This is a genomic window from Paenibacillus sp. BC26 (genome assembly GCF_900116125.1).
Lineage (GTDB): Bacteria > Bacillota > Bacilli > Paenibacillales > Paenibacillaceae > Paenibacillus_Z > Paenibacillus_Z lignilyticus.
In genome coordinates, this window is sequence record NZ_FPAD01000003.1 from 57,672 (window position 1) to 519,044 (window position 461,373).

Here is a 461,373-nt window from a genome sequence, read left to right on the forward strand (position 1 = left end):
GCGAAATGCGGTAAAACTTCGCGAGATGGGTCACCATGTCCTGAATGCGGTTGTCGCCGCTGCGCATCGCCAATGACGAGATGGAGGCCAGCGTGTTGTAGAGGAAATGCGGATTGATTTGCGCCTGCAGCATGCTCATCTCCGCTTCCTTCTTCGCAATCTCCTTCTTGTACACCTCGTTAATGAGTTCCTTCATGCGTCTGGCCATCTTCATCATGGCGAAGGATAACAGCCCGACTTCATCATGCCATGTCGACACCGCTTGAACGTCAAAGTCCTCCGACTCGATCCGGCGCGTGAGCTGCAGCAGCTTCTCGATTCGAATCGTGAACCATCTGGCCGTTATATAAATGAGGATGATGGATAGGATTAAACTGGCGATGGCGATCGTAAACAGCCGAGAGAACGCAATCTTTACGTTCATCAACAGGCTGTTATAAGACACGATGGAAACGGTTTTCCATCCATTGTCGATGGAGTTGAATACGACAAAAACACGCTCGCCTTTGTATATGCCGATAAAGCTGCCGGCTTTGCTGTTTCCCCAATCCCCCCGCACGAACTCCTTCAGATTATGGTTAATCTTGCTCTTGTCCTTGCCGGAAATAATCGATCCATCCTCGGAAACGATGAACAGCTCTTTGTTGTTGTTTTCTTTGGCCATCAAGGCGTAAATGTCGACTTCCGGAATATCCATGGTCAGGATGCCGTAGGGGTAGTTCAGGCTGTTATTGTCCAGCAGACGGGCGAGTACGATGCGGGACGGTTTGCGCTCCTCAAGGCCCTGCGTCACTTGTTCACTAGTAGGATTAGTCGCCGGCATCACGGTAAACGTCACGCTGCCGTAGGACTTACTCGCCAAGCTATACCACGGGTAACGCATCAAGTCATTCTCTGCGCGTTTAATAAACACCTGATCGGTCGGCAGCGTCAGATTGGTCGTGTAGACGGTCACGCTGCTGAGATCCGTATTGGTGACCAGCAGATTACGGAACGAGCTGTTGATATATTCATAAGCATCGACGTATTGGTTATTGTCTGAATAGTCCATGGTCAGGAAGTCGCGAAGGCGGCTGTCCAGGTACAGGGAGGAGGAAACTTTGGAATAGGAGTCGAGCTTCATCTTCAGGTTGGAGCCAATCTGATCGGTCGTGGAGAGCATGTTGGAATACATCTGACGAGTCAGCTCGCTCTTCATCGTTTCATAGGAATAGACGGCGAAGAAGATGAGAGGGACTACGGAAACAAGCCCGAAGACAACGAACAGCTTGTTGCGTAAATGCATGTTGAGAAATGGTCTTATGAGCAGGCGATAAATGAGGCCGGGCACGAAGCGTCCCTCCGAATCAGTAGATTTGTTTGCGATAGTGGTTGGGAGTCATGCCTGTTGTCTTTTGAAAAATAGAACAAAAATAAGAGACGTTCTCATAGCCGACCAAACCTGCGATTTCATGGATTTTGAGCGATTTGTCGGCGAGCAGCGCGGTTGCCCGTTGCATTCGTGTCTCCGTAAGTACCTCCAGAATGGTGCGTCCGGTCTTCTCTTTATAGATGGTGCGAATGTAATTCGGCGATAAGTAGACATCCTTCGCGATATCCTCCACGGTTAGCGGCTTGTGATAGGAACGGTCAATAATATCTTGAATGTGCCGGGTAATATGCTGATGACGGTCTTTATCCTTCTCGGACAGGGCCATGATCAAGCTGTGGCAGACATGCAGGACATGCTCCCCGATATCGTCAAGGGTCTGGCAATGGCTCATAATCTCCCATTCGCTGCTGAACGGGCCGACTTGCAGCTCATTAATCGCACCGCTGAAATGCTGTTCTACAGCCGTAATGAGACGAACGGCTGCGGAGCGGGCAAGGTGAGGGTGCACATGTTTCTCTCGCAGCTTATGGATGAACAGATTGACCTCTTGCTCCGTTTCCTCCGAGCGCTGATGCACGATGGTGCGGCAAAGCGCGGCACGGTGCTCTTCAACCTCCACCTCTTCCGTAGACGGCTGATGAACGTCTTCCGCGGATAACAATGCCCCATTGCCGAAATAAAAGGCTTGCTCCGCAGCGCTGCGTGCCTCCTTGAAGAGGGGATAGGCTTCCTCCAATTTGTCGCTTGTACGGGACAGACCAATGGTAAGCGAAACAGGAAAATCCGCTTCGATCAGCTTCTGCAACTGCTGCCAGATCTCACGTTCACCGTCAAACAGGGAGTCAGGGAATACGCCGGCGAATGTGCGGTATTCCCAATCGATCAGCTCCCCAATATAGCCGAGTGCGTGAAGACGTTTGTGCACCGCTTCGCCAATGCTTCGCTCAAGGGGGTCCGGCATTCTCGTATCCGCGGCAGATCCGTCATTGCGTCTTGGACGGCCAATCACCAAGCAGGCGGTTTTATAAGGACCGCGAAAAGGCGGCGAGGTAATGGAGTCCAGCTGCAGCAGCTTCTGGACCAGTTCGACGCGCCGATCCGGAGTCTCTTCCATCAGAAGATTGCGCAGCAGCTTTTCTTTGGCCATCTCCTCCGAACGCTCGGTTCGTTTCGCTTCCTCGCACTTCTGTTTGACCTTCTCCATGAGATGCCGCAGCTCTTCCATGTCGATGGGCTTGAGCAGATAGCCCGATGCTTCGACGGCGAGCGCGGCTTTAATATATTGAAACTCATCATGACCGCTCAGGAATACGATCTTGACCCGTTTTCGAACCTGCTTCGCCCGTTTCACGAACTCCAGTCCATCCATGATCGGCATGCGAACATCGGTCAGGATAATATCGGGATCCAGCTGCTGGGTTAACTCCAGCGCTTCTCGGCCGTTTCGGGCAGTCCCTACTACTTGTATCCCCATTGATTCCCAAGGCACATAGCTAGTAAGCGTTTCCAATTCTATCTTTTCATCGTCTACGAGCAGTATCGAATGCATAGGTGAGCCACGTCCTTCCTATGTAAGAGCGGGATGATCGTTACTTGTTTTATTGTAGTCGCCCTACGGTATTTCAACAATGGCACAGCATGAAATCAGGTGTTTTGGGGTATGAATTCGCGGATGTTTGCATGGAATGCCTGCGGAAAGCTCCCCTATAATGAGGGTATTCAAGACGATAAGTCAGGGGGAGAGCGTAATTGAAAGCGCATATCGAACAACCGTTGCAGCGTGCGCCGTTGCTCGGAAAGAATAACGGAAAGTGGAAGCGTTTGCGTCAGCAGAAGTATTTATGGCTTATGATCATGCCTGCCTTCCTTTGTACGCTGCTGTTTTCATATACCCCGATGTTTGGCCTGTATATGGCGTTCATCAATTATCAGCCCGGCGGCTCGTTTTTCGGCTCGTTTTTTCACAGCGAGTTTGTCGGACTGCGGTGGTTTCAATACTTCTTCGACAACGGCGACTTCTGGCTGATCATGCGCAACACATTGGCCCAAAGCTCATTGAGCTTGTTGTTCGGATTCCCGGCACCGATCATTCTGGCCATCGCGATCAATGAAATCAGCAGCGGGGCGTTCAAACGGATCGTGCAGACGATTTCGTATTTGCCGCATTTCATCTCCTGGGTTATTGCAGCGAACATTATCGTCACGCTGTTATCGTCGCAGGGGCTTGTGAATAAAGTGCTGATGCTGCTGCACATCACCGACAAGCCGGTCGGATTCTTCCAGAACGGGCATTATTTCTGGTGGATTATCGCGTCCTCCAACATGTGGAAGGACATGGGCTTTAACGCGATCATGTACCTTGCGGCCATCGCTTCCATTAATCCGGAGCTGTTCGAGGCGGCCAAGGTAGACGGCGCTTCTCGTATGAAGCAGATGATGTATGTGACGCTGCCCGCGCTTCGCCCGACGATTGTCATCCTGCTCATTCTGGCAGTTGGCGGCATTCTGAATGCCGGGTTCGACCAGCAGTACTTGCTGCAAAACAACCTGGTCTTGAAGTATTCCGATGTTATCGACACCTATACGTACAGGTACGGTTTGCAAAATGGGATGTTCTCCTATGGCGCGGCTGTAGGATTATTCAAGTCGGTGGTCGCTTTTATCTTGGTGCTGCTGGTGAATAGGCTGGCGAAGAAAGTGAATGATCAATCGCTTTTCTAACAGGGTCTGGGGGAGGAAAGAGAGCATGAAAAGCAGGGCAATGGGAGACATGCTTTACTCCGGCGCGGTGTATGCCTTTCTACTGGCAGTCGTATTCGCAACGTTCTATCCGTTCTGGAACGTGCTGGTGCTATCGGTCAACAGCGCATCGGATACCATTAAAGGCGGCATCTACTTCTGGCCGAGGGAGCTTTCATTTACGAGCTACAAAGAGATTCTGACCGACGGTCAAATCATTCACGCCGTGTGGGTAACCGTAGCGCGGACGCTGATCGGGACGCCGCTTACCATTCTGGTCATCAGCTTGCTGTCCTATCCGCTGAGCAATCGCGATTTGGTGCTGAGAAAGCCGATTACGCTATATTTCATCTTCACGATGTATTTCGGCGGCGGATTGATCCCGTACTATATGGTGCTGAAAAACGTACATCTGATCGACTCGTTCTGGGTGTTTATTTTCCCGGGGCTGATGAACGTGTTCTACATGATTCTCGTGCGGACGTATATCGAGCAGCTTCCGCAGGAGCTGACGGAGTCGGCTAAGATCGACGGCGCTAACGATTTGCAAGTGTTCATCCGCATCATTCTGCCTTTGACGACACCGGTGCTGGCGACGATCGCTCTGTTCACGGCCATCGGTCATTGGAACGCTTGGTTCGATTCGTATGTGTTCACCTATAAGCCCAGCTTGAAAACCCTTCAGGCGGTGCTAGTTAAGATACTTAATCAGTACCAAACAGGCAGTATGGTGTCCGAAGCCCAGCAGTTGGCCGATTCCTCGAAGAGGCTTGCGGTATCGTCGGATACGATCCGCATGGCGGCGACGATGGTCGCAACACTTCCGATTGTGCTGGTTTATCCGTTCCTGCAGCGATATTTCGTGAAAGGCATGACACTGGGCGCAGTCAAAAGCTGATTTTAATTGCGGGTGCTGAAAGGAGTGTGAGCGGGGGCAGGGGCGGCTAATGTGGCGCACGGTTAGCAAACGATCGAATTACCACGGAATGTCTTTGGAAAAAGCCAGCAATCATCTATCATTGTATATGGGGGGCGCTACAAGCTATGAAGAAGAAACGTATATTCACAGTCATGCTCACAATCACGATCTTTGCGACGTTGCTTATCGGCTGCAGCAGCAAGAATAACAACACCGCAGCGAATAATCAAAACGATACCGCGACTACGGCCAATTCTACGGATACCGCCAATGCGGACAATGCGGCGGCAACGAATAGTAAACCGGCAGAGCCGATTACGCTTACCTTTTTCGATAAAAATACGGGCGATGCCTTCACGAACCCGGTAGCACTGGAAGTTACTAAACGTACCGGCGTCTCCGTCGAAATTCAGCAGCCAAGCGGCAATCCGTCGGAGAAGCTGAATCTGATGCTTGCGAGCGGCGACTTGCCGGATATCATTCTGATGGACCGCGGCAGCGATATCGTGAACAAATATATTGCAGCAGGCGCTATCATTCCACTTGATGATCTGATCGAGAACTTCGGCCCTGACGTGAAGTCGCAATACGGCGAAGTCTTGCAAAAGACGCGTTATACGGACGGCAAAAACTATTATTTGTCCAACTGGTACGGCATGGATAACAGCCCGGTATTCGGCATTCAGATGCGCAAGGATCTGCTGAAGGAGCTCGCGCCGGACAAAGCGGAAGGCGGCCAGCCGTTCACGACGGATGAATTCGAGCAATTGCTGAAGGACTTCAAAGCGAAACATCCGAACATTGACGGGAAAGCTTCGATTCCGCTCACGTTAAACGCGGAGAATATGGGCGCCGTACTTGGCACATTCAAAGGGATGTGGGGGATGAAAGCCTACTACGAAGACGGAGGCAGCCTGAAGTTCGACGTGAAGGACCCGAAATACCGTGAAATGATTCTCTACATGAACAAATTGTACCGCGAAGAGCTGATCGATCCGGAATGGGCGGTCAATAAAACGCAAACATGGGAACAGAAGCTATCCAATGGCTTTGTTTTCTCAACGGCTTCGGCCTATTGGGATCCGGGCAACGCGAACAACGCTTTGCTGAAATCCGGCGGCGCGGATCATCAGCTATTCTCTTATAAAGTGGTTGCACCGGGAGTTGATCCTAGCGCGACGACATTCGGCCCGCGCAGTCCGCTCGGCTGGGATGCGATTGCAATCTCCAAGAACAACAAGCATCCGGAAGAAACGATGAAATTCATCAACTTCCTGGCCAGCGAAGAAGGGCAATATCTTCTTATGTGGGGGATCGAAGGCCAGACTTGGGATATGAAAGACGGCAAACATACGCCGAAGCCGGAAGTTCTTCAAGGATTGAAGGAAGACTGGGCTGCTGAACAGAAGAAGACCGGTCTTCAGAAATGGACGTGGTTCGTCAAGAACGGATTGGGCAGCGATGGTACGCCTTATCACATCGGAGACAACAATCGCGGCGAAATCGACCTGATGGCATTCAAGAATCTATCCGACACGGTATGGGATACGTCTCCGTACGATAATCTCGGACCAGGGGGCGGAACGCCGGAATCGCTCAGCTACCAGAAGGTTCAGGATATCATGAAGCAATCGATTACGAAGATCATTATCGCGAAGAGCGAGCAAGAGGCGAATACCGGCTTCGACAGCATGCTTGCCGAGATGAAAGCAGCCGGCGACGAAAACGTGGAAGCGATTATTACGGATAACTATAACAAGCGCCAAGAGCTGTGGAAGTAAATCGATTCGCCGGGAGGGGGCTGAGTGAGCCCCCTTTCGGGCTGAGAGTTCGAGAATCGAACTCTCAGCGACCAAATATCGCAGCCAGCCTTCGCTTGAAAGGCTGAGAGTACGAAATTGGAACTCTCGGCGACCAAATGTCGCAGCCAGCCTTCGCTTGAAAGGCTGAGAGTACGAAATTGGAACTCTCGGCGACCAAATGTCGCATCCAACCCTCGCATGAGAGGCTGAGAGTACGAAAATGAAACTCTCGGCGACCAAATGTCGCATTCAGCCCTCGCTTGAGAGGCTGAGAGAACGAAAATGGAACTCTCAGCGACCAAATGTCGCATCCAACCCTCGCTTGAGAGGCTGAGAGTACGAAATTGAAACTCTCGGCGACCAAATGTCGCATCCAACCCTCGCTTGAGAGGCTGAGAGAACGAAATTGGAACTCTCAGAGGTCGAAACGCGAGAAAAAGACGCTGAGAGTTCAAAAATGAAACGCTCAGCGTCGAAATGTCGCGGTCTGTCCTCGCTTGAGAAGCTGAGAGTTCGAGAATCGAACTCTTAGCTTCTAACCAACCAGCTCGTGCCCGAAATACTAGCATAAAGAGCCGCATCCTAGGCTAGTCAGCCCCCGGAATAACCTAAACGGTTATCTCCGGGGAATCGGGATTCGAAGGGCCGCCGGATTCGGCGGCTTTTTGGCGTGCGCGGAACCGGCGGACTTTCATCAGGTTGCCGCAAGCTCGCTCATCGCAGAACCGTTTGGAGCGGTTTCGCGTTTCATCGTAGTACACCGCTCGGCAATCCGGATTATCGCATATACGCAAGCGGGAGGGTTCGCTTTCGGTGAGCAAGCGGCCGAAAGAAGCGGCGACCTCCGCTCCGATGCGGGACCAGCCTGTTTGTAACGGAGTGGTATCCAGGCGGAAATCGGAGTTCGATTCCGCGATGTGCAGAATCATGGGGCCGCTCGATAGTGCACGGTTCAGCCCTTCGAGATTCAAGGGATCCACCGCTTCATTCACGGTCAGCTTCTGAACGATATGGAGGATATGTTCCCGAAGCTGTTTCAACTCATTCACTTCTTTCGCGGTTGGAGCCCCCGGATAAGGAAGGCTGTGAATGGTCAGCCATTGTTCCAACCATTCCGGCTTATCGAGCAGTTCCTCGGTATGACCGCTGCCTCTCCAGTCGCGATAGTCGCTTCTCAGAAAATCCTCCCATAATAAAAACATCGCGCACGCCCCTCTTGCTTCCTGAGTAATTTTCTTTATTGTAACACCCAAGGCATTCCTTAGCTAGTTACTTGACGGACATAGCCGTTCATGTTAAAGTGTGTTCCGTAACTGCTATTTTATAACTAGATGGTTACGACTAAAGTAACCTTTTATTCGATCCGCTACTCATAGTTATCCTATACCATGCACAAAGTAATAGAAAAAGAAAAGGTGAATATACGATGTACCCCATGCGTAATCAGAACCGCAGCTGCACGGATGCGAATCAAATCCGGTCCTTTCTCGAGCAAGCTCGGACCGGCTTTCTCGGATTATCCGCAAGCGATGTCCCCTATGTTATCCCGCTTAATTATGTTTGGTTGAATAACGCCATTTATTTTCATGGGGCAGAAGAAGGTAGGAAAATCAATTATATCGCCCAGAACCCGCAGGCTTGTTTCACGGTCAGCGAGAATTACGGGACCATCACGAACCCGGTACCGGCCGATACGGATACCGCCTATATGAGTGTCATCATCGAGGGAGCATTGCTTCCTGTTACGGATATCAACGAGGCAACGGAAGCGATGCAGGTCATGCTGGATAAATATGTGCCCGGTTATTATGATCGACCGCTGGGGCGGGTTCATCTGGAACGGTATGTTTCCAGTTTAGGCAGTAAAACCGCTATTTATAAATTACCTGCCGATTCGTTGTCCGCTAAGGAGCAAGCAGCACCTTTGGAGCGTATGTTCTATGCAGGGAAAACCGTTCATCATGACCGGGCATAACGGAGCGGGGCTGTGCCGGTGAAGTCGCTCCTAGAAGTCTAACGGTTGCCAGTGAGCCTAATCTCCCATTTTGCAGCGTCCCCAAATTGTAACGGTTGCCAGAGGGATTATTTCGCGATTTAGGTAGGGTTTTCGCCCGAACAAGGGTCAATAAGCGCAATGGTAACCCTTAGAGAACATATGAAGCCCCAAAACACCAAATTAGCGCTATGCCAACCGTTAGAACAAGCCCCTCCGTGCTCGGAAGGGCTTATAGCTATATCTATGAATTCACCGGGCTTTCTGCAGACAAGACACGGCAATTGGTGGGCAAGCATTTGCCCCGCTTTTGTTATTTCGCCAGCGGGAGCTTCACTTCGAAGGAAGTTCTCCCATCGTCGCTTGCTGCGGAGATCGTACCGTGATGCAGCTCGACGATGTTTTTGGCGATGGCAAGGCCAAGCCCGGAGCCGCCCGTATTCCGCGAACGGGAGTGCTCGCCGCGATAGAACCGTTGGAACAGCAAGGGAATGATGGATGATGGCAATGGCTCCCCATAGTTAGCGATTTCGACGACGGCATGGCTGTTATCGATTCGAGTTATGATATCGATGCGCCGGCCGCTTTTTCCATATTGGAGTGCGTTGACGATCAGGTTCTCGAATACCCGGACCAGCTTGTCCCCGTCGGCATGGATGATAAGGGGATGGTCGGGAAGAACCAGGCGACACTCCATCTCCGCCTGTTCGAATTGCAAACGAAATTGGCCTGCCAATTGTCCAATTAGTTCGACGAGATTGATCGGAGAAGGCCGAAGCTTCATGCCGCCGCTTGTCCGCGTATATTCGAATAAATCATCGATCATCGATTTCAGGTGCATCGATTTGTGGTGCGCGATTTGAACGTATTGCCGCAGCTCGACTTCATCCTGATATCGATCATCATTGATCAGGCCAAGATACCCGACGATGGACGTCAGCGGCGTGCGCAAATCGTGGGAAACGTTCGTGACCAGTTCGACCTTCGTCCGCTCGGCGCGCCGTTCTTCCTCGATGGACAGCTTCAGCTGCGCCGTCATTCGATTGATATTGTCGGCCAAAGCGCCGAGCTCGTCTTCTCCGCGAATCGGAAGGCGGAAATCGAAATTGCCTCCGGCGATCCGTTCGATGCCTTGCGAAATTTCCATCAGGTAGCGAATGGTCGATTGGCTGAAGACGATGAAATAGACAATCGTAAAGAAGAGGCCCGCCAACGTAAAGGATACCGCAACGCCGAGCTTGTCGTTCACCAGGTCCACGATATTGGCGAGGAACGGGAAATGGATATGATACACGGCTAACGCAAGCAAGCCAAGCAAAACGACCGTTATAATAGACGCCAACGCGCTCAAGGCGAACAAATACAACATTTTGAAACGAAGGCTCACCAATGGACTTTTAAGGATCAATTTTATACCCAACTCCCCACACGGTCTGGATGAGCTTAACGCCGCCCAGCTCGCTCTCCAATTTATCGCGAAGCTTGCTAATATGAACCATCACGGTGTTGTTGGACTCCATGAATTTGTCCTTCCATACCGCTTCGAAGATCGCCTCCGCGCTGAACACCTGCCTGGGATGGCTCGCCAGCAAATACAAAATATCAAACTCCGTCGACGTCAAATTCACATTTCGATCCTCAACGGTAACGGCATGCAATTTCTTGTTGATTTTCAGCGATTGGATCTGAATCTCATCCTGGTCTTGAGCCGGCGGTTGATTCTGCGTATTCAATAGCATGGATCTGCGCAGCAGCGACTTTACTCTGGCCAGCAGCTCCAGGGCATTGAACGGCTTGACCATGTAATCGTCGGCCCCCGTCGTCAGCCCCATGATCTTGTCCATGTCCTCCGCTTTGGCGCTCAGCATCAGGATCGGAATGCCGTCGTACTCCGCACGCACCGTTCGAACAACCTCCAGGCCGTCCATCTCCGGCATCATGACGTCGAGAACGATCAGTTGGACCGATTCCTTGGCCATCACGTCCAGCGCTTCGCGACCGTTGTTTGCCGTCAACACTTGGTAGCCTTCGTTGGTTAAGAAAATTTTGATCAGCTTGGCGATTTCCAGGTCATCGTCCGCGATCAGAATTTGAATCGGGTTCATAGAATCTCTCCGTTTGAATTGAGTTGAAATACCGCATTTGTAGCATTAGCTTATCAGATATCGTCTCCGCAACCTACCGCATGAATCCACAAATAAGAAAAACTTAAGGTTTCTTTTAAGGCGTTTTATGAACCTCTCCGGCTCGGGACGTTATCGTAGAGTTGCAAGAACATTTAACGATATCGAGGAGGTTCGTGCGAGATGGAACAACTACAACAAGCCGAACAACTTATAGACGGTTATGCGAAAATCCATACAATACAAGTCGCTAATGCTGAAATTCACCAAGGACATCTGGTCTTAATTAACCGTGAGCACCCAATCCGGCAGGAGGTTTCTACAGACAGGTTGCTGCCGCTAAGTTCGTTTCCGGCGATCCATACGCTGAGCGAGAATATGCTGCTGGATCGGACTTGCTTGCAGCATTTGGCTGATTTGCTTGAGGCTTGCGAAGGGATAAACGATATTATCGCGGTCAGCGGATATCGAACCCGTATGGAGCAGGAGCAGATTTATGAATCCTCGTTGGCCGAGAATGGCGCTGAGTATACGGCATGTTATGTTGCGTTGCCCAATAAGAGCGAGCATCAGACGGGACTGGCCGTAGACGTCGGCAAGCGGAACATAGACGTGGATTTCATCGCGCCGGTGTTTCCCGATAGCGGTGTCTATATGACCTTCAAGCAGCTGGCTGCCGGGTATGGATTCGTCCAACGATACAAGGAAGGAAAAGAAGCCATTACGCATATTTCTTGCGAGCCGTGGCATTTCCGTTATGTCGGTTATCCCCACGCTGCAATCATGGAGCGGAACGATTGGTGCTTGGAGGAATATATCGATCAGCTTCGAAGTTTCCCGTACGAAGATAATCATCTTGTATTCGAAGATGAGCGTGCTTGCGTTGCGATTTATTATGTACCGGCGGCAGGTGAGGGTACGACGACTTATACCACCGCCATTCCCGTTGTACCTTGCGATCGCTACACGGTATCGGGTAATAACAGCGATGGGTTTATTGTGACCGCATACCGGGATAAAGGAAGCCAAGCTGATGTCTAAACCAAATTTCGGCGGGCTCGATTGGCTAAAATTCATTGTCGCGATTATGGTCGTTGCCAATCATACAGGGCCGTTTCTGTCCTACAGCACCACGGCTGATTTTGTTCTAAGCAATTTGCTTACTCGCATAGCCGTTCCGGTTTTCTTCATGACAGCCGGGTTTTTATTCTACCGCAAACTAACCGGGGACCCGGCGAAAGATCGTAAAGCACTGTACGGTTACTTGCGGAGGACCGGAAAGTTATATCTGATTGCGATCGTGCTGTACATTCCGCTGAATGTGTATAAAGGTTATTTTTCGGATTCCTTCACCGTTTATTCGTTGATCAAGGACATTGTGTTTGACGGCACATTCTATCACCTGTGGTATTTGCCGGCCTTAATGTTAGGGTTGTTAATTACTTACGTCATGTATCGGATGAAGTCCATGAACGCTATGCTGGCTATCGCAGGCGGCTTGTACATCGTGGGACTGCTGGGGGACAGCTATTATGGAATCTTGCCAAGCGGTAGTGTAATCACGCAAATGTATGCAGGTATGTTCAATGTGTTCGATTACACGCGTAATGGGTTCTTCTATGCTCCTATCTTCCTTGCGCTCGGCGCTTGGGCAGCCAAGCAGCCGTCTTCCGCGAAATCGCCGATTGCCAATGCAACTTTGTTTGCGTGCTCGCTCGGCTTGATGGTTCTGGAAGGATCGGTTCTGCGCGCCTTTGATATTCCGCGGCATGACAGCATGTATATCTTTGCGCTGCCCGCGACGTATTTCTTGTTCCATTGGGCCATGCAGTGGAAGGTCCAGTCGAGCAAAACGTTCCGAGAGTGGCGCGTATGGGTATACATTCTTCATCCGATTGCTATCGTGCTCGTTCGCGGAGCAGCAGAGGCAGCGCACTTGGAACGACTGTTTATCGCGAACAGCTTGCTCCATTTTGTCGCTGTGTGCCTGGTCTCGGTCGGGATGTCCGCCGTTACGGTCTGGGTAGTGGACAACAAACGAAGAAGAAAACTCCGGCCAAGACGTTACGCGCTGGAGCAATCGTAAGGGGCTTGACTACAAATAAGAAATATTTAAGGAATCCTTTATGGCGTGTTATAAACCTCCTCGGCCCGGGGCGTTATCTTAGAGATAGAGCAACGGACAAGAACCTAGGAGGCATTACAAATGAAAACCAAGTTGTACTTACTATACGGCGGTAAATCCGTCGAGCACGACGTGTCATTGAAAACGGCAGTTACGGTCCTGCTTTCCATAGCTGAAAGCCGCTTTGAAGTGTATCCCATCTATATTACGCGCGATGGCTTATGGTGTTCGCCCGGACAACTTTCTAAGGAAGATTTAACGATTGAGCGGCTTATCGCGCGGCCTGATTCGAAAGACGCAGCCGACTCGATCGGTCGAATATTAACAGGCGTGCTGGCATTGCCCGGCCCCAAAGTCGTCATGCCGCTTCTGCACGGCCCTAATGGGGAGGACGGCACGGTGCAAGGCTTGATGGAGCTGCTGAATATTCCCTACGTTGGGAATGGCGTACTCTCAGCTGCACTTACGCTGGATAAGGCGATGTCGAAACAGATATTGGCCCAAGCCGACATTCACCAAACGGAATATGTCGTATGCCGCTATGAGGAGTGGAAAACGGATGAGAAGGCGATCCTCGCCGGCGTGGAGGAGAGCATTGGTTATCCCTGTTATGTGAAGCCGGCTTCTCTCGGATCGAGCATCGGCATCAGCAGATGCACGAACCGAAATGAGCTGCAGGCCGGCATACTGGAGGCGTTCTCCTATGATAAGAAGCTCGTGTTCGAACGCGAGGTGGCCGGCAGGGAAATTCAAGTGGCGGTCATCGGCAATGAGAAGCCCCTTGCTTCGCTGCCCGGGGAATTTATCCACGAGCATCGATTCTTCGATTACGAATCCAAGTATTTCGATAAGCAGCTTCGCATGTCCATCCCGGCCGAGCTGCCGAACGGCCTGACCGAGCGAATCCGCGAGCTGGCGATCCGAGCTTATCAAGCTCATGGCTGCGAGGGCCTTGCCCGCGTCGACTTCTTCCTGAACAGTGACGGCGATCTGTTCCTTAACGAGATTAATGCTTTGCCCGGATTCACGAACTTCAGCATGTATCCGGTGATGTGGGAACGTACCGACGGAACGACCTATGCGGAGCTGGTCGAGAAATTGATCGGCCACGCGATTGCCAGGCACGAGAACAAACAAACGATTCGTTATTCCAAATAAAGCGAGGCGGAAGGAATGCTAAGAGATACATGGGCTGAAATTAGTGTAAGCCGCATTCGCGAGAATATGCAGACCATTCGCCGCACCTTACTTCCATCCGTCAAGCTGATGGCCGTCGTGAAGGCGAACGGCTATGGACATGGCGACCTTGAGTCAGCAGCGGCGGCGGAATCGGCAGGGGTGGATTATCTGGCCGTCGCCTACCTTGAGGAAGCACTGCATTTGCGCGCTAGCGGCATCCAATTGCCGATCCTAATCTTGACTCCAATCAAGCCGGAGCTGGTGCCAATGGCGCTCGAGCATGAGTTAACGTTAACCGTAACGAGTGCCAAATGGTTTGCGGAGCTGCGGAAATCCATCCCTTACGCCGCTTCGGGAAAGCTTCGCATTCATGTCAAGATGGACACGGGCTTAGGGCGGATCGGAATTCGAACGCGGCAAGAATGGGATGAGCTTGTTCCTTGGCTTCGCGCGGAGGATGTAGAGGTCGACGGCTTCTATACGCATTTCGCGACGGCAGGGCAGGCGGACACCGACTTTCTGGAGCAGCAAGTTGCACGCTTCCTCGAAATGAAGGAGTGGGGACGCTCGTCCGGCTTAGCGATTCGCCATTATCATTGCGCAGGCAGCGCCGCGGCACTACGGTTTCCGCAGCTGGCGATGGATATGGTGCGGATCGGGGCAGCGATGTACGGCTTCTATCCGGAGAAGCTCGTACGCTCCGTGAAGCTTGAGCCGGCATTAAGCCTTCATAGCCGTCTGATCCAGGTGAAGAAGCTGGCCAAAGGCGAATATCTCGGCTATGACAATTCATACCAAGCCGAAGCAGATGAGTGGATCGGAACCGTGCCGATCGGCTATGCGGATGGTTGGAATCAGCGGATGCAAGGTACGGATGTGCTCGTTGAAGGCCGGCGTGCCAAGATCGTCGGCAAGATCTGCATGGATCAGCTAATGATTAGGCTTCCTCGTCCTTGCCCGGAAGGAACGCAGGTAACGTTGATCGGACGGCAAGGAGCCGAACGCATTACGATCGCAGAGCTTGCCGAACCGCTCGGCTGCGCACAGCAGGAGATATCCACATCTCTTTCTGCTCGCGTCACGAGAACATACATCGAATATGAGGAGACACGAGCGCTGACAATAGCGGACAACGTTACATTCGGTCTTTGGCATGAACACTTCAGCTCCGGTCGCGATGAACGCTTTCTATGTAACCTTTAAAAATAATTTAGATAGTTACTTGCATTCATCTGTGGCACGTGATATATTACGTTATGTAACTAGTTAATTTTATTTAGATTGTTACAAATGTGGTGTGGAAAACGTGTAAACCGAGTGGGAATGTTGCTTTTTGCGCTGTGATAAGTTCGTTGAATTTACGTATACCGGGGCCTTTGAGAAGTCACTTCTTTTAGAAACATGAAACGCTTGTCGACACTTTATGAAGTTCATATTTCATTCCATTTAGAACGTTTACTCTCCCGAAGATTCGGCCTGCGAAGCTGGGCTGCGCGTAGTTATCACAAGCTAATTTACTTCAAGTCACTGCGCTAGTTTGCTCGGCCACCCACAAACTCAAATCAGAAGGAGATTAACAACATGACTAATCCACAAAGTATTCGTCCGTTTCACGTGAACGTTCCGGAAGCGGAACTAACGGAATTGCGCAATCGTATTCTCGCTACAAGATGGCCGGAGAAAGAAACCGTTTCGGATCAATCGCAAGGCACGCAGCTTGAAACGATGCAAGAGCTTGCTCGTTATTGGGCAAATGAATACGACTGGCGCAAGGTTGAAGCGAAGATCAACGCTGTGCCGCATTTCCTTACGGAAATCGACGGTTTGGATATTCACTTCATCCACGTTCGTTCGAAGCATGAGAACGCAATGCCGATCCTCATTGCTCACGGATGGCCGGGCTCGATTATTGAGCAGATGAAACTGATTGAACCATTGACTAATCCTACGGAACATGGCGGAAATGCATCGGATGCTTTCCATGTTGTTATTCCGTCGATGCCTGGATACGGGTACTCGGGTAAACCTACGACGACAGGCTGGGATCCGGCACGCATCGCGCGCGCTTATGGTGAACTGATGACGCGTCTTGGTTACGAGAAGTATGTTGCACAGGGCGGCGACTGGGGTGCAATTGTTGTTGATGCCATGGCCGTACAGGAGCCTAAAGGATTGCTCGGCATTCACACCAATATGGCTAAGGTAATTCCGGCCGACGTTGATGCGGCGATTTGGTCCGGCAACCCGCTGCCGGCAGGTCTTTCTGACGAAGAGATTAAAGCGTGTGAGCAAGTGCGCGAGAATAAATTTTATTATGCGTTCATCATGGGAACGCGTCCACAAACGCTGACCGGGCTGGTGGATTCACCTGTCGGTTTGGCAGCCTTTATGCTGGACCACGACTGGAAGAGCCTTGCCTTGATTACCAGATCCTTTGCCGGTATCCAAGAAGGCTTGTCGCGCGATGACGTCCTCGATAACATCACGCTCTTCTGGTTCACGAACTCGGCGATTTCTGCGGCACGTATCTACTGGGAGAACAAAACATCCTTCTTCGCTGTCCAAGGCGTTAAGCTTCCGGTTGCCGTTAGCGTATTTCCGGACGAGCTCTTCGAAGCGCCGAAGAGCTGGACAGAGAAAGCTTATCCGAACCTGATTCACTACAACAGACTTCCTAAGGGCGGACATTTCGCAGCTTGGGAGCAGCCAGAATACATGACCGAAGAAATCCGTACAGGATTAAGGTCGCTGCGTTAATCGGAATGATTTGATGAAACTGAGGGAGCTCACCGTGAGTGGGCTCCTTCTTTGCGTTGGTTGGTACTCCTGCATGTATTAATAGGACATTGCGATATGGTTAGACTAACAAGATTCAGCAGATGAGAAGGAGTCGAGGAACAGGGGGGAGGGATAATGATGCTGAAAGTTACGAATCGCGTATGGCGGAAGTCGGTTTCGCTAAGAGGGCTTTTCGGGCTGAAGCTCGTATATGACCTCGTCCTGACGGGCCTGTTTTATTATGAAAACTCGATTGCGATCTTCTGGAAGCTGACTTTTCTTGTGTTTTCCTTACTGGTGTTTCTGTTCGTTAATTTCTTCTATTCCAACATGAAGAAGCATTGGCTGTTGTACCTCTTGGTCATTGATTTCTTGGTATCGGCTTCTTATGGCTATATTTACATCGGGGGTAGAATTCCCAATCATCTGTTTAATGGCATTACGGCTTTAGCCATCTTCATGTTTATTAAGAACACCGGATTGCTTATCGCATCCGGCGTGCTCTTGTTATTCCTTTATTTAGCCGCGATGAGTACCATTGATTGGACGTTGTATCAGCATCTTAATCTATCCGGCTATTATGTTTCCTCTTCGTTTATCGTGTTTGCGTGCATTGTTAGCTTTATGATTCATTCCTATAAAAGGGCAAGCTCGGATACCCTGCAGCTCTACGATCAGTTAAAGCAATCTCATGAGCAGTTGCGGGTGTATGCGGACCAAGCGGAAGAGTGGGCAGCCACAAGGGAAAGAGTGAGAATGACACGGGAAATTCATGATACGGTCGGTCATAAACTGACGGCCGTGTTGGTTCACTTGCAAGTGGCTCGAAAGCTAAGCAAGCTGGATGCTTTACGCAGTGAGCAAACCTATTTGGAATGTGAGGGTTTAGTGAGGTCTGCTCTGCAAGAGGTGCGACTTTCCGTAAGGGCAATAAGAGACGACTCGCATACATCAGCACCTTTACATGAAAACCTTGCCCGCTTATCGGAGGAGTTTACTAAGTTTACCGAGGTTCATACGGTGTTGGAAGTCGAAGGGAAGCCCGTCGACCTCCCCATCGATCTTCGATTAACGGCCTATCGCATCGCGCAGGAATCGCTTACCAATGCTCAGAAGCATGGCCATGCGACTCGTATCGTTATTGTGCTCGTTTATGCGGAAGCCGTATTTCGTCTAATTATTCGTAATAACGGAGAATTGCCTGTCGAGCTAAAACCGGGGTTTGGATTGATGAATGTACAAGAAAGGGTGCGGGAGTGGGGCGGAGAGGTTCATTTCAGGATGGATCAGGAGTCAGGCTTCGCCGTTGAAGTACAGTTTCCTTACGTTAGAACGGAAGTGGAGGGGGAGCATTGAAAATCCTCATTGTCGACGATCAACGGCTGATGAGAGAGGGTCTTGCGACTATCATTGGTTTGGAGCCGAGTATGGAAGTGGTTGGGACAGCGGAAGATGGTCGAGATGCTTATGCCAAAGTAATCGAATGGCAGCCTGACGTCGTGTTGATGGATATTCGAATGCCGGGCATGGATGGCGTGGAAGGAACAGAATTGATTCTTAAGCACTTTCCGGAGACAAAGGTGCTGATTCTCACCACTTTCGATGATGCGGAGCTCATTATGAATGCATTGGGGAAAGGCGTACACGGTTATTTACTGAAGGACATGCCGTCGGAGGCCATTATCAGTGCGATCCAATCGGTGTACAACGGAGGAACGGTGCTTCAACACGATATCACCGCCATGCTGCTCAAGGAATTGAAGAAACTATCCGATATGAATCCCAATCTAGCCCATTCATTAAGTAAAAAGGAGCCCGCTGAGCTGAGTAAGTTGACTGAAAGAGAGAAAGATGTAATCGAACTACTGGGTCAAGGACTTAATAACAAAGAAATCGCCGATTCCCTGTATCTTACGGAAGGAACCGTGAAGAATCACGTTTCCAATCTGATCGCGAAGCTGGGACTTCGTGATCGGACACAAGCTGCCCTATTTGCGGTACGTCATCTTGGGCCATGATGAGGCATGACTTTTGGCATGAGGCGTGAATTTATTCATGGTTTGAAGTCAAATTTTGGCCTTCTTCTCGTATATTGTTCATGACTTTCCGCAGATTTGCTCGTGTTCGATTGTTGTTATAATTCCGGCAGGGATACCGAGGATGCTGAAGAGTGAGATCGATCAGTAAAAAAGTGGTGGAAAGAAGGGAATGAATGAAAAAGGGTTGGTTTGAGCTGGATAAGTACAAGCATCGTCATGATTATACCCGTAATCATTCCAGAATGTGGGAAATTAAAATTTATTCCTATGAAGGCGAAGACGAATCGACACCGGATGTAACCTTGGTCTTGAATACGACCAAAGGGAACGGAAATGGGTATTGCTTGGTGGAATGTTCGATTTCTTATGTAGGCCGCTCCATCATGTTTGATGAGGTCATAACATTGGTCAAACGGCTGGATGAGATCAGCAGGAATAATGATTGCGTTAGTTTGACCGAACACTTGGTAGTCTGTCGCGAGTATTTTGATTGCGGAAGCATTCTACCAAGATCATATGCCCGTTCTGCTTATGCAGAAACAGGGGGATAATTCGGCATGGCTCAGCTTATTTGTTAAGTACATATTCACGTTATGCAGTCCTTATTAAGAAGGGCTGCATTTTTTTACATCAGGAGCTAATTTCGGCTCACTCAAAAGTAACCAGTTAAAATAAAATAGATAGTTACTTGAAATCTGAATGCGCGCATGATATATTTGTAACCATCAAAACAATTATAGATAGTTACTATGAAGAGGAGGATATTGGATATGTACAAAAAAGTCATCATTTGGTCCCTTCTAATCGCTCTGGTTGCTGGATCTATTTATGAAATCAATTGTTTCCTGAACTACTAAGATGCAACAGAGGAGAAGAAGAAATTGAAATTCAGAAAAAGTTTGTTGGTTGTGTTGGCGATTGCTCTGGTTTTCTTCATTGGTTATTCGCTTTATATGTCGTATCACAAGAAAGAAATAGCAAAGGCGCAAGAGCTGCTGGATACGTTTATTGAAAGCTCGGATACCCCTTATGAAACAGCTATATTTGCAGGAGGATGCTTCTGGCATATGGAAGAGGCTTTCGAGCAGATTGATGGTGTTGTGCGTGTTGAAACGGGTTATACAGGAGGAAACACCAAGAACCCCACCTATGAAGAAGTGGGCTCCGGAACTACAGGACATCTTGAGTCGATCGAAGTTTTGTATAACCCGAATCAGATTACGTATGATAACCTCCTTCAATTGTTTTGGCGCAACGTCGATCCTACAGATGCAGACGGCCAATTCGCTGATCGCGGCCAGGACTATCTATCCGCAGTATTTTACAGAAGTCATGAACAGCGAGAGCTGGCTGAAGCATCAAGAGATGCATTAACAGCATCCAATCGATTCGAGAAACCGATTGTAACCAAGATTGCCTCTGCATCGACGTTTTACAAAGCCGAAACGGAGCATCAGGATTATTACAAGAAGAACCCTCTCCATTACGAGCTGACTGAGCTCGTCTCAGGTCGCGAATCTTTTCTGACGAAAGCTTGGGGCGAGGATCTGGAAGTGAAGTTGAATGCCAATACAGGGTTTCATAAAGACTTCAATAAAGCGGAAAAGCTGAAAACACTGACTAAGCACCAATACAACGTCACTCAGAATGATCGTGATGAACCGCCATACGAGAACGAATACTGGGCGAACACAGAAGAAGGCATTTACGTCGATATTGTTTCGGGCGAACCTTTGTTCAGCTCAAAGGATAAATATGATGCAGGTTCGGGCTGGCCAAGCTTTACGAAGCCGCTAGAGCCGAACAATATTGTTTTGAAACAAGGCTCTGGATTATTCACCTCGACAACCCAAGTCAGAAGCCGGTATGCAGATTCCTTTCTGGGTGATTTGTTCAATGACGGACCGGCGCCTACGGGACTGCGGTACTGTGTAAACTCTGCATCCATGGTATTTATTCCGAAAGCCAAACTTGACAAGGAAGGGTATGGCGTTTATGCGGCGGAGTTTGGAGAGGAGAAGCTATCCAATGAGAGATGAATTCGTGTTACGACTCGTTAACAAACACATCAAACAATTGATTCGTGTACTTAATCAATGCCCGCCGGAGAAGCGCAGCATCGTACCTGAAGGTTATAAAAACAACATTCATTGGCATTTGGGACATGTGCTTGTCATCACGCATTTCGATGTGCTTATTCTTTCTGAGCAGACAGGCTTGCTTCCTGACCACTATCAAGATTTCTTCGCTTATGGTTCGAAACCTGCGGATTGGCAAGGGGAACCGCCTGAGTGGGACGAATTGATCGCCAAGCTCAAAGAGCTGAACCATCACATCCACGAGACGTTGAAAGATAGACTGGACGAACCCGTGAGAGAGAATGCCCTGCATACTCAGAATATCGGGGAACTCATTTACTTGACCGCCGTGCATATGAAATATCACCAAGGCGTCGTTTACGGCATGCTTAATTCGTTGAAATCGAGAACTGCTGAGGCGCAAGATGATCTGACTACGGTGAATGAAAACGCGGTTACGCCAAACGAAACCGCAATCTTCACCGGCGGATGCTTCTGGCATATGGAAGAAGTATTCCAGAAGCTTGGCGGCGTTTCGGATGTGTATACCGGTTACTCGGGCGGACAGGATACAAACCCGACCTATAATAAAGTCGTATCGAAGACCACGGATCAACTCGAGTCGGTCGAGGTTCATTACAATCCGGATCGAGTTACGTATGACGAGCTGCTCAAGGTGTTCTGGCAGAACGTAGATCCTACGGATGATCAGTCCGCTATCTTCTATAAGGGTCAGGAGCAGAGGGAGCGGGCTGAAGCATCTCGCAAGGAATTGCGATCCTCTAGATGGTTCCATAAACCGATAGGTACGAAAATCGCCGAAGCAACGCCGTTTTATAAAGCGGAGGACGAGCATCAAGACTATTACAAAAAAAGCACGCTGAGCTTTAAGGTAAGCGAATTCCTGTCCGGTGGCAGTTTCATTATGAATAAAATGCGGGGGAGATGGCGAAATGAAAACGAACGATAAGCAAGGTGCTAAAGGAAGTTTTGACAAAGATGAAAAGTTGAAGAATTTGACTAAGCTCCAATATGACGTAACGCAGCGTGGCATGGACGAGAGACCGTTTGCGAACGAATACTGGGATAACGAAGAGGAAGGCATTTACGTCGATGTCGTTTCCGGCGAGCCTCTGTTCAGCTCTAAGGACAAATACGATGCGCGTACAGGCTGGCCTAGTTTTTCAAAACCGCTGGATTCGAATAATGTTGTGCTCAAACGCAAAGGTTTCTTCTTTGGAACAGAAGTCAGAAGCCGTAATGCGGATTCCTTCTTAGGTGATGTGTTTAACGACGGGCCAGCGTCAACGGGATTGCGATTTTGCGTGAACTCCGCAGCTATGGAATTCATTCCGAAAGCCGATCTGGAGTCAAGAGGATATGGCGCTTATGTCGCCCTATTCAGCGAAGAGGTATAAGTAAACAGGAATGAAGTCACTAAATATTGCAATCAAATTACTATTACTGATCGTAGTCGTCATCGGTTTATTAGGGTTCAATCATAGCGTTCTGCACCTCAATCCTGAAGGCATCAGGACGTGGATTGTAAGGTTCGGAGGGGCCGCTCCGTTGCTGTTCATTCTCATCTATGCGGTGCGCCCCTTGCTATTATTTCCTGCTTCCGTTCTTTCCTTGGCGGGCGGATTGGCTTTCGGTCCGGTGTGGGGCACCGTGTATACCATTGTCGGCGCAACGATCGGCGCAATATTGTCTTATTGGATAGCGAGATTGTGGGGGGACAGATTAGTTTCCGCTCGGTTAAAGGGGAACTGGGGGAAGCTCGAGCAGCAGCTGGAGCAAAGGGGCTATCTCTATATACTGCTGCTGCGTCTGATTCCCCTATTCCCGTTTGATCTGATCAGTTACGGAGCCGGTGTGGCCAAAGTGCGTTTTCCGGCTTTTCTATTCGGTACGCTTCTGGGCATCATTCCGGGAACGTTTGCTTATAGCTTCCTGGGCTCGAGCTTCCTGCACGAGAAGACGTCAACCATCGTCATTGCCGCGATCGTATTCATGATTGTCACACTGATTCCGCTTATTTTCAAGAAACGGGCATTTACGCCATAGAGGGAGGGAGCGGATACGTTGAAGAGCTATGATCTTATTGTCATTGGCGGTGGATCGGGAGGACTTACGGCAGCGGCGGGTGCAGTTCATCTCGGGGCCAAAGTGGCGTTAATTGAGAAAGAGCCTGAGCCGGGTGGGGACTGTTTGCATACCGGCTGCGTGCCTTCCAAAGCGTTGATCGCCGCAGCCAAGGAGCTCCACACGGCTAAGAAAGCTGCAGAAGCTTATGGATTGAAGTTGGTAGGTGAAGCCGATTATCTTGAAGCCTACCGAAGAGTTCAGACCGCTAAAGCAACCATTCAACATCATGACAGCACAGAGCGATTTCGAAGCATGGGTGTGGATGTGTTTCATGGACATGGTCAATTCCGGGACAAACATCACATTGAGATAGATGGCGGCGAAGTGCTTTATGGCAAACGCATTGTTATCGCCACGGGCTCCAGGGCATCCGTTCCGCCTATTGCCGGTTTGGATGATGTGGATTTTCTGACCAATGAAAGTGTGTTTGATAGAGGTGCGCTGCCCAAGAGTCTCGTTGTGATTGGAGCCGGACCGGTTGGGTTGGAATTGTCTCAAGCTCTAGCCCGCCTTGGTGCTAAAGTAACCGTTCTCGTAAGAGGCTCGCGAATATTAAGCAAAGAAGATAAAGATCTCATTCCCTACGCACAGAAAGCGCTCGATAAAGAAATGTCGTTTCTGTTTAATACGAGTGTGAGTAAGGTTGAGGCTATGCCCGATGGGAGAAAGCGATTGTTGCTGGAGCGTAACGGGGAACAGCATCAATTGGAGACAGATGCCATATTCATTGCGACCGGACGAAGGCCGAACACGGATCGTCTTGGACTTTCGGACATTGGCATTCAAATGGACCATGAGCATATTGCGGTAGGAAATACGCTGCAGACAAACATTCCGCATATCTATGCAGTCGGAGATGTGATCAAGCCGTTTCCGTTCACGCATGTTGCAGGAATGGAAGGTAAAATCGTAGTAGCAAACGCGGTGCTCGGTTTAAAACGAAGAGTAAGCTACGATCACGTTCCATGGGTAACGTACACCGATCCGGAGATCTTTCATTTGGGGATGACGGAAGATGAGGCTCGCAATAAGGTTGGAGATGACATCCGGATTTACAAAGTGACATTAGATCAAGTGGATCGGTTTATTACGGATCAGAATACAGAAGGCATTGTTAAGGTAATTACGGATGCGAAAGGAAGAATCTTGGGTGCTCACGCTGCCGGGAATGGAGCGGGCGACTGGATGCAGCAGGCGGTTTTTGCGAAGCGCTTTGGTCATAAGCTACCGGATATTTCGCAAGTTGTACATCCGTATCCTTCCCGTTCGGAAGCTCTATTGCGAACAGCCGATCACTATTGGCGAGATCGGTTGTTTCAAGGCGGCATCGCGGGGCGGTTAATAAAGGCATATGTAAAGTGGTTTCGTTAGCAACATAGGAGGATTCTGTTTTGAAAAACACACGTAATGCTCTAATCATTTTCTTACTAATCATAATTTGTTTAATTACAGCGGCCTGCTCCGGTAAACAGCCAATCGAACAAGATACGGCTGCCGGCAATCAGCTGCTTTCGAGCAGCTGGGATCAAGTGTTAGCCGAAGCTAAAGGCCAAACCGTGAATTGGTATATGTGGGGCGGAAGCGATGCCATTAATGAATTTGTAGACCGGAAATACGGGCGTGTCCTAAAGGAGCAGTATGGAATCAACTTACATCGTGTGCCCATCAGTGATACTGCGGAAGCGGTGAATAAGGTACTAAACGAGAAGCAGGCCGGCAAAAATCAGGGGGGCAGTGTGGATCTGATTTGGATCAATGGCGAGAACTTTGCCACCTTGAAGCAAGCAAGCGCCTTGTTTGGGCCTTTCGCAGCTAAGCTTCCGAATGCCAAATACGTCGATTATGACAACCCTGCTGTAGTGAAGGACTTTGGTCTGAATACGGAAGGATACGAATCCGTCTGGGGCAGTGCGCAATTTCAATTCGTGTATGATGCCAACCGTATCCAGCCAAGCGAGCTGCCGCATACCTATATGGAATTGAAACAGTGGGTGGAGAAACATCCAGGGCGATTCACCTACAATGCACCGCCTGACTTTACAGGCATACGTTTTGTGAAGCAATTGTTCTACGAAGTGAGCGGAGGGTATCAGAACTGGTCGCAACCGTTCGATCAGCAACGTTTTGATTCGGAAGCATCCAAGGTTTGGGATTATTTAAATGAGCTTAAACCGTCATTATGGCGCAAGGGAGAAACGTATCCCAAAACCACTGCTGAACTCATGACCTTATTCAATAACAACGAAGTGGACTTTGCCTTCACACAAGATATTGGAGGTATTACGACGGATATTGGAAAAGGGAAGCTGCCCAAGACTGCAAAGCCATACGTCTTCGACACCGGCACAATCGGCGATTATCATTATGTGGCGATCCCCTACGATGCATCGCATAAAGCTGCAGCTATGGTAGTGGCCAATCTGATTCTGGATCCCAAGCTGCAATTCGAGAAAGCAGATCCTGCAAGCGGCTGGGGAGACGGAATTGGGATCGATCCTACGCAATTAGATGGAGAATACAAGACGCTCTACACGGAGTTAACAGCCAATAGCGGAGCAACGGCCGTCCCTGCTGACGTGCTTCTGAAACATAAGCTTCCCGATCTGCAAGCCGCGTACACACTGGCCTTGGAAGAAGGCTGGAAGAATCATGTTTTATTCCAGAAGTAAACCGATTCAGCTGCTGCTCGTAGGGGGGATGCTTCTTCCGGCCCTTCTAGTTGCAGCGGGAACGTTCTTTGCCGCGCTGATTATTAATGGCATTCAAAGCTTAGATTACTTGCCCTTAATCGGCCAAACTACCTTATCGCTGCATGTCTATGGGGAGCTATTTCATTCTGCCCTTTTTTATCGTGCACTCCTTTATTCATTGGGGATTTCACTGGTAACAACGGTGCTGTCGGCTTTGATTGCCGTAGTGCTGGCACTCTGGATACGGCGATATACAGGTCAAGGAGGCTGGCTTCATTTCTTGTTGCAATTTAATCTGCCGGTCCCTCATGTTGTAGGCGCGATCGCTACAATCTTGCTTCTCGGACAAAGCGGACTGATTTCCCGATTAGCCTACCTGGCAGGGGTGATTCAGCAGCCCTCACAGTTTCCCGTATGGGTCGCCGATCAGAATGGGATTGGAATCATGCTGGAATATGTGTGGAAAGAGGTTCCGTTTATTGCTGTGTCCGTGCTGAGTATTCTAAAGTCATGGGTCATCCCCTATGAGAAGCAATTGCAGCTGCTCGGCGCGAATGGTTGGCAGAGATTCAGGTTCGTCACGTTCCCTTTCATGCTGCCTGCTTTGCTGGCCTCTTCGATTATCGTATTTGCTTATACATTCGGAGCATTTGAGGTGCCTTACCTCTTGGGTTCTGTGAGTAAACCAACACTCCCCATTCTGGCTTATCAAGCCTATCTCAACCCGGACCTTACGTATCGGCCGGAGGCGATGGCTATCAATATGGTCATTACCATAATCAGCATGATTCTTATCTTGTTCTATATGAAATGGGGAGAAGGGTATGCGGAGAAACAACTTCAATCACGGTAATGGTTACTACGCCGTATTGCTCACCATCATGATCCTGTTGTTTCTCCTTCCCTTATTACCTCTCCTGGCTTGGTCATTTGCGCAGCAATGGCGATTCCCGGATCTGGTTCCAACGGCCTCGCTTCGTGCTTGGCATTATGTGTTTGCTGCTCACTCACAAGTGAGGGGTGCACTGTTCCATAGCTTGGGATTGGCTATTGCTACAAGCTTACTGACACAAGTAGTGGCTTATCCGGCAGCTCGTGCATTGGGTCTGTATGTGAAAAGATGGAACAAAACGATTCGCTTCATGCTCATAGCCCCCATCTTGATTCCGGGCATTTCCATAGCGACAGGCGTGCATGTCTTGTTCCTATGGCTTGGGTTGTCTGATCAATGGCTTGGGGTGCTGCTGTCGCATTTAATTCCGGCTATTCCGTATTCCATCTATGTGTTGTACGGATTTTATGCCGGGTACGACATCGCTTACGAGAAGCAGCTGCATGTGCTGGGAGCGAACAGACTGCAAGCCTTCAAGCTGATTGAGCTGCCGCTCCTGCTTCCGGCCTTATCCGTCAGTGTTTTATTTAGCTTTTTAATTTCCTGGAGTCAATATTTATTTACCGTTTTCATTGGCGGCGGCAGCTTGATCACCGTTCCGATGCTGCTATTTAGTGCGTTATCCAGTGGCGACTATTCGCTCATGGGCGCGTTATGCATGATCGTGGTATTGCCGGCGCTCCTACTCGTTATTTTCAGCTCCAGAGGAGTGAAGAAGGATCGCTATCAAGGATAGGAGGTGAATCGTGTTGATTCAAGCGTCTCATCCATTCTTACAAGTAAACGATATGATGTACCGATACAATCATTCGCAATCATTTACCCTGGACAAGCTGTCTTGTACGCTTGATAAAGGCAAACTCCTTGTCATCTTAGGACCTTCAGGCAGCGGCAAATCAACCTTACTTGAGCTTATTGCGGGCTTATTGAGACCGAGCCAAGGAAGCATCATCATGGGAGGGAGACCGATTCATCAGCTCCCTCCTGAGCTTCGAAAGTTATCGATGATTTTTCAAAAGCCTTACTTGCTTCCGTTTCTCACGGTCGGAGAGAATGTGGAGATCGGCCTTCGATTGCAAGGGCTGCCATCCCATGAACGCAGAGCGAGATCGGAAGACATGCTGCAGCAGGTCGGGTTGGCCGGATACTATCACCGTCCGCTATCATCCCTATCCGGAGGGCAGGAGCAGCGTGTGGCATTAGCACGATCCCTTGTCATTGAACCGCAGCTTATACTGCTGGACGAGCCGTTCAGCCAACTGGATCCATTGCTGCGCAGACAAATGGGGCGCTGGCTCAGTGAGCTGAAGCGAAAATGCGATATTCCGATGATTATGGTCACACATGACAGGGAAGAGGCTTTAACACTGGGTGACCAGTTTATCGTCCTGCGTGACGGTGTAGTACAGCAGTCGGGGACCCTTGATAACATCTATTACGAGCCTGCTAATCGATGGATGGCGGATTTCATGGGAATCGACAATGTTGTGGATGGCATGAAGAGGGGAACGATAGTGACCACCTTTCTAGGTGAGGTGAAGGTCCATCCGCGATGTGTAGACGTACCGGATGGACCGGTTCATATTGTTGTTCGATCGGAATGGCTCCAACCTGATCCGGCATCCACTCTTAAAGCGAAGATAACGGGAAGCGCGTTTCTCGGCGAGTATACAGAAGTGACAGCTCATGTGAATAAGGAGTCCGTCGTAATGAAGCAGCTCGGCTTCTTAAAGCATGAACTCGGAGTTGAAATAGGTATTCGCTTGGCTGTATCACATGTCTGGTGTCTACCCAAGGAGGTTATCTAACAAATGCTGGATTCTTATGCACGTCATACTGTTCAGCCTGCAATTGAAGGTGGAGCTATATTCTTCCGATCGGCTGGTTTAACAGCAAATAAGATCACTTGGGCTGCCATGTTGATAGGTGTGGGGAGCGGGGCCGTACTTACGCTTGGTTGTCCAGTGGCGGCTGTTGTGATGTTATGGATATCTGGTTATCTCGATGCGGTAGACGGCACCCTTGCCAGAATGACTAAGCCGTCTAGATGGGGGACTATCTTGGATATCACGTTTGATCGCGTAGTGGAAGGGGGGTTGCTCATTGCGCTTTTACTCGTCAATGCGGAGGCCTATTTGCCCATTGCGCTCAATTTAGCGGCAATCCTAGTTACGATTACGATATTTCTTGTTACCGGCAATGTCATCCCCAACACAGGAGCAAAAGGATTCCACTATAATCCGGGTCTCTTAGAACGAACAGAAGCGTTTGTGTTTGTTACGCTTATGATTCTAGTACCAAACTTGGTTTGGGAGCTGGCCTGGCTATTCTTCGCACTGCTCCTTCTCACAATTATGAAGCATCTTAGAGATGTGTATGTGTGGTTAGGCAAGAACAATATTGACTGAGCTGAAATCCCGCCTAGTGAGGCGGGATTTTTGATTTTACATAATTTAGAAGGGGAATGAACATAACTATCTATAATGTTGGCACGGTTATGGGAGGCCTTATTCTCGATGTCTAGTGATGGAGTAAAGAAGATGTCTTTAAAGGAATATGTAGCAGACACCTTGTCAGGCGATGGTGATTTCGTTTCAAGAGCGATCCCGGTGTTGAATGGGAAAGCTGAAGTCAATGTGATGTACATCGAGAATCTGATTGAAAATGAAATGATCAACACCTACGTCATTGAACGATTGCAGGACAGTAATGGGGAAGCGAATGATCTGAGCTCGGTCGAATTCATGGATCGGATGAAATCCAAAGTCCTCTCTGTTGCGAATGTGTATAGCTCTGGCGATAGAGATCACCTCGTACAAGCTATCCTTACAGGTCATGTTGCAGTAACCGATAACGAAGCAGATCATGCGGTAGTTATCCCCTTAGGGAAGCGTGAAGCAGCTGAAAAGTCAGAAACAGAGCCAGCCATACAAAGTGGAAATGAAGCATTCACAACAAATATAAGTAAAAACATCAACCTCTTACGAACGAGATTGCCGTCCCCGAACTTCATGTTTAAACAGATCGAGCTCGGAAGGACCTCCCATACGAAAGTCAGGGTTGTTTGGTTGAAGAACGCAGCCAAGCCTCAACTTATTGATGAAATATGCAGCAGATTAAATCGAATCGATATCGATGTCGTTCATTCGATGTCCGTTTTAACGGAGCTGACCGAAGATAATCCTTTATCGATTTGGCCACAACATAAGTTGACTGAACGAGTTGATGTAACCGTCGCAAATTTAGCTGAAGGCCGCGTGGCCATCCTATGCGATAACTTCGCTTTTGTCATCGTTGTCCCTTTAATGGTGTTACAGGAATTTCAGACACCCGATGACTATTCGCAGAAATGGATATTCAGTTCCATCATGAGAATCACGCGGATAATTGCATTTTTTCTTTCTTCGACGCTGTCTTCCTTGTATGTATCCTTTGTAGCCTACAATCATTCCATTATGCCCCCGGCTTTGGCGATTCGGATATCTGCAGGAAGAAGCGAGGTCCCATTTCCTTCCGTCATTGAGGTGCTGCTCATGACCTTCTTAATTGATGTGCTTAAAGAAGCAGGCATAAGGCTGCCTAAAGGGCTGGGTCAGAGCATTGGTTTTCTCGGAGCCGTCGTAATCGGCCAGTCGGCTGTTGAAGCGGGTTATGTCAGCCCCGTTGTGATCATCGTTGTTGCGCTCTCTGCGATTTCCAGCTTCGCGCTGCCGTCTATAAACCTCACTAATATGTCCAGGGTAACCAATTACTTCTTAATCCTATTAGCTACTATTTTAGGATTGTTTGGTGTCATAATCGGCGTTATTTTTCTGCTATGGAGATTGGTTACCCTGCGTTCATTCGGCGTGTCGATTTCCCATCCCATGGATGTCGGCGATATTAGGTTAATGAAGGACCTGTTGGTAAGGTCCCCGATATGGAAATTGAGAAATCGCTCCACATTATTATCCGGTAACGAAACTTCGATGGGGAATCGTACTAGAAAGCCAGGTCCAAGCGAATAAAAGGAGATCAGGGAATATGTTGCAAAAGCAAAAGATTTCTCGTCTACAAGCCATATACCTTACCTTTGCGAGCGCTTATGGCGGCGTGTTTTTCTATCATTCTTACATTATCAGCTTGGCAGGGAGAAGTGCGTGGATTGCGGAATTTCTAAGCGGGTTTATTAATATTGTCCTTGCCTTATGGGTACTGAGCATTGCAAAGAAACATCCGGGCAGGAACATCTTCCAAATTCTTGAACTGTTCGGCGGGAAATGGATCAGTACGATCTTTATTACAGCTTATGTGGCATTAAATATCGTCCTATCCTCATTGCTGTTAATGATGTGCGGAGGGCTCGTGAAGACGATTGCCTTGCACAATACTCCGGTATGGGTACCCATGCTTCTAATCATCGTACTGTCCTATTTAATTGCCGGCAGTGGCATTGAAAATATAGCCCGGCTGAGCGCAATGTTGGAATTTGGTATACTAGGGCTCATGTTTTTCCCAGTTCTCCTCATCGGTGTCATTACGCAATTCGATCCAGGGTATATCTTCCCTATGTTAGATACGGACGTTCCATCTTTTCTTAAGGCGGTCTTATTGACGGGAGGGGGACATTCTGAATTTATCCTATTCCTATTCATTATGGTGGAATCACTGCATAAACCGGGGAAGCAATTTTCTTCCCTTACGATAGGGTTACTGATATCGGTCGTACTCATGCCGGGGGTCGGGACCTTTCTACTCTCGGCCGCCATCTCACCGGAGGAAGCTTCCAGAGTTGCGTTTGCAGGTGTGAATATCGCGTTCTCCATTACAATTGGAACCTTTATTCAAGGCATAGAAATCTTTATCTTTATTCCTTATGTGATCATCACCGTATTGAAGCTGGCCGGAAATTTCTACAGCAGCTGGGTAGCTTCAGAATCCGTCAGACAACGAAATTCCAAGGTTCTGATCATCATCATTACGACGGCAGTATTCGTGATAACCCTGAGTCTACGCTCGTTTAACCAAGCCTTCTTCTACTACATACAGGTCATTCAATATTGCGTGTATCCCTTCTACATCGTTGCCCTGTGTACGGTTTCCATCCTGATGGTTGCAAGAGGGAAAAAGGCGGTATCCAGACTAACATGAACGATTCGAAATGGATACGACTCCTACTATGTATGGTCATGCTGCTTGCTTGTACCGGATGCTGGGATTACATGGAGTATGAGAGCATGGCTTTAGTGCGTGCAATAGGAATTGATACGGACCGTAATGGGAAAGTATTGTTGACGTACGAAATAATCAAGACTCAGAACCAAGACAAACAAGGAGGGAATTCCAATGAGGTAGTCCAAGGGATAGGGAAAACGGTGCCGGAAGCCTTCGATAGCATCCAAGCCATCGTGCCGGGAGAACTGTTCTTAGGTTTCGTTACCACCATTATTATCAGTGAAAGCGCGGCCAAACAGCATTTGAAAACAATCATGGATTTATTATTTATTACCCCCAATGTAAGAGAATCCATTTTCTTGGTTTTTACAAAGGAGAAACCGGAATCGATATTGCGTATGCCCGTCGGGAAGTCAGGGATGTTGATCGGGGATACGTTAATGGATATCTTTCGGGTTACAACGCGTACAGGTGTTTCATTTCCGGTCAGGTTAAGGGAATTTAACAAAATGCTAATGTCAGAAGGAGTGGAGCCTGTTGCCCCGGTAGTGGAGATTAGTGAATCCGGCAAGCTCAAGGTGTCGGATATGGCTGTTTTTAACGGCTTCAAGCTGGCAGGCATACTGCATGGAGACGAAAGCAAAGGCTTAGGTCGGATTACGAACCAGAGAGTAGAAGAATTATCATCCATACTCATAAAGGCTCCTGGCACGGGGGATTCTGTATCCGCTGCATTCCGCCTTCAAGATAATAAGACAAAAATGAAAATTAAAAGCGGCCATGAGATTCCCGAAGTTTTCATTTCGGTGAAAGCTACTGCTACGATGGTCCAATTCGACGGTAATGTCGGGGCCATAACTTCGGAGATTCTCCGGGAATGTGAGAAGGGTCTGGAAGGCAAGGTGAAGAGTGAACTCGAAGCGACAATAGCAAAGGCGCAGAAAGAATATAAATCCGACTTTATTGGGATCGGGTCCCATTTCTATCAACAGCATCGCAAAGAATGGAAGGGTACCTATAAGCCCAAATGGGATGACGTTTTTCCGGAGGTTCCTATTCATGTTCAGGTCAAAGTAAGGATACTCAATTCAGGTACCAAAGTGATGCCGCTGCAGGAAGAATGAACGAGATCCAAACAAACAACAAGCCCTCTGTAGAAGAGGGCTTGTTTGTTCGTTATCGTAATGATTTCAGAAACGCCTGCAGTCCTTCGCGCCATGGCCGCAACACCTTAAATCCGTATGAACGGATCGCGGAGTGCTCCAGGGCGGAGTACCTCGGACGATGCGCAGGTCGCGGAAACTGCTCTGTGGAACATGGCTCCACGGTCGCATTCAGACCGCTCTCTTCCATAATGGCATGCGCAAAATCATACCAAGAGCATACACCTGTATTGGAAGCATGATAAATGCCATAATGCTCGGTCCGGATCAGATGTTCAATGAAATGGGCAAGATCGACCGTATAGGTCGGAGAGCCGTATTGATCGTTAACCACCTTCATAATCCTCCGTTCCTGAGCCGATTTAAGAATGGTTTTGACAAAATTAGTCCCATGCTGCCCATATACCCACGAGGTTCTTACGATAAAATAGCGGAAGGATAACATCCGGACAGCTAGTTCCCCCGCTAACTTGGATTTCCCATAGATGCTCTGAGGATTAGTAGTCGCGTATTCGGTATATGGTGTAGAAGCTGTGCCATCAAACACATAATCGGTGCTGATGTAACATAACTTTGCCCCGATAGATGCGGCTGCTCGCGCTACGTTCCTAGTACCGGCGCCATTGATTTGATAAGCCAGTGCTTCATCGGTTTCAGCCAGATCTACAGCCGTGAAAGCGGCACAGTGGATCACGACATCCGGTGTAAAGGCGTTAAGAACCTCTAAACACTGACATTCATTCGTAATATCCATCTGTGCTCGATCCAGACTCAGAACCTCATGACGGGCTGATAAAAGGGCAACAATGTCATGTCCTAATTGACCTTTCGCACCGGTAACTGCGATTCTCATGGCAGACTCTCGTGCTGATACTCGCCTGTCAGGATTCGTTTCCACCAGTCCGGATGATCCACGTACCACTGAATCGTCTCGCGAATGCCTGTCTCCCAATCATATTTCGGCTGCCAGCCTAGCTCTCTAGTAATCTTAGCTGCATCAATACCGTAACGGCGATCATGTCCGGGACGATCCGGAACATAGTGAATCAAGGAGTCGGGCTTCTCGAGCTGACGAAGAATCGTCTGTACGATGTCCATATTCGTTCTTTCGTTATTCCCGCCGATATTATAGACTTCGCCGACAATGCCACGGTGCAGCACAAGATCAATGGCATGGCAATGATCTTCCATATACAGCCAATCGCGTATATGTAAGCCATCCCCGTAGACGGGGAGTAAGCGATCGTTCAACGCATTCACAATCATGAGTGGAATTAGCTTCTCGGGGAATTGATAAGGTCCATAGTTATTGGAACAGCGTGTAATCATAACCGGTAACCCAAATGTCGTGTGATAGGCGCGTACAAGCAGATCCGAGCCGGCTTTACTTGCCGCGTAGGGACTATTGGGAGCCAGCGGCGTTTCCTCGGTAAAGAGTCCGGTCTCGCCCAGTGTTCCATATACCTCATCCGTGGAAATATGAACAAACCTCTTAACGCCAAACTTCACAGCAGCGTCAAGCAAGACTTGCGTACCCGATACGTTGGTCTTCATCACGACATCCGGTACCCGAATACTGCGGTCCACATGGGATTCGGCTGCAAAATGAACCACGATATCGATTCCCTGTTCAAACAATCGATTGACGAGCTCTCGGTTTGTGATATCCCCTTTGACCAGGGAATACTTGTCGTCGCTTGTTTGGATCGACGCCAAGTTGGCTGCGTTTCCGGCGTACGTAAACGCGTCCAGAATCACGATTTCATATTTCGGGTAACGCTTCCGCATATAATGAACGAAGTTGCTGCCGATAAAGCCAGCGCCTCCGGTAACGAGAAGTTTCATGGGCAAGATGGCTCCTAGCTGTTAAAAGTGTATTTCCGCATCTAGTAGCAGCGGATGCTTCTGATCTTTATCCGACAAGATTGGTTTCGAGGCAGGCCAATCAATACCTAAGGCCGGATCGCACCAAAGGATCCCCCGATCCTGATCGGGGGAGTAATACTCATCTACTTTATAGAGGACTTGCGTATGGGGAACAAGGGTACAGAAGCCATGGGCAAAGCCCCTTGGAATAAGCAGCTGCCGTTTATTGGATTCGCTCAGGATAACCCCAACCCACTGGCCGAATGTTGGAGAGCCATTGCGAATATCAACCGCAACGTCATAAATAGCACCCGCAATCACGCGGACAAGCTTCGTTTGGGCTTTAGGATTTAGTTGATAATGCAAGCCTCTCAATACACCGCTCTGAACAGACAAGGAATGATTGTCTTGCACGAACTGCATGTTCATGCCATGCTCAGCGAATCGCGCGTGACTGTAACTTTCCATGAAATAGCCTCGACTGTCGCCATGAACCTCTGGCTCTACAACATATAAACCTTCCAGCTTCGTAGGAATGATCGTCATTTCAGGTCTCCGAAGCTTTCTCCGAATACGAGATCCTTAGCCAGCGCATTTGCTTTGGCTAACGACTCATACGTTCCGGCATCCGTCCACCAGCCCTGCAGGATATCATACGTGAGCTCGTTTCTTTCAATATAGGCGTTGTTCACATCGGTAATTTCGAGCTCGCCGCGTCCGGATGGCTGCAGTGTCTTCACAATTTCAAATACAGAGCTGTCGAACATATAAATACCCGTAACCGCATAGTCGCTTTTGGGATGCTGAGGCTTCTCCTCAATCGATACGATGTAATTGCCGCGCAGTTCAGGAACGCCGTATCGCTCGGGGTCTTGTACGTTCTGTATCAAGATCTTCGCGCCTTTGCGCTGATCCTTGAATTGATTCACGAAAGGGGCAATATTCGCTTCGAACACATTATCACCGAGTATCACAACGATTGGATCACTGCCTGCGAATTGCTCAGCTAAGTCTAAAGCTTGAGCAATCCCTCCGGCATGATCTTGAACTTTATACGTAAACGTAACGCCCATATCACGGCCGCTGCCAAGCAGATTAACGACGTCCCCCATATGCTCTTTCCCCGTAACGATAAGGATTTCGTTGATGTCGGCTTGTTTTAATTTGGCAACGGAATGGAAGATCATCGGGTATTTGCCGACAGGCAGGAGATGTTTGTTCGTCACCTTGGTCAGAGGATATAACCTGGAGCCTGTCCCGCCTGCTAGTATGATTCCCTTCACTGCGATTTGGCGTCCAGCTCAGCGATGGCATTCGCGATGGAAGTGTAGGGATCCAGAGCGGCGTATTCCGCTTGCAGTCTTTGCGCGTTGGCCAAGTAATTCGGCTTCGCGAGAACGTTCTCGACCGCTTCGCGAATAGCCTCCGGTGTCGGCTGATGGGTTTTGAGATTGATGGCGGCTCCGGTATGGGCTGTGCGAGCGTTGCCCTCAATTTTATCCTCGGATACGCCGGCGAGTACCATCGGTACACCGAAGCTAAGCGCCTGCTGCGTCCCGCCGAATCCACCGTTCGTGACAAGCACGTTCGTATGCGGAAGGAGATCGACGAACGGCACGAATTCCACGACGCGTGCGTTTGCCGGCACATGCTTAACCTCGTTCTTGCTGCCTGTTGCCGCGATGACGAGAACGGGGAGGTCGGCAAGTGCTGCAAGCGTGGGCTCGATCAGATGGCTGAAATCGCCGTTAGCGACAGTGCCTTGAGTGACGACAACAACCTTATCAGCAGCGAGTACATCGGACCACCAGTCCGGAAGCTTCGCATCAACGGATGGCGGGGTCGGAAGCGCGCCGATGAAGCGGACGCTTGCAGGCAAGTCCGAACGCTTATAGCTAAGCTCTTCAACTGAAAGCTGAAGGTAGCTGTCCGCACGAGCGCAGGTGTCAAAGAGGTAAGGAATTTCCTCGGTTGCGCCGAGCTCTCTTAGCACCTTCTCATAGAGTTTCTGGGCACCGCCGAATAAGTTATCCTTCATTAAGGCATTATGGGAGATGTTGCGCGCACGCCCTTCTTCGGAACTGTCCGGTTCGAGTCCCATTCCAAACGGCGCGGTGTCGATGCTTGAAATCGCCAGTGGGATGACACCTACAACGGCATATCCCTTTGCCCGCACGCCCGGAGCACCGAGTAGAGCAGGCGAGAGTGCGAAGCCGAAGGATTCTGCCAGCACGATGGCTTCATCATCGCCGTACTTCTCCAATTCATGCTGCAGCGCCGCATATTGATCGGGAATCGTATTGACGAAGTAGCGCTGCATGTCATAGTTAACCTGAGCCACACCTTCGTAGGCCAGTCGTTCCGGGTCATTTAAATCCTCGGGCTGCCAGTCGGCAGCACCCGTGAAGGACACGAATGCAGCCCCAGTCTTCTCGACTGCCTCTTTGAATTGAGAACCGGTAATGATGGTAATTTCATGGCCGCGGCGAATAAGATCTTTGGCTATGGACAGCATGGGAGCAACATGTCCGTATACAGGCGTGATAGGGATGATGACTTTAGTCATAAGTAGAACCTCTTTCTGTTGCCTTTAGGCAAACGGTTATTTTCATTAGGGAATCGTACGATCTCTTTAGCTGCCTAAGAGGCGCTCACTACTATCGATCGTTGCGCCTAAGCGTCGTTTCTCGAAGGTGCTCCTCCAACTTGCCGACAATTCGTTTATGCTCAACAGCTTTTCTATTCCATCAAGATGATTCTTATCGTGATGCATGACTCGATTCGCGAATGCCACCGATATCGCTTGCGGATGGGGATGTAACAGAGTGAGTGTGTCTTCAAAATCAACCTTTCCCGGCTGAAGCACACGAAGATAGAAACCCGTAAATCCCGTTTCCTGAACCTTCAAGGGCATCTCCGGTGATTGGTAGCGAGCTGCTAATTTGAAACAGGGCTGCCTTGGTTGACTGACCTGAACAATAGCATTGCCAAGCTGAAAGATATCACCGATACAAACCTCGGGTTCCAGCAGGCCGGCAATCGTCAGATTTTCTCCGAAAGCTCCGAAGGATAAGGGTTGCCCGAGCTCTTGTTCCCAGAAGGGATAGTGCTCATAGCCATATACGCAGACCGCTTTATCTACTCCTCCGTGATGCTTTAGATCGGCTTGTCCGTCTCCTTCAAAGTGCTCCGAGTGCAATTCCAGAGGCTCATAGACGGGGGTTTTGAAAATGCCCGTAGCGATGTCTCTTTGGTTGTATCGCATAAGAGTCGGCATGCCGACATTGAGCGAAATCAATTGTCCGTGTTTCGTTGGACTCACCTCCTTCAACGCTTAGAATAGGAAAAACCTAGGATGTCGAAAATAAATCATGAGATCGAAAAGATTCTATTTACTATAGCAGTCGTTGGATTGTATATACACATCCAAAACATTGTTTTCATTGCAGTCCATAACTTTGCTATTACAGCCGGAAATGTAGGTGTATCCCATGTTGAAAGTAGACCGCAATGATCCAAAGCCAATCTGGCAGCAGTTGCTGGACCAGGCCATAAGCCATATTTCCAATGGGAATTGGCCGCCGGAAGAGCAGTTGATTCCGTCTCGCGAATTAGCGCAGCAGCTTGGTGTCTCTCGTTCGACCATACAGCTCGTCTATGAAGAATTGCTCGCCCGAGGGTACATTACTACCTCAAGGAGAGGCGGTACGCGAGTAAGCGCAAGCTGGAATTTTGAAAGCGGGGCTTCGACAAATTGCGCATCCGATGGCCCGGCGCTTCCTTCGCTCCCGTACATCTATACTTCTGCTAACCGTTTGAAAGATTGGCTCAAAGGGGAGGAACCCCGTGAAGTTAAGATCGATTTCACCCCTCATGAGCCCTTCCTGGATCATCTGTTTCAGAAGCATTGGCGGCAAACCTTCCTTCATGCCGCTTCCACCATGAATCTACGTAATTGGACCTACGGGGATACGTATGGGTATTTGCCATTGCGCGAGCAAATCAAACGGTATTTATCACACGAACGTGGCATCCATGTGCAGACGGACCAGATTTTATTGACCTCCGGCGCCTATCAAAGTATTGATTTGATTGCGCAAGCCTTGCTTCATGAAGGTGATGTGGTTTCCGTAGAAGATCCCGGATTTCCGGCTTCCTGGATGGTCCTACACAATCGCCGCATGCAGGTGGTCCCCATACCCATTGACGAGTACGGTCTCGTCGTGAATCAGATTCCCCCGGAATCCAAGCTGACTTTCGTTACGCCTTCTCATCAATGTGCGGTCGGAGTCGTGATGGCGGAGCCGCGAAGACAGCAATTACTCCAGCAGGCAGTGAAGAATCAGAGCTGGATCATTGAGGACGATTATGACGGGGAGTATCGCTATCACGGAGACCCGCTGCCAACACTGTTCAGCAAGGCGCCCAATAACACGTTGTACCTCATGAGTTTCTCGAAAATGATCGCACCTGGCCTTCGGATATCCGTTCTCGTAGGGTCCGCTCAAGCTATTGCTCAGATCGCTAGCGTACAAGAGTTGGTTTACCGTCATGTTCCGATTATGGAGACAATGACGCTCACGCGGTTTATGGAACAAGGCCATTGTATGCGGCATATGCGAAGGGTGCGGAACGTGTACAGACGCAAGCATGAGATCATGACCAAAGCGATTGCAGCCAGCGGTTTAGCCAGACGGTTCACATTATCCGGTATTGAGACAGGTTCGCATATGCTGCTTGAGGCTGAACCGTTGTTTGATGACAGAACAGCGACTTTGGAGCTGCTGCAAAGAGGCGTTCGCGTTTATCCGCTAGGTCTTTATGGGATGGATAGCGCCCGAAGGGGCTGGGTACTGGGATTTGCTAACGTAGAAGAGAGATTGATTGAAGAGGGGATTGCTCATCTCGCGGATGTATTATTAAGGTCGTAGTCCGTCTGGAGACCTCGCGTTGCATTGTTTTTTTAGAGAAAGGATTGTAATATGAAGGGCGACGGGTGTCGAAGAAACATAGAGGAGGGATGATCAATGAAACTGGATAATCAGAAACCTCATATACCCTTAAAGTCCCATTTATGTTTTTCGTTATATGCGTGCTCGAGAGCTATTTTTCGCATGTACCGGCCGCTGCTGGACGATTTGGACTTGACCTATCCTCAATACCTGGTCTTGCTTGCGCTATGGGAGCATGAGACGATGTCGGTCAAAGATATAAGCGATCAATTGGTCTTGGATTCCGGTACGTTGACCCCGATGCTGAAGCGAATGGAAGCCGCGGGACTTGTCCGGCGGGAACGTTCGAAGGAAGACGAGAGGGTCCTGCATATCCGGATTACCGATAAAGGAATTGCGCTCAAGGATCAAACGATGTGTGTGCCGATGTCGCTTCTAGAAGCGAGCGGGTTGACCGAAGCGGAATTTGGCGTACTTAACGGAACGATCCAGAAGCTGCTGCATCAGATTAATGTAAATTCGTTAGTAAAATAAAATCCCTCTCGGAAGAAGGCGCAATCAGGTCTCATGCGAGCCTGAATACGTCTATATTGACCGGAGGGATTTTAACTATAGTTGTACGGGGCTCTCTGCGAATTTGCAGAGGGCCTTTTTATGGCTTGACGAACTTGACGATTTCATCGTTGAACTTTCCTTTTTCTTCATAGAAGAGACCATGGCCGCTGTTCTGGAACGGTACGAGCGTAGAGTTCCGAATGCCTTTATGCAGCTGCTCTGCGATAGTGAATGGAACTGCCGTGTCGTGAACGCCGTGCAGAATAAGCGTAGGCACCTTGATCGTTTTCAGGCCGGCGCGCAGATCCGTTTCCGCGACCGATTGAATGCTTTCAATCGTCGCGCGGGGATCCGAAGACTGTCCCATTTGATCAAACCATGCACGGAATGCCGGGCTTGGCTGCTTATAGAAGAAGCCGTCACCAAAGTTTTTCAGCATGTTCGGGCGGTCCGCTTTCAGGTTGGTCACGATAGTATCGATATCCTTCTGCGTGATGCCGTATGGATAGCCTTCGCGCTGGCTCCAGCTAGGGGAAGCGGCTCCGAATAGCATGAGTTTGGAAACCGAATGTCCTTTATGTCTAATCATATAGTTCGTCGCCACCGTGCCGCCCATCGAGAATCCGGCTAATGTCACATCCTTTAATTCAAGCTTATCGATGACCTGGCGCACGTCGTCTGCGAAGGTGTCCATATCGTAACCGTCGTAAGGGTGATCCGATTTGCCGAAACCGCGCAGGTCGATTCCGATGAATCGAATTCCTTTTTTAGGAAGCTCAGTTTGCTGATATTCGTACATTTCATGATTGGCTGGCCATCCGTGGATAAAGACGACCGGTTTACCTTCGCCTACGTCTTCGACGTATAGTTTTACGTTGTTTCCGACCGTTATGTAGTGGCCGTTGCTCGTGTTAATGATGCCGGACGAATAATGCTGTGCTTCCGCAGCTTTCGGTGTCAAGAGGCTTGTTCCGATTCCCGTTCCTGTACCAATAAATGCAATTGCGAGCGACAGTGTCAACATTTTTTTGCTTTTCAAAGCTTTCATGATTTCCTCCTCAGAGTTGTGGGTGTATTGAACCGAATTTCACCTTTTTGCCGTGGAAAGATAGGGTTCATCGCTCTCTATAATATTTGTGCACAAATAATTTGTCAACAAATTGAATTATCGGCGAGTATGATAATTTGTTAGCGGATTAATAGTCGGGTGCTTCATGTGACTATAAAATCGTAACCGCTAAAGTTATTTTTAGAGGTTACTTGAAATCGTTTTTTGCGCATGATATAGTACCCGTTGTAACTTCTGAAATTAATTTAAGGGGTTACATAGAGGTGGACCTTGTAACGGAGGGAGCACGAACTTTGAGAAGCTTTGATCTTATTGTTATTGGCGCAGGAGCCAGCGGACTGGCCGTGGCAGCGGAGGCTGCCGGCTTCGGGTTGAAAGTCGGCTTGATTGAACAGGAGCCGGAACAAGGCGGGGGCTGTTTGCATACCGGATGTGTAACTTCCACAGCGTTGATCGCAGTATCGAAGGAATTTCACTCGGCTAAGAAAACGGCTTATGCGTTTGGACTTGAGTTGCAGGGCAAGGTTAACCACGAGGATGCCTACCGCAGAATCCTTGCGGCCATTGCCGCGATACAACCACATGATTGCGCGGAACGGTTTCGGAGCCTAGGTGTAGACGTTCTTCATGGATATGGCCAATTCTTGGATAAACACCATATAGAAATGAACGATGGCGAGGTTGTTTACGGTAAACGAATTGTCATTGCCACAGGGTCCCGATCGACAGTTCCTCTAATCGACGGTTTACAAGAGGTGGATTATATGACCAATGAAACCGTGTTTGACCTGCAAGCTTTGCCAACAAGTTTAGTCGTTATTGGGGCTGGGCGAGTCGGTTTGGAGTTAGCACAAGCTCTTGCCCGTTTGGGTTCCGATGTAACCGTTCTCGATAAAGGACCCAAGCTATTAGAACAAGAAGATGTCGATATCGTTCCTTACGTGCAAGCTGCACTTGAGAAAGAACTATCGCTTCATTTGAACGTGAATGTGAATAAAGTAGAAGCCATGCCTGATGGGAAGAAGCGAGTATATGTGGAGCGCTATGGGGAGAAGTTCCATATGGATACGGATTGCATTCTCATTGCAACTGGGAGAAGGCCAAACACGGATCGTCTTGGGCTAACAAACATCGGCATTGCTATGGATGAGAACCATATCGTCGTAACAAGAACACTGCAAACGAGCGTGCCTCACATTTACGCAGTCGGCGACGTGATCAAGCCTTTTCCTTTTATCCACCCGGCGGGAATGGAAGGTAAGATCGTTGTAGGTAATGCCATTTTTGGACTGAAAAGAAGAATAAGCTATACTAACGTGCCTTGGGTAACGGATGTGGAACCAGAAATCTTTCATTTGGGGATGACCGAGGAAGAAGCCCGCAAGCACGAGGGAGATAAAATCCAGATATACAAAGTACCTCTAGACCAAGTGGATCGCTTTATTACGGATAGAAAGACGAATGGAATCGTTAAAGTGATTACGGATCGGAAAGGAAGGATCTTAGGTGCGCATGCTGCAGGAATCGGCGCCGGAGATTGGATGCAACAGGCTGTCTTTATGAAACGATTCGGTCATAAGCTTTCTGACATTTCGCAAGTCGTGCATCCGTACCTGTCCCACTCGGAAGCGCTATTGAAAACAGGAGATCCATATTGGAGAGAAAAGCTAACTCAAGGCGGTCTCTTAAAGCGGATCGTAAGGGGCTATGTCAAATGGTTTCAGGATAATGCACAGTATATAGATGACGGTTTTTGGTGAATGAAAATAGGCGTGGGTACCTAATTAAATCTAGGAGTTGTTATATGTATGAACATCATGGATGGATTGTTTTAAGATATCACACACAGGATACAAATGAATTCTTGCAAGGCGAGTCATACAGTAAATTCAAAAAATATTTGGAAGAGGTTGATGTGGGGAAATTATCAAACGTCAAGAGACAGAACGGGCAGGACTCGTGGACTATATCTGGCTTAGATAAACACTATTCCGATCACGTTCTGGATATATTTAATTGGGTAGCCGAGAATTTACCTGGTTCTTATGGATTGTTATATGTTCATGACGATGAAGATTTCGAGTTTGAAGATAAAAGCAATGCGTTCGTGGTCTGGAAATTGGCAAGAGGCAAATTAACGCAAGAGAAAGACCATTTTCTCTCCCCGTATATTCCAATAGTTGAAGATGAGTACGATATAAGTAGTTAATAAAAGAGACCTCTTTCGTGATACGGAACTGGTCTCTTCTATTATAAAGTAACATCCCCGCGGGGATACGAGCGGGCCTCCAGGTTACCGTGCGAGTGGCGTAGCCGCGAGCACCTGGTAACCCAATCTCTTCCTCGCGCCAATCGTAAAGCGTGTCCCGAACGGGACGAAAGCGATCATACGCATAAATGAATCTCGCGAGCGCTTCTCTGTAGCACATACGTTAGTCAAATTCCGGGTGTCCAGAGGGACGGGTCCCTCGGGGTCCCCTTGTAGGGGGATTTAGGGGGTCTGTAAGTTAGGGGGGCCAATAAGGTGTTGACATTACCTCAAAAATAAGATATCTTTAATTCAAGATAATTAAATCAAAGACATCTGAGGGAGGTGAACGCTAATGTCATTCCAACTCGATGACGACCAAGCGGTCTCGCTTAAAGCTTTCGTCGTGCTTTCCAAAGCCTACAGAACGGTGATGGACAAAGCCGTTAAAGATATGAAGCAATACGAGCTGTCCTCTTCCGAATTTACGATTCTTGAAGTGCTCTACACGAAGGGCCGAATTCCGCTTCAGCAAATCGGCGAGAAGATTCTGGTCACCAGCGGCAGCATCACGTACAACATCGATAAACTGGAGAAGAAAGGGCTGCTTAAGCGAATCCCGTGTGAAGACGATCGCAGAGTCATTTTCGCGGAAATCACGCAAGCCGGGAACGACTTGTTTGATGACATTTTTCCCAAGCATGCGGCTTCCATCCACTTGATGTCACAAAGTTTATCGCAAGAAGAGAAGCTGACCCTTATCGAGCTTCTGAAGAAATTAGGAAAAGGCGTAGAAAGTTAGAAGCACCCCATAACGCTTTTTTTTATCATATATCTTTAATTCAAGATTATTAAAACCAAAACAAAATGGAGGTCATAAGAAATGTTGGCATTAGGATTATTAATTATTCGCGTAGTAATTGGTTTGTTGTTTATCGGACATGGCGCACAGAAGTTGTTTGGTTGGTTTGGCGGTTACGGTCCGAAGGGAACGGGCGGCTGGATGGAATCGATCGGCATGAAACCCGGCGTTCTGATGGCTGTCGCAGCAGGTCTGATGGAATTAGTCGGCGGGGCACTCTTCGCAGCCGGATTGTTCACACCAGTGGCAGCCGCGCTTATCGCATTAACCATGCTTGGCGCAATCGTGAAAGTACACGGGAAGAACGGTCTATGGGTAACGGCGAACGGTTATGAATACCCGCTTGTCGCGCTCGCAGTTGTAGTCGGCGTTGCTTTTGCCGGAGCAGGCTCGTATTCGCTGGATGCACTGTTTTTTAACTAATACCGTCTGTCCAATATCTTTAATCAAAGATTGTTAAAATAAAACTATATGGAGGTAATAAGAAATGGTAGCATTAGGATTATTGATTATTCGCGTAGTGATTGGTTTGTTGTTTATCGGACATGGTGCACAGAAGCTGTTTGGCTGGTTTGGCGGTTACGGTCCGAAGGGAACCGGCGGCTGGATGGAATCGATCGGCATGAAACCCGGCGTTCTGATGGCTGTTCTGGCTGGGCTAATGGAATTAGTCGGCGGCGCGCTCTTCGCAGCCGGATTGTTTACTCCGCTGGCAGCCGCGCTTATTGCACTAACCATGCTTGGCGCAATCGTTAAAGTCCATGGGAAAAACGGGCTTTGGGTAACGGCGAACGGTTATGAATACCCGCTTGTGGTTCTTGCAGTCGTGATCGGCGTAGCCTTCGCCGGAGCAGGCGCGTATTCGCTGGATGCGCTGATTAACTAATCACGGACACCTCATTATTTTCGGGAAAATGGCGGAATACTAACTGAAATAGCTGCTGATTTTGCGCTCAAACTAACAATAATTCAATGGGAGTGATTGTTCATGTCATTACAAACTGCCGGTATTCACCACATTACAGCCTTTGCAAGAGACCCGCAGGCGAACGTAGATTTCTACGCAGGTATCCTTGGTCTGCGACTTGTAAAACGGACGATTAACTTTGATGCTCCGGATGTGTATCACCTGTACTTCGGCGATAAAGCAGGCACTCCGGGCACCATTATCACCTTCTTCCCATGGCCGAATTCCCGCAAAGGTAAAGTTGGCGGCGGGCAAGTGGGGATTACCACCTATGTAGTTCCTGTTGGAGCACTGGGCTTCTGGGAAGATCGTTTGAAAGGCTTCGGGATTGAAACAACGAAAGTGACTCGCTTCTCCGAGGACTACCTTCAATTCACGGATAACGAAGGGCTGGGCCTTGAAATCGTGGAACGCGAAGCCGGCGCGAACAACGAATGGTCCTTTGGCGGCGTTCCTACCGATAAAGCCATTAAAGGTTTTGGCGGAGCGGTATTGTTCAGTACCAAATCGGCGCAGACGAGACACGCTCTCGAGCATATCATGGGCATGACCCCAATCGGCGAGGATCAAGGCTATGCACGTTTCCAAACCTCAGCTGATCTCGGGAACCTGATCGATGTACCGGTAGCGGACATGGAGTGGGGAGCAGGCGGCGCAGGTACGGTACACCATATTGCATGGAGAGCGAAGGATTTCGAAGAACATGCACAGTGGCAAACGGAAGTGCTGAACTCCGGTTATCAGCCGACGCAGATTATTGATCGCCAGTACTTTAACGCGATTTACTTCCGGGAAGCCGGCGGCATACTGTTCGAGATCGCTACGGATCCACCGGGATTCGCGAATGACGAAGCTGCAGATGCGCTTGGCGAGAAATTGATGCTGCCATCTTGGTTTGAGCCAAAACGTGATCAAATCGAAGCGAATCTGCATCCGATCCAAGTGCGTGAATTGGAGGCGAATAAGCAATGAAGCATCTATTCGAACAAGGCACATCTGCCGGTGCGCCAACATTAGTACTGCTGCACGGCACAGGCGGAACGGAGAGGGATCTGATCTCACTCGGACAACGGATCTCTCCGGGTTCGTCGCTGCTAAGCATTCGCGGTAATATCCTGGAGAATGGCATGCCGCGCTTCTTCCGGCGGTTGGCCGAAGGCATCTTCGATGAAGAGGATCTTGTTTTTCGCACCAAGGAGCTTTACGACTTCCTGGACGAAGCGGCAGCTCAATACGGCATTGACCGCAGCAGCTTCGTCGCTGTCGGGTACTCCAATGGCGCTAACATTGCCGGAAGCCTGATGTTCCATTATGCGGATGCTTTCAAAGGCGCGATCCTGCATCATCCGATGGTTCCGCTTCGCGGAAAGGAGCTGCCCGACTTGTCGGGTACTCCGATCTTCATCGGTGCCGGTACGAACGACCCGATCTGTTCGGCAAGCGAGACAGAGGAATTGCAGCGGCTGCTCGGCGGAGCGGGAGCCGATGTTGCCGTCCATTGGGAGAACTACGGTCACCAGTTGACCGCTTCCGAGGTCCATGCAGCCACGAAGTGGTTTGAAGAGCATTTTCCGCAAGCTTAACTGATGGATGGATGCTCAAAAGGGAGGTGCGAGAATCGATATGATCTCCATAGATCCGTCAGCTCAAGGCGATCGAGATAATTATAAACTTCTTATCGGCAGCGTCGTTCCGCGTCCCATCGCGTTTGTGACTACACTATCGGAGCAAGGGGTGTTGAACGGAGCACCATTCAGCTATTTTTCCATCGTATCCAGCAATCCGCCGCTATTATCCGTAGCCGTTCAACGCAAGAATGGCGTGATGAAAGACACGGCACGAAATGCATCTGCCACAGGCGAGCTCGTTATTCACATCGTGGATGAGACGAATGTAGGCGCTATTAATGAAACGGCAGCGAACTTGCCGCCGGATGAAAGCGAGATAACTGCAGCAGGGCTCACGCCGGTAGATAGCGAAACGATTAAAGTGCCGGGGATTGCGGAGTCTAAGATCAGAATGGAATGTGTGCTGGAGCAGGCTATAGAGCTTGGCGGAACAAGCGGTACACCGGGATGTGATCTGTTGATTGCGCGAGTGGTCCGTTTTCAGATCTCGGAAGAGCTTCTGGAGAATGGGAGAATCGATGCGCACAAGCTGGCTCCTGTCAGCCGTATGGCAGGCAATTATTATGCAACCTTGGGCAGAATGTTTGAGATGGAACGTCCGCATTAAAGGAGTGAGCCATTATGCTGAACATACTTAATCGAATTAATGAACTATCCAGGAAGCAAAAAGACACCGGCTTAACGGATGCTGAGCAAACGGAACAGGCCGAGCTGCGCAAAGAATATCTTCGGATCTTTCGCGGTTCTGTAGGCAGTCTGCTCTTGCATTCGACGATTATAGATCCGGATGGGAACGACGTTACACCGGAGAAGCTGAAACAGGAACAAGCAAGAAGAGCGGCACACTAGTACCGGCTGGCATAGTTTCAATAAAGAAAGAAGCAGCGAGATACATCGCTGCTTCTTTGTCTTTATTTGAAAACCTTAAAGCGTTCCTCGATGGGCTTGAATTGCTTCTCTCCGGCCGGCGCAGCAGGTTTACCGAATGGCATATGAGCAATGAGCTTCCACTTCTCGGGAATGCTCCATTCGTTCTTCACCTTCTCATCGATCAGCGGATTGTAATGCTGAAGACTTGCCCCTAACCCTTCGTTCGCTAAGGCGGTCCATATGACAAATTGATGCATGGCATTCGTATGCTGCGACCAATCCGGGAACTTGTCCTGATATGTAGGGAATTGCGCCTGCAGCCCTTCGACAATGCTTTCATCCTCGAAGAACAGGATGGAACCGTAGCCCGCTTTGAAGCTGTCCATCTTCTGCTGCGTGGATTCAAACTGCTCTGCCGGCACGATCGCCTTCAACACCTGCGTTGTGATATCCCACAGTTTATCGTGCTGCTCTCCCAGGAGCAGGACGATCCTTGTACTCTGCGAATTAAAGGCCGATGGCGTATGCTTTACGGCATCACTAATGATTTCTTCGATACGACTATCCGGAATGGGTGATTCTTTGCTCAGTGCGTAGATGGTGCGTCTCTCGCGGATCCCCGCCAGAAAGGCATTGCTTGTAGTAGAAGCCATTGGTACCTCCTCTAATGCTGATTTAGAAGCACCTTATTATTTGGTAAAACACGGCAGGATATGTATGCTTGTCGGTTTGCTCAATTTGGCAGCATCGCATTCGATGATATTCGGATTGGGGAACTGGCTTAACCCATTTGAAAAGTTAAGTCCCTTCGAAGTTTAAGAAATCCTTTAGGTTTTCCCCCACTTCTTCTTAACAAGTTTTCTTTATCCTTATAACCATCAGGAGATAAGGGAGGCTTGGGAGATGAAGAAGTGGTTTTTTTGTTTTGTTGTGCTCGTATCCCTGCTGTTCGGCTATGGTGTGCGGGAGACCAAACTGAACGCGGATAATGAAATCCAATTGAATGAAGGTAAGCAAGCTCAAGCGGCGGAAGTCCGAATGAGTGAGCTTCATATAGATGAAAATCAGATCTATCAAGGCGACTTGCTTCTTGTGAATAAGGATCATCCGGTGCATCCGGAAGGCGAAGAGACCGGCGCGGTCAATTTGTCTCAGCATTTAGAGCTGGTGAACGGATTCCGTTTGCAGGATAATGAAATTAAGCTGTCGCCAACATTGGCACGTAAATTCACGGACATGGTAAAAGCTGCGAAGAACGACGGCGTGAGCCATTTTATCATCAACAGCGGATATCGGAATCATGAGGAGCAGAATCAGCTTTATGCTCAGAAGGGGGCTGACTACGCGCTGCCGGCAGGCTACAGCGAACATCATCTGGGCTTATCCCTTGATATTGGTTCGACGCAGGCAGAAATGGGTCAATCGCTTGAGGGCAAATGGCTGAAGAAGAATGCATGGCGATATGGATTTATTTTGCGATATCCCGAGGACAAAACGGAGATCACAGGGATTGCGTCGGAGCCGTGGCATTTCCGTTATGTCGGTTTGCCGCACAGCGCGTTGATGCAGAAGAAGGATTTTGTCCTGGAGCAATATATGGACTATTTGAAGGAAAAGAAGCAAATTACGATTACCATTGATAAAGAAACCTTTGAGATTTCGTATTATCCGATCACCGGGGATACAACGATTCCGGTACCGGCGAACGGGAGCTATGAAGTGTCAGGCAACAATAAGGACGGGGTCATTGTGACCGCACAAATCAAGTAATCGGAGTATGAAACCTACGAGCATGCCTCATGCTAATGGTATCCAGGGAGGAACCAATGAAGTCGATCACAATTCTAATCGCAGACGATGAGGCGGAGATTGCCGATCTAATCGAGCTGCATTTACTCAAAGAAGGCTATAACTGCATAAAAGTAGGGGATGGGCATGAGGCGGTTGCTGCGATTCAGAAGCAGCCGATTGACTTGGCGATTCTGGATATCATGATGCCGAAGCTGGATGGCTATGAAGCGACAAGGCAGATTCGCGCTCATTATAACCTGCCGATCATCTTCCTAAGCGCCAAAACGACCGACCTCGACAAAATTACCGGACTTGTCAGCGGCGCGGATGATTATGTAACGAAACCGTTCAACCCGATGGAACTGGTTGCTCGCGTGAACGCGCAGCTGAGGCGTTCCATGCAGCTGAATCAGCCTGCGGCTTCGAATACTTCGGTTGTGGTGGAAGCGGGAGGTTTGCTGATTAATCCGGAACAGCGCACCGTTGTCCTTTACGGGGAAATGATCGAGATCACACCGAAAGAATTCGATATTCTGTACCTGCTGGCCAGTCATCCGAAGAAGGTGTTCAGCGCGGAGCAGATTTTTCTCCAGGTGTGGGGCGAAGCTTATTTCGAAGGCAACAATACGGTTATGGTTCATATTCGTACCCTGCGGAAGAAGCTGGGTGAAGATGTTCGCAAGAACAAGCTGATCAAAACGGTGTGGGGAGTGGGGTATTCCTTCCATGGCTGAGATGGTCCGCAGCTTCCGCTTTAAGATGCTGCAATACTTTGGCTTCAGCATGGTTTTGTCCGCTGGCATTACTTATCTGCTCTACAGGGTGCTGCAGCTCTATTATTCCACTACGAAGCGGGAAAGCCCGCTCTATACGATACGGACGTTCATTGGCGAAATAGGGGATATCAACTTCTTCATGATTGTGTTTATCCCCCTCTCCATTTTGTTTTTCTTCCTCTTCACGAGCCGTTATGCGTCTTATTTTCGCGAAATATCTAGCGGGATCAATCAGCTTGCCAACGGCGACTTCAACAATCGCGTGCAGCTCTCCTCCAATGATGAGTTCGAGGATATTGCGCGGGATATTAATCTGGCCAGCGAGAAATTGCAGCAAGCGCTGGAGCGAGGCGATTTTGCAGAGAACAGCAAGGAGCAGCTGGTCTTGAATTTGGCGCATGATCTGCGCACGCCGTTAACCTCGGTGCTCGGTTATCTCGATTTCATTCTTCGCGGCGATCAGCTGACACCGGAGCAAATCAACCATTATACGAGCATCGCGTACACGAAATCGCAGCGGCTGGAGAAGCTGATTGACGAGCTATTCGAAATTACGCGGGTGAATTATGGCAAGCTGCAAGTGGAGAAGAAGCCGCTCGATCTGAGCGAGCTTCTTATTCAGTTAAACGAGGAGCTCTATCCGGCGCTGGAGAAAAACAATCTGACCACGCGCCTGAATGTGGCTCCGCATCTGACCGTCACGGGGGACGGCGAGCTGCTGGCACGCGTGTTCGAGAATTTGCTGACCAATGCGATTCGCTATGGCAGAGAGGGACGTTTTATCGATCTCAACGGCTGGATCGAAGCGGAGGAAGCCGTCATACAGGTGCTCAATTATGGCACCTGCATTCCTCCGGAGGAATTGCCGTACATCTTCGATATGTTCTACACCGGCGATAAAGCAAGAACCCAGCGCAGCGAAGGAAGCACGGGCCTTGGCCTATCCATCGCGAAGAACATCGTCACGCAGCATCAAGGGACCATTACGGCGCAGAGCGATGTCATTCGTACGCTATTCGAGGTTCGTTTGCCGCGCAATATGGGAGCGAGCGGAGTCAGCGAAGCTGAAGGGGATGAGGGTTAGTGTGGTTGGTGAGCTGAGAGTTCGATTTCGGAACTCTCAGCCTCCACCGCGAGTGGATCAGGGGTTAGTGTGGACGTTGAGAGATCGATTTTGGAACTCTCGGCGACCACCTGGGAAGCATGCTCGTGCAGAGTTGCGAGATTAATAGCATGGGCTCGCTGGCGCCAAGCGGGCTTTTTTTTTTTGAAATCGCCCATAAATTGACAACGCTTACATATAAATATGGTACAATCTAGTTGCTTGCCGCTCTTTTATGAAATGGGTTTCATTGCTGCGGCCGGCAAGTTGATTGCTCTATTCCTGCTTATCGATTTGATCGTAAAGGGGGTGAGGCGAAACGAAGGGACGGACTGTGCGGTCCGCCTTAGTTGCGTGATCAGTTGCCTGATGAACATTCGAATATGGAGAGGAGCAATGAAGTAATGTTGAAACGAATGGGTATGTTCATTTTCAGCTGGGTGGTGATGGTGACGATGATGGGATCGGGCTTGGGCGGCATGAATGTTCCCAAGGTAAATGCAGCTGCTTATACGGCTGTTGTTAACCCCAGTGTTCAATATCAGACGTGGGAAGGCTGGGGCACGACGCTCGCTTGGTGGGCGCACCGTGTCGGAGGTGCCGCGGATTCGGTGCGCAACGATTATGCGGACAAGTTGTTCAGTACAAGCGGGCTGAATATGAACATCGTTCGCTACAATATCGGCGGCGGCGAGAATCCCGCCTATCCGACCCATATGGACTTGCGGGCGCGGATACCGGGCTATAAGGCTTCGGCTGCCGCAAGCTACGATTGGACGGCGGACGCCAATCAACGCTGGGTGTTGAACGCCGCGAAGTCGCGAATCAACTCGAGCGAGTTCATCGCCGAGGCGTTCGCCAACTCGCCTCCGTGGTGGATGACGAAGAGCGGCAGCGTTACGGGGAATACCAACGCAGACGAGAACCTGAAGGTAGATATGTATGATGATTTCGCGGATTATCTGACTACGGTTACGCAGCATTTTCAGAGCAGCTGGGGCGTGAATTTCCGTACCCTCTCTGCCTTTAACGAGCCAAGCTCCGCTTATTGGACGTTCGGCAATCGCCAAGAGGGCAACCGCATGTACCCCGCCAATCAGCAGATCATGATCGGCGAGCTGTACAATTCGCTGACCACGAAGGGATTAACAACAGGCATCAGCGCGCCGGAAGAGACGAGCATCGATCTTGCGAGGGATACGATCAACAGTTACTCGGCGGCGACGAAGGCGAAGCTTGTGCAGTACAATTCCCATACGTACGGCGGCAGTGACCGTGTTGGCTTGAATACCGCAGCCGGCGGCAAGCGGATTTGGAACTCCGAGCACGGGGACGGAGAAGCGAACGGGATTACGATGTCGAGGAATATTTTATGGGATATCAAATATATGAAAAATGCAGCATGGGTCTATTGGCAAGCGGTAGAGACGCCTGGCGGCTGGGGAATGATCGAAACCGATCTGAACAATGCCAGCGCGAACCTCGGCACCTATACAGTGAAGAAGAAGTACTATTCCATGGCCCAGTGGAGCAAATACATCCGCCCGGGCTACAAAATCCTCGACATCGCCGATGGAGATTCCATTGCAGCTTACGATAGCGCGGGAAGCAAGCTCGTCATCGTTACGGTCAACGACTCCTCTGCTTCCAACACGGTGACTTATGACCTGTCGCAATTTACGAATGTGACCGGTTCGGTGACGGGGACGCGGACAAGCGGCTCGGAGAATTTGGCTGCAGTCTCCGGCCTTGCGCTCTCGAACAAGAAATTTACGGCGACGGTTCCGGCCGGTTCTGTCAGCACTTTCGTCATCACCGGCGTGTCAGGCGTCAGCACGCCGACAATCGACACGTCAGCCTACTACAAGCTGGTGAACCGCAGCAGCAGCAAGCTGATGGATGTCAGCCAAGCATCGCAGGCGGACGGAGCCGATGTCATCCAGTGGACAGACAACGGCGGTACGAACCAAATGTGGCAATTCGTTTCCGTCGGCAGCGGCTACTACAAGCTGATAAACCGCAATAGCGGCAAAGCTCTCGATGTGTCAGGGCAATCCACCGCGGATGGCGGCAATGTTGTCCAGAATACAAGCGGCACCGGCCTGAGTCAGCAATGGCAGCCTGTACTCGTTGGAAGCTATTACAAACTAATTAACCGCAATAGCGGCAAACTCGCGGATGTTAGCGGCGCATCTACCTCGGATGGCGGCGATGTCATCCAGTACTTCGACAACGGCGGAACGAATCAGCAGTGGCAGCTCGTGAAAGTGAACTAGCGGCGGTGCATAATGAAAGCAGGATAGCCGGGCCAGCAGCCGGACCCTTAATTAGGGTCCGGCTTTTCATTGCCCGCCGTTGCCGGAAGCCTGACGTATCGACAGATTCAATCTCCCTGCGAGGGAGGAGGGACCGTGTTCTAACGGTTGCCACAGCGCTTATTTGGTCTGTTTTTGCTTCATATAACACTAACGGTTGCCATAGAGCTTATTTGTCCGTTTATGAGCGGAGACCCTAGCTAAATCGTGAAATAGCGTCTCTGGCAACCGTTACAATTGCAGAACGGCGAAAATGGCGAAATTAGGCGCACCGGCAACCGTTAGACTTCGGGGAGCTACATTCACGGGCAGCTAAAAAACCGCATCCGCCATCTGACTGATACGGTTGGCATACGAGCGGCAGGCAGGTAGGCTAGTTAAAAGAGTCTCGGACTAGCGATCGGACACTTAGGCGGAGTATGATTGGAATATTGTGCGCGAAACGAATAAAGTTGTCTTTTATTTAGGGGGAGAATCCGTGTATATCGGTGTCGATGGTTCCAAGAATCAATGGGTAGCAGCTCTACTGGAAGGCACTAAGGAAGGGACAACCATCCGCTATGTCCAGGTGGAGCATTTGGAAGAGCTCTGGGCTGAATTCGGCACCGCTTGCCGGAAGCTGTTAATAGATATGCCACTTGGGCTCAGTAGCAGCGGCAAACGTAGGTGTGATGAATTAGTAATGGATATACTGGGTCCTGCCAATAAGAAGAGATGTTTCCATGCGCCCAGCTACAACGCGTTAGAGGAATGGCGGCGGCTTTCGCATGCGGACTCGGAAGGTGTTCCATCCCTGTCGCCAAGAGAGAGATACAATGCGATTAATGGCATTAATGTGAAAGAAACGCAACTGAATCTGACCCCTCCCGGCTATGCATTGGTTCCCAGAATTGCGAATGTGCGTGATTTCGTGTTAAGCATCGCGGACCGTTCCATGGTCTCGGAAGCACACCCCGAAGTTTGCTTCATCGCCTTATCGAATCGTGGCAGCTTCTCAAGCAAGCATCATCTCCCGGGCTTATTCGAACGGCTCGCGGTTATTCAGGCGGAGATCCCGAATTACATCAACGATCTCGCTAATGGCGGAAACCGGGTCTGGAACAACGTTTCGGCTAAAATGGACGATGTCCTGGATGCGACGGTCCTTGCGCTGACCGCACGCATGATGATGGAGAACCCCGCAAGCATAAGGCGTATAACGAATGAGCCGCCGATCAACGATTTGTCAGGCATTCCGATCGAAATCGTCTATGCGCAGCAACAATCACAATTCCAATAGAACAGAGGTAAAGATCTTCAATTGACGCTGATGTGGCCGTAAAGTACGATATGCGCGAAGCGCAATGGATACCATGTGCTAATCCAGCCGCAAAGGGGGAAGATTGGTTACTTACCGTGCAGCGAAACGTATGAAGGCTTCATTCCATCCACCATGGGTCGACATGATTAAACTCTATTGGGAGGTTCTATCATGAAAAGAAGCAGCAGGATCTCGGCTGTACTGGTCTTCGCGATGCTGGCTATGTTGCTATCCACATTAGTCCTGCCGGCAAGTGTTAGCGCTTACAGTACGCCGAATACAAGAGGCGGTATAATGGGGCAATGGTATTTCGGCACGCAGGCTGAACTGAATACGGCCGCAGACAATGTCGTGGCCGCAGGCTTGAAGTGGGTACGGTTAGATTTGAGATGGGACATCGTGCAAGCGGGCGGAGCTTCCTCCTACGACTGGAGCTGGCCGGACAAAATGGTCAATACCGCTCTGAGCAGAGGGCTCAAAGTCATGCTTGTGGCAGGCTATACGCCAAGCTGGGCGAATGGCGGCAACTCGGACACGCGTTACTATCCCAATGCAGCGAACATTAATGCGTGGAAGAACTTCCTTGATCTTGGCGTAAGACGCTACTTACCGCTTGGAGTAACTACCTATGAGCTGTGGAATGAGCCGAACTACTCGGTGCAATCCAGTCCTTCTTTATTCGTCAGCAACATTCTGATTCCGGGAGCGACGGCCATTCGAGCCGCTTCCGCCGATTTGCATGTACCGGTCACGATCGTGAACGGCGCGCCGGCGAACCTGATCAATGTGTCCGGCATTGTGGATCCTTACGCATGGGTAACGGGGATTTATGCGAACGGCGGGAAGAATTATTTTGACGCATTGGCGATCCATCCGTACTGCTGGCCTGCCGCTCCGACAACACCAAGCGTCTGGAATGCTCTGTTGCGCGCAGATGAAATTCATACGATCATGGTCAACAACGGGGACGGGAATAAACAAGTTTGGGCGACGGAATTCGGATACCCCACTTCAGGTCCGAATACGGTAACCGAGCAGCAGCAAAGCGACTATATCGTGTCTGCTTTCCAAGTATGGACGCAGTCTGCATGGGCAGCTTGGACGGGGCCGATGTTCCTGTACACGTACAAAGACGGCAGTACCAATTTGAATGATCCGGAATCGAATTTCGGTTTGCTTCGCAACAACAATACGTTCAAGCCGGTTATGAGTCAGCTGCTCTCGGTGATGACGAACTCTCCTCCACCGCCGGCTCCGGCCACCTCGGGATACGGCGGTACAACGCCTCCGCCAACGACGGGCACATTTAATGCGACTCAAGTCAGCTCAGCAGTTACGATCGACGGTAACTTGGATACGGCTTGGACCGGCAAAGTAACCAATGCGATCTCCAAAGTATCCATTGGAACGGTATCGGGATCATCCGATCTCTCCGGCAACTTCGGCGTGCTGTGGGACAGCACCAATCTTTATGTTATGGCCGACATCAATGACGATACGCTCCGAAATGATTCGACCGCCTCATCGGATGATGACAGCATCGATATATATTTGGATATGAACCATGATCATTCGACGACGTACGGCGCTGATGATTTCATGTATCAAGTCGGCTACGGGGACACGACGGCCAGCGAGCTTAAGCACAGCGCAACGACTGGCGTAAGTGTGGCGACAACAGCAAGAACCGGCGGCTACCGGATCGAGGTCAAGATTCCGTGGACAACGCTCGGCAAAGTGCCGACGGCCAATATGAGCTTCGGCTTCGATATGATGATTAACGATGATGACGATGGAGGCGCGCGCGACTCGCAGATGGGCTGGAATGACGGAACCGCGAATGCGTATCTCAACCCGAGTCTATTCGGAGACGGGACGTTAATCAGCTCACCGCCGCCATCAGGAGGCGGAACAACGGTTTATGAGGCAGAGAACGGAACCTATGCCGGCGGCGGACAGCAGCAGACGGCAACCAATGCATCCAATGGCAAAGTCGTTGGCAACTTAAACAGCGTCGGTGCTTCCTCTCAGGTGAATAACGTGGATGGAGGCGCAGGAGGCAACGCGACACTGGTGATCCGTTTCTCGAATGCGAATACGGCTGCAAGGACGTTAAGTCTGTACGTGAACAGTGTGAAAATCCAGCAAACCAGCTTCGCGCCGACAGGCAGCTGGAACACATTCGCCAATACGAGCTCCATTACGATCCCGCTGAATGCCGGCGCAACGAATACGATCAAGATTCAGCGGGACTCGGCCGATAATCCGGCAGCGGATATCGACAGCTACACGGTGACAACATCGTCCTCGTCTTCAGGCCTATTGATTAACGGTTTTGAGAACACGGCGCAGTGGGCAGGAGAGGCCACGCGAACGGCGGATACGACGAAGAAAACAGAAGGTGCCCAGTCCATCAAGTTCCATTACACCGTGCCATCGAGCGGCTGGGCAAACGGCTATTACGCCATTAGCAATCCTTATGTGGACATCGCGAATGCGAGCAGCCTGAAGATTGATGTCTATCCGACAACGCAGACGCCGACGGGGCAAACCGAACCGATCGTGCTTAAGCTGCAGGATCAGACGGGCGGCGTAATCTATGAGGATCGGCTGCCGAACTTAACGGCGAATCAGTGGAACACCGTGACCATCAGCCTGACCGGAATTGCGCAGGCGAATCGTCATCAGATTAACAGCGTGAATCTGTATCTGTGGTCCGGCTTCACGGCTCAAATCAACGGCAGAACGGCATTGGATTACTATTTCGATAATCTAAGGGTACAGTAGTTGTTACAGCTTTAAATGAATCAAGCCGTCTCAAGAGGTCGCCGTGCAGCGACAGTTGAGGCGGCTTTGTTTTAGAGGAAGGTAAGTAGATGTACAAATTGCGAGCAAATGTTGCTGAATAGGCAACATTCCATGCCCATAACACGCCGATACCGTCTAATGCTGCATAAAGTGCAACATTTAATCTCGAAATCCCCTCTATTAGGCCAATTGAAAAGAAGATGTTGCATATTGCGCAACATCTTCCTATAGCTGCTATGGAAAGTATCGAAATGTTGCATAATAAGCAGCTTTTATCCGCTCAGAAGAATGGTTAGCGCACATGATGGAGTTCTGGCGTGAGCAGCGCCGACTTGAGCTGAAATGTTGTATCACAAGCAGCTTTTGTCCGCTCAGATGAATGGTTAGCGTACCTAGGTTAGCGCAGGTGAGGGGCGGCCGGTGCGAGCAGCCCGAGCTAATCTGAAGTGCGACGCAGCGTACGCATTATTCAATGCCGAGCTTCTTCGCTTCCGCATTAACCTCGTTAATCATCCGATCCAGCCCTTTGGCCTTGTAGCCGTCAAGGATGGATTTCCAGATGACCTCAACAGGCAGCTTGCTGATCATCACGCGGATCATGTCATCGTTATCGAAGATAGTGAACGTATCCTTCGTTGGCGTGGATAGGTTAGTCAGCCGCGGCTCGTACGCTTGCTTGCTTGTCATGCGTTTGGCGTAATCGATCAGCTCCTGCTGCGCATCGTAGGCTTCGGGCGAAATGCCGGAGAAATTGGGATCCAGCCCGAACATGCCGTCCCAATTGGCCAAATTCGCGAAGGCCGTGAACGATGGATATTTCAGCAAAATGTTCGTGTTCGGGTCGATCTTCCGTATCGTATCGCCGCTCTTGGTGTAGTCGACGTCTAGGAGGCCATAATGCCGCATCTCCAGAAATTCGGGAGAATTCATGTAGTCGAACAGCTGCAGAATGCGGTCCATCTTAGCCTCGGATACCTTCGACGAGATATAGCTCTCGGACCAGAAGGTTTTGAACACCGCGCTATATCGGTTCCCGTCCATGCTTGGAAGAGGCTTCAGGAAGCGAACGCTGTCGTAGAAACCCTTGTCCTCCGGGTGCAGCTTCTGCCAGCGGTTCTTATTCATATTGGTGTCTACCGAGCGGAACATGCCGGATGTAATGATGGCGGCTACTTTGCCTTCCGCGAATTTATCCACGGCCATATTCCCTCTTGTAAGAGGCAGATCGGGATCTATTAATCCTGCTGCATAGAGCTCTCTTAACAGCTTCAACGACTCGACGGCGTGTTTCGAGAATACCGCGGGAATGTAGCGGCCATCCTCCTTGATCCACTTGAAATCGCTGCCGCTCCCGTCGCTTGTTGCCGCAGGTGAGCCGTATAGCCAGAACAATCCGCCCAGTAACAGCTTGGAGACGGAAGTCAGTCCCGTAATATGCTTGTTTTCCGGGTCTTTCTCGACGATCGCTTTGAGCATGGTGCGGAACTCATCCCATGTCTCCGGTTCCTTGGTAATGCCCGCTTGCTGAGCCAGATCCCAACGATAGACGACCAGGCGGTCGAGGACGTTATACTCGGTGCTGTCGTAGGTTTTGCGCGGGATGAAATACAGTTTGCCGTCGTTCTTTAGATCTTGGAATTCAGTCGTCGCCAGATACTGGTTCAAATACGGATAGGCGGACAAATCGCTCGGCAGCGGCTTGATGACGCCTTGATCCCTCCAATTTCGGTAGTACTGGGTATTGACGGCATCGACGGCGAAAATATCCGGCAGCTGGCCGGAGGAGGCCCACATCTGAAACTGCTGCACGTAATTCGCGGTCGTCATCGGAATCGGTTTGATCGTAATGTTGAGCTTCTTCTCTAAGCGTTGTACAAGCGGGTCCTCTGCCAGCGGGTTATCCGTCAGCTCCCAGATCGCAACGGAAATCTCCAAATGCTCGGGCGGAGCGGAAGAAGCGGGCTGGGACGGCAGACGCTGCTGATCGTTGCTGCGGCAGCCTGCACTCGCAATGACAAGCAAGACCGCCGCAAGCATTAAGGCCAGCCGCCGTGTCACGATGTTCATATCCTTCACTCCTCGCCGCCCCCAATGCTCAACATGCGATACTGCTTCGGCGTTTGCTGGGTGTTCTTCTTGAAGATGCGCGTGAAATAGAAGTAGTCTCGAAACCCGATCGTCTCCGCAACCTCGCCAATAGGCAAATTCGTCGTACGCAGCAGATTCTTCGCTTCCTTTAACCGCACATTCGTTAAGTATTCCGTGAAGGTTACCTTAATCTCTCGTTTGAACAGCTGGCTCAAGTAATTCGGATGCAGGTAGAAGATGCGCGAGATGCTCTGGATGGAGATATGATTACGATAATTTTCATGCATGTATTTGATGATTTCTTTCAAGTTCGCGTGCTCGGTTTCCCCTTTCGCAGCGCGGGATGCACTTATAGGAAGAGGTCCGTCGTTTAAGCTCTCCTTCAAACTGTCCATCATCTGGTCGAAGCTTGGATAGAGATGATACAGCTGCTCCTTGCTAAAGATATAGTCGTCCTCGGAGGTATGGGAAGCAGCATGAAAATAAACGATGTTATAAATGCGCAGCGTGTGGTGGATCGTGAGGCATTGCTTGTTAGAAGGCAGACACATCTCATCCAGCAGGTCTCCCGCAAGCGCGAATTCGCTCTTGACGACCGCTCGCTCCAGCTTTCGGATCAGAAGCGCGGCGGTATCATCCTTTGTCTGCGATTCCTCCCAGTACAGATCTCTGCGATTATGAATAAAGAAATCCCAGGCCCGCACCGTGCATTGTTCGATTACCTGCATCATGCCCTCTACATTTCGATCCGCTTGCAGGATGCCTATACCCAGAATCCCATCCGGGAGAGGGGAAGGGAGGGCTGCCGATAACGCATCCCGATTCGGTGCCTGCACCCAATAGACACTGCGGGCATATCCGAGATTAATGCCTACATAATGCGTCTCCGCAAGGAACGTTAACCGGCCTTTGCCTACGGAAACGAGAAGATAGACCTTATCCGAGGTGATGCCGGCGTCAGCCAAAATATCATGGAAAGCGGACTGTGCCCAAGCCGTTGCCGGATCATCGAGCAATTCCAGCAGCTTGCCTTCGCGCTTATGCTTAATTTCATCGAGGTTGCCGGCTGCCGTTTGAAGCAAGGTATGAATTTCATGATCGTCGAAGGGCTTGAGGCAATAGCCCAGCACGCCGTAATTCAATGATTTCTGCACATATGCGAATTCGGCGTAGCCGCTGATCACGATGATTTGGATATGCTTATCCAGCTCTTTAATCTGCTTAATTAACTCGAGTCCCGACAACCCCGGCATACGAATATCGGTGAACACGACATGCGGCTGGAGCTCTTGAATCAATTCGAGCGCTTGCGTGGCGTTATTGGCTTTGCCTGCGACATAGAAGTCGGACTTCTTCCAATCCACGCCTGCCGCCAAACTCTTCAGGACCAGGTTCTCATCGTCCACGAGCAGTACTTTATACACGGATATCCCCTCCAGGTTGTACGTAGTGACTTGGCATCGTAAGGGTTATACATGTTCCATGGCCGGCTTCGCTTTCGAAGGTCAGCCCATATTGGAAGCCATAGGCTAAACGCAGCCTATTATTCACGTTAAGTAAACCAATGCTGTCGCTGTCCGATGAATCCTGGCTGTCCCGGCTTAACGAGGACGGCTTCTCCAGCAGTTTGCCTTGAATACGATTCAGCGTATCCTCATCGACGCCCATGCCATCATCGGTGATGCGAAGCACGAGCGTATGGCCATGCTCGATCTCGCCGGCGATCGTGAGGTTTCCTTTGGAGGTTTTCGGTTCAAGTCCATGGAAGATCGCATTCTCGACGAGCGGCTGCAAGATCATTCGGAGCACCGATACTTGCAGTGCTTCGTCCGTGAAATGATAGGTAACGTCGAAACGATCCTCGAAACGGATCAGCTGCAGGTATACGTAAGACTTGACCGCGTTCAGCTCCTGGTCGAGCGTCACATAGCCGGAGCCTTTGATGCTGTAATGAAACAGCTTGCCGAGCGCCTTGGTCATTTCGACGATTTGGCGATTCTCGGCTTCGAGCGCGACGCCTTTAATCGATTCCAAGGTGTTATACAGAAAATGCGGATTGATCTGGCTGCGCAGATAAGCGGTGGCGGCTTTCTCCTTCTCGATCTCGGCCTCCAGCAGGTGCGTGTTCGTCTCGACGAGTCGATGCGTGAGATTGTCGATCTCGCTCAACATGCCGTTCAAATTCTCGGCAACCACGTTCATTTCCACATTGCCTTCCAGGTGAATGGTTGTTTTCAGATCCTGGATGCTGCCGGATTTGATGCCGTTAATGAATCGCACGAGCCGCCGAATGGGCTGTACGATGTTATTGGTAATAACCGCGAAAGGCACGGCCATTAATAGAATCGATAGGATGACGATGAGAATGCTGCGGTTGCGCACGGAGTCGAGCTCTGCCAGCAGCGCTTCTTGGGGAACGAAGCTGAGCACGGAGGCGTTGATCTGGTCCAGCCGCTGGATTTGGATGGCTCCCTTAACCCCGCCGATGGAGTCGGTCAGCTTCTGCTCGCTGTTGTGCCGGCTGCTTAACGCGCTAATGGTTCTCGTAATATCGGGAGAATTCGTCTCCGGGTATACGCTTCCAAAGCGATCGATCAGATAGAAACCGATGCCGGGCTCCGCCTTGCTCCTGTCGTCATCGAAGAACATCGCCTCCACGTCGATAATGACGGCAATATAGCCGATCCGATTGCCATCCGTGCCGTTGCCGAGGTCGCTGGAGTAGATATTTTGAGCGAACAGCATGCTGTTCTTCGAAGCGGAACTGTAATCATAGGGCTCCAAGCCGCTGACATACACGGTTTTGTTAGATTCGATTCCCTTGTTGGATCGCTGCACGAAATCGATGCTCCCGTTAAGGCTGTAACGCATGCCGCTGGTGCCGATAAGGACGATGTCCTGGAAGCCTTTGCGACCTGCCTTTAATGAAATGATCTTGCGGTCCAGTTCATTGCTCATCTCGTACAGCAAGCTGGGGTCGTTCTGCGTCATGAATTTCTGCACGAAGGGATCGAACCCTAAGCTGAGCATAATCTGGCTGATTTCATCGGCTTTCTGCGTGAGGTTAAGCTTGAATTTGCGAATGGTATCTTCGGTATATTGATTGTTATTCTTGATTACAATTTGAGAGGTTTGGGTGTACAAGGAGTAAATAATCATCAGCATGATGATCACAATGAGTGCAACGGCTAACTGAAGCTGCGTCTTGATGCGCATTCTCGTTAAGTTTCCCATGATAGCACCTGTCCATATCGAGAGTGAGATGATGTTTATGTAAATGAGTATACCATCATCGATTTCGAAAGAGTCGGTTTCAACCAAAGCTCTTAATTTAATCCATATTTCTATAATTTGTTTACATACTTTTAACACTTCAAGTTGCTTATGGGAGGGGGGACCGAAGGTCTGCTCTCTGTTTCTGCGCGCTCGAAGCAAGCTAAGTTTTATCCAGTTTTGTCTAATCCGCGGTCATACTTACTTGGCTGCAATGCGCCTATAATCACACTTGTAAGCCATTACATGCCGGGGGGAATTCACTTTGATCCAAAGAAAACCATTAGCCGCACTAACGTTAACGACGATGCTGGCGCTGTCCGTACTGTCGGGCTGCGGGAAGTCGAACAATGATACGGCGACAACGAATGCTTCTGCGAATGAGAAGGAATCCACGAACACAGCTGCTACCGCGAATACGAGTACCAACACGGATGCCGCCAACGCGACGACAGACGAAAGCACCGCAGCAGGCTTGGAAGGGAAAGTCGTCTTCTGGTCGATGTGGAGCAACGCGGAGCCGCAGGCTAAAGTCATTGACGAGGCGGTCAAAGAGTTTGAGGCTGCCAACCCGAATGTGGATGTTGAAGTGAAATACAACGGCCGCGATATTAACAAATTGATCAAGCCGGCTCTTGAGAGCGGCGAGCAAATCGATATATTCGAGCAAGACCCGGGCTCGGCGCTCGGTAATCTGAAGGATCATGTGTTGAAGCTCGACGAGCTCTTGGAGCAGCCGTCGGTCGGCATCGATGGCAAGTCCGTGAAGGACTCCTTGCTTCCATCGCTGATGGATTGGGTCAAATCACTGGCTGCGCCGGCAGGTCTGGAAGAAGGCTATTATGCGATTCCTCAGCAGCCTTACGCAGTTCTGTTCTTCTACAATAAAGCACTGTTTGCTCAAGCCGGCATTACGGCCGTTCCTACTTCGTGGGAAGAGTTTCTGGCGGATTGCGAGCTGCTTAAGCAAGCAGGCGTAGAGCCGATTACGTTCGATGATGCTTACCGCGATCTCTTCATCGGCGGCTATCTCGGAAGCGCGATGGGCAGCGATTGGACCGACAGCCTGGTCAAAGACAAAACAGGCGAGATGTGGAAAGATCCGATCGTGCTCCAGTTCGCGAAGGACATGCAAATCTTGAATGAAAAAGGGTATTTCTCCAAGAAAATCGCAGGCAACAAGTATCCGGCCGGACAGCAAGATCTGGCACTGGGCAAAGTGGCGATGTACTTGAACGGCACTTGGCTTCCCAACGAGGTAGCGGCAACAGCCGGTCCTGACTTCCAATGGGGCTCCTTCCAATTCCCTGTCGTGGCGAACGGCAATGACAAAGGCGGCCAACAAGGACTTTCCTTCGGCGCGCAAGGGCTGCTTATGAATAAGAACAGCAAGAACATTCCTGCTGCATTCGAGCTGGTGAAGTACCTCGTCGGCAAGAAAGCGCAAGAGGGAATGTCCGCGCAAGCGCTCGCGATCCCGGCTACGATCGATTCGACATGGCCTGCTCCGCTTGCGGAAGCTGCGGTTGCATTCGGCAATGCGAAGGTTAACATGCCGTGGGGCTTCGGTATCGACAACGGCGGCGATTTCTCGAGCGGTACGGTTCTCCCTACATTTATGGAGCTCGCAACAGGCAAAATCAAGCCGGAAGCGTACGTAAGCAAAATGGCGGACCAAGCGAAAAAGTTCTATGAAGGCAAGTAAGTAACGCTATTGCAATCGGAACGCGGCGTTCGCGGGAACGCCGCGTTTCGGAATGAAAGGCCGACATGTTGCGGGGGTGCTGTCATGAGAATGAAAAAATCGATTATCGCGCTGTTCTTGGCGCCGGCCGTCATCATTTATTTGGCCATCTTCCTTTATCCGACTTTGCGCACATTCGCTATGAGCTTCTATAATATCCCGGCTCTCTCCAGCCGTATTGCCGAGTGGAAGTTTGTTGGCCTCGCGAATTACAAGGACGTAACGAGCAGCACTTATTTTATCGGATCGGTCAAAAATGTACTTGGGATATGGGCGCTCGGAGGCGTGCTGATCTTTACTTTTGCGTTCCTCTATGCGGCCATCCTGACTTCCGGGGTAAAGGGGAAAAACTTCTGGCGGTCGCTTATTTTCCTGCCGAATACGGTTTCCGCGGTGGTTATGTCCGTCGTGTGGCTCCAGTATATTTACAATTCGAGTTTCGGCTTGCTAACTTCCGTATTTAATCGCCTTGGTTTAACGGCGCTCGCCAATATACAGTGGACGGATAAAGAGCATATTTACTATGCCATGATTATGGCGTTCAGCTTCGGTTCGATCGGTTATTTCATGCTCATTCTGAATGCCGGCATCAACCGGATTCCCGGCGACTTCTACGAAGTGGCTACTTTAGAAGGGGCCAGTCCGTGGACGAAGTTCTTCAAGATCACCTTGCCGCTGCTGCGGGATGTGTTTCGGACAACGCTGGTGTTATGGACCATTACGGCGTTCAATTTCTTCGTCTGGTCGGCGACGTTCGGGCTCGACGATCCGCATACCGTTACGCCGGGGTATTACATGTACCAGAAGGTGTTCGGCTTGGCCAAAGGCAACTCCGTGCTGACGGATGGCGGCGCATTTAACGTTGGATCAGGGGCGAGTGTCGGCATCCTGATTACGTTAGCGACGCTGCTTGCTTCCGCGCTCATCAGCCGGCTGTTCCCGAAAGACCGTTTGGAATATTAAGAGGAGGAGGAACCTTCATGCGTAGCGTAGCAATGCGAAAGAAAATGAATCTATTGCCGGCTTACATTCCGCTCTATGCTTGGCTGCTATTCTCCGTCATTCTATTCGGATGGGTCATACTGGCATCGCTGAGTTCAACCCGAGATATTTTCACCAATTCTTTGTTAAAGAGCGGCATCCATTTCTCCAACTATACGGACTTGTTCAAGGAGCAGGACATCGGGCGGTATTTTGCGAATAGTGTTATTTATACGATTACAGCCTGCATCGGCATCGTCGCCGTGGCGGCTCCGGCCGCGTACATGCTTGGTCGAGCTCAGTTTCGGGGCCGCGGGCTGCTGAACATGATGTTCATGTCCGCGCTTGCGATTCCGAGTATTCTCATCTCGATTCCGTTGTTCTCGATCTTCGTGGAATTGAAGCTGACCGGCTCGATCATAACGCTGATTCTCGTTTATATTTGCACGAATGTGCCGTTTGCCGTGTTTTTCCTCACCAGCTTCTTCTCCTCGGTTCCCAAAGAGCTTGAGGAATCTGCCGCAATGGATGGCTGCGGTCCGATTCGGGCGTTCGTCCAGATCATTCTGCCGGTGGCGCAGCCGGGCATCATCACGTTATCGATCTTCAACTTTCTGGGCGTGTGGAACGAATACTTCTTCGCCCTGATCTTCTCCAATGATGCCAATTCGCGCACGCTCGCGTTATCGCTGCAATCGATCGTTTACGGCTATGCCAACACGGGCAATTACGGCGGTATCTTCGCGGCATGTATGGTCGTGTTTCTGCCAAGCTTTATCGTGTATTTGTTCGTATCCAAGCGTATTATTTCGGGATTGACCGTAGGCGCCGTAAAAGGATAAAACCGTTGGGAGATGATGGGCCGCCATGTTGGTGACGACTGCAAGTTTGAGGATTGAGGGAGCAAGACCGGAGGGGGAGAACCCCCTGCCGATGTTTAGAAATAAGGATGCGCATCGCGAAGTAACGGATAACGGCAGTCTGACGCCGGAACATAAGCTTCATATGGGGGACAATACAGGCGAACGCTATTTGCCGTATCGGATGCAGGATCGGTATTCGAGGAAGCGCGAGTTGATCGAGCTGAAGACCATTGTGCTGGAAAATGACGTGCTGAAAGCCGTCTTTCTGCCGGAATACGGGGGAAGGCTGTATTCGCTGCAAGAGAAGGCCACGGGGCGCGAGATTTTGTACAAAAATCCGGTGTTCCAGCCGGCTAATTTAGCGATTCTGAACGCGTGGTTCTCGGGTGGCATCGAGTGGAACATCGGTCACATCGGCCATACGTTTACGACCTGTTCGCCGATGCATGCGGCCAAGCTCACCGGTGACGATGGGAACGAGTTTCTTCGCCTCTACGAGTATGAGCGGTGCAAGAATTTGTTCTGGCATATCGATTTTCATTTGCCGCCGGGAGCTAGGCAGCTTGGGGTCTATGTTCGCATCGTGAATGATCAAGCGGCTGCGGTGCCAATGTATTGGTGGACGAATATCGCTGTAGAGGAGACGGAGAAGTCGCGGGTATTCTCGGGTACCGGCGAGGTCATCTATATCGATCCTGAGCAGAAGGGCTATGGCGCTGACAAGCTGCCGATTCTACCTTCAGTGCCAGACGTGGATGTGTCGTATCCGATGGGATTCCCGTATGCGAGCGAGTATTTCTTCCAGACGCCGGCTGCCGAGCAGTCGCCGTGGGAAGCTGTCGCTTATGAGGATGGACGTTTGTTCTTCGAGCGCTCGACCAGCTTGCTTCGGTATCGGAAAATGTTTTGCTGGGGCAATCATGCGGGAGGCAGACGGTGGTGCGATTTCTTGGCGAAGCCGGGTGAAGGCCATTATATTGAGGTGCAGGGCGGGTTTGCGCCAACGCAGCTGCATGGCATCGAGATGCCTGCGAATTCCGTATGGGATTTCACGCAAATGATCGGCATGCTGAGCATGGATACGGAATCGGCTTATCAGGAGAATTGGGATCAAGCCCGTGATTATATCGAGGAGCAAGTCAGTCAGGAGCTCGGCGAGGAAGAGGTGTATGCCGCGCATGCGAGATTTCAGGCGCTGGCGTTTAAAACACCGCAGCAGTCGCTGCATGCGGGCTCAGGCTGGGGCGCGTTAGAGCGAGTGCGGAGGGAGAGCGTTGGCCGCGGCGCGAGTGCTGCTGTCGACGCAGGTGCTGCTGCGATTCCGCAAGGTTTCGTCTTCGCGGATGAGTCGCTGGGAGCGGAGCAGGAGCCATGGCTAGTCCTTCTGCGGGAAGGTTATCTGCCGGAGCATGATGTAGAAGCGATTCCGCCTTCGTGGATGATGCAAGAGGAATGGATGGACAGGCTGAAGCGCAGCCTGGAGCATGCCGATTATTGCTCGTGGACGGCACTCTTGCATCATGGAGTGATGCTTTATGAGAAAGGGCTGGACGCGGAAGCGATCGAGGCGTGGGAAGCATCGCTGCGCTTGAAGCCTTCGGCATGGGTATACCGGAATTTAGCCGTGGTGATGAAGCAGCGGGGCGAGACGGATCGTGCGCTGGCTTATTATGAGCAGGCGTTTACGGTTTCCGGCCGTTTCCCGGACCGCGCGTTCGTGGAAGAGTATCTCAATCTCGTCATCCATAACAAGGACTACGAGCTGGCATGGCACTTATATGAATCGTTGCCGCCGTCATTTGCGAGCAGCGACCGCATTCAAATTATCGTCGGCGCAGTCGCGCTGGAGCTTGGGCATGACGCGTTCATGGAGAAGCTGTTCGCCACGGAGTTCGCCGTCATTCGCGAGGGCGAGACCTTGATCATCGACCTGTGGTTCAAGTACAACGCGAAGAAGCTGGCAGAGCAGAGGAACGTCGAGCTTACGCAAGCGCTGATTGAAGAAGCGATGGAGCAATGTCCGCCGCCGCTCCATATCGATTTCCGGATGATCGGCTAGGGAATGGAGCAAATGGAGCGGCGGCACCAACATCAAGTCCACGCTCGAGTAAATGTTGCGGATCATGCAACATTCCACCCGCTCAGTGAGCTGAAGAGGCCAAATGTTGCACCAAATGCAGCATTTTTACGAGAAAAGGCAGTCAGGTGACCCCAAGAGGCGAAAATGTTGCATATTAGGCAACATCTCCTCCGGAAAGCCTCCTTATCTTCGGAATTGTTGCACAAACGGCAACATTCCAAGCGCAGGATACGATTATAGGGATCCTCCCGTGTGAATCTACATTGGGCGGCAGCGCATACGGATGCACCCGCCGCCATCACCACTACAAAAGAAACCCGCGTTCTCCATAACGCCGGGTTTCTTTTTACTTTCTCGAAAACTTATAAACCGCCTTAATAAACCCGCCAAACACCTCGTGGCTATACGTGAACCCTCGGCTCAGGTAGAAATTCAACGCCGCATCGTTGCCATTGGATACATAGATGAAGATGATGTCCACATGTGGAGAGCTCTCCAGCCAATCGATCGACATGTCGAACAGCTTGGAGCCCAGCTTCATAGCCCGATAGCCGTCACGGACATATAAATTGTTCAAGCAGCCGATCTTCGCGGGCAAGTCATCCCAATCCGGATAGAAGCCTTTGCCTCCGCGAGGAGCCCAGTCGGGGTAAGCATTCCTGCTCCTTTCATCCAGCTGATCGATGGTCGAGAATACATAGCCGATCGGCACGCCGTCATCCTTCGCGACTATGACTTGGCTTTCCGGTGCTTGTTCATAGCTTCGTTTCATCCTCGTATCGAAATTCATCGCATCGAATACTTCCGGCAGCATCGTCGCTTTGGATTGCTGGAAGGCCATCAGTTCATTGCATAGCGCCCGACATGGCTCGATATTGTCATCCCGCACAACTTCAATCGTGATGTTCCCCATCGTTTCACCTCGTTAAATAACTTGACGGTTGTTGTCCAAATGCCTAGCCTTAGAGTATCACAGAAGGGCTGATTAAACGCAATCCCTGCAATTTCTTTAGAAAACTAAGCAAAACCTATACTTCCTTAAGTTTACGAAAGCAGGATGTCTTAGTAAAATGGATTGAATTTGAAAATACTAACGGAACAAATACTTTCCAATGACGCGACTTGTAAGCGATTACAGTAATGTATCGGCGATAAATAAACCACAATCGGAGGCATTCCTATGAGAAAAGCGATTCTGGTTGACGATGAAATGTTTGCCCGCAAAGGGCTGGTAGGACTTATCCCTTGGGAGAGCTGCGGCTTTCAGATCGTTGGCGAGGCTGAGGACGGGGAAGAAGCGCTCGCGCTAATCGAGCGGCAGATGCCGGATCTCGTCATTACCGATATTCGCATGCCTGTGCTGGATGGGCTCGAGCTCATTCAGACCGTTCAGGAGCGAATCAGCAAAGCGATTAAGTTTATTATTATTAGCGGCTACGGCGACTTCAAATATGCACAGCAAGCCGTTCGTTACGGCGTCCATGATTACTTGCTCAAACCGATTGACGAGAACGAGCTCATGGAAACGTTAACGCGCATTAATGAGATGCTGGATGAGCGCCCGCCGTGGCAAGAGGGGGGCAAGCTGCTTTTTCAAATCTCCCTCTTTGAACAACTCCTCGCGGGCAAATCAGATGAGAAGCTGCTGGCGGATGCGTCGCAGTTCTTGGGGCTGCCGATGAATAAACCGCTGCGATACGTTGCGTTTGAGCTCAATAATGTCCCTTCCCACTTGAGTGAGGACGAGAAGATTGAGCAAATTGGCGAGGTGAAAGAGGTCGTTCTTAAGGTGCTGAATAGGTACATGCCAGGCAAAGAACCGTTCATCTACATTCCGAGTCCCTACGGACTTGGATTTCTGATTCCGTCCGATCAAGGGCCGGATTGGGTGAAACGGTTGGCGGATGATCTCAGTCGAGCGATGGCAGGCAGAAGCGAAGGCGTATCACGTGTATATGTCGGGGAGCGAATCAACGGACTGGATCAGGTGAAAGCTTCCTATACGAGCGCGATGGAAACGATGAAATATAAATTCGCACAGGCGCCCAAAGAGGCGATCCTCTATGACGATATCAAAGGCATGGTGCTGCAGTACAAAGAGATCGAGCAGACCCAGTATGCCGAGCTGATGGAACGCTTGGAGGAGCATGACAGCGAGGCCATAACGAAGCTCGTGGATGCGATGTTCGCCGCTTTCCGGGAGCAAGGCTTCGCCTTGGAATCGATGCGTGCCTCGATCTCCAGATGCGTGCACGGGGCAACTCGGATTATTCAGACGATGCAAGGCGACGAGAACAAGCTGGCGGCGTTCAATCCCATTGTGCACTGGTATAGCGAACCTCGAACATTGGAAGGCGTTAAAGGGCTGCTCATGGCATTCTTGACCGAATGCACGGCCTACATGGCTTCGCTGCGCACCAAGATCGGGAAAGGCGAGATTGGCAAAATCAAAAGCTATATCGAGAGTAACTATGCCAGCAACATCAGCCTGAAGAGCATTGCCAAACTCTTTTATATGAATCCGGTTTACTTGGGTCAGCTGTTCAAGAAGTCCTATGGCATGTACTTCAATGAGTTTCTGCTGCAAATCCGGATTCAGGAAGCGAAGAGCCAGCTTCGTCAGACGGACAAGAAAATCTACGAAATCGCGGCAAACGTCGGGTTCGGCAATGCGGACTATTTCGTCTGCCAATTCGAGAAAGTGGAAGGGAAAACCCCGACCGAATATAAGAATGCGATGATCGCCAAAACATAGAAGGCGCGGGAGGATTCACGATCAATGAGAATAAGCAGCGCCTTCCATAACATCAGGCTTCGAAGCAAGATGCTGATGATTTATTTTCTATCCGTATTAATACCGGTCGTTCTTACGAACGTTATCTTCTATAACATTACGACGAATAATGTGAAGAATCAGAAGCTGAAGGACTTGTCGCTGGCCATTGAGCAGATGCGCAACGAGTTCATGTATCAGATTGATGCCGTAGTGGGCATCTCCTCCGTCCTTTATAACGATTCCATCATGAATGATTACTTGGATCAGCGCTATGTGGATTCGTCCGATTACGTCTTGAACTACCACTCCTATATTACGGACATGCTGGAGAAATACGCGCCTGTATACAGGGCCATTCAGAACATTACCATCTACACGAACAACGATACGATTATTTATGGCGGCTATGTTTCGCCTATTTCGCAGATTAGTCCCGATGCGGAGTGGTATAAGCGGCTGATAAGCTCGGGCACGGCCAATCCGATCCTCGTGCGCAATAACTTGTCGATAACCGATCCGGGAATCAGTATTGTCAGGCGAATGAGCAGCTCTGCGGGGCAGAATAATTTTGAGAAAATCATCAAGATTGACCTTGATCCCGGTCTGATCAAGCAGGTCTTAAGCAATGTAACCGTGGAAGGCAGCGTATATCTGCTCGAAGGGGATAACGTTCAATACTCGTCAGGCAAGAAGTACAGCGCGGAGAGCGCGGATAATGACGGCATCGTATTCGATGAAGGTTTTGCGAACAAGGAATATTTGATGAACTGGCACCTTGTAGGGAAATTCCAGGAACGGGAAGTGCTGGTGGAGGTACGCAAATCCAGAGAATTCGTCATATATATGGCGCTTCCGAACATTCTTGTGCCAACGCTTATCATCGTCTGGTTCACGCGCTCGCTTAATCAGCGGCTGTTTCGCATCTTGAAGCAGATGAAGCGGGTGAAGAACCACAGCTTCGAGCTGATCGACAACGAAGAAACCAATGATGAAATCGGCCAGCTGACAACGGAATTCAATCGGATGACGATGCAAATCAAAAGCCTGATCCACGATGTCTATATGGCGGACATTCAGAAGAAGGAGCTGGAGCTGAGCCGCAATCAGTCGCAGCTGCATGCGCTCCAAAGTCAGATCAATCCGCATTTTCTGTTTAACTCGCTGGAGACGATTCGGATGCGGAGCTTGATGAAATCCGAGGAAGAGACGGCCAAAATCATTCATCATATGGCGAAGATCTTCCGCAAATCTCTATCCTGGGGCAGAGATATGGTAACGGTTAGGGATGAGCTCGATTTGGTCGAGAGCTTCCTGCAGATTCAGAAATACCGCTTCGGGGACAAGCTGGATTACAGCATTGAGGTGGATCCGGACGTTGCCACGGAGAAAATACCGAAGATGACGCTGCAGCCGCTCGTGGAAAACTCGAGCATTCACGGCATAGAGCCGCTGAAGAATGCCGGTTTTATCACAATCAGCGTGCGCAAGTCTCCGGGTGGACTTCTCTGCGTGGTCAGTGATAACGGCGTGGGGATGACGGAAGAGAAACGAAACGAGCTGCTGCAAAACCTGTATTCGACCGAGGAAGAGATCGGGGAAAGCATCGGCATTCGCAATGTGTATTTGCGGCTGAAGATGTTTTACGGCGAGCATGCGACCTTCGACTTGGAGAGCAGCAAAGGGTCGGGGACGTCGATTCGGATCGAAATACGATCTCTTTAATTTTCTAAGCGCGACATATAGTTTACCTGGTAAACAAAGATTGCTCGGCTTTGTATACTGAAGATGTTCAATTGAAGCGCTTACAAATTATAGAGCAGGAAGGGGACTTTTCTTTGAAAACGAGAAAGAAATGGCAGCTAGGCATCATGTCACTCACGCTGATGATGAGTATTGTCGGCTGTTCCAGCGGCAATAACAATGCAAATGAGAACGCTCCTAAGGAAACAGGCAATGCTGCAACGACTAACACAGACACAACGACGAACACAACGGAAGCAGCTGAGCCGGCGAAAGAGGAACCGGTAACCTTCACTTATTTCAATGCTACGGCAAACAAAGACACGGATACGAACAAGACGGAAATCGGCAAAATCCTGGAGGATCAAACAGGCGTCAACTTCAAGATGGAGCATCTTGTAGGCGACTTGAATACGAAGATCGGAACGATGATCGCAAGTAACGAATACCCGGATATCTTGCAGCCGGATGCAGGCATCGACAAAGTCTTGGAGGCGGGCGCATTCATTCCGCTTAACGATCTTATCGATCAATATGGTCCAAACATCAAGCGCGTATACGGCCCTTACATGAACCTGATGAAATCGGATGATGGCAATATTTACTTCCTGCCATTCAGCGCTGTAGTCGGCGAATATAAACCAAACCCAACGATTGACCAAGGCGCTTTCTGGGTGCAAAACCGCGTCCTGAAGGATGCAGGTTATCCGCAGATCAAAACGTTCGACGAGTATTTTAACCTGATTAAAGATTATGCAGGCAAACATAAAGACGACAAATTGACCGGCTTCATGTCCCTGACGCATGACTGGCGCTTCTTTGCAACAACGAACCCGCCGAACCATCTTGCCGGCTACCCGAATGATGGCGAAGTTCAAGTCGACATGACTTCCATGGATTCCAAAATCTACGCAGCTAACGATGACACCAAACGTTGGTTGAAGAAACTGAACGAGTTTAACGCGGAAGGATTGTTCGACAAGTCCTCCTTCGTAGACAACTACGATCAATACTTGGCGAAGCTGACTTCCGGCAAAGTACTTGGATTCTTCGATTACGGCTGGCAGGTGAACCAAGCGCTGCAAACGTTGAAGACCGAAACGTTGAAAAACGGCGGCAACGACGACCTGGAATACTTCCCGCTGCCGATCGTATTCGACGCAGGCGTGAAAGACCAATACATCGATCCGGCTTCCTTTGTTAACAACCGCGGCGTGGGTATCACGACAAGCGCGAAAGACCCTGTTCGTATCATTAAATTCTTCAACAACCTGCTTACCGACGAGAACCAGAAGCTGGTACAGTGGGGCGTTCAAGGCAAGAACTATGAAGTGGACGACAAAGGCAGATTGTACAGAACGCAAGAAGAGATCGACAAGCTTAAAGATAACGACTACAAACGCCAAGTGGGTATCGGCTACTTCGAGTACTACTGGCCAATGTACGGTCAAGGCTCCACATTCCCGGATGGCAATGCCGTAAACCCGGGCAGACAACCGGAAGTTGCACAAGCATCCTTTACGCCTGCCGAGAAAGATCGTCTTGCTAAGTACGGCGTTCAAACGTACGCAGAAATGTTCTCCGCTCCGGATGACCGTCCTTGGTACCCGGCATGGAGTATCGCGCTCGAGCAAGGCACGGACGCACAAATCTACACGGCTAAGAAACCGGACGTACAACGTAAATATTTCGCGAAAATCGTCCTTGCATCCCCAGATAAATTCGATGGCCTGTGGAACGAGTATGTAGGTGAAATCGAGAAGCTTCCTGTAGCGGAATACGAGAAAACGATGACTGAAGAAGTGAAAGAAAAAGTAGCAAAGATTAAAGGCTAATTACGTGCAAGGGGAAGGCCGGAACTCGCATGCAGTACGGGGCCGGCCTTTCCTAATTTAAACGCAGTAGAACCGGGTAGGTATGGAGAGGAGTGATCGCAATGATAAAAACCAAGCAGCAGGACGTGACTGCCGATCGGATCCTTCTCGGTCAAAAATCCGGTATCGGCTTATTTCTGGAGAAGCTTGTGAAGCAGCGGGCGCTTGTCCTAATGTCCGTTCCGTTCCTTATTTGGCTTGTTATCTTTAAATATATTCCGCTATGGGGCTGGTCGATCGCGTTTCAGAACTATAAGCCGGCGAAGGCCTTCAGCGATCAGAAATGGGTAGGACTGAAGCAGTTTAAGTTTATGTTCTCCGATGATCGGTTTCTGCTCGTGCTTCGCAATACGCTGGCGATGAGCTTAATCAATTTCGTTCTGGGCTTCGTGACAGCGATTACGCTGGCGATTCTATTGAATGAGTTAAGAAAAGTAGCATTCAAACGGGTCGTCCAAACGATCAGTTATTTGCCGCATTTTATATCGTGGGTTGTCGCAGCTACGATCATTCAGACCGTTCTCTCCGCTGACGGCGGGGTGTTGAACGAAATTCTGATGGGTCTTGGGCTGATCAAGGAACCGATTCTCTGGCTCGGAGAAGGGAAGTACTTCTGGAGCATTCTGGGGATTTCGGAAGTATGGAAAAACGTAGGCTGGAATACGATTATTTATTTGGCCGCTATGACCACAATCGATCCTGCGCAGTATGAAGCTGCCGAGATCGATGGAGCAGGACGCTTCCAGCGCATCTTCCATGTTACGCTGCCCGGTATCCGGCCCGTAATTATCATTTTGGTTATTCTTAACCTTGGACAGATTCTGGAGACTGGCTTCGAGCCGCAATATTTGCTTGGCAATGGACCAAACCTCGACTATTCCGAGAATCTTGAAATCTTTATTCTGAAGTACGGTATGAATCTGGGCAACTATTCGCTGTCCGTCGCCGCTGGGATATTCAAGACGGTTATCAGCATCGTGCTCTTGTTCTCGGCGAATTACCTTTCAAAACGGCTGGGCCAAGAACGATTGTTTTAAGGAGGAGAACAGCATGGCTAAATCGCAAGGAAACATGGCCCGTCATTCATCGGCAGGAGATCGGCTGTTCGATATCGCCAATTACACGTTCATGGTGCTACTCATGATCGTGACACTATATCCATTCATCAACATGCTGGCCGTTTCGCTCAACGATGCCGGGGACTCCATTAAAGGCGGCGTCTACTTATGGCCAAGGGTATTAACCTGGGAGAACTATGATTACGTGTTCAAGCAGGGAGAAATATTGCACGCGACTATGGTCTCTGCTTCGCGGACGATTCTCGGCACGCTTATTTCTACCTTCTGCTCGGCGATGGTCGCGTATACGATCAGCCGTCCGGAATTTGTACTGCGTAAATTCGTCACGCTGGCATTCGTGCTGACGATGTATTTTAACGGCGGATTGATCCCGAACTTCTTGCTGATCCGCGAGCTTGGCCTGATGGGCAACTACTGGGTCTACATTATTCCGGGCATTGTCGGCGTATTTAACATCATCGTGATTCGTTCCTTCATTGAAGCATTGCCGGAGGGCATCCTGGAATCGGCAAGAATTGACGGCGCAGGCGAGTTTACGACGTTCATGAAGATCGTCATGCCGTTGTCGATGCCGGTGCTCGCGACTACATCCTTGTTCACGGCCGTCTACCACTGGAATTCCTGGTTTGATGTGTTCCTGTATAATTCCTCGCATATCAACCTGAGTACGCTGCAATACGAACTGATGAAGATGCTTCAAAACTCGAATGCTTCGATCAGCTCTTCCGGCGGCAATATGGACGGCTCGGGCGGAACGGCTGCAAACTTCGTCACGCCGACATCCATTCGCGCTACGATGACGATTGTCGCGAGCTTGCCGATCGTAATGGTCTATCCATTCCTGCAAAAGTACTTTGTTAAAGGGATGACGCTGGGAGGCGTGAAAGGCTAATGGCGGCGCATCGGAATCTTCTGCTTGCTTATGGTTATGACGCGAAGGACATCGAGGCGAAGGTCGAGCAAACGTGGGAGCTGCTCTTCGGCGATCATGATGCGACGAGAATTTATTACCCGACCGGCGGCGATATGGGGTATATGCTCGATACCGGAAACCTCGATGTTCGGACGGAAGGCATGTCCTACGGGATGATGATGGCTGTACAGCTGAATAAGAAGGATGTCTTCGATCGGCTCTGGAGATGGAGCTATCAATACATGTACATGACCTCCGGCGAGAACAAAGGTTATTTTGCCTGGTCCTGCAACACCGATGGAACGAAACGCTCGAACGGACCGGCACCGGATGGCGAAGAATACTTCGCGCTTGCGCTCTTGTTTGCCTCGCACCGGTGGGGCGACGGTGCAGCGCCGCTGGATTACGGCGTAAAGGCGCGCGCATTGCTGCATGACTGCATACACAACGGGGAAGACGGCACCGGCTATCCGATGTGGAACCCGTACAATAAATTAATCAAATTCGTGCCTAACTGCGACTACTCGGATCCATCCTATCATCTGCCGCATTTTTACGAGCTGTTCGCGCTATGGGCGAATGAAGCGGACCGGCCGTTCTGGAGAGAAGCGGCGGAAGCCAGCAGAGATTATCTGAAGCTGGCTTGCCATCCGGAAACCGGTTTAGCGCCGGAGTATGCCCATTATGACGGAACGCCTAATGATGAGCGAGGATACGGCCATTTCTTCAGCGACTCTTACCGGGTCGCAGCCAATATCGGGTTAGAAGCGCTGTGGTTCGGCGCAAGCAAATGGATGACGCAGGAAGCGGAACTGATTCAAGCTTTCTTCGCGGATAAACATCCCGATGACTACCGGCGGTATACGATTGCAGGCGAGCCGTTTGAGGAGCGATCGCTTCACCCGGTTGGGCTCATCGCCACAAATGCAACAGCATCGTTAGCAACACCTAATGGTCCTCATGCGAGAGAGAGCGTGGCGTTGTTCTGGAACACGCCTGTTCGCACAGGCGACCGTCGCTACTATGATAATTGTCTCTACTTATTTGCCTTACTGGCGCTAAGCGGGCATTATCGCATCTGGTCATCAGAAGCAGCAGAATAAAGTGGATATGTAGTAGGTAGGGGCTCCTGTTACAGGGGGCCCTTTTCAATTTACGAATGAGAGGCAGGTTATCGCAGCTATGAATATGAGAACAGAGAGCGGCTATGCATGCTGGCTTGATTATCAGCCTATCCCTAATGAACCATTACGAAGTGCATATAGGAAGCGCTGCTCGCAGCTGGTGGTAATAGGAGATTCGCCTCTGCTGCAAGCGGCACGCAGAGAGTTGAACCTCGCGCTTGGTGTGATGCTTGGTGAAGCGCCTTTAGAGGTGGAGGAAGATGCCGGTGCTGAACTGAGCTTCCCGGTCATCGTCGTCGGTACAATCGGCAGCTCGCAGCTGCTGAACCCGCTGGCAAGTCTCTATCATTTCGATGAGCTTGGCGAGGAAAGTTATGTTATTCACGCGTCCGATGATGATCGGATCTATCTGTCGGCTGATGCGGATAAAGGTGTGCTTTACGCAGTGTTCCATTTTATCCGGCTGCTGCAAACCGGGGCGAGCATCGAGCAGCTCGCCATTCGCGAGCTGCCGAGCAATGGTCTGCGCATGATCAACCATTGGGACAATATGGACGGATCGATTGAGCGCGGATATGCGGGGAGAAGTATTTTCTTCCATGAGGGTCGCTTTATTGAGGATCAAGAGCGTGTGCGGGACTATGCACGGCTGCTGGCATCCGGAGGCATTAATGCGCTTACGATTAATAACGTTAATGTGCACAGCCAAGAATCGAAGCTTATTACCGACGAGTTTCTGCCGGATGTCGCGAAGACGGCGGCTATCTTCCGTGAGTATGGCATTCGCCTCTACTTAAGCGTTAATTATGCGAGTCCGATGGAGCTTGGCGGACTGGCCACGGCGGATCCGCTTGCGACGGAAGTAGCGGAATGGTGGCATGGAGCGGCGAAGAACATTTATCGCTACATCCCGGATTTCGGCGGTTTTGTGGTGAAGGCCGATTCCGAATTCAGATCGGGGCCGTTTACGTATGGACGAAATCACGCAGATGGCGCGAACATGCTGGCAGATGCGCTGGCACCATTCGGCGGCGAAGTGATATGGCGTTGTTTTGTCTACAATTGTCTGCAGAATTGGCGAGATCGTACTACGGATCGTGCTCGTGCGGCGTATGACCACTTTATGCCGCTGGACGGAACGTTCCGGGATAATGTCATGCTGCAAATTAAGAACGGACCGATGGATTTTCAAGTGCGCGAGCCGGTTTCGCCGTTGTTCGGCGGGTTGAAGGAAACGAACCAGCTGCTTGAGCTGCAAATTACGCAGGAGTATACCGGCCAGCAAAAGCATTTGTGTTTCTTGGTGCCGCAGTGGAAAGAAGTTTTGGAGTTTGATACTTATGCTCAAGGAGAAGGTTCGACCATTGCCGAAGTAGCTAGCGGGCGGCTGTTTGGCAGAGCGCGCGGCGGCGTAGCGGCAGTTGCGAATATCGGGGACGACGCGAGCTGGACCGGGCATATTTTGGCGCAGGCGAACTGGTATGGTTATGCGCGGTTGGCATGGAATCCGAGCTTAAGCGCGGAGCAGATTGCACGGGAATGGATTGGGATGACGTTCGGGTTGGATTCGGCGGTGGAGCGCGTCTTGCTTGGCATGCTGCTAAGTTCGTACCGCATTTACGAAGACTATACGGCTCCGCTTGGCGTAGGCTGGATGGTGAATCCGAATCATCATTATGGACCTAATGTGGACGGCTATGAATATTCCAAATGGGGTACGTACCATTATGCGGATTGCCATGGGATGGGCGTTGATCGTACCGTGCGAAGCGGAACCGGTTACGCGGGACAATATCATTCTCCGGTGGCGGAGCGGTACGAATCGCTGGCGTTATGCCCGGATGAGCTTCTGCTGTTCTTCCATCATGTCCCTTATACCCACCGGCTTAAGAGCGGCAAGACGGTCATTCAGCATATTTACGACACGCATTTCGAAGGTGCGGAGCGCGCGGCTCAATTGGTAGAGCAGTGGAATTTGCTGGCCTTGCTGGTTGGGAGTGAACGGCACGAGCAAGTGCTTGATCGCCTCACTCACCAGGCGGAGCATGCGGAAGAGTGGCGGGATTGCATTAATACGTATTTTTATCGCAAGTCGGGGATAGCCGATGAGCGGGGCCGGTTGATCTACTAGTTTTTGGTAGAAGCGCTGGAGCTGCAGGGATCAGGGATGTGCCTGCGGCCGCTGTTGATTGTGTGTTCTCTAGGATTAGACTAGTAGGTAACAACACACTATCAAAGGCGGCACGTAAACTCTCCGGCACAATCCCTTTCACCCTTTTGCGCTGCGCTTCCTCAAAAATAATAGATAAACTTTTGAAGAGAAGAGAGGAGAAGGGAAGCGGGATGTGCATTCGGTAAGTAGACTCAATGGCACATTGTCTCTCCGGCACGAATCCTATCTCATTTTCGCAGCTTATTATTTAAGTAAAGACTTAAATAGTAAACCTCTGAAGAGAAGGGGAGGGAAGCGGGATGTGCATTCGGTAAGTAGACTCAATGGCACATTGTCTCTCCGGCACGAATCCTATCTCATTTTCGCAGCTTTATTTAAGTAAAGACTTAAATAATAAGCCTCTGAAGAGAAGGGGAGGGAAGCGGGATGTGCCGCTATTTAAGTAAAGGCTTAAATAATAAATCACTGAAGAGAAGGGGAGGGATCAGGAATGAAAATGGTGTTTCGCTGGTATGGGACCGGCAATGATACGGTTACTTTGAAGCAGATTAAGCAAATTCCGGGTGTCGAAGGGATCGTCTGGGCGCTGCATGATGTGCCTGCCGGTGAAGAGTGGCCGATGGATAAGATCCTCGCCTACAAGGAGCAAGCCGATGCTTATGGCCTGCATTCGGAGGTTGTCGAAAGCGTCAATGTCCATGAAGATATCAAGCTGGGGCTGCCTTCCAGGGATTCCTATATTGCTAATTATAAGAAGACGATTGAGAAGCTGGCCACAGTTGGCGTCAAAACGATCTGCTACAACTTTATGCCCGTGTTCGATTGGGTGCGGACGGAGCTGTTCAAGGAGCTGGAGGACGGCTCGACGGCGCTTTTCTATGAGAAGGCTAAGGTCGACAGCATGGATCCCGGCGAGCTTGTGAATCGGATAGCCAATGAACTGGATTTCACGATGCCGGGCTGGGAGCCGGAGCGGCTGAAGCTGCTGGCGCCGTTATTTGAGCAGTACAAGCAGGTGTCGGCTGAAGATCTGTGGCGTAATCTGCAGTATTTTCTGGAGCAAATCATCCCGACCGCGGAGCGTCATGGCATCCAAATGGCCATTCATCCCGATGATCCGCCTTGGCCGATCTTTGGATTGCCGCGCATTATGAACAGTCAAGAGAGCATCCGCAGGCTGCTTCAACTTGTCGACAGCCCTTGTAATGGCGTGACGCTGTGCAGCGGATCGCTTGGTGCTAATCCGGACAATGATATTGTGGCGATGGTGCATGAGTTTAAGGGCCGTATTCCATTCGCGCATATCCGGAATGTGCGCGTCTACGACAACGGGGATTTCATTGAAACTTCGCACCGGACAGCAGATGGTACGGTTGATATTGCGGGCATCGTGCGAGCCTATCACGAAACAGGATTTACTGGCTACGCTCGTCCGGATCACGGGCGTCATATCTGGGACGAACAATGTCGGCCGGGTTATGGGCTGTACGATCGGGCGTTAGGCATTATGTATTTGTGGGGCGTTTGGGATTCCATGCGCGCAGGCGAGGTGGCAAAGTGAGCATAAGTATACCTAAACACGAGCATTTGCAGGGTAAGGTAGCTGTGGTGACAGGTGGCAGCGGCGTCTTGTGTTCCGCGATGGCCAAGGAGTTGGCGCGGCAGGGAATGAAGGTGGCTATCCTTAACCGAACGGAGGAATCGGGCCGTAAAGTGGCAGAGGAGATTCGCGAGGAAGGGTACGAGGCGATAGCTGTTGTTTGCAACGTGCTCGATGCTGCCAGTGTGGATACGGCAGCCGGTGTAGTCAGGGAGCAGCTGGGTTTGTGCCATCTGCTCATTAACGGTGCAGGAGGCAATCATCCGGAGGGCAGCACGAGCAACGAGATTTTTAGGGCAGAGGATGTAGGAGCCGAGGGTATTCGTACTTTTTTCGATTTAACGGAGAAGGGCTTCGGGTATGTGTTCGATTTGAACTTTAAAGGCACGCTGCTGCCGACGCAGGCTTTTACGAAACAAATGCTTCATGTCGAGGGAGCGGCGATTATCAATATATCTTCGATGAGTGCGCCCAGTCCGATGACCAAAGTGCCTGCTTACAGCGCGGCGAAGGCTGCGATCGATAACTTCACGCAGTGGCTCGCGGTGCACATGGCGGAAGCGGGCATTCGGGTCAATGCGATTGCGCCGGGTTTCTTCCTGACGGAGCAGAATCGAAAGCTGTTAACCCATGAGGATGGTTCGCTGACAGAACGCTCACACAAAATCATTACCCACACGCCGATGCGGAGATTCGGGAGGCCGGAGGATTTGCTTGGTGCGCTTGTATGGCTGGCGGACGATACCGTCTCCGGATTCGTCACCGGGGTCACAATTCCCGTGGATGGCGGATTTATGGCGTACTCAGGCGTGTAGGTGTAGGAGGAGGAGGACGGGATGACGCTCATCGTTCAGGATGTACTTGATGCACTGGCGTCGAAGGTGCCGGGTGGGGCGGCTGGTTGTCGTGCGGATCAACTGCTCTTCGGCGATGCCGGGCTGGCAGTCAGCGGAATCGTCGTTACCTTTATCGCATCGCAGCAGGTGTTGGAGCAGGCCGTTTCGCTTGGCGCGAATTTAGTGATTTCGCATGAAGGGATCTTCTATAGCCATCATCATGATGGGGATAGAGATAAGGGGCTTATGGGGCCGGTGCATGCGGCGAAAAAACAATATATTGCCGAGCGCGGTCTTGCTGTTTATCGCTTCCATGACGGCTTGCATCGGCAGCAGCCCGATGGCATTATGGAAGGATTGCTTCAAGAGCTGGGATGGGAGGCGTTCGTCGTGGAGCATCTCCCCGCAGCTTCAATCGTGGAGCTTCCTTCCTGTACCGGCCTCGAAATTGCGGCACATGTGAAGACGCGGCTCGGAATAGGATCGCTCCGTGCGGTGGGCAATCTGTCTGCTCAGTGCCAGCGCGTTGGATTACTCGCCGGTTACAGGGGAGGCGGAGCGTTGGCGATCCCGCTCTATGAGCGGAACAAGCTCGATCTGATCCTGTACGGCGAAGGACCGGAGTGGGAAACGCCGGAGTACGTGAGGGACGCCATTCACTTCGGAGCGGCAAAGTCGCTCCTCGTCCTCGGCCATCTCGAGAGCGAACGGCCGGGCATGAAGCTGCTGGCCGATCGGCTTAGTCGATCCTTTGCAGCTGTGCCGGTGCACTATGTGGATGTGGATTCGGTGTTTGATTTGGTTTAAGTGGCGGGGCTGTCTCAAAAGTGCGCATGGCGACTTTTGAGGTGGCCTTTTTTTAGTTGTGTTGGTAGGAGAGACAGCAAGTAGGGTAGCTCCCGGGGCAATAAGTTGGTGGAAGGAGGGAGTGAGGGGGGAATGGGATTCCGAGTAGCTCGCCTACGGGTCTACATTGGCTGGCGTTCGGCGAAAATCGTGAAAGTAGCTCACCTAGAGATCTACATCGTCCGAAATGCGGCGCATGGAGAGAATGTAGCTCACCTGGGGATCTACATGGAAGTAGGGTGGATTTAAGTGGAAGAGTAGCTCTCAGGGCAACACATCGGAGGAAGTTCGATGGATTTAGTTGAAAAAATTCAACACATACGTCCGGAAGTTTGATACTGTGTGAATAGGACAACATCAAGGACTGATTGGGAGGGAAAGGAATTGAAATTGCATTATCGGGGACCTGCACGAGTTTGGACGGAAGCGCTGCCAATTGGGAATGGCCGATTGGGGGCCATGATTTATGGCAGTGTGGAAAACGAGCAGCTGCAGCTTAATGAAGACACGCTTTGGTCGGGGCCGAACTTGAACTGGAACAATCCGGAGGCGCTTGCTGCCCTGCCGGAAGTTCGCCGATTGCTTGCGCAAGAGAAGTATATGGAAGCGGATCAGCTGTGCAAACGAATGATGGGGGCTTACACGCAATCGTATTTGCCGCTTGGCCATCTGCATCTGCTGTTCGAGCACGGCAACAATACGAACGACTATCAGCGCGAGCTCCGCATCGATGATGCGATCTCGACGGTGAACTATAGGATCGGCAACGTGACCTATACGAGGGAGTATTTTGCCTCCCATCCGGATCAAGTGATCGTGATCAAACTGACAGCCAGCGAGCCTGGCAAAATCTCTTTCCACGCCAAGCTGAGCAGTCCGCTTCGTCATCGCATACAACAAGACGGAGCATCTGATCTGGTATTGAGCGGCATAGCCCCCGAGCATGTGGCGCCAAGCTATCAGTCCTCGGATAATCCGATCCGTTACGGCGATGAGTCGACGTCCAAAGCTATTCGTTTCAACGGAAGGCTGGCGGCATCCGCGGATGGCGGTACCGTGGAAGCAAGCTCTGATGGACTGCGCGTAAGCGGCGCGACATCGGTTGTCTTGGTATTCGATGCGGCGACGGATTTCGCGACGAAAGACGAGCAGCCTGCAGCACGGACTTCGCAGCATGTTCATGCGGCGCTAAGCCGTCCGTACGAGGAGCTTCGAGCGCGGCATATCTCGGATTATCATGCATTGTTCAATCGCGTCGAGCTGGATCTGGGCGCCGCATCGGAGCAGGCTGAGCAACTGCCAACAGATCAGCGAATTAAGCAAAACGGGGCGAGCGACCCCGGATTAGTGAAGCTGCTGTTCGATTTCGGCCGATATCTGATGATTGCCTCTTCACGGCCGGGAACGCAAGCGACGAATCTGCAAGGCATTTGGAATCAAGAAACAAGACCGCCGTGGAGCAGCAATTATACGATCAATATTAATACGCAGATGAACTATTGGCCGGCAGAAACCTGCGCGCTCGCGGAGTGTCACGAGCCTATGATCGATTTGATCGAGAAGATCTCGAAGAGCGGCCGAGTGACGGCAAGCGTTCATTACGGTGCGCGCGGCTGGACGGCTCATCATAACACGGATATTTGGGGACATACGGCGCCGGTCGGCGATTTTGGCGAAGGCGATGCCGCATGGGCATTGTGGCCGATGGGCGGACCTTGGATGGCCCAGCATTTGTGGGAGCACTACGCATTCAACAGAGATAAAGCTTATCTGAGAGATAGGGCGTATCCGATTTTGAAAGAATCGGCGATGTTCTGCCTGGATTGGCTTATTGACGACGGCCAAGGAAAACTCATTACTTCACCGTCCACGTCACCGGAGCATAAATTCGTTACAACGGACGGATTTTCCGGCGTCAGCGTAGCCTCCACGATGGACCTATCGATTATATGGGACTTGTTCACGAACTGCATTGAAGCTTCCGAGGAGCTCGAGGTAGATGCGGAATGGAGAGCGGAGCTGGCAGCGGCCAAAGAGCGTCTGTTCCCTTTGCAGATTGGCAAGTATGGCCAGCTTCAAGAATGGTACAAGGACTTCGAGGATGAGGATCAATTCCATCGTCATGTCTCGCATTTATTCGGCGTCTATCCCGGCCGTCAGCTGACGGAAGCGGGTACACCGGAGTTGTTCGCCGCTGCTCGCCGCTCGCTGGAGCGTCGCGGAGATGAAGGAACCGGTTGGAGTTTGGGATGGAAAACCGGCCTGTGGGCGCGTTTTGGAGATGGCAATCGGGCACTCGCTCTGGTGAACAATCTGCTTCAACTGGTCGATGAGTATGCCAAAGAAAACTATCACCGCGGCGGCGTGTACGCCAACTTATTCGACGCTCATCCACCATTCCAGATCGATGGCAATTTTGCCGCGACGGCAGGCATTGCGGAATTGCTGCTGCAATCCCATCAGAATTATGTATGGCTGCTGCCGTCGCTGCCGGAAGCTTGGCGCAATGGGTCCGTGAAAGGCTTGCGTGCTCGCGGAGGGTTCGAAGTCGGCATCACGTGGGTGGAAGGCAAGCTGCATAAGGCAAGCGTAAAATCGCATGTCGGCGGAAGCTGTACGATACGTTCAGCTTCACCAATTACAATCCAAGATGCGGAAGGAAACCTGATCGCTGCCGAACAGACAGACGGAGGTTTCTACCGATTCAACACGCATATAGACGGAAGCTACTCCATTACCGGATAAGTTTCGAAGCCGCCGCGCGGGAGGAGGAAATGCCTTCTGCCGGCGGTTTTTTTTAGCTGCGATGTCGATAAGCCGACGGCGTCATGCCCACGATCTGCTTAAAAACGCGGTGAAAATAAGGCATGCTCTCGAAGCCGCATGCTTCTGCAAGGACTGCAATCGTATCATCTTTTTCGATCAGCAGCTCCTTTGCCTTCACAATCCGCTTAACCGTAATAAACGCGGTGACGTTCATCCCCGTGCTCTGTTTGAATACCCGGCTGAAATGAGCAGGGCTGACGGAAGCCATCTGACTGAGTTTGCTGAGACTAATCGCCTCCGTAAAATGCTGGTCGATATACAGTAAACTATCCTTCATCCAGCTCGGACCGATAAAGGCAGAGCCGGCCTTTCGCTTCCTCTCGCCGCCTATCTCCCGATTGACCGCCAGCAGCAGCTGCTCTACATGCAGCACAATGGCATGGCGATAGCCCGCTTGCGCTGCCCGCAGCTCCGATTCAACCTCATCAAGCGCACGTTCAATCGATTGTTGAAGTACCGATGAACATTCCATTTTGAATCTATGACTCATGCGGCTTTGCTCGAAGCACGCCATATAAGAAAACGATTCGCCCAGCGATATGCGATCCAGAAGCATAGGATGAAAAAACAGAGCGGTAGACGTAACGGGATCCTCTTTGTCCGGAAATGCGCGGTGGATGGTGTTCCCCGGAATAATGAAGAGATCGCCTTTATTCATGTCGTAAATAGTTCGGTCTATAAAGAAAGTCCCCTCGCCGCTATACACGTAGACAAGCTCAAACCAATCATGCAAATGATCCGGCAATTCCCGCTGCAGCGTCTTCCGATCCTTGAACGTGAAGGCGAAAGGGAATGAAGGCTGGGCATCGAAATGTTTGCGTATAGGCTTCATATGCGAGCGCTCCTTTTTCGTAGTTCTCTAATCTAAGGATATATCAAATAAGGGTATAAATCTGCAAGTATATGCACTTTTATGCTCTGATAAGGATGTTACATTAAGGTTAAGACGACCAATCACAAGCAAAGGGGTTTGAATCAATGGGGAAACAGCTGGGGCACGAGGTCTTATCTGATTCACAGAGGCAGGCCTACAACGATATGAAGCAAAGCCCGGTCACGGTGCTGCAAATTGGCGAGGGTAACTTTCTGCGCGGCTTCTTCGATTGGATGATTCATAGTTGCCGGGAGAAAGGGTTATTCGATGGAAGCGTGGCGCTGACGCAGCCAAGGCCGACAGGTCGGGCGAAAATCGCTACTCTGCAAAACCAAGACGGCCTCTACACGTTAGTGACGCGGGGGCTGGAAAATGGGGAGCGCGTGGAGAAAAAGGAGATCATCTCTGTCTTCTCCACGGTGTTCGATCCGTACAGCGACTGGCAGAAGCTTATCACTCTTGCGGAGAGTCCTTCTTTACGTGTTGTCGTTTCGAACACAACGGAGGCCGGACTCGTCTACAAGCCGGAGCCGCTTGCGGAAGGCGAGCCGATTCAGTCGTTCCCGGGCAAAATGGCATGGCTGCTCTACCGCAGATATCTGGCGCTAGGCGGTGCAGGCGACGGGCTTATTTTCCTGCCATGTGAGCTGCTTGAACGCAATGGGGATGAATTGAAGCGCTGCGTGCTGCAATATTGCGAGGATTGGTCCCTGCCTGAGCCGTTTCGGGAATGGGTATCGACGCATAATCGTTTCCTCAACTCGCTTGTTGACCGCATTGTAACGGGCTATCCGGCGGGGGACCAAGCGGCCGCTTGGTTCTCCGAATGGGGCTATGAAGATGCGATGCTGACCACGGCAGAACCTTATCACTTCTGGGCAATCGAAGCGGAATCGGAGCTGGACGAGGTACTGCCGCTGCGGCAGGCAGGGCTGAATGTGCGCTGGGTCGACGATCTGCGTCCGTATCAGCTGAGAAAAGTGCGCATTCTTAACGGTGCTCATACACTGATGACTCCGTTAGCGCTGCTGCATGGTGAGCAGTTCGTCAGAGATGTGATGCTGAACGCGGCTTTTCATGATTTTGTTCGGGGAGCGGTTGCGGATGAAATCTTGCCGACGGTCGCCATGCCGGAAGAGGAACTGAAGGCATATGCGGAGACCGTGTATGAACGCTTTCTGAATCCCTACATTAACCATCGCCTCGCCGATATTGCCATGAACAGTCTCAGCAAGTTTAGAGCTCGTCTGTTGCCTACATTGCTATATTATGCGGATCGCGAAGAGGCGCTGCCACAGCGAATCGTGAAGTCGCTTGCTGCTCTGCTGCGGTATTACCGAGTCGTTCGGGAAGGCGGGGAGTTCAAAGGTCGCACGCTTGATGGCACATCCTATTCGGTAAGGGACGATGCGGCATCCTTGGCGCTTATAGCTGAAATCTGGTCTGGCGGACGTCCGATTGAGGAGGTTGTGCCGCTGCTGCTTAGCCGCGAGGGGATTTGGGGCCGCGATCTGTCTGCCATCGGGGGACTGGCGGAAGAGGTCACGGCATTCATTCTCGAGATGGAGGATGGAGCGGCTCACATGAAGATAGACAGGGGGAATGGGCAGCTATGAGAGGAATCATCTGTGCGGAAGTAGAGCGCTTCGAATGGACGGCAAATTTACCGGAGCCGGTATTGGAGGCAGGGCATGCCATCGTCAGCGTGAAACGGATCGGCATCTGCGGGACGGATCTTCATGCGTTCAAAGGAAATCAGCCGTTCTTCTCCTATCCCCGCATTCTCGGACATGAGCTGGCCGGCGTTATAGAAGAGGTTGGTTTTAACGAGCAAGGACTGCATGTCGGTGACCAAGTCAGCATTATCCCCTATTTGCATTGTGGGGATTGCATCGCCTGCCGCAGCGGCAAAACGAATTGCTGCACCGCGATGTCGGTGCTTGGCGTGCATCGCGATGGCGGTATGCGGGAGCGGATCTCGGTGCCGGTCGCTTGTTTGCTGGCAGCGAATGGGCTGACGCTGGACCAGACCGCGGTGTTGGAGCCGTTTGCCATCGGGGCTCATGCCGTGCGCAGGTCAGGTCTTGCCGCGGACGAGACGGCGCTGGTCATCGGCGGCGGACCGATCGGTCTCGGCGTCATGGCCATTGCCAAGCACAAAGGTGCGAGGGTCATCGCGATGGACGTGAACGACGATCGGCTTAGCTTCTGCGGGCAATGGGCTGGGGCGGATGCGCTTGTGAACGCGCTGCATGATGAGCCGGTTCAGCGAATCCTGGAAGCTTGCGGCGGCGAGCTGCCCAGCGTCGTCTTCGATGCGACGGGCAATGCGAAGTCGATGGGCGACTCGTTCCGTTATGTGGCTCATGGCGGCAGGCTCGTCTTTGTCGGTCTGGTTAAAGCCGACATCACCTTCAACGATCCCGAGTTCCACAAACGCGAGCTCACGCTGATGGCCAGCCGCAATGCGACGCGCGAAGACTTCGCCACCGTCCTGGAGGCGCTGTCCGCGGGAGCAATCGACGTCAGCCGTTATATCACGCATCGCGCGCCGCTGGCCGAGATGATCGAGCACTTCGACGGCTGGCTGAAGCCGGAATCGCGAGTGATTAAAGCGATGGTGGAGCTTTAATCTCAAACGCCGGCAGGCGGGGGAGTCGTTGCCGCTGGGGGGAGAGCTCATCGCCTCGCCGAAAATGGCATATTCGCTCACGTGTGGTGAACCCGCGTGAAAGAAGGCTGAGAGACGGATATTCCGACTCTCGGCCTTCTTTCGGGTTGTTTTACGAACTGAAAGTCGGTTATTCCGACTTTCAGCGTTCCAGAAGGGTCCAGGTTGGCTAGTTGAAAGGTTGAGAGATGGATTTCCCGATTCTCGGCCTTCTTTCATGTTGGTTTACGAGCTGAAAGTCGGTTTTTCCGACTTTCAGCGTTCCAAATCAGCTCAGAGTGGCTAGTTTGAAGAAATTAAACTCCACGACTACCCACAAGCCGACCCGAATACGGTAGAAATAGATCAATCGCAGCAACTCCGACGCCTTAGCATCTAACGTGCAGCAGCAATTCGTTTTTGCACCATTCACCACAAAACCAATTAGCGACGAGGTGCCAAATTGAACCTGCCTAACTTGCTGCAATCTGCAGCTAATCTCCGTCTCGAAGGCAACTTGCAGGCGGCGTATGATGCACTTGTTCCTCTGACCACTACTGCTGCAGACCATCCGACTATTATGCTGGAGATGGCGCTAACCCTCGATGCGATGGATCGAGAAGGCGAGGCCATCCCCTACTATGAGAAGGCTTTGCGGCATGAACTGAACGCGGAACAACGATGCACGGCGCTGCTCTGTCTTGGATCAAGCTTACGTAACGTGGGCCGAATAGAACATGCCAAACAAATACTGGCACGTGCGATCGCCGAGCTTCCGGACCATATCGGCCTACGCTGTTTCTATGCCCTGTCGCAGTGCAGTGCGGGTGATAAAGCCGGCGCAATAGGGACATTGATGCAGGCGATTTTGCAGCTTTGTCCTGATAGTGTAAAGCCTTTTGCACAGGGTCTCAGACGGTATGCGGATGAAATCACCTAATTCGCTCCCACCCAAATATTACGAACATCCTCTGCATAGGTATGTAACAGAGGAGAGTGAGTGAGGTGGACAAGAAGGTTAAACGCTATTTCCAATTGAAGCAGAAGCAGAAAGAAATTGATCAGGAGCTGACGGAGCTGCGCGGGGAGATTTTGGAGCATTGCGAGGGCCAAGGCGTTTCGGAGCTGGAAACGGAGAAATACCGGGTGAGAATCGTCCATCAGGAACGAAAGGAATACGACGATACGAAGCTGTATGAGTCGCTTGGCGACCCGGAAGTGTGGCGGCTGCTGTCCAGACCGGATTCCTCCAAGATTGCGAGCCTTATCAAACTAAACGTACTAAACGAAGAGAAGTTGAAGGATACGTACGCGGTGAAGAACATTTCGCAGCTTCAAGTGGATAAGAAGTGAGCCTCACCAAAGTCCGCATAAGCGCCGCAGCCTCCAAGAACCACTTTTACAAGTGGGCTGGAGGTTTTTTAACTTGCCCCAATGATTCGAAACCTCCTCAAATGTGATAAATTAGTAGGATATCTACATAACAAAGGGCAGATTGGAGAAAGCAAAATGAATGTCACGACGTATTGGCTGCAAAATGTACGGCTTGAGACAGGATTCCAGCGGGAGAACGGAATTGTCTCCGGCACAGAGACGGCGGTTGGCCATGTGTTAGTTGTGGATGGCCGAATCGAGTCGATCTTGTTCGAGGAAATCCCTGCAGAGGATCAGCGTCCGAAGCGGGATGCGAAAGGAATGCTGCTGCTTCCTGCATTCAGAGATGCGCACATCCATTTGGATAAAACCTATTTCGGCGGTCCATGGCAGGCGGTGAAGCCGGCTCGGAGTATTTTCGACCGCATCGAAGAGGAAAAAATACTGCTGCCGAAGCTGCTTCCGGTTGCGGTAGATCGGGCGAAGCAAATCATTGAGCTGCTGCTCGGATTCGGATCGACGCATATGCGAGGTCATGTCAACATCGAGCCGACCAGCGAGCTTAGAGGGCTGGAAGTCGCGCAGCAAGCGCTTGCCGCCTACGAAGGCAAACTGGACTGCGAGTTGGTCGCATTCCCGCAGCACGGTTTGCTGCGTTCGAACTCGCGCGGCTTGATGAAGCAGGCGATCGAGCAGGGAGCTACGCATGTCGGCGGACTCGACCCTACTTCCGTGGATGGAGACATGGAGCAATCGCTGCATGCGATGATGGATATGGCCGTTGAAACCGGCGCCGGCGTGGACATGCACCTTCATGAGCAAGGGGCGTCAGGCTATGAGACGATGCACCGACTTGCCGAGATGACGATTGATGCAGGCTGGCAGGGACGCGTTACGGTCAGCCATGCATTTGGTTTTGCGAGTGGAACGCCGGCGCAGGCCGAGCAGCTGGCGGAACGTTTTGCGGAAGCGGGAATTTCGGTTGCCTCTACGGTACCGATTGGGGGACTGGTCATGCCGATCCCGATGCTGCATCGCAAAGGGGTGAAGGTGGAGCTGGGAACGGACAGTCTCACGGATCACTGGTCACCTTTCGGCAATGGCGACAACCTGGAGAAAGCGGGCCGCTTGGCTGAGGTGTACCACATGTCGGACGAATTTTCGCTGACCCGTGCGCTTGGATTTATTACCGGCGGCGTGCTGCCGCTTAATGAACAAGGGCAGCGGGTATGGCCGGCTGTCGGCGACGATGCTTCGGCAGTACTTGTGCAGGCGAGCTGCTCCGCGGAAGCGGTGGCCAGAAGAGCGCCGCGAATTGCTTCGCTGTATCGCGGCCAAGTTGTTTCGGGAACACTGTAACTAGAGCTGGAGTTAAACGCCTATTTACTGTAAAAGGATTTTCTGTTATCATCTTTCCAATATTCAAACGCGATGACGAGAAGAGTAGGGAAAAATCGTTCTTATACAGAGAGCTCCGGCAGCTGAGAAGGAGCAAGGAACATTTTCGCGAAACAAGCCTCTGAGCAGCATGCCGGAACCGCCGCGAGCGGGGATGGCAGGACGGGAGCTCCCGTTACAGAGCTAGGGTATAACCATCTGCATGCATAGAGGCAGGGCGGCGTACTTGAAGAGGTTAATATGGCGACATATTAATGAAGCTGGGGTGGCACCGCGAGCGATAAACTTCGTCCCCAAGACAACATGTCTTGGGGGTGAAGTTTTTTTAGTTTTTCAGTTGATGAATGCTGTGGCAACCAAAGGTTGCCCCAAACCAATCATCAAGCAGCGAATCGAACAATGTGTCCCATCATGACTTCATTAGGAGGCGTCGACCTTGGAAAACGAGAAGGAACATCATAACGAAAATTTTCTATATAAGCTGATTAGCGGAGAATTGGAGCAGGCGCCTTTCGGCAGAGCCATGTGCACGCGGTTCCCGCCCGAGCCTAACGGCTATCTTCACATCGGGAGCGCTTATGCGATCCACACGAATTATACGATGGCGCAAAAGTTCGGCGGCAACTTCCATCTGCGCTTCGACGATACCAATCCGCTTAAGGAGGATATCGAGTACGTCAACGCGATCGTGGAGGACATCCGCTGGCTCGGTTACGATCCGGGCGAGCACATCTACTATGGCTCCGATTACTCGGAACAAATTTATCAAGCTGCCGTCACGTTAATTGAGCGCGGCAAAGCGTACGTATGCGAGCTAAGCCCGGACGAGACAAGGGAGTATCGCGGAACGTTAACGGAGCCTGGGAGGAACAGTCCGTATCGGGGGCGGTCTGTCGAGGAGAACTTAGGGCTTTTTGCGAACATGCGTAATGGCGACTATCCGGCCTCATCCATGGTGCTTCGCGCCAAAATCGACATGGCATCGCCCAACCTCAATTTGCGCGATCCTGTCATTTACCGGATTATCCACGCGGAGCACTACCGGACGGGGAACGAGTGGTGCATTTATCCGATGTATGATTTTGCCCATCCCATTCAAGATGCGATCGAGGGAATCACCTACTCCCTGTGCTCGATCGAATTCAAGGACCACCGGCCTTTGTATGAGTGGGTTTTGGAAGGATTAGATATCCAAGAGCCCCCGCGGCAAAGGGAATTCGGGCGGTTAAGCTTAACAGGCGTGGTGACGAGCAAAAGATTCCTGAGGCAGCTTGTTACCGGCGGTTATGTAGACGGCTGGGAGGATCCGAGACTGCCTACGCTGCGCGGGCTAAGAAGAAGGGGCTTTACGCCGGAGAGCATCCGCCGGTTTATCGAGGAGATTGGCAGTATCCGTACGACGAGTACGGTGGATATCTCCTTGCTCGATCATTGTCTCAGACAAGAGCTGAAGGAGAAGATGGTGAGCGTGATGGCGGTGTTGCAGCCGTTGAAGGTGGTCATCACGAATTATCCCGAGGGTGAGACCGAGCTGTTGACGGTGGAGAACAATAGCGAAAATGAGGCTTTGGGCAAGCGGGAGGTCCCGTTCTCGCGGACGATCTATATCGAGCGGGATGATTTTATGGAGGTGCCGCCCAAAGGGTATCACCGACTGAGTCCGGGAAGTGAAGTGCGGCTGAAGGGCGCGTATTTCATCCGCTGCGAGGAAGTGATCAAGGATCCGGCGAGCGGCGAAGTTACGGAGCTTCGCTGCACGTACGATCCGCTTACGAAGAGCGGCACGGGATTCACCGGACGCAAGGTGAAGGGAACGATTCACTGGGTATCGGCAGCGCATGCGGTAAAGGCAGATGTTCATCTGTACGACAAGCTGCTGCTTGACGAGAGTGCGCCGACACGCGAAGACGGCAGCTGGGCCGACGCCATTAATCCGGATTCGCTCACGGTCGTCAAGGACGCGCTCATCGAGCCGTCGGTTCGAGGCGCCGGTCCGGAAGCGAAGTTCCAATTTTTCCGTCATGGGTTCTTCAACGTGGATCGGAAACTTAGCGGCCTGGATGGCACGCTTGTGTTTAATCGGATTGTGCCGCTGAAGGATACGTGGAATAAGAAGTAAGCGAGGCTCCGGCGGGTGAATTCACCTTGTTATGCGTATATGCCGCTTATCTATGCGGCTAACCCGCACAAGCCGCTCCCCGGCAAGCAAGGAGATTTCGAAATTCGCACTCTCGGCAATCAAACTAACATCCATGAGCAGCCAAACAAAAGGGACGCCCCGCGATCAAACTCGCGAGGCGTCCCTTTTCTATACTTACAGCCCGCGAACCAACCCGCCGTCCACCATCAACGCTTGGCCGGTCATATAGCTGTTCGCCGGCGATGCGAGGAACGCGACGTAGCGGGCGAATTCCGCCGGATCGCCATAGCGGCCGACGCCGACTTCGCTCTCGTTCCGTGCGCGCTGCGCCTCATACGTGAGGCCCGCTGCCGACGCGCGCGACTCGTCCAGCGAACGGACGCGATCCGTCGCGAATCGGCCGGGCGCCGCCGCGTTGATCAGGATATTGCGCGGCGCGAGCTCATCCGCAAGCGTCTTGATCAGCCCTTGCACGCCAAGGCGCAGCGAGTTGCTGAGCACTAAGCCGGGAATCGGCTGCTTGATCGACGTGGAGGACACGTACACGATCCGTCCGCCTTCGGCCGGGAAATGCGGCAGTGTATGCCGAACCAGTCGGACCACGCTCATCACGTTCTGCTGGAAGGCGGACTCCCACTGCTCATCCGTAATGCTGGTAAACGTTCCTGCCGGAGGTCCGCCTGCATTGCATACGAGGCCATCGATACTGCCAAACCGCTTCACAGCGGCGGCTATGAGCGCTTCGATATCCGCCGGCGAGGAAACATCCGCTCGCACCGCAAGCACTTCTCCTCCGGTAGCTGAGCGAATACCGACCGCAGCTGCCTCGATTGTATCTGCGTTTCTGCCGCAGATGACCACGTTCGCTCCCTCTTCGGAGAGACGAAGCGCGGAAGCTTTTCCAAGTCCCTTGCTGGCTGCCGTTACGATTACCGTACGATTGCGAAATCCTAAATCCATCTTACAATTCCTCCATTCTAATCCTTCACTTTAGTAACTAGCATGCAATATTTCGTCCTCCTTGTCGAGTGCGTGAAGCGGTGCCATGAACCACGGCGCGGCCAATCCATTATTAAAGGGATTAAATATTCATGGGCTAAGCGATTGAGCAGAGCAGGAAAACGTCCTCAATTGCAGAAATATAGGGATACACAAAACATTTACATCGTAGAGGCACCGCACAAGGAGTTGAATAGGAATATGAGCCCGCACGAGTTTCATTTGCAAATTGGCCGGATGCTGGATGAGATCGCAGACGGTGTGTTTATTATGAAAGCCGAGAACTTGGAGCTGACCTATTATTACGTCAACAAAGCGGCTACACGGATGTCAGGAATTGAAATGTCGGATGCAGGGCAGACCTTCTTCGAACGCAATACGCCTGCAATGGCTGACTATTTATATAAGAAATACGTTAGAGTCGTGACGGAGCGGACGGACATCCGGTATGAAGATGGCGTTGTAATGCCGAACGGAACGATGAGCGGGGAATCGATGCTGTCGCCGATTTTCGGGGAGAGCGGCGAGGTTGAATACGTCATCTGCTTAACGCGCGATATTACCGAACGCAAGAATTACGAGAACCTGCTGTTCCACTATGCCTACCACGATGACCGGACGAAGCTCTACAACCGCCGATTTTTAATGGAAAAAATGGGGAGTGCCGAAGCGCTCTTTCTGCTCGACCTCGACTATTTCAAGAATATTAACGATACGTTCGGCCACGACGCAGGCGATGCGGTGCTTGTAGAGGTTGCGGAACGCTTAAGCGTCGCCTTTAAGTCGGACTATAAGCTGGTTCGACTTGGCGGCGATGAATTTATCGTAGCTGCCGGCACGCGTGTAGAGCAGCCGGAGTCGATGGCTTTTGCGATTATGGAACTGTTTCGCGCACCTTTTCGGATTAACGACCAGCAAATGAAGCTGAACTGCAGCATCGGCATTGCGCTGAAGCAGGGGCATGAAGACATTCAGACGCTGCTCAAGCAGGCGGATATTGCACTGTATAAGGCCAAAGGGGCCGGTCGCAAAAGCTTCCACGTCTACGAGGCGACCTCCCGTTACGACCACGTCGAGAATTTCATCCATGAGCTTGCGCTGTCGAGCGCCATTGAACTGGAGGAATTCGAGCTGCATTACCAGCTGATCTATAGTCCGCAGCAAGAATGCGTAGTCGGCGCCGAGGCGCTGCTTCGCTGGAATCGGGCCAATGTCGGCATGGTACAGCCCGCAGAGTTTATTCCGATTACGGAACAGACCGGCCTCATCGTGCCGATCGGCTACTGGGTAATCCGCAAAGCCTGCCAGGATTGGCATCAGCTGGTGGAGGGCTACGGAGAAGACATTCGGGTATCCGTGAACATTTCGAGCGTGCAGCTTAGCGAGCCGGATTTTGTAGATCGGATCATAGAAATACTCGAGCAGGAAAATGTCCCTCCGCACGCGATCGAGCTGGAGCTGACGGAGAGTACCGTGATCAGCGATTCGCTGGGGGTAAAACAGACGCTCAGCCGGCTGGCGGCTGTTGGCTTCAGCATTGCGCTGGATGACTTCGGCACCGGATACTCGTCGCTGAGCATGCTGACTTTGCTGCCTATTGATACGCTGAAGATCGATCGCTCTTTTATCCAGGAAATGAATGAGTCTGTTCTCTCCGCCATGCTTGTGATGGCCGGTGCCTTGCGGTTGAAGGTTATCGCGGAAGGTGTGGAGGATGCGGGCCAGTATGAGATGCTAAGAGCGATGAACTGCTGGGGCATTCAAGGGTATTACATCAACAAGCCGGTTGCGCTGGCTGCGCTGCAGCAGGTTCCGGTATAAGAGGTTGATAAGAACACAATAGAGTGGCTGGCGGGGGACAACCTTGTTCAGCTGCTTTTTTTTGGTTGCTCTTGGTTCATGCTGATGAACCTTACATCCTTTACCTCACATGTGCGGTATCTGTTACCTCTCTTAGGTTGGAAATCAGCTTTTGGTGCAAAAGTGCGGTATCTGTTACCTCATATAGGCGGAGATTCATCTTCTGTCTTTTAAATGTCGAGAACCTAGCTGTTCCCTCCACACTTATATCAAAAAGCTGCCTCAAAATTGCGCATGCGCAATTTCGAAGCAGCCCATTATTAATTCTCAGTTTCATTCGCACGTTGGAGCAACTCTGCAACGCGATGATTACCTTGCTTGGCCGCGATCGAGGCTGCCGTTACTCCGTCTCCGGTTAAAGCACGAATGTCAGCCCCATGTGCAAGCAGCAAGCCTATGATCTCTACGTTATCGTCATGAAAAGCGGCCGTATGGAGCGCGGTATGCCCATTGCTGTCCATAATCGTCGCTTGAGCTTGATTGGAGAGCAGCAGCATAATCACGTCCACGCTGCGTTCGCCTGCAATAGCTGCATGCAAAGCCGTGTTGGAAGGGATATAGGACACTTTGGAATGCGAGACGGCATTCACATCTGCGCCATGATCGAGCAGAGCCTGCACGGCATCCTTGCTGCCGAAATGCGCCGCGAATCCCAAGGGTGTTAAGCCGTCGTCATTCTCGGTGTCGGCCAACTCCGGATGAGCTGTCAATATAGCACGAAGCTGAGAAACTTCATTCAGACGAGCAGCTTGAAAAATATCCTCTATTAGTGATTTGTTTTCCATTGTTATTCCTCCGTAGCCCGATAGGGTTATAACCTCGACTATACACTTTCTGGGAGCTTGTTCCACATTCCTGCATTGGCGCAGCGTAATAAAAAAACAATATTTTATTGTATACATTGTGTATTTATTTCGTAGACATCGATTTTTGCTCCATGGTATAGTGCAGAGGAAAGCATGACATGGACTCGAAAAGAGGGGAACAATGAGACAAGTTACGGTAGCGGAGAACAAGGAGATTCTTCTTGACCGCGGGCAGCCTTTTTTCTATTTGGCGGATACGGTGTGGGGGGTATTCTCGGCCGCGAAGCTGGAGGAGTGGGAAGTTTATCTCGAATATCGCCGCTTGCAGGGGTTCAATGCCCTGCAGATCAGCGTGCTGCCGCTCGTGCATGAAACGGTCGCCGATGAATTGCCTTTCCAAGTGGGTGCGGAGGGCAAATGGGACTTTATGAGCTGCAATGAGGCTTACTTCGATAAAGCGGAGAAGATGCTGCAGATGGCCTGCGAACGAGGCTTCCTTCCCGTGCTTGTTGTGCTTTGGCACAACTATGTTCCCGGTACCGGCGTGAATAACATGCATCCGGAGCATACGATTCCGTGGGAGGCTGTCGAGCCTTACACCGAGTATGTGGCGAAGCGATTCGCGCGCTATAATCCGCTTTATTATATCAGCGGCGATACGCAGTTTGAGAACGAGCAAGTAACCTCGTATTACGAGAAAGCATTGCAAACCTTGAAACGTCGCGCTCCCGAAGCTGTGACGGCGATGCATATGGGATCGCATCAGCACGACATTCCGGAGACGATTTTGCAATCGGCGGATTTGGATCTGTACATCTATCAATCGGGCCACTTGACGGAGACGCAGTCCGATTGTTATGAGCTCCCGGAGCAATTCATGGATAAGACCATTCGCAGACCCATTCTGAATTCAGAACCGTGTTATGAGGGGCATGGTTATGGCAATCGCTATGGCCGGTATGGTGCTTTCGATGTTCGCCGCGCTTTCTGGTGGAGTGTTCTTGGCGGGGCAAAAGCAGGCTTTACCTACGGTGCGCACGGGATCTGGTCCTGGCATAGGCAGGGGACGCCGTTTAACAATGAGCATTTTGCCAAAACACCGTTTGACTGGCGAGTGGCGCTCCGATTCTCGGGTGCGTGGGATATCGGCTATGCCAAAGAATTGTTCGAGCAGCATGCGATGTTCGAGCTTGCCCCGCGTAATGATCTGCTCGTTACCCCTTATCCGGAGATCCGCGTAGCCGGGAGCCGCGATTTAAGTAAAGTGGCGGTCTATGTTCCGTACAGCAACGATGTAGAGCTTGCGTTAAACCTCACTGCAGAAGGCTACACGGTGAAAATGATCGATCTGGATAGGCGGAATGTCATTCGGCCGACAGTTAGAGCTATTTTTGATGAGCGTGGTGCAAGCACCAGCAGAATTTCGATGTCAGAAACGAATACGGACGTACTCATCATCGCAATTAAGGGGGAGACAATTAGATGAAGGTGCTCATCATTGGCGGAACCGGGACCATTAGCACGGCGATTACGGAACAGCTGCTAGGCCGCGGAGATATGGAAGTTTGGCATTTCAATCGGGGCCGGGGAGAAACACCTGCAGGCGTTCGGACCATAATTGGCGATCGGCGGGATTTTGCGGCATTTGAAGCGCGGATGGCGGAAGCGGGGCGGTTCGACTGCGTTATCGACATGATTGGGTTTCAAGCGGATGAGGCTGAGAGCGCGATCCGGGCTTTTAAGGGCAGAGTCGGTCAATATATTTATTGCAGTACGGTTGATGTCTATACGAAGCAGGCGAAGCATTATCCGATTACGGAGGACGGAGAGCGTGAGGCGCTGCCTTCGTTCCCGTATGCGTTTAATAAGGTGCTGAGCGAAAATAAATTGCTGGAAGCTCATGATCCCGGCACGTTTCCGGTTACGATCGTCAGGCCGGCGCAAACGTACGGCGGAAGCGGGACGGCTGTCCCCTCCATCGCGGATGGCAACTACAATTTGAAGCGGCTGCGTGAAGGGCGTCCGATCGTCATTCATGGCGATGGAACTTCGCTGTGGGTCGCTTGCCATCGGAATGACGTGGCGAGAGCTTTTGTGCAAGCTGTTGGCAACGAGGCAGCTTTCGGCAAGGCGTACAATGTAACGGGTGAGGAATGGATGACATACGACCGTTACTGGAGAACGGTTGCGACTGCGCTTGGTGCGCCCGAGCCAAGGATTGTTCATATCCCGACTGATCTTCTCGGCTTGTTGCTGCCGAAGAAGGCGGAATGGTGCGTGGAGAACTTCCGGTACAACAACCTGTTCGACAATTCCGCGGCGAGGCGTGATCTGGATTTTCGCTATACCGTGAAGTGGGAGCAGGGCATACGAGGCGTCATTGCCGAGCTCGATAAGACGGACGCGATCGAGGCGGCAGGCGAGCGGCCTTGGTACGATGCGCTGGTAGAGGCGTGGTCCTCGGCGGAGAAGCTGATGGCGGAGCGGATGGCTGGGTTAGACGGATAGTGGATGGTGTGGCTTGGAGGCGTGAAGGTAGGGAGCGCTGTCGCCTGTGGATGTGGTATAATCTTGGTCACGAAGTAACCACGCAAAGGCGGTATCCCTTATGTTGATTGATATTAAAGCAAAGCTGGATGAAGAAGCGATACAGGAACTGCTCGGCTGGTCGGTATTCCCGGAGCCGGAGCATTTGGAGCGAGCGGTGCAGCGCTATAAGGATGATGCATCGGCTAAGCTGCTTGGCTATGTATCGGAGGAAGAAATTATCGGACTGATCGGGTATCACTACGCGGGCAGCGATACGATTGAGATCGACCATATTGCCGTTGATCCGTCGGAGCGGTATAAAGGCTACGGCAGAGGAATTATTCTAGAACTTCTTGACCTGGAGAAACCTGCGGTGCTGCTGGCTGAGACAGACGAGGAAGCTGTCGACTTCTACCGGAGCAGCCGATTCACGGTGGAGAGCCTGGGCGAGAAATACCCCGGCACGGAACGGTTCAAATGCACGTATTACGCGGATGAGGACGACAGCGAATAGGACAAAAGCGGCGTTAGGGGAGCCCCCTGCGCCGCTTTTTTTTGTTTTGGGAGCTGAGAGTCCGGTTACGGAACTCTCACGTCCGCAAACGGAGCAGATGATAAGTGTGATAGCGGAGAGTTCCACTTTGGAACTTTCACATCCACAAACGGAGCCAGGATGGTTAGTTTGATAGGTGAGAGTTCCATTTTGGAACTCTCACATCCACAAACGGAGCCAGGATGGTTAGTTTGATAGCGGAGAGTTCCACTTTGGAACTCTCGCATCCACAAACGGAGCCAGGATGGTTAGTTTGATAGCGGAGAGTTCCACTTTGGAACTTTCACATCCACAAACGGAGCCAGGATGGCTAGTTTGATAGCGGAGAGTTCCATTTTGGAACTCTCACATCCACAATCGGAGCTAGATGGGTTAGTGAGAGAGTGGAGAGTACGATTTTCGAACTTTCAGCATGAATTCGGCGCTAATTTGATGTTGAGAGTTCCGTTTGGGAACTCTCAACATCCACAAACGGAGCCAGGGAGGTTAGTTTGACACGGCTCCCATTACTTAATAGAGGCAATCTTTAATGCCTCTAAATGAATCCCCATGGTGGCGCCGCCATAGATCGTGATGGTGCGGACTTCCCCGGGCAGCAGATCGAAATAATGATCGCTCAGCCGCACATCATCCTCCAAATCAAAATGCACCGCATGTGCATAGGTCTTCGACCCCACCGTAACATGCAGGTCATTGCCTACCGCGCGAGTGGAGACGACGCGGATTTCCGCCTCGGGAAGACCGAGTGCGCGAATATCCCCCGGTCGGAGTATGGCCGGCTGAACTCGCTGCGAGGCGTCGCCCACGGGAATTGCGGCTGCGAACAATCCGCCAGCCCCATTAGCAGCACCGCCAGAGGATATCCCGCCGCCGGTGAAACGATACAGCACGCCGCGGTAATGAGCGGGGATGATCACGTCAATCCGTTCCGTCCGCCGTATCTGCCCATCGAAGGATAGGATCCCGCATTCCAGCGTCTCCGTCAGCGGCGCATCGGTTTCATTCACGGCGGTTACTTCCACCATGCCGGATGACCCTTCCCGCAAGATCAGCTTCACCGGTGCAAAAGCACGCCGCACGCCGTAGTAGCTTAATTTTCGCCGCAAATAGTAATCCACGATCGTCCAGCCGACTTCGCCCCAGCAATCGTTGTACATCCAGAACAGCGCACCGGAGCAAAATGGCTTGCTGCGTATGGACTCCAGCGAATATTGGTACATGAGGCTTTGACAAAGGCCTGCATAGAGCAAATATTCGTCCAGTGACAGGTCATCGCGTTCGGTATAATGCTTGCGGATACCGGCGCGGACGGTGTCTTTCTCAAAGGTGTTGGTATGCAAACCCCAGATCCGGCTGCTCGTATCGATCGGCTTCCCGTCAAAGTAGGTCTTTATAGTAGAAAAGCGGCAAGGCCCGATATAACCGTATTCCGAAACAAACTTTGCCTGCACCTCATCATAAATTTCCGGTGTAATCCGCCGCTCCATATCCGGGTTCATCGTGCCGTCGTGCCAGTGGTGGCGGTCCCCCATCGCGTTGCCGTTCGGATGCTCGCCGCCATAGGGAGAGCTGTTCCAATAAGGAATGTGCGGGCAGTTGCCGTGAATCAGTGCCGGCGCAATCTCATTATAGATGACGGCTCCGCCATAAAACTCAGGGTGCCGAGTACCGTTCCACCATTCATCGAAACCCCAATGATTCTCATTGTTGCCGCACCATAGCGCAAGCGAAGCATGATTGCGCAGTCGTCTGGTCTGGTAATCGATTTCCTTCGTGACCTCTTGCTTATACCACTCCAGATGGTCCGGGTACTTCCCGCAGGAGAACATGAAATCCTGCCAAACCAGAATACCGTATGCATCACAACGTTCATAGAAAATATCCCGCTCATAGAGACCGCCGCCCCAAATGCGCAGCATATTAAAGTTGGCTTCCCGCGCCTCGGCAATCAACGTGTCATACTTCTCATCGCTCACTCTGGCGATGATGGAGTCGGCCGGTATCCAGTTGCCTCCTTTACAAAATACAGGCACGCCGTTCACTTCAATGGCGAACCGGCGCTCCGGCTCGTCTGCTTCTGACATAGAAGAGGAAACCACGGGATCCGTGTTTATGCGAATCGTACGAATGCCCACTTTAAAGCTCGGGTAATCAAAACGCTCATCGCCGCAAGCCAGCGAAACCAAAGCGGAATAGAGCGGTTGGCCTCCCATCCCATTGGGCCACCACAGCTCGGCATCATGCACTTCCACTTCATAAGAAAGGAAGTTGATGCCGGAGCGAAGACAGACTTGCTCGCTCACCTCGGCGCTAGTGCGGCCGTCAGGGTGCAGCAATCGCAAAGCAAGCACCGCTTCCCGCGTCTTAAAGGGATGAAGCTGCTCCGCTTCTACTTCAAACCGAAGCCTCGCACTCGCTCCCGCATTCGGCCCCGCCCCTGACTTCGCACTCGCTCCCACACTCGCTGTCTTCGTGCTCCCGCCCGCCACCGCACTCGCTCCCGCCGCAGACAGTGTCACCGCACTGACGCCGCGGATGCTGACGACGTTATCCGCTTCCAGCCAAGCGCTGCCGGTGATGCCCGTCGTGGCGACGCGCGGCCCCCAATCCCAGCCGTAGGCAAATTGCGGCTTACGCACGTTGGCACGCCTGTCATCGCCGCGTTTGCCAATCGCCTCGTTCTCCATATCCGCGAGAGTACCCGCGGTCATGACCATATCTTGTGCAGACACATGCTCAAGTCCCGATGTGACGCGCACAAGCAGCAAGTTCTCGCCGACGTGAAGCAGCGACTTTACTGCTGCCCGAAACGGATAGAAGGCGCTGCGGTGATGGCCGAGATGAACGCCATTTATCCAAATATCTGCTTCCGAGTCGAGTGATTCCAGATGAAGGATAATACGCTGTCGTTCTAGCGCCGCTTCGTCCAGCGTGAAGCGCTTCAAGAACCACCACGATTTGCTCTCCGTCCACTCCGCGGCAAAGCAATAATCGGCGAGCAGCGGGTCCTTCATGATGCCTTGCTCGATGAGCGGCATATGAATATCGCAGGGCAGCGTGGCAACCGGCAGCCAATCCTTTTGCTTGCCCACTATCCGATAAGCCGCACCGGTATCGCAGGATAGATCCTCAAACGTTAACTGCCAATCGTCATTCAAAGAAATTCGCAGCAAGGACGGTTCAGCTCCCTTTTAGCTCCATATTCAGTAGGACTTCGTTCTGTTGATAGCGTACCATTCCAGATGCAAAAGAATCTTCATTTCCATTGATTCAGAATTGCTTTCTGTTGATATAATGGACAGACAAGGGAGGTGTGACCATGCTGCGATTAACCGCTGAGGGACTGATTGATGCGGAGCTTGAAACGGAGTTCTATTATCACCGCAAGCTTCAGTACTGGACGATCGTGCATGATCACGAAGACTTCTATGAATGTTTCCTTATTACGGAGGGAAGCGTCTACCATCTTGTTAACGGCGTGAAACAGCTTATGACAGAAGGTATGTTTACTTTCATTCGTCCAACCGATATTCATAGTTATGAGCGATATGGCGATGAAGAAGTGGAGCTGCTTAATATCAACTTTCGGAGCTCGATGGTGGAAGAGGCTTTTGCCTATTTGGGTGAAGGGTTTCATCAAAGGAGGCTGACCGGGCCATTGCTTCCGCCTCAATGTACGCTTTCGCCGGAACAAGCGGCATGGCTGATCGGGCAATATGAACGAATCAACGCGATCAATACGGACAACAAACCCGCCATTCGCTCTGCGGCACGAGGGTTGCTTATCGGGCTGCTGGTGCAGCATTTTACGCCGCCGCCCTCAGATGTTCATCCCGGTGCGCCGAAGTGGTTAAATGAACTGCTTGGCCAAGTCGGCACAAGAGCACACTTGGTCGAAGGAACAGGCGCGCTCTATCGGCTGGCACCGTATTCGCAAGAGCATGTTTGCAGGGAAATGCGGAAGCATCTCGGTATAACCCCGACGGAGTGGATGAATGAACAAAGGCTGCAGCACGCTGCGGTATTATTGAAGCAGGAGGAAGGGTCCATACTCAACATCGGGCTGGATTGCGGATACAGCAGCCTAAGTTATTTTTATAAAATGTTCTCGGCCAGATTCGCCATGACACCGGCAAAGTATAGGAAGTTGAACCGCAAAACAGCAATACCGGTTCGAGGATCGGAAATGCAGCTTGATTAACAAAAAAATAACAGCGCTTACATATGTGAAAATGGTAAAATGTCGTAGAATAAGAGGGAACATAGGAGACAAATAGTTATCTAAACTGGAATCTACTAGGATGAATATCGGGATAGTATGAATTAAATCATAGAATAGAAGGCCATTCGATACTATAATGGGTTATACAGCAAACATAAACTTGGGGGAAGCAGATGAAAACTACAGCGGTGAGTTTATTTCTGTGTGCATCAATCGTGTTAAGCTTGGCGGCTTGCGATCGGAATGGTGCGGATGAGGGTAATCGGTTTAGTGCTACTTATCATGCGGGCGACTCCAAAGATGAGACCGACACGAATACATATGCGCATATAAATGATGATGGGCCATTTAAGAAGTATGAGAAACCGATTACGGTTACGCTCGGAAGGCAAGGAATAGCCGGTAATAATTTACCTAATGGGGACACGCTCGAGGACAACGAATTTCTCAAGTACGTCGAGGACCGCCTCAATGTGAACGTGATTTATGAGTTCTCCATTGAAGATGTGGATGACTATAATCAGAAGGTCAGTTTGGCGATTGCGAATAATAGCATGCCTGACATGATGGTCGTCAATGAGCAGCAATTCAAGGAGATGGCAGGAGCAGACATGCTGGCTGATCTGACTCCTTTTTACGAGACTTACAGCTCCCCCCTTATTAAAGATTATTACAAGTCCTTCTCCGATGATCGCGTTCTGAACACAGGCCGCATCGGAGGTAAGCTGTACGGACTGCCGAATACGAACATTGACGGAACTTATCAGCTGCTGTGGGTGCGCAAGGATTGGCTGGATAAATTGCAGCTGAAGCTCCCATCATCCATGGACGACGTGCAAGCCATTGCCCGCGCCTTCAAGGAGCTGGATCCCGATCAGAACGGCAAGTCGGATACGGTAGGGCTGCTCGGGGACAAACAGATTGTCGGCGATGCGGAGTTTTTCACCTTCGATCCGATATTTAACCAGTACCATTCGTATCCGAAGAGCTGGTTTAAGGATGCCGACGATAATATCGTGTACGGATCTACGACACCGGAGACGAAGGAAGCGCTCGTGAAGCTTAGGGATATGTACAAAGAAGGCCTCATCGATAGAGAGTTTCTGACGCGCAAATGGCAGGACAATGCCGCACTTGTATCCGGCGGCCGAGCGGGAATCCTGTTCGCGCCTTGGTTTGCCGGCTGGATGCTGGCGGACAGCGTGAAGACCGATCCGAAAGCGGAATGGGTACCGCTTGCTGCACCGCTTGATGAGGACGGCAAACGTAATGTAGTGCCTTCGGCGCCTTCGGGCACATTCCTCGTGGTGAACAAGCATGCGAAACATCCGGAGGCGGCGCTCAAGATGCTGAGTGTCGAATACGAAGGCATCCGACTAATCGATCCGAAATCGCATGAGCTGTACAAGGATGAGATCGTCAGCTGGCTCAACTATCCGCTGAACGTGCAGCTGGACTTCCAAGATTCGTTAGCCCGCGATATTCCGATCTACGACAAGGTGCTGACGGATAACGATCTGCAGGACATGCCGGCACGGTTAATTAAGCGCGTGAATGCGATCTTGAAGAACAGGAAGGAACCGAAGCAGGACATTACGGCCTTCGCGGATTCTCTCGCCTACTACACGGGCGGCGCCGTTACGGGAACCAAAGAAATCACGAAGGTGGACCCGATCTTCTATGGCACGACCGAGACGATGGTGAAGAAAGGGACAAGCCTGGATAAACTGGAGAATGAAACGTTCCTGCGCATCATTACCGGCGCGGCACCGATCGAGGATTTCGATAAGTTCGTCTCTACTTGGAAGCTGTCCGGTGGCGACGAGGTTACGCAAGAAGTGGCGGCATCCCTAAACTAGCCATTCTGATAGAAGGTATCCAAGCTTACGTTACGGTAAGCTAGGGTACCTTTTTGTATAGTAAGAAACTTGATCCGCAGAGAAATTTCTATTTACTGGCAACTATTGAATCGCCATACTAGGAAAAGGGCAGCTGAACGGCATGTCCAATCACCCACATCATAGGAGGTCATAGGATGAAGAAACTTTCTGCTCTATTACCGAAAGCGTGCTCGAAGCTCGTGATTGTACAGTTGATTATGGCACTCGTGTTCATGCTGGCTCCGACCGGAGTTGTTACGGCCGGTTCCGGCTCCGCGTATTGGAAGCTTGCACAGGAAACGCATAATTTTACGGTAGGCAATTTGTTGACGTCCTCCAATAGCTACCGCACTGAAATCGGGGACTATGCCACGACGCAGTGGTACAACGTGAGTCAAATCTATGCAGATGCCGCGATGCTGAAACAAGGGGATTCCCGGTACCTCTCCTACATGAACGATACTTACAGCTTCATGGACAATATGTGGGATCTGACAAGTCCGATTGGCGGCTACTTCGCGCTGAGCAATCTTGACGGCACGGGGGCAGGCGGGGATAAATATGTCGATGACGCTTCACTTGCAGGAGCGGCTTATCTGGATGCCTACGAGGTGACGACCGGCGTCGCGCAGCAGAATTATTTGAACTCGGCTATAGCCGTAGCGAATTGGCTGATGTACAGCGGGCTCTGGGATTCGACCGGAGGCGGCGGCTTCTGGTGGACGACGAATAAGACAGTCCCTTACATGCAGATCAAAGGCTCGGAGGTCAACGGGCTTGCTTGTCAGCTGTTTCTCCGTCTCTATATGATTACGGGGCAAACCTACTATAAATCATGGGCCGATTCGATCAAGCAGTGGCTCGACGATTACATGTTCGACAAATCTGCGGGCTTGTACAATTGGCAATACGAGCTCGCGAATAATAGTGTCACGCCGGTGAAATTCACATACGACAATGCCATAATGATTGAGGTCAATTTGCTCTACAAAGCCATCACAGGGAATCATGCGTATTTGACGAGTGCGCAGAATATCGCCGCGAATATGAAGAATCAATTATGGAACACGCAAAACAGTACAGGCGCCTTCATCATCAATACGGCCGATCCCGTCTTTAACCCCTGCTACAGCGGCTGGGCTTCGCAGTCTTTTATTAAGCTGTACCAAGCGGACGGCAACGTTAGCTGGCTGAATACCGCGCAGCAAAATATCGACACCTTGAACGCCAAGCTGCGGGATACAACCAATTACGGCTACCATTACAGCTGGGATCCGGCAACGAACAATATCAAAGACGGCTCGTATCATACGGTCAGTCAGGCTTGGATGCAGAGGGTGCAAATCATGCTGTCCCAATACCGTTAATCAGCTGCGCATAAGAACCACCAAGCCCCCTTGAGATGATCTCAAGGGGGCTTGGCGTGGGGTTTAAAAAAATATGAAGAGGGTCTGAACCAGGTTCAGGTATTCAAGTGGATTTTATATGTGAACGGTATGCAGCTCCAGCACTTGTGCCAGAGGCGTATATGCATAACCAAGATCATCGGCTACAGCTTTGTAGGTGACTTTGCCATTGATAATATTCGTGCCGCTTTGCAGCGCAGGGCTGTCTTGGATGGCTTGATAAGCGCCTTTGCGGGCAATTTGCAGCGCATACGGTAGGGTTGCGTTAGTCAAACCAATGGTGGATGTCTGCGGAACGGCACCGGGCATATTCGCTACGGCATAATGAATGACGCCGTGCTTCACATACGTCGGATTGTCATGCGTAGTAATATGGTCAATCGTCTCCACGCTTCCGCCTTGGTCAATGGCCACATCGACGATTACCGCGCCTTGCTTCATCGTTTTCACCATCTCTTCGGAGACGAGAACAGGGGCTTTCGCTCCCGGAATCAGTACGGCGCAGATCAGCAAATCTGCTTCGGCAACGCTGCGCGCAATGTTATAACGGCTCGATACGAGCGTTTGGACTTGATTGCCGAATAGGTCATCGAGCTGCCGCAGACGGTTCGCATTCAGATCGAGAATCGTCACTTCCGCACCTAAGCCGATGGCAATCTTCGCAGCATTCGTACCTACAACGCCGCCCCCAATTACGGTGACTTTGCCTCTGGCTACGCCGGGAATGCCGGATAGCAGAATGCCGCGTCCGCCTTTGGAACGCTCAAGCAGCTGGCTGCCAATCTGCGCGGCCATCCGGCCGGCCACTTCGCTCATTGGCGTCAAGAGCGGAAGAGTTCCGCCTTCTTTGACCGTTTCATAAGCGATCGCGGTCACCTTCGACTGAACAAGCGCCTCAGCTAAGCTTGGCTCTGCGGAGAGATGCAGGTAAGTGAAGAGAATAAGCTCTTCTCGGAAATAAGAGTATTCGCTTGGCAGCGGCTCCTTCACTTTTATAACCATATCTGCTTGCTGCCAAACATCTGCGGCATTCGTTAGGATAACGGCTCCCGATTGTTGGTATTCAGCATCGCTAAATCCGCTCTCAAAGCCGGCATTGGTTTCCACGTAAACGGTATGTCCATCCTGTACAAATTCTTTTACGCCGGATGGTGTTACACCTACACGGCATTCGTTATTTTTAATTTCCTTCGGCACGCCAATGATCATAGTCGATCTCTCCCCATTCATGAATGCGAACCTCTGAAAGTCTGTTCTTTGTTGTTCTTACTTGCATTATAAAATGGATCGGAAGCATAAACATCATACATAATATAAAGCCAATTGACAGATCGATAGACGTTTATGTATATTGAGCCTACTGGTTATAGACAAAATGTCTAATGTAAAGGTGATAAAATGGACACGATGACGTTTGGGATCAAACAGCTGCTTGAGCGGCCGATATTTCGCGCCGCGAGGCTCGTTGCGGGGCGAGAAGGGATCCATCATCCGGTCGGCTGGGTGCATGTGCTTGAAATTACGAATGTGGCTCCGTATGTGAGTCCGAATGATTTGATTCTGACGACGGGCCTGTGGCTGAAGCAGAACGAACAGGAACGTTTTGCCTATATGAAGCAGTTGATCGACCAACAGGCGGCAGGACTATGCATCGAGATGGGGACCACCGTCGATAACATTCCGAAAGAAATTGTGGAGCTGGCGGACTTGCATCATTTTCCGCTCATTGTGTTCGAGCAGCCGGTTCGGTTTGTTGAGATTACGCAGGATATTCATGCCCTGATCATCAACAGGCAGCATCAATTTCTGAAGGAGCTGGAAGTGTATTCGCGAAAGCTGCAGCGATTAACGCTGGAGAGTACCGGGATCGCGCAAATTTTGAAAGCCTTTCACGAACAATCGGCCAGGCAGGTGCTGTATTTCTCGTCACTCGACCACAGCATTTTCTTCCCTGCACTGACGACGAAAGCATCGGGTCCGATTTCGAGCTTCCTGCAGCGGCAAATGGATACCAAGGCGCTCTCTGCGAAAGACGTCTCCATTCTGTCTATGAATGCACAGCAATTGCTCGTTGTGGAGCCTGTTATTTGCTTCGGCCAGACGTTCTCCTACGTTGGCGTACTCTTACACAATCGCGCCGAGATTACCGAGTCGCTGACGCTGCTGCTTGATTACACCACGAAGGCCGTTGCCGCGATTACGCTGCGTACCGAGTTTCTGGAAGAGAAGATGTCTCGCGACCACAACGAATTCATCTTGGATCTTATGAACAACCGCATTGAGAACGAGGACCAGGCGCAATCCCGTATGGGGCTTCGCCAGCTGAACAAAGGCGGGTATTTGTTCGCCAGCGGCATTATTGAAATTCAGCATACGGCTGACATTGAACCGATTACTATCGAGGCCGATAAGCAGGATATGCTCATCTTGGTTCGGCAGCTGCTGAAGAAGCATGGGCTGTACAATCTGGTCATGATCCAGAACAATCGCATCTATATGCTCTGCGCCAAGGACGCGCTGCATAAGGCATCGCATGATAACTTCCAAACCACGCTGATGCGGCTTGCGGAGGAATTACGAGCCTCTGCCCATGAGACGACCAAATCGTTAAAGCTCCATGCCGGCTTCGGCAAGCTGCGCACGCAAATCGTGGAATCCTCCAGAAGCTTCGAAGAAGCGCAGCAGGTGATTGACGTTGCGCGAAATGTAGCGACGCAAGAGGGGTGCATTTTCTATGACCGACTGGGTGTTTACCAGCTGCTGAAGGCCGTTCCGAAGTTATCCTTCCTCGCTTCCTACGTGGAAGACCATTTAGGAGCGCTTATCGCCTATGACAGGGAGCATCATCTGCAGCTTATAGAGACATTGGATGTTTATTTGGCTTGCATGGGCTCGAAGCAAGAGACGGCGGCGAAGCTTCACATCCACCGGCAGACGCTCTATAATCGATTAGAAAAGCTCAGCTTGCTGCTGGGAGAAGACTTCCTGGAAGCCGATAAACGGCGCTGTCTGGAGATGGCGCTTGTTGCCTATAAGCTGAAGTAAGGAGATGCGGGGAATGAAGTCATCTAGGTTGTATTATGGCTGGATAGTGGTTGGTATTGTGTTTCTGACGCTGCTCGTTTCGGCGGCAATCAATTCCGTGCCCAGCGTTCTCATGCTGCCGCTTGAGAAGGAATTCGGCTGGGATCGGAGCGCGGTATCCGGCGCGATCTCCATTCGCATCCTGCTGTACGGGTTAATGGGGCCGTTCGCCGCAGCGTTTATGGCGAGATATGGGGTACGCAAAATCATGGTGATCTCGATGCTGCTGCTCATCGTCAGCTTGTCGCTTACCCCGATCATGACGTCGATTTGGCAGATGACGCTGCTGTGGGGCATCATGGTCGGGATCGGAACCGGATCTTTAGCCAATGTGCTAGGCGTTACGATTGCCGGCCGTTGGTTTGTCACGCATAAAGGGCTCGTAATCGGCATGCTCACCGCGAGTGCCGCTACCGGTCAGCTGCTCTTCCTGCCGCTGCTGGCTAAGCTGACGGAGGATATCGGTTGGCGGACCGCTGTATATACGGTTGTAGGTGTGTTGGCCGTACTGACGCCGATTGTCGGGATCTGGATGCGAAACCATCCTTATGATGTAGGGGCATCCGCGCTGGGTACAACGGAAGTGGTGAAGCCTGTACCGTTTACCGGTAATTTGTTCTTCACTCCGATTCAGACCTTGCTGAGCGCCGCGCGCAGCGGAACATTCTGGCTGCTCGCCGGCACGTTCTTCTTCTGCGGTTTCTCCACGAACGGACTCATCGGGACGCATCTGATACCGGCTTGCGGCGATTACGGCATCCCGCTTGTAACCGCGGCAGGGCTGCTGTCGTTGATGGGGCTGTTCGATCTTGTCGGCACCACGTTGTCGGGCTGGCTGTCCGATCGGTTCGACAGTCGCTGGCTCTTGTTCTGGTATTATGGCCTGCGCGGACTTTCGCTCATCTTCTTGCCCTATGCGCTTGGCATGGGCTATATGCAGCTGACCGTCTTCGCCGTCTTCTACGGCCTCGACTGGATCGCCACGGTTCCGCCGACCGCGAAGCTGGCCTCCGATACCTTCGGCAAAGAGAAGGCCGGCATGATCTTCGGCTGGGTAGTCGTGGCGCATCAAGCCGGCGCTGCACTTGCGGCCTACGAAGCGGGGCTGCTGCGCGTTTGGCTCGGCAGCTACACGGTGCCTTTCGTCATGTCCGGCTTCCTCTGCTTACTGGCCGCGCTGATGGCGCTGCGTATTCGTCGTGCCAGAGGTGCCGCGATACAGGTGGCCTCCTAAACAAAACGGATTCATCAAAGAAGCCTTCTTCCCGGTAAGGGAAGAAGGCTTTGTTTATGGTTCAATCTATGTTGTCGATAATCCGCCGGTCAGATCATTCCGAATCGCAGGTGATTCTGCAGCGTTGCAGAGTCGCTCTACTTCCTTCAGATGTGCGCCGGAAACAGGTGCGCTTGGTGAGTCACTATTAACGGGTTTCTTGACAAAGTATAACCGTTGCTGGATTTCATCGAAAAATTCGACTTGGTCCATTTGAACGACGTAACAACGATCGACTTTCTTAAAACCTTCGCCTACTAAGAAGCGCTCATGCTCTTCAAACGTAGAAATTTGACTGTAAAGACCTTCTCTTGTTTGATAGTATACCTCGCCGCGGTAGCTGCGCATAAGAAGAACGTCCTCAAGATCAATAAAAACGATATCGAACTCTTTTTTATTGTATCTTTTTACGACTGGAATCTTCATATTACACGCCCTTTTTTCTTAATTCATTTGGAATGCGCGGGTTGTGGAGCAGGAAATAAGATCCTGTCAGTACAAACAAGGATGAAACGCCGATAATGGCTGCCGCCAACATTTGGTAGGCTCTTTTTTGCATCGCTATCACCTCCTTATCAGAGTAATAACGAGACCTATTTAGCGTCTTCTTTGTCTTTTCTAATGGAGTAATGCAGAAATAGGGGGATCGTTAGTAGAAAAATGACACTTGCGACAATCGCATAATCTTTATAGTTTCCTCGCAGGATGAGTCCGGCGCCGGCAGCGATGACGAGACTGGATACGACAACGACGAGCAGTATCGCATTGGTTCCCGTAATCGTAACGTTCGCGCGATGCGAGGCCGGTACATAATCATAACCCCAATGCTTGATATAAATGGTTCTGCTGATCGCGAACACGATTGCCGCCGACAGCAGCTGCACCGATGCGGCTAGAATAGGGGTGCCTGCTACAAGCTCCAACGGAGTGCCGGATAGGGAAAGTCCGAGAAGCGTCAGCCCTTGTATGGCGAATCCGACAATGAATGCTGCGGCGTTCATAATGAGAGAATAATAGATTGGAACCCGGAACAAGACCCATAAGACAATAACTAACATTCCGAGCTGTATATAGGAAGAGATATCTCCGATTTCAGGAATAAGCCGTGTGAAGTAAGAAACCTGACTCATCATGAGCGAGACAATCAAAGTGATATTTAGCCGTTCTGTCACGGGAAAGCGGAATAAGGTGAACATTAAAACGAAAACTGAAAAGTATTCTACCGATGATCCCAAGATGAAGTATAAATAGTTCATAGTACCGCTTTTCCCTCCTAAGTTAGTATTATAAGGCCATATAGCTTCATTTTACCATGTCTCAAGGAATAGATTTGACATTTTTCTTTTGATTTACGACATTTGGACTAGTTGATTCCATTATATCAGAAGCAAAATGCATATAAACGAAATAAATACGACAAAAAGAGACATAACATCCCGCGCTGTATAAGCAAAAAAGACACGGCCCGCAGTGTGTGCGAGGCCGTGTCTCTTGGTCCTAAATGTGTGTATGCTATTGGTGCATATTCGTGTAAAGCTGCCAAGTAACGCCGAATTTATCCGTGATAACCGCATAGCCGGGGCTGAAATGCGTTTCAATTAGCGGCACGCTGACTTGGCCGCCCTGTTCGAGTGCGGCGAACACTTGCTTGGATGTGTCTACATCGTCCGTGCACAGGCAAATTGTAACTTGGTTGCCGAGCTGATGAGGCGTGCCCGGGAAGGCATCGGAGAACATAAGGTCTGTCTGGCCGACCTTAATGGTTGCATGGCCGATCAGGCTCTTCGCTTCTTCCGGAAGCGGCATCTCCGGGTTCTGCGGCATCTCGCCAAAGGTCTGCATGACGACTACTTCCGCAAGTAAAGCTTCTTGGTAAAATGTAATGGCTTCCGTCGCGTTGCCGTTCATAACCAGATAAGGGACCAGCATGGTGATCATCTTATAATCGCTCCTTTGATATTGAGATGGCCATATCAGTATGGCCCATAGGTTCATCATACAATACCGAACATATGTTTGCAATATTGCGATCTTTTTTTGTAATGGCTGCCGGCTCGGTGACAGACTTCATGTCACCAATAGGGTGATATAATGAGGTTGAAATGAGGGATGACAGTGAAGCGGATGGACAGACTTATGGCGATCCTCATCGCGCTGCAGCAAGAGCCGGCAACGGCCAAACGATTGGCCGACAAATTCGAAGTGACGAAACGGACGATTCTGCGGGACATGCAGTCGCTCGCCGAGATGGGGATTCCCTTGTATGCGGTATCGGGTCCATTAGGAGGCTTTCGGTTGATGGAGAGCTTCCGGCTGCCGCCGCTGCAGCTGGATTCCGGCGAAGCTCTATCCGTCCTCTTCGCACTTCGCAGTTTGACGAGGATGGCCGATACGCCGTTTCAGCAGGCAAGATGGACGGTGATGGATAAGCTAAAGGCGATTATGCCGGAGCAGACCTTGGCGCATATCGAGTCCATGCTTGATTATGTCGAGGTCGAAGTGCCGCAGCGCAGCGTCAAATCCCCGTTCCTGTCCAATTTGTTAGCTTACACTGCAGATTCGAGCTGGCTTCGCGTGCTGTATCGATCGGAGAAGCAAATCCGATGGTTAGAGCTGTGGCCCCGCAAAATGTATGCTGCGCACGGGTATTGGTACTGCGAGGCGTACTCGATTGCTCATGGCGAGCAGCGGACATTTCGAGTGGATCGCTTCGAAGCGATCGAGCTCATGGAGGTGCCGGGCGAAGAAGCGGTGCGATTGGCTCGGGAAGCCGAGCGTGCAGTCGACGAAGAAGAGGGTTCCACCCGCATCATTGCGGAGTTAACCTACCGGGGAGCGCTGTTGGCCGAGCAAGACTTCCATATCGGTGACAGCGTGAAACAAGTCTCGGATGAGCGCTGGGAGCTGGATTTCATGTGCCCGGCTTCGGAATGGCAGTGGGCGGTCAAGTTTTTCTATGGGCTTGGCATGGATGCTGAAGTGAAGGAGCCCCGGCATTTGCGGGAGGAGCTGCTCAGGGTGGCAAGGGAAGTATATGACAGATACAGCCAAGGGAAAACAGATGAGTAGGGATACCTATTTTAGAGGAGGTTGTTCAGGATGGGGAAGAACGAAATTCTCGAGCGGGCAAAGTCATTTCTATACAAAAACGGCAGATTGATCGATCGGAGACGGTTTGAATATCTTTTCGAGGATGGAACGAAAGAGGCGGTCTTCAGCGCGCTTCGTGCTTACCAGAATGAAGACGGCGGTTTCGGACATGCGCTGGAGGCGGATATTCGCTGTCCGGAGAGCCAGCCTGTGCCAACTGAAATGGCATTAATGATACTGGATGAGACAGGATACGGGGACCCGGAGCTGCTTGACGGAATTATCCGCTATGTACAGAGCATTACGTTACCGGATGGCGGAGTTCCGTTCGTATTTCGCAGCGCGATGGCCTATCCGCATATGCCTTGGTGGGTGGCAGAACGAGATGATGTCGCTTCGATTAATCCAACCGGCCAACTGATCGGCATGTTATGCAAACAGCAAGTACGGACGGATATTTGGAAGGAAGAATGGTTTCAGCGAAACACCGCTTATATATGGCGCGCGTTCGAGCAGGAGAAACCGCATGGTTTTCACGATGGCATCCAGTGGATTACGTTTCTGCAGCATACTCCCGAGCAAGAGAAGGCTGCTGTCTATAAAGCTTTGCTCGATGAATGGCTGCAGCAGCCCGGCATTATCGAGCGGGATCCGGAAGCCCAGGGTTACGTGCAGAAGGTGCTGGATTGGGCTCCGCAGCGCAGCAGTTATGCAGGCAAAGTGATCTCGGAGGCCGAGCTGAATCGTCATTTGCATGCCTTGATCGAGCAGCAGCGAGAGGATGGGGGCTGGGGCATCAGCTGGGAGCCGGTAGGTCCGGGCGCTGAAGCCGAATGGCGCGGTTTCGTTACGGTGGAACGATTAAAGACGTTAAAATCTTATGGCATGTTGTAAATCGTTACTGGCAATCCGAGTAGGGAGGGGAACTTTCTGCTCGGATTTTTCTTGTGTTTATCTATGGTTTCATTTTGGAAACAAGGACACTTTAATGTGCCTACTTCTTGTGAAGTACCCTTTGTCGTATGATAAGCCCATACAACAAACAAGGGGAGAGTACAGCGGATGAATATCGCATTATGGGTTGCTCAGATTCTACTGGCGCTTATGTTCTTGATGGGGGGGATGATGAAGACGTTCCAATACGAGAAGGTGAAAGCAAGCATGCCTTGGGCAAAAGATTCTTCCAGGGGATACGTTCTTCTTATTGGCTTATCCGAGCTGCTCGCGGCCATCGGGTTTATCGTACCTCCTGCAACCGACATTCTGCCGTGGTTGGCCGGCGTTGCTGCGATTGGGATTGCGGTCATTATGACATTGGCCATTGGGGTGCATGTCAGAAGAGGAGAGAATCAAGCGATTGTGATGAACGTGGTTATTCTGGCGATTGCCGTATTTATTGCGATCGGACGACTCGGTTCATAAGCATTGCAAGGCCGCCAAGCTCCGAAGAGGGAGTCTGGCGGCTTTTTTTGTGCGTGCTATTCGAGCAGTTCGGCTTTGTATTGCGCGAACAAGGCTCGCATCGATTCGGAATCCCGCTGCTCCATCGCGTGAATCGCATCGATTAACGATTGAATGCGCTTGTTCATGATAATCAGATAGCGCGCAGGCTCAGGCGCGGGATTCCAGAATGTATGCTTCACGCCGCGCGGGGCAATGACGGCACTGCCGCCTGCGGCCTCCACAACGGAGTCGCCGACCTGGATCGCGAGCTTGCCTTCAAGCACATACCACGCTTCATCATCCTCATGATGAATATGCAGAGGCGCAATGCGCATCGGTTCCACATCCGGCGGACAACCCTCGGCCGTCCATTCGGCAATCACCAGTTCGGCCCCGAAGGGGGATAGGGCTTGCCCTAGCAAAGGCAATGCAGTGATAGGGATGTTCGTTGATTCAGGCATAATGGCGGCCTCCCGTTCATAGTTGGTATGTATCATTTTCAGTGAAGGTGAGATTAGTTGTGCAGTAGCTGTTCATTATCTTAATCAATTCTTTTTCATGCTTCTTCAGCCACCTGGAGCGAATAATAAGCTGCTCCAGCAGAAAGTGAAACGGAACTTTAATGTCCTTGCCGGCTTCATGCTGTCCAACATATAGAGTCAGAAGGGCAGCATAATAGACTCTCATTAGAAGGGGGAGATAGGCAATCTCCGCCGAAGTGATCGTAGTATGACGCGTGTAGTGTTCCGTGAAGGCTTGTACCGCTTGCAAGGAGCTATCATCATATTGAAGCTGATGGTTCAAACTTATGGCGAGCTCCATGACGCGCAAGTCTGTTGAAGCAAAGTCAAAGTCGAGCACGCCGCTCATATGATCATCGGGACCGATCAGCAGATTAAAGATTAACAGATCATGGTGCACAATATGCTGCGGGAGCGTATCCAACTCTTCTTTGTAAGATTCAAGCTCATCAAGTAATGAAAGAATGAGTGGCGCTCCTTCGACATTCATAGCGAAGGGCGGATCTGCTAGGAATCTCTTTAGTATCACGGCATTACTGAGCGGGTGAAGGGTATCGAGATGATGAAACATCAGTTTCGGGAATGCTGTAGTCGGCTTGAATAAACGAAGCGCAGCACTTAGCCGGCCGGAAGTTCGACCCATTTCCTCTACATGCTCAGCCCGCGCCTGATTAGGTGTTTCCCCCTGAATGTATCGGACAATCGCGCCAAGACGAGTGGGATTGGATAACTTGACGTAATAATTCCCCGCTCTGGTCGGGATGAAGTCAGGCACCGCAAAAGGGAGGGACAGTTGATGTAAAAACGAGGTTAATTCGATTTCGAATTGGAGCCGCTGCACATCTTTAGTCTGCGGATCGTAGATTCTGGCTACGTAGGTTTCCTCGCGAAACCGAATGATTTTCGTCAAATTAGTCATGCCAAACGGAACCGATTCAATGGTATAGTCCGAATCATCCCAATAGTAGGCAAGCAACTCCGTTATACCTGAATCCACAGACAAGCACCTCTTCCACAAAGTTGTCCCAACAGTTATTCACATTTTTATCCCCAATGTCAACAGCCTTCAACAGCAAGAAGTGTATAAGTATTGGGGACGTATAAACATATCCACAATTCAAGTTATCCACAGCGGGATACAAGATCGCAACCGCTTCCTGCTAATAAAGCCGCTGCGAATAACCTTCCGCCAGCCGGCGTGCAATCGCCTCCGCATCCGTGCCGGGGAGCTTCGCGTGATCCGCAATAATTTGCGAGGGAGAGGGGAGCGATTCCTTCTCAGCCCATGATTCGGGATCCCATAGTCCCGAGCGTATGAAAGCTTTGGCGCAATGGATGAAACATTCTTCTACTTCGACAGCAATGCCAAGCAGCGGTTTGCGGCCGTTATGCGCCATTTGTTCCATCAGCTCGTCATCTTTTATAAGGGAAGCCCGTCCATTGATACGAAGCGTTTCCCCCAGCCCCGGAATCATAAAGAGCAGACCGATCTGTGGATTGGATAAAATATTCCGCAGCGAGTCGCTTCGTTTATTCCCCGGTCTCTCCGGCAGGACAAGGCGCCGCTCATTCTGGACCAGCACGAATCCGGGTTGATCCCCGCGCGGCGAAACATCGCACAAGCCGGAGCTGTCGGCAGTCGAGATGACTACGAACGGTGAGCGGTTTATGAAATCGGCGCAATGCTCGTCCAGATGCGCAATCGCCTTCCGGTTTACGATTTCACTGGGGAACCCGATAAGTGCGCGCAGCTCCTCTTCGGTTTCAATGACGTCGTTATATGTTTCATTTGCTTGCATAGTTGGCTGACACCCCTTGTATTTGAACGGTAGGAAAACGATAATGAGAAAACATACTTACACGCATGCAAGAGTAGATCGAATAGGCACTGCCTCGAAGGAGTTGAGCCCGTTTGCACATTGCCATCGATTTGGATAATACCGTACTGGATGCGACGACTGCGCATATCACCTATTATAATAAGGCATCCGGAATGGCGCTAACAGCCGCGGATATTCAAGACTTCTATATCTATCGCTCTTATGGCTGGAATAAGGAAGAACGAGATCTCGTATACGCCAAGCATGGCCGCGACATTCATTGGCATTCGGCGCCATATCCGAACGCAGCCGATAGTTTGCGGCAGCTATCGCTTCAGCATGAGCTGTCTATTATAACGGCGAGGCCGATGCTGTTCCGCGATGTTACGATCGATTGGTTGAACCATCATAAGTTCACCTATACCCATATCTCATTCGCCGAAAATAAACTTGAAGCCTGCATAGCGGCTAAAGTGGACGTGCTGATTGATGATGCGCCTCATTATGCGGAGGAGTTTGCTCGCATGCGCAAGCCGATTATTTTGTACGATCAGCCTTATAATCGAGCCGTTACGAGTGAGTTTGTCTTGCGCGCTGCCAATTGGGTGGAAGTGACCGGGCATATTCAACATTTAGCCACCGGGCTGAAGTGAATTACAACAGGAATTGGAGAGAGAATGCAATATGCTTGCTGCTATGATTCATGGGTTTATATTGGCATTAGGGTTGATTTTGCCGCTTGGGGTACAAAATGTGTTTGTGTTTAATCAAGGTGCGGTTCAGAGCCGGTTTCGCAAGGCGCTGCCCGTCGTCATAACGGCATCTATCTGCGATACGTTGCTGATCTTGCTGGCCGTGCTCGGCGTATCGGTGCTTGTTCTGCAATTCGTTTGGCTGAAGACCATCCTGTTCGTCGTGGGAATCTTATTCCTGCTCTACATGGGATGGCTGACTTGGAAAAGCAAGCCGGCCAATCGGGAATCCTCTTCCTCGGAGGCCCTCGGAGCGAAGAAACAGATTGCTTTCGCAGCATCGGTGTCGCTCCTCAATCCGCATGCGATTCTGGACACGATCGGCGTCATTGGGACAGGCTCCCTGCAATACAGCGGGACCGAGAAGATGCTCTTCACGGTGGCCTGCGTGGTCGTTTCGTGGCTTTGGTTCACCAGTCTGGCCGCGGCCGGACGACTCACGGGCAGCTTGGATAAATCCGGGCGGATTATGATTGCGCTGAACAAAGTTTCCGCGGTGGTCATGTGGGGAACGGCTGTATATTTGCTCATTAATTTGATTAGTGAGTAGAGAGTACGAGAGAACAGAAAAGAACCGTCAGGGCGAGCGAGTGGCCTTGGCGGTTCTTTCTTGTTGCGGCGTTGAAGGATGGTGGGATCCAGCCCCGGCTAGAGCTGCGACCGACTATTTAGTAGAGCCGCTTCTTCCTCTTCAATACGTTTGGGATCAATGCGCTCGAATAACAGCGATAGACTTTGAATTTGCCGGTCGGCTGATACAGTAACGAGCTTCCAAACAGGCTGTTCAAGCGAGAGAAAGGTTCGGATACGCTCACAGGAGAAGGGGATGAACGGCTGCAGCAGATTGGCTAAATTCGCAATAATCCCAACACAGGTATGGAGCGTAATGCCGCATGCATCCCGATCCTCTTTAATTTGTGCCCAAGGCTTCTGCTCATCGAAGTATTTGTTGGCCCGGCGGATCTGTGCCAATATCAGCTCCAATGCTTCTTTCAATCGGCCTTCTTCAATAAGTGTCCCCGACTCGAAGTATAGCTCCGTAAGAAGCTGCTTCCATTCGTCGCTTAGTTCGCCTGCGGGTACACGTCCTTCGAATGATTTCGTGATAAAAGCAAGCGTGCGGTTCACGAAATTGCCGAAAGCGCCGAGCAGCTCCCCATTGTGACTGTGGATAAACTCCCGCCAAGAAAAATCCGTATCCCGTCTCTCAGAGCCATTGGCGATAAGGAAATAGCGGATCGAGTCCGGCTGATACCGGCTCATGATGTCAGGCACCCACACCGCCCAATTGCGGCTGGTCGAGAATTTCTTCCCCTCCAGCGTCATGTATTCGCAGGAAATAATCCGATCCGGCACATGCAGCCCGCCACCACCCAGAAGAACTGCAGGCCATATTAACGTATGAAAGGGAATATTGTCTTTGCCGTGCACGTAATAAGCCGTTATGTCCCTGTCGCCATCTACCCAGAAGGTCTCCCAGCTCCCGCCGGTCTGGGCAGCCCACTGCTTGCTGGCGGACAGATAACCGCTGACCGCTTCAATCCAGACATAGATTTTCTTATCCTCGAAGCCCTCTACCGGTACATCCACGCCCCAGTCCAGGTCTCTCGTTGCCGCGCGATCATGAAGGCCTTCCTCCAAATAACGCTTAGTCAGCTGAACCGCGTTCTCTCGCCAGCCATGCGCCTTATCGGCATAAGCTGTCAGCTCATCTTGGAAATGGGAGAGAGCGAGATAGTAATGCTCCGTGGCTCGTTCGGTAGGGGGATTGCCGCATAGTTTGCAAGTTTTATCCGACAGATCCGCTGGGTCGAGTATGGTGGAACAAGCATCGCATTGATCGCCTCGGGCACGACTTCCGCACGCCGGGCATACGCCTTCCACGTAACGATCCGGCAGAAACCGTTTATCCGTCTCGCAGTAGGTTTGTTGAATGGTTTTCTTGTACAAATGGCCATTCTCAAGCAGCTTCAGGAAGATCTCCTGCACGACCTGATGATGGAACGGCTGATCCGTCCGCGTATAGAGGTCATACGTGAAACCAAGCTGCGCAAAACAATCGGCAAATTCCCGATGATACCGGTCTGCGATATCGCTTGGCGAAACGCCTTCTTGAATCGCTTGCACCGCCACCGGAGTGCCGTGGCAATCGCTCCCTGATACGTACAATACAGGTTCGCCTTTGGCACGGTAATAACGGGCCAGAACATCTCCGGGCAATAAACTCGCAAGTCGCCCCAAGTGCAACGAACCATTCGCATACGGCCAAGCGCCGCCAATAAATACAGGTGCCATCCACATCGCCTCCTTCAATGGAAAACAGAACAAATAGAAAACAGAAAAAGCCCTCATCCCGAAGGGACGAGAGCTGTGCTCACGTGGTACCACCCAATTTTATAAATGCCTCGCGGCATTCACCTCTTCAGGTACGCCGCGGTTGGCGGTTATACCCTAGCACAATAACGGGTGCGGGATCCGGTGCAGCCTACACCCATAGAAGGTTCGGGGCACAGCTCAGAGACCATATTCTCGCGTGTATTCTTTACCCCTTTGCACCGGATCGGGGCTCTCTGTAAAAGACATCTTCGCGATACTCTTTCTCTTCATAGCTTTTGTTTGAATATTCAGCTTATTCGAGATTATAAGGCATAGAAATTTCCAAGTCAAGGGCTCTTATAAACGTATACTATGACAGCCGTAATTGGTTCGTGCGAATTAGCTCTTGCAACATTTTTCCATATAATGCTAGCATTTAGGGTGATAGACTTCCAAACCAAGCGGAGGGATCCGAACATGCTGCAGCAGCACAAGGATATCATTCAAATTAATAAAGAGGGCTGGAATAAAGTCGCGGATCAGTTTTTTGAAGGCTCGCTCAATCGTCTATCCTATGGCTCCTATGCCCCCACGGAGGAAGAGTTGAACCTGCTGGGGACGATAGCGAACTGCTCAATCGTTGAAGTAGGGTGCGGAAGCGGGCATACGCTGGAGTATTTGGCCGGACGCGGTGCGCGCGAGCTCTGGGGCGTGGATTTATCCGGCTCGCAGATTGAGACGGCAAGGCAGGTTGTCTCTAATCTGGACACGCCTGTCGTTCTCATTGAGTCACCGATGGAAGAGATGGCGGAGCTGCCCGAGAACTATTTTGATAAAGCGGTATCGATCTATGCGCTCGGTTGGACCGTGGATTTGCCTCGGACGTTAAGTCACATTCATAGAAGCTTGAAGCCGGGCGGCATCTTTGTGTTTAGCTGGGAGCATCCCGTGCATAGCGTGGTGGAATACAGCGAGGACGTGTTGAAATTCAGACGCTCCTATGTGTCGGAGGGTTTCGAGCGGCATGAGGCATGGAGAGGGACACCCATTGTTATGCACAATCGCAAAGTAAGTACGTTCATCAACGCGTTGATCGGCGCCGGATTTGTCATAGATGCTGTCATTGAAGAGTCTAAGTTGGATGAAGGGGACGCGGTCAATCCGGCAAAATGGTACTCCGGCGCAAAGGCGCGCATTCTCCCATCGACGCTCATTATTAAATGTCATAAATCCCGGACTGAAGGAGAACCGAGCTGATGGATACTTCTATACTGAGTGCGTCGGGGATATCGTTCCTCCTCGTCACGCTGCTGACCCCGTTGCTCATCTGGGGCTTGCGCGCACTTAAACTTACACAGCCGATACGTGCGGAATTGCCGCCCGATCATCAAGCTAAACGCGGCACGCCGCTAATGTCGGGGTTAATTCTGCTAATCGGCATTATGGTTTCGGTCTACGTTCATCCCGAGCCGATGGTGTTGTTCATAGGCACAACGTTTGTTTTATTCGGCATTGTGGGGTTCATGGATGATTTTCGAAAGGCGGCCTTTCAAGATCCGCAAGGCATCTCCGGCAAAATGAAGCTGGTCCTTCAGTTCACCTTTGCCTTTGTATTGCTGCTTGTGTTGCTTCAGCAATTCAACTTAAGCCCGGACATTGCGGTATTCGGGGGTTTCTCGCTCCACTTACCCCCGTGGCTGTATCTGGTCATCATGCTGTTGTTCATTGTAGGCTCCGCTAATGCCATAAACTTTACCGATGGGTTGGACGGGCTGTTGATCAACGTGGCGATTCCGACCTTTTTCTTCTTCTTCGTTATCTCCGAGAGAGTCGAAGTGCAGACGTTCTCACTGGTCATGATCGGCTGTCTGCTGGGTTTGTTCATCTACAATATTTACCCGGCAAAAGCATTCATGGGCGACACCGGCTCCTTGGCAATTGGCGGCTCGCTCACCTTCTTGGCGGTTATCGAGAAGGTAGAGATTCTCATTCCGATTCTGTTCATCATCTATCTGGCCGAACAGCTGTCCGTGATTCTGCAGGTGTGGTACTACAAGAAGACGAAGCTGCGCATCTTCCGCATGGCCCCGATTCATTATCATTTTAGCTTGAAGTATGGCTGGAGCGAGAACAAAATTGTCATGATCTTCGGGTTTGTCTCCTGGCTGGCGGCTTTTGTGTCGTGGTTGCTTTGGAAGTATTTGTTGTGAGCATGCGAGAGGCTGCCTACACCTCTCACAAAAAGGAGCTCTTTAACTAACTGTTACTTACCTACCTCATTCGTCGCTCCCCTACCAGCGTATTGCTCCGAAAGCAGCTCTCTTGGTGGGGGCTGTACGAAACTAGCTTCTTTATTTTTATGTAGACCTCTAGGTGTGCTTCATGCACGAAATTAGCTACTTGGGTTTCCGTGTAGACCTCTAGGTGTGCTTCATGCACGAAAGTAGCTACTTGGACGTCCATGTGCACCTCTAGGTGTTGCAGCAGCTGCGCGCTAACGAATCGTACGGGTCTTATTTAGCTGAAAATCGCCCCTTTTCAATTCTAACGAATCGTAGGAACGCTATTCTGCCATTAAGGCTCGAAAAGAGGCCTCAAAACATGAAATAAGACCTGTAGGATTCGTTAGAATTTCATGACGGGCCAATTTGCTGAAATAAGGCTTCTGTGGTTCGTTAGCGTGAAAATCCGGCGGCATGTGTCTGGAATTTCACGGCATGAACTACCGAATCTTAGTTGGAGAAGCGCCAAGAAGGGCAACTGCCGGCGTACAGCTCCCACACAAAAAGGACTGACCTCAATAGACGCGGCAGCGCAAATTGGAGTCAGTCCTTTTTAACACTAGCAGCAGGGTCGCAAATGCATAAGTTTCACCTTATACATTGCTGCGCCGCCAATAAGAACAGCGACAGCCTACCCACTTCGCGTCGGCTACTCCGCGTAGCGGATAAACGAGAGCAGCAGATCCTGCCGGTGGTCGCCGAAGTCGGTGCCGAAGAGGTTGAGGCCGCGGCAGTTGACCGCGTCTTCGGATACTTCCAGCCTGACGCGGATCGGCTTGTTGTACTGCAGGCCGAGTGACGCAAGCGTCGTTGCTGTCGACGACGCTTCGCCGTTCACTTGGCTGCCGGACGCGGAAACGCGCCATTCGGTCAGCTTGCCGTATTCGGTGCCGCTCTTCCATTTGTCCGGTGTCAGCTTGCCTTTGCGGTCGCCGAGATCGCCGGGGCTTGTCCAGGTGCCGACAAGCTGATCGTTAATAAGCAGGGAAATATCGGAGGCCCAGTCCATGTGGAAGCCCGCAGCCTCGGAACATAGCTCCGCGCTGAACCACAGCTCATCGATCGCAACGCCAGGCGGCATGGGATTGGCAAAATAATACTCCACGTAACCGGCCCCGGCGAACCAGAGCAAGGAAGCCTCGACTCGTTCCGGCAAGTAGAAGGCGCGAGGGTCATCGACGGAGCCCAGCTGCACGCAATCGCGAGTGACGATGCCGCATGTGGGCTGCACGGAACAATGAGCGTACATGCCGATTGGCATGCGCAGCTCTTCCGTGCGAAGCAGTCCTTCACCAAGCTTAACGGGCAGGTCAAGCTGAATGGAGCGGCAGGTGACGGAGCAAATTTTCTCCCTGCTCGCGCCTAGTGTGGATGTAATCAGCTCGACGTTCTCCAGAATTTGCACGTTCACGGAAATGGTCGGCTGCGCGACGCCGAGCGCTTCGGCGAGCTGGCTGACGCTCATCGATTTCTCGCCCAGCGCTTCCAGAATGCGGACGCGCACGTCGCCGGACAAGGCTTTGGCCACATCGATCAGGCGGGTGGAGGGATAACGAATGGTATCTTGTTTGAGTTCGCTCATGTGCAGTTTCAACCCTTCATCGTTCAGTTCTTTCATTACCACCAGTGTACTCTATAATCGGTGTATTGTAAAAACATAATATATATTGCTTAATTCATATACCGGTGCTAAAATGATGGCAATTCCAAATCCACCATCTGAAAGGTTGTGCTCCCCTAATGGCTGCTCAAGCTTTGAAATCTGCATTAACAGAAATGCCGCGTCCCGAGTACCCGCGTCCGGATTGGCAGCGCCAAGAATGGCTGAATCTGAACGGCGCTTGGGATTTCCGCCTGGATACTGAAGAGAATGTAAGCGATTACGCCACCTTGCAGCCTACGGATCACTTTGATTCCGAAATTACGGTACCGTTCTCGTGGTCCAGTCCATTGTCGGGTATCGGCCGTAATGATACCGGAACAGGCTGGTATAAGAAGACGGTAGCATGGACGCCCGCCGAGAGCGGATCGCTCGTATTTGTACGTTTCGGCGCCGTCGATTATCGCTGCGATGTCTGGGTTAACGGCGTTCATGCCGGCGCACATGCCGGTGGATATGGCAGCTTCGAATTCGAGGTTAGCACGCTGTGGAGAAACGACGCCGAGAACACGATCGTCGTACGCGCAGAAGACTTTGACCGCAGCTCGCAAGCACGCGGCAAACAGGGATATGGCGAAATTCGCGGAATCTGGCAGCCGGTATGGCTGGAGGCAAGACCTCAAGCGTTTATCCAATCGGCCAAGTTCAACACCAAGATTGACGGCACCATTGAAGTGAATGCTGCAATTACGGCGCATGAAGCGGGAGAAGCGACGCTGCAGTTCAGCTTCGCGGATCAGGCGGTACAGCATACGGCAGTGGTTCAGCTCGCAGCCGGCAGCAATGCAATCACGACTTCCTTCACGGTAAGCGATCCGCAGCTGTGGAGCCCGGAGTCGCCGTATCTCTATGAAGGTGAGCTTACTCTTAGCAGCGGCTCCCGTACCGATACCGTTTCAACGTACTTCGGCATTCGGGAAATTAGCACCGCCTTGTTCGGTGACCGCTCCTATCGCTGGATTACACTGAACGGCAAACCGGTTTACTTGAACGGAACTTTGGATCAGTCCTTCCACAAAACGGGTTATTTTACGTATCCTACAGACGAAGAGATGCATAATGAAATTTACTTGCTGAAACGCCTTGGCCTAAATATGGTCCGTATCCACATCAAGCCGGAAGAGCCGCGCAAGCTGTACTGGGCCGATAAGCTCGGCATGCTTGTTATGGAAGATATGCCATGCTTCTGGGGCAACCCGGATGAGACGGCGCGCGCTTCTTACGAGAGCGAAGCCAGAGAAATTATTGACCGTGACTACAACCACCCATCGATCTTCTGCTGGGTCATGTTCAACGAAACTTGGGGACTGAAGACCAACCCGCAAGGGGGAGGGTTAACGGGGGAGCCGGGCCAGCCGAGCTCGTATTTGCCGCAAACGCAGGAGTGGGTACGCGACATCTACCGTTGGGCGAAGCAAACCGATCCGACAAGAATCATCGAGGACAATTCTCCGTGCAACTATGATCATGTGGAATCTGACCTGAATTCCTGGCATTTCTATATCAACGGCTACGAGCAGGTGCGTGAGCATGTAACGGAGATCGTGGAGAAGACCTATCCGGGCTCAGAATTCAACTATATCGGCGGCAACCTGCAGGGCGATGCTCCGCTCATCAACAGTGAATGCGGAAACGTGTGGGGCTTCACAAGCGGCGCCGGGGACAGCGATCTTGCCTGGCATTATCGGTACATGCTGAACGAGTTCCGCCGCCACGACAAGATGTGCGGATTCGTGTTTACGGAATTCCGCGATGTGACCAATGAGTTTAACGGCTATTACCGCCTGGATGGCACGGACAAATATTTCGGCTACGAAGAGTTTGTACCGGGCATGTCGCTTGCCGATCTGCATGCGGCAGACTTTATCGTTATCGACGCGCCGCCATGCCAAACGGTTCAGGCCAACGCGCAGGTAGCGGTTCCGCTGCTGCGCTCCAGCTATTCGGATCAGTATCACGGACAGCAGCTGCAGCTGAGTTACGAGCTGTGGTTTGATAACCTCGGTATCCGCACGGTCGCGGACCAAGGCGCAATCGCGCTGAACTGGGATGGCTTCGGCGTAACGGCGATTGACGTGCCAATTACCGTTACCATGCCGAATCAAGATGCGGTTGCCGTGTTGGCGGTTACCTTGAAAGATGCCTCCGGCAAGGCAGTTACACGCAACTTCATTACATTCGATGTGCGCAGCGGAAGCGAAGATGGCGTTTACGATGCAGAAGGGCGTTTCGTCAATGTGCCGGTAACGGCGTTTGCCGAGCACAGCTTCAACTATCAGTGGAACGCGATTCAAGGCTACAAAACAAACGGCGGCGGCGAAGGCCAATTCGTGTACGACATTAACCTTCCAAGCCAAGCCGAGCAGAACGTGATCCACCATGTGGATATCCGCTTCGAAGCAAGCGCGAAACGATTGCTTGCCCGCAATATCGAAGGGGCGACGGATCGCGCGCACACGATTAGTTTCATGCACGGAGCCGACGCAAACGTGGAGCGCAACAGCAACACGTACTACATGACGGATGAAGAGCGGCATGAATCCCGCATCCATGTTCTCATCGATGGAGAGCGTATCGGATCGTTCCTGCTTCCGGATAACCCTGCAGATAGCAGAGGGGTTCTGTCCTGGCAGTATCAAGAGGTGTACAACAAGCTGGATGAGGCGGGCTCCTTCGGCTACCTATGCAGCGTAACCGTGCCAAGCCGGATTGCAGCGAAGCTGGATCGCAGCCGCAGCTTCAAGCTGACGCTTGAAGCCGAGCAAGGCGGTCTTGCCCTATATGGCCGGAATGCGGGCCGTTATCCATTCGATGTCCTGCTTCAATTGAGGTAGTTAACGATTCATGGCATGAAGCAAGTCACAAGCCGTCCCCTAGCGGGGCGGCTTGTTTTTATTTGGCTGGAAAAGTAACAATCTTCCCACTCTCACCTAACAGGTTTCGCCCCTCCCTTTATTGAACACTTTACTAGATCCATATATATTTAGGGGGAACTTGACAGCCAGACCATCAGGCGCCCCTAAAATTTGAAGTCTGAAGCGGTGGCATAGGATTCGGAGATCAGGCACAGCCACGCATTAACTTTGAGGAGAGATCGTATGATGAAGGCGATCATCGTGGACGACGAATATTTTGTGCGCAAAGGGTTCATGCATATTATTCCATGGCAAGAGCTTGGCATTGAGATCATCGGCGAAGCGGCTAACGGCGAGATTGCCTTAGAACTCATGAAGCAATGCCATGTGGATTTGGTGCTCACGGATTTGACGATGCCGGTCATGAACGGGTTCGAGCTGATTAAACAGGTTCGCGCGCATTATCTGGGCACGTGGATTGCCGTCTTAACCTGCCATCAGGATTTTCATCATATTCAAGAGGCCGTGCGGCTTGGGGCCATCGACTATGTGGTCAAAACAGAGCTGGAGGACGACACCTTAAACAAATCCATCGCGCGAATCATCGAAAGAATTCGGGTGGAGGAGAAACGTAAGCTGGAGCTGCAAGAACAGCAACAGGAGGAGGAAGAGCCTTGGGCGTTGTTCTTAACGCCGGTTACGGGAGAGGCGGACTGGGAGCTGCCCTTCGAGCTCATGCTGCCGAGCGGCAGGAGCCGGGCGATTACGATACAGAAGAAGGGGATTTATGTAAGGCGGGAAGATCTGCTGCAGAAATATACGAATATCGCCTTGCTGTATACCGCAATGGACTGGAAGCAGTGGATCCCGGTCATCATCCGCGGTGTGCGGAATTTACCCGAGAAGGTCATCGTGCAGCTGCTGACGCGGTATCGGGATGAGAAGCTGTTCTTTGATTTCCAGGCGCAGAAGACCGGTTATGAAATCGACTGGATTGAGCTGGAAACGAAGCCTGTCGCCACCGATGATGCCATCATGCAAGTGCTGAAGCAGCAGTGGCGTTCCTATTATTGGGTGTACCATGACGGAGCTTTTCACGACTTGATGGACAAGGTGCGGGAGCGAAGGCCGACGGTTGCGATTTGGATGGAGCATCTGAAGAATACGGTCATGCTGTGGCGTCATTTCGAATCGATCTCGGAGTCGATGGACTGGGCCGCTGCTTGCGAAGAGCTGCTGTTCTGGGAGCAGTGGACCGACTGGCTGGCGCTCGTTCGTTTGCGGCTGCGCCATCATGAGCTCTCCGAGGATGTGTGCATCGGCATTCTGCGGGCGATGCAGATGATTTCAATCGATTTGCAAAGCAGCATGAATCAGACCGAGGTGGCTAGGCGCATTAATTTGAATCGAAGCTACCTCAGCCGCTGCTTCAAGCAGTATGTCGGCAAACAATTCCAAGATGTGCTGAACGATCTGCGCGTGGAGAAAGCTACGGAGCTGCTGGCCACGACGAATGAGCCCGTCTATCAAATCGCCGAGAAGACGGGCTTTCAGGACGAGAAATATTTCAGCAAATTTTATAAACAACAGACCGGCAGGCTGCCCAAACATGTACGCAAAGAATAAGTTTCGTACGGGGTGCAGACAGGTTTCGCACACGCTTCACGATGGACGTTCGCTACAATGGAAGAATGATCATCTCATTTAGGAGAGTGTAACCATGCAGCAATCGACGATTCATTATCAGGCTCCGGCCGCGCAAATCGCAGCTTCCGAGCGTTATAAGGTACGTATCAATGGGCAGCCGGTATTCGTTTACGGCAGTCAAGGCGCAGGGTATGCGATGCTGTCCGCAGAAGGTAAGGTCACAGTGGAAATCGAAGACAGCCAGGCGGCTGAGCAAGTTATCGTTCGACCGCTCCGCCATGCCATTCAGCCGATTGCGGACGGAGGCGTGCTTCGTTTCGAGGCAGAGGCGCCGATAAAACTGTCAGTAGAGTTTAATGATAACATCCGCGAGCCGTTGTTTATTTGGATCAATCCGCCGGAAAACGAAGCGCGTCCGGACCCGACGGACCCATCGGTGCGTTATTACAAAGGCGGAGAAGTCCATCAGGCCGGCGAAATCGTATTGTCGGACGGAGAGACGGTCTACATTGAAGAAGGTGCCGTCGTTCATGGACGAATCAAGGCTGAGAACGCATCGAACATTGCGATTCGGGGCAGAGGAATCTTGGACGGTTCGTTGTGGAGAGAGGCCGAAGAGGGCAGTAAACGGCATCTGATGATGCTGCTCGCGGGCTGCAAGCAAGTGACGATTGAGGGGATTTCGGTGATCGATGGACCGACCTGGCATGTGGTGCCGGCAGGCAGCATGCAGGTAGCCATCACCAACATTAACATTTTGACCTACGCGGGAACCGGTGACGGCATTGATATCGTGGGCTGCGAGGATGTGACGGTGGATAATGTGTTCGTTCGTTCCAAGGACGATTGCATCGCGATCAAAGCCGTCGATTATTTCCATCCGGCAGGTCTGCATGAGGTGCGAAATGTACGCGTGACACGTTCGGTGTTCTGGAATGCGGAATGGGGCAATGCGCTCGAGATCGGGTATGAGACGCGCTGCGCTTCCATCTCCGAAGTCGAATTCAGCGACTGCGACATCATTCGCTGCGAGTTCGAAGGGTATGAATCCGGCGGAACGTTTACGATTCATAACGGCGATCGTGCCGATGTGCACAATGTGCTGTACAAGAACATCCGAGTGGAGGATTCACGCGAGAAACTGATCGATATTAAAGTGCAGTTCTCGCAATATTCCAAGGATGCCGAGCGCGGCCATGTTCGAGACATTCGTTTTGAGGATATCGCGATTGTTGGCGGCTTGCTGCCGGTTTCCATTATTCGCGGCTATGACGCCGGACATATGATTGAGCAGGTTACAATCCGTAACCTGACCTATCAGGGCGAACCGCTTCGCGGCGCGAATGAAGCGAAGATGGTCGTGGAGCTCAGCAAAGGGATTCAATTCGTTTCTTAGCTCCGTTTGATCGTTCCATTAGGACCGTCTACCTAGGTGTAGCGGTCCTTTTCTATTGAACGGGATAAGAGGGCTCTAAATGATAAGACAGATTTCATCGTTTTGCCTACTAAATTCCATATTAGAGATAACTGCCAAATTTTATAATAAGAATTGCGTCACGAGCATGTACCATCTAATTAGAAGGGGAATGATGAGCATGGCAAGCATGGCAAGCATGAAGAAGTGGACGGCGGTAGTGGCAGCCTTTTTATTGTTTTTCTCGCTGGCAAACCAAGTCGCGCCTAATCTCGCAAGCGCTTCCACGGATGAACCGGAGATTCTGTTTGAGAGTGATTTTGGGAATGCCGATGGCTGGGTACTTGATTCCACGCTATCGATCGTGAATGGAAAGCTGCATTCGGACTCATGGAGTGATTACCTGCAGTCGGCTATCACCACTCAAAGCTTTGACGGCTCTTACTCGTTCCAAGCTGACGTAGCAGCCCCTTTATCGAGCGGGCATTGGAATGCTACCCGCTTGATCTGGGGGTATCAGGATGCAAACAACTATTATGAATTAGTGCTGGGTAATGGAAGTGTAGCGAACAATGCCGCCAACGTTTCATTGAAAAAGTTCGTGAATAATGTAGAGGCCAGTCTAGCAACCGACATTGTATACGGGTTAGGCGGGAAAACGACGACGCTGCAGGTCCTCTCGGAAGAGGATGGACATATCTCGGTTAACGCCTTGCAAGGCGATACGGTCACGAACTTGTTTGACCGTGTTGAGGATCAAACGTTCACCTCCGGCCAAATCGGGATCGGCGTGCGCAGCAGCCAGATCGATTATGATAACTTCCGCGTCGTAAGAAGCGTGGAACCGTTGACCGCGCCGGAGCCGCCGGAAGTGCCTGTCGTGGAAACCCCAACGATGGCAGACGGGAACTTCGAAGTGCAAGGCAGTGAAATTAAAGATCCGAGCGGAAACGCATATATCGCCAAAGGCGTCAACGTGAACGGACCGCGCTGGCCTTGGTCTCGCCCAACGCTGCCGGACGTCAGCGCAATCGTGGACAACTGGAAATTTAATACGGTTCGCGTGAACATGTTCCCGCGAATGGAGCATTGGAACATCAACAATAACATGGATTTGGACGGCATCGTAAATGCGTTCACTTCGAGACATGTCGTAACGATGCTCGAAAATCATGATTTTACAGGCTCGTATCCGGGTGAAACCGGCATTACGGAATCAGACGGCAGTTATTCGATGTCGGTGGATGAGCTCAAAGCGTATTGGGTCGATCTGGCTACAACGTACAAAGACAACCCGTACGTCTGGTTCAATATCATGAATGAGCCGGGTCAAGCCGGTAAAGGGTATTCGACAAGCGAATCCATTGCGCGCTGGAAAGAAGTACATGAAGAAATCATTGCCGCGATTCGTGCGATCGGGGCGGAGAATATCATCGTGTTGGATGGTCATTTCTACGGCCAAGAGGGCGGATTCCGCAATGGAACGTCGGACAGCGCGATTTTGTCTGTCGGCGAGGAACTGGCGGCAACGTACGACAATCTGGTGTTCTCGCTTCATATGTATGGGGAATGGTTCAATGGCCAGCAGCGGCTTGCAAACTATCTGGATGAAGCCGCAAGCAAAGGCCTGGCACTCATCATCGGAGAATATGGCGGCGGCGACAGCCAGACTACGAATGTAACGGCAGCAATGTTCAACGAAGCCGTACAGCGTCATGTTGGACGACTCGTATGGGCATGGGAAGGCGAGGATCAATTCGACCTGACTGCCAATACGACCAAGGGCGGCGGCTGGGAAGTCGATAAGCTGGACGGTTCGCGTCCGACGAATCTGAGTTGGTTAGGCTCCCAGGTGTGGGATGACAATCATAATACGTTAACGTTACCGGTGACGCTTAATCTTCCTGTCATGGTCAACGGCAGCTTTGAAGACGGCTTGACCGGCTGGCAAAACTGGTCTCGCGCCGAGCTCGCAACAGGTGTCGGAATCGACAATTCCAAAGCGTTCAAAGTGCCGGCAGGCGGAGCGGGAGGCGGCGGCCAATTCGTTACGGTTAAGCCGAATACGACGTATACGCTGACGGTTTGGGGCAAAGTGAGCGGCGCGATCGAGGCGGATACCGCAGATGCGGGCTTCCAGTATAGACCGACGGAGCAGTCGCCGGACTCCGAGCAGATCAAATTCATATTGTCGTTTGATTCGACCGAATGGACGAAGAAGGAGATCATATTCACGACGGGACCAAGCGTGGCGGGAGCTAACGTATTCATCTGGAAATCAGCCGAAGGCGTAGACTTGCTGGTCGATAACGTATCTCTTGCGGAGCAGCCGCCAATCGTTGTGAACGGGGATTTCGAGAAGGATTTGGACGCTTGGATGAACTGGGGACGTCTTGAAGCAGCGGCAGGTGCCGGAATTGGCGGCTCGAAAGCGCTCAAAGTAACGGCCGGCGGCGCCGGCGGCGGCGGTCAATACGTAACGGTGAAACCGAATACGACGTACAAGCTGACGATTTGGGGCAAGGTGAGCGGAGCGACCGATGCGGATGGCGCAGCGGCAGGCTTCCAATACAGGCCGACGGAACAATCACCGGATACCGAACAAATCAAGCATGTGCTGTCCTTCGATTCAACCGAATGGACGAAGAAAGAGGTTGTTTTCAAGACGGGAGCAAGTGTGGCGGCTTCGAACGTGTTCATTTGGAAAAATGCAGCCGACGTTGACTTGCTGATCGACAACGTTCAGCTGGCCGAAACGAATGAAACGCCGACAGACCCGACAGACCCAACGGATCCGGCAGAACCGCAAGGTATCGTGATTGATTCTGCTATCTTCCGTAATGCAGCCGGCGACGAGATTGAAGGCTTGCCTGCAAGCGGAATGCTGTCGGCCGAAGTTACGGTTACCAACCATGACGAGGCGCAATCCGCTCTTATGGTCATTGCTTTGTACGATGCCAACGGCGACATTGCTTCACTCTCCTATGTGCAGAAAACATTGGCGGAAGGCGAGACCGTATCCTTCTCAGGAGGCTTCAATTTGCCGGCTAATACGGAGGGCTATGCGGTGAAGGTCATGCTCTGGAACAATTTCGAGGATATGGAGCCGCTTGCGGATGCCATTACGTTATAAGGATTGAGCTGCGGAGCCGCTGGGAAGCAAACCTTTCCCGCGGCTTCGTCTTAGGGGAAATTCGCTAAACCTTGGGAGGAATACGCGTGAAGAAAATATCGATGATCACCTTGCTGCTGCTTGTTGTCTTCTCGATTAGCTCAGTAGGTGTCTATGCTGCGAATACCGCATCGATTACCGTGACAGCGGCAATCAATGCCGGTACGAATACGGTAACTGTTGAAGGAAACATTTCGACCGGCACCGATCAGTCCGTTTCCATCAAGATCAAGTATCCGGATGGGACTCTCTACGTCAATCAAGTGACAAGCGGCGAGAACGGCGCTTACCGGTTATCGTATAAGCTGAAGCAGCCGACTGAAGGGACTTACTCGGTAACGGTAGGCGGCACAGGCATTACCGTTCCTGCGACAGCCGAATTTACATACGCAACCCCGACAGGCACGATAGGCGGACCGGTTGTTCCTCCAAAAGATCCTGTCCCTGCAGAAGGCCCGATCAAGCTCGAAGGCAAACTCGTTAGCGGGGTTAACGAAGCGGTCATCGGAAATGCGATGCTTGACGCCATTAAAGCTGCAGCTAAGAAGGGGGAAGGAGTCGTCACCTTTGAAGTTTCCGAGGTAAAGACTGCGACCGCACTCCATCTGGAGTTCCCGGCTTCGTTCCTGAGAGAAGCGGACTTACTTGGCTTAAAGTCGTTGCAAGTGAAATCGCAATTTGCGACCTTTGTTATGGCAGCAGATGCCATTGGAACCCTGAGCGGCGCGCAGAAGATCGAGCTATCGGCTAAGCAAGTGAACGTATCGACATTGCCGGCCGATATTGCCGCTGCTGTAGAAGGAAAGCCTGTGTATGACTTTTCTTTGCGGGTTGATGGTCAAGCGGTGCATACGTTTAATGGGCGAGATGCGATGCAAATCTCGCTTCCCTATAAACCGGGAGCGGGAGAGAATCCGGATGCGATTATCATTTACTATGTGACGGAAGACGGTAAGCTCGAGGTCGTCAAGAATGGCATCTATGATGCGGCCACAGGCCAAGTGACGTTTCATGCAGCACATTTCAGCACCTATGCGATAGCAGTCGCTCATCCGGCATTCCAAGATCTGGCGAATGTAAAATGGGCGCAAAGCAGTATCTACGGCTTAAGCGCGCGCGGCATTGTAGAGGGCGACGGCCATGGCGCATTTGATCCTAAACGGGATGTGACGCGTGCCGAATTCGTGAAAATGCTAATTCAAGCGCTTGATCTGCAGGATGCACAGGCGAAGGCCGAATTTTCCGATGTATCCGATTCGGCTTGGTACTATCTTGAGGCGGCATCAGCTGTGAAGTTGGGTATCTTAACCGGCTATGAGGACGGCAGCTTCGCGGCAGCTCGCCCGATCACCCGTGAGGAAATGCTGGTTATGGCCGCAAGAGCGCTTAAGGCGGCAGGAATCGAAACGGTAGCGACGCGTAAGCCGCTCACATTTACCGATGCGGCGCAAATTGCCGCTTATGCGGCGGCTGATGTGCGGAAGCTGAATGAAGCGGGCTTTGTTGACGGAGACGATCTAGGAAGGCTTGCGCCAAAGGCACGCACTTCCAGAGCAGAAGCGGCTGTCATTGTGTACAGACTGCTTAAGAGTCACTAAGCAACCTCTGTCGGGAGCGGTGGACAGCAGCATGAAAGCACAAAATGGCGGTGCTAGGGGGATTCTCCCTAGCACCGCCATTTCGTTTAGCATCGCGTCATCAAGGATGAGCGGCCACCCAGTCGACGATGGCGCGATATTTTGGCGCGCTGGCGTTGGATTGGCCCGTGAATGCTTTGGCTCCCCACGCGCCGCCGGAACTCCAGGAGCCGGCATGCGCGTAGTGGTTATAAAGCACGAAGTACGGAGCGAACTTGTTCAGCATGTACGTGTATTCCGTGTAGATGTTCTGGTTGCCGCTCCATTGATCGGCATTGGTTAACAGATGCTGTCCGCCCTCGTAGCAGCCGAGCTTCACGTTATACTTCTGCGCGATAGCGACCGCAGTCAGCACGCGATCCGTGAAGGTGGCGTCGATATCGGCGTGGAACTGGCTCTGAATGCTGGGGCTCGCACCATCTAAGCCGCTGCCGACATAAGGCGCGATGGCGATCATATCCGCTTTCTGATTGGTCGGATTCCAAGTGCTGCTGTTCACGACATTCCCATAACCTTGGTCGAAGATATCATAGTTGCCGCTGAAGGAAGCAACCCGCACGACGCGTGCAGCCATTTCGGAGCCGTACACGGTGGCGAATTGGTTCCAAATCTGAACCGATCTGTACAGGCTGAATGCGCCGCCTTGGTACCATTGGTTGGAGCCGGGCAAGCCCTGTGCCACGCCTTGATCGAGCGTATATTGGAACTGTGAGAAGCCGCCGTTCCATGTCTCGTTCGAATATTCGACGTACACTTTCAGTGCCGGATTTAATTTGGATTTAATGAGCTGAGCTAGCTGATTGGCATAGTTGTTATCCGCCATATGAGGCAGGGTAACCCACATATCCTTATTGGTCCGGTTACACAGATCGATCATCCATTCATAAGCAAGGCCGGCTCTGATCGGGTCAGTCGGCCCGATGTAGCCGATGTCGCTGTTGATGGCATCATTCGGCAGTCGGCGCTGCGACCAGGTTTGCACCTTCGAGTTGTTGGTTCCGCCCCAATCCATGAAACGCAGCGTCGAATAAGGAGCAAGCTCGCTAATAAACGTCGGGTTCCACACATCGTCGCCGTTTGCATAGGCAGTAGCCCAGTTTACGGTTGTCTTGAACGGCGTTTCACCGCTCCAGGTGCCCATGAACCAGAAGTTCGTGCCGATCTTCATCGTTCCCGTACCGCCGCCCGGAGGGTTAGTGCCGCCGCCGGTGCCGGTCGTAATGATCAGCTCCGGTTTCGTGCTGCTCTCCCGCGACTGATACACTTCCCAGCCCCCGATGTTAGAGCTGAAGCCGAAGGTCACGGAGGAGCTGGCTGCGCTCAGCTTGCTCTGAACAGCAGCTGTGACGTCGAACTCGACGTACCCATTAGCCGTAACCGACTGGGTAGCGATTTGGGTACCTAAAGTTGGTTTCGCACCACCTTCGCTCCAGCTTTCCGTCGAGGCGCCGTTAACGATGAGGGTATGGTTAGCGGCATGGCTGTTATGGTAAATACGGACCTTCGCGTTAGAAATAGTAGAGGAAATGCCGCTAAGCGAAAACTTGGTGAACAGGTTGTTCCACTGGCTGACATTCAAAGTCGCATTCGTCCCCGCGGCAACATCGCTCTGCGTATCCGTATCTGCGACCGGATTCAGCGTAGAGGTTGAGCTCGCGGTATTCGGCGTAATGACGAGCACCGGCTTGTTGCTGCTTTCCCGGGATTGGTACACTTCCCAGCCGCCGATATTCGAGCTGAATCCGAAGGAGACGGTGGAGCTGGCGGTGCTTAATTTGCTCTGTACGGCTGCAGTTACATCAAGCTCGACGTAGCCGACAGCGGACACGGCTTTGGTATTGATTTGCGAGCCTAACGCTGGTTTGGCAGTGCCTTCGCTCCAGCTTTCGGTCGAAGCGCCGTTTACGATCAGGTTGTGATTCGTGGTGTGAGTCGAATGATAAATTCTGACTTTCGCGCTTGCAATGGAGCTCGGCACGCCTGACAAGCTGAATTTGGTAAAGAGGTTGTTCCATTGACTGACGTTCAATGTCGCATTCGTACCTGCAGCAACATCGCTTTGCGTGTCTGTGTCTGCGACCGGATTTATTGTAATATCTGTCGCTGCCATCACCGTGGTATCATCGCGATACGCTGTAAAAGACCAAATGAGGGCAATTGCCAATACAATCGAAAGCCATTTCCGCATTACATAAGCCTCCTTGAATTTTGGTGTAAGACTGCCTTGTTCCTAAGAAATTAAGCGCTTTCAACCTCCTTCAGTAAGAGGTTACCAAAGTGGATTTTTATGGTAAAGGCAAAGTTGTGTACTGGTGAGGGGGGAATTGTGTGCAGCATAGAATCGGAAGCCGGGCTAATACCAGGTACTAGAACAAGATGGTACTTCTGAAAGTCGAAGGTTCGCAGTATGCTTAAGCCATAACAAATAACCGATCCGGTTATACAGGAGGGCTTTAAGCCATGATGGAAAATACGAATCGCAGAAACTTTTACCGCCGCCGTAACACGCCGACGTACACCTTTATGGCATGGGCAGCATTCGTGCTGGCATGCGGCTTCGAATTTGTGGGAATTTATACGCTGGAACAGCCGCTGTCGGTCCAAGGCTATTACGCGGTAACCGGCGTTCTGCTGATCATCACTTCCTTCCTGCTGCAGAAGGTTGCGCGGGATAACGACGAAGACAATTTTCTGAAAGAGTTTAACCCGAGCTACCGCAAAAGAAATACATCGGCCTTCACCTTCCTCTCATGGGCCGGCTTCGTGCTCGCGATTCTCGCTGAATATATCGGTCTCTACACCTTGGAAGAGCCGTTCTATGTAAAAGGCTATTACGCCATCGGCGGTGCGTTCCTCATCGTGGCTTGCCTCGTCTTGCAGAAGACGATCCGCGATAATGAAGAGGATCAGCTGCATCTTAAGGAAATAGCGGACGAGAGTGCAGCCGTATAGTTGTAGCGACAATCAGAGACTTTCTTCACGTAATGTGAGGAGAGTCTTTTTATTTTTTCACCGCATAATTCCGCATAAATCGAGGCGCAGGGTGGAGTCGTATAGCGATTCGTGAAGGGTTATAAGAGATCGTGTAAGTGAGGTGCATGAATTCCTATTTAATACAATCGCTTAGTATGTATATTCGCATTTGTTACAGTTTACGGGACGCAGCAGACATGGCAGGATGGAGCTTGAGAGGAGGGATGGCTGAACTTCAGAAGGGGGGGAATGTAAGCGGTATTCGGTTAAACAGACATTAATCAACGAAATGAGGGATTGTTGAGGATGAGAAGTAAGAATGGCAAGATTGGAACGTTGAAGGTGCGGGTCATTACAATTCTTTCTGCATTATCGCTTATGCTTCCGATTATTCCGGCTACATCTGCTTTTGCGGCGACACTTAATGTAACCGCTTACGGGGCGAATGGAGGCGATACGGCAGATGACCTGGCAGCTATTCAGAATGCCGTCAATGCTGCAGCAAGCGGAGATACGGTACTTCTGCCTGCCGGTACTTATTATTTGTCTGCGAATGTGAACGGCAAATCCGGCGTTAAGATCGCGGGTGCCGGGCGGGATGTAACGACGGTAAGGATGACATCCGGCTCTGCATCCACGATGTTCTTCTACCTTCATAACGTGACGAACGCGGAAGTGGCGGATATGACGCTGGACGGCAACAACAGCACGGTGTTGTTATCCGCCGTAACCTCCGAATCAGGCGACAGCAACAAAATGCGCAACCTGCGAGTCAAGGATTTGGCCGCATCGGCGGGTTTCGGGCCTTTCGCGCTCTATGCAATTGGATCCACGAATCTTGTCATCTCCAATAACATCGTGACCAATACGGGCGTGAATTCAGATTGGGGCGGCGGCGTTCGTGCGGGCTGGGGTTCGAGCCATGCGCTGATCGAGAATAATACGATCGCAGATACCGGTCGCGGGGGCATTTTCGTCAATGATGACAGTCCTTATGCGACGGTACGCGGCAACACGATTACAGGAACGGGCAAGAAAATGGAAGGTCTCGGCATTGAGCTGCATACCAACGTCGACTATTCCGTCATCGAGAATAACAACGTCGACCATTGGATCAGCGCAGTGCGTTCCAAATACATCGCGGTACGAAATAACATCGTGAAAGCGAACGATGGCTCAGTCGGCCATATGGGCTTGGAGGTCATGGTCGATCATGGCGTTACATCCGGCAACCTCGTTGATGGTGGTCAGCAAGTAGGGATGCAGCAATCGCCAGGAACAGGCTATCAGCTGTGGAACTACAACACGGTTCAGAATATCATCATGTGGGGCATGCAGCTCCAAGGCGCAGGCACCGGATTTACGGAGCAATATCAATACTTTTACAAAAACATTTGGAAAAACGGACCAACCGGCAATCCTGCCGCAGCCTATCCGGGCTATGACGGCAACGCGGTTCGGATTCATGGCGATACGAAGAATATCGTATTCGACAGCAACCAAATCCTCAATAACGGCCGCAAAGCCATTGAGATTACGACGGCCGGCGGAACGGATCGGATTAGCTTCATTAACAATACGATTACAGGCAATGGCGGTCCTTCGATTGATCAATATCCGTCCTCAGCAGCGGATCTGGAGTGGAGCAATAATACGGTAAGCGGTAATGGTACGAATACGCAGCTCACGAGCAGAGGCTTCAGCGACGCGAAGCCGGTCGCGAACTTCACGGCTCCACTGACCGTGCAGCTGGGCCAGCCGATTACGTTTACGAATACGTCCACGGACAACGGAACGATCGTGGAGAATCTGTGGGATTTGGGCGAAGGCATCCCGGTTACAACGGCAAGCCCGACTTATACGTACCAGAAGGCCGGCACGTACAAAGTTATTCTTGGCGTATGGGATAACGGAGGCAGAGCGAGCGTGAAAGAACAGACGGTTACGGTGTTTACCGGACCGCCGGATACGACGGCTCCTACCGCTCCGGGCAGCTTGTCCGCACCTACGAAATCGAATGTTACCGTAGATCTGTCATGGACGGCATCCACGGATAACGTCGGCGTTATCGGCTACGATGTGTACAGAGGCGGCACATTGATCGGTTCCACAACGGGTGCGAGTGCAACGACGTTCACCGCTACAGGTTTGACGCCAAGCACGGCGTACAGCTTCACGGTGAAGGCGAAAGATGCATCTGGCAACGTATCCGCGGCAAGTAATACGTTGAACGTGACGACAGATGCCGGCGATACGCAGGCACCAACGGCGCCGTCAAGCTTAACGTCGCCGACGAAGAACGATACGAGTGTCAGCCTATCGTGGTCGGCATCCTCGGACAATGTCGGCGTAACGGGCTACAATATTTATAACGGTTCAACTTTGGCAGGTACGACTACGGGCGTGAGCGCGACTTCCTTCACCGTTACAGGTCTCGCGTCGAACACGGCCTTCACATTCACGGTCAAAGCGAAGGACGCATCGAACAATATTTCGGCAGCCAGCAATTCGCTTACGGTGACAACGGATCCTGCCGCGAACTGGGTGAACTGTGCCGGCGAGAACAATCCTTGTAATTTCACGGGCACGAAGCAAGTTCGCTACGGGGTGCCGGGCAGCTATGTGTACGGAACGTTTACGAACACCGTAATGTGTTCCAATAACGGCTTCGGAACAGATCCGGCCGTTGGGCAATACAAGACTTGCGACGTTAATCAAGCCGGCGGAACAGGCGGCGATACACAAGCACCAACGGCACCAACCGGACTGACTTCGCCATCGAAAACGTCGACAAGCGTCAGTTTGTCTTGGACAGCATCGACCGATAATGTCGGCGTAACCGGATATGATGTCTATAACGGCAGCACGTTGGCAGGCTCGACTACTGGCGCGACAACGTTCACAGTAAGCGGGCTAACGGCTAGTACGGCATATACGTTCACAGTGAAAGCGAAGGATGCGGCAGGCAATGCTTCGGCAGCGAGCAGCGGACTGAATGTGACGACGAACGCAGCCTCGGATACGACGGCTCCTTCGGCTCCGACAGGTTTATCGTCGCCATCGAAAACGTCGACAAGCGTCAGTTTGTCTTGGACAGCATCGACGGACAATGTCGGCGTAACAGGTTATGACATTTATAACGGCAGCACGTTGGCAGGTTCCACTACTGGCGCGACAACGTTCACAGTAAGCGGGCTCACGGCAAGTACAGCCTATACGTTCACAGTGAAAGCGAAGGATGCGGCAGGCAATGCATCGGCGGCTAGCAGCGGACTGAATGTGACGACGAACGCGTCTTCGGATACGACGGCGCCAACGGCCCCGACAGGATTGACTTCACCATCCAAGACGGATACAAGTGTCAGTTTGTCGTGGACGGCATCGACGGACAACGTCGGCGTTACCGGTTACAACGTCTATAACGGAGCTACGCTCGCAGGCTCTACAACAGGTGCAACGACATTTACGGTCACTGGCTTGACCGGAAGCACGGCATACAGCTTCACGGTCAAAGCGAAGGATGCGGCGAATAACTTATCCGCTGCCAGCTCCACGCTGAACGTCACGACGAATGCACCGTCTTCAGGAACGAACGGACTGCTGGGCCAATATTATGCCGGCGAGTTCGGTACGCTGGCGCTGAGCAGAACCGATGCCACCATCGACTTCGATTGGGGCGGCGGCCGGCCGACGGATGATGTGCCGGGCGAATGGTTCACTGCAAGATGGACGGGGAAAGTTCAACCGCAATACTCGGAGACCTACACGTTCTACACAAATACAGATGATGGCGTACGTCTGTGGGTGAACGGCACGCAAATCATTAACAACTGGGTCGCCATGAACGGAGAACTCAGTGCAACCATTACGCTCACAGCAGGCGTGAAATACGACATCAAGATGGAATATATCGAGAACGGCGGGAATGCGCACGCCCAGCTCTCCTGGTCGAGCGCTTCGCAAGCGAAGCAAATCATTCCTACGGGCCGCTTGTTTACAAGCTAGCAGCAGCACCTGCTGTAGCGGAAAAGGACTTTCCTTCAGCTTTTGTTGAGGGAAAGTCTTTTTTTGTGCAGAAATTGGGAACCGTAAGGATGTAACCTTTTATCCGCGGCAGTCGTCAATAGACGCATACGATAGCTCGTCCACTCTCACACCAAGGAGAATATACAAAATGAAAAAAATGATGATCCTCCTAATGACTGTTGTCATCGCAGTTGTGCTCGGCGCATGCGGCAACGGCAAGGGACAAAACGAAGGGCAGAACGAAGGACAGAATCAGAACCAGAACCAAGATCAGAACCAGGCCGTCGAACCGACGCTGTCTGCCAAAGAGATGATTACTCAGATGACGAAGCAGGCGGGGCAGCCGATGTTTATGGAGCTCGACAAGCTGACGTTAAAGCGGTTCTACGGCATCGATGCGGCAGTGCTGGAGGATTTCAATGTGCGCATGCCGATGGCCAACCTATCCTCGAATGAAGTCGCTATCTTCAAAGTAAAGGATGCCAAAGATATTCCTGCCGTGGAAGCGGGAATTAAGAAGCGGGCTGAGGAAGTGCAGAAGGAGTTCCAGTCCAAGAAGGCTGATCAATATGAGAATGCCAAGAACTATAAGCTGTTGACCAAAGGCAACTACGTGCTGTTTGTCATCTCCAGCAAGCAAGCCGAAATGACGAAGGTTTACGAGAGCTTCTTCGAGAAGAATGGCGGCGCCTAAAGGAAAACGGCGCATATGCAGCGGCAACTGGATTCCTCGCCTTGCATGCGTTAAACTATACCGTATCGAATGGAAATGGCCTGACTTTGCCTGCCTAGGGCAAGTCGGGCCTAATCTGTGTCTACATACAGGAGGATTATGATGCCGGAACTGAATAGAGTGTACACCGGGGATTGCAAGGTGCTTCGTTTCTTCGAAGAGCTGTCTGCGATTCCAAGAGGATCGGGGAACGAGAAGGCGGTCAGCGATTTCATGAAGCAGTTTGCGGAAGCGCGCAACTGCACCGTGTTTCAGGATGAGCGGCATAGCCTGATCATTAAGAAGCCGGCCGCGCCGGGTTACGAGCAGGCACCTACGGTTATCTTCCAAGGTCACTTGGATATGGTTTGCGAGAAAAATAAAACGACCGAGCATGACTTCACCAAGGATCCGATCCGCTTCAAGCTGGACGGCGACATGATCTATGCGCAGGATACAACGCTTGGGGCAGATAACGGCATCGGGGTATCGTTCGCGATGGCATTAATCGATGCAACAGATTTGGCGCATCCGGCGCTTGAAATCCTGCTGACGACAGAGGAAGAAACGAGCATGGCCGGCGCGGAGCATATCGACGCTTCGAAGCTAAGCGGGAAGATACTCATCAATTTCGACTCTGACCGGGAAGGCGTGCTGTTCGTGAGCAGCGCCGGCGGCGCATCGGCGTTCCATACCGTGCCGATTGCTTGGCAGGATGGAGGCAGTGCCGCAAGCAAGTCGTACACGATTGCCGTTCAGGGGCTGAAAGGCGGCCATTCCGGCGACGATATCATTCACGAGCGCGGCAACGCCAACAAGCTGCTCGGCCGGGTGCTGGATGATTTGCGCCGGCATACGCCATTCGACTTGGCAAGCATCGGCGGCGGAATGAAGGTCAACGCCATTCCGCGCGAGGCGGAAGCGGTTGTGGGCTTGAGCGAAGCCGGGCTGCGGATTGCAGAAGAGCGGATCGCGGAATGGAATCGGATTTTGAAGGATGAGTATGAAGTATCGGATCCGGGCGTGAAGGTATCGGTTAGCGCTGGCGCTGGCGATAGCCAGGCCGCTGCTCGCTGCTTCTCGGAAGAGACGAAGCTGACGGTGATCCGCCTGCTTGCGCTGATCCCAAGCGGCGTGCTCAGCATGAACAAGGCGATCGAGAACCTCGTTCGGACATCGACGAACATCGGGACCTTGTCCACGCGCGAGAATGAGGTCTTCTTCGAGAGCCTCATCCGCAGCTCGCATCGTTCCCAGCTGGATGCGGTGCTGCAGCAGATGGAGACGCTCGGCGAGGCAGTCGGCGTGCCGTTCCGTCACGATCATTATTTCCCGGGCTGGCCTTACCGCTCGGATTCGAAGGTGCGCGAAATATTCCAAGCGGTCTACGAGCGCAAATACAACAAGCCGCTGGAAGTGAAGGCGATCCACGCCGGTCTGGAATGCGGCATCTTTATCGAGAAAATGCCTTATCTCGATGCGGTTTCCTACGGACCGAACATGTACAATTTCCATACGCCGGAGGAGCATGTGTCCATCTCGTCCGTGGAGCGGACATGGGATTTTCTGCAGGACATTATGCGTGAATTGAAAGCATAGATAGTGGTGGATGGAAGGCGCAAGGGATGAGTCCCTTGCGCCTTTTTGTTGCCCGTGAAGGTCGCTCGACGAACTCTAACGGTTGCCAGTGCGCCTAATCCCCCCTTATTCGGCGTCCCACAGCTCCCCTCGCATAATCGGAAATCAAATCCTGTAACCGCTTTTATATTTTATGTGCTAAACTATACCATGCATTTAATGCGATTAAGATTAATGTGCCTGGAAGGGATGGATGCATATGTCAGTAAACATAGCCGTGGTTCAAGAGAATAGGTCGGCCGTTCAAACCGAGCAATGTCCGGAATGCCATGCGCATGTCACGGCTCATCCGAATTTTATGTCTTGGTGCGAGTGTGGCTGGAATCTGAAGCCCCATCGTCAGGAACATGCGCCATCGATTTTTGCTTCCTTCTATGAGCGGCTTGGACAACGAGTTGGGAAACAGCTGCTGAGCGATATGGAAGTCCTCGAGCATTTAATGCCTAAACCGACTAAAACCAAGCTGTTTACACTTGTAATGGCGACGGTCATTCATGCGATTTCGCTGGCCATGGTGCTGCTCTGTTTATTCGCGTTGTCTATCTATCGCGAGTACCCGGTGTTAGCGATTCTTGCCGTCCCTATGCTGATCTTGTTATGGACGCAGCGTCCGCGCATCCCGAAACTAAGCAAGGATGAGAAACGGGACATTGTGCCAAGGGAGCCATTTCCTACCCTGTATGCCTTCGCGGATCAGATTGCGGAATATCTACATATGCCTCATTTTGAGGGGATTCTTATTGATGAAGAGTTTAATGCGTCTTACCGTCAAGCGGGGTTAAAGCAGAAACGGTATTTGACGCTGGGACTGCCCTTATTCAGCATCTTAAGTCCGGCTGAGAAGGCTGCGCTCATCGGTCATGAGGTGGGGCATGGCATCAATGGGGATTCCACTCGCAATTTATATACCTATACTGCAATTATTACACTGGAGAATTGGTTTAGATTGCTGGCTTCGAGGGGGGATGATGAGGTTCTGGTTGAAGGCAACCTATTTGGGCTGGTCTCGAATGTTGTTGGGATGCTAATGAGAATGGTCTCCTTTATTCCGCAATTGCTTATCAAGCTCTTTATTCATTCGATTTATTACGAGAGCCAGAAGGCCGAGTATATGGCAGATTATCTCGGGGCAAAAGTCGGCGGTACAGAGGGAGCAATAGGTCTATCGCGAAAAATGTTTTGTGAAACCACTTTTACGCTGTCGCGTCAGCGGTTTGTACTTAGGGGAGCAAAGGGGAATTATTTTGACGAACTTAAGGCAGCTGCGGCCTCCATTCCATCGCGAGAATTCGAACGCATCCGGCGCGTCGAGATGATGGAAGGTTCTACGCTGGATCGCACGCATCCGCCAACCGCCTATCGCATCCGGACGCTGCAGCATCATGCGCAGCTTGCTCCTGGGGCGATTCAGTTGACCGGAGAGCAGTTGAAGCAGCTGGATCGTGAGCTGAGTGTAATAGAAGCGAAGATGCAAGAGCGGCTAGTAGTTCAGTTTAGAGAGAACCAGTATTAAACCAAAAAGCCTATCCGCGGCGGATAGGCTTTTTTGAATCGCACCTGAAACTTACTTCGCAAGCTCCCCGAATCGGGAGTACACCGCGAGTGCCGGATCGATCGGCACATCTGCGCGCTGCACATTGGCCGGGATGTTGATGGTTGGCGTTGGACGCGGCAGTCGGCCCTCGAACTGCGGCAGGTATTGCTGCTGCGCAATCATCATCTCGGTTACCATCTCGCGAATTTGCTTCAGCGTGAGGACGGAGGATGTGAGCGGATCGAGCGCAACGGCTTGCACGACCGTTTCCGGGTCGCCGGTCTTCGCGGCGAGTACGGTCAGGCGCTGTACGTTGATGTTGGTCATGTTCAGTGCGGCGCATTGCGGCGGCAGATCACCATTGACCGTACGATGCAGACCATTGCGGTCTGCGAAAACAAGGCCTTCCGCGCAGCAATCTTCGGGCAGATTGGAGATCATGCCGTTATTGCGCAGATTGCCGCTGAACTTGAAGGTGTTGCCTGTTTCAAGTGCTTCGATGATATAAGCGCAGTACTCTACGCTGCGTGGAGGAAGGTCAACCGGTTCATCGGCAAGGACATCTTTCTCACGGTATTTGTCAGCAACATACGTACACCATGTATAATAAGCGCCGCTTTCGCCGCCGAAGGACGGTTCATCGCAGTAGAGGTCGAGGGCTTCCTGGCTGGAGCGGAACCATGGGACATACTCGGAGAGATGGCCGGTCGATTCGGTCATGAAATAACCGAAGTGACGGAATACCTCGCCGCGAACCTTTTCATTAACGTAGAATTCCGGCTCTTCGAATTTCTCGCGCAGACGAGGGTACAGATCTTCCCCTTTGTGCGAAAGCTTCGTAAACCAGCCCATATGGTTGATCCCCGCGGACACGTAGTCGATTTCTTGCTTCGGTACGCCAACATAGCCGGAGATCAGATCCAGCGTTGTCTGTACGCCGTGGCAAAGCCCGACATACTTAATCTTCGTCTCGCCAAGCGCCCAGCAAATCATCGCCATCGGATTGACGTAGTTCAGCAGCGTCGCATTCGGACACAGCTCTTCCATGTCGCGGGCAACGTCGAGAATAACGGGAATGCTGCGCAGCGCGCGGAAGACGCCGCCCGGTCCGAGCGTATCGCCGATGCATTGGTCAACGCCGTAGGAGAGCGGGATTTTGTAATCCTTCTCGAACAGATCGACACCGCCGACCTGGAAGGACGTAATGACGTAATCGGCACCGCGAAGCGCTTCACGGCGATCCGTCGTAATCGTAACCTTGGACTTCAACCCATTATGGGCAATCACTTTATCGGCAAAAGCTTTCACCTGCGTCGTCTTGCTCGTAGACGGTGCCATAAGCACAAACTCCGTCTCTTCAAGCACCTTCGTCGCCATAATGTCCAGCATCAGCGTCTTGCAGAACACAATACTGCCTGCACCAATGATCGCGATTCTTCTCATGGTCTCAGCTCCTCAACGTTTTTCGGGGCCACGCCCCACTTCAACCGAACATGCACACTAACACTTACCAACGAGTGCAAAACTAACACATAACAACTAGCACACAGGCAACACGCACCAACTAGCGCACAAGCAACACGTACCAACTAGTACATAGGAACGCGTACCAACAAGCGCACAAGTAACACATGTCAACCAGTACACAACCATTACGCACCAACTAGCGCACAAGCAACACATACCAATTAGCACACAGGTACCACGTACTAACTAGCACACAGGCAACACATACCAACAAGCAAACAACCGCCACGTACCAACTAGCATCCAAGTAACATGTACTCAACCAGCGCAAACAACCGAAAAAGGCACACAATTGCACACTCGCGGCCCGTAAATCCAATCCCCGGAAATTCTAACGAATCGTACAGGTCTTATTTCGGCAAAATCAGCTGCAAAAATAATCTAACGAATCGTAGAGGTCTTATTTGGTCCATTTTCGAGTGAAAAGCACACTATAGGAGGAAATAGCGTCTCTACGATTCGTTAGAAATTTATTTGGGCCTTTTTGGCCCAAATAAGACCTGTGGAATTCGTTAGAATTTCGCGAGTGTAAAAAGGTGGGGGGAGGCGCCAAGCCCCGTCATCAGCACCTCGTGCACCGAGCCGGCTCGCGCCGCGCGCGCCAAACAACCCCGCGCCGCCACGCACCAACCCCCGCGCCAACCCCCGCGCCGCGCGCGCCAATCGCCAGCCTACGTATTCGCTGGCTGCTGCCCGTATGTGCGCGACATGAAGTCGATGTAGGAGCGGGCGAGGATGAGATCGTCGAGCGCCTCCTTGGAGGTGCATGGCGCAGGGCGGTCGCCGCGGACGGCGGCGAGGAAGTTCAGCGCTTGATTGCGCATCGCCGAGACGTTCGGCATGATCGGCTGCACGATTTCCGGCGCGCCGAGCTGCGGATTGTCCTTGTAGATCGTCACTTTGCCCGCCTGCTGCCGAACGAGCGGGGCAGGCAGATCAACGCGGACAAAACCTTGCTCGAACGTGGCGATAACCTGCTCATGCCATTCGATCGACGTTTGATAGGCGGCCATCTCAAGCGAGACGGTTACGCCGCTCTCGCTCTCACCGATAAGCAGCACGCCGGCGCGGTCGCCGAACGTCAGCTTATAGTTCTCGCCCAAGAAGAAGCGGATCGCATTGACTTGGTGAATGTAGTAGTTGACGAAGGCATCCAGATCCCGCGTCTGCTGGTCCGTATAATCCGCCGGACCTTGCTCCAGCACGAGCGAAGGATACGGCTCGCCGGCACTCAGCGGCATGTCGGCCCCGGCAATCCAATCGCCCGGCGGCATCGCAACACGAATGCTGCGCAGCTTGCCATAGTCGCCGCTTGCGCGCCAAGCGTCGACTTCCTTCTTGGCGCGTTCCATCGCAGGATCGGAACGCTTGTGATAGCCGACCATATGAAGCGTGCCGGTTTCTTCGCTGATGCGCACCAGCTCGCGGCCGGCTTCAACGGTCAAACAAAGCGGCTTCTCGGTGAAGACCGGTATGCCCGCCCGCAAGATATCCGGGATAAGAGCAGGGTGATGCCGATACTGCTGCGGCGCCACGATGGCGTCCACTTTCGCCTGAGCGAGCAGCTCATGATGACTCGCATACACTTCCGGTATCCCATAGCGATCCGCAACCAATTTGGCCGATTGCGGCCGCACCTCGGCGAGCGCGACAACCTCGCACTGATCACGCAATACCGCGTAGTTGCTGAGATGTGCCATTTGTCCCATGCCGCCGCCGCCGACAAATCCGATCCGTAATTTACTCATTCGACTATCCCTCTCTCTTTCCATGATTTTCGAATAGATATAAGCCGTCCTTGCCGGGTGCGACGATGTCGGGATACCCGTTGCCGGTCAGATCCTGCACCCAGAAGTAGATGCCGGCTCCCGATGCCTCGCCTGCAGGGCCGAAGTCGATGACATGCTTCTTGAACTTGCCGCCTTCCAGCTTGTAATAGTAAATACCAATGGGATCATGCGCCCCCGGATCGCCGTCATTATGAGCGCGGTACCGCTTGCCCGAGATGAGCTCAAGCTCGCCGTCGAGATCGAGATCAACGAGCCACAGATCGTGGAACTGGGAGCCCGACATATCGATTTCATGCTTCGTCCACGTCCGTGAACCGTCCGCAGCCCGGCTTTGTTCATACCAATGCAGCCCGTAATCATGCGCTTGACCGACGATAAGATCAATGAGTCCGTCGCCATTGACGTCATGGCCGAGAACCGGCACGCTTGCGCTGCCAAGCGAGAACTCGGGATGGAAGGTCCACAGTCCGGCAAAAGGATCCTCGGGCTGCTCCAGCCAGCCGCCGGACAGCACAATATCCATGCGCCCGTCGCCGTTCACATCGACGAACCCCATGCCGTGGCCGCTTGCGCCTTCGCTGATAACCACCTTCTGAAACTGTCCGGTTCCATGGCCGTCCGCATCGCGAACCAGCTTGTAGAACGCCTGCGGCATGCTCGGCGTATTCGGGAAAATCTCCGGCACTCCGCAGCCGTCAATATCGTAATAACGAATCGTCTCAATGCTGCCGCATTTGTCGATGTCGAACGTTTCCCATGCTGCGCCGGTCTCGCCTGGATTGCGGCGCCAGCGAAGCGTCTCGCCCCACCATGCGCCGGTAATAATATCGAGCCGGCCGTCGCCGTCCACATCCATGGGATAGTCGGAGAAATCATCGTGATACTCCGAAATCTCCAGCACATCGCATATAAAATGCTTCTTCTCATAGTCAGGCCCTTCATACCAATAGGCGCCGCTGACAATATCGGGAATGCCATCTCCGTTCACGTCAAACACGGCACAAGCCTCGTATTTCTCTTCGGACAGCTGTCTCTTCTTGAATTGAAGCAAAGTTCGCACGCTCCTTTGTAAACTATTTAATGTTGTACGACATCGGCCTTCTGGATTATGCTAAAAATAAATATGCAAACGCTATCTATATTAAGGTTATGTCATCCGGCCAAGCGAGACAATAAGTGAACTTGGGCAAAAAAGTATTCATTCTTGCGTAAGGTTAGGAGGGAATCGGCATGAGTGAATCAACAATATTTCGCAGACCGCCGCTGTTCCTGGCAGGCGGCTCGTTTGACTTAAGCGGCAATCCGGATCGGTTCCTGCTGGAGCTGCATAAACATGATGCCAATAGCGAGATCTTGCTTATTGAGGAAGGCGAAGGCATGTTTGAGATCGACGGGAGGAGCTACACAGCAGGAGCGGGAACGCTGCTCGTCTATCATCGCGGCGTGTGGCATAAGGAGCAGTCGACGAAGCATCCTTTTCGCGCTTCCTATATCGGATTCAGAGAGCTGCAGGTCGAGGAGCTTCCACCGGATTTCTTTCTTCCGCCTGCTGCCGCGCCAATCCTTCATCTGCATGACCAGCTTCCGGTTATTCGTAATTTAATGCGCGATTGTATCTCCGAGTTTCGCAGAAACGAGCCGGAATCGCAGACGATTGCGAATCATTACCTCGCCATCCTGTTTGCCAAGCTGGCGCGGATTGCCCATTACAGCGATGCGGCGGAACGGACAAGAGTGCCCTCGAAGGAAGCGGTTTGGAAAGCGAAGCGGATTATTGAAGAAAACTACAGCGCTCCGCTCACGCTGGAGTCGCTTGCCGAGGCCACCTATCTAAACAAATTTCATCTTGCCCACCTCTTTAAAGACGAGATGGGCGTAAGTCCGATTCAGTTTCTGATCTACTGCCGAATGGAGGCGGCGAAGCGATATTTGCGCACAACCAGCCTTCAAGTGAAAGAAATCGCCGAGATTGTCGGTTATCAGAGCGAGCCGTCCTTCTACAACGTGTTTATGAAAGTGAACGGCGTCACGCCGCGGAAATATCGGGATGAGGGGTAGGGTATTGTGTTCCTTGCCCTTTTATTGAAATAATGGAGCTAGCAGTGCATCCGGGGATAAGGACGTGAATGCGATGTTCAGATTATTCATCGTGGATGACAACAAGTATGAGCGGAATACAATCAAAGAGGTAATCGAATGGACGTCGCTTGGCATCGAAGTCGTCGGTCTGTTCGCGAATGGTTTGGAAGCGCTTTCTCGCATGGACGACCTCAGACCCCATATCGTCATTACGGACATCGCGATGCCGTTAATGAACGGAGTGGAACTGTCGGTCCGCATTAGACAATCGCATCCGAACGTCAAAATCATCTTCGTCAGCTCTCACAGCGATTTCGAATTTGCCAAATCCGCCGTCGAGCTTGGGATCTACGGATATGTGCTCAAGCCAATTATGCCTGATGAATTGGAACTGGCCATTCATAAGCTCCTTGCCGAGTTTACGCAGCAGCATCGCGAGCAAATCGAGAAAGAGCGCATGCTGCGACAGCTGGAAGGGATGCTTCCGCTCGTGCAGGAACAATTTCTGAAGGAAGTGCTCCTGGGCAACTTCCGCACGAAAGAAGATATTCTGGACAAAATTGAATTCCTCGCACTTCCAATCGCCGAAGAGGCGAACATGAGCGTCATCTCCATTAATTCCTTGGCCGCGGATCGGAAGCGGGAGCACCGAAGCGCCAGGGATGCCTACTTTCTTTCCTACTCGATCAAGAACTTAATCTCCAAGGCAGGAACCGCCTCCAGAGCGATGTATCCGGTTCAAATTTCGGCGGACGAATACGCCGTTATCGTGTTTGATCTTGAACCCAGCAAGGATGAAGAAGTCATCGACGCGGCCGTCCAGCTCCATACGGCAATCAACGGAGAGCTGGACATCAATACGACGATGGGCATCAGCAAGAGCTCTCGCGAGCTGACCGAGCTTGAAACCTTATATATGCAATCGCAGCAGGCGGTGAATACGCGTTTCTACAGCGGCAGCAATCCGATTATTCGTTTCGAAGAAATCGACGACCGTTCGGACATTCCGGTGGAGGACATGCCGAGTTTGGTGGAAGTCTACCAGGATATGAAAGCGCTCATGTCATTCGGAAACGGACAAGACGTGGAGGAATTTATCGAGAAGTACTTGAATGCCGCGAACGTGAGGCAAGGCGAGAATTACGTAAAGGGCTTTGCGCTGTTATGCTCCCATCTGTCGGGTATTCTGTTTATGGAAGCGAACCAATCGATGAAGGATATTTTCGGCGATAACATGGCGGTGTGGGACAAGTTAAATCGCATGAGTACGAAGGAAGAGGTCGTGCAGTGGATCAGGCAATCATTCGAGGTCATTAAGGAGCGTGTAACCGACCGCAACAGCTCCAAGAATGTGAAAATCATCGCCGCGATTAAGCAGATGATCCATGATAACTACCGCGATCAAATCTCCATCGAGGAAATTTCGAAATCCGTGTATTTGAGCGGGCGCCATGCCAACGGATTGTTCAAGAAGGAAACCGGACAGACCATCTTCGATTATTTGGTTCAGTTCCGAACGGATAAGGCCAAGCAGCTCCTCAAGGAAGAGGGGAGCAAGGTAGCCGCAGTAGCGGAAGCTGTCGGTTATGTGAGCACCTCCTACTTCATTCTTGCGTTCAAGAAAAACGTAGGCATGACACCTGCTGAATTCAAAAGCAAAGCCGCGCTTTAATGCTCATGACCGTGAGATCGGGGGCGAAACCATGTTCAAACTGAATCGGTTAAGGTACCGACATAAAGTAGCGGCGATTATCTTCGTCTTTGCGCTGCTGCCGATGCTCGTGCTCGGTTCCTTCCTGACAAGCCGGATTTACAGCAGCAAAGTAAAGGATATATTGGCCGAGAAAAGCTCCCAGCTTGAAAGCAGCGTGAACAGCGTGAATGCACTGCTGGACTCCAACGTCAATAAAGTCGAATTCATTAACAGCAACTACTTCATTATCAATTATTTAGAGACGACTTATATCGATAATAACCTGGTCCGCATCATGAATTTCAGCGACTACTTGCAGAGTGTCATGAAGGCGGCCAAGACGGAAAATACCCAGACGGAACTGGTCATTTATGCCCTGAAGGATACGAATTACGATGGGGAATACATGCGGAGCATCGTCAATTTAGAGAATGAACAAGCAGATGCGGGGACAAGTCTTAAAGATGCCATTCTGAACACGAATAACTCGGAGCTTCTCTGGTTAATCAAAAAAGCGAAGCTGAACGCTAACTCCGCCGTAACGGCCGATTATATTTATGCCTATAAAAAATTAATATCGCTTAATAGACCGCTGGCCATTATCGAGATGCGCATCCAGTTGAACCAGCTGATCGATTTCTTCCCTTATGACATTCCCAAAGGAAGCTATATTAATTTTGAAGGATCCGGGCAGTATGGCGATTATCAGCTGAGGGCCGATGCCGACGTGAAGCCGGAGTCTTCCTTCTATGTTCTGAGCCATCCCTTGCACACGCCGGTCGGCCATATTTCCTGGTACATTCCGAAGAGCCTCGTATTCCAAGAGTTGAAGTGGTACTGGGTTTCCGTCGGCGTCATTTTTCTCATCATCATCGCCATTCTCATCTTTACGGTCGAGGTCGTCTCTCATTACTTGACTAAGAGGCTCGAAACGCTGCTTCGCAAAATGAACAAAAACGTGGAAAGCCTCATAAGCGACGACGATACGATGCTGACCTATACCACCAACGACGAGTTTGAGAGAATGGGCAATTCTTATTTTGAACTGATTCAGAGGGTCAAGGAATACTACAAACGCATCACGGATTACGAGCTTGAGCGGAAGATGCTGGAGACGCAGCTGCTCCAGGAGCGATTTAATCCTCACTTTCTCTACAACACCCTATCTACAATTCGTTCCATTAGCGGGGACAAGCAGGTCAAGGACGTCATCAACTCGATGGTCAAATATTACCGAATTGCCTTGAATAAAGGCAGCAGCATCGTGACGATTGTGCAGGAATTGGAAATGATCGAGCAGTACTTGCGTCTTCAGAAATTCGCTTTCGGTACCGAGTTCCACTATGAAATCGAATATGACGAGGGAATTGGTTACCGGCCTGTACTCAAACACCTGCTGCAGCCGGTCGTGGAGAACGCTGTCCTGCACGGGTTAATCGGGCGGGAAACAGGCGGCCTCATTCGAATATCGGCGAAGCAAGATGGCGACGATGTCCTATTCGCCATATCCGATAATGGAGCGGGAATGGAGTCTGTCCAAATCGAGCGGCTGCTCGAAGGCGAAGCTAACGGGCTGTACGGAGGTTATGGCATGAAGAACGTGAGGAAACGGCTGGAGATCTTTTACCCAAAGCTGCACAAGCTGGAAATTCAGAGCGAGCCGGGTAACGGAACGACGGTTATCATCCGGATTCCTGCCGCAATCAGCATCGGCGAGGCCCCCCCGCTGGAAGCTGCACGATAGACCTGCGCTCCTACGCAGGTTTTTTTGTTCAAACTTTCCTGATTCTTATATCAGATTTCCGCATATTGGCTTTAATTAAGCGCTTTCAAACGATATGCTAAATCCAAGTCATACAGATGCGCTTAGAAGGGGGAGTCAAAGTGAAGGCGGTTACGACGAGCGAAGGAAACGTGGCTCCGCACGTGAATCTATCCAGGAAACCGAATTGGAAGCGAAAGTTTAAGAAGAGCTATTTCGCTTATTTGTTAATGCTTCCTTCCGTCGTCCTGACGTTCATTTTCAGTTATTTGCCAATGCCCGGCATTCTGGTCGCCTTTCAGGACCACAATATTTTCACCGGACTGTGGCACAGCCCCTGGGTCGGGTTTAAGCACATTAATGAAATCTTTCATGTTCCGATGCTGCGAAAGGCCATTCTAAACACCTTTCTGCTTAGTGTCATGATGATTCTCGTCAGCTTTCCGGCTCCGATCCTGCTCGCGCTTCTGATTAATGAACTGAAGAACGGGCTGTTTAAACGAAGCGTGCAGACGTTAAGCTACATGCCGCACTTTCTGTCCTGGATCGCGGTCGTAGGTTTAACTTATTCCTTGCTTGACGTCGACGGTCCGATTAACGATTTGAAGGTCATGCTTCTGGGGGCGGATACCGAACGATCCATGTTCTTGTCCCATCAGGCGCTGTTCGTTCCGTTGCTGCTCCTGCTCAGCGTGTGGAAAGAGGTCGGTTGGGGAACAATCGTCTTCCTTGCAGCAATCACCTCCATTGATCCGAGCTTATACGAGGCGGCCAAGATCGACGGAGCCAACCGGTTCCAGCAGCATCGCTACATTACACTTCCCGGCATGAAGACAACCGCCGTGATCATGTTGATTTTCACGCTTGGCTCGTTGTTTGGCAGTAATTTCGAGCTGGTGTACGGCATGCAGAACGCATTCATCGACTATCCGGTTATCTCCACCGTCGTGTTCTCATCCGGTATCCAGCAGGGGAATTACTCGACCGCAGCTGCCATCGGTTTCGTGGAAGGGCTTGTCGCCTTTACATTCATTATCGCCGCCAACCAAATCGCTAAGAAAGTTTCCCGGATTTCGATTTTTTAAACGATATGAACGTATAAGTTCACCTTGAGGGGAGTCCTTATGAACCACGAATCTGCGTCTTATAAAATATTCAAAGTCGCCAATATCGTTTTCCTGTCGGTGCTGGTCTTCATCATGGTGTTCCCCTTCCTGAATGTGCTGGCCTTCGCATTCAACGATCCGATTGATTCTCAGTTCGGCGGCATCACCATTTACCCGCGAGTGTTTACATTCAACAATTTCATGCTCTTGTTCCAGAACGAAGAGGTCATCCATGCGTTATGGATATCCTTGTGCAGAGTCGCTGCAGGGACGTTGCTTGCAGTCATTGTTCAATTCGCTTGCGCCTATGCGTTTACGTTGAAGGATGTTTCGGGAAGAGGGGCGCTGCTCATTTTCCTAATCATACCGATGTACTTTAACGGCGGGTTAATCCCGACTTACCTGATTTACTCGGAGCTGCACGTATCGAATACGTTCTGGGTGTATATTCTTCCGGTTTCGTTTAGCCTCTACAACATGGTCATCATCCGCTCTTACTTGTACACGATTCCCGATAGCTTGGGCGAGTCTGCCCGAATCGACGGAGCGAACGATTTTACCATTATGACCCGAATTTACATGCCGCTGTCGATGCCGATCATCGCCGTCATGACGCTGTGGACTGCGGTCTACCATTGGAACGATTGGACGACGACGCTTTATTACGTGACCAATCACAAGCTGTTTACGATGCAATACATTCTCATGCAAATCCTGAAGGAAGGCGAACGGGTCGCCAAACTGATGGAGGAGGCGCTGATGAAGAACATTACCGTCATTTCCTCCGGACAGCCTCACATTACGCCGCAAGCGATCCGAGCAGCCAATATTATCGTGACGTCGATTCCGATTATTTTGATTTATCCGTTCCTGCAACGGTTTTTCGTAAAAGGCGTCACGCTGGGCGCTGTTAAAGAGTAATTCTTTCGGGAGGTGAGGCGGGTACGACTAAAGCGGCAAGCGGAATGTCCAAATTTGAAGAGGGGTACAACGAGGGAGAGGAGGAAATAAAAAGAACACGCCTTGAAGGCGCGTTGCAGGCTGATTCGGTCGCGAAACGTATGCAGCCGGCTGCGCTTTCCAAGCATGTTCAGCGATCTATTTGCGGTTTCATTATCTCATATTTCATGTATGCTGCCAAACCGATAACCATTAATCAGGAGGCCATAAGATGAAAAACAGAACAAGAAAAACATTATCCGTTCTTCTTTCGGTGATCATGACCGTTACCATCATCGCAGGATGTTCGAACGGTAATACCAATACCAATACCGATACCGCCAAAAACGAGCCGGCAGCGAACACGAGCACCAGCACAAATACAAGCACGGAGACGACAAACGACACCGATGCTGCGAATACGGCTGCTGAGCCCGCTGCGTATTATGACCTGTTAGACAAAGTATCCGACAGCTCGGAGCTGCCGGACTGGACGGGCAAACAGCTGAATTTGAAAGCATGGTACACGCATGGCAGCGGCGACGCCAAACGCCCTGCGTCGGACAAAGATGTCGTGACGCCGGAAATCAAACGCGTTACCGGCGTGACAATAGACAAGAACGGTTCGTTCGACAATGGCGGCCAAGATGTCAAAGTGAAGATGGGTCTGCTAAACGCTTCCAATGACTGGCCGGATATTGCTTTCGTGGACGGCGACATGGCACCGTTCCAAGACTTGATCAAAGCAGGCAAAGTGTACGAATTAACGGACGCCATCGCGAGGTACGCTCCGCATGTGGCGAAGAGAATGCCATTTGACGTCTTCCCGTTAATTGAAGAGCAAATTACGTCCAAACATCTGGATGGCAACAAAATCTGGGGTTTCCCGACGATGGTCGGCAATCCGGACGGTTCAATCAAGCAGCTGAATCCTGATTTCGTGCCGCCGAGCCCTTTGAACAGCTCGCTGGGGTACAACTGGATTTGGGTTCGCGACGATATTTTGAAAATGCTGTACCCGAACGCGAAGACACAAGACGAGATCGACGCCTTGTACCTCAAGAACGGCAAGTTCACGAAAGAAGAGATTTTCGACGTTCCCATTAAATCCACGGATGATATGATTAAATTCCTGTACGATGTTCAAAAGGTGATTAAAGATAAAGGGCTGAAAGAAAACGGCAAGCCGGTGCAGGTCACCTATGGCTTCGGCGGGGGCGACAACTGGAGCCTGATGACGCAATTCTTCAATAACCTTTACCGAGTTCCCGCTAACAACAACTACTTTACTTACTACGACAAAGCTTCGAAGAGCATCAAATATTCGTTCCAGCAAGATTGGTTCAAGTCCGGCATTGCGGAATTCAATAAGCTCGTCCGCGACAAAGTCATGGATCCCAATTCGCTCCTTGAGAACAACGCAACTCACCTTGAGAAGCTGAATAACGGTCAATATGCCGTACCGTATATGTACGATACGCCGGATGCGGGCGTACTGAAAGCCGCTAACAAGCCATATCGGTACAGAAAGCTATTTATCGATGCGCCGATCGACTTCTCCAGAACGATCATGCCTTATGGCCAGAACGGCATCAACTTCTCCATTCTCATCTTCAAGGACAAAGTCTCCGAGGAAGACTTGCCGCAAGTCATCCGTTTCCTGGACTACATGATTTCCGAAACGGGCGAGAAAATGTATGAGTGGGGACCGAAGAGCGCGGGTCTGTTCGAAGAGAAAGACGGCAAACGCGTATTCGTGAACAAAGATTTGGAAGATGCGATGGTGTATACGAACCAATCGAATGGCGCACAGCTTTCGTATAACCTGTTCAACACTCGTATCAGCACGACAGATGGCTACGGCTTCGCATGGCCGTATTATCCGAGCTATATGTGGGGTGCAGGTCCTCTTGCTCCTTATAATACGTACACTAGAACGCTTAGTGCGGCGGACGCCCTCGGATTCTTCGATCCGGGTAACCTGCCGGGAGAGGCGCAATCGAATTTTGCGACGATGCTGAACAAAGGTCACGAGATCTGGAACTTCTTTGGCAGCGTAGCGGAAGCGGATGCGTTCTGGAAGAACCGCGATGCCTTCGAGAAAACGCTGACGAAGACATTGGCTGCTAAGGACGACGCTCAATTCGAGTCGATGTGGAAGGAATTCCAAGCGCTCGCCGTTCAACAAGGAGCGGACGAGAAATCGCTGGAGGCCATGACCAAATACTTCAATGAGCAAAACCAAGCTTACTTGGCGAACATTAAGTAATCAAGCATAGGCTGAGCAAAGTGAGAGACCGGCGGGAGAGCGCCGGTCTTTTGCTTTTTTATGTGCGGAGAAGTAACCTTTGAACGGAGTTAATCGTCTGGTGGGTAAGAAGCCGGACCAGTAGGAGGACGTTATGAAAGCGATGATTATGATCATGCTGATGGTGGTGTTATCTGCTTGCGGCAGCTCAGGCAGCAAGAAACCCGAGGAGGCTGCCATTGACCCCGCCTTACAGAAGAAAATGTCCGCACCTCGGCTGCAGTACAAGGATGATCTGTTCGAGATGAAGCTGAATATCGCCAAAACAACCTTCGCCAAGGATGAGCCGATCGTCTATTCGGCCAGCTTGACCTACATTGGCGAAGGAGATTCCATTACGATTTGGGGCGGCCACACGTATATCGGATTCACCATTACGGATGGGAAGAAGTTCAACATGGAAGGCGCCAACACGAGTGAGTTGGTCGCGACTAAGCTCGTGAAAGGCAAGACGACGGAATATCCGTTCTTTAAAAGCGGCGGTTACGGCGCAGACGATCCTGATGCCGACTTCTGGCGCACCTTCTATGCAGAGAAGGAACTGCGGCTTCCGCCCGGCACTTACTATATCTCGGCGGTATGCAGTTTCTCGCTTACCGAGGAAGTCGTGGACAGTCATTACAACGGCGAGGTTTATGCGACGATAACGGTGGAATAAACAGAAGATTTAGCGGAAGTTTTGACAAAATCGTGGAAAGGAAAATAAATACATTTCGATGCTGCGATGATACATTTAACTCGTAAGGACTACAGGTAACGGGGGTATCGGAATGGCCATTCATCGTGCAACGCGCGGAAGTTTATCCAACTTGCAGCTGGAGCAGTACAATCGGGACGGTTATCTGATTTTGGAAGACTTATTGAATGATGAAGATATGGCAGCGCCGCGGCAGGCTATGTCCGATAAGGTGTCCCTTATTGCGGATGATTTGGCCGCCAATGGACTGATTACGGACAAATTGGAGCATGAACCTTTTCAATACCGGCTCGCGAAGCTGTTTGCGGGATTAACGGATAAGGACTTTCTCAAGTTCGGACGCGGGTGGAGAGATCGGCTTGAGGGTTATTACCATCTCTTGAGCAATCCGAAGATCATTGATGCGGTAGAGTCGTTGATCGGCGAGGAAATCTTCGCAAGCCCTGTCTATAATGTGAGGCCTAAAGTGCCGCGTGTCGCGGCAGGCGCCGTGCCTTGGCATCAAGATAAATCCTATTGGCCGGATTCCAATGCGAATCCCGTCATCACGGTATGGATCTCGTTCGTAGATGCCACGCTGGAGAACGGCTGTCTCCACATTAAGCCGCGCACCCAGAACGCGAAGCTCCTGGAATGGCACTCGGAAACCTACAGCGGCACAGGCTACACCGCGCTGCACGAGAACCAGCTTGGTTCTCGCAAAACCATCGCGCTGCCGGTGAAGGCAGGCACCGCGATCTTGTTCAACGACCGGCTGCTCCATATGTCGACGCCGAACAATTCCGATCATGTCCGCTGGAGCGTAGACCTGCGCTACCAGCCGACGGATCAAGATCCGATGCCGCAGCACGGCGCAGGGTTCCTCGCCAGAAGCAGCAAGTTCCCGGAGCGCGTCGCGACGCTGGAAGACTGGCTGGCCGAGCGGCCGGAGCATGAGGGCTAAACGGCAGCTCGCGCAGCGTAGCGAGACCGCAGGGGGTTTGGCCCTGCGGTGGCACCGCGCCGCCGGGAGGCGCATTGCTCGCGAGCGGTGCGGAAAAAAGATGCAAAAAAGGCAAGCCGCTTGATGTGGCTTGCCTTTTTTTGCTGCAGCTTGATAGCGTGCAGCCCAATAGCATGCGGCTTAATAGCGCGCAGCCACTGCATACCGGTGTCAATTACGCTAACGAATCGTACAGGTCTTATTTGGGCCATATTCAGAGTTTGAGATTCTAACGAATCGTAGAAGTCTTATTCCAACAAAATCGGCTTCCATTGTAATGCAGAACGCCAAATAAGACCTCTGTGATTCGTTAGATTATTTTTGGGGTCATTTTCCCGCAAATAAGGCTTGTACGATTCGTTAGAATATTCAGCATGCCCTGTATCCGAAGCGACCTTCAACTAAGATAATCCGCGCCTATACGCGGCTTGATTTCAGCAATTTCCAAGCTCCGCAGCGCAGCTTCAACTAAGATAATTGGCACGTACACACGGCCTGATTTCAGCAATTTTCAAACTCCGAAGCGACCTTCAACTAAGATAATCCGCGCCTATACGCAGCTTGAATTCAGCAATTTCCACGCGAAAAAGGAAAATGTTGTGGGTTTGCGAAATAAGTAAAGGAGAAAGCAGGTGCTGTATGAACCATTTTGCAGAGGCTAGGGAGCAGGAGACGAGGTACCACGAAGCGTTCTACCTTGAGACAGAGCTGTTTGCGCCCGGAACTTGGCTCGCCAAGCCGGTCAAAACCGTCATGAACCTGCTGCAGGAGCTCGTCACATACGAGCCGATTCATGTACTGGATCTGGGCTGTGGCGTTGGGCGAAACAGCATCCCGATCGCGCAGGCAGTTCAACCGACCGGCGGAACGGTCGTTGGCGTCGATTTGCTCCCCATAGCAATCGAGAAGCTGGAGCAATATGCTGCTCAGTATGGCGTGGAAAGCGTGATCCGGCCCGTGGTAGCAGATGTCGAACAGTATGAAATTCCACCGTATGCTTACGACTATATCGTCGCTTGTTCTTGTCTGGAGCATGTTTCGGATCTCGCTGCCTTTCAAGCTGTCGTGAACCGGATGATCCGCGGAACGAAAGATCGGGGAATCAACTGTATCTTGATCAACACGGAAGTGGTGGAATATGATGTCGAGCTGGGCTCGCAAAGTCCCGGAGTAATAGAGTTACCTACGAAGACGGAAGAAACAATCCATCTATTGCGAGAGTTATATCGGGATTGGGAGATCCGCATCGTAAGCGTGATCCCCCAGAGCATCGCCGAGCAGAAGAATGGACGCGCAATTGAGTTTAGAGGCAATTGGCTTACTTTTGCCGCGCAGCAACGAACTCTACATGCGGAGGAAGAATCCCATTGAACATAAGAGGCATCATTCTGGAAGGCTATTCGAATGCCGGCAAAACCTCGCTGCTGCGGGCCATCAAGAAGCTGCAGTCGCAGGATGAAACGGCTGAAAACAGCGTCATCGTCCTCGGCGAGCACTATTCGCAAGTTCTGAATAACGTCCAAGGATCGTACGAGAGGCTGTCGCGAGAGGATCATCTCCAGCTGTTGCGAAGCAGAGTCGACATGCTCAAACAATTAAACGATTGGGCGGTTTATCTGGGTCCCCATGCTCGGAAGTCGAGAGGGTTATTTTATGTGCTGGAGCGATTCCATTTGAACCATAGGGTTGCTTATGCCGGTGAAGGCAATGCATCGGAGATTGCCGGACTGGAAGCGGATTTGGCAGCGCTGGGCGCGAAATGCATGCTGCTGACGATTTCTCCTGAGGTGACGGAGGAGCGAATCAAGAGCAGGGTTCCGTCGGCGTGGGCCGATAAGTCCGAGGCAGAAGTGAGACAAGCCTGCGAAGAGCTGCTGCAAACGCAGGAGCAGTGCCGCATTCATGCGCAATTATCCGGAGTGCCTACCGTGGAGATCAATACAGATCGGAAGAATTGGGATGAGCTGGCGAGGTTGATTTTGGATCAAATGTAAGCGCGAAGATGTTTAACGATGCGTAAGGAGTGTGTAGAATGGAAAATAAAACCTATATGAAACTCGGCGCCGTCTTTATGATAACGGGCGCAGCTATCTATACGATTGAACGATGCGTGAAGCTGATTGCTTATGCCGTGGCGACCTCGAACAGTGCGAATATGGATTTGTACGCGAATAATCTTGGTGGCGTTGGCATGTTTTTCGGCAATTTCTTCGTTTGGTTTTTCTTGTTCATCGGGTTTGTGCTGCTGGCGTTCGGATTTCCCGCAAGAAAATAAGAGGAGGCGTTACGATGTCCGAGCAATCGATTGAAGAACGGTTAAAATCATTACATATTGAACTGCCGACGGTTAGCGAGCCTGCTGCCAAATATGCCAATTGCATGATCGTGAACGGTCTCGTGTTCGTGTCAGGCAAAGGGCCGGCCGGCAACCCGAAGGGGAAGCTGGGCATTGATTATACGACAGAGGACGGTTACCGATTTGCCAGGCTGGCGGGCCTGGAAGTGCTGGCCGTGCTGAAGGATACGCTGGGCTCGCTCGATCGCGTGAAGCGGGCGGTCAAAATTCAAGGCTTCGTCAATGCGGGGCCGGATTTCGAAGAGCATCACAAAGTGCTGAACGGCTACTCCGATTTGCTGTTTGAAGTGTTCGGCGAGAGCAAAGGCATCCACGCAAGGTCGGTGCTGGGGGCGGTTTCGCTTCGAAATAACCTGCCTGTCGTTGTAGATTCGATCTTCGAGGTTGATGCAACATCATGAGCAGACCCCAATTAGTATTGGATGTCGGAGGCGTGCTGCTGACGAATTTTACGCCTGAATTCTGGGAAGAGGTGGCGGGGAGGGCGAATGTTTCGTTCGATACGCTGCGGACTGCTTTCAAACGAGATCTTCGTGAAGATTTGTGGACAGGCCGGGTCGATGAGCAAACGTTCTGGCGGTGGCTGGAGGAGCAGGATTCGGGGCTTGATACGCAGCTTGCGCGAGCGGGCATGTCCAAACATCTGAAGCCTCTTCCAGCTTTTCATCGCATATCGGCATGGAGTAACTATGCGGATATTCATCTGCTCAGCAACCATCGACATGAGTGGATTGCGCCGCTGCTGGAGCCGATTCGCAGCCACGTTGCGAGTGTGACCATATCAAGCGAAGCGGGATGCTGCAAGCCGGATCCCTCTATTTATCAGCTGGTGAGCTCGCAAATCAAACAAGCTGCGGGGATCTTGTTCGTTGACGATGCGGAGCGCAACTTGAAGGCCGCGCGGGAGCTGGAGTGGGAGACACTCTTGGCAGATCGAGATGGCGCTTGGGTGGAGCAGGTGGAAGTGAGATTGCGCGACGTCGTATAACGATGGGCCGGCATTCCGACATAGCGTTCATTATGAAGCTGAGAGACGGGTTCCACGCTCTCGGCTTTTTTGTTGTGGCCCCAGGTTTGTCTCCCGGCTCGGGCCCCCCTCCATGCAAATTCCTCTTGAATATCCTATCGTTTATAGCATAATAGAGGCAAACCCCACTAGCAGCTACTAACCGAATAGGAGACTCCTCTATGAAATGGCTGACCTCGCATCTGCTAGATCCCATTCGCTCCAGGTTGTTTTACAAGATGCTCATCATCTACTCGCTGCTTACATTAATTCCGTTAATTATCGTCAGTTCCACCTTCTACATCCGCTCCAGTCATCTCATCGAGAAGAAGGCCACCGAAGAAGCGCAGCAAGGACTGTCCGGCTCCGCCGAGAAGTTTGACGAAGTGCTTTATGCCGTTAAGAGCCAAATGCTGCCCATCAGCGAAAATGTACTCCTCCAAGCGATGTTCCGCAACGTCAAGAAAGGCCAAGTCAACGCAAGCTTAAACGCATCCGTCTCGGAACTGCTGCAGACGGAGCTGACGACGGCGAGGCTCAAGATCGGCGATTTTGTCGGCGACTTGTATGTGCTTGGCATCAATAATAAGGTGCTGTACAGCACCGATACCAAGAAGCGGCTGCTCTACGCGGAAGCATTCTGGGAGATGCCGTTCGAATTCGATCGTATGCCGGAATGGGCTTTCTTTAACGACGATAAACGCATGGCCTGCGTGGTCAAAATCTTCGATGAAGGCCAGCGTCCCTCAGCCGATTCCGAGATCGGCCGTCTAATCATTACGCTCGATGCCGCTAAGGTCCGGACGCTGTTCCAGGATTACGCCCCAAATACTTTTTATATTACAAATTCAGATAATCAGATCATGACAGCCTCCATGCAAAATGAAGTCGGACATTTGCTCAACAGCCGTAAGCTGCAGAGCGAGCTGGTTATCCAGCAGAAATCGCGTTACTCCGAATTTCAATATGTCCTGCTCGCGAACCCCGGCACCGGCGGACTTGTGCAGAAGCAGGCGTTATTCTCCATTGGCGTCACGCTGGCAGCTTGGCTCGCGATTACGATTGTGACCTACGTCATTCTGCGCAGAATCACGATCCCCATTCAGCGTTTAACGCGGTTAATGCGCGCGGCAGAGCGAGAGGAATATCAGCTCATCAGCGGCATCACCACGACGGATGAAATCGCGATGCTCTGCAACGGCTTCAACAGCTTGGTGCAGCGGACAAGCCACTTGATCGAGACCAACTATAAGAACGAGCTGCTGGTCCGCGAGGCAGAGCTTAAAGCCATCCGCATGTACATCAATCCGCATTTCCTTTATAACACGATGGAATATATCAGCATCATGTCCCACTCGCCGGAGAAGGCGAAGCATATCCCGCAGATGGTGCAGCATTTATCCGGGATTTTCCGATTCTCGATCACGCCCGGCAATCAGTTTGTCGAGCTGGGTACCGAGATGGAGTTTGTGCGCAAATATCTCGAAATTCACCGTTACCGCTACGGAGAGCGTTTGACCTATACGATCGACCTGCCTGATATGTATCGCAAAATCGCCGTCCCTAAGCTTCTTCTCCAGCCGCTGGTAGAGAATGCCGTCGTTCACGGTATCGACCGCCTGCCCGAAGGAGGCTCCATCACCATCACCGTGAAGGAAGAGCAGTACGAGCTGGTCATCGAGATCGAGAATAGCTCACTCGTTAGCGGAGGACTTCTGGAGACGGCCGCCGGAAACGGCGACTCCTTTCAGAACCATCCGAAAGGATTGGGCACCGGCTTAGACAATGTGAATGCCAGACTGCGGCTTCATTACGGGAACACGTACGGAATCACTTTGCTCCACCTTGAAGGGACAACATTGGCGAGGGTGCTGATGCCAATACAGATTTTGCAGGATAACGAGGAGGGCTGAGCACATGCGGATTATGATTGTGGATGATGAACGCGAGATTCGCGAATTTCTGGCCGGTATGGAAGGCTGGGCTGCGATTGGCTGCGAGGTGGCGTGGTCGGCGGCTAACGGGGAAGAAGCGCTCGGCATGCTGAACGCTTGCACTTCGCTTCCGGACGTCATTATTACCGATATTCGAATGCCCGTTATGGATGGGATTACGTTTGCGGAGCATGTGCGCAGGCGGTATGCCGACATGCCGATTATTTTTCTGACGGCCTATCATGAGTTCGATTATGCCCGGCAAGCGGTGAAGCTGGGCGTATCGGATTTCATGACGAAACCTTTCCTGCCGGAGGAGCTGATCCGCACGGTCGGATCGCTGCGTGAGCATGAACCGATGCTGGCGGGCTGGCGCGAGCATGATCAGTTCTTCGAACTGCTGGCAGATGAACAGCATTCGGCGGGGTATAAGCAGCAGTGGCTGCAAGGAAGCGGATTGCAGGACGGCGAGTTCATTCTGCTATATGCAGAGCTTGATGCACCGCGCAACTCGGATAACGAGCATTTTCCGTTTGCGGCGGCTCATCTGCGCGGACAAATCGAAACGGCTGCCGGGGGCGTCGGCCTGCAGGGCTGGACGGCGTCATCGGCAAGCGGGATCTACTTGTTCGTGCCGCTAAGGCAACAAACCGGACTTACCGCCGGCCGCGAGCAATTGATGGCCTTCGCCAAGGAAATCACATCGGTCAGCGGATCTCGCGCCATGTCGTTGTCGGTCGGCATCAGCCAGATCTTCTCGACCTTCTGCCGGCTGCCCGAGGCGCTGCGCCAAGTGAAGAAATGCATGGAGTACCGCATGCTGCTCGGCAAGAACTCCGTCATTGCCTACGATGCGATGGAATCGTTCCTGACGGAGAAAGAGAAGGAAACGGACGCATCGCTTAGTCTGATTGCGGATGCGCTGCGAAGCAACGATCCCGAGAAGATTCGCGCACTGCTGAAGGACTCTTATCGCAGCATGCTCTCCGTCGGCGCAAGCAAGAAGGACATGCAGCATTATGCGCTTCATCTCATTGAGAAAGCCGAGGCGGCGCTTGCGGATCTCGGCATTCGTCCTTCGCACGGCATGTCCGTCGACATTCGCGAGAAGCTGATCAAAGCCGTGCTGCTGACTGACATCATGAAGGAGCTGGAGCGTCAGCTCATCGCCTATCAAGTCTTCATGCAGCAGGAGCTGCAGGATTCGCCGCTGAAGGTGATCTCGGACGTGAAGCAGATTATCCGCGAACGATTCGCGGAGGAGCTGACGCTGCAGGCTGTGGCGAATAAGCTGAACGTCAATTACTCGTACTTGAGCCGGCTGATCAAGAAGGAGACCGGTCACAATTTTACCGATATGCTGTGGGATTACCGGATTGAGGCGGCCAAGACGAAGCTGCTTCGCGAGGATCTCAAAACCTATGAGGTTGCCTATGCGGTCGGCTTTAAGGACACGGCCCATTTTAGCTTCATGTTCAAGAAGAAGGTTGGACTCTCTCCGAGTGCCTATCGCGCGCATGTCAGAGGCGGGCAAGGACTCGCGGAGGAATAAGAAAGCAATTCCAGCATAGAAACGGTAAAATGCAGCTATCCTCTCCCTATCATGAAAGCGCTACACTTAACTTGTGAGATATTAAGAGAGAAGAGGGTGTTGTGGCAATGAAGCTCAAAGGACTATCAGCGCTGGCGGGGGTACTGCTGCTGACAACGGTAATGTCAGCTTGCGGAAATTCAAACAACAACGAGGGCAGTACAGCGACGAACAACAGCAGTACAACAACCGATACCACTACGAATACGGCTGCTACGAATGATACGAGCACCAATGAAGCGGCTACTAACGAACCAGCTGCACCGGCTGCCAATGACAAGGAGTTCACGATTCGCGTTGGCGCTTGGTTCCTTGATGATCGCCCGCATATGGTGGCTTTCAAGAAATCCGTTGAAGAAGGATATGCGAAGCTGTATCCGAAAGCGACGATTCAATGGGATGTCGTACTCGGCGCTACTTACTTCGATAAGCTGAAAGCGCAATTCGCTTCGGGCTCCGCACCGGATGTCGTATTCTACCAAGGGGTAGATTTTGCAAAATCCGGCAACCTGCTTGATCTCTCCGCAGAGCCATGGGTGCCGCGTCTGAACGACGGGGGTCAGAAGGATTTCCAAACCCATGCAGACGGGAAAACATTCGGCGTACCAATGGGTCTATCCATCGGCGGCGGCGTTTGGTATAACAAGAAAATTTTCTCCGACCTTAGCCTTACTCCTCCGAAAACAACGCAAGAGCTGTTCGACGCCGCCGAGAAAATCAAAGGCGCCGGCAAAACGCCGATTACGCTCGGTTTCAAGGATCAATGGACGGCGCAGCTCTTCTTCACGAACTGGATGAGCTCCTACCAACTGAGCGATCCAACGCTCGGCAAGAAAATTTACAACGGCGAAGTGAAAATCAACGAGGATCCGACGATTCAGAAGGTGTATTCCAACTTCGAAACGATGAAATCCAAAGGCTACTTTAATAAAAACGCGATCAGCATCGACTGGCCGCAATCGGGTCAAATGTTCGCTTCCGGCGAAGCGGCCATGATCGTTCAAGGTCCGTGGATGCCTGGTGCCAACGCGGATAACATCTCCAAAGGCGGCTTCGAACCGTTCGATATCGGCTACTTCCCGCTTGCGAACGACGAAGGCAAAGTGGCAATGGGCCTCGGCAGCAACGAAGCACTCGGTATCAATGCGAAGACCGAACTGATGCAGGAATCCAAAGACCTGATCAACCTCATGACGACGCAAGACATTATCAGCCCGTTCATGAAAGGTGACGGCGCACTTACTTCCTTCACCGATGTAACGGTTAAATACGACGATCCGGCTATGGATGCCGTTCAAGAAGCGGTTGCAAACAGCACGGTTGTTACTTCGAACATCACGAGCTACATCCCGGCGAGCGCGACTACGAACATGCTTGATCTGCTCACTAAGGTCGTATCCGGCATCAAATTCAACCCGGATGATCTGAAAGCCGCACAAAGCAGCTTCGAGAAAGACAAAGCGACTGTAACTCCGCCTGCAGAATAAGCAGGGCGTCATTCTAACCACCGCAGCAGCATCCACAGTATGATGAACACGTTCAGCCGCAAGGCTGAACGTGTTTTACAAAGTCCAACCTGAGTAGGTGAAGTCTAATGAGTTTGAATCGCAAGCAATACTGGATCGCCTGCTTGTTTCTGGTGCCGGCGCTTGCCATCTTCGGCATGTTTTTCTATTATCCGTTCCTGAAGAGCATCTACTATTCCTTCACCGAGTGGAACGGGATTAAAGCGCCGCGTTATATCGGACTCGACAACTACAAGTATTTGTTTCAGGACGTGCAAATGCTTGATGGCATGAAGAATACGCTCAAAATGGTTCTGTTTGGCCTCGTCGTACAAAACCCGCTGGCTCTGTTGCTGGCCGTATTGCTCAATCGGAAATTTCGGACACGCGGCTTTCTGCGTACCTCTTTCTATTTACCGGTCATCATCAGCCTTGTCGTTACCTCGGTTATATGGGGAGAGCTGCTGAAGTATGACGGCTTTATCAACGGCATTCTGCAGCCCATCATTGGCGAGGCGAATGTGCAGGACTGGCTAGGCACGGTGTATACGTCATTCCCGACGATTATTCTGCTGACGCAGTGGCAGGCCATTGGGTATTGCGCATTGATTTATCTCGCCGGCCTTCAAGCGATACCGGCTGATATTTACGAGGCTGCGGATATGGAAGGCGCGAAAGGGTTTGCCTTGTTCCGCATGATAACCTTTCCAATGCTGATGCCATCCGTAACGATCGTGTTGTTTCTTACCATCGTAGGTGCGCTTCGCCTGTTCGATCTGCCTTTCTTGCTGACGAACGGCGGGCCGGGCTCGTCTTCATACACGCTGTTTCTGGCGGTCTATAATGCGGCCTTCAAGAATCAGAGCTACGGGTATGCGACGGCCGCGGGCATTGTGCTGGCAGTCTTCATTATCATCGTAACCATCATTCAGCTCAGCATCACGCGGCGCAGGGAGGTTGAGCTATAGCATGGGACTGAATAAGAGGCCCTCGATTGTGCTTGAGGTACTGTTGTTTATAGCTGCTTTATGCTTCTTGTTCCCGGTCTTCTTCCTGGTGGAAATGAGCTTCAAGGAACCGCGTTATTTCTTCAAACCCTATGAGCTGCCTCATAGCTTATATCTGGACTATTACAAATCGGCCTTCACCGATATGGCATTCTTCCGCGGGTTATCCAACACGCTGCTGGTTACGGCAGGCGCGCTTGGGCTCACCATTCTGGTAGCCTCGATGGCGGGTTATGTGCTGTCGCGCAGGCCGGAGAAGCTGTTTCGCTTCGCCTACCTGTTCTTCCTCTCCGGGATGGTTATTCCGGCGATGGGCTCGCTCATTCCCCTCTTTACGATGGCGGTCGATATTCATCTGATGAATACGCGGACGCTGCTCGTGCTTATCTATACGGCCGGGTTCATCCCGTTCGCGTCGTTTCTGTATGCGGCGTTTACGAAGTCGATTCCGAAGGAGCTGGAGGAGTCGGCGAGCTTAGACGGCTGCGGTCCGTTTCGGCTGTATTGGCGGATTATTTTCCCGCTGCTGCTGCCGGCGACGGGTACGTTTATCGTGACGAACGTGTACGGGGTATGGAATGATTTTCTGACCCCGCTCATCTTCCTCAACCAGCCTGAAAAAATGACCCTCATGCCGCAAATCGTCCAGTTCATGTTCAACAAACAATCCGTCAACTACGGCCCCGTATTCGCCGTCAGCGTGCTGGCCGTGCTGCCGCTCGTCGTGCTGTTCGCGTTCACGCAGAAGTACATGCTCCGCGGCTTAACCGCGGGAGCGGTGAAGGGGTAGTGCAGCTTGTCGCGGTGGAGCGGGAAGTCGCTGGCCGATGGAGGATTTCGCTAATCGCGGGGAATGCCGCTGGACGATGGGGTCGCTAACCGCGGGAAATGCCTTTCGCCGCTAGTCACGGGAAAAGCCTCCAATGTGGAGAATGCCGGCGCTAATCGTATGAAGCTGCGAAGAGTAGCTCTGGGAGCAACACATTGGTGGAATAGTGGCAGATTAGGTGGAAGAGTAGCTCTGGGAGCAACACATTGGTGGAAGAGTAGCATTTTAGGTGGAAGAGTAGCTCTGTGAGCAACACATTGGTGGAAAAGTAGCAGATTAGGTGAAGGAGTAGCTCTAGGAGCAACACATTGGTGGAAGAGTAGCATTTTAGGTGGAAGAGTAGCTCTGGGAGCAACACATTGGTGGAAAAGTAGCAGATTAGGTGAAGGAGTAGCTCTAGGAGCAACACATTGGTGGAAGAGTAGCATTTTAGGTGGAAGAGTAGCTCTGGGAGCAACTCATTGGTGGAAAAGTAGCAGATTAGTTGAAGGAGTAGCTCTAGGAGCAACACATTGGTGGAAGAGTAGCTCTGGGAGCAACACATTGGTGGAAAAGTGGCAGATTAGGTGGAAGAGTAGCTCTGTGAGCAACACATTGACGGAAAAGTAGCAGCTAGGATGCAAGAGAGGTACCAGTTACCTCACTTTGTCGGGAAATCGGCGAAAAGAGATCAAGAGAGGTAGTAGTTACCTTACTTTGGTGGGAAATCGGCGAAATGTGATCAAGAGAGGTACTAGTTACCTCTCATTGGCGGGCAATGTGCAAGAAGTGCAACGGTAGATCTACATTCATGAGAATGAGCTCAATTCGGAGTAAGAAGCTCACCAGGAGATCTACATTAGCGGACCAGCGGAGAAGTTACTTAGAAGAGGCGTGCCGCGAGCGCGACCAGTGTATTCGCAGGAGGCGATGATCAGTTATGGCAGAGCATAACCAACCGTACGAAGTAGCGGTATATTATTTTCCGCAGTGGCATCCGGATCCGAAGAATGAGGCCACCAAAGGCGAAGGCTGGACGGAGTGGCCGTCGCTTCGTGTGGCGAAGCCGGTATTCGCCGGGCATGAGCAGCCGAAGGTGCCGCTCTGGGGCGAGCTTGACGAGTCCGATCCTGCGGTGTCGGAGAAGCAGATCGATGCGGCAGCGGATCACGGCATCACCTCTTTTATCTATGATTGGTACTGGGATATGGGCGGCGGCGAAGGGCCGTTCCTGCATCGCGCGTTGGAGGATGGGTTCCTGCAAGCGCCTAATCGCGACCGGCTGCGTTTTGGCATCATGTGGGCGAATCATAATGAAGTGTCGCGCGAGCGGTTCGATGCGATGACGGACTATTTAATTATCCGATATTTTAACGAGCCTAATTTTCTCAAAATCGAAGGTAAACTCTACTTCTCCATCTACGAGTGCCACACCTTGATCAAAGGGCTTGGCGGTATCGCGGAAACGCGAGATGCGCTCCAGTCCTTCCGGGAGAAAACGCGCGAGGCCGGCTGCGGCGAGCTCCATCTTAATCTGGTGGAGTGGGGGTTAAACGAGGCTAATCGTGACATTATCGGACCGGACACGAATGAGCTGATCCGCACGTTAAGTATTGATAGCGTGACTTCCTATGTGTGGATTCACCATGTGGAGCCGGCGTCGTTTCCGGATTCCCCGTACGCAGATTGCGCTTCAGAGGCAGTCGCCAAATGGCCCGAGTTCCGCGATGCGTTCGAGGTGCCCTACTATCCGAATTCGACGATGGGCTGGGACCCGTCGCCACGCTGCAGACAAGATATTCCGCTTGTGCGCGGCGAATATCCGTACACGCCTATCCTGACCGGCAATACTCCGGAGGCGTTCGAGGCCAATCTTCAAGAGGTGAAGGGCTATCTCGATCAGTCGGATCTTGCCACACGCATGTTCACCATTTACGCCTGGAACGAGTGGACCGAGGGCGGCTACCTGGAGCCGGATACGATTCATGGCATGAAGTACCTCGAAGCGATCCGCAATGTGTTCGGCAAATAACCATATCTATACGCGTTGAAAACACGGTTCCTTAGGGAATCGTGTTTTTTGCATCTGATTATTGCATTCCCAATTGTCCTTAATGTGGAGTATACTCAGCTTTAAAAACATTCGTGAGGGGGAGCAAACCCATGTCTACGCAAAATAAATCCGATCGAGGGGAGCTCAAGCGAATTCTCCGCGAATTGGGGCAAGAGGAGCTCGTGGAAGTGTTGGCCGAGCGCATGTCCGGCTCGGACCTGAGCACGCTGCTGCTGGAAGTGTTCAGGCAGCGTACCGCCAAACGGCAGCCAAGCGAGCTGCTGCGCAGCTACAAGGAGAACCGCTTCGTGAAGCCGGCGGTTGTTGATCCGCTTGCGCTGAAGCAGCTGGAGCTCGATCTGCTGCGGATCGCGCAGCAGCAAGCTTACGAGCCGGTGCAGCTATCGCCTGTAGCGCCGCTTGGCTCCTGCTCCATCGTAGCGCCGGCGGATCAGAACAAAATCATCTCCGCCCTCCGAGGCACCGAGGTCGTCGCCGATGTGACCAACCTGCTGGCGCTCTATATCGCGGACGGCCTCAAGTCCGGCGAACGGAGCAACGCGCCGGAGATGCTGCGTTACTGCACGACGCACCGCCACGTTCGGGCGCAGAAATTCCCGGATGCGCCGGGGATGCTGCCGCATTTTGGCCTCTATGCGATGGTGACCTCCGGGAAGGACAGCGGCTCCTATACATTCGAGAAACAGGCTGTATGGGAGCATATCGCCGTGTACCGAGAGATATTCCGCGCACAGTTCGGAGGAGCGGAGATCGAGGTCATCGTGAACGCTCGACCTGGCTACACCGATCCAGAAGGGTTGAACAGCCGCCTAATTCAACATATCAGAGAGCAAGCGCCGGAGCTGGCAGTCACCGTGAACAGTGAGCCATCGGACAATGCCTACTACAAAGGACTTCAATTCACGATCAAAACGATCATCGACGGCAAGGTGCATTACATTGGCGACGGCGGTTTCGTCGATTGGACCCAGCAGCTGACGGGCAGCAAGAAAGAGCGCATGCTGATCAGCGCCATCGGACTCGACAGGCTGCTGCTACCATAAAAAGCTGAGCGTTCAATATTCGAACGCTCAGCTTCACACAGGAGGCGAAAAAGAAAAGACCCTGAGCACGCGATCAAGCTTCGATCGCTGCGCTGCAGGGTCTTTCATCGTATTAAGCTTTAGCGGCAAGCGGGGCAAAAGCGCCGCGGTACGCTTCAATGATTTCGTCTTCCCATGTCTCGTTATCGGAGTTCGGAATGCGATTCTCTTGCTTCATCACTTCGAACACCTGGCGCATCCCTTCTTCAAGGGAGACAGTCGGAACAAATTCAGGCACATCGCGCATCAGCTTCTCGCAGCTGTAGTAATCATTGTGCATGAAAATCTCTTCGCAAATGCCGAAGCGGCCGGAATCCGTGGATTTCAACGTTTGGAGCGGCACGCCGATGAGCTCGACTTCTCTGCCCAGCACTTTCATGGCCAGCTTATGATGCTGCTCCCAGGTCGTGAAGCCGCGCGGTACCACGTTGTACGTTTGGCCGAGGCAGTGCTTCTTGCCGAGTACGCCTGCGAATGCTTTGGCTGCATCATCGACATGCAGGAAGGAGTGAGGCGCTTTGCCGTCGCCGCAGATGAGAAGCGGTTTGCCTTTGAGAATACGGTCGATCCAAGTGAAGTCCCAAGCTACTTGACGCAAAATGCCGATTTGCGGGCCGTAGGTCGTGGACGGCTTCAGAATCGTAACCGGGAAACCTTCGCGGTGGTAAGCTTCCATCAGCGCCGTATCGGCATCGACTTTACCTTGGCCATAGCCGCTGATCGGACGAAGCTGGTGATCCTCGGTAACGGGCATCCACTCATATTCCACGCCATACGTACAAACGGTCGAGCATTGGACGAAATGCTGCACGCCGCGGAATGCGCGAATGCTGCTCTCCGCATCCTCGCGGTTAAAGCTAATCATATCGATGGCCGCATCGAATTTCTCTTGCTGCATCGTTTGCTCGAATTTGTCGCGTTCCTGACGATCGCCATTAATGATGCGCACGCCGGCGGGCAGTTCAACGCTGCTTTGACCGCGGTTATAACAAGTAACCTCGTGGCCTTGCGCCACCAGAAGACGAACAATGCTTGTACTGATATTGCCGGTACCGCCTAGGATAACAACTCTCATGTTTGAACATCCTCACTCTCTCGTCTTTAATCCTGCGAACAAAAAACCTCCTGCTAATAGTACCACAGGAGGCTGCTCGATTGGCAATCATAATCTGGCAAAAGAAAACGGGAATGATAGCGCTACCTTTCCCGAGCGGCTGCGACTGCAAGTTCGCGCAGAGACTGCCAGGCTGCTGCGCGCTGAGCGAGAGCGGCCAGCGTTCCGTCGATGTCCGCGATCAGAGCTTGCAGCTCCTCGCCGGAGGCCGCGTCATCCGCCAAGCCGCTCGGCAATGGCAGCGCGGTCAGCAGCAGCCGCGCTTCCTCGCGAGCCGCTGCCGCCGCTCTAGCCGCGGCTGAACTGCCCGCCGCCGTCGCCGTCTCGGACGCTGCCGCGGCGAACAAATCGCCGCCGCCGATAACCGCCGTCGTCGGCCCGGGCGAGATCGCCCCGTTCGCGACCAGCGTCACCGCGGCGGCGGCCAGCGCTTCCGCTTCGGCCGCCGCCTCCGCCGCGCGCCGAGCTCGCTCCGCTTTCGCCTCGGCCGCGAGCTCCGCCTTCTCCGCCGCCAGCTCCGCGGCGCGCTCGCGCTCCGCCTTGTTCTGCTGCACAGTCGACCAGGTCTGCAGCAGCTCATGCCCGTTCTTGTACAGCAGCTTGTCCTTCGTGCCGGACGAAATTTCCTTGTCCTTGAACAGCTTGGCGATCTTCTTCACATCGCTGACCGGCAGCGCGTCGCGAGCGATAATGAGCGCGAGCGGATCGCGGTGCTCGATCGGAAGATCCTTGATCGGCAGCAGCTGGTCTTCGGTCAGCTTGCCCTCCCGAATTTCCGTGCCGCTGACAATCAGCTTCCGCACAGAGTTGCCGAACTTCAGCAGCTCGCATTTGTTCTTGATATAGCTCTCCGGCTTGCCGAGCTTATTCGCGAGGTACTTGATCGAGCTGTTGAATTTGGACTCGTTCATCAGTTTGTGGAACGCTTCGGCTTCCTCAATTGGTGAGAAGCCTTCGCGCGTCAGATTCTCCGCGATCTGCTCCAGATAAATTTCCATCTCATCGGTCACCGTCGAAACGATGCAGGGGATGGTTTCCTTGCCGAGCATTTTGCTCGCTTTGTAGCGTCTGTTGCCATAAATGATTTTGTAACGTCCGCCCGGGGTCGTACGCACTTTAATCGGGGAGAGCAGGCCAATCTCCTCAATGCTCTTCATAAGCTCCTGCAGCGCTTCTTCATCAAACTGGTAGCGCGGCTGGTCGGTATCTTCATCAATGAGATGAGTCGCAATTTGGATAATGTCCATTATGATTTTCTCCTATCGTTCAGAAAGGTTCGAAATATGAGGGAAATAGAGTCACACGTATTATATACCATGATCTTTCCTGTGAAAATCTACCGTTTACTCCGTTTCCCTAAATTGGTAAATAGAGCGGGATGTGATACGATGAATTCATTCCGTGTTCATTTTATAAATGCTTCGATGAGGAGGTTTTACAAGTTGTCTTATTTATCGATTAGCACGTGGAGTTTGCATCGTTTGCTGGGGCCGCTTCGGTTCACATCGTGGAATGCCGAGACCGGGCAGCATGAGCAGAGCGTTCAGGAACAGCCGCAGGCGTTGACCTTGCTGGAGCTTCCGGCAGAGCTCGCGAGAAGAGGGTACCAAGCTGCGGAGGTTTGCCATTTTCATTTTCCATCAACAGATCCGGAGTACTTGGCGCAATTGCGGGAAGCGTTCAGCGCCGCAGCTCTGTCCTTCGATACGCTGCTGCTGGATTACGGCGACTTAACGGCTGAGGACGAAGTGAAACGCGAAGCGGATATCCGCTTCATGCGCGAATGGATTGATATCGCATCGCTGGCCGGCGCGAAGCAGATTCGCATTATTGCCGGAGAGGCGAAGCCGGATCAGGAAGAAGCGATCCGTAAGTCGGCGGATGCCCTTATCGAGCTTGGCCGTTATGCCTCGGGGAAAGGTGTGCGCGTCGTGTCGGAGAATTTCAAGTCGCTCACCTCAACGGGCTCATCGAGCGTTAAATTATTAGATCGCATCGGCGACGCGGCTGATTTCATTACGGACTTCGGCAATTTCGCGCTTCCTGCCAAATATGCGGAGTTTGCCATGACCTTGCCTCGGAGCGTATCCGTTCACGCCAAAGCGCAGTATGACGGCGACGGATTTCCCGATCGCGAAGAATTTCTCAAATGCTTGGAAACCGTGCGTGCGGCTGAGTTTAACGGCGCTATCGTACTTATTTATGATGGTCCCGGCGACATGTGGGCTGGGCTTGATCGGATTAAAGACATCGTAGCGGAATATTTATAGAGTATAGAGAAGAGGTGATCGGAATGTCCTTTGTCATTGATGCCGCAGCCCGAATTGGAATGGTCTATCTGCGAGTAAGCAATTTGGAGCGTTCGCTTGCGTTCTATCGTGAGGTTGTAGGGCTGCAGGTTCTCTCTCAAGGAGAAGGAACGGCGGAGCTGGGTGTGCAGGATAGCTCTGCGCCTCTGCTGCATTTGCGGGAAATCCCGCATGCGGTGCCGCGTCCGCGCCGATCAGGAGCAGGTCTGTATCATTACGCTTTGCTGGTACCGGACCGCAAATCGCTCGGTCTTGCGCTGCGCAACCTCATTGCAAGCGGCATTCACATCGGGCAGGCTGATCACTTCGTAAGCGAAGCACTCTATATCGCGGATCCCGACAACAACGGGATCGAGATCTACCGAGACCGTCCGCGCGAAGAATGGGAATGCGATGAGAAGGGGCAGTATGTCATGGGCCTCGATCCCATTGACTGGGAGGGTTTGCTCGCTGAAGCCGGTGATACACCGTGGAGCGGACTGCCTGTCGGCACGACAGTGGGACATATCCATCTCCATGTCTCGGAACTGCCGACTACGGAACATTTCTACCACGATGTGCTCGGCTTCGAGCTTGTCGCTCAAATGGCGGATTCTGCGCTCTTCATCGCAGCAGGCGGCTATCACCACCATATCGGACTCAATGTATGGGCCGGCATCGGAGCGGAGCTTACACCGGAGAACGCGCCGGGTCTCGATTATTTTGAAATCGTGCTTCCAACCGAAGCAGCGCAAATGGCGCTCTTCGCCCGTTTGCAGGCTGCGAGCGTACCTCTGCAAACCAACCGCGGAACGGTCATCGTACGCGACCCGTCCGGCATCGAAATTCATCTGATCGTCCAATCGCAAGCGCCGCACTAATCGAACTGTTGTGACGCAAAGCCTCTGTTATCCATCTATCTGGAAGAGGCTTTTTTGCTGAGTAAAAAGTGTAATAATTGCAAAATTTGGATAGGTGTTAGCATCCATCGATTGCTTGATTTATATGGGGAAACGTTGTTTAATTGTGTACACAATTTTGTGTGGAAATCTGCAAATAATGGTAAGAGGGAGGAGCTGTTTCATGGCTAGTCAGCGAGGGTTGCTGGTGACGTATATACGTAACAACTGGTATATCTACGCATCCGGCATTTCGTTTTCTATTGTTGCGAATTTATTCCAGGCTTATTTTCCGAAAGTGCTTGGCAATTTCACGGACCAGCTTCAACAGGGTGGACTGACGAAAACCGCGATCTGGGATTCCAGCATGATCTTGCTCTTAATCGGCGTTGCCTACGGTGTGCTGGGCGGTATCGGGCAGTTTCATATTATGTATGTGGGCCGAAAGTTTGAATGGTATACACGAAGGCGGCTGTTTGGCCATTTCACCACGCTTGGCGAGCAGTACTATTCGAAGAACGGCGTCGGTAAGCTGCTCAGCTATGTCATGAATGATGTAACGACCGTGCGTGAATCGATTGCGATGGGTGTCAATCAGACGGCGAACGCGGTGATGCTCATCATCTCTGTTATCGTCATGATGATTCTCAGCGACATTCCGATTTATCTGATTCTGGTTTGTATTTCACCGCTGCTTCTTATTCCATGGGTTGTCGTGCGAATTGGACCGAACATTCGTAAGCGCTCTCTTGCCGTACAGGAGTCCCTGGGCGCGATGACGGAATCGGCGGAAGAACAGTTCGGCGGCATTCGCGTGACGAAGAAATTTGCCGTAGAGGACATCATGAACGATCGGTTCGGCAAATCAGTAGACCGCATCATGGATAACCAGCTGAAGCTGGTGCGTATCTCGTCTTATTTTCAAGCACTCATTCCTTTTCTGGGGGCACTTTCCCTCATCATTACGCTGGCTTACGGCGGATATCTGGCACTTGGCGGCACGATTACGCTCGGTAATTTCGTTGCCCTTACGCTCTACGTTCGGATGATGGTTAACCCGCTGCAGGCGATCGGCAATGTCATTAATACGATTCAGCGTTCTCGGGCGTCTGTTGAGCGATTGAATGATCTGCTGAACAAGCAGCCGGAAATCAAAGAAGAGCCTTCGGCGGTGGAGGTCGATTGGCAGCGCGAGACGCTCTCGATCAACGATTTGTCCTTCGCCTATCCGGATTCACCGGAAGAGGCGCTTAAACATATTTCGCTGCAGGTGACACCGGGCAAGACCATCGGCATCGTAGGGAAAACCGGATCCGGCAAAACAACACTCACCAAGCTGCTGCTTCGCGTGTATGATCCTCCTCTCGGGACGGTAACGATTGGCGACAAGGACTTGCGCAGCGTGAAGCTTGAGAATTTACGCGGCGGCATTGCTTATGTTCCGCAGGACGGGTTCCTGTTCAGCTCGACGATTCGAGATAACATTTCGTTCTACAAACGCAGCGCGGATCTGGCCCAAGTAGAGAAGGCGGCGCGGCATGCTAAGATTCACGAGAGCATCATGTCGTTTCCCGATGGCTTCGAGACGAAGCTTGGCGAGCGTGGCGTTACCCTCTCGGGAGGACAACGCCAGCGGACGGCACTTGCACGCGGCATGATGATGGATGCGCCGATTCTCATTCTGGATGACAGCGTAAGCGCCGTCGATGCCGTAACGGAAACCGCCATTATTGATACGATTCGGAAGAAACGTCAGAACAAAACAACCATTATTATCGCTCACCGGATCAGCGCGCTCAAACATGCCGATGAAATCATCGTGCTGGACGAGGGCCGGATTGTGCAGCGGGGAACGCATGGGTCACTGCTTGCGCAGGGCGGCATCTATGCCATGCTCCATGCCATTCAGGAGGAGGGAAGCGGCGTTGGCTAAACTAATTACGAACGGGCAACTAGACGCAAGAACGGACATTCCGTTATCGCCAAGCAAAGAGAGTAACAAGGAAGCGTACAAGGGGCTTATCGGTTATGCGAAGCCTTATCGAATGACCTTTCTGGCCGTGTTTGGCTGTATTATCGTTGCGATCGCGGCTGATTTGCTGCAGCCTTACCTAGTTAAGATTGCGATTGATGACCATCTGATGAAGGGAGATCGAAGCCCGAATACGCTTTTTCTCATCGCCGGCCTTTATCTTCTCCTTTCCGTTGCCGGATTTGCTTTTACCTTCTTGCAAAATAATCTGCTCCAGAAAGCCGCACAGGGTATTGTGGCTGCGATTCGCAAGAAGCTGTTCCGCCATATCTCGAATCAGTCCATGTCGTATTTCGACCGAGTGCCAAGCGGCAGTCTCATCACGCATGTGTCGAGCGATACGGAGTCGCTCAACCAGTTCTTCTCGCAAGTGCTGCTCAGCGTGCTTCGTGACGGCTTGACGCTGGTGTTCATTATCGCGTTAATGTTTCAGCTCGATGTAAGGATGACGCTCTACTGCCTTATTTTGCTGCCGATCATCGCACTGAATGCGATCGCATTCCGTTCCTATATGCATAAGACCTATCAGATGACGAGAACCAATCTGTCGAGAATGGTTGCGTTTGTTGCGGAGAATCTGGCAGGAATGCGCATCATCCAAGTCTTCCATCAAGAAAGAGAGCAGCAGAAGCAGTTCGATGAGAAGAATCGGCTTTACTTCCGCTCCAATCTGCGGGAGATTCGGACGAACGTGCTGTTTAACCGCTCTTTTGAAATGATGGGCAACCTGTCCGTTGCTTTCGTCACGTGGCTTGGCGGGAATGCGGTGCTTGGCGAAAGTCTGCCGTTTGGCGTACTCTTCGCTTTCATTACGTACATTCGCCAATTCTTCCAACCGATCAATAATATCTCGCAGCAGTGGAATACGCTTCAATCCGCAACGGTATCATTAAACCGGATTTGGGGCATATTCGGAACGGTGCCGGAAGTGCGGGATGCCGAGAAAGTGCGAGGCGTGGATGCTTCCGCTGTGAAAGGGCAGATTGATTTCGACGGCGTGAAATTCGGCTACAAGGATGGTTTGACGGTCATTCATCACCTGGATTTGCATGTGAAGCCGGGTGAAATGATCGGGATCGTCGGTACAACGGGTGCAGGCAAAAGCTCGCTCATCAGTCTGCTCTGCCGATTCTACGATGTGCAGGAAGGCCGCGTCACGATTGACGGCACCGATGTTCGCGAGCTGCCGCAGGAGACGCTTCATCGGTTGATCGGTTTGGTGCAGCAGGAGCCGTATCTCTATTCCGGCAGCATTATCGACAACGTGAGACTGTTTGACGAGACGATTACGAGGGAGCAAGTCATGGAGGCTTGCCGACTCGTAGGCGTAGATACGCTGATCGGACGGATGAAGGACGGTTACGATACGCGTTTGTCAGAGCGGGGGAGCGGGCTGTCTGCCGGTGAGCGCCAACTGATTTCATTCGCGAGAATTATCGTGTTCAAGCCGAAGATTCTCATCCTCGACGAAGCAACGGCCAATCTGGATTCGCATTCCGAGCAGCTCATTCAAGAGGCATTGACGCTCGTGTCCCAAGGACGTACGACGATGGTTATCGCGCATCGTTTATCCACTATTATGGGGGCAGACCGGATCCTCGTCATGAAGCAGGGCGAGATCGTGGAGGAAGGCAACCATAAGGAGCTGCTCGCGCGCGGCGGGTATTACGAGGAGCTGTATCGACACTCGCAAGGACAGAAAGTGCAGCAGCTTACTGTGGGAGCTGTAGGCGGCACCGGCGGAGTCATGACTCCGAAGAAGAAGAGCTGCGGAGTCGGGTGACGGGGATAACTATGGCAGTTATCCCCAGAATGTTGGTGAAATGTGGATAGTTTGTGAGTAATTCTGTGGATAGTGAAGCTCACGAGGAGATCTACAAGAGCGAGAATGTCGAGCCTCCCTCCGAAAGAGGGAGAACGATGACCATTCTGCTAAGGTAATGCAATAATAGGCCATAACTTGGCCGGTATCGTCAATAGACAATCTGATTTGTTCTGTGAGATAATCAATCAACTATTGTGATACTCAGTCTGAAGTAAGGAGCTTGAAGAATGGAATACCTATTATTGCTGGCAGAAATTATGCTGGTCAATCTCGTGCTTAGCGGCGACAATGCGGTTGTTATCGCGCTCGCTAGCCGTAATTTGCCATTGCAGCACCGCAAGAAAGCGGTTTGGTGGGGAGCGATGGCTGCTGTAGGGCTGCGGATTATTTTGACTGCGGTTGCCGTATATTTGCTCAAAATCCCGTTCATCCAAGTAGCCGGCGCATTGCTCTTGTTCTGGGTAGCCATACAGCTGCTTAAGGATGATGGCGACAGCAAGGACATCGAAGGTGCGCAATCGCTTGTGAAAGCGATTCGGATTATCGTGACGGCTGACTTTATTATGAGCTTGGACAATGTACTGGCGATTGCCTCCATTGCCAACAATAATATTTGGCTGATGTCGCTTGGGGTCGCGCTCAGTATCCCGATTATCGTATGGGGCAGCCAGTTGATCATGTCGCTGCTGCACAAGTTCCCGATTTTCATCTACTTAGGCGCAGGCATTCTGGGCTATACGGCCGGTGAAATGCTGGAGGAGAGCGAGACCGTGAAATCGGGGCTGCACAAGGTTTCCGAGTATGCGGATAATGTCTTCCCGTTTATCTGCGGGCTGCTTGTCATCGCGATTGGATATATTCTGCAGAAACGTGGACGTAGTTCCGAGGTACAAGGAGCTTAACCTCCATTCTTCAACTTAAACAAAAAGGCGAGCCGCAAGGGATCCGAAATCCCAAGCAGCCCGCCTTTTCTATTCTTCAGTACTCGCCTATTAAGCTTGCGTCTTCCTCTTCAACAATAGAACCCCGTTTGCCTCAAGCTGGGCCGATTTACCAACCGTTGCCCCAGTCTCAAGATCTTCGTAGCCACGCTCATCCAGCGTTACGGTCTGCGTCTTGCCGCTGAAATTCATTACGAAGATATAATCATGCTCCCCATCCGAGCGCAGCTGCGCCGTCACGCCATCCGGCAGATCCGTGTCCAGCGTACGGCTGATGCCTGCCTCTTCCACAATACGGGCATAGAAGTCGCGCAGAAAATCTCCCTTAAGCCGCGTCGCCATATGATAAGCGTGACCTGCCCCAAGACGATTCACAGTCAGAGCCGGCTGCCCGGCATAGAAGTCGCTCTCATAAACGCCGAGCACTTCCGCGCCCTCCGTATGGATGATTTCACAGATTTCATGCGACTCGTACGTGCCGCTGAGCGCAAGCGGGTTGCCGTCGGCGAGAACCAAACCGTTGCGGTCATGCTCATACAGCCCTTCGATTTCCTCGGCCCAGATGCCCAGCGTCTTGCGCAGCGGCCCCGGGAATCCGCCGAGATGGCATAGATCGGTAGCGTCGACAATGCCCGACCAATAGGTTGTCACAAGCGTACCGCCGTTCTCCACAAACTTCTCCAGGCGGCAGCCCGTCTCTTCGGTGCATAGGTACAGCATCGGAGCGACGATTAGCTTATAGCCTGACCAGTCCTCCTCGGAGCCGACAACATCAACGGGAACGCCAAGATCCCAGAAAGCTTTGTGATGCGCAATGACGGTTTCTTCATAATGCAGCCCGATGTTCCGCGGTCCTTGCGAGTCCTTGATCGCCCACCGATTATCCCAATCGAAGAGCAGCGCCGTTTGCGAAGGCGTCGCGCTGCCGAGCACTTCCGTTAAGCCGGACAGCGTCTTGCCAAGCGAAGCAACATCGCGGAATACGCGCGTATGCTCCGTTCCGTCATGGTCGACGACTGCGCCGTGAAACTTCTCGCTGGAGCCGCGGCTTTTGCGCCACTGGAAGTATTGCACCGAATCGGAGCCATGCGCCACCGCTTGAAGGGAAGAAAGGCGATGCATGCCGGGACGCTTCAGCTTGCTGACCGGCTGCCAGTTCGTTAAGCTCGGCGTGCTTTCCATAAGCAGAAAAGGTTTACGCTTCAAGGAACGATACAGGTCATGATAGAAAGCAAAGAATGCCGCCAATCCGCTGTCATCCGCCGCTGCATGCCAAGTCGGATAAGCATCCCACGAAATGACATCGATTTCTTGGGCCAGCTTGCGGTAATCCAGCCCTTCGATCATATGCATATTGGTTGTAATCGGAAGCTGTGGATTGAATGGTCGAACCGAAGCAACCTCGTGTTTGCAGAAATCCGCCGTCTGGTCGCTGACGAACCGCCGCCAATCCAGATTATGAGCATGGACCAGGAATTCACCATGGAAAGCCGGCGACTCGATCTGCTCCCAATTCGTATAGGTATGGGCCCAGAAAGTTGTCCACCATGCAGCGTTGAGCGCATCCAGTGTACCGTATTTGGCTTTCAGCCAGTCACGAAAAGCATCTTGGCAGTAATCACAATGGCATTCGCCGCTAAATTCATTCGAGATATGCCACCCCAGAACAGCAGGATGATTGCCGTAACGCTCAGCAAGCTTCGTATTCATAATTGCTGTCTTCTCGCGGTAAACAGGCGATGTGAAACAGTGGTTATGGCGCATGCCGAACAGGTTGCGTACTCGGTTGGCTTCTACGCGCAGCACTTCGGGATACCGCTGCGCCATCCATGCCGGACGCGCGCCGCTTGGCGTAGCGAGCCAAGCATAGATGCCATTGGAAGCGAATGTATCGAGCAGGCGGTCCATCCATTCGAAGGTGAACACGCCTTCCTCCGGCTCCAGCGCAGCCCATGCGAAAATGCCTACAGCCATCGTATTGCAGCCCGCGAGCTTCATTAGCCGAATATCCTCGGCAAGCACCTCCGGATCGTGCTGCCACTGGTCCGGATTATAGTCGGCGCCATGCATGAAAACAGGGAGCTTGTCGCTTATTGGGGGAAACTTTTGCAGCTTCGTTGTCATGGTTTGTAATCCTCCTGATTATTATCGTACAATTCACGCATTACGGATTTGAGTTTTGCGGTCTCTATGAACTCCATAATAGAGTATTATTAGGTGATTAACATCGAACGGAACGAATAATAAATCGGACAATTTGAACATAAAAAGGTGATGATGATTATGCTCCCGTTTCTTCTGGCAGATCAGTCTCAACGCAATAAACCTTTGCCGCTATCCGTCTATTGCATAGGCAGCCATGAACAGAAGCATTTGATAAGGCCCGAAGGATTCCCCACGCCGCAGCTGTTCCTGACTCGACAAGGGACAGGCATATTCAGTATAAATGGCAGCGAGCATATCGTGCTGAAGCCGGGCAGCGCATTGCTGCTGAGGGAGCATGTGATCCATGACTATTATCCGGCCTCCGCAGGCGGGCAGTGGGAGCTTGGTTTTGTGGCATTCCGGGGTGCGGTGGCGGAAACGATGCTGGATACGATGATGGGATCATCCAATACGGCAAAGGCCGGGGCAGCGGCAACGGTGGCAGCATGGGCTGAGCAGGATAAACATTATCTGTTCGAACCCACTAACTTTCATGAATTGTGGGAGAAGCTCGAGCAGCTGTGGCATCTGATCAGCGTAAGCGGCGAGGACGGCTATTGGGAAGCCTCGCTTGGCGCTTACGACTTACTGTTGACTGCTATTCGGGGCCATAGCGGGATGGAGCTGAAGCAATCGGTTACCCCCGGAGGCGACGGCAAAGCCGCGCTGAAAGCAGGCGTTCAGCTGATGCATGATCATTATAATGAACGATTGCTGCTTACGAATGTGGCCAGAGCGTCCGGTTACTCCGTGCAGCATTTTCATCGGTTGTTCGTGAGCAGCTATGGCATGACGCCGAATCAGTATATGAATCGCATCCGAATGAAGCGGGCGGTGCAGCTCTTGGAGGAGCTTGGAGGTGCGAGCGGCAGCGTGGAGAAGGTGGCCATGCAGCTTGGGATGGAGACGAGTTATTTTATCCGATTGTTCAAGAAAACGTACGGAACGACCCCCAAACAATGGAAAAACATTTAATTTGTTTAATAAATTGACGAAATTGTGTCCTCGCCGTTAGAATAAGGAATATCACTTTGGCACTTTTCCGAGTCAAAGCATATGTGCGTTAACGGGGTGCTAGACAAACATTAGATGAAAAGGGGTAATAATTGTGAAGAAAAAGATGATTGCTTCTCTCCTAATCTCAGCGGCTGCACTTGTAGCGGTTACTGGCTGCGGGGCCAAAAATGACAACACGTCAGGTTCTGGCAACAACGCAGACTCCAAAACGTATTCGATCGCGATCTCGCAATATGTCGAGCATCCGTCGCTTGATGCGACACGCGAAGGTTTCTTGGCTGCACTTAAGGATGCCGGCATTACTGAAGGTGATAACCTGAAGGTTGATATGAATAACGCACAAGCGGATGCCAGCAATAATCTATCTATCGCTCAGAAGATCGCTTCCAAAGACTATGATCTTATTCTAGGTATCGCAACGCCATCCGCGCTTGCAGTTGTACAAGAAGAGAAAGAAAATCCGGTATTGTTCGCGGCTGTAACCGATCCGCTCGCGGCGAAGATCGTCAGCAGCTTGGACAAGCCGGGCGGTAACGTTTCCGGTGCGTCCGATACGAACCCGGCAGCGATTACACAGCTGATGGAATTTGTCGCAAGTAAATTCACGAACGTGAAAACAGTAGGTATGGTCATCAACGAAGGCGAGCCGAATGCGGTTATTATGGCAGACCTGGCTGAGAAAGCACTTGCCGAGCACAACATCAAGCTGCTTAAAGCGCCTGTAACGGCAACTTCCGAAGTAAGCCAAGCGGCTGAATCGCTGGTTGGTCGTGCAGATGCACTATACATCGCACTGGATAACACAGTCGTAAGCAGCGTTGACTCCATCATTAAAGTAGCTAACGATAACAAAATCCCATTCTTCTCGAGCGATCGCGATACGGTTGAGAAGGGTGCTTTTGCAACGGTAGGCTTCAAATACTATGACCATGGCTACCAAGTCGGTCAAATGGCCGTTGAAATTTTGAAGGATGGCAAGAAACCGGCTGACATGAAAGTAACCGTACCGGAGAAGCTGGATCTTATCCTTAACCTGAAAGCCGCTGAAGCGCAAGGTATCACGGTTACAGACGAGATGAAGAGCGAAGTGAAAGATCAAGACACGAACATCATTAAATAAATAAAGGTTAATCGGAGTGGGCGGTTCCTGTCGCTCGCTCCTTTTCTATTTTATTAAGGAGGCTATGACGATGCTAGGATCAATGATCGGAGCGGTAGAGCTTGGTCTGCTGTATGCTTTAATGGCGATCGGCGTCTACATCACGTTCCGCATACTCGATTTTCCCGATTTGACTGTTGACGGCAGCTACACGACAGGCGGCGCTGTTGCGGCGATCATGATTACGCATGGCTATGAGCCGTGGATTTCAACCATTTGTGCGTTTCTTTGCGGGTTGGCTGCGGGTGCGTTGACGGGCCTTCTTCATACGAAAGGCAAAATCAATGGGCTGCTTGCCGGTATTCTGATGATGATCGCGCTTTATTCCATTAATCTGCGGATTATGGGTAAGCCGAACATTTCGCTTGTGAATACAGATACGTTGTTCTCCGCTATTTCGGATAATAGCTGGGTGTTCATTCCGGTTCTGGCCGTACTTGTGCTGCTCGTTAAGCTGCTGCTGGATGGGTTTCTTCATACGGATGTGGGTCTTGCGCTTCGTGCAACCGGCGATAATGCCCGCATGATTCGCAGCCTCGGCGCCAACACGGATACGACCAAAATCATCGGCGTGAGTCTGTCGAACGGACTCGTTGCGCTGTCCGGTGCGTTGATCGCGCAGGAATCCGGTTTTGCGGATATGTCCATGGGGGTCGGCACGATCGTACTTGGACTGGCTTCGGTTATCATCGGGGAAGCGATCTTCGGCTTCCGTACGGTGTTTCAAGCGACATTGGCAGCCGTTCTCGGCTCCATCGTGTACCGGATTATTTACGCGCTGGCTTTGCGCGTCGAGTTCTTCGATGCTTCGGATTTGAAAATGATTACGGCCTTAATCGTCGTGGCTGCGTTGGTCATCCCGACTGTTCGGCGTTCGATGAAGCAGAAGGCTTTGGCCCGCAAACGAACCCAGGAGCTGCTCGTTGCGGCCGGCAGCAAGGGAGGTCAAGCCTAACATGTTGGAAATTGCACAAGTATCCAAGTTATTCAATCCCGGAACGCCGGATGAGAAGATCGCGCTCATGAACATTCAGCTGAAGCTGAATCCCGGCGACTTCGTTACCGTAATCGGCAGTAACGGTGCAGGTAAATCAACGCTGATGAACATTATTTCCGGCGTTATGAAGCCGGATATCGGCGAAGTTCGCATCGATGGCAAAGCGATTCACCATCTGCCGGAGCATGAACGCAGCCGCTGGATCGGGCGCGTCTTCCAGGATCCGATGGCAGGTACCGCTCCGACGATGTCGATCGAAGAGAACCTGTCGATGGCATATATGCGAGGTAAGAAGCGGGGGCTTAATTGGGGCTCCAGCAAGGTGAAGCGCAAGCTGTTCCGCGAGCAGCTGCAGCGCCTTGGCATTCGCCTCGAGGAACGGATGAGCGCAAAGGTCGGTTTGCTGTCCGGCGGCGAGCGCCAAGCGCTCAGCCTGCTGATGGCGACGTTCACGAAGCCGCAAATTTTGCTGCTGGATGAACACACGGCAGCGCTTGACCCGGCTCGCGCGGAGCTCATCACGGTGCTAACCGAAGAGATCGTTCGCGAGATGAAGCTGACGACGCTGATGGTGACGCACAACATGGAGCAGGCGATCCGCCTCGGCAATCGCTTGATCATGATGGATAAAGGCCGCATCATTCTGGACATTCCGGAATCACGCAAACGCGACCTGACGGTTCCGCAGCTGCTCGGCGAATTCGAGCAGATCAGCGGCCGCCAGCTGGCGGACGATCGGATCGTCCTGGGGTAGAGATGTTAGAGTCGAGAATAGGCTGCGCGATGCAGCCCGTTCTCGACTTTTTTGTTGTGGCTGGCGGTGCGCGCCGTGGAGCCGTGGGAAGTTAGCGGGTGCGGGCGGTTAGGCCGCTCTCGCTGCTGTTCGGCAACCGGGCAGGCTCGCCTTCGGCGATTCTCCACCACCATAAGCGGCATATCCGCTAAAGGTGGCAGAAATGCGCGCGAAACATACACGTTAAGCGGATATGCCGCTAACAGTACCCGCAGCTGCGGAAAAGTAGCATTCCTCGCATGGACTCCACCACCATAAGCGGCATATCCGCTAACGGTGGCAGAGATGGCGCGAAAGGTGCACGTTAAGCGGATATACCGCTAACAGTGCCCGCAGCTGCGGAAAAGTAGCATCCCTCGCATGGACTCCACCCTCGATACATAGCTGAGAGTAGAAAAAAGCAACTCTCGGCAGAGGAAATGCCAATAAATAAAGCTGAGAGTCGCAAAATCCGACTCTCTGCATCGAAACCTCTACAACCCCGCTCGCGCCGGAGCGTGAGAGTCGCGAAACACGACTCTCACCGCCGAAACCGCTCAAAAAAGAAGCTGAGAGTCGCAAAAACCGACTCTCAGCATCGAAACCTCCACGAACCCGCTCGCGCCGGAGCGTGAGGGTCGAAAAACGCGACTCTCACCACCGAAACCACTCAAAAAAGAAGCTGAGAGTCGCAAAACCCGACTCTCAGCATCGAAACCTCTACAACCCCGCTCGCGCCGGAGCGTGAGAGTCGCGAAACCCGACTCTCACCGCCGAAACCGCTCAAAAAAGAAGCTGAGAGTCGCAAAATCCGACTCTCAGCATCGAAACCTCCACAATCCCGCTCGCGCCGGAGCGTGAGAGTCGCGAAACACGACTCTCACCGCCGAAACCGCTCAAAAAAGAAGCTGAGAGTCGCAAAATCCGACTCTCAGCATCGAAACCTCCACAATCCCGCTCGCGCCGGAGCGTGAGAGTCGTGAAACGCGACTCTCACCGCCGAAACCGCTCAAAAAAGAAGCTGAGAGTCGCAAAAACCGACTCTCAGCCCCCACAATCCCGCCCGCGCCAAGCCTGCGCCGAGAGCCCCACCGCCCACGCTACCAACCTCGCGCCAAGCGAGTCCCGAGCTACTCGCCAAGCTGCTTCGCCAGCCACTCCTTGACCGTGTCGAACACGTCATCGCGATCGAGCTCGTTGTGGAGCTCGTGCTTGAGGCTGGGCCATTCGATGAAGGTGCAGGGCGCGCCGGCTAAGTCGGCGAACTGCCGACTAGCCTTTATTGAGGTTACTTTGTCGCTCCCACCATGCATGAGCAGCAGCGGCAATCGCCATTCGGAAGCATGTTTTAAAGCCCATACCCCGGCACCTTGTACGCTGAGGAAGAAACGAGCGGTGATGGAGCCGTGGCCAAGCGGATCCTCCTGATATCGTTTGAGCATGACCGGATCAGAAGTCAAATGGTCACCGTTCATAGGTCTTTTATTGGTATAAGACGGGAATAATCGATTGATCACCCGCGCAATCATCACTTGGAGCGGAGGCGGGTTGAAGGCGAGCATTAGCCAAGGGCCCGTTACGATCACTCCGTTTACCTCCGGTTTCCGCCGGAGAACGTAGTTCAGCGTAACGTTGCCGCCCATGCTATGTCCGTATAGGAATACCGGTGCATCCGGGAAGCTCTCTTTTGCCGCAATCAGCATCGAATCGACGCCGCGAAGCAGCGCATCATAAATAGGTGTATGCCCGCGTTTGCCTTCGTTCTTCCCATGTCCGACCTGATCGAAGCCGAAGACCGCATACCCCGCTGCCGTGAACATTTCAGCAACATGCTCATAGCGACCGATATGCTCACCCATCCCGTGGATGAGACAAATAACGGCTTGAACGAGCTGCCGATTCTCGGGCCTCCATTCACAAGCATAACGAACGGTACCATCTTCGCACTGCAGCTGAAAACTACGCTCAATCATCATTCTGCCTCCCGTAGGCGCTCATTCCGCCAGATGCGATTTTTCCGAATTGTTCTCTACATTGCTAATTCAAACTTTACCATAGTAGAACCGGGAAAATAAATGTGAACGCGAATCCCCCAAATTTTAGACTGGAAAGAAAGAAGGAGATACGGCATTATAGAGAGAAGTTGAACGGTAGCAAGTTTATTCTAATAAACCTAATGGTGTTGGATCAGGAAAGGTGGACGTATGCGTAAAACGAAAGTAGGTATCATTGGCAGCGGCGCAATCAGCGGCATTTATCTGGAGAACTGCACGGGCATCTTCAGCGGCGTGCTTGAAGTTGTAGCCATTGCGGATCTGTTCGTAGAATCGGCGCAAAAGCGTGCAGAAGAGTTCGGCATTCCCAAAGCGTGCTCACCTCAAGAACTATTGGCAATGCCCGAGGTCGAAATCGTCATTAACTTAACTTCCCCGACTGTTCATACGGATGTAAACTTGCAAATCCTGCATGCCGGCAAGCATGTCTATGCGGAAAAGCCGTTCGCGCTAACACGTGAAGATGCGGACCGCGTCCTTGACCTGGCTCGTGAAAAAGGGCTCCGCGTCGGAATCGCGCCGGATACGTTCCTTGGTGCAGGCCTTCAAACCGCTCGCAAGCTGATTGAAGATGGCTGGATCGGTACGCCTTATGCGGCAAGCGGCTTGATCATTATGGGTAACGCTTACGATGCGATGCATCCTCAGTTCCACAATTACCTGCAAACCGGCTGGGATCCGCTTTTTGATATGGCTCCATACTACTTGACGGCATTCGTTAATTTGCTTGGTCCGGTTCGCAAAGTGTCGGGCTCCGTAGGCAATGTGAACCGTGAATTTACGGTAACGAATCCCAAATCGCCTCGTGTTGGCGAAACGGTGCCTGTTACGGCACCTATGCATGTTTCGGCCTTGCTGGAGTTCGATAACGGTGTATCTGCAACGCTGCAAGTTGGCAAAGAAAGCTTCGGTTATACGCCGCGCCTTGAGATTTACGGTACAGAAGGCAATCTGGTAGTTAACGATCCTAACATGTTTGACGGTGCAATTACGCTCCAGCAAGCAAACGGTACGGTGAAAGAGTTCCCGTATTCCCACGGTTTCTCGAAGAACAGCCGCGGCATTGGCGTAGCCGACATGGCTTACGCGATTCAATCCGGCAGACCGCACCGGGCAAGCGGAGAGCTGTCCCGTCATGTGCTTGATATTACAATTGGTATACTCGATAGTGCTGAGAGCGGCAAACATATTGCAGTTACAGCACCTTGCGAAGTTCCGGCTGCACTGCCGCTTGGCTTGAAATATAATCAACTAGACGCATAGCACATTTGAAATAAGATGGGGGTCTTCATATCATGAGTGAAAAAATTCGAGTTGGACTGATCGGTTACGGTTTTGCCGGCCGTATTTTTCATGCGCCATTTGTAGATGCTGTTGAAGGGCTGGAGCTGGCTGCCGTTGTTGAGCGCAGGTCCGCCCATTCCAAGGAGAAATACCCTGGGGTAAATGTCGTAAACGACGTCCGTCATTTGTACGAGGATCCGAGCATCGACCTCATTATCGTGACGACGCCGAGCACGGATCATTACGCGTTCGTGAAAGACGCGCTGCTCGCTGGCAAGCATGTGGTTGTGGAGAAACCATTCACACCGACTTCCGAAGAAGCGGACGAGCTGATCGCGCTGGCCAAAGAGCAGGGCAAAGTGCTGAGCGTCTATCATAACCGCAGATATGACGGCGATTACTTGACCGTCCAGGAGCTGCTTCGTCAAGGCATGATCGGCGAAGTAAGAGATTGCACCTTCTCATGGGACGGCTTCGATCCGGTCATGAGATCGACGAACTGGCGTGAAGGAGCACAGCCGGGTACAGGCGTGTTCTACGATCTGGGCGTTCATCTCTTCGACCAAGCCCTTACGCTCTTCGGCATTCCGGATGCCATTAACGGCGATGTCCGCGTGCAGCGAGAAGGAGCAGAGGCTCATGATTTCTTCGATGTGACCTTGTTCTATGGCAATCAGATGAAAGTAAGAGTGAAATCCTCGAAGTTTGTGCGCGAAGCCAGCCCGCGTTATGTATTGCATGGCACGGAAGGCTCTTTCGTCAAATACGGAACGGATCCGCAAGAGGCCGCGCTGATTGGCGGAGCGATGCCCGGCGATCGCGGATTCGGCATTGAACCGCGCGAAAATTGGGGAAAGCTCAATTCTTCGATCGGAAGCATGCATGTTGAAGGCGTTGTTGAAACGTTTCACTCGTCTTACAAGGGATATTATGACAATATTTACAAACATATCATCGGACAAGCGGAGCTGAATGTAAAACCGGAAGAAGCGCGAAATGCGATCCGTTTGATCGAGCTTGCGCTTCAAAGCAGTGAGGAAGGCAGAACGCTGCCGGTTAAGCTGTAGGCTGAATCACTCGTCTGCAAAATAGGAGGAACGAAGCTATGTTTCCATTCCAAGCGTCATTGAACGCATCGACATTATTTCCTTTTAAGCTGAATGTGCTGGAGCAGATTAAGGTTGCTGCCGAAGCAGGTTATGAAGGTATTGAGCTGTGGGTTTCGGATATTGAAGCTTTCCTTGCTGGCGGCGGTACTGCGGAGCAAATCAGAGAGTGTCTAAGCCGTAACAACGTTGTATTTGCAAACGCGATCGCTTTCTTCAAGTGGGCAGATGTCGATGCAGCTGTTCGTGCCGAGGGTTTTGCCCAAGCGGCTCGAGAGCTGCGCATGCTGGCTGAGCTGGGCTGCCGCGCTGCGGCTGCGCCTCCTTTTGGCGATGTGGCTAGCGTTTCGCTCAGCGACATGGGACAGTATTATGCGGAACTGACGGCGCTTGGCCGCGAGATCGGCATTGATGTTTACTTGGAGTTCTGGGGAAAAGCGAGCAAGCTTTCGACCGTTAACGAAGCGAAGGAAGTCGTTCTGGCTTCCGGCATCGAACAAGCGCAAGTATTGCTGGACCCGTTCCATATGTACACGGGTGGAAGCGGCGTTGAGGACTTGAAGGAGCTGCAAGGCAGTCAGATCGGCATCGTGCATGCCAATGACTACCCGGCTGCTCCTTCAAGGGAAGTCATTACGGATGCCGAACGGGTATTCCCCGGAGAAGGCGTTGCTCCTTTGAAAGAACTAGCCGAAGCGTTATACGCTTCGGGCTACCGTGGTTTTCTATCGGTGGAATTGTTCATCGAGGACTTCGGAAGCCTTACGGCTGCGGAAGTGGCGAGCAAAGGGATCACGACATTGAAGCAAGCTTTTCAGGTGGAAGGGTAACGAATTGGCGTATTACGAGGGCTGGGCATTCGGATCAAATCCGGTGCTCGGCCCTTTTCCAATATCTTCTTTACAGCCAGGCACCTGCAGTCCTATAATCGACTCGATAGCGCCAAATCAGGTTCTAAGGGGATGCTGTAATGAAACTGTCCGTATGTTTGGATGCTTTGTATCATGGGAAGGATTTTTTCGCGAGCTTAGAGGAAGTTCGCGGCATTGGGTATGACACCGTCGAGTTCTGGTCGTGGTGGGATAAGGACGTGGAACGTCTTGCACAAGTTGCAAGCGATTACAACATGACGATAGCGTCCATGTGCGTGAAGTCGGCGAATTTGGTCGATGAATCATTGCGAGAGGACTATCTGAATGGACTTCGTGAGAGTATTGTCGCTGCCAAGCAGCTTAACTGCCGCACTTTGATTTTGACGGTTGGGCAGGAACTTGTCGATGTACCGCGGGACGTGCAGCAGCAATCCATCATTGACGGACTTCGCGCGAGCGCGCCGCTTGTCGAGGAAGCCGGCATCACGATCGTGCTGGAACCGCTAAACACGCTTGTTGATCATAAAGGCTATTATTTATCTTCATCGGAAGAAGCTTTTCATATTCTCCGGCAGGTCGGAAGTCCGAATGTGAAGCTTGTCTTCGACATCTATCATCAACAAATTATGGAGGGCAATTTGCTTGCCAACATCCTTCCGAATTTGGAGCTGATCGGTCACTTCCATGCTGCGGGCAATCCGGGCCGTCATGAACTGAGCTCGGGGGAGCTGCATTATGGACGGATATTTGAGGCCATTGATGCCGCTGGTTATAAAGGCTACATGGGATTGGAATATTTCCCGGTTGCCGCGCCGGGGGTTGGGTTGAAGGAACTGCTCGCCGCTTCTCGATAGGGAGTATATGAGGCGTGGGCGGTCGCGGTCTCGGCAGCGGTATCAGTTACGGATGAATGGGCATTGGCAGGGGCAGTTGAGTAGTTCAAGATAGAGTATTTGCGCATGAAGGACAATGGGAGGAGCATGAATGATGAAGTTGACGGATGAGCAGCTTGCGTTCTTTGACACCTATGGCTTTATTAAGTTTGCCGGACTCTTGAAGGATGAAAATGAATGGATCACGGAGGAATTCGAAGCGGTTTTCCCGATGCTGGAGGAGAAACATGACGGCTCCAAGCGTACGATGATCGTTCCGTTCGTCGACCAACGCGAGCGGCTGTGCTCGTTGGTCGATGACCCGCGAATTGCCGGGATTGCTAAATCGCTGCTGGGCGAGGATTTCAACTACATGGGCAGCGACGGGAACTACTACACCGGCGACACGCCTTGGCATCGGGATGGGGAGAACCGGGCGCGCCGGCATATCAAGATGGCGTTGTATCTGGATGAGCTGGACGGGTCAAACGGAGCGCTTCGTGTAATGCCCGGGACGCATCGGTTGGATGACCAGTATGGACAGGATGCGGCAAAAGTTTGCCGGTCCATTGGCCAGCTTGGCATTCATGGTGCAGACCTGCCTGCACAGGTGCTCGATGTCGTGCCCGGCGATGTGCTGGTGTTCGACCACAATCTGTTTCACGCTTCCTTCGGAGGAAGCTCGCAGCGCCGAATGTTCACCTTGAACCTGTGCCAGCGCTTTAAGGATGAGGAGATTGATGAGCTGCGCAGCTATATCTTGATGCATGCCCATTTTCGCGGCGAGCACTATTACGGCAAAGCGATGCTAAACAGTGCCACTGAGGAGCGGCGCATCCATTTGGAGCAGGTTGACTCCGTCTGCGGCGACTTCGCCAAACGGACCGAGCACCTCCCGCGCCTGCCGATGCGGATCGGCATGCCTTAAATTGCAAAGCCCCACCGGAGAACGGTTATCCGTTCCTTGGTGGGGCATTTTTTTGTAGGGGAGAGTTGAGCTCACAGCGAAAGAAGAGTACCAAGGGATCTACATGGGAGTAACTTGGCAGAATGAGCGAAAGAAGGGGACGAGGGGATCTACATGAGAGTGAAATTGGTGGATTGTGCGAAAGAAGGGTGCGAGGGGATCTACATGAGAGCTAGTTTAGTAAATGTGTTGCTCAAGGAGCTACACTTAGCTCCATTTAGTCAAATTTCGATGAATGTGTTGCTTAGGGAGCCACACTTAGCTCGTTTCGACCGAGTTTCGGCGGAATGTGTTGCTCTGGGGGCTATTCTTTGCGAGATTCATCGGAATGAGGGAAAGAAGAGTACCAAGGGATCTACATGGGACACCGGAGCAGTTCCAGAACATGCGCGGCTAGCATTAGCATTGGCAACACCACCATCACCATCACCATAGCAACAAAAGGGCAGCAGCCTAAAGCCATCTCGCGATGCGCCTAAGAGCCGCTGCCCCTTCTCTATTTTTACAACTTAAACCGATCTACTCGTTCCTGCAAATCCTCGGCCATTTTGGTCAGGAAGGCGGCCGATGCGGCGATTTCTTCCATGGATGCCAGCTGCTGCTGCGCGGCGGCGGATACATTTTGCGCAGCCATTGCGTTCTCTTCCACAACCTCGGAAATCGCCCCGATTGCAGCTACTGTTTCTCTGCCGTCATTCGAAATCTGCTGCGAGACATAGGTAACCTCTTTAATCTGCGATTCCACTTCGAGCACAGAGCCTTGAATTTGCTTAAACAACACGCCTGCGCGGCTGATAACGGCAATTCCCTCCGTTACTTCAACCGATGTGGCTTGCATGGATTCAACGGCCATATGCGTACTGCTCTGCATGGATTGGACAACCTCGATAACGCCTTTGGAGGAAAGGGCGGTTTGCTCGGCCAGCTTCTTCACCTCTTGAGCGACCACGGCAAAACCTCTCCCATGCTCGCCGGCTCTGGCTGCTTCAATGGATGCGTTCAAGGACAACAGGTTTGTTTGGTTCGATATCTCTTGAATCATACCAACCATTTGACTGATTTCTACCGATTGAACCGACAAATTGGTAATGACTTGGGACAGATGCTCAAACGTGCGCTCGATCGACTGCATTTGCGCTACGGCAGTTTGAATCGCTTCATTACCCTCCGCTGAGATATGGGAGGTTTGAACCGCAACTTCGGTTACTTGCTGTGCATTGGAGGCGATCTCTTCCACACCTTTAGACATTTCATCGACCGAAGAGGAGCCGAGCTTTACGCTGTTCACTTGCTTCTCGGCGCCGACTGCCATCAGTTGAATGTTCTCTGCGATGAACTGTGTAGCGACCGACGTCTGATCGGAGCTGGCGGAGAGCTGCTCGGAAGATGCGGCGAGCTGATGAGAGGTTTCGTTTACCTCGGTGAGCAGCGTCTTCAGGGAATGAATCATATCGTTGAAGCTTGTGCCAAGCTGCGAGATTTCGTCATTGTTGCCGTGTGATGTATCGATAGCAACCGTTAAATCGCCTCCGCTGATTTGTTTGGAAACGGTGATCAATCTTCGAATCGGAGCGACGATGGAGCGGATGATGAAATAGATGAGCGCTGCGCCGACAACCATGCAGATCACGATAACAAAAATGGTTTGATACAGAATGGCTGCCGCATCCTCATTGATTTCATCCACGCTGAATGTACCCGCAAGCTTCCAGCCTGTCATGGTGTTCGTTATGACGGATTCCTTCATCGTCTGGCCTTTCTCTTCGTAGGTGAAAAAGGCGGAATCAGCTGCATACATCGGCAATGCGATTGCTGTAGGCACGGGAGCTCCGGGCTGCGCCTTCGGGTGAATCAAGTAGGTTTTGTCTGCGCCGGAGATCGTGACATAACCGTCCTTGCCGATCTTCACCATCTGAATTTGCTTGGATAGAGCGCCTAGATTAAGGTCAACGCCGATAACAAACGAATGATCCGGTGCGGATTTGGCGATGGTCACGACGATTTTGCCGTCAGTTGCATTAACATATGGAGCAGTAACGATAATTTGGCCGTTCTGTTTCATCGCTTGCTCATACCAAGGGCGTGTCCGTGGGTCAAAATCCTCCGGCAGCTCCTGCTTAGGTGTGAGGAGCATCTCACCTGTTGCGGTGCCGACGAACGTGTTGTCAATCTCCGGGTGAAGCTTCCCAAACTTCTCGAGTTTGCCCCGCAGGTCAACAGGATCAGCCGCGGATAGACTTTGCGAGAGGAAATCGACGTCTCTGCGAATCGGCTCGACATAGCCGGTAAGCATTTGATCCAGCACGCGGACATTTTCGTTAACGGTCGCGTTCATTCGTTCTTCAATTTGATCTTTGGCGGTACCGTACGAGAACCAGCCAATGGCAAGGCTCGGAATAAGCAGGATAGCCGTAAAAGCCAGAATGAGCTTGTTTCGAAGCGTTAGTGCGAATAAATTGCGTTTCATGAATAGGACCAACTTTCTATTGTCTCATTTTATGGAAGCTGTGGTTCATTGCAGGCATTGTGACATGAATCATTATCCACCTAAACTATTAAATAATGTTGTGAAAAGGTGTGGAAAACGATTAGGTTTTTGTTAGTTCTGTTAGCGCGCACAGGGGAAAATAAAAAAACGAGACCATTGCGGTCTCGTTTAAGGAGAAGAATCATGATTTGGTAAAGCAAAGCAGATTGTCGTCGCTGTGGAGATGGATCAGAATCGCTTGCTGGATCAGTTCCAAATCCTTCGTTCGAAACGCATCGAGCAGATCCTGATGATCCTTCTCCATGTGGTCCAAGTCGTAGAACGGCAGGTTTTTGGAGAAATGCAGGCGGATCTGATTGACGATGCTTTGCCATGTGAGCATGACCGTGCGTTCAGAAGCCATTTCCAGAATGGACTGGTGAAAAAGAATGTCCAGATCAACGAGCCGACTCTTCGTGCCGCTCGCCACAGCTTCTCTCATCTCATCGACGATGCTCTGCTGCTTGCTGAAGAAGGGCTCGTCCAGCTTATCCAAATACCGTTTCACCACAAACCACTCGATATGGAAGCGGATCGGCATGAGGATGTTCTGCACTTCATCGGCGTCGAGATCGGCGACGATCGTTTCTTTATAGGGAACGGAGAGCAGCAGGCCTTCGCGTTCGAGCTGGCGAATTGCTTCGCGAATAGGGCCGCGGCTGACACCCATTTGCTCTGCAATCTCCATCTCTTTAATGCGCGCGCCGGGCTGCAGATGTCCGTTAAGGATCGCTTCTCGTAAATCGTGCGTCACTTTCTCGCGAAGTGACGTATTTGCTTGCTGCTTAAATGTGAATTCAGCCATATCAGAATTGCTCCCTTATAAGAGTAAGACCCCCATGATGGTGCCTGGTAAACCGGATAAATCCTAGTATACGTTGAATGCTTAGAAAATGCACTTAGTTTGTATTTTGTTAACAATCGACAATAAACAATTAGGGTGAATATTGTTGACAATAATTCAAGCCCAGAACTACAATAAGTTTAATTCAATGTAAGCGCTATACATGATGAATGCGGCGAACATTTTACGGCATGAAGATATTACGCGAGCAGGGGGAACCGGCAATGAGAATTACAGAAGTGGAATCGATTTATTTGCGTATTCCGGATTTGGATGCTGAGCGCTGCGATGGTACGCAGGATACGCTTATGATCCGCATTCATACGGATGAAGGGATTACCGGCTATGGTGAGGTTGACTCTGTTCCGCTTGTGGCGAAGGCTGCCATTGATGCACCGCCTTCTCACTCGATTGCTACGGGTCTCCGCTCGCTACTAATTGGCGAAAATCCGCTTGAAATCGATCGTCTGTGGGACAAAATGTACCGCGGTACGATCTATTTCGGCCGCGGCGGTCCGGTCATGCATGCGATGAGCGGCATCGATATGGCGCTGTGGGATATTGCCGGCAAGAAGGCCGGCCGTCCGGTGTCCGAGATGCTCGGCGGCACCTATCGTTCCAAGCTGAAAGCTTATGCGAGCTCGCTTATGCCGGACACGATTGAAGAAGCGGTTCGCCTGGCAGGGCAGTTCGCTTCGGAAGGTTACAAGGCAATGAAGTTCGGCTGGGGGCCGATCGGCCGCGATCCCAAATTCGATGAACAGCAAATTCGCGCCATCCGCGAAACCGTGGGCGAAGACACTGACGTGATGATCGACGGCGGTCTGGCTTGGGATCTGAAAGGCGCACTCCGCATGGCGGAAGTGTATGAGAAGTACGGCGTGTTCTGGCTTGAGGAGCCGCTTCATCCGGAGGATCTGGTCGGCTATCAGGAGCTGTCCAGACGGACGACGCTACGCATAGCAGGCGGGGAGCAAGAGAGCGGCGTAACCGCGTTCCGCCGGTTGATTGAAGATGGCGGACATGATATTGTCCAACCGGATTTGGGCCGCTGCGGCGGGCTGACCGAAGGCAAACGCATCGCGTACATGGCGCATGAGCGTCATAAGCTTGTTGTACCGCATGCGTTTAAGACGGGGATTCTGGTTGCGGCGAGCACGCATTTTGCTGCGGCGATTCCGAACGGATTCATGATCGAGCATACCGCTTCCACTTCGCCGCTTGCACGCGACTTGGTTTCGGAGGCGATTACGTTTAAGGACGGCTACGTGTACGTACCGGATCGTCCGGGTCTTGGCGTTACGGTCGATGAAGCAGTCGTGGAAAAATATCGCGTCAAATAGGGGGATTCATCTCACATGGAAAAAGCAGGGAGGTTCGAAAGCAAGGTCGCGCTGATTACAGGCGGCGCAACAGGTGTCGGCTATGCAACGGCATGCCGTTTGGGCTCGGAAGGCGCGATCGTCGTCATTTCGGGACGCCGCTCGGATGTCGGAGAGCATGCTGCAGCTGCGCTAGTCGAGCAAGGTTATCGCGCTTCGTTTATCGCATGCGATGTGTCGGACGAAGCGGCGGTTGCCGCAATGTTCGCGCAAGTGGAGGGGGAGTTCGGGCAGCTTGATATTCTCGTCAACAATGCGGCTACCTTCGAACCGATGCGATTCCTCGGTGCAGAGATGAAAGACTGGCGTAAGGTGTTCGATATTATCGTCGACGGCACCTTCCACTGCACGCAAGCGGCTGCGCGCATGATGACGGCCAAGGGAACTCGCGGATCGATCATCAATGTGTCCTCGATTAACGGCAGCCGCGCGCTGGAGGAATCATCGAGCTACAATGCGGCGAAAGGCGCGATGGACCAGTTGACGCGCAATACGGCGCTGGAGCTGATCGATGCCGGTATTCGGGTGAACTCGGTTGCGCTCGGGTTTATCGAGACGCCGATGTCGGTGGTGGATGGCGTCAAGGAACATGAGACGGCGTGGTTTCAAGATATTTATGTCGCCCGCGGCAAAATCGCCCAAAGGCGTCAGGGGCAGCCGGAAGAAGTGGCCGGCGTCATCGCGTTCCTTGCATCCGAGGATGCATCGTATATGTGCGGTGCGGTCATTCCGGTTGATGGCGGATTGTCAATAACCTTTTGATAAACGAGAGAGGTGCGGGAGTATGGCTCCTTGCGCCTCTTCATCCTGAGAGGAGATTAAAGGCTATGCGAGCACTTATCTATGAAGGTCCGAAGGAAATGAATGTAAGGGAAGTCGAAGCACCGATCGCCGGGGAAGACGAAGTTGTCATTCAGGTCGCGTACAGCGGGATCTGCGGTTCGGAGCTGAGTGGATACTTAGGCAAAAACTCGCTCCGCAAGCCTCCGATGATCTTCGGCCACGAGTTCTCCGGCACGATTGCCTCCATGGGCAGCCGGGTTGAGGCATCCGGCGCTTGGGCGATTGGACAGCGCGTCACGGCGAATCCGCTTGTAACTTGCGGCCATTGCGACAGATGCGCGAGCGGCAGGCAGCAGCTGTGCGTCTCGAGGAAGCTGCTTTCCGCGGCGCTGCCCGGCAGCAACGCGGAATATGTGAAGATTCCGGCAGCCTTTGTCTATGCGGTGCCGGATGGCATGACATTGCAGCAGGCTGCATTGGCGGAGCCGACTGCATGTGCGGTGCGTGTCGCGGAGCTCGCGGCTGCGAAGCCGACGGACAAGGTGCTTATTCTCGGCATGGGGCCGATTGGGCTGCTGGCTCTGCAAGCGGTGCTGCAATATGGCGTTAGTGATGTCATTGCCGTGGACATGAACGAGGATCGCCTTGCGATTGCGCGTCGTCTTGGCGCGAAGCATGTGATTTGTCCAGCCGGCGTAGATACGCTGGAGGAAGTGAAGCGGCTGACCGGCGGCAGCGGCGTGAACATTGCCATCGATGCCGTGGGTGCGGGATTAACGCGCAAACAGTGCGTTTTGGCTTGTGCGACCGGTGGTCGGGTTGTTTTCACGGGGCTGCATGAGGAAGAGTCTGCGCTGCCGATTAATATCGCGATTCGGAGCGAGATTACGATGACGGGTTCTTTTGCCTATTCGGCTATAAATTTCCGCACGGCGCTTCAGTGGTTGGAGGAAGGCCGCATTGGACTCGATGAAGGCGTAATAGAAGCGCCGCTTAGCGAAGGCGCGAAGTGGTTTGAGACGTTGCTCGGGTCGCCGGGCCATGTGTCCAAAGTATTGCTGGTTCCGGGAGGTGCGTCGTAATGCCGCGTTTTGAAGAATGGCACTCGCCGATTGCCGGCATTAGCCGCAAAATTTTCCGCCCCGGCCAATCGATCATGAGTATGATGCTTACGCTAGACTCGGGATCGATCGGTCCCGCACATTCGCATCCGCATGAGCAGCTTACTTTTGTCATCAGCGGCAAAATCGCCATGACGATGAACGGCGAAACGATAATTGTCGGCGCAGGCGAGCAAATTCACGTGCCCGGCGATGCGGTGCATGAGGTGAAGGCGCTGGAGGATACGGTGATGATCGAGAACTTTACGCCGTTGCGCGAGGATTTGCTGGCTACGATAACGGAGTAGGGAATCGGGATTGGCTGGTTAGAGAAGTAATCTGTGAGGCGAAAGGGTGGGCATACCTGTGACCGTTACGGTGGATACGAATTGGACGTATAACGACATTCGAACGGTGCTGCTGGAGAATGAGCTGCTCCGTGTCATCATTATGCCGGACCTTGGCGCGAAAATATGGCAGATCACGTTCAAGCCGCGCGGCAAAGATCTTCTGTGGCATCATCCTCGGATGAAGCCGCGCAAGCTTGCGCTGCATACCGTCTATGACGATCATTTTTTCGGCGGCTGGGATGAGCTGTATCCGAACGATATCGCGGAGACGATCGATGGCGAGCCGTTCCCGGATCACGGGGAGATCTGGACGCTGCCGTGGCAGTATGCGCTGGAGCGGGTGGACCCTGCAGAAGTCACGCTTCACATGTGGGTGGAGACGCCAATCAGCGCAACGCGCTTGAGCAAGCGAGTTACGCTTCGCGCCGGTGAATCGAAGCTGCGCTTTGCCCATACGATTACGAATCTCGGCCGCAAGCCGCAGCCGTATTTGTGGAAGCTGCACGCGGCGATGGCAGCCGATGAGCATTCGCGGATTGATCTGCCTGCCCGCACCATGGAGATGGAGGGCTTCGGCTCGCCGCGTACGGGTAAAACCTCGTACAGCTACCAGTGGCCGTATTCCGAGGATGACGCTGGCGAGGTGCATGATATGCGGCAAGTGCTGCCGCACTCGTCAGGCGTCAGCGAGTTCCAGTATGCCACGGATATGCAGGCTGGCTGGTGCGCTTTGACGCATACGCGGGAAGGCATCGGATTTGGCCTGAGCTATGATAACCGCGTGCTGCCCACATGCTGGCTGTTCGCATCCTACGGCGGCTGGCGCGAGCTGCAAACCGTCGTGCTGGAGCCATGTTCCGGCTATCCGGTCGGGCTGCAGGACGGACTGGATCGCGGAACGCATCAGGTCTTGCAGCCGGGAGAGACGGTGTCTTGCGCCGTCATCGCTACGGTGTATGAGGGGCTGTCCGCCGTCGAGCATATCAATGCAGACGGTGAAGTGACCGGCAAGGCGGGTTGAGCAACCTGTTGCTCTAATGCTAGTTAGCGGTTGGCCGAGAGCAGGATTTTCCTACTCTCGGCTATTTTTTTATGCTGATTTGGAGCTGAGAGTTCGGTTTTCGAACTCTCAGCTATTTTTAAGCGCTAATTTGGATCTGAAAGTTGGATGTCGGAACTCTCGGACGCCGAATAGGAGGTTAATTGAAGGGATTGCCAGCTGAGCGTTCGATTTTGGAACTCTCAGTTGCATATTGATGCTGGTTTGGAGCTGAGAGTTTCATTTTCGAACTTTCAGACGGCGAATGGTGGGTTAATTGTAGGTGCAGCCAGCTGAGAGTAGGATTTTCCTACTCTCGGCTATTTTTATGAGCTGATTAGGTGCTGAGAGTCGCGTTTTCCGTCTCTCAGTCTCCGAACAGGGGGGGGTAGTTGGTGGTAAGGTTTGCTGAGAGTAGGATTTTCCTGCTTTCAGCTACTCTTATGTGTTGATTAGGTGCTGAGAGTCGGATTTTCCGCCTCTCATTTTCCGATTAGGGGGTTAGCTGGTTAGATTGCTAGCTGAGAGTAGGATTTTCCTACTCTCAGTTCTTTTTATGAGCTAATTTGGAGCTGAGAGTCGGATTTTCCACCTCTCAGTCTCCGAACAGGGGGGAGTTGGTGGAAAGGTTTGCTGAGAGTCGGATTTTCCGCCTCTCAGCCTCAGAACAGGGGGTTAGTTGGGGGGATGCCGGCTGAAAAGTTGAGTTTCGACTTCTCAGAGGGAGAACCTTGCGAGAATGGAGCAACTATGGAGCGATGGCGACACCTTAAGCGGAATAGCAAATTTTTCGCGTTCGCAGCAGCGTTGGTGGAAGAGTCGCTGGAAAGGCATGTAACTTTTCCCTGTGAGCCTCGTCTATAGAGGTGAATCGCAAACGAGAGTTGAGAGGAGCATGTCGCAATGAAGTCATGGAAACATACCACGCTTGCGCTGGTGGCGGCCGGGATGATCATGTCCAGCACCGCCGTAGCCGGAGCCTCTGCACAAACGAACCCGGATCCGAATGCGGGCTACGATGGCCAAGTGATGCCGGCTGTGTCGAATAAGGTGCCTTTTGCTAAGCCGGTCTGGACGGTAGAACTGGACAAACCTACGATAGAGAACAGCTACCAAGCCCCGATTGTGATCGATAACGGCACATTTTTCACCATTAAGGCCGGTGTGCTGCAAGCGCGCTCGATACTAACCGGCAAGCTGGTCTGGTCTTACGGCACGAAGCTGCAGGCCGGAGCCATCCAGCTTCAAAACGGCAGCTTATATGTAAGCGGCCAAGACGGCGCGGTGTATCAAGTGGCTGCCAAAACAGGCACGGCCAAACGAATCTATCAGGCGAATAAGAAGTCCACATTCAGCCAATTTAAGGTGGAAGGCAATACGCTGTATTTTGCCTCCTCGCTGGGGCTTGTCTCGGTTAATCTCGCAACGGGTCATGAAAAATGGCGCAATACGGATGTGAACAGTATTCCGGCGAAGGTCGGCGGCAAGCTGCTCGTGATGGCGATGGAGTCCGGCGCGATCACGGTGACGACTACATATGCCATAGACGAAGCTACCGGCAAAACCATGTGGCGGCTGGCGGGCAGCCATTCGCATGTGCTGAAGGTGGATGGCGAGAAGCTTTATTTTGAAAACGATTGGCCGAAGAACGATACCACCAAATTTCTCGTAGAGCTGGATGTTGTCGATCTGCAAACGGGCAAAGTCATCGATACGAAATCTTTTGTCCCCGTGGAGCAAGGGGAAGATCCGATGTACCAATACGCAACGAAGCTAGTGATTGAAGGGGACGAGGTCTATGTATCCACCAAGGACCATCAGGTCTATCACTATAATTTGAATGCCGATCCGGCGGTTGTGAAACCGGAGCTTATCCAGGATGACGGGACATGGATCGCCGGACCTTATAACGGCAAGCTGATTTATAAGAACGGAGACAACATCGGTCTGCATGCGCGCAAAATAGTCGATCATTCGCAGGTTTATTATCAGGGGCTCGACAATCCGGCCAGCCGAGTCGATCTTATCGATTCGGGCCTGTATGTCGGTCAGACCGACGGCGAAGTGTATGCGCTGAACGTTGCGACAGGCAAAGCCCTTTCCCGCTATCAAACTTCCGCGCGGAGCTACGCTCCTTTCCAAGTGGCGGGGGATAAGCTGCTTGTGCAGGCAGAAGGCAAGCTTTACGCGCTTACGCTTCCGGCTGAACTGCGTAAGCCGATCAGCGGCACAGGACTCGGAACCGGAGCGTTTACCAAAGCGGATGCCAGCCTCTCCATCGATGGCCAGCTCAAGAAATTCGAGCCCAGCATGATGACGACCGGCAATCGGATGCTGGTTCCGCTTCGTTTTCTCGTGAGCGAAATCGGGGCCGCAACGAGCTACAATGCACAAACCAAACAAACTACGGTCACGCGCGGTGACCGCTCAATTATTTTGGCGGAAGGAGCACCTTTTGCGACTGTGGGAGGCGGGCAGACCGCGTTGTCATATGCGCCTGTTGTGCTGGGCGGCAGCCTATACATTCCGGTCAGCGATATCGGCAAGCTGCTCGGAGTCACGGTGACGTGGAACGGGGGAACGCGAACGGTTGAAGTGAGCACGAAAAATTAGCCATGCGATCACGCCGGAGATGATGATATGAAGAAAAGAATAGTATCGCTCCTTCTGCTGCTTGTTTGCCTGACGGGATGCAAGAACGAGGAGACTTCGATCTCGCTCGCGGATGTCACAGAAATCTTTGGCCAATCCGGAATCGCCCTCATACCGATGCAGGACGCGAATCCGGCGGCAGTATTTTCGAAGACGTACAATGGCATCACACCCAGCCGGTTTGAAGTGGATAAGAAGCAGGACATTAGCATTTATGTATATCCCTCCGCGGGGGAGGCTGTTAAGGGGATTAAGGAATTCGAGGACCAGACAGCGGCCGCCGATGTGATTGCGCATGCCCGTTATCAAATTAACAATATCGTGCTTTATGACATCACGGATCTTAAGCCGAACAGGGATCGTGTAGCGAAGGTGATCCGGGACCTGCGCGGTTTTGCGGCAGTTTCCAATCCCCGGATGGATCTGTCCGAGGCGGACAAAGCGAAGTACCGTGAAATCGCTTGGGCAACCGTCGATGAGGAGCAGCGCAAGCATGTGATTGGACTCAGTACAGATGCCGAAGTGACAACGATGATCATGAACAATCAGTGGCTTGTGCCGAATAAGGATCGTACTAAGCTCCGTTACCATAAGCTGGTTACCGTAACGTTCAAAACCGATCAAGACGGGCTGCTTGGCCCTATTGTTGTCGTGATTAATCCTGTTAATCATGAAGTGGAAGGCTTCTTTCCAAGGTATTAATTATCGCGCGCGGGCTCTCCCTAATCACCTGTAGAAATGACAAAAACTGCTGGCGTTCAGAGATGGAGCGATCAAACGGCGAATGCTACGATAGCTTCAGGTTCCACTTGGTTACTTGCCAGCATGTGGATGTTGAAGGAGAGGGATGAGGATATGACGGCACAACGGTTGGACTTTATTGCTCCAAAGGAAGTTGCTTTTGCAGCGATCGACGATCATAAGCTGGAAGCGAAGGAAGTCAGACTTACGACGCTGTACTCGGGCATTAGCGCCGGAACGCAATTGACGGCCTACCGCGGAATGAATCCTTTTGTGAAAAAGCAGTTCAATCCGGAGCAGCGGATCTTCACGGATCGAATCGAGGAAGAATCCTCCTTGTATCCGGTGCGGGGCTGCTGGGGGTATGAAGAGGTTGGCGTCGTTTCGGAAATCGGCTCGGCCGTTAACGATATTAAAGAAGGCGATGTCGTATACGGGACTTGGGGGCATAAAAGCTCGCATGTCGTGACAGAGGACTTCGCGCGCGATCATCTGCTGCCGCAAGGACTTGATCCACTCGCCGGTATTTATTCGCAAATGGGTGCGATCGCGCTGAATGCGATTCTGGATGCGGACATTCACATCGGGGAAACGGTTGCCGTGTTCGGACAAGGCGTGCCGGGGCAGCTTGTTGCTCAGTTGGCTAGGCTGAATGGCGCGGAAGTGATTGCGATTGATCTCGACGATTATCGGCTCGGGTTCTCCGAGCGCTTCGGAGCAGCGCATACGATCAATTCGCGGAATTGCAGCGACGTTGCCAGCCGAATTAAAGAGCTGACAGGCGGCAGAGGAGCCGATATCGCGATTGAAATTTCCGGAGCTTCCGGCGCGCTGCATGAAGCGATTCGCTCGGTGGTCTACAACGGCCGAGTGGTGACCGCGGGTTTCTATCAGGGCGGAGCGAAGGACCTGTATCTCGGCGAAGAGTTCCATCACAACCGCGTTCAGCTCATCGGCTCGCAAATCAGCGGCATCAACCTGCAGCTGACGAATCGCTGGGATCGTCTGCGCATGGAAAGGACGATCATGGAGCTGGCATTGTCCGGCCGCCTGAAGCTGCCGGAGCTTGTCACGCACCAAGTACCGTTCGAACAAGCGGCAGATGCTTACCGGATGCTCGATCTCAATACGGAGAAATCCCTGCAGGTCGTATTGAAATTTTAGCGGTGGTGCTTGAAAACTCCGGCGAGGTTGCCGGAGTTTTTGTTTAGATTTGGGGGAGAGCCTCCCCGAGCTCATTGTGCGACAGTGGACGGAAATCCCCCCGCAGCAGACAGATTTCCCTCACGAGGTCAACCGAGGTGTTTGTATAATAGAAGGACAACCGCCCACGCGCCTCATCGAGTGGGGCAGTGAGGAGTCTGACCATGAAGAACAATCATCCGTGGCTTCCGCTTATTGAGAAAGCCTCGCTGCATATGCTGGAGCATGATTTGCACAGACGAACCGAGCTGCGGCAAGTGAACCGCAAGCTCCCTTTCTATATTGCATCCTACATCAAAGAAGGCTCGTGCAGGCTGCATATTGCGGGCCGCGATTATTTTGCGGGACCTGGGGATGTCGTGCTGATTCCCCCTTACGAGCTGCATGACCATGTCAAAGACACGAACGAGGAAACGGAATTTCTCTGGTGGCATTTTACGCTGCAGGTCGCGGGCTGTATCGATGCCCTGCAGGCTTTTCGTTTTCCGGTTATTTTTCGATTACCGGAGCCGGAGCAGTTTGAGTCGGTGTTTCATGAATACAGCAGGATAGCAGACGGAATGAGCTCGCTGTCGGGCAGCCTGATGAAGAAAGCCAAAGCGCTCGAACTGGTCGCCATTCTGATTGACGCCGCCATCCATCATCCGGATGTGCTGCTGAAAGCGGAGCATTCCGATCCGTTCATGAGCATGATGACGGAGCTGCTGGACAATCCGGAGCGCCGAATCGATCTTGCCGAGCTCGGCAAACGCTATTATATGCATCCCACCTACATTGCGGAGCGCTTCAAGAAGCTGTTCGGCATTACGCCGACGAGGCTGCAGCTGCAGCTTCGGCTTCGCAGAGCGAAGCAGCTCCTCGAAACCGAGAGCCGTCCGATCACGGAGATCGCGCGGTTGAGCGGATATGAGGACATTGACGATTTTTCGCGCTTTTTCAAAAGCAAAACGGGCCTCTCCCCGCTCAAATACCGGACAAGCCGCTTAGCCGGCGGAGCAGGCAGCCAATTCAACTAACCTTAACTTATTGGAGGACGTATCAATATGCTGAAATCGATTCGAGTCGGTATTGCAGGCCTTGGCATGATGGGACAGAAACACGCGCGCAATTTGCTTAGCATTCCGGGCGTTGAAGTCACCGCGGTTTGCGGCACGACGCTTGAGAAAGCGGAAGCTTTCCGTGAAGCGCACACAGGCGGCGCAGCTAAAGCTTATGAAGATTTCAATACCATGCTGGAGAAGGAAACGCTCGATGCGGTGTACATCTGCCTTCCGCCTTATGCGCATCAAGGGCAAGTGGAAGCGGCGGCGAGCAAAAGCATCGCGGTTTTCCTGGAGAAGCCGATCGCGCTGAATACCGAAATCGCCGAGCGAATGACTGCGGCGGTAGAAGGCGCAGGCGTCGTGTCGCAGGTTGGCTACCATAATCGCTTCGGCGCAGCAGTCAAAGAGTTGAAACGGCTGATCGAGGACGGTACGGCAGGCATCCCGACACTGTTCGATGGACGTTACGATTGCAACTCGCTTCATTCGTCTTGGTGGAGTGATCGCAATCTCTCAGGCGGACAGGTGTTTGAGCAGGTCATTCATACGTATGATCTGGCGATGTATTTCTTGGGTACGCCCGATAAGATCAGCGGCTTTACAGCGAACTTAAACCATCGCGAAGCGGTGGGTTACACGGTTGAGGATACAAGCGCGGCAGTTATTCGTTTCCGCTCCGGCGCGATGGCATCCATTACGGCTTCCAATTGTGCCGTGCCCGGAGAATGGAACTGCAGCTTTACGGTCATTTGCAGCAAACTGACAGCTTACTTCACGAGCGCGAACGATGCCGAGTTTGTGTTTACCGGCGGATCTGAGAACGCACGTCAAACCTTTGCCTCCGAACTCGACGTGTACGAGGATGAGACGGTTGCCTTCATCGCGGCCTTGCGCGGGGAAGGACCTGAGGTTTGCCCGATTCGCGAAGGGCTCCGCAGCTTGCGGTTAGTTGAGAATGTGATGCAATCGGCCGACGATGACGGCAGACAGATCGCTTACGTCGAATAAAGAACGAACCATTTTGAATAAAAGGTGTGTGTACGCTCATGCAGGCAAAAGCGATTTGGTACGATGAGTCCGGACAAGGACGCAATCTCTACGCGAGGTTCAGATTGACGCTGGATTTGAAGAGCAAGCCGGAGAACGCGATTCTCCATTTGTTCGCGGATACGACATACCAGCTGTACATTAATGGTAAGTATGTCCGTTTGGGCTCGCTGCGATTCGATCCCCGGCATCCGGTGTACGATTCCCATGATCTGAGCGGTTTGCTTCAAGAAGGCCGCAATGTGATTGCGGTGCAGGTCAACTACGTGGGGCACAAAACGTTTATCACGATGCTGTCGCAAGCCGGCTTGACGGCTTGGGGCGAAGTTACGCTGGCAGGCGGCGAACGAATCGAGCTGGCGACAGGAAGCGCAGTATGGAAAGCGTCCGCGGCGCCGGCTTATCGGTATGCGGCCAAATCGAGTTTGTTCTTGAAAGCAGGCGATCTCTATGATCAGCGTCTGGAGGAAACAGGCGATTGGAGCGGATTGGAGTTTGATGATAGCAGCTGGATCAGCGGCGGCGTAGAGCTGGCGAATCAACAAGCTTGGGGCGAGCCCGAGGCGCGGGGAATCCCGTATATGTCCGGAGAGCCGGTTCCGGTTGAGCGCGTGCTGCATCTGATGCCGCTTGAGCCTCAGGAATTGCTCTGCTCATTCAGCGTGCCTATGCCGCATGTGAATGAAATTCATGAGCCGGAGCTGACCAGCCGATTCATGGCGGTGAAGACGTGGATTTATTCGCCGGAGGACGTCGTCATTACGATGGGATTGTTCTACCAGAACAGCTGGATCAATGGGGAGCCGATTGCCAAAGGGCTGTATGCCGACGACAAAAGCATGCGTTTGAATCACCGCGTAAGTCTGCGCAGAGGGTGGAACGCTTATTTTGCCAAATGCGATTCGCTTCAAGATATGTACCACCACTACCTTGCACTGCCCGAAGGCTTCGGGTTAGTCGTATCGGCAGATCGTGATCCGGAAGGAACCGTACTGTTCCACCGTTCGCCGGTTGTCTCGCATGAATTGTATGCCTCTGCGATAAAGGGACGCGAGCTGCCTTTTGCAACGGAAGATGAGCTCGAGGATGCAGGCGGCTGGATCGAAGTCACGGTACATGAACAAGGCGAAAGCCCGACGATGTCCACAGGCTGGGACACGTACGGCCATGCATTCGAGTCGATCGAACCGGACCAATTAACGGATCGCGTCTTCTCTACTGCCGATTATCCGAATGGCTTCTCCTTACTTATCGACTTAGGTCTGACTCGGCTTGTGCTTCCGCGCGTTGTGCTTGAAGGCGCAGGAGGCGCGACGGTCGACCTGACTTATGGCGAGCACTTGAACGCGGACGGCAAGCATCTGCGCCATTACCATTGGTACGGGCTTGGCGACAGAGCTTACGGAGACAAACGCTCCGCGCAATTGGATTGGCGGTTAACGCAGCCGCGAGGCTTCCGTTATGTACAATTGACGGTGCGGAATCCAAAGCAAGATGTAGTGCTGAGAGGCTTGGAGCTTGCTTCTGCCAGCTATCCCGTGGAGACGAAAGGGACGTTCCGCTGCTCCGATCCGCTGCTTGAGCAGATTTGGGAGATGGGGGTTCGGACGGAAGCGGTTAATATGGAGGATGCGTATACGGACTGCGTGACGCGTGAGCGTGGGCAGTATATCCGCGATACCATTATCCAATATCACAATAATTTAGCGGTATTCGGCGATCAGGCATTGATGCGGCGCAGCCTTCAGCTTATGGGGCAATCGCCCGATGCGACGGGTAAATTCAGAGCAGTGTATCCGAATACGGGCGACTATACGATTTCGGATTTTGCGCTCAATGCGTTGGAAGGTTTCTGGGCGTACTATGAACAAACCGGCGATGCGCAGCTGGTAGAGACGTATTGGGATGCCATCCAACATAACCTGGCTTGGTTCCACGAGCTGGCAGATGAGCGCGAGGATCTGCTGCTCGACGCGGAGTGGGATGTGAAACGCGGCATTAATGCGCATTACGGCGGGTTCCATGGCGACCTGGCCATTGTAAAAGGGTACCTGGACATCACGGGCATTCACTGCGTGTTCAGCTGTACGTATTTGATTGCCCTGCGCGCCGCTGCGAAGCTCGCGGGAGCCATCGGCAAACGGGAAGAGATCAGCGAGCTGGAACGCAGAATCGCTACTCTTGAACAGTCCATCCGCGATACGTTCTGGGACGAGGAGCGCGGCTGCTACAGCGATAACGAGCAGAAGCTGTCTCACTCGGCGCACGCAAGCTTGTTCGCGGCACGCGCCGGCGTACTGACGGCCGAGCAGCTGGAGCCGGTGCGCGCGCATGTGCGCAGCGATCTCAAATCGCTGTTCGTGAACGGTTATGGGCCGGAGGATGGCGTGTATGTATCGCCGAGCTTCTCTTTTTATATTTTCGAAGGATTGTATTTGATTGGACTTACGGATACGGCTGAGCGGATGATGCGTCAAGGCTGGGGCTGGTTCCTGCAGAAGGGGCTGAAGCAGACGCCGGAGTATTACGACCTGGGACAAAGTCTATGCCACGCATGGTCTGCTTGCCCGACGTACTTCATGTCCACGCATGTGCTGGGCGTTCATCTGCCGACGATTGAGAAGCCGGACGAGGTTGTCATTCATGTGCAGACAGCTGAAGTAACGGAAGCCGAAGGCGCTGTGCCGCACGCACTCGGTCTGATTGAAGTGAAGTGGCATACGGACAAGAACGGCGCGCGCGTATTCGATTATGTTCGCGTTCCGGATGGTCTGAGAGCTACGATCGTGCAGTAACGAGTTGGATATAGATTGAGAGTCAACACCTCAGCCGGGAACGGCTGAGGTGTTTTTATATTGTTGGCTGTTCTAGCTCGAGCATACCGTCAAAGTGGCTCTCTGGAGTCCAACATGAGTGAAATGTTGCTTATCCAGCAGCATTTTGCCAAAAGCCCCATGCGCAAGCCGAAAAAGGATGCGGTTGAGTTGGGGAGTTTGGGGTGGCTGAGAGCTCGCATTTGTGACTCTCGGCTTCTTTGTCCGATGGGTTTGGTGAGGAGAGTTCCGTGTACCTGAATCGATCCGCTAGACAGATGAGACGTGGAAAACAGCGTGAAAAGCCTTTATTCGAGGCAGTTCAATCCAGCAATGCCAGCCCTCACAGAGGGTTACTAAAATTTCTCCCCCTCTTTCAAGCAAATTGTCTCATACACATTTTGTCGTTTCAGGGTATGATAATAAGTTGGGAAGAGCTTTTCCCATCCGGCGGGCGACACAGAGCTGAGAAAGGGCGGATTGCTTACGAAGACGGACTTCTTGCGGCTTAGAAACGTAACCTTCAAAAACAGAATTATTTTCATCTTCCTCATTAGCAGCTTGACTCCGTTTATTTGTTTGGGGTTCATTTCCTTCTACACGATCGATTCCATTATCGGCAATAAAGTGGAAAGCGCGCTTCAAAGCAATTTGAAGCAAGATATTATGACGCTGGAGAATGCGATCAACAACTTAAACCATGTTTCCCAGCAGTTGGCTTACGGCGGCGGAACGAACAGGCTGCTTGAACAGCTCGCTGTAGAGCAAGAGCCGTACGAACGGCTGAAGCTCACGAATGATATCAAGACGGAGCTTAACGTTATCTCCTTCTCCAATCCGAATGTCGGATTGATGATGTTTTACGATCCGGAGAAAGATACGCATGATTTCGAAAATTTCAGAGTGCGGGGAACCTTCAGGCCGAAGGAGCTTCCCGTGCTGGCAGCGTATTCGGAGATCACCTACTATGGTCCTTATAAGAGCTACAATGGCTCGATCAATCAGTTTGTGTTCAGCATTATGAGGAAAGTGAATTTGCCGGATCAGAACATTTACTTATACATAGAGACGGGTCGAAGTGCCATCGAGTCTTTATTCGCCCCGCAGAATCGCAAAGAAAGCTCGCGCCGCCTGCTCATTCTGGATGATCAGCGCCGGATTGCGTTCAGCGAGGTGCAGGATGCTTTTCCGGAGAATACGGTGTTTCCGGCCTCAGATCAGACATCCGGCTATCACGGCGATTATTTCTGGAATCGGGAGATCAGCAACCAAGGCTGGAGCATCGTCTCGGTTACGCCGGAGAATGAGCTGAATCAGGAGCGGAACCGCTGGTTATTCCAGATTACGGGGATCTTCCTGGCTTTCTTCGTCGGTGCCGTATTCTTCTCCTGGCTCTTATGGAAGATGGTATACCGGCCGCTGGATAAGTTTAATATGGAGATCAAATCGTTGATCCACTCCAATGCGAAGGAGCATACGGAAGTTACGCATATTCCGGAATTCGATTATTTGCTCTATCAGACGCGAAGCATGAAGGGCAAGATATGGGCCTTATATGAAGAAATCGAAGTGAAGGAGAAGCGGCGAGCGGATTTGGAGGTGGAGAAGCTGCTCTACCAGATCAATCCCCATTTCCTCATGAATACGCTCGATACCGTGCACTGGCTGGCTTTGATGAACGGGCAGCAGGAGATCGACAAGCTGGTGCTTTCTTTGAATAAATTGCTCTATTATAATCTTGGCAAAATGGGCGAGGTTTCGACGATCGGCGATGAGATCGATGCCTTGAAGGAATATTTGCAGCTGCAGCAGATTCGGTATGATTTCCAATTCGACGTGGATTTGGACGTGGACGAGAAGGCGCTGACGATTCCTTGCCCGCGGTTCCTCATGCAGCCGTTAGTCGAGAATGCCCTCTATCATGGCGTGAGCGATGACGGATATATCTATGTTGGCGTGCAATGGAATGAGCAAGCGCTGCAGATTACGATTCAGGATAATGGAGCGGGCATGCCGCAGGAAACGATCGATCGGCTGCTGGATGATGAGGCCAAAGACAGCCATAAGGTCGGTATGGGCATCGGCATGAGATATGTGAAACGAATTTTGCAAGCCACTTACGGCGAGACGGCAGTGCTGGAAATCAGAAGCGAGATTGGAAAAGGGACGATTGTTTCGCTGCGTCTCCCGATCTTAAGGAGTGGAATATAGATGATTCGCGTGTTGATTGTAGATGACGACAAGCTGGTGCGCAAAGGCCTTGCTTCGGCCATGCCCTGGAAGGAATTCGGGATGGAGGTCATCGGCGAGGCGAATAACGGCGAGAATGCGCTCAAATTCATGGAAGAGAGCAAAGTCGATCTGCTCATTACGGATTTGTCGATGCCCGTCATGTCCGGTATCGAGCTGATGAGAATCGTTCGGCAGCAATACCCGCATGTTCAGATCGTGGTGCTGACGCTTCATCAGGATTTCGAATACGTGCAGGAGGCATTAAGACTCGGAGCCATCGATTATATCGCGAAGGTGCAGCTGGAGAGAGAGCAGTTCGAGGAAGTATTGGGCAGAATCAAAACATTGATGGAGCAAAAGGAAGGCTCCAAGGCGTCATCTGCACCGGAAGAGGAAGCGGAACAAGCCGATGAATGGTTTGTTCTGTATGCGCTGAATCCGATGAACGAAGATTCCAAGTCGTCGACTTCGGCTGAGTATGCCCTCCCTGATCATGCGATTGAAGCGGAGGCCGGTATCTGGTACTGGAGCGGCAGTCCGTCTGTATCCTATCTGCCCGATCCCAATGCGGCATTGGTATGCTTTCAGCATCTATCCGGCATAGACAGGAAGTCCGTTCTGCAGCTGATACGCGGGTATAAGAAGAGCGATTTGTTCTATGATTTTGACCCAACGGAGTCGGTACTGTTCGTGAACGCCGCAGAGCTGCCGCATCGGGAGAAGGCGGACAGAAGCTTTGGCGTGGATCAGATCAAGGGGAAATGGCTATCTGCGGACTGGATCTATGAAGCCAGCGTATTCGAGTCGATGATGCAGGAGCTGAAAGGCTACAAGATGCCGCCGATCCGGCTGGCCCGCATCTTCTTCTCGCTTTCCGACGAGTGGAACAGGCTGTATCAGCAGATTCTGACCGAGCCGATCCTGATTGAGGATTTCTTCTCCAGCTGGTTCCGATTCGAGGAGTGGCTCACGGATGTACGCGATCGGATAAGCAGCGCGAATACGAAGCCGCTGTTCTCCAAGGAGATCCAGAACAGCATCGTGAAGGCGATGAACCTGGCGCAGATGAACATCAGCGAGCCGATCGCGGCTGCCGATATCGCCCAGCAGGTCAACATGAGCAGCAGCTATTTCAGCCAATGCTTCAAGCAATATGTGGGCCAGACCTATTCGGATTACGTGCGCGATATTCGGATGGAGAGGGCCAAGGAGTATCTGCGCAACACGACCAAGACGATTCAATGGATCGCGGAGCAAATCGGCTACAACGACGAGAAGTATTTCAGCCGTTTATTCCGGGAGCAGGTGGGCGTTCTGCCAAGCGAGTTCAGGCAGCTCTCGGAAGGCCGCACCAAATAGGGTAGAATGCGTACGAAAGATGGGTAGACATTTTTCGTACGCATTCTTTATTTTGCGAAGAATCGTCTACCTACTACGGAATAGCGCTCTAACTCGGTGCATCAAAGAGCCATGCTATATTGAATTTGTCAGAAACACATAACGAAATATCCACGAGGGGGAGCACTATGAGAAAGGGTATATTATCGACCATGGCTGTGCTGCTCGTAACGGCGAGTCTGGCCGCTTGCGGCAGCAACAACGATGGCAACAATGGTGCAGCGAGCAATAACAAAGCTGACAACAGCAAGGAAACGGCAAACACAAGCAACACGCAAGCAAGCAATAATGCGGCAACCAACACGGCAGCCGATGAAGCGATCGATCCATTCGCGAAGTTCGCGGAACCTACCGAGGTATCCATCGGCAGAGGGATTGATCCGAATTACAAGTTTGACGGTACCGATACGGCAGAAGACAATGTGTACACGCGTTGGCTGAAGGATAAATTCAACATCGAAGTCAAACATGCATGGGAAGCGGCTCAAGGTCCCGATTACCAGCAGAAGGTGAGTCTGGCGATCTCCAGTAATGACCTGCCGGATGCGATGGTCGTCAACGAAACGCAGCTGAGACAGATGGTCAAAGCGGGTCAGCTGGCAGATTTGAACGAAGTGTACGACAAATACGCAAGTCCGGAATTGAAGGCGGTCTACGATTCCAACCCGGGTCTGCTGGATGGCGTAACTTTCGACGGCAAGCTGTATGCCCTTCCGGAAACGACGCTTCCTTCTGCACCGCTAACTTGGATTCGCAAGGACTGGCTCGACAAGCTGGGACTGCAGCCGCCTAAATCGCTGCAGGATCTGGAGAACATCGCCAAAGCGTTCATCGATAACAAGATGGGCGGCGACAAAACGGTGGGTATCGTAGGTACGCAGCAAGGCGGCACGCTGTACTCCACTTTCCTGAACTCCACGGATCACTGGTATAACTTCTCCTCCTTATTCTTCGCTAACGATGCTTATCCCGGCATTTGGGTGAAAGACAAGGACGGTAATGCTCTGTATGGCTCCACTACACCGGAGACAAAGCAAGCGCTGGCAATGATGAAGGACTGGTATGCGAAGGGCATTCTGGATAAGGAATTGGGCGTTCGCAAAAGCACGGCCGAAGTGGTTGCAGCCGGACAAACGGGCATTTTCTTCGGACCTTGGTGGTCTGCTTATAACAACATCCCGGATAACATCAAGAACGATCCGAAAGCCAACTGGAGACCGTATGCGGCGCCGCTTGATGCTGCAGGCAAATTCAACTCCAACCAAGCTACGGGCAGCAGTTATATCGTAGTAAGCAAAAATGCGAAACACCCGGAAGCAATCGTGAAGATGACATCGATTCATAAATGGGGCAAGGACGAGGAATTCAACAAACTGACGGCAGGCAAGCAAATGACTTCGCAAGAGGTGCCGTTGTTCCTTATTCTTGGTGCCGGCGACCAGCTTGAGTATGCGGTAAACTCCCTGCGCAAACATCTGAAGGGCGAAATGAAGATCGAAGATTTCGATCAAGTCAACTACGGCTGGGCTTACGAAATGGCGAAGCATGTAGACGCCATTAAGAAAGAACCATTCGACAGTTATGACATCGAAACGTTCGACCAGGCGGCTGATCCCGGATTCTTCACGCATATCTATGCCCATCTGAACGGCGGTTCCACATTCGTTGATGCGGATATCAATTGGGTTCGCAGTATTGCGACGGCTCAAACGAAAACAATGGAATCCAGATGGACCAACCTGAAGAAAATGGAAGACGAAACGTTCCTCAAAATCATCATGGGCAGCGAAGACCTGAGTGCCTTCGATACGTTCGTGACGAAATGGAAGGATCAAGGCGGCGACAAAATCACGGAAGAAGTTAACGAGCTTAAATAGTTTAAAACTGGTCAAGACGGGTACTCGCTACTCGTCTTGACTTCCTAATAAGGGGAAATCAAGGATGAAGATCAACAAAGGATTCGCGAAACATTATTATCTCATGCTATTGCCCGGACTGGTTTGGTTGTTCTTCTATAATCTGTTTCCTATGTACGGCATCATGACGGCCTTTAAAGATTTTAATCCGGGCGTTGGCATACTGAAGTCGCCTTGGATCGGGTTAGAAAATTTTCAATATATGTTCGAGCTCGACGACAGCAAGATTATTTTCCGGAATACGATCTTCATTGCGCTAGCCAAAATGGTCGGTAATCTCGTTGTTCCGCTGGCCTTTGCGCTGATGCTGAATGAGGTAAAGAATAGAGTGTTTACCCGTACGGTTCAGACGGTCGTGTATTTGCCGCATTTTCTATCCTGGGTTATCGTTGCGGGCATGATGCTGGATATTTTCTCTTACTCCGGTCCCGTGAATCAGGTATTGGCCGCTTTCGGGCTGGAGAAGGGGCTGTTCTTCGCCGATGCGCAGATCTTCCCTGTACTCATCGTCGGAAGTGATGTATGGAAGGAATTCGGCTTCAATGCCATCATTTTCTTCGCGGCATTAACGTCGATTAACCCCGAGATGTATGAGGCTGCCGCAATTGACGGCGCGTCTCAATGGAAACGATTGACCCGCATTACGCTCCCGAGCATTATACCGGTTGCCGTGCTTCTCGCAACGTTAAGCATGGGTAACATTCTCAATGCAGGCTTCGATCAAATCTTCAACTTATATAATCCAACGGTCTATTCCACCGGCGACATTATCGATACTTGGGTGTACCGGGCAGGACTCATTGACATGCAGTATGGCTTAGCAACGGCGGTAGGGCTCTTGAAATCGGTTGTCGGATTCGTCTTGATCGCGGTTTCGTACAGCTTGGCTTACCGGTTTGCCAACTACCGAATTTTCTAAGGTAAAGGATGAAAGCATGATGATTACCGAACGTTCAGCGGTTTCCAGACTTTTCAACGGATTGAATATCATACTCCTCTTGGCGACGATGCTCTTGTGCTTGTTGCCGGTCTGGTATACCTTATCCATTTCATTAAGCGATAAAGCTGCGGCGTCGGCAGGGCAGGTGTTCTTGTGGCCGAAAGGCTTCACGTTTGGTTCATATGAGACGATCATGCAGGATGGACAATTCTTCAAATCGTTCTTTATTTCCGTGCAGCGCGTCCTCTACGGATCGGCCATTTCCTTCATCGTCGTTCTCTTGATGGCCTACCCGCTCTCGAAGACCGGGAAGGAATTTAAGGCCAGAAACGTGATCATGTGGCTGCTGGTCTTCGCGATGCTCTTCAATGGCGGCTTGGTGCCTTGGTATCTGACGATGAAATCGCTCGGCATGATCAACAACATCTGGGGTTTGGTGCTTGGCGGAGGTTTGCCGGTATTTAACGTCATTCTCGTCATGAACTATTTCCGGAATATGCCGAAGGAAGTGGAAGAGTCCGCTTTGATGGACGGAGCTGGGCCGTGGCGGATCTTGTTCAGCATCTTCTTGCCGCTCGCGATGCCGGTGCTTGCAACGGTGCTCGTATTTACGATCGTGTACCACTGGAACGAGTTCTTCCAAGCGCTCGTGCTGATGAATAAATCCGTTCATTATCCGCTGCAGTCCTACATCAGGCAGGTAGCGGTGGTCATCGATCCGACCAAGATGGACGAGGAATCGGTCAAACGGATGTCGGAGCTATCCAACCAGACGCTCAATGCGGCCAAAATCTTCATTTCGATGCTGCCGCTGCTCGTCATTTACCCCTTCTTGCAAAAATATTTCGTCAAAGGGATCACCCTTGGCTCGGTAAAAGGTTAATACGAGAACGGATGGTGAGTCATGAAACGCTTTGTTGCTCTGCCTCTGGCGGTCTGTCTGTTCAGCTTGGCATGCCTGGTTTCCGCCTGCAGCAGCTCGAATCGCGAAGCGAATAAACCGGCGGCGAACGCGGTGTCTGAACAGAAGCAGGATCAGGTGCAGAAGAGCCTTGGAACGACGGTACCGGACTGGTCGGAGAAGGCCGTCATGTACGAGGTCAATATCAGGCAATACACGAAAGAAGGGACATTCAAGGCATTCGAAGCCCATCTGCCGCGGCTCAAGGAGCTTGGCGTGGATATCTTATGGCTCATGCCCATTCATCCGATCTCCAAGAAGAACCGTAACGGAACGCTGGGGTCTTACTATGCGGTTGATGATTATAAAGCGGTCAATCCGGAGTTCGGGACGGAGGCGGATTTCCGGGCATTGGTGAACAAAGCCCACGAGATGGGCTTCAAGGTCATGCTGGATTGGGTGGCCAATCATACGGGCTGGGACAATCCTTGGCTAGCTAATCCGGGCTGGTATACGACGGATGAGAATGGCCATATCGTGCAGCCTGCCGGCACGAATTGGACGGATGTTGCCGACCTGAATTATGACAATCCGGATATGCAGGCGGCGATGATTGATGCCCTTAAATATTGGGTCAAGGAGTTTGACATTGACGGCTATCGCTGCGATTATGCAGGCGGCGTGCCGACGGCCTTCTGGGAGAAAGCGCGAGCGGAGCTGGAGCAGATCAAGCCGGTCTACATGCTGGCGGAGGATGATCAGCAGCTTGGACTGTTGAAGCATGCGTTCCATGCCAATTACGGCTGGCAGCTGTACAACATGATGAATCGGATCGCCAAAGGACTCGGCAATGCGGAGCAAGTGAAGAAGTACGGGGAGCGGCTTGCGAAGACGTATCCCGGGGGCACCTATCCGCTGAACTTCACGTCCAATCATGACGAGAACTCCTGGACAGGGACGGAATATGAACGGCTGAAGGATGCGGTGAAACCGATGGCCGCCCTCAGTTTTTTGATGCCGGGTATGCCTTTGATCTACGCGGGGCAGGAAGCAGGCTTGAACAAGCGGCTGCAATTCTTCGAGAAGGATGAGATTGCGTGGAAGGATTTAGCGATGTCGGCGTTGTACACGGATCTTATTCGGTTGAAGCACGACAATCCGGCACTGTGGAACGGCGCATCAGGCGGTGCTTATCACACCTTAGCGGCCGGCGACACCGGCGATATCCTTGCTTTCGAGAGAACGAAAGACAGCAACACGGTTATCGTCATAATGAATTTGTCGGGCGAATCTGTGAAGAGTACGATCCAAACGGGGGGAGCCGCAGGAAGCTATAAGGCGTTTCCATCCGGGGCAGCAGTGGATGTCCAAGCTGAGCAGCCGGTCGAGTTAGCCCCATGGGAATACCTGATTTATACGCATTAAGAGGAACGGAGTCCGGGGCTGCCCCGGGCTCCGAGCATTAGGAAGCCCAAAATATAATCAAGGTGGAGTCTATTTATGCGAAAAAGCCAGATGCGCCGTTTATCGATGCTCGTTATGGTCCTGTTTGTGCTGGGCACTTACTTCCCTGTTTTTCCCGGTGGGGGAGCTCAGACTGCGGAGGCTGCCGAATTAGCGGAAGGAAGCCTGACACCATTCGTAACGATACAGAACAATTACACGGGGAAGCTGCTGTTGGCCTCGGAAGATGGGAAGGTTGCCTACGGTACACCTGAAGAGACGGATCAAGCGTCACATTGGCAACTGGAGACGATCTCCTCGGCGGGGGATGTGCAGACCGTTCGGATTAAGAATCGCGAGACCGGCACCTATATGTCGGTGGAGAACTGGGAGAATTACGGAAGTCCGGTCCAATTATCGGCTTCAAGCGCAGATTCATCCGTTTTGGAATGGAATATTATGAATGCGGTTTCAAATGGGTTCGTGAACATCCAAAGCAAGGTGAATGCAGCGAATTATCTACATATGGAGGATAAGACGGGGTATGCCCAGTCCAGCTCCATCCCGCCGGAGTGGGGGTCCGCTCAGTGGAAGCTGACGCCGGTAACCGACTATGTCCGGTTCAAGAATTACTATAAACCGAATCCGGCAGACCCGGATAAGTACTTAATGGCGAAAGACGGCAAAGTCGGCTATGGCAACCCCGATCCGGCAGATCCGGCTTCGCATTGGGCGATCGAACAAGACGGCGAGCAGGTGAGGATCAAGAACCGGGCAACCGGCCAATTCATGTCGGTAGAGCATTGGACCGATTGGGCGAGTCCGGTCGAGCTGCTGGACGCCGGCGACAATCCGGCGTACGTGCAGTGGAAGATAATCGATGCCGTCAATGCCGGTTTCTATGTCATCCAATCCGCGGTCGATGCGAATCGCTATATTCATGTTCAAGACAACACAGGGTATGCCCAAGGAGGCGTTATCCCGCCTGATTGGGGAACCCCGCAGTGGGCAATCGAAACGGTAACGGTGAAGGAGCCGCATAATCCGAATCCTGATCCGGGAGAGTCGGGCCCGGCCTATGTCCGCATCAAGAATGACTGGCTTGGCTTGTATATGGTGGAAGACAACGGAGAGCTCAAATACGGCAACGCGCTGATCGGCGACCGTGCTTCGCATTGGTTGGTCGTGAAGGAGGACGGGGTACAGCGGCTGCAAAATCGGGAGACCGGCCATTATATCAGTCTATCCGGCATCACTTCCGACAAAATGGCGGTCAAGGTCGTGGCGGCAGATGAGAGCGCGCCGTCGGAGCAGCTGATTATCGACAACTTGAATACGGAAGGCAACAAGCTGATTCGCAGCTCTTCGGCGGAGGGCCAGTATCTCCATGTGGAGAAGAAGCTTGGTTTTGTACAGTACGGATCGATTCCCGCGGAATGGGGCAGTCCGAAATGGGCGTTCATTCCGGTGCGCGATCAAGATATTCCTCATTATATTCGATTGCAAAACAGCTACAGAGGCTCGTATTTGGCCGAAGAGAACGGTCAAGTCATGGCCCGTGATGCAGAAGCGGACAACGCGCTGTCCCACTGGCAGCTGGTGGATGCAGGCAACGGATTCATGCGAATCAAGAACCGGGCTACGGGTCATGTCATGAATGTAGAGGGGATGCAGGAAGGGGCGGAACCTCACAAGAATCCGCTGCGCAGCTCGGATGTGGAGGAGAGCTGGACCATTGCCAAGTGGACGGTAACGGAGCCTTCCTCCGGCGTGTACGTGTTCAGAAACGGCTATCAAACGGATCAAGTGATTCATGTGGAAGACGATTTGGGTTACGCCCAATCCAGCAATATTCCCGAGTTCTGGGGAAGCGCGCAGTGGGTAGCGGAGGATGCGCCTGCATCTCAGGAGACGGTGCTGCCGGACGGATACGTCCGCCTGAAGAATGCGGACACCGGCTTATATATGCTGGAAAACGAGCATGGCGTTGTTCTCTACGGAACTGCAAATGCAAACGATGCCCGCTCACATTGGACATTCAGCCAGCTAGGACAGGCGGAAGGGCATTATCAACTGTTCAACCGAGCAACGGGTCATGCCGTAGTCATGGATGCTAAGCTCCCGTATCTCCAAGGCAAACCGGTAGCCGTCAGTACCGCTGCCGATCAATGGGCGGTGGAAACGGCGCAGGGCAATTCGAACCTGCTGCTGCGCAGCGTGGAGCGTCCGCTGGAATATGCCCATGTGCAGGACAGGATGGGCTTCGTGCAGCTGGGACTTCGTTCGATAGAGTCGCCTGCGCTGCAGTGGGTCTTGGAGACCGCACCGGAGGAAGGCCATATTCCGGATGTCGGCAGCGGCTCCGACTCCGTCTGGACGGGACGGACGGATGCCGGTTATTTCAAGCTTGTGAATGAAGCAAGCGGTAAAGCCGTTGCCGATCTGAACGGCGTTCCTGGAACGGGGGCTTCGGATGCCGATGCGACGAATATGGATTGGCTGCTGCAGGACGAGAACGGCTACAAGCTGATCCGCAATCTGGCGTCAGGGGCATATTTGGCCGCTCAAGGTGGCGAGCTTGTCATGCAGCAGTCCTTAGGTGACGACACGGCTTCGGCGGCTGCTATGCAGTGGCGAATGACGGAACGGAACGGCATAACCGTGCTGGAGAGCGTGGACGAAGCGGGAATGCTGCTCCGGGTTTCGGGAGGCGGGGTTGATTTAGCAGAGGGGCAGGCCGATTCGCCTGCCGCAGGGCAGAGGTTTGTGCTTGTGCCGGTGAAGATGGACGTGGACTATGAGGCTGAGCAGGCCTTTGTAACCGGCGGCGTGTCAGCCTCGATAGAGGCGAAAGGCTACACGGGTAAAGGTTTTATTGACGGCTTCCAAAGCGTTGGCGCTGCTGCGGTATTCTCCGTTTTCGCAGATCAAGCCGGCGATTATGACGTGGTGCTGCGTTATGCGAATGGCTCGGCGTCCGGTCAGCGATTGACAGCTAAGGTGAATGGGTTGAAAGCGGAGAGTTTGAATTTTGGCGCAGGTGAATCTTGGGATGACTGGAAGGCGCTTAATCTGAAGCTGAAGCTTCGCAGAGGCTTGAATACAGTAACGATCGAGTATGGAACCGGGGATACGGGCTCCGTTTTCTTGGATCGACTGACATTGAAGAACGCGGTGTCTCCTGCATATAGGGGCGCAAGCGTAACCTATGATCAATTGGAAGCCGAGCATGCGAATACGAATGGTGAAATTCTCGGACCGGATCGGACCTATCATGAAGCGGTTTCCGAGGCATCGGGCAGGCAAGCGGTACGCCTCCGTGAGTCGGGAGATCGAGTGACATTCACGCTGAACCATCCTGCTAACCGAGTAACCGTCCGCTATTCGATTCCGGATTCGGCAGATGGAGTCGGCACGGAGTCGAAGGTTGGCCTGTATATCAACGGTGAGAAGCAGTCTGATCTCGTATTCACCTCTAAGTACGCATGGGTATACGGTTCCTATCCATGGACGAACCGTCCGGAGGATGGCGATGCCCACCGCTTCTTCGATGAAAGCAGCTTCGAGCTCGGCGATCTTCCTGCGGGAGCCACGCTTGAGCTTCGCAAAGAAGCGGACAGCGAGGCGGATTACATCCTTGTGGATTTAATTGAGACGGATTGGGCAGATGCTCCTTATGAGATGCCGGCGGGTTTCCTGTCCGTTGCCGAATTCGGCGCGGTTCCGAATGACGATCAAGATGATACGGAAGCGATTCGGAGTGCGATTGCGGCCGCTAAGCAGCAAGGCGTCCAAGGAGTCTGGCTTCCAGAAGGAACCTTCCGCGTAGACGGCGGGCCAATCGAGCTGTCGGATATTACGATCCGCGGTGCAGGCAAATGGCATACGGTGCTGGCAGGCGGGGGATTTATGGGAAAAGGCAATCACATTCAAGTGTTCGATTTGGCGATTGACGGTGAAGTGACCGCAAGGCGGGATGAAGAGAAGGAATCCGGCTTCGACGGCACCTTTGGCGTAGGGTCGACCATCCAGCAGGTGCGCATCGATCATACGAAAGCCGGCATTTGGGTCACGCGCCAAGAGCTGGCTGACGGCTCGTCGCTGGCTACGGACGGACTGTACATTGCCGGCGTTCAAATCCGCAACACCTTTGCGGACGGCATCAACTTCAGCACGGGGACGGAACATGCCATGGTCGAGCAGAGTCAATTGCGCAATACAGGGGATGATGCCCTTGCAATATGGGCAAACGGCGAACAGTCCGTAGGCAATACGTTCCGGTTCAACACGGCGGAACTGCCATGGCTCTCCAACACTATTGCCGTTTACGGCGGCCAAGATATTCGGGTATCCGACAATCTCGTTTCGGATACGGTAGCCTTCGGGGCGGGCATAAGCGTGAATACGCGCCATAACCCGCAAGCCTTTGAAGGCGAGACGATTGTGGAACGCAACACGCTGCTTCGCACCGGAGGACGGGAGCACAACTGGCCGGCAGACTTCGGCGGATTGTTCCTGTTTACCGACAGCAGGGAGATGACGGGTCAGATTGCCATTCGGAACAATCTCATCCAAGACAGCACCTACCAAGGCATATCGCTGCTCGGCGAGAAAGCAACGGCAGGCATCGTGCTTGAGCATAACGTGGTGGACGGAGCCGGAACGTGGGGAATCCATGCGGCAGGTAATATTAGCGGTTCCGCTATGTTTGGAAATACCATCGTCCGAGGTGTTCGTGTCGGTGAATTTATGGACGGGGCGCAAGGCTTTGAATTCCGGACTAAGGATGCCGGGTTTAGCTTCGACGCGAAGCCTTATGAGGTACTGCTAGGCGGCGTTTCCGCTTCCGATGCATCGAATCGACTGGAAGCGGGTTCGACTCAGCAAGCAGCCGTGCTTGTGAATCAGCTTCCGGTTACAGATGGTGTAACCTGGTCGATCTCGGATTCCGAGATTGCATCCGTGAACGAGACCGGTCTGGTAACTGCCAAACAAGCCGGAAGAACAACGATGATAGTCACGAAAGACATGATTGCCAGAGTGTTCACCTTGGAAGTAGTAGATAAGACAGCTCCGGCCTGGGAGGAAGGCAGCAAGCTGAAGCTTACGTCAGGAAGCGACGCCGCTTGGACGGTTGAATGGACGGCTGCGCAAGATGACAGCGGCGTCTCGGCCTACCGCGTTACATGGGGCGGGAAGTATCGAATTGTATCTGCAGATGTGCTTCAACTGAAGCTAACGGAGTTGGCTTCAGGTACAGCGTACGCCGTCCAAGTCGATGCTCGCGACTCGTCCGGCAATTGGACGGGGCTTCCGCTTACGGCATCCTTCATAACCGTGTCAGTATTGCCGTCTCCACCGGCAGGCGGAGCAGCGAATACATGGATCGTGGAGAGCGAGACTGCGCAAGGAGTACCGGTATTCACAGTGGATCAAGCTGAGCTGAAGCGCAGATTGCTTGAGTTACACAACGGAAGCGAGGCCAAAGAACTGGTCATTGCGACGGGGTCGAAGGAGCCTGCTGCTGAGGTTGTGCTGCCGGCTGCGACTCTGCAAGAAGTCGCTAAGGCTGCAGGGGATGCCGGCATTGTGATCAATCACGCCGGAGCGTCCTATGTGCTGCCGCTTAGCAAGATTGCGGCGCTGCTCCCAGCGGACTCAAACGCAGAGCTGCGGATTATGATCCTGCAGATGGCGCCAGGAGAAGCGGGCAGCCCTGCCGCTGGTACAACGGGAATTGAACTGCGCAGCGATATCTATGAATTCCGCTTATCCGTGGAGGTTAAAGGATCAGCAGCTGTAGAGCTACATGATCTGGGCGGCGTGTATTTCACGAGAGTAATCCCGGTAAGCGAAGATATTTCGTTCGATACGGCAACAGGTGTCGTCTATGACGAAGCCGCCAAACAGTGGCGCCATGTTCCGACGCAGTTCACTAAACTGGCGGACGGTACGGTAGAAGCGACCATCCGGAGCGTGACGAACAGCTTGTATGCTGTCATCGACCAGCCCGTTTCTTTCAAGGACATCCAAGGACATTGGGCAGCATCAGCCATTCAAGCTCTGGCATCGAAGCGGATCGTGTCCGGATCGGATGGCGCGATTTTCCGACCGAATCAAGCCGTAACTCGTGCTGAATTAACCAAAATGATAGCCGAAGCACTGGGACTACCGGCTGCTGCAACAACAAGGTTCAAAGACATTTCGGCAAATGCTTGGTACAACGGAGCAGTCGGCGCAGCAGTGAAGGCCGGTATTATTAGCGGCTATACAGACGGCACTTTCCGCCCGAAAGACTTGATTTCCAGGGAGGAAATGATGGTTATGCTGATGCGGGCGTATCGTGCTGCCAGCCATGATAAGGATTCCATAGCAGTGCAAAGCTTATCGTTCAAGGATGCCGATCAAATCGCCGCTTGGTCGCTTCCATCGATCCAAGAAGCGGTCGCGCTGAAGCTTGTTCAAGGGCATGCGGATGGCAGCATCGGACCGAAGCAGCAGGCAACGCGGGCAGAAGCGGCGATAATGCTGACGAATCTGTTGAAAGCATTGGCATTCCGGAACTAGGTAGCCTATTCGCTAGATTCCACTCGCCTTCCCTTTGCGTTAACGGGGGAGGCGAGTGGATATTTTACCCGAGCAAATCATTAAGGAGGTGGGGCCAGACAGCAAAGCTAGTAGGATGGCTAAGGTACAGAGTTACATAATTGTAGGAGTTCCGCGGCTTGGATGGATAACAATGAGGAGGTCTGTTAATGCGTAGTAGAAGTAAGTTAGCTGTATATGTAATGATCATGGCACTCATCTTTTCCCAGTTGGTCATCTTCCCCCATATGGCGAAAGCCGCCGGTGGACCTGACTTGGTGGTAACGGGCATCACGTGGACGCCGGCAAATCCTGTCACAGGCAATGAGATCACCTTCAGCGCGACGATTAAGAATCAAGGTGCCGATCCGAGTCCGGCAGGCGTTGTCCACGGCGTGTTATTTGCGATAGACGGTACGTCCGTAAGCTGGAGCGACAATTATACCTCTTCCATTCCGGCGGGTGCATCCGTAACGGTAACGGCTACAGGAGGTCCGAGCGCGAAAGCCTCATGGACCGCAACTTCCGGTACGCATACGGTGAGCGCCTATGTGGATGATGTAAACCGAATTGCGGAATCCAATGAAAGCAACAATACTTGGAGCCAAAGCATATCGTTGTCCGGCTCGGGAACGCCTGACCTGGTCGTAACCGATATTACATGGACGCCGGCATCCCCTCAGACAGGCAATGAAGTGACCTTCAGTGCTGTCATCAAAAACCAAGGAACTGCAGCGACATCGGCAGGTACCATACACGGCGTGCTGTTTACCGTAGATGGGACCTCCGTGAACTGGAGCGATAATTACACCTCTTCCTTAGCTGCCGGTGCGTCCGTGACGGTAACGGCAACCGGAGGCCCGAACGCTAAATCTTCGTGGACTGCGGCATCCGGTACGCATACGGTGCGGGCTTTTATCGACGATGTGAACCGAATTGCGGAATCCAATGAGTCGAACAACACGTTTGACAAAAGCATTACGATCGGAGCGGGAGCCGGAACAGCGGATCTCGTCGTCACCGATATTACATGGTCACCGGCATCCCCTCAGACAGGCCATGAAGTGACCTTCAGCGCGATCATTAAGAACCAAGGAACAGCGGCAACTCCGGCAGGTACCATTCATGGCGTCGTATTCTCCATTAACGGTACGTCCGTCAATTGGAGCGACAACTACACCTCATCCATACCGGCGGGTAGCTCTGTCACGGTAACAGCTACGGGAGGCCCTAACACCAAGGCTACTTGGACGGCTGTGGCCGGCACGCAGACCGTAAGAGCTTTTGTGGATGATATTAATCGGATTACGGAATCGAATGATAATAATAACACGCTCGATGAAAGCATCTTAGTGAGCGTACCAAGCAAGCCTGACCTCGTCGTAACAGATGTTACATGGTCGCCTGCGGCACCTGCGGCAGGGAATGCCGTTACCTTCAGTGCAGTAGTGAAGAATCAGGGAACGGCTGCTACGGCTGCCGGGACGGCGAGCAACGTATCCTTTTATGTAAACGGTACCAAAGTAAGCTCCGTCATCAACTACACCACATCCATCGCAGCGGGCGCTTCCGTAACACTCACGCAGAATTCCGGATCATGGACAGCCGTCAACGGCATTCATACGGTAAACGCTGTCGCTGACGAGACATCGCTGATCAGCGAGTTGGATGAGAACAACAACAGCTACAGCAAGAGTCTGACTATCGGAGTCGTCCAGAACTATGGCGCAACCGTACCTTATGACAGCTATGAAGCAGAGAACCTAACGATCGTCGGCGGGTCTGTTACAGGTCCAAGCACGACATGGACGACGGCGGAATCGGAAGCATCGGGCAGAAAAGCGGTACGCCTGGCGCAAGGCCAATCCGTTGAACTAACGCTGAGCAACCCAGCACAGGGAATTGTAGTCCGTTACTCCATGCCGGATAGCGCAACGGGTGCAGATATTTCCCAAAATATCAGCCTCTATGCGGGAACGGTCCATGCGGCGGATATTTCGCTAACCAACCGATACGCCCACCAATATGGACAATATGGCTCCGACGGCGCGGAGATGCAATGGTCGAATACGCCGGGCATCAATCATCATCGTTATTTTGACGAAAGCCGTGTCCTTCTGGGTCAGCAATATGCGGCAGGAACGAAGATCAAGCTGCAGTGGGATGCCAATGATTCCAATCCTTCCGGAAACAGCTATGTACTGATTGATTTCATCGAAACCGAAGCCGTTCCTGCGGCGATTGCCAAGCCATCGGATTATGTGTCGATCACGAGCTATGGGGCAGCGGCCAATGACGGCGTAGATGACACGGCAGCGATGACCTCGGCTATTGCGGCAGTGAATGGCACTTCCATTAAAGGCGTATGGATCCCTGAGGGTACCTTTGACTTCAAAACAGGAACAAGAGGCACGACCAAAATTAAACTGCCAAGCGGTGTGTCCGTTAAAGGTGCGGGTATGTGGCGCTCGACGCTGCAGGGGGCGTATGCAGGCATTCTTTTGCAGGGCGGCAATGTAACGCTCTCCGATTTCATGATCAAGGCGGAGGAAACGTATCGCTCGAACGCGACGGGTATTGCCGGCATTGAAGGAAACGCACTCAATTCCACGATCATGAATATCTGGATGGAGCACACGAAGGTTGGCCTGTGGTTAAACGAAGGAACGGCGAATGCGCTGGTTTCCAAACTAAGGGTACGGGATACTTGGGCGGACGGAATCAACATTAACGGAGGGACGCTGAATACGATCGTGGAGCAAAGCAACTTCCGTAACAACGGTGATGACGGGATGGCCATGTGGTCGAAGTCGTTGAACGGCGGCACTGGGACAGTGGAAGGCAGTACCTTCCGCTATAACACGGTACAGATCCCGAACCTTGCGAACGGCATCGGCATTTACGGAGGTAAAAATAATACGGTAAGCAATAACCTCATCCTGGATACGGTCGATAACGGCTCAGGCATCCAGTTCGGCACCAATCATAGCCCTACGGCGTTCACGGGTACGCTTACGATTACGAATAACAAGCTTGTTCGTAGCGGCTCGTATCATCATGATTACGGCTACCAAATCGGAGCAATCTGGGGGTATTGGGTCAATAATAATGGTCTGGCCCAAGGCTTGACCGTCAATGTGAGCAGCAACGTGATCGACAGCAGCACGTATTCAGGCGTATTTATCGAAGAACCAAGCGGGGGCGCGGTCGTGAATTACACGGCGAATACGATCAATAATTCGGGCACTTATGGGGTCTATGTAAGAGGCTCCGCGAATGGATCGGCAGCGTTCAACAACAATACGGTCAATGTCGCTCCGTCCGGGAAGTTCAAGAATGATTCGCCGAGCTTTACGGCAACGGGTTCGGGGAACAATTGGTAAGTTTTCTGGTGGATTAGAGTAATGGAACAAGCCGGCGCCTAAAGGGTGTCGGCTTGTTTGCTTTGCTTTGCTTTGCTGCGCAGGAAGAGGTTAATGGATAGCAAGGAAAGTCAATAGGATGCAATAGTAACGCTCATGTCGCGATTGTACAATTAGTAGGAAATGTAAGCTTGAGGAAAAACTAATCAGAGAGGAAAGATGAGATGAAGAAGCGAATAGGCGCTTTCGCGATGGCCATGATGATGCTTGCACCTATGAATTCGTTCGCGGCTGATGCTGTGGTTCCCTCGACGGACGGCGTAGTTTACGGTAACAATCTTGTACCTAACGGCGATTTTGAAAGCGGTGCCATTGATTGGCCGAACTGGGTCAATATTAATATCGGCAAGGAAGCTCCACATGGGAAAGAGCAGGCTTTGAAAATCCCAGCCGGCTTCGGCATCACCGGACTTGATTTCGGTGCGCTTGAACCGAATCGGACTTATCGTTTTGGCGCGTGGTACAAGTTTGTGAATGGGGATGCAGGCGGTAATTTGAAGCTGACGCTTGGCAAGAGCTTCTCGAAGCAGCTGGATTTTACGGAGAATGATGGGGAGTATCACTATGTCGAAACGATATTTACCGCACCTTCTGAGCTGATGCCTACCTCGAATTCGAATCTAACGCTCGTGAAGTGGTCGAGCGCGGATTTCTATCTCGATGATGTGGTGCTGGAGAAGGTTTCAAGTGCGGAGGATGTGAAGAAAGAGGCCATTGCGCCGGCTTTCCTGCATGCTACAGACAATTCGGAAACCGCAGTCGACCTCGTGTGGGAGAAGCCGAAAGGGAATCCGGCCGTGAAGTATACGGTGTATCAGGATGATAAAGCCGTCGGGGATACGGCGAATACTTCGTTTACGGTGGAGGGGCTTGAGGCCGGAGGCGTGTACAACTTTAAGGTTGTAGCAGCTAAGGGCGATCAGACTTCTTTTGCAACGAATACGCTTAATCTGCACACGGTAACACCGCTTCCCGCGCTGACGAAGGAGCTCTACCCGGGTCAAATCGGCGTAGGCTTGGAAGGGCTTGGCGGGCGTGGATACGAATTCGCCGATGCGGCCAAAACGTTGCGCCAATGGGTGAAGGCAGACGGCAGCGAAGGCGTAAAGGCGGATGCCAATGGCTGGCCGACGGAGGATGCGGCGACCGTATTCTTCGACCATCGCCCGGTTGCGGCATGGTTGAACGATATCGATGATCCAACGAAGCAATTCCCGGATATTAGCGGCGTGTATAAGCTGTCGTTCAAAGGGCAAGCGGTGCTTGGCAATATGGATGCCTCGAGTCCGTTTAAGGTAGAGAATCAGAAGTATGACAAGAAGTCGAACACGACGACGGCAGATATCGTATTGGCTAAAGGCAGCGGCTTGCTGTATATGACTTTCACGAAGACAAACGGCGGCGTGAGCGATGTGAAGCTCATGCGTCCGGGTTATTCTGCAGGCGATACGTTCACGAAGGAGTTTCTGCAGGCGCTTCAGCCGTTTGGCACGCTTCGTTTCATGGACTGGCTGAGCACCAACAATAACAACCCGGCTTATCCGGCGGTTACGGAGTGGAGCGACCGCAAGCTGACGACAGACGCTACGCAGCTGCTGCAAGATGGGACGCATGGCGTAGCTTGGGAGTATATCATTGCGTTAGCAAACCAAACGGGGAAGGATATTTGGATCAACATCCCGGTTGCGGCAAGCGATGACTATGTGAAGTCGCTCGCGTCACTGCTGAAAGCGAAGCTGAATCCGGGTATTAAAATTTATGTGGAGTATTCCAATGAAGTGTGGAACGATCTGTTCACGCAGCAGGCGTACAACAAAGCCGCGGCTATTGCCGAAGGGGCCAAAGAGGGATCGGCGCTGAGTAAGCATACGATGCAGTCGTATTTTGACGATCCGAACGATGGCGATTATACGCCGCAGAAGCGTTCATGGACGCGCCACCGGATTGCGCAGCGGTTGATCGAGATCGGTCAGCAGTTCCAGACCGTCTTCGGCGAAGACGCGCTGAATACGCGGGTTAGACCGGTGCTCAGCTGGTTTGCGATCATTCCGGATCAGTACGAGGATATGCTGAACTGGGTTAGCCAAACATACGGTGATCCGAAGAACTATTTCTATGCGATTGCCAGCGCGCCGTACTTTAATTCGAGCGCGGCAAGCGATGCGGCATCGACAACGGAAGTGCTGACGGCGATGCAGGAAGACAGCAAACGGTTCAGCAGCCCGGATGAAACGAAGCAGGAACTGATTGGTTTGGCAGATCAATATGGTCTTAAGTCTTACACCTATGAGGGCGGACCGGACTCCGGCGGCGGCAGTACGATCAACGTGGAGAACCGCATTGCCGCGCATCGTTCGGAGCGTATGGGCGATCTCGTCAAATATGACGTCGGCAACAACTTCCTGGATCAGAACGGCGACATGTTCATGTACTTCACGTTGACGAGCGGTTACAACCGTTACGGCATGTGGGGCGCATCTGAGGATATCCTCGACAATCTGGACACGCCAAAATATGAGGCGCTGACGTCATTGCTTGGCACCGATGTGCAGCCGTTTAGCGATGTGGCGAAGTCACACTTCGCCTATGAAGCAGTGAAATCGCTGTATGCCGCTCATATTGTGACAGGCGAGAATGGCAACTTCCTGCCGAAGCGGCTGCTTACCGGCGGCGAGCTCGAAGGGATGTTGAATCGCTTGGCAACATACGTGCAGTCGCGTTCGGTCACAGCGCTTGCCGAGTATAAGGCAGCGGATTTAGGCGATGGCGCTGTCACTCGCGAGCAGCTGGCCGTGCAGCTGGTGCAGGTCTATGAGGCTGGCACGGGCCGGAAGGTGAAGCACCCTGAAGCGGTGGCGCTGAAGGATGCGAAGCAAGTGACGGCCAAGGCGCTGCCTGCGGTGGAGGCTGCAATCGCAACCGGCCTCTTGTCGGCAGACGGCGGCGGCAAGTTCAAGCCGCAGGCGAAGGTCACCCGCGCGGAAGCGGCAGTCGCGCTCGCGAGATTGCTCGAGTACGTGCGTTAACGCAAGGTAGCTTGTAGGTGTAGGGAGATAGACGCTAATGGTATGGGATAAGAAGGGACGGAACGGAATGTCCGGCCTGGGGAACGGAATGCCATGACGGCATGGGACGGGCAAGTTAACCGGTTACGGTTGGCTTGCCCGTTTGTCTGTGTTGCACCCCGAACCCGCACCCGCACCCGCACCCCCGCCCTCGAGCGCCGAAATTCGCTATTACTTCCAACTAACTAGATTGTTTCAGTAGCTTCGACCACTTGGCTGATGCTTTAAGCGGCTATTCCGCTAATGGAGTGTACTTTGGCGGGTTTTGTTTACTGTAAGCGGATATACCGCTTACAGAGATGGGAAATGGGGATTAGGTTAGTTTGAGAGCTGAGAGTAGGTTTTTCCGACTCTCAGCAACGAAATAGCAGAGTTTAGCAGCTGAGAGTCGGGTTTTGCGATTCTCAGCTGCTGATGCTGGTGGAATCAGGTTGGTTTGAGAGCTGAGAGTAGGTTTTTCCGACTCTCAGCAACGGGATAGCGGGGTTTAGCAGCTGAGAGTCGGGTTTTGCGATTCTCGGGAGCTGATGCAGGTGGAATTAGGTTAGTTTGAAAGCTGTGAGTAGACATCTCCGACGCTCGACAGCCGTCATAAGTAAATGAAAAGCAACGGATGTCAATATTGACGCATAGTACCGCGGCGGGGCAGTTGCTACAATCAAGACAAAGGCTAATTTTGTCGCATACGGCTGAAGTTCAGGACGGAAGGGATGAGGGGCTACAATGGTTTTCGATGATGGCAGCAGTTCAAATTGGTCGAGCGGAGGAGGGGCACGCCGGCCGTTAACATGGGGATATGCGCTCGTGTGGTACCACGGTTTTATTCGGCAGGGCGACGATTCGGTGCTGGGGAAACTGGATTTTTTGAAGCGGCATGGGCTTGTCACGACCGGCATAGACTTGAGAGAAATGGCAGCCATGGACGAGGCACGCCGCGATCACATAGGCGAAGAGTTGACGAAACATGGGCTGCAGCTGACGCCCCATATCGGCTTTAACTACTTAAACGCCGGCAAAGATGAGCGAGAACGGGAGACGGAGCGCATCGCGGAGCAATTGCGATTGTGCCTGCCGCTTATGCGAGGTCAGATTGTAACGACGGGGATGCGAGCCGGCCATCGGTTTGACCGTGTGATGCCGCTCGAAGACAAGCTGGCTCGGATTTCGGAAGCGATGGCGCCTATCGCGGCTGTTTGCTCGGAGCTCGGCGCTCCGCTAAGCGTGGAAAATCACGGCGACTACTACATCGCGGACTTGGTGCAGCTGTGCCAAGCGACCAAGCAGCTTTACATCTATTTGGATACTGGAAATACGTATCTCATCGGGGAACGTCCGCTTCCTGCTTTTGAGCTGGCAGCGCCGTACACGATTGGCACGCATTTCAAAGATCACATCGTGGGTCCGCGTACGGACGTCTATCCGCTTCAATTCGAGGTGAAAGGCGCTGCGCTTGGCGACGGCGATGTACCGCTGCGTGAATGCTATGAGCTCCTTATGAAGCATGCGCCGCTGAAGGATAAGCTGGTCATGGAAGTCGAGATGATCAGCCCAACGGATATGGATCCCCAGCTGTGTCTGGAGCGCTCCCTTCGATTCATCCAATCGCTTGAACCTATCGCCAAAGGAGAGATTTTGCAATGAATGAAGCTAAATTGCGCGCAGTCATTATCGGCTGCCGAATGGGATTGAACCATGCGAAGGCGATCGCCTCGCTGCCCGAGTTTGAGCTTGTTGGCTTATGCGACCTGAACGCGGACACGGCTCGCGACGCTGCTGCCCAATCAGGCGGCACTGCTGCGATATATACCGACTTCGCCCATATGCTGCAAGAAGTGCAGCCGGACGTTGCAATCATCGCAACACCGACAGGTTCTCACGCGCGTCTTACCATTATGGCTGCGGAAGCAGGTGTGAAAGCCGTCTACTGCGAGAAGCCGATGGCCGTAAACATGGGGGATGCTCGCAAAATGATGGAAGTATGCGAAGCTGCCAATACCTTGCTCATAATAGGTCACCAACGCCGCATGTCCGCGCCATTCATAACGATGCGCAGATTAATGCAAGAGGGGGCAATCGGCAAGCCGCGCCTGCTGCGTGCCACTTGTGCGGGCGATTTCTTAAGCGATGGCACCCATAGCGTAGATATTCTGCTCAGTCTTACGGGCGATGAGAAAGTAAAATGGGTGCTTGCCGCCATGTTCAGACAAGACGTAGAGCCGGGCTTGCCGGATCAATACGATTATGCGATCTTTACCGGCCGCAGGTACGGGCATGCGGTAGAAAGCGGCATGATGGTGACGCTCGAATTCGAAAGCGGACTGCGCGCAGAATTTCTGACAGGCGATGCGAGACTGCCGGGCAGCGACTACCAAGACATCGAGGCGATCGGCGATCAAGGTCGCCTGTGGCGTGCCGGCGATAGCGCGAACCCGCAGTTGCAAATTCAAGATGCACAGGCCGGAGGCTTCCGCGCTGCCGAGCTGGACGCGCCTGACAGCTTCAACGATGGACTGCCGGGCGTGTTCCGTCAGTTGGCGATTTCGATGCATACGGGGACACCTCATCCGCTTGCAGCATCCATTGCGATCCATGTAATGGAGGTCGTCATGGCCGCATACGAGTCCGCGAGACTTGGACGCAGAATCGAGCTGCCGCTTCAGCAAGACCGATTCCCGCTGGATCTGATGCTGGAAGGCGCGGTGACGGCGCCATGAGCATCATTGCTTGTTCCACCTCCGTTCGCTGCGGCTCTGCCTTTGAAGAAGCATTAGCGTCCATCTCATCAGCAGGCTTTCGCTACGTGGATATTCTCACTATCGACGGCTGGGTTCACGTCCATACGAGCAAGCTTGCAACCGAACAAGAACAAGCGGAACAAATTAGCCGATCCAAGCAGCTGCTGGCCCAATATAACTTGAAGCCCGTAGCTACCAACAGCGGCGTATCCCCGCAGCTTCATGACCGTTCGCCCGAAGCCGTATCCCGCAGAAAGGCGGAAACGGCCGGACTAATGCAGTGGATGAAGGCACTCCAAATCAACATCGCGGCGATTCAGCCGCGGCAGCCCGATCGTTCCCGTCCTTGGGAAGAGGTGCTGGACGATTGCATCGCCTCGCTCCGAGAGCAGCTGGAAATCGCACATGCAGCAGGCATCCGGATGGCGCTGGAGTTTCACGTGAACAGTCCATTTGAGACGATGGAGCAATGCTTGCGACTTATGGAGCGCATGCCGGACATGCCGATCGTCTACGACCCGACGCATTTTGTGATGCAAGGGGTGCCGCTCGAAGATACGTTTGTATTCCTGGAACGGGCAGCCCACGTCCATTTGCGGGATGCGGCAAAGGATCAGATGCAGGTTCGCTTCGGTACAGGTGAAGTCGATTTTCACCGGGTTCTGGAAGAATTGAAGCAGCGCGGTTATCAAGGCGGCTTCTCCATCGAATACTTGCAAACGGATCAATTCGACGTGATGGAGGATGCCGTTCAGCTTTACGAGCGCATCTTAGAAGCTTTTCCGGCAGTAACGATTTAGCAGTAGCCGGGCCAAACCCATGGACAATGTTCATGGGTTTTCGTCGTGCAAAGGATATTTCATGCTGCCCACGAATGTATGAGGATAGAATGGGAATAGTTGATGGAGGCGTGATAATAATGGCAGAGACCCGGACAGGACGGTACAACGCAGACGTTATTCATTCATTAAAGGAGCATCTTCAGACGCTAATTGATCAAGGACGGCTGCAAGGCGCAAGTTTCGTTGTATCGCTGGACGGCGAAGTTGTGGCGAAGGAAGCATTGGGAGCGGCAGACGGGGCAAAAGCAAAACCGTTCAGCGTTAACGCGATCAGACCCGTCCAATCGATCGTGAAAACCATCACGGCAATTGCGCTGCTTCAACTGGTCGAGCTAGGGAAGGTGACGCTGGAGGACAAGGCAGCCCGCTATTTTCCTGCGTTCGGAGCCGAGAGGTTCAATGAAATCACGCTGCATCATCTGCTGACGCATCGCTCGGGCTTGCAAGCGGACGATATCTTAAGCAATAACTACGAGACGCCGGATTGGATCGGCCGACTGACCGAGAGAGCCCTGCCGACTGAACCGGGCAGCGAATTTAGCTATTCTAACGTAGGTTTTGTGCTGCTCGGGCTCATAATTGCGCAGGTTTCCGGTAAGTCCTTTGAACAATATATAGAGGAACAAATCTTTATACCGCTAGGAATGACGATGACTGCATTCCGGCTTCCGCCAGCGCATGAACCGCTCGTTTCGCTTGTGTTTCCGCGAGAAGCCGACTGGCTGGATTCGCCGCTTTTTCGCAATGGGACTGTACCAATGGCTTGCGGCGGGTTATTATCTACTTTGGACGATATACGGAAGATGGGCGAGATGCTCTTGAACAACGGCGTATATGCGGGAACACGCATCCTGGGCGAACAATTCGTTCGGCAAATGACAACCGAAGGACTCGGACTGTTCTTGGATGGCGAGCGGATTGGCACGATGTCGGCGCAAACCTTCTCCCACCATGGATATGGCTGGTCGATGTTCACCGTCGATCCTGGGCGGAAATTGGTTGCGGTCGTATTCGTTCCGGGAGTGGAGGACTTCGTAGCGGAATCGCTGCATCCGACCATGACCATTATCGGGTCCGGAGTTCAATGGAATAAAGCAATAGAGTAAGTCTGATCGAAGAAAGCGAAGTGTCTGCAACATGGTGAAAATCGGTGTCGATGCGGGCGGCACATTAATCAAACTGGCTTATACTTATAATCAAGGCGAGTCCATCTCGTTTAAAACATTTCCGGCCTTGCAGCCAGAGCAAGCCGTGAAATGGATTCAAGCTTTCGGCGACGAGGCGGAGATCGGCATAACGGGCGGAAAAGCAAGCCTGTTGCAGTCCATGCTGGGTCGACCTTCGCTTGGGATGGTTGAGTTTGAAGCGACATGCAATGGGGTTCGTTATCTGCTTCGGCAATCAGGGGTAACCGAGGAAGCGCACATCCTGACCAACGTGGGAACAGGCACGTCGATTCATTATTTCGACCATAGCGGCCAGAAGCGGCTTGGCGGAACCGGTGTCGGCGGCGGAACGCTCATGGGGCTGTCTCAGGTATTAACCGGGGTCACCGATTATCATGAGCTTATACAGCTTGCGGCAGCGGGAGATCGCGACCGAATCGACTTGAAGGTCAAACATATCTATCAAGGCGCGGAGCCTCCGATACCGGGGGATTTGACGGCAAGCAATTTCGGACGAGTCTTCGCTTTGGCGGCTTCGGATACGTTGTCCAAGGAAGAGCTGCTCGCTTCCGTAGTGGGGCTTGTCGGAGAGACTGTGGCAACGGCCAGCGTGCTGGCGGCCACGTCATACGACAGTGCCTCGATTATTTTCGTAGGTTCTTCGTTTATCCAGAACGATCTCCTTAAAAAGGTGGTCGAAGGGTACACCAGGCTGCGCGGCGCTACTCCGCTATTCATCGAGAATGGCGAGTACAGCGGCGCCATTGGCGCGCTTCTGAGTTTACAAGACTAGCCAGACCGGATTTCCGTTTCGACGGAAGCCCGGTTTTTTTTTGTGCTCACATTCAACGTCCAATTCCACAACAGGAAAAAAAAGTGCTTACAAAAAGACGGATTTCTCTGATAAACTGGAATACAACTTCAACTGCAAGAGTCACTCCCAATAGAAAACGAGGTCATCCTATGCTGTCGCTGCTGCGAGATTCCATTAAAGGCCGCATGATTGTCATCCTGCTGCTCAGCTCCGTTGTGCCCTTGGCATTAATCGGGAGCATGTCGTATTATTCGTTTCATTCCTTTATGGAGAACAAGCTGAAGCACGGCATCAACGAGAATGTGAAGAAGGAGCTTGTGAGCCTCGATAATATTTTAAAAAATATGAATTTCGCCTCTCAACAGCTCGCACTGGACAAAACGATTACCTCGCGCATTCAAGAGTATTTAACGACCGATGATCAGATTCGCAAAACCGATATTTTGCTGCTCGTTCAGGATCGGATGTCGCTTATCAATTACACCAGTCCGTACGCCGGAGTGCTTGCGCTGGTCGATGCGAAGGATAACCATGCTTTTATTCAGAGTTATCCCATCATGGACAAGATCACGATGTTTGATAATCCGCTGCTGCTGGAAGCGAACGGTGTCTCGTACTTCGCGCCGCATCGTTCGACGGACAAGTACAACAACGACAATACCGAAGTGTTTTCCATCGTCCGCAAAGTGAATGATTTCGATACGAACTCCTCGTTCTATGTGTATACCGAAAGCAACTTCAACACCTTGAAGCGTTTGTTTGAGAACGTGCAGTATGGCGAGCCCGTTAAGCACCTGCTCCTTGATGCCAAGAATCAGATCGTATTTAGCGAAGATCGCACGAACTTTCCACTGCATACGCAGTTCAAGATGGAGGATAAAACCTCTGATGATCTGCGTTTCATTGCATCCAGCGAGCAGGGCTGGAAGATCGCCGTTATTATGAAGGGCGATGCCTTTCAGAAGGAAATCAACTCCTGGCTTGGCAAATTCGTCACCGTCGGTTTGTTTACGCTGCTCCTCAGCTTGCTGCTTGCCTACATCTGTTGGCGGACGGTATACAGACCGCTTCATGTATTCCGCCGCGAGATTGAGTGGGTAGGAGATAATCCGTCGTATCGTCCGCAGAAATGGCTGCGGCTTCGCGAGTTCGACGAGGTGCTGGGCCGATTCTATGCGATGAAAGAGCGTGTATTCGATCTGCTGAAGGAAATCGAACGTCGGGAGAAGGCCAGGAGCAACGTGGAGGTCGAGAAGCTGCGGCATCAGATCAACCCGCATTTTATCCATAATACGCTGAATACGGTACAAGTCATTGCGAAGATGAATAAGCAAAATGAGATCGTGAAGCTCATCACTCATTTCACCCGCATTCTGCACTACAATCTGGGCAAGGAAGGGACTCATGTGCGCGTGCAGGAGGAAGTCGATAATATCAACGACTATATGGCGCTCCAGAGCATCCGTTACAGCCACCAGTTTGAAGTGCAAATGGATGTGGATCCGTCGACGCTGGATGTCCTGATCCCGCGGTTCGTGCTGCAGCCGCTCGTCGAGAATGCGATTTATCACGGCTTCCGCAACCAAGACGGCACGATCAGCGTTCGGATTGAACCTCACCCGGGGGGAGGGATTACGATGTGCGTATCGGATAACGGGGAAGGCATGTCGGAGGAACGGCTGCAGTCGCTGCTGGAAGAGAAACATCCGGATTCACGCTCGGTCGGCATGGGCATTGGCTTAAGCTTCGTGCATCGGTTAATTCAGGCCTACTATGGAGAGAGCTCCGGACTGCGAATTGAAAGCAAGCTTGGCGAAGGGACCGCAATTACAATTGAAATTCGGACAGGGAAGGGAGGCGAGCAGCCATGATCCGTGCCATACTGGTCGATGACGAACATATCGTACGCAAAGGACTTATTCATATTCTTCCATGGCAGAAGCATGGGATGGAGGTTGCCGCCGACTTTGAAGGCGGAGAGAAGGCACTGGCTTGGATGGAACATGAGCAGGTCGATCTGCTCGTCACCGATTTATCGATGCCGGGGATGTCGGGCTTCGAGCTGATGCGAATCGTGAAGGAGCGGTTTCCGAATACGGAAACGGCGATCCTTACTTGCCATCAGGATTTTCAATATGTACAGGACGCGCTGCGGCTTGGCGCGATTGATTATATCGTGAAGACGGAGCTCGACGACGAGAAGCTCGACCGGTTGTTCGGCCGCATTGCCGAGCGGCTGCTCGCGGATCGAGAAGAGAAAGCTTCCCGCTCGCAGCCGGCACCGGCTTCAGCGCATTCTTCGGTAACCTTGCTGCTCGCGCTTCATGCCGACTGCAAAGTGCAGGAGCTGTACGCGCAGCCCGGCTTGAATGACAAACCGCTTGTCCAGCTGCAAGGGAATGCCTGGTTTACGGAGGAACTTGCGTTTCAGCCGGAAGGGGAGGCGCAGGCGGGATTGGCTGCGCGCTGGGCGGTATTCTGCCTGCATCAAGTTGGCGTGAAGGATCGGAGCCGGCTCAAGTCGGTGCTGGATACCTATATTAAGCGTCACTCCTTCTACGTGATGGCAACGACCTTGTCGGCTGCAGCCGTGCATGATTCCATGCAGGATTTGCTGCTGTGGGAAACCAAGCCGGTCCGTGAGGATTGGATCAGAAGCTGGCGGCATTTCGAATGGCTGTTTCAGGATGAAGCGTTCCAAACGTTCCTCGAGCAAATTGCCGAGCAACGGCCTGATCCGAACAAGCTGTGCGGCATGATCCATCAGACGGTTTGGGCGTGGAGAAGCATGCTCAGATGGACGGAACGGGAAGAGCTGCTGCAGGAGCTCGGCGGCTTGCAGACCTGGGCGCAGTGGCAGAGTTTCCTGCACCGGCTTCGTCGTTCGCTCCGGGCTATTCTGGATCAGAGCGGTATAGATAAAGATATTACGGCGAGAATGATTCAGTCGATCGAATGGTCGCTGCTGCGATTGGATCAAGGCATTACGCAGGAGGAGGCTGCTGCGGAGGTGCATCTCAGCCGCGGTTATTTCAGCGACTGCTTCAAGCGGACAACCGGCGCGACCTATAACGATTTCATGCGCATGCTGCGCATGGATCAGGCTAAGCGGCTGCTCGTTCACAGCAGCCAGGCGATTCAGGAGATCGCGGCCAAATGCGGCTTCGCCGATGAATCGTATTTCCGCAAGCTGTTCCGCCAGGAAACAGGCCGATCACCGCGTGCTTACCGCGAGGAAGAAGCAGCGTTGGATGAGTTTATGCACTGGCCACCCGTGGGCAAGTAAGACGAGGAAGCGAAAAATGTCTTCCGACCAGTGAAAATTGTACGATGAAGGACGCATGTTCTGACAAAGTTCAGTCAGGAGATGCGTTTTTTCCATCTAATCCCCTAACGAAAACACGTTATGATTGGAATCGAATCAACACAATACTCATTGTCATAGAGAGGGGCTTTTGACAGCATGGTCAAAAAGTGGGCAAGTTTGAGTTTGCTTGGACTTATGGTTTTTGCAAGCGCATGCAGCAACAATGGCGGTAACAACAACGCAGCCAACACAGCGGAAGGCAACAAAACCAATAATACAGCAGCTGAAACAACAGAGACAACAGAACCGGCAGCCGAACCGGAGGTTGCGGCGGATCCATTCGGCAAGTACCCGGAGCTGGTTGAATTTACAACGATTAGACCGACAATGAACAACCCGAAGTTCCCTGAAGGCGAATCGTATGAAGAGAACGTCTTCAACAAATTCATGGAAGAGAAGCTGAATGCGAAGCCTAAGTTTGTGTGGATGGCGCCGCAAGATGGTGACGCTTACAAGAAGAAGCTCGATCTCTCCATCGGCGGAAACGACATTCCGGATGTCTTCCAAATCGTCGGTAAAAACATCACGGAAGTACAATCCACTGTGAAACGTCTCGTTGAAGCGGACATGATCGAGGATTTGTCGACCGTGTATGAGCAATACGCTTCCCCGGCTATCAAGGAAGCCTACGCTTCCGCAGACAACCGCGGACTTGACCTGTACAAAGTCGATGGCAAGCTCTACGGCATTCCGAGCCAAGCTGGCTTGGAAAACTTCAACTTTGTTTGGGTTCGCGACGACTGGCGCAAGAAGCTGAACCTGGCTGAGCCGAAGACGATCGAAGACGTTGAGGCAATCGCCAAAGCGTTCAAAGAAAAAGATCCGGCAGGCAATGGCACAACGGTACCGATGGCGATGCAGATGCAAACGGAAACAGACGGATTGTTCGGTCCGGGCTACATTTTCGACCAATTCGAAGCTTTCCCTCGCCTGTTCTATAAAGATGCTTCCGATCAAGTCGTATACGGCGGTATCCAACCGCAAATTAAAGACAGCTTGAAGCTCATCGCGAACTTCTACAAAGAAGGTCTGATCGAGAAGGACTTCGCGCTTAAAGATACAGGGCAGCTGCAAGAGGTTCTGGCAAGCGGACGCGCAGGCATCGTCGGTCAAGCATGGTGGGGCGTATGGTACCCGCTGTTCATGACGCTGCAGAACGCTCCTGATGCGGATTGGAAGCCATATGCGATTCCTGCAAAAACAAATGGCAAGCTGAACATGGGCGCTACAAATACATCCGGTTCCGTTATGGTCGTTAAGAAAGGCTTCAAATATCCGGAGCTGCCAATGAAATGGCTGAACATCGTCAACGAAAACGACGATACCGAGTGGTGGATCAAAACGACGCAAGAAAAGTATAAAGACGCCAATGAGAAAGCAACCGTATGGGGCGGCATGACCATCATTCGCACCGACGATATCCTCAACCAAGCGAAAGATATCGTAGCTGCCGTAAACGGCGAGAAGGATCCGGCAACGCTTCCGTTCAAGAACAACGATGCGTTCCAGAATATTAAGAAGTTCATTGACGAGCTGCAAACGCAGCCGGCAAGCAAAAACGTGCTGCAATGGCAAAATACGCGCAGCTGGTATGATGCAATGGGTTCCGCAGCTAAGCTGGAGTCCAACATTGTCTACTCCGCGTTCGACGGCCAAACGCCGACGATGGAGAAGAAGCTGACGGCGCTTAACGAGCTGCAGATGAAGGCCTACCACCGCATCATCATGGGCAAAGCTGATGCAGACGCCGAGTTTGATCAATTCGTTGCGGATTGGAAAGCACAAGGCGGAGACGATATCTTGAAAGAAATCAATGAGGCATTAAGCAAATAACTTGAACTTGAATTCCGGAAGGACGCGAGGCAGTGTCTTGCGTCCTTCTGTTCATTACGAATGATATCTGAAGCGGAGGTAATGCGAGTGCGCCGCAAATGGTCTGAGCAAATCCATTTTAACCTGATGCTGCTCCCCGGCATGTTACTTGTCTTATTATTTACGATCTGGCCTATGGGCGGCATTGTGCTGGCGTTCAAACATTTTATTCCGACTAAAGGAATTTGGGGTTCGCCATGGACAGGGTGGGAGAACTATTCCTTTGTCTTTGATACGCCCGTAGCCTTACGCGTTTTTAAAAACACCGTTATCATCGCACTGATGAAAATCGCTTTCGGTTTCTTTATTCCTATCGTATTCGCCCTCATGCTCAATGAACTGCGCATCCATTGGTTTAAGCGCACGGTTCAAACCATCGTCTATTTGCCGCACTTCCTGTCATGGGTTCTGCTTGCGGGTATTCTGAGAGATTTCTTCGCCGTAGACGGCATCGTTAACCAATTGCTCGGCAAGTTCGGCATTAACGAGATTATGTTTATGGGTGACAACTTCTGGTTCCGTACCATCATTGTCGGCTCCGATATCTGGAAAGAGTTCGGCTTCGGTACGATTATCTATTTGGCGGCATTGACGGGTATTAATCCTTCGCTATACGAAGCAGCCGATATTGACGGCGCGACTCGGATGCAGAAGCTGAAATACGTCACCTTGCCGGGCATCGCAACCACGATCGTTCTGGTCGGCACGCTCAGTTTGCAAAACGTACTGAATGCCGGCTTTGATCAAATATTCAATCTGTACAACACGCTGGTGTACGATTCCTCGGACATCATTGACACGTACGTGTTTAGGGCCGGTATCGAGGAAGGGCATTATGAGGTCGGAACAGCCATTGGATTGTTGAAATCGGGCGTCAGCTTCATTCTGATCATCATTTCATACGGGCTGGCCAGTCGATTCGCCAACTATCGCATTTTCTAGCAAAAGGAGGAATTCCGCATGGTCCGCAGTCAAACGATGGGCACAAAAGTTGCAGAAGCGGTTCTGATTCTCATTCTTGCGCTCGTTTCGTTCTCATCTTTGTTCCCGATCATTCATAACTTGGCGATTTCCTTCAGCTCACCGGCGAAAGCGATGGCCGGCTTTGTCACTGTTTTCCCGAAGGGCTTCACCGTAGATTCGTATACGAAATTATTTGAAGACAGCGTCTTCTTCCAATCGTTTTGGATTTCAGTCAAACGGGTCGGAGTCACTTGTTTCATCAGCTTCTTCATTTCCTTGCTGATGGCTTATCCGCTGTCCCGCTCGAAGAGAGAGTTCAAGCTCCGCGACGTCTATATGTGGCTGCTCATCTTCTCGATGATGTTTAACGGCGGATTGATTCCGTTCTACCTCGTCATTCGCCAGATGGGACTGATGAACTCGTTCTGGGTGCTCGTGCTCCCGATGCTGGTTAACGTCTTTAACGTTATTTTGATCGTGAACTATTTCCGCAGTATCCCCAAAGAGCTTGATGAGTCGGCAGCGATGGATGGCGCAGGTCCGTGGTTCAAGGTGTTCCGCATCTACATGCCGTTATCCATGCCGGTACTTGCGACAACGACGCTGTTCTTGATCGTAACCGTGTGGAATGAATTTATGCTCGGTCTCATCTTCATCAACCATGAGGACAGTATTCCTCTCCAGACTTATATGCAGCAGATTGTCGTGCGGATCGATCCGACGCTGATCAAATCGATTGAAGACGTGAAGCGGCTGGCATCCGTATCCGACAAGACATTGGGGGCGGCCAAAATCTTCGCTTCCATGCTGCCGATCATGCTCGTCTATCCGTTCCTGCAGCGGTTCTTCATCTCCGGTATTATGCTGGGTTCCGTTAAGGAATAGGCGAGAGTACCGGCTGGCAAAGGAGGTTTGCAGCTAGCTATGCGACAAACAAGCTCGATTAGCTTCGGCGATCTATTGAAACAGGGGGAGAGCCTTCGGGCCTCCCTGGAAGGCGGCGAACGCAGCGCGTACTTCAAGCAATTCGATTCGCTGTTCGCCGCGATTCCGGAAACGGAGAAAGAGGTATGGCTGGAAGCATATATGATTCTGGCCGCTCAGTTTCTGGCGTTCATGCACAAGAACGGCATCTCCTTCGCGGATCTCGAGCCGCTGGACGCGGATGCGCTGCTGCGCTGGGATGCGCACAGCTCGGCGAGGCAGGCAGCCGATTACTTGCGAGCCTTCGCGGGCGCGCTGCTGCAATGTCCCGACTGCCGGGATGAGGGCGGGTGGCTGGAAAGCCTGCATGTTTACATCGAGCAGCATCTCGACGAGGATCTGTCGTTAACGCGGCTCGCCGAAACGGTCTACTTCAATCCGAGCTATCTATGCCGATTATATAAGCAGACGACCGGCCGCGCGTTGTTCGACTACGTCGCCGAAGCGAAGCTGACGAGAGCCAAACGGTATCTGAAAGAGTCGCCGCGCTTGAAGGTTCACGAAATCGCGCGCAAGGTAGGGTTTGGCTCGCCCGCGCATTTCACGCGCGTCTTCAAGAAGCATTCGCTGCTTACGCCTGCGCAGTACCGCGAGGCGTATGCGCGATAGAATAGGATGGAAGGAAGCCGCTGTAGCAGAATAATCTGCCATGGCGGTTTTTTTCTGACTTGTAACTCTAGCAAATGATTAAATAATGCTATATTGACAACTATGAATCTAAGGGATATTTTGTATATCTATGGAAGATTTAGGAGTGACTCTAGTACTGACTTCGGAGGAGGACGAACGTGGGCTTACAGAAATTCGGCGAGCAAACGACAGCGCTGTTTCGGGAAGCATTGAACCAGTTCATCGAGAAGGTCAAGAAGGACGATCAAGTGATTGCGGCTGTGCTGCTTGGCAGCTTATCGTACGACCAAGTATGGGAGAAATCGGACATCGATTTAAAGCTGATCGTGCATGATCAGAAGCTGAATTCGGGCTATATGTGCTTTGTGGAGAATGATGTCCCTATTAACGCCAGCATTCAGACTCGCAATGAGTTCAAACGCTGGATCGAACGATCCGTGGGCGGCTCTATTTCGCAGTCGATGCTTTATCGCAGTACGCTGTTGTTCACGAAGGATGCTTCGATTACGGAATATTTTGAACAAATACGGATTGTCGGCGAGCGCGATAGGCAGCTTCAGCTGCAGCAGCTCGGGGGCTATTCGCTTGCGCTTCTGGCCAAGGCCGAGAAGTGGCTGTATGTGAAACAAGACGCGGTTTACAGTGCATTCTGGATTATTAAGATGGTCGATGTCTTGTCGCAGATCGAGGTGCTGCTGAACGAGGATGTGCCTATGCGGGAGTCGGTCAAACAGGCGCTCGCCTACAACCCGGACTTCTTCCGCGTGGTCTACACGGAGATGGTGCTCGGCGCGGTAACGGAGGCCGGCGTTCAATCTGCAATCGATCAGATCAATGGATATCTGAACGCTAGGGCAGAGCGGATCTTCCGGCCGATGCTCGCATATTTGAAGGAAGAAGCGGATGTTCGCACCGTTACGGATATTGTTTTGAAGTTTAAGCCGGTCATCGAGACCGATACCGGTTCCGCGACTGCGATATGCGATTGGCTCGCCGAGCGAGGCCTTCTGATGAAGATGGAATCGGAGACCAAGGCCACTCCGAAGAGCCGGAACATGCTGCTTGAGCCGGCGTATTTAGTTGAGAGCGACGAGTTTCCGGAGTGGGAGAGGGGCTAGCGCGAATGAAGAAGTTTATCGAGGTACGCGGCGCAAGGCAGAACAACCTGAAGAATATCGATGTCGATATTCCGCGGGACAAGCTCACGGTCATTACGGGGGTCAGCGGTTCGGGCAAATCTTCATTGGCCTTCGATGTCATCTATGGGGAAGGGCAGCGCCGATTCCTGGAGTCGCTCTCCACCTTCGCCAAGAGCCGGATGAATCAGCTGAAGAAGCCCGATGTCGACTTCGTATTCGGCTTATCCCCTGTTATCGCCATTGAGCAGAAGAAGGGGATCGTTAATCCTCGGTCCACTGTCGGCACGATGACGGATATCTATGACTTCATGCGGCTGCTCTTTGCTTCGGTTGGCGAAGCTTGCTGTCCATTCTGCGAGCATCCGGTGCCGATCCGGTCGGCGGAGCAGATGATCGATCATATTAAACAGCTGCCGAAAGGGACGGAGCTTGAGGTGCTGGCACCGGTGTACAAAATCTTCGGCGAGAACTACGAAACGACGCTCGATGAGATTCGTTCGAAAGGCTTTCGGACAGTTCGTATCGAAGGCGCCAGGCATAGTCTCGGTGATCCGATTGAGCTGGAAGATGAAGCGGAGTACAGAATCGAGGTCGTCGTCGATAAAGTCATCGTCCAAGCGGACGCCTTCAAAGCGCTTGCCAAAACGATCGAGAACAGCTTAAAGCTGGTGGGGGAAGGGTTCATTCGCTTTGAGATCGTTCATGTGCCGGATGATGCGCAGGTTGATGAAGATAAGTTTTATCGGGGCTTTGCTTGCCCGGAGCATCATCTGACGATGGGCGAGCTGCAGTCGAGTTATTTCTCCTTCAACGATCCCGCTAGCGCTTGCCGGACCTGCGGCGGACTCGGTACGTTCATGCGCGCCGAACCTAGGTTCCTGGTGAAGAACCCGGACAAGAGCATCAATAAGGGAGCGATTGATCAGAAGCTGCTCGGCACCAGCACCGGAACCTGGCATTGGTCGATCGTTCGCAGCGCGGCCATACACTATGGGTTCAGTTTGGATACGCCTTATAGAGAGCTGTCTGAGGCGGCCAAGAACATCATGATGTATGGGTCGAAAGGAGAGAAATTTCCTTTCGTTCCGGGAGAAGACGCAACGAAATCGCAAGAACGCCATGCCGGCAAAATGATGTCTTTCGGCGGGATGGTGCATACCATCAATTGGTGGTACAAGCTCTACTTAAAGCGCAAAGCGCAGTCCGTCAACGATGATGAGTTCTATAAGCGAGTGATGGTCGAGCATACTTGTCCGGATTGCGATGGACGGAAGCTGCGGCCTCAGCGATTCGCCGTGAAGGTCGGCGATGCCGATCTGCATCAGCTGTGCAACAGCTCGTTGCTTGAGCTGAGCATGTTCTTGAAGAACATTACATTTGCGCCTAATCATGTGGTTGTAGGCAAGCAGATTGTCGCGGAGATCGATTCTAGGATCGATCTGCTGCTGGATATCGGCCTTGATTATCTGAGCCTTGGCCGCCGTTCCGATACGATATCGGGCGGTGAAGCGCAGCGTATCCGACTTTCTACGCAGATTAGTTCGGGGCTGATGGGGATGCTGTACGTGCTGGACGAGCCGAGCATTGGACTTCATGCGAGGGATAGCATTCGCATCATCGACACGCTCAAGAAGCTGCGCGATATCGGCAATACGATTATCGTAGTCGAGCATGATCTCGAAACGATCGGCAGCGCCGACCATATCATTGAGGTCGGACCGGAGCCGGGGCTGAACGGCGGCCGTATTATCGCCGAGGGTACCGCGGACCAGCTGCGGTCGAATCCGGATTCCATCACCGGCTCGTTCCTGGCAGGAGTGCGGAGAATCGAGGTTCCGGCGGTGCGCCGTCAGTCGGACGGACGGATGCTGTCCCTTCGAGGCGCGAGGGCAAACAATTTGCGCAACGTGGATATCGATGTGCCGCTCGGGGTGTTGGTCTGCATCACAGGTGTCTCCGGTTCGGGCAAAAGCACACTGATCAATGAGGTCATCTGCAAGCAGCTTTATTCAACCTTCCAGGATGCGCGCATTGTTCCGGGGGAGCATGACGAGTTGACCGGGCATGAGCATTTGACGGGCATTATCAATATCGACCAGTCTCCGATCGGTCGAAGCTCGCGTTCGAACCCGGCGACGTACGTCGGATTCTTCGATAAGATCCGCGAGCTGTATGCGGCTGCTGCCAGCGCGGCGGGAAAGTCGCTCGCGAAGAACGATTTCAGCTTCAATCAGAAGAATGGCGGACGCTGCGAGAACTGCCAGGGCGAAGGCATCGTGACGACGGCGCTCCAATTCATGCCGGATGTGGAATCGGTGTGCCCTGTTTGCAAGGGAGCGCGGTTTAACGAGGAAGTGCTCGATGTTCGGATCAAGGAGAAGAATATCGCGCAGGTGCTGGAGATGAGCATCGAGGAAGCCGTTCCGTTCTTTGAGGAGCAGTCTTACATTCAGCATAAATTGAAGGTGCTGCATCAGCTGGGGCTCGGCTATTTGCGCTTGGGGCAATCGTCGACCACGCTGTCCGGCGGCGAAGCGCAGCGGATCAAGCTGGCGACGGAGCTAAGCAAGATAATACGGGGCTCGCATAACCTGTACGTGCTTGATGAGCCGACGACCGGCCTGCATCTGAGAGATATTCAGAAGCTCATCGATTGTCTTCATCAGCTTGTGGAAGCGGGTCACACCGTCGTGGTGATCGAGCATCATCTGGATCTGATCAAGGTGGCCGATCATGTTATCGACATGGGTCCGGAAGGCGGCAAGAAAGGCGGCATGGTCGTCGCATCCGGCACGCCGGAGGAAGTAGCGCGCACGGAAGGCTCCCTGACCGGCAAGTTTCTGCGGGAGATGCTGGCGGTGGAGTCGCAGGCGGTAGTTTGATGCAGTGGGTTGGCTGGGTGGCGCAGACGCTTATGTCTGCGCCACCTTTTTCTTCGCGAGAAAGTCTGGGCAGCTACTTTTCGGTCTGTTCTTCTTAAACAAAACTTCTAACGGTTGTCAGCGTGGCTATTTGATGAAAATAAGCACCTTTGTAATTCTAACGGTTGTGACAGGCGTTATTAGCGGCAAATGGATCGATTCCCGGTGGAAAACGTCCAAATAAGCGCTCTGGCAACCGTTAGCATATAAAAAGGGTGCATTTATGCCAAATAGCCACTGTCACAACCGTTAGAGCTGACATTGCGACAAAGCATGCGGCGCTCAGCGCAGAAGTACAGACCACTTTGCTCTCGTGCTGCGCCGGAAGCTATAAAACCGACGTCGTATCAAAAGTTGGTTTCGTTTCTCCACACACTGAGGTGGCGCAGACACTTATGTCTGCGCCACCTTTTTCTTCGCGGCTAAAGCTGTTTCTCGGCAGCCAGGCGATAGGCTGCTTTGGGACGCAGCCCCACCAGTTTATCCATGGGCTGGCCATTCTTGAACACTATAACGGTCGGCGTGCCCATAACGCCGGCTGAAGCAGCGGCTTCAGGCAGCTTGTCGCAGTCCACGTACGCGATGCGAAGCTGATGCTCCAGCTCCGCGCTTAGTTCTTCCAGAACGGGAAGCAGCGTATGACACGGCGGACAGTGAGGTGCTCCGTAATCTACGAGCACGACCCCATCCTCAACGAGTTGATGGAGATGCTCCATGCTCTGAACTTGATGTATTCCCATTTGGCTCACTCCTTGCTTAGATTGTCGGCGATCGTTTCCGACTGAACGGCAGCGATCCGATCTACCAAATTCGTCCGAATTTGATTCAGCTGCATAATCTGTGCGTCGATCTCTGCCAGCTTCCGCTCATAAATCGGCATAACTTCGCTGCAAAATGCTTCCTTGTTCCGCAAAACACAAGTAAGAAACCCGGCGATTTGCTCAGTCGTCAGACCCAAGTTCAGATAGAGCTTGATCGTCTCCACGGTGTGAACGGTTAAGGGCGAATATTCGCGATAACCGTTGGCTTGTCGCAGCGGCGATATCAAGCCCTGCTGTTCATAGTAACGGAGCGAACGAATGCTCACGCCTGTTTCTTTGGCTAATTGACCGATTTTCATGGGCATCCTCTCTTCGCCATACCTGGTTTCCAGTTCATTATAAAGGCTGACATTAATGTCAGAGTCAAGCAGCTTGGGGTTGCTGTTCGAGCCGGAGGATTATATGGAGCATTTAACCGGAGCTCTCGCCAATTTCAACTTTACAGATAGTGAAGGAGTTGATGGAGTTCGTCGATATGGCCGAGGGGAACAATGCCTCTTCGCTCCAACTCCGGTTGATTGGCCTGGTAAGCAATAAATCGGATGCCGGCTTCCATTGCCGCTTTGCCATCGATCCAAGCATCGCCTACGGACAGCCAATCCTCTTTGGAGAGGTGGGGGTAGCGTTCAAGAATATGAAGAATGCCCTGCGGTGAGGGCTTCATCGTTACAGCTTGCTCTCGGCCAATGACATGGTCAAAGTACATCTCAATTCCAGTAGTGCGCAGCGCTTGTATAGCGGCTGTATACGAATTATTCGTAAGAATCGTGAGGTGGAAGTCCTGTTGCAGCTGCTTCAGTAGTTCAACGACACCCGGCTCAAGCCCCGCATCCTTCATCCCCGCTTGCTCTAATTCAGACACAACTGTCCATACCGCCTGCTCTGTTTCTCCGGTGAACTTCGCTGATAACCGGGCATGTTCAATGAGTGTCGATGCCGTAAAATCATGCAGCGGAAGATCCGCTTCAATAATTCCCGCTCGTACTAACAACGTATAAACCTCATTCTTGATCTGTTTGAAATCAATGCGCGAGCGGAGAATGGTGTTATCCATATCCAAAATAATGCCTCGTCGCTTCAATGGAATCATGGGAGCAGCCCCTTCATATGGGTTTATGTGTACGCATTCTAACATGCTTATTTGCAAGAAAAAAGCCCCCGCTCTGCATGTTATGCAGAGGGAGGCTGTTCTTGGCGCAAGCTCGTTGCACAGTTCTTCATTCCGTTTCATACCGTTCTGCCTCATTCCACCATTCCGTACCGTACTGTAATCACTCCACTCGTTTGGTTCCATTCCACTCCACTCCGTTCACTCTTTCACGGACCCCAGCACGATGCCTTTCACGAAATACTTCTGCAAGAACGGATAGACGGTTAAGATCGGCAGCGCGCCAATGAAAAGCTGAGCGGATTTGACAGTTCGTTGCGCGATATTCTCAAGCTCCTCCGGCCTGACATTGAGCTTCGTATAATCCTGCTGAACGATGGTTTGCAGCAGCGTGGCAAGCGGATAATTCGCGTGATTGGTCATATACAGCATGCCATCGAACCAAGAATTCCAATGGCCGACCATCGTAAACAAAGCGAGCGTTGCGACTGCGGGCATGGATACCGGCATAAATACGCTGAGCAGAATGCGGTAGTGGCTTGCTCCGTCAATCATAGCCGCTTCCTCCAGCTCTTTGGGCACGGTCCGGAAGAAGTTCAGCATCAGGATCATCAGCCACACATTGACCGCTCCCGGTAAGATGAGTGCCCATATCGAGTTCAGGAGATGAAGCTTCGTAATGAGAATATAGCCGGGTACCATGCCGCCGCTGAAGAGCATCGTGAATATAAAATACCAGGCATACACCGATCGCCCGCGGAAGGTATGCTGTTCTTTGGATAACGGGTAAGCGGCGAGGAATACGAGCGCCATGCCGATGAACGTGCCGAGGATAGTACGTTCAGCGGAAATGAACAAGGCATGCAGAAAGTTGTCATTCCCGAATGTTTTTTTGTAAGCATCGAATGTAAAATCAATCGGCCACAGCCCTACGAGATTGGCCGCTGCAGGCGACTTGCCGCTCAGTGACACGGCTAATATGTGAATGATAGGCAGCACGCATAATAAAGAAATAACGAGCAGGAAGATGTGGTTCACAATGGAGAACATGCGGTAGGCAGTCGTTTTATCCGGCATAGTCATGACCCCTTACTTAGAAAATGCGATAGTTGGCAAGCTTGTAAGCCAACCTGTACGTAAGTACGATGAGGATGAAGCTGATGACGGATTTCAGCAGCCCGACGGCGGCTCCGAAGCCCATTTCCCCATTGAGAATGGCCATGCGATAAACGAACGTATCGATAATATCCCCTTTGGAGTAGACGAGCGGGTTATATAAATTGAAGATCTGATCAAAGCCGGCATTCAGAATATTTCCGAGTGAAAGAGTGCTCATGACGACTAATATGGGAACCAGCGAAGGCAGGGTAATAGATAAGGTTTGCTTCCACCGGTTAGCTCCATCGATGACGGCTGCTTCATAGAGTGACGGATTGACGCCTGCAAGCGCGGCGAGATAGACGATGGCCGAGAAGCCGAACTCCTTCCATGTATCGCTTGCGACAACCGTAAACCGGAACCAGTCTCCGTTTCCGAGAAAAAAAATCGGCTTCATGCCAAACAGCTCGGAGAACAAGCGATTAATCAGTCCGCCCTCCGGAGACAACATATCGACCAAGATCCCTCCCAAGATGACCCATGACATGAAATAGGGAAAGTAGACAAGCGTTTGAATCGTTCGTTTAAAGACCAGCTTCCGAATTTCATTCAGCAGAAGAGCGAAGAATACCGGCACAACAAGGCCGAATCCAATCTTCAGCGCGGCTATTACAACGGTGTTGACCATCACCTGCTTGCTATCGGGGCGCTCGAACATGTACCGGAAATGATCGAGGCCGATCCAGGCTGATTTCGTAAACCCGAGCCACGGCTTGTAATCCATGAAGGCCATTATAATGCCGGCCATTGGCACATAGGCAAAAATAAACGTAACAATGGCAGCCGGCAGCAGCATCATGTGAAACGGGGAGCTTCCCTTGAAGCGTTTCATTCCATCCTTCCTCTCCTTGCGAGTTCCATGTTGGTTTCATTGTAGCAACCATGAAAACCAATACCTATGAGAACATTCGAACGCTCATAGCATTCTCATAACTTTTTGCGCATGCTATAATTTACTCAATTTATTACATGCTGCAGGAGAACGGAGCTTAAGGATGAAACCGAGCGATAAAAGCAGTCAGATCCTACGGCTTGTCGATAAGGGGAGAGGGATCTCCCGGAAGGCATTGTCCGAAGAAACCGGATTATCGCAAGCGAGCCTAACCAAGATCACCAAAACCTTAATCGAACAAGGGTATTTGGTAGAGGGAGAACGCGTCGGCAGCGGCTTGGGGAGAAAGGAAGTGCTTCTCTATGCCAGAGCGGATCGCCATCGGTTTCTAGGGATAGACATCGGCGGGCACAAAATACGCGTAGCAATCGCGGATAACAGTTTGCATATTCAGGCGCGAGCGGAATGGGAAATGCAGCTGTTCAAGGACCACAGCGACAAAGCAGCCTTGCTCATTTCGAAGATTGAAGCGTTTCTGGAAAGCAGCGGAATCAGCCAATCATCCATCGATGCGATTGGGGTCGGCGTGACCGGCGTCGTGGATCCGGCACTGCAGAGGATTCTAACGATTCCCAATGCCGAAGGCTGGGATAACGTGGAGCTGCCCATTGCCATGCAGGAGGCATTCCCATGTCCGGTTTATATGGATGAGGGCGGACGGACGATGGCCATCGCAGAGAAGTTTGCAGGCAAAGGAACGGATATGGAGCATTTAATTACGGTGCAAATCGGCTTTGGCATCGCTGCGGGGGTTATCGTGAATGACCGACTCTTGAGAGGTTCCGATAATGTCGGCGGACTGCTTGGCCATATTACGGCGGACAATAAAGGCATCCGATGCACATGCGGCAACTACGGATGCCTCGAGAATATTATTACGTATCCCATGATAGAGCTGGCCTATCGCACGCGAGGCGGCAAAGCGGACTCGCTGCTGGAGGCGTATCAAACGAATGATAAAATAGCGCTGGATGTTTGTCTGGAAGCAGGAGAAGCCTGCGGCATTGCACTAAGCAATATGGTCAATCTGTTTAATCCGAAGGCGATCTTTGTGGGAGGTCCGGTCATGGAGCTGCTGCCGTCCGTATTCGATGAGATGAGAAGGACCATTCTACGCCGTGCCAATCGGTTTGCTACACAACGCTTGCAAATGGAGCGCAGCTCTTTCGGCAATGATGAAGGCATCGTAGGGGCGCTTACGCTGGCGAAGTCGAAATGGATGAGCTGGTTCTGAGGGCGTAGTAATCGGAGTAATGGAGGATATCCATCCCTTTGTCCCGCGCGTAAGTAAGCATGGCTCGGAGATGCGTTAGTTCAGGGTCGCAGGTGATGCTGCTCCAGTCGTGGCTGCAGTACACAAAGTCCAAATCATGGTTGACGGCGTAGTCGATGTCGCGCTTCAGCCATTCTACATAGTGAGCGACATTCTCCCATCCAATCCGTTCTCTCGCAATGCAATCCTGCCAGCCATGCAGCGGGCATTCCAAGATTTCGCCATAGCCCTGAGGCTGGTAGAAATAAGGCTGCCATTCGAAGGGAACCGGCTGCCAATCCCGTTCGTTCCGTCCGGCTGATCGGACGATCTTTATGCCGCAATCGCGCAGAACTTCAAGTAAATCCAAACGGTCGCCAAGACCGCGATAATAATTATAAGGGGCCGTCAGTCCTGTGCAGGCAACGCCGAGGATATCGCTAAGCGCCTTTTGTCCGCGAAGGATGTCTTCCTTGGCTGCTTCGAAAGAGACGCCGGGAAACACTTGAATCCCTTCCTCATTTTCTTGCACAACGGTCTTGAGCAGCAAATGGGAATACGTATGCTGATGAAATTCAAGCCAGCCCTCCTTGGCAGCCTGTCGGCAACGATCCGCGTTCTGTTCAAGCGTTCTCCCTACGATAAAGATACTGGCCGGGGCTTGCAGGTCCTTATGCACTTGCATGGCTTGGTCAATAAACTGTGCGGTTCGTTTATCGGCCGCCTCTACGTCATACCCGATTAATAGCTTTGCCACCTCTATTTCACCCTTTCGCCACCCTAATTACTTCACATAATAAATTATATGATCCGATTTTGATAAAAGTAAAGGCCAAATATATAGCTATTCCACGATATGATGACGGAAAATGATAATACCTTCAATAAATTAATTGTTATCAATTTGCTATCAAAGTTATGAGGTTCTTATAGCTTTAGGTGATGCCTTGTTTCTACAATTAGGGTGAATCAAGGTGATTATGCAGACTGAAGCCAAAGGGGAGAGTGCATGTGAAGAGGGGCTGGGTTTCACTATTCGCATCGTTGATACTCGTCGGGACGGTAGCCGGGTGCACAGGAAACAATAACGACAACGGCAGCTCAGACAGCGCATCGAAGGATGATTCGCTTCCTGCGAGCAATGGGAAGTTCACGCCGGAAGTTACGATGACTACCGCAAGAGGCGTCGGCGGGGACGTTGTGTTCAAGAACGGGGATACCATGGAGAACAATGTGCACACGCGCTGGGCGAAAGACACACTCGGCATCGACATTAAGTACTTATGGACGGTTGCGGATCAGAATGGAGCGCTCGATACGAAGCTCAGACTCTCGCTGTCCGCGAACGAGCCGTTCCCTGATGTGCTGCCGCTGCGCTCAGATTTGGTGGCCCAGGATCTGATCGATTCCGGTAAATTCGCCGATGGCGGCGCGCTGTTCGACAAGTACGCATCGGATGCTTGGAAAGCCGCGATGAATGAGGCCCCAAGCGCATGGTACCCTTATATGCGAGATGGCAAGCGAATCGGCATTCCGATTCTGGAGCGGGCTTACAACGCGGATACGGTGCTGTGGATTCGCGAGGATTGGCTGAAGAAGCTGAATTTGAAAGCGCCAACGACGATCGATGAGCTGGATGCGGTGATGGATGCGTTCGTCAATCAAGACCCGGACGGCAACGATAAGAAAGACACGTACGGCATGGCCGTGGGCTTCAAGGATCGCTTTAATGGCTGGGGTTCTACCGTGGACTGGGTATTAGGCGCATATGGCGCTTTGCCGAACCAATGGAATGAGGATAAAGACGGCAAGCTTGTTTACGGCTCCGTTCAGCCGGAGGCGAAGCTTGGGCTAACGAAGCTGCATGACTGGATGGCGAAGGGCTACATTACGAAAGAGGCCGGCATTATGGACGAAGTCAAACCGACGGAATCGTTCGTTGCGGGGAAAACCGGCATTGTGGCCGGACCTTATTGGATGGTAGCATGGCCAATCGGAGCGGTGAAAGATAACGTTCCGGGTGCGGAAATCAAGGCATATCCTATTCCGGCAGGCCCGAACGGAACCGTCATGCGCCACGGGACACCGGGGAATAACGGCGTCGTTCTGATCAATAAGGATATGAAACATCCGGAAATTTTCTTTGCTTATCAAAACTATCTGTTTGATCATTATGCGAATCCCGCGAAAGGCGATCCAATGGAGTTCGGGATGCATCAAGGCTATGATTACGACCTGGTGGACAACAAGCCGGTTTATGGCGCTGATATTCCGGGCGGCGCGATCGAGGTTGAGAAGTATTCGCTCACCTTCGACGGTGCTATTATTCCATCTCTCAATATGAAGACCCTTGCGGCACTCGGAGCAGGCAAGGCGCCGGAATCGCCGTTTGAGGTGAAGAACTCCCACGGTTATGCGCCTGAAATGCTGGCCGCGGCCGGGGTTGTCATGCAGCAGGTGGATGCATCCCATCCCGATAAGTTCATTGGCGCTCCTACGCCAACGATGAAAGCGAAAGGGGAGTTCCTAAATAAGTTGGTGCTCGAAACGTATAACAAAATGATTTACGGAGATATCCCAATTGACCATTTTGAAGATTTCGTGACACAATGGAAGCAATCAGGCGGAGATCAAATGACGGCGGAAGCGAATGATTGGTACGCCTCTGTCCAAGGTAAATAATCGATCGCAGCAAGCGGTTCATAACCCGGTGAGTGGCGTCCACGAACCGGGTTATGAACTGTTTTGACCTTATTCGAAACGGAGCGTTTCCATTAAGATGCGAAAAATAAACACGTTTGGCCGAGTACTCGGCATCCTCCTCATTGTGACCATCCCGATTGGCATCCAATACGGCAATTCGCATCAAGTCAGCATGAAGGTTGTGCAGAAGGAATTGCGGGAAGCAGGCAAACAACGGTTATCCGGGCTCTCCACGCAATTGGATACGGTACTGGAGCAACTGTCGATGAATGCCATCATGCTCGGTCAGGACCCGACAATCCGGGAGTTTCAATATCTGTATTCCCTGCCCGGGCTTCTAGACCCCTCCCGCACGAAGAATGCCATCGTGGAGAAGCTTGTGCTCAACAGCACAATTGTGCGATGGCCAAACAATATAAGCGTCTATGCGCCTGCTGTTCAAGAGGCGCTGTCCAGCGGAGCGCGGGCGAAATTCGATGAAGCCTACTTGGGGCAATATGTGTCGCGCAGCTGGACTTATCGATCCGGAGTAGCAGGCGGCAGCGGCAAATTTTATTGGTACAGCGTAGACCCCATTACCGCCTACGATGATGTGAAGCAGGCTAAGCTTATCGTCGAAGTGAGCTTTCCTCAGGATAATTTTATATCGAAGTTAGATGATTACAAGGCTTCCGGCAGCAGCGCGCCTTTCTTATATCATGCAGGCGAGCCGATCATCGCCGATCGCTCGGCGAACAGAACGCTTGCTTATCGGATCGCCGAAGCTGCGAGCGACTTGAAGCTGTTGCAAGACAACGACTCCGTAGTAACCATTGATCAAGAACAATTCCTCGTCAACTATATTCCCACCGCAATGCCGAATTGGGTGCTCATCGATTATGTCCCGCTCAGTGCCATTTTGAAACCGATCGAAGTCAGTCGAACACGGTTTTATTTCTCCGTAGGCGTCTTCTCCCTGCTCGCTATCGGCGCCGCTTTCTTCCTCTATCGTGATGTACAGGTTCCCATTAAGATGCTGCTCAAGGGGGTGCGCCGTTTCAAGAGAGGCGATTACTCGGTACGGATAGCCGAGCCTTCCAATCCCGAATTCATCTATTTGGTACAAGGTTTTAACGAAATGGCCGTGGAAATCCAGGGTTTAATCGAGAAGGTCTACAAGGAGGAGCTCCGCTCGCGCGAAGCGACGCTCAAGCAGCTGCAATCGCAGATTGCCCCTCATTTTCTATATAACTGTTTATATTTCATCAAAAATATGGCGCAGGTTGGCAACGATTCCGCGGTGGCGACGATGTGCGTCCAGCTTGGCAAGTTTTACAGGTATGCGGCGCGGACGGAGAATCAGAGCGCCACGCTTGCGGAAGAAGTGGAGCTGATTCGCAGCTATCTCATGATTCAGTCGCTTCGGATGCGCAAAATCGACTATCGGATTGATATGCCGGAAGGCATGCTGGGGCTCCATGTACCGCGCTTTCTGCTGCAGCCGATTATTGAGAATGCTGTTCTGCATGGTGTAGAGCCGCTTTACGGCAGCGGCAACATTACGGTGCGAGGGGAAATACGGCCTGACCTCGAGGGCTATCTGATTTCAATTGAGGATAACGGCAGCGGAATAGCTTCTGACGAAATAACGCGATTGAATCGCAGCTTCTCGCTGCCTCTTGCCGAAGAGAATGGGTGCGGCATGTGGAATGTACATCAGCGGCTGCTTCATTATTTTGGCGATGGCGCCGGTTTGACCTTGCAGCAAATGCCTCAAGGAGGAACCAGGGCAATCATGCATTGGCCCGGAAGCGAGCACGATAATCCGTAAAATGGAGGGTGCCATGCATCAAATTCTAATCGTGGATGATGAACGTTCCGTCGTCGATAATTTAGAAGTCATTATTCCTTGGGAAGAGCTCGGCATCGGCACCGTATACAAAGCTTATTCCGGCGATGAGGCTGCAGCGATTCTCGGTAGGAACGCCGTCGATGTTGTCATTACCGACATTCGAATGCCGGGTATGAGCGGCTTGGAGCTGATCGGCCATATTCGGCGTACCGCGAAGATGACGAAATGCATTCTGCTCTCCGGTCACGCTGAGTTTGAATTCGCGAAGAAAGCACTGCAGGTGCAGGCGGACGATTATTTAATTAAGCCGGTCGCGGATGAAGAGCTGATGGAGGCCGTCCGCAAGGCGCTGCTCCAATCGAGTAAGGAATGGGAGGAGATGCATTCCTACCGGCATCTTGCTCGGCTAATGAAAGAAAATCTGCCCTTGATTCGCCGGAATTTGCTGGGCGATTTATTGCATGGCAAATGTCCCTCGGCTGCCGACCTTACTCAGAAAATGAACATGATCGAGCTTTCTTTTACGCCCGGGGACCGCGTGTTTATGCTGTTAATCCGTGTGGAGGAAGGCTTCACGGCGTTTGACCGAAGCCAATCGGTATTATTGGAGTTTGCCATGGCGAACATCGTGGAGGAATTATTCCGTCCTTATTTTGCGGTATGGAACGGGGTGGATGAGCATGAAAACCTCGTATTTGTGCTGCGGGCGTTGGAGGATAGCGCTGTTTACGGCAAAGACGGCGGCGAAGGGGCGAATCAACGCGGGGTATTGGAGCGGCTTGCGGAGCAGCTGCACAATCATGTCGGTCTGTATCTGAAAGGCTACATCTCCATTATCGTAAGCGGGCCGGATCTGTTCCCGCAGCGGCTTCAAGAGCTCTATCGAAGCTGCCTCTTTGCGATGCGGAACAAAACGGGCGGCGAGCGAGGGTTCTTCATTCTCACCGATGACAGGCCTGTGACTCGTGAATTTCATGCGCTGAGCAGCTTGCATGAGCCGCCATCGCTCATTCTTCTCATCGAAGCCGGCCGAATGGAGGACTTATGGGCGAAGCTGAACCGGATCTTCCAAGAAATGTCCGCGAGCTCGGATTATTTCTATGAGGCGCGCATGGAAGTCTATTATTGCCTGTGTACAGCCTTCATTCATTTCGCCCATCAGAACGGCAAGTCGTTGGCCGAATTAATTCGGCCCGAGGATTATGCGCTGTTTGACGGACCTGCTCATTTTCGCACGGTAAACGGGCTGAAGAAATGGGCATACGGCGTGCTGGAGCAGCTGGAATTCAGCGTGCACCAAGAGATCAAGGATTCGCGGGGAACGATCGTGCGTCAGGTGAATCAATTTATCGAGCGCAACCTTTCGCAAGGCATTTCGGTGCCCCTAATCGCGGATCAGGTTCATCTGCATCCGGCTTATCTGTCCAGAGTCTATAAAATAGAGACCGGCGAAAGCATCAGCGACTACGTGTACCGTACTCGAATGGATAAGGCGGTTCATCTGCTTAAGCATTCCGAAGTGAAAATTTACGAGATTGCTGCCAAGCTGGGCTACCAGAACGACTCCTATTTTATTAAGGTGTTCAAGAAGCATTATGGGATGACGCCGCAGGAATGCAGAGATCAATAGCATAGCTCGCGCTGCTGCCATCTGCTTATCAGATTGTTGTGGATATTTCCAAATTGGCATTTACCGGAAGCCTCTTCGGGCATATAATTTAAATTGTAAATTAATTCAGCAACGGAAGGAGCATGGCCTTGGTGGAGCGTTTGGCGATCGAACAGGGGCAGCCTGTTCGCGGTAAGCCGTGGACCTTTCAGTTCCATGGACCGGATGAGATTGGTGAACTGGAGAAGGCTTATGTGCTGCAGGCCTTAGATTCTCGCAGGATGTTTCGTTTCATGAATAAACGGGAAGAGTCTTTCCCGGCGTTATTGGAGCAATTTTATAAGGATCGACTTGGTATCTCGTTTGCGCTCGCTGTTAATGGGGGGACATCCTCGCTAATTTGCGCGTTGGCAGCGGCCGGTGTCGGTCCGGGAGATGAAGTGATTGTGCCCGCGTATACCTTTATCGCGACGGCGGCCGCGGTCGTGGCGGTTCGGGCCGTCCCGGTCATTGTGGAGTGCGACGACACGCTGAATATGGATCCTGCTGCATTTAGAGCCGCAATAACGCCTTACACCAAGGCCGTCATTCCTGTTCATATGCGGGGCGTCATGGCACAAATGAACGAAATTATGAGCATTGCCAACCAATACGGCCTTGTTGTCATTGAAGATGTAGCGCAAGCTAATGGCGGTTCCTATTTCGGCAAGCCGCTGGGGGCGATCGGCGATTACGGCTGCTTTAGCTTTCAGCATTATAAGGTCATTACGGCCGGAGAAGGCGGAATGGTCGTTACGAATAGCCAAGAGGGATATATTCGTGCAGGACATCAGCATGATTGCGCCTTCCAGTTCTGGGGCGGCGATGCTGAAGTGGAAACCATTCCCGGCGAGAATTACCGCATGAGTGAGATTAACGGCGCGCTGGGCTTGGCGCAAGCGCAGAAGCTCGATACGATTCTCGGTCAGCTTCGCGAGAACAAGAAGCGAATCGTGAGCGGTGTAGCGAATATACCGGGGCTGGCACTTCAGCGCGTTGTAGATCCGGCAGGGGATTGCGGGGTTAGCTTCGTATTTTATCTGCCGGATAGCAAGGCTGCGGGAACGTTCAGCAAAGCGCTGCAGGCAGAGGGCATTCCGAACGGGACCGTCGATAACGGCGGCGTTGCGGATCGGCATATCTACCGGAATTGGGATTACATTTTGCAGAAAAGAATGGCTTCTCCTGTGGGAACGCCTTGGAATTGTGCGGAGTACAAGGGCAGCGTAAGCTATGACCCGGACATGTGCCCGGTTACCTTGGATTATTTGGGCCGAGCCATCAGCATCGGTCTGCATCAGCGGATGTCCCATGAGGATTGCGATGATGTAATTCATGCCATTCAGAAAGTAGCCGCGGTCCTTATATGACGATAAGAAAGCGGAACTAACCAACCTCGCCGAAAAAGAGCTGAGAGTCGCAAAAACGAACTCTCAGCTCCCAAATCTCCGCTCAAACTAATCTAACTCTACCTCGCGGGGAGCTAAACGTGGCTGCTGCACGCCGGAGCTGAGCGTATTCGCTCTATTTTGGCAGATCGTCTTAGTTTTATCCCATATCCTCCAAGATGAACGGATGCTTCAGGTGTAAATTGAAGATATATCCGATTCATAAAGGGGACCTGAGAGCATGTTGAATTCGAAAATCCAACTGACTAACGAGCATGTGGAATTTTACAGAGAAAATGGCTTCGTGCAGATCGATAATATTCTTTCGCCGGAAGAGCTGGCAGAGCTTCGCCAATATATGGACGAGACGATGAATAACCAAGGCGCTCGCGGCTTGCAGACGGATCAGGCAGGCGGTGCCTATTATAAGGTGCTGAACCAGCGCGTAAATACGTGGCGGGATCACGGGGGCATGGCACGATTCGTGCTCGGCGAACGCTTCGCGGATATGGGCAAGCAGCTAACCGGCTTCGAAGGCATTCGCCTTTTCCATGACCACGCGCTGCTTAAGATGCCCGGCGATTCCAAAGTAACGCCTTGGCATCAAGATCGACCGTACTGGCCGATTAAAGACACCGATCCGATGGTCGCCTTCTCGATCTGGATCGCGCTGGATGATGTCGACGAGAACAATGGCTGCATGATGTTCGTTCCGAAATCGCAGAAGATTCGCAACTTGAAAGGCGTGGACCTCGTGACGCCTGAGGATATTTTCTCGCAAGAAGGTGCAAGAGACGCGGACCGTAACACAGCCGTTATCTGCCGCATGAAAGCAGGCAGCTGTACCTTCCATGACGGCATGACGTTCCATTTCGCCCATGCCAACAATTCCGAGAAGCCTCGCCGCGCGCTGGCCATTATCTTCCTCAAGGACGGCACGATCTATAACGGTACAGGTCATGTGTGCACGGATGGACTGGGCTGGGAAGCGGGCGACAAGATTCAAGGCGGCTTGATGCCGAAGCTTGCTTAAGCTGTCTATATCCAACTACTGGGTAATTATTGCAACGCAATTGTAATGTAACTGAAATGCCAATTTCATCTGGTTTTAATCTTCAGCGCCTATAATAAGACTCAACCCCCTATTATATATATTCTTTTAAGACCCGTGGCCCGTTGCTGCGGGTCTCCTTTTTTGTGTTCGAGAACGCGACATGTCTGCTTCCTATCGAAATGGTGAATACTGCGCAATAAGAAGATTAATAGACTGCCTTTACAAACGATTTTTGCGGGTGTTATGCTGAAGGCATTCGATTTATGCTAAGAAACATAAAACATATTATAAATGGGGAACGCTCGAATGCTGGAACTCTCTATTAACGAACCGGATGTATTGGTCAAGGTCGCACACGCTCTTTCATCGCATACCAGGCTGAAGATTATTAAGCTGCTTTTGAATCATAACAATATGAATATAAATGAGATCGGCGAGAAACTGGGCATTCCGGTGTCCACGGCGGGCGTGAACGTGAAGGTGCTGGAAGAAGCAGGCCTCATTCTGACCGAGATTTTGCCTGCAAGCCGCGGCGCGATGAAGGTATGCAAGCGGAATTTCGACGACGTCCGAATGATCTTGAATCCGATCAAGGGATATATCAAGAAGGAGCAAATTTTCGAGATCGAGATGCCGATCGGCCATTACGTCGACGTTGAAGTGCATCCGACCTGCGGCATCGCCAACACGGAGTCGATGGTCATTCCGGAAGACGATCCGGCCAGCTTCTTTCATCCGGAATGCCGAACCGCGCAGATCGTCTGGCTGAGACAGGGATGGATCGAATACCGGTTTCCTCGCTCGCTGCCGCGAAACATTGACATGAAAGCGATCGAATTTTCGTTGGAGCTTTGCTCGGAAGCCCCTAATTTCAATAATGACTGGCCTTCGGACATCACGGTTTGGATTAACGACACTGAAGTGGGAACGTGGACATCGCCCGGCGACTTCGGCGATAAGCGCGGCAAGAATAACCCGGAATGGTGGCATGACAGCAGTACGCAATACGGGCTGTTAAAGACGTTTCGAGTCGACAAAGAGAAGAGCACGGTCGATAATCACAAGGTTTCCGGCGTGACGCTGCAAGACCTGCGCATCGATGCTCAGCCGAATATACGGTTTAAGGTGGGTGTGAAACCGGATGCCATCCATAAAGGCGGGCTCAATTTGTTCGGCCGCGGCTTCGGAAACTATGACCAGGACATTATTATGAAGGTTCATTATGAGCCTGCTATAGATGAGTAAAACAACATAGTTGTTTATAACGGCGCATTAGCGCTTGTTTTTTTGTTATTAATAACAATATTTTTGTTGGAAAGCGTTGACATTACGCTCGATACGAACATATAATTTGTTTTACAATGCAGTTTGTGTTGCAGTTTGAATAGCAGCAGCGCTAAGAATAGGAGGAACAGGATCGTTTCATGCAAATTCGAGATGAAATCTTGCAATTTTATCATAATCGATGCTTCGACATTTTATTTGAAACATAAAAGTTGTTTATAACTCAATAAGGAGTATGAATAGATGCCATCTTCAGCTAAAACCTTTCAAAATCCCATTATGGCAAGCGGAGCGGATCCTTGGATGTATCGGCATTCCGACGGCTTCTATTATTTCATGGTGACTTGCGGCAATCGGCTGGAGCTGTATCGGTCACGAACGATGAGCGGAATTGCCCAGTCGCTTCCCACAACGATATGGCTTCCTCCTATAGAAGGTCCTGGCAGCAGGGAGTTATGGGCACCGGAGATTCATTTCATCAATGAGAAATGGTACGTCTACTTTACGGCGAGTGATGGAAGCGGAGATGACGGGCGTAAAGTTTATGTCCTGGAAAATGAAAGCGCCAACCCGACGGAAGGAACATGGACGGAGAAGGGGGCGATCAATGCGGCGCTGCCCGGACTGGACGGCACGATTCTGAAACACAATGGCAAGCTGTACTTCATGTATGCCGGTTACGGTCATTTCCCCGAATACGGATCTGCGATTTACGCCGCTTTGATGGCAAATCCATGGACGTTGACCGGGCCGGAGGTGCTGTTGACGAAACCGGAATATGAATGGGAGAAGCAAGGCGGAATGGCAATTAATGAAGGACCTTGCTTCCTCATACGACACGGAAAGGTATTCCTGATCTACTCTGCCAGTACGACGTGGTCGGATGATTACTCATTAGGCATGCTGGTTGCAGATGCTGCAAGCGACCTTCTGAACCCGGATTCATGGGCTAAGATTGATCATCCGGTATTCGCGAAGTGTACGGAAAACGGCGTATATGCCCCCGGTCATAACAGCTTTACGCAATCGCCGGATGGCCTCGAGGATTGGATTGTCTATCATGCGATTCCTCAGTCGGAGGCGGGCGCGTCTAAGAGGCAGCCGCGCATGCAGAAATTCGCTTGGACGGCGGCAGGATATCCTGACTTCGGTAAACCGCTCGCCTCCGGCGTCGATCATCCCGTTCCATCCGGGGAAGGCTTGGAGAAAATCGGGGAATGAAACGAAGGAATGCGAAATTCATCGCCTTCTCACTCTCCATCATCCTCATCGTTCTGGCTGCAGGAGCTTGGTGGTTGGATCACGATAACGAACAGCAGAATGGCCATGCGGCATACGCCAATCCTGTCTTCGATCACGATGCACCGGATCCAACGGTGATGAAAGCGGAAGACGGCTATTATTACGCGATTTCGACTCAGAGTAAATACGATGGCAGCGTCGTTACTTTTCCGATTCTGCAGTCCGCGGATCTCGTTCATTGGGAAGCGAAAGGAGCCGTATTCCCGCCGGAGCAGATTCCATCCTGGGCAACGCTCGAGTATATGTGGGCGCCTCATCTGACCTTCTACAAGGGGAAGTATTACGTGTACTACTCTACCAAAGTGAACGACGGCGATGCTTTAAAAGGAATGGGGATCGGCGTTGCGATTGCGGACCACCCGCTCGGACCTTATAAGGACAGCGGAGGGCCGGTCGTATGGGGGACAAGGTTCGAGAAAATCGATCCTTTCGTCTTGGACGATGATGACGGCAAGCGGTACTTATATTGGGGATCGGATAAACAGCCTATATACGTCCAGCAGCTGGCTGACAACGGATTAAGCGTGATTGGAGAAGCGAAGGATGTCATCCAGCCGAATGTGCAGAGCCGCAAAATGTACGACATTTTGGTGGAAGGACCTTGGGTCGTGAAACGCAGCGACTATTACTACATGTTCTTCTCCGGCGATTATTGCTGCGTGGATTCCAATGGCAAGCCTCCCCATTATGCGGTGATGGTAGCCCGCTCGAAGTCGCCTGCGGGTCCTTTTGAACCGAATAAAAATAACCCGATCGTGGAGCTCAACGAGAATTTCGTGGCTCCGGGCCATAACGCGGTCATTCAGGATGACGCGGGCACGGACTGGCTGCTCTACCATGCTTTTAAGAAAGCGGACACGGCTTTCGCAAGTCGTGTGCTGATGCTTGATCGCATCGATTGGAAAGACGGATGGCCGGTCGTTAACGACGGCCACGGCCCGAGCTCCGGCTTGCAGAAGAACGGCCCCATCACGAACAAACTTACTGGGAGGTAAATGAAACCATGATCAAAGGGAATAACATCAGACCTGAATACCCAAGACCGAGTCAAAAGCGCGACCGCTGGTTAAGCCTCAACGGTGAATGGGACTTTGCTTTCGACGATGAGAGAAAAGGAGAAAGCGACAAATGGTATAAGAACGCAGCGCCATTTTATCTGAAAATTCAAGTGCCTTTCGCTTATCAAAGCACGCTCAGCGGGATCGGCGATTCTTCCTTCCACGATGTCGTCTGGTACCGGAAAATGATCCACGTGCCAAGCGAATGGAGCGGACAGCGGATTATCCTGCATTTCGGCGCGGTTGATTATAAGGCAAAGGTGTGGGTGAACGAGCAATTGGCCGTAACTCACGAAGGCGGCCATACGCCATTCCGGCAGGATATTACCGATTTGTTGAAGGATGGCGGGAACGTCATTACGGTTAGAGCGGAAGACGACAGCTTGGATCTGACGCAGCCGAGGGGCAAGCAATATTGGGAAGAGCAGTCGGCCAGCATCTTCTATACGCGTACGACGGGGATCTGGCAAAGCGTATGGCTGGAACCTGTTCATTCCGTACATATCGACAAATTAAAGTATAAGCCGGATATCGACCGGAACGAAATCGAGATTCGCACCTTTATGTCGGAAGCGGCGGCGCGGCAAGAGGTTTGGGTGGAAGCGGCCATTAGCTTCGACGGCAAGCCGGTAGCGGAAGAGAGATTCAAAGCGAACGGCAGAGAAGAGTCGAGAACGATTCGCCTTCATGATTTTAACGACCATGGCTTGGGACGCTGGTGGTCGCCGGAGAAACCGAACCTGTACGACGTCCGTTTCCGCCTAAGCGTAGACGGTAATGTCGTCGATGAGTTCGACAGCTACTTCGGCATGCGTAAAGTATCCATCGAGAACGGCAAATTCAACTTGAACAATCGCCCGTACTTCATGCGGCTGGTGCTCGATCAGGGCTACTTCCCGGATGGTATTCTGACCCCGCCTTCGGAAGAGGCGATCTTAAAAGATATCGAACTGACAAAGGCAATGGGATTCAATGGCGTGCGCAAACATCAGAAGACGGAAGATCCCCTGTTCCTCTATCATTGCGACCGCAATGGCCTGCTCGTATGGGGAGAATGCGCGAATGCTTATCAATATTCGGAAGCTTACGTTGGTCGTTTTACGCGAGAGTGGCATGAGATCGTGGAACGGGACTACAACCATCCCTGCATCGTGGCTTGGGTTCCGATTAACGAGAGCTGGGGCGTTCCGAACATTCAAATCGATGTCAAGCAGCAGCAGCATGCGCTCGCGATGTACCATTTGGTCAAGTCGCTGGATGAGACGAGACCGGTTATCGGCAATGACGGCTGGGAGATGCTCGAGACGGACCTTGTAGCCATCCATGATTACGAGTGGCGGGAAGAGGTACTGGCGGAGAGATACGTTTCTGCGGACAGCGCGATCGAAGCGATGCCGGCCAATCGCAGAATCTTAATAGGCGGCGCATCGTACAAAGGGCAGCCCATTATGGTGACGGAATTCGGAGGCATTTCGTTCCGCAAAAGCGATTGGGAAGGCTGGGGGTATTCCGGGGCAAGCGACGACGAGGATTTCCTTAAGCGACTGAACGCCGTGTTTCGCCCGCTGCTCCTGTCTCCGGTCGTGCAAGCGGTTTGTTATACGCAATTGACTGACGTAGAGCAAGAAATTAACGGACTGCTCACATACGACCGCGTTCCTAAAGTTCCGCTTGAAGCGATTCGCCAAATCGTGACCGGACAGCGCAATTCCCAATCGTAATCGAAATTATTGTCCTTATAAAGCAAGTACCAGAGGAACAGGAGATACGATATGACGACGAAAATGTATATACCGGGCTATCCCAGACCTCAATTCGTGCGCGAGCAATGGGCTGATCTGAACGGGGAATGGCGGTTTGGCTTCGACGATCTGAATCGGGGAGAAGCGGAAGGATGGCCGCGGAGCTTCGGCGGCGACCGAACGATCGTCGTTCCGTTCTCCTACGAGACGAAAGCGAGCGGCATCGGCGAAGAAGCGCACCATCCTAACGTCTGGTATAACCGTTCGTTTGATGTGCCGGCCTCCGAGGAAGGCAAGCGGATCATGCTGCATTTTCAGGCGGTGGACTATACCGCGAAGGTGTGGATTAACGGCGAATACGTCGGCAGCCACGATGGCGGTTATACGGCATTCTCCTACGACATTACCCCATATGTGAAATTCGGCGGCACGACGAACGAGCTGACCGTGAAGGCTGAGGACAGCATGGACGCAACGCAGCCGCGGGGCAAACAAAGATGGGTACCCGAGAACTTCGAATGCTTCTACGTGCAGACAACCGGCATTTGGCAGTCCGTATGGCTGGAGTACGTCTCGCCGGTCCACGTCGAAGATGTGAAGATTACGCCTGACATCGATGCCCGTTCCGTGCGTTTCGAATACCAGGTTAAAGGCGGGGAGCATGCGGGCGGAAGCTATCGGATCGAGACGCTTGTGACGCTGAAGGGCCGTCAGGTCAAACAGACCAGCCTCACGATTGACCGTCCTTGGCTGCAGCTCGATGTCGATCTGGTTCATGAAATGAACGGACCGTGGAAGCATTGCCACTGGGCGCCGGAGCACCCGAATTTATATGATGTGGAATTCGTGCTTTATCAAGGCGACGAAGTTGTCGATCATGTGTACGCCTACTTCGGCATGCGAAAAATCTCAATTGAGAAAGGCAAAGTGCTGCTCAATAACGTGCCGATCTACCAGCGGCTCGTACTCGACCAAGGCTACTGGCCGGACAGCCATCTGACGCCTCCGTCGGAAGCGGCGCTAATCGAGGATATCGACAAATTGCTGGAGATGGGCTACAACGGCGTTCGCAAGCATATGAAGGTCGAGGATGCGCGATTCCTATACTGGTGCGACGTCAAGGGTGTGCTCGTCTGGTCGGAAATGGCGGCGACGTTCGAGTTCAACGACAACGCCATTCAGAAGTTCACGACGGAGTGGATGGAGGTCGTTCGGCAGCAGTACAATCATCCGAGCATCATCACCTGGGTTCCGTTCAACGAGTCGTGGGGCGTGATGAACATCTTGAACGATCGGCGGCAGCAGAAGCTGACGGAAGCCGTGTACCATCTAACCAAGGCGTTCGATCCGAATCGTCCGGTCATTACGAATGACGGATGGGAGCATACCGTATCCGATATATTGACCTTGCACGATTATGTGGAGACCAAAGAGGAGTTTCTGCAGCGTTATGCGAGCAAGGATGAAATCGTTCGTAATGAAAAATCGTTCAATCATTGGAAGTACGCGTTCGCGAATGGCTACTCGTACACGGGACAGCCGATAATCGTCAGCGAGTTTGGCGGTATCGCATTGCGTTCCGATAAAGGCTGGGGCTACGGCAACCAAGTAGAGTCGAAGGAAGCTTACTTTGACCGCTTCCGCGGCATACACGAAGCCATTAAAGCTACCGATTATATCGTGGGCTACTGCTACACCCAAATTACGGATGTTCAGCAGGAAGTGAACGGTTTGCTGACAGAGAATCGAGAGTCGAAAGTACCGCTGGATAAATTACGTGAAATCAATTTGGCTTAGGAGCGATGAGCATGGACCGATATAGACCGAGCTATCATTTTACACCGCCGCATAACTGGATGAATGATCCGAACGGGCCTTTTCAATTAGGCGGAGAATACCATTTGTTCTACCAGCACAACCCTTCGGCTCCGGAATGGGGCACCATTCACTGGGGACATGCCAAGAGCACGGACTTGGTAAACTGGACGCATTTGCCGTTCGCGCTTGCTCCATCCAATGAGCTTGGGGAATCGCATTGCTATTCGGGCTGCTCGGTCGTAAACGGCGACGAGGTGAAATTGTTCTATACGAGCATCGGCGAAGGCGAACGAAATGCGACGAGCGGGGCACAGCAATGGACGGCCAGTGCTGCTGCGGGAGATTTGCTCTCTTGGCGCAAACCAGGGGATGCCAATCCCGCGTTGACCTCCGACTTGCATGGGGAAACGCGCATTACGGAGTGGAGAGATCCATACGTCTGGAAGGAGCAGGACGGCTGGCGGATGCTGCTTGGAGGCATAGATGGCGAGAAAGGCTGCGGTATGATCTATCGTTCCGACGATTTGAAGAATTGGAGCTACAAGGGGATTTTCTATAAAGGCGAGGAATGGATTTGGGAATGTCCGCATCTGTTCCGCTTTGATGATAATAAAGCTGTCTTATTTTACTCCCCGAGCGGACCGGTTCGTTATGTTTCCGGAACCATTCATGAGGACAGGCTGACGGATGTTAAGAAGCACGGCACGGTGGATGGCGGAGGCTGGGAAGGGTATTATGCCTCGACCGGGTTCGTGGACGAGAGCGGCCGACGCATTATGCTTGGCTGGGCACCGGAAGGAAGAGGAGAGAACTTCCCGGAGCGCTTGGATTGGGCCGGAACGCTGGCGCTGCCGCGGGTTGTTGATCTCAAGCCAAACGGAGCGCTTGCCATGACTCCGGTTCCGGAGCTGGAGAGTCTACGGGATGAATGCCGTCGGAGCTTCGCGAAGCTGAGCATCGGGCAAGAGTCCATCCATGCGGGCGTGCGTTCGACGTCTTTCGAATGCGTGGTCGATGTGGATAGACGGACATTGGAAGGCGGGCAATTAACCGTATCCGTGTTTGCATCCCCATGTGGCAGCGAGCGCACGGATGTGCGCCTTGATTTGGCGGCGGATACGGTAGTGATCGACCGCTCGCAATCGAGCTTGTTCCCGAACGTGAATAAGAAGCCCGTAGAAGCTGCGCTGCCTCCCGCAGACGGCGCCGAGACGTTGAGATTGCGCATCTTCGCGGATCAATCGATTATCGAAGTATTCGCGGATGATGAAACTTGCCTGACGGCAAGGGTCTATCCTTCCTTGACGGACAGCAGCGGCATTGAGCTTCGTTCAAGCGGCGCTTCGGCCGACTGTCAAGTGGAGATCTGGGAGATGAAGGCGGCGGAGCTAAAATGACAACCGGAAACGCAGTGCAAGTTACGCAGCGGTATTTGAATATCCCGATCCACAACGACGCTCCGCTGAGCGTAATCTCCTTGATTCGGGGCGGAGTCGAGTTGAAGCGATTGGAATTAAAGCTTGCTGCGGATGAGGTTCAATCGTGGTTTACTTGGGACGCAGACGCATATAAAGGCTGTGACTTGGAAGCTAAATTGGGAAACGAAGTGCTCCGCGCGGAGCACTTCGTTTTTCAAAGCGGGCAGTCGGCGGAAGAGCGGCACTTATACGGGGAGAAGTTTCGTCCCCGGTTCCATTTTACGGCGAGGAAAGGTTGGATCGGCGAACCGCTAGACTTCTACCTTGAACAGGGCAGTTGGCATGTACGGTATGAACATCAATTATACGAGAATAGCGAATTCGTTCTTTCCGGTCATGCGATCAGCAAGGATTTGGTCCATTGGCATGAGACGGATGCGGATTACGATACGCTGCAAACGGAACGCGACGAGAACAGACAAACGCTGTCGCTTCGCTTGATGGCATTGCCCGTGAATGGCGATACGACTCAAACGAAATGGCTGTATCTCCATGAGGACAATAGGTACTCGGTCGGATCCTTGGTGGAAGAGCGTTTCGTGGCTGAGAGCGAACCCGTCGTGTTGCGATACGGGAACCAATCCAAGGGGCTAATGTATAAGGCAAAGGATGGCCGCGGCATTCTAGTTGGTTTTAGCCGGGGATTCCGTTATCCGGAGATGCCGTTTAGTCAACAGATGCTTATTCCCACCGAGTTGAAATTGCAGCAGACGGAGCAGGGGATAACGGTTCACGCCGAGCCGGTCGGAGAGCTGCAAAACCTGCGAATCTGGCAGCGAACATGGTCGGACATCACCCTGGATCATGAGGGGGCGAGCTTCGAAGAAAGCTTGCATTTTCGCATGGCTCCGGCAGATTGGCCGGATGTTCGCATTTTACCGCCCGAGAATAAACCGGACGATATTACGGCCGATGCACTGGATGTTACGTTGGAACTCGAGCTGGGAAGGAATTCCACAATTGAAATTGGGCTATACGGGATCCGGATTTTATTAGATACTGGGATGAAAACATTGGCATGCCAGGGCTACGTTGCTCCTCTAACGCAAGCGGAAGGAAAGATGAAGCTGCGCTTGCTGCTGGATCGAACATCCATGGAGATCTTCGCATGCGATGGCGCTGTCGCGATGGCAATTGCCGCGGTACCTACCTATTCAGAGCGAAGTATTCAGTTGTCATGCCAGAGCGGCGGCAGTGTAAAGGTAAATGCATTGGCCGTGTATGGACTTCGGGGCATATGGCCGAGTCCGGAGGAAAGCCGTCTAATTCATGAGGCCGTTCAGGATAACACGATTGTCTATCAATCGGATAGCTATACGGTATATAGCAACCGGGTAGAGGACGCCGTCTATGGAGAACCGCCGGCTTACGTACCGAATCGCAATACCATTGTTTCGCCGACTCGCGCTATTGAGGAATTCGTCTGGCGCAAGAATTGGGCGAATGACATGAACCGCGTCATTGATCGCGGCAGCGTTTGGCATCCGAAACCGGAGATTTCCCGGCTGCCCGCAATTTTCACCGGACACGCAACCATTGATGCGGCTTACAATCTCGCGGCCGATATTTTCTATCGATGCGGCTCTGCCGAGTTTGCTCGGAAGGGCGAGGAAGGCATGTGGACGGCGGGACAATTTCAAGGCCCGGGAGAAGGATTCGGCGTGTGGGTGCGCGATACCGCGCATATCGCCATGCGATCGGGGAGCATCTTGGATCCGGAAGGTGCCAGACAATCGCTGCTCTTCACGACGAAAGGCGGATTGGATAATGGCGTAGACGGCATGGCGATGCCTATCGTCGGGATCTGGGATTATTATTTGGCAACAGGCGATTTGACGTTAATCAAAGAATCGTGGCATGGACTTAAAGAGCGGATTACCAAACTCGATGGATTGTTTGATTCGGAACGCGGTCTAATTCCTGCCGATCAAGCGACCTCCAATGATGCTTTCCCGGAACCGGAATGTGCCGGATTCAGCCTTGCGACGGAAATCTATTTCATGGAGGCCTTCCGCGCCATGTCGCGCATGGGGACGTATATGGGGGAGCCGGAGAGTCAAGTCAGCGCGTGGGCTGCCAGAGGGGAGCTTCTTCTTCGCAATATTCAAAGCCAATATTGGAACGAGGAAGCGGGCTTCTATACGAGCGGTCCGATCGGCAGCGAGAGCTATGAGCAAGGCTATTGGGAGTCTGCCGGGCAAGAGATCGCCATGTGGCCAAGGTACGGCGTGGCCGACCGGGAACAGAGGCGTTCCATGCTAAGTCGCCTGCCGGAAGTGGCCATGAATGAATTCGGCGTCAACGTATTCCCGTATCGCCCGGAAACGAACCATTTCTGCAATGCGGCTTGGGTAGTCTGGACAAGCGGCATGGCGGCTGCGGCGGGACGCGAAGGCAGATTGGATCTGCTTACGACGTTAATCGCGCAGCAGGTGCGAAATAGCGTGATGAACAAGACCTTCTATGAAGTAATCGATTATCAAACGGGCAAGGCATGGCGCTGGCCCGGCCAGCTCTGGCATGCAGCCGGCTTTATCTCCTATTTTCTCCTAGGGGTCTTGGGCATGGAATACGACGAACAAGGCGTTACTTTCGCGCCGGCCGTGCCCGAGATGCTGCGGGATCTGCGACTGGAGAACCTCCGCTATCGCAAGGCCGTGTTCGATATTGCCGTGCATGGCTGGGGGACGAAATTCGCGATGCATTGCGACGGGCAAGCCATCCAGCACATTCCCGCGGGCCTGACAGGCAAACATTATCTTGCATTTTGGGCGACTTCATAATCGTAGCTCACTCGCCGTGAAGGAGGACGGAATGGAATGAAGACTATCATGAACAATTTACTGTTACTATTTTCCGTTCGCCGTACGATTCAAGCCCAAATCTTCGTCTCGTTCCTGGTTCTGTCCATGCTTACTTTATCCGGCGTCACCTGGATCTGGTATGCGAGTACGGCAGAGACGATCAAACGCAATGCGATTCAGGATGCGCGCAGCAACATCGTCCAGTCGCACAACAACCTGGAGATCGTCCTCAAAGATTTCGTCAGCATCATTACGCTGGTATCGATCGACCGCACCAATGTGGTGGAAGTGCTGAATCGCAAGAAAGGGCTGACCCCTTATATCGATTTCCTGCTGCAGAAGAAGCTGGAGGATTTCGTCGGAAGCTTGTACTCCTATAAACCTTATATTTCAGCCGTTACGATCATCGGGTTCAACGGAGAACAATATAATTCGGGCAGTCCCTATCGATTCATCTCGTACCAAGAGAAACCGTGGTTCCGCGAAATCGTAAAAGCGAGCGGAAAACCTGTTTTTCTAAGGATCGATCGCGATGATTATACGCAAAGCGGCACGACGCTTAAGCCTATGCTGGTGATCGGCCGGGCAATCAAGTCCAACGACAAGACGATCGGCGTCGTACTCTTGTATGCGCCATACGATATTATCCGTAAGGTGTATGATAACGGACCGCTATCCACGACAAGGTTCATCGTCATGGACAATCACAATCAAACCATGTTCGAATCGCGCGCCGGAGATAAACCTCCCGATTTCCAGGACGTTCTGGAGAAGGACGGACAACTGTACGTCAAACAGAAATCCGCATTCTCGGGCTGGACGACGATCGGCGCCGTTTCAGTCGATTCTCTCATTCACGACACGGTTACGCTGCGTAACCGGATGTTTGGGGTCATCGGGTTGACGCTTGTAGCCGTGCTGCTCGTGTCCATCGTCATTTCGCGGCGGATTACGAACAATTTGCGCCGTCTGCGCGATCGGATGTTCAAGATCGACGAAGGCAATCTCAACTATGTGACCCCGCTGCAATCGAAGGATGAGGTCGGTCACTTGAGCCAAGCCTTCAGCAAGCAGATGGGGCAAATCCACAGTTTGCTGGAGGAGGTTAAGTGGCGGGAGCAGCAGAAGCGCAAGGCCGAGATCAAAGCGCTGCAAGCGCAGATCGACCCGCATTTTCTCTATAACACGCTCAACACCATCCAGTTCTTGGCGCAGCTGCAGCAAGTTCCGAACATTAAGGAAGTTACAACTTCTCTGATTGAGCTGCTTCGGGACATTACGAAGAATGACGGCGAGTATACGACCCTGCAGAATGAAATCACCAATCTGCAGAGATATGTGAACATCCAAAGCTACCGGCTGGTCCAACCGGTTAGCGTTCATTATGAAATTGAAGATGAAGCGCAGCATTGCCTCATTCCAAGAATGCTGATCCAGCCGCTGTTAGAAAATGCACTCATACATGGGATAGAGCCTACCAAACGCAAAGGGATCGTCAGCATTAAGGTACAAGCGGCGGAGAACCGGCTTACGATCGTAGTCACGGATAATGGGGCAGGCATACCGGAGGATAAATTGGCACGTCTCGACCACTTATTGCAGGAGCCGCTTCATCCGTCTCACCAAAGTGCCAGCGATGCTTCGAAGAACCGCTTCTCCGGTTTAGGCGTCATTAATGTTGCCCAGCGGGTTCGACTGCTCTTCGGGAACGATTTCAGTCTGAGGCTGTATAGCCAGCAAGGACTCTTCACGACGGTGGAAATGACGCTGCCTATACTGCTGAACAATAGGGAGGATGTCTCATGATTCAGGTGCTGCTGGTCGAAGATGAATTGATTGCTCGTACACATATCCGTTCGCTCGCGGTTTGGGAAGGACACGGTTATCAGTTATGCGGAGAAGCGACGAACGGGGAAGCCGCAATCCGAATGATCGATGAGCTTGAGCCGGATGTCATTCTCTCGGACGTTGCGATGCCGCTAATGGACGGCGTCGCCTTATCTCATTATCTGGTAGAGCAGAAGCTTGGCATTCCGATTATTATGCTAAGCAGTTATGACAGCTACGACTACGTGCGCATGACGCTTAACAACGGTGCGGTTGATTATCTGCTGAAGCATCGACTGGATGAAGCTTCCTTGCTGAGCGTGCTGGAGAAGGCCAAGCATGAAAGGCTGCAAGAGCAGCGGCATATCGGCGGCGAGAGCCTAAAGTCTGCCGGCACGATCGATCTGCACGCGAAGCAAAATATCGTCAAAGAATTGGTGCAGGGACACGTGAACAGCGCGAAGCAAATGGAAGTCAATGTCCACTTGAACGAAGCGGGCTTCGGGACGCGAAACCTGGTCGTAGGCGCCATGTCGATCGTTCATTACCACATGATGGATTGGCGGCAGCAGGATAAGGATCGCAATATGTTCATCCGGTCTGTGCTTGAATTATGCCAAAGCCAGTCGGAAGGGATCGTCACCCATATCGGGGAGGACCAATTCGCCTTACTGTTCAGCTTCGAGCGCATACGCAGCGAATCGCAGATTGCTTCTCTGCTTCAAGAGGAGAAAGAGAAGCTAAGGGGCATGTTCTCCAAATTCATGAACATTCAGATGAAGATCGAATTCAGCCGCTGCGGACTTCGTTTGACAGAAGTGGCGGATGGCTACCGACAGGCGCAGGACAAATTGCATGCGATGAACGATACCGAATTCGGCGGCCGGGATCATCAGTCGCCGGCAGCCGGACTCAGCATCAAGATGGAGAAGCAGCTTCTTGGCGCGTTCGATCAGAAGGACGAGTTCGATATGGTCACCTTAATCGATCGGATCTTCGCGGAGCTGGCGGAACAGGGCGCTTCTCATGAATCGATACGATTGACACTCGCCGAGATGGTGCAGCTTGCGGCCAAAGTGGGGCAGAAGCATGGCGTAGCTGCTCCGACGCTCGATCGGCTGACCGCGCCTATGCAGACAGGCTTACGGGATGCCGCAGGACCTTTGGGGCTGAAGGACAAAATCATCGCGATGTATAGCGAGCTCCTTGAGACGCTTCGCACCCGGGAGCAGTCCGCCTACAGCGGATATGTGGGCAAGGCGGTGCGCTTCATCGATTCGCGATTCCGAGACAACATTTCCCTGCAGCTTACCGCTGAACATGTAGGCATCAACACCTCCTATTTAAGCCATCTGTTTAAGAAGGAGACCGGAATGTCGTTCGTGGAATTCTTAAATCGCAAGCGTATTTTCCGCGCGCAGCAGCTGCTTGAGGAAGGCGTGTCGGTCAAAGCCATCTACGAGCAGGTAGGGTTCAACACCTACAATTATTTCTTCAAAGTATTCAAAGATATTACCGGAACGACCCCCCTTGATTATGAGAAGAGGTCTGCTGAGCAGAGCGGCTAAGGAGCTCGGCAGACTAAAGTTAGCGCTTTCAAAGATATTGGAGTTTGATTCAAAAATATTGAAATTTTCAGCCGTGAAATGGGTGCTACAATCAATTTGTAAGGGTTTTCAACGACTACAAATTGCACTCATAATCGGGGAGGTACACAGATGAAAAAGACAAAGGTTACCGCTACGCTGCTCTCGATGACAATGGTCGGCGCCATGCTTGCCGGCTGCGGCAGCAACAATGAAGGTGCTGCTTCTAACACGAACGAAAGCGCTAACGGCACGAACAATGCAGCCAGCACGAATAACGCGGGCACTTCAAGCGAGCCGACGGAGAAAACGAAAATCTCGTTCTGGAAATGGATTCCGACGGAAGGCCAGATGCCGGAACTGGAAGCGGCATTCGAGAAAGAAAACCCGGATATCGACTTGGAAGTTACGCATGTCGGCGAATCCGGGGCTTATTTCCAGAAGCTGTCCGCCGGCCTGGCAGGCGGCGAAGGTCCGGACGTTATCGCCATGCAAGTCGGTGCCAATGCCAATCAGTATAAAGAGTTCCTTGAGCCGCTCGCACCTTTCGCAGAGCAGGAATGGGGCTCCGATTGGAAGAGTAATTTCCTGGATGTCGCGCTGGAGCAAGCCGCTTACTCCGGTGACGATTTCCGCGTATTGCCGGGCGGTATGACGGCAACTCCGGTCATTATGTATAACGCAACGATGTTCCAGAAGCACGGACTGCAAGTTCCGAAGACGCTGGATGAATTGAACAATGTCATCAAGGTGCTCAAAGAGAAAGAGCCTGGCAACATTGCCGGAGTCGGTATCGGCGCGAAAGACGGCTGGACAGACCGTGACGTCTTCATGGGAATCGTGAACGAAATCGCACCGGGTAAAGTTTATGAAGCGCAAGAAGGCAAACTCGCTTGGACCGATCCGGGCATCGTAGAGGCGTTCAAAGTGTGGGGCGACCTGTTCAAGAATGGCGTATTCTCCGAAGGATCGATGGGACAATCCCCGTATCCGAACGTTAACGATAATTTCACCAAAGGAAAGCTTGGCATGTTCTCCATCGGCACTTGGCACTTGAGCGGTTTGACGAAGGTTGCTCATGACCAAATGGTGAAGGACAAGGTCATTACGGAAGATACACACTGGGGTATGTTCCCGTTCCCTCCACTTTCGGGCGGCGAACAGAACATGGTAGCCACAGTTGACATCGCTTGGGGGATGAATGCCGAATCCAAGCACAAAGAAGCTGTATGGAAATTCATTAAGTTCATGGCCGCGGGAGAAGGTCAGAAGCTGTGGACGAACACGCTGCAAGTGCTTCCTTCCCAGAAAGGCGTAGAAGTAACAGCCGAAATGGCAGGAGATACGGAGAAGGAATCCCTGAAAACCGTTTCCGAGTTCATGTCCAGCCACATCAGCGGCGCTCGTGAATTGAAATATCCTGAGCTTCAGAACGGCCTCTTCGATGCCCTGCAAGCAGTAGCGCTGGGCGGCAAGACACCGGAGAAAGCGGCTGAAGACTTGGAAGCGATATCCAAAACCGTACAACGCTAATACAAAAATGATGAAAACAGAGGAGGATGCCTCCTCTTTTTTCATAAATGGGTCAAGCGTGGGCAGCAGGAGGTAGGAGGAGGTTACCATGATTTCAAAGAGAAAATACGATTATGACGCGTACCTGTATTTGATCCCGGCCGTACTGTTCATCGGCGTATTTATTTATTACGGCGCCTATTTCAACGTGTATCACAGCTTCTTTAAATGGAATGGCATATCGAAGAATATGACGTTCATCGGCCTCGACAACTACGTCACGCTGATGAAAGATCCGAAATTTATGAAAGCGGTGACCAATACGCTTACGTACATGGTCGTCACCGTCATTGTGCAAGCGGTTATTGGTTTATTCGTCGCCGTTGTGAATGATTCTTTATTCTTCGGCAAGCGGCTGTTTAAATCTCTGTTCTTCCTGCCAAACATTATGAGCCTTGTCGTTGTCGCGCTCATCTTCACCGAGCTTTACAGCTACAACACGGGCGCGGTGAATCAAGCGCTTAGAGCCATTGGATTGGACAACCTTGTTCGGGATTGGACCGGCGATCCTAATTTAGCTTTGTACGCCGTTATGGTTACGAACATTTTCACTTATATGGGTTTCAGTATGATTATCTATTTCACGGCGATTACCCAATTCAATCAGGAAGTGATCGAATCGGCCAAAATTGACGGTGCCGGCTTTATGCAATTGTTCACGCGGATGATCTTTCCGATGTTGAAGAGCACTCATTCCTTGCTGCTCATCCTGGGTATTATCGGTTCGCTTAAGACGTTCGACCTCGTCTGGCTCATTACCGGAGGAGGACCGGCTCGCTCGAGCGAAGTGGTATCGTCTTACCTGTACCGCAGCTACGTTCTCGAATATAAGGGCGGCTACAGCGCGGCGATCTCTAACCTGATCATGATCATAGCCCTTATACTGACTTGGGTTCAAAGCCAAATTCAGAAGAGATGGGATGTTTAAGAGGGGAGCTCTACGATGATATTCGATAGAAAAGATCTATTAGGCCGCACGGTTGTACAAATTGTCATTGTCATTATGGGCATTCTCTGGCTCTACCCGCTCGTTCGGATGGTGTTGAAGTCGTTCGAGGGCGGCTTCGTAAACAACTATTCGGCGGTGTTTCTGGACGCGGGCGTGTATCGTTATTTCTGGAACAGCATCGTCGTGGCGGCCATGGATATTGCGCTTACGATTACTTGCGTGACGCTTGCGGCTTACGCGTTCTCGCGTCTGCGCTTTCCGCTGCAAATTCCGCTGTTCCTGATCCTGATCATCGGGATGATGATTCCGGGAGCGGGTTTCATTATTCCTTGGTTTCTGACGATCAAGAAGCTGGGGCTGGTCGATAACCCGCTCAGCCTTGTCGGACCGCATGTCGCAGGGGGCATCCCTTTCGGCTTAATGCTGATTCGTTCCTTCTTCGATGGAATCCCGAAGGAAATCAACGAAGCGGCGACGATCGACGGAGCAAGCAAGCACACGATCTTCCGGCGCATTTATTTGCCTCTTGGCATGCCGGCCATCGCGACCGTGACGATCTATACGTTCCTCGGTTCGTGGAACGATTATTTGCTGCCGCTGATCTTCTTGCAGGATCCGGCATCGATGACGGTGACGCTGCTTCCGCAGAAATTCGTCGTATTCGCAGGTTCAAATTATGGCAAGATTTCCGCTGCGCTGATGGCGATCAGTATCCCGATTTTCCTAGTCTACTTCTTCTGCCAGCGGTTCCTGGAGAAGGGTCTCACCGCCGGAAGCGTCAAGTAGGCTGACGTTCGCGTAGGCGCGCAGCCTAAGCTTTCTGCGCAATTGGTAAGAGAGTCGTAAGAAGGTCATCCTCTTACGGCTCTTTTTTTGTGTCCGCGTCTCCGGGGGCTAGTGACTTTCTCGACAATCCAAGACCGCATCTGCCATCTGGCGGATGCGGTCTTGGATTGTCGAGAACACTACTAACCTTTCGCTAATATGTATGCCTCTCAGGAGGAGGCATGGCGAGTTGATAGATACGCACTTCTTGCTAGAGCTGCTAGAGCTGCAAGAGCAGCCGGGTTGCTAGGGTTGCCAGAGCTACTAGGGTGCGAGGTTTGCAAGGGTAGCGGGGTTGCTAGGGTTGCCAGAGCTGCCGAGGTGGAGGCGCAGTATTCTAACGGTTGGCACAGCGCTTATTTGGTCTGTTTTTGCTAATTATTTTGTCTAACGGTTGCCAGAGCGCTTATTTGTCCGTTTACGGGCGGAAAGCCTACCTAAATGACAAAATAGCGCCTCTGGCAACCGTTACAATTGCGGGACACCGAAAAAGGGAAGATTAGGCGCGCTGGCAACCGTTAGACTTCGGGCTTTGGGCTTCGGGTCTTCGACTTTCCCGGGAAGCCGAAAGACCGCATCTTCCATCTGGCGGCTGCGGTCTCCGCTTGCCGAGAATCGGCTAACCTCCCTCTCGATTACCCGCATCTGCCATCTGGCGGCTGCGGTCTCCGCTTGCCGAGAATCGGCTAACCTTCCTCTCGATTACCCGCATCTGCCATCTGGCGGATAAGGTCTCCGCTTGTCGAGAAGTCGGCTAACCATCCTCTCGATTGTCCGCATCTCCAGAGGCCGGGGAGCGGCTTTCCCGGGCAGCAAAAGAAGGAGGCAAGTGTTGCCTCCTTCTGCTTAAGTCATTAGTTTCTGGATTCGGCGTAGAAGTTATCGAATGCTGCTGCAGGACCGGATACGCGAGCTCCGAGGCTGCCTGATGAGAATGAGGTGTCCGTTACGTCGATCTTCGGTGTGGCCATGTCGTTCACATATACGCGAATCCGTGTGCCTTCAGCGACGATTTTCAGATGATAGGTCGTTCCCGTTGTGATCGTCATGCTAGTGCCGGTAATGTAGGTCCAATTGTTATTGAATTTGCCGAGTATGACGGAGCCGCCCGTATTAATCGCTGCGTAGTAGCCTTTTAAGCTGTCGGCTCCGATCGCCGGATCGGTTACGCGGAAGAGCAGGCCGGCATCGCCTCCTCCGGAAGTAATCCGTACGTCGCCTTCGTACAAGACGTTGCTAAACGAAGACGAGGAGAAGACCGATTTATAACCGCTGCCGGCGCCAACGGTATAAGCCCCGCTGCTAATTCCCCAACCGCCGCCGTATGTCGCCCAGCCGTCAGGATTATTGTCGCTGAAGCCATCTGCGAACACAGGCGTTGCAACGAGATTGTCGAACGTCACGGCCGAGTTGAAGGTACGCAGTCCGATTCCGCCGGATGAATAGGAGCTGTCGGTGAAGGTGACGACCGGCGTATCCATATTGGTGACGTAAATCTTAATGCTTGTCCCGCTCGCAACGACTTTCATGTGGTAGGTTGTTCCGGGTGTAACGGTAAAGGAAGCGCTCGTTAAATACGTCCAGCTGTTGTTGAACTTGCCAAGCACGACCGTGTTGTTCGTATTCAGCGCCGCATAGTAACCTTTAAGGGAATCGCCGCCTACTGCCGGTTCGGATACCCGGAAGAGCAGGCCGGCATCGCCGCCGCTCGCGATCTTCACGTCGCCTTCATAGACGAAGTCCGACAAGTTGGTGCCATTCGCAACGGCTTTATAACCGGCCCCGGAATTAACCCCGTATGCACCGCTGCTTACGCTCCATGTGCCATCGTAAGTGGACCAGCCATTGGCGTTGCCATCATTGAAATTATCGCCGTAAGCCGTGCCTAACCACTCCAGCTCGACGCTGTCGATCTCTGCGTAATTATCTCCTTTTGTAAACTTGATGGTGTTCTGGTAGCCTTTCTTCAATTGCGTTTCGAATACGCTGTCGCCGTAAGTTTCCCAGCCGATATTGCTGTAACTGATAGGGAAAGCTGTGCTTCCGTTCACCGATACATTGTGCGTTGAAGCTGCTCCGGAGCCGTTCGTGTAGCGCACATGAATTTTGTAGTGGCCGGCCGCCGGGGCATTGATATCCTTGAACAGCACATAGCTATCGCTGTAATCGATATATCCGACGACCGCTCCGTGGGAAGCGCCGGACTTATAGTTGATCGACGCATTGTTCAAAGCCGCGTGCTCTGCTTCAATTCGGAATTCGCCGGCCGGTACTGCAATGGCTGAGGTTGGGGATGCCGGTATACCGAAATTCGGCGTGCCATTCGTGTTCCACGTAAACTGCTGCACCCGTGTAGGACGCGGACCGCAGCCTTGGCCGGTACCTGTATTGGCGTGATACACGAGCCAATCTTGTGTGCCGTCTTTTGATTTCGTGAAGCTGTTGTGGCCGGTTCCATATACGTTGTTGGCCGAAGAGGATTGAAACACGGGTCCGGATGACTTCGTCCAGGAAGAAGTACTTAACAAGTTGGCTGTGTCGGCTGCCGTTAGCATGCCAAGCCGGTAATCGTCCGACCAGCAGGGGAAGGTAGAGTAAGAGATGAAGATTTTGCCATTGCGTTTAATCACTTCCGGTCCTTCGACCAGGTCGCTTTCCCAGCTCTGATCGCGCGTTGCGATTTTGGTCAGCGAGGTGGAGAGCGTCCAAGGGTTGCTCATCGCGGCAATGTAGATGCTGGACCAATTGGCGTCATAGCCGGCATAGAGGAAGTAGAGCGTCCCGCCATTCTCGAATACGCTGCCATCCAAGCCTGCGCCGGAGCCGACGACCTTCCCTTTGCCGGTCCATGTACCTGTGAAGGGATCGGCCGAAGTGTTTTCCACTACATAGACGCCTCGGCAAGAATCGCCGCAGCCCGTATTTGCCGTGTAGTAGATGTACCATTTGCCTCCGATAAAGTGAATCTCGGGCGCCCAGATGTCGATCGTGCCGCTCGGCGGCGTCCATACCACCTTCTGCTCGCCGCTGTCGATACCGGTCATGGTCCGCGAACGCCAAATCGTCAAATTATCGCCGGTCGTACGGGTAAAATAATAGTAGCCGTCGTTGTCATGATAATACATCCAAGGATCTGCCCCGATATTGTTAACGGGATTGTTAAAATCCGTTGTGGGGGAGGCTGCGACGCCGGCAACGGCCAGCGACAAGGCCATCCATAAGGTAAATAGGAGAGTCATTGTTTTTCTCAAACCGAATCTTCCTCTCAAATGGGGTGGGTTCTTATCTACTAAATATTGAAAGCGGTTACATAAACTTCTGCAAAATCGAACGAAGAAAGGAAGCGAGAGGTCTTGCCTGCATCAACGCCTTGATTTCGCTACTGTTAGCGCTTGACAGTAACGATAATCATGAACGTTAATGTAAATCTATCATCCGTCTTTAAGAGGATCAACTCCGTAATTTTTGAAAATGACTCCTTAAATATCGATTGGATAAAAGAAGGCCATACCCATGAACCCATGAGTATAGCCTTCTAGTGTACGGTCGTAATCAATCAGTCCGGACAATGCATCTGGATGCCGTCGGATTGGAAGGGCGAGCTCTCCGTCAAGCTGTTCAGCGACACCGTCTCTTCGTTGTCCGGCTGATTGAGCGGATAGATCCGCGCCGTGTTCGTGTCACTGTCGACATGTTGAATATAGATCGGAACTCCATTGCACGTTACCTCGACCATGGTGGAGGATTCGGCGATTTCTTGCGCGCGCTGCGCGTTCATACGGTGCGCCCCCTTGGCTGTGGATGTCAGTTACATTGTTCGCGAAGGGGAGCGGGACTATTCAGCTTTTGGCATCTTTTGCAAAATAATGCGTGACATACTCCCTGAACGAGTGCGCAGCCTGCGACAGATAACGCTTCTCCAGCCAAGCAAGCTGGATGGTGCGGCGGCAGTTGGGATCATTGATCGGCAGCAGAACGAGCGGGGAAGCCTCTTCTTTCTTGCAGGCAGATAAGAGTGCGATCCCCAGGCCGGCCCCGACGAAACTGCGCAGCGCTGCGGGTTCATCCACCTCGCATACGATGTTGGGCTTCATGCCGCGCGAGCTGAAGAACTGGTCCATCATGCCGCGCAAACGCGTACCCTCTTTCATGCCGATGAAAGGCTCGTCAGCGATTTCGCTCAGGTTAATAAGAGGGAGGCCCGCAAGTCGGTGGTGAGGAGGGACCGCGATATAAATCTCCTCACGCAGCAACGGCACGCTGCCGATGCCGGACTTATCGATAGGTGGCGTCGTGTAGCAGAAATCGATCTCGCCGGCTTCAATCAACGGGATGGCTTCCTCTGCCGACACCTGGGAGATGCGCAGATTGATCTCGGGATGATCCTCCATAAAGGCGCGAATCATTTCAGAGAAACGAGCCAAGGTCGTTGTCGCGATGTGAAGATGTCCCCGCTCCGTACCGTTCATATCATTGATTTCGCGCCTGCCTTCCTCAAGGGCATGCAGGGCAATATCGACTTTGGCGAGAAAAGCTTGCCCGTAGCTGTTAAGCCGAATTTGCCGGCCTTGACGGTGGAAGAGCGGAACGCCGAGATTTTCCTCCAGCCGGGCGATGCTTTGACTAAGCGCAGGCTGCGCGATGTGCAGCTCCTGCGCAGCTTTCGTCATATGTTGAAGTCGGGCGACTTTTTGAAAATAGTGCAGCTGCAGCAGTTCCATGCTCTTTTTGCTCCATTCATTCATAATGTTTGTATTATGAAGACATAATTTAATATGTATTATACATTATTAGCGAGGGTGGATAAACTGGAGTAAGAAGCAGAGAGTCTTGCTTTGAACTTGTTGCGATATAGAAGGGTTTGTGAGAGGAGTTAGATTGAATGATGAATGAAATCAGCGAACAATCGATAAAGGCGATACGCGTTCACCAATATGGTGGTTCCGAGGAACTGCAGCTCGAAGAAATTCCACGCCCGCAGCCAGGAGAGGGAGAAGTGCTTGTGCGTGTCCATGCCGCAGGAGTGCTGCCGATTGAATGGAAAGTAATGCAAGGCATGTTCAAACAATTCAGGCCGTTAACCTTTCCTTATATACCGGGATCTTCGCTGGCGGGAATTGTTGAAGAAGTGGGTCCGGGCGTGACATCGTTTGCGAAGGGACAGGCCGTATTCGGAAGAACCGCGCACGGATGCTATGCGGAATATGCCCTTGCGTCGGTGGAATTCTTAGCGGCGAAACCTGATGAGATCACCTTCGATGAGGCTGCTACAATTTCCGGCGGCGCAACGACCGCATGGTCAGCATTGTTTGAGGTCGGTGGGCTTGAAGCGGGGGAGCGGGTGCTGATTCACGGTGCGGCCGGCGGAGTCGGTTTGTTCGCGGTGCAGCTGGCCAAATGGAGAGGCGCTGAAGTGATCGGCACCTGTGGAACGGACAATGTCGACTATGCAGCCTCGCTGGGCGCAGACGTTGTCGTGGATTACAAGCAGGAGCGGTTCGAGGATGCTGCGGCAGATGTTGATTTGGTGCTCGATACGGTCGGCGGCGAGACGCAGAACCGATCGTTCGATGTGCTGAAGCCGGGTGGCCGGCTGATCTCGTTGGTGAGCCAGCCGTCGGCTGAGCGCGCGCAGGAACGCGGCGTTAAAGCGGTGTTCTCGAACAAGCTGCCCGCGGCGGATTCGCTGGGTAAGATCGCGGCGCTTATGGCTGACGGCCTCGTGAAGACGCATGTCGGCGCGCGGTTTCCGCTTGCGGAAGCTGCCAAGGCGCAAGACCTGTGCCAGAGCGGCCATGGCCGAGGCCGAATTGTTCTGCATCTCGCGGATTAGGCCGCAGTCTGGCCGATTTCATGCGAATCGACACCGCTCACTGGGGAAGCTGCGAGAGTGGTGCGAGAAATGCTGCATTCTGTGCAACATTTCCAGCTAGAACTACCGCCCGGAGTCCGGTTACTCGAATTTGTTGTTTATTGAGCAACATTTCACTGTAAGAGGCTACTTTGAAGGTCAATATGTTGCATGAACCGCAACATATTGCTGTACGATCGACGGGAATGGTTCCACTTCCAAATGAGCAGTGAGCCCGAGCGGGGATTCGATACCTGGGGCGAATCTATATGTATGCGACAAATAGCGTCTCCTCGGATCTAACGAACCGTGGAGACGCTATTTAGGTTTCTGGTCGCGTACCTGCAACCGGAATCGTTAAACGCCGCAACACCGGCAAGTTACATGTAAATGTACACCTTCTGGTTCACGCTATCCCACGACACTTTGGCACCGAGCAGCTCGGCTGAAGCGCGAATGCCGATATAGGTTCTGTCGCCGAACAGCTTGTAGTTCTTGACCGGCTGCCCATTCACGTATGGGGTTGAAGTCGCGGAGTCCCAATAAACCGGAACGCCAAGCGATTCGCCGAGCTGGCGCAGCGGCACGTAGGTGCTGCCATCGACAATCCGGCCATAGGCGGCTAATTTATCGTTGACGACGATTTTGATCGTATCTTCCGGACTTTGCGGCTGAGGCTGGCCCGGATTGGCATAGAGGTCGTAGAACGCCTGCTCCATCGCATCCATGTCGACATCGCCTCCAATACCGTCGACTCTCCCATCATCGGAATATTGGAATACGGCCCACTCATTCCAAGTCGGGTTATCCATCGGTTTGTCTACGTTATAATGTGCGACCCACAGCGGCCATTGTCCGAGCGGCTGAGTGAGCTCCGTTTTGGCGAAGCTTGCACCGGTATAAAGCATGGTGGGATGGCCTGTCAGCCGCTGGACTTCGGTCAGCCAATCCACGCACCATGGGGTCAGCTTCGAAGTGGAGAGCTGTTCCGCATCTCCTTCCACATCGAGCACATGAGGAAAGTCCGATTTAAACCCCTTTATCGTATTGGCAAAATGAGCCGCCTCCGACTTGGCATCGTTCGACTCCGGATGCGCGTAGTGGTAAAAGCCGGTTTTGATGCCGGCTGCGGCCGCAGCGTTTGCATTCGTTGCGAATTTATCGTCTTTAAATGAAGTGCCTTCCGATGCCTTAATGAAAGCAGCGAGCACGCCGGCAGCTCGTACTTTCTTCCAATCAATCACGCCTTGATGGTGTGATACATCAATGGCTTTCACGTTGCTTGCGCTCTTTGCTTGCATCACTTCAGCTCCATTCTAGTAAATGTTATCGTACTAGCTTATGAGAACGAGAGGCAATTGGACTGATCATCCCGCCTATATATGCAAAAACACCCCGAGACCGCCTACGGCCCGGGATGTTCCTATGTACTCCACACCATACTAACCCCGCAAGAACAATGCTCCGATCGCCAGCGCGCCAATGATGCCCCATACCGCATTCAGGTTCAAGTAGTACACCATGATGAAGAAAGCAACGGCAAGCAGGAAAGGGATGAAGGTGATCACGCCCGGTGTCGTCTTCATGGCATATTTGGCAAAATCGTACGCCAGCATCGCCATCATGACGAAGATGACAGGCTGGATGCCGCGGATCATGCCTTTGATGATCGGGTTATTCTGCAGCTTCGACATGACGCCGACTAGCACGATCATCAGCAGAGCCGTTGGCATCACGACGGCAGCGAGGGCAACCGCGGCACCTGCCCAGCCGGCTACTTTGAAGCCGATATAGGCGGCCAGCTTCGTCGCAATCGGTCCCGGCAGCGAATTGCCGAACGCGAGCGCATGACCGAAATCCTCCGTTGTCATCCACCGCATGCGGCTCACAACTTCATTCTCGTACAAGGGGATAATGGACGGTCCGCCTCCATAGCCCAGCATCGTTGCTCTGCCGAACGAAATAAACAATCTCCACAGCTCACTCCACATGGCTGATCCGTCCTTTCTTCTCCATAGCTTCATTGGACTAATTATAAACATCCGGCGTACTGGGATACAATGTTATATTGCGCTGTACGAATATTCGGGCGGCTTGGTAAGATGGAGGGGACGCTGTAACCGCACTGTCCATTAGGAATAAGGAGGTTCAACCACCATGCCCTATCCCATCGAAAATAAATTCGTCATCGCCGTTGCCTCCAGCGCCTTATTCGATCTCGAAGAATCGGATCGTGTCTTCCGCGAACGCGGAGAGGACGAGTATCGCAAGTTCCAGCGCGAGAACGAGAACCATATCTTGGCGACAGGCGTCGCCTTCCCGCTGATCAAGAGATTGCTTCGCATCCACGCGTCCGACGAGGAACAGCTCGTGGAAGTGGTGCTGCTCTCGCGCAATGATCCCGATACCGGACTTCGCGTGTTCAAGTCGATCGAGCACTATAAGCTGCCGATCAGCCGCGCCGTCTTCGTGGCAGGCAGCAATCCGTTCTTGTACTTGGACGCCTTCAATGCGTCGCTCTTCCTCTCCGGCAACCCGGAGGATGTCAAGGAAGCCGTCGAGCATGGTTACCCGGCCGGCTGCATCTATCCGACCGATTACGTCGATGATGATGAAGATGAGGAGCTGCGCATCGCCTTTGACTTTGACGGCATCATCGCTGACGACTCGGCCGAGACCATATTCCAGCGGGGCGGCGCGCTGCATTCGTTTCACGATCATGAGCGGAGCAAAGCGGGCGAGCCGCTGCCCGGCGGACCGTTGTTCCGTTTCTTCGGCGAAATTGCCAAGCTGCAGAAACGCGAGAGCGAGAAGAAGCTGTTAAATCCGGCCTACAAGCCGAAGATTCGAGTCGCCATTGCGACCGCGCGCAATGCGCCGGCGCATGAACGGGTCATCACGACGCTGCGGGAGCAGGATATTCGCGTCGATGAAGCTTTCTTTCTAGGCGGTATTGATAAAGGACGGGTGCTGGGCATCTTCAAGCCCCATATCTTTTTCGACGATCAAGTGGGCCATATCGAAGGTGTCGCGCGCAGCGTACCATCGGTGCATGTGCCCTTTGGCATCACGAATACAACGAAACGATAAGGAGTCTGCAACCAATGCGCAATATGGAGGAAATCCTCGACAAGCTGGCGGCGTGGACACAGAAGAACAGCATGATTCGGGCCGTTATCATGACGAGCTCGCGTGCGAACCCCAATGCCCCGGTCGATTTGCTGTCGGACTATGATATCGAGCTTGTGGTGACGGACGTGACTCCGTTTCGCGGAAGCGATGCGTGGATCACGCAGTTCGGCGGCATTATGACCGAGTACCGGGAAGATGATGAGAGCTCGATTACTCGTCTGGTTCTGTTCGAGGATGGCGTACGGATCGATTTTCAAGTATATCTTGTCGCTCAATTGCAAGAGATGATGAGACTGCCGCTGCTGCCGGAGGAGCTCGATATCGGGTACCGCGTGCTGCTGGATAAAGACGGCCTGACGGCGACTATGAAACCGCCGCAGCATACCGGTTTTATCACCGATAAGCCATCTCGAGAAGACTATCATTCGCGGGTAAGCGCCTTTTGGTGGGATATCACGTACGTGGCGAAGAGTTTGTGGCGGGACGAGTTGTTTTACGCCAAGTACATGCTGGACAGCGTCATTCGCATCGAAATGTTCATGCCGATGATCGAATGGCATATCGGTGTGAATCGCGAGTGGAATGTGAATCCGGGGAAGAACGGGCGCTGGTTTAAGCGTTACCTGGACGAGCAGACATGGTCCGAGCTGGAAGAAACTTATGCCGGCGCAAGCCATGAGGACAATTGGCGGGCGCTCTTCGCGATGACGGAGTTGTTCCGCAAGCTGGCTGTCGAGCTAGGTGAGAAGCTTGGCTACGATTACCCGCACGCACGGGACCGCAGGGTAGTCGCTTATATGGGGAAGATTAGGCAGCTGGAGCCGGACGCGCAGCATTTCTAATTCGGGCGGTCCGGCAATTTCACCCCCACAACCCCAGCACAATGACGCCGCCGGTGATCAATACCGAAGACCAGATCCGCTGCTTGCCCTGCTTCTCATGGAGAATGAAAATACCCATCAAGGTACCGAATACGGTGCCGATTTCGCGCATCGGCGCAAGCAGGGAGACAAGTCCAAGCGACAGCGCATATAAGAAAATCAAATAGCCGCCCGGCGCGATAAGCCCGCATAACAGCATGATCGTCCCATTGTGACGGAGCTCCCGTTTCATGCCCTTAGAGCGAATAACCGCAGGGGTCAAAGCAAGCAGATTGCCTGCCGTTGTTATCGTGTTCAGCACGATGGCCGGCACATAGCCGAGCGCGAGTTTGTCCACGACGATATAGCTGGCAATGCAGAGGCCGACTGCCAGAGCGAACAGCGGTGCGCGCAGCGAAGCGCCCGCGCCGCCAAATTTGATGTTGCTGAGCGCGACAATTCCGATCACGATGCACACTACGCCAAGAAAACCAGCGAAGGTCAGCTGTTCGTTCAGCAGCGTAACCCCGATGAGCGGAACCAGCAATGGGCTTGTGCCGCGCATGATAGGATATACCTGGGACAAGTCGCCGATAGAGTAAGCGGCTGCCAGCAGGATCGTATAGATACCGTGAAGAGCAGCGGCGGCGGCAATGATCCACCACCCGTTGCTGCTTAGGTGCGAGCCATCCCACAACGCTATCGCCCAAGGCACCATCAGCACAATGCCAACGAGCTGGCACAACCAGAGAAACACATTTTTGTCGAGGCTGCGTTTCGTGAATAAGTTCCATACGGAGTGCAGAAATCCGGAGCCCAGTACGAGTAGGAAAGCTGTGCTTAGCATGAGTGAACCGCCCTTTTCCGGGAAATGGTAGTAGGCCGAATAATTCGCCTTCAAGCGGTTATTTCCCTGCCCCTCATCCCAGGGAACATGTTATAGTGGAACACATAGTCAATCGATTGGAGTGAAAGCGACCATGGATCAGTTCTTATTCACGCAGCTCAAATTTGTGCGAAATCAGACATTGAAGCTATTGGAAGGCGTTACGGAGGAGTTGGCAGACCGGATTCCGGACGGCTTCCGCAATTCGATTCGCTGGCAGCTGGGACATATCTACGTTGTGCAGGAACGGTTTGCTTTTCAATACTTGGAGCTGCCGCTTCAGCGGCCTGACGGCTTTAAGGAGTGGTTCGAATTCAGCACTTCGCCGCTCAATTGGCCGGAAGGTGCCGCGCTGCCTTCGCTTGATGACTTGAAGCAGCTGCTTGGCAGCCAGGTGGAACGCATCCAAGAGGCAATCTCGCATCGCTTGGAGGAGAAGGTCCCGCAGCCATATACGACTTCGATGGGGATTACACTGTCATCGCCGGAAGAGTTTCTAAGCCTGAATCTCTATCATGAAGGCATGCATATGAGCATGATTAAAGTATATAAAACACTGCTCGCTGCAAGCTAAAACGCCAACTATTGGGAATAGTAAGACCACATGTGAGTGATGTGTTTTCTCCATGTGGTTTTTTTGTATTCATGAAATTCATCTTATCTTTACATCAACTGCATCTCTTCTTCATTGATTACCGTTAAACTGACTTTAGAATATCGCGAAACGGGAGCCGGAAATGAAAACCATATTGATCGTCGAAGATGAGGACATATTGCGCGAGATCAGCAAAGATTACTTTCTAAACGAAGGATATAAAGTGCTTGAGGCGGCCGACGGGAAGGCTGCACTGAAGTCGTTTCAGGAGCATGAAGTGGATCTCGTCGTGCTCGATATCATGCTGCCTGAATTAGATGGGTGGTCGGTTTGCCGCCGGATTCGCAAGCAATCCGACGTCCCGATTATTATGCTGACCGCCCGGGTCGATGAAGACGACACGTTGCTTGGATTTGAGCTCGGCGCCGACGATTATGTGACGAAACCGTACAGTCCGCCCGTCTTGCTTGCCAGAGCGAAGCGTCTGCTTGAAAGCCGCAGCAAGATCGGCAAGACGGCGCAGTCGGAGGACTCCTTAACGATAACCGGCATTAAGGTCCATTTTCCGTCGCGAACCGTTACGATACGCGATTCAAGAGTCAATTTCACGCATACCGAGTTTGAAATCCTCGCCTACCTCATGCAAAATCAGGGAATTGTCATTACGCGCGAGCAGCTGATTACAAAAATATGGGGCTATGAGTATGTTGGGGACGATCGCACGGTGAATACGCATATCCGTAATTTGCGCACGAAGCTCGGAGATAAGGCTTCCACGATTGTTACGATTGTACGCACAGGCTATAAGTTCGAGGCTCATGCATGAGAACCGGCATTGTATTGAAATTGTTCATCCTGACGACAACCTTGTGCATGCTCATCTTAGCCGTCATTTATATCGGCCAAACGATATTTTTCAAAGAATATTACGCAAACCGGAAAGTGAGCGACTTGGAAGCGAAATTAGCGGCTTTCAAGACGTCCTATATCGATGCGCGAGGCAATTCGCTTGCCATCCAATCGCTGGAGCAAGATTTTTACAGAACAAACAATGTAACCATTACAAGCCTGGATCACGCTGGTAACTTAAAGCATGTAAACGACTTCTACCTGGAGATCAGAATGCTCAAGGCTTTAACGAAAGAGGAAGAGAAGGAGCGCATTAGAGTCCCTCTCTATCAGCTCATAAGCATGGAGGAAGCCGCTTCGGGACAAACCTTGATTACGACCGGAGCCCAAATGATGATTACAGGAATAAAGAGTCATTCCGTACTCACGCCCATTGTGCTGCAGCATCAGTCCGGGGAAGTGTTGTATGTCAACGAGCCATTCAAGCGCAAAGTTTTCGGGGGCAGCGAGAAATATAAGTTTGAAGAAAAAAGGAAACCCCTGGCCTCGGACAAATCGTCTTTCGTGAATCTGTTCGGAGTCGTCACAGACGTACGGTTTCCAAAAGGCGGAGGCTCGTCCGATTTTATCTATTCCAATAAGCTCTTCCTGGAACAGATCAATGCCTTTCAAGCGAAGCTGTTATTCGATGACATGAAGCTCACGGATGCGCTTCTCATCCAGGATTACGAGCAAAATAACGTGAAATACAAGCTGTTCATCCAGCCGGTTCATTATGACAACGGTACGACAAACTATATCTTCGCCATGGCATCGCTGCAGCCGGTAGACGAAGCCGTTCAAATGATGAAGGACTACTATGTCTACATCATCGTGTTCGTGATTGTGCTTATTTTGATCGCGTCGCTGTACTTTTCCATGAAAATCGCAAGGCCATTGCTGCGCATCAATCAGACGACGAAGAAAATCGCAAATCTGGATTTCTCGGAAAGCCTCACTGTCCGTTCCCAGGACGAAATCGGGGATCTGTCGCGTAACATCAACCAACTATCGGCTACACTGCATTCGTACATCGGGAAGCTGCAAGAAGATATCGCGAGGGAGAAGCAGTTGGAGAACACGAGGAAAGAGTTTATTGCGGGCGTTTCCCACGAGCTCAAGACGCCGCTCAGCGTCATGAAGAGCTGCATTTCGATTCTCAAGGACGGCGTGGCCGCGCATAAGAAGGACCATTACTTCGAAGCGATGGAGAACGAAGTCGATAAAATGGACCATCTCATCGTCGATATGCTGGAGCTGGCCAAATACGAGTCCGGCACCTACAAGATGCGGCAAGACGTATTTGCCATCGATAAGTCGATCGAATCGATCTGCGAGCAGTTAGCGCCGGGGATGGCGGCCAAGCAACTGCGGTTAACTGTTCTGCTTGTTCCCGCGCTAGTCGCAGCCAATCAGCACCGGATCGAGCAAGTGATCACGAATTTCATGACGAACGCGATCCGGTACACGCCGGACGAGCATGAAATCATCGTCTCCACGGTCGAAGACGGGAATCAAATCGTCGTCTGCGTCGAGAACAAAGGAGCACGGATTCCGGAGGAGCAGCTGGATAAAGTGTGGGATCGTTTCTATCGGGGAGATGCGGCGCGGCAGCGATCCGAGGGCGGCACCGGGCTGGGACTCGCCATCTCCAAAAATATATTGGAGCTGCACGGGGTCGAATACGGCGCGCGCAACACGAGGGATGGCGTCGCGTTTTACTTTCGCTTGAATAAGAATAGGTAATCGTATTTATGTAACGGCCATCCATGTCCGTTACAGGGGAAATTCAATGAAATATTAAATCTAACGGTCATTTTTGACCGTTAGTAGGCAGATAACGACAGTTTGATGAGTGAATTTAGTTCTAACGGTCGTTTATAGCCGTTAAAAGCTCAATCTATCGAATACATGCTTCTAACGGTCATCCATGACCGTTAGAATTTTCGGACGTTCGACTGAACGTCCGATTTTTTTATTTCCAAATTACTTATCAATCTTTATCTCATCTTTATTCAGGCTCGATTTCTACTTCATACGCTGCTATTACAATCAACCTATGAAAACAACAACCACCACCAGGTATTTAGCCATAGCCGTTGTCGGAGTTATCTTGTCCGCCAGTCTCTTCCAAATCAAATCCGAAGGAGCAATGAAGTCGAAATCAAGTCCCGGCAAACCAGCGACCACGACGGAAACGGGAACAAGCAAAGCTGCAAATTTGCCTTTAAGCGGTAAAACGATCGTTCTCGATCCCGGCCATGGCGGCAAGGATGTCGGTTCCACCGGCGGAGCGGGAACGTACGAGAAAGACGTTACGCTGCTTACAGCGCTAAAGGTAAAAGAGAAATTAGCCGGGCAAGGTGCGACCGTCGTGATGACGCGGGATAGCGATACGACGATCTCGCTGAAAGGGAGAACGCAAGTCGCGCAAACCGAAAATGCGGACATGTTCATCAGCATCCACTTTGATGCTTTTCAGACCCGCGATGTGTACGGGATGACGACGTACTACAATAAACCGGATGATCGGAAGATCGCCGAGAACATTCATGAGCAGCTCTTTAAGCAGGACATGCATACGAAGGACAGAGGCGTTCAGTTCGGCGATTATCACGTGATCCGCGAGAACGCGAAGCCGGCCGTTCTGTTAGAGCTCGGCTACATTTCGAATAAGAACGAAGAAGCGAGAATGAAAACCGAGCCGTTTCAAGAGCAAGTATCGACTGCCATCGCGAATGGCGTAATCGAAAGTCTGCGTTAATGGGCGGGGGACAACTAATGGCGCTGTATCGCAAAGTCATGCGAAGGCACAGTGTCGTTGCCATTTTGTTTCTTGCCCCCAGCGCGCTCGGATTTATGGTCTTTTACTTGATTCCTTTTACGATGGGCCTTTATTACTCTTATATGGATCGAACGACCGGCGGTTCATTCGTCGGTCTCGCCAATTACAAGGAACTGCTGGCGAGCGATTCTTTCCTTAAAGCAGCCAAGAATACGTTTCTGTTTACATCAATCAGTGTTCCGATCACGATCGCTATATCCCTGCTGCTGGCGTTGCTGTTGAATCAAAGCATCTATTTCCGCAATTGGCTCAGAACCGCTTATGTTCTTCCGCTTGTCGTGCCCGTCGCATCCGTTGTCCTGATTTGGCAAGTTCTGTTCGACTGGAACGGAGCGGTGAATAGCTGGCTGCACGAATTAAGCCTGTCCCGAATGGATTGGATGAAGTCGGAGTGGGCCAGAGGCGTGATCTCCGTCGTCTATGCTTGGAAAAACATCGGGTACAACATCATCTTGTTTTTGGCCGGCCTGCAGAGTATCCCGCGGGATTATTATGAGACAGCTGAGCTTGAAGGAGCGGGCGCTATCCATAAGTTTAGCCGAATCACGCTTATCTATTTAACGCCGACAATGTTTTTCGTCATCTTAATGGGGCTCATCAGCTCGTTTCGGATCTTCAGGGAAACGTATCTGATCGCTGGCGATTATCCGCACGACAGCATTTATATGCTGCAGCATTACATGAACAACATGTTCTTGTCGCTGGATATTCAGAAGCTGACGTCCGCCGCCGCTTTGATGGTGATTTGCCTGGTTGCGTTGGTATCAGGGTTGTTCGCGCTGGAGCGCCGCTTTACTCATTTCTTAGATTGATGGGGAGAAACAATGAAACTAAAAGCTTCTTTTACCAGGGGCGCAATCACGCTTCCGCTAGCGTTGGTCGCGATCCTGATGCTGCTGCCGATTATCGTGTCCTTCACCAATTCGCTCATGACGGAGGATGAAATCGGCTCCAACTATGATTTGATCGGAAAAATGACTTCTGCGGCAAATGGCGGTAAGGACGCATTCGTTCATTTGAAGCTCATACCCGACTGGGTTTCGTTCGAACAGTACGGGAAAGTGCTGATTGCGACGCCAACCTATTTGAACCTTTTTTGGAACTCTGTTTACATGGTCGGGCTCATTATTGCAGGACAGGTTATCGTGGGCGCTCTTGCGGCCTATGCCTTCGCGAAGCTCCGCTTTAGAGGGAGGGACAGGATATTCTTCGTCTACCTCATGGCCATGTTAATGCCGTTTCAAGTGACGCTGGTACCGAACTATATCATTGCCGATAAGCTAGGTCTTCTGAACAGTGCAAGTGCCATTATTCTGCCCGGCATCTTCGGAGCATTCGGCGTGTTCATGCTAAGGCAGTTCATGCTGTCGATCCCGAGTGCTTATGTGGAAGCCGCCAATATGGATGGGGCCGGCCATTTACGCATCTTTTGTCAAATCATCGTTCCGCTTATCAAACCGGGCTTCGCGGCGCTCGTCGTTCTTTTGTTTGTCGATTATTGGAACATGGTCGAGCAACCGCTCATTTTTCTGGAGGACGACTTCAAGCAGCCGCTGTCGGTATATCTCTCCGTTGTTCAGCAAGAGGCTAGAGGCGTAGGCTTCGCGGCATCCGTCTTCTATATGCTGCCGATGGTGCTGTTATTTATGAATGCGGAAACTTATTTCATCGAGGGCGTTCAAATGTCCGGCATTAAAGGGTAGGAGGATACACCAAGTGGAAAGGCGAGATACCGAGCAAGTGAATACGGGCAGGAAGAAAAAGGTTCGACTGCTTGCCGCCTTGTTTGTCGGCGGATTAATTGCGCTTACCCTGTTCAGCAATACGCTGCAAACGATGAATTTAACGAAAGTGTGGACTACGAGCGGACGGCAAGAGGAGCTTGTTCAGAGTTATACCGGAAGCGGCATTTTGGAGCCGGTTATGGAAGCTTCGTTATTGAACAAGGCGGGTTGGACCGTGAAAACCGTCAAGGTCGAAGCGGGGGAAGCCGTGAAGCAGGGACAGACGCTAGTCGTTTATGAAAGCAGGGAAGCGGAGAACCGTTATTTAGATGCTAAATCGCAACTGGAGCAGCACCAATTATCCATTCAAGGCTTGCAGGATCAATACGTTGCAGCCGCATCAAGCGGCGATGCGGTCCAGTTACGCAGCGCGAAGCGGGATCTGCAGAGCGCACGTTTGACGCTGGAGATGCAGCAGCGAAATCTGGACAGTATGAAAGCGGAATTGGTTAGCAATCGAGAGCTGAGGGCGCCGTTCGCCGGCATCGTGACGAAAGTAAGTGCCGTGGATGGAATGGCTTCTGCCAGCGCCGGTCCCGATGTTCAACTCGCTTCCTCCAGTCAAGGCTATCATATGCTTGTACAGGTGCCAGCTAACATTAGCGAGCATTTGAAGATCGGCCAGAAACTGGATGTCCATGTCGGTCAAGCGGAGAGCGAGAAGACAATGGAGGGGATTATTGAGGGGATGGAAAACAAGGAGTCCCAGATGAACGTCGAGGTTGCCGTGCGGAATGACTCGCTCCGTGGCAATGAACAAGCGCGTCTTGACTTTCGTTTTGTTTCTGCCGACACGGGTGGAATCCTGGTTCCAAACGGCGCCATTCATAAGGAAGGCGCAGAAACGTATATTTACGTCGTCGAGGAGCGCAAAGGCCCGCTCGGGGATACAAGCCATGTCAGCAAGGCATTGGTTGAAATCGGCCATTCGAACGAGTCCGATACGGTCGTGCTTCAAGGGATTTTTCCGGACGCGCCCATTATCCTGGAAAGCAGCGAACCCGTCGCCGATGGAGCTCGGGTTCGCGTAATGACTCATTAATACGGAACAAATCAGGAAAGCGGGAATGAAGATGAAAAGAGTTCTGATTGTAATCATTAGCTGTATCATGATGTTTGGATTATCGGCATGCGATGGTAGAAATAGCACGAATAACCTTTCCGGCAAGTCATCACAATCCTCAGCGCAAGAAACTCCCAAAAATACAAGCAATGAATCAAACGCCGCAGCGAATGCTGGAGCTGACGCTGCCCCACAGGGTCTGGAGCCGCTGGACGATAAACCGAAAACCATTGTCGTCTCGATACTTGCCGCTAACGACATCTATAAGCTGGCGAAAGAGAAATACGAAGCGCTGCACCCGAATACGACGATCGAGTTAAAAGAATTTACTTCAGGCGCTATGATGAGCGCTTCCGAAGTCGAGAAATATATCAAATCGACGACTACGGAAGTTTTGTCCGGCAAGGGAGCGGATCTATTCGCGTTTACGACTGTCGACTTGCCCATCGATAAGTACGTGAATAAAGGTGCGTTCGAAAACATGGACGAGTGGATCAGTCGGGATACCGGTTTCGATCAGAAACAATACTACATGAACATTATGGATGGTTCCAAAATGAATGGCGGTCTGTATATTATGCCCGTTGAATTCTACTTGGAAGCTTTGTACGGAGATGCGGATGGGCTTAAGAAGGCCGGCGTTCCGGACATCGACGATAAGAACTGGACATGGAGCCGGTTCGCGGAGATCAGCAAACAGTTGGCAGACAAGAACGGACATACCTATTCCATGAATTTTTTGCCGCCTGAGGCGATGATCAATAATCTCGTATCTGATAACTATAATCGGTTGATCGATGGAGCAAACGGCAAGGCATCGTTCGATTCTCCCTTCTTTACAGAATTACTGACAGATGTGAAGGAGATGTACGATGAGAAGGAGTTAAGCGGTGACGCGGCGGAGTTCACAAAAAGCTACTTATACTATTCATTAATGACTTCCCCAAGCGATTATCTCTTACGACTTGGCTTGTATTTTAAAGACGGAAAGGTTTATCAAAAGCCGCATGCCGCAGATCAAAAATCGGGCATATCGTTTCTGGTGACGAATCAAATCGCCATGAACGCCAATTCAGAGGTGAAGAGGGACGCTTGGGAGTTTATGAAGTTCCTGCTGTCTGAGGAGATGCAATCTTATCCGAAACTGCCGGGATCTTCGGGGTTCTCGATGAATAAAGCGGTTAATGAAAAGGCAATCGAAGACGTGAAGGTAAATGGTATTGATAAGGCGGTAGGCGGCAAAGGCGGCGGCATAAAAGTCGAAGCAACAGAGGAGAATCTACAGGCTCTGCAGGACATGCTTTCCGAAGCCAGCTTAAGAAATATAGGCTATGAAACGACAGTCCAGAAAATCATTGCGGAGGAAGTCAAAGCGTTCTTCAAAGGACAGAAAACTGCCGATGCAGTCGCTAAACTGATACAGAATCGGGTTACGACCTATTTGAATGAATAAAAACCTCTTCATGTGATCGTATCGTTTGGTTATACTATCCAATAGAAGATATGATCACATGAAGGAGGGAGCGCCACAATGAATGTACAACCTGCGAGCGAAGCCATCATTTCATTCCAAGGCGTAACCAAGCAGTACGAGGGCGACCCCGCCGTGCTCAAGGACGTCAGCTTCGAGATTGAGCGGGGCAAGTTCTATACGCTGCTCGGTCCGTCGGGCTGCGGTAAAACGACGATTCTGCGTTTGATTGCCGGATTTACGGAGCCTACGAAAGGCAAGATTTATTTTAACGGGAAAGTTATTAATCATATCCCTGCAAATAAACGCCAAGTGAACACCGTCTTCCAGGATTACGCGCTGTTCCCGCATCTGAATGTGTTCGAGAACATCGCATTTGGCCTGCGCATTAAGAAAATGAAACAGTCCGAAATCAAGGAGAAGGTGCTCGAGGCGCTCCGTTTCGTCAATTTAGTCGGCTACGAGAACCGTGAAATTACGGAGATGTCGGGCGGTCAGCGGCAGCGGGTAGCCATAGCGCGAGCTATTGTGAATCGTCCCGAAATCATCTTGTTGGACGAGCCTCTCTCTGCGCTTGATCTTAAGCTTCGTACCGAAATGCAGGTGGAGCTGCGCGAGCTGCAGCGGCGCCTCGGCATTACGTTCATCTTCGTTACGCATGATCAAGAGGAAGCGCTCGCGATGTCGGATGAGATCTTCGTGCTTAGCGAGGGGGTAATCCAGCAAAGCGGCACGCCGATGGACATCTACGATGAGCCGATCAATCGGTTCGTCGCCGATTTTATTGGGGAATCAAACATTGTAGCAGGCAGAATGACGCAGGATTTCCTAGTTGAGTTCGCGGGAAAATCGTTCGTCTGCGTCGATCAGGGACTGCAGCCCAATGAGCCGGTCGATATCGTCATCCGTCCGGAGGATTTGGAGATTACCCGTCCGGAAGATGGCAAGCTGCAGGTTAAAGTAGAGGCGCAGTTGTTCCGCGGCGTTCATTTTGAAATTCAGTGCATCGATGACGCCGGGAATAAGTGGCTCGTTCACTCGACGCGCAAAGCGGATGTCGGCGTATCCATCGGGCTGACCTTCGACCCGGAAGCCATTCACGTCATGCGCTTCAACGAGACCGAGGAAGAGTTCGACAGAAGGCTGGAAGCCTACTCATGAGGAATGCAGCGCACGCCCAAGTAAACGCTCCAATCCAAACGCGTTCACGGTCTCGCAATATGTATCTCGTTCCGTACTTGCTGTGGATGCTGCTGTTCGTTGTTGCGCCGATCGTATTGATTGTCTACGATTCGCTGTTTGATGTAGAAGGCAATTTCACCTTCTCCAACTATGCTCATTTCTTCACGCCGGTCTATATGAAGATGACGTTCAGCTCGTTCTGGTACGCCTTCTTAATTACGTTCTTCTCCTTGCTGATCGGTTATCCGGCTGCCTATCTGTTGACCCGGACCAAACATAAACAGTTATGGCTGCTGCTCATTATATTGCCTAGCTGGATCAATTTATTACTGAAGACATATGCGTTTATCGGCCTGTTCGGTACGTATGGAGCCGTCAATGCGATCCTTGAACTGATCGGGATCGGGAATCGGCAAATCTTGTTTACGGATTTCAGCTTTATTTTCGTATCCGTCTATATCTTCATTCCGTTCATGATTCTGCCCGTATTCAATGCGCTTGAGGAGCTGAACCCGTCGCTGGTGGATGCCTCTCGCGATCTTGGCGCATCGACATGGACGACCTTCCGCCGGGTGATCTTCCCGCTTACGTTAAGCGGCGTGAAATCCGGCTGTCAGGCTGTGTTCATTCCCGCGCTGTCGCTCTTCATGATTACGCGGCTTATTGCGGGCAACCGGGTCATTACGCTCGGAACGGCCATTGAACAGCATTTTCTCGTCACGCAGGATTGGGGCATGGGGGCCACAATTGCTGTATTTCTCATTATCGCGATGGTGATCATTATGATCGTAACCGGCAATCGCAACAGAAGCAGGAGGTCGGTCGAACGATGAACCGAAAACTGAAGCTGTCGAATGTTTATCTCTGGCTCATCTTCGTTATTTTATATGCACCGATCTTTTACCTGTCCTACTACTCGTTTAACAGCGGGGGGACGATGCACGGCTTTGACGGATTTACGCTGGATTGGTACAGGGAAGTGTTTGCCGATACGCGTCTGCTCATCATCCTGCTCAATACGCTTGTCATCGCGCTGCTCAGCGCCGTTATTTCCACGATACTCGGTGTTATCGGCGCTATCGCCATTCACCGGCTTCGCAAACGGAAGAATCAGAATGCGCTGCTGTCGCTCAACAATGTGCTCATCGTCAGTCCGGACGTGATTATCGGGGCGTCCTTCTTAATCCTGTTTACGATACTCGGCATTAAGCTGGGCTTTGCCTCTGTGCTCATCTCTCACATCGCGTTCAGCGTACCGATCGTCGTCATCATGGTGCTGCCGAAGCTGGAGGAAATGAGCTCATCGCTGCTGGATGCCGCTCGCGACCTTGGAGCAACCGAGTGGGATGTGCTGTCGAAGGTTGTATTGCCGTTCATCAAGTCCGGCATATTCGCCGGGTTCTTCATGGCTTTGACCTACTCGCTTGATGATTTCGCGGTAACTTTCTTCGTCACGGGTAACGGATTCACGACATTATCGGTGGAGATCTACTCTAGGGCGCGACAAGGTGTCTCCTTGTCTATCAATGCGCTGTCGACGCTGATCTTCGTCTTCACGATGCTGCTTGTCGTCGGCTACTATTTCATCAACCGACGCGGGCAAGCGTCGGGGCGCGGCGATCGCCGCACGGATTGGGGGCTTCCTAACAAATGAAATCGCTCGTTCGGATGCTGCTCGTCGTGCTTGTGCTCGCTTTTGCTTTAATGTACGGCGCTTCGGCGCTTAATTCGTCGCAGGGCTACTCCGGCGACGATACGCTTACGATCTACAACTGGGGCGATTATATCGACCCGGATCTGGTGGCGGCTTTCGAAGAGGAGACCGGCATTAAAGTCATCTACCAGACCTTCGATTCCAACGAAGCGATGATGACGAAGATCGAACAAGGCGGCACAACCTTCGATATCAGCGTGCCCTCCGAATATGCCATCAGCAAAATGAAAGAAGAAGACCTTCTGCTGCCGATCGATAAGTCGAAGCTGCCGAATTTGAAGTATATAAACCCGCGGTTCATGAATCTCTCGTTTGATCCGGACAATGCCTATTCCATCCCTTATTTCTGGGGAACGGTCGGGATTGTGTACAACACGGAGCTGCTGAAGGGGATGGATTTCAAGAGCTGGGATGATCTGTGGGATCCTAGCCTGCGCAATCAAATTCTACTGGTGGACGGGGCGCGGGAAGTCATCGGCTTCGGGCTGAACAGTCTGCATTATTCGCTTAACGACACGAACGAGGACCACCTGCAGGAAGCGAAAGCGAAGCTGGAAGAACTGACGCCGAATGTGAAAGCCATCGTGGGCGACGAAATCAAGCTGCTGCTGGCCAATGAGGAAGCGGCGGTTGGCGTCGTGTGGTCCGGCGATGCTTCGGAGATTATCGGCGAGAATGAGAAGCTCACTTATGTCGTGCCGGAGGAAGGCTCGAACCTGTGGTTCGATAATATGGTCATTCCGAAGACCGCAAGGAATATCGAAGGCGCCCATCAGTTTATCAACTTCATGCTGGACCCTGAGCATGCCGCGCAGAATGCGGAGTATGTGGGCTATTCGACGCCAAACGAGAAGGCCATGGCGTTCCTTCCCGAAGAGATCTCCTCGGATGAGCGCTTCTATCCGAAGCCGGAGCTTACGGCCAAGCTGGAGGTCTACAAGAATTTGGGCAAAAAAATGCTTTCCCACTACAACGAGCTGTTCCTGGAATTCAAGATGCACCGGAAGTAGCCGCAAAAACCAGCGGAAGTCCCTCTCGTCTAACGGCTCGTCTACATATTCTGTAGTGTACGAGCTAAGAAGGAGGGACTTATTATGAGCGTACAAGTGCTTGACATGAAAGTGAGTGTGCCCAGATACGGACAAGGCCCAGGCGTGCCGATTCCCGTTGGGTTTATCTCGACCGCGCCGACGGACAACAAGTACGATATTGCGCCCGGTTATTTTCAGGCGGATGTCGGTATATACGCGGACCCGCTGCCACCTAACAATCGAATCGTATTAAATGCCGTCATTGGCGTGATCGGGACATCCGCGAACGGCCAAATTATCGTGAAGCTGTTCAAGTCGCTGGATCCCGTCGAAATCGGCGTGGAAATCGCGGATACACGGATCGGTTTTGAATCAAATGCCGAGGCTTATTATACGATCGGGCTTCAAATCGCCGATTTCAACGCGACCAGCCGGTTCAACGTGTACAACCTTACCGCGGAGCTGGAGCCGATCGAGAAAGCCGGCGCGTCTGTAATCGGGCCGATCTCCCTTACAGGCGTGGCATACGGCCCGGTGCTTTAAAATCAAAATGGAAGTCCGTTCGCAGCTGCGAGCGGGCTTTCTTGAGGAGGTACGAGATGATTTATTTGGAGACGGCGAGATTGCGATTGCGCGATTGGGAAGAAGCGGATTTGGCGCCTTTTGCAGAGATGAATGCGGACGAAGAGGTGATGAGGTATTTTCCGAAACCCTTATCGGCGGATGAAACGAAGGTGTTTTACAACAACATCGTGTCTGAGTTTGCGGAGTGCGGATTTGGGTTATACGCCGTGGAAGTGAAAGAGACGAATAGGTTTATCGGATTTATCGGCTTCCACCATGCGACATTCGAATCGGATTTTACACCTTGTATCGAGATTGGTTGGCGGCTGAAGAAGGAAGCTTGGGGCAAAGGGTATGCGACCGAGGGAGCTGCAGCCTGCCTGGATTATGGTTTTAATGGGCTGGGGTTCAGCGACGTTTACAGTTTCACGGCCGACATGAATAAACCATCGAGTCAGGTTATGGTCAAAATCGGCATGAATTTTATGAAGCATTTCAATCACCCCAGAGTGGAAGCAGGCAGTCCGTTATGCAAGCATGTCCTCTATCACATCTCCGTTTCGCGCTGATGGACAACGCTCTTACATATTTCTGTTGACAATTTTAACCACGTAATGATACTATCTTCTCCCTGTCGCTTTTCTAAAATCTTCAATTTCTGGAGGTATCGGTACGTGATAACCGTAGACGGAATCAGTAAGACATTCCTGGTCGCCAAGCGGCAATCAGGTGTTGGTCATGCGCTCAAATCGTTGTTCCATCGAGAATACACGGCCGTTGAAGCGTTGCAAAATATTTCGTTCCACATCCCTCCGGGAGAAATCGTCGGTTACATCGGACCTAACGGGGCCGGAAAATCGACAACGATCAAGATCATGAGCGGCATCCTCGTACCTGACCGCGGCACCTGCGTCATTAAGGGCTTTACCCCGTGGGAAGATCGGGTCAAGTATGTGAAGAACATCGGCGTCGTATTCGGACAGCGCTCGCAGCTGTGGTGGGATGTCCCGGTGATGGAGTCGTTTGATCTGCTGCGCGACATCTACAACGTCCCGCAAGCGCAGTACCGGGAGACGCTTACGCTGCTCATCGAAACGCTGGACTTGGCAACCATTCTGTACACACCGGTCCGGCAGCTCAGTTTGGGGCAGCGAATGCGCTGCGAAATAGCCGCCTCGCTGCTGCACAGTCCGAGCATCCTCTTCTTGGATGAGCCGACGATCGGGCTCGATGCCGTCTCGAAGATTGCGGTGCGCCAATTCATTAAGACGATCAACAAAGAGAAGGGCGTAACCGTCATTCTGACCACGCACGACATGAACGATATCGAAGCGTTGGCCAGCCGGATACTGCTGATCGGCAAAGGCACGCTGCTCTACGACGGCAATGTGCAAGGGCTTCGCAGTCGATTCGGCACGAAACGAACGATAACCGCCGATTATCAGGAGAACAGCCGCCCCATTGCGATTCCCGGCGTATCGCTCCTCTCTTGGACACCGGAGCGGGCGATCCTCAGCGTAGATACGGAGCAGGTGATGATCTCGGAAGCGATCGCGCAGCTGTCCGCGCAGGTTGAACTGCTGGACGTGGCGATCGAAACGCAGCCGATTGAAGACATTATCGTGCAGATGTATAAGGAGTACCAGCTATGATGAGGGCCTACATGTCCGTATTCAAGCTGCGAATCAGCACCGGGCTGCAATATCGAGCGGCAGCGCTGGCCGGCATCGGCACGCAATTTTTCTTCGGGTTTATGTTCATTATGATTTTCGAAGCGTTCTACGCGCATTCCACCGGGCAAGAACCTCCTATGACACTTTCCCAAGTGATCACCTACACCTGGCTGAGGCAAGCCTTTCTCGCTTTGGTGATGTTATGGCTGCGAGATAACGAGCTGTTCTCGCTCATCAAGAGCGGCAACATCGCTTATGAATTGTGCAGGCCCAGCAGCATTTACAACTTCTGGTACGCCAAGCTGCTTGCACAACGATTGTCGAGCGCGCTGTTAAGATGTTCTCCTATTCTGTTAGTCACGGTTTTTCTGCCTAGGCCTTATCGGCTTGAGCTTCCTCCGGATTGGCTTACCTTTCTTATCTTCCTTGCAGTGTTGGCAGTTAGTATGCTGATGGTCGTTGCCCTCTCAATGCTTATCTACATATCGGTGTTTATCACCATGTCTCCGGGCGGCTCTCTGTTGATCTTTAGCGTGTTCGGAGATTTTCTGGCGGGGATGATTGTGCCGATACCGCTTATGCCGGGGTGGATGCAGGATATTGTCTATTTGCTGCCGTTCCACTGGACGGTAGACTTCCCATTCCGTGTCTTTACGGGAGATATCGATAAGCTGGATGCTCTGCAGGGCCTTGCGATGCAAGCGGCTTGGTTGGTCGCGTTAGTCGTATTCGGCAAATTCACCATGAACCGCTCGCTCCGGCGCGTGGTTGTGCAGGGAGGGTGAGGAGGCGTTATGAGCTTATATTTGAAATATATGAAAATCATCCTAAAATCGGAGCTGCAGTACCGAGCATCCTTCCTGCTTCTAACGCTGGGGCAATGTTTGACCCCGTTTGCGACGTTTGCCGGCGTGTACTTTATGTTTGAGCGTTTCGGCCAGCTGAAAGGCTGGAGCTTCTACGAGGTCGTGCTCTGTTTTGCCGTGACGCAAATGGCGTTCTCGTTCACGGAATGCTTCGGACGAGGGTTTGATACGTTCTCCACGCTGGTCGTGAGCGGAGACTTCGACCGGTTGCTGGTTCGCCCCCGTGGGACGGTCATTCAAGTATTCGGCTCTCGGTTCGAATTCGCCCGGATAGGCCGACTGCTGCTTAGTGCTGTCGTATTAATCTGGGCCGCAGGCAATATAGAAGTGGATTGGACGCTGCTTAAGGGGATCACATTAGTATTGATGGTGGTGAGCGGGATCGTAATCTTCACGGGGATCTTTATCCTCGCTGCTTCGGTCAGCTTCTGGACGGTACAGGGGCTGGAGATTGCCAATATCTTCACCGACGGCGGACGTGAAATGACGCAGTACCCGCTGAATATCTATCACAAATGGGTGAAGCGCTTATTCACCTTCGTCATCCCTTTCGGCTGCGTGAACTACCTGCCGCTGCTGTACATTCTGGGCAGAGAAGGCGGCAATCACCCGCTATACGCGATGGTGCCGCTGGCGGGATTCCTGTTCCTTGTTCCTTGCTTACTCGTCTGGCGAGTAGGCGTAAGGCATTATCGGTCGACGGGGTCTTAGGCGAGCATGAGAGTATCCATCGATAAAAAAAGCCCATGAACGGTACCTGCTACCGCTCATGGGCATTTCCATGCAATTCGAGGCAAGAACGGTACCGATTACCGTTCCAAATATACCGGATCCCCAACCTGCACCTGTCCGGCTTGCTTCACCGAAGCATAGACACCGAAGTTGAGCTTCAACCGCTCATTCACCGTACGCAGCAGCGAAGCATCACGCTCAAGCGTCTCGGGGTCGATCGTAATCAACGAGCAGCGATCGCAGAATAGATCCACTTGCAGCTGCGCGCTTCCAACCGACAGCTGCTTACTTAGCCATTCGTACTCATCCGGCGCATTGTCGTCCAAGGTCACGAGCAGATTCGCCCGGAAACGGAGCGGGTCGAGCGGTTTTCCCCACATCGCTTCGAGCTTGCGAAGCGAGGAGTCCGTAATAATGAGGATGCTGGCGGCATCGACGGCTAGCAGATCGAGCGACTCCGGCGTATGTGCGAGCAGGCTCAGCTTCTGCTTGGAGTAGGGTTGAATTTCCTGCAGCAGGGCATCGTCCCATTGCATGGAACGGCCATCCGGCGCCGTAATACGCAATCCGGCAAAATGGTCCGTTGTTTCCGCACCAGCCTCCAATGAGGCTCTATAGTGCAGCATCGCAGGCGCGGTTCTGGCCGTGAAATATTGATCCCAGCCCTCCTTCGTCTCATCGATGAAGGCATGCGAGCGATCCCCATACAAGCCGTAGTTCTCGATACGGCTGCTTTGGAGCGCTTCTCCGCCTAAGGATTTGACGGGAAAGCGATTGATTGCGGTAATGGTTCCAATACGAGTTTGCGTCACGGAAGGGCCTCTTTTCATCAAGCGTTAGTTAGGTATGCCATATGTATTCCCAATTGTGTCCATTATAGACTGGCGCGAGGATTCTGTCACAAAACCTGCAGCTCCACGAGCATAACAAAAGCTGCCCCAGACGTTATAGTCAGACGATTGGGACAGCCTAATCGATTTATTTGAGCGGTGCATCTATTAAGGTGGCAAAGTTAAAGCGATGAACGTGACCATCAGCCAGAGTCGTTCTTCCCAATACAAAATGAACATGTTTGCCGTTTCCGACGGGAATTGCCGGGCCGGTCGTGATCTTCTTTAACTTGTGGAAATGGCCGAAGAAATCGGTTCTCGTCAAATCGATCTCATGCACGTGACTGTCTCCGGATTTAATCGCTTGACCGGTTACGCCTGCGAATCGATGGTTGTGGCGATCGTCGCCTTCTTCCGCTAATTTGGTGCTGCCCTCGAATTCATGGTCATGCCTTTGTGCACGCCTGCAGGTCGCTGCTCTCTTAAAGGTTCGTTTCCTCTGCATGTGTTTCGCCTCCCTTGGTAAGGTGACTTCTCCACATGCTATTAATTTAGGCGGCCGGAGGTGTTGGGCATCTACAGTTATACAGCGGTGTAGCAGTGGTTACCCGAAAGGAGGCGGAAACACAGGGAAATCGGGACTGACGTTAAACGTAATATTATACTCATTTGCATCCCAAGTTATCAGCTTGCCGGTCATGACGTCGAAGTCTGCGAATATATTAGCAAACGTGAACAGCTGACCGCCTAGGAGTTCAACCGTGCGAAGCACGTAAAGCTGTTGCGCGGAAGGGCCATCTGACGAATTCAGTGCAAACGACACCTCAAGCCGCAAACTAACAGGATCGGTGCCATAGTTGAACACGCGCACGTCGAAGGTTTGAAAGAGCCGATCCTCATTTTCAACAATAAACGGAATGATAGCCATGTTTATCACCTACTTACTTGTTTAATAGAATAGTATATGAGAATAAACAGCGGAAAGTTCGGACAAGTGTTCGAACAGCAGGCGGGAGAGGGGAAGAGGATGCGGCACAATTTCTTGATTGGGCAATATGGGGGCTTTAATGAGGCGAAATACCGGAGAGATTTTGGCGAGGGATTCTATGGGATAGAGGCTTGCTTATTTCAACAGGAGTCCGACATCGAAAGGCTCCGGCTGCAGTCGAAACAAGATGACTTCCGAATCGGTGTTCATTTCCCGCTGCGAGCAGGAAGCTCACGTGTACGGGACGCGCTGTTCCTGGCAAAGGACGAAGCCGTGAGGCAGCAAGCCTTCGCGCGGGTGCAACAAGAGCTTGATTACCTGACAACCGCGATTCAGCCGAGCTATGTGTTATTCCATTATCCCAAACCCGTTATTTTAGATGATCGGGTGAACTGGGGACGGTGGCATTTTGAGGATCCCAGTGAATATGTTTTCGAGTCCGATTACCCTATAGAGCTGCTTCAGGAGAGAAGCGAAGTGTTGTTTGAATGGCTGGCTCGTATAGGGCAGGAGTACAAATTCGTACCGGTGCTTGAGCTTGATGCGCTGAACAGATATGCGACGACGAAGCGGGATGTTTTGGAGCGGCTGCTCATGAAGCACAACACCATCAAGCTTTGTCTGGATACGGCGAGGCTGTACATACAGGAGAGGATAGATCCGTACTTCGATGCCAGAGCCGTCATTGAGCGGTATGCCGGCTTTGCGGAGTTGATTCATTTGTCCACATTGCGCATAGAGGAGAGCGGTGAACGCAAGCAAACACGCTATCCGGTCTTGCCCCATCTGGATCCAAGCGAGGGCTGGGCGCCGATCGAGGACTATATGCGAATCATTGGCAGGCATAATCCGAACGTGAAAATCATGTTCGAGCATCGATCGGAACAAGTGAGCGATGAAGAACTGGCAGCTTGCTACAGCTGGGTAGAGGAACTGCTGCGAGGCGCTCTCTAACCGAATAATAAAATACATTGAAATGCGGAGCGTCTTATTGTTTAATGGAACTAAGATGAATTGTTATTTTGTTACTTGATTAATATTTATATTAATCCATCTAAATCCGAATTCATAACAAGGAGATGTCTATCCGCATGACGAACCGCACTGTCATCAACGCAGACCGCAGCAAGGGCAGCATTAACCGCAATATTTACGGCCATTTCTCCGAGCATTTGGGCCGCTGTATTTATGAAGGCATTTGGGTGGGCGAGGATTCGGATATTCCCAATACGCAGGGGATTCGCAATGATGTCTTGGAAGCGCTTCGCAAATTAAACCTGCCTGTGCTGCGCTGGCCGGGCGGTTGTTTTGCCGATGAATACCACTGGAGAGACGGCATTGGACCGCGGGAGACGCGTAAACGGATGATCAACACGCACTGGGGCGGCGTTGTGGAGAACAACCATTTCGGCACGCATGAGTTCCTTCTGCTCTGCGAGCTGCTTGGCTGCGAGCCTTATATCAATGGCAACGTAGGCAGCGGGACGGTCCAGGAGATGCAGGAGTGGGTCGAGTACATGACGTTCGACGGGGAGTCGCCGATGGCCAATGAACGGCAGGCCAACGGACGCGAGGAGCCTTGGAAGGTCAGTTACTTCGGCGTCGGCAACGAGAATTGGGGCTGCGGCGGCAACATGCGTCCGGAATATTATGCGGATCTCTACAGACGCTACCAGACTTACGTGCGTAACTACGGGGATAACAAAATCTTCCGCATCGCATGCGGCGCCAGCGATTTCGATTACAATTGGACGGAGGTGCTGATGCGGGAAGCGGCTCGTTTCATGGACGGTTTGACGCTCCATTATTATACGATTCCGTTCAACTGGCAGCAGAAGGGTTCCGCCACCGATTTCGAAACATCGGAATGGTTCGAAACGCTGCGCAAAGCGCTGGTGATGGACGAGCTCGTTCAGAAGCACAGCACCATTATGGATAAGTACGACCCGCAGAAACGGATCAGTCTCATCGTGGATGAGTGGGGCACTTGGTACGATGTGGAGCCGGGCACGAACCCGGGATTCCTCTATCAGCAAAATACGATGCGCGACGCGCTTGTAGCCGCAGCCACGCTGCATATTTTCCACAATCACTGTGACCGGGTGCGGATGGCGAACATCGCTCAGACCGTCAATGTGCTGCAAGCCGTCATTCTGACGGAAGGCGCGCGGATGACGGTTACGCCGACTTACCACGTCTTCGATATGTTCCAAGTTCACCATGACGCAGAAGCGCTCGATATCCATCATCAAGCGGCTTCCTACAGTCTGAACGGAGCTTCGATTCCGCAGACAAGCGTGTCCGCCTCGCGAGGCAAGGATGGGGTAATCCATGTCAGTCTATGCAATCTGAGCCATGATGAGCCGGCGGAAATTACACTGGAGCTGAGAGGTCTGACGCAGCAAACCATCGGCGCTCTGTCGCTAAGCGGAACATTGCTGCAAGGCAATGCATTGAACGCTCATAATACGGTGGAGCAGCCGGGAGAGGTTAGCCCTTCGGAGCTGACGTCTATTGAGCAGCATGAAGACGGCACGATTCGCGTGACGCTGCCGCCTGCTTCAGTAGCGGTGCTTCGTGCAGGCTAATGCGCATGGGGGCTGAAACGCAGAGACAGGAAGGGTGCAAGGGCTGCAGTGCATCCGTGCATGTGGAGGAAGCGCAGCTGCAGCGGATTCTGAGCAAGCTGGCGATGCACCCCGGCGACTGTGTCTCGGACGCGCAGTATGAGGACAGACTCTCGAAATGTGAAGGGTGCTCCTCGCTTCAATATGGCACAACCTGCGCGCACTGCGGCTGCTTCGTGAAGGTTCGCGCGAAGCTTGCGGCGAAGGGATGTCCGCATCCAAGCGGTTCGAGATGGTTATAGCAAGAGAAAGACCCGAGTCGGCTCGAGCAGAGCCGGTTCGGGTCTTCTTTGTCCATCACGCTGAAATCGGTTTGCCTTTATCCGGCGTCTGTCATATGCTAAAATCTACTACCTGCTAATAGAGGAAAGAATCCCTATCAATGGAGAGGTGGAACGATTATGGAACTCACTTCAGTATCGGTAAAAGGGGTTAGCCCCTGGAATGAGGATGCGATTATTCGCAATGAAGATCTCCGGCTGTTCGGCGTTATTGATGGAGCGACTTCACTAGTCCCTTACAAGGGACCCGGTGGAGAAAGCGGCGGCTACTTAGCTGCTCAGCTGGTGGCTCGGACATGCAATGAAGCTACAGCTGCAGAGGGAAATTCAGATATGCTGATGAGCCTGCTCTCTCGTGCCAATACAGCGCTGCGAGCCGCTATGGTAGATGCGGGCATATCGCCGGAGAAGAAGGAAGCTGTATGGAATGCATGTGCTGCATTGGTGCGCGTTCAGCCCAAATGGATTGATTTTGCCCAATTAGGCGACTGTATGCTGGCTGTCTATTACACGGACGGTTCCATACGTATTGTTACGAACGATCAATTGGCGCATGTGGATGATCGGACCAAAGCGGTATGGGCACAAGGCGTCGCGGAAGGACTGACAACGCGCGAAGCGCTGTGGGAATACAGCAAGCCGGTTATTATAGCGGGACGCGAAGTGGCTAACACGCTTGGCGGCTACGGCGTTATTAACGGTGATCCGGCATTCGGCGATTATGCGGAGTTCGGCCGAATCAGCCGGACGAATGTGAAGTCGCTGCTGCTCTTTACCGATGGGCTCTATATTCCGAAGCCGCCGGGAGAGCCGGACAAGGACAGCACGGTAGAGATTGCGTCGCTTGTCCGCGAAATGGGCCTGCCCCGTTATATCGAGTGGCTGACGGAGCTCGAAGAGTCCGACCCGGATTGCACCCGCTTCCCGCGCGTGAAGAAATCCGATGATAAAACTGCGCTCTGGATCGACTTGTAACAGCTGCGACATCGATTGCCAAATCGACTAGAAGCCTTGACTAGAAGCCGTGCTCTGCGGCGTAGCGGCCCCAGTGCGGCCGACTGCCATCCGCATCTGCAAAGCCGTATTCCTCGGACAGGTCCCATGAGGTCAAAGCTTGGCCGCTTCGGGCCAGCACATTGGGATCGGATGCGAGTGCGGCAGCAGCTTGACCGACGAGAGCGGGGGTTTCCGATTGAAGAAAATGAGGGTCCTGAGCAGCAGCATCCCGCCAATTGCTCTCCTGCACGCCGAAGTGATCCAGCATCGCCTCGGAACGAAGGAAGCCCGGCGTTAAAGCAACCGCGGCGATGTTATGCGGGCGGAGGTCAGCTGCCATCGCTTGCGCAAGATGGATGACGGAGATCTTAGCTAAACTATAGTAGAGATTGCCGCGGTATCGGTAGTCGTAGCCGTCGGTAATTTCGATGATGAGTCCGCCGGAGCCATGTGCAATCATCAGCGGTGCAGCATAGTAGCTGGCTATCATATGCGTGTGGACACCGCGCTGCTGAATGAGCAGGCCGTTGTGCAGCGAATGCTCCCAGAACGGCTCATGCCATACCGTAAGGGGATCGCCGCCCCATATATCATTCACTTGAATGTCCAGCCGGCCTTGCTGCTCCTCGGCTACACGAGCATAGAGAGTTCTGACATCATCCTCTATCGTATAATCGCAGCGGACGGGTATGCCTTGGCCGCCGGCCGCGGTGACAAGCTCTGCCGTTTCTTCAATGGTTTCGCTGCGCCCCATGTCGGACAAGCTTCCTCGGACGCTGCGTCCGGTGACATAAACGGTTGCGCCTGCACGACCGAGCGCAATCGCGATACCGCGACCCGCGCCTCTTGTCGCTCCTGCGACGACGGCTATTTTTCCATCAAGCGGTTTCATTTGACGATCTTCTCCTTTAAGGGGGCTGGTTGTGTTGCGTGACAGTATTCAGTCTACCCGATCTTGACTGACAAAGACGGTCAGTTTCATTTCATAAAAGCGGAGGTTAATTTCGTAATGTGGTTGATTTTGCTTATTCTCGCAATTGTAGGATTTCAGGGACTGTCGATGCTTGTATCCCGGGACAAGCTGAAGCAGTTTGATGAAACGATTATTTCCGCGGTGCAAGGACAGGAGAACGATACGTTGACCTCCATCGCCAAGGTTTTCAACAAAATCGGTTCAACCTCCACGATGATCCCGCTGGTGTTGATCATTGCGGTGCTCTTATTCTTTGTATTCAAGCATCGAAAGGAGCTTGTTTTGCTCCTCGGCGGCATGCTGGGCTCCACGCTGCTGAACGAGCTGCTGAAACCGATTTATCAGCGTGCCCGTCCGGATATTCACCGACTCGTAGAGCAGCAAGGGTTCAGTTATCCGAGCGGCAATGCGATGGCGGCGTTGACCTTCTATTGCCTCATTACTTACTTGCTTTGGCGCCATATTCACCGGAGAAGCGGGCGTATCGCCCTATTATGCTTTAGTGCAGCGATGATCATGATTATGGGTGTATCCCGCATTTATCTCGGCGTTCATTATCCGTCCGATATTCTGGCCGGCTTCTGGTTGAGCGCATGCTGGGTTGCATTATGCATCCGATTATTCCGGAGCTGGGCGCGCACGAACAAGTAGTCATCTATGCTCTACAGTTAACATTTGGAGCGTTGTCAGTTCCTAAACTCTCGTATACTATAATTAGGTATGTCATCCAAAATGAGAGAATGAAAGTGAGGCTTCCTATGAAACGGTTGTTAAGCGTGGTACTTGCTATTATCGTAGTATTCGCATCTTTGGCGGGGACGGCTTCCGCGGCAAGCGGAGGCACCGACATCAAAGTTAAATTAAATGGCGAATGGGTCATCTTCCCTACGCCGCCTGTACTTCTGAATGGCAAAACGTATGTGGAATTCCGTACGCTGTTCACGAATCTGGGTTATACCATCGATTACAATGCGTCAACGAAGCTGATTAAAGCTAAGTCGGCTGTTCGCAGCATTGAGATGAAACCGAGCGGTACGACGGCATTGGTTGACGGCAAGAAGGTTCCCGTTAACGGTGAGATGAAGCTGCTGAACGGCCGTACGATGGTCGGCGTTCGCTTCATCGCAACGCTTTCGGATAAAACGGTCAACTGGGACGGCGTGAAGAAAATCGTTACGATCGCGGATAAAGGACCTACGGCGCAGCAGCAGGCAGAAGTGTTCGGCGTGCTGGACAGGCTGACTGCGGCAGAGAATGCACAGGATGCGGCAGCTTATATGGCGATCTTCCATTCGGAGTCGCCGGTTCGTGATTTAATCCGTGAATCGGTGCAGGAGACGTTCGCGAAAGTGCACACGAAGACGACTTTCAGCGAGAAAACAATCGATTCCTATTCATCGGTTGAAGCGGTTGTGTATACGGTAGAGCAATCGGTTAAAGTAGGCGGAAACGGCTTCTTTGCAGATGTGGAGAACGAAATGCTGTACACGCTTCACAAAGAGAACGGCAAATGGGCAATCTACGATGCCGAGCAGCTCTCCCATCAATTGCTGGATCTCGAAGGCATCTGGAATGAAGCAATTGCAGCTCCCGAAGCTGACAAGACAGCGATTTCGGCATTGATTGCCGCTAATGCTGCAGCTGTTAATGCGAAGGATCTGAACGCATACAAGGCGACGCTGGTACCCGGAGTGGAAGGCTACGAGGAAGATGTGGCTTCCATGGACGAATTGTTCAAGGACACCGAAACCAGCTTGAAAATGAATCTGGAGAAGAACGCCATCGTTGAACTAAATGGCGACAAGGGCCTCCTTCTGACGCTGCACACGTTTGAAGTAACGATTGGCGGCGAGATGATGCCTGTCAAATCGATCAACTTGTACAACCTGCAGAAGGTGGACAATAAGTGGCTGCTCATGCCGGGCAGCAACGAGCTGTATAACGATATGAACGAATCGGAAGAGTAAAATAGGGACCGCCTCAAAAGTGTGCTTGGCTACTTTTGAGGCGGTTTTTTTGTGTGCACCGGCTGGTGGCTAGCCGGTGGGAGTGGGGGACTGGTTACCGTACATTGGTGGGGGAGCGGGAGAAGTAGGAGGAAGAGAGGTAGTGGTTACCGCTCATCGCCTGACTATCCATGAAAAGTAGCTCCCAGAGCAACACATCAAGAAGTTACTTGGTGGTTCTAGCGAAGGTGTGGCTCCCAGAGCAACACATCAGCAGTAAGTTGGTGGTTCTAGAGAATGTGTAGCTCCCAGAGCAACACACACATAGTTAACTGGTGATTTTAGTGAATGTGTAGCTCCCAGAGCAACATAGCAGAGGTAAGTTGGTGGTTCTAGAGAATGTGTGGCTCCCAGAGCAACACAGCAGCAGTAAGTTGGTGGTTCTAGAGAATGTGTAGCTCCCAGAGCAACACAGCAGCGGTAAGTTGGTGGTTCTAGAGGATATGTAGCTCTCAGAGCAACACATCCCCAGTTAGTTGGCGATCCAAGCGAATGTGTTGCTCTCAGAGCAATACAGGAGCTAGAACCCCACCGGCTGGTCAGCTGGATATAGTTTCGTTCTCATCCAGCTCCAGCGGCAGAAAGGCGTAGTCGCCATGGCGCACAATATCGCATTTGCGAACCGGAATCGGGGTTTTGAAGATCGGCCCGTCCAGCACAGTCGTATGAAACTCGCCGCCTTCGCCGCAAGGGTCGATGCCGCGATCGAGGAGCTCTTTTACAAACTCATGGTCCAGCCTGCGTCCAAGATCCGATTCTCGCATACCGAGCGATAAGTTGACGGTCACGACGATCGATAGGAAACCGAGATTGATGAACGTTTCTACGGTTTCAAGATGATCCATCTGCCAAAGCGGCATGCCAAGCTTTAATCCCGCCTTCGTCGACACCTCGTCCTGCCAGCAGCCATAGTCCGTCAATTCCAAGTCGCCCGTTACGAGCACCTCGGCCCCGCGGTTTTTCGCTTGTTTCAATAAACCGATAAAAGCTTCTTCATACTCAGCCCAGCTCGCAGCCGCAGTGTAGAGAGGGAGTCCGATCGAATCCGCTTGAGCGCGAATTAGCTCGGGCGGCATGCCGTGGGATCGGGAGCGTTTTCCTTCCTCCTCCAGCATCACGATGAGGCCGATCGCTTCTCCAACCTGCATCGCTTTATATAAAGCCAACGCACTATCCTTGCCACCGCTGAAAGAGGCAATAAATCGATGCCCGACTTTCATGCCATTCTTCCAATCCTTCGTTTCTTCCATCGTGATCATTCCCCGTTATGAATTGTAGTGCTGTAGTACAGATTATATAGGATAAGTGAGGTTTGTACGATTGGAGGCACCGGAGTGAAGGAAGAAAATGGTTACTACCGGCCGGCAGCGAGCTATAATAACAGCATAGATATTTTAGGGCGACGATGGGAGTAGATAACGTATGAAAGTGGTCATTGCACCCGATTCCTTCAAAGGCTCCGCAACGGCAAAAGAGCTGTGCAGCGCAATTGCCAGAGGCATTCGTTCCGTCATGCCGGAGGCAGAGCTGCTCGAGCTGCCGCTTGCCGATGGCGGCGAAGGCATCATGGACAACCTTGTGCACGCTACAGGCGGCAAGCGAATAGAGGCAGCGGCGACTGATCCGCTTGGCCGCGCCATGACAGCAGCCTACGGTGTGCTGGGCGATGGCGAGACCGTGATCATCGAGATGGCGCAAGCATCCGGGCTCCCGCTCCTAACAGCGGAAGAGAGGCAGCCGCTGCTGACATCAAGCCGCGGCACGGGAGAGCTGATTAAGCATGCCCTGGATCAGGGCTATCGCAAATTCATTATCGGCCTTGGCGGCAGCGCGACCAATGACGGCGGCTCCGGCATGCTGCGAGCGCTGGGATTGCAGCTGCAGGACGCACAAGGCCAGCCCCTCGCCGAAGGCGGCGGAGCGCTGAGCAAGCTCGCGGAGCTGGATATCTCCGGGCTGGATTCGCGTCTAGCGGAATCGCGGGTTACGATCGCGAGCGACGTAACCAACACGCTGTGCGGACCGCAAGGCGCATCGGCCATCTTCGGTCCACAGAAGGGGGCAACGCCGGAGATGGTGGCAGTCCTCGATGAAGGGCTGCGAAAATTCGCCGAGCAAATCCACGCCATACGCGGGATCGACGTGCTGACCCTGCCCGGCGGAGGAGCTGCCGGTGGCATGGGAGCCGGCATTGCCGGTTTCATGAATGCGGTGGTCCGACCCGGCATTGAAGTTGTGATGGAAGCAAGCGGATTTGCCGCTGCCGCGAAGGACGCCGACTATATCATGACCGGTGAAGGCAAGCTGGACGAGCAGACGTTATCCGGCAAGGTAGCGGCAGGAGTGTGCGAAGCGGCAGGGCAGCTTGGCGTGCCGGTTATTATTTTGTGCGGGATGAGAGTGTTATCGATTGACGAGCTAAGCAAGCTGGGGAAGGTGAGCGCATTCTCCATCGTCCCGGGTCCATGCACCTTGGAAGAGGCGATAGCGCATACGTCCGAATGGACAGAAGCTGCCTCTGCTCAATTGTTCAGTCTTCTCAAAAATTCATCTTAATTCCTCTTCTTTTTCACATCATGTTCACAATGGCCTGTTAGACTGAGAGTCAGGATCAGTGAAACAGGACAAAAGCAGGGGGGAGACCAGACAGCATGAAGCCGTGGACCGAGTTCGAAGAAGCCATCAAGCCGCATCTCCGGCATGTGCGGACATATTGTTATTATTTGACCGCATCCAAATGGGAATCGGAGGATCTGCTGCAGGAGGCGCTGCTTCGGGCATTCAAGCATTATCGGGATACCGGCATTCTTCGTCACCCTAGATCGCTGCTGTACAAGATCGCGCGCAACGTGCATATTGACGCACATCGCAGACGACGCGGCATTACCGTTCCGATCGATGAGGCGCTTCAACTGCCGTATTACGATAACAACTACGCCTCCATTCGCGGGACGCTGGAATGGGTAACCGAGCATTTGTCCGCACGCGAGATGGAGATGCTCCTGCTCGCAGAGGTGTTCGATTATTCCTACCAGGATATTGCCGATGAGCTGCAATGTACGGTACCCGCCGTCAAAATGGTGCTGCATCGCTCCAAATCAACGCTCCGCAAGCGCGGAGCTCAGCAAGAACCGGCGGCTGCGCCTCGCAGTCGGGCCGGTAAGCGCAGAAGCGCACCTGCACTTCCATATATGGTAGACCGATGGACAACGGCATTGATGACCGGTGAATTGTAAAGGATGAGATCAGATCGATAAAAATGGGCCTCTTGGTAGAGAAGGGAGGATCTTTTTGACGTTCGGAGTAGTACTTTAGATTCATTCTTGCAGTCTGTAAAACAATACCATAGGACAATGGCTATATCAGCATGGTAAAGTAGAGGTAACAGTAAACATTTACCTTGGAAAAAAAGGGACAAGTACGACTTTTGTTGGAGGCGCTATGCGAAACTATTTGGGGAAAACCTTAAAAAATGAAGTCGTAAATGCATTTGGCGTAACCGTGCTGCCCGCTAACATCGTGCTGGAAGAAGAGCACTTGATCCTACTGGAAAAGCACAAGATTGAACATATTTCCGTTATCTATGATGTAGTGGAGCCGGCGAAGACGGCCAAGTCGAGTACGCCTCATTCCGCCGTGAGTCAGGTTACAATCCGAGCCAAGGAAATGTACGATTCCATTCGGGAAACGGGCAAAGTGCCGATGGATGAGCTGCAGAACAATATTATTCCCGCGGTTAAGAACGTGGCGAGCCATCCGAATATTTTCGAGCTGTTCGAGGCGGTCAAGGCGCAGGGTGATTATACGTATCAGCACAACATTGGGGTTGGCGTATTGTCGACGATGATCGGCAAATGGCTAAATTTAAAAGAAGATGAATTGACAGCGCTTACCCTTGCAGCGACGCTGCATGATGTAGGCAAGGTGAAAATTCCGCCGGAAATCATCAACAAACCGGGCAAGCTGACAGAGGCCGAGTTTGAAGTCGTGAAGAAACATACCATTTACGGCTATGAAATCCTGAAGAAAACCGAAGGCATCAGCTATCGTGCCGCGTTAGTTGCTCTTCAGCATCATGAACGCGAAGACGGCAGAGGATATCCGCTTGGGCTGACTTCAGATAAAATCGATAGTTTCAGCAAAATCGTAGCGGTGGCGGATATTTTCCATGCGATGTCCTCCGATCGACCCTACCATAAAGCGCTACCGTTCTATGAGGTTGTTCGCCAGCTGCGTGAAGGCTATTTCGGGCAGCTCGACCCGCATATCGTGTCGGTATTCCTTGAGAATATTACGACCAAAATGATCGGCCAGAAAGTCGTCCTCACGGATGACCGCGTAGGCGAGATCGTATTCATTAATCCGCATGACGAGGAAGCACCTCTAGTGCGCGTAGGCGAAGAGTTCGTGGACTTGTCCGCGGAACGTCAGCTGCAAATTAAACAGATTATCGGACTGTAGCGGTTATGGTTCGGATTATAGCAAAGAGCAGGGTTCACGTCGTGATGTGAATGCCCTGCTCTTTTTGAGTTGATTCAAGATTAGGTCCACTTGGCGGCCCATAGCTTCATTTCATGCAAAATCTGATGCAGATCGACGCCTTTAGGTGTCAGCGAATATTCAACGGTTACGGGAACGGTCGGGAACACATGGCGCTCAAGCACCCCTTGTCCCTCCAAATGACGCAGCGTACTTGTTAGTGCTCGTGGACTGACGGAAGGGATAAGCCGCTGCAATTCTCCGAAACGGCGCTTCTCGCAAAATAGCTCGCGCAGGACAAGAAAGGCCCATTTTCCGCCGATGACATCCAGCGTTTTCTCAATATTGCATGCGATTTCGGCCGGTACCTTCGGGACATAATTGTTTACTGACATTAGGTAATCCTCCGTTAATAATTAGTTACATAAAGTATAGTATATATATTAAGTATAATATAATGACAAATATTTCACTACTTTAAAATCTATAATGAGTTAAGTAGAATAGGGGGTGCGCTGGTTTGACAGCGTATGCAGGGAACTGCAATTATCTCTAGGAGGTTGGAGAAATGAAATTTAGAAGACTGGGCGGCAGCGGACTAAAGGTAAGTGAGGTCAGCTTGGGCAGCTGGCTTACATATGGCGGTTATGTGGAACGTGAGAATGCGGTAAAAGCAATCGAGAAGGCCTACGAGCTTGGCGTCAATTTCTTCGATACGGCGAATGTGTATGAGCGTGGAGCTGCAGAAGTCTTGCTCGGCGAAACGATTAAGCAATTCCCGCGTGAATCTTACGTGCTCGCAACGAAAGCGTTCTGGCCAATGGGTGACGGTCCGAATGACCGCGGCTTGTCCCGCAAGCATGTGATCGAGCAGGCGAATGCCAGCTTGAAGCGTTTGAACACGGATTATGTAGATATTTTCTACTGCCACCGTTATGATCCGGAAACGCCGCTGCAAGAAACGCTGCGCGCGATCGACGATCTGATCCGCTCCGGCAAGGTGCTGTACGCGGGTGTCAGCGAGTGGACGGCTTCCCAAATGGCCGATGCGCTTGGAACAGCGGACCGTTACTTGCTCGACCGTATCGTAGTAAGCCAACCGATCTACAACATGTTCGAGCGTTACATCGAGAAAGAAGTGATCCCTTACGGGGAGAAGAACGGCATCGGTCAAGTGGTGTTCTCGCCGCTTGCACAAGGGCTGCTGACAGGCAAATACACGTCCGCGGCAGATCTGCCGGAGGGCAGCCGCGCTTCGAAGCTCGAGTGGATGCGCAAAGGCATCACGGACGAGAAGCTTGCGAAAGTACGCGCCTTGTCCGAAATTGCGGGCGAGCTCGAAATTTCGACCGGCCAACTCGCACTCGCCTGGATTCTGCGCCAACCGAACGTAGCCAGCGCACTAGTCGGCGCCAGCCGTCCGGAGCAGGTCATCGAGAACGTAGCCGCATCCGGCATCAAGCTGTCGGAAGACGTGCTTGCACGGATTGAAACGATTTTAGGTTAATTTGTTGAAGGCCGGACCGGCTTAGCTGGTCCGGCTTTTGTTTTGTTGCGCTCCGCCGTCGGGGGCGGAGAGTCGGGGAATCCGACTCTCAGCGGCGAAACCGCGGAAAAAGAGGCTGAGAGTCGGAAAACCCGACTCTCAGCTTAGTGAAGCCTATGGTTTCGCCAATGTGGGGAGGTGAGAGTCGTGAAATCCGACTCTCAGTGGCGAAACCGCGGGAAAAAGAGGCTGAGAGTCGGAAAATGGAACTCTCAGCTTGGAGAACTATGATCTTGCTGACGGCGAGTGCTATGAATGTGGCAAATGTGCTCCGAAGTTGCAGTCCAGTATATCTATAAGCGGATATGCCGCATATGAAGGTGGAGCCCATGCGAGAGAGGTTACTTGATGTGCAGTTGCGGGCACTGTTAGCGGTATATCCGCTTAAGTAGCCCAAATCGAGCCAATTGTTCCACGATATGCCGCATATGAAAGTGGAGTCCATGCGAGAGAGGGTGCTTTTGTGCAGTTGCGAGTACTGTTAGCGGAATATCCGCTAAGTTGCCTAAAACGAGCTAATTGTTCCACCATAAGGGTTATGCCGCTTATGGAGGTGGAGCCCATGCGAGGGAAGCGGCATTTCGACTGTTTGCGGCGCGAGGCGGAATATCCGTTATCCTCAGCGCTGTGTATGTTGTAGCCCAATATCTCAGCGTTTCCCGCCGCCGATAAACTGCAGGATCGAGCGGAGCGACTGCGGGGCGACCGTGTCCAGCAGGTCGCCTTCTTTACGCAGTCGATCCTCGATGTTCAGCAGGTTGTAGTCGGCGATGGCGACGTTGCGGCGTACTTCGTCCCAGTGGAGCGGCGTGGATACGCTGGCGGCTCGGCGGGCGCGCGGGGAGTAGGGGGCGATGATGGTTTTGCCTTGATAGTGCTGCAGATAGTCGATGTAGATGAGGTCGCCGCGGTTCTTTTTCAAACGCTCGATGGTGAATAGGCCGGGGTGCTTGTCAGCGAGAAAAGCGCCGACAAATTCGCCGATACGGCGCAGCTCATCGAAGGTGAGATCCTGCACGATCGGAATGATGACCTGCACGCCTGTTGCTCCCGATGTTTTGGGCACGGAGGAGATGCCGAGCGATCGCAGCAGATCCCCGACCAGTAGTGCTGCTTCCATAATCCGCGGCTCCTCTTCAAGCGTAGGATCCAGATCAAGCACCCATTCCGTCGGATGCTCCGGGTTGCTCACTCGGTCAAAGGATGCGTGATATTCGAGACAAGCCAAATTGCCGAGCCATAGCAGCACCGGCAGGGAGGTCAGCTTCACGTAGTGAATGCCCTCCCGGGTCACGGTTTCGACAAAAGCCGGCGTAGGGGCGGGGCTGTTTTTCTGATAAAAGGATTTCCCATTCACCCCATCCGGGAACCGAATGGTCGTCAGCAGCCGATCCTGGCAATGCTTCAATAACCATGGCGACAACGCGGCAAGACGCTGCAAAAAGATCGCCTTCGTGATGCCCATCTCCGGCCATAACAGCTTCTCTGGGTTGCTTACGGTCAGCTCCTGACCATCAACAACAACGGTTCCTTTCACAGAACGGCTCATGACAGCGGCTCCTTCGGAAGAAAGGTAACCAGCTTCGGATGGCGAAGCTGTCCGGCAGAAGTCAGCTCGAGGCCGGAAACCCGGCACTTGAACGGCAGCGACAGCCACTGGATCTCTTCACGCTTCAGATCCTCCGGCACGGCCGGAAACGGACAAGCGACTACCGCCAAATGCGAATGCTGCGGCTTGAAAGTCGCGGCCAACACTCTGCGAAGCGCATCATTGAGCCCGAGCGAGACGCTGCCGAGATAATAGCCCTCATGCTCCATTACCAGACTCGCGACGATGCCGCCCCGCCACTTAAGTCCGACAATATCGACATCGAGGACAAGGACGATCTTCTTCTTCAGCCAGTCGCGATGTTTCTTGCCTTCCCGATAAGGGCTGTCCAGCCGTTTGCTGACAACGCCTTCCCATTTATTCGTTTGGACCCATTCCCACAACGCAGCGCCATCCTGAAACAGATCCGTTACAAACATGCGCGGATCATCAGACGGACATAACTCGGTAAGCCGCTGATGCCGCTCCTCATAGGGGAGATGGCGCAAATCGCCGGAAGCGTCTGCGAGGATATCGAACAGCACCAAGACGAGCCCGCCTCGAGCACTCGCATTAGCAACTGCTTCAGCACCCGTAGCTCCGCCATTAGGTTCAGGCTGCGGCTGCCGCAAGAGCCCGCGTGATCGTTCTCTCTTCAGCACATGCTGAAAATTCGGCCGTACGCCGTCCCACCATACGATTTCGCCGTCCAGCAGGCATCGGCCAAGTGCCGCTGCCTTAGATTCCAGCAGCGACGTAATTTCTGGATAAATACTATTCTTTAAGTACAGCTTGCGCGAAAATATCTCGACCTGACCAAACCCGTTCAAGCGGGCAAGGATGCGCACGCCGTCCCATTTCAGCTGATAGCCCCATTCGCTGCCGACAGGGAGCTCATCATTAGAGATAGGAGCCATCGGCTCAACCGGCAGCGGCAATGGCTGCTCATAGTGAACTTCCTGATGCAAGCTCACATCAGGAAGCGATTCCTCGGACCATGGCTGTTCCATCGCCTATGACACCGTGTCCTTCTTCGTTTTGCGCGCACGCGGCGCTTTCACTTTAGCCACGACCTCGCTGGCTCCCTCGGCAGCACCGGAAGTGCCGGCAGCCGCACCGCCTGCGGCTACACCTGCACCCGCAGCCGCACCGCCGCCGGCACCGGCCGCATTCGTATCCAAGCCGCCCGGCGCATTCGGCGGCAGCTTAACCGCCTCCAAGCTGGCTTGCAACGCGGCCATCAGGTCAAGCACATTCGTGCGCTGCTGCTCCGGCGCGACGCGAACGTCCTCGCCTGCGATTTTGTGCTGAATGAGATCCATCAAACGCTCCCGATAATCGTCGGTATATTTGGCCGGCTCGAACGGAGTGGAGAGCTGCTCGATCAGCATGCGCGCCATCATGAGCTCCTTCTCGTTCACATTGACGGTTTCCGGCAGTCCCGGCACCTGATCGACGGAGCGGATTTCATCCGGGTAGAAAATCGTTTCCATCGCTAAGCAATCATCGATGATGCGAATGGCAGCAAGCGAGCTTTTGGAACGAATCGATACTTTGGCAATCCCGATCCGACCCGACTGGCGCATGGCCTCCATAAGCAGGTTATACGCATTTCCGCCTGCCTGATCCGGCGAGAGATAGTAGGTTTTCTGAAAATAAATCGGGTCAATTTCCTCGAGCGCGACGAAATCCAGGATGGTAATCGTCTTGGTAGCATCGCTGGACAGCGACTCCAGCTCGTCTTTCTCGAACAGTACATAACGGCCTTTCTCGTATTCATAGCCTTTGACGATGGCGTCCCAATCGACTTCAACGTCGCAGGTCGGGCATTTGCGGATATAGGAGATGTTGCTGCCGCAGTCACGGTGAATCATTTTCAGAGAGATGTCTTTATCCTCCGTAGCTGAAAACATTTTGACAGGCACATGCACGAGACCGAAGCTGATGGCCCCTTTCCATACGGTATGCATCTCAATTCCCCCTCACATTAAAATGGATTAAAGTCCTATACATTCATTGTTCCCCGAATGCATGAAAGTAAGCTTGTTCGGGCATATTTTCGTGTAGCAAGAACCAACTTCATCATCTAAAGGAGGCATATGGAATGACCGAAGCGGGCAATTCCCCGACTGGGAACGGCAACGATAAGCAGCATGAAGGCCGCGATGATTATTTTATGGACATCGACCGGATGGTGAACGAAGGATTAGGCGGCGGGCAAGTGACCTTGAACAACGGGTTAATTGCAGAGTCCACCACGGATACAATGGAGCCTGAAGCGAGGGATTAAGCAGTGGATACGAAACGCGCAATGGAAATTTACAGCTCGAAGGACACGTTTGCCGTTCATCTGGGCGATAAGTCGGTATGGATTGAAAATGTAGACGAAGCCAACGGCATGGCAACCGTTCAAGTGGGTTCAGACCCGCTTAATACGCAAACCGTTTCGGTCGACCGCTTGAAAGAAGAAGGCGACGAATAGGAAGCGGCACGGAGCAGGGCCCTCGGACACCGATCGTTGGATGCCGAGGGTCTTTTTATAGGAACAATAATTTTCAAATGAATGAATATTTAAAAACGTTCGGAATTTGACGATTTCGAGACATAACGAAATATAAATGGCGAAAAGACGTGCTTATTCTTGGAAATCGAGCTAAATTCGGGTATAATGAATCAATAAGCTTAATTTTTAAGTTTTATCACTAGAGGGGGGAAAGTATGGCGAAACAGCACTATAAGCTTACCAAGCTGGAGTTGCTGCTACGGATTGTATTACTTACCATCGGTGCAGGGCTCGTTTCCGTAGCTCTTGAGATTTTTCTCGTGCCAAACAACATTATTGATGGCGGAATAGTCGGTATATCCATCATTGTGGCTCATCTGACTAGTTTGCCGCTCGGTCTCTTTCTATTCTTGTTCAACTTGCCGTTTCTCGTTATCGGTTACAAGCAGATCGGCAAAACATTTGCGATATCAACGCTTTACGGCGTTGTGGTCATGTCCATCGGCACGACCTTGCTTCATCCGGTCCAGGCTTTGACGTACAGTCCGTTTCTGGCACCGGTATTCGGCGGCGTTATTCTCGGCATCGGGGTCGGTTTGGTAATCCGTTCCGGCGGATCGCTCGATGGAACGGAGATCATTGCGATCTTGTTCACGAAGAAAACACCATTCTCTGTCGGCGAAATTGTCATGTTTTTCAATCTGTTTATCCTGGCGAGCGCAGGGTTCGTGTTCTCGTGGGACAGCGCGATGTATTCACTCATAGCCTACTACATTGCCTTTAAAGTCATAGACGTGACCTTGGAGGGGATCGATCAATCCAAGTCGGTCTGGATTATCAGTAAAGAATCGAAGGAAATCGGCGATGCCATCATGAGCCGGCTCGGCCGCGGCGTTACGTATTTGCATGGCGAAGGTGCATTCTCGGGTGGGACGAAGCGCGTGATCTTCTGCGTCATCACTCGTCTGGAAGAAGCGAAGATGAAGTCCATTGTCATGGAACTCGATCCTACAGCGTTCCTCGCGGTGGGCAACATCCATGACGTCAAAGGCGGACGCTTCAAGAAGCGAGCCATCCACTAACCAGGCAATCAAGCAGGTCTGCTCGCAGACATTCATACAGGCAAGGCTGTGCAACCAAGCATGGCCTTGCCTGCTTTTGTTGCGGGTCTTTGTGCTGACCGATATAATAGGGACAACTAACTTTGACAAATAAGGCTGCGGCCGGCAACTGGAGGCGGAGAAACTGGACGAGTTTGAGCGCATTCGAAATTGGACGGATGACCGCCAACATCCGTCCGTGCTCGCGAAGCAAGGCGTGGTGCTCGGCATCGGCGACGATACGGCTGTCGTAGGATTGCCGCCGGGTGACAATGGCGGCAGCCTGGAGTGGCTGCTCGCGGTCGACACGATGGTGGAGACCGTCCATTTCAACGACGCGACGATGGGCGAGGCCGACATCGGCTGGAAGGCGCTGGCCGCGAACGTCAGCGATATCGCGGCAATGGGGGGCGTGCCGCGGCATGCGCTCGTATCCGTGAGCGTGCCGCCGGCATGGGGGCCGGCACGTATGCGCCGGCTCTATGATGGGCTTTACGCGTGCGCCGAGCATTACGGCGTCGCGGTGGTTGGCGGCGATACGACGAGTTCGCCGCTGCACTTGGTTGTGTCCGTGACGGTCGTGGGCACCGCCCCGGCCGGCAAGGCGATTCGCCGGGCAGGCGCGCAGCCCGGCGACGCCGTGTTCGTGACCGGAGCGGCGGGGATGGCCGCGGCCGGTCTGCATGCTCTGCTCGCCGCCGCGGCTGTCCGCGCGGGGGCTGCGGCGCAGCCGCATGGCGGCGGCGCGGGCTCGCCGCCTGCCTCTATGTCGCCGCCGACTGTGAAGGCAGCGCCCGGCACGGCGGCGCTGGTGCAGGCGCACCGCCGGCCGGCGCCTTCGGTGCGCGCGGCGCTGCTGCTTGCCGCGCGCGGAACCGTGACGTCGCTGAATGACGTCAGCGACGGACTGGCCAGCGAAGCCTGGGAAATCGCCGAGGCTTCGGGCGTAACCATCGTGCTCCGCGACTCGGACTTGCCGCGCAGCGGCAGCATGACCGCTTACGCGCACAACTGCGGCGTGAATCCATTGGAGTGGATACTCTACGGCGGCGAAGACTACGTGCTGCTCGGCACGATTGCTGCCGCAGATGCGGAAGCAGCGAAGGCCGAGCTGGCCGAAGCCGGCTTGCCGATGTTTATCATCGGCGAGGTCGAAGCCGGCGGTGCAGGCGTGGAGCTGCTCCGCGACTTGGACGGCGGCAGCGGCAGAAGCGGTGGCGGCACAGGGCGCTATGAGGTGCTGAGGGAGCAGATTGCGAAGCGCGGGTATAATCATTTTGGAAATTAGGAGCGGCCGAAGCATGAACGAAAGCTACGAAATGATATGGACGGCAGAGACCGAAGAAGACACGGTACGATTGGCAGAGAAGCTTGCAGAGCTGGCGGTTCCGGGCACGGTGCTGGCGCTCGACGGTGACCTGGGAGCAGGCAAAACGCGATTCTCCAAAGCTTTTGCAGCCGGAATCGGCGTACCGGGCGTTGTGAACAGTCCGACGTTTACCATTATTAAAGAATATCAAGGGGCGCAATTGCCGCTTTATCATATGGATGTGTACCGGCTCTCCGAGCAGGAAGCGGACGAGCTTGGATTGGACGATTATTTCTTCGGTGAAGGCGTAACGATCGTCGAGTGGGCAAGCCTCGTCGAAGCACTGCTTCCGCCGGATCGGCTTCAGCTGTACATCGCGCATCTGGGCGGAGAAGCGCGCCGGATTACGATTACCGGCATTGGGGCGCCGTATGCGGCTTGGTGTCAACAATTACAGGCAATAGATCATAGATAGGAGCACGTAACAGATGAGTGAAAATACTACGCCGGGCAGCCGGGAAGGCCAGCTGGTGCTTGCGCTGGATACATCAACCGCATCGCTTGCCGCCGCACTCGTGCGCGGCGATGAGGTGCTGCGCGACATTCAGTCGCTTGCGGAACGCAATCATTCCGTCCATACGGTGTCGGTCGTCAAGGAACTGCTGAGTGAATGCGGGATTGCACCGGAGGAGCTGGCGGGCATTGCAATCGGTCGCGGACCGGGCTCGTACACCGGGATGAGAATCGCGGTATCCGTCGGCAAAACCTTAGCATGGGTCTGGCAGAAACCGCTCGTAGGCGTTTCCAGCCTGGAAGCCCTCGCTTATGGGGCCTGGCAGACAGGAGCAGACAACGCCTCATCCGTAGGGGCGAATCGTCCGGTTTGGATCGTGCCAATCATGGATGCGCGTCGCGGACAAGTGTATACGGGAACATTCGAGGCTTCTGCTGCGGACGTTTCGTCATCTTCTTTCCCTGCAGCCTGGAAGCGGCTCGCCAAAGACGGCATACGACTGATGCACGACTGGGTAGACCGACTCGCCGCAGACGTGAAGGAAATGGACGCCGCTTCAAGACCTGCCGCGATTTGGATTGTCGGTGAATTACAGCTTCATGAAGCGGAAGCTGAGCGGTTGAGGAACCTATGCCCCGAAGTGGAAGTCGCGGCATTCCCTTATATTTTAGAAGGACGTTCCGTTGCTGCACTGGGACTCTCGCGTCTGGCAGCGGGAGAATCCGATGACGTGCATACTTTTATTCCAAACTATACGCAGTTGACGGAAGCGGAAGTGAAGTTGCAGGAACGGACGGCTTCGCAGCAGCACAACGCGGTGGGAGGAGCGGGTAAACATGACGGTCATTGATGTGAACCGGCTTGTTTTTCGACTGATGACGATGAGCGACGTGAAGACGATCGTCGCTATCGAGCAGGAGAGCTTTACTTCGCCGTGGACAGAGGAAGCGTTCGTTAACGAGCTGACCAACAATCATTTTGCCCGCTATATGGTGATGGATTACGAGGGTGAAGTCATTGGTTACGGCGGCATGTGGACCATTATGGATGAGGCTCATGTGACCAACGTGGCCGTGCGCGAGCAGTATCGCGGACGTGGACTTGGTGAAATGCTGATGGTGGAGCTGCAGCGTGCGGCGGTCATGTTTGGCGCCAAGAGGATGACGCTTGAAGTGCGTGTATCCAACGAAGTGGCGCAGCGGTTGTATAGAAAACTTGGCTTTGAACCGTCGGGCGTCCGGCCCGGCTATTATTCCGACAATAAAGAGGATGCGCTCATCATGTGGGCTGAACTGGATGCCTCAGGTGAAGTGGAGAACATGTATGACGACTACAAATGAACTTATTCTCGCTGTTGAAACAAGCTGTGACGAAACTGCGGTCGCGCTTATTCGCGGCGGCAAAGAGATTGTAACGAGCATTATTTCGAGCCAAATCGAGACGCACCAGCGGTTCGGCGGCGTTGTGCCGGAGATTGCCTCACGTAAGCATGTGGAATCGATCACGCTCATTATGGAGCAGGCTATGAAGGAGGCCGGCGCGGAGTTCCGCGACTTGTCCGCGATTGCGGTTACCCAAGGACCGGGACTGGTAGGCGCGCTTCTGGTTGGCATCGTAGCTGCGAAGAGCTTAGCGATGGCGCTTGATCTCCCGCTGATCGGCACCCATCACATAGCCGGGCATATCTATGCCAACCAGCTGGTGCATGAGATTGAATATCCCTGCCTGGCGCTTGTAGCTTCTGGCGGACATACGGAACTTGTCGTGCTGGAGAGCGAAGGCAAGTTCCGGATTATCGGCAGAACTCGCGATGATGCTGTCGGCGAAGCGTATGACAAAGTGGCGCGCACGCTGAATTTCCCTTACCCCGGCGGGCCTTACATCGATAGGCTGGCGCAACAGTCGGAGGAAGAGTTCCAGCTGCCTCGGGCTTGGCTGGAGCCGGACTCGTACGATTTCAGCTTCAGCGGGTTGAAATCGGCTGTTCTTGCAGCCATCAATTCGGCCAAAATGAAAGGCGAAACGCCGCGCGAGGCTGCTCTTGCCCGCGGTTTCCAAGCGTCCGTCATCGACGTGCTTGTGACGAAATCGCTTCGTGCCGTTCGCGAAGTCGGTGCCAAGCAGCTGCTGCTCTGCGGCGGCGTCGCGGCTAACGGCGGCTTGCGTGCAGCCTTGACTGAGCGCTGCCAAGAGGCAGGCATTCCGCTGCTCATTCCGCCGCTTAAGCTGTGCACGGACAATGCGGCGATGATCGGCGCAGCGGCGCACTTGAAGTGGAAGCGCGGCGAGTTTACGCCGCTCGACATGAAGGCGGAGCCGGGCTTGTCGCTGGAAGAATGGTCGGTTCGGAGCTAGCTCTCCGGCCGCGCTGTTCCTAGTTGCAATTGCTGCGGGTACGTACACGTATGTAGTCGTATGGGGGAGCTGATTTTCGTGAATTCGAAGCCTTATTTCTACGGCACGATATTCGTATTATTTGTCTTTATCTTTATCTGTGCGATGGTTGGCGGTGGGGACGAATTCTTCGGAGGCGAGCGGCTGGTCCATGCTTTCGAGTGGGTGAGCCGGTATGTGTTGCCTTGGGGAATCCTCTGGTTGTTGTATAAGATCTACAACAAGAAGTGATCGTACGAAACTGCCTCGAAACGTAGATGATACGGCTTTGAGGCAGCTTTTTTGCATTATGGCATCGATTCCCCAGCCACGCCGAATCGGGGATTTTCGGCTAAATAAAGCCCCCATTGTCTCACCGCATCCAAAGCAGAGCCCATTACCTCTCTTTGACTTAAAACCAGTATAGCCCGACCATGAGCGGAACTCATTACCTCACTTTGGCCCAAAACCACTATTAGCTCGACTAAGAGAGGAACCTATTACCTCTCTTAAGACTAGAGTACGAAAATCGAACTCTCAGCACCTAAACTACCCCCATCCCAACCGCACCAGCAGCCGAGAGTCACCAAATCGAACTCTCAGCCTCCAAACCACTCCCATCCCTACCGCACCAGCAGCCGAGAGTCACCAAATCGAACTCTCAGCCCCAAACTACCCCCATCCCAACCGCACCAGCAGCCGAGAGTCCCCAAATCGAACTTTCAGCCCCCAAACTAACCCCTTCCCAACCACATTAGCAGCCGAGAGTCCCAAAATCGAACTCTCAGCCCCCGAACTCCCCCTCATCGCAACCGCGTCCCAGCCGAGAGTCCCCAAATATTCACCCGGTAAATTTTCAAATCGAATTGACAGACGATTCCGACAGGCATATAATAGGCAACAACACTTCAAACATCTGACAAACGCGACGAACAGGAGCAGTAAAGCGTATAGCCGGGATTAGAGAGCTGCGGGTTGGTGCAACGCAGTCGAAGGCCGCTTGAACACTCGCCTGGGAGCGGATTTACGGAAATGAGCTTCGCTGTCGGCCGAAGGCCAAGGCTTACGGAATGCTCACGTACGTCTTTACGGTTGACCTCCGTGATCGGGTGCATGGCTTCGACTTCTAGAATCGTCGTCATGCTTAAGCGGGCGTTCATTGCTTCCTCACGGGAAGGAACGTCAACAAGGGTGGTACCGCGCCGGACCTAACAGTCTGTCGTCTCTTGAATAAGAGACGTCAGGCTTTTTTTGTTTTCCGAAATAGCGGTTTTGAAGAGAAGCGCAGTCACAGTCAAGTCACTGGAAGATCGACACACACATGAACGACCAATAGATCAAACGCGAAGAACAGGAGCAGTAGGAATAATCCGGGAAAAGCAGAGAGCTGCGGGGTGGTGCGACGCAGCCGAAGGATATCCGAAACTCGCCTGGGAGCGGAACGAGGGAATGTCGCGGGGTTGCAACTGCAGCTTCGCATACCCTACCTCAGTTACGGTTAACCACCGTCATCAGGTGCAGCAGCTGTCCGGCATCCATAGTAGCCGGTGGCGACTAATGCTGCATAAGCGGGTCCGGCCTCGATAAGGCCGGGCAACTAGAGTGGTACCGCGGCATGCTCACGAAGCCTGTCGTCTCTTGATTCAACAGGAGACGTCGGGCTTTTTCTGTTTTCACAAACCCACAACCAAACCTTTAGGAGGCTAACCCTTATGACCATTAACCATCCAACACAAACCCAAGCCGCTAACAAAATCATCCGTATCTTCGACACTACCCTTCGTGACGGTGAGCAATCACCAGGCGCAACGCTGCGTCCCGAGCAGAAGATCGTACTTGCCCGCCAGCTGGCGAAGCTTGGCATCGACGTCATTGAGCCGGGCTTTCCGATCTCGAGTCCGGGAGAGTTTGCGGCGGTACAGCAAATTTCACGAGAGCTGCAAGGGGTTGAAATCGTCGGTTTTGCGCGTGCGATCAAAGGCGATATCGATGCAGCAGTCCGCTCCACGATGGATGCTGCCCGCCGCCGTTTGCATCTGTTCATCTCGTCCTCGGACATCCACTTGGATTTCCAACTGAAAAAATCCCGCGAGCAAGTGCTGGCCATTGCCCGCGAGATGGTTGCTTACGGCAAGCAGTTCGTCGATGAAATTGAGTTCTCCCCGATGGACGCCAGCCGTTCGGGACGCGACTTCGTCATCGAGATGGTCGAAGCGGTCATTGCTGAAGGCGCGACCGTCATCAATCTGCCGGATACGCTCGGTTATGCACTTCCGGAAGAATACGGCGAGCTGTTCCGCAGCGTGAGAGCAGGAGCACGTGGCGGGGATAAAGTACAGTACAGCGCACATTGCCATAATGATCTTGGTCTTGCGGTAGCCAACAGCTTGGCGGCAATTAACGCAGGGGCGACGCAGGTGGAAGTGACGGTGAACGGCATCGGCGAGCGTGCCGGAAACTGTTCGCTGGAGGAGCTTGTGATGGCGATCGAGACACGTAAATCGGCGATCGGCGTGGAAACGGGCATCGTCATGAGCGAGATTTACGAAACGTCACGGATGGTGAGCCGGGCGATGAACTTCCCGATCGCTTACAACAAGCCGATCGTGGGGCGGAACGCTTTTCAGCACGAGTCGGGTATCCACCAGGATGGACTGCTTAAGAACCGGAACACGTACGAAATTATGGATCCGGAAGCGATGGGCATTCCGCGCAGCATGATCGTGCTCGGCAAACATTCCGGCCGTCATGCGATCAAGCATCGTCTGGCTGGTTACGGCATTGAACTGAACGAGGAGCAATTGCTGGATGTGTATAACCGTTTCATTGAAAAAGCGGATGAGATGAAAATCGTACCCGACGATGTGCTGGTTCGGTTGGCAAGCGAATCGACGGACACGCAGCATGATCCGTACACGCTGGTTGACTTGCAGGTGCTTGCGGGGACGCAGCGTTCCCGTATCGCGTCGGTAACCATTCGCGAGCGTGATTCGCAAGAGGAACGCACGCTGACAGGTACGGGCAAAGGGCCGCTTGAAGCCGTCATTCACTGCCTGCAGCAGGCGATTCCGGTAACGGCGGAGTTCGAGGATCTGGAGCTGCATTCGTTATCGACAGGCGAAGATGCACGCGGGGAAGCGATCGTCGCGATTGTGCATAACAATCGGCGCTATACGGGGACGGCTGTGCATAACGATATTATTTTGGCGGCGGCTGAGGCTTATGTGAGTGCTTGCAATCAACTGCTGATGAGCGCGCAGGAGGATGCAGCGGAAGATCTCGTTCAGAAGAAGAGCAGCTGATGCAGTGAAATTCAAGCTTTGAGATCCGAGCTTCGAAGTTCAAGCTTTGAGATCCAAGTTCCGAGCTTCAAAGTTTCGGGCTCGTTCGAGAGGGGGGCGACAACAGGTGTCTAAGAACGTTGAAGACTGCTTTATTTGCCGCAAGCATCGTGGTGACGTCCGGCCAGTAGGGAGTACCATTTATGAGGATGGGCATGTCCATGTGGGCCATATGGGGTTTAGGGGTGAAGAGAAAACCGCGTACTTAGGCTATGTCATGGTGGAATTAAAACGCCATACGCCGGGGCTTGGCGACCTGTCCGTGCAGGAAGCTGCGGCAGTGGGGGTTATTGTGAACGAGGTGAGCCGAGCGCTGAAGGATGTGCTGCGTGCGGAGCATATTTACAGCTTCGTTCAAGGGGATGGCGTACCTCATTTCCATATGCACCTTATCCCGAGGTATGTTGGTACGCCGGATCCCTATCGGAATCCAATGCACCTCATCAACTGGCCGGACGCTCCACATGGCGGGGAAGCGGAAGTCGAGAAAATTTGTTCGAAGCTGCGCGTGTATTTGCAAGCAATCTGAAGGGTTCGCACGGGAGGGGGGAGTCGCGATGGAGCAACCGGCAGATCAGGGGAACAAGGAACGTGTGCTGGCGTACTATACCGGCTTTGGTGAGCGGGAATGGAGCCGGCTTGACCGGGAACCGCTGGAGTTTACGGTTAACATGCATTATCTCAAACAGTATTTGCCGGCCGCCGGCCATGTGCTGGATAACGGAGCCGGTCCAGGCAAATATGCGATGGCGCTTGCAGCTGAGGGCTATGAGCTGACGCTGACTGACCTTACGCCTGCACTTGTTGAGCTTGCTGAGGCTAAAGCCGAGGAACTTAAGCTTACGGAGCGTTTCACCGGCGGCTTCCATGTCTGCAATGCATGCGAGCTTGCTCCGCTGGCCGATAACAGCTATGATGCCGCGCTTCTCATGGGCCCGCTGTACCATTTGCAGCATGCAGAGGATCGGGCGATGGCCGTACGCGAGCTTCACCGAGTCGTAAAGCCGGAAGGCATCGTATTCGTAGCTTTTCGCAGCCGGGTCAACCAAGTGATGAATGCGCTGCTTAATCCGGAGCATTGGAAGCCGCTTCATCGCTTGGATGCCATTGAGGCGTTCGCAGCGGACGGGATTTTCGATCATGCAGATGAAGGGCGTTACACGGGAGCTTACTTTTACGAGCTTGAGGCTATTCGGCCGTTCATGGAAGCGCATGGCTTTGAGACGCTGGAGTTGATCGGGTCCACGAACATGGGGGCAATTCTCGGAGCGGATCATTGGCGCTATTGGTCGGAGCAAGGTGAGGAAACGTATCAGCAGCTCGTTCAACTGCTCATACGGATGGCGAGGGAATCGTCGGTACTGGGGATGTCCTCGCATTTACTCTACATCGGAAGACGCGTGTAGGCGTGTGTTTGATGTGACCGTATTGCTATCAAAAGGGGTAGTCTCAAAAGTATGCAGTACAGCTTCTGGGATGCCTCTTTTTGCTGTGTGGATAAACCGTAGCATTAACGAATGTTGCTCAATATGCAAGAAATGTAACGTCTTAACGTTCTAGCCCTGTTAATGTTGCCCGAAATGCATCATTTCCATGGAAAATGAGCTCCTATGGCTTATATTGAAGCAAAATGTTGCATAAATCGCAGCAATTTTACCGTTTCAACCGAACAGCTCCTCAAATGTTGCAAGTTATGCAACAAATGAAGACCGCGGACCACGGACCGCGGCTTGTCGAAAACCAATCCCCAACCGCCGGTAGCAAGGCTGTCAGTGCCCAATATCGATAATAAGGCTGCCTAAGTATAGTAACTTTAGGACTTATCCCCAGGGTTACCCACAATTACAGCGAGGAATGTGTATAAACATGGGAAACCCGCATAAATCGGGCATTTACAATGTGAACAAATTCGGGATAAGTTTTTCACAGCCTAACTGTGGATAATGTTGATAATGTGGGTAAAATGCCACCGACTGTATCCACATCCGATCAATTGTTAAAGAAACGTTAAATTTATTATTGTTTTACGTCGTTAATAGTGCCAGAATTGCCGCACAATTCATCCAGTGTTGTGGATATGTCTGTGGACAAGGGGGATAGATTGCTCAGTTGTCCCCTCCGAGCCGATATCGCGGAATGTTTCCTATCTCTGGGGAGAATGCTAGTTCTCAAAAGATGCCGAAAGGGCGGTAACAACATGAGCGAGAGTAAAAGCGGCGGACTGAGACTGGCTTGGCTTGATGTGAAGACGATGTGGATTTCCCGAGCTGTTCGCATCTCGCTGTTAGGGCTGCTGGTTCTGCCGCTGTTGTATAGCTTCATCTATTTGTGGGCGTTCTGGGACCCGACCGGACGTACCGATCAGCTCCCGCTGGCTGTGGTGAATGAGGATACCGGGGCGAAGCGAAGCGGCGAGCAGCGTAATCTGGGGCGGGAGCTTACGGACGAATTAATAAAGAGCGACGAAACGTATTGGATCGCGACGAATCGCAAGCAAGCTCATAACGGTTTAATGGATGGCAAGTATGCGATGGTGCTGTATCTGCCGGCGGATTTCTCCAAGCTGGCTTTCAGTGTGAGCGGTGATGATCCGAGGCCAACTACGCTGGACGTGGAGTTAAATGAAGGGGCGAACGCTTTATCTGCGAAGGTTGTCCGTGCCATAGCGGGAAAGGTTCAAGATAATTTGCGCAAGGAGCTGCAGGGGAACTATTTGAGCGTGATTTTCGAACAGGTGCTGAATGGGGCCGAGGGTTTGCAAGAAGCGGCGGACGGTGCTGCCCAATTATCGGATGCCTCGGAACGGGCTTATCAAGGTGCGGCTCAATTGACGCAAGGGCTTCGGCAAACGGAAGGGGGCCTCGCGAAGCTGTCAGGCGGGGTTCAAGCCCTTACAGCCGGCGCGGATGAGCTGAACAAAGGAATCGGTATGATGAATACCTATGCAGAGCGCGCAGCTTCGGAATGGAAGAATTGGAGCAGTAAGCTGAATGCCGTAAATCAGTCGCTAGCTGCGTTGCTCGGCGCTTCAAAGCCGGATTTCACTGCTTCATTAGAAGATTTACTGGGAGATCTGGCCGGCCTGGAGAGCGAACTTAACGCGATTAAGAAATCATCGGATCAATTAGGGGACTTAACTACCCAATTGCAAAATGTGAAGAAGTCGCTTGGCGTGGGGAACGGCAGCCTTGATACGGCATCCGGGCTATTACAGGACCTGGGCGACAAGTTTCCCGCTTTCGCTGCAGATGACAAGTACAAGCAGCTCTCGGAAGAGCTGGCGGACGCGCAGCAGGCGGGAACCTCGGCAACGACCAAGCTAAACCAAATCGCACAGACGATCGATGCGCTTGCAACTTCGCTTGATGGATCGATAACCAAGTTAACGAATAGAATCTCGCAGCTAAGCCCCGGTCTCGAACAGTTCCGTGCACAGCTTAGCGAGCTTCAGTCGGCTGTGGACAAAGCGGCCGGAGAGCTGGATCAGCAGCATATTGCACTAAGCACTATTGATGAGCGGGTCAAAGATATAACCGACGGCGTGAATCGATTGCAGACGGGGAGCGGTAAGCTGAAGTCCGGCTTAGCGGAACTGGGAGGCGGCGTGAGCGCTCTGCAAACAGGCAATGCCAAGCTGGTGGCCGGTGCGGAGTCCTTGACGGGAGGGCTCGCGCAAATCCACAAAGGCCAAGCCGAGCTGGCCGACAAGCTGACAGATGCAGCCGGACTTGCCTCCGAAGACGGACAAGCCGATGCCCGCCAAGCCGTCATCAATGATCCGGTGATGTTGGAGGAGCATAACTTGCATCCCGTGCCGAACAACGGTGTCGGATTTGCGCCGTATTTTATCGCGCTGTCGCTGTGGGTGGGCGCATTGGTGTTGTTCTTCGTAATCGATATTTGGCAGGTGTTGGAGCGGCCGCATGGTCCTTTGTCCTACATTGTGAGCAAATATATCGCACTTGCTACTATTAGTGTCTGTCAGGCACTGCTGTCTGTCTTTATCCTGCACGTAGGTCTCGGTATTCCGACTGTCGTACCGTCGATCGCGATGTATGGCTACGCGGCACTGGTTGGGATCGTGTTCACGGCGATCTTGTACATGCTGATCGCAGTGCTTGGCAGCGACAAAGGACGCTTCGCGGCTGTGCTGATCCTCATGCTTCAGCTGACATCAAGCTCCGGTTCGTATCCGGTTACGCTGGAACCGCCTTTCTTCCAATACATCCACCCGCTGCTGCCAATGACTTATGCGGTGGAAGGCTTACGCCATCTGATCTCGATTGGCGGCTGGAATGCAATAATCCGGACAGCAGGTGTGCTGTCCGGATTCGGATTGGGGTCACTTCTTCTATTTTATCTGCTTAAACGCCGTAAAATCATGAGTGAAATCAGGCTGACCGGGGAGTAGCCTTCCTGGTATCCCTGGGTTAGGCCAACAGCTCTTCCCATGACTCATAAACGGTTTGCAGCTGCGCTTTGAGTGCATCCAACTCCGTTTGGATACTCTGCACGCGCACATAATCGTTATAGATTTCAGGGTCGACAAGCTGCTCTTCAAATGCCGTAATTTCGCCTTCAAGCCGAGCGATTTCTTTCTCCAGCTGCTCTTGTTTACGCTGGCGATTGCGTTCGTCACGCTTCGCCTGTTTGTCGGCTTCATAGGAGGAAACAGGGGCCGGATCCGGCGCTGCCGTAGGCTTTCCCTGTTTTCCTTGGGGAAATGACAGCGTTTCCAGTTGCAGTTCATCGTTTTCACGTTTTTTCTGGATCATTTCGTCATAATTTCCCAGGAAATGCTGTGTACCCTGGGGCTCCAGTTCGACAATCCGTTCCGCCATTTTGTTGAGGAAGTACCGGTCATGGGAGATGAACAGCAGCGTGCCGTCGTAATCCATAAGCGCGGACTCCAGCACCTCTTTGCTATAGAGGTCCAAATGGTTGGTAGGCTCATCGAGAATGAGCATGTTGGCGCGAGCGAGCATGAGCTTCGACAACGAGACGCGCGCGCGTTCTCCGCCGCTTAGCGAGCTGATTCGTTTCTTCACATCGTCACCGCTGAACAGGAAGTTGCCAAGCACGGTGCGGATACGCGCTTCTTCTATAGAAGGATAAGTGCCCCACAGCTCTTCAAGCACCGTATTGGCGTGATTAAGTCCGGTGTGTTCTTGATCGTAATAACCGATCTTAATGTTGGTGCCCCAGCGAATCGTGCCTTGTTCATAAGGCTGTTGGCCGACAAGCGTTTTAAGCAATGTCGATTTGCCGATACCGTTTGGCCCAATAAGTGCAACATTCTCGCCGCGTTCCAGACGGAACGATACATTTTGGAACAATGGGTCGGATTTCTCTTGGAATGTAATCGACAAATCACGGACATCCAGCACGTCATTGCCGCTTTGACGTTCAATTTCGAAGGAGAAATGCGCCTTCTTCAAATCGCCGAGCGGCTTGTCGAGTCGGTCCATTTTCTCCAGCGCTTTACGTCTGCTCTGGGCACGCTTCGTGGTGGAGGCGCGCACGATATTACGCTGAACGAAGTCCTCCAGCTTGGCAATCTCATCCTGCTGCTTGTCGAATTGCTTCATTTGCGCTTCGTACTCCGCTGCTTTGATTTCGATATAACGGGAGTAATTGCCGGTGTAGCGCTTGGCCGTATGGCGTTCGATTTCGACGATCGTCTGCACGACCGCATCGAGAAAATACCGGTCATGGGATACGACCAGAATGCCGCCATCATAGCCGCGAAGGTAATCCTCCAGCCAAGTAAGCGTTTCAATGTCCAGATAGTTCGTAGGCTCATCGAGCATCAGCAGGTCAGGGGATTGCAGCAAAATGCGCGCAAGCGCAAGCCGTGTCTTCTGCCCGCCGCTTAATGTCGAGATAATCGTGTCGGGAGGGAATTGGCCAAAGCCCATCCCGTGCAAAATGCCGCGAATTTTCGTCTCAACCTCAAAGCCGCCCTTCTCGCGGAACCAATCGGAGAGCGTGGAATACCGATTCAGCACGGCCTCATATTGTTTGGCATCGTCGTGCAGCTTGGGATCGGCGATTTGCTGCTCCAGTGCGCGAAGCTCCTGTTCGGCTTCAGTTAAATGAGCAAATACGGCATGCATCTCCGCATCGATCGTTTGATCCGACTGCAGGCCGCTGGATTGCGCGAGATAGCCGATGGTTGTTTCTTTGGATTTATAGATGGTGCCGGAATCGGCAGACATCTCGCCGGCGATAATACGAAGCAGCGTCGATTTGCCTGCGCCGTTGACTCCGACAAGTCCAACCCGTTCGCGAGGCTGCACTTGGAAGGTGATGGACGAGAGCACACTGCTTACACCGTAGCTTTTGGATATATCGGATACTTGAAGAAGCATGATAGGTGAAACCTCCAAATAAGTTGAATTCCTATACGTTTAAGTGTACATGAAAAAGCCGCATAACGCGACAAGGTTCATGCCTTTATACACCGATTTGGGATGCCTTCGCCTTATTGGCGAAATCTGGGCAACAGTGGTAAACTAAATAACAACTATGACTGAAACTTACGCCATTGCGGCCAATAAGAGGCAAAGCGGTGACCATGAATGAGTCAATCGGAGAAGAAAACAGCAAGGTTATCGGCGACCAAGAAACGCGACGGTTACCCTGAGCAGCTGCGTTTGGCATGGTCCGACACAGCCTGCCAGCGCGCGGTAGAGTGGCTGCAGGCAAGACCGGGCAAGCCGGTCCGCAGCGTGTTGATTTATGTTCCTTTTCGCTCGGAGCTTGATCCTACCTTGCTCGTTGAGTGGTGCTGGCGCAAAGGAATCGAAGTTGCCGCGCCGCGGTGCATTCAAGCAAGCCGCGAGATGGAGCTGTACCGGCTGCGGGCTTGGGATGAACTTATGCCGGGCGCTTATGGCATTAAGGAACCTGACCCCGGAGCTGCAGAGCGCTGCGAACCGGATTTTATGCCGGACATCGTGTTTGTGCCGGGACTTGCTTTCGATAAGCGGGGCGGTCGTTTAGGTTATGGAGGCGGTTATTACGATCGGTTCCATGAGCGAATGAGAGGGCTCGCGTCGGCGTCCGGCAGACCGATGTCCGAGTGGATCGGATTAGGGTATGAGGCGCAGTGGATGGAGAATGAAGCTCTGATTCCAATGGATAACCATGATGCCTATGTGGATGCCGTTATTACGGAGCATGGGCTAACAAGGAGGCGCTAAGCGCGTGGATTTGACGCATTTCAATGAACAAGGGCGCGCACGCATGGTGGACGTGTCCGATAAGGAGATCACCTCCCGCATTGCGGTCGCGCGAACGACGGTGACAATGGCGCCGGATACATTATCTCGCATTAAAGCGGGCACAATCGGCAAGGGGGATGTGCTGGCTGTTGCGCAGGTGGCCGGTATTATGGCGGCGAAGAATACATCAAACTGGATTCCGATGTGTCATCCGCTTCCGCTGACCGGCGTTAATCTGGCTTTTGCGGATAATGGCACGGATGAACTGTACATAGAAGGAACGGTTAAGACCACCGGCAAAACCGGTGTGGAAATGGAAGCTCTAACGGCTGTTTCGGCGGCTGCGCTGACCGTATACGATATGTGCAAGGCACTGCAGAAGGATATGGTGATCGGGCCAACCCTGCTGACAGAGAAGAGCGGCGGCAAGAACGGCGATTATAAACGATAAAGCGTGAAGCGATGGGCCAGGGAGTATAACGTTAATGGCATTTAGGTTTCATGCGGTTCATGACATATCTTTTTCGAAAATGTGAACGGGGGAGAAGCTCATGCGGTGGAAAGTGGCGTTGTTGACAGCCAGCGACAAAGGATCGCGCGGCGAGCGGGAAGATACCAGTGCACAGGTGATCCGGGAACTGGTGGAAGAGGAGCTTAGCGGCGAGATTGTCGATTACCGAATTGTACCTGACGAACAGGATGAAATAATGGCTGCTCTTATAGAAATGACGGATTATTTTCAAGCGGATCTCGTAATTACGACAGGCGGAACAGGACTTGCTCCGCGCGATCTGACGCCGGAAGCCACGATGAAGGTCATTGATCGTTTCGTACCCGGACTCGCGGAAGCGATGCGGATGGGGGCTATGCAGCGTACGCGTCGAGCCATGCTCTCGCGCGGTGTGTGCGGCATTCGCGGCCGCTCGCTCATTATCAATTTGCCCGGCAGTCCCAAAGGCGTACATGAGAATCTGATGGCCATTATGGACCAGCTGCCACATGCGCTTAACATCCTCTCGGGACGAATGGGGGAGCACAACGAATGACGAAGCCGAAGAACGGAACGATTCTCAAGGAAGTGCCGGTCCAAGAAGCGATCGGCCTGCGGCTCGCTCATGACCTCACTCAGATTATTCCCGGGCAATTTAAAGGCAGATTGTTCAAAAAGGGACATGTCATTGAAGAAACCGACATTTCGAAGCTCCTTGATATAGGCAAGGAGCATATTTATATTATGGAGCTTGGCGAAGGCGAGCTCCATGAAGACGATGCGGCGAAGCGAATGGCGATTGCCCTTCAGAGCGACGGGCTGAAGCTGTCTGAGCCCCATGAGGGGAAAGTCGCGGTGAAGTCTGCGCTTGATGTGCCGGCTATCGCGGAGATTGATCCGGCTATCGTTCACGCGATTAATGATTTAGGCGAAATCGCCCTGGCTACACTGCGCACGCATGCAGTCGTTATGCCCGGCGGTCAGCTTGCCGCGACAAGGGTCATTCCGCTCGTTGTGCCCGAATCTAAGGTTCAGGCGGTAGAGGAGCTGATCAGCGGCTACCGCGCGCAGCATGAAGGGCAGTCGCCGCTGCGACTCAAACCGCTTCGCAAGTTTAGAATCGGCCTCTTAACGACAGGCGGCGAGGTGTTCTCCGGCCGCATTGAAGATAAGTTCGGGCCTGCTGTTCGGCGAATTGTAGAAGCACTGGGCTCCGAAGTGATGGAGCAGCGTTTCGCGCCGGACGAGCGCCATATAATTGTCAAGGAAATACACTACTTGCTGCACCAGTCCTATGATATGATAGTGGTAACGGGCGGGATGTCAGTGGATCCCGACGACCGAACACCTGCAGCAATTGCAGAGTCCGGTGCAGAGATTGTCAGCTACGGAACACCGATGCTACCGGGATCGATGCTGCTTATGGGTTATTTGAACGGCGTTCCCATTATGGGACTCCCAGGCTGCGTCATGCATGATCCTTATACTTCGTTTAATGTGTTATTGCCGCGTATCTTGGCGGGCGATATCATCACCAGAGAGGACATTGTCTCCATGGGTTATGGCGGCTTAAACAGCTGCTAATCCTATTAAGCGAGAGGTGTACCCGGGCGAAGCGTATTATTCCTTTCTGCTCGTAAGAGCGGAATTCCGTGTATGTACAACTCGTCATTTAAAGGAGGCTACCCAACCATGTTTAGTGGAATTGGCGTGACAGGATTTTTACTTATTGCCCTTGTCGCTTTATTGTTGTTCGGACCGAATAAGCTGCCGGAGCTCGGACGCGCTTTCGGCCGTACGCTGAAGGAATTTAAAGCCGGTGCGAAGGATATCATGGATGATGATGATGATCGCAACCGCAAGCCAGTGAGTCGGGTTGAAGTTAACCGCGATGAGCAAAAAGACGAAAAGCGGCTCCCAGAGTAAGTGGGGCCCGCTTTTTTTATGACCGTCAGATGGTAGGGCGGTACAAGCTGATTTCAGGCGTGAGAAGAGGTGAGCATAGCGGTGGTTGAGAAAGACGAAGCAGCCGAGAAGGAAGCCGCTCGCGGCGATCAATTAATGACCTTGTTCGACCATATCGGCGAGCTTAGGCGCAGAATTATTTTTATACTGGTCATCCTCGTCATTGGGATGGTTATCGGGCTGATCTTGGCCAATCCGGTTTATAAGTTCATGCTGGACCAAGAACCGGTTAAGGGCATGAAATTTTACGCGTTCTCTTTGTGGGACGGTATTGGCATGTATATGAAGTTTGCCCTGGTCATTGCCCTCATCTTCGCCTTGCCGGCAACTGCTTATCAGCTGTGGGCTTTCGTTAGACCTGCGCTTGGTCGCAAGGAACAACGGGCGGCGCTTATGTTCGTCCCGTTCGTGCTGATTATGTTCTTGATCGGATTAGGGTTTTCGTATTACGTAGTGTTCCCGATGGCGTTTAATTTTACGACCGATGTGGCGAAGCATTTGAACCTAGAAGAGAACTACGGGATCATTCAGTACTTTACGTTTTTGTTTAACATCGTCATACCGATTTCACTGCTCTTCGAGCTGCCGATCGTCATTATGTTTCTGACGCAGCTGCGCATCGTGAATCCGAAGCGACTTAAGAAAATGAGACGACTGGCGTATTTCCTGCTGATTATTGTGGGGATCGTCGTAACGCCGCCGGATTTCATTTCCGATTCGTTAGTGGCTGTTCCGCTCATTCTGCTCTATGAAGTTAGCGTAATGCTTTCGAGCGTTGTCTACGGCAAACAACTAAAGGCCGCTCAAGCATGGGAAGAAGAATTTGGTGACAAGTAACGTCGGCGAAGGTTGCCGTTAAGGCTAGGCTGCTCGAGATAATAATCTCGGGCAGCCTTTTTTGTGTTCATTTATAGATAATCCGGGAGAGAGAGAGAGAGAGAGAGCGAATTCTAACCGTTGTCAGCGAGCTTATTTCATGGAAAAATCGACTTTTGAAGCGCTAACGGTTGTGACAGACGTTATATGCAGTTAAAAGGTTGATTTCGATTAGAAAACGACCACTTAAGCTCATCTGCAACCGTTAGAAAATGAAAATGGGCTTTTGATGCCAAATAACCGCTGTCACAACCGTTATGCATGGTTGATGGCAGCATTCCACCGGGAATGGAATGTAAAAATCATATAAATTGAGCGCGAGAGACTTGAAATCTGCAATCAAAATCGGTATGATTAGAAATGTTATTAGCACTTGATGATTGCGAGTGCTAACGGGACAAACAATTTGCAGCATTAATATCAAAAGGAGGCTATTTTTCATGATCAGACCTTTGGGTGAGCGCGTATTGATCGAACCAATCGCGAAAGAAGAAACGACTGCTAGCGGCATTTTGTTGCCGGAAACAGCTAAAGAAAAGCCGCAAGAAGGCAAAGTAATCGCTGTAGGCAGCGGAGCGGTTAAGGACGGCGTACGTATTGCGCTTGAAGTTAAGGAAGGCGACCGCGTATTGTTCTCCAAATATGCAGGTACCGAAGTGAAATACGAAGGTAAAGAGCTTTTGATTATGAAAGAAAGCGACATTCACGCGATCCTGGGTTAAGCCTTCGTGCTGACTCCACATACATGCAACGCTTTTTACTTAAACTAATGATTAACTGGGAGGTTATCTACGATGGCGAAGGAAATTAAATTCGGCGAAGACGCTCGTCGCGCAATGCTGCGCGGTGTTGATGCACTTGCAAATGCCGTTAAGGTTACACTTGGTCCTAAAGGCCGCAACGTGGTGCTTGAGAAGAAATTCGGAAGCCCATTGATCACGAACGATGGTGTATCCATCGCGAAAGAAATCGAACTTGACGATGCATTCGAGAACATGGGTGCTCAGCTCGTTAAAGAAGTAGCTACAAAAACGAACGATGTTGCCGGTGACGGTACAACTACAGCTACCGTTCTTGCACAAGCGATGATTCGCGAAGGCTTGAAAAACGTAACTGCAGGCGCTAACCCAATGGTTATCCGCAAAGGTATCGAGAAAGCAGTTCGTGCAGCGGTTGAAGAGCTTAAAGCGATTGCTAAGCCAATCGAAAGCCAACAATCGATCGCGCAAGTTGCTTCGATCTCTTCCGCTGACGACGAAGTCGGCCAATTGATCGCAGAAGCGATGCAAAAAGTCGGCAACGACGGCGTTATCACTGTTGAAGAATCCAAAGGCTTCGTAACGGAGCTTGAAGTGGTTGAAGGTATGCAGTTTGACCGCGGTTACCTCTCCCCTTACATGATCACAGACACAGATAAAATGGAAGCTGTCCTGGACAACCCATTCATTCTGATCACGGATAAAAAAATCTCCAACATTCAAGAGATCCTTCCGGTTCTTGAGAAAGTTGTACAATCCGGCAAGCAATTGCTGATCATCGCTGAAGACGTTGAAGGCGAAGCATTGGCAACATTGCTAGTTAACCGTCTGCGCGGTACATTCACTTGCGTAGCCGTTAAAGCTCCTGGCTTCGGCGACCGTCGTAAAGCAATGCTTGGCGATATCGCTGCTCTGACAGGCGGACAAGTAATCACAGAAGAGCTGGGCCTTGAGCTTAAAGCGACTACTGTTGACCAACTGGGTACAGCTCGTCAAATCCGCGTTACGAAAGAAAACACAATCCTTGTTGACGGTGCCGGCGACAAGAAAGATATCGACGTTCGTATCGGCCAAATCCGTGCGCAGCTGGAAGAAACAACTTCCGACTTCGACCGTGAGAAGCTGCAAGAGCGTCTTGCTAAACTTGCTGGCGGCGTAGCTGTCATCAAAGTTGGCGCAGCGACTGAAACCGAATTGAAAGAGCGCAAACTGCGCATCGAAGATGCTTTGAACTCCACTCGCGCAGCAGTGGAAGAAGGTATCGTATCCGGTGGCGGTACTGCACTCGTGAACGTATACGCAGCAGTTGCGGCAGTTAATGCTGTAGGCGACGAGAAAACAGGCGTAAACATCGTGCTTCGCGCGTTGGAAGAGCCAGTTCGCACAATCGCGGCTAACGCGGGTCAAGAAGGCTCCGTTATCGTTGAGCGTCTGAAAAAAGAAGCAATCGGCATCGGCTACAACGCAGCTACTGGCGAGTGGGTTAACATGTTCGATGCAGGTATCGTTGACCCTGCAAAAGTAACACGTTCCGCACTTCAAAACGCAGCATCCGTTGCAGCGATGTTCCTGACAACTGAAGCAGTTGTTGCCGACAAACCGGAAAAAGACAAACCAGGCATGCCTGATATGGGCGGCATGGGTGGCATGGGCGGAATGGGCGGCATGATGTAATAGAGACCCGAAACCCCTGAGGTTTCAAGTCTCTGTGAACATCGTAGGCTCACATACGACTAACTAAAAGGCTTCTCACAAGTTCGATTTGAACTGTGAGAAGCTTTTTTTTGATTTCGGAGTGGGTCATTGTTGTTGTGCGTGTTATCTACAATCGATTCAGCTCACGGGATGCGAGGTGCATAAAGTCAAAATGCTCTAACGAATCGTAGAAGCGTTATTTGATGGGTTTTGGGCAATTCGGAGTCGATTTTATCGAAATAAGACCTGTACGATTCGTTAGATTTGCGGAGCCGTGAAATCAGGCCCAATAAGGCCTATACGATTCGTTAGCCTTTCGCGGCGTCAGGTGGAAAACGAGTTGTATAATACAGAAATTCATTATTGGATAAGTATGTAATTTACTGTAATGTTGGTATAAGCGCGCTACTGGATTTCACGCATGTCACACTACTGTGAGAGGGGAATTCACTATGAGCATGGTTGCAAATTTACAGCGAATTTCGTCCGAGCTGCTTCATGATCTGCTTCAAGGGGGAGTGGAGTTGGAGGCTGTGATTTATAGCGACGAGGGTAAAGAGAACGAGTCATTATATCTGGATAAGTCATGGCACGCCATTCATTATTTGCTCAACGGGGCTGCTTGGGAAGGAACTGAACCGCTTGTACATACCGTTCTTGGAGGCACGCCGATCGGCGGGGAGACAGATGAGGAAGATCAGCCCACACGTTACTTAACCGTTGAGCAGGTGAAACAGATTCACGCAGCATTGGTGATTATCTCGGAGGAAGAACTGATTAGGCGGTACAATCCCGAGCAAATGCGGAAGTTGGACCTCTATCCTTCGCTTGAGTGGGATGACGACGGAGATCGTGAATATGTGATGGATTATTATCAGGAGTTGGTTGATTATTATCGGCTGGCAGCGGCGAGCGATCAGGCTATGCTGTTGTATATTAGCTAGTAGAGCGGCGTGAAGACTACTTCCTTGTTCCGAGGAGGTAGTCTTTTTTGCGAATATCGAGTACAATTCCCATGACTAGTATGGAAATAAGTGATCAAAAAAGGGCGTGAAATGCATCGTGTTGGAAACGGAATCTACACTCCGGCAGCCTTCTTTTACGAAATTTTGGGTCTCGCGTACGTTATCCTCGACTTCCTTCCAGATGCTTTCCGTTGCGATCGGCTGGCAGATGTATGCGCTGACGCATGATGCATACAGCCTCGGACTTGTGGGACTGGCACAGTTTCTGCCGATGATGCTGCTTACGTTGGTTGTGGGTCAAGTCGCGGATCGGTTCGACCGAAGGAAAATCGTTTTCTTATGCCAAATTATCGAAAGTGGTATTGCTGCGCTGCTGCTTGTTGGGAACTTAGCAGGATGGTTGGGGCGAAATGAGATCCTGGTAGCTGCAGCCATACTCGGTGCTTGCCGGGCATTTGAAGGGCCGTCGTCTTCGTCGTTGCTGCCGATGCTGGTGCCGAAGGAACTCATGCAGAAAGCAATTGCGTGGACAACCTCGACCGGGCAAACCTCTCAGATTATAGGACCGACCTTAGGCGGTGTGCTTATTGCGGTGGGGCCGGTATTCGTCTATGTTACAGCAGCAGTGGCGCTATTCGTTGCGGGGATTCTTACTTTCCTCATCCGCATGGAGAGAGTCGTTAGGAAACCCGAGCCGGTGACGGCCAGCTCCATCTTCTCCGGTTTAGTCTTCGTCAGACGCAATCCGGTCATTTTGGGGACGATATCGCTTGACCTATTTGCTGTTCTTCTTGGTGGCGCAACAGCGCTGCTGCCTATTTTTGCGGAGGACATTTTACATACAGGTCCACTAGGATTAGGGATAATGAGAACCGCTCCTGCAGTTGGCGCGCTGTTAATGTCTATTACACTCGTCTATTTCCCCTTGAGGAAAGCACTCGGTCCGATCTTGTTCGGAGCGCTTGGCGTTTTTGGATTAGCTACCATGCTCTTTGCGGTATCGACGAATTTGATCATATCGCTGGTTGCCTTACTGCTTATCGGAGGTTCGGATGTCATCAGCGTGGTGATTCGTTCTTCCCTTGTGCAGCTGCAAACGCCGGATGAGATGAGGGGCCGCGTAAATGCGGTAAACTCGCTCTTCATCGGAACATCCAATCAGCTGGGAGAGTTTGAGTCGGGCACGCTTGCCGGCATGGTTGGACCCGTTCCTGCTGCATTTATTGGTGGCATCGGAACAATTGTAGTTGCTGGCTTGTGGATGTATCTTTTTCCTTCGCTAAGACGCCTGCGCTCATTATCTAGTGAATAAGAGGTTTCTTATGATCACGGTTTACGATGGCTCCAAACATCCTTCAGCAATACCCCAACGAGCAGGCCGGCCATTACGCTCAGTCCCAGAAGCTTCCCTGTGCCAAGCATGGCCGCCGAAACGGTAGGGCAAGTTCCCGTAATCGCCCAACCTGCTCCAAAGAGAGCGCCGCCCCAGATGTGATGCTTGCGGATGGGGAGTTTCGGCAGTTTAAGCGGACCGCCCAGCAGAGTGCGCCATTTAAGCTTCGTTAACAGCCAGAGCAGAATCATCGATACGATGACGGATGAAGCCATGACGAGATAAATATAAGCCTGCAACCGCCGGCGAATCTGGCACCGATTCCCATAAGCAGGCCGCCAATGAACAAAATAGGAATAAGAGCTTGTATCGGGAGCAGTTCCCCCATTTTTCCGTAATAAGAGACAGGGCCTAAATCCCCGCCGATCCAGGCGGCTACTGAACCGCCTAACATTACGCCTAACAAGTACCAAAGACGCCATGCCTCTTTCATTGGGCGACCTAGGATCATGTCCGTAAGTTGAGCATAAAATCCAGTGGCACCGAGCGGTTTATTTGAAACCGCGTACATAGCCGCCACTGTTATGCCAAATAAAGGGCCGAGGATATACCACTCTGGATGGTCTAGAAATAAGGTCATGAATAAAACCTCCGATTCAACGTATTAATTCAGTGTATGCGCTGAAAGGATAAGGCCATGCGGAGGAAGCTGTTTTCCTGTACAATGGATACAAAGATTCAATAGAGGAAGGAAAATCATTCATTATGATTTATAACCATCAAGAAGACGAAATTATTGATTCCATTGCGCGTTTGCGAGAGCTGGTCGGCGTTCCGCACGAAGCCGTTGTGAAGAAAACCATCGATCATATCGATGATCATGTCCGTGCCTATTTGGCAAAGTGTCCGCTCTTTTTCCTATCTACGGCGAATGCCAAAGGCCAATGCGATGTATCGCCGCGCGGCGATCAGCCCGGGTTCGTGAAGGTATTGGATGACCACACCTTAGCGTTTCCTGAGCGAATGGGAAACAGGCGGGTTGATTCGATGATGAACCTGCTGGAAAATCCGCGGCTCGGCATGATCTGCATTTTGCCCGGGATGAACGAGGTGCTTCGCATTAACGGAACGGCGCGGATGGTCTATAACGAGACTTTGCAGCAGAGCATGGCACTGAATGGCAGACCTCCGCAATTCGCGGTTAAGGTAACCGTGGAAGAGTGTTTCGTTCATTGCCCGCGTGCGCTGAATACGTCGAGCGTATGGAAAACGGATACGTGGCTTGAGCGCGAGGAGTTCCCTAATATACAGCGAATGTTCGAGGATCATATTACGAAAAACGGCTATGTGATCGAAAGCGAGTCGAAATAACGGCAGGAGATAGAGTCAGCTGGTTTGCTCTCTATTTATTGCGGCCACAATAGAGTGTAGGGGGAGGGATGCCACCTATGCTCTTTTCTGCATTAAAGCCCATGATCGTGAGTGTTGGGAAGGAAGCCTTCGATGATGAAGGGTGTATTTTCGAGCCCAAATATGACGGCTGGCGTTTGCTCATTCATAAGCAAAACGAACGTATGGAAGCTTATACACGGTACGGAGCCATTGTTACACCCAAGTTTCCCGAGTTAACGGAAGCCGCAGCCGCAATCAAGGCGGACTCGGCTATTTTGGATTGCGAAGGGATATGCATGCGCGGGGGAAGACCGGTGTTCGATGACTTCTTGCATCGCGGGAGGCTGAGCCACTCCTCTAGAATTGCACAAGCGACGCGTACGCATCCGGTGACTTTCGTGGTGTTTGATCTTTTGTATACGGATCGTGAGCATTTGCACGAGCCATTGATGCAGCGGAAGGAACGCTTATCTGAACTGGTGTCCGATTCATCGGTTCTTACGAAAACGATGTTTGTCGATGGGAAGGGCAAGGCGTTGTTCGCGATGACGAAGGAGAAAGGGTTGGAAGGCATTGTCGCGAAACGGAAGGATTCCATCTATCAACTGGATAAGTTATCGGCGGATTGGTTGAAAATCAAACACTTCAAGTCCATAGACACGGTTATCCTTGGCTATCGGACAGAACCGTTCGCGCTAGTCTTAGGTCTTCACTTTAGGACGATGAAGAACAAGCCGATTGGGACCGTTGAAGTCGGCATCAAGCCAGAGGAAAAGCAAGCTTTTCTCGCAATCGCACAGCAGCTCCATACCGGAGAGGATCACAAAACGAAGTGGATCGAGCCGCGGTTGTGCTGCCGGATCGAATACCGGGAACGAACGGATATGCATCAGTTGAGCACTACGATCTTCAAAGGGTTCCTGCCGGATAAACGCCCGGAGGATTGTGTGTGGGCTTATGAGTGATTATGTGTTAATTAATCAAATTTTATTGATTTAGTGTTGACGATCAGATAAAACCGTGATAAGTTGGATCAAGAAGTTTAATCAAGATAAATTGATTATAGAAGGTGCTAATGATGAAAATTGAAATTCCGGTAAATGCGCATCCGTCACCTGATGTAAGTTTTGAAGCCTATGAGCAAAAATTTAAAGCATTAGCCGATCAGAAGAGGCTGCAAATCTTATTCGAGCTCTGCCAGCGCGGCAATACATGTGTTTGTGATTTGACTGAGATCGTTGACATGCCGCAATCCAAGCTTTCCTACCACCTTAAGATCTTATTGGACGCAAACTTAATCACTAAAGAGACAAAAGGCACTTGGAGCTATTACGAGCTTAATCCGGCTGAAATTGGAGCGCTTCTTTCTGAGCAGCTATGCTGCATATTCAGGCCAAGAGATGAACATTCTACAAACTGCTGTTAATCTTTTTTTGAACTATTAATCAAAAAAAATTGATGCATAACGCACAAGATCATTTGTTGCTAAGCAGCAATTCGGAGGAAAACATGCTCGTCATTGCGATTCTTATTTTTCTTGTCACACTTACGTTTGTCATCTGGCAGCCTCGGGGACTAAACATCGGTTGGTCAGCTAGCGGAGGCGCGGTCCTTGCTCTGATTTGTGGCGTGGTCGATTTTGCCGATGTCGGCACTGTCACGGGCATCGTATGGAATGCGACGTTAGCCTTTGTTGCGATCATTTTCATTTCGCTTATTCTTGACGAGATCGGTTTTTTTGAATGGGCGGCGCTTCATATGGCGCGTCTTGCCAGAGGCAATGGCAAGCTCATGTTCGTATACGTTGTGCTCCTTGGCGCCACCGTGGCAGCGTTTTTTGCCAATGACGGTGCAGCCCTCATCTTAACGCCGATAGTGCTCGCTATGGTACGAACCCTCAACTTCGATCAGAAGATGATCTTGCCTTTCATCATGGCGAGCGGGTTTATTGCCGATACGACATCATTGCCGCTTGTCGTCAGCAACCTTGTTAACATTGTATCTGCGGATTATTTCGGCATCGGTTTTGCAGAATACGCAAGCCGGATGATCATTCCGAATATGTTCGCCTTGCTGGCGAGCCTTCTGGTCTTGTTTCTGTTCTTTCGCAAAAGCATCCCCGGCAATTATGATCTCAAGCAGCTCAAGAAACCGGCTGAAGCCATCAAAGACAAGAGGATGTTTCGGCTTTCGTGGATTACCTTAGCCGTATTGCTTCTTGCATACCTCGTGAGTCAGTTCATTCGCGTTCCGGTCTCCGTGATTGCAGGCGTTGTCGCGATTTGGTTCATTCTCGCAGCACGGCGAAGTCCCGCGGTTCATACTTGGCAGCTCGTCAAAGGAGCTCCGTGGGCCGTCGTCATTTTCTCCATTGGCATGTATGTCGTTGTATACGGTCTTAGAAATGTAGGGTTAACCGACGAGCTGGGGCGTTTCATACAAGCAATTGCGGACCAAGGATTATATAGTGCCACAATCGGCATGGGCTTCCTTGCAGCGATATTGTCCTCGATCATGAACAATATGCCGACAGTAATGATTGATGCGCTCGCCATAAAAGGGACTGCCACGCAAGGCGTAATCCGAGAGTCATTGATATATGCAAATATAATCGGCTGTGATTTAGGGCCAAAAATTACGCCGATTGGATCTCTGGCAACACTGTTATGGCTGCACGTGCTAGCCCGCAAGGATGTAAAAATTAAATGGGGCAGCTATTTTAAAATAGGCGTTGTACTTACGATTCCCACTCTCTTTATCACGTTGACGGGATTGTATCTGTGGCTATATTTGCTCTTTTAATCAAACTAAACAAACTAGAAATAAGGGAGATTATCAACGATGAATAATAAACCGCTCGTTTACTTTTTGTGTACAGGAAATTCTTGCAGAAGCCAAATGGCCGATGGCTATTTACAAGCGCTTGGCGGCGATCGCTACGAAGTGAAAAGCGCAGGACTTGAGGCGCACGGCTTAAACCCCCGCGCTGTACAAATCATGAGCGAAGCGGGCATTGATATTTCAAATCACACCTCAGATGTGATTGATCCTGAAATTTTAAAAGATGCGGATTACATCATTACCCTATGTGGTCACGCGAACGATAATTGTCCGGTTGTACGCAATGATAAAGCTCAAAGATGGCACTGGGGCTTCGAGGATCCGGCGAAAGCGACGGGGACGGAAGAGGAGATTATGGCGAAATTCGGTGAAGTACGCGATTCGATTAAGAGCCGGATCGAGCAATTTGTGAGAGAAGGGAAATAAGGACCAAAGCTCATAGTCGTTTTGTCAGAACGTTAGGCGTTAAGACTGCTTCTTTAATTAAGGAGGTGGTCTTTTTGTTTTGCATAGTTAAACTTTTATCTGTTACAATATCATAAATTTCTCGTGCATCTATTAATTGAAACCGCTTTAGGGGGATATCGGGAATGATTTTCAGCTATTGGCACAGGGTTCGATTGCTTCAGCGGTTAATGTTAATCTTTATTCTTTTTCTGATTTTTCCTGTTCTAATCGTTGGCTATTATTTATTCTCTACCAGTATGCCGCTCGCGCAGAAAGAGAGTCGTGAGATGCTGGAGAAGGTGGCCTATCAGCTTAACGAGAACATCGAGTACAGAATTATCGGGTATCAGAATATCCTGATGCAGATGTCGCTCGACCCCGGAATAACGACGACATTGACACAGCAATATCAATCCCTTCAGGAAGAAGTGGCCGGACTGCAGCAGATTAACTCCGCAGTAAGTCGCATCCGCTCCTATTTCCCTATGAAAAAGATTCAGTTCTACAAGAACAATTCCACGTTGCATGAGGATGGGGGAGTTGTCTTAAACTTGGAAAAAGCGGCATTGCAAGACTGGTATCCTGCGATGGAGAACAAGGACCGGCAGTTTTATTGGTATTCCGAATGGAAAGGGAACGCTGCTGAGCCCTCCCTCCATCTTAGCAAGTGGATGGTGGATTATTTGTCGAATGAGAAGTTTGGCATCATTCATGTAGAAGTGACAAACCGTGCGCTGTTTGATCAACTTTCTAATCCATTAGAGTTTAAAAAAGGATGGATCGTTGTAGCGGACGAGAAGGGGCGAGTCCTGACGAATTATTTGGACAAACAAGCAGGTGACAACCTACTGGATTTACCCTATTTGAAGAAGGTCTATGATAGGGATCAAGGCTGGTATTCTACGAAAATCAACGGGAAGCAGAGCATGGTCGTCTACGAGACGAACAGGCTGGGGTGGAAAATCGTAACGATTGTGAGTCAAGAAGAGTTGTGGCAGAAATTGCAGTTGGTTAAAAATGCGGCCATAGCCGTCAGTATTCTATTCGTGGTCCTTACGATCTCCGTTCTCACCAGCTTTGGCTTGCGAATTAAAAATCGCCTCAATTCTCTAGTCAGAAGTATGCGAAGAGTGCGTGACGGCGATATGGGGCTGACCGTGAAGGTATATAACAAAGATGAATTAGCCGATGTCGAAGAGGAATTTAATAATATGTCGATCCGACTGGCGCGATCCTTAAGCGAAATATCTGAGGCGAGGAGCGCGGCCGAAACCGAGAAGCTGAAGCTTTTGCAGGCGCAAATTAACCCTCATTTCTTGTATAATACGCTCGCTTTGGTGAAAAGCATGGCTATGGATGTAGGCTCGTCGGAAATTAGCGGGACAGTGGATGCGCTTGCTAAATTTTTCAGGCTGGCACTCAATCGGGGCAGCGATATTTTGCCATTTAGAGATGAATTGGAGCATGTACGAGCTTATTTGGATATTCATGAGTCACGTTTTCCGGGCAGACTCATCACCCAATTCGATGTGGAAGAAGAGTCGCTTTCTTGCGAGATTATCAAGATCACACTGCAGCCGATTATTGAAAATGCCTTACTTCATGCGTTCGTGCTCACAGGCGGCAGGGGAACATTACGTATGAAGGCTTGCTTGCGAGATAATAAGCTTTGCATTACGATAGCAGATAATGGTTGCGGCATGACTTCGGAGCAAGTAAAGGAACTGCTGGAGAAAGCCGAAGGAGCTAAGGATCGTATGGGTTTTGGCATTTATAACGTGAATGAGCGATTGAAACGTCATTACGGAGAATCGTATAGTTTGACCATTCAGAGCGCGCCTGGCAAAGGCACGACAATTCAATTACTTATCCCGCAGCAAGCAGGCAAGATTGTGCTGGCTGGTTGATTAGACTGGAGGTATCCCCTATGGAAATCAAAGTGTTTGTCGTAGATGATGAAGAGCGGCAGCGAAATTCGATCATTAAGCATATCGATTGGAAGCGGTATCAAATGCGCGTCGTAGGGCAATCGGAAGATGCGGAACACGCGATTGAATTAGCCCAGCTTGAAGCGCCTGACTTGCTTATAACCGATATTCGAATGATGGGGATGGATGGCGTAGAGCTCTCTTCCCGAATGAGGAAGATAAATCCCGGAATGCATATCATTATGGTCACCGGCTATGAAGAGTTCGAATACGCCAAGTCGGCAGTCGATATCGGTGTAGATGCTTTTCTAGTCAAGCCGATTATTTTTGATGAACTGACGACGATTCTGGAGCGAATCTGCCAGTCCCAACAGCTGGCATTGTCTAAAAGCAGAGAAGATCTGCTCATTAAAGAGCAGCTCGATGCGTTCAAGCCGATTGCCCGGGAGCAGTTTCTACGGGAGATGATTCATGGTCTTGTCCTTGGAGAAGAGGTCATTAAAGCACGGGCTGACGCGCTCGGGATGTTCGCATCGGAAGGAATACGCCGTGTTCTGATTGTGGTCATCGATGCAAATCCGGAATCGACTCTGTCTAAGGAAGAGCAGATCGGGCACGCTCAACAAATGCTCCACGAATCTGTGGTGGCAATCTGCGGTTCACTCCTGGAGGAGATAACGACGACGCAGCGGGGAAATATCGTATTGGTCTTGCGAGATACAGAATCAGGAGATTTCGAAGCCGCAACGGAGCAAATCCTTCATAGCCTTGGCAGAGAAGCTGGCAACGTTGATTTCTGCAAGATATGCATTGGAGCGGGTCCCTCCATCCCGGCACTTAGTCAATTGAGCGAGAGTTTCCTGCTGGCGCAAAGAGCGGTCAATCAAAGGCTTCTCGGAAGTGATGAACACACATTTCGCTATCAGGTGCTCAAAGAAAGCGTAGAGAGCCCGGAAAAAAGTTCGGATGAATTGATCGGCGATTTCTTTGAAGTGCTCGGTGCAGGAGACAGTCAGAGCAGTTTGAGTCTATTGGGGGAATTATTGCGCAACATCGCGGGTAACCTCCACATTCAAGGTACCCAATTGAGAAGCTTATGCCTGCAGCTGATAAGCGGAGCGAATCGTGTAGCGGCTGAGATTGGCGATGTAAGCCGTCATGTAGGTTCGGAAAAGAAACTGTGGGAACAAATCCTCGATTGCCGAGAGGAGCCGGAGCTGCTGCAAGAGACCGTAAGGATTTTAACTGGGCTGTGTGATTTTATCGCGGAGCGAAAGAAGAGCCATTCCCAAATCGTGGTTCAGAAAGCGCTCGACCTGATGAACGAACAGTTCAAGGAAAATCTATCGTTGCGTTCGGTCGCGGAATCCGTCTTCTTGAGTCCTAATTATTTGGGAGCATTGTTCAGATCGGAATTAGGCGTTTCATTTACCGATCAATTAATTCATATCCGAGTCAACAAAGCCAAGGAAATGCTGCAAAATTCACAACTGAAGCTCTATGAGGTCGCGGAGAGCGTCGGTTATCAGAACATCGGCTATTTTACGAGTCTGTTCAAACGGATAACGGGATTCAGCCCCAAAGAGTATAGAGCTTATATGGGGGTAGCCAGTTAGGCGTATTGGTCATAGTTGAGAGCGATGGGAGCGATTGCTGATCGCTCTTTTTTTATATGTAATCGAATCTGTTCCCGATTCTTGCAAAAAACATGAAAGCGTTAGAGCATAAGTAATCGTGCATTGCGATTATTGTAAGCGCTTCTTTCGTTTTCTATAATCAGATACAAGTGCTGAGGAAACCTCCATCTCGGCACCAAATGCTGCTCATAATGCCAAAGAAAGGGGAATGCCGAATATGAATCGTCTCTCTGTAATTAAGCGGAAAGGCCTTCTCCCACTCTATGCCTTTATTGTGCCGGGAATCGTGCTTATTGTTCTGTTTAACTATATTCCGATGCTGGGCTTGCAGATTGCTTTCAGAGATTATAACTTTCAAGACGGAATTTGGGGGAGTACTTGGGTCGGCTTGCAGAATTTCAAGGAGTTCTCAGCCAGTACCGATTTTTGGAGGGCTACGGGCAATACTTTTCTGCTGACGATACTCAGGCTCTTGTTTATTTTCCCGACGACAATTGTGTTTGCTTTGTTGATCAATGAGGTACGATCATTCCGGTTTAAACGGTTCGTACAGTCATTAAGTTATCTTCCGCATTTTATTTCTTGGATTGTGGTCGTCGGATTTCTCGATGCTTTCCTGTCGATCGATGGAGGCGGAGCGAACTCGCTGCTGCGCAGTCTCGGAATTGATCCGATTGCTTTTATGGGATCGGAGACGTGGTTTCGCCCCATTTTCGTTCTTAGCAGCATGTGGAAGGAAGTAGGTTGGGGCACTATTTTATATCTTGCAGCTATCTCCAGCATTAACCCGGTTTATTACGAGGCCGCAGTCATGGATGGAGCCGGCCGTTTCTCGCAGATGCGTTATATTACGCTGCCGAGCCTTGTGCCTATCATATCCATAGTCCTCATTCTGACCGTACCCAGCTTGCTCAGCGTAGGTATCGACCAAATCTATGCCATGATTAACCCGGCTAATATTGGAGTGGCTGAGGTCATTGATACGTATGTGTTAAGACTCGGTATCGGACAAGCGCAATATTCTCAGACAACTGCAATCGGGCTTGTTATGAGTGTAATATCAACGATTTTGCTATTGATCAGCAATATGATATCCAAGCGCATCGGGGGCGACGGTATATGGTAGAGAAGTGGGTGAGTCTATGGGGCGATTAACTACTGGTGACAGAACGTTTAATGTGCTGAATAATGTATTGTTGGCTATATTCGCTTTTCTGTGTGCATATCCACTCTGGTATATCTTAATTCTTTCCTTTAACGAAGGAAGGGATGCGGGATTAGGCGGCATCTATTGGTGGCCAAGGGTATTCACCTTAGACAATTTCCGAGTTATCCTAACTGATCATACGATTCTCAACGCTTTCTGGATCACAGTAGCGCGAACGGCGATTGGAACGATTGGATCTTTGCTTGTCACCTCCATGGTTGCATACGGCTTGTCCAGAAAGGAACTGCCGGGCAGGAAGCAGCTATTGCTTATATTCTTGTTCGTTATGCTGTTCAATGGCGGATTGATTCCCTTCTACATTCAGTTAATTCATCTGGGACTTATCAATAATTTCTGGGTGTATGTACTGCCGGGCTTGTTTAGTATTTGGAACATGTTTGTCATGAAGACGTCTTTCCAAAACACCATTCCGGAAAATGTGGTGGAATCAATGAAGCTCGACGGTGCAGGCTATACGAGTATCTATTTTAATATCGTGCTGCCTTTCTCGATGCCTTTGTTTGCAGCGCTAGGCTTGTTTACGGCCGTAGGCCAATGGAATGACTGGTTCACCGGCGCTTTCTTCGTAAATGATCTCGATTTGCAGCCGCTTCCGACTTATCTGCAGCGCATTATGAGCACGATTGAAGCAAGCCAAATGATTAGCTCCAGTCAGATGACGAGCGCCAAAGCGGTCAGCTTATATAATCCGGAAGCGATTACTTCCAAGTCGGTCCGCATGGCCACGATCATGATTACGATATTACCGATTCTATTCGTATATCCCTTCGTTCAGAGGTTTTTCGTCAAAGGCGTGTTGATAGGTTCGGTCAAAGAGTAGCTCATTTGTCTATGCGACAAACAAAGGCCGGTGTATGAGAAAAGCCGTTTGCGGCAAGGATCCTGTCGCTCTCGTCCAACTTACTCCGCAACGTTCTTTCGTTTGATGATATAGAATGCAATCGACGCATTACATCCTATTGGTAATGATGAGGGGGAAATCCGGTATGAGTAACAGATGGAAGAAAAGCATAATATCGGCATTGGCGTTGACTTTGGTAGCGGGAGTATCCGCTGCATGCTCGAATAAAACGAATAATTCGGCAATTTCGACAGGAAATGAAAGCCAGAACGAGAGCAATGCAGCGGATTCCGGTGAACTAACCCATTACACGTTGTATGCTCCGACACAAACCACACCAATCAATCTGGATGGCCGAATTACGAAGGAAGTAATGGCCAAATCAGGTGTGAATTGGGACAAGGTGGAGATTGGTAATGGCGGGGACGTGGCTCAGCAAATCAATCTTAAGCTGGTAGGCGGCGATTTTCCGGACTCGATTATTTTGCCGGCGGATAGTCTCATTTGGTCGCGTCTGATTGATGAGAAGAAGCTGCTTCCTCTTGATAGTTATTTTGATAATGCTGCTAAATATCCAAATTTATCTAAAATTGATAAGCGCATTATTGATAATTGGCGGGCTGCAGACGGACATATCTACTTCGTGCCATCAGGTTATGAATCTGTGGTAGATGAGCCATCCGCTTGGCAGGGTAATGCGCAAGGATTATGGGTTCAGAATACCATTTTGGAGAAAGCGGGTATGACAACTGACGATATCCGGACGATAGAGGGCTTTGAGAAATATCTAAACACCATTAAAGATTTGAAAGATGCACAGGGACGCAAAATCATTCCGTTGTCGCTCGGCGGCGAGAATTTTGCCGGACTTCAGATCGTCATGTCGATGTTCGGCGTTCGAAGCACCGGTTATGGTTGGAACGAGCAAGCGGATGGCTCGGTCATTCCGGACTATAAGCTGCCTGGATTTAAACAGGCATTTCAATGGCTGAACCATCTCCATCTGAACGGTCTGTTAGATACCGAGACAACCTTCCAGAAGAAGGATTTGTTTATGGAGAAAGTCAATAACCTTCGATTCGGTGCGATGCTGTTCGATGGGTGGGATAACCCGAATCTTACGCTAATCAAGACAAACAAACTTCCTGAAGCGATCTCATACAAGGCGCTCGAGGCGAAGGGCTTTCCTGAAGGATGGTTTTCACCGACGTATCTCCCAACTAACCCCGGTGTTAAACTAGCTCAGTACGCAACTTTTAATCCATTCGGTAGTTCGGGTACGGGGGTCAGCGCAAAAGTTAAAGATCCGGACAAGCTGATGAAAGGCCTTGACTGGATGCAAACGTCGGAAGCCTTTATTCTGATGGAATATGGCCCAGAGGACTTGGGTGCATATAAAATGGAAGAAGGGGCTGTCGTCGTAAATGATGATGTCTTCAGAGGTCCTAAGTTCTGGGGCGGAGATAACGGGGGCATGGCAAGCGTTACGGAGAACGGATTCTGGTGGTGGAAAAACCTTGCGAGCGTAGCTAACACGCACATCAAGACGATGGAAACGCCATGGCCGGCCTATAACGCCATGCTTTATAAGGCAGAGGAAATTAACCACGAACAAGGAACATTCGGTCTCATTCCCGAATCAAGCCGGATTAAACCGATCATTGGTGGATCTGTGGAGAAATACAACCCGGTACAAAGCGATATTCGCCTGCAATATTATGCGAAACTGATATTGGCCAAGACCGAAAAGGATTTCGAGAATGTGTACAATCAATTCCTTAATGAAATGAAGGTTCGCGGTCACGACGAAGAGACAATTGCCGAATTCAATAAGGAGTACAAAGCTTATAGTGCCACGCCAGCGGGTAAAATTACGATCGACGTTAAACGGACCTTGCCCCGTAATGTTTACAACGACAAGCCTGTCATTGTAGGCGAATAATAGAATTGGAGCGTGAAACCTTGAGTCATCTTCAGAATATCTATCCAAATCACGTCAATATCATTAACTTCATTCGCGGTGTAGAGCCAAGAGAGCCTATCGATCTGGTTGAACCAGTGCGAGAGCAATTGACGCTAGTACAAAAACACGGATTGCGGGCAACATGGCTGCTTCAATATGATGCGCTGATTGATCCTGCATTTACAGATTTACTTACACGCGAAGCAGATGCTGCGCAGGAAATAGGTGTTTGGTTTGAAGTCGTGCAGCCGCTCGCGGAGAAAGCGGGCATCCCCTGGCGCGGCCGATTTCCTTGGGACTGGCATGCTCATATCGCGTTTTCTGTAGGTTACACCCCGCAGGAGCGAGAACGGCTTGCAGACGTGCTCATGGAGGATTTCCGCGCACAGTTCGGACATTATCCTCAAACGGTTGGTTCCTGGTTCATGGATGCTCATTTACTTGCCTACTTATCGGATCGTTATCATATTGTGGCTTCATGCAACTGTAAAGATCAATGGGGAACGGATGGATACACGCTGTGGGGAGGCTATTACAATCAAGCCTACTATCCGAGCCGACTAAACGGGTTTATGCCTGCACAGACCGAGGAGTGCCAAATACCGGTTCCGGTCTTCCGGATGTTGGGGAGCGATCCCATCTATCAATACGACGCTCAGCTTGGTGGCAATGGACAGAGTGTCATTACCTTGGAGCCGGTTTATTCGGGTGAGGAAGGCGGTGGCGGCATTCCGGAATGGGTAAGATGGTTCTATGACGTCAACTTCCGCAAAGAACAGGTTTCCTTTGGCTATACCCAGGTTGGCCAAGAAAACTCCTTCGGCTGGGATTTGATGAAAAACGGTTTAATTGACCAGGTTGAATTGCTTGCCAGCAAACAAGCGGAAGGTGTTCTGAAAGTAGAAACGCTTGCGGAAACGGGGCGATGGTTCAGGCGACAGTATCCTGTCACTCCTGCTTCTTCTATCAGCGCACTTACGGATTGGCGGGAAGAAGGCCGTCAGTCGGTCTGGTATTATAATCGTTATTACCGGCTTAACCTGCTGAATAATGACGGTGAGCTCTGGATTCGCGATATTCACCTATTCGATGAGCGGTATGTAGAGCGATATTTAAACGCGGTCTGCCATGACAAGAATAGTCATTATGACACGCTGCCTGTTGTTGATAGTACGCGTTGGAGTGATAAGCTAACATCTGCTGGCATCCGTCCTGTTTCCTATGATCACGAAGGAAGAGCAGTGCCGGTAACCGTACTAGCCTTGGAAACGGACGAATCCGTAACTGGGGAACTAACGATCCTGGCTCATTTGGAAGGAGATCAAACGCTTCGAATTCGCTGTATGGAGGATGGCGTGAGCTTCTCCTCGGATGGGCAGAATCTGGGCCTCCATATGGAGTGGGGTGAAACGGAGGGATTACCGGAGATGACAATTAAACCGGATGCCCTTGCGTATGTATTTAATGGTCATCCGTATAAGCTCCGGCTGATTGGAGCGCAGACACCGGTATTAACCGAGGTCGATACTGCTTATCGAATCGAATTCCGCTCTATCGACCGCGAACTGAAATTGCTGTTTTGTTGAGCTGGTAGAGAAAAGACTACTTCCTAGTAGGAAGTAGTCTTTTCTTATGCAGGTATATCCTCAAAGGATAGCGAAGCAAGTAATAACGCTGACGATATGTCCACGAAGGGATATGACGATATGGAAAAAAACCGAAATTGGGCAGGTAACTTTAGCTATAATGCCTTAGAGCTCCATGTTCCTGAAACAGTTGAGCAAGTACAAGAATTGGTCGCTCGCAGCAATCGAATAAAGGTGCTTGGTACACGTCATTCGTTCAATGGTATCGCCGATACTGGCGGATCTCATTTCTCGCTCCAGAAGCTGGACCGGGTAATCGCATTAGATCGCACGCATAATCGTGTAACGGTGGAAGCGGGAATTCGGTACGGAGAGCTGTGCAACTATCTTCATGGCAACGGCTATGCGCTGCATAACTTGGCATCGCTGCCCCATATCTCGGTTGGTGGTGCGATAGCGACAGCGACGCATGGTTCCGGTGATTTGAATGGTAATTTAGCTACAGCGGTTCATTCCCTGGAGATTGTCAAAGCGGACGGGGAGACGATTACGCTCTCTCGCGATCAAGAAGATGGAGCATTCGCCGGTGTTGTTGTGGGACTTGGAGCTTTTGGCGTAGTCACCAAACTTACGTTAGACGTGGTTCCGGCTTTCCACATGAGTCAGTTTATATATGAAAACTTACCGCTAACGCAGCTTGAGCACCATTTCGACGCGATCTTCTCCAGTGCCTACAGCGTGAGTTTGTTTACCGATTGGAAGTCCGCGTCGTTCAATCAAGTGTGGGTAAAGAATCGACTATCGGATGCAGCCGCAGCGATTCAAGCAGAATCTGAGTTTTATGGTGCTACACCAGCACCTTCACATCTGCACCCAGTGCCAGGCGTCTCTCCGGTGAATTGCAGCGAACAGATGGGAATAGCCGGACCGTGGTATGAACGGCTTCCGCATTTCCGCATGGACTTCATGCCGAGTGCGGGGGAGGAGCTGCAAAGTGAGTATTTTGTGCCGCGTCGGGACGCGTATTCAGCTTTGTGTGCGATAAACCGTCTGCGTGATCAAATATCGCCGCTTCTTCATGTTTCGGAGATTCGCACCATTGCCGCAGATGATCTATGGATGAGCCCTTGTTTCAAGCAGGAGATGGTAGCCATTCATTTTACGTGGAGGGATAATTGGCAGGCTGTTCAACAACTGCTGCCCGTTATCGAGGAGCAGCTTGAGCCCTTCCATGCTCGGCCTCACTGGGGAAAATTATTCACCATGGCGCCGGCCCGGGTACGATCGCACTATGAGAAGCTGCCCGACTTCCAGAAACTGCTTCATCGCTATGACCCGGAAGGGAAATTCGGCAATGATTTTGTAACGCAATATATAGTGGGGGAATAACGCGAGTTGTTCCTGCTTCGAGGATGTGAAGCTGCCGGCTTAGTCGGCGGCTTTTTTGTTGCGGGATACTCTAACGACTCGTACAGGTCTTATTTGTCCGAAAATAGCTCTGAAAAAATTCTAACGAACCGTACGAGCCTTATTTGATGGTTTTGAGGTGTTTTTGGTCTAATTCTCCGACAATAAGACCTCTACGATTCGTTAGAATTCCAGAGCCTTGATATTCGGCCAAATAAGGCTTCTACGATTCGTTAGATTTTTGCGGTGAGAGAGTTTCTAGTTTCTGGAATGTGGAATGTGGAATGTGGAATGGTAGGTGGCAGGTGGGTGCGAGGGCGTAAGGTGGGTTGGCGTTAAAGCGAGCAGGTTGTGGCATAGGGAATAAGGCATGCGGTTGAGAGATTGCAGAGAGATGCTAGTTTCAGGAATGTGATAGGTGGATTGTGAGGGATTCATGTGAGTTGCGGTAAGCGCAAGCGGCAAGCGGTAAGCGACATAGGGCATACGGCATGCGGCAGTGGGTTGTGACGGTGAGTTGCGGCAAGCGGCAAGCGGCACGTACCATGCAACTGTCCAGCTCTATGATGGCGAGTGGTACAGGTGGACCCTGTATCATTTTTCATCCTAGATATTATTTGTTATATATATTATAGTAAATATTAAGAACTTTGACATCACGGGAATATCCATCAACCATCCATCACCCCAATAGGAGGAGATCCATTGAAAGGCAGATTTATTCTACTCGGTTCCTTAGTTGTTGTAGCTGCTGCAGCCGTCACCACTTATTTTGCCTGGCCTGCGAAGAGTGAGGGAGTCCATTGGCCGGAGGGGCAAGCGTTGCCCACGTTCGAGGAGCCGGCTTCGACGCTCGATCTGATGTACACCACAGACAACTTCTACTATCAGGCGGAAGATGCCTCGTTTGCGCATAAGACGGGCAAAGCGGATGGAGATGGCTGGCTTGCTACATCCGGCAGCGATGCGCCTAATGTTCCGATGCTGGACATTACGAATCAAACGAACATCCCGGCCGGTGAGAACAAGGCGATTGTGAACATGCAGGTGGACAGCTTTGCGAATGAGAATGGGGTTGTGGCGAAACTGGAAGTGCTCGATCAAGAAGCGGGAACGGCTCTCGCGTCGCTTGATGTATCGAACTGGGATTTCAAGCTGCCGAATGCGTCTCAGAGCTTCGAGCTTCCTTTTACCGTCCCGGAAGGTGGGCATGCACTTGAGTTTCGGGTTCAGTGGACGGGCAAATCGACCTTGAAACTATTTGATCTCGGCATCTCCTGGGCGCTTCGCAAGGAGGAGAATCTCGTATTCACTTCTTTGAAAGGAGTGGTCAACAAAACCCAGCCTCGCTTGTACGCGTTCACGGATAATGTGAATGGCAGCACAGGAACTTCATGGCTAACCTCGCTAGGACTTGCTTACAAAGAAGAGAAAGATAACTGGAAGCTGCTGGACAAATATCGCTCGGAAGTAAAAGGCATCGTGGTCTATGATGACAGCCAGCCGGATACCGTCAATCTGGCAACGACGATTGCAGGCCTTAAGGACGGGATCGTTGCACCCCCGGCATTAGTGGAGAAGCTGACGGGAGAGCCTTACAACCTGCCTATTCTGGAGGATTTGCGCGGGGATTTCACATCCAAGCTGGAAGTCTACGAATTTATGCTGGCGAATTATTGGCCTAAAGTGACGCATCGCGTGATCATCGGCCTCGATCCTTCGCTCAAGTCTTATCTCAGGGATTACGCGATGAATCTCACGGCAGCCGTCGTTTGGCTCAATCCGAAGGAACCGAAGGAAAGCGAGCTGCTGGATAAATTTCTGAAGGATATGCCTTACGGAAGCGGACTCTATATGGGGTGGTGGCCGGATGAGGGGGAAGGGGTAAAGAAGACATCCGATTTCGGATTGGCTACCGTCGCGAGCGACTATTCCTCTAATCTAAGCGTATTTAGCGGAACCTCGCGCGAAATTACCGTACCTGAACTGCCGAAGAAACCGCCGCTGGAAAATAAAATCTACGTGTCGTTCATCCTGAGCGATGGCGATAACTTGCAGTATATGGAGCATTCGTTCAAGAAATTCTGGGATACGCCCGACCGCGGTGAAGTGCCGCTGGGCTGGACGGTTTCGCCGTTAATGGTGGATACGATGCCCGGAATTCTCAATTTCTTGTACAAAACCGCAACGCCGAACGATGCGTTAATTTCCGGTCCTTCGGGAATGGGCTATACGTACCCGAACTTCTGGCAGGACGGAGAGGGGCTGGACAACTTTGTCACTCGAACTAATGATTATATGTCGCGAGCGGGACTTCGGGTCTTGACCATTTGGAACTACGTGAAAGGGGAAATTACGCCGGAGGCTGCCAATCGTTTCGCTGAGCATGCACCTTCGCTGCTTGGTTTTACCTCTCAGTTTGGCACAGGCAAGATCGAGGTTTACAAGAATGAGCTTCCGGGACAAGAGCTGAACGTCTCCTATGGCAGCACGGAAGGTGACCTGACCAATGGCATCGAGGCGGCGGTTAAGAAATGGGATGGCAAATCTCCTGCTTTTGTCGCCATTCAAGCCAACCCTTGGCAGGTATCCTATCAGAATTTCGTGAATGCAAGGGATCAATACTTGTCGAATAAAGATGTTGTTTTCGTACGTCCGGACACGTATTTCCAGCTGGTTCGCGAAAGCAAAGGGCTGCCGATTGAACCGAATTCGTCGACTAAATAATCCGTTGACAACATATAATATATCAAAGTATTGTATTTATTATATTAAATAAGTTATTAACTATGGGTTGGGAGTAATAGATGATGCAGAAAGAGCGACAGCCGCTTTATCTCCAAGTGCAGGAGCATTTTAAGAAGCTGATTAGTTCCGGGACGCTGACGATTGACGAGAAAATTCCTTCCGAGAAGGAATTGATGGTCGATTTCAATGTGAGCCGGATCACAATTGCCAATGCATTAACCCAGCTTGCCAAGGAAGGCTGGATTTATCGGATCCCGGGCAGGGGCAGCTTTGTCAGCAAGGATATGCCTTTCGTTCCCGAGGTACCTCCTTTGCCATCCGAGAATCTGCCGGCAGTAACGGAGCATGTACGCGAGAAGCGGGAAATCGTCCAACATGAGCGTCCGGTCGGCAAAAGAATGATCGGGTTTATCATTCCGTCGCTGGATGACTATTTTGCCCTTCGTTTGATTGAGGGAATGAATAAGATTATGAGGCACAGCGATTATTACTTGGCCGTCATCTTAACGAATCATTCCAACGAATTCGAGAAGGAAGCGATCGTTCAGCTGCTCCAGAAGGATGTAGCGGGCCTGATCATCTTCCCGATCGATGCCGAGACGTATAATGAGGAGATCCTGTCGCTCAAAATGAGCCATTACCCATTCGTGCTCATAGATCGCTATTTACCGGGAGTAGAAACGCATTTCGTCTGCTCGGACAGCAGGCTGGGAGCGCAATTGGCGGTCTCCCATCTATGGGAGCTTGGTCACCGGAATATTGCCATCTGCTCGGACTCGCCGCTTCCGACAGTTACGGTTGAGGAGCGGATTGCCGGTTATGTTGAAGCGCTCAAGCAAAGGGGCGCGATGATCGATCCGGCGCTCATTCTGACGGAGCTTGTGATCGATTATGATCAGAAGGACGATGCCCATGCACTGGCTCGCTGCCTCAAGAACGGTCAAGCAACCGCTTATATTACGTTGAACGCAAAGCTTGCTCTCTACATCTCCGGGTTTGCCCGCAGCATGAAGCTGCATGTTCCCGGACAACTATCGATTCTGTCGTTCGATGACCCGTCTTCGGAGGTCGACAGCCAGGAATGGTATACGCATATCGCACAATCGGAAGAGGAGATCGGCAGCCGCGCGGCCCGTATTTTGACGGATTTGCTGGATCATCCGAGCGATGAGGAAGGGTATCACAAAATCGTGCTCGAACCTAAGCTGGTTGTCGGTCAGTCGACCGGTCCTGTCTTTCAATACGCGAAGAGCTAGAAGCTGCTTGCGTCTGATCACGATTAAATAATCGGACATCTAAGAGAGAAACCCATGGTTATGAAACCGTGGGTTTCTCTTTATTTGCTTTGAGATCTAGCGGTCGCGTAATCCACTTCCTTCCAATGCTTGGAATTAATGATTTAACATGATCATTATATTGTTTGAAGTAACGGCGTAGAAGGAAAAATAACTAATAAATTGCATAAATGTTTGGTTGTGGGGAGTGTACATATTTTTATTGCGTGCACCATGTTAGGTTGCTTTATAATCCAAGATGTTTATGATATATTTGATATAAAGGTACGTGCGGTGAAATAAATAGATAATGGGGGATTGGCTCATGAGTCAGGATAGAGAGCCTCTATATATTCAGATTCAAAATTATTTTAAGGACCTGATTATAACCAGGAAGCTGGTAGAGGATGATAAAATTCCGACAGAGAAGGACCTGATGGATCAGTTCGAGGTCAGTCGGATCACGGTCGTTAATGCATTGGCGGAGCTGGCGAAGGACGGCTGGATCTACCGCATACCGGGTAGGGGAAGCTTCATCAAAGGCATTCCGGAGACGCATATTGCAACAAGCGCGATTATTGAAGCCGCTGTACCGGAGCGGACAAGCTACCGGGCGAAGATTGGCCTGGTCTTTCCGTTCATCGGCGATTACTTCGCGATCCGCCTGCTTCATGGAATCACGGAAATACTGGAAGCGAGCAAGTATTCCGTGGTAGTCATGTTCACCTATAACTCCAAGGAAATGGAGAAGGAAGTCATTCGCGAATTGAAGAACAGCGTTGACGGATTGATTATTTTCCCGGTGGATGCAGAAGTGTACAACGAAGAAATTATCGCGCTGAAGATGCAGAACTATCCGTTCGTGCTGATTGATCGTCATCTGCCGGGCGTAGAAACCAATGTCGTATCCTCTGATAGTGTCCAAGCTTCGATACTGGCGGTTGATCATCTATGGAGTTTGGGTCACCGGAACATTGCGATCTGCTCGGACTCTCCGCTTATGACCGTATCGGTGGAGGAACGGATTCAAGGGTACAACGAAGCGCTTAAGCAGAAAGGCGCGCTCATTAACCCGGCGCTGATTCTGACGGACTTCCATGTTAATGCTTCGCAAGGAAGTGTAAATTCACTATTCACGACTTCAAGCGAGAACCAAACGATATTGAACCAGGAGCACCCGCTGTACCGGTTTATTAAGAACCGGATGGCGACCGCCTACATTGCGCTGAACTGCGCGCTTGGCGTCCACATCTTGTCCATTGCCAAGCAAGTCGGGCTGCGCGTGCCGGAGGATATCTCGATTATTACCTTCGATAACCCGAGCCCGCTGCTGGAGGAATTCAGCGTGCTGACGCACATTGACCAATCCGAGCAAGAGATCGGCAGAGAAGCCGCACGCTTGTTGCTGCAGGTGATTGACAATAGAGGCAAACAGCCAAGCTATAAGAAGATTGACCTGCAACCAAGCCTTGTCATTCGCAAAACAACAGGTCAGTTAAACTAAGCCGGAACAATACTCAAATGAAGGGACCGATAGCGCTGTGGATGCACCATTCACAGAGCTGTCGGTTTTTTTTTATAAAATTTCAATTGACTATAATGATATAATTAATATAATTTATATTATAGTGATTAATAGGTGGAATGTTACGAATGAGACGAGGAGGTGGATGTTGCGATGTCACTGGCCGGAGTTGAGCAAGCGATCGCTGTGGATGCCACGTTAATTGATAAAGCAAAGCAGGTCGGATTGAAACATACCCAAGATGGAACTGATAAGGATGACAACCGAATGTTTAATTACACCTGAAGAGTTATTCCGACGGGTATATCGTGATTTGAAACGAAAGGACAAATAAAGCGAAATGGGAGGCATGTGAATATGGAGAAGAGCAGTTTTACTGTGAACGGCCAAGCTTCGCTGCAAAACAGCGTGAAGGTGAGTAGTCAGTCGGCGCTGAAGAAATTCACCAAGAAACACCGAGATGCGATTATTGCCACGGTTATTTTAGGTCCAATGATATTGTGGTGGCTGGTGCTGTCGGGTTTTCCGATTCTATTCGGCTTCTTGCTCGGATTCTTTGAATGGATTGGCATTGCCGGCAGTCCGAAATTCGTTGGCATCGATAATTACATTCGTTTCTTCCAAGATCCGCTGTATTACAATGCGCTCTGGAGATCGATATGGATGGGCGGCTTGGTGACGGTAGTGACCTTAACGGCCGGGTTCGGAGCAGCGCTGCTGATGAACATGCCCTTGTTCGGTAAAGGGGTATATCGCTCCATCTGGTACATTCCGGCCGTCACCTCGGCGGTTGCAACGACTCAAATTTTCAACATTCTTCTGGATACCAATAACGGCGTTATTAATAACTTCCTGAAATCGATTGGCAAGGAACCGATTATTTGGCAGTACTCCGTATTTTGGGGCGTGTTCTGGATTGTGGTGTACTCGGTATGGAAAGGCGTAGGCGGAGCAGCACTCATCTGGCTTGCCGGACTTCAATCCGTAGACCCGACGTTGTACGAAGCGGCGGAAATCGACGGTGCCGGCCGCTGGGGCAAATTAATGAATGTCACGCTCCCTGGTTTGAAACCGATTGCAACCTACATCGTCATCACAAGCTTGATCGGAGCGATTCAAATTTACGAGCAGGTCTTGTTCATGACAAACGGTGGTCCGTACGGACAGACCGAAGTGCTCGTGTTCCGTATTTACCGGGATGCATTCTGGGATTTCAACATGGGAATGGCGGGAGCCTCATCGCTTGTCATGGCAGTTGTTGTATTCGTGGTAACGGTGCTCTATTATCGCTGGTCTACGAATTCGGATAGAAGCAATACAATCCCGTTGAAAAGGGGGAAGTAAACGATGGCCACAACAGCAGAGATTCGAAAACAAGTCGCCGTTCAGTTTAAGCCAACTCATCTATTCGCACATATCGTTTTGTTCGGTGTCGGCCTTATATTGTTATATCCTTTAGTATTTATGATATTAGCGGGTTTCTTCAGCAGAGCTGAGTTTACTTCATCCGTATTAGGACTGCTACCGATACCGAAGGAGCCGACGCTGCGAAATTACTTGGTGCTGTTCTATGGATCGACTGAAGCGGGGGTACAGAAATATTTCATTAACTCCTCGATTCGAACGGTTTATAACACCTTCTGGGCATTATTGACCTCCTTCCTGGCGGGTTATGTATTCGCGCGGTTGAAGTTTAAAGGGAAAGATCAGTTATTCTTGTTCTTGCTCGGTACGCAAATGATTCCGGGCACGATTGCATTGATTCCCACTTATTTGGAGTATGCGAGATTTCCGTTTGCCGGAGGCAATCATATCTTTAATGGCGGCACAGGTATTCTGGATACGTGGTGGGTGTATCTCATCGGCGGGCCAAGCATTAATATCATGGGCGCGTTCCTGGTGAAGCAATCCATTGAGAAAATTCCGTTTGAATTGGATGAAGCGGCTAAAGTGGACGGTGCGAGTACGATCCGGATTATCTTTCAGCTATTGTTACCGCTCCAGCTGCCGATTATGGCATATATAGCAATTACGACTGCGCTTGGTACATGGAATGACTTTGCTACGCCGTTCTTCTATACCTCAACAGACTCCTTGCAGACGCTTCCCGCCGCAATTACGAGGTTGTCGTCAGCTGCAGCGGGCCCGGCCGGAATACCGAACTGGCCGCTCATTATTACACTTGGACTAGGGGCAACCATTCCCGCGCTGTTAATGTTCTTCTTCTTCCAGAAGTACATTGTGCAAGGCTTGGCCAACACAGGTATAAAAGGCTAAAATATTTCTAAATAACATATTGAATATATTATATTAATATGTTATATTTCAGATGTAGCAAATAGTCATCCACAAATGGAGGGGTTCATGTGAAATTAAAAAAGACCACAGCCTTGATGGGAACAGCGCTATTGATGGTTGCTCTGACGGCATGCGGCGGGAATAATAACAAAACCGTTGCAGAGAATGAGAAACCAAGCAACACAGCAACAACGGAAACAAATGATGCAACGAATGAGGCGGCAAACTCAACGGAGAATACGCCTGCTGCTGCAGAACCTGTTACGCTTACTGTATTGAATGAAGGCGCTGTCGGCATTGGCGTGGGCTTAGTGGATGATTTGCTGGTTTCGAAAGAGAAAGAACTGAAGGACGGCGGCACGGATATCGCTTATACGCCGGGCAGTCAATTTGAAGGCGCGGCATTCGGTCTTTATTATCAAAAATTCATCAGTACGAAATTGAAAGAAAAAAATATAAGCGTCAAAACCGAAGACTGGGGCTGGGGCGAGCCGCTGATCCAGAAAGAAACGGCCGGTTTCCTGGCTAAGAACATTCCGGATATCATCGTAGGCGAAACGCAAATGCCTGGTTTTGCGCAACAAGGTTTGCTCGAGGCGTTCCCGGACGATATGGCAGCTGAGATTCGCGAGAAGCTTGCTCCTGCAGCATGGAAACCTATGGAGATCGACGGTAAAATCTACGGATTGGCTTCCCAGCCGGGTGTAAGCAGCTTGTTCTGGAATAAAAAATTGGTGAAAGAAGCAGGCTTGGATCCTGAGAAAGCAATCACGACTTGGGCTGAGCTTGTAGATAACGCGAAGAAAGTAACGGATGCGGGCAAAGGCAAATTCTACGGCGGCGGCGTATATGGCGCTCCTAACTTTGGCGGTTACCTTCGCTATGGTGCATTGGTTGCCATCAACGGCGGAACGTTTGCCGATGCGAACGGACTACCGACATTCAATTCCGACGCTAACGTTGAAGTAATCGAGCTTCTGAGAACGCTGAACGCTAACCATCCTGCAGGTTTGATGCTGAACAACAACGAAGGTACATACTTCGATGCTTGGAATAAAGGTCAGCTGGCCTACCTGATTGATGGCCCATGGCGTGCACAAGAATGTAAGAATGTCGGCCTGGAGTGCGGTATGGCGCCGATTCCATTGTCGCCTAACGGCAAGCCTGGTAACGTGACGATCGGAGCTGCTTTCCACTCCGTTCCTGTAGATGCTAAGAATAAAGAAGCGGCTTTTGATTACATCAGAGCGATGTACAGCACGGAAGTGCAGCAGCTGATTGCAGACTCCAACACACGCTCGCCGATTCTGAAAGAAATCGCGGAGACGGATGACTACAAAACGAAGCATCCGGAAATGTATCTGCACTATCAAGCGATGATCGGCAACGTTCAAGGTCTTCCAACCTTTGCGAAAGACAACTCGAAGGCTTGGCAAATCTTTGGCGATGCAGCAGTGAAATCGCTTATGACAGATGGCGACATCAAAGCCATCATGGATGACGCTCAGAAGAGAGCTGAACTGGTAACCAAATAAATAGAAACAAAGACGAAGAGGACTGTTTTTGTCAGTCCTCTTTCTCCATAAACTTTCAGGGAATTGGGAGGGACCGTAATGCCCTACGAAACAAAGAAAATAATACTGGATAAGGCAAAAGGGCTCTTGCCGAGAATTCGAAACGCCATCTATGAACCGATTGCAGCTTTGACGGTTTCAGCATGGGTGACTAAGGAGCCTGTACCTTATTCAGAGCGTACGTCCGGAGCTTACATGGATGTGAAGCCGGGCGATAAATGGGGAAATTTATGGGATTGCGCTTGGTTCCGCTTCGAAGGCTGCGTGCCTGAGAGTGCCGCAGGGAAAAAGGTCGTACTGCTTATTGATGTGAACGGTGAGCTGTGTTTGGTCGATAACGAAGGATCGCCGTATCAAGGGCTCACCAACATTAACTCCGAATTTGATTTCAGCCTGGGACTGCCGGGCAAACGCGTGGTGGATGTGAGTGAATCTGCTGCCGGAGAATCGATCCATTTGTGGGCCGATGCAGGCTGCAATGACTTGTTCGGCAAGTATCGCAGCGGTACGCTCAAAGAAGCGGATATTGCGATATGCAACGACGAAACACGCCGCCTCTATTATGACTTTGAGGTGCTGCTGGAGCTGGCTGAGCAAGTGCCTGATGCCAGCGCAAGGAAAGACCGGGTCATTCAGAGCTTGTACGAAGCTGCGCTTGCGCTTGAAGTCATTAATGAAGAAACCGTTGCGCGTGCCAGGGAGATTCTAGGCAAGCAGCTTGCCAAGCGCGGAGGAGATCCGACCGTGACGGTTAGCGCTATCGGGCATGCGCATATGGATTTGGCATGGCTATGGCCGATTCGGGAGACGATTCGCAAAGGAGCGAGGACGTTCTCGACCGTTCTTCGCAACATGGAGAAGTATCCCGATTATGTATTCGGCGCGAGCCAGCCGCAGCTGTATCAATGGATGAAAGAGTATTATCCGACACTCTACGACCAGATTAAGGAGAGAGTGAAGGAAGGGCGCTGGGAAGTACAAGGCGCGATGTGGGTGGAGCCGGATACGAATATTTCCGGCGGTGAGGCCCTGGTTAGGCAAATTCTGTACGGAAAGAAGTTTTTCCAAGATGAGTTTGGCCAGGAGATGAAGGTGTTGTGGCTTCCGGATGTATTTGGTTATAACGCGAGTCTTCCTCAGCTTCTGAAGAAGTCCGGCGTAGACTATATGATGACGCAGAAGCTGTCATGGAGCGTATACAATACGCATCCGCATCATAGTTTTCATTGGGAAGGTATTGACGGCAGCAAAGTGCTTGCCCATCTGCCGCCCGAAGATACCTATAACAGCCCTGGGGCACCGAGATCGCTTGCCAAGATTGAAAGCCACTATCTGGACCGCAACGTTTCCGAGCATGCGTTAATGTTATTTGGCATCGGCGATGGCGGCGGCGGCCCCGGTGAAGAGCATTTGGAACGTTTGGCGCGCGAGCATAATCTGCTCGGATTGCCGCCGGTCGTTCAAGAATCTTCGCTATCCTTCTTCGAGAAGCTGGCGCAGGAAGGACCGCGGTTCCAAACCTACCGCGGTGAGCTGTATCTGGAGAAGCATCAAGGGACGCTGACGTCGCAAGCGAGAAACAAATGGTATAACCGCAAAATGGAAAAGTCGCTGCGCGAGCTGGAATTTGCCGCATCACTGGCACTGGCGCTCGGCGAGCAGGCGTATCCTTCAGAGGAACTGGATGAAATATGGAAAGAAGTTTTGTTATATCAATTCCATGATATTCTGCCGGGCTCTTCGATTACGCGTGTATTCGATGAATCGCTGGCCCGTTATGCAATCCTTCATGCCCGAGTGGCCGAGATGGTCGAGCAGACCTATGCGAAGGTTGCGGGACTGTCCGGCATAGCCGGCGGACAGGCGATCGTTGTCAATTCGCTGCCATGGGAACGTGAGGAACTGGTGGAACGAAACGGCTTCCAATACGCCGTGAAGGTACCGTCAATGGGCTTCATCGCGCTCTCGGAAGAGCTGCGCAGAGGCGGGAATGACAACCGGGAGCTGCATGCAGATGAAGCTTCCCTCGAGAACCGTAATCTGCGCGTCGCGTTTGCTCCGGATGGAAGCATTCTATCGATCTATGACAAAGTCGCGGGCAGAGAAACTATTGAAGCCGGCAAGAAGGCTAATGTGCTGACCATCTATCATGACAAAGGTGATGCATGGGATTTCCCGCGCGATTACCGAGATACAATAGCGGGCACGATGCAGCTTGAAAACGCTGCGGCTTCCATTCAAGGCTCGAATGCGGTGCTTGTGCAAACCTATCGGTTTGGCGAATCTTCAATGGAGCAGCGCATCGTATTAGCTGAAGACGGTACGACGATTCAGTTTGAAACGAAAGTGGATTGGCAGGAGTCGGAGAAAATGCTTCGCACTTCCTTCCCGGTCAGCGTGATGTCGGAGCAAGTCAATTGCGAGATTCAGTTCGGTTATTTGAAACGGCCAACAACGCGCAATACAATGGTAGAGTTCGTTAGAGATGAAATTTGCGCACATCAATATATAGATTTATCGCAGCCTGATTATGGTGTCGCGCTGCTTAGCGACAGCAAGTACGGCTACAGTGCGGAGAGAAATGTGCTGGATATGAATTTGCTGCGCAGCCCCGGCTACCCGGATCCTGCCTGCGACCGCGCTGAGCATAAGTTCGTATATGCGATCTATCCGCATCAGGGAGATTTCGTACAAGCGAAGGTGTACCGTAAAGGCTATGAATTGAATACGCCGCTTACCGTTGTGCAATCGGATGGTACGGAGACTGAAACAGGTCGTTCGGATCTCCGTTCCCTGATTCAAATCGATAATCCGGACGTGATGGTCGAGGCGGTGAAGAAAGCGGAGGATAGCGAGCATCTGATCATTCGGTTGTACGAGGCTTCAGGCACACGGGCTAAGGCGAACGTGAATTTCGGTTTGACTTGTGCGGCTATCGAGGAGACCGATCTGCTGGAGAATCCGATTACTTTGTTGCAGGAGAAGTCGAGTTCGGCAGCGTTAACCTTCCAGCCTTTTGAGATTAAGACGCTTCGCATAAAGTTGAATGCATAACCGGAAAGGGAAGGGCTTACCTTCCCTTTTATTTTTACTTTTATAAGGAGGCATGCAGCCGTGTCCTTGATTTCAAGAGATCGTTCGAACGAATTAACCGGTTTTCAGGAGGGCGGACCGTACCATCCGTCGTATGATTTGCAGACTGACTTTGTTATGGTGTATGGCATTCGCGGGGACTTGAAGGAACGCATTCGCGCGTGGAAGGACAAGGGCTATGTCGTACATCTGATGACCGGTGTGTCTTGGGGCGGTTATCAGCACTATTTGAACGGCGAAGTGGACGGCAGAACGCACTGGGATGAAGCACAGAAGAATCGCAGAAACGAGCATATTATTCACGGCACCTCCGTGGATATTCCTTATATGGTGCCGACCATCGCTTACGCGGATTTTCTAACCGAGCAGATTCGCGTCGCTGTGGATGCGGGCGTGGAAGCGATTCATCTGGAGGAGCCGGAGTTCTGGGTGGAAGGCGGTTATTCGGACGCGTTCAAAAGGGAGTGGGAAATCTACTATCGGGAGCCGTGGCAGCCTCCGCATGCGACGGTAGATGCGCAGTATCGGGCCTCGAAGCTGAAGGTGCATCTCTATGCCCGTACGCTGGATCGGATTTGTAATACGCTGAAGGAATATGCGAAGGTCAAATATGACCGGAATATACGTTTCTATGTGCCGACGCATAGTCTGATTAACTATACGCAGTGGCGGTTTGTCAGTCCGGAGTCGAAGCTGCTCGAGCTGCCTGGCGTTGATGGTTACATTGCGCAGGTGTGGACGGGAACGGCTCAGACGCCGAATGTCTATAACGGCGTGCGCAAGGAACGTACCTTCGAGACGGCTTTTCTGGAATACGGCATTATGCAGGAGCTTGTTCGCGGCACGGACCGCCGGATGTGGTTCTTGCATGATCCGATTGCCGATGACCCGAAGCATACTTGGGAGGATTACCGCCAGAATTATATCCGGACCTTGGTGGCGTCGCTTCTCCATCCGCATGTGAGTCGCTATGAGGTATGCCCTTGGCCGAGACGAATCTATCAAGGTACATATCCGAAGCAAGGTGAAGAGGGTCGCGTGAATATTCCGGCCGCTTATGCGACAGAACTGCAGGTGGTGCTGAATACGCTGGCAGACATGGATCAGCCGGATACGGAATGGTTGACCTCGAATTTGCAAATCGGCGTGCTGCTGGCGGATTCCGCCATGTTCCAGCGCAATCATCCGGATTGGAGCGAAGAGGCGACCGGATTCAAATATGACGGTACGGAAGTGGCTTCGGCGCTCGGAAGCGAATTTATGGAGCTGCTCGACTGGTCGCCCTTCTATGGGTTGACCTTGCCTTTGTTGAAACACGGTGCGGCCGTGCGTCCTGTTCAGCTTGATAATGCCGGTCGGTTCGCGGGTTATCTCGATGACTACAAAGCGCTTGTGCTTAGCTATGAATATATGAAGCCGGAATCGGCAGGTCTTCATAACGTATTGGCTGAATGGGTAAAAGATGGAGGAGCCCTCGTCTATGTAGGTGACGGAAGCGACGACTTCCATCAGGTCCGTGAATGGTGGAACCAGGGGGCGAAGAAGTACGCTTCCCCGATGGAGCATCTCTTCACATGTCTGGGCTTGGAAGCCGCCTTGCAGCCCGGTGTTTATTCCGTTGGCCGGGGAAGTCTGGCTTATTTAAATGTTCATCCTGCGCAGTGTGCTCTTCAAGCCGACATGGCCGATCAGCTGCGTTTGACGGTCAGGGAGGCACTTGCGGCGGCGGGAAGCTCGCAAGGGCGGGATGCTATTGCTTCGCAGCAATGGGATACGATGAACAGCATGGCGCTGCGCCGCGGCCCTTATGTTGTAGCTGCCGTGTTGGAAGAGTCGGTAGACACGCAGCCGTTCGTGCTGAACGGCATGTATGTGGATTTGCTGAACGCTGATCTCCCTGTGCTTCATGAGGTTGCGGTAGTGCCTGGGCAGCAAGCACTGCTCTATGATCTGAGCAGAGCCGGGGATGGCGTGCAGCTCGTTGCGGCGGCATCCAGAATCGATGCCGTCGAGGAGCGAGACAGCGGGTTTGCGTTCGTGGCTAAAGGACCGGAAGGGATTCAGGCTTCTGCGCGCTTCCGCTGCTCGCGTAAGCCGGAGCGGGTTGTTCTAGGTGCTGCGGATGGTTCGAAGTCGCAAGGCGCTTACGTTTGGGATGAGGCGAGCAAGACGGTGCTGCTTCGTTATGATAACAGCCCTAACGGTGTTCAAGTAGAGGTATTGTGGTAGAGGCTTCATGCGCATGCTTTCCTCGCTGACAACCGTTAAACATTAATTCATGTGAAGTAGACCATAAAGTGGCTGTCGAGACGTTCTCGGACAGCCGCTTTTTTTGGTTGTCGTTTAGGAGGACAGGGAGTCCTGAAAGTAGGGCTAGCTGTTTATTTTTATGGGAAATTTTGTCGAAATGATTGTGTTATTATAAAAGATATATTAAATATATACATGAGGTTAAAGTTCTGGTTCGCTACGAGCTGCTGCTGTTAAGGAGGTGTGACTGCTAGCGTCTAGGACGGTTTTACAATCCCATAATGGAGAGGTGTAAGTAAATATGATCCGTAAGCTAACCGCACTCAGTCTGGCTTTAGTTTGCACAATGTCATTCTCATCCGGCACTTTTGCCGAGTCTCCTCAGGACAAATCTGCGGAGCCTCAGAATGCTGCAAACCAATCTGCGAGCAATTCATCCATCTCTTGGCCGAAGGATCAAATGCTCCCCAATTTCAAACAGGCGAAGCAACTGGATGTTGCTGATATTTATGACGCTCCGGGAGACATTAAGCTGTTGTTTAGCACGTTGCAGGGCATTGTGAATCGTCAGGAGCCGCGGATCTACCTCCTTGAGAACAAAGAAGAGGGTAAATTCAAATGGCTCAACGATTTGGACGTAAATTACCGTGTCCATGACAGCTACTGGGATATTCTGAAACGCTACAAAGGCGAAGTGAAAGGCATCGTTATTTACGATCCAGCCGTTCCGGACTCTATTAACGTTGCTACTACGCTGGCGGGGTTAAAGGGTGGCGTTGCCGTAAGCCCTGAGCTTGCCGCTCAGCTGAAAGCAGCTCCTTATAACCTAAGTGTGATTCAGGATTTGCAGGGCAAATTTAAGGACAAATTGGATGCTTACACATGGCAGTACGAGAATCTATGGAAAGACGCGACTCACCGGATGCTGGTCGGACTAAGCCCGGATACGACAGCGCGCGTACCGGTTGAACAGCCCGACCGCTTTGAAACGGTCGCGCAGGAGCCGAAGGAAGAGCGGGATGCCGCAAATCGTAAAGTCTACGACCTCGACTTGAGCAAATATCTGAGCAAGCCGGATGTTTATGTGAAGTTCGGGGATGCTTTCCCTGCTGACGGATGGGGTGCCGCGGTGCATGAGATCACCGTGAAAGCGGATGGCCAAGTCATTGCACACTTCCTTCCGGGTAAGCCTGAGGAAGAGCCGTTCCTCTACGATCCGCAAAGCTCGCAAGTTTCGGATGGCAGCGGCGGTCATCGTTTTGCCGATAACGGACGTTACTTCACGTATAAATTTACGCCGCCGGCCGGAACGAAAGAGCTGGTTGTATCCGCAGACATGTGGAACCAATACAAAGTAAGTGCCAGCAATGAGAAGCCGTTCACTTCGCTGACGAAGGAGCCGTATGGTTACCTGCGGGACTACGCGGTTGCCAATAAAGCGATGGTGTTCTGGCTTGATTCCAATGTTCCGGAGCAGAAGGCGCTCTTTGAGAAAATCCTCTCGGATGTGCAACCGGGCACGCCTTATTTGGGCTGGTTCAACAATGACGTGGAAGGCGAGTTCAACGGCGTTGAAATCACTTCCAACCACGGCGTTTATGTCTTGGCGGCAGACTGGTTTAGCAATTTGACTGTGTTCTCCGGCTCCAAGCCGAAGGACGTGAAGTCGAAAACGCCGGCTCCGGTGAAGCTGGAGAACAAAATCTATGTCTCCTATACGTTCAGCGAAGGGGACAACCTTCAATATAACCAACACCGGATGCGTATTCTGTGGGATGATCCAAGCCGCGGCCAAGTGCCGATTAACTGGACATCCAGCCCGCTGTTATATGATGCAGCTCCGGTGATGCTGAACTACTTCCGGAGTACGGCAACAGCGAATGATCAAATTATCGCCGGACCTTCCGGTGCCGGATACTTCTATCCGGATGCTTGGCCGGACAGCTCGTTCGCTGATTTCCTGAAGAGCAGCAAGAAGTATCTGAAACAGACCGGAATGGACATTCCTTATATCCTTAACCGTGTAGACGGGCAGAATATTCCGCTCAGCGATGCTAAGAGCACGGCATACCGCAAGGAATACAATCCATCTGGGGTATTCTTGAGCTGGGGAGATACTACCGAGGTGCAAATCAGCAATGGATTGCCGGTTTCGACAATCCGAGGCATTAGCGCCGTGAGCGAAGGTAAGAAGATTCTCGCCGATGCCAAAGCGAAATGGGATGGCAAATCGCCGCTCTTCATCTCGATTGGTCTGCTGGCTTGGAGCTTGACGCCTACGGACGTTGTTGCCATAACCGATTCTCTCGGACCGGAATATGACGTCGTCCTGGCGGACCAGTACTTCTCGCTGATTCGTCAAGCGAACAAACTGCCTAGCAAGCCGTAATGCGAAGTCGAACTGTAATATGCGAACAGGATACTTTAACAAAGTACCCTGCTCGCATCAGGGGCTGCTGAGACTTTCTCGGGCAGCTTGAGGACCACTGCAGAAGCAGTGGTCCTTTTGCGTTCATTTTCATGAACAAAACTTTAACGGTTGTCAGCGTGGCTATTTGGTGGGAAATAGCCTTTTTGAAAAGCTAACGGTTGTGACAGACGTTATTTGCAGCGAAATCGTCGATTCCCGGTGGAAAACGCTCCAATAAGCGCGCTGGCAACCGTTAGCATATAAAAAGGGTAAAGGGTTGTCAAATAACCGCTGTCACAACCGTTAGAGTTAGAGTCGGAGTTAGAGTAAGAGTAAGAGTAAGAGTAAGAGTAAGAGTTAGAGTTAGAGTTAGAGTTTGAGTTTGAATGCGACAGAGCATGCGCTCATCGCAAAACATGATGTTTCCTTTTTGGCTATTAAATATAAAAGGCTTCCCACCACCGTTCATTTGAACGTGAGGGAAGCCTCTTTTGTTACCATGTTTTACTAGTTTATGTCAACAATAATCTACCAATTTGAATCGATATTTCAAATCCGGCAAATCGATTTATACTAAGACTATAAGAACAGCTGCCAAAGGGGTAAGTTGAGTCCATGGACGAAGTTCGGCGCATGATCGAAGAATTGAAGAAGGAAATACCGGAATTACGTGATGTGCCGAGTGAGGAACTGATTGCGTTCATTCAGAATGCGATCATCATGTCATTTCTTCAAAAACCAACTGAATGATCTTCTCCAGCTTCTCTCGGGAACGCTCTCTGGTCAGATCAATGTTGTAGCGCTGCACGAGGTCCTTAATGATGATCTCCTCTTGCGTGGAAGCCATCGGCGTATGTGCGAATTCTTTGCCGGTCGTGAGCCAGTCCACGCTAACCTCGAAGAATGCCGCTATATGGGATGTCATATCATGGCCGGGCTCGCGTTTATTCGTCTCGTACATCCCTAACGTGCTTTTCCCGATCGATAATAACTTCGAAAACTCCTCTTGCGACAACCCCTTGCGATGCCTCAAGTAAGACAGGCGTTCTCCGAACGTACGCATCCGTTCACCTCCATGACGTCATCCAATCATTTGCTATTATAGCTTACAACCTATTGCCGAGGAAAATCGGACTCGAAAAGAGTCTTTTGTTATTTACAATCACGTAATGTGAACATATACTAATAGCTATAAAAGTCGCGTTATGTGATTGTAATAGGAGGTAGAATGCAATAGGTGGTCAACAAAAGCAGCGAGAGAACGGATTCCATATATGTCTACTGCGTCAAAATGGAACCGGTCAACAACCAGGTGATTTGCCGAAATTTGAATTTGGCCACAGAAGTACTGTACATGGGGGTAACGCCGCAGTTAAGGGGGAAGTCGAGCTATAAGCCCGGAATTCCGATGTTTGTCACGATGGATGGCGTCTACCTGCAATTAGTCAATGTGGAACACTATAAGCGGGTATTGACCCCGCTTGGCTATGATTTGTTTCATCCATCCTGTCTCGTTAATGTACCGCTCGTGGACCGAATTGAGGTAGGGTTGTACGGCAACGATGCCTATTTCAAGGGAGATGCGGGAATAAGCGTGCCGATTTCGAAAGCAAAGATTAAGAAATACTCGCATCTGCTGGTTAAGGTGAACTAATGGTTTCCATGTGAAACACAAAACAAAACAAAGGCTTCTCACCCTCGTTCGCCGCAACGATGGAAGTGGGAAGCCTTTGTTTGTTACATCGTTATCTCGCCGATGAACTCTCGCCAAGGACGACCTTGGTCGCCAGGCGCACCGTTTCATACGCGCGGTCAGGCTTGCTCATGCGGGCGAGCAGCTGCTCGGTTGCCCGCTGGCCGAGCTGGTACTCGTCGAGTGCGACGGTGGTAAGGGTGAAGCCGAGAAATTCGGCTTCACTAATCTGATCGAATCCGGTAACCGCGATATCGCGAGGGACCGCCTTGCCGATTTCCTTGAGGTATTTAATGACATGAAGGGCGATTTTGTCATTGGCGCATACGAAGGCGGTCGGCAGCTTCGGCAGATCCATCAAGGAACGTGCAATTCCTTCGTAGTTCTGGTAGCTTTCCGCGTTTGGCACCGTAATGCAGCAGGATGGCTGAATAGGCAAATCGGCATCGAAATGTGCGCGTTGGAAACCGAACCAACGCTCCATGAAGCTGCGGCAGGAGTGAATTTCACCGATAAATCCGATCTCCGTATGGCCGAGATTCATCAGATGCCTTGTAATCTGGTAGATGCTGTCTTCATTCTCCATAAAGACGACATCGGCCGGTAAATCGGACAACCGTGTATCGGGATGGATGTTAATGAATACTTTCGGATGCGGAAGAGCCATCAGTTTCTCTGTATAAGGCTTGTCGAAGCTGCCTGCTACGATAAATCCGGCAATGTCGCTTGCGAGCAGGGCCGGCAGCTCAAGCGCTTCAATATCTTCATTTTTAATAAAGCTAAGCTTCATCTCATAGCCGTTACGGCTGATCATCTGCTCGACGCCGCTTAAGACATTCAACCAGAAGCCTGTCCCGTGATTGATCTGGCTCTTGGTGATATACGCGATGCTCCGGGCTTTGCCTGCCGATTCGGAAGCCGCGGTACTACCGCTGACGGACAGCTTTAACTTCTTATACCCCATGGCAATGGCGTGGTCCACCACTCGCTTTCGCGTTTCGACGGTAATGCTGGGATGACCGTTAAGCGCCTTGGAAACCGTGTTCCGGGAAAGGCCGAGTGCTAGGGAAATATCGCTGGTCGTAATTTTTCTGCTCACGGTAATCCATCCTTCGATGTTGAGATCTCTCTTTTTATTGTAAATTAGCTAATGTTTTTGTCAATAAACAAAACGTAGTTTTTGTAACTAAACAAAAATAAGGATGAACTTAGCCTGAACAATCATCCTATTCGAAAATTGCATATTTACAGCTGTGTTTTCGAGCGCCTATAATCAGAATCACCAAAGAATGGATAGAGAGACATCGAAACTGTAATTTTTAATGTTACAAAACTAACAAAATTGTAACTTATTGAGTTGCAAAGGATAGTCACCAGCGAAGTCTCTGGTTCCCACATTTATGTAAGCGCTTCACGTTAGCGAGAGGGGGAGTTCTAGCGAGAATGTCAATGCTGGGCTTTAGGAATTTACTAAAACTATATTAGTTGGGGTGAATGAAGAATGATCAAGCTTCGTAAACAAATCGCCTTATTCCTCATCATGTCTATGCTGGCAGCCTTGCTTATCGTACCTGTTAGCGCGGATGCTGCGGCAGATACGGCACAATTCAATTTCGAGACCAACACACAAGGATTTACGGGAACGGCAGGTTCGACGGTTGCTGTCAGCTCCGAGAAGGCCTACCAAGGGAATCAATCCTTGAAAATGACGCTTAATGTGACAGGCTCACAAGGGCCATTCGCAAGACTGAGCTCTCCTGCCGGACTAACCGCAGGAAGCACGTATGAATTTCAGGTTTGGGTACCGAGCGGTGCAAGCATCGCAGGCGTGCAGCCTTATATGATGGACAGCACCTGGTCATGGACGGGCAACTTCGTGCCGTACACCAATTTGACGAAGGATGCATGGAACACGCTGACATTGACCATTCCGGCAGGTGCCAAGACGCCTTTCAATGAGTTTGGCGTGCAAGTGCAATCTAGCGGCGACTATGCAGGCAGCGTCTATATCGACAGCATCGGCATTCTTGGCGGAACGCCTATTGAAGTTCCGAATCCTGCAGGCCTAAGCGATCTTCGCGTCAACGGCACTACTGTAGCCGGCTTCACCAGCAAAGACTTCTCATACATCGCACACGTTCCGAACGGTATAACTTCAGCTGCTGTAACGGCTGCAACTATCGCCGCTGATGCAACCGTAACGATTACCGGAGGCCGCAATCTTGCCGTTGGCGAGAATGCCGTTACGGTAGAGGTAACAGCAAAGGATCTGACTAAGCAGACGTATACGATTAAACTGATCCGCGATCTTCCTTCCGGTCAAGGCAACCGAATCACGGTACAAGGCACGGAGTTCTATGCCGGCCATGAGCGCATTTGGTTTAACGGAGCCAATACGCCTTGGGATAACTGGAATGATTTTGGCGGCGATTTCGACTATGACTTCTGGGATACTCACTTCGCGCTGCTGCATGCGAACGGCGTGAATGCCTCCCGCGTCTGGATTACTTCCAACGGAGAAGTGGGCATCAACATCGATGCTGACGGACATGTGTCCGGCGCGACTGCGGCACACTGGAATGACCTGGACAGCTTGTTCTACCTGGCACAGAAGCATGGCGTCTACATCATGGCGACGCTGCTTTCATTCGACCATATGAAGAACTCCCATCCGAGCTACGACAGCTGGAGAAAGATGCTGATGAGCGAGGCTAACATCGACTCTTACGTCAATAACTACGTTATTCCGTTCACGAACCGGTACAAAGACAACCCTTATCTATGGTCGATCGACTTTATGAACGAGCCGGATTGGGTGTTCGAGGAAAGCAAGCTTCCTTGGGAGAACCTGCAATCCCTCTTCGCCAAAATGAGCGTAGGCGTTCATGCAAACAGCAATGTGCTTACAACAGTAGGCGTCGCGATGATCAAATACAACAGCGACACCTGTACCGAAGGATGCCAAGGCAATAAAGTCGGCGACAATGCGTTGATGGCCAGAGTCGGCGGCAACCCGCAGGCGAAGCTTGATTTCTGGTCGCCGCATTACTACGACTGGATGGGTCAATATTGGGGGAACCCGATGTACATGACGCCGGAGCAGTTCGGATTATCGGCGGATCGTCCTGCGGTTATTGGCGAGACCGCCGCACTCGGCACGGCAGGACATACACTCACGCAAGATTATGTCAGTGCCTATGCGAATGGCTGGCAAGGCATGATGCCATGGACCTCCAACGGCGTGGACGGACTTGGTGATATTACAAGGGTCGGTCCGGCGGCAAGCAGCTTCTACAATCAGCATCCTGACTTGGTTTATCCATCCGGCATTTCCAAGAATGCGGACCTTAAAGACCTGAAGGTCGATGGCGTCACGGTTGCAGGTTTCGATGCCGAAACACTCTCTTATTCCTTGCAAGTACCTAACACAACAACATCGATCGCGGTGACGGCGACTGCTGATCCGTATGCAACGGTTGTCGTAACTGGCGGTACGGCGCTTGCTGTTGGTAACAACACGGCGACGGTAACGGTAACAGCTGAGAACGGCAGCAGCAAAGTATATACGCTGACGGTTACTCGGGCTAAATCCAGCAACACCGCGCTAAGCGAGCTGAAAATTAACGGGCAATCGCTGATTGCTTTAGTACCTGGCAAATTTGCGTACTCCATAACCGTGCCAAACAATATGATTGTGGTGTATGTGAGTGCTAAAGCGGCAAGTGAGACGGCCAAGGTAGCCGTCGATCCTGCTCTGTCCCTCGTCATTGGGAGCAATCAAGTAAACGTACAGGTAACGGCAGAGGACGGAACCAAGCAAACCTACACCATCACAATCAATCGTGCCAAATCCGGCAATGCGAGCTTAAGTGGTTTGTTCGTTGACGGAAAGTCGGTACCGAGCTTCTCGCCGGACAATCTGACTTATAAAGTGAAAGTGCCTCGCAGCAAGAAGTCGGTGACTGTGAACGCTATTGCAGCAGACTGGAACGCAAAGGCAACGATATCCGGCGGCAGCAATCTCGTCGTTGGGAACAACACGGTAACGGTGACCGTAACGGCGCAGGACGGAACGAAGAAGATTTACACAATCACCGTCGTTCGCGGCTAAAAACAACTATAGCAATCACTTCCAATCGGAGGCTGGTCCTTAGTCATTGACTAAGGCCAGCCTTGCTTCGTAGGCGGGGAGTGAGTGTTTTGTCAAATTATGTATGATTGTGGCGGATTGACGGTTCCCTTTTACATTCCTTACAATAATAACAATCAATGGAAACTAATCATCAGGAGCGGGGGAACCACAAATTGCTGCCGAAATCATCGTACTCTTTAAAGAACAGGGCGTATTTTTTCCTAATCCTCAGCTCCATCATTCCGTTATCGCTAATCGGCTATATCTCCTATGTATCTATGATTTCGTTGCTAAACACGAATATCGATGATGGCATTCACAGCAATATGAAACAGTTTCAAATTAGCGTGGACCATGTGTTCTCGAATTTAGAAGATTCGGCGCTCCAGCTTGCGATGTATAACGGACGAGTGGCGGATGACATTGAGACTTTTATTGATACGAAAGATATTTTGACCAAATACGAGAAGAAGAAAGCGGTCATTGAGAGCATCTCGCTCATTAATGCCGCGAAGCCGGACCTTGGGCTCATTTTCTTCTATTATGCCAATAAGAATCAGGTCATGTTCGAGAATCAGAGCGTGACGGAAGGATTTAGCCTAGAGCTGCTGCCCGAGCTTGCGGATGGCATTAACGCCACTTTCTATGGGCCTCATATGACGGTAAAGTCGACGAAGGATATGCAGGTTTTCTCCATCGCGCGCAAGGTGAACCTCATTGAGGGAGCCGATTTATACGTTTATGTCGAGACCGGCATCAAGCTGTTTGAAGATCTCTTGAAATCGCAGCGGTACAAGCTGGATGTATCCTCCATTCTGCTGAACGATAAGGGACAGGTCATGTACAGCCAGCGTCCGGAGGATTTCGCGATCGGCGAGCGAATCGATGTCAAGCAGCTCAGCAGTACGAGCAAATCCGATACGATCAAGCCGGGCTATTATGTCTTCTCGCAGAAGGGCGAGCAGGGATGGTATATTCTCTCCGCCGTGAAGACGGAAGCCTATAGCGCGGACGTTAAGAAGTGGATCGGCAAATTCGCGCTGTTCGCCGCACTGTCGATTGTCATCAGCTTGTTTCTGGGGCTCTCCATATGGAGAATTGTCTCGCGGCCGCTGCGGACCATTAACAGAGAGATTATTTTGCTGGCGCACAACAAATTTAATTCCAAAGTGAAGATGACCGGCATTGTAGAGTTTGATCGTTTACTAGAGCAGTTTAACGATATGAAAATCAAAATCTCCGATTTGTTCAAGGAACTGGAAGAGAAGGAGCGCAAGAAGCGAGTCATTGAGGTGGAGAAAATTCTGCATCAAATCAATCCTCACTTCTTGCATAATACGCTGAACACCGTCCAGTGGCTGGCCAGAATGAATGGGCAGGACGAGATTGACCGTCTGGTCGCCTTATTCACGAGAGTGCTTCACTATAATCTGGGCAAGGAAGGCGGCATCGTCTCCTTGAACGAGGAAGTGGAGGCGCTTCAGAACTATGTGGATTTGCAGCGAATCCGGTATGCCTATCATTTTGACGTGCAAATTGTCGTAGATCCTGCGCTTGGTGACGTTAGTATCCCGCGGTTTATCATGCAGCCGATTGTCGAGAATGCCATCTATCATGGACTCAAGGATGAAAGCGGATCCATAAAGATCGCCGTATATGAGCAGGACAAGCAGTTGATTATTACCGTTGAGGACAGCGGGGAAGGTATGACCGACGCGGACATTGCAAGAATGCTGGAGCCGCAATCCGAGGAGCACAAGAAGGTTGGTATGGGAATCGGACTAAGTTATGTCAAATACATGCTGGAAGTGAATTACGGTCAAGAGGCCGAAATGGACATCAAGGGCGAGAGGGGCAAAGGCACCGTATTCAAGCTCCGCCTACCCATCAACCGCAGAGCGCATAAGGAGGAATTACAATGATCAGAACTTTAATCGTAGATGATGAAATCTATGTGAGAAAAGGGCTTATTTCCGTGCTTCCGTGGGAGAAATTCAGCTTCAAGATCGTCGGCGACGTCAGCAGCGGCGACAAAGCGCTTGAGTTTCTGAAAGGCAACGGCGTCGATGTCATGTTTATGGACCTGACGATGCCGGGCATGTCGGGGTTCGAGCTCATGAAGGAAACGCAAAACAGCTTCCCCGATCTGAAGGTGGTCGTGCTGACCTGCCATCAAGACTTTGAGTTCATTCAAGAGACGATGCGCCTTGGCGCGATTGATTATATCGTGAAAACACAGCTGGAGAAAGAGAAGCTCGAGGATGTGCTGGCGCGAATCGAGAGCCGCATCCGCCGCGAGAACAAAGACCGGAGCGGGAGCGAGTATGCGCCGATCTTCAAGAACGAGCAGGGGAAGCGATATTCGGAGGAAGTCGTCTCCTGCATTAACAACGCGGTGAAATTTATGAACGAGCATTTATTCCATGGCATTAACCAAGAAGAGGTTGCCAAGGCCGTCAATATGAGCAGAGGGTATTTCAGCCTGTGCTTCAAGGATATCGTGGGAACCCCGTTCAGCGATTATTTGAAAAACTTGAAGATTCAATCCGCCGAATCGCTGCTGCGCAAAACGAGCAAGCCCGTCTACTTGATCGCCGACCAGCTCGGCTTCCAAGACGAGAAGTATTTCAGCAAGCTGTTCCGCGAGCATTGCGGTATGACGCCCACAGAGTTCCGGGAACGAAATCGGTAATGGATGAATTGGCAATTTAAGCGCTTTCAACAACAAGGGAAGATTATGCTGAACTAGTACGAAATTTGTATTGGAAACATGTACATTTGATAACCGGATTCCCAGTTGCTGATGATGATTGTCTATCTCGTCCTTCCGCAATTCAGGCTTACTATAGAGATACGCAATACAACAAATTCACAGAGGTCAAGGGGGATTCAAGTGAACAACAAAGTAAAGGCAGCAGCATCGATTTCACTGATCGCGGCGTTAATGTTGACTAGCGCAGCATGCGGCAATTCGAACAACACAAGCGAGAACGGTAACACTGCGGCAACTAACAATGCAGCGGCAACGAATGAAACCGGTACGAATAACGCGGCAGCAGAAAACACTGCGCCTGCTGAGAAGCCTGATCCGTTTGCCAAGATGGATGAGTTGGTTGAATTCACTACAGGGATCTCGATTTCCGCGGAAGCGAAACCGCCTGCCGGAGAGAGCTTTGAGAATAACGATGTACAGAAATGGTTTGAAGAGAATTTGAATGTGAAGCCGAAGATGGCTTGGTCGACAAGCGACCAGAACTTTGCTTTCGAGCAGAAGGTCAGCTTGCTGATTGCGGCAAACAACATTCCGGACGTGCTGTCGATCAGCGTGGATCCGAACGGTCTGAGCATCTTGAAGAAACTGATTAAAGCAGACATGATCGAGGATCTGTCTAAGGTATATGAAGATTATGCATCGCCATTCCTGAAAGAAAGCATTGCACTAGGCGGACCGGATGCGCTGAACGCGGTTTCCTCCGACGGCAAGCTTTATGCGATTCCATCGATCGCAGACGTTGAAACGGCAATCCCGGTTATTTGGACACGGAAGGATTGGCTGGATCAAGTAGGTCTTCCTGAACCGAAAACGCTTGATGATGTAGAGACCGCGCTTAAAGCGTTCAAAGACAAATTCGGTGCAGGCGTGCTTCCTGCTCAACAGAATATTTACGGCGCAGACACAAACTCCTTTGACTTCGTATTCGGAGCATACAATTCCTATCCGGGCCAATGGGTGAAAACAGCTGACGGAAGCGTAGGTTATGGTTCCGTTCAGCCTGAAATGAAAGGCGCGCTGGAAAGATTGGCGAAATGGTACAAAGAGGGCATGATCGCGCCTGATTTCATCATGAATGACAGCAACAAATCGGTTGAAATGATTGCTAAAGGCAAAGCAGGTGTCTTCCAAGGCGCTTGGTGGTCCACTTGGTATCCGCTTCCTGACTCCATCAAGAACGATCACAACGCGAACTGGCAGGCGACTGTACTGCAAGGTGTAGACGGCGTTGCTCATGCTAAAGGTTACGGTGCGGTTAGATCGTTTGTTGTCGTGAAGAAAGGTTTCAGCCATCCGGAAGCCATCATGAAAATGCTGAACTATGCGCAAGAAGCAAACACGAAACATCTGGATTGGTACAATAAGCTAACTATCGACGAAGGCGCTAAATATTTGAATGCGAAAATGCCTTTGCTGCCGGTTGGCGTAAGCGCGAAGGACCCGCATGAAATTACGGTTCGTTACAAAGCGATTCAAGATGTCCTAAACGGCACAACGCCTATGGACAAAGCAGATCCGGAGTCGAAAGCGCAAGCAACGGCGATTCAGAACTACGAGAAAGCTACGGATAAATTTGCGGATATGGGTCTGTGGAGCCTTGCTAACCAATTCGCGGTCGGCGCAGCAGGTCTGGTTAAAAACCCGGTTCAACAAACACTTCCGGCATTTATCGGTTCGACCGATTTGATGCAGAAGAAGAAAGCTTCCATGGATGACCTGGAGAAGAAGACTTTCCTTGAAATCATTACAGGCAAGAAATCGATTGACGAGTTCGATAGCTTCGTGAAGCTCTGGAACGACATGGGCGGTAAAGATATCACGGCCGAAGTGAATGATATCGTAGGTAAATAATTCAGATTTCTTACTCTTTAACAAGTGCTGAGCTGCCCCCAGCCTCAGCACTTGTTTCATCCGAATTGAGGTGGAATGATGTTGAAGACGAACAGAGTGCGTAGCAAGGAAGCCATCCACTATCACTTCATGTTGTTTCCGAGTATTGTCCTATTGGCTATTTTCAGCATTTATCCAACGCTTGGATCTATCATGGCTTTCAAATATTTTGATCCGATCGCTGGCATATGGGGATCGCCCTGGGCGGGGCTGGACCATTTCAAAATGCTGTTTCAAATACCGGAGTTTAGACAGATTACCATTAATACGATTACGATCTCTATTATCAAAATCATCCTCAATATTTCCTGCGCGCTTGCTTTCGCTTTGCTGCTGCACGAAATCAAGAAAAAGTGGTTCAAGAGATCGGTACAGACGATCGTGTATCTGCCGTTCTTTCTATCGTGGGTTATTATGGCCGGTATTTTCAAAGACTTCTTCTCGATTGACGGTTTGATTAACGGCTTGGTTCACAAAATCTCCGGCGGCGAGCCGACCATGTTCTTCAATAATAATACCTGGTTTATGATCATCATCTATTTAACGGATGTGTGGAAGGGCTTCGGATTTAATGCCATCGTCTTCTTGGCGGCGCTAACGGCTATTAATCCGAATCTGTATGAGGCTGCTGATGTGGATGGCGCTTCAAGATGGGCGAAATTGGTGAATATTACGCTGCCGAGTATCAAGGGTACGGTTATATTGATTCTGATCCTGAGTCTTCAAGGTATTCTTAGCGGAGGCTTTGACCAGATCTTCAACTTGTACAATCCGCTGGTCTATCAAGTTGCGGATATCTATGACACGTATATTTACCGGATGGGTTTCCAGAGCAATCAATATGAATTTGCTACTGCAGTAGGGCTGTTCCGATCGGCAGTTGCCTTTATATTTATTCTAATCTCGCAATGGCTGGCAGAAAAATACGGCGAATATAAAGTGTTCTAGACGATTGGGGTGAAACGGATGGGAATTCGGTTAACGAAAAGCGATATTATCACCAACACGATCATATACGGTATTCTGACCTTGTTGGCCGTCATTACACTTGTTCCGCTGCTCAACATCCTGGCTATTTCATTGAGCGACAGCGCCAAAGCGACGGCAGGTCTCGTAACGATTTATCCGCTTGGCCTGAGCTGGAAGACATACACGACGATTTTCCAAGATCACGCCATTCTGACTGCGGCCGGCGTATCGATCAAACGGGTAATCCTTGCTTTGATCATTAATATGGTGCTGGTTGTCCTGGCTGCTTATCCGCTGTCCAGAAGTAAGAAGGCATTCCGTTCCAGAGGCGTGTACATGTGGATTATTATCGCCACGATGCTGTTTGGACCGAGCGTTGTCCCGATGTTCTTTACAGTGAAGGATATGCACATGCTTGGGACGATCTGGGCGCTTGTCATTCCCGGCGCTGTCGGTCAATTCAATATTATCCTCATGCTTAACTATTTCAGGAATATTCCTTCTGAGCTTGAAGAATCCGCGAGTATTGACGGAGCGGGGCCGTGGCGCAGATTGCTGCAAATCTATATTCCGCTGTCCATGCCGATTATGGCGACCATTGCGCTCTTCGTCGTTGTCGGTAACTGGAACGCTTATTACGATGGCTTGATTTACTCCATGACAACGGATGATTTCCCGCTGCAAACTTACATCCAGCAGCTTGTCGTGAAATTCGATACGACGGTTCGCGATGTAGAGCAGATCAAGAGCATGGCTTCGGTATCCAACCGCAGCTTGACCGCTGCGAAGCTCGTCATCACCATGATTCCGATTCTGGTCGTGTATCCGTTCATGCAGAAGTATTTCATTAGCGGTATTATGCTGGGTTCGGTGAAAGAGTAGGCTGTAATGAAGGAGAGGCTTCGAAGCGTGTTCATTGAACCGATTCGGGGTCTTTTTGATTTCTTTAGATAAGGGTTAGAGGAAGTGGCATTAATAGGTAGAAGAACAATGATATCCCTAAATTGACGGAGGTAGCTGCAGCATGCTGTATGAGTTGAAGAACATAGAGAGCCGTGCATTTACGTCGGAAAATAAAACAGGAGCAATCGGCGCAGGAGGTCAAGCGCAGAATGGCCGGAAGGGTTCGCCGTGCATCGAAGGGTTCCGGAAAGGTCAGACGATCGAGCTGGTCAATTGCGACGGACCGGGGATGATACGTCATATATGGATCACGCTTCCGCCTGGCAACATCGATCATATGCGTAACGTCATCATTCGGATGTATTGGGATGATCAGACACACCCGAGCGTGGAAGCGCCTATCGGTGACTTCTTCGGCGTGGCGCATGGCCGGCAGAAAGTGATGTTATCCGACTGCGTCACGATGCAGAGCGGGAAAGGGCTGAACTGCTGGATTCCGATGCCCTTTAAGGAGAAGGCGATCGTAACCATCGAGAATGACTCCGGCTCTGATGTATCTCATTTGTTCTATCAATTCGACGTGACGCGCGGCGATGAGTTGGACGAGTCGACCGGTTATTTTCATGCCCAATTTAGACGCAGCAATCCGTGCCCGATGCATGAGGATTTCGTCATCGCGGACAACATTAAAGGGCGGGGCGTTTATCTCGGAACGACGCTTGGCGTACGCAGCATCTACCGGGACTGCTGGTGGGGAGAGGGAGAAGTGAAGTTCTATATCGATGGCGATTCGGATTATCCGACCATCTGCGGAACAGGTGCCGAGGATTATATGGGCTCCGCTTGGGGGCTTGATGAGGTGCTGACACCTTATCAAGGTGCACCGCTCGTTGATCATGACAACGGCCTTTATTCCATCTATCGTTTCCATGTCCGCGACCCGATCTATTTCCAAGACAGCTTGAAGGTGACGGTACAGCAAATCGGCTACGGCTCCGGCGCCAAAGCACAGGCCTATTGGGGAGATGACTTTACGAGGTATCGGGCAGCGGGTAATGGGCCAGATGCGGATGATTGTTATTTCGAGCTGAGCGATGATTATTGTGCGGTCGCCTACTGGTATCAGTCGCTGCCTTCGCAGCCGTTTGCCGGCTTTCCGGTCAGGGAGGATCGGATAAAGGATTTGCTGAGTGGCGAAACGGACGGCCCGAAGCGCAGCGACGTGTAATCCAATAGAACCAGCACAAAGGGAGGATTCTCTGATGCAGTATAGTTCATGGCTTGGTAATGTGCTTGGTTTCCGGTGGTTTGAGAATGGGGAATGGCACAGCTATAATCTTGAACGTACCGATTCCGATGTAACGGAATGGAACGGTCTCGCAGCGGATGGCGGAGGGGTTCACGTTAAGATAGCCCCTGATGAAGGAGAGTCGAACGATTACAGCTGCAGTCGTGTGGAAGTGCGCCTAAGCCCGAGTAGTGATGGCCTGCTTGGCGGATTTCAATTCGTAATGCCGGTCGATCCGGCGCTCGAGCTTAGCTGGAAGACTCATCTTACGCCGCTTGAGGGGATGACGATTGGAGATATCGTATTTCGGTCGCCGGCCATTATTCTGGAGAACGAGTCGAGAATGTGCGCGTTAATTCCGGATATTACCCATTTGTCGGCAGCGAATCGGGTGATCCCTCACATCATGGATTATGAGCTGTCCACTCACTCGCTTTATTATGGTGTCTCGGATTATCGTGAAACCGGGCATGTGTACTATCAACTGGAGCCGAAGCCGCGCGCAGTTCAGGGGCCGATTGTGCTCCGCTTCTATCTGGTGGAGTGGGCCAAGTCGGAAGCGAGCGTGTCGCGGGATTATCGACCGGTCGAGCAATTCCTATGGGAACGGTTTGCATCCGCCGCTATGACTGCTGTAGAACCTGATAGCGGTCTCCGAGAGCTGGAGCGCTATACCAAATACGCCTATGAATGGGCATTCGAACGGTGGGAACCGGTCACTTGGCAGCAATTTGAGCTGGACGGCGAGGAAGTCGGCGGCGTAGTTTTCATTGTCACGACTAGGCAGCAACCGGGTTATGGACAGGAAGAGGCGTGGCGCGAGAAGAAGAGCATCTGGAATCAAGCCTGGTTCTGCAGTCTTCGCAGCGCATATGGCTATTGGATGTGGGGGAAGGCATGGGGCAAACAGAGCTGGATGCAGAAGGCGGAGAAGTCGCTGGCCTTCGCGCTTGCAGCGCCGCAGACGAACGGGTTGTTCCCGGCTTGTTATATGGCAGGACCGGATAATCGTTGGGAGGATGGACGCTGGGTTATGTCCCATTCCCGTGTTCCTAAGGGGCAGAATGATTTTGCGCATTTGCTCGATTGCTCATGGACAAGCATCTGGCTGCTGAAGTGGTACGGGGATATCGACAAGGATGAACGGATCATGAACTATGTGGATCGTTATGTAAAGACACTGCTGGAGCTGCAAGAAGAGGATGGCAGCTTCCCGGCATGGGTTCATCCGCAGACTTTGGAACGCTCCGAGTATCTCAGGGTCAGCTCTGAAACGGCAGCACATATTATGCTGCTATGCAGCTTGTACCGGCTGCGGCCGGAGCCGGAGTATCTGGAAGCGGCCGAACGCGGAGCGGCTTTCCTGGAGAAGCATATCATTGCGGAAGGACGCTGGGAGGATTTCGAAACGTACTGGTCATGCGCCGGGATGTGGGAGCAGAAGCAGCCGGGTGTTCGCGATGCAAGGAGCGGCTTGTACAGCCAATGTAATTTCGGGATGTACTGGACTGCTGAAGCGATGCGCGATCTGTATCTGCTTACGGGCAACGCCGATTATTTGGAACAAGGCCGAATTGTGCTGGCTGAAGCATCGCTGTACCAGCAAATCTGGCAGCCGCCTTTCCACAGTGTGCCTACGGTTGGCGGCTTCGGTGTGATGAACTGCGATTCGGAATGGAACGACGCCAGACAAAGCTTATTTGCCGGCATCTACATGGGCTACTATGAAACGACAGGCGATAAAGCCTATCGATACCGCGCCTATTGGGCGATGAAGGCATCGTTCTATATGATGTACTGCCCGGAGAACATGGATGTGAAGGCAAAGTACGAGCAAGTCCATCCCCATATGAAGGAATGCGATTATGGCTTTCATATGGAGAATGTCAATCATTCCGATGGTAAGGCTGTCGGTGAATTTACGATCTTCGATTGGGGCTGCGGAGCGGCATCCACGGCACTGTATGAGCTGAGCAAGAAGCAGCCGTAAGCGCGGAACGTCGATCTAAGCCTCCTGTTTCGGAGCGTTGATAATTTGCTCTACCGGAATATTAAACGTTGCAGCCAATAGAACGATAATGTCGAGTGGGGGTTTCCTTCTGTTCTTCTCGTAATGCGAGAGCGTAGATCTGGAAATCCCCAGTGTTCGGGCTAAGTCTTCTTGCTTCATTGCCCGGGATTCCCTTAACTCCGCAATGGTATTACCAAGGTGTAACACCAATTTAATCCCTCCATTAGTCTAGCATCACTTATTCGTTACTTTAATGGTTCCATACACACTGCTTGAAGCATTGCCGACGATTTGAATGGATAAATTCTCTTCCTCCGTGAGATCGGAAATCGGAGTGAAGGAGAGAATTCCTGTTTTGCTGTAGGTTACGTTTTGTAACGCGATAAGTTTATTATTGCGTGTTGCCGTAATGATGAAATCACGCAGCGACAGCTCCCGATCCGCTTCCATCTGAAGGGTAAGCTGAATGGTACCGGCAGTCAGATCCGGCTTGGCGCTGGTAAGCTGGACCGAAATGGGACGCCAGCTGTAGACGGTATTTGAAATAACGATCGGTTTAGCAAACGTGATCGCGTAATTTACGAAAGGTTTTGCATTCGGAATGGTAATGATCCAGTGAAATCCATCATTCTCCGCAGCGGGCTCTACATTGACGGGTCCGTTGTTTGCTTTAATATACTTCTCAAGCTGTTCCGGACTTGTTTTCTGAGTAGATGTTAATTCGAACATACCGATATCCAGAAAGAAACCCAGTTCTCCATCAATATAATCGCTGCGCCACAGCAGACTGAGATCGACCGTGTTGGCTCGACCAAGCTCTTTGCCAAGCTTCACGGGGTAGCCATGCCCTTTGACAGCTTTGTCGATAACCCCGTAGTAGGATTTGTTGGACCCGCCGTACTGTTCGGTAAACCACTTGATTTTCTTGTTCGGGATCGCGAAATTCGCTTCAAGCTGCTTTAGCGTGATCGGTTTGGACAAGGTGACTGTAAATTGTCCGGGCTGGAGCTGCTCTTCCAACGTCAGAATAGTAGATTTAGCGGATGTGTAATTCGTTTGAGCATGGACCGCTGTTCCGGCAGATAGCGCAATTAACAGCGAAATCAGGAGAGCAATACTTCGTTTAATGAGCATGAACGATGCCCCTTTCGATCCGGATAGTTTAAGATGAGGCGACTTGCAGCCTCTGCCGTAAGCTAATGCATACAGCCGCCTCATTTTCGAAGCTTATTTGTCGTTATCCCAAATAGTAACGAAGGAGATGAAGAGTCCTAACGTTGCACCGCCGGTTGGTTCTTTCAAATAGACGTTGAAGGCTTCCAGAAACTCTTTCTTGGAATCGTCAACAATTGGCACCGTGAATGTTTTCCTTGTTTCGCCGTCTCCGAATACGAGAGTGCCTGAAACATGGTTGAAGTCTTCACCGGCTTTGGCTGTAAAGCTGCAATTGCAGTAGTTCACTGTCACTACACCGTCTTTACCGCCAATTCGATCCACGGTAATCGTAACGGACCCTTTGTTTTCGGAAACGTCGTAACTCAGCTCAGTCAGAGTTAGTTTCCCGGGCTTTTTCGGTTCATCGCGCGGCTTTGCCGATGCTTGAAGCGGTGCTGCGAGCAGGAAGATCATGCAGAATGCGAGAAACAGGAAAGATAGCTTTTTGAAGCTTGGTGTCGAACGAAGCATGAAAAAACCTCCATATCCAGTTATTTTGATACAAATTGTAGCCAAATATATTGTATGATACTGATTGTAACGTGTCAATCGTATTTTAGTAGATTCAGTGCTGCGTGCAGCCAACCGAAAAAAGCCCGGCGCTCTAGGGCCGCTTAGCGAGCTGAGCGTCCCGAGATGGAACTCTCGTGGTGAAACCGCGAGAAAAAGTAGCTGAGAGCAGGAAAATCCGTCTCGCAGCACCGGAAACGACCCCGAACTGCCCGCGCCGGAGGCTGAAAGTCGGAAAATCCGACTCTCAGCACCGGAAACCACCCCAAACTGCCCGAGCCGGAGGCTGAAAGTCGGAAAATCCGTCTCTCAGCACCGGAAACGACCCCGAACTGCCCGCGCCGGAGGCTGAAAGTCGGAAAATCCGACTCTCAGAGGAACCTGGTCCGGTCTATTCCCCGCTCAGGAAGCTGAGAGTTCCGAAATGGAACTCTCAGTGGTCAAATCGCAAGAAAAAGTAGCTGAGAGTTCGAAAGCGGAACTCTCCAATATAAACCAGCTAGCTCAACCCTACCAACCACCTCGAGCCAACCGCTAAGTGAAGCGCTAAACTGCCGCCTCAACCAATCAGCCTAATGATCCCCCGAACCAACTGATGATCCAAACACACCCCAACTACCCCAACCTTACGAGAGAACGAGATTACTTGGATTTCGGCGATTGAGCTACTTCTCAAGCAGAATAACTCTTATGTGCAGCGAGCTGTAAGCGGTATATCCGCTATCAGCACCGAGTAAAGGCGAGATTACTTGGATTTCGGCGATTGAGCTACTTCGTAAGCGGAACAATCTCTTATCTGCAGCGATTCGACCAGGTTGCACTGCTGTAGCGGCATTCGCTAACACTGTGCCAACTCCAATAAAAAAAGCTGAGCGTGCATAATCGTGCGCTCAGCTTTGCCCCTGCTATAACCTTGCTACTTCTTCAGCTCACGGAGCTTTTTGATGGCCGTGTAGTTCATGTAGATACCGATAAGCAGCAGCACAACGCCAAGCACCCAATTGACGAACAAAATATCAATAATGCCGTAACCGATAAAGAAAATGCTCACAACCTGCAGTAATCGCGGACTCATTTTCATAGGTGCACCCCATCCATTATCGCTAGATTTCTTTTGCCCAAGTATAGCGTACAAGATGCTGAAATACTAGACGTAGAAGGAGATTGCGGGGTTATCGCGAATAGGGTTGTATTGCTAATTCGCACAAATGAAAGGGAGGCAAGCAACGACATGAAAGCGACGAAATTAAGACCTTTTGTTCCATCCGGCGCGGACTATGAGCTGGCACAGCGATTTTTCAAGGAACTTGGCTTCGAATGCATCCTTTCCGTACAAGACATCAGCATCTTTCGACTATCGGAACAGGAGTTTATTCTTCAAAACTACAGCAACCAGTCGTTCCAAGACAATTACATGATGGACCTCATTGTAGACGATCTGGATGCATGGTGGACCCATATCCAAGCCATTATGGAGAGCGGCCAATTCCCGACGATCCGCGCCAAAGAGCCAACCGTATTCCCCTGGGGCCGTCGCGAGCTTCATCTGATTGATCCGGCAGGCGTATGCTGGCATCTCGCAGAGGGATGAGGATCAGTTAGATGAAGACGCTGGAAAAACTGATTTTCGTGTGCATTGCACTCCTGCTGGTCGGTGCAGGTATGAGCTACACTACCGTATCCGCAGCGACGGCAGGAACTACCGTGAAAGAATTTCCGTATGCACTCTCGATTGACGGGAAGAAAGTCGAATTTGCTGCGAGCAGCCAGCCTTTGATCATGAACGGGACAGCGCTTGTACCTTTCCGACCGATTTTTGAACAGTTAGGGTTAACGATCACCTGGAAAACTGCCGAGAAGCGGATTAGCGGAGAGAGCAACGAGCTGGATCTGGCTATGACGCTTGGTTCGAAGAAAGCAACGGTCAACGGCAAAATCATGGATATGCCGGCTGCACCCAGCATCATTAACGGCACGACTTATGTACCGCTCCGTTTTATCGGCGAGGCAAGCGGCGGGGAACTACAGCTATATGGAGCGGAAGGAGGCCACAACGCGTGGTTTCTTTCTAAGAAGCAGCTTGATTTATTCCACGCTGTTGCAGGCGAGGATATGAGCGCGGTCGAGAAACTTTTGCAGCAAGGAGCTGACCCGACAATAGGAGTAGGCCCGCTGGGGCCAACCGTCGCCTCGTTTGCTCCTTTTAAAAGCGATAATGTAGAAATGACGGCGCTGTTTCTTAAATACGGGATGGATATTAATTATGTTGAACCGTTCGTTGGTACAACTATTCTACATGATGCTGTCTCGGATGGCCGCTACAATATGGTGAAATTTTTACTGGAAAATGGCGCTGATCCGACGCTCCAATCTCGTTTAGGCACACCGCTTGAAATTGCTCAAAGAGGGAGCATGGCGCTATCAGACGATTTTACGATTACGTACAATGTCGATGATGCATTAATCACTCTACTAACTTCTTACATTGAGAACTATGAAACAAAATGATTACAGCAAGGGGAGAGTCACCATGGACATACAACCAATTACACTAACCGGCACTAAAGTAGAGCTGGTTCCGCTGTCAGTCGAACATATCGACGGCATCTATGAAGCTGGCCGATATCCCGAGATATGGACGCTTACTGCAGGAGCCATAGCTACACTGGATGATGCCAAAGCGGATGTGCGCAAGGCGCTGTCGCAACCGGCGGCGCTGCCGTTTGTCATTATCGATAAGTCCACGGGGCGTATCGTTGGCAGCACGAAGCTTTTCGATATCTCCATTGCGAACAAAGGGCTGGAGATTGGCTCGACGTGGCTGACCCCATCGGTTTGGCGCACTTCAATTAATACGGAGTGCAAATATTTGCTGCTGAGGCATTGCTTCGAAACGCTGGGTACGATCCGCGTCCAGCTGAAGACGGATTCGCGGAACACGCGCTCCCAGCAGGCGATAGAACGACTCGGTGCCGTAAAAGAAGGCGTGCTCCGCAACCACATGATCTATCCGAATGGCTATGTAAGAGACTCCGTCTATTACAGCATTCTCGATAGAGAGTGGCCGGTCATCAAGGAGCGGCTGCACAGCCTGCTGACTCCGCAGTAACCGGCGCAATGACCCATAGCGTCGCGCGCAAAATGATCTCCGATCCCAAAAAACAGTCCGGCGAGCATGATTTTATCATGCACCTGGGCTGTTTTTTGTTGTGTTGGAAGCAGGTCAATCCACGAAAAGTGGGAGCTGCGAAATTCTAACGAATCGTACAGCGCTTATTTGCCCGAAAATAACACCAAAAATATTCTAACGAATCGTAGAAGCACTATTCGACGGTTTATGGGTGTTTTGGAGCCCAAATTCCCACAATAAGACCTCTATGATTCGTTAGATTCTCTCAGCCCCGAAATCCAGCCAAATAAGACCTCCACGATTCGTTAGAATTTCGCGCATGTGGGAATGCGGCGGAAATGGCGGAAGATTAGCTCAAGGAGCAACACATCATCGGAAAAGTGGCAGAATTGGCGGAAAAGTAGCTCTGAGAGCAACGCATCATCGAGATAGTGGCAGAATTGGCGGAAAAGTAGCTCTGAGAGCAACACATCATTGAGATAGTGGCAGAATTAGCGGAAAAGTAGCTCAAGGAGCAACACATCATCGGAAAAGGGGCAGAATTGGCGGAAGAGTAGCTCTGAGAGCAACACATCATAGTGATAGTGGCAGAATTGGCGGAAAAGTAGCTCTGGGAGCAACACATCATTGGAAAAGTGGCGGAATCGGCGAAAGAGTAGCTCTGGGAGCAACACTCAGGAAGGTTACCTGAAATTTTGCGACCGAATGCAAAATTTGAGACCTTATATTGCCACTGCCCGGCGGCTTACAATAAGTCCAGAAGAATGAAAGCACTTACATTCAATCAACAAATCAATCCCTGGAGGTCTGCCAGCATGAGCGCCAATCTGAGCTATGAGCTGTCTACGAGGCAGCAGCCGGCAAGCCGGAAGGACAAGGCCGTCAAAGTGATCCGCAAGATGATCGGTCAGAGGTATTTACAGGTGATGGCGCTGCTAGGCGTAGCCTGGATGATTATTTTCAACTACATTCCCATGTACAGCGTCATAATCGCCTTTAAGGAATACAACATCATCCATTCCGTTCACGATGCGCCTTGGGTTGGATTCCAGCATTTCCGCGAGTTTCTCGAGGATGATGAGCTGCCCAATGTCATCTGGAACACCGTCGGCATGAGCTTGATCAAGCTCATTATCGCATTCCCGCTGCCCATCATTTTCGCCCTCTTCCTCAACGAGCTGCGCTCGCTGAAGCTGAAGAAGTTCGTCCAGACGATCTCCTACCTGCCTCACTTTCTCTCGTGGGTCATTCTCGGAGGCATTCTGACAACCTGGCTCGCCGATGTCGGCATCATCAACAATATGCTTATCGCCCTTGGCTTCATCGAGGAACCGATCAGCTACTTGGCGGAGCCGAGCTACTTCTGGTCAATCGTCATCACATCGGACATCTGGAAGGAACTTGGATGGTCGGCCATCATCTACTTAGCTGCAATCGCAGGCGTTTCGCCGGAATTGTACGAGGCCGCTACGATTGACGGAGCAGGACGTTTTCAGAAAATGTGGTTTGTGACGCTTCCGAGCATCAACGGTACGATTGCGATCCTGTTCATTCTTGCGGTCAGCGGCATTCTGAATTCGAACTTCGATCAAATTCTCGTCCTGCGTAATTCGCTTAACGAGAGCGCGAGCAACGTGATCGACGTGTACGTCTATCAAACCGGTCTCTTAAGCGGACGCTATTCCTACTCGGCCGCAGTCGGATTGTTTAAATCGATTATCGCGCTGATTCTGCTGATCATGGCAAACCAAGTGTCGAAGAAATTGAACGATACGTCACTATTTTAAAAAGATAAGGTGGTTGCGCCGACCGATGTATACATCCCTACTCCGAAGAAAAACCGCCGGCGAGGCACTGTTCGATGCCGTGAATACGTTCGGCATGCTGCTTGTCTGCTTCGTGACGATCTATCCGATCTGGTACGTGCTCGTCAATGCCTTCAATGAAGGGCAGGACGCCATGCGCGGCGGCATCTACTGGTGGCCTCGAGTGGTCAGTCTTGATAACTTCCAAGCGGTGTTCAACAACCCCGGCATTATGCTGGCCATGGGCGTAACGGTGGCGAAGACGGTTATCGGAACACCTGCACATGTATTCTTTACGGCAATGGTTGCCTACGCTTTCTCCAGAAGAGAGCTGGTTGGCCGCAAAATCTACATGCTGCTCGGTACGATCACGATGTTCTTCAACGGTGGTCTCATCCCGTTCTATCTGCTTATTCGCGACTTGCATATGCTCGATAACTTCTTGGTCTACATCATTCCGGCCATGTTCAACTTCTTTGATCTCATCATCTTCTTGGCCTTCTTCCGCGAAATTCCTGCAGGGCTTGAGGAAGCCGCGAGGATCGACGGAGCCAATGATTTCTCCATCTTCGTCCGCGTCGTCATTCCGGTATCCATGCCGGTTATCGCCACGATCGCCTTGTTCCACGGGGTGTATCAATGGAACGATTATTTTACCGGGATGATCTATATCAACAATATGGATTTGCAGCCGATTCAGACCTACCTGTACCGGGTAATCGCACAGTCGAGCTCGAACATCATGATGGCGGCGATGCCGGGCGGCATTACGAAGAGCGTTACCTCGCAGTCGATTAAGCTCGCCACGATGGTGGTCACTACATTGCCAATTGTGCTGGTGTATCCGTTCCTGCAGAAATATTTTGTCAAAGGCATGATGATCGGTTCGATCAAGGGTTAGGTTATTCGTCCTAGCAGGCTGGATTCCAAGTCGGCAAAGACATTATAATAAGCGAAGCAAAGGGGTAGAACACATGAGAAAAGGTAAGGTTCAGCGCTTAATTGCTTTAACGACAGTGTTTGCGCTTGTCTTCACGCTGGCGGCTTGCTCCGGCGGCAACAACAACAACAAGAACAATGAAGCGGCAGCGGGCAATAACAAAGCTGCGAATGCTGCGGACAACACAGCGGCAGCAGACAACACGACTGCAGAGAACAAACCCGCCGTATCCGCGGATGAGCCGGGCTGGAAAGCCGACACGTCGCCAATCACGTTCGACTGGTATCTTAACTTCTCTTGGTTCCCGAATAAGTGGGGCGTAGACGCAACTTCCCAATACATCACGAAGAAAACCGGCGTAAACGTTAACTTCATCGTACCGGCAGGCAACGAGAACGAGAAGCTCAACACGATGATCGCTTCCGGCTCGCTACCGGATTTCATCACGCTTGGCTGGTATGAGGATGGCGTGAAGAAGATGATCGAAGGCGGTTTGGTTGAACCGCTGAACAAGCTGGCCGATCAGTATGACCCGTACTTCTTCAAGGTTGCCGACCCTGCGAAGACATCCTGGTACACCCAAGAAGACGGCAATGTGTACGGGTATCCGAACGCATCGTCTTCGCCGAAGGATTTTGAGAAATATGCACGCGATTACACGTCGAACCAAACATTCGTCGTACGCAAAGATATGTATGAAGCGCTTGGCAAACCAGACATGCGTACAAAGGAAGGTTTCCTGAACGCGCTCAAAGCAGCGAAGGAGAAATTCCCGGAAGTAAACGGACAGCCGCTTATTCCGCTTGGCCTGCATGAGTTTGGCGAGAACGGCAACAGCTCGCTCGAAGGTTACCTGCAGAACTTCCTTGCTGTTCCGTATGAGAAAGACGGCAAGCTGTATGACCGTGTGACCGATCCGGAGTATGTAAGCTGGCTCAAAACATTCCGTAAAGCCAATGAACTGGATTTGCTGGCGAAAGATATCTTCATCGACAAACGTCCGCAAATGGAAGAGAAAATTGCGCAAGGCCGTTACTTCGCGATGCTGTACCAACGCAGTGATTTTGCCGCACAACAGAATGCCCTATATGCCAAAGATCCGAATTCCGTCTACATCGCAATCGATGGTCCTGGTAATGATGCCGGCGATCAACCGACATTAAGCGGCCCCGGCATCTCCGGCTGGACAGTTACGCTTATCTCGAAGAACGTGAAAGACAAAGCAAGAGCAATTCGTTTCCTCAGCTACCTTGTAAGTGAAGAAGGCAACAAAGACTTGTTTATGGGCGAGCCGGGCGTTACGTATGACACGGCTGACGGCAAAGACGTATTCAAACCGGAAGTGCTCGAGCTCTTGAACAAAGACCGCTCTTCCTTCGATAAGAAGTATGGCGCGTCGTACACTTTCTGGATGCTGATGGATACCAATATGAACTTGAAGTGGGCACCGCCGAGCGTGGAGCCGTCCAAACAAATGGAAGATTGGACGAAAGGCAAAACGCACAGCTTCTCGCAATACGACCAAATCAATCCGACGGGCAACTCCGAGGAAGGAATTGCAAATACGAAGATCGCTCAAACATGGGGCAAAACGCTTCCGAAGCTGCTGCTCAGCAAGTCCGATGAAGACTTCGACAAAACGTTCGCGGAGTTCTTAGAGAAACGTAAAGATGCAGGCTTTGATAAAGTGCAGGCGTTCCAACAGAAGAAATATGAAGAGAACGTAGCGAAGCTGAAAGAATTTCTGAAATAGAAAGACGAAATTAATTTCGGAATCGGGTAATCGAACAGCCGGCGGTATAAGCCTCGGCCAAGAAGCGTGGTGAAGTCTGCCGCCCTTCTTGGCTGCGGGTTTCCGCCCGGCTGTTCATGCTCGTTTTCTGCGTTATACTGGAGACTAGGCATTCATCCCACTCTATGGACGTGATCCCCAATTGTTAAACAGACCGCGCATGATCAGCCGTGAAACGATCATTTATAAGCTGGAACAGCTGTCCTTGCAGAAGCGACTGTTTATTTCGTACATCCTCATCCTGCTGCTGCCGAGTGTCTTGATTTCGCTGTATATTTTCCAAGAGCTGAACGACAATTATATGAAAGACATTATTAAGAAGTACGAGAACACGCTGGAGATCGAGCGGGTCAATATGAACAACAACATCGAGACGATGGAGCGGGCCGCGCAGCTGTCGATTTCGGATAAAGAGGTACTTTATTATTTGGAGCGGACCAGTGAGCCCAACGCCACGGAGCTGATTGAGTTCGACACGACCGTGGTCTCGAATATATTGCGCCTTCAGTTCAACAATCCCAATATCGAGCATATCCGGCTGTTCTCGAATAATAAGCGCATTAACGAGCTGTGGCCCGTCATCATGCTGGAGCGGCGTATTCAAGGCGACCCTTGGTATGAGAAGGTGAACAGCTTGGACGGTCAGGAATTGTGGTACTTTGACCGAATGGATCGCGAGCCGATCCGCTCGCTTGTTCCCGATGCGAAGGAATCCAGGCCGAAGCTCTCGCTGCTGCGCGAAATCGAATATCCGGCTGGCCGCCATGTCGGCATTATGCAGGTCGATATGCTGCTGACGAATTTCTTCCAAGGTGTATTTCATGGCACGGATACGAGCCAGTCGGAGATGTTCGTTATTGATGGAGAAGGTAAAATGTTCCGCAATGACGCCAGCCCGTTTCTGGCTAACACGGGTCTTACGGAGACGGACATCCGCAGCGCGCTGAATCAGCATGTCACGCAAGGAACCGGCCACTTCCTGTTTAACCACGATAAAACGCCGTTTCTGGGCAACTACATGTATATCGAGAAGCTGGACGCCTACGTCGTTAATGTCGTGTCGCTGAAGAATGTATTCGCGGATATCAATAAGACGCGCAACAAACTTATCATGGTCAACGTTATTTTGCTGGCGATTTTGTCGATTTCGACCTACTTTCTGAATGCGCTTATTCTGAAGAAATTGCATACGCTCGCTCATTTCATGAAACGGGTGCGCCAGGGTGATTTCAATTTTGATTTCACGATCCGCGGCGGAGGCGAGGTCGGAGAGCTGGCCCATCATTTTCGCAAAATGTTAAAGAAAATCAATTCGCTCATCGCCGAAGCCGTCACGAAACAGGCCGCTTCCAAGGAAGCAGAGCTGCGAACGCTGAAGAATCAGATCGATGCCCATTTCCTCTACAACACCCTTGAGAACATTAAGATGCTGGCAGAAATCGAGAATCAGCCCGTCATCTCGGATGCGCTGACTTCGCTTGGCGGTATGATGCGCTATAACTTGAAGTGGACGAGTGAGTACGTGCGGCTAAAGGATGAGCTTGGACATATTACGAACTATATTGCCATTATGAACGTTCGGTTTGATCATACGGTCAGCTTGCAGATCAACATTCCGCCGGATTATTTGGATCAGGAGCTGCTTAAGATGTCCCTGCAGCCGATTGTAGAGAACTCCGTCAAGCACGGCATGAAGTTTAAGCCGTCGGAGGCGCGTGACATTGTCATCTCTATTAAAGCCGAGGTCATCGACTCGACGATCGTCATCGAAATCGAAGATAACGGGATTGGCATGACAGCAGAGATGGCGGAGGGGCTGAACCGTAAAATCAGCCAAGAAGATGCAGGCAGCTCCACTATCGTTAAGCGGGATGTTTATGCGCAGCAGGAGAAGCAGACGGAAGGCAGCGGGATCGGTCTTCGCAATGTGCATCAGCGCATTCAATTGTTTTATGGCACGGAATACGGCTTGTTCGTCGAGAGCAGGGAAGGTGCTTATACGCGCGTCATTATGCGCGTACCTTATTTCATATTAAGCGGAGGGGTGACCTGACATGCGTACGCTGCTGATCGTGGACGATGAACGTAATATCAGGCTCGGGCTGAAGGCGATCATTGAACGAGGCTATCCCGGACGTTATGAGATGTTATTTGCGGCTGACGGGGAAGAAGCGCTTGGGCTGATACAAAGCAGCCAAGTGGAGATCGTCATCACGGATATTCGGATGCCGGGTATGGATGGTCTGACGCTCATTCGCGAATTGGCGTTGCTAGATCAGAAGCCGGTCGTCATGATACTTAGCGGGCATGATGATTTCCACTATGCGAAGGAAGCGATGCTTTACGATGTGCGGGAGTATCTGCTTAAGCCGATTGTAAGGGATGAGCTGTTCGCGGCGCTTGAGCGGGTGGAGCGGGAGCTGGAGCGGCAAGCGGCGCTATCCGAGCGGCTGGGAGAGGTGCATCACTATCGCGATGAATTGCTTGCGACCCAGCTGAACTATATTTTCCTGCATCCGGATTTGAGCGAAAATGAAATCGCCGAACGGTGCGCGAAGGCAGGCTGGGATGCGCTCGTGGAAGCTCGGGATTCGTCAGATGCCGGGACTGGAGCGGGTATTGGGGCGGATGTGGAAGGTGGTTACGTAATAGCTCTGCTTAAACTGCGAGGCGGATTGTCCTCCGGAAAAGCGGGCCAGCTGGAGGCGCTGCTGGCATCCCGGTCAAGCGGAGTTCGGTTTTATTTCAAAGATAAGGATGATCGGCTGGTCGTGATTTGCGAGGAGATCGAAGGACCAAGCAGCCTGCTGGCGTTCATGAAAGAGCATCAGCTTTCGGGGCAAATCGGCGTGAGCCAACGGATGAATGGTGCGGGCGGGGTCAAACTAGCCTATGCCGAGGCGCTTGAAGCGCTGAGGTACGGCTTCTTGCAGGCGGTCACTGCAGAGCCGGTGCTGCTGCATTACGACCGTAAGAGAGCTCGCCATCAGGAAAACCATCTGCGGGTGGAAGACATTCGGCGTCTGGCGAATATGCTCGGAACCGAGCGGGATAAGGAAATGAAGCAGATTCTTGCGGAGCTGCTTGATCCGAAGAAGCTGACCGGCTTCGATATCGCGTCGATCGAGGAGATCAGCAAGCAGCTGAACGAGCTTGTGTTCGACCGGGTCTTTAACCAGTACGGCGAGGAATCCGTGGAGATTCTGCGCATCTACAAGAAGGTCGGCTGCATGTATAATTTCGAGACGATTCATGATTATTTTCACAGCGTCGAGGATTTGCTGCTGCGGCTGAACGATTACGTGAAAGGACTGCGCCTTGTGCATGCCGAGCATAAGGAGATGAAGAAGGCGGTCAGCTACATTCACGACAATTACCATCGGGACCTGAATATGGCGACGGTATCGAACCATGTTTCACTGAACTATTCGTATTTCAGCCAGTCATTCAAGGAATTTACCGGCGAGAGCTTTGTCGTCTACTTAAAGCGCGTGCGCATCCAGAAAGCCAAGTCGCTGCTGGAGGAAACGGATCATAAAATCTACGAGATCAGCGAGCAGGTCGGCTTCGAGAATTCGAAGCAGTTCAATCGCGTTTTCCGCGAGATGGAAGGCATCTCGGCGATGGAATATCGGACGAAGCATGCGGTGCAGCATCGCGTGTGAGAGGAAGGGCAGCCTTTTGCGGGCTGCCCTTTTATTGTGGCTCCGGTGATGCGGCAGACTGAGCTGTGGTGGGATGTGCTGATGCTGATGCTGGGGTGGGCAGATACTGGCCGAAATGTTGCGCCAAAGGCAACATTTCCGCTTTCTCAACCGCAAAAAACACCACTAATGTTGCTCAAAAGGCAACATTTACTTGCAAAACTAACCCTCAAAGACCATTTCAAGCCCAAAAGTTGCATAATGCGCAACATATCTGCTTCCCCAACTAAAAGACGCTGCTTTTGTTGCACGAAAGGCAACATTTCCATAGTTGGCGAACCCCGATGGGCCCAATCGAGGGCTAATTTTGCGTGCGCAAAAAAAGGAAATTGATCGGTTAATAGTATGCTATAATCCGGTTAAAAGTTGCTGTAGTGTATTTGCACGGAGTCCAATTCGAGCAGGAGGCTGTCAGGGTCATGGAAACCAATCAAGCTAAGAAGCATGAAGAGCACATCGCAAAAGCCAATCAAGCAACGGAGGAAGGAAGCTCGCGGATCAAGGAGGAGCGCTTTCGACTTCGCTATCATCTAATGCCGAGAACCGGCTGGATGAACGATCCGAATGGACTTGTCTACTTCAAGGGCAGCTATCATGCCTTCTATCAGTACTATCCGTACGAGCCGAGTTGGGGACCGATGCACTGGGGGCATGCCAAGAGCGAGGATCTCGTGAATTGGACCCATCTTCCGGTCGCACTGGCCCCTTCAGAATCCTATGATCAAGGGGAAAGCGGCGGTTACGGCTGTTTCTCCGGAAGCGCTGTCGCAGATGGCGATTCGCTTGCTCTGCTGTACACCGGACATGTTTCGGGCAATTCGCCGGTAGAGGTGCAGTGTTTGGCTGTCAGTTCGGACGAGGGCATCACCTTCCGGAAGAGCGAAGCCAATCCGGTCATTCCGGGACCACCGGAAGAGGGCTTGCTTGGCTTCCGCGATCCGAAGGTATGGAAGCATGAAGATACATGGTATATGGTGATCGGCAGCGGAAAAGAAGGCCGAGGCAATGTGCGGCTGTATGCATCTTCGGATTTGCGCGATTGGCGCAATAGGGGGATTGCCGCTGACAGCGATGGCTCGAAGGGCGATATGTGGGAATGTCCGGATCTGTTTCCGCTTGGCGGCGGAGAGAATCATGTGCTAATTGTCTCCCCTATGAACATGGGGGCAACGAAGACGATGTATTTGTCCGGCACGTTCGATTACGAAGCCGGCAAGCTCACGACTGCGCATGCGGAACGACTCGATTATGGGTTCGACTTTTATGCGCCGCAGACGCTGGAGAATGATCAAGGAAGACGTATCCTGTTCGGATGGATGAATATGTGGGGGGCGAAGATGCCGGAGCAGCAAGATGGATGGGCCGGCGCAATGACCATTCCGCGTGAGCTGAGTCTGCAGCCGGACGGCAGCATCCGCATGGTTCCCGTGCCGGAGCTGGAGAAGCTGCGGGGAGAGCGATACGAGGTGGAATCACAGGTAATCGAAGCAGATACGGAAGTCGCTCTGCCCGGTATCGTATCGGATGCGGCGGAAATTATCGCAGTGTTCGACGCGAGTCATTCCGATGCCGCCGAATTCGGCTTGCGGCTGCGCTGTTCGGCAGACGGGAGCGAATACACCGAAGTCGGTTACCGCGCAGCGGATCGCACGCTCTATGTGAACCGCGATCATGCCGGTCTGGGCGATGGCGGAATCAGTGAGGTGCAGCTTACATCTCAGGACGACGGGCTGCTGAAGCTCCATCTGTTCCTCGACCGTTCGTCGCTGGAACTGTTCGCGAATGACGGGGAGAAAACGATGACGAACCGAATTTATCCCCAGCCGGATAGTTTGGGGGCATCTCTGTTCAGTCGTGGGGGAAATGCGGTTCTTCGCTCATTTGAAGCCTATGAATTGAAGTCGATTCACTAGCTACCGAAAGGAACAGTTTACAGGTGGGAGAGATACCTCTTCCTATACAAGTCGAAGCGATCATTCGCGAAGTGCCGGAGCTCGGCCGTGATTTCATAAGTTTTGAGAGTCTTGCAGGTGGACTGTGCAATCACAAGGTCAAGGCAGAATCTGCTCGCCGTACACAATCATTCATGGGTATTTGAAAGGCGCAGATGACTATCAAGTTAAGCGTCCTGACGGATGAAGCCGATTCCTGCATCGCGCAGAGGAAATCACGCAAAGCCGGAGTAATGACAACCAAAGCAACAATAAATTCTGTCATAATGATTCTTTTCTATGCAATATGATCTACACCACGGGTCAAGAGCTGCAAATCATTGACTGGGAACTGTCGAATGTTTGATAGCCCATTCCTAACAAACCAGACCAATCCAACCCCGGATTGGTCTATTTTCTATGGTCAAAAGGTTGAATCTATCAGGTTTTGACCTTGCCGCGCTTCCTCCATAATGAGGTAGACAACCGAGGGGGAGGGAAGCAGATGAAATTTGGCGCTTGTTATTATCCGGAGCATTGGCCGGAGGAACGCTGGGAGCTGGACGTGAAGCTCATGAAGGAAGCGGGGCTGAACGTTCTGCGCATCGGCGAATTTGCGTGGTCGAAGCTTGAGCGCTATGAGGGCAGCTACGATTTCTCATGGATGGATCGCATTATTGAGCTGCTGGCGTCACATGGAATCGAGGTTATCTTAGGAACGCCAACCGCTGCACCGCCTAAGTGGCTCATGGACAAACACCCCGACATCTACATGCGGGACAACAAAGGCATAGCGCGAGGCTTCGGCAACAGAAGGCATTACTGCTACAACAATCCCAACTACATGGCAGCCTCGGATCGCATTGTAACCGCAGTCGCGAAGCACTACGGTGACCGTCCGAATATCATCGCTTGGCAGACCGACAATGAATTCGGCTGCAACGATACGGTTTATTGCTATTGCGATTATTGCAGGGCGGCCTTTCAGGCTTGGCTCCGCCAAACCTATACAAGCATCGATCAGCTCAATGAAAGCTGGGGAACGGTGTTCTGGAGCCAAACCTACAACGAGTGGGAGCAAATTGTGCTTCCGGCTTATACCGTCTTCCATCTGCATAATCCGGGGCTTGAGCTCGATTACAGACGTTTTGCTTCCGATTCCGTCATCGCGTATCAGAAACGGCAGATCGACCTGCTGAAGCAGTTTGCCCCAGGCCAGCCCGTCACCCATAACATGTGGTCGGAGATGAACGAGATAAACAGCTTCGAGCTGTCCAAGGACCTGGATTTCGCTTCGTGGGATATTTATCCCAATCTCTGTTTTACGGATCAACCGGACCCTCGCGAGAGCGCAATTCAGCTGGATATGGCCCGCGGCGTGAAGCAAGCTCCCTTCTGGGTGCTGGAGCATCAAAGCGGCGCGCCGGGCGGCAACATCATGTTTCCGACGCCGCGGCCGGGGGAGCTTCGCAGATGGACGTATCATTCGGTCGCCCATGGCGCCGATGCAATCGTCTATTTCCGCTGGCGGACCTGTCTATTCGGCGCGGAGCAGTTTTGGCATGGCATCCTGCCCCATGACGGCATTCCGGGCAGGCGGTATGACGAAGTCAAACATGTTGGCGAGGAGCTGAAACGATTGATGCCGTTCATCGAAGGCAGCAGCGCGGGAGCAGAAGTCGCCATCATTCGTTCCTACGAGAATGAATGGGTCATGGACATACAGCCTCAGGTGATGGGCCACCGATATATCCGTCATCTCAAAAGCTATTATCGTTATTTCTATGATCATCATATTCCGGTGGATATCCTTTCCGACGAAGCGGATTTCAGCCGATATCGCGTCGTCGTCCTGCCGCACTATATGCTGTCCAAGCCGGAGGCCAAGCAGCGCATCTACGATTATGCGGCGCAAGGCGGCACGGTGCTGCTCGATTTCCGTTCCGGCTCACGGCTGTGGGACAACCGGATGTCGGATCAAACGCTGCCCGGCATCTATCGGGAGCTTCTAGGCATCTCGATTACCGATTACGGCATCCTGCGTGAAGGTCAAACGCGCAGCGTCAAGCTATCCCAAGACACACGCAGCTACAACGCCCAGACCTGGTATGACGTCATCCGGCCCGAGACGGCTGAGCCGATCGCTTGGTTCGGCGAAGATTACTACACCGGATCGCCTGCCGCAACATGCAACCGGTATGGTAAAGGCGCCGCCTACTACCTGGGCATGGAGCCGCAGCCTGCCCTAATGAATGCGCTTATGGATCGCATCTGCGCAGACGCGGGAGTAGCGCCGATTCAAGGCATAGAGGTTCCGGACAGCATCGAGCTCACGCGAAGGGTCAGCGGCGAAGGCCGGGAATATATTTTCGCTATCAATCACGGTACGGATCTTCAATCCATCACGCTCGCAGAGCCGCTGTACGAACTGACAACGGAGCAAACGATAGCAGCGGGCACGATCGAATTACCGGGCAACGGCGTGTTTCTCTTCCGCAAGGATCACCCGCTACTGGGGTGATAAGTTGCAGTTTATCAGGTTGTTGGCGTTCCCCGCCCCCTGCATAATAAAACTAGAACAACACGGATGAGAAATAGGATAGAAAGGAGTACGGCAGTGTGAAATCAATCGCTTCAACCAAGCAAGACAACGCACCCAATAAACGAAGCTTCGGCAGAAAAATCATCATGCAAAGACAGCTGATCTACATGTCTGTTCCGTTCGTCCTCCTGATCGTCCTGTTCTCCTACGTCCCGCTCTGGGGATGGATTATGGCGTTTCAGCGGTACACGCTTGGCAAAGGGATTAAACACAGTCCCTTCGTCGGCTTCGATAATTTCGTCGCGCTCTTCCAAGACGAACAGTTCTACCACGTGCTTCGCAACACGCTCGCCATGGGGCTGCTGCAGCTGATCGCCGGTTTCGTTTGCGCCATCGCGCTGGCACTGCTGCTGAATGAAGTCAGGTTCGTCTGGTTCAAACGAGTGATCCAAACGATCACCTACATTCCTCATTTTGTCTCATGGGTCGTCATTGCGAACATCACGCTCACGATGCTGTCTCCGGACGACGGTATGCTGAACCGCATTCTGATGAAGCTCGGCATTATCCAAGAACCGCTCTACTTTATGGGCGAGGAAAAATGGTTCTGGTTCATCCATACGACGGTCAGCTTGTGGAAGGAGCTGGGCTGGAGCACCATTATCTACTTGGCGGTATTGGTGGGACTGAATCCCGAGCAATATGAAGCGGCCGAAGTCGACGGCGCAAGCCGCTTTCAGAAAATGTGGTACATCTCCATTCCCGGCATCATGCCAACCGCTATCCTGCTGCTCATCTTGAATGTGGGCTGGATCATACAAGGCGGCTTCGAGTCGCAGTATTTGCTCGGCAATCCAATCGTCGTTGATTATTCCGAGGTCCTTGATCTTTATGCGCTGCGCTACTCGACACAGCTCGGAGATTTCTCGTTCGGGGTTGCGATCAGCATGTTTAAATCGGTGGTCAGTGTAGTGATGGTGCTGGCCGTTAATTATTTGGCCAAGAAAACGAATCAAAGCCGGTTAATCTAGTACAGCACCGACAAGAAAAGGAGGGTGGTCAAGAATGGACCGCAATCAGGCGTGGGGCGCGCTCGCGTTCAACACCTTTAACTATACGCTGCTGCTTCTCATCGGCATGGCAACCTTGTTTCCCTTCTTGAACCTCATTGCGGTGTCGCTGAACGATCCGCTCGATTCCTTGAAGGGAGGCATTACGCTCTTGCCAAGAGAATGGACATTAATGAATTACCGTGCGATATTGAGTGATGATGCGCTTGCGTGGTCGGCTGTCCGTTCCGTTATCCGGACCTTGCTTGGCACCGTGCTCGGCGTAACGGGTACCGTCATGATTGCCTATACGCTCAGCCGCAAGCAATTCATCTTCCGCAAAGCGTTTAATGTCATCTTGGTCATTACCCTCTACGTGAACGGCGGCCTCATTCCAACGTATCTGCTGATCAAGAACCTGGGGTTAATGAATCATTTTGCCGTCTATATCATTCCCGGTCTAATCGGGGCGTTTAATGTTATCATTATTCGCAGCTACTTCGATCAGCTTCCGGAAGGATTGGTAGAATCGGCGCATATCGACGGAGCGACCGACTTTCAGACGCTGTTTCGGATTGTGGTGCCAATCAGCCTGCCGGTTATTTCGACCATCACGTTATTCATCGCGGTCGGCCACTGGAATTCCTGGTTTGACAACAATCTCTATGCCAGCCGCAATCCGGATTTGAGCCTGCTTCAGTTTGAATTACAGAAGATTCTGTTGCAAAGCGTTAGCCAAGTGGCCAATGCGAATGAGCATGTGGACGGCAAAGCCATTCAGTCCAATCCCGATACGATTCGAGCAGCGCTGACCATCGTGGTTACGATGCCGATCCTGCTTGTTTATCCGTTCCTGCAAAGGTATTTCGTCAAAGGCGTTACACTCGCTGCGATTAAGGAATAACGAAGGATTCGCACAATATCAAACGGAGCGATCGATCCGTTGATATATACAAAACGAGGATTGAAAGGGAGTCTAACGATGAAAGGTAAAAGGCTAAAGCGCAGTTTTACATTCGGACTCATCATTACCGTACTGGCAGTACTTATCACAGGCTGCGGTTCCTCCAATAACAACAATAACGAAGGGGCAACAAACACAAACGAACCGGCCAAGAACACGGCTGCAAATGAAGCCAATACAGGCAATAATGCCGCTGCGGAGGCAGAGCCGGCACCGGATTTAAGTCCGATCGAGTTTACGATCAACACGGCAGACGACAAGCTGAAATGGGATACGCCAATTACGAAAGCGATTACAGAGAAAACAGGCGTATCGCTCAAATACGACCTCTCCGTCGGCGATCAATTTCAGAAATGGGATCTGTGGCTGGCAGCCGGCGACTATCCGGATGTCGTTGTCCTCGATGCCAACTATACCCAGAAGTTCAAAGATGCAGGCGCCATTATTCCGCTAAACGATCTGATCGATAAATACGGTCCGAACATTAAAGAGAAGTATGGCAAGTACTTCAACCTGCTCAAAGACAAAGACGGCAATATCTACTCGTTGTCCGGCGTCAACAAGAGCGAAGAAGCGGCAGCTAACTCGACTGCCAACTTTATCGTGCAATATGATGTGCTGAAGGAAGCCGGGTATCCGGAAATCAAAACGTTCGATCAGCTCTACGATGTGATCAAAGCGTATGCCGATAAACACCCGCAAATCGACGGGAAAGATACGATTGGCTTCGCCGCTTCAATGGCCAGCTGGACGATGAAGATCGAGTTCAACAATCCGGTCATTAATGCGCTTGGACTGCCTGACCATGACCGTTCCCGAATTGATGCCAACGGCAACGTCACGTACAACCCGGTTTCCGAGGAATCCAAGGCTTACCTGAAATTCCTGAACAAGCTATACAACAACGGGCTGTTTGACAAAGAAGCCTTCTCGCTCGACAACATTGCAACGAAAGCCGCGCAAGGCCGCGTCCTTGCCGCTTATTCGCCGGGCTGGTTCTTAGGCGACGCTGAAGCTTCCCTGCGTAACTCCGGCCATCCGGAACGCGCCTATGCCCATATTCCGATTTATTTCTCGGAAGGCACGGAGGATCATTCCAACACGCTGACGCCGACGCAAGCGGGAAGCTACCAATGGACGATCAGCAAGAACGCGAAGAATCCGGAGCGGATGATTCAGATGATTGATTTCCTCTTCTCCGATGAAGGTCAAATTCTGACGCAATGGGGCATTGAAGGCACTCACTTCGATGTGAAGGACGGTCACCGCGTACTGAAGCCGGAGCTGATTCAGCAGCGTCTTGCGGATCCGGATACGGATTACAAGGAAGGCTTCCACGGCATCGGAACAGGAAACTTCTCGTGGTTCGGTATCGGCAACGGCGCGAAGCTGGCGGATGGCGACTACTCCACGCCGCTTACCAAAGACATGGTTATCGCCAACTACGATGACATGACCAAAGAAGTGCTGGCGAAGTACGGCAAGCAGGTATGGGCGGATTTCCTGCCGCCGGTCGAATATGTTCCGGGCTACATCTGGCAGCTAACGCCGCCGGAGTCGACCAAGGTAGAAGAGCAGAAAATCGATGATACATGGCGCAAGTACTTGCCGAAGGTCATCATGTCCAAGGATGATGCCGCGTTCGATTCCAATTGGAAGGATATGCAGGATGCCATCAACAAGAATGGGCTGGAGAAAGTAGAGGCGGCTTATACGCAGCTATGGGCGGATTTTAATGAGAAGTATAACAGCATCTTAGGCCAATAATCGGTCGTAGGTAAGGTACTCCTTGTTCGCAGCACTTGCGGGCAAGGAGTATGTTTCGTGCCGCAGGGGAAGGAAATGCATGCAGATAAAGCGAATGAGTGAGAAACGTACAGCCACGAAAGGTGCGAGGTAGCCGCGACATGAAAATACGGACAAAGCTGATCGTAGCCAACTTATTCGTTGTTTTGCTTCTGCTGGGCTCCCTTACGTATGTGCTCATGAAACGAAGCAGCGATTTGGTCTATGAACATATCATCGAGAATGCCGAACTCTCGCTGTCACAAGTAAGCGCGAACTTCGATAATAAGCTGAGCTCCTATGAGGAGAATGCGAACACGCTATTTTTGAACTCTTCCTTGAATGAGAAGCTCCAGAAGAAGTATAAGGACCAGCAAGAAGCGTATGATACGTATTTCGACTATTACCAGCCTTTTATTTCGGCGGTTCAGGCGACCAAGGCGATCTCTCATCTCAACTTATATACCGACAATCCGACCTTTCTATTCGCGAACGTGTTTCTGATTGATGAAGACACGCGGCAAAGCGACTGGTATCGCAAGGTGTTCAATAATCGCATCGGCGGTTACTGGACCGGGCCCTATACGCCGCTGCTTGAGCATAAACCGGTGTTCAGCTTCCGCAAACGGATGAACAATTTCGATCCGGCCTCCCCAAACGTCGTCTCGATCGAAATCCAGCTTCGCGTGTTATCGGAGCTTATTAATGTAGAGAGTAAAAGTAAGCGTTTTATTTTCTCGCTGTCAGACGGTACGGTGCTGATCGACAGTGCGCAGACAGGCGGGATTACGCAGTTAAAGGAGCTGCCTTTTTATTCGAAAATCATGAAGGAAACAGAGGGCAGCTTCAGCTACGAGGATGAGCATAACAGTTATCAGATTATGTTCCAGACGCTCGAATCTCACAACTCGGTGCGAGGGATGAAAGTGCTGACCTTTATTCCGATTAACGAGCTGATGCCGAAGATCGAACAGCTTCGATCGCTCTCGGTTGTCTTGTTCCTGCTGGCCATCGTCGTTTCCGCGCTCTTCATCTCGACGATCTCCGTCGGGCTGACGCGCCGATTAACGGAGCTGTCGTTTCGGATGAAGCGGGTGCACAAGGATAACTTTCAAAGCTTCGTCGAGGTCAAAGGCAAGGATGAGGTTGCGCAGCTTGGCCAAATGTTCAATCTGATGGTGCAGCGGGTGGGGCAGCTCATTCAAGAGGTGTACCAATCGGAAATCGATCAGAAGGAGCAGGCACTGCGGACGAAGGAAGTGGAGCTGTACGCGCTGCAGACCCAAATCAATCCGCATTTTCTGTTCAATGTGCTGAATATGATCCGAGGCAAGCTGCTGATTGCAGGCGAACGGGATACGGCCAAAGTCGTCGGGCTGCTGGCGAAGTCGTTCCGGATGATGCTGCGTAATGGCGGTCCAACGATTACGCTGAGCGAAGAGATGGAGTTTATCTCGATTTATTTGCAAATCCAGCAGCATCGTTTCGGCGATAAATTCACCTTTACCATTGCGATTCCCCCGGAAGCCCTTGCTGTCAATTTGCCGAAATTGTGCATTCAGCCGCTGGTCGAAAATGCGATCACCCATGGGGTGGAACTGAGCCCTACGCAATCCCGCATTCAGATTAAAGGCGAGCTGGTGGAGGATACGCTGCAAATTACGGTGGAAGACGATGGACTCGGCATGACGCCGGAGCGTCTAACCGAAATCCAAGCCGGCTTGCAGCAGGATTCGCTTGAGGTCACCTCCAACATCGGACTTCGTAACGTGAATCGGCGATTGAAGGTACGATATGGGGACAGCTACGGGCTGGACGTGCAAAGCGAGCAAGGCGCAGGAACAAGAGTGACGATATTCATCCCCATGCAGCAGGCGGATAATGGAGGCGAAACAGATGTATAGCGTACTGATCGTGGAAGACGAGCCGCTCGCGAGAGAATCGCTTAAATATGTGATCGATTGGGAGAGCTGCGGGTTCCAAATCCGAGCGGAGGCGGAAGACGGCAAACGGGCGCTTGAGCTTATGCAGCGAAACCATTATTCGCTTGTGCTTACGGACATTCGCATGCCGACGATGAACGGGCTCGAACTGATTGCCAAGCTGCGGGAATTTACGGACGTCCCCGTCATTATTCTCAGCGGGTACGAGGACTTTGAATATGCACGGCAAGCACTCAAGATGGGGGTCCATGATTACCTCTTAAAGCCTGTAGAGGAAGAAGATTTAATCGCGATCTTGGAGCGAATCGGCCGGAGCATAGCGGAGAAGAGATCGTTTCAGAGGCAGCATCATCTGGGTTTATCTGCCCTTCGCGATCAGGTTCTGCGGAAGCTTGCGCATGGTCCTGTCAGCCGAAGCGAGTACGAGGAGGCAGTTCGTACGATAGGCGGCGGAATCGAAGAAGGTCCGCTGCGTACGCTGCTCGCGGAGATGGACTCCCTCTCGTCGCCGAGTCCGGCACTGACCGAGCATGATGCCGAATTGAAGCGTTATGCGGTACGCAATATTTTGGAGGAGCTGTGCGGCGGGTTGGGCTTCGTGTTCGAGCTGACCGAGGAACGGTACGGCATCGTACTGACGGGGCAGCCGGACGGAGCGGAAGATGAAGAGTTGTTTCTATTCGCCGGGCAGCTGAGAGATGCGGTAGCCGTGAATGCCAAAGAAACAATCAGTATCGGCGTCGGTAGTTTGGCCGCGAGCGGGAGAGAACTGGCGGTGTCCTTTGCTGCCGCGGAGGAAGCGCTCGACGGGAAATTTCTGGTGGGCAGCGGGGCGATTCTGGTTGGCAGAGCTGCGCTTGAGCTTTCGGGCGGAAGCGGAGGCGGTTACCCAAGTACCGCGAAACTGCAGGCCGGCGTGCTTGAGGCGATTTCTAATCTGCAGGATGAGCAGCAGGTTGAGGCTGCCATTGACCGGTTATGGGAAGGCTTCAAGGCGGAGCAAGCGCCGGGAAGCGTCGTTCGTAAGAGCGTGCTGGAGCTGCTCGTCCAATTGCAGCAGCTTGTCAGAGAGCTCGGCGCAAGCGCCGACGGCCTCTTCGAATATGAGCTTGGCGATTACGAGCGGGTAATGAAATGCAAGACGATGGAGGAGCTGCAGCATCTCGCAAGCCGGAAGGCGAAGGACGTGCGGGCGCGGGTATGCGGAATGAAGCAGCTGCAGCCGAGCACGCTGGTTACAACGGTGAAGAAACTCGTTCAGGAGCAGTATCATACGAACATCAGCTTACGCAGTATCGCGCAGCAGGTATTTTTGAATCCGAATTACTTGGGGAAGGTATTCAAGGCCGGTACCGACGAGTCGTTCAACGATTACTTGCTAAAGGTGCGGATGGAGAAGGCGAAGGAGCTGCTCAGGCAGTCGGATAAGAAGGTGTACGAGATTGCCGAGGCTGTCGGGTACGGCGAACTGGACTGGTTCTATAAGCGGTTTAAGAGCTATGCCGGCATGAGCGCCGGGGAGTACCGGATGAAATGACAGCTTTAGCGGAGCGATGGAGGAAGTTCTTCCATCGCTTTTTTGGCTTACAGTAGGTTCATTTTACGATAGGCAAGCGGCGTCATGCTCGTCATTTTCTTGAAGATGCGGTCAAAATGTCCCGTGTTCTCGAACCCGGTCCGCTCCGCGACGACGATGACTTTAAAATCCGTGTTCTTGAGCAGGCGCTGCGCCTCGCGAATTCGCGTCAGATGAACGTATTCGATAAGCGTGAAACCGGTGACCGCCTTGAAGCTTCGGCTGAGATAATAAGGGCTCATGAAGAATTGTTTGGCTAACTCTGTTAGCGCAAGCTTAGTGTCATAGTGCTCGTTGATGTGCAAGGCGACCTCGGATATTTTCTGATGGAGAGCGGTTGGCTGTTCGGGTTCGGCAGATTCAGCGTGCGCCGGCGCGGGATGCCTTGCCGCAAACAGCAGCAGCTCGGTCAGCAGCAGCCGGAGATAGGACTCGAAGCCGGGCCGCTGCTCGGACGCTTCGGCGATCATTTTGCCAAGCAGCTGACGGACGAATAGCTGCTCTTGCGGCGTAAGATGCAGCAGAAGCGCATTATGCCCGAAGGGTTGCAGCAGCAGCGGATCGTAGAAGGGATGCTCCGTTCCCACGAAGGCATCGCTGAAATTGATGACGATCCGTTCATGCTCCGGAGGACCAAGCTCAGAGGAGTTGTGGACGACCTGTTTGTTCACCAGCACCAAGTCCCCTGATGTAATCGAGTAGGAACGGTCCTCGATGAAATGCACGCGATGGCCCGACACCAAATAATAGATTTCATAGGTAGGGTGGAAGTGATTGTTGCGTCCAAACGGCTTTGTCCGATGCACATGCTGAATATAGAAATCGCCTTCCTCATCGCCATAGGAGAGCGGTTCGTCGACGGTAAGCCTCATCGGGTATCCTCCTTACGACCTTAGAAAACAGATAACTCTAATTTACCGCAAGATAGGTGAATAAATCATCACTTTGAGCAAAATATGTCACGATATTCGGCAAATATTGCGTTATGCTGAGAAGAGATATGGACTTTAGAGGAAGGTGGAACATCCGACCATGCGTAATTTTATGGATGATGATTTTCTATTACATAACGAGACAGCAAAACGGCTTTATCATGAATATGCCAAAGCAATGCCGATCTTGGATTATCACTGCCACTTGAGTCAGCAGGACATCTATGAGAATAAAAGCTATAACAACCTGACGGAAGTTTGGCTGTACGGCGATCATTATAAGTGGCGGGCGATGCGTGCGAACGGCATTGAAGAGAAGTACATTACCGGCGGCGAAGGGGTCAGCGATTATGACCGTTTCCTCGCCTGGGCACGCACCGTGCCGATGACGCTTGGCAATCCGCTCTATCATTGGTCGCATCTGGAGCTTCGCCGATTGTTCGGCATCGAAGAGCTGATCAATGAGAAGAATGCGCCGGTCATCTGGGAGAAGGCCAATGCCAAGCTGCGCGGCGGCGGTTATGCCGTGCGGGATTTCATTCGTGATGCCGGCGTGGAAGTGGTCTGTACGACGGATGATCCGATCGATTCGCTGGAGCATCATGCGCTGCTGGCACAGGAGCCGAATTTGGGCTTCCGCGTACTGCCTTCGTTCCGTCCGGACAAGGTGCTGGAGATTAACCGCGCACCGTTCGTTAGCTATATTGCGAAGCTGGCCGAGGCTTCGGGACGAAGCAGTATCGAGAGCTACGATGAGCTGCTGCTTGCGCTGAAGGAACGGGTTCAGTTCTTCCATTCCGTTGGCGGACGAGTGTCCGATCATGCGCTTGATTATGTGCCTTGGGCGGAAACGACACGCGAGGAGGCGGCGGGGATTTTCTCCCGAGCGCTTCAAGGCGGCGGCGTAACGATCGAGGAGGAGAAGAAATACAAATCCTACACGCTGGTTTACTTAGGCGAACTCTATGCGGAGCTTGGCTGGTCGATGCAGCTGCATATGAATGCGCATCGCAACAATAATGCGCGAACCCTTCGCGAGCTGGGCGTGGACACGGGGTTTGATTCCATGAACGACAGTCCGGTCGCGGTGCCGCTTGTCCGGCTGTTAAGTAAGCTGGATGAGCAGGATAAGCTGCCGCGGACGATTGTGTATTCGCTGAATCCGGCGGATAACAACGTGTTGGCGTCGCTGATCGGCAGCTTCCAGGGCGGCGGCATTCCGGGCAAAATCCAGCTGGGCGCTGCTTGGTGGTTCAACGATACGAAGGACGGCATGCTGGAGCAGCTAAAGTCGCTCGCGAATATCGGATTGCTCAGCCGGTTTGTCGGCATGCTGACAGACTCGCGCAGCTTCCTCTCGTATACGCGGCATGAATATTTCCGCCGTATATTCTGCAACTTGATCGGCGAATGGGCGGAGAACGGGGAAGTGCCTGCGGATGCGGAACTGCTTGGCGGGCTTGTGCAGGCGGTATGTTATGAGAATGCGAAGGGGTATTTCCGTTTCTAGCTTTCCGTGTAACGACAAGGTAGAAGACCATTCAGGAGGGATACCATGAGCGGCAAACTGACATCACCCGATGAGATCAACAAGCAGTTGTATCCGCACGGCGAGGTTCATCAGGCTGTTCACCGCGTTGCCGATGTTGGAGAGGAGCAGGTTCAGTCCTATCGGCAGCAAGGGTACGCGACGGTATTGGATATGTTGTCAGAAGCGGAAATTGGCACTGCGATCGAAGCTGTCATGGCGCATATTGCCGATGATCAGACGGCTGTGAAGGTGCAGTTCGTGAAGCCGCGGAGCGAGCTTCGCAGCGATGAAGAGCGTGAGCTCGCCGTCCGCAAATTGTATGAATTTGTGGAGGTCGACGATCGGCTGCGAGCCGTTGCTTATCATCCGAATGTGTTGGCCGTCGTGGAGAAGCTGCTCGGCGCGAAGCCGAAGCTGGTGCAGGATATCGCGCTGCTCAAGCCGCCGAAAGGCGGAGGAGAGAAGCCTTGGCATCAAGACATGGCCTACGGCAATCTCGCGTATGATCGGCCCGTGATCGGCGTCTGGATTGCGCTCGATGAAGCGGGGCTCGATAACGGCTGCATGCAAATTATCCCTCGTTCGCATATGAACGGCGGCATTCCGCACTATGCGGAGCGGGATTGGCAGCTATGCGATACGGTTGTGCCTGTCGAGCGCAATGTCGCTGTGCCGCTCGCACCGGGCAGCGCGCTGTTCTTCCATGGGCTGCTCATGCACGGCACCGCGTTCAATTTCTCGCAGAAGCGCCGCCGCGCGCTGCAGTTTCATTATGCGCCTGATACCGCGGAGAAGATCAGCCCTAGAGAGTATAAGCGGATGTTTACGAGCGAGATGACGGGGGCGGACTGCTAGCCATGCATGAAAAGAAAGGGATATCTCATCCGAGCCGTTTATGGTGACGGCCGGAGAGATATCCCTTCTTTATTTGCGGGCCGTGAACCGCGCCCATTCTTGCTTGACCTTGCTCTCATCGAGTTCGATGCCGATCATGACAAAATACGGCTCGCCTTCATAGCTGCTCGGCGACCATTCCAGCCGTTTGCCCGCCAGCTGGAACAGCATGAGGCTGCCATCCTTGCCGAAAGGCAAATAACCCTTGGCGCGCATGCAGTTGTTGCCGCGCCCGCCAATGAAGGCTTCGAACTGACGCCGCGTGAGCCCGGCTGCATCTGCGCCGGGGTAAATCGCTGCCGTTCGAATGCGCGAATACGAGCTCGGCGCTTTGGTAGCGGTGGGGGCAGCGCCCGGCTGCATGGCTGCGGCTGGCTTGCCGGCCGGTGCCGGCGACTTGCCTCCGCCGCTGCCCGGCAGCTTCTCCGGGAGCACGCGGCCGCCGGTTGCGATGGCCGTCCGCATGCCGGAGATGACAGGCTGCCGCCTCGCCCCCGAAGGAGAGATTCCCGCGAACACAAGCGCGGAATCGATCTCGCAGCGCGTGGCCGTGATGAAGTCGGCGGCCGGGTTGCGGTCTCGAATCAGCTGCTTCACTTTATCCGCGGTTCGATTGGATATGAGGTCGTATTTATTGGCGATGATAAAGTCCGCCACCTCGATCTGCTTGCGCAGCGTACGAATCAGCTCGCGGTCCGAAGAGAAGATGCTGTTATAGTCGAGCGCATGCTCGGCATCCAGCACGGTAACGATCCGGTGCAGCCGCACCTTGCCGATGATGATCGGCTCCGTAATCGCTTCTGCAATTTCCTCCGGGTTCGCCACACCGGTTAACTCCATTACGATCACATCCGGCTGCATCAGGGCCAGCCGCTCCAAGCAGGAGGCCAGCTCGCTCTTCTTGCTGCAGCACAAGCAGCCCTCCGTAATTCGCTCCAGCATCTGCGTGGCAGATGCACTGCTCACCATCGTCCCATCCACGTCAACGGCTCCGATTTCATTCATCAGCACAGATGCGCGTAAACCGGTAGCCTTGGCATGCTGCAGCAGCCTCAGAAGCAGTGTTGTTTTTCCGCTGCCCAGAAAACCGCTTAATACGATTACCGGAATTGCTGATTGTTCCATGTTCGAGCGCTCACACTCCCTCCAAGGTCCACATTCAAAGAAGGATATGCGGCATTCGGCCAAAATAATACCTCTTCCACATAATCTCCAACATGCGCAGCCGTGAACGTAAATCGGAATACGGCTATCCGCGCATGCTGTTAAATTCGTAAAAATAACGGTATAATTTAGCCAACTTGGTTCGGAGAACAAATCATCACTCTAACGATTTGTTCTTCGGACAATTAACGAGAGGACGAATACGAACCATGCATGCGATTCCCATTCATCTGCTGTCAGGCTTCCTGGGCAGCGGCAAAACCACGCTCCTAAACCATGTCGTAGATTACTATAAAGCACAAGATGTAAAGGTCGCGATCATCATGAATGAGCTCGGCGACGTCAATCTGGACGGTCAATTCGTCGATCAGGATGTGCCCATGGCAGAAATGCTGAGCGGCTGCATCTGCTGCACCATTCGCGGTGATCTCAGCATCGAGCTGAAAGAGCTGATCGAGGAGCATCAGCCTGACGTCGTGCTGATCGAATCCACGGGCGCAGCGAACCCGATGGAAATCATCGATGCGATTACGGAGGCGGCTTTGTTCATGCGCATCGATCTGCGCACGATCGCAACGGTCGTGGACGGACCGGAGTTGCTTGCTCGCAGCCGCCGGGGCGGCAAAACCTTCAAGCTCATGCAGGATCAAATCCGCTGCGCGACAGATCTGATCGTGAACAAAGCCGACAAGCTTGCGCCGGAGGAGCTCGTAGAGGTTCAGCAGCTGGTGCGCGAGCTCAATGCTTATGCTCCGCTGACGGTGACGGTTCGCTGCGTCGTCGACCTGGGGATGTTTGATCAAGCTGCCGCGGACAAAACGAAGCCGGAGATCGGCGCAGCTCAGCCGTTGCAGACCGGCAATCATGTCTGCGGGGCCAACTGCCAGCATGAACACGAGCATGAACATGACCATGACCGCGCCGACGGTTCGTACCATTCGCATGCGCATGTCATGACGCTAACGCATTATTTGTCCGGTCCCGTTGACAGCCATGCTTTCGAAGCCCTCATTAAGCGGCTGCAGAAGGAAGTCTATCGGGCCAAAGGAATCGTTACCTTCAGCGATACGAACAGCCGGTTTCTCTTCCAATACGCGTATGGCGAGGTAGAGTTTATTCGGATAACGCCGCAGGGAACCGTGAATGATGTTGCGGTGTTCATCGGGGAGCATTTTGCTAAGGATGTCTTAGAGAAAGAATTAGCGGAGCTGACAGGGGCTAATCAAGAATAGATTGGTTGGAATAATTTGGAGGCTGTCGGGGATACTATCGCAGAATGGGCAGTTTCACAGCCCGCGAAAGGGAGCTGATGTACATGACAACGAATCGTTTGCGTACGCGGCTGGCCATCCTCGGCACAGCTGCCGCGCTGATTCTGACGACAGGAACGGTATGCGCGAATAGCGCCGAAAGTGCAATACCATCCTCCGACCAGCTGCAGGCGCAGCATGAACAGAAGCAAGAGCACTGGAGGCACGGCGACCATGGCAAAGGCCGTGAGCACCGCGAAGCCCGCAAGCTGGAGCATCTGCAGAAAGCAGCTGTTTACTTTGGAATCACAACCGAAGGGAAAACAGCGGAGCAATTGCAAGAAGAGCTGAAAGCTGCCATTAAGAAAAATCCTACGAAGTGGGAGAAATTCAAGGCAGAGAAGAAAGCGGAGCGATTGGCGCGACTGCAGGAGAAAGCGACGCGTCTGGGCATTCAGACACAAGGCAAAACAGCCAAGCAGCTTCGCGAGGAAATCCACGCAGCCTGCAAGGAACATGGCATGAAGAAGGACCAGAAGGAGAAATCCAAGTCCTACTCAGCTTCATAGTAAGCAGCTGAGAACAAGGGCCGTCTCAACAGTCGCAAGTCGACGGTGAGGCAGCCCTTTTTTTATTTTACTGTGGAGAAGCCGTGCGGCGGATCTAGTCGAAGCGGAATGCTGCCTAAAGTGCAACATATGCGCTTCGAGCGGACCCTGATTCACAAGATGTTGCTTGAAAAGCAACATTTTCCCTCAGATGAGTGGCTTAATGGACAGGTAGAGGCGGTAATGTTGCAGAATAGGCAACAATTCAACGATTTCACCGGATAAGCCTCTAAAATGCTGCAGGAAATGCATCATTTCCACAAACCACCAAAAAAAAAGCTAAGCGCATGCCAGCCGCGCTTAGCTCTTTTCCATTACACCTCTACCGTCGCCGCCGACGATTGTGCTTGAAGCTTGCGGAACACCTCATAGCTTCTCCGAGCGCATTCCGAAATCGCAATCGGATGGAAGCCGGTCACTTCCGCGTACAGCTTATCGTTCAGCGGTGCCGTCCAAGAGGCAGGCAGCGCGACGGCCCCCAGCATCGCGCCGAGGATGGAGCCGACAGTCGCGCCGTTGCAGTCCGTATCCCAGCCGCCGAGAACGGCCGTCGTAATGCCTTTCTCGAAGTCGCCGCCGGAGTAGAGCAGAGCAGCCGCGCAGAGCGCCGCATTATTGTTCGTATGCACGGCGTCGTAATGCTTGAATGCTTCCCAGATGCGGCTGACCAGCTCGACTTGATCTGACGTCGAATCCGCAATCTCCACGGCGAGCCGCACATCATGGGCGAGCCGGCTTCCCGCCGGGATCACGCTGAGCCCGATCTCTACGATGCGGCGAACGTCAGTCTCTACGAAAGCAGCGGCTATCATCGCCGAGCAGAACATCGCGCCATAGATGCCGTTCTTCACATGGGAGAACGAGGCATCCTTCCAGGCGAGCTCCGCCGCCAGCTCAGGATTCCCCGCGGCGCCGTACGCGTAACCATCGACGCGGATTTGCGCGCCGATCCATTCCCGGTACGGATTCAGATGCGTTCTCACCCAATCCTTGGAAGCTAGACGCTCCTCCAAGCTGGAATCGCCGATATGCGAGGTTACTTGGGCGAAGTTCAGATAGGCCTGCGTTTCCGCCGTACAGACCTGTGCGTAGCTGAGCTTCCTGTGCCACATTTTGCCGACATCCCACGAGTCGAAATCGGTTCCGCGTTCCTCCAGCATATGAAGGCCGAGCACGGTGTAGCGAATGTCGTCATCCGTTTCCATATAAGCGATATGCTCGCGCGTGCTCGCTTTGCACCACAGCGAAATATGCAGATCCGGATAGTCCGCGATACTGGCGGACTCAACAGGCGTATACCCTTGAATCGGCCAAGCATCGGCGCCTTCGAACCACAGCTTCACGTTCGCCCAGCCGGGTCTGCCGCCGGAACCGTTCATGTACGGACCTGCTTCGAGGGGCTTGCCGAGCGCGCAGCCGACGGAACGGCCGAGCCATGCGCCGTTAAACTTGTCGAGCCATTCGCCTTCGCTTAACGAAGGCGTCGCAATTGCCGGTCCTACCGGGCTTTCGGCACGGATCGTCTCCAGATCGGAGGGCTCCGAGTAAGGGAAATCCGCGCGAATCGGCAGTGCCATCAATTCGCTGTAGATGCCCATCAATGCGGATTCGTTACTGCCATCCGCTTTAGACGCCGCCTCCAGCTTCTCTGCGAAACCGGTCACGTCACAGCCTTCTTCACCGCGCTGTTTCAACTCTTCTTGGATCAATGAAAATAAGGGAGCCCAACCTGCCATATAGCATTCACCAGTCCTCTCTAACGTATATATTTATTGTAACGGACAATGATAGACGCATCTTCTCATGGGGCAGGCGGGAAACTCTCATTTTTTGCGGGAACGGCATCCGGGTCGAGGCCGAGCGTTTGTCGGTAATGAACCGGTGAAATGCCCGTCGACTCCTTAAATACCCGATAAAAGGTAGCCAGACTCTGGAAGCCGCATTCGAAACCGATGTGAGCCACCTGCTCGTCTGTGCCGGCAAGCAGCCGTTTCGCTTCTTGCACCCGGAGCATAGCGACATAGTCGGCGAAGCGGCGGCCCGTTGTCTCGTGAAACACGCGGCTGGCGCGCGAGACGCTGATGCCAAGCTCCTGGGCAATATCCTGGAGACTGATCGATTCGCGGTACCGCTGCTCCACCAGCGCGGCCAGCGCCTTGGTCTGATTGACCGATTGCACCATCATTCGCTGCTGCGAAGCGCTAAGTCCACTATGGTAATGCCGCAGGAGTAAGCCGCACAGCTGGATGAGCGCACTCTTGGCCAGCGCGATATAGCCGGGCTTTCTTTCGCGCAGCTCCCGTTCAATCGTGATCATCCATGGCGCGATGGCCGCAGCGAGAGCGGTATCGGCTGCAATAAGGTTGCTGAAATGCTCCGAGTGGTACGAGAAAGGAAGCAGCAGGCTCGGATCTTCCTTCATGAGCAAGTCACTGTCGAAATTCAGGAACAGGTAATGACTGGGATGAAGAGGATCGGACTGCGCGATATGCAGCTCCTCATTATTAACGAGAAAGAAGTCGCCTTCCCGAACATGATACTGCTTATTTCCAAAATAAAACGTACCCGTCCCCGACAGACATAGCCCCATTTCCAAACTTGTATGCGCATGCAAAGGCTGTCGATAAGCTTTAGGTGTCCAATAGAAGGCGTTAATCGGAATTTCATGCTCATAAGTGATCGTAAGCTTCATTGCCGGCGGGATCCTCCTTCTTACAAAGCGATGATAGCTGGATACCCTGAAAGGCTCTCCTTTTAGGGGCAAACCAATTGTGCAGAATCGGTTTTGACGATACTATTGGGATAGATAAGAGGTGAAACATGCATCATATGCGCTTCAAATGGAGTTACCTTGCAGCAATAGCCGTTTCACTGGCGCTTTGGGCCGCCATCATCCTGGGCGTGAAGCATCTGCTGCGCTAGAAAGATGTCAATCGCACGGGGGTTCCCGGGGCGAATGGCATCTTTTTATTTTCCGTAGAATTAAAGCATACCATCTTGCAACAATCGGTCAACCAAATTACACTGATAGGCGAGTAGTACTAGGACCTATACCAGCAATGATAGATGAACCGGAGGAGACAGTGGGATGAAGGCATTAAGCGCAACGGAAAAATGGTCTTACGGATTAGGCGCACTTGGGCAAAACCTGATTTATGGGCTCGTAACTACATTCCTCATGGTTTTCTACACGGATGAGTTTGGCATCAATGCCGCGATTGTCGGTACGTTGTTTCTGATTGCAAGGATTTGGGACGCCGTGCTTGATCCGGTTGTAGCTGTATTTATCGACCGCGTCAATACGAGATGGGGGAAATTCAAACCGTTCGTCCTGCTGGGAGGCATGATCGTCGCATTGCTGACCGTAATGTGCTTCTACGCCCCCGACTTCAGCATGCCAATGAAAATTGTCTACATCTATGTCACGTACATGCTCTGGAACACTGCGTATTCCCTATTCGACGTACCGTACTGGTCCATTGCGCCAACGCTAACGAACGACCCGGCGGAACGCACCAAAATTATCGCCTTTCCCAAAATTCTCGGTGCAGTCGGCATCATCATTGCCAGCGGTGCGGTCAGTCCGCTTGTGAAGGCGCTTGGCGGCGACAATGATGCAAGCGGTTACTTGTGGACGGCGATTATATTTGCGCTCATCTGTGTGCTGCTTATTATGCTGATGTTCCGCAACACGCACGAGCGATTGGTTGGAACAAGAGCGGAGCATGAGTCGCTGAGAGCCAGCGTAAACGTGGTCATTCGCAATAAACCTCTGCTTATTGTGACGCTTGCGAGTTTCTTCGCCACAACGCCCTTGGTGCTGAAGAATACGATGGCGATTTATTTTATGAAATATAATGCGGGTGACGAGGACAAGCTCCCGCTGTTTCTGTTAAGCGCGATGCTTCTGATGCTCGTGGCCATGGGCATTACGCCGAAGATAGCAGCGAAGCGAGGAAAGAAAACGACCTTTATCATCGGCGGTATCATTGGCATTGTGGCGAATACAGCGCTCTTCTTTATCCAACCGGAGAATACGGCCGTTCTGTTCGCTGTGAATGCGTTCAGTATGTTCGGTCTCGGTTTTATCCTTGTCCTGATCACTTCCATGCAGGCGGACACGACCGAGTATGCCGAGTGGAAGACAGGGAAACGTTCGGAGAGCATTGTAACCTCGGTCGGAACGTTCAATGCGAAGCTTTGCTCTGCGATCGCAGGCGCCATAGCGGGATACGGACTTTCGCTATCCGGTTATGTAGCGGATCAAGACCAAACCGATTCCGTGCTGACAGGCATTCATCTGATGATGTCCGTCTTGCCGGCAATCGGCTTGCTGCTTTGTGTCCTCTGTATCTCGTTCTATCAGCTGTCCGAACGTCGTTACGCAGAAATGATGGTAAGCTTGAATGCGAGGAAAAAAGGTTCATAGATAATTACATAAAACCCCAGTCAATGTAGACGGCTTGTCATATAATACAGCATGTCTACTTGAAAGGAGTTGATTTGCGCATGGCTTATTCAACAGGCGTAGTTACCAATACAAGAGCGACCGGAACTGCGGCAACCAATATCGTCGTGAACACGAGAAATCTGGACACCGATGATTCCGTTTGGATTACGGTACAAATATTCGCCTCTGTCGATTCCAGTGACTTCTATACGGCGTATTACTCCATGTATGAAGTACTCGAAGATTCGTACGACGTGCGGGAATTTTATATTGCAGGGAATGTCACGTATGAAGTGCAATTGTCGGTGACTGTAGAAGCAGGGGTTCCGAATGCGCTGATGTCCGTAACCGGACTCGACGAATTCGGCAACTTAGTCGAAGACCAACGCTTTACGCAAGCTGATCTGACTTTCATTACCAGCCTTAGCCCTGTACAACTGTAACCCCAAATTAAGATGGCTCGTTTGCAGAAAGCTGCGAACGAGCCATTTTTCAATTTCTAAGAATGTATAAGTTTCAGATCGTCAGCCGATTCACCTTGTTTCATAATAAGTGCGATCAATCGGCTGACTGCATCTTCCTGACCATGCTGCCGCATGCGATCTTTGATCGCATCCCGATCGCTATACAGCCTGGCAAGCCGCGATAAGAATACATCATCGGTCAGCTCTTCCTCCTGCAGGACTTCGCAATAGCCGGATTGCCGGAACGACTCGGCATTCAGAATTTGATCGCCGCGGCTGGCTTCCTTCGAAAGCGGAATGAGCAGCATCGGCTTGCAGAGCGCGAGAAACTCGAAGATCGAATTCGAGCCGGCCCGCGAAATGACCAGATCCGTACAAGCGAGCGCATCAGCGAGCTCATCATGGATATATTCATATTGCCGGTAGCCGGGGATGCCTTCGCAGCTTGCAGCGAGCTCCCCTTTGCCGCAAATATGAATGATTTGATACGTCCGCGTAAGCTCGGCAACATTGCGCCGAATCGTTTCGTTGATGCGCTGGGAACCGAGACTTCCGCCCATTATGAGAAGGACGGGCTTGCCCGGTGTGAACTTGCACCACTTGATGCCTTTCCACGCGCTCCCATTGCGCAGCTCATTGCGAATGATTGGCCCGACATGGACGGCTTTGTCGCCTTTAATATGCTTGGCCGTCTCCGCGAAGGTGATGCAGATCCGTTTGGCGAACGGTCCTGCTATCCGGTTAGCAAGGCCGGGGGTCAAATCCGATTCATGGATGATGACCGGCACTCGGTTCAGCCAAGCGCCGATGACGACCGGGACGGAGACGAAGCCGCCTTTGGAGAAGAGCACGTCTGGCTTTAATCCTCGGATTAGGCGGTATGCCTGGAAGACCCCTTTGACGACACGGAAAGGATCTTTCACATTCTCCAAATCGATGTAGCGGCGCAGCTTGCCTGTCGAGATGCCGTAATAATCGACGCCTGTGAGTCGGCTCACGAGCTGCTTCTCAATCCCGTTCTTAGAGCCGATATACGAGACCTTCCAGCCTCGGTCGAGCAGTGTGGGGATTAGTGCCGTATTTACGGTCACATGTCCTGCTGAGCCGCCGCCGGTAAACAGAATATGGCGCGGCTTCGTTTCCCGCGGTGGGGAAAGGGGGTGTTTTGGCATGAAGGGCACTCCTTGATAAAATCATTATGTTAAGCGTACCACAAGTTTCAATAAGTAGGGAGAAGGATGAGAACGTTACATGACCGTTTCCTATATCTTAGAACACTATGCGCGTAAGCAGGGAGAACATGACAACATATTGTCACCGGATGAAGCAGCCGTTCTTTTTTGGACAGCGGATTGCTTGACAATGAAAATGAGATTCATTATCATGCATGTAGTACAGAAATCTTTCATCACCAGGGGGCAGTTACATTGTTTAAGACAGGTTCGGTTAGAAAGTTTAGTTTGATCATGACCGGATTGCTGGCATTGATGCTGGTTTTATCCGCATGCGGCAACAAATCCGAGAACAACAGCGGCAACACCGCTACTGAGAATGCTGGCAACACCGCAACCGAGAACGCCGGCAACAACACGGCAGCTGAGCCTCCAACCGAGAAAGTGGTTAAGGATGCAATGGGCCACGATGTTACCATTCCTGCTGAACCGAAGCGCATCCTCGCTTCTTACTTAGAAGATCCGGTAGTAACGCTAGGCAAGACACCTGTTGCACAGTGGTCTGTAGCAAACGGCATTCAAGATTACCTGGCACCGCAATTGAAAGATGTGCCTACAATCGGCTGGGATCTGCCTGTTGAGAATGTACTGAGCTTAACACCTGATCTGATCATTGTCGGTTCCGAGTCCGCAGTACAGAAAGGGCTTTACGAGCAATATGCGAAGATCGCTCCTACTTACGTGCTTGGCGACAAAGTAAACAACGACTGGCGCGAAACGCTCAAAACAATCGGCGGTCTGCTCAATGAGAGCGAAAATGCAGAGAAAGCAATTGCCGAATACGATCAGAAAGCAGCTGACACGAAAGCGAAGCTCGCCGGTGCGATCGATAAGCAATCCGTGGCCGTTCTATGGCTCGTAGCGAAGAATTTCTACATTGTAGACGAAACGAAATCAAGCGGCGCGGTTCTGTACAAGGATCTTGGTCTAACGCCTCCGAACCTGGTTAACGAAATTCCGGAGAAGTCCAAAGCTTCTTGGAATCCGGTAGCGATGGAGAAGCTTGCCGAGTTGACAGCCGATCACATCATCCTTGTGAACAGCGACAAAACAGATGCGGCCGAAACCTTGAAAAACCCGGTATGGAAGAACATTCCTGCCGTGAAAAACAACCATGTCTATGAAGTTCCGGCTTCGAGCGCATGGCTGTACTCCGGCAAAATCGCCGGTGAGCAAATGATGGACGATGCAGTTAAGCTGCTCGTGAAATAAGTAGCTTGAATAGAAGCGTGCAATTCCTTTCATTCCCAATGAATAGGAGCTGCACGCTTTTTTTTGTACCTCGGCATTAAGGACACTGACAGCGGTTTCATCATATGTGCTATAATCGGAATTGGAGTTGAAACGTTTCAATATCGATCGAGGCAGGATGACAGACTATGAATGTGTTGCGCAAGCTGCCCATCAGAGGGCAGATGTTTCTCATTGCTACCTTAACAATGGGCTTAATTATCGCCATTCTGCTGTTTAACTACAGCCGGAGCGCTGCCTTTCTGACCAAGAACAATGAAGTCTATACCAACGATATGTTCAGCCAGATTGAACAAACGATTCTATCGAATTATGATGTCGTGAAATGGTTGACCTACAATGTCGCCTATAATAAATCCATCCAGGATTATTTGCTGGATGAGGATCCCTTATCCAAGCTGCAGCGTTATCCGACGTTGAAGAATTTGTTTATCAACTTATCTACGGTTAAGCCGGGGATCTTGGATTTCCTGATTATCGGCAAGAATGGCGAAACCTTCTCGCTGCAGGGCAGTACGCTGAATCAGATTAACGTCACAATGCCGAAGAAGGCGGATTCGTATTTCTCAGCCATCCAAACCTGCAAGAACATCGGAATCGAGCGATACTGCTTCGCTGTCGGTACGAACATATTCTCGAGCGACATTCATAACCGCTATACCAACGAAATCGGCCAGATCGTCCTGCTTATCGACGCGACGACGCTTACCGGCGGCTATGATATCAAATCCCTCCAGCCCGGAACGAGCGTGTACCTGCTGGATCGGAATAACACGATATTCATGAGCAATGTTCGCCATAAGATCGGACAACCATTCAGCTTTCCAAGCAACGGACTTGAGAGCGGCATTGTGGAGCTGGATGGTGAGCTGCAGCATATTCAAGTGAAGGAGCTGCCCCAGATCGGCGGGAAATTCGTCCGCTTGATTCCGGATGATGTCTTCTTCAAGGATATCCGCAAGCTGCGTAAGCAGACTGTTATCGCGTTAACCGTCGGGATCTTGCTGCTCCTCATTCCGTTTTTCCTTATTTTGAACAATATGATTTTGCCGCTGCGCAAACTTTATCACTATATGAGAATCCATCATAAAGAAGATTTGAACAAACGGGTAGACCTGCAGGGCTCGGCTGAAGCCGAGGTTATCGGCATCCGGTACAATCAAATGCTCTCGGACGTGCAGGATCTTACCGGGCAGCTCGTCGATTCCAATGATCGGCTGTTAAAGTCGGAGATCGAGAAGAAGCGGGCCGAATTCGATTTTCTGAAGAGCCAAGTCAATCCGCATTTTCTCTACAACACGCTGGATACGATTCGCGGGCTTGCTTCCGAGCGCGGCGTGCCGGAAATTCGGGAGATGACCGGGGCGTTGTCGCGGATATTCCGCTACAGCATCAAAGGACAGGACACCGTATCGCTATCGGATGAAATCCGCATTGCGGAAGCTTATATGAACATACAGATGATTCGATTCTCCCATCGTTTTGCCTTTAAGCACGAGATCCCGGAGTCATTGAAGGGAACGATTGTACCGAAAATGATCCTGCAGCCGCTCGTCGAGAACGCTGTCTTTCACGGTCTGGAGCCGAGATACGAACAAGGAACGCTGACAATTACCGCTCATTACGATCTGAACAGCGGACATGATCTTATCCTGACGGTCAGCGATGACGGCATCGGTATGTCGGAGGAGAAGCTGGCCGGTTTGAAGACCCGGCTTCATGCAAGGAATCGTGGGACGGATTCCGGCAAGGAAGCCGGCGTAGGACTGCTGAATGTCCATCATCGATTGCAATTCCAATATGATCAAGATTACGGATTGGATATTTGGAGCCGAGAAAATCAAGGAACTGTCGTTACGATCCGGATCCCCATTCAGATGGAAGGGAGGGCTGACCATGTATAGAGCTATGATCATTGATGATGAGCAGTGGGTCGTGAAGAATCTGCTGGATGCCATCGAGTGGTCTCGCTATGGTTTTGACATTATCGCTACCGAAACGCAGAGTCCAAGAGCGCTTCAGCTCATGCAAGAGCTCAATCCCGATTTGGCGTTCATCGATATTCGGATGCCGCAGATCAGCGGCTTGGAGCTCATTAAGAAATGCAACGAGCTGCAGCTGGACACGCTCTTCATTGTCGTCAGCGGCTTCGCGGAGTTCTCTTACGTGCAGAAATGCATGAACTTAGGGGCGATCGGGTATTGCCTGAAGCCAATTGAGGAAGAGGAGATCATTCCGCTGCTCAAGAAAGCCAAGGAGAGGCTGGATGAACGTTCGGCCAAGGATGTGCCTTCCGTGCTGGAGTGGATTGTGGAGGATAAGCAAGAGGGCAGCGAGCGGGTAATGAAGCTGCTGAGCAATGCCGGCTTTGATGCTGCAAACGGCTTGCGCGTCGTCGGCGGTTTGGATGTTACGGACGCGAATCTGCTTCGTCCGTATCGTCACTTGAAGCTGAGCGCTGGCGGCGGTAAAAGCATGTATATTGCGACGGAAGAGGATCAGCCTGTATCGCTGTACGAGCATTTGGCGAACAGCCGCGCCACCTTCCGCGGCATCGGAATCAGCGGATTATTCCATCATGTTTCAGAGCTGAAGGGAGCTATTGAGGATGCTGAAATGGCAGCCTTTCAATACTTTATAACCGGCGAGCCAACCGTACTCCAAGTTGGGGAGTCGAAGGGCTTCTCGGACTTCAAGCAGCTGCCCGCTGCGCTTCAGAATCGCAACTTGTCTGAATTGATGGCCTTATATGATCAATATGAGCAGTTGTTTCGTACCGGTTGTTATCAGATCAAGCATGCCTTCTTCCTCCATAACACCGTATTAACGACCATTATTCACTCGCAGAATCACGATTCGGAGAAGCTTGCCAGATACCTGCTGGTCGACTATGAACGATTAATCGAGCGGTATCAGGATATCGGGGAATTGATCCAAGATTTGAAACGGATGTCCGGGGCGTACTTGGGCGGCATGTACCATCAAGGGCATTTCCGCAGCGAGTCATTCGTTGCCGTCATTGAGTACGTGAACAATCATTACCACGAGAATCTCTCGCTTCAGATGCTGGCGGATGAATTTTATATGAACCGGAATTATATCAGTCAGCTGTTTATCAAGCATGTCAGTCAATCGTTTACGGATTACCTGGCTGAGCTTCGCGTCCGCCATGCCTGTGAGCTGCTGAGGAACAGCAACCTGCCGATCCACCGGGTCGGGGAGCGTGCCGGCTATCCGGATGCTTATTACTTCAGCAAAATATTCAAGAAAATTGTCGGCAAGACGCCGCGGGAATATCGGGCGAGCATGTGAAGACGGCATCCAGCCGTCTTTTTTCATTTCAGCAAGGTTCTTCTTGTGAAAATAGACAATGATTATTTATTTTTGTCTATTTGTTAGATCTAAGGACATAGAGCTCCCGAAATCTCCGAGTATAAGGACAAAAGCAGCTATGTTCTGTACATGGGAAGCGCTTTCATTTGCGGCTAATATAAGTCTATACCAAACAGTACAGCAGGTAAGACGACATATGCATATTGGAGATGGTTCAATTGAACGGTACAGTGCTTTGGAAACGGATCATGCAGTATAAAATGTTTTATTTGTTCTTAGTGCCCGTTGTCGTCTATTATGCAATCTTCGCGTACATCCCGATGTACGGCGTCACGCTCTCCTTCAAGAAATTCATGTACAACAAGGGTATACTGGGCAGTCCATGGGTGGGACTGGACAACTTCCGATACATTTTCAAGTATTCCGACTTCTGGACCGCGTTCCAAAATACGATCGTCATCAGCATCGGCAGGCTGATCATCGAGTTTCCGATGGCCATTATCGTAGCGCTGCTGCTTAACGAGGTTGCAGGCTCCAAGCTGAAGAAGCTGTACCAAACCGTTTTCACGTTTCCTCATTTCCTGTCTTGGGTCGTGCTTGGCGGTATTCTCGTTAATATCCTCGGTAACACGGGTGCGGTGCATCTGGTGCTTTCGCATCTTGGGCTTGAGAATGTCAGCTTGCTGTCGGATCCGGATACGTTTAGAGGCTTGCTCTATACGACGAATATATGGAAAGAAGCGGGCTGGGGCGCGATTATCTATCTTGCCGCTATAGCGGGGATCAGTCCGGAGCTCTACGAAGCCGCTTATATGGATGGCGCGAATAGATGGAAGCAGATGCTTCACATTACATGGCCTTCAATTAACGGCGTTGCCGCGATGATGCTTATCCTGGCCGTCAGCGGAATTATGAACGGCGGCTTTGATCAAATTTTCAACCTGTACAGCCCCGGCGTTTACGATGTTGCGGACATTCTCGATACGTTTATGTACCGGCTCTCGTTCTCCGGCAGAGTAAATCTTGGTTTCGGCATTATTACGGCAGTCGGTCTGTTCAAGTCGGTTATCAGTTTGGCCCTCTTACTGCTTGCTAACTATTTCGTGAAACGTATGGGTCAGGAGGGGCTGATGTAATGGCAGAAGCTACAATTGTAAATCAGAACGCAGGAGCACAAGACGAGCATCGTTTGGCAAACAGGGGAAAGAGCAGTGCGGACATCGTCCTGCATGCTATATTCATTCTCGCGGCGCTGGCAGCGATATTCCCTTTCTACACGGTATTAATCAGCTCTTTCGGAACGCCGACCGGCTTGATCTGGCCGACGGCCTTTACGCTTGAAGGCTATGAGCAAATTATTAAATACGGTGTCGGCAGAGCCTTTACGGTCTCGATATCCGTTACACTCATTGGAACGTTCCTCAGCTTGTTCTTAACAACGGTAGCCGCTTACGCACTAAGCAAGAGAGGCATGCCGGGCTGGAAATATATTATGGGCTTTATTATCTTCACCATGTTCTTCGGAGGCGGACTCATCCCGTATTACTTGACGATTAAGGGTGTTGGCTTACAGAACAGCTACTGGGTTATGATTCTCCCATCGGCGCTCAATACGTTCTACATTTGGATTATGCTCTCCTTCTTCCGGGATTTCCCGTCAAGTCTGGAGGAGTCGGCTAAGATTGACGGGGCGGGCGATTTCGCGATTCTGATGCGTATCGTCATTCCGACCTCGATGCCTGTCATTGCTTCCATCTCGCTCTTCTACGCGGTGGATCGCTGGAACGACTGGTATACGCCGATGCTGTTCTTGACCGATGCGGACAAATATCCGATGCAGCTTATGCTGCGCAACATGTTGACCAGTATTTCTCAAATATTAAGCATGAATAACGGCGTATCGGTTATCGACCAATCGAAAGTGAAAATTCCGCAGGATTCGCTCAAAATGGCAGCCATTATGGTAACAAGTCTGCCGATCATGGCCGTCTATCCCTTCCTGCAAAAGTATTTCACCAAGGGGGTGATGATCGGTTCGATCAAAGGATAACTCCTTTGAAGCTGATTACCGGTAACGGGGCCTTGAAAGAAGATACATTACTTGAGGGGGATATAAGAGATATGAAGAACAGAAAAGCTCTTACCGTAGGTCTTAGCACGGCGCTGCTTGCAACCGGTTTGCTGACAGGCTGTGGATCGAACAATGATGCAGCGAATAACAACACAGGCAATACGGCGGCTACGAATAATGCTGCTTCGAACACTGGCAACGGCAACGCTGCGGAGGCTGATCTTTTCAAGGATCATCTGGAAGTGTCCATTGCGTACTTTGATATCGCATCTGCGATCAAAGAGGGCCAAGAGGACGACCTGCTGAAGATGATTCAAGAGAAATTCAATATTACCATTAAACCGGTTAACGAATCGTGGAGCGATTACTCCGACAGAACAAAGCTGTGGGCCGCTTCCGGTCAACTGCCCGATGCCTTCTTCTCGGATGCAACAAGCGGCGACTTGTTCAATCAATGGGTAGATCAAGGCATCATTAAAGCGCTGCCTGACGATATGAGCAAATTCCCGAATTTGAAGAAATACATCGATCTTCCGGATGTTCAAGGCGCGAATGCAGCCGATGGCAAGAGTTACTTCGTGCCAAGAATGCTCGCTAACCGCAACGAGCTGCCGAATGACCGCGGTATTCTGATCCGTAAGGATTGGATGGAAGAGCTGGGTCTTAAAGATCCAACGACTTACGATGAACTGAAAAACGTATTGAAAACGATAGCCGACAAGAAAGGCGTTATCGGTCTTACGACAAATAACATCGGCTGGACGCACGACAGCGTCTTCCACAACGTCGCTCCGGGCGGCGGCTGGTGGCAGAAGGTAGATGGCAAATGGATTCCGGGCTGGATGACGGACGGATATGCCGAAGTGGTTGAACGGGAGCGCGATCTGTTCAAATCCGGTCTGATGGATAAGGACTTTGCTGTTCCTAATATGGACGCTGACGGCAAGTTTAACCAAGGTAAAGCAGCTGCAATCGTAACGACGGTCAAAACGATGACAGGCATGATTCCGGGCTGGACAGCAGCTAATCCGGGTTCGAAAATTATCGACCATGTCAAAATCTTGCCGAACATCCCGGCAGCCGATGGCAAGAACTACCTGTACGGTTATTTCGACTACTGGTCCGGCACGCTCTTTAACGGAGAAGTCAGCGATGAGAAACAAGAGCGCATTCTTGCCCTGCTTGATTGGCTCGCTTCGCCGGAAGGCCAGAAGACGGTATTCTACGGTCTTGAAGGCGTGGATTGGGAGCCGAACGGCGATAAAATCATTAACAAACATGCAGGCGAGAAGGATTTCGATCTAGCTAAGAAATACCCGTCCACAACGGTGTTCAACGGTCTGTCCATCTGGACGGATGGCGTGCGCTACATCGATGGCTACGGTTCGACGGAGACGGAGCAGGTTCAACAATATCTGGACGGCGTTGAGGCGGAAGCGCTCAAAACCGGAGAGAAAGCGCCTGTTAACTGGGTTGTCAATTCGTACGCAAGCTCGCTTAGCACGGGCGGCGGAGACATCGACGGTTTGGTAACGAAGCTGGTCATGGGCAATGATGACATTAAAGCAGCGCTCAAGCAATTTGCCGATGAGCAAATGGGACTTGGCTTGCAGGATGCCATTGATAAAGTGAACGAGAAGTTCAAGGATGAGAACTAAATAGAAGTGGATTTGGAGTGGAAGCCTGATTACAGGTTTCCACTCTATCCTTTTAGGCCCGTGCTAAGGCACAACTAAACTAGCTTTGAAACAAATTATTGAAATCGTTTTCAAAGGATGGTATCTTAAAACTAAGGCACCAAAAAAAGCGTATTCATGACTGTATCTACCAGTCGCTGATTAAGTGTCATAAACTTAGAGAAAAGGCGAATGCATAATGGACATTAAGATTGTAGATGTCGCAAAAATCGCTAACGTTTCTCAAGCGACGGTTTCCCGGGTGCTTAACAACAATCCGATCGTGAAACCGAAAACGAGAGACGCGGTTCTCAAAGTCATTGAGGACCTGAAGTATGTCCCGCATGCCGCAGCCAAGAATTTAAGGCAGCAGAAAACGATGACCATTGGCGTTATCGTGTCGGACATTAAGGTTTCCTACAATGCGGATATCGTGAAGGGCATTCAGAACAAGGCTTACTCGCAGAAGTATAAAGTCGTTATCTGTGATACCCAGAACGATATGGAGATCGAGCGGGAATATCTGCGTCTGCTCACGGATCGGAGTGTCGATTGCCTGATCCTGGTCGCCTCGCTGCTGCCGGAGAAGGAAGTGCTGAACGTTGCCGAGAGAGGCTATATGGTTGGCCTTGTCGGTCGCAGCATTGATCATGAGAACGTGTTTAACGTACATACGGACAATGTAAAAGCAGCCAAAGAAGCGGTTGAGCATTTGATTGCGCAAGGGCATCGGGATATCGTTTTCCTTAGCGGCTATGCCAATGCAAAGGACAGCTACGATCGCCTGGAAGGGTACATTAAAGCTTTAGGCGCACATGGAATCCCTTTTCGACCGGAGCTTGTCGAGAATGGCAACTTCAACGAAACCGGCGGTTATGCGGCGATGAAGCGGCTGAAGGGGAAGGGTGCAGTGTTCACGGCCATCTTCTCGGCCAATGACGAAATGGCGCTAGGTGTATACGAATACTGCAATGAAGCGGGGATCGGCATCCCGAGCGAATTGGCGATTATCGGCGTCGATAACGACAGGGTATCCAAGTATTTGACCCCTTCGTTAAGTACGATTAATCAACCGAAGAATGACATGGGCTCATTAATTGCGGATAAACTGATCCGCAGCATGAACGGCGTGTTTGATTTGCCCCGCGTATCCATCGTGGATTCTCAATTGATCGTGCGTCAGTCATCGGAGTTTAATAGAGCGTGACATTGCGTTTCTATTGAGTGAAATTGAAATCGATTTCACTAAAAATTCGGACATAAGACCTATTGAATCGTTTCTAATGGATTAATTTATGAAATCGATTCCAATTTTTTCGAAGGCGAGCAGCCTTCCGTTACTATCGGATACATTACACTTTATGTGTGTATCAACATAAATCGAAGTGGGGGATTCTCAATGAAATCCGGCAAGTTTGTCACTGTGTTTATGATTCTCGCAGTTGTATCGTCCATGCTGGCAGGATGCTCAGGCAAGAACAATTCGAACGGGAATGCCGCTGATAATACAGCGAGCACGGAGCCGGCCAACGAACAGGCTAATGAGCCGGCAACCGAAGCAACGAACGCACCGGAAGAGAAGCCGGCATGGATGACGGAGAAGTTTACGTTGAAATATGCCGACGGCGGCGACAGCAAGATCGAAGATGACATGATGAAGGCTTTCATGGAGAAATATCCGAACATCACCGTCGAGCATGACAAGAGCATCACGTTCCCGCCTGAGCCTACGCTGACGGCAGCAGCTGCAGCAGGCACGATGCCCGACGTTTTCGGGATGAAAGATATCCCACTGGCGATCACAAGCGATTGGCTGCTCGATCTGAGCCCTTACTGGGATAAAGACGAGGAGTCCAAACAGGTGTATAAGAACCTTGCCGAAATGGCCGTATTTAACGGAAAACGTTATGCGATGGCAAACTTCCAATTCGCGGAAGGCGTATTCGTGAATAAAACGTTGTTTGAGAAAAACAATGTGCCGTTGCCTAGTTACAACTGGACGTTCGACGAAATGATCGATTTGGCGAAGAAGTTCTCGAAGCCGGATCAACACTACTATGGTATCGGCGGACCTTGGGGCGATCTGGCTTTCCAAGAGTGGGTACCGATGAACAACGATAACGAAATCGGTTGGAATACCTACGACGGAGAGAAGTTCCACTTCACGAATCAGCAGTGGATCGACGCCTACAACTTGAAACTGGAGCTTCGCCGCACGAAAGTCGACGATGTGATGACAGGCGAAGAGAAGAAGAAGCTATGGGGAGACGAAGGCTCTTGGACATTCCAAAAAGGACATGTTGCGATGGCAGTCGATTTCTCTTGGAATATGGGCTGGATCCCGGGGGAGATGAAGAAAGGCGGCGCAGGCGATGTTGATTTCTATCCGATGCCTGCCGGCAAAGCAGGTCAGCGCATTCCGACTATCGTAGACTTCGTAGGCGTTTCCTCTACGACGAAATATCCTGAAGCGGCTTACGAGCTTGCTAAATTCATGACTTGGGGCCAAGAAGGTTTCTTGAAGCGCATCGACATCGAGAAAGCAGCCGGACAGCCGGTTACGAAGTATCCGGTAGCCGATCAACCGGAAGTATGGGCGAAGCTGGAAGCCAACCTGACATTACCGGGCGAGAAAGAAGTCATGAAGCTGATGTCTAACGCGGTTCCTTATCCGATTGTTCCGGGCTGGAACGATTTCGCGGCATGGGATACCGAGAACAAGTTCACGGAGAAGCTGATGTCCGGTGAATATAAAGTCGCTGACAAAGCCAAAGAGTTCGAGGATAAAGTAAACGAGTTTGTTGCGAGCGCAAGAGCGAAGATGCTCGAGAATCAATAAATTTCATAGCAAATGTCGCCCATAAGTGTGAAAGATAACCTCTTTCACACTTATGGCATTAATAAGCATAGGTAGGGAAGAGACTATGAAAAAACCGTTTCGAACTTTAGCTTCAACATCGCTCATCGCATCTCTTATTATCGGAGCTTGTCATCCGCTGACAGTTGCAGCTGAAGGCGAAGCTGCCGCCAATGCACAATCTGCGCCGGCCAAGGCGGGGACAGCCGAAGTGAACCAGCTGGAGAAAACCTATTCTCAAATGCTGAAGGAATGGTCGAAAGTTCCTGTCATTCCGCATGTTGACCTGCTCGTGAAACCCAGTGCAGATCCCCTAAACGAAGACCTTGTTGTCGCAAAGCCGGGCAGCCAAGGTTATCCATCCGAAACCGTGCGACTCTCGCAAGGCTCGCAAGTGACCGTTCAGGTCGAAGTCGAGCAAGAAGGCCTTTATCAAATCGGATTTGATTATCTTGTAACCGATGACGGCATTATGTCGACGGAAGGTTATATTCAGGTCAATCACAGCTATCCGTTCTATGAAAGCCGTAGAATTCTGTTCCCTAATTTGTGGGAGAACCAGCTGCTCAAAGAAAAGTACGACCGTTACGGCAATGAATTGCTGCCCCGTCCGGAGAAGGTGAAAGTATGGCAGCATACATACGCGATGGACGCGAGCTACCTATATATGAAACCGCTTAAGTACAAATTGAACAAAGGTTTAAATACCATAACCATTGCCAGTACAAGAGGAGATTTGCTGCTGGGCAATATCACCGTAGACTCCCCTTCTGAGATAGATAGCTATGAGACATATTCGAAGCAGCAGAGGGCTGCGACAGATGACGGCGAGGTCATGCAGACACCGCTTGTCATCGAAGCCGAGAACCCGAAGTATAAGAACAGCTCCTCCGCGCGGGCCGTTCCGGTCCCGGAACCCGGCATGACGCCTTACGATACGAAGAGGCAGCTGCTTAATGCGTTTGGCGGCTCCTGGATGGACGGCGGACAAGCCGCTTCATGGGAGATCGATGCCCCGCATGACGGTTATTACAAGATTGCAATGAAGTATAAACAGGACAATTTGAAAGGCATGCCGGTATTTCGCGAAATTCATGTGGACGGCAAAGTTCCTTTTCAAGAGGCGGCGCACAGTGCGTTTCTCTACAGCAAGAAGTGGAAGAACGAGACGCTGGGCTCCGGCGATGAACCTTATGAATTCTACTTAACAAAAGGCAAGCACCTATTTACCATGACCGTTGATCTGGATCCGATCAGACCGCTGATCGAAGACATTGAGAGCCAAATGAAAGAGATCAGCCGACTGTCGCTGGAGATCAAGAAGCTGACCGGCAATCGCATGGATGCTTACCGGGATTGGAACCTGAAGGAGTATATTCCGAACTTGGATCAAACGCTGAGCACTTGGGCGGATCAACTCGATCAAGCATATGGCACGATTCAGAAGCTTAATCCCGAGCAGGATGAGATCGTCGAATTGATCAACCTTAGGACGGCGGCGAAGCAGCTTCGTTCGCTTGCAGAAGCACCGGATAAGCTGCCTAATCGAATGCCTCTATTCTCGGAGGGCGGGTCCTCCGTATCGCAATTGCTTGGCGACCTGCTGCAGCGTGTTTCGCAATCTCCGATGCTGATCGACAAGCTCTATGTTTACCAGCAAGGGAAGCTCCCCAAGGCAAACGCAGGTTTAATCACTCGCTTGAAAGAGTCGGTCAAACGCTTCTTCCTTTCGTTTACGAAACAGTCGTATTCCGCCTCGGCCAAGTCGAGCTCCGAGCTGAACGTGTGGATCAATCGCTCAAGGCCGGAAGTCGAACTGATGCAGAAGCTCATCGATGAGGAATTTACGCCGGAGACCGGTGTTGCGGTCAAGCTCTCGATTATGCCGGATCAGAACAAGCTTGTTCTGGCTAACGCCACGGGGAGTCAGCCGGATGCGGCGCTTGGCGTAGACAGCTGGATTCCTTATGATCTTGCCGTCCGTAATGCGGCAGTCGACCTGCGCAAATTCGACGACTTTGATCAAGTCGTGAAGCCTTTCTCCAAGGGCATGATGATTCCTCTTGCTTATGGGAACGGCATCTATGCGCTTCCCGAGACGCAGAATTTCTGGGTGATGTTCTACCGTAAGGATATTCTGGATAATTTGAAGCTTGCCGTGCCGGATACTTGGGATGATGTCGTCAACATGCTGCCCGAATTGCAGCGCTTAGGCATGAACTTCTTTGACCCGCTCGCGCAGTACAAAGGATTTAAACCTTTGAATGCTACAACCCCGTTCATCTATCAGGCGAATGGCGAATTGTTTAACAGCGAAGGAACGAAGACGGCAATTAACAGTGAGCAGGCGCTGAAGGGCATTAAGTTCATGACCGACTTGTTCACCATCTATAATCTGCCTCAGGATGTACCGAGCTTCTACCAGCACTTCCGGAATGGAACATTGCCTATCGGCATTTCTGATTTAACAAGCTATCTTCAGCTGAGAGCGGCTGCGCCGGAAATTGCGAACAGCTGGAAGATTGCGCTTCATCCCGGCATGCTCCAAGATGGCGTCGTGCAGCGCTGGTCACCGGCCGGCGGCGCGACGGGCATGATCTTTAAAGGATCCAAGCATGAGGATGAGGCATGGACATTCCTGAAATGGTGGGTATCCACGAGCGTTCAGGTGGAGTATGCGAACCTGCAGCAGACGACGTTTGGCCCGCTGTTTATGTGGAACAGCGCGAATATGGATGCTTTTGCCCAGTCCGCTTGGCCGGAGGAAGATAAGCAGATCATTCTCGAGCAGAGCAAGTGGGTACGCGAAGCTTCGCGTGTACCGGGCGCTTATATGGTTGAACGGGAACTCAGCAATGTGTATAACAGCGTCGTGTTCAGCGGAGATAATCCGCGTACCGCTATCGATGATTCCGTCATTCGCGCGAATCGCGAGATCGATAAGAAGATGGAGGAATTCGGGTTCTACAAAGACGGCAAACTCGTGAAACCGAACCCGGTTCCGACAATCAATACGATAGATAAGTGGGTTGAAAAGAAATGAAGAAACCAAAAAAATACGAAGCTTATTGGTATTTATCGCCTTATCTTCTGATGTTCTTCATGTTTATCGTCGTTCCCGTCTTAGTCGCGATCTATCTGTCGTTTACGAGCTTCAATACGATCGAGCTGCCCAAGTGGATCGGCTTCAAGAATTACACGGCAATCTTCACGCAGGACGACGTGTTTATGCAGAACGTCCTTCCCAATACGATTAAGTTCGCGCTTATCGTAGGGCCGGGCGGCTATGTCATCTCGTTTCTGCTCGCATGGATGCTTGCGCAAATTTCGCCCAAACCGCGGACCATACTGGCGCTGATCATTTATTCCCCGTCGATGACAATCGGCGTCGCGATGACGGTCGTTTGGTCGATCTTCTTCAGCGGGGATCAGACCGGCTATCTGAACGCGTTCTTGCTGCGCATGGGACTCATTAATATGCCGATTCAGTGGCTGCAGTCGCCGGAGTACTTAATGTCGATCATGATTATCGTTTCGTTATGGGGCAGCATGGGCGTAGGTTTCCTTGCGATGCTTGCCGGCGTGCTGAACATCGATCAATCGATCTACGAGGCCGGCTATATCGACGGCATCAAGAATCGATTCCAAGAAATCATTCATATTACGATTCCGTCGATGAAACCGCAAATGCTGTTCGGCGCCGTTATGGCGGTCGTGACGACCTTTCAATCCGGCGATCTCGGGGTGCAGCTCTCAGGCGGCAACCCGACGCCGCAGAATTCCGGGCAGGTAATGGTCAATCATATTGCCGATTATGGATTAATTCGCTATGAGATGGGCTACGCTTCAGCATTGTCGGTTATTTTGCTGGTTGGCATCTATGGATTGTCCAAGCTGTCCTGGAGGCTGTTTGGCGAGAAAGACTAAGAGGAGGTGCGCTGCATGTCTTATCAAGGCACAAAAATAAATCCGTCCAAATTCCACCCCAGCCAATTGAAATTCTACGTCATCTTAATTCCGCTTGCGATGGTGATGATGCTTCCGATCGTGTTTATCGTGTTTCATGCATTCAAGCCGGTCAATGAGCTGTTCGCGTTTCCGCCTCAATTTCTCGTTCATCATCCGACGCTTGCGAACTTTCAGCAGCTTGCGGGATTTACGGGCGATTCGGGGATTCCGTTCAGCCGATACGTATTCAATAGCTTGTTCGTCACGTTAAGCGTGATGTTTCTGTCGGTATTCATCAGCTCCTTAGCGGCATACACCTTGTCCAAAATGAAATTCAAGCTGCGTGCGACGTTGTTTGAGATTAATACGGTGGCACTCATGTTTGTTCCCATTGCCGTGCAAATCCCGCGGTTTCTGGTCGTGGACGAGAGCGGCATCATGGACACCTATTTGGCGCATATTTTGCCGCTGCTGGCAATGCCGATCGGTCTGTTCCTGCTCAAGCAGTTCATCGATCAGGTACCGGATGAATTGAAGGAAGCGGCGGTAATGGACGGCGCAGGCGAGTTTCTCGTATTCCGCAAAGTAATCCTTCCGGTCATTAAGCCGGCTTTGGCGACTGTAGCGATTCTGGCGTTCCAGGCAGTCTGGAATAACATAGATACATCGTCGTACTACGTGAACGATGAGAGCATGAAAACGGTGGGCTTCTATATGAGCACGCTGGTCAGCACGAATGGGAACACGGTTGCCGGTCAAGGGATGTCTGCTGCCGCATCGCTGCTGATGTTCCTGCCGAATTTGATTATCTTTATCTTCTTGCAAAGCAAGGTCATGAACACCATGGCACATTCCGGATTGAAGTAGGCAGGAGGCACTCATGAGAACGCGTTTATTATCCCTATCCATGCTTATGGCTGCATTTGCAATCTGCCTATCGCTGTTCCCGGGCATTGCACATGCGGAAGCAACCTATAAAACCTATTCGCAAGATGCGTTCCGGACACCCGATGCCTACGAGCCGGTAGGTGCGATCGAGAAAGCCGGGGACACCGATTTCTTGGGGCCATCGGATATTTACATAGATGAGAAGGACGTCCTCTATGTCGCGGATACGGGGAACAAACGAATTGTCGAGCTTACGAGAGACGGCAAGCTGCTTCGCACGATCGGCACGGACGTGCTCCAGTCGCCAACAGGCGTATTCGTGGATGCGAAAGGCGCGATCTTCGTAGCGGACAACGGGTTGGAGCAAGTCTTAAAGTTCAACAGCGAGGGTGCCGTGGTGCAGAAGTTTGGAAGGCCCGACTCGCCCTTGTACGGTAAAAGCACGCCGTTTAAACCGATGAAGGTTACCGTAGATAAACGGGGAAACGTCTATATCATTAGCGAAGGCACGACCAACGGGGTTATTCAAATGAGTCCGGCCGGCGACTTCGTAGGCTTCTTCGGGACCAACCAAACCCAGCCGACGTTAAAGCTGAGGCTGCAGCGGTTCTTCTTCACGGAGAAGCAGATGGAGAAGCTGTTCAAGAGCGTACCGAACACGCCAACGAAC

372 protein-coding genes, 1 pseudogene and 2 other annotated features (2 of these 375 running past the window's edge) are annotated in these 461,373 nt (G+C 51.7%); of the genes and pseudogenes, 295 read left to right on the top strand and 78 right to left on the bottom strand.

Annotated elements, in window-relative coordinates; all coding sequences use genetic code 11:
- Together BM412_RS21465 and BM412_RS21470 are read right to left on the bottom strand one after the other, a co-directional pair.
- Positions 1-1,285, bottom strand: the 5' portion of a protein-coding gene (locus tag BM412_RS21465; protein WP_177245997.1) for a cache domain-containing sensor histidine kinase. The gene continues 470 nt to the left of window position 1, outside the view; only the first 1,285 of its 1,755 coding nucleotides appear in the window; the start codon lies at positions 1,283-1,285; its stop codon lies beyond the left edge, outside the window.
- Positions 1,286-1,346: 61 nt separating this feature from the next.
- The gene (locus tag BM412_RS21470; RefSeq protein ID WP_091223103.1) at positions 1,347-2,921 is read right to left on the bottom strand and encodes a response regulator; all 1,575 of its coding nucleotides are present in this window, start codon (positions 2,919-2,921) and stop codon (positions 1,347-1,349) included.
- A gap of 200 nt (positions 2,922-3,121) precedes the next feature.
- Between BM412_RS21470 and BM412_RS21475 the strand changes: the two genes are divergently transcribed.
- The 3 genes from BM412_RS21475 to BM412_RS21485 all read left to right on the top strand — a co-directional run bounded on the left by BM412_RS21475 (position 3,122) and on the right by BM412_RS21485 (position 6,811).
- On the top strand, positions 3,122-4,093 hold the full coding sequence (locus BM412_RS21475; RefSeq protein ID WP_371264846.1) for an ABC transporter permease: 972 nt from the start codon (positions 3,122-3,124) through the stop codon (positions 4,091-4,093).
- A 25-nt stretch (positions 4,094-4,118) separates the two neighbouring features.
- Positions 4,119-5,009: a carbohydrate ABC transporter permease gene (locus BM412_RS21480; protein ID WP_091223105.1), complete on the top strand. Its 891-nt coding sequence runs from the start codon at positions 4,119-4,121 to the stop codon at positions 5,007-5,009.
- Positions 5,010-5,155: 146 nt separating this feature from the next.
- Complete coding sequence (locus BM412_RS21485; protein WP_256256507.1) at positions 5,156-6,811, top strand: extracellular solute-binding protein; 1,656 nt, start codon at positions 5,156-5,158, stop codon at positions 6,809-6,811.
- Between the two features lie 629 nt (positions 6,812-7,440).
- Here BM412_RS21485 and BM412_RS21490 read toward each other — a convergent pair.
- Positions 7,441-8,034, bottom strand: coding sequence for a CGNR zinc finger domain-containing protein (locus tag BM412_RS21490; protein WP_091223107.1), 594 nt, complete (start codon positions 8,032-8,034; stop codon positions 7,441-7,443).
- Between the two features lie 224 nt (positions 8,035-8,258).
- On the opposite strand from BM412_RS21490, the gene BM412_RS21495 reads away from it, so the two are divergent.
- Complete coding sequence (locus BM412_RS21495; protein ID WP_091223108.1) at positions 8,259-8,807, top strand: pyridoxamine 5'-phosphate oxidase family protein; 549 nt, start codon at positions 8,259-8,261, stop codon at positions 8,805-8,807.
- A 331-nt stretch (positions 8,808-9,138) separates the two neighbouring features.
- On the opposite strand, the gene BM412_RS21500 is transcribed toward BM412_RS21495, so the two are convergent.
- Positions 9,139-10,194, bottom strand: a complete 1,056-nt coding sequence (locus BM412_RS21500; RefSeq protein WP_091223910.1) for a sensor histidine kinase — start codon at positions 10,192-10,194, stop codon at positions 9,139-9,141.
- A 28-nt stretch (positions 10,195-10,222) separates the two neighbouring features.
- Positions 10,223-10,930 (bottom strand): response regulator transcription factor, encoded by a 708-nt coding sequence (locus BM412_RS21505; protein ID WP_091223110.1) that lies wholly within the window; start codon positions 10,928-10,930, stop codon positions 10,223-10,225.
- A gap of 201 nt (positions 10,931-11,131) precedes the next feature.
- Here BM412_RS21505 and BM412_RS21510 point away from each other — a divergent pair, with 201 nt between their 5' ends.
- The 21 genes from BM412_RS21510 (at position 11,132) to BM412_RS21610 (ending at position 33,155) form a co-directional block, all read left to right on the top strand.
- A complete protein-coding gene (locus tag BM412_RS21510) occupies positions 11,132-11,989 on the top strand; it encodes a D-alanyl-D-alanine carboxypeptidase family protein (protein WP_091223111.1) in 858 nt (285 codons plus the stop codon).
- Positions 11,982-13,034 carry an acyltransferase family protein gene (locus BM412_RS21515; protein WP_091223113.1) on the top strand — a complete coding sequence of 351 codons (1,053 nt, stop codon included), beginning with the start codon at positions 11,982-11,984 and terminating at the stop codon, positions 13,032-13,034. The genes BM412_RS21510 and BM412_RS21515 overlap by 8 nt, the downstream gene beginning before the upstream one ends.
- A gap of 120 nt (positions 13,035-13,154) precedes the next feature.
- Positions 13,155-14,231 carry a D-alanine--D-alanine ligase family protein gene (locus BM412_RS21520; RefSeq protein WP_091223115.1) on the top strand — a complete coding sequence of 359 codons (1,077 nt, stop codon included), beginning with the start codon at positions 13,155-13,157 and terminating at the stop codon, positions 14,229-14,231.
- Positions 14,232-14,246: 15 nt separating this feature from the next.
- The gene (gene alr / locus BM412_RS21525) at positions 14,247-15,455 is read left to right on the top strand and encodes an alanine racemase (protein WP_091223117.1); all 1,209 of its coding nucleotides are present in this window, start codon (positions 14,247-14,249) and stop codon (positions 15,453-15,455) included.
- Positions 15,456-15,833: 378 nt separating this feature from the next.
- Complete coding sequence (locus tag BM412_RS21530) at positions 15,834-17,009, top strand: epoxide hydrolase family protein (protein WP_091223119.1); 1,176 nt, start codon at positions 15,834-15,836, stop codon at positions 17,007-17,009.
- Between the two features lie 156 nt (positions 17,010-17,165).
- Positions 17,166-18,386 carry a sensor histidine kinase gene (locus BM412_RS21535; protein ID WP_256256508.1) on the top strand — a complete coding sequence of 407 codons (1,221 nt, stop codon included), beginning with the start codon at positions 17,166-17,168 and terminating at the stop codon, positions 18,384-18,386.
- Positions 18,383-19,048: a response regulator gene (locus BM412_RS21540; RefSeq protein WP_091223121.1), complete on the top strand. Its 666-nt coding sequence runs from the start codon at positions 18,383-18,385 to the stop codon at positions 19,046-19,048. Before BM412_RS21535 ends, BM412_RS21540 begins: the two co-directional genes overlap by 4 nt.
- A 194-nt stretch (positions 19,049-19,242) precedes the next feature.
- Positions 19,243-19,620, top strand: a complete 378-nt coding sequence (locus BM412_RS21545; protein WP_091223123.1) for a hypothetical protein — start codon at positions 19,243-19,245, stop codon at positions 19,618-19,620.
- Positions 19,621-19,950: 330 nt separating this feature from the next.
- Entirely contained in the window at positions 19,951-21,108 is a 1,158-nt protein-coding gene (gene msrA / locus BM412_RS21550; RefSeq protein ID WP_256256509.1) for a peptide-methionine (S)-S-oxide reductase MsrA, read from the top strand.
- A complete protein-coding gene (gene msrA / locus BM412_RS32355; RefSeq protein WP_218163172.1) occupies positions 21,098-22,117 on the top strand; it encodes a peptide-methionine (S)-S-oxide reductase MsrA in 1,020 nt (339 codons plus the stop codon). Before msrA (BM412_RS21550) ends, msrA (BM412_RS32355) begins: the two co-directional genes overlap by 11 nt.
- On the top strand, positions 22,101-22,565 hold the full coding sequence (gene msrB, locus BM412_RS32360) for a peptide-methionine (R)-S-oxide reductase MsrB (RefSeq protein ID WP_218163173.1): 465 nt from the start codon (positions 22,101-22,103) through the stop codon (positions 22,563-22,565). Before msrA (BM412_RS32355) ends, msrB begins: the two co-directional genes overlap by 17 nt.
- Positions 22,566-22,575: 10 nt before the next feature.
- Positions 22,576-23,214: a TVP38/TMEM64 family protein gene (locus tag BM412_RS21565; protein WP_091223125.1), complete on the top strand. Its 639-nt coding sequence runs from the start codon at positions 22,576-22,578 to the stop codon at positions 23,212-23,214.
- An 18-nt stretch (positions 23,215-23,232) separates the two neighbouring features.
- Positions 23,233-24,666 (top strand): dihydrolipoyl dehydrogenase family protein, encoded by a 1,434-nt coding sequence (locus BM412_RS21570; RefSeq protein ID WP_091223127.1) that lies wholly within the window; start codon positions 23,233-23,235, stop codon positions 24,664-24,666.
- 20 nt (positions 24,667-24,686) lie between these two features.
- Positions 24,687-25,964: an ABC transporter substrate-binding protein gene (locus BM412_RS21575; protein ID WP_091223129.1), complete on the top strand. Its 1,278-nt coding sequence runs from the start codon at positions 24,687-24,689 to the stop codon at positions 25,962-25,964.
- On the top strand, positions 25,945-26,838 hold the full coding sequence (locus BM412_RS21580; protein WP_091223131.1) for an ABC transporter permease: 894 nt from the start codon (positions 25,945-25,947) through the stop codon (positions 26,836-26,838). The genes BM412_RS21575 and BM412_RS21580 overlap by 20 nt, the downstream gene beginning before the upstream one ends.
- Positions 26,810-27,613, top strand: a complete 804-nt coding sequence (locus tag BM412_RS21585) for an ABC transporter permease (RefSeq protein WP_091223133.1) — start codon at positions 26,810-26,812, stop codon at positions 27,611-27,613. The genes BM412_RS21580 and BM412_RS21585 overlap by 29 nt, the downstream gene beginning before the upstream one ends.
- A gap of 10 nt (positions 27,614-27,623) precedes the next feature.
- On the top strand, positions 27,624-28,685 hold the full coding sequence (locus tag BM412_RS21590) for an ABC transporter ATP-binding protein (protein WP_143111678.1): 1,062 nt from the start codon (positions 27,624-27,626) through the stop codon (positions 28,683-28,685).
- 3 nt (positions 28,686-28,688) lie between these two features.
- Positions 28,689-29,285: a CDP-alcohol phosphatidyltransferase family protein gene (locus tag BM412_RS21595; RefSeq protein WP_091223137.1), complete on the top strand. Its 597-nt coding sequence runs from the start codon at positions 28,689-28,691 to the stop codon at positions 29,283-29,285.
- A gap of 75 nt (positions 29,286-29,360) precedes the next feature.
- Positions 29,361-30,884 (top strand): spore germination protein, encoded by a 1,524-nt coding sequence (locus BM412_RS21600; protein WP_091223139.1) that lies wholly within the window; start codon positions 29,361-29,363, stop codon positions 30,882-30,884.
- 16 nt (positions 30,885-30,900) lie between these two features.
- Positions 30,901-32,007, top strand: coding sequence for a GerAB/ArcD/ProY family transporter (locus BM412_RS21605; RefSeq protein ID WP_091223141.1), 1,107 nt, complete (start codon positions 30,901-30,903; stop codon positions 32,005-32,007).
- Entirely contained in the window at positions 32,004-33,155 is a 1,152-nt protein-coding gene (locus tag BM412_RS21610; RefSeq protein ID WP_091223143.1) for a Ger(x)C family spore germination protein, read from the top strand. Before BM412_RS21605 ends, BM412_RS21610 begins: the two co-directional genes overlap by 4 nt.
- 52 nt (positions 33,156-33,207) lie before the next feature.
- Here BM412_RS21610 and rfbD read toward each other — a convergent pair whose 3' ends face one another.
- The 6 genes from rfbD to BM412_RS21640 form a co-directional block, all read right to left on the bottom strand.
- Positions 33,208-34,047, bottom strand: coding sequence for a dTDP-4-dehydrorhamnose reductase (rfbD, locus tag BM412_RS21615; protein WP_091223146.1), 840 nt, complete (start codon positions 34,045-34,047; stop codon positions 33,208-33,210).
- Entirely contained in the window at positions 34,044-35,039 is a 996-nt protein-coding gene (gene rfbB / locus BM412_RS21620; RefSeq protein ID WP_091223148.1) for a dTDP-glucose 4,6-dehydratase, read from the bottom strand. The genes rfbD and rfbB overlap by 4 nt, the downstream gene beginning before the upstream one ends.
- A gap of 21 nt (positions 35,040-35,060) precedes the next feature.
- Entirely contained in the window at positions 35,061-35,606 is a 546-nt protein-coding gene (gene rfbC, locus BM412_RS21625; protein WP_091223150.1) for a dTDP-4-dehydrorhamnose 3,5-epimerase, read from the bottom strand.
- Positions 35,603-36,343, bottom strand: coding sequence for a sugar phosphate nucleotidyltransferase (locus tag BM412_RS21630; RefSeq protein WP_091223152.1), 741 nt, complete (start codon positions 36,341-36,343; stop codon positions 35,603-35,605). The genes rfbC and BM412_RS21630 overlap by 4 nt, the downstream gene beginning before the upstream one ends.
- Positions 36,340-37,626, bottom strand: coding sequence for a glycosyltransferase (locus BM412_RS21635; protein WP_091223154.1), 1,287 nt, complete (start codon positions 37,624-37,626; stop codon positions 36,340-36,342). The genes BM412_RS21630 and BM412_RS21635 overlap by 4 nt, the downstream gene beginning before the upstream one ends.
- A 66-nt stretch (positions 37,627-37,692) precedes the next feature.
- Positions 37,693-38,337, bottom strand: a complete 645-nt coding sequence (locus tag BM412_RS21640; protein ID WP_091223916.1) for an MOSC domain-containing protein — start codon at positions 38,335-38,337, stop codon at positions 37,693-37,695.
- A 214-nt stretch (positions 38,338-38,551) separates the two neighbouring features.
- Here BM412_RS21640 and BM412_RS21645 point away from each other — a divergent pair, with 214 nt between their 5' ends.
- Positions 38,552-39,991, top strand: a complete 1,440-nt coding sequence (locus BM412_RS21645; protein WP_091223156.1) for a MocR-like pyridoxine biosynthesis transcription factor PdxR — start codon at positions 38,552-38,554, stop codon at positions 39,989-39,991.
- A 183-nt stretch (positions 39,992-40,174) separates the two neighbouring features.
- Positions 40,175-40,546 carry a MarR family winged helix-turn-helix transcriptional regulator gene (locus tag BM412_RS21650; protein ID WP_371264847.1) on the top strand — a complete coding sequence of 124 codons (372 nt, stop codon included), beginning with the start codon at positions 40,175-40,177 and terminating at the stop codon, positions 40,544-40,546.
- 118 nt (positions 40,547-40,664) lie between these two features.
- Here the strand turns inward: BM412_RS21650 and BM412_RS21655 are convergent, their stop codons facing one another.
- A complete protein-coding gene (locus BM412_RS21655; protein WP_256256511.1) occupies positions 40,665-41,615 on the bottom strand; it encodes an alpha/beta fold hydrolase in 951 nt (316 codons plus the stop codon).
- A gap of 314 nt (positions 41,616-41,929) precedes the next feature.
- Between BM412_RS21655 and BM412_RS21660 the strand changes: the two genes are divergently transcribed.
- The 9 genes from BM412_RS21660 to BM412_RS21700 all read left to right on the top strand — a co-directional run bounded on the left by BM412_RS21660 (position 41,930) and on the right by BM412_RS21700 (position 48,190).
- Positions 41,930-43,396 carry a dihydrolipoyl dehydrogenase family protein gene (locus BM412_RS21660; protein ID WP_091223160.1) on the top strand — a complete coding sequence of 489 codons (1,467 nt, stop codon included), beginning with the start codon at positions 41,930-41,932 and terminating at the stop codon, positions 43,394-43,396.
- 44 nt (positions 43,397-43,440) lie between these two features.
- Entirely contained in the window at positions 43,441-43,845 is a 405-nt protein-coding gene (locus tag BM412_RS21665) for an Imm7 family immunity protein (RefSeq protein WP_091223162.1), read from the top strand.
- Between the two features lie 394 nt (positions 43,846-44,239).
- Positions 44,240-44,686, top strand: coding sequence for a MarR family winged helix-turn-helix transcriptional regulator (locus tag BM412_RS21670; protein ID WP_091223164.1), 447 nt, complete (start codon positions 44,240-44,242; stop codon positions 44,684-44,686).
- A gap of 81 nt (positions 44,687-44,767) precedes the next feature.
- A complete protein-coding gene (locus BM412_RS21675) occupies positions 44,768-45,169 on the top strand; it encodes a DoxX family protein (protein ID WP_091223166.1) in 402 nt (133 codons plus the stop codon).
- Positions 45,170-45,233: 64 nt separating this feature from the next.
- Complete coding sequence (locus BM412_RS21680; RefSeq protein WP_091223168.1) at positions 45,234-45,632, top strand: DoxX family protein; 399 nt, start codon at positions 45,234-45,236, stop codon at positions 45,630-45,632.
- A 102-nt stretch (positions 45,633-45,734) separates the two neighbouring features.
- Positions 45,735-46,685 (top strand): ring-cleaving dioxygenase, encoded by a 951-nt coding sequence (locus BM412_RS21685; RefSeq protein ID WP_091223170.1) that lies wholly within the window; start codon positions 45,735-45,737, stop codon positions 46,683-46,685.
- Positions 46,682-47,296, top strand: a complete 615-nt coding sequence (locus BM412_RS21690; protein WP_091223172.1) for an alpha/beta hydrolase — start codon at positions 46,682-46,684, stop codon at positions 47,294-47,296. Before BM412_RS21685 ends, BM412_RS21690 begins: the two co-directional genes overlap by 4 nt.
- A gap of 40 nt (positions 47,297-47,336) precedes the next feature.
- Positions 47,337-47,948, top strand: coding sequence for a flavin reductase family protein (locus BM412_RS21695; RefSeq protein WP_091223174.1), 612 nt, complete (start codon positions 47,337-47,339; stop codon positions 47,946-47,948).
- A gap of 14 nt (positions 47,949-47,962) precedes the next feature.
- Positions 47,963-48,190: a DUF896 domain-containing protein gene (locus BM412_RS21700; protein WP_091223176.1), complete on the top strand. Its 228-nt coding sequence runs from the start codon at positions 47,963-47,965 to the stop codon at positions 48,188-48,190.
- Positions 48,191-48,252: 62 nt separating this feature from the next.
- Here BM412_RS21700 and BM412_RS21705 read toward each other — a convergent pair whose 3' ends face one another.
- Entirely contained in the window at positions 48,253-48,864 is a 612-nt protein-coding gene (locus BM412_RS21705) for a nitroreductase family protein (protein WP_091223178.1), read from the bottom strand.
- A 250-nt stretch (positions 48,865-49,114) separates the two neighbouring features.
- On the opposite strand from BM412_RS21705, the gene BM412_RS21710 reads away from it, so the two are divergent.
- The 6 genes from BM412_RS21710 (at position 49,115) to BM412_RS21740 (ending at position 58,282) form a co-directional block, all read left to right on the top strand.
- Positions 49,115-49,981 carry a M15 family metallopeptidase gene (locus tag BM412_RS21710; protein ID WP_091223180.1) on the top strand — a complete coding sequence of 289 codons (867 nt, stop codon included), beginning with the start codon at positions 49,115-49,117 and terminating at the stop codon, positions 49,979-49,981.
- Between the two features lie 56 nt (positions 49,982-50,037).
- On the top strand, positions 50,038-50,736 hold the full coding sequence (locus tag BM412_RS21715; protein ID WP_091223182.1) for a response regulator transcription factor: 699 nt from the start codon (positions 50,038-50,040) through the stop codon (positions 50,734-50,736).
- Positions 50,729-51,862, top strand: a complete 1,134-nt coding sequence (locus BM412_RS21720; RefSeq protein ID WP_091223184.1) for a HAMP domain-containing sensor histidine kinase — start codon at positions 50,729-50,731, stop codon at positions 51,860-51,862. Before BM412_RS21715 ends, BM412_RS21720 begins: the two co-directional genes overlap by 8 nt.
- A 422-nt stretch (positions 51,863-52,284) precedes the next feature.
- The gene (locus BM412_RS21730) at positions 52,285-54,156 is read left to right on the top strand and encodes an RICIN domain-containing protein (protein WP_177245998.1); all 1,872 of its coding nucleotides are present in this window, start codon (positions 52,285-52,287) and stop codon (positions 54,154-54,156) included.
- A 517-nt stretch (positions 54,157-54,673) separates the two neighbouring features.
- Positions 54,674-55,474: a DUF429 domain-containing protein gene (locus BM412_RS21735; RefSeq protein WP_177246000.1), complete on the top strand. Its 801-nt coding sequence runs from the start codon at positions 54,674-54,676 to the stop codon at positions 55,472-55,474.
- A 192-nt stretch (positions 55,475-55,666) separates the two neighbouring features.
- On the top strand, positions 55,667-58,282 hold the full coding sequence (locus BM412_RS21740; protein ID WP_091223192.1) for a sugar-binding protein: 2,616 nt from the start codon (positions 55,667-55,669) through the stop codon (positions 58,280-58,282).
- A gap of 486 nt (positions 58,283-58,768) precedes the next feature.
- On the opposite strand, the gene BM412_RS21745 is transcribed toward BM412_RS21740, so the two are convergent.
- Genes BM412_RS21745 through BM412_RS21755 form a run of 3 tightly spaced genes read right to left on the bottom strand, consistent with a single transcriptional unit; the run spans position 58,769 to position 63,625 of the window.
- A complete protein-coding gene (locus tag BM412_RS21745) occupies positions 58,769-60,370 on the bottom strand; it encodes an extracellular solute-binding protein (protein WP_091223194.1) in 1,602 nt (533 codons plus the stop codon).
- A gap of 5 nt (positions 60,371-60,375) precedes the next feature.
- The gene (locus BM412_RS21750; protein WP_091223196.1) at positions 60,376-61,815 is read right to left on the bottom strand and encodes a response regulator transcription factor; all 1,440 of its coding nucleotides are present in this window, start codon (positions 61,813-61,815) and stop codon (positions 60,376-60,378) included.
- The gene (locus BM412_RS21755; protein WP_091223198.1) at positions 61,808-63,625 is read right to left on the bottom strand and encodes a sensor histidine kinase; all 1,818 of its coding nucleotides are present in this window, start codon (positions 63,623-63,625) and stop codon (positions 61,808-61,810) included. Before BM412_RS21755 ends, BM412_RS21750 begins: the two co-directional genes overlap by 8 nt.
- Before the next feature lie 304 nt (positions 63,626-63,929).
- On the opposite strand from BM412_RS21755, the gene BM412_RS21760 reads away from it, so the two are divergent.
- The 4 genes from BM412_RS21760 (at position 63,930) to BM412_RS21775 (ending at position 69,311) form a co-directional block, all read left to right on the top strand.
- Positions 63,930-65,369: an ABC transporter substrate-binding protein gene (locus tag BM412_RS21760; RefSeq protein WP_091223200.1), complete on the top strand. Its 1,440-nt coding sequence runs from the start codon at positions 63,930-63,932 to the stop codon at positions 65,367-65,369.
- An 84-nt stretch (positions 65,370-65,453) separates the two neighbouring features.
- Complete coding sequence (locus tag BM412_RS21765; RefSeq protein ID WP_091223203.1) at positions 65,454-66,371, top strand: carbohydrate ABC transporter permease; 918 nt, start codon at positions 65,454-65,456, stop codon at positions 66,369-66,371.
- Between the two features lie 17 nt (positions 66,372-66,388).
- A complete protein-coding gene (locus BM412_RS21770; RefSeq protein WP_218163174.1) occupies positions 66,389-67,231 on the top strand; it encodes a carbohydrate ABC transporter permease in 843 nt (280 codons plus the stop codon).
- A 91-nt stretch (positions 67,232-67,322) separates the two neighbouring features.
- Positions 67,323-69,311 carry a DUF5107 domain-containing protein gene (locus BM412_RS21775; RefSeq protein ID WP_177246001.1) on the top strand — a complete coding sequence of 663 codons (1,989 nt, stop codon included), beginning with the start codon at positions 67,323-67,325 and terminating at the stop codon, positions 69,309-69,311.
- 367 nt (positions 69,312-69,678) lie between these two features.
- Here the strand turns inward: BM412_RS21775 and BM412_RS21780 are convergent, their stop codons facing one another.
- On the bottom strand, positions 69,679-70,245 hold the full coding sequence (locus BM412_RS21780) for a GNAT family N-acetyltransferase (RefSeq protein ID WP_091223207.1): 567 nt from the start codon (positions 70,243-70,245) through the stop codon (positions 69,679-69,681).
- A gap of 267 nt (positions 70,246-70,512) precedes the next feature.
- Here BM412_RS21780 and BM412_RS21785 point away from each other — a divergent pair, with 267 nt between their 5' ends.
- From BM412_RS21785 to BM412_RS21835, 12 genes are all read left to right on the top strand, one after another.
- A complete protein-coding gene (locus BM412_RS21785; protein WP_091223209.1) occupies positions 70,513-72,087 on the top strand; it encodes a response regulator in 1,575 nt (524 codons plus the stop codon).
- Between the two features lie 24 nt (positions 72,088-72,111).
- Positions 72,112-73,830, top strand: coding sequence for a sensor histidine kinase (locus BM412_RS21790; protein WP_091223212.1), 1,719 nt, complete (start codon positions 72,112-72,114; stop codon positions 73,828-73,830).
- A 146-nt stretch (positions 73,831-73,976) separates the two neighbouring features.
- On the top strand, positions 73,977-75,683 hold the full coding sequence (locus BM412_RS21795; protein ID WP_091223923.1) for an ABC transporter substrate-binding protein: 1,707 nt from the start codon (positions 73,977-73,979) through the stop codon (positions 75,681-75,683).
- Positions 75,684-75,895: 212 nt separating this feature from the next.
- Positions 75,896-76,759, top strand: a complete 864-nt coding sequence (locus tag BM412_RS21800; RefSeq protein ID WP_371264853.1) for an ABC transporter permease — start codon at positions 75,896-75,898, stop codon at positions 76,757-76,759.
- A gap of 13 nt (positions 76,760-76,772) precedes the next feature.
- A complete protein-coding gene (locus tag BM412_RS21805; RefSeq protein ID WP_091223216.1) occupies positions 76,773-77,693 on the top strand; it encodes a carbohydrate ABC transporter permease in 921 nt (306 codons plus the stop codon).
- Positions 77,693-78,817, top strand: a complete 1,125-nt coding sequence (locus BM412_RS21810) for a family 8 glycosyl hydrolase (RefSeq protein ID WP_091223218.1) — start codon at positions 77,693-77,695, stop codon at positions 78,815-78,817. The genes BM412_RS21805 and BM412_RS21810 overlap by 1 nt, the downstream gene beginning before the upstream one ends.
- 79 nt (positions 78,818-78,896) lie before the next feature.
- Positions 78,897-80,969, top strand: a complete 2,073-nt coding sequence (locus BM412_RS21815) for an alpha-glucuronidase family glycosyl hydrolase (RefSeq protein ID WP_091223220.1) — start codon at positions 78,897-78,899, stop codon at positions 80,967-80,969.
- 532 nt (positions 80,970-81,501) lie between these two features.
- Positions 81,502-82,572, top strand: coding sequence for a mannonate dehydratase (gene uxuA / locus BM412_RS21820; RefSeq protein WP_091223222.1), 1,071 nt, complete (start codon positions 81,502-81,504; stop codon positions 82,570-82,572).
- Complete coding sequence (locus BM412_RS21825; RefSeq protein WP_256256514.1) at positions 82,569-83,426, top strand: SDR family oxidoreductase; 858 nt, start codon at positions 82,569-82,571, stop codon at positions 83,424-83,426. The genes uxuA and BM412_RS21825 overlap by 4 nt, the downstream gene beginning before the upstream one ends.
- A gap of 21 nt (positions 83,427-83,447) precedes the next feature.
- Positions 83,448-84,254 (top strand): Nif3-like dinuclear metal center hexameric protein, encoded by an 807-nt coding sequence (locus BM412_RS21830; protein ID WP_091223224.1) that lies wholly within the window; start codon positions 83,448-83,450, stop codon positions 84,252-84,254.
- Positions 84,255-84,386: 132 nt separating this feature from the next.
- A complete protein-coding gene (locus BM412_RS32190; protein ID WP_177246003.1) occupies positions 84,387-84,542 on the top strand; it encodes a hypothetical protein in 156 nt (51 codons plus the stop codon).
- A 135-nt stretch (positions 84,543-84,677) separates the two neighbouring features.
- Positions 84,678-87,038 carry a glycoside hydrolase family 95 protein gene (locus BM412_RS21835; protein ID WP_091223226.1) on the top strand — a complete coding sequence of 787 codons (2,361 nt, stop codon included), beginning with the start codon at positions 84,678-84,680 and terminating at the stop codon, positions 87,036-87,038.
- Positions 87,039-87,090: 52 nt separating this feature from the next.
- On the opposite strand, the gene BM412_RS21840 is transcribed toward BM412_RS21835, so the two are convergent.
- The gene (locus tag BM412_RS21840) at positions 87,091-87,951 is read right to left on the bottom strand and encodes an AraC family transcriptional regulator (RefSeq protein ID WP_091223228.1); all 861 of its coding nucleotides are present in this window, start codon (positions 87,949-87,951) and stop codon (positions 87,091-87,093) included.
- A 146-nt stretch (positions 87,952-88,097) separates the two neighbouring features.
- Between BM412_RS21840 and BM412_RS21845 the strand changes: the two genes are divergently transcribed.
- From BM412_RS21845 to BM412_RS21870, 6 genes are all read left to right on the top strand, one after another.
- The gene (locus tag BM412_RS21845) at positions 88,098-89,609 is read left to right on the top strand and encodes a tagaturonate reductase (RefSeq protein WP_091223230.1); all 1,512 of its coding nucleotides are present in this window, start codon (positions 88,098-88,100) and stop codon (positions 89,607-89,609) included.
- Positions 89,606-90,625 (top strand): zinc-binding alcohol dehydrogenase family protein, encoded by a 1,020-nt coding sequence (locus BM412_RS21850; RefSeq protein ID WP_091223232.1) that lies wholly within the window; start codon positions 89,606-89,608, stop codon positions 90,623-90,625. Before BM412_RS21845 ends, BM412_RS21850 begins: the two co-directional genes overlap by 4 nt.
- Positions 90,626-91,106: 481 nt before the next feature.
- Positions 91,107-91,583, top strand: a complete 477-nt coding sequence (locus tag BM412_RS21855; protein WP_091223234.1) for a tetratricopeptide repeat protein — start codon at positions 91,107-91,109, stop codon at positions 91,581-91,583.
- Between the two features lie 65 nt (positions 91,584-91,648).
- Positions 91,649-91,996, top strand: coding sequence for a hypothetical protein (locus tag BM412_RS21860; protein ID WP_091223236.1), 348 nt, complete (start codon positions 91,649-91,651; stop codon positions 91,994-91,996).
- A 156-nt stretch (positions 91,997-92,152) separates the two neighbouring features.
- Positions 92,153-93,376 (top strand): amidohydrolase family protein, encoded by a 1,224-nt coding sequence (locus BM412_RS21865; protein WP_091223238.1) that lies wholly within the window; start codon positions 92,153-92,155, stop codon positions 93,374-93,376.
- A gap of 63 nt (positions 93,377-93,439) precedes the next feature.
- Positions 93,440-93,713: a binding site (T-box leader), on the top strand.
- Between the two features lie 138 nt (positions 93,714-93,851).
- Positions 93,852-95,534 carry a glutamine--tRNA ligase/YqeY domain fusion protein gene (locus BM412_RS21870; RefSeq protein ID WP_091223240.1) on the top strand — a complete coding sequence of 561 codons (1,683 nt, stop codon included), beginning with the start codon at positions 93,852-93,854 and terminating at the stop codon, positions 95,532-95,534.
- Between the two features lie 195 nt (positions 95,535-95,729).
- On the opposite strand, the gene BM412_RS21875 is transcribed toward BM412_RS21870, so the two are convergent.
- Entirely contained in the window at positions 95,730-96,515 is a 786-nt protein-coding gene (locus BM412_RS21875; protein WP_091223242.1) for an SDR family oxidoreductase, read from the bottom strand.
- A gap of 240 nt (positions 96,516-96,755) precedes the next feature.
- Here BM412_RS21875 and BM412_RS21880 point away from each other — a divergent pair, with 240 nt between their 5' ends.
- Positions 96,756-98,375, top strand: coding sequence for a GGDEF domain-containing phosphodiesterase (locus BM412_RS21880; RefSeq protein WP_177246004.1), 1,620 nt, complete (start codon positions 96,756-96,758; stop codon positions 98,373-98,375).
- Positions 98,376-98,674: 299 nt separating this feature from the next.
- Here the strand turns inward: BM412_RS21880 and BM412_RS21885 are convergent, their stop codons facing one another.
- Entirely contained in the window at positions 98,675-99,199 is a 525-nt protein-coding gene (locus BM412_RS21885) for an ankyrin repeat domain-containing protein (protein ID WP_091223246.1), read from the bottom strand.
- A gap of 202 nt (positions 99,200-99,401) precedes the next feature.
- Here BM412_RS21885 and BM412_RS21890 point away from each other — a divergent pair, with 202 nt between their 5' ends.
- The 3 genes from BM412_RS21890 (at position 99,402) to BM412_RS21900 (ending at position 102,263) form a co-directional block, all read left to right on the top strand.
- The gene (locus BM412_RS21890) at positions 99,402-100,706 is read left to right on the top strand and encodes a glycoside hydrolase family 140 protein (RefSeq protein ID WP_091223248.1); all 1,305 of its coding nucleotides are present in this window, start codon (positions 99,402-99,404) and stop codon (positions 100,704-100,706) included.
- The gene (locus tag BM412_RS21895; RefSeq protein WP_091223250.1) at positions 100,703-101,728 is read left to right on the top strand and encodes an NAD-dependent epimerase/dehydratase family protein; all 1,026 of its coding nucleotides are present in this window, start codon (positions 100,703-100,705) and stop codon (positions 101,726-101,728) included. The genes BM412_RS21890 and BM412_RS21895 overlap by 4 nt, the downstream gene beginning before the upstream one ends.
- Before the next feature lie 100 nt (positions 101,729-101,828).
- The gene (locus BM412_RS21900; RefSeq protein ID WP_091223252.1) at positions 101,829-102,263 is read left to right on the top strand and encodes a GNAT family N-acetyltransferase; all 435 of its coding nucleotides are present in this window, start codon (positions 101,829-101,831) and stop codon (positions 102,261-102,263) included.
- Positions 102,264-102,808: 545 nt separating this feature from the next.
- Here the strand turns inward: BM412_RS21900 and BM412_RS21905 are convergent.
- Positions 102,809-105,475 carry a beta-mannosidase gene (locus BM412_RS21905; RefSeq protein WP_091223253.1) on the bottom strand — a complete coding sequence of 889 codons (2,667 nt, stop codon included), beginning with the start codon at positions 105,473-105,475 and terminating at the stop codon, positions 102,809-102,811.
- 146 nt (positions 105,476-105,621) lie between these two features.
- On the opposite strand from BM412_RS21905, the gene BM412_RS21910 reads away from it, so the two are divergent.
- From BM412_RS21910 to BM412_RS21920, 3 genes are all read left to right on the top strand, one after another.
- On the top strand, positions 105,622-106,503 hold the full coding sequence (locus BM412_RS21910; RefSeq protein ID WP_091223255.1) for an AraC family transcriptional regulator: 882 nt from the start codon (positions 105,622-105,624) through the stop codon (positions 106,501-106,503).
- Between the two features lie 194 nt (positions 106,504-106,697).
- On the top strand, positions 106,698-108,383 hold the full coding sequence (locus BM412_RS21915; RefSeq protein ID WP_091223257.1) for an extracellular solute-binding protein: 1,686 nt from the start codon (positions 106,698-106,700) through the stop codon (positions 108,381-108,383).
- Between the two features lie 176 nt (positions 108,384-108,559).
- Entirely contained in the window at positions 108,560-109,771 is a 1,212-nt protein-coding gene (locus tag BM412_RS21920) for a glycoside hydrolase family 76 protein (protein WP_091223258.1), read from the top strand.
- Between the two features lie 114 nt (positions 109,772-109,885).
- Here BM412_RS21920 and ald read toward each other — a convergent pair whose 3' ends face one another.
- Entirely contained in the window at positions 109,886-111,019 is a 1,134-nt protein-coding gene (gene ald / locus BM412_RS21925) for an alanine dehydrogenase (RefSeq protein WP_091223260.1), read from the bottom strand.
- Between the two features lie 189 nt (positions 111,020-111,208).
- Here ald and BM412_RS21930 point away from each other — a divergent pair, with 189 nt between their 5' ends.
- Both BM412_RS21930 and BM412_RS21935 read left to right on the top strand, forming a co-directional pair.
- Positions 111,209-112,855 (top strand): PucR family transcriptional regulator, encoded by a 1,647-nt coding sequence (locus BM412_RS21930; protein ID WP_091223262.1) that lies wholly within the window; start codon positions 111,209-111,211, stop codon positions 112,853-112,855.
- Between the two features lie 4 nt (positions 112,856-112,859).
- Entirely contained in the window at positions 112,860-114,128 is a 1,269-nt protein-coding gene (locus tag BM412_RS21935) for an MFS transporter (protein WP_091223264.1), read from the top strand.
- Between the two features lie 66 nt (positions 114,129-114,194).
- Here BM412_RS21935 and BM412_RS21940 read toward each other — a convergent pair whose 3' ends face one another.
- From BM412_RS21940 to BM412_RS21950, 4 genes are all read right to left on the bottom strand, one after another.
- A complete protein-coding gene (locus BM412_RS21940) occupies positions 114,195-114,593 on the bottom strand; it encodes a LytTR family transcriptional regulator DNA-binding domain-containing protein (RefSeq protein WP_091223266.1) in 399 nt (132 codons plus the stop codon).
- Between the two features lies 1 nt (position 114,594).
- A complete protein-coding gene (locus BM412_RS32610; protein WP_256256516.1) occupies positions 114,595-114,726 on the bottom strand; it encodes a hypothetical protein in 132 nt (43 codons plus the stop codon).
- A gap of 34 nt (positions 114,727-114,760) precedes the next feature.
- Positions 114,761-115,225: a hypothetical protein gene (locus BM412_RS21945; RefSeq protein ID WP_143111680.1), complete on the bottom strand. Its 465-nt coding sequence runs from the start codon at positions 115,223-115,225 to the stop codon at positions 114,761-114,763.
- 454 nt (positions 115,226-115,679) lie between these two features.
- Positions 115,680-116,105, bottom strand: a complete 426-nt coding sequence (locus tag BM412_RS21950; RefSeq protein ID WP_091223270.1) for a VOC family protein — start codon at positions 116,103-116,105, stop codon at positions 115,680-115,682.
- Between the two features lie 171 nt (positions 116,106-116,276).
- Between BM412_RS21950 and BM412_RS21955 the strand changes: the two genes are divergently transcribed.
- The 3 genes from BM412_RS21955 to BM412_RS21965 all read left to right on the top strand — a co-directional run bounded on the left by BM412_RS21955 (position 116,277) and on the right by BM412_RS21965 (position 118,679).
- The gene (locus BM412_RS21955; protein ID WP_256256517.1) at positions 116,277-117,236 is read left to right on the top strand and encodes a helix-turn-helix transcriptional regulator; all 960 of its coding nucleotides are present in this window, start codon (positions 116,277-116,279) and stop codon (positions 117,234-117,236) included.
- 30 nt (positions 117,237-117,266) lie between these two features.
- Positions 117,267-118,151, top strand: a complete 885-nt coding sequence (locus BM412_RS21960) for a prenyltransferase/squalene oxidase repeat-containing protein (protein ID WP_091223272.1) — start codon at positions 117,267-117,269, stop codon at positions 118,149-118,151.
- A 168-nt stretch (positions 118,152-118,319) separates the two neighbouring features.
- A complete protein-coding gene (locus tag BM412_RS21965) occupies positions 118,320-118,679 on the top strand; it encodes a DoxX family protein (protein WP_091223274.1) in 360 nt (119 codons plus the stop codon).
- Positions 118,680-118,735: 56 nt separating this feature from the next.
- Here the strand turns inward: BM412_RS21965 and BM412_RS21970 are convergent, their stop codons facing one another.
- The 3 genes from BM412_RS21970 to BM412_RS21980 all read right to left on the bottom strand — a co-directional run bounded on the left by BM412_RS21970 (position 118,736) and on the right by BM412_RS21980 (position 121,020).
- Positions 118,736-119,161 carry a cupin domain-containing protein gene (locus BM412_RS21970; protein WP_256256518.1) on the bottom strand — a complete coding sequence of 142 codons (426 nt, stop codon included), beginning with the start codon at positions 119,159-119,161 and terminating at the stop codon, positions 118,736-118,738.
- 16 nt (positions 119,162-119,177) lie between these two features.
- Positions 119,178-120,218 (bottom strand): phosphotransferase enzyme family protein, encoded by a 1,041-nt coding sequence (locus BM412_RS21975; protein WP_091223276.1) that lies wholly within the window; start codon positions 120,216-120,218, stop codon positions 119,178-119,180.
- Between the two features lie 163 nt (positions 120,219-120,381).
- Entirely contained in the window at positions 120,382-121,020 is a 639-nt protein-coding gene (locus BM412_RS21980; protein ID WP_091223278.1) for a pyridoxamine 5'-phosphate oxidase family protein, read from the bottom strand.
- Between the two features lie 113 nt (positions 121,021-121,133).
- On the opposite strand from BM412_RS21980, the gene BM412_RS21985 reads away from it, so the two are divergent.
- Positions 121,134-121,694 (top strand): 5' nucleotidase, NT5C type, encoded by a 561-nt coding sequence (locus BM412_RS21985; RefSeq protein WP_091223280.1) that lies wholly within the window; start codon positions 121,134-121,136, stop codon positions 121,692-121,694.
- 31 nt (positions 121,695-121,725) lie between these two features.
- A complete protein-coding gene (locus BM412_RS21990) occupies positions 121,726-122,343 on the top strand; it encodes a LysE/ArgO family amino acid transporter (RefSeq protein ID WP_091223282.1) in 618 nt (205 codons plus the stop codon).
- 98 nt (positions 122,344-122,441) lie between these two features.
- On the opposite strand, the gene metG is transcribed toward BM412_RS21990, so the two are convergent.
- Positions 122,442-124,088 (bottom strand): methionine--tRNA ligase, encoded by a 1,647-nt coding sequence (gene metG / locus BM412_RS21995; RefSeq protein ID WP_091223284.1) that lies wholly within the window; start codon positions 124,086-124,088, stop codon positions 122,442-122,444.
- A gap of 59 nt (positions 124,089-124,147) precedes the next feature.
- Positions 124,148-124,409, bottom strand: a binding site (T-box leader).
- 177 nt (positions 124,410-124,586) lie between these two features.
- On the opposite strand from metG, the gene BM412_RS22000 reads away from it, so the two are divergent.
- Both BM412_RS22000 and mraY read left to right on the top strand, forming a co-directional pair.
- Positions 124,587-125,366, top strand: a complete 780-nt coding sequence (locus BM412_RS22000) for a class I SAM-dependent methyltransferase (RefSeq protein WP_091223286.1) — start codon at positions 124,587-124,589, stop codon at positions 125,364-125,366.
- Positions 125,366-126,319 (top strand): phospho-N-acetylmuramoyl-pentapeptide-transferase, encoded by a 954-nt coding sequence (gene mraY / locus BM412_RS22005; RefSeq protein ID WP_091223288.1) that lies wholly within the window; start codon positions 125,366-125,368, stop codon positions 126,317-126,319. The genes BM412_RS22000 and mraY overlap by 1 nt, the downstream gene beginning before the upstream one ends.
- Positions 126,320-127,040: 721 nt before the next feature.
- Here the strand turns inward: mraY and BM412_RS22015 are convergent.
- Positions 127,041-127,973 (bottom strand): ArsR/SmtB family transcription factor, encoded by a 933-nt coding sequence (locus tag BM412_RS22015; RefSeq protein ID WP_091223930.1) that lies wholly within the window; start codon positions 127,971-127,973, stop codon positions 127,041-127,043.
- 173 nt (positions 127,974-128,146) lie between these two features.
- Here BM412_RS22015 and BM412_RS22020 point away from each other — a divergent pair, with 173 nt between their 5' ends.
- From BM412_RS22020 to BM412_RS22040, 5 genes are all read left to right on the top strand, one after another.
- On the top strand, positions 128,147-130,885 hold the full coding sequence (locus tag BM412_RS22020) for a glycoside hydrolase family 2 protein (protein WP_256256519.1): 2,739 nt from the start codon (positions 128,147-128,149) through the stop codon (positions 130,883-130,885).
- A gap of 264 nt (positions 130,886-131,149) precedes the next feature.
- Positions 131,150-132,532, top strand: a complete 1,383-nt coding sequence (locus tag BM412_RS22025; RefSeq protein WP_091223293.1) for a response regulator transcription factor — start codon at positions 131,150-131,152, stop codon at positions 132,530-132,532.
- 94 nt (positions 132,533-132,626) lie between these two features.
- A complete protein-coding gene (locus BM412_RS22030) occupies positions 132,627-133,949 on the top strand; it encodes a glycosyl hydrolase family 28 protein (RefSeq protein WP_091223295.1) in 1,323 nt (440 codons plus the stop codon).
- Positions 133,950-134,148: 199 nt separating this feature from the next.
- A complete protein-coding gene (locus BM412_RS22035; protein ID WP_218163175.1) occupies positions 134,149-137,100 on the top strand; it encodes a cellulase family glycosylhydrolase in 2,952 nt (983 codons plus the stop codon).
- 86 nt (positions 137,101-137,186) lie between these two features.
- On the top strand, positions 137,187-138,737 hold the full coding sequence (locus tag BM412_RS22040; protein ID WP_091223299.1) for an S-layer homology domain-containing protein: 1,551 nt from the start codon (positions 137,187-137,189) through the stop codon (positions 138,735-138,737).
- Between the two features lie 100 nt (positions 138,738-138,837).
- Here BM412_RS22040 and BM412_RS22045 read toward each other — a convergent pair whose 3' ends face one another.
- Positions 138,838-140,964 carry a CBM96 family carbohydrate-binding protein gene (locus tag BM412_RS22045; protein WP_091223301.1) on the bottom strand — a complete coding sequence of 709 codons (2,127 nt, stop codon included), beginning with the start codon at positions 140,962-140,964 and terminating at the stop codon, positions 138,838-138,840.
- Positions 140,965-141,299: 335 nt separating this feature from the next.
- Between BM412_RS22045 and BM412_RS32935 the strand changes: the two are divergent.
- The 6 genes and pseudogenes from BM412_RS32935 to BM412_RS22070 form a co-directional block, all read left to right on the top strand.
- Positions 141,300-141,437 (top strand): annotated as a pseudogene (locus tag BM412_RS32935) (YiaA/YiaB family inner membrane protein); the annotation flags it as partial.
- Between the two features lie 30 nt (positions 141,438-141,467).
- A complete protein-coding gene (locus BM412_RS32620) occupies positions 141,468-141,728 on the top strand; it encodes a YiaA/YiaB family inner membrane protein (protein WP_256256547.1) in 261 nt (86 codons plus the stop codon).
- A gap of 327 nt (positions 141,729-142,055) precedes the next feature.
- Complete coding sequence (locus BM412_RS32625; RefSeq protein ID WP_091223303.1) at positions 142,056-145,754, top strand: fibronectin type III domain-containing protein; 3,699 nt, start codon at positions 142,056-142,058, stop codon at positions 145,752-145,754.
- Between the two features lie 169 nt (positions 145,755-145,923).
- Positions 145,924-146,469 carry a DUF4358 domain-containing protein gene (locus BM412_RS22060; RefSeq protein WP_091223305.1) on the top strand — a complete coding sequence of 182 codons (546 nt, stop codon included), beginning with the start codon at positions 145,924-145,926 and terminating at the stop codon, positions 146,467-146,469.
- 141 nt (positions 146,470-146,610) lie between these two features.
- Positions 146,611-148,086, top strand: coding sequence for an aminoacyl-histidine dipeptidase (locus tag BM412_RS22065; protein WP_091223307.1), 1,476 nt, complete (start codon positions 146,611-146,613; stop codon positions 148,084-148,086).
- Positions 148,087-148,324: 238 nt separating this feature from the next.
- Entirely contained in the window at positions 148,325-149,638 is a 1,314-nt protein-coding gene (locus BM412_RS22070; protein ID WP_177246008.1) for a M48 family metallopeptidase, read from the top strand.
- 51 nt (positions 149,639-149,689) lie between these two features.
- Here BM412_RS22070 and melA read toward each other — a convergent pair whose 3' ends face one another.
- From melA to BM412_RS22085, 3 genes are all read right to left on the bottom strand, one after another.
- Complete coding sequence (melA, locus tag BM412_RS22075; protein WP_091223311.1) at positions 149,690-151,102, bottom strand: alpha-galactosidase; 1,413 nt, start codon at positions 151,100-151,102, stop codon at positions 149,690-149,692.
- 755 nt (positions 151,103-151,857) lie between these two features.
- Positions 151,858-152,934, bottom strand: coding sequence for a Gfo/Idh/MocA family protein (locus BM412_RS22080; RefSeq protein ID WP_177246009.1), 1,077 nt, complete (start codon positions 152,932-152,934; stop codon positions 151,858-151,860).
- 4 nt (positions 152,935-152,938) lie between these two features.
- Entirely contained in the window at positions 152,939-154,036 is a 1,098-nt protein-coding gene (locus BM412_RS22085; protein ID WP_256256520.1) for an FG-GAP repeat domain-containing protein, read from the bottom strand.
- Positions 154,037-154,206: 170 nt separating this feature from the next.
- Here BM412_RS22085 and BM412_RS22090 point away from each other — a divergent pair, with 170 nt between their 5' ends.
- The 21 genes from BM412_RS22090 (at position 154,207) to BM412_RS22195 (ending at position 177,866) form a co-directional block, all read left to right on the top strand.
- Positions 154,207-155,034, top strand: a complete 828-nt coding sequence (locus tag BM412_RS22090; RefSeq protein WP_091223317.1) for a helix-turn-helix transcriptional regulator — start codon at positions 154,207-154,209, stop codon at positions 155,032-155,034.
- A gap of 73 nt (positions 155,035-155,107) precedes the next feature.
- Positions 155,108-156,727 carry a response regulator transcription factor gene (locus BM412_RS22095; protein WP_091223319.1) on the top strand — a complete coding sequence of 540 codons (1,620 nt, stop codon included), beginning with the start codon at positions 155,108-155,110 and terminating at the stop codon, positions 156,725-156,727.
- A 31-nt stretch (positions 156,728-156,758) separates the two neighbouring features.
- Positions 156,759-158,492, top strand: a complete 1,734-nt coding sequence (locus BM412_RS22100; protein ID WP_091223321.1) for a sensor histidine kinase — start codon at positions 156,759-156,761, stop codon at positions 158,490-158,492.
- Between the two features lie 140 nt (positions 158,493-158,632).
- Positions 158,633-159,595 (top strand): ABC transporter permease, encoded by a 963-nt coding sequence (locus BM412_RS22105; RefSeq protein ID WP_177246011.1) that lies wholly within the window; start codon positions 158,633-158,635, stop codon positions 159,593-159,595.
- Positions 159,596-159,634: 39 nt separating this feature from the next.
- On the top strand, positions 159,635-160,537 hold the full coding sequence (locus tag BM412_RS22110; protein WP_091223325.1) for a carbohydrate ABC transporter permease: 903 nt from the start codon (positions 159,635-159,637) through the stop codon (positions 160,535-160,537).
- A gap of 44 nt (positions 160,538-160,581) precedes the next feature.
- Positions 160,582-160,791 (top strand): hypothetical protein, encoded by a 210-nt coding sequence (locus BM412_RS22115; protein ID WP_091223327.1) that lies wholly within the window; start codon positions 160,582-160,584, stop codon positions 160,789-160,791.
- On the top strand, positions 160,788-162,824 hold the full coding sequence (locus BM412_RS22120) for a type 2 periplasmic-binding domain-containing protein (RefSeq protein WP_091223329.1): 2,037 nt from the start codon (positions 160,788-160,790) through the stop codon (positions 162,822-162,824). Before BM412_RS22115 ends, BM412_RS22120 begins: the two co-directional genes overlap by 4 nt.
- Before the next feature lie 133 nt (positions 162,825-162,957).
- Complete coding sequence (locus tag BM412_RS22125) at positions 162,958-163,521, top strand: hypothetical protein (protein WP_091223331.1); 564 nt, start codon at positions 162,958-162,960, stop codon at positions 163,519-163,521.
- A gap of 112 nt (positions 163,522-163,633) precedes the next feature.
- A complete protein-coding gene (locus BM412_RS22130; RefSeq protein WP_091223333.1) occupies positions 163,634-164,503 on the top strand; it encodes a phytanoyl-CoA dioxygenase family protein in 870 nt (289 codons plus the stop codon).
- A 678-nt stretch (positions 164,504-165,181) separates the two neighbouring features.
- Positions 165,182-165,913: a class I SAM-dependent methyltransferase gene (locus tag BM412_RS22140; protein ID WP_091223337.1), complete on the top strand. Its 732-nt coding sequence runs from the start codon at positions 165,182-165,184 to the stop codon at positions 165,911-165,913.
- The gene (locus BM412_RS22145) at positions 165,910-166,536 is read left to right on the top strand and encodes a hypothetical protein (protein WP_091223339.1); all 627 of its coding nucleotides are present in this window, start codon (positions 165,910-165,912) and stop codon (positions 166,534-166,536) included. The genes BM412_RS22140 and BM412_RS22145 overlap by 4 nt, the downstream gene beginning before the upstream one ends.
- 38 nt (positions 166,537-166,574) lie before the next feature.
- Entirely contained in the window at positions 166,575-166,817 is a 243-nt protein-coding gene (locus BM412_RS22150) for a hypothetical protein (RefSeq protein ID WP_091223341.1), read from the top strand.
- Positions 166,818-166,831: 14 nt separating this feature from the next.
- The gene (locus BM412_RS22155; protein ID WP_091223343.1) at positions 166,832-167,299 is read left to right on the top strand and encodes a RidA family protein; all 468 of its coding nucleotides are present in this window, start codon (positions 166,832-166,834) and stop codon (positions 167,297-167,299) included.
- Entirely contained in the window at positions 167,296-167,886 is a 591-nt protein-coding gene (locus BM412_RS22160) for an HAD-IA family hydrolase (RefSeq protein WP_091223344.1), read from the top strand. Before BM412_RS22155 ends, BM412_RS22160 begins: the two co-directional genes overlap by 4 nt.
- A 200-nt stretch (positions 167,887-168,086) precedes the next feature.
- Positions 168,087-169,817 (top strand): histidine kinase, encoded by a 1,731-nt coding sequence (locus tag BM412_RS22165; protein WP_091223346.1) that lies wholly within the window; start codon positions 168,087-168,089, stop codon positions 169,815-169,817.
- A 4-nt stretch (positions 169,818-169,821) separates the two neighbouring features.
- A complete protein-coding gene (locus BM412_RS22170) occupies positions 169,822-171,390 on the top strand; it encodes a response regulator transcription factor (RefSeq protein ID WP_091223348.1) in 1,569 nt (522 codons plus the stop codon).
- A 107-nt stretch (positions 171,391-171,497) separates the two neighbouring features.
- Positions 171,498-172,916, top strand: a complete 1,419-nt coding sequence (locus BM412_RS22175; protein ID WP_091223350.1) for an ABC transporter substrate-binding protein — start codon at positions 171,498-171,500, stop codon at positions 172,914-172,916.
- Between the two features lie 107 nt (positions 172,917-173,023).
- Positions 173,024-173,902: a carbohydrate ABC transporter permease gene (locus tag BM412_RS22180; protein WP_091223352.1), complete on the top strand. Its 879-nt coding sequence runs from the start codon at positions 173,024-173,026 to the stop codon at positions 173,900-173,902.
- A 1-nt stretch (position 173,903) separates the two neighbouring features.
- Entirely contained in the window at positions 173,904-174,731 is an 828-nt protein-coding gene (locus BM412_RS22185; protein ID WP_091223354.1) for a carbohydrate ABC transporter permease, read from the top strand.
- A gap of 958 nt (positions 174,732-175,689) precedes the next feature.
- Complete coding sequence (locus BM412_RS22190) at positions 175,690-176,781, top strand: glycoside hydrolase family 99-like domain-containing protein (protein WP_091223356.1); 1,092 nt, start codon at positions 175,690-175,692, stop codon at positions 176,779-176,781.
- Between the two features lie 131 nt (positions 176,782-176,912).
- Complete coding sequence (locus tag BM412_RS22195; protein WP_091223358.1) at positions 176,913-177,866, top strand: hypothetical protein; 954 nt, start codon at positions 176,913-176,915, stop codon at positions 177,864-177,866.
- A 112-nt stretch (positions 177,867-177,978) separates the two neighbouring features.
- On the opposite strand, the gene BM412_RS22200 is transcribed toward BM412_RS22195, so the two are convergent.
- Positions 177,979-178,980, bottom strand: coding sequence for an NAD-dependent epimerase/dehydratase family protein (locus tag BM412_RS22200; protein WP_091223360.1), 1,002 nt, complete (start codon positions 178,978-178,980; stop codon positions 177,979-177,981).
- A gap of 122 nt (positions 178,981-179,102) precedes the next feature.
- Positions 179,103-180,266 carry a ParB/RepB/Spo0J family partition protein gene (locus BM412_RS22205; protein ID WP_091223361.1) on the bottom strand — a complete coding sequence of 388 codons (1,164 nt, stop codon included), beginning with the start codon at positions 180,264-180,266 and terminating at the stop codon, positions 179,103-179,105.
- A 195-nt stretch (positions 180,267-180,461) separates the two neighbouring features.
- Here BM412_RS22205 and BM412_RS22210 point away from each other — a divergent pair, with 195 nt between their 5' ends.
- The 5 genes from BM412_RS22210 (at position 180,462) to BM412_RS22230 (ending at position 186,965) form a co-directional block, all read left to right on the top strand.
- Positions 180,462-181,289: a sugar phosphate isomerase/epimerase family protein gene (locus BM412_RS22210; protein ID WP_091223363.1), complete on the top strand. Its 828-nt coding sequence runs from the start codon at positions 180,462-180,464 to the stop codon at positions 181,287-181,289.
- Positions 181,290-181,312: 23 nt separating this feature from the next.
- Positions 181,313-182,188, top strand: a complete 876-nt coding sequence (locus BM412_RS22215) for a VOC family protein (RefSeq protein WP_091223366.1) — start codon at positions 181,313-181,315, stop codon at positions 182,186-182,188.
- Between the two features lie 202 nt (positions 182,189-182,390).
- Complete coding sequence (locus BM412_RS22220) at positions 182,391-184,139, top strand: ABC transporter ATP-binding protein (RefSeq protein WP_091223368.1); 1,749 nt, start codon at positions 182,391-182,393, stop codon at positions 184,137-184,139.
- Positions 184,132-186,021, top strand: coding sequence for an ABC transporter ATP-binding protein (locus BM412_RS22225; protein WP_256256521.1), 1,890 nt, complete (start codon positions 184,132-184,134; stop codon positions 186,019-186,021). Before BM412_RS22220 ends, BM412_RS22225 begins: the two co-directional genes overlap by 8 nt.
- Before the next feature lie 269 nt (positions 186,022-186,290).
- Positions 186,291-186,965 (top strand): TerC family protein, encoded by a 675-nt coding sequence (locus BM412_RS22230; protein ID WP_091223372.1) that lies wholly within the window; start codon positions 186,291-186,293, stop codon positions 186,963-186,965.
- A gap of 90 nt (positions 186,966-187,055) precedes the next feature.
- On the opposite strand, the gene BM412_RS22235 is transcribed toward BM412_RS22230, so the two are convergent.
- Positions 187,056-189,128: a beta-galactosidase gene (locus BM412_RS22235; protein WP_091223374.1), complete on the bottom strand. Its 2,073-nt coding sequence runs from the start codon at positions 189,126-189,128 to the stop codon at positions 187,056-187,058.
- 150 nt (positions 189,129-189,278) lie between these two features.
- On the opposite strand from BM412_RS22235, the gene BM412_RS22240 reads away from it, so the two are divergent.
- The 4 genes from BM412_RS22240 to BM412_RS22255 all read left to right on the top strand — a co-directional run bounded on the left by BM412_RS22240 (position 189,279) and on the right by BM412_RS22255 (position 193,136).
- On the top strand, positions 189,279-190,184 hold the full coding sequence (locus BM412_RS22240) for an AraC family transcriptional regulator (protein WP_256256522.1): 906 nt from the start codon (positions 189,279-189,281) through the stop codon (positions 190,182-190,184).
- 133 nt (positions 190,185-190,317) lie between these two features.
- Positions 190,318-191,346, top strand: coding sequence for an ABC transporter substrate-binding protein (locus BM412_RS22245; protein ID WP_371264848.1), 1,029 nt, complete (start codon positions 190,318-190,320; stop codon positions 191,344-191,346).
- A gap of 70 nt (positions 191,347-191,416) precedes the next feature.
- Entirely contained in the window at positions 191,417-192,340 is a 924-nt protein-coding gene (locus tag BM412_RS22250; protein WP_091223380.1) for an ABC transporter permease, read from the top strand.
- Between the two features lies 1 nt (position 192,341).
- Complete coding sequence (locus BM412_RS22255) at positions 192,342-193,136, top strand: ABC transporter ATP-binding protein (protein WP_091223382.1); 795 nt, start codon at positions 192,342-192,344, stop codon at positions 193,134-193,136.
- 1,148 nt (positions 193,137-194,284) lie between these two features.
- Here the strand turns inward: BM412_RS22255 and BM412_RS22260 are convergent.
- The gene (locus BM412_RS22260) at positions 194,285-195,127 is read right to left on the bottom strand and encodes an alpha/beta hydrolase (protein ID WP_091223384.1); all 843 of its coding nucleotides are present in this window, start codon (positions 195,125-195,127) and stop codon (positions 194,285-194,287) included.
- 231 nt (positions 195,128-195,358) lie between these two features.
- Between BM412_RS22260 and BM412_RS22265 the strand changes: the two genes are divergently transcribed.
- The 5 genes from BM412_RS22265 to BM412_RS22285 all read left to right on the top strand — a co-directional run bounded on the left by BM412_RS22265 (position 195,359) and on the right by BM412_RS22285 (position 200,270).
- Positions 195,359-196,471, top strand: coding sequence for a Gfo/Idh/MocA family protein (locus BM412_RS22265; protein WP_091223386.1), 1,113 nt, complete (start codon positions 195,359-195,361; stop codon positions 196,469-196,471).
- A gap of 32 nt (positions 196,472-196,503) precedes the next feature.
- Complete coding sequence (locus BM412_RS22270; protein ID WP_091223388.1) at positions 196,504-197,559, top strand: oxidoreductase; 1,056 nt, start codon at positions 196,504-196,506, stop codon at positions 197,557-197,559.
- 38 nt (positions 197,560-197,597) lie between these two features.
- Positions 197,598-198,428, top strand: a complete 831-nt coding sequence (locus BM412_RS22275) for a sugar phosphate isomerase/epimerase family protein (RefSeq protein ID WP_091223390.1) — start codon at positions 197,598-197,600, stop codon at positions 198,426-198,428.
- 140 nt (positions 198,429-198,568) lie between these two features.
- Complete coding sequence (locus BM412_RS22280) at positions 198,569-199,324, top strand: hydroxypyruvate isomerase family protein (protein WP_091223391.1); 756 nt, start codon at positions 198,569-198,571, stop codon at positions 199,322-199,324.
- A gap of 130 nt (positions 199,325-199,454) precedes the next feature.
- A complete protein-coding gene (locus BM412_RS22285) occupies positions 199,455-200,270 on the top strand; it encodes a phytanoyl-CoA dioxygenase family protein (RefSeq protein ID WP_091223393.1) in 816 nt (271 codons plus the stop codon).
- Positions 200,271-200,811: 541 nt separating this feature from the next.
- Here the strand turns inward: BM412_RS22285 and BM412_RS22290 are convergent.
- Complete coding sequence (locus tag BM412_RS22290) at positions 200,812-202,776, bottom strand: methyl-accepting chemotaxis protein (protein ID WP_091223395.1); 1,965 nt, start codon at positions 202,774-202,776, stop codon at positions 200,812-200,814.
- Positions 202,777-202,978: 202 nt separating this feature from the next.
- Positions 202,979-203,641 carry a GntR family transcriptional regulator gene (locus BM412_RS22295; protein WP_091223397.1) on the bottom strand — a complete coding sequence of 221 codons (663 nt, stop codon included), beginning with the start codon at positions 203,639-203,641 and terminating at the stop codon, positions 202,979-202,981.
- A gap of 263 nt (positions 203,642-203,904) precedes the next feature.
- Here BM412_RS22295 and BM412_RS22300 point away from each other — a divergent pair, with 263 nt between their 5' ends.
- From BM412_RS22300 to uvrA, 33 genes are all read left to right on the top strand, one after another.
- On the top strand, positions 203,905-205,023 hold the full coding sequence (locus BM412_RS22300; RefSeq protein WP_091223399.1) for a mandelate racemase/muconate lactonizing enzyme family protein: 1,119 nt from the start codon (positions 203,905-203,907) through the stop codon (positions 205,021-205,023).
- A 15-nt stretch (positions 205,024-205,038) separates the two neighbouring features.
- Entirely contained in the window at positions 205,039-205,824 is a 786-nt protein-coding gene (locus BM412_RS22305; RefSeq protein WP_091223401.1) for an SDR family NAD(P)-dependent oxidoreductase, read from the top strand.
- Between the two features lie 65 nt (positions 205,825-205,889).
- Complete coding sequence (locus tag BM412_RS22310) at positions 205,890-206,927, top strand: zinc-dependent alcohol dehydrogenase (RefSeq protein ID WP_091223403.1); 1,038 nt, start codon at positions 205,890-205,892, stop codon at positions 206,925-206,927.
- Positions 206,927-207,253: a cupin domain-containing protein gene (locus BM412_RS22315; RefSeq protein ID WP_091223405.1), complete on the top strand. Its 327-nt coding sequence runs from the start codon at positions 206,927-206,929 to the stop codon at positions 207,251-207,253. Before BM412_RS22310 ends, BM412_RS22315 begins: the two co-directional genes overlap by 1 nt.
- A 58-nt stretch (positions 207,254-207,311) precedes the next feature.
- Positions 207,312-208,316: a DUF4432 family protein gene (locus BM412_RS22320; protein WP_177246012.1), complete on the top strand. Its 1,005-nt coding sequence runs from the start codon at positions 207,312-207,314 to the stop codon at positions 208,314-208,316.
- Positions 208,317-209,237: 921 nt separating this feature from the next.
- On the top strand, positions 209,238-210,947 hold the full coding sequence (locus tag BM412_RS22325; protein WP_091223409.1) for a stalk domain-containing protein: 1,710 nt from the start codon (positions 209,238-209,240) through the stop codon (positions 210,945-210,947).
- A 27-nt stretch (positions 210,948-210,974) separates the two neighbouring features.
- Positions 210,975-211,688, top strand: coding sequence for a hypothetical protein (locus BM412_RS22330; RefSeq protein ID WP_091223411.1), 714 nt, complete (start codon positions 210,975-210,977; stop codon positions 211,686-211,688).
- A 153-nt stretch (positions 211,689-211,841) separates the two neighbouring features.
- The gene (locus BM412_RS22335) at positions 211,842-212,891 is read left to right on the top strand and encodes a zinc-dependent alcohol dehydrogenase (RefSeq protein WP_091223413.1); all 1,050 of its coding nucleotides are present in this window, start codon (positions 211,842-211,844) and stop codon (positions 212,889-212,891) included.
- Between the two features lie 203 nt (positions 212,892-213,094).
- A complete protein-coding gene (locus BM412_RS22340; RefSeq protein ID WP_091223415.1) occupies positions 213,095-213,946 on the top strand; it encodes a helix-turn-helix transcriptional regulator in 852 nt (283 codons plus the stop codon).
- Positions 213,947-213,973: 27 nt separating this feature from the next.
- Positions 213,974-214,981: a Gfo/Idh/MocA family protein gene (locus tag BM412_RS22345; protein WP_091223417.1), complete on the top strand. Its 1,008-nt coding sequence runs from the start codon at positions 213,974-213,976 to the stop codon at positions 214,979-214,981.
- A gap of 38 nt (positions 214,982-215,019) precedes the next feature.
- On the top strand, positions 215,020-217,815 hold the full coding sequence (locus tag BM412_RS22350) for an alpha-L-rhamnosidase-related protein (RefSeq protein WP_091223420.1): 2,796 nt from the start codon (positions 215,020-215,022) through the stop codon (positions 217,813-217,815).
- Between the two features lie 498 nt (positions 217,816-218,313).
- Positions 218,314-220,044 carry a sensor histidine kinase gene (locus tag BM412_RS22355; protein WP_091223422.1) on the top strand — a complete coding sequence of 577 codons (1,731 nt, stop codon included), beginning with the start codon at positions 218,314-218,316 and terminating at the stop codon, positions 220,042-220,044.
- Positions 220,045-221,424: a response regulator transcription factor gene (locus BM412_RS22360; RefSeq protein ID WP_091223424.1), complete on the top strand. Its 1,380-nt coding sequence runs from the start codon at positions 220,045-220,047 to the stop codon at positions 221,422-221,424.
- A gap of 167 nt (positions 221,425-221,591) precedes the next feature.
- Positions 221,592-223,340 carry an extracellular solute-binding protein gene (locus tag BM412_RS22365; protein WP_091223426.1) on the top strand — a complete coding sequence of 583 codons (1,749 nt, stop codon included), beginning with the start codon at positions 221,592-221,594 and terminating at the stop codon, positions 223,338-223,340.
- Positions 223,341-223,404: 64 nt separating this feature from the next.
- Entirely contained in the window at positions 223,405-224,298 is an 894-nt protein-coding gene (locus tag BM412_RS22370; protein ID WP_091223428.1) for an ABC transporter permease, read from the top strand.
- A gap of 19 nt (positions 224,299-224,317) precedes the next feature.
- Positions 224,318-225,202: a carbohydrate ABC transporter permease gene (locus BM412_RS22375; RefSeq protein ID WP_091223430.1), complete on the top strand. Its 885-nt coding sequence runs from the start codon at positions 224,318-224,320 to the stop codon at positions 225,200-225,202.
- Positions 225,203-225,223: 21 nt separating this feature from the next.
- The gene (locus tag BM412_RS22380) at positions 225,224-226,645 is read left to right on the top strand and encodes an alpha-amylase family glycosyl hydrolase (RefSeq protein WP_091223432.1); all 1,422 of its coding nucleotides are present in this window, start codon (positions 225,224-225,226) and stop codon (positions 226,643-226,645) included.
- A 75-nt stretch (positions 226,646-226,720) separates the two neighbouring features.
- Positions 226,721-233,230 (top strand): S-layer homology domain-containing protein, encoded by a 6,510-nt coding sequence (locus BM412_RS22385; RefSeq protein WP_091223434.1) that lies wholly within the window; start codon positions 226,721-226,723, stop codon positions 233,228-233,230.
- A gap of 188 nt (positions 233,231-233,418) precedes the next feature.
- Entirely contained in the window at positions 233,419-236,631 is a 3,213-nt protein-coding gene (locus tag BM412_RS22390; RefSeq protein WP_091223436.1) for a CARDB domain-containing protein, read from the top strand.
- 203 nt (positions 236,632-236,834) lie between these two features.
- On the top strand, positions 236,835-239,696 hold the full coding sequence (locus BM412_RS22395; RefSeq protein ID WP_091223439.1) for an S-layer homology domain-containing protein: 2,862 nt from the start codon (positions 236,835-236,837) through the stop codon (positions 239,694-239,696).
- Between the two features lie 762 nt (positions 239,697-240,458).
- Positions 240,459-241,376 carry a sugar phosphate isomerase/epimerase family protein gene (locus BM412_RS22400; RefSeq protein ID WP_091223441.1) on the top strand — a complete coding sequence of 306 codons (918 nt, stop codon included), beginning with the start codon at positions 240,459-240,461 and terminating at the stop codon, positions 241,374-241,376.
- Positions 241,373-242,449, top strand: a complete 1,077-nt coding sequence (locus BM412_RS22405) for a Gfo/Idh/MocA family protein (RefSeq protein WP_091223442.1) — start codon at positions 241,373-241,375, stop codon at positions 242,447-242,449. The genes BM412_RS22400 and BM412_RS22405 overlap by 4 nt, the downstream gene beginning before the upstream one ends.
- Positions 242,446-243,270, top strand: coding sequence for a sugar phosphate isomerase/epimerase family protein (locus BM412_RS22410; protein WP_091223444.1), 825 nt, complete (start codon positions 242,446-242,448; stop codon positions 243,268-243,270). The genes BM412_RS22405 and BM412_RS22410 overlap by 4 nt, the downstream gene beginning before the upstream one ends.
- A 119-nt stretch (positions 243,271-243,389) precedes the next feature.
- Positions 243,390-244,418, top strand: coding sequence for a serine hydrolase domain-containing protein (locus BM412_RS22415; RefSeq protein WP_177246014.1), 1,029 nt, complete (start codon positions 243,390-243,392; stop codon positions 244,416-244,418).
- Positions 244,419-244,449: 31 nt separating this feature from the next.
- The gene (gene coaW / locus BM412_RS22420) at positions 244,450-245,271 is read left to right on the top strand and encodes a type II pantothenate kinase (protein WP_256256523.1); all 822 of its coding nucleotides are present in this window, start codon (positions 244,450-244,452) and stop codon (positions 245,269-245,271) included.
- Positions 245,272-245,441: 170 nt separating this feature from the next.
- Entirely contained in the window at positions 245,442-247,163 is a 1,722-nt protein-coding gene (locus BM412_RS22425) for a sensor histidine kinase (RefSeq protein ID WP_091223447.1), read from the top strand.
- Entirely contained in the window at positions 247,160-248,578 is a 1,419-nt protein-coding gene (locus BM412_RS22430; RefSeq protein WP_091223449.1) for a response regulator, read from the top strand. The genes BM412_RS22425 and BM412_RS22430 overlap by 4 nt, the downstream gene beginning before the upstream one ends.
- A gap of 177 nt (positions 248,579-248,755) precedes the next feature.
- Positions 248,756-250,492, top strand: coding sequence for a type 2 periplasmic-binding domain-containing protein (locus BM412_RS22435; protein WP_091223452.1), 1,737 nt, complete (start codon positions 248,756-248,758; stop codon positions 250,490-250,492).
- Positions 250,493-250,573: 81 nt separating this feature from the next.
- The gene (locus BM412_RS22440) at positions 250,574-251,473 is read left to right on the top strand and encodes an ABC transporter permease (RefSeq protein WP_091223454.1); all 900 of its coding nucleotides are present in this window, start codon (positions 250,574-250,576) and stop codon (positions 251,471-251,473) included.
- An 18-nt stretch (positions 251,474-251,491) separates the two neighbouring features.
- Positions 251,492-252,379, top strand: coding sequence for a carbohydrate ABC transporter permease (locus BM412_RS22445; protein ID WP_091223456.1), 888 nt, complete (start codon positions 251,492-251,494; stop codon positions 252,377-252,379).
- 39 nt (positions 252,380-252,418) lie between these two features.
- On the top strand, positions 252,419-253,087 hold the full coding sequence (locus BM412_RS22450) for a helix-turn-helix transcriptional regulator (RefSeq protein WP_091223458.1): 669 nt from the start codon (positions 252,419-252,421) through the stop codon (positions 253,085-253,087).
- A gap of 179 nt (positions 253,088-253,266) precedes the next feature.
- Positions 253,267-254,226, top strand: coding sequence for a hypothetical protein (locus BM412_RS22455; protein ID WP_091223460.1), 960 nt, complete (start codon positions 253,267-253,269; stop codon positions 254,224-254,226).
- Positions 254,227-254,231: 5 nt separating this feature from the next.
- Positions 254,232-257,129 carry an excinuclease ABC subunit UvrA gene (gene uvrA, locus BM412_RS22460; protein ID WP_091223462.1) on the top strand — a complete coding sequence of 966 codons (2,898 nt, stop codon included), beginning with the start codon at positions 254,232-254,234 and terminating at the stop codon, positions 257,127-257,129.
- A 461-nt stretch (positions 257,130-257,590) separates the two neighbouring features.
- On the opposite strand, the gene BM412_RS22465 is transcribed toward uvrA, so the two are convergent.
- From BM412_RS22465 to BM412_RS22485, 5 genes are all read right to left on the bottom strand, one after another.
- Positions 257,591-257,908, bottom strand: a complete 318-nt coding sequence (locus BM412_RS22465) for a thioredoxin family protein (protein ID WP_091223464.1) — start codon at positions 257,906-257,908, stop codon at positions 257,591-257,593.
- A 5-nt stretch (positions 257,909-257,913) separates the two neighbouring features.
- Positions 257,914-258,288 (bottom strand): MerR family transcriptional regulator, encoded by a 375-nt coding sequence (locus tag BM412_RS22470; protein ID WP_091223466.1) that lies wholly within the window; start codon positions 258,286-258,288, stop codon positions 257,914-257,916.
- A 140-nt stretch (positions 258,289-258,428) separates the two neighbouring features.
- Positions 258,429-259,079, bottom strand: coding sequence for an HAD family hydrolase (locus BM412_RS22475; protein WP_177246016.1), 651 nt, complete (start codon positions 259,077-259,079; stop codon positions 258,429-258,431).
- A 219-nt stretch (positions 259,080-259,298) separates the two neighbouring features.
- Complete coding sequence (locus tag BM412_RS22480; protein WP_091223469.1) at positions 259,299-260,174, bottom strand: carbohydrate ABC transporter permease; 876 nt, start codon at positions 260,172-260,174, stop codon at positions 259,299-259,301.
- Between the two features lie 16 nt (positions 260,175-260,190).
- On the bottom strand, positions 260,191-261,087 hold the full coding sequence (locus BM412_RS22485) for an ABC transporter permease (RefSeq protein WP_091223471.1): 897 nt from the start codon (positions 261,085-261,087) through the stop codon (positions 260,191-260,193).
- A 163-nt stretch (positions 261,088-261,250) separates the two neighbouring features.
- Between BM412_RS22485 and BM412_RS22490 the strand changes: the two genes are divergently transcribed.
- Positions 261,251-262,381: an ROK family transcriptional regulator gene (locus tag BM412_RS22490; RefSeq protein WP_091223472.1), complete on the top strand. Its 1,131-nt coding sequence runs from the start codon at positions 261,251-261,253 to the stop codon at positions 262,379-262,381.
- Here BM412_RS22490 and BM412_RS22495 read toward each other — a convergent pair.
- On the bottom strand, positions 262,344-263,156 hold the full coding sequence (locus BM412_RS22495) for a polysaccharide deacetylase family protein (protein WP_091223475.1): 813 nt from the start codon (positions 263,154-263,156) through the stop codon (positions 262,344-262,346). The two genes, BM412_RS22490 and BM412_RS22495, sit on opposite strands and share 38 nt — an antisense overlap.
- 254 nt (positions 263,157-263,410) lie before the next feature.
- Between BM412_RS22495 and BM412_RS22500 the strand changes: the two genes are divergently transcribed.
- From BM412_RS22500 to BM412_RS22585, 17 genes are all read left to right on the top strand, one after another.
- A complete protein-coding gene (locus tag BM412_RS22500) occupies positions 263,411-265,081 on the top strand; it encodes an extracellular solute-binding protein (protein WP_256256524.1) in 1,671 nt (556 codons plus the stop codon).
- A gap of 97 nt (positions 265,082-265,178) precedes the next feature.
- The gene (locus BM412_RS22505; RefSeq protein ID WP_091223479.1) at positions 265,179-266,912 is read left to right on the top strand and encodes a sensor histidine kinase; all 1,734 of its coding nucleotides are present in this window, start codon (positions 265,179-265,181) and stop codon (positions 266,910-266,912) included.
- Positions 266,913-266,925: 13 nt separating this feature from the next.
- The gene (locus BM412_RS22510) at positions 266,926-268,563 is read left to right on the top strand and encodes a response regulator (protein WP_177246019.1); all 1,638 of its coding nucleotides are present in this window, start codon (positions 266,926-266,928) and stop codon (positions 268,561-268,563) included.
- 131 nt (positions 268,564-268,694) lie between these two features.
- On the top strand, positions 268,695-269,951 hold the full coding sequence (locus BM412_RS22515) for a DegT/DnrJ/EryC1/StrS family aminotransferase (protein WP_256256548.1): 1,257 nt from the start codon (positions 268,695-268,697) through the stop codon (positions 269,949-269,951).
- 259 nt (positions 269,952-270,210) lie between these two features.
- Positions 270,211-271,002 (top strand): phytanoyl-CoA dioxygenase family protein, encoded by a 792-nt coding sequence (locus BM412_RS22520; RefSeq protein ID WP_091223485.1) that lies wholly within the window; start codon positions 270,211-270,213, stop codon positions 271,000-271,002.
- A gap of 327 nt (positions 271,003-271,329) precedes the next feature.
- A complete protein-coding gene (locus BM412_RS22525) occupies positions 271,330-272,268 on the top strand; it encodes an ArsR/SmtB family transcription factor (protein ID WP_091223487.1) in 939 nt (312 codons plus the stop codon).
- Between the two features lie 282 nt (positions 272,269-272,550).
- On the top strand, positions 272,551-273,528 hold the full coding sequence (locus tag BM412_RS22535; protein WP_091223491.1) for a glycoside hydrolase family 43 protein: 978 nt from the start codon (positions 272,551-272,553) through the stop codon (positions 273,526-273,528).
- Positions 273,525-274,604 (top strand): glycoside hydrolase family 43 protein, encoded by a 1,080-nt coding sequence (locus BM412_RS22540; RefSeq protein WP_091223493.1) that lies wholly within the window; start codon positions 273,525-273,527, stop codon positions 274,602-274,604. The genes BM412_RS22535 and BM412_RS22540 overlap by 4 nt, the downstream gene beginning before the upstream one ends.
- 8 nt (positions 274,605-274,612) lie before the next feature.
- Complete coding sequence (locus BM412_RS22545) at positions 274,613-276,388, top strand: glycoside hydrolase family 2 protein (RefSeq protein WP_091223495.1); 1,776 nt, start codon at positions 274,613-274,615, stop codon at positions 276,386-276,388.
- 51 nt (positions 276,389-276,439) lie between these two features.
- The gene (locus tag BM412_RS22550; RefSeq protein WP_091223497.1) at positions 276,440-278,206 is read left to right on the top strand and encodes a glycoside hydrolase family 2 protein; all 1,767 of its coding nucleotides are present in this window, start codon (positions 276,440-276,442) and stop codon (positions 278,204-278,206) included.
- Positions 278,207-278,217: 11 nt separating this feature from the next.
- Complete coding sequence (locus BM412_RS22555) at positions 278,218-279,624, top strand: glycoside hydrolase family 32 protein (protein ID WP_091223499.1); 1,407 nt, start codon at positions 278,218-278,220, stop codon at positions 279,622-279,624.
- Positions 279,621-282,488 carry a GH32 C-terminal domain-containing protein gene (locus BM412_RS22560; protein WP_091223501.1) on the top strand — a complete coding sequence of 956 codons (2,868 nt, stop codon included), beginning with the start codon at positions 279,621-279,623 and terminating at the stop codon, positions 282,486-282,488. The genes BM412_RS22555 and BM412_RS22560 overlap by 4 nt, the downstream gene beginning before the upstream one ends.
- 36 nt (positions 282,489-282,524) lie before the next feature.
- Entirely contained in the window at positions 282,525-284,315 is a 1,791-nt protein-coding gene (locus BM412_RS22565; protein ID WP_091223503.1) for a sensor histidine kinase, read from the top strand.
- Positions 284,312-285,904, top strand: a complete 1,593-nt coding sequence (locus BM412_RS22570; RefSeq protein ID WP_091223505.1) for a response regulator transcription factor — start codon at positions 284,312-284,314, stop codon at positions 285,902-285,904. Before BM412_RS22565 ends, BM412_RS22570 begins: the two co-directional genes overlap by 4 nt.
- Positions 285,905-286,054: 150 nt before the next feature.
- Complete coding sequence (locus BM412_RS22575) at positions 286,055-287,455, top strand: ABC transporter substrate-binding protein (RefSeq protein ID WP_091223507.1); 1,401 nt, start codon at positions 286,055-286,057, stop codon at positions 287,453-287,455.
- An 88-nt stretch (positions 287,456-287,543) separates the two neighbouring features.
- Positions 287,544-288,422: a carbohydrate ABC transporter permease gene (locus BM412_RS22580; protein WP_091223509.1), complete on the top strand. Its 879-nt coding sequence runs from the start codon at positions 287,544-287,546 to the stop codon at positions 288,420-288,422.
- Between the two features lie 15 nt (positions 288,423-288,437).
- Positions 288,438-289,229, top strand: a complete 792-nt coding sequence (locus BM412_RS22585; protein WP_091223511.1) for a carbohydrate ABC transporter permease — start codon at positions 288,438-288,440, stop codon at positions 289,227-289,229.
- Positions 289,230-289,736: 507 nt separating this feature from the next.
- Here the strand turns inward: BM412_RS22585 and BM412_RS32195 are convergent.
- The 4 genes from BM412_RS32195 to BM412_RS22600 all read right to left on the bottom strand — a co-directional run bounded on the left by BM412_RS32195 (position 289,737) and on the right by BM412_RS22600 (position 293,989).
- Positions 289,737-289,913, bottom strand: a complete 177-nt coding sequence (locus BM412_RS32195; RefSeq protein ID WP_177246022.1) for a hypothetical protein — start codon at positions 289,911-289,913, stop codon at positions 289,737-289,739.
- Between the two features lie 209 nt (positions 289,914-290,122).
- Positions 290,123-292,483 carry a family 43 glycosylhydrolase gene (locus tag BM412_RS22590; protein WP_177246024.1) on the bottom strand — a complete coding sequence of 787 codons (2,361 nt, stop codon included), beginning with the start codon at positions 292,481-292,483 and terminating at the stop codon, positions 290,123-290,125.
- 341 nt (positions 292,484-292,824) lie between these two features.
- Positions 292,825-293,046, bottom strand: coding sequence for an H-type small acid-soluble spore protein (locus tag BM412_RS22595; protein WP_091223516.1), 222 nt, complete (start codon positions 293,044-293,046; stop codon positions 292,825-292,827).
- A 61-nt stretch (positions 293,047-293,107) separates the two neighbouring features.
- Positions 293,108-293,989 (bottom strand): LysR family transcriptional regulator, encoded by an 882-nt coding sequence (locus BM412_RS22600; protein WP_091223518.1) that lies wholly within the window; start codon positions 293,987-293,989, stop codon positions 293,108-293,110.
- A 161-nt stretch (positions 293,990-294,150) separates the two neighbouring features.
- Between BM412_RS22600 and BM412_RS22605 the strand changes: the two genes are divergently transcribed.
- The gene (locus BM412_RS22605; RefSeq protein WP_256256525.1) at positions 294,151-295,101 is read left to right on the top strand and encodes an NADP-dependent oxidoreductase; all 951 of its coding nucleotides are present in this window, start codon (positions 294,151-294,153) and stop codon (positions 295,099-295,101) included.
- Positions 295,102-295,499: 398 nt separating this feature from the next.
- On the opposite strand, the gene BM412_RS22610 is transcribed toward BM412_RS22605, so the two are convergent.
- Complete coding sequence (locus BM412_RS22610) at positions 295,500-296,420, bottom strand: GH25 family lysozyme (RefSeq protein ID WP_091223520.1); 921 nt, start codon at positions 296,418-296,420, stop codon at positions 295,500-295,502.
- Between the two features lie 141 nt (positions 296,421-296,561).
- Positions 296,562-297,143: a chromate transporter gene (locus tag BM412_RS22615; protein ID WP_256256526.1), complete on the bottom strand. Its 582-nt coding sequence runs from the start codon at positions 297,141-297,143 to the stop codon at positions 296,562-296,564.
- A 133-nt stretch (positions 297,144-297,276) separates the two neighbouring features.
- Here BM412_RS22615 and BM412_RS22620 point away from each other — a divergent pair, with 133 nt between their 5' ends.
- Both BM412_RS22620 and BM412_RS22625 read left to right on the top strand, forming a co-directional pair.
- Positions 297,277-298,209, top strand: a complete 933-nt coding sequence (locus BM412_RS22620; RefSeq protein ID WP_091223524.1) for a 5'-nucleotidase — start codon at positions 297,277-297,279, stop codon at positions 298,207-298,209.
- A 14-nt stretch (positions 298,210-298,223) separates the two neighbouring features.
- The gene (locus BM412_RS22625) at positions 298,224-299,093 is read left to right on the top strand and encodes an aminoglycoside 6-adenylyltransferase (protein ID WP_091223526.1); all 870 of its coding nucleotides are present in this window, start codon (positions 298,224-298,226) and stop codon (positions 299,091-299,093) included.
- A 19-nt stretch (positions 299,094-299,112) separates the two neighbouring features.
- On the opposite strand, the gene BM412_RS22630 is transcribed toward BM412_RS22625, so the two are convergent.
- Positions 299,113-300,012, bottom strand: coding sequence for a DMT family transporter (locus BM412_RS22630; RefSeq protein WP_091223528.1), 900 nt, complete (start codon positions 300,010-300,012; stop codon positions 299,113-299,115).
- Between the two features lie 79 nt (positions 300,013-300,091).
- Here BM412_RS22630 and BM412_RS22635 point away from each other — a divergent pair, with 79 nt between their 5' ends.
- The 17 genes from BM412_RS22635 to BM412_RS22715 all read left to right on the top strand — a co-directional run bounded on the left by BM412_RS22635 (position 300,092) and on the right by BM412_RS22715 (position 316,384).
- A complete protein-coding gene (locus BM412_RS22635; protein ID WP_091223530.1) occupies positions 300,092-300,571 on the top strand; it encodes a DinB family protein in 480 nt (159 codons plus the stop codon).
- Positions 300,572-300,734: 163 nt separating this feature from the next.
- Entirely contained in the window at positions 300,735-301,418 is a 684-nt protein-coding gene (locus BM412_RS22640) for a response regulator transcription factor (protein WP_091223532.1), read from the top strand.
- Complete coding sequence (locus BM412_RS22645; protein ID WP_091223534.1) at positions 301,415-303,226, top strand: sensor histidine kinase; 1,812 nt, start codon at positions 301,415-301,417, stop codon at positions 303,224-303,226. Before BM412_RS22640 ends, BM412_RS22645 begins: the two co-directional genes overlap by 4 nt.
- 406 nt (positions 303,227-303,632) lie before the next feature.
- On the top strand, positions 303,633-304,244 hold the full coding sequence (locus BM412_RS22650; RefSeq protein ID WP_091223938.1) for an N-acetylmuramoyl-L-alanine amidase family protein: 612 nt from the start codon (positions 303,633-303,635) through the stop codon (positions 304,242-304,244).
- Positions 304,245-304,261: 17 nt separating this feature from the next.
- Complete coding sequence (locus BM412_RS22655; protein ID WP_091223536.1) at positions 304,262-305,137, top strand: carbohydrate ABC transporter permease; 876 nt, start codon at positions 304,262-304,264, stop codon at positions 305,135-305,137.
- A gap of 12 nt (positions 305,138-305,149) precedes the next feature.
- Positions 305,150-306,028 carry a carbohydrate ABC transporter permease gene (locus tag BM412_RS22660; protein WP_091223538.1) on the top strand — a complete coding sequence of 293 codons (879 nt, stop codon included), beginning with the start codon at positions 305,150-305,152 and terminating at the stop codon, positions 306,026-306,028.
- 13 nt (positions 306,029-306,041) lie between these two features.
- A complete protein-coding gene (locus tag BM412_RS22665) occupies positions 306,042-307,151 on the top strand; it encodes an efflux RND transporter periplasmic adaptor subunit (RefSeq protein WP_177246025.1) in 1,110 nt (369 codons plus the stop codon).
- 25 nt (positions 307,152-307,176) lie between these two features.
- Complete coding sequence (locus tag BM412_RS22670; RefSeq protein WP_091223542.1) at positions 307,177-308,625, top strand: ABC transporter substrate-binding protein; 1,449 nt, start codon at positions 307,177-307,179, stop codon at positions 308,623-308,625.
- Between the two features lie 78 nt (positions 308,626-308,703).
- Positions 308,704-309,804 carry an ABC transporter ATP-binding protein gene (locus BM412_RS22675; RefSeq protein WP_091223544.1) on the top strand — a complete coding sequence of 367 codons (1,101 nt, stop codon included), beginning with the start codon at positions 308,704-308,706 and terminating at the stop codon, positions 309,802-309,804.
- Complete coding sequence (locus tag BM412_RS22680; RefSeq protein WP_091223546.1) at positions 309,801-310,658, top strand: ABC transporter permease; 858 nt, start codon at positions 309,801-309,803, stop codon at positions 310,656-310,658. The genes BM412_RS22675 and BM412_RS22680 overlap by 4 nt, the downstream gene beginning before the upstream one ends.
- A complete protein-coding gene (locus BM412_RS22685) occupies positions 310,655-311,479 on the top strand; it encodes an ABC transporter permease (protein ID WP_091223548.1) in 825 nt (274 codons plus the stop codon). Before BM412_RS22680 ends, BM412_RS22685 begins: the two co-directional genes overlap by 4 nt.
- Complete coding sequence (locus BM412_RS22690) at positions 311,476-312,549, top strand: ABC transporter substrate-binding protein (RefSeq protein WP_091223550.1); 1,074 nt, start codon at positions 311,476-311,478, stop codon at positions 312,547-312,549. Before BM412_RS22685 ends, BM412_RS22690 begins: the two co-directional genes overlap by 4 nt.
- Positions 312,550-312,633: 84 nt before the next feature.
- Entirely contained in the window at positions 312,634-313,113 is a 480-nt protein-coding gene (locus BM412_RS22695; RefSeq protein ID WP_091223552.1) for a hypothetical protein, read from the top strand.
- 56 nt (positions 313,114-313,169) lie between these two features.
- Positions 313,170-313,703 (top strand): GNAT family N-acetyltransferase, encoded by a 534-nt coding sequence (locus tag BM412_RS22700; protein ID WP_091223554.1) that lies wholly within the window; start codon positions 313,170-313,172, stop codon positions 313,701-313,703.
- Between the two features lie 105 nt (positions 313,704-313,808).
- Positions 313,809-314,786: an ABC transporter ATP-binding protein gene (locus BM412_RS22705; RefSeq protein WP_305728724.1), complete on the top strand. Its 978-nt coding sequence runs from the start codon at positions 313,809-313,811 to the stop codon at positions 314,784-314,786.
- Entirely contained in the window at positions 314,783-315,592 is an 810-nt protein-coding gene (locus tag BM412_RS22710) for an ABC transporter permease (protein WP_371264849.1), read from the top strand. The genes BM412_RS22705 and BM412_RS22710 overlap by 4 nt, the downstream gene beginning before the upstream one ends.
- 9 nt (positions 315,593-315,601) lie before the next feature.
- Positions 315,602-316,384, top strand: coding sequence for an ABC transporter permease (locus BM412_RS22715; protein WP_091223558.1), 783 nt, complete (start codon positions 315,602-315,604; stop codon positions 316,382-316,384).
- 98 nt (positions 316,385-316,482) lie between these two features.
- Here the strand turns inward: BM412_RS22715 and BM412_RS22720 are convergent, their stop codons facing one another.
- The 3 genes from BM412_RS22720 to BM412_RS22730 all read right to left on the bottom strand — a co-directional run bounded on the left by BM412_RS22720 (position 316,483) and on the right by BM412_RS22730 (position 318,163).
- Positions 316,483-317,217 carry an MOSC domain-containing protein gene (locus BM412_RS22720; RefSeq protein WP_256256527.1) on the bottom strand — a complete coding sequence of 245 codons (735 nt, stop codon included), beginning with the start codon at positions 317,215-317,217 and terminating at the stop codon, positions 316,483-316,485.
- A gap of 166 nt (positions 317,218-317,383) precedes the next feature.
- Positions 317,384-317,740 (bottom strand): YmaF family protein, encoded by a 357-nt coding sequence (locus tag BM412_RS22725; RefSeq protein ID WP_091223563.1) that lies wholly within the window; start codon positions 317,738-317,740, stop codon positions 317,384-317,386.
- 99 nt (positions 317,741-317,839) lie between these two features.
- Positions 317,840-318,163, bottom strand: a complete 324-nt coding sequence (locus BM412_RS22730; protein WP_091223565.1) for a hypothetical protein — start codon at positions 318,161-318,163, stop codon at positions 317,840-317,842.
- Positions 318,164-318,199: 36 nt separating this feature from the next.
- On the opposite strand from BM412_RS22730, the gene BM412_RS22735 reads away from it, so the two are divergent.
- From BM412_RS22735 to BM412_RS22750, 4 genes are all read left to right on the top strand, one after another.
- A complete protein-coding gene (locus BM412_RS22735; RefSeq protein ID WP_371264850.1) occupies positions 318,200-319,177 on the top strand; it encodes a sugar phosphate isomerase/epimerase in 978 nt (325 codons plus the stop codon).
- A gap of 137 nt (positions 319,178-319,314) precedes the next feature.
- Positions 319,315-320,811 carry an alpha-N-arabinofuranosidase gene (locus BM412_RS22740; RefSeq protein WP_091223569.1) on the top strand — a complete coding sequence of 499 codons (1,497 nt, stop codon included), beginning with the start codon at positions 319,315-319,317 and terminating at the stop codon, positions 320,809-320,811.
- Between the two features lie 5 nt (positions 320,812-320,816).
- The gene (locus BM412_RS22745) at positions 320,817-321,092 is read left to right on the top strand and encodes a DUF6171 family protein (protein WP_256256528.1); all 276 of its coding nucleotides are present in this window, start codon (positions 320,817-320,819) and stop codon (positions 321,090-321,092) included.
- Between the two features lie 159 nt (positions 321,093-321,251).
- Positions 321,252-322,106: a protein phosphatase 2C domain-containing protein gene (locus BM412_RS22750; protein ID WP_091223573.1), complete on the top strand. Its 855-nt coding sequence runs from the start codon at positions 321,252-321,254 to the stop codon at positions 322,104-322,106.
- A 40-nt stretch (positions 322,107-322,146) separates the two neighbouring features.
- Here the strand turns inward: BM412_RS22750 and BM412_RS22755 are convergent, their stop codons facing one another.
- Positions 322,147-323,019, bottom strand: a complete 873-nt coding sequence (locus tag BM412_RS22755; protein WP_091223575.1) for an SDR family oxidoreductase — start codon at positions 323,017-323,019, stop codon at positions 322,147-322,149.
- Positions 323,020-323,136: 117 nt separating this feature from the next.
- On the opposite strand from BM412_RS22755, the gene BM412_RS22760 reads away from it, so the two are divergent.
- Together BM412_RS22760 and BM412_RS22765 are read left to right on the top strand one after the other, a co-directional pair.
- Positions 323,137-323,751, top strand: coding sequence for a phosphatase PAP2 family protein (locus tag BM412_RS22760; RefSeq protein WP_091223577.1), 615 nt, complete (start codon positions 323,137-323,139; stop codon positions 323,749-323,751).
- Positions 323,752-323,858: 107 nt separating this feature from the next.
- Positions 323,859-325,067, top strand: a complete 1,209-nt coding sequence (locus tag BM412_RS22765; protein ID WP_177246026.1) for a stalk domain-containing protein — start codon at positions 323,859-323,861, stop codon at positions 325,065-325,067.
- Positions 325,068-325,645: 578 nt separating this feature from the next.
- On the opposite strand, the gene BM412_RS22770 is transcribed toward BM412_RS22765, so the two are convergent.
- Complete coding sequence (locus BM412_RS22770) at positions 325,646-326,356, bottom strand: Dph6-related ATP pyrophosphatase (RefSeq protein WP_091223581.1); 711 nt, start codon at positions 326,354-326,356, stop codon at positions 325,646-325,648.
- A gap of 172 nt (positions 326,357-326,528) precedes the next feature.
- Between BM412_RS22770 and BM412_RS22775 the strand changes: the two genes are divergently transcribed.
- From BM412_RS22775 to BM412_RS22785, 3 genes are all read left to right on the top strand, one after another.
- Complete coding sequence (locus BM412_RS22775; RefSeq protein WP_091223583.1) at positions 326,529-327,662, top strand: glycerate kinase; 1,134 nt, start codon at positions 326,529-326,531, stop codon at positions 327,660-327,662.
- 95 nt (positions 327,663-327,757) lie between these two features.
- Positions 327,758-328,342: an RNA polymerase sigma factor gene (locus BM412_RS22780; RefSeq protein WP_091223585.1), complete on the top strand. Its 585-nt coding sequence runs from the start codon at positions 327,758-327,760 to the stop codon at positions 328,340-328,342.
- Between the two features lie 205 nt (positions 328,343-328,547).
- Complete coding sequence (locus BM412_RS22785; protein ID WP_091223587.1) at positions 328,548-329,567, top strand: HD-GYP domain-containing protein; 1,020 nt, start codon at positions 328,548-328,550, stop codon at positions 329,565-329,567.
- 80 nt (positions 329,568-329,647) lie between these two features.
- On the opposite strand, the gene BM412_RS22790 is transcribed toward BM412_RS22785, so the two are convergent.
- Complete coding sequence (locus tag BM412_RS22790; protein ID WP_091223589.1) at positions 329,648-329,980, bottom strand: winged helix-turn-helix transcriptional regulator; 333 nt, start codon at positions 329,978-329,980, stop codon at positions 329,648-329,650.
- 173 nt (positions 329,981-330,153) lie between these two features.
- Here BM412_RS22790 and BM412_RS22795 point away from each other — a divergent pair, with 173 nt between their 5' ends.
- Positions 330,154-331,092, top strand: coding sequence for an aldo/keto reductase family protein (locus BM412_RS22795; RefSeq protein ID WP_091223591.1), 939 nt, complete (start codon positions 330,154-330,156; stop codon positions 331,090-331,092).
- 688 nt (positions 331,093-331,780) lie between these two features.
- On the opposite strand, the gene ligD is transcribed toward BM412_RS22795, so the two are convergent.
- The 3 genes from ligD to BM412_RS22810 are packed head-to-tail and all read right to left on the bottom strand — an operon-like array spanning position 331,781 to position 334,689.
- A complete protein-coding gene (gene ligD, locus BM412_RS22800; RefSeq protein WP_091223593.1) occupies positions 331,781-332,680 on the bottom strand; it encodes a non-homologous end-joining DNA ligase in 900 nt (299 codons plus the stop codon).
- A complete protein-coding gene (locus BM412_RS22805; protein WP_091223596.1) occupies positions 332,677-333,729 on the bottom strand; it encodes an ATP-dependent DNA ligase in 1,053 nt (350 codons plus the stop codon). The genes ligD and BM412_RS22805 overlap by 4 nt, the downstream gene beginning before the upstream one ends.
- 3 nt (positions 333,730-333,732) lie before the next feature.
- Entirely contained in the window at positions 333,733-334,689 is a 957-nt protein-coding gene (locus BM412_RS22810; protein ID WP_091223598.1) for a non-homologous end joining protein Ku, read from the bottom strand.
- 134 nt (positions 334,690-334,823) lie between these two features.
- Here BM412_RS22810 and BM412_RS22815 point away from each other — a divergent pair, with 134 nt between their 5' ends.
- The 9 genes from BM412_RS22815 (at position 334,824) to BM412_RS22855 (ending at position 340,770) form a co-directional block, all read left to right on the top strand.
- Positions 334,824-335,009, top strand: coding sequence for a hypothetical protein (locus BM412_RS22815; protein ID WP_091223600.1), 186 nt, complete (start codon positions 334,824-334,826; stop codon positions 335,007-335,009).
- Between the two features lie 3 nt (positions 335,010-335,012).
- Entirely contained in the window at positions 335,013-335,201 is a 189-nt protein-coding gene (locus BM412_RS22820) for an H-type small acid-soluble spore protein (RefSeq protein WP_091223602.1), read from the top strand.
- A 236-nt stretch (positions 335,202-335,437) separates the two neighbouring features.
- Positions 335,438-336,304: a YitT family protein gene (locus tag BM412_RS22825; protein ID WP_091223604.1), complete on the top strand. Its 867-nt coding sequence runs from the start codon at positions 335,438-335,440 to the stop codon at positions 336,302-336,304.
- Positions 336,305-336,485: 181 nt separating this feature from the next.
- Complete coding sequence (thiL, locus tag BM412_RS22830) at positions 336,486-337,610, top strand: thiamine-phosphate kinase (protein WP_256256549.1); 1,125 nt, start codon at positions 336,486-336,488, stop codon at positions 337,608-337,610.
- Positions 337,611-337,623: 13 nt separating this feature from the next.
- Positions 337,624-338,106, top strand: a complete 483-nt coding sequence (gene tsaE, locus BM412_RS22835; RefSeq protein WP_091223608.1) for a tRNA (adenosine(37)-N6)-threonylcarbamoyltransferase complex ATPase subunit type 1 TsaE — start codon at positions 337,624-337,626, stop codon at positions 338,104-338,106.
- 13 nt (positions 338,107-338,119) lie between these two features.
- Positions 338,120-338,995 carry a tRNA (adenosine(37)-N6)-threonylcarbamoyltransferase complex dimerization subunit type 1 TsaB gene (gene tsaB / locus BM412_RS22840; protein WP_091223610.1) on the top strand — a complete coding sequence of 292 codons (876 nt, stop codon included), beginning with the start codon at positions 338,120-338,122 and terminating at the stop codon, positions 338,993-338,995.
- On the top strand, positions 338,982-339,485 hold the full coding sequence (gene rimI / locus BM412_RS22845) for a ribosomal protein S18-alanine N-acetyltransferase (protein WP_091223612.1): 504 nt from the start codon (positions 338,982-338,984) through the stop codon (positions 339,483-339,485). Before tsaB ends, rimI begins: the two co-directional genes overlap by 14 nt.
- Positions 339,469-340,500, top strand: coding sequence for a tRNA (adenosine(37)-N6)-threonylcarbamoyltransferase complex transferase subunit TsaD (gene tsaD / locus BM412_RS22850; protein ID WP_091223614.1), 1,032 nt, complete (start codon positions 339,469-339,471; stop codon positions 340,498-340,500). Before rimI ends, tsaD begins: the two co-directional genes overlap by 17 nt.
- A 78-nt stretch (positions 340,501-340,578) precedes the next feature.
- On the top strand, positions 340,579-340,770 hold the full coding sequence (locus BM412_RS22855) for a hypothetical protein (protein WP_091223616.1): 192 nt from the start codon (positions 340,579-340,581) through the stop codon (positions 340,768-340,770).
- 656 nt (positions 340,771-341,426) lie between these two features.
- Here the strand turns inward: BM412_RS22855 and BM412_RS31955 are convergent.
- Complete coding sequence (locus BM412_RS31955) at positions 341,427-341,660, bottom strand: hypothetical protein (RefSeq protein ID WP_143111681.1); 234 nt, start codon at positions 341,658-341,660, stop codon at positions 341,427-341,429.
- A 570-nt stretch (positions 341,661-342,230) separates the two neighbouring features.
- Between BM412_RS31955 and BM412_RS22860 the strand changes: the two genes are divergently transcribed.
- The 4 genes from BM412_RS22860 to BM412_RS22875 all read left to right on the top strand — a co-directional run bounded on the left by BM412_RS22860 (position 342,231) and on the right by BM412_RS22875 (position 348,270).
- The gene (locus BM412_RS22860; RefSeq protein WP_091223618.1) at positions 342,231-343,820 is read left to right on the top strand and encodes a 2-isopropylmalate synthase; all 1,590 of its coding nucleotides are present in this window, start codon (positions 342,231-342,233) and stop codon (positions 343,818-343,820) included.
- 106 nt (positions 343,821-343,926) lie between these two features.
- Positions 343,927-344,388 (top strand): HIT family protein, encoded by a 462-nt coding sequence (locus BM412_RS22865; RefSeq protein ID WP_091223620.1) that lies wholly within the window; start codon positions 343,927-343,929, stop codon positions 344,386-344,388.
- A 28-nt stretch (positions 344,389-344,416) separates the two neighbouring features.
- A complete protein-coding gene (locus BM412_RS22870; RefSeq protein ID WP_091223622.1) occupies positions 344,417-345,265 on the top strand; it encodes a class I SAM-dependent methyltransferase in 849 nt (282 codons plus the stop codon).
- A 791-nt stretch (positions 345,266-346,056) separates the two neighbouring features.
- Positions 346,057-348,270 carry a YhgE/Pip domain-containing protein gene (locus tag BM412_RS22875; RefSeq protein WP_177246030.1) on the top strand — a complete coding sequence of 738 codons (2,214 nt, stop codon included), beginning with the start codon at positions 346,057-346,059 and terminating at the stop codon, positions 348,268-348,270.
- A gap of 19 nt (positions 348,271-348,289) precedes the next feature.
- Here BM412_RS22875 and abc-f read toward each other — a convergent pair whose 3' ends face one another.
- Positions 348,290-350,230, bottom strand: a complete 1,941-nt coding sequence (gene abc-f / locus BM412_RS22880; RefSeq protein WP_091223626.1) for a ribosomal protection-like ABC-F family protein — start codon at positions 350,228-350,230, stop codon at positions 348,290-348,292.
- A gap of 210 nt (positions 350,231-350,440) precedes the next feature.
- Between abc-f and BM412_RS22885 the strand changes: the two genes are divergently transcribed.
- From BM412_RS22885 to BM412_RS22930, 10 genes are all read left to right on the top strand, one after another.
- On the top strand, positions 350,441-351,064 hold the full coding sequence (locus BM412_RS22885) for a 5-formyltetrahydrofolate cyclo-ligase (RefSeq protein ID WP_091223628.1): 624 nt from the start codon (positions 350,441-350,443) through the stop codon (positions 351,062-351,064).
- Between the two features lie 4 nt (positions 351,065-351,068).
- On the top strand, positions 351,069-351,536 hold the full coding sequence (moaC, locus tag BM412_RS22890) for a cyclic pyranopterin monophosphate synthase MoaC (RefSeq protein WP_091223630.1): 468 nt from the start codon (positions 351,069-351,071) through the stop codon (positions 351,534-351,536).
- 100 nt (positions 351,537-351,636) lie between these two features.
- Positions 351,637-352,131: a MogA/MoaB family molybdenum cofactor biosynthesis protein gene (locus BM412_RS22895; RefSeq protein WP_090983463.1), complete on the top strand. Its 495-nt coding sequence runs from the start codon at positions 351,637-351,639 to the stop codon at positions 352,129-352,131.
- The gene (locus tag BM412_RS22900) at positions 352,128-353,159 is read left to right on the top strand and encodes a molybdopterin-binding protein (protein ID WP_091223632.1); all 1,032 of its coding nucleotides are present in this window, start codon (positions 352,128-352,130) and stop codon (positions 353,157-353,159) included. Before BM412_RS22895 ends, BM412_RS22900 begins: the two co-directional genes overlap by 4 nt.
- A 108-nt stretch (positions 353,160-353,267) precedes the next feature.
- The gene (tatA, locus tag BM412_RS22905; RefSeq protein WP_091223634.1) at positions 353,268-353,501 is read left to right on the top strand and encodes a twin-arginine translocase TatA/TatE family subunit; all 234 of its coding nucleotides are present in this window, start codon (positions 353,268-353,270) and stop codon (positions 353,499-353,501) included.
- Between the two features lie 135 nt (positions 353,502-353,636).
- Positions 353,637-354,377: a twin-arginine translocase subunit TatC gene (tatC, locus tag BM412_RS22910; RefSeq protein WP_091223942.1), complete on the top strand. Its 741-nt coding sequence runs from the start codon at positions 353,637-353,639 to the stop codon at positions 354,375-354,377.
- A 479-nt stretch (positions 354,378-354,856) separates the two neighbouring features.
- Positions 354,857-355,138, top strand: a complete 282-nt coding sequence (groES, locus tag BM412_RS22915) for a co-chaperone GroES (protein ID WP_090983460.1) — start codon at positions 354,857-354,859, stop codon at positions 355,136-355,138.
- A 72-nt stretch (positions 355,139-355,210) separates the two neighbouring features.
- Positions 355,211-356,848 (top strand): chaperonin GroEL, encoded by a 1,638-nt coding sequence (groL, locus tag BM412_RS22920; protein WP_091223635.1) that lies wholly within the window; start codon positions 355,211-355,213, stop codon positions 356,846-356,848.
- A gap of 473 nt (positions 356,849-357,321) precedes the next feature.
- The gene (locus BM412_RS22925) at positions 357,322-357,813 is read left to right on the top strand and encodes a YfbM family protein (protein ID WP_091223637.1); all 492 of its coding nucleotides are present in this window, start codon (positions 357,322-357,324) and stop codon (positions 357,811-357,813) included.
- Between the two features lie 118 nt (positions 357,814-357,931).
- On the top strand, positions 357,932-359,146 hold the full coding sequence (locus BM412_RS22930) for an MFS transporter (protein ID WP_218163176.1): 1,215 nt from the start codon (positions 357,932-357,934) through the stop codon (positions 359,144-359,146).
- A gap of 14 nt (positions 359,147-359,160) precedes the next feature.
- Here BM412_RS22930 and BM412_RS22935 read toward each other — a convergent pair whose 3' ends face one another.
- Both BM412_RS22935 and BM412_RS22940 read right to left on the bottom strand, forming a co-directional pair.
- Complete coding sequence (locus tag BM412_RS22935; RefSeq protein WP_091223642.1) at positions 359,161-359,442, bottom strand: DUF6691 family protein; 282 nt, start codon at positions 359,440-359,442, stop codon at positions 359,161-359,163.
- A complete protein-coding gene (locus BM412_RS22940) occupies positions 359,415-359,807 on the bottom strand; it encodes a YeeE/YedE family protein (protein WP_091223643.1) in 393 nt (130 codons plus the stop codon). Before BM412_RS22940 ends, BM412_RS22935 begins: the two co-directional genes overlap by 28 nt.
- A gap of 125 nt (positions 359,808-359,932) precedes the next feature.
- Between BM412_RS22940 and BM412_RS22945 the strand changes: the two genes are divergently transcribed.
- The 22 genes from BM412_RS22945 to BM412_RS23045 all read left to right on the top strand — a co-directional run bounded on the left by BM412_RS22945 (position 359,933) and on the right by BM412_RS23045 (position 391,588).
- Positions 359,933-360,538, top strand: a complete 606-nt coding sequence (locus BM412_RS22945; protein ID WP_091223644.1) for an MSMEG_1061 family FMN-dependent PPOX-type flavoprotein — start codon at positions 359,933-359,935, stop codon at positions 360,536-360,538.
- 77 nt (positions 360,539-360,615) lie between these two features.
- Positions 360,616-361,524: an ATP-dependent DNA ligase gene (locus BM412_RS22950; protein ID WP_091223645.1), complete on the top strand. Its 909-nt coding sequence runs from the start codon at positions 360,616-360,618 to the stop codon at positions 361,522-361,524.
- Between the two features lie 113 nt (positions 361,525-361,637).
- On the top strand, positions 361,638-361,985 hold the full coding sequence (locus tag BM412_RS22955) for an ArsR/SmtB family transcription factor (protein WP_091223646.1): 348 nt from the start codon (positions 361,638-361,640) through the stop codon (positions 361,983-361,985).
- Between the two features lie 83 nt (positions 361,986-362,068).
- Positions 362,069-363,361 (top strand): arsenic transporter, encoded by a 1,293-nt coding sequence (locus BM412_RS22960; protein WP_091223647.1) that lies wholly within the window; start codon positions 362,069-362,071, stop codon positions 363,359-363,361.
- Between the two features lie 39 nt (positions 363,362-363,400).
- Positions 363,401-363,826, top strand: a complete 426-nt coding sequence (gene arsC, locus BM412_RS22965; protein WP_091223648.1) for an arsenate reductase (thioredoxin) — start codon at positions 363,401-363,403, stop codon at positions 363,824-363,826.
- A 164-nt stretch (positions 363,827-363,990) separates the two neighbouring features.
- Complete coding sequence (locus tag BM412_RS22970; protein WP_091223649.1) at positions 363,991-365,754, top strand: cache domain-containing sensor histidine kinase; 1,764 nt, start codon at positions 363,991-363,993, stop codon at positions 365,752-365,754.
- 20 nt (positions 365,755-365,774) lie between these two features.
- Positions 365,775-367,391: a response regulator gene (locus BM412_RS22975; protein ID WP_091223650.1), complete on the top strand. Its 1,617-nt coding sequence runs from the start codon at positions 365,775-365,777 to the stop codon at positions 367,389-367,391.
- Between the two features lie 238 nt (positions 367,392-367,629).
- On the top strand, positions 367,630-368,538 hold the full coding sequence (locus BM412_RS22980) for an ABC transporter permease (protein ID WP_091223651.1): 909 nt from the start codon (positions 367,630-367,632) through the stop codon (positions 368,536-368,538).
- A gap of 16 nt (positions 368,539-368,554) precedes the next feature.
- Positions 368,555-369,460, top strand: coding sequence for a carbohydrate ABC transporter permease (locus tag BM412_RS22985; protein WP_091223652.1), 906 nt, complete (start codon positions 368,555-368,557; stop codon positions 369,458-369,460).
- 166 nt (positions 369,461-369,626) lie between these two features.
- Positions 369,627-371,423 carry a type 2 periplasmic-binding domain-containing protein gene (locus BM412_RS22990; RefSeq protein WP_091223653.1) on the top strand — a complete coding sequence of 599 codons (1,797 nt, stop codon included), beginning with the start codon at positions 369,627-369,629 and terminating at the stop codon, positions 371,421-371,423.
- 20 nt (positions 371,424-371,443) lie between these two features.
- The gene (locus BM412_RS22995) at positions 371,444-373,030 is read left to right on the top strand and encodes a hypothetical protein (RefSeq protein WP_177246032.1); all 1,587 of its coding nucleotides are present in this window, start codon (positions 371,444-371,446) and stop codon (positions 373,028-373,030) included.
- A gap of 96 nt (positions 373,031-373,126) precedes the next feature.
- Positions 373,127-374,419 (top strand): FAD-binding protein, encoded by a 1,293-nt coding sequence (locus BM412_RS23000; protein ID WP_256256529.1) that lies wholly within the window; start codon positions 373,127-373,129, stop codon positions 374,417-374,419.
- Between the two features lie 723 nt (positions 374,420-375,142).
- Positions 375,143-377,164 (top strand): GxGYxYP domain-containing protein, encoded by a 2,022-nt coding sequence (locus tag BM412_RS23005; RefSeq protein ID WP_091223655.1) that lies wholly within the window; start codon positions 375,143-375,145, stop codon positions 377,162-377,164.
- Positions 377,165-377,247: 83 nt separating this feature from the next.
- Positions 377,248-378,441, top strand: coding sequence for a GntR family transcriptional regulator (locus BM412_RS23010; protein ID WP_091223656.1), 1,194 nt, complete (start codon positions 377,248-377,250; stop codon positions 378,439-378,441).
- Positions 378,442-378,784: 343 nt separating this feature from the next.
- The gene (locus tag BM412_RS23015) at positions 378,785-379,963 is read left to right on the top strand and encodes a GntR family transcriptional regulator (RefSeq protein WP_091223657.1); all 1,179 of its coding nucleotides are present in this window, start codon (positions 378,785-378,787) and stop codon (positions 379,961-379,963) included.
- Between the two features lie 174 nt (positions 379,964-380,137).
- A complete protein-coding gene (locus BM412_RS32630) occupies positions 380,138-380,269 on the top strand; it encodes a hypothetical protein (protein ID WP_256256530.1) in 132 nt (43 codons plus the stop codon).
- 72 nt (positions 380,270-380,341) lie between these two features.
- Positions 380,342-381,328 carry a carbohydrate ABC transporter permease gene (locus BM412_RS23020; protein ID WP_091223658.1) on the top strand — a complete coding sequence of 329 codons (987 nt, stop codon included), beginning with the start codon at positions 380,342-380,344 and terminating at the stop codon, positions 381,326-381,328.
- Positions 381,329-381,331: 3 nt separating this feature from the next.
- Entirely contained in the window at positions 381,332-382,261 is a 930-nt protein-coding gene (locus BM412_RS23025; RefSeq protein WP_091223659.1) for a carbohydrate ABC transporter permease, read from the top strand.
- Positions 382,262-382,350: 89 nt separating this feature from the next.
- A complete protein-coding gene (locus BM412_RS23030) occupies positions 382,351-383,817 on the top strand; it encodes an extracellular solute-binding protein (RefSeq protein WP_091223660.1) in 1,467 nt (488 codons plus the stop codon).
- A gap of 126 nt (positions 383,818-383,943) precedes the next feature.
- Positions 383,944-386,910: an alpha-mannosidase gene (locus BM412_RS23035; RefSeq protein ID WP_256256532.1), complete on the top strand. Its 2,967-nt coding sequence runs from the start codon at positions 383,944-383,946 to the stop codon at positions 386,908-386,910.
- 60 nt (positions 386,911-386,970) lie between these two features.
- Positions 386,971-389,178, top strand: coding sequence for a hypothetical protein (locus tag BM412_RS23040; RefSeq protein WP_256256533.1), 2,208 nt, complete (start codon positions 386,971-386,973; stop codon positions 389,176-389,178).
- 322 nt (positions 389,179-389,500) lie between these two features.
- Positions 389,501-391,588 carry a GxGYxYP domain-containing protein gene (locus tag BM412_RS23045; protein ID WP_091223662.1) on the top strand — a complete coding sequence of 696 codons (2,088 nt, stop codon included), beginning with the start codon at positions 389,501-389,503 and terminating at the stop codon, positions 391,586-391,588.
- 739 nt (positions 391,589-392,327) lie between these two features.
- Here the strand turns inward: BM412_RS23045 and BM412_RS23050 are convergent.
- Positions 392,328-392,672: a helix-turn-helix domain-containing protein gene (locus BM412_RS23050; protein WP_091223664.1), complete on the bottom strand. Its 345-nt coding sequence runs from the start codon at positions 392,670-392,672 to the stop codon at positions 392,328-392,330.
- Positions 392,673-392,846: 174 nt separating this feature from the next.
- Between BM412_RS23050 and BM412_RS23055 the strand changes: the two genes are divergently transcribed.
- Positions 392,847-393,263 carry a hypothetical protein gene (locus BM412_RS23055; protein WP_091223666.1) on the top strand — a complete coding sequence of 139 codons (417 nt, stop codon included), beginning with the start codon at positions 392,847-392,849 and terminating at the stop codon, positions 393,261-393,263.
- A gap of 91 nt (positions 393,264-393,354) precedes the next feature.
- Here BM412_RS23055 and BM412_RS23060 read toward each other — a convergent pair whose 3' ends face one another.
- A complete protein-coding gene (locus tag BM412_RS23060; RefSeq protein WP_091223668.1) occupies positions 393,355-394,401 on the bottom strand; it encodes a LacI family DNA-binding transcriptional regulator in 1,047 nt (348 codons plus the stop codon).
- A 402-nt stretch (positions 394,402-394,803) separates the two neighbouring features.
- Between BM412_RS23060 and BM412_RS23065 the strand changes: the two genes are divergently transcribed.
- The 8 genes from BM412_RS23065 to BM412_RS23100 all read left to right on the top strand — a co-directional run bounded on the left by BM412_RS23065 (position 394,804) and on the right by BM412_RS23100 (position 407,247).
- Positions 394,804-397,413 (top strand): cadherin-like beta sandwich domain-containing protein, encoded by a 2,610-nt coding sequence (locus BM412_RS23065; protein ID WP_091223670.1) that lies wholly within the window; start codon positions 394,804-394,806, stop codon positions 397,411-397,413.
- 194 nt (positions 397,414-397,607) lie between these two features.
- Positions 397,608-399,356 (top strand): sensor histidine kinase, encoded by a 1,749-nt coding sequence (locus BM412_RS23070; RefSeq protein WP_218163177.1) that lies wholly within the window; start codon positions 397,608-397,610, stop codon positions 399,354-399,356.
- Positions 399,353-400,126, top strand: coding sequence for a response regulator transcription factor (locus BM412_RS23075; RefSeq protein WP_091223674.1), 774 nt, complete (start codon positions 399,353-399,355; stop codon positions 400,124-400,126). Before BM412_RS23070 ends, BM412_RS23075 begins: the two co-directional genes overlap by 4 nt.
- Before the next feature lie 201 nt (positions 400,127-400,327).
- Positions 400,328-402,058, top strand: coding sequence for a type 2 periplasmic-binding domain-containing protein (locus BM412_RS23080; RefSeq protein WP_177246033.1), 1,731 nt, complete (start codon positions 400,328-400,330; stop codon positions 402,056-402,058).
- 81 nt (positions 402,059-402,139) lie between these two features.
- Entirely contained in the window at positions 402,140-403,045 is a 906-nt protein-coding gene (locus BM412_RS23085) for an ABC transporter permease (RefSeq protein ID WP_256256534.1), read from the top strand.
- Positions 403,046-403,063: 18 nt separating this feature from the next.
- The gene (locus BM412_RS23090; RefSeq protein ID WP_091223678.1) at positions 403,064-403,948 is read left to right on the top strand and encodes a carbohydrate ABC transporter permease; all 885 of its coding nucleotides are present in this window, start codon (positions 403,064-403,066) and stop codon (positions 403,946-403,948) included.
- A gap of 142 nt (positions 403,949-404,090) precedes the next feature.
- Positions 404,091-405,197 carry a glycoside hydrolase family 172 protein gene (locus BM412_RS23095; RefSeq protein ID WP_091223679.1) on the top strand — a complete coding sequence of 369 codons (1,107 nt, stop codon included), beginning with the start codon at positions 404,091-404,093 and terminating at the stop codon, positions 405,195-405,197.
- Positions 405,198-405,231: 34 nt separating this feature from the next.
- Positions 405,232-407,247, top strand: coding sequence for a hypothetical protein (locus BM412_RS23100; RefSeq protein ID WP_091223682.1), 2,016 nt, complete (start codon positions 405,232-405,234; stop codon positions 407,245-407,247).
- Positions 407,248-407,262: 15 nt separating this feature from the next.
- On the opposite strand, the gene BM412_RS32940 is transcribed toward BM412_RS23100, so the two are convergent.
- The 4 genes from BM412_RS32940 to BM412_RS32200 all read right to left on the bottom strand — a co-directional run bounded on the left by BM412_RS32940 (position 407,263) and on the right by BM412_RS32200 (position 410,068).
- Positions 407,263-407,475, bottom strand: a complete 213-nt coding sequence (locus BM412_RS32940) for a helix-turn-helix transcriptional regulator (protein ID WP_338044923.1) — start codon at positions 407,473-407,475, stop codon at positions 407,263-407,265.
- Positions 407,476-407,502: 27 nt separating this feature from the next.
- Positions 407,503-408,402, bottom strand: a complete 900-nt coding sequence (locus BM412_RS23110; protein ID WP_091223686.1) for a hypothetical protein — start codon at positions 408,400-408,402, stop codon at positions 407,503-407,505.
- 93 nt (positions 408,403-408,495) lie between these two features.
- Positions 408,496-408,954, bottom strand: coding sequence for a Calx-beta domain-containing protein (locus BM412_RS23115; RefSeq protein WP_091223688.1), 459 nt, complete (start codon positions 408,952-408,954; stop codon positions 408,496-408,498).
- A 955-nt stretch (positions 408,955-409,909) separates the two neighbouring features.
- A complete protein-coding gene (locus BM412_RS32200) occupies positions 409,910-410,068 on the bottom strand; it encodes a hypothetical protein (protein ID WP_177246035.1) in 159 nt (52 codons plus the stop codon).
- A 156-nt stretch (positions 410,069-410,224) separates the two neighbouring features.
- On the opposite strand from BM412_RS32200, the gene BM412_RS23120 reads away from it, so the two are divergent.
- The 16 genes from BM412_RS23120 (at position 410,225) to BM412_RS23195 (ending at position 432,115) form a co-directional block, all read left to right on the top strand.
- Complete coding sequence (locus tag BM412_RS23120; protein ID WP_091223690.1) at positions 410,225-410,584, top strand: VOC family protein; 360 nt, start codon at positions 410,225-410,227, stop codon at positions 410,582-410,584.
- Between the two features lie 11 nt (positions 410,585-410,595).
- Positions 410,596-411,501 (top strand): stalk domain-containing protein, encoded by a 906-nt coding sequence (locus BM412_RS23125; RefSeq protein WP_091223692.1) that lies wholly within the window; start codon positions 410,596-410,598, stop codon positions 411,499-411,501.
- A 22-nt stretch (positions 411,502-411,523) separates the two neighbouring features.
- The gene (locus tag BM412_RS23130) at positions 411,524-412,102 is read left to right on the top strand and encodes a GNAT family N-acetyltransferase (protein WP_091223694.1); all 579 of its coding nucleotides are present in this window, start codon (positions 411,524-411,526) and stop codon (positions 412,100-412,102) included.
- Positions 412,103-413,022: 920 nt separating this feature from the next.
- Entirely contained in the window at positions 413,023-413,910 is an 888-nt protein-coding gene (locus tag BM412_RS23135) for an ABC transporter permease (RefSeq protein WP_371264854.1), read from the top strand.
- Positions 413,911-413,935: 25 nt separating this feature from the next.
- On the top strand, positions 413,936-414,829 hold the full coding sequence (locus BM412_RS23140) for a carbohydrate ABC transporter permease (RefSeq protein WP_091223698.1): 894 nt from the start codon (positions 413,936-413,938) through the stop codon (positions 414,827-414,829).
- 73 nt (positions 414,830-414,902) lie between these two features.
- Positions 414,903-416,621 (top strand): type 2 periplasmic-binding domain-containing protein, encoded by a 1,719-nt coding sequence (locus BM412_RS23145; protein WP_091223700.1) that lies wholly within the window; start codon positions 414,903-414,905, stop codon positions 416,619-416,621.
- A gap of 181 nt (positions 416,622-416,802) precedes the next feature.
- On the top strand, positions 416,803-418,713 hold the full coding sequence (locus BM412_RS23150) for a cache domain-containing sensor histidine kinase (protein ID WP_256256535.1): 1,911 nt from the start codon (positions 416,803-416,805) through the stop codon (positions 418,711-418,713).
- 1 nt (position 418,714) lies between these two features.
- Complete coding sequence (locus tag BM412_RS23155; RefSeq protein ID WP_091223704.1) at positions 418,715-420,325, top strand: response regulator; 1,611 nt, start codon at positions 418,715-418,717, stop codon at positions 420,323-420,325.
- A gap of 458 nt (positions 420,326-420,783) precedes the next feature.
- A complete protein-coding gene (locus BM412_RS23160; RefSeq protein ID WP_091223706.1) occupies positions 420,784-422,277 on the top strand; it encodes a glycoside hydrolase family 32 protein in 1,494 nt (497 codons plus the stop codon).
- Positions 422,278-422,530: 253 nt separating this feature from the next.
- Positions 422,531-422,662, top strand: a complete 132-nt coding sequence (locus BM412_RS32635) for a hypothetical protein (RefSeq protein ID WP_256256550.1) — start codon at positions 422,531-422,533, stop codon at positions 422,660-422,662.
- 138 nt (positions 422,663-422,800) lie between these two features.
- Positions 422,801-424,816 (top strand): beta-galactosidase, encoded by a 2,016-nt coding sequence (locus BM412_RS23170; RefSeq protein WP_091223708.1) that lies wholly within the window; start codon positions 422,801-422,803, stop codon positions 424,814-424,816.
- 98 nt (positions 424,817-424,914) lie between these two features.
- A complete protein-coding gene (locus BM412_RS23175; RefSeq protein WP_256256536.1) occupies positions 424,915-425,868 on the top strand; it encodes an ABC transporter permease in 954 nt (317 codons plus the stop codon).
- 34 nt (positions 425,869-425,902) lie between these two features.
- A complete protein-coding gene (locus tag BM412_RS23180; RefSeq protein ID WP_091223710.1) occupies positions 425,903-426,790 on the top strand; it encodes a carbohydrate ABC transporter permease in 888 nt (295 codons plus the stop codon).
- Positions 426,791-426,868: 78 nt separating this feature from the next.
- Positions 426,869-428,617, top strand: coding sequence for an extracellular solute-binding protein (locus BM412_RS23185; RefSeq protein WP_091223712.1), 1,749 nt, complete (start codon positions 426,869-426,871; stop codon positions 428,615-428,617).
- Between the two features lie 140 nt (positions 428,618-428,757).
- Positions 428,758-430,539, top strand: coding sequence for a sensor histidine kinase (locus tag BM412_RS23190; RefSeq protein ID WP_091223714.1), 1,782 nt, complete (start codon positions 428,758-428,760; stop codon positions 430,537-430,539).
- Entirely contained in the window at positions 430,532-432,115 is a 1,584-nt protein-coding gene (locus BM412_RS23195) for a response regulator transcription factor (RefSeq protein ID WP_177246037.1), read from the top strand. The genes BM412_RS23190 and BM412_RS23195 overlap by 8 nt, the downstream gene beginning before the upstream one ends.
- 47 nt (positions 432,116-432,162) lie before the next feature.
- Here the strand turns inward: BM412_RS23195 and BM412_RS23200 are convergent, their stop codons facing one another.
- Positions 432,163-433,026 carry an AraC family transcriptional regulator gene (locus BM412_RS23200; protein ID WP_091223718.1) on the bottom strand — a complete coding sequence of 288 codons (864 nt, stop codon included), beginning with the start codon at positions 433,024-433,026 and terminating at the stop codon, positions 432,163-432,165.
- 160 nt (positions 433,027-433,186) lie between these two features.
- Between BM412_RS23200 and uxaC the strand changes: the two genes are divergently transcribed.
- Positions 433,187-434,596 (top strand): glucuronate isomerase, encoded by a 1,410-nt coding sequence (gene uxaC / locus BM412_RS23205; protein WP_091223720.1) that lies wholly within the window; start codon positions 433,187-433,189, stop codon positions 434,594-434,596.
- Between the two features lie 45 nt (positions 434,597-434,641).
- Complete coding sequence (locus BM412_RS23210; protein WP_091223722.1) at positions 434,642-435,472, top strand: phytanoyl-CoA dioxygenase family protein; 831 nt, start codon at positions 434,642-434,644, stop codon at positions 435,470-435,472.
- Positions 435,473-435,541: 69 nt separating this feature from the next.
- Here BM412_RS23210 and BM412_RS23215 read toward each other — a convergent pair whose 3' ends face one another.
- Entirely contained in the window at positions 435,542-436,636 is a 1,095-nt protein-coding gene (locus BM412_RS23215) for a CobW family GTP-binding protein (RefSeq protein WP_091223724.1), read from the bottom strand.
- 248 nt (positions 436,637-436,884) lie between these two features.
- Here BM412_RS23215 and BM412_RS23220 point away from each other — a divergent pair, with 248 nt between their 5' ends.
- Positions 436,885-437,907 carry a CobW family GTP-binding protein gene (locus BM412_RS23220; protein WP_091223726.1) on the top strand — a complete coding sequence of 341 codons (1,023 nt, stop codon included), beginning with the start codon at positions 436,885-436,887 and terminating at the stop codon, positions 437,905-437,907.
- 83 nt (positions 437,908-437,990) lie between these two features.
- A complete protein-coding gene (locus tag BM412_RS23225) occupies positions 437,991-438,494 on the top strand; it encodes a hypothetical protein (protein WP_143111684.1) in 504 nt (167 codons plus the stop codon).
- A 353-nt stretch (positions 438,495-438,847) separates the two neighbouring features.
- Here BM412_RS23225 and BM412_RS23230 read toward each other — a convergent pair whose 3' ends face one another.
- Together BM412_RS23230 and BM412_RS23235 are read right to left on the bottom strand one after the other, a co-directional pair.
- Positions 438,848-440,269 carry an ADP-ribosylglycohydrolase family protein gene (locus BM412_RS23230; RefSeq protein WP_091223730.1) on the bottom strand — a complete coding sequence of 474 codons (1,422 nt, stop codon included), beginning with the start codon at positions 440,267-440,269 and terminating at the stop codon, positions 438,848-438,850.
- A gap of 65 nt (positions 440,270-440,334) precedes the next feature.
- Positions 440,335-441,225: a helix-turn-helix transcriptional regulator gene (locus BM412_RS23235; protein WP_091223732.1), complete on the bottom strand. Its 891-nt coding sequence runs from the start codon at positions 441,223-441,225 to the stop codon at positions 440,335-440,337.
- A gap of 396 nt (positions 441,226-441,621) precedes the next feature.
- On the opposite strand from BM412_RS23235, the gene BM412_RS23240 reads away from it, so the two are divergent.
- Together BM412_RS23240 and BM412_RS23245 are read left to right on the top strand one after the other, a co-directional pair.
- Positions 441,622-442,962: an MFS transporter gene (locus BM412_RS23240; protein WP_091223734.1), complete on the top strand. Its 1,341-nt coding sequence runs from the start codon at positions 441,622-441,624 to the stop codon at positions 442,960-442,962.
- Positions 442,963-443,042: 80 nt separating this feature from the next.
- Complete coding sequence (locus BM412_RS23245) at positions 443,043-443,426, top strand: hypothetical protein (RefSeq protein ID WP_091223736.1); 384 nt, start codon at positions 443,043-443,045, stop codon at positions 443,424-443,426.
- Between the two features lie 56 nt (positions 443,427-443,482).
- Here the strand turns inward: BM412_RS23245 and BM412_RS23250 are convergent, their stop codons facing one another.
- The gene (locus BM412_RS23250; RefSeq protein WP_091223738.1) at positions 443,483-444,619 is read right to left on the bottom strand and encodes an undecaprenyldiphospho-muramoylpentapeptide beta-N-acetylglucosaminyltransferase; all 1,137 of its coding nucleotides are present in this window, start codon (positions 444,617-444,619) and stop codon (positions 443,483-443,485) included.
- 255 nt (positions 444,620-444,874) lie between these two features.
- Between BM412_RS23250 and BM412_RS23260 the strand changes: the two genes are divergently transcribed.
- The 12 genes from BM412_RS23260 to BM412_RS23315 all read left to right on the top strand — a co-directional run.
- Entirely contained in the window at positions 444,875-445,891 is a 1,017-nt protein-coding gene (locus BM412_RS23260; protein WP_256256537.1) for an iron-hydroxamate ABC transporter substrate-binding protein, read from the top strand.
- 167 nt (positions 445,892-446,058) lie between these two features.
- Positions 446,059-447,834 (top strand): sensor histidine kinase, encoded by a 1,776-nt coding sequence (locus tag BM412_RS23265; RefSeq protein ID WP_091223747.1) that lies wholly within the window; start codon positions 446,059-446,061, stop codon positions 447,832-447,834.
- Positions 447,827-449,242 (top strand): response regulator, encoded by a 1,416-nt coding sequence (locus BM412_RS23270; RefSeq protein WP_177246038.1) that lies wholly within the window; start codon positions 447,827-447,829, stop codon positions 449,240-449,242. The genes BM412_RS23265 and BM412_RS23270 overlap by 8 nt, the downstream gene beginning before the upstream one ends.
- 239 nt (positions 449,243-449,481) lie before the next feature.
- Complete coding sequence (locus tag BM412_RS23275) at positions 449,482-450,399, top strand: ABC transporter permease (protein WP_256256538.1); 918 nt, start codon at positions 449,482-449,484, stop codon at positions 450,397-450,399.
- On the top strand, positions 450,399-451,313 hold the full coding sequence (locus BM412_RS23280) for a carbohydrate ABC transporter permease (protein WP_091223753.1): 915 nt from the start codon (positions 450,399-450,401) through the stop codon (positions 451,311-451,313). The genes BM412_RS23275 and BM412_RS23280 overlap by 1 nt, the downstream gene beginning before the upstream one ends.
- A 71-nt stretch (positions 451,314-451,384) precedes the next feature.
- Positions 451,385-452,992, top strand: a complete 1,608-nt coding sequence (locus BM412_RS23285) for an extracellular solute-binding protein (protein WP_143111685.1) — start codon at positions 451,385-451,387, stop codon at positions 452,990-452,992.
- Positions 452,993-453,209: 217 nt separating this feature from the next.
- Positions 453,210-454,217 carry a LacI family DNA-binding transcriptional regulator gene (locus BM412_RS23290; protein WP_091223757.1) on the top strand — a complete coding sequence of 336 codons (1,008 nt, stop codon included), beginning with the start codon at positions 453,210-453,212 and terminating at the stop codon, positions 454,215-454,217.
- Between the two features lie 192 nt (positions 454,218-454,409).
- Positions 454,410-455,849, top strand: a complete 1,440-nt coding sequence (locus tag BM412_RS23295; protein ID WP_091223759.1) for an ABC transporter substrate-binding protein — start codon at positions 454,410-454,412, stop codon at positions 455,847-455,849.
- An 85-nt stretch (positions 455,850-455,934) separates the two neighbouring features.
- Entirely contained in the window at positions 455,935-458,910 is a 2,976-nt protein-coding gene (locus tag BM412_RS23300; RefSeq protein WP_091223761.1) for an extracellular solute-binding protein, read from the top strand.
- Positions 458,907-459,794, top strand: a complete 888-nt coding sequence (locus BM412_RS23305) for a carbohydrate ABC transporter permease (RefSeq protein WP_091223763.1) — start codon at positions 458,907-458,909, stop codon at positions 459,792-459,794. The genes BM412_RS23300 and BM412_RS23305 overlap by 4 nt, the downstream gene beginning before the upstream one ends.
- Positions 459,795-459,809: 15 nt before the next feature.
- Positions 459,810-460,682, top strand: a complete 873-nt coding sequence (locus BM412_RS23310) for a carbohydrate ABC transporter permease (protein ID WP_091223764.1) — start codon at positions 459,810-459,812, stop codon at positions 460,680-460,682.
- Between the two features lie 13 nt (positions 460,683-460,695).
- Positions 460,696-461,373, top strand: partial view of a YIP1 family protein gene (locus BM412_RS23315; protein WP_091223766.1) — the 5' portion only. 1,353 nt of this gene lie beyond the right edge of the window; only the first 678 of its 2,031 coding nucleotides appear in the window; its start codon is at positions 460,696-460,698; its stop codon lies beyond the right edge, outside the window.

Excerpts from the sequence above, each read along its gene's own strand:
- BM412_RS21470 (WP_091223103.1), bottom strand. The coding sequence starts at position 2,921 with ATGCATTCGATACTGCTCGTAGACGATGAAAAGATAGAATTGGAAACG.
- BM412_RS21480 (WP_091223105.1), top strand. The coding sequence starts at position 4,119 with ATGAAAAGCAGGGCAATGGGAGACATGCTTTACTCCGGCGCGGTGTAT.
- BM412_RS21485 (WP_256256507.1), top strand. The coding sequence starts at position 5,156 with ATGAAGAAGAAACGTATATTCACAGTCATGCTCACAATCACGATCTTT.
- BM412_RS21490 (WP_091223107.1), bottom strand. The coding sequence starts at position 8,034 with ATGTTTTTATTATGGGAGGATTTTCTGAGAAGCGACTATCGCGACTGG.
- BM412_RS21495 (WP_091223108.1), top strand. The coding sequence starts at position 8,259 with ATGTACCCCATGCGTAATCAGAACCGCAGCTGCACGGATGCGAATCAA.
- BM412_RS21500 (WP_091223910.1), bottom strand. The coding sequence starts at position 10,194 with ATGTTGTATTTGTTCGCCTTGAGCGCGTTGGCGTCTATTATAACGGTC.
- BM412_RS21505 (WP_091223110.1), bottom strand. The coding sequence starts at position 10,930 with ATGAACCCGATTCAAATTCTGATCGCGGACGATGACCTGGAAATCGCC.
- BM412_RS21510 (WP_091223111.1), top strand. The coding sequence starts at position 11,132 with ATGGAACAACTACAACAAGCCGAACAACTTATAGACGGTTATGCGAAA.
- BM412_RS21515 (WP_091223113.1), top strand. The coding sequence starts at position 11,982 with ATGTCTAAACCAAATTTCGGCGGGCTCGATTGGCTAAAATTCATTGTC.
- BM412_RS21520 (WP_091223115.1), top strand. The coding sequence starts at position 13,155 with ATGAAAACCAAGTTGTACTTACTATACGGCGGTAAATCCGTCGAGCAC.
- alr (WP_091223117.1), top strand. The coding sequence starts at position 14,247 with ATGCTAAGAGATACATGGGCTGAAATTAGTGTAAGCCGCATTCGCGAG.
- BM412_RS21530 (WP_091223119.1), top strand. The coding sequence starts at position 15,834 with ATGACTAATCCACAAAGTATTCGTCCGTTTCACGTGAACGTTCCGGAA.
- BM412_RS21535 (WP_256256508.1), top strand. The coding sequence starts at position 17,166 with ATGATGCTGAAAGTTACGAATCGCGTATGGCGGAAGTCGGTTTCGCTA.
- BM412_RS21545 (WP_091223123.1), top strand. The coding sequence starts at position 19,243 with ATGAAAAAGGGTTGGTTTGAGCTGGATAAGTACAAGCATCGTCATGAT.
- msrA (WP_218163172.1), top strand. The coding sequence starts at position 21,098 with ATGAGAGATGAATTCGTGTTACGACTCGTTAACAAACACATCAAACAA.
- msrB (WP_218163173.1), top strand. The coding sequence starts at position 22,101 with ATGAAAACGAACGATAAGCAAGGTGCTAAAGGAAGTTTTGACAAAGAT.
- BM412_RS21565 (WP_091223125.1), top strand. The coding sequence starts at position 22,576 with ATGAAGTCACTAAATATTGCAATCAAATTACTATTACTGATCGTAGTC.
- BM412_RS21580 (WP_091223131.1), top strand. The coding sequence starts at position 25,945 with ATGTTTTATTCCAGAAGTAAACCGATTCAGCTGCTGCTCGTAGGGGGG.
- BM412_RS21585 (WP_091223133.1), top strand. The coding sequence starts at position 26,810 with ATGCGGAGAAACAACTTCAATCACGGTAATGGTTACTACGCCGTATTG.
- BM412_RS21595 (WP_091223137.1), top strand. The coding sequence starts at position 28,689 with ATGCTGGATTCTTATGCACGTCATACTGTTCAGCCTGCAATTGAAGGT.
- BM412_RS21600 (WP_091223139.1), top strand. The coding sequence starts at position 29,361 with ATGTTGGCACGGTTATGGGAGGCCTTATTCTCGATGTCTAGTGATGGA.
- BM412_RS21605 (WP_091223141.1), top strand. The coding sequence starts at position 30,901 with ATGTTGCAAAAGCAAAAGATTTCTCGTCTACAAGCCATATACCTTACC.
- BM412_RS21610 (WP_091223143.1), top strand. The coding sequence starts at position 32,004 with ATGAACGATTCGAAATGGATACGACTCCTACTATGTATGGTCATGCTG.
- rfbD (WP_091223146.1), bottom strand. The coding sequence starts at position 34,047 with ATGAGAATCGCAGTTACCGGTGCGAAAGGTCAATTAGGACATGACATT.
- rfbB (WP_091223148.1), bottom strand. The coding sequence starts at position 35,039 with ATGAAACTTCTCGTTACCGGAGGCGCTGGCTTTATCGGCAGCAACTTC.
- rfbC (WP_091223150.1), bottom strand. The coding sequence starts at position 35,606 with ATGACGATCATTCCTACGAAGCTGGAAGGTTTATATGTTGTAGAGCCA.
- BM412_RS21635 (WP_091223154.1), bottom strand. The coding sequence starts at position 37,626 with ATGACTAAAGTCATCATCCCTATCACGCCTGTATACGGACATGTTGCT.
- BM412_RS21640 (WP_091223916.1), bottom strand. The coding sequence starts at position 38,337 with ATGCCGACTCTTATGCGATACAACCAAAGAGACATCGCTACGGGCATT.
- BM412_RS21645 (WP_091223156.1), top strand. The coding sequence starts at position 38,552 with ATGTTGAAAGTAGACCGCAATGATCCAAAGCCAATCTGGCAGCAGTTG.
- BM412_RS21650 (WP_371264847.1), top strand. The coding sequence starts at position 40,175 with ATGTACCGGCCGCTGCTGGACGATTTGGACTTGACCTATCCTCAATAC.
- BM412_RS21655 (WP_256256511.1), bottom strand. The coding sequence starts at position 41,615 with ATGAAAGCTTTGAAAAGCAAAAAAATGTTGACACTGTCGCTCGCAATT.
- BM412_RS21665 (WP_091223162.1), top strand. The coding sequence starts at position 43,441 with ATGTATGAACATCATGGATGGATTGTTTTAAGATATCACACACAGGAT.
- BM412_RS21670 (WP_091223164.1), top strand. The coding sequence starts at position 44,240 with ATGTCATTCCAACTCGATGACGACCAAGCGGTCTCGCTTAAAGCTTTC.
- BM412_RS21675 (WP_091223166.1), top strand. The coding sequence starts at position 44,768 with ATGTTGGCATTAGGATTATTAATTATTCGCGTAGTAATTGGTTTGTTG.
- BM412_RS21680 (WP_091223168.1), top strand. The coding sequence starts at position 45,234 with ATGGTAGCATTAGGATTATTGATTATTCGCGTAGTGATTGGTTTGTTG.
- BM412_RS21685 (WP_091223170.1), top strand. The coding sequence starts at position 45,735 with ATGTCATTACAAACTGCCGGTATTCACCACATTACAGCCTTTGCAAGA.
- BM412_RS21690 (WP_091223172.1), top strand. The coding sequence starts at position 46,682 with ATGAAGCATCTATTCGAACAAGGCACATCTGCCGGTGCGCCAACATTA.
- BM412_RS21695 (WP_091223174.1), top strand. The coding sequence starts at position 47,337 with ATGATCTCCATAGATCCGTCAGCTCAAGGCGATCGAGATAATTATAAA.
- BM412_RS21700 (WP_091223176.1), top strand. The coding sequence starts at position 47,963 with ATGCTGAACATACTTAATCGAATTAATGAACTATCCAGGAAGCAAAAA.
- BM412_RS21705 (WP_091223178.1), bottom strand. The coding sequence starts at position 48,864 with ATGGCTTCTACTACAAGCAATGCCTTTCTGGCGGGGATCCGCGAGAGA.
- BM412_RS21710 (WP_091223180.1), top strand. The coding sequence starts at position 49,115 with ATGAAGAAGTGGTTTTTTTGTTTTGTTGTGCTCGTATCCCTGCTGTTC.
- BM412_RS21715 (WP_091223182.1), top strand. The coding sequence starts at position 50,038 with ATGAAGTCGATCACAATTCTAATCGCAGACGATGAGGCGGAGATTGCC.
- BM412_RS21720 (WP_091223184.1), top strand. The coding sequence starts at position 50,729 with ATGGCTGAGATGGTCCGCAGCTTCCGCTTTAAGATGCTGCAATACTTT.
- BM412_RS21730 (WP_177245998.1), top strand. The coding sequence starts at position 52,285 with ATGTTGAAACGAATGGGTATGTTCATTTTCAGCTGGGTGGTGATGGTG.
- BM412_RS21740 (WP_091223192.1), top strand. The coding sequence starts at position 55,667 with ATGAAAAGAAGCAGCAGGATCTCGGCTGTACTGGTCTTCGCGATGCTG.
- BM412_RS21745 (WP_091223194.1), bottom strand. The coding sequence starts at position 60,370 with ATGAACATCGTGACACGGCGGCTGGCCTTAATGCTTGCGGCGGTCTTG.
- BM412_RS21755 (WP_091223198.1), bottom strand. The coding sequence starts at position 63,625 with ATGGGAAACTTAACGAGAATGCGCATCAAGACGCAGCTTCAGTTAGCC.
- BM412_RS21765 (WP_091223203.1), top strand. The coding sequence starts at position 65,454 with ATGAGAATGAAAAAATCGATTATCGCGCTGTTCTTGGCGCCGGCCGTC.
- BM412_RS21770 (WP_218163174.1), top strand. The coding sequence starts at position 66,389 with ATGCGTAGCGTAGCAATGCGAAAGAAAATGAATCTATTGCCGGCTTAC.
- BM412_RS21775 (WP_177246001.1), top strand. The coding sequence starts at position 67,323 with ATGTTTAGAAATAAGGATGCGCATCGCGAAGTAACGGATAACGGCAGT.
- BM412_RS21780 (WP_091223207.1), bottom strand. The coding sequence starts at position 70,245 with ATGGGGAACATCACGATTGAAGTTGTGCGGGATGACAATATCGAGCCA.
- BM412_RS21785 (WP_091223209.1), top strand. The coding sequence starts at position 70,513 with ATGAGAAAAGCGATTCTGGTTGACGATGAAATGTTTGCCCGCAAAGGG.
- BM412_RS21790 (WP_091223212.1), top strand. The coding sequence starts at position 72,112 with ATGAGAATAAGCAGCGCCTTCCATAACATCAGGCTTCGAAGCAAGATG.
- BM412_RS21795 (WP_091223923.1), top strand. The coding sequence starts at position 73,977 with ATGTCACTCACGCTGATGATGAGTATTGTCGGCTGTTCCAGCGGCAAT.
- BM412_RS21800 (WP_371264853.1), top strand. The coding sequence starts at position 75,896 with ATGTCCGTTCCGTTCCTTATTTGGCTTGTTATCTTTAAATATATTCCG.
- BM412_RS21805 (WP_091223216.1), top strand. The coding sequence starts at position 76,773 with ATGGCTAAATCGCAAGGAAACATGGCCCGTCATTCATCGGCAGGAGAT.
- BM412_RS21810 (WP_091223218.1), top strand. The coding sequence starts at position 77,693 with ATGGCGGCGCATCGGAATCTTCTGCTTGCTTATGGTTATGACGCGAAG.
- BM412_RS21815 (WP_091223220.1), top strand. The coding sequence starts at position 78,897 with ATGAATATGAGAACAGAGAGCGGCTATGCATGCTGGCTTGATTATCAG.
- uxuA (WP_091223222.1), top strand. The coding sequence starts at position 81,502 with ATGAAAATGGTGTTTCGCTGGTATGGGACCGGCAATGATACGGTTACT.
- BM412_RS21830 (WP_091223224.1), top strand. The coding sequence starts at position 83,448 with ATGACGCTCATCGTTCAGGATGTACTTGATGCACTGGCGTCGAAGGTG.
- BM412_RS32190 (WP_177246003.1), top strand. The coding sequence starts at position 84,387 with ATGGGATTCCGAGTAGCTCGCCTACGGGTCTACATTGGCTGGCGTTCG.
- BM412_RS21840 (WP_091223228.1), bottom strand. The coding sequence starts at position 87,951 with ATGAAGCCTATACGCAAACATTTCGATGCCCAGCCTTCATTCCCTTTC.
- BM412_RS21845 (WP_091223230.1), top strand. The coding sequence starts at position 88,098 with ATGGGGAAACAGCTGGGGCACGAGGTCTTATCTGATTCACAGAGGCAG.
- BM412_RS21850 (WP_091223232.1), top strand. The coding sequence starts at position 89,606 with ATGAGAGGAATCATCTGTGCGGAAGTAGAGCGCTTCGAATGGACGGCA.
- BM412_RS21865 (WP_091223238.1), top strand. The coding sequence starts at position 92,153 with ATGAATGTCACGACGTATTGGCTGCAAAATGTACGGCTTGAGACAGGA.
- BM412_RS21875 (WP_091223242.1), bottom strand. The coding sequence starts at position 96,515 with ATGGATTTAGGATTTCGCAATCGTACGGTAATCGTAACGGCAGCCAGC.
- BM412_RS21880 (WP_177246004.1), top strand. The coding sequence starts at position 96,756 with ATGAGCCCGCACGAGTTTCATTTGCAAATTGGCCGGATGCTGGATGAG.
- BM412_RS21885 (WP_091223246.1), bottom strand. The coding sequence starts at position 99,199 with ATGGAAAACAAATCACTAATAGAGGATATTTTTCAAGCTGCTCGTCTG.
- BM412_RS21890 (WP_091223248.1), top strand. The coding sequence starts at position 99,402 with ATGAGACAAGTTACGGTAGCGGAGAACAAGGAGATTCTTCTTGACCGC.
- BM412_RS21895 (WP_091223250.1), top strand. The coding sequence starts at position 100,703 with ATGAAGGTGCTCATCATTGGCGGAACCGGGACCATTAGCACGGCGATT.
- BM412_RS21900 (WP_091223252.1), top strand. The coding sequence starts at position 101,829 with ATGTTGATTGATATTAAAGCAAAGCTGGATGAAGAAGCGATACAGGAA.
- BM412_RS21910 (WP_091223255.1), top strand. The coding sequence starts at position 105,622 with ATGCTGCGATTAACCGCTGAGGGACTGATTGATGCGGAGCTTGAAACG.
- BM412_RS21915 (WP_091223257.1), top strand. The coding sequence starts at position 106,698 with ATGAAAACTACAGCGGTGAGTTTATTTCTGTGTGCATCAATCGTGTTA.
- BM412_RS21920 (WP_091223258.1), top strand. The coding sequence starts at position 108,560 with ATGAAGAAACTTTCTGCTCTATTACCGAAAGCGTGCTCGAAGCTCGTG.
- ald (WP_091223260.1), bottom strand. The coding sequence starts at position 111,019 with ATGATCATTGGCGTGCCGAAGGAAATTAAAAATAACGAATGCCGTGTA.
- BM412_RS21930 (WP_091223262.1), top strand. The coding sequence starts at position 111,209 with ATGGACACGATGACGTTTGGGATCAAACAGCTGCTTGAGCGGCCGATA.
- BM412_RS21935 (WP_091223264.1), top strand. The coding sequence starts at position 112,860 with ATGCGGGGAATGAAGTCATCTAGGTTGTATTATGGCTGGATAGTGGTT.
- BM412_RS21940 (WP_091223266.1), bottom strand. The coding sequence starts at position 114,593 with ATGAAGATTCCAGTCGTAAAAAGATACAATAAAAAAGAGTTCGATATC.
- BM412_RS32610 (WP_256256516.1), bottom strand. The coding sequence starts at position 114,726 with ATGCAAAAAAGAGCCTACCAAATGTTGGCGGCAGCCATTATCGGCGTT.
- BM412_RS21945 (WP_143111680.1), bottom strand. The coding sequence starts at position 115,225 with ATGTTAGTTATTGTCTTATGGGTCTTGTTCCGGGTTCCAATCTATTAT.
- BM412_RS21950 (WP_091223270.1), bottom strand. The coding sequence starts at position 116,105 with ATGATCACCATGCTGGTCCCTTATCTGGTTATGAACGGCAACGCGACG.
- BM412_RS21955 (WP_256256517.1), top strand. The coding sequence starts at position 116,277 with ATGACAGTGAAGCGGATGGACAGACTTATGGCGATCCTCATCGCGCTG.
- BM412_RS21960 (WP_091223272.1), top strand. The coding sequence starts at position 117,267 with ATGGGGAAGAACGAAATTCTCGAGCGGGCAAAGTCATTTCTATACAAA.
- BM412_RS21965 (WP_091223274.1), top strand. The coding sequence starts at position 118,320 with ATGAATATCGCATTATGGGTTGCTCAGATTCTACTGGCGCTTATGTTC.
- BM412_RS21970 (WP_256256518.1), bottom strand. The coding sequence starts at position 119,161 with ATGCCTGAATCAACGAACATCCCTATCACTGCATTGCCTTTGCTAGGG.
- BM412_RS21980 (WP_091223278.1), bottom strand. The coding sequence starts at position 121,020 with ATGCAAGCAAATGAAACATATAACGACGTCATTGAAACCGAAGAGGAG.
- BM412_RS21990 (WP_091223282.1), top strand. The coding sequence starts at position 121,726 with ATGCTTGCTGCTATGATTCATGGGTTTATATTGGCATTAGGGTTGATT.
- metG (WP_091223284.1), bottom strand. The coding sequence starts at position 124,088 with ATGGCACCTGTATTTATTGGCGGCGCTTGGCCGTATGCGAATGGTTCG.
- BM412_RS22000 (WP_091223286.1), top strand. The coding sequence starts at position 124,587 with ATGCTGCAGCAGCACAAGGATATCATTCAAATTAATAAAGAGGGCTGG.
- mraY (WP_091223288.1), top strand. The coding sequence starts at position 125,366 with ATGGATACTTCTATACTGAGTGCGTCGGGGATATCGTTCCTCCTCGTC.
- BM412_RS22015 (WP_091223930.1), bottom strand. The coding sequence starts at position 127,973 with ATGAGCGAACTCAAACAAGATACCATTCGTTATCCCTCCACCCGCCTG.
- BM412_RS22025 (WP_091223293.1), top strand. The coding sequence starts at position 131,150 with ATGATGAAGGCGATCATCGTGGACGACGAATATTTTGTGCGCAAAGGG.
- BM412_RS22030 (WP_091223295.1), top strand. The coding sequence starts at position 132,627 with ATGCAGCAATCGACGATTCATTATCAGGCTCCGGCCGCGCAAATCGCA.
- BM412_RS22035 (WP_218163175.1), top strand. The coding sequence starts at position 134,149 with ATGGCAAGCATGGCAAGCATGAAGAAGTGGACGGCGGTAGTGGCAGCC.
- BM412_RS22045 (WP_091223301.1), bottom strand. The coding sequence starts at position 140,964 with ATGCGGAAATGGCTTTCGATTGTATTGGCAATTGCCCTCATTTGGTCT.
- BM412_RS32625 (WP_091223303.1), top strand. The coding sequence starts at position 142,056 with ATGAGAAGTAAGAATGGCAAGATTGGAACGTTGAAGGTGCGGGTCATT.
- BM412_RS22060 (WP_091223305.1), top strand. The coding sequence starts at position 145,924 with ATGAAAAAAATGATGATCCTCCTAATGACTGTTGTCATCGCAGTTGTG.
- BM412_RS22065 (WP_091223307.1), top strand. The coding sequence starts at position 146,611 with ATGCCGGAACTGAATAGAGTGTACACCGGGGATTGCAAGGTGCTTCGT.
- BM412_RS22070 (WP_177246008.1), top strand. The coding sequence starts at position 148,325 with ATGTCAGTAAACATAGCCGTGGTTCAAGAGAATAGGTCGGCCGTTCAA.
- melA (WP_091223311.1), bottom strand. The coding sequence starts at position 151,102 with ATGAGAAGAATCGCGATCATTGGTGCAGGCAGTATTGTGTTCTGCAAG.
- BM412_RS22080 (WP_177246009.1), bottom strand. The coding sequence starts at position 152,934 with ATGAGTAAATTACGGATCGGATTTGTCGGCGGCGGCGGCATGGGACAA.
- BM412_RS22090 (WP_091223317.1), top strand. The coding sequence starts at position 154,207 with ATGAGTGAATCAACAATATTTCGCAGACCGCCGCTGTTCCTGGCAGGC.
- BM412_RS22095 (WP_091223319.1), top strand. The coding sequence starts at position 155,108 with ATGTTCAGATTATTCATCGTGGATGACAACAAGTATGAGCGGAATACA.
- BM412_RS22100 (WP_091223321.1), top strand. The coding sequence starts at position 156,759 with ATGTTCAAACTGAATCGGTTAAGGTACCGACATAAAGTAGCGGCGATT.
- BM412_RS22110 (WP_091223325.1), top strand. The coding sequence starts at position 159,635 with ATGAACCACGAATCTGCGTCTTATAAAATATTCAAAGTCGCCAATATC.
- BM412_RS22115 (WP_091223327.1), top strand. The coding sequence starts at position 160,582 with ATGTCCAAATTTGAAGAGGGGTACAACGAGGGAGAGGAGGAAATAAAA.
- BM412_RS22120 (WP_091223329.1), top strand. The coding sequence starts at position 160,788 with ATGAAAAACAGAACAAGAAAAACATTATCCGTTCTTCTTTCGGTGATC.
- BM412_RS22125 (WP_091223331.1), top strand. The coding sequence starts at position 162,958 with ATGAAAGCGATGATTATGATCATGCTGATGGTGGTGTTATCTGCTTGC.
- BM412_RS22130 (WP_091223333.1), top strand. The coding sequence starts at position 163,634 with ATGGCCATTCATCGTGCAACGCGCGGAAGTTTATCCAACTTGCAGCTG.
- BM412_RS22140 (WP_091223337.1), top strand. The coding sequence starts at position 165,182 with ATGAACCATTTTGCAGAGGCTAGGGAGCAGGAGACGAGGTACCACGAA.
- BM412_RS22150 (WP_091223341.1), top strand. The coding sequence starts at position 166,575 with ATGGAAAATAAAACCTATATGAAACTCGGCGCCGTCTTTATGATAACG.
- BM412_RS22155 (WP_091223343.1), top strand. The coding sequence starts at position 166,832 with ATGTCCGAGCAATCGATTGAAGAACGGTTAAAATCATTACATATTGAA.
- BM412_RS22160 (WP_091223344.1), top strand. The coding sequence starts at position 167,296 with ATGAGCAGACCCCAATTAGTATTGGATGTCGGAGGCGTGCTGCTGACG.
- BM412_RS22165 (WP_091223346.1), top strand. The coding sequence starts at position 168,087 with ATGAAATGGCTGACCTCGCATCTGCTAGATCCCATTCGCTCCAGGTTG.
- BM412_RS22170 (WP_091223348.1), top strand. The coding sequence starts at position 169,822 with ATGCGGATTATGATTGTGGATGATGAACGCGAGATTCGCGAATTTCTG.
- BM412_RS22175 (WP_091223350.1), top strand. The coding sequence starts at position 171,498 with ATGAAGCTCAAAGGACTATCAGCGCTGGCGGGGGTACTGCTGCTGACA.
- BM412_RS22180 (WP_091223352.1), top strand. The coding sequence starts at position 173,024 with ATGAGTTTGAATCGCAAGCAATACTGGATCGCCTGCTTGTTTCTGGTG.
- BM412_RS22185 (WP_091223354.1), top strand. The coding sequence starts at position 173,904 with ATGGGACTGAATAAGAGGCCCTCGATTGTGCTTGAGGTACTGTTGTTT.
- BM412_RS22190 (WP_091223356.1), top strand. The coding sequence starts at position 175,690 with ATGGCAGAGCATAACCAACCGTACGAAGTAGCGGTATATTATTTTCCG.
- BM412_RS22195 (WP_091223358.1), top strand. The coding sequence starts at position 176,913 with ATGTCTACGCAAAATAAATCCGATCGAGGGGAGCTCAAGCGAATTCTC.
- BM412_RS22200 (WP_091223360.1), bottom strand. The coding sequence starts at position 178,980 with ATGAGAGTTGTTATCCTAGGCGGTACCGGCAATATCAGTACAAGCATT.
- BM412_RS22205 (WP_091223361.1), bottom strand. The coding sequence starts at position 180,266 with ATGGACATTATCCAAATTGCGACTCATCTCATTGATGAAGATACCGAC.
- BM412_RS22215 (WP_091223366.1), top strand. The coding sequence starts at position 181,313 with ATGTCCTTTGTCATTGATGCCGCAGCCCGAATTGGAATGGTCTATCTG.
- BM412_RS22220 (WP_091223368.1), top strand. The coding sequence starts at position 182,391 with ATGGCTAGTCAGCGAGGGTTGCTGGTGACGTATATACGTAACAACTGG.
- BM412_RS22230 (WP_091223372.1), top strand. The coding sequence starts at position 186,291 with ATGGAATACCTATTATTGCTGGCAGAAATTATGCTGGTCAATCTCGTG.
- BM412_RS22235 (WP_091223374.1), bottom strand. The coding sequence starts at position 189,128 with ATGACAACGAAGCTGCAAAAGTTTCCCCCAATAAGCGACAAGCTCCCT.
- BM412_RS22240 (WP_256256522.1), top strand. The coding sequence starts at position 189,279 with ATGATGATTATGCTCCCGTTTCTTCTGGCAGATCAGTCTCAACGCAAT.
- BM412_RS22250 (WP_091223380.1), top strand. The coding sequence starts at position 191,417 with ATGCTAGGATCAATGATCGGAGCGGTAGAGCTTGGTCTGCTGTATGCT.
- BM412_RS22255 (WP_091223382.1), top strand. The coding sequence starts at position 192,342 with ATGTTGGAAATTGCACAAGTATCCAAGTTATTCAATCCCGGAACGCCG.
- BM412_RS22260 (WP_091223384.1), bottom strand. The coding sequence starts at position 195,127 with ATGATTGAGCGTAGTTTTCAGCTGCAGTGCGAAGATGGTACCGTTCGT.
- BM412_RS22265 (WP_091223386.1), top strand. The coding sequence starts at position 195,359 with ATGCGTAAAACGAAAGTAGGTATCATTGGCAGCGGCGCAATCAGCGGC.
- BM412_RS22270 (WP_091223388.1), top strand. The coding sequence starts at position 196,504 with ATGAGTGAAAAAATTCGAGTTGGACTGATCGGTTACGGTTTTGCCGGC.
- BM412_RS22275 (WP_091223390.1), top strand. The coding sequence starts at position 197,598 with ATGTTTCCATTCCAAGCGTCATTGAACGCATCGACATTATTTCCTTTT.
- BM412_RS22280 (WP_091223391.1), top strand. The coding sequence starts at position 198,569 with ATGAAACTGTCCGTATGTTTGGATGCTTTGTATCATGGGAAGGATTTT.
- BM412_RS22285 (WP_091223393.1), top strand. The coding sequence starts at position 199,455 with ATGATGAAGTTGACGGATGAGCAGCTTGCGTTCTTTGACACCTATGGC.
- BM412_RS22290 (WP_091223395.1), bottom strand. The coding sequence starts at position 202,776 with ATGAAACGCAATTTATTCGCACTAACGCTTCGAAACAAGCTCATTCTG.
- BM412_RS22295 (WP_091223397.1), bottom strand. The coding sequence starts at position 203,641 with ATGGCTGAATTCACATTTAAGCAGCAAGCAAATACGTCACTTCGCGAG.
- BM412_RS22300 (WP_091223399.1), top strand. The coding sequence starts at position 203,905 with ATGAGAATTACAGAAGTGGAATCGATTTATTTGCGTATTCCGGATTTG.
- BM412_RS22305 (WP_091223401.1), top strand. The coding sequence starts at position 205,039 with ATGGAAAAAGCAGGGAGGTTCGAAAGCAAGGTCGCGCTGATTACAGGC.
- BM412_RS22310 (WP_091223403.1), top strand. The coding sequence starts at position 205,890 with ATGCGAGCACTTATCTATGAAGGTCCGAAGGAAATGAATGTAAGGGAA.
- BM412_RS22315 (WP_091223405.1), top strand. The coding sequence starts at position 206,927 with ATGCCGCGTTTTGAAGAATGGCACTCGCCGATTGCCGGCATTAGCCGC.
- BM412_RS22325 (WP_091223409.1), top strand. The coding sequence starts at position 209,238 with ATGAAGTCATGGAAACATACCACGCTTGCGCTGGTGGCGGCCGGGATG.
- BM412_RS22330 (WP_091223411.1), top strand. The coding sequence starts at position 210,975 with ATGAAGAAAAGAATAGTATCGCTCCTTCTGCTGCTTGTTTGCCTGACG.
- BM412_RS22335 (WP_091223413.1), top strand. The coding sequence starts at position 211,842 with ATGACGGCACAACGGTTGGACTTTATTGCTCCAAAGGAAGTTGCTTTT.
- BM412_RS22340 (WP_091223415.1), top strand. The coding sequence starts at position 213,095 with ATGAAGAACAATCATCCGTGGCTTCCGCTTATTGAGAAAGCCTCGCTG.
- BM412_RS22345 (WP_091223417.1), top strand. The coding sequence starts at position 213,974 with ATGCTGAAATCGATTCGAGTCGGTATTGCAGGCCTTGGCATGATGGGA.
- BM412_RS22350 (WP_091223420.1), top strand. The coding sequence starts at position 215,020 with ATGCAGGCAAAAGCGATTTGGTACGATGAGTCCGGACAAGGACGCAAT.
- BM412_RS22360 (WP_091223424.1), top strand. The coding sequence starts at position 220,045 with ATGATTCGCGTGTTGATTGTAGATGACGACAAGCTGGTGCGCAAAGGC.
- BM412_RS22365 (WP_091223426.1), top strand. The coding sequence starts at position 221,592 with ATGAGAAAGGGTATATTATCGACCATGGCTGTGCTGCTCGTAACGGCG.
- BM412_RS22370 (WP_091223428.1), top strand. The coding sequence starts at position 223,405 with ATGAAGATCAACAAAGGATTCGCGAAACATTATTATCTCATGCTATTG.
- BM412_RS22375 (WP_091223430.1), top strand. The coding sequence starts at position 224,318 with ATGATTACCGAACGTTCAGCGGTTTCCAGACTTTTCAACGGATTGAAT.
- BM412_RS22380 (WP_091223432.1), top strand. The coding sequence starts at position 225,224 with ATGAAACGCTTTGTTGCTCTGCCTCTGGCGGTCTGTCTGTTCAGCTTG.
- BM412_RS22385 (WP_091223434.1), top strand. The coding sequence starts at position 226,721 with ATGCGAAAAAGCCAGATGCGCCGTTTATCGATGCTCGTTATGGTCCTG.
- BM412_RS22390 (WP_091223436.1), top strand. The coding sequence starts at position 233,419 with ATGCGTAGTAGAAGTAAGTTAGCTGTATATGTAATGATCATGGCACTC.
- BM412_RS22395 (WP_091223439.1), top strand. The coding sequence starts at position 236,835 with ATGAAGAAGCGAATAGGCGCTTTCGCGATGGCCATGATGATGCTTGCA.
- BM412_RS22400 (WP_091223441.1), top strand. The coding sequence starts at position 240,459 with ATGGTTTTCGATGATGGCAGCAGTTCAAATTGGTCGAGCGGAGGAGGG.
- BM412_RS22405 (WP_091223442.1), top strand. The coding sequence starts at position 241,373 with ATGAATGAAGCTAAATTGCGCGCAGTCATTATCGGCTGCCGAATGGGA.
- BM412_RS22410 (WP_091223444.1), top strand. The coding sequence starts at position 242,446 with ATGAGCATCATTGCTTGTTCCACCTCCGTTCGCTGCGGCTCTGCCTTT.
- BM412_RS22415 (WP_177246014.1), top strand. The coding sequence starts at position 243,390 with ATGGCAGAGACCCGGACAGGACGGTACAACGCAGACGTTATTCATTCA.
- coaW (WP_256256523.1), top strand. The coding sequence starts at position 244,450 with ATGGTGAAAATCGGTGTCGATGCGGGCGGCACATTAATCAAACTGGCT.
- BM412_RS22425 (WP_091223447.1), top strand. The coding sequence starts at position 245,442 with ATGCTGTCGCTGCTGCGAGATTCCATTAAAGGCCGCATGATTGTCATC.
- BM412_RS22430 (WP_091223449.1), top strand. The coding sequence starts at position 247,160 with ATGATCCGTGCCATACTGGTCGATGACGAACATATCGTACGCAAAGGA.
- BM412_RS22435 (WP_091223452.1), top strand. The coding sequence starts at position 248,756 with ATGGTCAAAAAGTGGGCAAGTTTGAGTTTGCTTGGACTTATGGTTTTT.
- BM412_RS22440 (WP_091223454.1), top strand. The coding sequence starts at position 250,574 with ATGCGAGTGCGCCGCAAATGGTCTGAGCAAATCCATTTTAACCTGATG.
- BM412_RS22445 (WP_091223456.1), top strand. The coding sequence starts at position 251,492 with ATGGTCCGCAGTCAAACGATGGGCACAAAAGTTGCAGAAGCGGTTCTG.
- BM412_RS22450 (WP_091223458.1), top strand. The coding sequence starts at position 252,419 with ATGCGACAAACAAGCTCGATTAGCTTCGGCGATCTATTGAAACAGGGG.
- uvrA (WP_091223462.1), top strand. The coding sequence starts at position 254,232 with ATGAAGAAGTTTATCGAGGTACGCGGCGCAAGGCAGAACAACCTGAAG.
- BM412_RS22465 (WP_091223464.1), bottom strand. The coding sequence starts at position 257,908 with ATGGGAATACATCAAGTTCAGAGCATGGAGCATCTCCATCAACTCGTT.
- BM412_RS22470 (WP_091223466.1), bottom strand. The coding sequence starts at position 258,288 with ATGAAAATCGGTCAATTAGCCAAAGAAACAGGCGTGAGCATTCGTTCG.
- BM412_RS22475 (WP_177246016.1), bottom strand. The coding sequence starts at position 259,079 with ATGATTCCATTGAAGCGACGAGGCATTATTTTGGATATGGATAACACC.
- BM412_RS22480 (WP_091223469.1), bottom strand. The coding sequence starts at position 260,174 with ATGCCGGATAAAACGACTGCCTACCGCATGTTCTCCATTGTGAACCAC.
- BM412_RS22485 (WP_091223471.1), bottom strand. The coding sequence starts at position 261,087 with ATGAAACGCTTCAAGGGAAGCTCCCCGTTTCACATGATGCTGCTGCCG.
- BM412_RS22490 (WP_091223472.1), top strand. The coding sequence starts at position 261,251 with ATGAAACCGAGCGATAAAAGCAGTCAGATCCTACGGCTTGTCGATAAG.
- BM412_RS22505 (WP_091223479.1), top strand. The coding sequence starts at position 265,179 with ATGCGAAAAATAAACACGTTTGGCCGAGTACTCGGCATCCTCCTCATT.
- BM412_RS22510 (WP_177246019.1), top strand. The coding sequence starts at position 266,926 with ATGCATCAAATTCTAATCGTGGATGATGAACGTTCCGTCGTCGATAAT.
- BM412_RS22520 (WP_091223485.1), top strand. The coding sequence starts at position 270,211 with ATGTTGAATTCGAAAATCCAACTGACTAACGAGCATGTGGAATTTTAC.
- BM412_RS22525 (WP_091223487.1), top strand. The coding sequence starts at position 271,330 with ATGCTGGAACTCTCTATTAACGAACCGGATGTATTGGTCAAGGTCGCA.
- BM412_RS22535 (WP_091223491.1), top strand. The coding sequence starts at position 272,551 with ATGCCATCTTCAGCTAAAACCTTTCAAAATCCCATTATGGCAAGCGGA.
- BM412_RS22540 (WP_091223493.1), top strand. The coding sequence starts at position 273,525 with ATGAAACGAAGGAATGCGAAATTCATCGCCTTCTCACTCTCCATCATC.
- BM412_RS22545 (WP_091223495.1), top strand. The coding sequence starts at position 274,613 with ATGATCAAAGGGAATAACATCAGACCTGAATACCCAAGACCGAGTCAA.
- BM412_RS22550 (WP_091223497.1), top strand. The coding sequence starts at position 276,440 with ATGACGACGAAAATGTATATACCGGGCTATCCCAGACCTCAATTCGTG.
- BM412_RS22555 (WP_091223499.1), top strand. The coding sequence starts at position 278,218 with ATGGACCGATATAGACCGAGCTATCATTTTACACCGCCGCATAACTGG.
- BM412_RS22560 (WP_091223501.1), top strand. The coding sequence starts at position 279,621 with ATGACAACCGGAAACGCAGTGCAAGTTACGCAGCGGTATTTGAATATC.
- BM412_RS22565 (WP_091223503.1), top strand. The coding sequence starts at position 282,525 with ATGAAGACTATCATGAACAATTTACTGTTACTATTTTCCGTTCGCCGT.
- BM412_RS22570 (WP_091223505.1), top strand. The coding sequence starts at position 284,312 with ATGATTCAGGTGCTGCTGGTCGAAGATGAATTGATTGCTCGTACACAT.
- BM412_RS22575 (WP_091223507.1), top strand. The coding sequence starts at position 286,055 with ATGAAAAAGACAAAGGTTACCGCTACGCTGCTCTCGATGACAATGGTC.
- BM412_RS22580 (WP_091223509.1), top strand. The coding sequence starts at position 287,544 with ATGATTTCAAAGAGAAAATACGATTATGACGCGTACCTGTATTTGATC.
- BM412_RS22585 (WP_091223511.1), top strand. The coding sequence starts at position 288,438 with ATGATATTCGATAGAAAAGATCTATTAGGCCGCACGGTTGTACAAATT.
- BM412_RS32195 (WP_177246022.1), bottom strand. The coding sequence starts at position 289,913 with ATGCGGGTAATCGAGAGGGAGGTTAGCCGATTCTCGGCAAGCGGAGAC.
- BM412_RS22590 (WP_177246024.1), bottom strand. The coding sequence starts at position 292,483 with ATGGCCTTGTCGCTGGCCGTTGCCGGCGTCGCAGCCTCCCCCACAACG.
- BM412_RS22595 (WP_091223516.1), bottom strand. The coding sequence starts at position 293,046 with ATGAACGCGCAGCGCGCGCAAGAAATCGCCGAATCCTCCACCATGGTC.
- BM412_RS22600 (WP_091223518.1), bottom strand. The coding sequence starts at position 293,989 with ATGGAACTGCTGCAGCTGCACTATTTTCAAAAAGTCGCCCGACTTCAA.
- BM412_RS22605 (WP_256256525.1), top strand. The coding sequence starts at position 294,151 with ATGATGAATGAAATCAGCGAACAATCGATAAAGGCGATACGCGTTCAC.
- BM412_RS22610 (WP_091223520.1), bottom strand. The coding sequence starts at position 296,420 with ATGCAAGCAAAGAGCGCAAGCAACGTGAAAGCCATTGATGTATCACAC.
- BM412_RS22615 (WP_256256526.1), bottom strand. The coding sequence starts at position 297,143 with ATGAAGCTATGGAGAAGAAAGGACGGATCAGCCATGTGGAGTGAGCTG.
- BM412_RS22620 (WP_091223524.1), top strand. The coding sequence starts at position 297,277 with ATGCCCTATCCCATCGAAAATAAATTCGTCATCGCCGTTGCCTCCAGC.
- BM412_RS22625 (WP_091223526.1), top strand. The coding sequence starts at position 298,224 with ATGCGCAATATGGAGGAAATCCTCGACAAGCTGGCGGCGTGGACACAG.
- BM412_RS22635 (WP_091223530.1), top strand. The coding sequence starts at position 300,092 with ATGGATCAGTTCTTATTCACGCAGCTCAAATTTGTGCGAAATCAGACA.
- BM412_RS22640 (WP_091223532.1), top strand. The coding sequence starts at position 300,735 with ATGAAAACCATATTGATCGTCGAAGATGAGGACATATTGCGCGAGATC.
- BM412_RS22645 (WP_091223534.1), top strand. The coding sequence starts at position 301,415 with ATGAGAACCGGCATTGTATTGAAATTGTTCATCCTGACGACAACCTTG.
- BM412_RS22650 (WP_091223938.1), top strand. The coding sequence starts at position 303,633 with ATGAAGTCGAAATCAAGTCCCGGCAAACCAGCGACCACGACGGAAACG.
- BM412_RS22655 (WP_091223536.1), top strand. The coding sequence starts at position 304,262 with ATGGCGCTGTATCGCAAAGTCATGCGAAGGCACAGTGTCGTTGCCATT.
- BM412_RS22660 (WP_091223538.1), top strand. The coding sequence starts at position 305,150 with ATGAAACTAAAAGCTTCTTTTACCAGGGGCGCAATCACGCTTCCGCTA.
- BM412_RS22670 (WP_091223542.1), top strand. The coding sequence starts at position 307,177 with ATGAAGATGAAAAGAGTTCTGATTGTAATCATTAGCTGTATCATGATG.
- BM412_RS22675 (WP_091223544.1), top strand. The coding sequence starts at position 308,704 with ATGAATGTACAACCTGCGAGCGAAGCCATCATTTCATTCCAAGGCGTA.
- BM412_RS22680 (WP_091223546.1), top strand. The coding sequence starts at position 309,801 with ATGAGGAATGCAGCGCACGCCCAAGTAAACGCTCCAATCCAAACGCGT.
- BM412_RS22685 (WP_091223548.1), top strand. The coding sequence starts at position 310,655 with ATGAACCGAAAACTGAAGCTGTCGAATGTTTATCTCTGGCTCATCTTC.
- BM412_RS22690 (WP_091223550.1), top strand. The coding sequence starts at position 311,476 with ATGAAATCGCTCGTTCGGATGCTGCTCGTCGTGCTTGTGCTCGCTTTT.
- BM412_RS22695 (WP_091223552.1), top strand. The coding sequence starts at position 312,634 with ATGAGCGTACAAGTGCTTGACATGAAAGTGAGTGTGCCCAGATACGGA.
- BM412_RS22700 (WP_091223554.1), top strand. The coding sequence starts at position 313,170 with ATGATTTATTTGGAGACGGCGAGATTGCGATTGCGCGATTGGGAAGAA.
- BM412_RS22710 (WP_371264849.1), top strand. The coding sequence starts at position 314,783 with ATGATGAGGGCCTACATGTCCGTATTCAAGCTGCGAATCAGCACCGGG.
- BM412_RS22715 (WP_091223558.1), top strand. The coding sequence starts at position 315,602 with ATGAGCTTATATTTGAAATATATGAAAATCATCCTAAAATCGGAGCTG.
- BM412_RS22725 (WP_091223563.1), bottom strand. The coding sequence starts at position 317,740 with ATGCAGAGGAAACGAACCTTTAAGAGAGCAGCGACCTGCAGGCGTGCA.
- BM412_RS22730 (WP_091223565.1), bottom strand. The coding sequence starts at position 318,163 with ATGGCTATCATTCCGTTTATTGTTGAAAATGAGGATCGGCTCTTTCAA.
- BM412_RS22735 (WP_371264850.1), top strand. The coding sequence starts at position 318,200 with ATGAGAATAAACAGCGGAAAGTTCGGACAAGTGTTCGAACAGCAGGCG.
- BM412_RS22740 (WP_091223569.1), top strand. The coding sequence starts at position 319,315 with ATGACGAACCGCACTGTCATCAACGCAGACCGCAGCAAGGGCAGCATT.
- BM412_RS22745 (WP_256256528.1), top strand. The coding sequence starts at position 320,817 with ATGGGGGCTGAAACGCAGAGACAGGAAGGGTGCAAGGGCTGCAGTGCA.
- BM412_RS22750 (WP_091223573.1), top strand. The coding sequence starts at position 321,252 with ATGGAACTCACTTCAGTATCGGTAAAAGGGGTTAGCCCCTGGAATGAG.
- BM412_RS22755 (WP_091223575.1), bottom strand. The coding sequence starts at position 323,019 with ATGAAACCGCTTGATGGAAAAATAGCCGTCGTCGCAGGAGCGACAAGA.
- BM412_RS22760 (WP_091223577.1), top strand. The coding sequence starts at position 323,137 with ATGTGGTTGATTTTGCTTATTCTCGCAATTGTAGGATTTCAGGGACTG.
- BM412_RS22765 (WP_177246026.1), top strand. The coding sequence starts at position 323,859 with ATGAAACGGTTGTTAAGCGTGGTACTTGCTATTATCGTAGTATTCGCA.
- BM412_RS22770 (WP_091223581.1), bottom strand. The coding sequence starts at position 326,356 with ATGGAAGAAACGAAGGATTGGAAGAATGGCATGAAAGTCGGGCATCGA.
- BM412_RS22775 (WP_091223583.1), top strand. The coding sequence starts at position 326,529 with ATGAAAGTGGTCATTGCACCCGATTCCTTCAAAGGCTCCGCAACGGCA.
- BM412_RS22780 (WP_091223585.1), top strand. The coding sequence starts at position 327,758 with ATGAAGCCGTGGACCGAGTTCGAAGAAGCCATCAAGCCGCATCTCCGG.
- BM412_RS22785 (WP_091223587.1), top strand. The coding sequence starts at position 328,548 with ATGCGAAACTATTTGGGGAAAACCTTAAAAAATGAAGTCGTAAATGCA.
- BM412_RS22790 (WP_091223589.1), bottom strand. The coding sequence starts at position 329,980 with ATGTCAGTAAACAATTATGTCCCGAAGGTACCGGCCGAAATCGCATGC.
- BM412_RS22795 (WP_091223591.1), top strand. The coding sequence starts at position 330,154 with ATGAAATTTAGAAGACTGGGCGGCAGCGGACTAAAGGTAAGTGAGGTC.
- ligD (WP_091223593.1), bottom strand. The coding sequence starts at position 332,680 with ATGAGCCGTTCTGTGAAAGGAACCGTTGTTGTTGATGGTCAGGAGCTG.
- BM412_RS22805 (WP_091223596.1), bottom strand. The coding sequence starts at position 333,729 with ATGGAACAGCCATGGTCCGAGGAATCGCTTCCTGATGTGAGCTTGCAT.
- BM412_RS22810 (WP_091223598.1), bottom strand. The coding sequence starts at position 334,689 with ATGCATACCGTATGGAAAGGGGCCATCAGCTTCGGTCTCGTGCATGTG.
- BM412_RS22815 (WP_091223600.1), top strand. The coding sequence starts at position 334,824 with ATGACCGAAGCGGGCAATTCCCCGACTGGGAACGGCAACGATAAGCAG.
- BM412_RS22825 (WP_091223604.1), top strand. The coding sequence starts at position 335,438 with ATGGCGAAACAGCACTATAAGCTTACCAAGCTGGAGTTGCTGCTACGG.
- tsaE (WP_091223608.1), top strand. The coding sequence starts at position 337,624 with ATGAACGAAAGCTACGAAATGATATGGACGGCAGAGACCGAAGAAGAC.
- tsaB (WP_091223610.1), top strand. The coding sequence starts at position 338,120 with ATGAGTGAAAATACTACGCCGGGCAGCCGGGAAGGCCAGCTGGTGCTT.
- rimI (WP_091223612.1), top strand. The coding sequence starts at position 338,982 with ATGACGGTCATTGATGTGAACCGGCTTGTTTTTCGACTGATGACGATG.
- tsaD (WP_091223614.1), top strand. The coding sequence starts at position 339,469 with ATGACGACTACAAATGAACTTATTCTCGCTGTTGAAACAAGCTGTGAC.
- BM412_RS31955 (WP_143111681.1), bottom strand. The coding sequence starts at position 341,660 with ATGACGACGATTCTAGAAGTCGAAGCCATGCACCCGATCACGGAGGTC.
- BM412_RS22860 (WP_091223618.1), top strand. The coding sequence starts at position 342,231 with ATGACCATTAACCATCCAACACAAACCCAAGCCGCTAACAAAATCATC.
- BM412_RS22870 (WP_091223622.1), top strand. The coding sequence starts at position 344,417 with ATGGAGCAACCGGCAGATCAGGGGAACAAGGAACGTGTGCTGGCGTAC.
- BM412_RS22875 (WP_177246030.1), top strand. The coding sequence starts at position 346,057 with ATGAGCGAGAGTAAAAGCGGCGGACTGAGACTGGCTTGGCTTGATGTG.
- abc-f (WP_091223626.1), bottom strand. The coding sequence starts at position 350,230 with ATGCTTCTTCAAGTATCCGATATATCCAAAAGCTACGGTGTAAGCAGT.
- BM412_RS22885 (WP_091223628.1), top strand. The coding sequence starts at position 350,441 with ATGAGTCAATCGGAGAAGAAAACAGCAAGGTTATCGGCGACCAAGAAA.
- BM412_RS22895 (WP_090983463.1), top strand. The coding sequence starts at position 351,637 with ATGCGGTGGAAAGTGGCGTTGTTGACAGCCAGCGACAAAGGATCGCGC.
- BM412_RS22900 (WP_091223632.1), top strand. The coding sequence starts at position 352,128 with ATGACGAAGCCGAAGAACGGAACGATTCTCAAGGAAGTGCCGGTCCAA.
- tatA (WP_091223634.1), top strand. The coding sequence starts at position 353,268 with ATGTTTAGTGGAATTGGCGTGACAGGATTTTTACTTATTGCCCTTGTC.
- tatC (WP_091223942.1), top strand. The coding sequence starts at position 353,637 with ATGACCTTGTTCGACCATATCGGCGAGCTTAGGCGCAGAATTATTTTT.
- groES (WP_090983460.1), top strand. The coding sequence starts at position 354,857 with ATGATCAGACCTTTGGGTGAGCGCGTATTGATCGAACCAATCGCGAAA.
- groL (WP_091223635.1), top strand. The coding sequence starts at position 355,211 with ATGGCGAAGGAAATTAAATTCGGCGAAGACGCTCGTCGCGCAATGCTG.
- BM412_RS22925 (WP_091223637.1), top strand. The coding sequence starts at position 357,322 with ATGAGCATGGTTGCAAATTTACAGCGAATTTCGTCCGAGCTGCTTCAT.
- BM412_RS22935 (WP_091223642.1), bottom strand. The coding sequence starts at position 359,442 with ATGGCTTCATCCGTCATCGTATCGATGATTCTGCTCTGGCTGTTAACG.
- BM412_RS22940 (WP_091223643.1), bottom strand. The coding sequence starts at position 359,807 with ATGACCTTATTTCTAGACCATCCAGAGTGGTATATCCTCGGCCCTTTA.
- BM412_RS22945 (WP_091223644.1), top strand. The coding sequence starts at position 359,933 with ATGATTTATAACCATCAAGAAGACGAAATTATTGATTCCATTGCGCGT.
- BM412_RS22950 (WP_091223645.1), top strand. The coding sequence starts at position 360,616 with ATGCTCTTTTCTGCATTAAAGCCCATGATCGTGAGTGTTGGGAAGGAA.
- BM412_RS22955 (WP_091223646.1), top strand. The coding sequence starts at position 361,638 with ATGAAAATTGAAATTCCGGTAAATGCGCATCCGTCACCTGATGTAAGT.
- BM412_RS22960 (WP_091223647.1), top strand. The coding sequence starts at position 362,069 with ATGCTCGTCATTGCGATTCTTATTTTTCTTGTCACACTTACGTTTGTC.
- arsC (WP_091223648.1), top strand. The coding sequence starts at position 363,401 with ATGAATAATAAACCGCTCGTTTACTTTTTGTGTACAGGAAATTCTTGC.
- BM412_RS22970 (WP_091223649.1), top strand. The coding sequence starts at position 363,991 with ATGATTTTCAGCTATTGGCACAGGGTTCGATTGCTTCAGCGGTTAATG.
- BM412_RS22975 (WP_091223650.1), top strand. The coding sequence starts at position 365,775 with ATGGAAATCAAAGTGTTTGTCGTAGATGATGAAGAGCGGCAGCGAAAT.
- BM412_RS22980 (WP_091223651.1), top strand. The coding sequence starts at position 367,630 with ATGAATCGTCTCTCTGTAATTAAGCGGAAAGGCCTTCTCCCACTCTAT.
- BM412_RS22985 (WP_091223652.1), top strand. The coding sequence starts at position 368,555 with ATGGGGCGATTAACTACTGGTGACAGAACGTTTAATGTGCTGAATAAT.
- BM412_RS22990 (WP_091223653.1), top strand. The coding sequence starts at position 369,627 with ATGAGTAACAGATGGAAGAAAAGCATAATATCGGCATTGGCGTTGACT.
- BM412_RS23000 (WP_256256529.1), top strand. The coding sequence starts at position 373,127 with ATGTCCACGAAGGGATATGACGATATGGAAAAAAACCGAAATTGGGCA.
- BM412_RS23010 (WP_091223656.1), top strand. The coding sequence starts at position 377,248 with ATGCAGAAAGAGCGACAGCCGCTTTATCTCCAAGTGCAGGAGCATTTT.
- BM412_RS23015 (WP_091223657.1), top strand. The coding sequence starts at position 378,785 with ATGAGTCAGGATAGAGAGCCTCTATATATTCAGATTCAAAATTATTTT.
- BM412_RS32630 (WP_256256530.1), top strand. The coding sequence starts at position 380,138 with ATGTCACTGGCCGGAGTTGAGCAAGCGATCGCTGTGGATGCCACGTTA.
- BM412_RS23020 (WP_091223658.1), top strand. The coding sequence starts at position 380,342 with ATGGAGAAGAGCAGTTTTACTGTGAACGGCCAAGCTTCGCTGCAAAAC.
- BM412_RS23025 (WP_091223659.1), top strand. The coding sequence starts at position 381,332 with ATGGCCACAACAGCAGAGATTCGAAAACAAGTCGCCGTTCAGTTTAAG.
- BM412_RS23045 (WP_091223662.1), top strand. The coding sequence starts at position 389,501 with ATGATCCGTAAGCTAACCGCACTCAGTCTGGCTTTAGTTTGCACAATG.
- BM412_RS23050 (WP_091223664.1), bottom strand. The coding sequence starts at position 392,672 with ATGCGTACGTTCGGAGAACGCCTGTCTTACTTGAGGCATCGCAAGGGG.
- BM412_RS23065 (WP_091223670.1), top strand. The coding sequence starts at position 394,804 with ATGATCAAGCTTCGTAAACAAATCGCCTTATTCCTCATCATGTCTATG.
- BM412_RS23075 (WP_091223674.1), top strand. The coding sequence starts at position 399,353 with ATGATCAGAACTTTAATCGTAGATGATGAAATCTATGTGAGAAAAGGG.
- BM412_RS23090 (WP_091223678.1), top strand. The coding sequence starts at position 403,064 with ATGGGAATTCGGTTAACGAAAAGCGATATTATCACCAACACGATCATA.
- BM412_RS23095 (WP_091223679.1), top strand. The coding sequence starts at position 404,091 with ATGCTGTATGAGTTGAAGAACATAGAGAGCCGTGCATTTACGTCGGAA.
- BM412_RS23100 (WP_091223682.1), top strand. The coding sequence starts at position 405,232 with ATGCAGTATAGTTCATGGCTTGGTAATGTGCTTGGTTTCCGGTGGTTT.
- BM412_RS23110 (WP_091223686.1), bottom strand. The coding sequence starts at position 408,402 with ATGCTCATTAAACGAAGTATTGCTCTCCTGATTTCGCTGTTAATTGCG.
- BM412_RS23115 (WP_091223688.1), bottom strand. The coding sequence starts at position 408,954 with ATGCTTCGTTCGACACCAAGCTTCAAAAAGCTATCTTTCCTGTTTCTC.
- BM412_RS32200 (WP_177246035.1), bottom strand. The coding sequence starts at position 410,068 with ATGAGTCCGCGATTACTGCAGGTTGTGAGCATTTTCTTTATCGGTTAC.
- BM412_RS23120 (WP_091223690.1), top strand. The coding sequence starts at position 410,225 with ATGAAAGCGACGAAATTAAGACCTTTTGTTCCATCCGGCGCGGACTAT.
- BM412_RS23125 (WP_091223692.1), top strand. The coding sequence starts at position 410,596 with ATGAAGACGCTGGAAAAACTGATTTTCGTGTGCATTGCACTCCTGCTG.
- BM412_RS23130 (WP_091223694.1), top strand. The coding sequence starts at position 411,524 with ATGGACATACAACCAATTACACTAACCGGCACTAAAGTAGAGCTGGTT.
- BM412_RS23135 (WP_371264854.1), top strand. The coding sequence starts at position 413,023 with ATGATCGGTCAGAGGTATTTACAGGTGATGGCGCTGCTAGGCGTAGCC.
- BM412_RS23140 (WP_091223698.1), top strand. The coding sequence starts at position 413,936 with ATGTATACATCCCTACTCCGAAGAAAAACCGCCGGCGAGGCACTGTTC.
- BM412_RS23145 (WP_091223700.1), top strand. The coding sequence starts at position 414,903 with ATGAGAAAAGGTAAGGTTCAGCGCTTAATTGCTTTAACGACAGTGTTT.
- BM412_RS23155 (WP_091223704.1), top strand. The coding sequence starts at position 418,715 with ATGCGTACGCTGCTGATCGTGGACGATGAACGTAATATCAGGCTCGGG.
- BM412_RS23160 (WP_091223706.1), top strand. The coding sequence starts at position 420,784 with ATGGAAACCAATCAAGCTAAGAAGCATGAAGAGCACATCGCAAAAGCC.
- BM412_RS23170 (WP_091223708.1), top strand. The coding sequence starts at position 422,801 with ATGAAATTTGGCGCTTGTTATTATCCGGAGCATTGGCCGGAGGAACGC.
- BM412_RS23180 (WP_091223710.1), top strand. The coding sequence starts at position 425,903 with ATGGACCGCAATCAGGCGTGGGGCGCGCTCGCGTTCAACACCTTTAAC.
- BM412_RS23185 (WP_091223712.1), top strand. The coding sequence starts at position 426,869 with ATGAAAGGTAAAAGGCTAAAGCGCAGTTTTACATTCGGACTCATCATT.
- BM412_RS23190 (WP_091223714.1), top strand. The coding sequence starts at position 428,758 with ATGAAAATACGGACAAAGCTGATCGTAGCCAACTTATTCGTTGTTTTG.
- BM412_RS23195 (WP_177246037.1), top strand. The coding sequence starts at position 430,532 with ATGTATAGCGTACTGATCGTGGAAGACGAGCCGCTCGCGAGAGAATCG.
- BM412_RS23200 (WP_091223718.1), bottom strand. The coding sequence starts at position 433,026 with ATGAGGCTTACCGTCGACGAACCGCTCTCCTATGGCGATGAGGAAGGC.
- uxaC (WP_091223720.1), top strand. The coding sequence starts at position 433,187 with ATGCGTAATTTTATGGATGATGATTTTCTATTACATAACGAGACAGCA.
- BM412_RS23210 (WP_091223722.1), top strand. The coding sequence starts at position 434,642 with ATGAGCGGCAAACTGACATCACCCGATGAGATCAACAAGCAGTTGTAT.
- BM412_RS23215 (WP_091223724.1), bottom strand. The coding sequence starts at position 436,636 with ATGGAACAATCAGCAATTCCGGTAATCGTATTAAGCGGTTTTCTGGGC.
- BM412_RS23220 (WP_091223726.1), top strand. The coding sequence starts at position 436,885 with ATGCATGCGATTCCCATTCATCTGCTGTCAGGCTTCCTGGGCAGCGGC.
- BM412_RS23225 (WP_143111684.1), top strand. The coding sequence starts at position 437,991 with ATGACAACGAATCGTTTGCGTACGCGGCTGGCCATCCTCGGCACAGCT.
- BM412_RS23230 (WP_091223730.1), bottom strand. The coding sequence starts at position 440,269 with ATGGCAGGTTGGGCTCCCTTATTTTCATTGATCCAAGAAGAGTTGAAA.
- BM412_RS23235 (WP_091223732.1), bottom strand. The coding sequence starts at position 441,225 with ATGAAGCTTACGATCACTTATGAGCATGAAATTCCGATTAACGCCTTC.
- BM412_RS23240 (WP_091223734.1), top strand. The coding sequence starts at position 441,622 with ATGAAGGCATTAAGCGCAACGGAAAAATGGTCTTACGGATTAGGCGCA.
- BM412_RS23245 (WP_091223736.1), top strand. The coding sequence starts at position 443,043 with ATGGCTTATTCAACAGGCGTAGTTACCAATACAAGAGCGACCGGAACT.
- BM412_RS23250 (WP_091223738.1), bottom strand. The coding sequence starts at position 444,619 with ATGCCAAAACACCCCCTTTCCCCACCGCGGGAAACGAAGCCGCGCCAT.
- BM412_RS23265 (WP_091223747.1), top strand. The coding sequence starts at position 446,059 with ATGAATGTGTTGCGCAAGCTGCCCATCAGAGGGCAGATGTTTCTCATT.
- BM412_RS23270 (WP_177246038.1), top strand. The coding sequence starts at position 447,827 with ATGTATAGAGCTATGATCATTGATGATGAGCAGTGGGTCGTGAAGAAT.
- BM412_RS23280 (WP_091223753.1), top strand. The coding sequence starts at position 450,399 with ATGGCAGAAGCTACAATTGTAAATCAGAACGCAGGAGCACAAGACGAG.
- BM412_RS23285 (WP_143111685.1), top strand. The coding sequence starts at position 451,385 with ATGAAGAACAGAAAAGCTCTTACCGTAGGTCTTAGCACGGCGCTGCTT.
- BM412_RS23290 (WP_091223757.1), top strand. The coding sequence starts at position 453,210 with ATGGACATTAAGATTGTAGATGTCGCAAAAATCGCTAACGTTTCTCAA.
- BM412_RS23295 (WP_091223759.1), top strand. The coding sequence starts at position 454,410 with ATGAAATCCGGCAAGTTTGTCACTGTGTTTATGATTCTCGCAGTTGTA.
- BM412_RS23300 (WP_091223761.1), top strand. The coding sequence starts at position 455,935 with ATGAAAAAACCGTTTCGAACTTTAGCTTCAACATCGCTCATCGCATCT.
- BM412_RS23305 (WP_091223763.1), top strand. The coding sequence starts at position 458,907 with ATGAAGAAACCAAAAAAATACGAAGCTTATTGGTATTTATCGCCTTAT.
- BM412_RS23310 (WP_091223764.1), top strand. The coding sequence starts at position 459,810 with ATGTCTTATCAAGGCACAAAAATAAATCCGTCCAAATTCCACCCCAGC.